Below are 455,712 nucleotides of genomic sequence, written 5' to 3' on the forward strand. Positions count from 1 at the left end.
TAATGTAATCCAGATTAAAATCAGCGGCTATCAGGATGGTGCCCTGGCAGACGTTATTCACTCCGGAAAATGGGACGACGCTAAGGTCAAACAGCAGCTGGCCGCCTTTGGCCAGTTGGACCAGCAGGTGCGATATTATCGTGTGAAATACTACTTCGACGTGAGCCAGGTGCTGACCCCCGAGCAGCGTGAGCAGGTGAAAAAAGACCTTTCCGCCGCGATCAACTAACCCTGCGTCAGCCACCCGTTGCAGGTGATACTGGCTCGGAAGATGCCGCCGTGCTCCGGCGGCTATCACCTGATTTTACTGACCGTGGTTTTTTTCCAGCCGGGCAAAATACTCCGGCGCAAACGGACGCGGATCGACATCGGCAAACGGTGCGCGCTCGAAGTGTGATTTTAGCGCCCACGGCACCGTGCAATCGAAAATCGTCTTGCAACTGATACCCTCTCCGCGGATCGACGTGCTGTATGCCGGGGTCTGGGAAGGATCCAACTGGTGACCACGAATGCCGGGGATCGTCGTGATGCTGACATCCCCCTGCATGCGGGTGGTCATGGCCCACAGGATATCGTCGCTGTCAAAGATATCGACATCTTCATCGACCAGAATGATATTTTTCAGCTCGGAATAGGTCGCCAGTGCTACCAGCGCGGCCTGCCCCTGACGCCCTTCGTCGGCGGGCTGGCGTTTTTTCACCTGCAGGATCCCGAGGAATTTACCGCCGCCCGCGGTGTGGGCGTAGACATTTTGTAAAAAGCCCGGGATAGCGGCTTCAACGGCATTCCAGATACTGGCTTCCGTTGGCAGCCCGGCGAGGGTGGTATGCTCTTCGCCCGGCCCTACCAGCGTCTGCAGAATCGCATTGTTTCGCATGGTCACCGCTTTGACTTTTATCACCGGCAGCGACGGATTGGCGCCGCCGCAGTAGCCAGGAAACTCCGGCATCGCGTGGCCGCTGTTGGTGTGCTGATCCTCTCTGACGCGTACGCCCGGCAGCAGTTCCCCTTCGATAACGATCTCGGCGCGAGCGATGGCTTTCTCCGGGACGCTGACGCCCTGTACCAGCTCTACCGGACGCTGACGCAGCGCGCCGGCGACGCCCAGTTCGTTATAGCCAAACGGGGTGGTCGGCGCTTCAAAGCAGGCGCCGATATAGATAGCCGGATCGAGTCCCATATTGATGGTTATCGGCAGCGGTTTGCCAGCGGCCTCGGCTTTCTGGCGAAACACTTCGATATGGCGGCCAGCGGCGAGAAACATCGACAGCTCATCCCGGCCCTGGACGCACAAGCGGTGGATGGTGACGTCGGTGAGCGAGGCGTCGTCGGGATCGCTGGCCAGCGCCAGGCCCAGGCAGAAGAAGGGACCGGCGTCGATCGGGGTGTTGGTGGGCGCCGGGAGCAGGGTGCGCAAATCAAAATCCGGATCGTCGGCCAGAAAGACCTGTTCCTGACAGGGGGCGCTGCTGGCCGGAACGACCACCGGCGCGACCGGTTTTTTCACCGCTTTGCCTACTTCCAGCGCCAGCTGTGAGGCTTCGCAGCCCAGCAGCAGCGCGGCCCGCTGGCGGCTGGCGTGCATGCCCACCAGGATGCGCGAGTGCGGATAGCCCTTAATATTGTTAAACATCATCGCCGGGCCGATGCGGGTGGGGCGCTTCACGGTGCCGCCCGCGCCGATGTGGCGATAGACGCCGGCCAGCTCAGCGTTAGGGTCAACCGGATGATCGGTTTCGAGGTACTGATTGTCATGCTGTTGCAGCAGCGCGATAGCGTCGCGCAGATCCTGAATCGGTGCGGTCATGATGTTCTCCTTAGCGTGTCGATGCGGATAGTATGCTTCGCAGGCTAATGGTTATCAATTGCATCATTCATGCGTTATTGATAAGATTTTTATTATCAATTTACTCCGCGGAGTTCGGCCATGTCTTTTCGAGCGTTACGCCATTTTGTGGTCGTTGCTGAAGAATTACATATGCATCGGGCGGCGGAGCGGTTACATATCGCCCAACCCGCCCTCAGCCAGCAGATTAAACAACTCGAGCAGCGCCTGGGCGTGGTGCTCTTCTCTCGCGCTAACCGGCGCTTGACCCTTACCGCCGCGGGCGAGGCCTTCTTGCAGAAGACGCGGCTGGCGCTGGAGATGGCCGATCAGGCGGTCCTGGACGCCCAGCGCACCGCGCGAGGCGAGCAGGGGAGATTGCATCTGGGTTATGTCTCCAGTGCGATGTATGACAGCAAACTGCCGGGGCTCCTGCGCGAGCTGCGCGCCGACTGGCCGGGGATTGAGCTGTCGCTGGTGCAGGGTGATGTGCAAATGCTGTATGAAGCGCTGCTGGATCTGCGTCTGGATATCGCTATCATCCGCGCGCCGTTGGCTTCACCACCGGACGCGTTGGTGGTCAGGCCATTTGTGCGGGAAAAACTGTGTCTGGCGCTCTATCAACAGCATCCGCTGGCAGGCGTGGGGGCGCTCAATCTCGCCTCGCTGCGCACTGACAACTGGATCTCGCTTGACGATCCGCAGGGCACCGGACTGGAGCAGGTGTTTATTGACGCCTGTCGCGTCGCGGGCTTTACGCCGCAGGTGGTGCAGCGAATTAACGACGTCACCTCGATGATTAGCCTGGTCTCCGCTGGGGTGGGGGTGGCGCTGGTTCCGGTCTCGGCGCGGGCCTTACGCCTTGATAACGTGGTGTATATCGATCTCCAGGACCGGCTGGCGGAGAGCGAGCTGAGCATGGTTTACCACCGCCATCTCCGTTCGGCGGTGGTGCGGAAAGTTATCTCGCTGCTCAATGCCACTGAGCCATCATCCCGGTTAGCCGGTCTTCAGGCGACCAAAGCTGACAATTCTTGAGCGGCCCAGCTCTTTCGCCCGGTACAGCGCGGCGTCCGCTGCGCGCAGCAGGCTGTCGCTTTGGGTGTGCTGCGGGTAGCTGGCGATGCCAATCGATACATCCACCTGGCCTATCTCGGTCAGACCATCGCGCAGCGTCATATTGTGCACCTGGGTGTAGATCTCGCTGGCGCACTGGTGCGCCTCGGCTTCGTCAATGCCGGGTAGCAACACTAAAAACTCCTCGCCGCCGTAGCGGAAAGCCATGCCGATATCGCGCACCGCGCGCTGCACAATGGTCGCGACGCTCTTAATCACCAGATCCCCGGCCTCATGGCCGTAGCGGTCATTGATGGCTTTGAAGTGATCGATGTCAATCATCAGGCAGCTCAGCGGGGTGTGGGTATGGACCGCCAGCGCCATCTGCGAGTGCAGCGCTTCATCAAGATGATGGCGATTACGCAGGCCGGTCAGCGAATCGAACAGCGCTTTTTCCAGCAGGGCGCTGCGTAAACGCTGATTGGCGAGCGCCAGCCCCAGCGCTTCGGCCATCAGCTCCAGGTAAGCCCGGGAAGGGGCGTCACTGGCGGTGACGTTCTGAAAGCTCAGCAGACCGATCGCTTCGCCCTGGGCGATGAGCGGTACGCAGAGGGACTGGCCGGCGTGCGCCTCCGGCAGATGATAGCAGGTGATATCGGGCTCACCCTGCACCGGCGGATGGCTGAGTCCCCGACGTATCGCCCAGCAGTCGTCGGGAGCAAAGGGCGTCGTCTCCTCGGCGGGCGACAGCCACTGCGCCACGCAGCGCATCTGCCACGGATCGGTATCCAGAATATACAGTTTACCGGGGATCGTCGGGGCGATGTTCGGCGCGAACAGCTCCGCCACCTTAATCACATCCTCAATGGTTTCACAGCCCTGCAGGCGCTGGGTCATACGCGCCAGCAGTTCACGGATCGCCCAGTCGGCGTCGCGTTGCTGTTCCAGCTGCTGGCGGGCCAGACCGTTCTCGCGAAAAATGCGGATAGCCTGAGCCATATCGCCAATCTCATCCACCTGGGTGAACTGCGGCGTCTCCACCGCATAATCCTGGGAGGCGAGACGCTGCACCACATCGCTCAGGCGCACCACCGGATACAGTACCCGGCGTTTGAGAATGAAGCCGAGGACAAACAAAAACATCAGGGCGGTCAGGCCGACCATGATTTCCGACAGGGTGCGCCAGGTCCGCGAGCGCTCGGTGGCTTGGTCAATGGCGGCGGCGGCGCGATGCTCAAGCATCAGGCGGAAGTGATCGATCTGCGTCTGCATTCGTTCCAGTTCGGTCTCATACGCTTTGCCGTACAGCACGGCGATGGCCGCTGGCGCATCGCCGCGGGCGACATGCGTCAGGGCCGCCTGCTGCTCATCCTGCAGCTCATCGGCGATCTGCAGGCCATCGTGCAGTAGTGCCAGCTCCTCGCGGCTGGCGCCGTTATCTTTCAGCCTGGCCAGCCGCTGCTCAATGCTCTTGTTGGCCTGCTGCAGCTGCTGATACTGCGTAAGCGTCTCCGGCGAAGGCTTAACCACGTACAGCCGGGCGAGGTCAGACTGCGCCCAGGCGTCGTTTTCCACCTCGTCGGAGAGGGTATCAAAGACCTGGCGCTGCTGTACCGCCTGGCGTTCGACGCGGTCGGCGCTGGAGGCCATGAGCATGGCGCTGCCGGATGCCAGCGTCAGGCCGACGGTGATCCCGTAAGCCCAGTTGGTGATGGTGGCGATTCTCACCCTGTATTTCCTTGCATGCAGATGAAGCTGTTTTAATTATAGAACTCGCCCCCCGCCTTGACGGGGCCCGCTTCAGGGGCGGTGCTCGCTGCGGGGGTGTTCGAGGGCCTGAAGAATGATGGCGTGCAGCGTTTCTGCATGGTGGCGCAAAACGAGAAAGACATCGCTATCCAGAGCGCCATTTATAACATCCGCTTCGATGATCTGTAAGGCCTCCTGCCAGGCCATCCCTTTGCGATAAGGGCGATCTTCGGTCAGCGCGGTGAAAATATCGGCGATAGAGATAATACGGTCGGCGAGGGTCAGATGATTTTTTTCGAGATGCAGAGGGTAGCCGCTGCCGTCCAGTTTTTCATGGTGATTTGACGCCCAGTTAATAATGTCGCCAAGTTCGCTGTAGTCGCTGAGGATTTCGCCGGTCATATAGCTGTGCTCGCGCACCTGGTTCAGTTCGTCCTCATCCAGCTCGCCCTCTTTTTCGAGGATGGAGAGCGGGATATAGACCTTACCAATATCATGCAGGTAGCCGGCAATCTGAATTTGCTGGCAGGTGGGCTCCGGCAGCGGCATCCAGCGGGCAAGCTGGCGGGCAATTTCCCCCACCATGATGCTATGGCTGGCGGTAAAGCTGCTGTAGGTGTCGACAATTTTGGCAATCAGCAGGCAGACATCTTTCAGACCATGAATATCCAGATACAGCGTGTTGATAGGGGCAATGATCTCCAGCAGCCGTTGAATATGGCCGGGATGAAGATGCTGCCAGAAGTTCGCATTTTCAGCGACCTCACATAGCATATCGCACAGCGGTGGATCGATTTCCCGGTGCAAAGACACGAACTGCTCCACTACTGCCCGCGTGGGCCAGGTGGCCACGTGACTCCCGGCAGGCAGCAGCCGTTCAAAGGCATCGGCAAAGTAGACAATATGCTGTTCGCGGCTACCCCGGTGGTCCGGGCTAAAATGGTGATCGCGAATGAAGGGGACAATGGGCAGAAAGGTCACTAACCCTTCCAGCATCGCCGCTCCCTGGCGCTGATGCGGATCGTAGATGTTATCGATGGCATCCAGCGAATGAATGGTGCGTTTATCTCCCAGCACGCCGATATCATGCAGCAGCGCGGCGCAAAAAATGGTCTGTTGCCGCTCGGCAGGCAGCCCCAGCCTCTGCGCCAGTGTTAGGGCGATTAAGGCCGTTCGTTGCATATGCCGGTGCAGTTCAGGGTTAATGATCTGAATGACTCTGGTCGTCAGCATCAGCGCTGACTTCAGGGCAATACGCATTTCTGTTCTCCGTACGCGTTACCTGGCGGGCAAAAATGACCTCGCGGGTGACGGAAGTGTCGATAATCTGATCGCAATGCGTGTTGTGTTGTTTGTTGCTGAACAGGTTAGTACCCAGAATGTATCAGGTTCATAGCGCCTGCCCGGTTCAGAGCCAGCCATGCACCAGATTTGGGCGATGTTGATGCGAGAACCTTATTATTGTCTGATAGTTAACCATTTCCCCCCCAAAAAATAAATAAATTCTGGCAAGCCCTTTGCATTAAGCAAGCGTTAGTTTGATTAATGTCTATGAAGGGAGTGGCCTGTATGAATTTTAGAGCATTACTTACCATTGCGTTACTGACGATGAGCAGCCTGGCGTTTAGCGAGACGCGTCTACCGCATATCGTTATTTTAGCCACCGGCGGGACGATTGCCGGTTCGGCGGCCAGCAATACCCAGACAACGGGTTATAAAGCCGGGGCGATTGGGGTGCAGACGCTGATTAACGCCGTGCCGGAAATGAGTAAAATCGCCCACGTCGAAGGCGAGCAGGTGGCGAATATCGGCAGTGAGAATATGACCAGTGACATTATTCTGGAACTCTCGAAGCGGGTGAATGCGTTATTGGCCCGGGATGATGTCGATGGCGTGGTGATCACCCACGGCACGGACACCCTCGATGAAACTCCTTATTTCCTCAATCTGACGGTGAAAAGCAACAAGCCGGTGGTCTTTACCGCGGCGATGCGTCCGGCGACGGCGATCAGCGCCGACGGGCCGATGAACCTGCTGGAAGCGGTCACGGTCGCTGCCGATCCTGATGCCCGGGGACGCGGGGTGATGGTGGTGCTGAACGACCGCATCGGCGCGGCGCGCTTCGTCACCAAAACCAATGCCACTTCGCTGGATACCTTCCGGGCGCCGGAGGAGGGCTACCTTGGCGTCGTGGTGGGCGGAAAACCCCAGTTCGAGACGCGAGTGGATAAAATTCACACGCTGCGCTCGGTGTTCGATGTCCGCCAGTTGAAGACCCTGCCGAAGGTGGTGATCATTTATGGTTACCAGGACGACCCGGAGTATATGTACGATGCGGCGATCGCCCATCATGCCGACGGTATTATCTATGCCGGAACCGGGGCGGGGTCGGTGTCGGTACGTAGCGCTGCGGGCATCAAAAAAGCGCAGCAGGCGGGTATCGTGGTGGTTCGCGCCTCCCGTACCGGCAGCGGTGTCGTGCCGCCGGATGACAGCCAGCCCGGGCTGGTGTCCGACTCCCTCAACCCAGCGAAAGCGCGTATTCTGTTGATGACCGCGCTGACGCAAACGAAAGATCCGCAGCTGATCCAGCAATATTTCCACACCTACTGATCCTCTGCGGCCAGGGCGTCGTTCACGCCTTCGCTGCGGTTTGCCCCACAGTGACCCGATGCCGGGTCACTGTCCGCGCTAAATGCCGCGCTTTATGCGTATAAGGCGTAAAGAAATATTTTTTTTACGGCGGGTGAGGGCGGTATTACAGTGCAAACAACTGGCAAGACGCTTATTTTTAAAGCATCTTTAAATAAGTCTATTCTTAATTATTCCCTTAAGGCGATTTTAATATTCCTTATGCCGACGGATAAAAAATGTTTCACTCTGAAGCGGGAGCGCTTTTATTCTTTCGCGGCACAGACGACGATCTTGTGGACGCGGGCAGGCTGCGGGCCACGTGGCTGAGCGGGCTCAGTCCCCGGCAGACAAGGCGTCCTCGCGGCGGGTTTCGGTTATGCCTGTTAGTAACGCTGATGATTAGCGTGAAAATGATATGCACGATGAATATATTAAGGAGAGGATAAGATTTAAGTTTACATTTGGTAACATTTGTGCCGCAATTATGTTTTTTTGTCAGCAAGTTGTTTTTTACTTGCCGGAGTGAATTTCAGCGGATTAGTATTGTCGAACTTGCTGTACGTACCGCCTAATGATGATAAATGGATTCTGTTTTCCTTAAGCGTTACCACATAATGAATGTTTACAGGAAAAATCATGGCCTGCGTATTTAATAAACAACTTTTACACCCGCGCAACTGGCTGACCTGGTTTGGGCTCGGCATCCTCTGGTTAATCGTGCAACTGCCTTATCCGCTGCTGCATTTTATTGGCACCAGCGCGGGTCGCCTCTCCCGACGCTTTCTCAAACGCCGCGAACATATCGCCCGGCGCAATATTGAGCTCTGCTTCCCGGACATGTCGCCGGCGGCGCGCGAGACCCTGATCGATCAAAACTTTATGTCGCTGGGAATGGGGCTTATCGAAACCGGCATGGCCTGGTTCTGGAGCGACGAGCGGGTCAAGAAATGGTTTGATGTCGAAGGATTCGCCAATCTTAATCATGCGCTTAGCGGCGGCAAAGGGGTGATGGTGGTCGGCGTGCATTTTATGTCGCTGGAGCTGGGCGGACGCGCGATGGGACTGTGCCGTCCAATGATGGCCACTTATCGTCCGCACAACAGCCCGCTGATGGAGTGGGTGCAAACCCGTGGTCGCCTGCGTTCGAACAAAGCGATGATCGATCGCAACAACCTGACCGGTCTGGTGCATGCCTTAAAATCAGGCGAAGCGGTGTGGTTTGCTCCCGACCAGGATTACGGTCCTAAGGGCAGCGTGTTTGCGCCGTTTTTCTCTGTCCCGCAGGCGGCGACCACTAACGGCACCTATGTCCTGTCCCGTTTATCGGGTGCGAAAATGCTGAGCATCAGTATGGTCCGCAAGCTGGGTCGCAAGGGCTACAGTCTGCACATTAGCGAAGTGATGAATGATTATCCGGGTGAAGATAAGCAGATCGCTGCCGGCTATATCAACAAGGTCATCGAGCGCGAGATTTTGCGCGCCCCCGAGCAGTATCTGTGGGTACACCGTCGATTTAAAACCCGCCCGCTGGGTGAACCTTCCGTCTATTAACCTTCCCGCACAGGCTGCGCTTTCAAAATCCCGACAGTTGGGGTAACGTGAGCCGGATCATGTTTTAGTCGTGCGCGAAGGAGTGCAGAGTGTTCGCTGAGTTTGGTGTTCTGAATTATTTGACCTACCTGGTCGGGGCGGTGTTTATCATCCTCGTCCCTGGCCCTAATACGTTTTTTGTGCTGAAGACGGGCATTGCCCACGGCGTGAAGAAAGGCTATCTGGCAGCGGCGGGCGTCTTTATTGGCGACGCGGTGCTGATGTTTCTGGCCTTTGCCGGCGTGGCGACGCTGATTAAGACCACGCCGGTGCTGTTTAACGTCGTCCGCTACCTCGGGGCGATCTACCTGCTGTGGCTGGGGGGCAAAATGCTCTACGCGGTGCTGACCCAGCGCGATGGCCAGACCGATGCCAGCGCGGAGCCGGCGAGCGCGATCCTCAAGCGCTCTCTGACCCTGAGTCTGACCAATCCGAAAGCGATTCTGTTCTATGTGTCGTTTTTCGTGCAGTTTATCGATGTCAACGCCAAAGCGCCCGGCGTGGCGTTCTTTATTCTGGCGCTGACCCTCGAGGTGATTAGCTTCTGCTATATGAGCTTTTTGATCCTCTCCGGCTCGTTTGTCACCCGCTACGTCAAAACCCGTAAGAAGCTGGCCAAACTTGGCAACAGCCTGATTGGTCTGGTTTTCGTTGGGTTTGCCGCGCGCCTGGCTACTCTGCAGTCCTGATCCCCACGGGCCGGTTACCTGCTGACCGGCCCGCCATCTCTTATTCTGCCCTGTAACAAAAACCCTTCATTTTTTATTGCATTGGTGTTACATATACAGCCGTTTATCGCTCAGCAAAAAGGAAGCCCCGATGATTCTGCAAAAACTCCTCAGCAATAAAAACTGCAAAAAATACTGTCTGTCGCTCGCGGCGGTGTTTGCTATCGCGCTGGCGGTAGTGGGGCGGGCGACCTTCGGGGGCGTGGTGAGCGAGTACAATATGCCGTACTCGGAGTGGACGACGTCCATGTTCTTCCTGCAGGGGGCGATGGTGACGGTTTACAGCATTGTCTTTACCGCGCTCTTCGCTATTCCTCTCGGCTTTATTTTCCTCGACGATGAGCGTCAGGATTAAGCGTCAACGGGCGAACCGTGGTTCGCCCTGTCTTATCGGCCCATCAACAGCCTGAAGGATTAATCATCGTCATGATAGTGATGATGGTGGTGATGGCGATGGGCGTGGTACCCATCGTCAATAATGCATCCCGATAACAGCGTGCACAGCGCAATAATCAACGGTAACACGATCGGTTTTTTCATCCCTTACTTCTCCCGCTATTCTGCTTTCCCCGGGGCAGAGAATGCCGCGGTGGATAACGTGAGTGTAAAGGGTTAACTTGTTGATGGGATAGGATAACTCCGCAATATCGCCGCCGCGATCACCACCAGCCGAACTGGGTGCCAGCCACCGCCACGATGGCGACAACCAGCATGATAATGGTGCTTTTTTTCATTATGCCCCACCCGGCGCCGCATAGCCGCCGACGAAAAACCAGCCGAGAAAGACGACGGCGATAATAAAGATCGCCACCGGGAAAAGAATACCCAATTTCATGATAGTGTCCCTGTACCCACGAATGATGCCCAGCATGATACTGGATATCACGGTACTTTAGTCAATATGAATGAAATTCTCCTGACGGCGGGACTTCTTATCCTGGTACATCGCCTCATCGGCGGCGCGCAAGGCCGCTTCAACATCGATACTCTGCGGATCGCAGATGATCACCCCGAAACTGGCTCCCTCATAGTCGATACGCTGCTCGCCGAGGAAGTAGACACCGCACAGGGCCTGGCGCAGGATCGCGACATACGCTTGCTGCGCCGCGGGATCCTGGGCGCTACCGACGATCAAAAACTCATCGCCGCCAAGGCGACCAACGATATCCTCACGGCGCGCGACGGCGGTGAGTCGTTCGCCGACCTGCACCAGAAAGCTGTCGCCGCACGGATGACCGAACCGATCGTTAATGGCTTTGAAACCGTCGAGATCGATAAAAATCAGCGAGACCTGCTGCTGCTGGGCGCGGGCGGAGGCAAAGCGTAACGCCAGCTGCTTAAACAGCGCACGGCGATTTGGGAGCTGGGTGAGTTCATCGGTCGACGAGTGCAGCTCCAGCGCGACGTTAGCCGCCTGCAGCTGTTGCACCAGGGTGTCTTTTTCCACGTAGTGGGAAATAAGCCGGGCGAACAGCCCCATCACCTGCTCGCCTTCGAGATTATAAGGTTGTTTCTGTCGGCTGGTGGCGCAGAGGGTACCGAACAGAGAGCCGTCGGCCAGGCGCACAGGAATGCTTAAAAAGGTGGCGATCCCCAGCTCCTGGGCGGCGATGCAGGAGTGCCAGCGATGGGCCACGTCGTTGCTAAACGTGCACTGATCCTCTAGGGCGCGTTTGCACAGGGATTCATCCCAAGGGACGGAGAATCCTTCCGGGATCTGCATTTCGCTGCTGTTGTGGGCGAACATCACCTGCTGCCGCTGGGCGTTGATATCGATGCGGGTAAGATAGGTGGACTCCATTCGGGTCACCGCCTCCAGCATCTCCAGCAGCTGGCGCACCAGGGTTTCCAGGGACTGTTCCGCAGCGAGGGTTTGCGACACCCGGGCAAGAATAAAATCTGACATGAATAATACAGCTCCAGCACGCCAAACGTCACCCCAGCATAATGGGCTGCAAACGGACATCAGCGTCGAATAAACAGTGATATTTTTAAATTTATCACATCTGTTTGGGGAATACTTGTCCACGCGGAAGGAAAAAAAGCCCCGTCGGGTGCGTTAGCCACCCCAGATACTACGGCTTTCAACGGTGCAATGCGGGGTTGCGCGGCGCGCAAGACCGTTGAAAGCCATATTTACCTACCTAAGTGTGGACATAATGTGGACATTTTACGCATCAGCACCACCTCTCAGCGGGTTAAGTGAGATTGCGTCCTGGAGGTATTCGGGCGCAAAGTGAGCGTAGGCCATAGTTTGCTCAATTCGCGCATGCCCAAGGATCCTCTGTAACGTAATGATGCTTCCTCCATTAATCATAAAGTGCGTCGCGAAACTGTGGCGTAGTGCATGCGTCGCCTGGCCGGTCGGAAGATCAGGTTTTACCTCCCTGAGTATCTGCCTGAAGTCAGAATACGACGCCTTACCAAATAACAACCCTCGCTTACCATCTGCTATGAGTTTTGCCACTTCCGCTGATACTGGAACAGTCCGCTGCTTGTTACTCTTGGTTTTAACGAACGTCACACGGTTCTGTATGATGTGTTCCGCCTTGAGTCGAGCCGCTTCACCCCAACGAGCACCTGTACTTAAACAAAGAACGGCTATCTTCTTGTTGTCGCCATCCAGTCTAAAGAGCAAGTGCTTGATTTCGTCCTCTGTCAGATAGCCAGTTTCGGGGACTTCTTCTTTCAACTTCTTCCTGCCCCTGATCGGATGTTCACCTGAAAATAACTCGGCCTCGATTAGCGCTGTGAACATACCACTGATGCTGTTGAGGTCACGGTTAATGGTAGATGCTTTAATGCCCTGACTTCTTCTTGCCGCGTAATACTGACTAATCAGCGCTTTCGTAATCTGAAAAGCACAAGGATCGTCGGTAATCCTGCAAAACACGTCTAACTTATTGCGGTTTATCCGACCGTGCTCCTCATGCTTGCCTTTCAAATTCCACCAAAGCTGTATCAGTTCAGACAGATGCCGCTTATCCGTCGGTTTTGATAACCATTCTTTGGTGTGGTGGTTGAACTGGGTATGCTTCTCGAAAGCTACCGCTTCACTTTTCTTATCAAACTTCCTGCGGATACGCTTTCCATTGCGACCAGCAGGCCTGATGTCCACTTCATATCGACCATCATCGAGTTTCTTAATAGTCATAAGAAAACCCTCCGATGGGTGCGTTTGCCTTTCGGCCTCAACGCGTTGCAATTATGTGATGAATACTTTTCGACCAATAATAGACATTTGAAATGTATGTAGGACTGGTTAATTGTTAACCAGTCTTTTGGTCTGAGTGCTGCGAGGTTGTTAAGTCTTGCCCAAAGTGTGCGAGGGCCGGTGCGATTTGACCGGCTTCAGGCGAAACCTGATCGGTCATAAACCACAGTGTGTATTTCACGAATCTAGGGTGTTGGAAGATTTTCATGATTGGTTCAAGGCTCGCACTTTTTGTACCAGCCTCATAGCCAGAAAGTGTGCTGTAAATTACTCCTGTTAACTCACTGAATTGCCTACGATTAAGCCGTTCTGACTCCCTGATAAGCTTCAACTTCTCTGAAATAGGGATTGACATAAAAACCTCTTTGGGAAAATATTACGCGTATGGATAATAAATCTTCATTTGAGTAAGTCTCTTAACGGGCAATTAAAACCCATTAAGAGCAATTAATTACCCTAAAGGAGAATGTAACAGATGAGCAAACAGCTTGTAAGTAGCACGGATGCTGTGCCTTATCAGGAGTTCGCCAGACTCATCGGGAAAACCCCTGCTGCGGTGAAGGGCATGATCGAGAAAGGGAAGTTACCTGTAATCGAGATGACCGATCCCCAGTCTACTTCTGGCCGTGCCGGCGAATACTGGGTTTACCTTCCAGCCTGGAACAACGGCATGAAACTGGCCTACGAAAGTCGTCCAAAGGAGATCAGGGAAGGGTGGTTGATGTGGCTTGGTCTCGGTGAGCCAGGTCGATAGCTGGTTTCAGGAGAGGAAACATGAAGAACGGTAGCCGCGGATCAGTATCACAGCTCAATAGCAAAACCAGCCTCTACTGTGGTTTTACTATTCTGAAACTCCCACGCAAAAAACCGTACAACCGCGAGCGCTATCAAATTACGCACACAGGCCATTATTACGGCATTGACTTTGCTTTATCCGAAGCATGCCGAACGATTGACAGAATCATGAATAAAAAGCGGTTTATTGCTTTTTAATCTCTGGGAGCGAAAATGAAACTCGAATATGCAGACAAAATTAACTCGCTTTTACAATGCTTCCATTTCAATAAAGAGTTTCTGGAATGGAATCATGATTACTCTCTCCAGCTTTTACGCCATGGCGTATCCCACCTTTATCATTTCGCAATGCTTCAAGGCGAGAATGATGAATGCACTCTTGAAGAACTCCGCAACATCATTATTTCCGTGACCGATGGTGATATCCCTAAACCATACGACCTGCTATCTCTGGACGCTGAGCAACTAAAGAAGGCTATGAAGTTTGTTCAGCCGCAGGCTGTAACCGTAGAGGTTACACCGGAGATCCTGGAACACCTGAAACTGGGAGCTAGAGCCTCCTGGCGGCTGGAGCCCCCTCGCTTTAACTGATCATCGGAGTACGCCATGTTCACCGAAGAAAAAACATCCTGGGAACAGGAAATGCTGATTCGAGAAGCAGTGGAAAGTGCCGAGCAGGGGTTCACTGTACATCTAAAAAATGGTGCTCGTATCACCATTAGCTCAAAAAGCCCGTCTAAAGATTTAATCATTTACGGGCTCGAAAAAGCAATACGCGGTAATCACGATCGCGCGCGAATGACCTTTATTGATTTCATGTATTACTGGCATGAAAGGATATTTAAGCAGATTAAAAGAAAACCACGCCCAAACAATTAATTAACCCGCTTTAAAAATAACGGCATTCACTTTGCCGGGGATTCGTTTTGCCTTTTTCAGGAGGTTGCATGTCGGTTACGTCAATAAAGCTGGAAAGCGGAATAAGCGATCCAGAGTTTATGGGAATCAGCACCAATGCGCGCAAAAGCGAGCGCGCCCACTTACTCGGATTGCTGCGCATCCGCATGGGCCTGCTGAAAGAGCAAGGCCTTACCCCCGAAGAGATTTATTCAGCACTTGAGCAGTGGATAGCCAACCACGAAACAATCACCAGCGAGGGCAGTAGACCATGAATCACGTAATGATCGATTTGATTAACGTTAGTAAGAAACCGTCATCACCTTTGTGTGCCATTGAAGCTGTGTTTTTTGAACCCTCAACAGGGCAGATCGGAAAGGTTTTTTATTCTTCGATAGACATTCGTAAATCTGAAAGCTTGAAGGGCCGTATCAGCATTAGTACGGCATTCGATTGGATGAAAAAAGACTCTCACTGGCGCGCCGAAGTAATGAGCGCAACCGAAGCTGGAGAAGATGCACTTTGCAGCCTTGCTGCTTTCATCGCCGACAATACCTGTCCCCGGAACGCGGCGTTATTCGTATGGTTCAAAGATGCCCCGGAAAAACTGGTTTCACTTCGTTATGCCGTGGATCGCTTAGAGGTGTCAGGCATTTTCCCTGAAGGCACAAAATACCGCTGCATTCGTTCACTACTCGACCTTGCTGCTGCCACAGACTATGCGCCTCATGCGAGAAGCGCCCTGGCACGTTACACGCTCACTGACGCGCGATATCAAGCGGAGCAAGTCTGCGAAATCTGGCAGCGCCTGACCTCTCCATACATTGGATCGCTATGAGGGCCGCCATGCATTCGCGTCTGTCTGTTGTTTGTAACGCGCCGTTGCCGGTTTGTAAGAGGGCGCTTGCCGCCCTGAATTGCTTTGCTCGTGGACAGCGTAATTACACCCGCGTCAAGCCACACGCCTATCTCGTGATCCGCATTGGCCTCCGTTGGCGTTTGCTCAGCAAAAACGGTGGTAAGCAGTGGCGACTGATGACCCATGAAACCTATAACCAGGAATGCCGCAAATGATTAAGTCACCTCTTAAATGGGCTGGCGGTAAAACCCGCGTGTTGCCGGAGCTGCTGAAACACTTACCTAAAGCCGATTGCTTGATTGAGCCTTTTGTAGGCAGTGGCACAGTCTTTATGAATACGGAATACCGCCGCTATGTGCTTTGTGACAGCAATCGCGCACTGATTAATTTCTTCCTCGCGCTCAGGGAAGACCCAGAAAGATTGATACTGATCGCCAGGAACGTATTCAGAAATGGCAATAACGAAGATAGCTATTACGAAGAGCGCAAGTTGTTCAACCACCTGTCGTGGGATGACGAGTGTGCAGATGATTACGTTGTACGGTGGGCGGCATCATTTTTATACCTGAACCGCCACTGCTTTAACGGGCTTTATCGCACCAACAGGGATGGCGGTTTCAATGTTCCCTTTGGCAGCTATAAGGCGCCTTATTTTCCAGAAGTAGAAATGCGCCTATTTGCCGAAAAGGCGCGGGATACTCACGCGCTCTTTCTTTGTAATGATTTTCGTACTTCCATTCCGTACGTCGCCAGGAATAGCCTGGACTCCGTGATTTACTGCGATCCGCCGTACATCCCGACTAGCAAAACAGCCAATTTTACCGCTTACGGCAAGCCATTTACCCTGGATGATCACCGCGCTTTGGTTACGGCGTTGCTGGACGTTAATCGTCAGCTTGGAACGCGCTCGGTCATCTCGAATAGCGACACACCAGAAACACGCCAGATCTACTCCGCTTTCAATCTCCACGCATTCAGAGTTCGACGTTCCGTTAGCGCCAAAACCCGCCATATGGCCGGTGAAGTTATTGGCGTACTTCGCGTGTGCGGCGGTTGCGGTCGTTCTGGTGGTGGAGGTTGCCCGGACTGTGGGGCGGTGATGGGCGATGCGGCATATGCCGAAATGTTTGGCGTGCCGGCTTGTTGTGGCGTAGCCCAGGCAAAATAAGATAACGACGGTGAGCTATGCCTGATTCCACAGCCCTGGCATGGAGCTGGAATGCCCAACGGCGGGCTATTAATCCAAGCAACGCCGAAGAGTCTGCAATTGAGTATCTCACCCCAAAAGGCGAGCGTAAGGCACTTGCCTATAGCGATCTTGTTGATGTTGTTTATCGGGTACCGTTGCGCCCTCGTGATGGGGAGGCGCGCAGGGCATTTGATCGCACAAGACTGGCGCGTCATCTGCGGCGCCGCGTCCAGGCTCTCCCTGCGTTTATCCGCAAGCGTTTTTCAATGCACCTGGAAACTCTGGACCGTAGGAACCCGAAAGAGGCTGTACGCTGGTTATTCAATACGTTTGAGCGCCATGTATTGCGTCGAGTTGATGCGGTAAACGCACAATATCTGCCACAAGGTAATCTGCCTGCAATTCTCTTTCCGCTACGTGATGATTTTCATCTGCTGCCATGGGCAGATAAAAAGCGCCTGAAAAGACTGGCGTATAAGCTCGCGAACCTGATGAAAAGCGAGTTTATGCGCGAGTTTGATTTTCGGTACGAGAAAACGGCAGATGTGGAGTTTTCCACGATCTACGCTTACGGCGCCATTGCCAGTAAAGCGACCTCACTCAACATTGCAATCCCTGGTTGGAAACAGTATTGCGATGAAGTACTGACAGCAGAAGATGCATTACGTGTCATTGCTAGACTTCAAAAGGAAAAGTGGTGGCTAGGTAAGCTCCGCAAAATTCATGACCGTTGGCGTGAGCACCTCATGATCGCCACTAGCTACGTCAGCAAAGTGGCATCCCCTTATTGCTCTGAACCTTGCCTCAGGGAGTGGGTAGCTCAAAAAAAAGCCAACTTTGAATACCTTCAGGCGATGGAGCTGGAAGACCAGGACACTGGCGAGCGTACCTCCTTGCTCGACAAGGTCATGGGCAGCGTTTCCAACCCGAAGATCGCCCGTCACGAATTGATGGTGCGCATGCGCGGTTTTGAGGATATGGCTAACGAGATGGGACTGGTTGGCATGTTCTACACGTTGACCGCACCGTCACGTTATCACGCCACGCATGTGCATTCCGGCAAGCGCAACGATAAATACTGCAATGCCAGCCCACGCAAAACTCAAAAGTACCTTTGCAACGTCTGGTCACGTGTACGCGCCAAATGGGGAAGGGAAGGTTTCCGCACATTTGGTTTTCGTGTAGCCGAACCTCATCACGACGGAACGCCGCACTGGCACCTGCTGTTATTTCTCCGCCCGGAAGAGGTGGAGCTTGCCACTAAAATTTTTCATGAGTACGCCCTCCAGATGGATGGAAGCGAACCCGGCGCGGCTCAGTATCGTTTTACTGCCAAACCAATTGATGAAGAGTTTGGATCGGCAACGGGATACATCGCAAAGTACATCTCAAAAAATATCGACGGCTATGGAATGGATGGCGAGTTTGATCACGAGTCAGGCAAACCCGTTAAAGAGATGGCAAAGCGAGTGCGGGCGTGGGCTTCACGCTGGAGCATTCGCCAGTTTCAGCAGATTGGAGGCGCGCCTGTATCCACCTGGCGCGAGCTAAGGCGCCTGGGAAGTCGTGAGCTTGTTTTGCACCCGGAACTTGAAGCTGCCCGCGCTGCGGCTGATGCGCCTGATTGGCCGGGATACGTCAACGCCCAGGGCGGCCCGTTTGTAACTCGCGATTGTTTGCGTGTTCGCCTCAATTACGAATACACCGAAAACGGCAATGATTATGGTGACACAGTCGCCAAAATCAGCGGCGTCTATTGTCCGTTTACGATCAGTGAATCGGTCATTTATACCCGTACCAATGATTACAAAATCGTACCGAAGCGTAAGCTGTCGTCGGTCGAGAATTTGACCTTAGAAGGCCGCGACGCGGCCCCTTGGAGTTCTGTCAATAACTGTACGGGGCGCTCCGATTGGAATGAAAAACCACAATCAGAAACAGCAGTACTAGCTAATAAAACATCGCCAGACGACAGTTCAATGACAGAACTTCCGCTGAATATCGAAGATTTAAGGCGATATTCACGCCAGCAAAGGCTGGAGATCACCAGTAGGCTAAGAAAATCCGCCCGCGAAAATTCAGACCAAGCCTTCACGCGTACTGCGCGTGGCCTGCGTTCGTCGATTGATGACGAAACCGCGCTGGCGTGGGGGCCAAAAGTCACCGCCGCGAAAGATATGAACCTGACGCAGGAAGAGGCAGAGCAGCGCTGGCGCGAGCAGTTACGGATCGAGGCGCTGCGGCGTGCGGACAGTTACGCCGCAGCGGCTTCGGAATTCAAAAAGAAAAATTCAGAGGCAGCTTTACTTCAACAGAACGGCACGGCAGCGACCGGTCAAGGGCGAAACTCACCGCAGCAAGGGATTAGCGGGATCTCGCAAGAAGTGCCTGACCATGCGATCGCCGAACTGAATAGACGTAATATCATTCTCAGTGACGGGGAGGTTAGATTATTAGTAGGTGGTTGCATTCTGTCGCGTGGCGAAATGGAATTTGCCATCAGAGAAGGGGAGTTAATAGTGGAGCGCCGGTTGTTTAAACACGCCAACCACGCCCCGGTATCATTAATCAAACAAAGTGAGTTGCTTGATCGCTGTCAAGGGGCTATCAGGAAGAAGTTATGACCACGTTCACTGTAGAAATTCATGAAGATATCGTTACTTGGCTTAAAAAGAGTACTCGCCCTGAGATAGTCCTGGATCTGCCATCAGTGCCGGCCCCAGGCGATAAGCTATGGCTGAAGAGCATGCGAGGTAGGCATATTGTCGAAACGGAAAGATGCATGATCATGGAGTCGTGCCGTGTCTCGCGACTGCGTCCGACTGTAGGCCTGGTATTGGTATTTGGTGTTGCAACTAATCATGAATACAGTGAATCCCGCCCAGAATTATCACTGTAGGTTTGTAATCTTGCTAATAATATGGGGGCTCTCTTTTATTGCGCGGGTTTAATATGTTATGTACAAACCTAACTGATATTTCTAAATGTTATTTAGCACTAAATGAAAGCAGAGTCTAAATTGTAAGTGTTTGTCAGCATGATATGTCGAGGGGAAGATGGAAAAGTCTGTTGCATTTTTAATCACGTTGTTGTTGTTTGTTTTGACACCTACATTACACGCAGAACCAAAGTCTTATAGGATGGGTAAGAGTTTTTGTGAGGTTGAAATAAGGGCGGGAAACTCTCCAAATGCATTAGATAACGAAGTAATTCATTTGGTAGGCAAAGTGCAAAAAGATGAAGTGTTCACAACTGAACAAACTTTTATTTTCGCACAGCGAGAGGCTAATCCCGAAGTTTGTGGTTCCGGGCGAGGAGTCTGGAATCGATGCGACTGGGATGAATGTCAATTGGATTAATTATCCGAGGAACTTAAAATGAATCGATTACAATACTTTGTTGCAATTGCCTTGTTTGGGTTTTCAATATCATTGCCTTCCCTTGCAGGACCTATATTAGGTGGGGTTGTGGGGAATGCTAAAGGTGAGGTTTCAGCAACCTGCACCCCTTTTTGTCAAGTCACAAACAAATCATCTAAAAAAGTGAGAGCCATTTTAGCTCTTGCTCTAGGTGCCTCTATATCGAAGGATTTAAATCCAGGGGAGACATTTACATTTACTATGGATGGAAAAACATTCGATAGTGCATTTGGGATTTCGGTTAATTACATATAGAGTGCATTATAAGGAATAGTTGATAGTAAAAGTTTGAGTTATCTTTGTTATTGACTATCCTTGTTACTTACAACGTCCCAAGTTAAGACCTAACGAAGGTGCTATATCATATTTGTTATTTGAGTTTTCTGATAAGTCAATCTCAGGATTTATTTTCTTTCGATTAATTGAGGTGATGAATCTTCATTTATTATATCTTGAATTGATTTAGTTACATTCATTATCGGATTGTTTAACGTTTCTGCAAGCATTGATAATATTGATCTTCTAGATGGCTGTGCTTGCTCGTTCGTTAGGTGTTTTCTAGGGTCTTTTTGATATATTTATTGCCAGATTTTGGACGGATGTTATATCTATTGTCCCCATATTTATATTGTTCTCTATCTTTATCTTCTAAGAACCTATCGCAATAGTAATAGTCTGAGTTAACTCAAAAATTACTATTGCGATAGGTTCTCAGTATATTAGCTCAGGTTTGCTCTGGTAATGACAGGAACTGAGATAAGCCCAATCTTATAGGCACATCAGTGCCAATAGTGGGGGTTGGAGTGCCAGAGACTCTCTAAAAGTGGATGATCTATTTTGAAGGGATACTTACACAAATGCTGATCAAACGCTATAATTATATAACCCTTCCCCATGTAGGCGCTTATCTATGATCATGTTGAACTATAGGTCTTTTTTCCTATTAACTCTTTCAATACCGTCTTTTTCTTCGCTTGCCGATAATCGTTCATGTATCGGGGTCAGAACTCAATCAAGCATTGGTGGTAAAACTTTAGCAATAATCTCAAATAATTGTAGTAGTTGTAAAAGTGGTGATGTAAATATATACAGGAATAATCAATATGATGATCAAGGAACACATTTTAAAAATTTAACAAATGGTTCCGAGATGCCATTTCAATACTCTACTATTAAGCCTGGTTCATATTCCTATGTTGTTATGAACGTGCAGGACTGTAACTCCCTCCCAAAACCTCCTGCTACGCCACCAGGTGAACCGCATGTTCCAGCACCTGTACCTGCCCTAGATTGTCCAGGCCCAGTTGAAAACACCTACCCCTTTATGCAAAGACCCATTGCAGGCAATTCACAGGTTCTAGCTGTTCCCGCTTCGACTAAGACAGTCGAACTCTGTGTATCTAAAGTTTCGGTTCCTGTAGTTGACCACGTTCTATGCACAGCAGATATTTTCCCTCCAAATATCAACGAGAATAAGTACAAGGAAATGTGGGTTTGTAAGTCTGGTGAACATTGTGGCGGTCTTTTTTTTTCTCAGGGCTATGAGAAAGTCTTTACTGGAAGCAGCAACCGAAAGGATGGTGCATATTGGTGTATAAATGCATCTATCGAAGATGCCTTTAAACCGTATCGTGTCTATTTTACTGTTTTATCTAAAAAGTAATATCTGGGGTTCGTTTTTATACATGTAGAGGGTGTTATTATGAAGTCTAAATATTTTATATTCTTGCTTTCATCATTCTTATTTTTTAGTTTCCATTCTTTTGCTGAGCAACCTAAAGACCAAATGACGATTACTCAGCTTAAAGCCCAAAATGCTATCCTGCTTCAAGCTCTGACTCCTGCGCAGAAAAAATTACTTATGCAGTCACCTGAAGTCATGCAATGCACACCACCTAATGATTGTAACTGCCGTGCCGGTGGATACGGATATTGCACTACCAAAAAGGAATGTGATTATGTTCAGGGTACGTGCTACTGAATTATTAGGTTTTTGACTTGCTGTTCCGTATGAGGCCATCTGACCGACGGTTTATTTTGCGCATGCGCAAAATAAGGTTCTGTCGCATTAAGCTAGCATCAGGTAACATATTGTTTTTATGATGTTACCTGACCATCTCTCTGATCCGATAAGCCTTTGTATGTATCCCTGTAATCCGAACCATTCACTTTTAGATATCTTCCTACAGATTGATTATGTCCGTGTGAGGCTAACTTCCGTTGTCCGTTCAGAATGGACATTAAACATAGCGATAGGCAGATGAAATATGCATCTGCTATGAAGAACACTTCTTAAACAAAGATAGTCAGTTTCAGCGCGATGCATAATAGCGCACAAATCCGCACAATTTTTTTGATGTCCTCCATCGCCCTTAAGCCACGCTTGGAGCGGTTCGGGACTGGTTTTGTGCATGCACGAAAAACAATAGGTTCACTGCGCGCAGGTGACGGGGGGCAAGCCCCCGCAAATGGGTCAGGGTAGGGAATGCGGCAGAATACGCAATTTCACGGTTTCTGCGTCACGGTGAGCGCTCGTTTTGGTTGGTGGCATGCCTTTTGCAGGGAAAAGCAGCGACGCGCAGAGGGGCGCTGATGCGGGATTTTTTCAGCAGAAAAGATGGGGCCAGCGAAAACGCTGGCCTGTTATAAATGGCTGATGTGGTTTAAAGAAACTGAATTTTCTGGCGGTTATTTCTCAAGGGTAAGCAACGCGTAAGGGTTAAAGCGGATCACTTCTTCTCCGATCCACTCGTTCACCACCTTCAGCGCCTCCATCACGGGTGTCAGTTCGTTGATAGCGTACACCCGGGCGGCTTTCTCGATATCCCCAAATGATCCGTTTCCCTCTGGCATGGCGCCCATCAGCTGCGGCGGGATACGGTGCGCTGCGAGTATGTCGTCCCGGGTGGCGTTCTTAATGTTGATAAATTCATCTTTCGCCGTGATCTGCTGGAAGGGGAGGATTTGCACGCCGTCTTTGCCGCCGCCTGGCGCATGCAGCAGCAGGTTTTTAAATGCGCCTTTCCCACGCGCACCGGTCAACGTCTCTTTGACTGCCTTCATGCTTTTATCATCAACCTGTCCAGCGCCAATATAGACAATACATCCAGCATGCGATCCGTTGTCGTAGTACAACTTACGGAACATGTCAGCGGAGTGGGCCAGGCTGGCGGCCAGCAGTGCTGCCATATATTCCGGCATACCGTAGACCTCCTGATTAATATCAGGGTTCAGAACGTGACAAACCGTTCCTGATTTGAACGTGTGCTCTTCTTTCCAGCGCCGGATAAACCAGTATTGATCGAGATCTGTGCTCCCACGCCGGGTGTACTTCGCCAGAGAGTGTTTGAAGGGTAGCGGGCCGCCCAGGCGATTACGCGGCAATTCGAGATAGGCATTGCCAAACGTGAACCAGTCCAGCGCAAACGCGGAAAAGGTCTGGCGATTGAGCAGCTTGTGCGGGATAAAGCAGCCGGTGAGCACATTTCGTTTGAAATACAACGCCGACTCATGCCAGGCGCTCTGACGTGGAGCTTTAGCCAGCCCGTAAAAATCCACTGGCGTCTCATAGTATCGCCCGTTGTCCAGGCAATAGAGATTGTCCAGCAAATCGGCCATATCACGCACGGGATAAGGGCCATCAAAGCTGAACGCTGTCAACGCGGGATCGGCCTTCAGTGACTCCGCAATGTCAGAACCGGCTGTGCTGGCTATCGGCTTTTTACCGTATTTCTTTTTCAAAGTTACCATCCCATTGCGAAACCACCGCCGCCACTTTCCTGGCCCAACGGTTCATTAATAATCGAAAGCATGGTTGCCCACGCCATATCACCATGGCTTACGCCGCGCGATCGGTCAGTTTCGTAAGTGATGAAACCGCCGGGCGTAACAACTTTGCGAACAGCGTTAAAGGCTCTGACCAGGCCCTGCTCGCTGCGGTCATATTCCCAGCGGCCGGCGCGGATGACCTGCAACATTTTGAGGACAAGGGCGCGCTTGGAAGAGAGGCTCATCTGGTAGCAAATAGCCGCCGGGAACCAGTTTTTAACAATTTGCCAGACCGCCTCTCCGACGCCTTGTCCGTCGATGGCGATGTGAGTGACGTTGTAGCGCTCGGCAGCCTCTTTGATGACCGCCGCCTGCTGCTCAAACTCCAGCCCTCGCAGTTGCTTCAATTCAACCGTGCGAAACCGGCCGCCAACCACAAGGGGAGGGACAGTTACGGACAAAGCACCGGCATCACCATTGCCGCTGCCACCGTTGGCGTCGTAGCCCAGCCACACCTCACGTTGGCCCATAGGGCGACTGGCGAACGGTTTCCAGTCGGGCCAGTCGTCATACCCGTCAGCGCCGCACCCCAGTAACTGGCTAAGATTGAACGCGCTTTCGCCGTCTTTGACGAACTCGCACATGTACAGGTTTTCAAATTCATCGGGGCTGTTTTCGTCCCTGATTTCATCAATGTCGGTGTAGTCCCAGCCGTTGTTGATAGCGTCCTGAATAGTGACGATCTGCCGCCACGTTTTATCCGGGTAAAGCACGCCGCTATGGGTTTTCTTCCATGAAACGTCAAAGTCAACGCGCTGCGCTTTAGGCCGTTTCGCATTCCATCGATCGCCAGTCCAGAACTGATAGGCTTCATGGCTTTCGCTGGATGGCGTGGAGAAGTACGTGCGTGTTAAGCCTTTGAGCGTTGCCATGGCGCCGGCAACTTTGCGCAGGTTGATAAAGTTTCCTGTCCAGAAAAACTCATCAAATCGCAGGTGGCCGGTGTACGACTGCGCCGTCGCCGCCGACGTCCCGAGAAAATGCAGCTCCGCGCCGTTTGACAACGTGATTTGCTCACCGCCTCTAAGTTCGACGTCCACCTCTTCAGCCGCTTTACGGATGAAGTTGCGGAACTGGAGCGCCTGCTTGCGGGACGCCGACAGAAAAATTTGGTTGCGCTGATAGTCGTGCTTAACGTCCGTTCTCAGTGCGCCCAGTAATGCCTCGCGGGCAAAGTACCAGGTTGCCCCGATCTGCCGCGATTTGAGGATCATCCGGTTACGCTGATCTCGTTGTTCGTACCAGCCGCGCTGGTGCCATGCGAGAGAGTCGAGAATTTTTAAGCGCAACGCCTCGATCTGCTCCTCGGAGAAGTGATTTTTCTTCTTGCGACGACTGGTTTTTTTTACGCTGGTGATAGTGGAAGCCTGCCCGGTATCCAGCTTTTTCAACTGCCGGGTTAACAGGTCAATCTCTTTGAAATCGCCACTGGATTTATTGTCTTTCGCGCTCAGCTGGCAGAGACGGGTGTCAATGGATTGCGTCACCCGTTTGATGGGCGTTGTGTCATCCCATGCGTCGCGCTTTTTCCACGAATAAACCGTGTTTGAGTTGATGCCCATGAGTCGCGAAATTTCGGCGGGCGGGTAACCCTGCCAGTAGAGCTGTTTTGCCCTTAATCGAATAAACGCATCCTGAATCATCACTTCCCCCTTTTGAGCAGGGAGATTACCTGCGCGCGATCCCCGCGGCTCGGGCTTTCAGGTCTGGCCGTTCTCCGACAACAAAACCGCGTGGCGCCGGGCTTTCAGGCTCTGCGATGATGCAGCGACTGACATAAATCAACAGGATAAAACGACATGGCCAGCACGACTAAACCCGCCCGCAAAAAGTTTCGCGTTGCGGTTTCCGGCGCCACCGTTGACGGGCGCGAGATCCAGCCGCAGCACCTCCGCGATGCGGCGGCGAGCTACAACCCGGCCGTTTACGGCGCCCGCGTGAACGTGGAGCACTATCTCTCCATGCTTCCTGACAGCAATTTTGGCGCCATGGGGGATGTTGTTGCTTTAAGCGCGGAGGATATCACCGAAGGGCCGCTGGCCGGTCGTACGGCGCTCTATGCCGAGATCGACGCTTCGGCACGAATGAAGCAGCTCACCGATGAAGGAAAAAAAATCTATTCCAGTATTGAGCTGCATCCGCAGTTTGCCCTTAACGGTAAGGCGTATGTGGTCGGCCTGGCGATGACGGACACCCCGGCAAGTCTGGGGACTGAGCGCCTTAAATTTGCCGCGCAGCAGCGCGCGCAGGTGATGGCCTTCAATAACCAGCAGATCGAGGCGCCGCTGTTCTCTGATGCGCTTGAAGCTGAAGTGATCGAACTGGCCGCTCATCGCAGCGAGGAGGGCGTCAACTGGTTCAACCGCGTGATGGGCATCCTTGGTAAAGGCCAGAAAACCGACGATCAGCGGTTCAGTCAGTTGCATCAGGTTGTTGAAGCCGTTGCTCAATCTCAGGCAGACCAGATTGACCGGTTCAGTGCCCTGGAACAGGACCGCCAACAGGATAAAGCCACCATTCAGCAACTGACCAGCGAACTTAACGAGCTGCGCGGTCAGCTTCAGCTCCAGCCCGCAGAAAATTACAGCGCACGACCGGCGGCAACCGGCAACAGCAGCGCGCAGCTTGCAGACTTCTAAGAGGTAACCATGGAAAACCAGACCCGCGAACTATTTGATAAGTACATTGTGCGCCAGGCACATCTGAACGGTGTCTCACCCTCAGCCGTTGCCAATCGTTTCAGCGTCGATCCGACTATCCAGCAAAAACTGGAACAGGCCGCCATGGAGTCGGATGACTTCATGAAGCTGGTTAACCACTTTGGGGTTAAAGAGCAGGAAGGGCAGAAAGTAAAAATTGGCAGTAAGGGACCGATGGCGAGCACCAATAACAGCTCGGACGGCACCAACCGCCGTAACCCTGCACCGAACCATAACAAAGAGCCGCAGAACTACCACTGCCGCAAAACCAACTATGACTATGCGCTTTCGTATGCGGAGCTGGACGCGTGGGCCGGTCACCCTGAATTTCAGTCATTAATCAGTAATGCGATGGCTCGTCAGCTGGGGTTGGATCGCCAGATGATTGGCTTTAATGGCACGCATTACTCTGAAAATTCCGACCGCACGACCTACCCGTTATTGCAGGATTGCGGCGTTGGCTGGCTGCAAAAAATCCGCAATGAAGCGCCGCAGCGCATTATGCCGGGTATCACGCTGACCTCCCGTGATGAGAATAACGCGATAATTGCGTCAGGCACCTACGGCAATATTGATGCCGCCGTACTTGATGCGCGTCACAGCCTTATGGATCCCTGGTTCCGCCGCGCTCCCGGCCTGGTGACTGTGCTCTCGTCCGATCTGCTGCTGAAAGTGAACCTGCCGAAAGTGAACGCGCTCAGTCAGACCAATCCGAATACCGAACTGCTGGCCGCGCAGCTCATTGTCAGCCAGGAAAAGATCGGCGGTCTGCCGACGGTCTTTGTCCCGGGTATTCCTGAAGATGTAGTGCTGATCACCAACCTGAAAAACCTCTCTGTGTACTACCAGAAAGGCTCCCTGCGTCGCTCTATCCGGGAAGAGCCGCACTACAACCGCGTGGCGACTTACCAGTCCAGCAATGATGACTATGTCATTGAAGAGTACGGCATGATTGCCATGATCGACGGCGTGACATTCGCCTGATTATCCCCATCACATGGCGGGCAGCAAGCCCGCCCAGGAGAATGAACCCATGCTGACACCGGCACAAAGACACTTTCAGAAGGTCATGGCAGAGAGGCGGGGCATCAGTGATGAGCGTGACGCGGAGACGCGCACCGCGCATGAGCAGATCCTCTTTCGCCTGCATATGCATAAATCTTCGCTAAGCCAAATCCAGTCCCGCCAGGCGAAGGCCGCTGTAAAGGCCAGCATCCTTCCTGAGTTTCAGGGATGGATTGACGGCACGATCGAGGGCGACAGCGGGCGCGCCGATCCGGTCATCACCACGCTGATGGTGTGGGCGGTGGACTGCTCCGACTATGCGCTGGCGCTGCGTATCGGGCGCTATGTCGTTAAGCATGGCCTGAGCATGCCGGATGACAACTATCGCCGCCCGGCACCCACGGTACTGACCGAGGAAATCTGTAATCCCATTCTGAACCTCGCTACCACGGACGCCGGAGCCGATTTGTCAGGCTATATCCCCATGCTGGACGAGCTGGCCGAAATTGTGGCTGACAGTGATATGCCGGATGAGGTCCGCGCGAAGCTGTGCAAGGTGAGGGCATTTTGCCGTCGTGACACGGAAGACGCGGAAACCAAAGGCGAAGCGCTGAAACTCTTCCGGGAAGCCATGAGCCTGAACCCGGGTGCAGGTGTGAAACGGGAGATCGCCTCTCTGGTCAGCACCCTGAAGAAGGCACCGCAGATCAGCGCGGCGGGAGGTTATGCGGAAGATGAGACTTCATTCAGAGATGCAGCGGCACCCGAAACATCCGCAGCAGAAAAAGCCACACGAACACGCAAGCAGACGAAAACGGCGGCCGGCACTCAAAAAGCCACCCGCAAAACGGCGGCAAAAAAGACAACGAAAACCGCCACAAAGTAAACGCCTGAGCGTAATGAACTGGCCCCGCGCCACAGGCGGCGCGCCCGGCGATCTGCCCGTAATGCGGTCTTTTTACCGGACGCCCACCGCCTGACCTACCGGAGAAACGACGATGAGTTTTATCGCACAGCGCCCCGTCAGACCTGCTGAAAGTGATGTGACAGACGTGGACGACGGCGGCGCACAGATTGCCATCGGCACTTTCTGGCCGACGGTAAAACTCCACGATCTGCGCCTGGCTGCCCGCATCGCCGGTGACATTACAACATCCCGATTAATGCATATGGCAACGGAGGCCGCGCTGCATGTCGCGGATCAATTGAAGGACTGGCGCAAGCAAAGGGAAGCGGAAGGCGCGGAGTCACTGGCTTCTGTACTGCTGACTTCCGCCGGTGAACCTGTCGAGCAGATTAACGGCGAAAGCGCAAAAGTTTATCGCTTCCGACGCGCGGTCTACTCCTTCACGCGCGCCAGCGTACTGGAAGGTTACAGGGACGTCGGCACCACGCCAAAGGGCGACAAGGATGCGGAGGCCCTGGACAGGCAGATCGACGATCTATGGCGGGACGGGCGCTGGAGTATCGCTGACATTCGGGAAGAAGCCCGTATCTATGCGGAGCTGTTCTGATGAAAGTCAGGGCGTTGCAAAACGACACGGTTGATCAGCTCTGCTGGCGTCATTACGGCAAAACCGCAGGTGTCACGGAGAAGGTGCTCGAAGCCAATCCGGGACTGAGCAACCAGATATTTTTGAATGCCGGGCAGGAGATCGAAATGCCCGTGATAACCAGCGAGGTGGAACGGGTAACCGTCCAGTTATGGGAATGACTCTGGATCGTATTAACGAATATTTTGCGTTTGCAACATCCGCCCTGGTGACCGGCGTGGGCGTGATGACCGTCAGCGAAAAGCTGGCGCTGGCTGGACTTCTTTTGGGGATTGTTTCCGCCGTCCGTCTGGCGATTCACCGTCGACGCATTGAGGAGGCCAGCCAGCGCCGTAACGATTTGATAGAGCAGATTCTCCGCCAGGCGGAAACCCGCAACCTGTCGGACCGCGAACGGCAGCTGCTGGAGCAACTGCACGGAGACAAACCGGCATGAAGAACATCATCAAAAAATGTTCGATTGCGGTGATTGTGGCCCTGGGTATTTCGCTGGCGCCCGGGAGCGTCAGAACGTCGAAAGAGGGGCAGCAGAAAATTGCCGGTTGGGAAGACTGTCGCAGCACGCCTTATTACTGCACGGCGGGTGCGCTGACCATTGGTATCGGCTCCACGAGCGGCGTGGAAAACCGCGAATACAGCAACCAGGAAATAGCGCGGCGCTGGATCAACGATCTGCAACGGGCAGAAAACTGCATCAATAACAATTTCCACGGTGCCGACATGCCGCAGCTTACCTTTGAGGCCATGACGGATGCCGCCCTGAATCTGGGCTGCACTGGGCTGATGTGGTTCACCGATAAAAACGGACGCAAGCAGAGGACCACGATCTGGAAGCATGCTCAGGCCAGGCAATGGCCGCAGATGTGCAACAGGCTGACTGATTTCGTCAATGTGGGCGGTAAGCGCTCCGCCGGTCTGGTTAACCGGCGCAATGATTTTAAAGCCTGGTGCCTGCTGGGCCTGAGTACCCCGTCATGAGGGCGGGCAGTGTGATTGTAATGCTTGTCCTGCTGGCCGCTGTCTGGTGGCAGACCGACCAGCTGAGCGAGGCCCGGACCCGCAACAAGCTGCTGACCGAAACGGCGACCGGTTACGACCTGGTTATCCAGGAAGTGAAGGCGACCGCCATACAAACCCATAAGTTACTGGCAGAGGTAAAAGTCCGTGAGCAACAGCGTAATGCAGAAGGGGAGCGCCGACGTGAAGCAATGCAGGCCGCGTTCAATGGTGACACGTGCGCTGTTACTCCTGTGCCTGACGCTGTCAGTCGCAGCCTGCAAAAACGTACAGCACGCGCCGAGCATTCAGCTGATTCGGGAACCCGTCCCGGAGAGCCTGACCGCAGAGACGCCACGCCCGGCACTGGATAAGCCAGTGACCTGGGGCGCAGTGGCGATATTCAGCGACAGGCTGATGGATGCGCTTGATGCCTGCAATGCTGACAAAGCAACGATCCGCCAGTGGGATAACCTGCGCCAGAACACCCGTAAGGAGCCATAAATGCTGAAGATAGACACCCTCCGCGCCGCTATTGAGAAAGCAAACACCTGGTGTCGGGCGAACCCGGAGGCCTGGACGGTGTTTGTTGAAGAGGGTGGCATTGAAACCACCGGTGAAACGCCGTCATTCATGTACCGCTATTCTCTGGTGCTGTTCGTCATGAACTACGCCGGGAGCATTGACGACTTCACGCTGCCGCTGATGGCCTGGCTCTGGTTTAATCAGCCCGATCTGCTGCTGAACCCGGATAAAAACCAGCAGATTAAATTCACCACGCTGATTAACAGCGATGACACCGCCGATCTGATGTTTGAGCTGCCGGTACATCAGCGGGTACTGGTGCAACTGGATGAAAACGGCGTGCCGTATGCCGAGCATTTGCCGGAGCCGCGCCCGCGCGTGCTGACACCCCACGCAACTGGCTGGGGGCTGGTATTTGAAGGCATGCTTCAGGAGGCCGGAGCGTGAGCGATCGCATGTTCAGCGAGCTGGATCAGGTCTTTCAGGACATTCTCGACGGCGTCAGCCCGGCGGGGCGCATCCGTACCGCGCGCAAAATTGGCCTGGCAGTGCGCCGCAGTCAGCAGCGCCGTATCGCGTCACAGAAAAACCCGGACGGCAGCGGCTATGCCGTGCGCCGCCGTAAAGTTTACCGCACCCAGCAGGGGATCAAGTTCTTCTGGAATAACGAGGTGCGGGCGCTGAAAAACTGGCGCGGCGGGCGCGGTAAATATGGCCGGACAATCACGGGTTTTGACGAGAAGCGCCGGGATATCCGCACCTTCTACCGGGCCGATATCGAGCGGTATCTGGAAATCAAAACGCAATCAGCTATGCATTCAGAGACAAAAAAAGCGCCGATGTTTACCCGCCTGCGCACCCTGCGTTTTATGAAGGTCAGGCCGGACGCGGGCGGCGTCACCGTAGGATTTGACGGCATCGCTGCGCGCATTGCCCGTATTCACCAGTACGGCCTCAAAGATGAGGTTGGTCCGGGCGCTTACGCGCAGTACCCGGCGCGCGAACTGCTGGGCATGACTCCGGCAGACCTGATCGCTACGGAAAACGCCGTTATCAGCAGTCTGGGCGGTGCGTCATGAATGCCGAACTGATGCGCCTGCTGGAAAACATTCTGCGCCAGGGCGTTGTGGAGCAAATCAGCGTCGATAAGAAAGCGGTGCGCGTTCGCTCCGGCAGGCTGCTGACCACATGGATCCGCTGGAACGTCATCCGCGCTGGGGCATTCAGCATCTGGCTGCCTCCCTCGATAGGGGAGCAGGTCTGGATCGGTTGCCCGGGCGGCAACCCTGAAAACGCATTTGTGATTGGCTCTGCATATAGCGCAGATAATCCGCCAATGGGCAGCAGCCTGCTGGAAATCATCATCACCGCACCGGATGGCGCTCGCCTGCATTACGACGCTGCCGACGATGCCGGAGCGCTGGCCGTGACCGGCATTAAAACCGCGCATATCCAGGCGGAAACCCGCGTCACGCTGGACTCGCCCGAGGTGGAATGCACAGAAAAACTTAAAGTGCGCACTTTCGAACTGACCCACGGCGGCACGATGGCCGGTGATGTGTTCCATTCCGGCGGCGTGTTGCAGTCAAACGGGATCACCGTACACGAACATAAACACGGTGGCGTGCAGTCTGGCGGGAGTAGCACGGGAGGCCCGCAATGACAGCCAGTTATACCGGGATGAACCCGGAAGGCACCGGCGCGCTGACCGATCACGATCAGCTCTGGCAGTCCGTGACAAAAATCCTCACCACGCCAACAGGCTCCCGTGTGATGCGCCGGGAGTTTGGCAGCGCGATCCCTGATTTGCTCGATGCGCCGCAGAACGCCGTCACCCGCATGCAGCTGATGGGCGCCGCCGCTATCGCGCTGGCGCAGTGGGAGCCGCGGATCAGCCTGACTACCGTCAACGTGGTGTTTTCAGAAACAGGCGCGGTGACTGCTGAACTGACCGGCACTATCACGGAAACCATGACAGAAACCAGTAACACCATCAGGCTAAGGAGCTAATGTGCAAACGTCCGTCGATTTATCTCAGATCCCACAGCCTGATATCGTCGAGGTGCCCGATTTTGAAACGGTGCTGGCTGATATCCGGGCGCTTATCGTGGCGGCCATGCCTGTGGAACTTCAGGCTTCTGTGTCTGCTGCGCTGCTGCTGGAATCTGAACCGATGGCGGCACTGGCCCAAGCCTTCACCTATCGCGAGATCCATCTGCTGCAACGTATCAATGAAGCCGTGCGCGCGGTGCTGCTTTCGAGCGCCCTGGGGGCGGATCTCGATCAGGTCGCCGGGAATTTTGACACAGAACGCCTGCTGATTACCGAAGCTAACGACGAGGCGGACGCTGTATATGAAAGCGACGAAGAGCTGCGTGGCCGCACGCTGCTCTCATGGGCTCGCCTGAGCACTGCGGGCGCCAGAAATGCCTATCACTACTTTGCGCGAGGTGCGGATGCGGATGTGCTCGATGCGCGTGCCTATGGCCCTGAAACCCATAACCAGGAAGGACGCGTTTTTCTCTACGTGCTGTCACGTACCGGAGATGGGACCGCCCCGCAGGCTCTGCTCGATAAAGTCCTGGCAGCGGTGAACCCGGAAGACGTGCGACCGATTACGGATTATGTGTCCGATTATGTCCGCTCCGCTGTGATTGTGAATTATCAGGTGCTTGCTGACATTTACGTCCCTTACGGCGTGGACACCGCCACGGTGCTGGAAAAAGCCACCGCAGCACTGAACGAATACACCGCCTCTGTGCATCTCATCAACGCCACCGCTGCACGGTCGGGCATAGACGGTGCGCTGCATCAGGACGGCGTTGTCACCGTCGATTTGCATTCACCCGTCGCCGACGTCGTTGCGACGATGGGCGAAGCCCCGCATTGCACCGCCGTGAAAATCAATCTTGTGGTGATGGACCATGACCGCTAATTATCCCGCCAGCATTCTTCCCCCCAACGCCACCGCCGTGGAGCGGGCCATCGACAGGGCCAGCGCCGCAGCACTGGCGAAGTTGCCTGTATATCTGATTCGTTGGGTTAAAGATCCGGACAGTTGCCCGCTGGCGCTGCTGCCGTGGCTGGCGTGGGAATATCAGGTTGATACCTGGAATATTAACTGGTCAGAACAAAAGAAACGCGATGCGATCAAGCGCGCCCACTACATCCACCGCCATCGTGGTACGGTCGCCGCCGTCCGTCATGCCCTGGTGGACAGTCCTTTCGGGACGGATATTGTTGAATGGTTCAATCAGAACCCGAAAGGGGATCCGTATACCTTTCGCCTGAACGTGTATCAGAACGATTTGCCGGTAACGGAATACGACCAGCAGGATCTAAAACTGGCGGTGCTGCGCGCCAGGAATCTGCGCAGCTGGTTTTCCGTTCATGTATTTGGCCGACCTCAGGGAACCTCGTATGCGGCCGGTTACATGTACGCCACGGAGAAAATCACGCCGCGCTTTGTCCCGTTGCAGGTGGTTTTATCCCGCTACGAGCTGAATCTGGCCCCCGGGGACGCGGAAACGGTCACGGTGACAATTCTCCCCGAATACGCGGAAGATAAAACCTTTACGGTAACTACATCGGATCAAACAATCGCGACCGCCAGAATAGTCAACGGCGATATTCTGGTTACGGGCATGAAGCGAGGTACCTGTTCGGTCACCGTTACGACGACTAATGGCATCAGTGCGGTGATCAGCATAAAAGTGGTCTCGGTAATGAAGTTCATTACCCGCATCGACAGTGCAACCAAGCCAATATTCTTTGCTCATATGGACGAGGGTTTCACGGTTGACTATGGCGACGGCATTGACAGCCGGGATTACCGTTTCGATCCCGCCAGTGAAGCTTCAGGTTGGGTTATTCCTACACGTGAATTAGTACAGGGAAAGGAATACACCATCACGGTTAAGAACACGGAAACCGCCTGTCTGCGCAGCCGTTTATCTAACTATTCTTCGAAACTGAACCCTGTTGTGGAATTGATTAGTGTTACAGGGGAAAGAGGTCATCTTTCAGGGTTCGCTTTGGATACCACCGGATTAATGGCTATTCGTCCCGGAGCATTTGACGATTTGCCAAACGTGAATAACTGCAAAAATATTTTTACCAACTGCTCGTCGCTTACAGGTATTCCGGCATCGTTGTTTTCTCGCATGAAGATAGAGGATTTTTCAGACGCATTCAGAGGGTGTACATCGCTTACTGAGGTTCCATCGGGGCTATTTGCAAACCAGCCCGATGCGATCGACTTCTCATCGGTATTTGCAGGCTGCACCGGCCTGATCAGTATCGGCAATAATTTGTTCCACAGCTGTGTATCTGCGGTGAATTTCAGTTACGCGTTTGATGGTTGCTCAATGCTTGCAAATATCGGCACGGGAATATTTACAGGATGCGGTTCAGCAGGGACATTCTCTTATAGCTTCAGGGCGTGTAAAAATCTTCTTGTCTTGCCTGCTGATATGTTTGCGGATGTTCCGGGCGGCGCATTCACCGGCGTATTCCAGAATTGCACGGCACTGACGGCAATTCCCGCCAACCTGTTTAAAACATGTTCTGAAGCGAATCATTTTGGCGGTGCATTCACTGGCTGTTCGCAGCTTCTTTCTGTTCCTGCCGGTCTGTTTGCTGGTCTGTCGAAAGTGACCTATTTCGGCACGGTCTTTTCTGGTTGCAGTTCGCTGAAAACGGTCGGCGCGGGTTTATTTGCCGGGTGCAGCCAGGCGCAGACATTCGCCTCTGCATTTTACAGCTGCCGCTCTCTTGAAACTGTAGCGAAAGATATTTTCAGCGGCTGCGTAGAGGTGACGACCTTTGCCAGTACGTTTTATGGGTGCAGCAGCCTGACGGCGCTCCCGTCTTTTACTGACTGCGCTAAAGTCACCACTTTCTCATACGCTTTTGCTAACTGTGGATCGCTCACGAAAATTGATGCTGATGCTTTTGCTGAGAAAGCGCTGGTAACGACATTCACATACGCTTTTGTAAACTGTACTTCGCTGGTTTCTGTGGGGGACGGCGCATTTCGGGGATGTAGCGCGTTAACCAGCCTGGGCTATACGTTTTCAGGTTGCCGCTCTCTGGTTTCTCTCGCGGGAGATATGTTTGCCGGTTGCGCCAAAGTGACAGCCGTCGATTTCATGTTCGACAAGTGCTCCGCGTTGGCTGGACTGCCAAAAGAACTGTTCAGTGACATGGTATCTCTGAAAGGTATGGGATCGACATTCCGTGATTGCAGCGCACTGATCGCGCTACCGTCCGGCCTGCTTGATGGTTGCATCAATCTCACTTCGTTAACGCTGACATTCTCGGGTTGTACCTCACTGGCGGTATTGCCCGGCGATTTGCTGAAAAACAACATTCTGCTGTCCGGTGCCGGATCGACGTTCTACGGTTGCACCTCGCTGGTAAATATTCCGCCGACGCTGTTTGCGTCCTGCTCGCTTATTACCTCGTTTGGCGCCACGTTCCAGAATACCGGCGTGGAGGAAATACCGGAAAACCTGTTCAGCGGCAACCCGCTGGTGACCTCTTACGGCCAGACCTTCAGGGGCTGTAAAAACCTGCGCTCAGTGCCAGCCGGTCTTTTTGCCGCCAGCATAAGTGCCACGGTATTCACAAATGTCTTTTCGGAATGTGGTGCGCTGGAAGTCGTCGGGGCGGGATTACTCAACACCACGGCGGTCACGACGGTGGGTTATCTGTTTGACGGCTGCGCGTCATTACGCAGCGACGTTAACACGATATTCAATCTTGCGAGTTACCCGGAGATTGTCACCACAACGGCAATATTCAGGAGCTGCGCATTACTGGCCGGCAAAGGCCTGGTATTTATGGGCAAGGTGCCGAACGTCACCGCGCACTATTACGCGTTTTATGCCTGCGTGGGCCTGGACGATTACGACGATTTACCCGGCAACTGGATAACGAATAAATTATGAAAACATTCAATCAATTAAAAAGCCTAATCGACTTTTGCCAGACCGATGCGTTTTTCCTTGAGCACCTGAACCGGCTTCAGATCGCCGGCGTGATTTATCTTGATGAAGGCGATATCGATGCTGACCGCAAGACCGTAAGTGATGATTTTTATGATCGCCTTGCCAGTGTGTACGGCATTGAGCCAGAAACAAAAAATGAGGAGGCATAATGGCCACGGGACTGACACTAACCACGGCGGGCGCCGCCGAAATCGAGGCCGCGTATCAGGCGGGGGAGGTGGTGGATATTACCTCCGTGCTGATCGGCGATGGTGGCGGCGTGACATTGCCGACCGATCCCGATGACCTGGCGGCGGTGACGGCGCTTTTTGGACAGTTTGGCCGTGAAACCTTTGACTCTGATTCAAGCTATGAGGGGTTTATCAGCGGTCAGATCGTTATCAACTGTCAGGATTATCCAGGTAAAACGCTCAGAGAAGCGGGGCTGGTCAGCGCTAAGGGTACGCTCATTGCTTATGGCACATATCCGGCGACATACCTCCCGGCACAATCTGATTCCATCATCAAAGAGATCATTCTGACGCTGGTGTTGACGCTGACGCACAGCTCAAGCGTGCAGCTTGTTATCGATCCGGCGCTTGCCACACTCACGCAGGAAACAGGTGATAAACGCTATCTGCGGCGAGCACAAAATCTTTCTGATTTAAACGATACCGAAGAGGCCCGGGATAATCTGGAGCTGGGGAATTCAGCTACGCGCGACGTGGGCACCGAGGCGGGAACGGTAGCTGCGGGGGATGACTCGCGCATCGACGGCGCACTGCAAAAAGAGAAAAACCTGTCCGATCTGAGCGATCCATCAGAGGCGCTAAAGTCGCTGGGGCTGGACAGCGATGGAGTAGGATACAAGGCTATTGTTGACGCCATTTTTTACGTTGGAATCGTTGTCGCAGGCGAGCAAAGCCCAGCGAAGCGGTTTCCCTGGCAGACTTGGACGGATTTAAGCGAAACCTTTGCTGACAGGGTTGTGCGTATTGGCTCTCAATATGGCGTGACCGGTGGCAGTAACAAAGTAAAACTTGAGGCGGATAACCTGCCTCCCCACTGGCATCGTTCTGGTGATAGATCGCCAGGTGCTACGTGGGACCCGAACACTACCCACGGAACAGATAACCAAAAAAGCGGTCCGCTGGCGCTTACTGATGGAACTTACACTGATGAGAGTGGAGTGATGGAAACCCAAAATAAATCCATTGATGTGACTAATAAATACGTCATTATGCGCATGTGGAAACGTGAGCTATAAAAATTTACAATGGTGAAGGTTTATTTTTGAAATGTTATGACATCCAGAGAATTAATGAAAGCAAGGTGTTATTATGATTTGGAGGTGGAGGCTGCGCGATTTATTAGGCTCTATATGCGTCTTTTGTAACATAAATGAGATTCCCATGAGTTAACATGGGAATCGTTAGAGGGGAAATTAAGCTGAGAGTTTATCAGTTGCTACGCAAGTAGTCTGATATTTTTCCAGGAGTTTCTTAGGTATAACAGGCCACCTCATAAACGTATAATAGTATGAGAAGTCGGTGTTAATAATTTCGTCAAGAAGTCGTCTTGCTGCAATATCTTCATCAAGAAGAATATGAGCAGCCACACTGGCTGGCCCCTTTTTATCACGGCCAATTACATTTTGAAGGTCGATTTTGTTGATTTTTGATGTGGCACGTTTATTTGCTAGCTCTCTATTTATGACTAGTGCTTCTTTTCCTGATCCTGGCGCTAATTCAGATATTTCATGTGAAAGGAGATTTAATACTTTCTGGTTTGCATTCTCGTGAAGATAAATAAATGATTTATTTATCAAGTAATCATCGTAATTTATATTAGATGCTAGTGCTTTATCAATTGCTTTATTTGCCTCTTCGAAGTCATTACGCTCAACATTAATTTGAGATAACATAAGATAATATTTTGATTCCTTGATGTCAGGCTTGCATTTTTCCAATAATTTCATTCCATTGACAAAGTCAGCCTGACCATACATCAATATGTCTAAGCATGATTGCGCCCAATCACATACATCATCACACTCTATAGCTTTTAATATAAAGTCCTTTGCCATTTTTAGATCACGATCATAAGACACATAATACTCCGCCTTAAATAAATAAGGTAATGCGCTTTCAGTTTGTTCAAATTTATAGTTGTAATTTTCTAAGAGCTCTTTGCTACATTCTAATGCTTTCACTCTATCTCTAAATGAAGAAAGTTTCCTGTTTATATTTATCATTAGCTCAAAAAGTTTTTCCTTTTTTTTATTTGATGATGTTTTATAAAAATCACCTAACTCTTTAAGAAGTGCAATGGCCTTTTCAATGTCAGCATCTTGGATGCATGCATTCATTCTCATTTCTAGAGTATGTATGTGCGTAGGGTTTCTTTTATTCATCTCTTCGACTAATTTGTTTAGTTCTTCCTTGTATTCCTTGGTGTTGTCAGTAGTGTCTTTGATGGCTTCTAAAGTTTTTCTTTTTAAATCCCAAGCTCTATTTTCTAGGCTGGGATTTATATTTAAACTAGATTCAAGTTTCTTCATTAAGTTTTCTAGAGAAACATCCTTTTTGAAATTTTTAGAAAATCTATGATTTAAACTTTCAATGACAAATTGATTCTTTATTTCATAACTGTATTTAAATTTTTCTAGTAAAAGAGTTATGAATTCCATTTTGCTATCTGAATCACGCAAAAGGGAAAGCTTCCTTAAATTGTTTTTAATGCTATATTCATCCATCTCGATAGTAATGTCAGCTTGCTCTAAGGCAAGATCATATTTTTCTTGTTGATGATAAATTTCTATTAACCGTGAGAGGTAAGAGTTTTTTAAGTCATCAGAACTACATAAAGAAAATAATTTGGTTGCTTCACTCTCTGCCTCATCAAACTTTTTGTTTTTCATTAGCATATCTAAAGATAAAAGGTTTCTAAAATCTACCTCTGTAAACCCAGCTTTGTTAATATAGTTTTCGCTAGATAGTTCATTTATTAAATTAGATATATCAAGTCTATTTGTGTGATTTTTAAGTTTTTCAATATCTTGAGCTATATATTTATTCTTGGACAGATTATATGAGTCTTCAATAAAGTTTGATAACATGCTTTCGCGTTTCGTAGATTTGAAATTAGACTCTAATGATAAACCCTCTCCAATTATATGATGATGTAGTTCCGCTAACGCTTCATCAAATCCATCGATTTCTATATAGTAGACCCTTTCTCTTTTTAGTATTTTATGAAGATCGGGATTTATCTCGTCGTTCTTCCTGATGCACCAGTAAATACCATTGCCTAAAAACTCGTCTTGCCTTAGTAGATAGTTGATTACATCGATAATAGATCTGTCATTGCCTGCATAACCGATGAATATCATCCCGTATTTTTTTGTGAATTCAATTAGTTTTTCTTTGGTGTTGATTTCAAGTGATTCAGTCTCGTTAAGTGTGCTTTTTATACTATCGAAAAGATAATCCCCATGAACTTTTATTATTTTGGGTCTTGAGGAATTAACGGAGACTCCTTTTATTGATGAGTCATGAGCACATAAGGTTGGACGTTCTCTTGAGAATTGATAGAAAGCCTCATTTATCAGATCGTCGAAGTTTGTTGTAAAAACAGTATCAAAATATGCACTTTGAAAGAGACTCACTAAATATGAATAACCAATAGATGGAAGCTTAGAGTCAACTTGTTTCTCTACGAACCTTCTTCGCTGTGCTGGTAAGTCGAATTTTTTTTGAAATAATGAAGAATATTCATTAGTTGGGTCGTACCAGGACGACTCTTTATCAATTAAATATTGTCGTGCAGTTTTTACGTCTGTGTAGGCGGATGAAGAAGAAAGCTCGTAAATTTCCTTCCTCCATTCTTCAACTAATTGTGTACCAGAACTTATTCCTGAGGTTACCGAAGCACCAGCTCCTAAAAAAATAGAATAGTTGGGGCTATTTCCAGATTTTGTTTTGATATAGGTTGCGAGATCTTTTAAAGACCTGCGTTTTGATGGTATTTGTTCAAATAGATCAGAAGTGTTCAAAGTGTACCCCCTTATTAGGAATAATATATCTCGTCTTGCTAACCTTAAAGTTGGCAATAAAATTAGCTGCGCTGCTATTAAGGTTTTTTTTGTGGGAAAATTTAAATCGCTGCCCCTAAAGAAGCGATCTAGCAAGTAAAAAGTATTATTTTACGCCATCGTGCTTCACCCGCAGACCGCTGCTGGATTTCCTTGTTTATAGTACTGGAAAGATGCTTAGTCAAGTTTGAGTTAATACAAAAACGTTCTTTATCACTATCTTCCTCGCAATCAATTGTTGCCCTCATTAGTTACGAAGTATCTAAGGATATAAGCACTTGGCCGTATCACGATATGTGTATGATGCAGTCTAATGACTTTCCTTAAAGAGCTCCATCAGATCCCTTGCTGATGCACTTTGCATCTGCTCCCTGATATCTTCATCAACCCTCTGCAACGAAAGCGTGAACTCTATCTTTTTAGCTTTGCCATAGCGATCAAACTCCTGATGCGTTTCCTGCAAGCCCGTGATGACATACATCCCGTAAATGGACCCGACGCCATCGATCAGCGGCCAGGCTAGCCCGGTGTAGGCCATTGTCGAGACAGCACCCAAAGACAGGTTGCCTCCAGTGATTTCAGGATACAGTAGCCCGCCAAGCGTCAGCTGGTTCTCACCGGCGCCAACGTACTGCCACTTTGCACTACGGCCCACGCGATCATTCTTAACGTGCCGCCAGTCACGGGACAGCTGCAATTGCTGATAGGGCAGTGTCCTGAGTTCAAATACAAAAAGTCCGAATACCATCATCATAGCTATAATTCCTGTTAATCATGATCCCGGAACGAACCCCGGGTAGCGCGTTGCTGTTTTTCAATTTCTTTGCGTACCGCTTCGCCAACAAGTCGCGCCAGTTCGCGCGGATTGCTGCTCTGAATGCCGTGCAGATGGATGTGAATATCACCGGAAAAACTATTACCTTGAGCCGCAGCCGCCGTGTGGGTGCTTTGATTTCGGCGTACCGGTTGCCATGCCTGCGTCTGTTTTATCAATGGTTCGCCAGCGGCAATAACCGGGCGAGCGCTGACAGACTGGCGGACAAGCTTCGACTCCTGCCATTCACCACGTACTGCAAGGGCTGGAGGGAGATTTTTAAATACAATGTCACCCGGCCCGATACGTTTGCGCTTTTCCTCATCTAAAAGGCCTTTGGTGTTATCCGCGATTTGGCCCAGCCGCCGCTCTGTTCCAGAGTTGCCCCCGAGCACATTGGGCGGCGGGGCGCTGCCTTTGCTTGCAGGTTTTTCAGATGACCATTGCCACTCCCTTTTAACCATGCGCCCGGATTTTTCATCCCATTCCCACATAACCGGAATAGCCCTGAGTCTGGCCGCTTCCAGCCTGGCTCTTTCAATGCCATCGGGGATGAGATCGAGCTTCTCCAGTAACCAGCCGACGCCTTCCATTAACTTCTGAAGCGGCCAAAGCAGAACGCTAAGTGCGGTCCCCAGGACTTCGCCAAAAGTCTGTCCGGCGCTGGCGCATTTGTTTAGCGCCTCGCGGCTCTCCTCAACGGGCGTTAATACTTTTTTAAACCAGTTCCAGACGTTTTTGACGCCATCCCCAATGACCCCGAAAACGGGCGCCAGCCGGGAAAATGCGTTATAAACTGGCGCTAACCCCTGGATGACGCCTGTAAAAAAACCTCTAAAGAAGGCCTTAATTGGTCCCCAGTATTTCCAGATCAGTACCCCAGCCGCTACAAACGCAGCACCCACTAAGCCGATTGGGCTCAATAGCATTGATAAGCTGCCACTCAGCGCCGCAATTCCGCCTTTCACAATGCCGAAGATAGCAGGGATCCCGGTTAGCCGCAGTGCCAGCCCGCCAATGCTTTTTGACAGGGCGCTGATAGCAGTCACCGGAGAGGTAAAGGCGCCAAGTAACGCACCGCGCAGTGGTACCATCAATCTGGTTAATACGCCGAGGCGTCCGACCAGGCCGCTGAGTAAAGCACCCCATCCGCTAATTTTTACCAGTGAGCTACCGCCCGCAGCACTCAACATGCGGAACGCTGATACCGTACCTCCGATTCCTCTCCCGCCGGACAGAAGCGCAAACCCCAGTCTGAGCTTCGCCAGCGGACCTATCAGCAGACCAGCAGCCAATGACATACCGCCAATTACTGCGGTCAGTGCCAGTGCAGTCCCGCCGGCGAGTAACAACGTTTGTGAAAGTCTGGGGTTTTCCTCTACCCAGCTTTGAACAGTGCCAATAACCCGGCTAAGCCCCTGTGTCAGTCTGCGCAATGGGCCGTCTACTGTCTCCGCCACAGAAATGCGGAACGCCTCCCACGCGCTGTCCAGTTCCTTCAAATCGCCGCCCAGGTTGTCTTTCTTCTTGTTAGCGACGGCGAACGCCTCCTGATTTTTATGTGCTTCTGCAATTTGTTCATAGAGTGACTGGAGGTAACCATCACCTGCGCCGTTGACCAAAGACTGGAGGCTCGTAAAACCCTCTTCTCCGGCGATATCTTTGAAAAATGAAACCTGATCCACCTCGCCAAAGCGGGAAACGCGTTTTTGTAGATCGAGAAGAATATCGAACGGACGTCGCATTTTTCCGCTCGCGTCGGCAGTTTCCACTCCCAGCTCTTTGAGTGCCTTTTTGGCTGCCGTAGTAGGGGAGGCCAGGCGGGAGAGGGAGCGACGCATTGCAGTACCGGCCTCGCTACCGCGAATACCCACGCGCGCCAGCGTGCCGGTCATAGCTGCGGCTTCTTCCAGGCTAATTCCTAGTCCCGCGGCTACCGGCCCGACAACTTTCATTGTCTCGCCGAGGCTGCTAAGCGTGGTATTGGTACGGGTAAATGTACCTGTCAGCACATCGCTGACGCGGTCCATTTCTCCGGCATCGAGGGAAAACTGAGAAAGAATGTTTGAGCCGATGTCTGCCGTTTCACCCAGTTCCATACTGCCTGCCAGCGCCATATTGAGCACGCCGGGCAGTGCGGCACGGATAGCATCTGGCGTGAAGCCCGCCATTGCCAGAAAGGCCTGGCCGCTGGCGGCGTCACGTGTGGTGAAGGCGGTTTCAGCACCGAGTTTTTTTGCCTGAGTGCGCAAGGCGGCCAGCTGCGAATCGCTTTTATCGAGCCGCGTCAGCGCCTGGACGTTTGACATTTCCTCATCAAAACCAACCGCAGGCGACAGGAAGCGTCCGGCGCCATACCCGGCAGCGGTTGCTGTACCTAATGCTATGGCACCGCCAGAGCGCAACTTCCCGGCCATCTGCTGTGCACCCTCGTAACGTTTACGAGCTTGAGTGACTGCAGCAAGTTGCCGTTTTTCCCGTTCAAGGGATTGGTTGTATTGTTCTGTGCGGCGTATCGCGTTACCGATGGTGGCGCTACTACCGGAAAGCATGACGCCATGCTGGCGCAGGGCTGATGCACTCTCACGGAGGCGGGCCACTTCCGTCACGCGTTTTGCGGTCAACCGATCAAGCCGCTCACCCAATCGGGACATCAGTATTTGCTGTTTTTCCGTCAGCGTTCCGTTTTTACGTTGTGCTTCTGACAAGCCATCAAAGCGGGCACGGGCACGTGAGATGGAACGATCGGTTTTGCCGACGGCCGCGGTCATTCGCTGAAAAGTGGTACTGCTCTTATCGAGCCCTTTCAGGGTGGATTGTGTTTTTCTGAGGGAATCGGAAAGGCCGCCCGCACTCTGGCGGGCAGCATTAACGGGGCGGGTAAATCTGTCGATCGCGCTGAAAGCAACGCGTATATCAAGACTCTTCATCACTGGCACCACTTCGAAGCGCCGCCCGCTTGCGCCAGGCTATCACCTCGCCAAGATCCATGCCGAAAACTTCAGAGGGCGGCCAGTTAAAAATAACGGCTATATCAGCAACCAGATCGTCGATCTGGTCAAACGCGACGGTGATTACTCGCTCTCCGTCTCCGCCACATTCGACGCTCCAGGCTCCGGCGGATTCAAGAAAGGGACCAGAAGCTCTGCCAGCCCGATAAAGTCCAGAGTGTGCATTTCGTTAATTTCTTTTTGTGTCAGCGCAGGCGCGGTGACTCGCGTCAACAGCGTGGCAATTGAGTCTGCATCCATATTGGCAACGCGGATAAGATTCAGGCCGCGCAACGATCCGGCCTGACTGATGGCGCCGGTGATTTCCACCTGACCAATCTCACTGTCTTTACGAACTACTGGCTGCATCAGCGTGAACAGGTTTTTAGTTTTTTTAGCCATGTTAAAAATCTCCGGGCGGCATCTTTGCCACCCTCTGAAAGGTTATTAATTGCCCATGCCAAGGGCGGAGGTGATGCGGTCCGGGAACATGTTCTGACCGTTCTTTTTGTAGATGAAATTCAGCAGATCGATTTCGATAATGGGCTGATCATCAATGGAGAATTTGTAGTAGGTGGATTTAAAGGTGTAGCTTTCCTCCGAATCTTCTCCCTGTTTTGAGTCTCCACCGTCGAGTTCAGTAAATCGCCCGCGCAGCTCCACCTCGACAAGCTGGCTTTCGCCATCTGTGAAATATTCACCCGCAAAGCGCAGCCGCGTGCCGTCAATTTCTGCCCCGTATTCGAGAAACAGTGCTTTGATGACACCACCAAATACAATGGTGGAATCCAGCGCGCCAGCCTCAAGGCCGAGATCAACACCGACCGCACCCAGCATGCCACCGCCCTGATAGTCCTCTACCTTTCGTGACAGTTTGGGGCGAGTGAAAGAGGTCACTTTTCCCAGATAGTTGTCGCCGTTAACAAAGCAGCTAAAAAGCCGCAGTTTGTGAGGAATAGCCATTATTCACCCCCGAGCGACGCGAACGCCGGTTCGTAAAAATCATCAGTAAAGGTCTGGTATAGCGTCAGATCTTCAAGCGGTGGGACCGGGCTGTAGCTATAGCGCACAATCAGTTTTCCCTGGCGCAAATCCGTGGTGCCGTTGTCCAGCGTGTCATACCAGCAGTCAGCGCCGATAAGCTGGCCGGCAGTGACTTTTTTGCTGAGAGCAGAGCGGATGCCGCTTACCACATCTTTCACGTTGGCCGGAGTTAGCGGGCTGTCAACAGAGGTAAATTGCGCCTCCGCAATACTGTCCGCCAGGATCTGCGCGGTACGGGTGAAAACCTCGAAAGTGTAGGTTTCGGTGTCCGTGGTGCGGTTACCCCAGAAGCGGAAACCGTCACGCTTGATAAGCGTTGTGATTTCGTTGTTGTTCAGCTCGTTGGCGTCGCTGTCTTCTGCCTGCAATGCCCAGAACACATCTTTCGAAATACCCAGAACGTTATTCACTACAACGTTGGACAGTGATTTGTGCCAGCCCTGGCTGTTATCAATAGCGGCGCGCAGGCCGCAGGCGTATGCCGGGGCAGGAAACGTTTCGTTATCATCCGTCAGGGGGTTGTAAGCGATAAAGTCCGGCCAGATCAGCATCAGCTCGCGGTAAGCGAAGGTTTTGCGATAAGCGATAGCCTCCGCCATGGTCGCGCAGCCGTTACAACCGGCATAAACAAAAGCCCGAAGATTCTGGGCAATCACGCAAAGCTGTGACGTCACTTCCGCAGTGTCGTAGTCCGGCACCGCCAGGATGCGCGGGCGATAGCCGGTTTTGGCCTCCGCCGTCAGCAGGGCATACATTCCCGTATAGCTGTCGCCATCTGTTCCGCCAATAATGGCCTGGGACTGATTGGCGCCGTTACCGGAAGCCTCTTTCACCCGGACAATCACAACGCGCGGGCTGCACTGATCGGAAATGGCTTTGAGGGCTTTGTAAAGTGACCCGGTTTTACCTGCCTTGCCGAGGACGTTACGTACCCGTGTCAGCAGAACCGGCGTATTGAGCGGGAAAGTTTCCGGATCGGCGTCATCAGCAACCGCAACAATACCGATTACGCTGGAATCAATGTCATTGATTGCCTGCTGTAGGTCGGTATTTTCGCGAGAGCGGACGCCGTGAAAACGAGTTTCAGACATAAGTTCACCATCATGTTGCTCTTTGAGTTCAGGGCAATATTCAACGTTAAGTCTGCTGGCGTCGCCTGGTTGCCGGTCTGCCCGTTCGCTGACAACAAAAAGGGATTCAGCCCCGCGCGCGGGCATGGAATCATCAGCAAAAAACGGGGGAGTTATGTCGATAGCAGACACGCTGACAACAGCAGCCGAAGCGTATGTAGAAAAATTAAGTGAGGTCGTAAAGACACCGGATTTTAGCATCACGTTGGGTGGGGTAGCCCTGACCGAACTGGCCGACCGCATCACCTCGCTATCTGTGACAGATAACAACGGTTTTGATGCTGACCAGCTAACCCTGTCAGTAGATGATTCTGACGGGGTAACAGATTTACCCCCACGTGGTGCGGAGCTGGCGGTGTCCATCGGCTGGCTGGGTGAGGCGTTGATCTACAAAGGTCTCTACACCGTTGACGAGGTTGGGCATAGCGGGCCGCCGGATGTTATCGACATCACCGCGCACAGCGCTGATTTTCGCGAAGAGATGAACGTCAGGCGGGAGGTGTCCTGGCATGATGTGACGGTAGAGCGGGTGGTATCGGCCATAGCCCGGCGTTATGACCTGAAGCCAATGATTAGCGAGGCTCTGATCGACATTGAGATTGACCATGCGGATCAGACCGAAGAGAGTGACATGTCGTTTTTAACGCGCATGGCGGAGATGTTGGGGGCCATTGCCACCGTGAAAAATGGCTGTCTGCTGTTTATCCTGCCTGGGGGCGGCGTCAGTGCATCCGGCAGGGCGCTGCCATCGGCTGAGATAACCCGTGCCAGCGGAGATCGTCACAGGTTCCGCATTGCCGATCGCGATGCTTACACCGGCGTGCGGGCGTACTGGCTGGATCTTAATTTCGGCAAGAAAAAACCGGTCAAGGTCACTAAGCGCAAAACAAATACTGCCAGAAAAAAGGCTAAGGAGAAAAGCAGCCGCCCGGAAGGGGATTACATGGAGGGCGCTGAAGGTAACGTGTATGTTTTGCGTAAAACCTATCAGAACGAAACGGCGGCCAGGCGCGCAGCTGCGGCAAAATGGATACAGCTCCAGAAAGGCGCGGCACAGTTTTCGATAACCCTGGCGCGCGGCCGCGCTGATTTATACCCTGGTATGCATCTGAACGTGTCGGGCTTTAAGCCTGAAATCGATACTCAGGATTGGATCATTGCCAGAGCGGAACATGTAATCGGTGATAACGGATTTACCACGAAAATGGAGCTTGAGGCGAAAATAAGCGACTGGATTGCAGAAACTGAACAGTAGCGGCCATAATAGGCGTGAGTTCAACTCCCTATGGGAGATCATCATGTTTGTTTGTCCCTACTGCGGCGCAAACGCCCGTACCCGCACCAGCCGCCGGTTAAGCGAGTTCACCATCCGGCAATATCATCAATGCCAGAATCTTGAATGCAGTGAGTCATTCACGACACTTAACACCGTAGAGCGCAGAGTAACGAAGCGCTCAACCAGCGCAGATCCATTGCCGCCAGGATTCATCCCCGGCGACGCTTTCCCGGCTTCTCATTACGGGAACAGTCAACTTAGTCTTGCAGTATAAAAATAGCCCCCTGGAAAGGGGGCTATTCTTGTCAATGTGGTCGATATGTGGACACTTTTGAAATAAATCCTTTTATTTCAATTTATTAAATCCCAAAAAAAAGCCCCGTCGGGGGCGACGGGGAAAAACTCATTGATTATGGAATGATCTGTTCTCTGGTCAGTTCGAGAACAGGGGCTACTCTACGGGGGAAAAGTGCAGGCAAGATGGAGAAAACGTGGAGATTCAGGCTAAAATCCCCGGGCATTCAGGAAAGGGAGAAACGATGAAAAAGTTACTGGCTATTCTGCCACTGGTATTAGCCGGCTGTGCCCAGCCGCAGTCCACCGCGCCGACGAAAACCATCGGCATGGCCAATCCCGCGTCGGTGTACTGTCAGCAATCCGGCGGTACCCGGGTGCCGGTGCAAACGCCGCAGGGCGTCAGCACCCAGTGCAAACTACCCAGCGGCGAAACCCTCGACGAGTGGGCGCTGTGGCGTCGGGATCATCCGGCTAAATCGTAACCGGCAGGGCCGCCAGCCAGGCGGCCAGCACCCGGGCATGATTCTGCTCGGTGTTCTTCGCAGCGTACAGCAGCGTCAACGGCTGGCGCTGCGCCAGCGCCGCCAGCCGCAGTCCCGTTTCACGATGGGCGTCGAGCTCCTGGCGATAACGCTGGCTGAAGTGGGCGAAATCGATCGCCTCGCCGTGAAAGGCTTTTCGCAGCTCAGCGGAAGGCGTTAACGCCTTACACCATTCATCACAGGCCAGCGCCTCTTTTTTCATCCCCCGCGGCCAGAGACGGTCGACCAGCACCCGGTAGCCGTCGCTGCTTTCCTGCGGGTCATACACCCGTTTACATTGAATCATCATCCTGCTCCCTCTGTGCCATCCAGGCGAGCAACTGCGGGATTTGCCCGTCGGAAAATACCGTGATGCCGTGAGCGCGCAGCAGATTGGCCGCGACCCCGGCGCCCGCTTTGCGTCGTCCGCGAAAGGAACCGTCATAGACAAACTGGCTGCCGCAGGTAGGGCTGCCATCGGTGAGTAACGCTGCCTGACAGCCCGCTTCCCGGGCGGCGCTGAGCGCCAGCCAGGCGGCCAGCTGGTAATGTCCCGTGACATCGCGGCCGTCGCTTTCCACGATCCGCGCCCGCCCGGTAAGTACATCCCCGCCGGCGCCGCCGACGATCTCCGCCGGCAGACGGGGCGTGGACAGACCGGCCGCCAGCTCCGGGCAGTGGATCACCAGCCGCCCCGTCTGCTGCCAGCGGGACAGCGTCGCCGCCAGCTGTGCCTTCTCGCTACCGTTATACCGCACCTGGAATCCCATCAGGCAGGCGCTGACCAAAAGCTTACTTTTCATCCTTTCTCCCTTTCACGCTTGCTCCAGTATACCTTACCCGCCGGCGGGGGCGGTGGGGCGAAAATAAGGATTGTGTTCCACAGGAGGGATCGCTATCCTGACGTGCCTTGTGCTGCTCGTCTCGTCCAGACATAAGGAACCTGCTATGAAAACCCCTTTACGCCTCGCCCTCGTCGGCGATTATCACCCCGATATTGTTGCCCATCAGGCCATTCCCCTGGCGATAGACGATGCTGCCGCCGTGCTGGAGCAGCCGGTGAAATATGACTGGCTCGCCACCCCGTCGATTGTCTCCGGCGATGCGCTGGCCGATTACGATGCCATCTGGGTCGTTCCCGGTAGCCCGTATCGTCATCCGGAGGGGGCCTTTACCGCGATCCGCTATGCCCGCGAAAACGGCATCCCTTTCCTCGGCACCTGCGGCGGCTTTCAGCACGCGGTGATTGAATACGCCCGTAACGTGCTCGGCTGGCAGGATGCTGGTCATGCGGAAACTGACAACGAAGGGCGGATGGTGATTGCTCCCCTCAGCTGTTCGCTGGTGGAGACCTCCGCCGTCGTCGAGCTGCGGGCGAATACGCTGATTGCCCGCGCCTATGGCCGGGAGAGCATTGAAGAGGGCTACCACTGCCGGTACGGGGTGGACAGCGCGTTTGCCGGAGAGCTGGAACAGGGCGATCTGCGCGTCACCGGCTGGGATGAAGAGGGCGAGATCCGCGCCGTCGAGCTGGTGACGCACCCGTTTTTTGTCGCCACGTTGTTCCAGCATGAACGCCACGCGCTGGATGGGCGTCCTTCGCCGCTGGTACAGGCGCTGCTGCGCGCCGCGGCACAATAAACCCACCGGCAGCGGGCGCTGCCGGTCATCTTCAGGGGTGGATTTCCCGGTCACGTCCGGCGAGGGCGCCGCAGACCGCCATCACCAGCGAAATCAGCGCCACCGCCAGCAGCGGAATATGCCAGTCGCCATTGGCATCGTGGATCCTGCCCATCAGCGGCGGCCCGCAGGCGGCCAGCAGATAGCCGACGCTCTGCGCCATCCCTGACAGCGCCGCGGCCTGGTGCGCCGAGCTGGCGCGCAGGCCGATAAACGTCAGGCCGAGGATCATGGTAGCTCCGGAGCCAAAGCCGAACAGCAGCGTCCAGCCGATCGCCAGCCCTGGCAGCAGCCACAGCCCGGCGGCGCTGATGGCGCACATCAGGGCGACCAGCACCGCGATCCCGCGCTGGTCGCGCAGCCGATGCAGGATCAACGGTATCGCCAGACCGGGCGCGGCGGTCGCCAGCTGCAGCAGGCCATGCAGCGAGCCGGCCTGCGCTTCGCTATAGCCCATACTCTGCAGAATCGACGGCAGCCAGCCGATAATCACGTAATAGACCAGCGAGTTGATGCCGAGGAACAGCGTCACCTGCCAGGCCAGCGCCGACCGCCAGATCCCCCGGTTGTGCATGGCGCCTGAGCCGGTCAATGGCGCCTCCGCCCGGCGCCGGGACTGCGGCAGCCAGCTGAGGATCGCCAGCAGCGGGAAGATCATCAGCAGCAACAGCGCGCCACGCCAGCCGAATCCGGCCATCGCCACAGGAACCACCAGCGCCGAGCCGAGCGCCGCCGCCGCACCCATCGTCAGGGAATAGGCGCCGGTCATCCGCGCGACATGCTGCGAGAAATCCCGTTTAATCAGTCCGGGCAGCAGGACATTGCCCAGCGCAATACCGCAGCCGATCACCGCCGTGCCGATAAACAGCAGTGCAGCGGAGGGCAGGGAGCGCAGGGCAATGCCGGCGCAGATCAGCAGCATCGCCAGCAGCAGGCTGCGCTCCATGCCGAACCGGCGGGCAACCCCTGCCGCCAGCGGCGAGACAAGGCCAAAGGCCAGCAGCGGCAGGGTAGTGAGCAACCCGGTCTGCGCGGTGGTCAGGCTATAGTCGCTACGAATCGCGTCCAGCAGCGGCGCCGCGCCGGTAAAGACCACGCGCAGGGTAGTGGCGATGAGCAAGATACCGGCAATCAGCAGCGCGGGGCGGCGGCCGGTAGAGGAGATCACAGAAGACATATCATTCTCAAGGTAACTAACGAGGGGGTTACGATAGCGACTTTGTCTCCTGTTTAAATCAAGCTAAAATGACAGATTATCGCTAATATCGGACAACATGATGATCGGACTGGGTCTGGATGGTTATGAACCGGACAGTGGCCACGAATCGGCCATTGCCTTTCGTATTCAGGTGGTGGAGGCGGAGCAGTATATTCCGGCGCATTCCCACCGTAAGGGGCAGCTGATCCTCGCCCTGCACGGCGCCTTGACCTGCGAGGTGGAGAACGCGATGTGGATGGTGCCGCCGCAGTATGCGGTGTGGGTCCCGGGACAGCTTTCCCACAGTAACCGCGCCACCCCCGGCGCCCAGGTGTGCTTCCTGTTCATCGAGCCGGGCGCCGCGCCGATGCCGGATCGCTGCTGTACGTTGAAGATTTCTCCGCTGGTGCGTGAGCTGATCCTCACCCTGGCGGAACGCGGCGGGGAGTCGCTGGCCGCCCCTGCCACGGCCCGGCTGGTGCAGGTTCTGTTTGATGAGCTGCCCCGGCAGCCGCAGGAGCACCTGCAGCTGCCGGTATCAAACCACCCGAAAATTCGTCAGATGGTGACGATGATGGCCGAGGATCCGGCGCGCTGGCAGACCCTGAGCCAGTGGGCGGCGGTGTTTGCGATGAGCGAGCGCAATCTGGCCCGCCTGGTGGTGCGTGAAACGGGGCTGAGCTTTCGCCGCTGGCGCCATCAGCTGCAGCTGATCCTCGCGCTGCAGCTGCTGATCCGCGGGCAAACGGTGCAGCAAACGGCTCAGGCGCTGGGCTACGACTCCACCACCGCCTTCATCACTATGTTTAAAAAAGGGCTCGGACAGACGCCGGGCCGCTATCACGGCAGCCTGGCTACGACTTCCCAATAAACAATGAGATGATCCCGGCGGCAATCAGCGGCCCGACCGGGACGCCGCGAAACAGGGCGACGCCGAGTACCGTGCCGACCAGCAGCCCGGCTACCAGATGCGGCTGGGTGCCCATCAGCGCTACGCCGCGACCGCCGAGCCACGAAACAAACACCCCGACCGCAATCGCCAGCAGTGATTTCCAGTTCATAAAGGAGTGGATCAGCGTCGAGGGCGGCAGCGTACCGCTGGCGATAGGCGCCATCACGCCGATGGTTAAAATAATGATCCCGACGGTCAGCCCCTGTTTCTCAATCCAGGGAAAGAAGGTATTCAGCGGTGTGACGCGCACGATAATCAGCACGAGGATGGAGATCGCTACGGTGGTGTTATGGCTGATAAAGCCGAGCGCCGCCAGACCCAGCAGGATCAACAGGGTGGTATCAAACATGTACAGAGGTCCTTGCCAAAAAAAGAAAGCCAAAAAATATCCCGCTTACTCTACGCATCGTGGCGTGAATAAACAGGATTTTTACGCCATGCGGCGAAAATCAGGGCGGATGCCCGGTTAGCTAAGGCGGCGAAAGGTCGCGATCTCCGGTCGGGCGATATGTAAATAATCCTCGGTATCGAGAATGATCGACCGATCCAGGCGTCCGGCGTTAAAGGCGATTTGTGGAAAGCGCTCAAACAGCAGCGGGTCGGCCACCAGCCGCAGCGCCGGATGGAAGCTGAAGGGGGGAATGGCGCCGAACACGCAGGCGGTGAGGGCATCCACTTCCGCCGGACTGGCCAGCGAGGCTTTGCTGCCGCCGATATGCCGGGCCAGGCTGGCGAGATCGGCCTGCTGATCGGCGGCGAGGATCGCCAGCACATGCTGGTTGACGCCGTTTCCTTTTACTTTACAGACTAGCGCTTTTGCGCCCTGGCCAAGCGCGGTGCCGCGGATCGCCGAGACGGCTTCGCACTGGCCGACCGCGTCGTGCGCCATCACCCGGTAGCGCGCCTGGTGTTCGTCGAGCAGCGCACACAGCCGCTGGTGGATATTACCTTCTACTGCTTCAAGCATAGCGTCCTCCTGACATCATCAAGCAGCCAGCTTAGCGCTGTTGTGTCAGCCTGCCAACGGTGGGCCGGGAAATTCACCATTCGCTCATTATTGCTTCACAGTGCTGTGGTGCAATCTCGCAGGCGCAGCAGATGAGTTTTGTAAATAAAAAAAAGAATGATTTTCATTTTCAATCGAACTTTTTTTATTTCGCTCAGTCTCTATCGGACGACACAGAATATTAATAATTGCCGTAATGAGGTTAGGATGATGCACGATGCAACCATGCAGGGTTCCCCACGCAAGAAGTTTAATAAAATAAGGGAGCTCAACAGACGGCGGAATTACTTTACTAAGAAAGTACGTAATGCCCTGCGGGTGGGAGTGGCGAAAGCGCTCTGGGACCGCCGACGCCGTCAGCCGGTGGATTTGTCGTCCGCGAAAACTGTCTTACTCATGCGCAATGAGGGGGCGGTCGGCGATGTGGTGGTGGATTCCGCGCTGGTAAAATGCCTGCATCAGTCAGGTTATATCGTTGATTTTCTACTGACGACCTCTAACAGCCAGGTGATGCGCTATAACCCGCGGATCCGCCATATTTATGAAGCTGAGCCGGTCAATTCCGCTGACTTTTTGCGTAAATTTAACCATAACGTTCCCCGCGACGTCATTAATGAACTGGCTAATAATAAGTACGATATTATTATTGACCCTTCGCTGTTCGATATTCCCGTGCATCGCCTGCGGCTTTTCCGACAAATAAAAGCCAAATCAGTGCTCGGGTTTAATAAATGGCCATCGATTAAACACTACTCTCATTCTTTTGATTTTGACTGCCAGCACTGGCACGTGACGAAAACGTTCGCGTTGATCGCCGACTATCTCAAACTGGACACTCGCGGTCTGGACACTTACGACCTGGCGGTGCCCGCGCCGATTACGCAGGAGGTGGCGCAGTATCTGGCGTCGCTGAGCGGAAAAGCGGTGGTGATTAATATTTTTGCCGGCCATGCCGACCGGAGTCTCTCCCAGACGCAGCTGGCCGAACTGCTCGACAAGCTGCGGGCTCGCCATCCGGGGCTGGCGGTTATTCTGCTCGATCATCGGCGTGAGATCCGCATCCCGCTGCCGCCGGAGGTGGTGATTAATCCGTTTAACACGCTGCACCATGCGATGGCGCTGATTGCCCAGGCGGAGCTGATTATCTCCCCGGACACCTCGGTGGTGCATATGGCGGCGGCGTGGAACAAACCGCTGATCGCGGTCTATAAGGACGTTCTGCTCAATAACCGGCTGTGGGCCCCGGGCTATGACAACGCCAGACAGATCATTGTTAAATGCGGGAAGGTCCATCAGCATCGCGAGCTGGTGGATCGGATGATGGCGGCGCTACCGGAGACGCTGTGAGGGCGATGAGGGGAGGTTGGTAGGGCTCACCTGCTGGCCGTATGCAAGAGCCAGCAGGTGAGCGAAGGTTGCATTGCCAGTCTGCAACCGCCGCTATTGTACTGTTTCCCGCTGCTCTGCCACATCCGGGAAAGCTCTTAAAGAGATGGCCGCCGCCAACGACGGGCGGCATCACTCTTCAGTGAGCCACATATCCGCTTCTTCAAACATCTCCTGCACCGTACGGCTGATCAGCTCTTTTTCATGCTTGCTGGCGTCGGTGTTGATCGCCGGCAGCGTCATCATCGGCTTCACCCGCACTTCCGCTTCCGGGAAAATGCGCTGCATGCGTTTGGTCAGTTCGTTAAGAATGGCCTCTCTGGCACCCGGCAGCCCGGCAAAATTGCGCTTGTCATAAATCAGTTCCACAAACATCTTCTGTCCTCTGTATGCTGATCGCGGGCGATAGTTTTACTGTATTAATGTACAGTGTCAAGTGAATGCCGCGGTGCTGCTCATCCGCAACCTCGCGCGGGAGACGGGCTGCGCGCAAAAGCAGCACCTCGTCCGCCGGCGGTCAGGCAGGCCTCATTGACGAGCGGAGGGGATTTCCGCGCTGCAAAGGCGTTATCGCTGATTGCGTAGGCCTGGTAAACGCAGTGACCTTCACCCGAAGCGATGTCATTACCTGCGTACATTCATTTCGCGACGGGTAGGTCTGAATATCGGGTGGTGTAAGCCGGGGAAAGCATTTCACGCTTCATCGCCCAGGACTTTTCGATCCCCTGACCGGCAAACCAGACTTTTCCTTTCCCGGATTGATTTAATTGGTCGATAACGTCCATTAACGCAGCACTGTTTTTGCGCGGCGCGTTATCGTCAAATAAGTTTAGCTGCGCTATGCCATTACTGAAAAAATCAGCAAGCATAACACCGGCTTTCATATATCGATAACCATCAATCCAAATTCTCTGCAGGCAGTTTGTGGCACAATTTATAATGTCACGGGTATCATTAGACGGCGTTAATAGCTTCATTGACGCTTGATTGCCATAATAGGTTTCATTAACGGCGTGCGGACTCGTCCGAACAAATACGCTAACGAAGCGGCAAAATTGATGCTCAGTGCGTAATTTTTCTGCTGCTCGCTCAGCATAGGCGCAAATGGCTTGATGCATATCTGAATACTGCGTTACCCGGTTGCCAAAAGAGCGACTACAAATAATCTGTTGTTTTGTTGGGGAAAATTCTTGTAGCTCAAAACATGGCTCACCACGCAGTTCGCGAACGGTCCTTTCCAGCACCACATTGAAGTGCTTTTTTATGACCCATAATGAGCTTTCTGCCAGATCCAGAGCGGTATTAATACCCATTAAATTAAGTTTTTTACTCATTTTTCGCCCAACGCCCCAGACCTCTTCAACAGGGACAAGGGCGAGTAGCCTGCGTTGGCGAACAATATTGGATAGGTCGACAACGCCGCCAGTGCCGCGCCATGTCTTCGCGGCATGGTTAGCGAGCTTGGCTAATGTCTTGGTTTGCGCAATACCTACGCCCACCGTTAAGCCAGTATTTTTCAATACGTGAGTTCTTATTTCATGGCCGAAGGAGGGTAAGGGGACGCAATTCATTACTCCGGATAAATTAATAAAGGCTTCATCGATGGAATAGATTTCTATTGATGGAGACATTGCCGTGAGCGTTTGCATAACACGGTCACTGAGGTCGGCATAAAGCGCATAGTTAGAACTGAAAAAATGAACAGTGGAATAATAAGGGTTATTTTTTATTTTAAAGAAAGGCTCACCATTTTTTATACCGAGGGATTTTGCCTCGGCTGAGCGAGAAATAATGCAACCATCATTATTGGATACGACCACAATAGGCTTCCCCTTTAAATCAGGGCGAAAAACCGTTTCACAAGAAGTATAGAAATTATTGACATCGACGAGGGCAAACATAATTATTTATGCGCTTTAATGCTAAAAATGACCACGCCAAATATTTCTAATTCTTCGGCATTATGAAACGAAATGGAAGCGTAATCGCGATTGTGCGGCACTAGCTGTAAAAAAGGATGAGTGCGAAGTTCTTTCACGGTGAATTCACCTGCGATAGCCGCAATGACGATATCACCATGGACGGCAGACAGTGAGCGGTCAACCACTAAAAGGTCTCCATCACTGATGCCGGCATCACGCATAGACTCTCCGCTGACTTTGATGAAGTAAGTAGCACTCGGATGTTTTATCAATAATTTATTGAGATCCAGCCTGTCCTCAACATAATCCTGAGCGGGGCTGGGAAATCCGCAGGGCACCCTCTCGGAGAAGAGGGGGAGCATGAGTGGGGGCGAAATCTCAGTTGGCCGAGTAAACTGCATGGTATCGATCCTCGAATACTGTTTTTATATACAGTATTATTGAATGTGCTGATGGATCAAGGCGCATGTGACGTTGTTTTTATAACTGTATGAATATAATGATGATTTATGTAAAGCATGCATGTGGTGCTGTTACTGAACTGCAATCGCTGTGTAGCGAGACCAGTACGCCTACGTTGACGTTTGCCCGGTAAGACGACCGCGGTATTACATGGAGCATGATCGACTCTTTTTTCACCCTCGCTTCGGTATTTAATGTTATTGAGAAGACAATAAGATATGAGAATATCTCATTAAAAGATATTTATAAAATATTGTCGCCTTTACCTTACAGAATAAAGAAACATTATTTATTTTAACTAAAACGTCTTGACAAATTTGAGGTTGAGGATAAATTTGAGCAAGTGCTCTAATTTACCGTCATCATCTGCGGGATCCAAAAGTGATACGCTGTGATTAACCATGACACTACATAACCAGGGGATCTACTGACATGAAAATTTTTTTCCAGGGCACCAGACTTAAAAAAGAAAAAATACTAACAGTTGCCTTTTCTTTCGCCTTTTTCACCGCATCGGTGCAGGCAAAGCCCTCGCAATCAGAGAGTTATAATGTCGCCGTTTATCGCGGGGAGGCCGGGTGCCCGGGTTGTTCTGAAATGGTGGTAAAATCGCTGGTCGCGACAGGTCTGCCTCTGCACATTTCTTATGTTGGCGAAAAAGAAAAGCTGAAATTAAATGCGCAAACACTGAAAAAATTCGATCTCTATATTCAACCTGGCGGTGGTCAGGATATACCCGGATCTTATCAAGCCCTGGGTGATGAAGGGGCAGAGGCTATCCGTAATTTTGTGAAAAGCGGCAAATCTTTTCTTGGTCTTTGTATGGGGGCCTATCTTGCCGACAAAGACTGGATAGGGCTTATTGATGCGCCTTTAGAGTCAGGGGTGGGGAGACCCGGTTCGCAGGCCGTTGATGAAGGCGATTATACCTTGCAACTGACATGGAATAATAAACAAGAGCCTTTTTACTACCAGGATGGGCCTTATCTCAACAGTAGTATCTCAAGTACTGGATTCCAGCCGATCGCTTACTACAAGAATGGAGATATCGCCATTGGTAAGTACCGGTATGGCAAGGGAAATATCATCCTGTCAGGTCCGCATCCTGAAGCCGATGAGACCTGGATAGACAGCACTGCGCCAGGAAATACGACGGCAGAAAGTAAAATGCAGCGTATTTTAAGTTATCTCAATATAAAAAAGAGTTAACTGATATGGTACCTTGCTTCACCCACTCAGAAATCCTTTTTAAGTATTTTAAAGGCAAGCTCAGATATTTCATTAAGAAAAATGCTGCGTCTGTCTTCTGAATAATCGAGGATCAGCAAGCTGGAATACCCATCAATTAATGTGTTTATTTGTCTGGCTGAGGTAGCGGCGTTTTCCGCAAGGAACTCGCCTTCCTGCATCCCTACGCTAATGATGCCTTCAAGAATAGTGATCCATTGCAGGGAGTGGTCGTGCACTAATTTAGCATAATCCGCATCGCGTGCTGCCATTGGCCATAGTTCAAGGTAGAGCAGCCAGTGTGCCGAAGGTGCATCGGGTAACAGCGTTCTAATATAGAGGTTTACTCTTTCACTAGCGCTCATTTTTTCTGACGCGTTTAAAAACGCATGACATTCTTGTATGTCATTTTCAAACATATACTGAATAGTGGATTTCTTGAGCGTTTCCCAGTCTCGATAATAGTGATAGATATGACTTCTGGAAATATTCATTTTTTGCGTCAAATCACGGGTTGAGACATTGCTAAACCCTTTTTCTCTGAACAGTTGTAGCGCTGCTATTTTTATCAACTCAGAAAAATTGGCCGTTTTCAATATTTCAACCTTAATCACTATCCATTAAAGCACGAACTATATCATAATTTCTGAAACCTTGCACGTGTTCAACATTCGGGGATAGCTGTTAGCATTGTGTTTTATATAGCATTAACAAAATAACGAAAATCTATTTTGTGGGTCTGGTATAAATTCAGCTGCAAGGAGTTTGCTTTATTATTAGCTATGCGCAGGATGCTATTCCTGCCGCGTGCGGTGGCGGCCGCAACGGTGGAGTGGAAACCGGGAAAGAGAACGTCGCGATTACCCGGCGAGCTATCGTGATGACAACGTGCTTATCGGCAAGGTAGGCGATAAGCACGGCATTTTTCAGACCGAGCGTGGTATGCCGCCGCGTGGGTAGCCGCTGCGCCACCACACGCCTTTAACGCAATTGCGCGCAGGCGCCCGCTATCCGCTGGCAGGCTTGGGTCAGCAGGCCATCTTCTACCGCATACGCAATACGCAAATACCCCGGCATTCCAAACGCGGAGCCGTGTAAAACGGCCACCTGGGTTTGTTCTAATAGCCAGTTCGCCAGCGCGCTGTCGTCGCGAAGGATTTCGCCGCCAGGGGTTACCCGGCCCATAAGCGCCTGGCAGTTGGCAAACACATAGAATGCCCCCTGGGGAGTGGTGGCGCTCAGGCCATCGGTGGCGGCAATCATTCCCAGCACCTGCTGGCGGCGTTTATCTAACACGTTGAGCCAGCCGTCGAAGAAATTGGCTGAATGGGTAAGCGCTGCGACCGCCGCAGCCTGCGAAATACTGCTGGGGTTGGAGGTACTTTGTGATTGCAGGATCTGCATGGCGGCAATCAGCCATTGCGGCCCTCCCGCATAGCCCAGACGCCAGCCGGTCATGGCGTGGCTTTTGGACACACCGTTTACCGTCAGGGTACGCGAAACCATCTGCGGGGCGGCCTGGGCAAAAGTGGTAAAAGGGATATTGTCATAGCGCAGCGGCTCGTAAATATCGTCGGCCATCACCAGCACCTGTGGGTAATCCGCCAGCACCGCAGCCAGGGCACGCAGTTCCTGCTCGCTGTAAATCGCCCCCGTCGGGTTGCCCGGCGAGTTGAGGATCAGCCAGCGCGTTGATGGGGTGAGGGCGGCGGCCAGTTGTTCCGGCGTCAGCTTCCAGCCGTTTTGTTCATCACAGGGCACAATCACCGGTTCGCCATCGGCCAGAGAGACCATATCCGGATACGAGACCCAGTAGGGGGCGGGAATGATGACCTGCTGCCCGGCGTCGAGGGTGGCCAGAAAAGCATTGAAAATAAGCTGCTTGGCGCCACTGCCTGCGATGATCTCTTGCGGACGGTAATGCAACTGATTGTCGCGAGCGAACTTGGCGGCAATGGCCTCCTTTAACGCGGCGGTGCCGGAAACGGCGGTATACTTAGTCTGATGATGCACGATCGCTTCAATTCCCGCATAGCAGATATGGGCCGGGGTAGCAAAATCCAGTTCTCCTTCGCCCAGGTTGATAACCGGCTTGCCTGCGGCTTCCAGTGCCCGTACCTGGTCAGAAATGACCGCTGTCGGTGAAGGGCGTACAGATTGCATACGACGGGCGATTTGACTGTTATTCATAAATCCTCTTTTGTATCTAATGATTCAATTAATACAATTAGGTCCCCAACCTCAGCAGGAAACTCGCCGTGTCACCGATCTTTATTCTCGATAACACCTCTGTGCCCGCTCGCTACGGTATTACCGCCAGCCTGTGGGCTAATCGTCTTGGACTGCCTCTCTGGAGCCTTCGCCCCGACTTCGCCGGCGATGTTCCCGACAGCCATCAGCACGTCATTCGTGCCGGGTACTGCGTGACCAGCGGCCTCTGGCGCAGCGATACGCTGCGTGAAGAGGTGCGCGATATCGCCAGCCTGCCTGAGTCAGATGCTGTCATTGTGCTGGCGTCCTCGCAGGCAGCGCTTATCGCCGACCTGCCGGGCCAACGGCTGTTCAGCGATGACCGCAACCAGCGCCTGACGCTCAGCGACGGGCAACATACGGTGTTAGACCTCACCGCCGATCGCTATGGTCGCTGGGATGCCGGGGAGCCATCCTCTGCCGGGACGTCCTTGCGCATCGCACTGATTGGCCGTGAGTCAGACCACCGTCTGGTCTACCCCGCCACGCTTGGCTCACTGGGTGATGCCGCGGCGTCGCTGGGGCTGAAGCTGGATGTCCATTTCTTCTCGCCGGTCAGTCTGTCCCCTGGATTACACGACCTCCACGACGTCCAGGGCGTCGTGTTGCCAGGCGGTTCCTCGATGGCCGCCGTCAAGGGACAAATCCGCGTGTCGGAAGATACGCTTGCCCGCGGACAGCCCTCGCTGGGGTTATGCCTGGGAATGCAGAGCATGATGACCGCAGTCGTGCGCCGGCGTCCGGGTTGCGAATCAGCCATTCCCGCCGAAGTGGCTCCGGATGAGGCTCTGCACAGCTTTGTTCCCTTTGTCGATGGCCGTCATCGCTGCGGCGTATTCCCTTTTTCCTTCGGGTTGATCCCCGGTGATATCCGCGAAATGCACTACAACCATCGCTACTGCTTTAACACCGACTTATTGCCGGCGCTGGATCGCAGCGGGGTCAGCGTCAGTGCGCAAACGGACGATATCGTGGAAGCCATCTCCCAGCCGGAACTGCCGTTCTGGCATGGTGTGCAGGGGCACCCGGAACTGATGTCCCGCCCGGATGCGCCCCATCCGCTGTTCGTCGCCTTTTTACGGGCGGCGCTTAACGCGCCAGCGTAACGCCGCTACGACTGTCGCTGGCAAGCGCCGACATGACGTGAGTCAGCTCCGCCAGCGCCGCGTCGTCGATCTGTTTTAACGGTGCGCGTACGGTGCCGCCGTTAAAACCGCGCAGCGCCATCGCCGCTTTCACCAGCTGCGGCTGACCATGTTTGCGCGCCAGCGCGCGATACGCGTACCACAGCTGATGCAGATCGCGGGCCGTGGCGGCATCGCCCTGTTCCACGGCACGGAAGGTATTGATAATCAGCTCCGGCAGCGCGCCGCTGTTGGTGGTGCTGATGCCGTCAAACCCGGCCATCATTGGCCCGAGGAAGGCCAGATCGGAAGCGCAAAACAGGCGCAGACGCCCACGCAGGCGGTTGGCAATCTGGTCGATGGCGGTGGGGTTGAGGTCGCCCTGTTTGATGCCGACCACGTTGGGGATCTCTGCCAGTTGTTCCAGCAGCGCCGGGGAGAGGGTGATGCCGATGCCCGGCGCGTTGTACACCAGGATGCCGGTTTTGGATAAGGGAGCCATCTCTTTGAAGTAGCTGACGATCTGTTGGTCAGTGATTTCGCTGACAAAGGGCGCGGTCACCATCGGCAGGCCGCCCAGCTCGCTTGCCAGCTGCGTCAGCTCACGGGCATCGCGCGGGTCGGCGCTGGCGCTGCACAGCATGACCGCCACGCGGTCATCCACACAGGCCATGACGTGATGAAACAGCTCACGGCGTTCTTCGACGGTCATCACCGGGAATTCACCGTAGGTGCCGCCAATCAGCAGACCGTCATAACCCAGACCAATCACGCGTTCAATATTTTCACGTAACGCCGGAAAGTCGATCGCACCGCTGGCGGTGAACGGGGTGACGGTGATGTTGAAAATACCGCGCAGGCGTTCACGGCATTCATTGATATCTTTCATTTTTCTTTCCTTACAGCAGTGTGAGAGGGCGAGCCAGGGAACCCAGCTGACGATATCCGGTTTCGGTCACCACCACGGTTTCACTGACGCCGACGGTAAATTGACCGTAGATCCGCAGAGCCGGTGGAATGTGGAAGGTCATTCCTGGCTGCAGCTCAGTGGTGACGCCACGATACAGACTGAGAATGCCGCCTTCGCCCCAGTCCGGCGCAAAGGCGATACCGATGGAGTAACCGGTGCGTTTTTTGAAGTTTTCGGTGAACCCGGCGCGATCAATCACCTTCTGGCAGGCCAGGTGCGGCGCTTCGCAGGTGGCGCCCGGACGAATGGCATCAAGTGAGGCCTGCAGGGCTTCTTGACACACTTTTTCCATTTCGATGGCGATAGCGGGCGGTCGCCCCAGCCAGGCGGAGCGCATCATCGCGGCGTGGTAGCGGTCGTGAGCCGCTGACATTTCCAGAAATACCGGGTCGTTATCCTGCATCACCCGACGTCGCCATGTGCCATGCGGCACGCCGCTGCGTGGGCCGGTCGAGACCAGCGGTTCCATGCCGACATACTCGGAACCGGCGGCAATGGCGGTCCCCATCATCGCCGAGACCAGCGCGTTTTCGTCTGCGCCGCGGCGAATCGCCGCCATGCCCGCGCGCATGCCCGCGTCCACATAGCGCGCTGCGATGGCGATTTTTTCCACCTCCGCCGCCGATTTCACGGCGCGCAGCGGCTCGATGACGCCCGCGGTATCGGCAATGGTGCCGAGCCTGGCCTGCAGGGCTTCATACACGGCAACCGGCAGGAACCAACCGCGTTTGTCCAGCCCAATCCGTTTGTGGAGCCAGCCGCGCTGTTGCAGCATGCCCACCAGGAAATCTACCGGGTTATCGCCATCCTGGTAGATGGCGGCGTCAGAAATAAAGGTGTTGGCGATAAAGTTAAAGTATTCGAGCTGGCGAATCACAAACACCGGATCCCCTTCTACCGGCAGCAACAGCGCCTGGAAGGTGTAATAGCCCGGTGTTTGCTGACCGGTGAGCCAGAAAATGTTTTCCGGGCCGGTAACGATCATGACGTCCACGCCCGCGCGGCTTAAGCGTTCGCGGGTGCGTCGAATGCGTTGCGCATATTCATCAGCGCTAAAGGCGGACTCACTGCCCTGAATCACATTGTTAACATCTTGCATGAGTAAACTCCTGGAGTAAGTTGGCCTGCGCGGCATTAAACTGCACGCCCAGACCGGGTGAGTCATTGACGGTGACCAGGCCATTGCGGTATTCCAGCCCGCTGACGGGATCATCCGTTAAGCCATCGGCGCCATACAGCTCGGCAAATGCCGGTTGCACGACACGACACAGCTGGAGCGCGGCGGCGGTGGCAGCATGGCCTTCATTCATCTGGCCAATCATGAATGGCACGTCGGCGAGTCGCAGCCGGTTGGCGGCGGCCAGCGTCGGCGCAAGGCCACCCAGTTTCACCAGTTTGAGATGCCCCCACAGCGCACCTTTGGCGGCGATCAGCCGGGTGATGGCGGCGTCACTGTTGAGGCTTTCGTCGAGCATGATCGGGATGCCGTAGGCGTACAGCTCCGCAAGCTGGCTGTCGTTTGCCGGGCTTAACGGCTGTTCGATGTAGCTGAGCTTCAGCTCGCGCAGACACGGGAATGCCGCGTGAGCCTGCGCCAGAGACCACTGGCCGTTCACGTCAATCGCCAGCGAAATCTGCTGGCCGAACCGCTGGCGCAGCCGTTGCAGGCGGGCCAGGTCGGTAGCGAAATCCGCCACGCCTGTGCGCAATTTCAGTTGAGTGAAACCGCGATCGACATAGCGTTGCGCCAGCTCCAGCATCTGTCTCTCGTTGCCCCAGAACAGGGTCTGGTTGGTGTGCCACGCAGGCAGGCAATCCCGCGCCCCCAGCCAGGCGGCAACGCTTACCCCTTGCTGACGCGCCAGCAGGTCGTGCAAGGCCATATCCAGCACCATGCGCGATGGCGACAGGAGCGTGCAGCCCTCATCATCTAACGCGGCGAGTCGCGCGGCGGGGGCCTGGCGCCAGTCCCAGCGGCGAAGTATCTGAAGCAGGTTGTTCAGCACCTGCTCTTCGCGGTAGCCATGCAGGTAGCGAATGTTGAGCCGCACTTCGCCAATCCCGGTCACTCCCTGGTCTTCCAGACGCAGCCAGAGCGTATCGAGCGCCGTTACCGGACCAGAGGCAGCGGTATGCAGCGTCACACCGGCGTAATGCAGATCTCCCCGAAAGAGCTGCGCTTTCATAAACCGGGCTCCGGCGGCAGCATGGCGAGCGCAATATCGAGATAGAGGTAGGCCGCGGCGATAAATTCATCGACAGGGACAAATTCATCGGGTTTGTGAGCCACGGCCAGCGAGCCGGGACCAATCACGACGCCTTTTGCGCCCAGCGAACGGAAATGCACCAGGTCACATCCCCCCTGAAAACCAAACGGGCCGGGTTCGCTCTGCCCATGACGGCGACAGGCAGCAAGGCTTTGCTCGACAATAGCTTCGCGGCTGTCGGTTTGCGTCGCGCCGCCGGTGGTGGGCTGCCAGGCGATAATTTCGGCTTCCACACCTGCATGTGCGTACGCGTGGTCGAGCAGTTGCTGCAGTTCGGCTTTGACGACCTCTTCGTCTTCGCCCGGAACCATGCGACGGTCAAGCAGCAGCTCACAGCTGTCTGGCACCACGTTGTCCGCATGGCCGCCGTGGATGCGGGTTACCGTCAGGCTGGCGTTGCCGACCAGATCGTGGCAGCGGCAACGCACCTGCTGGTGGTGGGCTTCTTCAATCAACCCTAAAAGGCGCGCCGACTGGTAAATCGCGTTGATCCCCAGCTCCGGCGTACCGGAATGCGCGGTGACGCCTTTAACCCGCACGCGAGGACGTAAGCTGCCTTTGTGGGCGGAGAAGGTGGCATTCGAGGTCGGCTCGCCAATCACCGCGAAATCAATCGCCGGTGGATTATCACGGACGTAGAATTTCGCCCCTTCGCTGGCGACCTCTTCATCGGCGGTGAACACTCCCATCAATGTGCCGGACCACTGCTGACGGTTGGCAGCCAGCAGACGCAGGGCTTCAACCATCGCCACCAGCGGGCCTTTGGCATCGCAGGCGCCGCGTCCATACAGGCGTCCGTCACGCTCGGTGAGCGTGAAGGGATCGCTGGCCCAGCCGCTGCCCGCCGGAACGGTGTCAAGGTGGGTGTTAAAGGCGAAACACGGCCCCGGTCCATTGTTCAGGACGGCGATAACGTTGGTCCGCCCCGGTGCGTATTCGCTAAAGGAGAGATCGAACCCGGCGGTCAGCAGCCAGCCTTCCAGACATTCGGCGGCTTCGCGCTCATGGCCCGGTGGATTCTCCGTGTTGATGGCAACCAGCGTCGCTAAGTCCTTTTTCATACGAGCGCTGTCAACCTGATAACTGGACATAGGAACTCCGTGATTAATGTAATATTTGCGTCAGGAAGCGCTGCGCGCGGTCGCTGACATGGCCGGCGAAGAAATCGCTAGTGTTGGCGCGATCGATAATTTCGCCGTCTTCCATAAACAGAATTTTGTTAGCGGCCCGACGGGCGAAGCCCATTTCGTGAGTCACCACCATGCTGGTCATGCCTTCCGCGCTGAGCTCCGCCATGACTTCAAGCACTTCACGGATCATCTCCGGGTCGAGGGCGGAGGTGGGTTCGTCGTAGAGCATCAGCTCGGGTTTCATCGCCAGCGCCCGGGCAATCGCCACGCGCTGCTGCTGTCCGCCGGAGAGCTCATCCGGAAAATGGTCTGCACGTTCGTTGATGCGCACTTTTGCCAGCAGGTTGTCCGCCAGTTTGCGGGCATCAATACGGTTCATTCCCAACACCGTCATCGGGGCCAGCATGATGTTTTCCGCTGCGGTCAGGTGCGAGAACAGCTCGTAGTTCTGGAACACCATGCCAATGCGCTGACGCAGTTTGTGCGCCGGCACGTCGCCCCGGCTGATGTGCTGGCTGGCGAAGAACACATCGCCGCTGTCGGCGGGCGAGAGCATATTGACGCAGCGTAGCAGGGTGGATTTTCCCGAGCCGGACGGGCCAATCAGCACCACGGTTTCTCCGCGTTGCACGGTAAGAGAGCAGTTTTTGAGTACGGTCTGGCGACCAAAAGTCTTATCAATGCCGATCATCTCCAGCAGCGGTTTCTCACTCATGGTTCCTCCCGGACGGTTTTCGGTAATTTAAACAGGCGAGTCAGCCGCTTCTGGCTTTTGCTGCGGCGCTGCCTGGGATCCAGCACGCGTTCCAGCCACGACTGGAAGATCATGAACAGGCTGGTGAGCAGCAGGTAATAGATGCCCGCGGCGCAAAGCGCTTCGAAGTAACGAAAGCTGGCGCTGGCGGCCTGGTTAGCGACCAGCAGCAGTTCCTGAACGGCGATAACCGAGACCAGCGCGCTCGATTTCAGCATGCTGATCATCTGGTTACCCATCGGCGGCAGAACGATGCGTGCGGCCTGAGGCAGAACGATTTTTCGCATGATCTGGCCGTGAGTCATACCCAGCGCCATGCCGGCGGTGCGCTGACCGCTTTTCACCGCCTGCAGGCCAGAGCGCAGAATTTCCGCCATGTAGGCGCCTTCATTGAGCGAAAGCGCCAGCACTGCACAGGTAAACGCGGAGAAGCGTAAGCCGAAGCCTGGCAGCACGTTGTAGACAAAGATTATCTGGAACAGCACCGGCGTCCCGCGAAACAGCCACAGGTAGAAAAAGGCCAGCCCTTTCCCGGCGCGAAACGGCGCTTCCTGCAACAGCGCCAACACCAGGCCCAGCACCACGCCACACAACAGTGAGCAGAGGGTAATCAGTAGCGTCATCCACGCACCCCGAATAAATTCGGGGGAGAGGAAGTACTGCCACATTAAATCGATCGACATAGCGTTCTCCGGTTAATGGCAAACGGGTTAGAAAAGGGCAACGGAGTCTGGGAAGTTCCACTTCTTAATCAGTTGCGTGTAGGTGCCATTTTTGACGAGTCTCTGCAGACCTTGCTCCAGCAGGGCCTGGGTTGCGGTATCGCCTTTACGCACGGCAAAGGCGATGTGAGTATTCGCTTCGAACTCGGCGCCAACCGCTTCGAACATGCCAGCTTTTTCGGTAAACAGGGCAACGGTGCCCGGTGTGGAGAGGAACTCGGCATCGGCACGTCCCTGGGCGACGGCTACGGCGGAATCGGTGGCCGCGGGGAACGTCATGACGTTGATGGCCGGTTTTTTGGCCTCCAGGCAGCGCTGATTGTCTGCCCGCGCCTGGCTCTCTTCGATCCCGCCGAGCGTCACGGCGATGTTTTTGCCGCAGAGGCTCAGGTCACGTCCGGTGATGTTGGCCGGGTTACCTTTGCGGACCACCACGCGGCTGCCGATTTTCAGGTAGGGTACGAAGTCAACCTGCTCGGCACGGGTCGGATTGACGTACATGGCGGAGTTGATGATATCCAGACGTTTACCCTGCAGCGCCGGAATAAGCCCTTTGAATTCCATCGGCATTGGCGCCGGTGTCAGTTGGATCTCTTTGCTTAGCGCGTTAATCAGGTCGATATCGAAGCCGGTAAGCTTACCTGCTTTCACGTATTCAAAAGGCATGAACGTCGCTGCCGTTCCATAGGTCAGCTGACCCTTGGTGATGGTTTCCACCGCCGCATGGCTGACCAGTGGCAGGGCGGTCAGCGCGAACATCAAGGTACGCACGCGGCGAAACAGAAAAGAATTGCTGGACATAGTCGTCTCCTGGCTAAGGTTTAAATTGAATTTAGTGAGTCAATAAATACAATTATGTGTGTGAAAAAAATGTCTCATTCTGGTGCGTATTGCACGTTAAGCGTGCACTCCTTGCTTTACTTTGCTGCGTTTTGTTGCTCGTGATATTGTATATATCGACCACAACAATGCATTTCAGGGAATCGTGAATTCATGCAGCCTGACTCCACTGCGAGCAGTCGCCGGATAGCCCGGCAAATACTCGACCTGATATCTGAAGCAAGATTCGATCCAGGTCATCATTTACGTGAGCAACATCTTGCCGATGCGTTGGGTGTTTCGCGTACCCCGGTACGTGCCGGGCTCAAGGAACTGACCCGAATGGGGGCGGTTGAAGCGCGGCCAAATCAGGGTTTTTTCCTGCTTAAACGCAGTAATGAGCTGGATCAGCTGGAGATTGAGCAGTCCAAGAGCAATGACCAGAAGTTGTACGAGCAACTGGTCCATGACCGCATTGCAGGTATCCTGCCGGAATCCTTTACCCAGACCGAAATCAGCCAGCGCTATGATGTTGATCGCGGCGTGCTGACCCGTACGCTGGTGAAGCTATCGGAGGATGGCCTGATTGCCCGCAATGCAGGGCATGGCTGGCGCTTTCTGCAAACCCTGAACTCCGATATCGCTCTGCGTAATAGCTACGGTTTTCGCCTGATGATTGAACCGATGGCGTTGCTGACGCCCAATCTGCATGTTGACCGGCAGATGCTTAAACGTCTGCGCGCCCGGCATCTTAGACTCATCACTCACCCGGACATTACGCAGGTCCCGGCCAAAGAGATTTTCGAAACCGATGCGGCGTTTCATGAGTTGCTGGCAGAGGCCAGCGGCAACCTGTTTGTATTACAGGCCATTCAGCAGCAAAACCGGCTGCGCCGCCTGCTGGAATTTGGTAGCTATCACAATAAGCGTCGCGTAAAAGAGTGGTGCGAAGAGCACGTTGCCATCATTGATGCCCTGCGAGAGAACAAACAGGAACAGGCGGCAGAGTTGATGAGAAAACACCTGCAATACGCGTTTGACCAGGTCAATGTAAAAAGCCCCCGCGTATAACTGGCATCACTATTGCACATAATGCTCCTGAAAATACAATCAGGAGCATTTATGAATTTGCAGATACAACAGCGTGTGGCACTGGTTTGCGGTGCGGGAAGTGGCCTTGGACAGGCTATCGCCTGCTCGCTGGCGCAGGAAGGCGTGAAGGTCGCCGTGACAGGCCGCAACAGAGAGAAGCTGGCGCAAACGGTGGAACGCATCACTCAGCTGGGCGGTACCGCCCGCGCCTGGCCGCTGGATCTTGCCGTCCCGGAACAGTTTGATACGGTCATCGCCGATATCCGCGAGCACTGGGGCGACATCGATATTCTGGTCAATAATTCCGGTGGCCCACCGCCCACGCTGGCACAGGGGACGGACGGCGCCGTCTGGCAACAGCAATTTTCAGTGATGGTCGCCTCGTTGATCCAGCTCACCGATAAACTACTGCCCGCCATGCGCAGCCGTGGCTGGGGACGCATTATTACCACCACCTCGTCCGGTGTGATTGCCCCGATTCCGGGTCTCGCCCTGTCGAATGCGCTGCGCATGAGCTTACTCGGCTGGTCGAAAACCCTTGCCGCTGAAGTGGCGGCCGACGGCGTCACAGTGAATGTGATGGTGCCTGGGCGCATCGCTACCGACCGGGTGGGTCAGCTGGATGCTATCAAGGCGAAACGGGAACATTCCACTGCGGAAGCGGTCGCGGAGAAGAGTCGTCTGAGCATTCCGGCGGGACGTTATGGTCACCCCCAGGAGTACGGCGCCACCGCTGCCTTTTTGGCAAGCCAGCCTGCCAGCTACATTACCGGGGCGGTGATCCGGGTCGATGGCGGATTGATTGGCTCGATTTAGTGGGGAGACGCGTGCAATGCCAGTCGCTGGTGTCGCTGACTGGCATTCACGCCTCTCACGCGCTCATTCAGCATGAGGTGTTAACTATTGCGTACCGGGTGCGGGACAGGATGCCAGACCGGTTATCTTGTTTCTTCCCGCGTTGATGAACCCTGATGGTTCACCATGAAAAGTGCTGAAAGGGTGAGCAGTATGGCGCCACTGATCAGTATCCACCCGGCGTGCTGAAAGGCGGCTAAGCTACCCTGCGTATGCGCCAGTCTGACGTAGCACGCCGTCACCAGGGCCGCGCCAGCCATCGCGCCAACACGCTGCAGGATGTTGAGAATCGGTGCTGCATCAGAAACATGACGGGTACCCGCCATCGCCAGGCCTGCCGCCATCGCCGGCACTGTCGCAAGGGCTAAACCGAACCCTCTGATAGCGAGTGTGCTACCGACCAGGAGGTAGCTACTGCCTCCATCAATCATGGCCAGCGGCCATGTCGCCAACACCGAGAGCAAGCCGCCAACGATCAGTACCACGCGAGGACCCAGCCGGTCTGAGAAATAACCGGCGACCGGGAATCCTATGGCAGAACCGATTAACTGCGGAGTAAGGAGCAAACCCACGTCAGCCAGTGCTTCATGGCAAACGTCGCGGAAATACAACGGGAGCAGGAACTGCCCACCAAAATTCACCGCACCTCCGATAGCCATCAGCAACGCCGATAATGTGAAGCCACGATGTTTGAAGAGGCTGAGATGAAGTAAAGGCGAGTCAATGCGAAAAGAGCGAAAGATAAACAAGCCGATAAACAGTGTACCTACGCTGAGTAAGACAATGTTCCCGCTATTTTCACCACTATTCAGGCTGACGCCTTTAATACCCTCCATGAGCAGGGGGAGGCTACAAAGAATCAGTATTAACCCCATCCAGTCCAGGGAGAGCGGCTTATCATTTTTTATTGTCGGGCGAGGGAGTAATTTCCATCCCGCAAGCCAGGCACAGAGAGATAAGGGGACATTAATAAAAAACAAGACTCGCCATCCGCAGACCTGAAGCAGAACGGCACCCAGAGACGTTCCCAGTAAGGGCGCAATGACGATAGCCACGCCTATCGTACCAATGATCCGCCCGAGGCGCTCACGACCGACCACCAGACCCAGGATCGTCTGCCCGGCCGGCACGAGTAACCCGCCTGCCAGACCTTGCATTATTCTGGCGGTGAGCAGCACTTCGATATTCGGGGATAACGCGCAAACTGCCGAGAAAACACCAAATAAAATAAGTGCATAGAGCCAAAGTTGGGTGGCGCCAAACCGTTTTACCGCCCATGCGCTAACCGGAACGCCTGCGGCCAGCGCCATGAGGTATGCGGTAGCTATCCACTGGATGGAGGCGTCCGTCACCCCCAGGCCCTTTGCCATGGCCGGAAGCGCAGCACTGAGCATGGTGGATGAGAGCATGGTAGCGAATGCCCCAAGGGTGATGATGGCGGCTTGCATCCACAAAACCGGCGGGATGGCATTGATGGGATCAGCATGGTTTGTTTTCTTAGCCTGCGTATCTCGATTGATATTCATGGGATAACCTTTAGGTGCGATGCGTTAAAAATCTATCATTGATCAATTTTTCTATCAATGATAGATTTATTTTCATCAATGGCGCCGGTAGGCTCCTGGTCAGGAGAGGCGCTCTTTTCATCTACCACGGGCTCGGTTTGATGCATTAACAACAGGATGAACACCATGGCTAAAATTCAGCGGGATCAGGTCATTAATGCTGCATTAGAACTCTTAGATGAAGTCGGGCTGGAAGCGATAACGACGCGAAAGCTGGCGCAAAAGCTGGGGGTAGAATCCGCAACGCTGTACTGGCATTTCAGGAACAAGGCCAGCTTACTGGAAGAGATGGCCGCAACCGTTTTAGCCAGGCACCATTCACTTCCGCTGGCTGAAGACACGGCCGAGTGGGCAGACTGGCTGGCAAATAACGCGCGCAGTTTCCGCCGCGCGCTTCTCGCTCATCGGGATGGCGCATTGCTCCATGCGGGGACAACACCGGCGCGGGTAGGAGGGGAAACGTTCTACCCAAAGGTGGCTTACCTTATGCGGGCCGGCTTTTCTGAGGCCGAAGCCGCAATGATATTACTCACTATTAGCGAATATACCCTGGGATGCGTATTAGAAGAGCAGTCTCGTACAGACAGACATGATGATGAAAGATCGTCTACATCCTCAACAGAAATCAGTCGTATCGATGCGCTTACCCACCAACATCCGGATACGTGTTTTGAGTTCGGTCTGTCTTTGATCATGAAGGGGTTATTAAAATAACTCGTTCCAGATTTCAGCTATTGCGACAGCGTTTTAATGATTTTATATCCGGATCGTTATTCTCCGGACATCCTGAACGGTGACCTCCCGATGGCGGGAGGGTTATTTGTTCATGACGCAAGAATCACCGCAGCGTCGGGGGATCAGGATCCTGTTTTATACTGATTAAAAAAATGCAACAACGCGTCGGGTGTCTCGTCCCCAAAGAGAATGCCTGCCATTGCCTGCGCGTCGTTGGCCGCACTTTCGACGCGGATAAACATCTGTTCTTCATAAGCGGACAGCGCGGCTTCAGGATTATCTGCATTGGCCGCAATCGCGAGTCCCAGCTCAGCGCCATCCTCTAACGCGAGATTAGCGCCTTCGCCGAACGGCAGCATAAGATGCGCGGCGTCGCCCAACAGCGTTACGCCTGCTGTTCGCGGCCATCGAAGTCCGGGAGGTAAAAAGTGAATAGGGCGCAATACGGGCTCACCATCACCCTCCGTAATCAATGTTTGCAGTGGATGCGCCCAGCCATCGAATTCATCGACTATACGTTGCACGTCAACCTGTGCATTAGCGGACGTCACGTCAGCGAACCAGGCCTGAGGCCGGCACAGAGCAATGTAAACGTGGATCACGCCGCCAGGCTCCCGGTGCGCCATGATACCCTTGCCCGGCGAGAGCGCAAAAAATGAGCCGCGGCCTACTGCTTGTGCGCAAGCCAGATGATCGGTATCAACGTTACTAAGCCAGCGCTCGACATACGAAAATCCCGCATAGGCAGGGACAGCATCGGTGACCAGAGCGCGGACACGCGACCAGGCGCCATCTGCGCCCACCACCAGGGAGGCCCTGGTGGTGGAGCCATCCGTAAAGTACAAACTATGCGTGCCGTCATCATGGGGGACGATATCTGCCACTTTACGGCCCCATTGCACGGTGTCCGCAGGAAGCGACTCCAGCAGCAGCGTGCGAAGCGCGCCGCGAGAGACTTCTGGTCGGCCGCCCAAACCATCATCGAACTGCTCGAACAATACGTTGCCCGCTTTATCGAGTACGCGCGTGGATTGACCACCAGGAAGAATAAGGGCCCGGAAGGCATCGTACAGGCCTGCCGCTATCAGCGCCCGCTGGCCATTATGATCGTGGATATCCAGCAAGCCACCTTGCGGGCGGGCCTCAGGGGAGGCTTCAGCTTCGTAGACCACAGAGGAAATGCCGTGGACATGTAAAACACGTGCGAGCATGAGGCCGCCGAGTCCTGCACCGACGATGGCAATGGATGAGGTCATTTTTCGCTCCAGGTATGGTATGGCGGGTGTCGTTGTCCGGCTGTTCCTGGTTTCGATACCGCGCGAATAAGGATAGTTAACGTGAAATCGCACCCAGGGGGCTAACGGAAGCCTGAGGGTATGCTGAGCGGTATTGCCCATATTGTTCCCGGACAATTGGGGGGCCGGGACCCCCGCCTGACTGTCCTCTCTGCGCTCAGCTTACACTTAGACGAGCAAAGTTCTCTATATTGATCATTGCTGGTTAATCGTCAAGGCCGCTATTCAATACCCCTTCAGCGGACGCCTGCCTGTGGCCATGGTCACCGAACTTCACCCACTCAGGTTAAACGACGTCGATGACCCGGATCCCTCTGTTTTTCGCCATCTTTATGCACTCCGCCGTATCTTCTCCGCCAGGAAAAGCCAGCAGTACGTCAGGGCGGCTATCTTCCAGCATAAACAAATTGCGCCTTGTCTCTGCATATTTTCCGTGCAGCGCCCAGTTTGCCGGGTAGCGGATCACGTGAACGTCGATCCCGCGCGCCCAGTTTTCTATCGCGCCGCCCAGCGCCTGGTGCCCTCCGTGAATCAACACGTTAATCGTCTGTGTACGGGCATAGAGATCCAGCACATGGGTGATGGTATGGGTGTCGGCATAAAACCGACCCGAGCAGATTAACACTCGCATTTTTTGTACCTTAACGTTGCTTGCCTTGAAAAGGATCTCGTCCGCGCGCTGGCGGTTATTGTTTTTTAAACATCCGGCGGCGTTTCAATAAACCGCAGCGAGGTATCGCCCAGGCGGTCAATGACCGGGTAGGCGACGGCGGCGATATGGTGATGTACGCGGCGGTAGTCCCGCAGCACTCGCTGGAAAATGTCGCCGGATTCCGCCCAGGCATTCTTGTCCTCCCGCAGTTTTTTGAAGTGCTCGCGGCTGGCTGAGGCCTCCAGGTGGCGGATGGTTTCTTTGCGCTGCACCAGCTGGTGGGCAGCAGACAAGTCTTCACGCAGGAATGCCGCTATTCCTAAGTTCAGGCTGGTGAGGAGCTCCGCATGCAGCAGGCGAATATGGTGTAATTCAAAGTCGTTAAACTGCTCTCCCCGGCGTGCGCGGCGCGTGGCCAGCTGGGTCAGATTGCTGGAGAGAATGTCGCCCGCGTGCTCAACATTGATGATGAACATCAGGATTTCCTGGGCACGATCGGCATCCGCATCATTCAGCCCGTCCTGACCAATGTCGGCGAGGTAGGCGCGAACCGCCGCGCTGAGCAGATCGACCGACTGCTCCAGCTGGCGGATGTCATCGGCAGCCTGTTTTTCCTGGGTCACAAACAGCACCAGCAGTCGGTCCAGCATGATGGTTAGCATGTCGGCGGCGCGCAGCGATTCGCGAACCGAATTGGACAGGCCGATATAAGCCACTTCCAGACCCGCATCGTCGAGATACATCGGCATACCCGGGTCGCCTACGCGCTCTTCTTCCGGAAACAGTCGCTCCAGGAAGCGAGCCATTGGCACGTTCAGGCCGATAAACAGCAGCGCGAGCGCCACGCTAAAGGCGGTATGAAACCACACCACCAGCTGCGGCGTGTTCAGCCCGGATTTACGGGCGATCGCCATCAGCAACGGCAGAAGCAGTAACGCCAGCGCGCAGCCGGACAGGCGGACCATCAGGTTGCCAACCGGCAGGCGGCGGGCCACCGCGGACCCGGCGTTTAACACTGGCGGTAACGCGCCGCCGATGTTGGCGCCAAGCACCAGCACCAGGGCCGTAGCCGGGGTCAGCGTGCCGGTACCGGCGAGGGAGACGATCAGCAAAATCATCGCCACGCTGGAGTGGCACAGGAGCGTCAGGAGCGCCGCCACCAGCAGGGCAATGAAAATATCGCCCTGTAGCCCCTGCATCACGGCATGAAACACCGGCGTGACCTCAATGTCCTGCAGCGTGCCGCCCAGTAAATGCAGCGCCAGCAGCATCAGGCCGAGGCCAATCAGGGCGCAGCCCACACTTTCAAAGCTGGAATGGTCGCGTAGCTTGAAAACCACAAACCCGGCCAGCAGAAGCAGCGGAATGGCGATTTCCATGTTAAAGCTCATCAGCTGGACCACCAGCGTGGAGCCGATGTTGGCGCCGAGCATCACCGCAAGCGCGGGGGCAAGGCTTAGCGTACCTGCGGCGGTAAATGACGTCGCCATCATACTGACCGCCGTGCTGCTTTGCAGAATGCCGGTAATGCCAATGCCGGAGAGCAGGGCGGTCCAGCGGTTAGTGAGGTGGCGTCCCATCCAGTTGCGCAGCGGCGTGCCGAAGCCGCGCTGCAGCGCCGTTGAAATCATATGGCTGCCCCAGAGCAGCAATGCGATGGCGCCAGCCAGGTTAATTAACAGAGTGGTTCCGGACATCATGAATTCCCCCTCTACAGGGCGGGTAGTGAAATAAAACGCAGTAACCTGATCGAAAAACGATGTATGGCGCTGGCGAGGTTCAGTAATGCTTTAGTGTGTTGATAGTTAATCTTCCCTCCGGCGTACCATGCCAGGGCACGGACGCGAAGGGTGCGGGTTATTTTCATTAAAAATAAGACAATCAACGCGATGGTCTTATTTTTAATCAGGAAAATGATGGAATGTTGCTTTTCCATAATGCTTCCAGCCTGTGTGGCCTGCCTGAAAGGTGCCGCCGAAGCGGCACGTGAATCACTGTCTTTAACGCAGAATTAGTGCCACTGCCTGAAGCGACGGATGTAGAACGTTTTCATGCCCTGGGCCACGCAGCAGTAGGCGAGCAGGGTGCCGACCAGCCACGGGAAGTACTGCCACGGCAGTGCCTGCAGCCCAACCAACGGCCCAAGCGGAGAGAACGGCACGTAAATTCCAATAGCCATAATCAGACCGGTCATCATCAGTACCGGCCAGGCGGCGGTGCTTTGAATGAACGGAATTTTCTGGGTACGCAGCATGTGCACCACCAGCGTCTGCGACAGCAGGCCTTCAACGAACCAGCCGGACTGGAACAGGGTCTGCATGTGTTCGCTGTTGGCGCTGAACACAAACCACATCAGCGCAAAGGTCGTCATGTCAAAAATGGACGAGGTCGGGCCAATCCAGACCATAAAGCGGCCGATGTTTCTTGCATCCCACTTGCGCGGTTTGCTCAGGAACTCTTTGTCCGTTTTGTCCCACGGCAGCGCGAGCTGGGAGATGTCGTACATCAGGTTTTGCAGCAGCAACTGGATCGCGAGCATCGGCAGGAACGGAATGAACGCGCTGGCCACCAGTACCGAGAACACGTTGCCGAAGTTGGAGCTGGCGGTCATGTTCAGGTATTTCATAATGTTGCCAAAGGTCTCGCGGCCTTTGATGACGCCTTCTTCCAGCACCATCAGGCTCTTTTCCAGCAAGATGATGTCGGCCGATTCCTTGGCGATATCGGTGCCACTGTCGACCGAGATACCCACGTCGGCATCGCGCAGAGCAGGGGCATCGTTAATGCCGTCACCGAGAAAGCCCACCGTATGACCATTGGCCTGCAGCGCCTTCAGCACGCGCGATTTCTGCAGCGGCGTTAGCTTGGCGAACACTGTGCGCTCTTCCACCAACTGCTGCAGGGCCGTGTCGCTCAATGGCTCAATCTGCGGGCCGAGTACCGGTTCGCCTGGTTCCAGTCCCACCTGGCGGCAAATCCGCGTAGTGACAATCGCGTTATCGCCGGTCAGCACTTTGACTGCGACGCCAATATCCATCAGGGCAGCAATCGCCGGACCCGCGCTCTCCTTAGGTGGATCGAGGAAGGTGAGGAAGCCGCGGATAATCAGATCGTGCTCATCAGCGGTGCTGTACAGTCTTTTCGCTTCGGCTTTCGGAATGTCGCGCGTAGCGACCACCAGAACGCGGAAGCCGTCTTTGTTGTAGTCGTTCGCCATCGCCAGCATGGCGTCACGGCGCTGATCGTCGAGGGGGATAACCTTGCCATTCTCTTCCATGTGGGTGGCGATGCTCAGCATCTCCTCCACGGCGCCTTTGCACACCAGCAGATGATTGCTCTGGCTGTCTTTCACCACAATCGACAGGCGACGGCGCACGAAGTCGAACGGCATCTCATCGACTTTGCTGTACCCCTGAGGTTGCACAAAGCCCGACTCATTTTCAGAGAAGTAAATGACCGCCTGATCCATCAGGTTTTTGATGCCGCTTTGATAGTGGCTGTTGAGCCAGGCCAGCGCCAGCACGGACTGATTTTTCTGACCGTGCGTGTCGACGTGGTGCTCAAGGATGATTTTATCCTGCGTCAGGGTGCCGGTTTTGTCGGTGCACAGCACGTCCATCGCGCCCAGGTTCTGAATCGCGTTAAGGCGCTTAACCACGACTTTACGCTTCGCCATAGCCACCGCGCCCTTGGCGAGGTTGGCGCTGACGATCATTGGCAGCATTTCTGGCGTCAGACCTACGGCGACGGCCAGAGCAAACAGCAGGGCATCCCACCATTCGCCCTTCATCAGGCCGTTAATCAGGAACACCACCGGCACCATCACTAGCATAAAGCGGATCAACAGCCAGCTGACGCTGTTCACCCCGCGATCAAACGCCGTTTGCGCCCGGGTGCCGACAATCGCTTTTGCCAGTGAGCCAAAGTAGGTCCTCGGCCCGGTCGCCACCACGACCGCCTGAGCGGTGCCGCTGACAACGTTGGTCCCCATGAAGCAGATGTTAGGCATATCCAACAGGTTCTCGTTGTCAACCGCCTTGTCGTGTGCGGATTTCTGCGCCACGTCGCCGAGGGTGTCGTACTTCTCAATCGGCAGCGCTTCGCCGGTCAGGACGGCCTGACTGATAAACAGGTCGCGTGATTCGATCAAACGGACGTCCGCCGGGATCATGTCGCCCGCATAGAGCTGCACGATATCGCCCACCACCAGCTCGCGCATCGGGATTTCACGTGGCGTTCCTTTTTGCCCGGCGTGTTCGCGACGAACGACCGTCGCGGTGGTGCGAACCATCGCTTTCAGCGCTTCGGCCGATTTAGCCGAGCGGTGTTCCTGCCAGAAGCGCACCAGTCCGCTGAGGGCAACCATGGTGCCGATGATTATCACCGTCGTCAGGTCGCTGTCTTCGCCATGGCTGGTGGGCAACCAGTAGTCGGTGAAGAAGCTGATCCCGGCGAGAATGGCGAGCACATAAATAAACGGGTTGTTAAACGCCATCAGCAGCTGGATCAGCGCGTGCGGCGGCTTGTCATGAGTCACTTCGTTCAGGCCATCCCGCTCCAGCCGGGCATTTGCCTGGGCTTCCTGCAGCCCTTCCCGGGTGGTGTTGAGGTTGACCAGGGTTTCTGCGATACCGTTTTGGGCTTCCTGGGCGGCACGCATAGACAGCGTGCTTTTTTTATTTCGGTTCTTGGTTTGTACAGTCATGGTGCTGCTCCTGTCGCCGGGAGGCAGCAGGCTTTTTACGGTAAGACCCGGATTAAGGGCGGCCGAAAATAGCCCGATGTCGCATCAGCGATCGGTTTTAATTAATTTCGCACAGGGCTTCCTGCTGTTTATTATTAAAAATAAACAGGCGTGAAGTTTATATTTTGTTTTATTTGGACGTGATTATTCCTGCCGATGTACAAGTATGAATACATCAGTGAATAAACAGGTACCAGCAGTGACTTAACTCAGCATGACACACGAAAACGGGCTGCGGCATAGCGCGCAGACACGGCCTACGGCGTAACGGCTGAATCAGGCGACGAAGGGGCGACTTTGTGGGTCTTCGCCATCAGAGAAGCGGCAACGACGCTCCAGCTGGCCGGTGACAGGACTGACGCGCCAGTTAGTAATGCGTTGATTCAACTCGCTGATTTTCGAAGAGAAAATAGATCTTTGCTGTTTTTTTCGCGCAGACGACGCCCGATCGCGGGGCGGCCGGACACGTAGCGTTGATGTCATGGTTTTGACACCAGGAAAAAGGGTAGATTTGAAGTTCATAACACACCTCGGGACCGTGAAAACTCTGGTCGAGGTGGGACAACACGAGAGCATCAAGCTCCGGCGAGACACACCAAAACGAAGAAGTGATCACAATCGATTTTATGTTTACTTGTCCGAATAACCGTTAAGGCAATATTCGGACCGCTACTAAATTCAGTATCCATTAGTCTCTTATGTCAGATTAGGAAAGGCCACAACTTAGGCCCATGAAATCTACCCATAGCCAATGTTATTGTCAACACATTCATATCAATTTAAATCTTCGTTTATATTTTGTGTAGAAACATCAAATCGTAGATTTAATCATCGGTGTTTTTCGGACGGTCGTAAAAAGGATAATAGCGGTCAGTGCGTTCATTTACGGACCCCCTCGGCGCGGCGTCAGATAACGCGCATTATCCCTGCACCGCAGCCGGAAAAACCGCCGCCAGCCATTCAATAAAGACGCGGAGCCGGGGCGGCACGTGCCGGTGCCGGGCATAGACGACGTGAAAGGGATAGGGGGCCGGGCGCCAGGCGCTGAGGATCTCCACCAGCTTGCCGCTTGCCAGCGCGGGTTTTAGCGAATAGGTAAAGGTCTGCACAATGCCTAAGCCCGCCTCGCCGGCGGCAATATGCGCGTTGCTCTCATTGATGCCGAGATGGGGCTCTGTCTTGAGCTCGGTACTGACGCCGTGACGCGTAAAGCGAAACGGAAACGCTCTGCCGCTGGCCGGCGACAGATAGCTGATGAGCTGGTGGCCATGATGGAGTTCATCCGGCGAGGCGGGCGTGCCGCAGCGCTGAAGATAGCCAGGGGTGGCGCAGGTGACCAGCGTCGCCTCGCCGATTTTACGGGCGATCAGCGTCGAGTCTTCCATCGGCCCGCCGCGGATGGCGCAGTCAATATTGCCGCTGATGAGGTCCGCGGGTTTATCGGCCACCTGTAAATCGATACGGATATCCGGCCAGGAGGTCATAAAGTCCGCCAGTAGCGGGATCAGCACATCGCACGCGGTCGACCCACCGATGGCGATCCGTAGATGGCCCTTCGGCCTATTGTGGGCGGTATTGAAGGAGGCGTCGATCTCTTCCAGGTCTTCCAGCAGGCAGCGGGCTTTTTCATAGTACTCCCGTCCTTCCGGCGTCACGGTAATACGTCGGGTGGTGCGCTGCAGGAGGGAAACCCCCAGGTGCGCTTCCAGTTGCTTGATGGTTTTGCTGAGCGTGGCGTTGGGCATATCCAGCGAGTCCGCGGCGCGGGTAAAGCTGCCGGCTTCGACAACGCGGATGAAGGCTTTGAGGGCTGAAAATCGGTCCATTATTCGCAGTATCCTGGTGAGTGGGCGTCCATTATCCACGGAGAGGAAAAGTGTTTTTCAGATTAGGCCATTTTTCCGCCTCACTGAGGCGATTACAGTGCTTTCCATACCCGGCGGGGCGCTTTCGCGAGCCTGGCCTGTTAATACTCTAACCAAGGAAATGCACCATGAGCAAAAAACTTGCGGATAAAGTGGCGTTAGTGACCGGCGGCAGCACCGGGATTGGCCTGGCGTCGGCGAAGGCGCTGGCGGAGCAGGGCGCGAAGGTGTATATCACCGGCCGCCGACAGGAGGAGCTGGATGCGGCGGTAAGATTCATCGGGCCCGCCGCCCGCGGGATCCGCGCCGACGCCGCCGTGTTAAGCGACCTTGACGCGGTATTTGCGACCATTGCCGACGAGTCCGGCCGGCTGGATGTGCTGTTCGCCAATGCTGGCGGCGGGGATATGCTGCCGCTCAGCGCCATCACCGAAGCGCACGTCGAGCGGATTTTCGCCACCAACGTGCGCGGGGTGGTGTTCACCGTCCAGAAAGCGCTGCCGCTGCTCACCGACGGCGCCTCGGTGATTTTGACCGGCTCTACGGCGGCGGTCAAAGGGACGGCGAACTTCAGCATCTATAGCGCCAGTAAAGCGGCGGTACGCAGCCTGGCGCGCTCCTGGGCACTGGAGGTGAACGATCGCGGGATCCGCATCAATGTCGTCAGCCCGGGGCCGGTGCGTACCCCGGGTCTGGGAGGACTGGTCGCGGAGGCGGACCGTCAGGGCTTGTTCGACGCCCTGGCCGCCAGCGTACCGCTCGGGCGGCTGGGCGAGCCGGAGGAGATTGGCAGGACGGTGGTATTTTTAGCGTCTGACGAGTCGAGCTTTATTAACGCCGCAGAGATCTATGTCGACGGTGGAATGGCGCAAATCTAAGCACAGTCTGTCGCCAGGCGAGCCGCCCCGGCTGATACCGGGGGGCTCGTGGTTATGGCGATCGCTTACTCACCGCTCGGGTGGGCAGCTTATTGCGCGCCCAGCTGTTTCATCAGCGTCAGGTTATCTTCAATATGCCAGTTGGCGGCAATTTTACCGCCGCTGATCTGATAGATATCGGTGGCAATAAAATCGATATTTTGTCCCTTCCCCTTCCGGGTGCCGAAGGTCCCGGTAAAGTGGCCATGAAAATGTAAGTGTGAGACCACCCGGTCACCGGCCACAATCATTTGTTCGACATCACAGCGTAAATCCGGCACCGCCTGACGAAACGCTCTGGAGGCGAGGATCGCGCCTTCCGGCCCTTGTCGGCGCCCTTCCGGGGGCGTTTTATCGATAAAATTCCCCGCCAGCGCCGCCCGGGCCAGCGCTTCATCACCGGTATTCCAGAACGTGGCGTATTGCCTGGCGACATATTCATTGGCGGCGCGTGTGGCAGGGGGAAGGCCGCTGTCAACGATGAGCTGGGCTGGCTTCAGCAAACCCTGCGGGGCTGAAAACGCGGAGCCGGATATCCCGGCAAGCAGCAGCGCTGTGGCGCAGCGCCGCAGCGCGATGCCGCGTCTGGCCTGCGCGCACACAACATCGACACCACGGCTGGCAGGTAACATTTTGCGGGTCATTTTCACTCTTTATGCTCCGTATAGAAGGGATAGTCGGTATAGCCCACCTCTGTCCCGCCAAACAGCGTGGCGGGATCGCTGACGGTTGCCAGCGACCAGCGGTGCTGAAGCCGCTGCGGCAGGTCAGGATTAGCAATAAACGGCCGGCCGAAAGCCACCAGGTCGGCGAAACCGGCGGTGAGGATACGTTCCGCCTTTTGCTGATCGTAATTGCCGGCCACGATCAGGGTGCCGCTGAAGGTCGCGCGCAGCGTGTCACGAAAGTGCTGGGGAACGGCTGGCGCATCGTCCCAGTCCGCCTCCGCCAGGTGGATAAAGGCGATACCCTGCTGTTCGCACCAGGCCGCCAGGGCAAGGATGGCGTCGATCACCTGCGGGTCGTTCATCCCGCGCTGGGTAATGAAGGGGGAAAGGCGGATGCCCGTCCGCTCGCGGCCAATGACGTCGCCGATGGCGGTCAGCACCTCCTGGGCAAAACGGATCCGGTTGCTCAGGCTACCGCCGTACTCATCAGTACGCTGGTTGGCGGTACGCCGCAGGAACTGGTCGATCAGATAGCCATTGCCGCCGTGCACTTCCACGCCGTCAAACCCCGCCGCTATCGCATTGCGCGCCGCCTGACGGTAATCGGCGACAATACGCTGAATATCCGATCGGGAGAGCGCCCGCGGCGGTGGGCAGTCCACCATCTGGCCCCGGCCTTGCTCATCCACCACCCAGACCTGGGCGTCCGGCGCCAGCGCCGACGGGGCCACGGGGTGCCCATCCGCATGAAAACGAGCGTGCGACATCCGGCCCACGTGCCAGAGCTGAGAAAAAATAACGCCGCCAGCATGGTGAACGGCCCCGGTCGTCAGCTGCCAGCCGGCAATCTGCTCAGCGGAATGCAGGCCAGGCGTCCAGGAGTATCCCTGTCCCTCAGGAGAGATTTGCGTCGCCTCCGTGACGATCAATCCGGCGCTGGCGCGCTGGCGGTAATATTCCGCCATCAGCGCGGAGGGGATATTTCCGGGCTGCAGGGCGCGCGCCCGGGTCATGGGAGCCATGACGATGCGGTTTTTCAACGGCAGCGTGCCGATGCGGTAACGATCGAAAAGTGAGAGGCTGTTCATACGGGTGTCCCTTGCGAGTGGAATGAAAATCACTTTACAGTCGGGATCTGATTTTGATAATTAGGCTAAAATCAGATTCACTTTTCAGGAAATACGAAAAATGGGCAAGCTGGAAGATATGGCGCTGCTGGTGGCTGTCGCCGAGGCGGGGGGACTCTCCGCCGCCGGCAGACGGTTATCGCTCTCACCGGCCACCATGACGGCCCGCCTGAAGGCGATGGAGGAGCGCTACCAGACCCGCCTGTTCCATCGTTCCACGCGCGCGATCACCCTGACCAGGGCGGGGGAAGATTTTTATCATGCCGCGCGGCGCGTACTGGAGGAGGCCCGTCACGCCGAATCGTTGCTGACGCAAAAGGAAGGGGTGCTGAGCGGCAATATTCGTCTTTCCGCCCCCTCCGACTTTGGCCGACAGTATCTTAGCCCGGCCATCGTCGACTTTTCCCGCCGTCATCCGGAGGTCACGTTTTCCGTGTTCTTAGGTGAGCGCGTGGAGGATCTGGTCGCCAACCGGCTGGATATGAGCATTCGCGTCGGTAACCTGCCAGACAGTAGTTTGGCGATCCGCCATATCCGCCCCAACCACCGGGTGCTGGTGGCTTCGGAGGCTTATCTTGCCACTCACGGAACGCCTGCCGCCCTCGACGAGTTGCACCATCACCGCTGCCTGGCGCTAGAGCGGCACGGTGTGGTGATGAATGAATGGCGCTTTGAGGAAGCGGGAAAGGAGCGCGTGGTGCGGGTGACGCCGGCGATGGTCTGCGACGATGGGGCACTGCTGCGGCAGTGGGCGCTCAGCGGGGCGGGGATCGCCGGTAAATCATGGTGGGATGTGAAGAGGGATGTCGAGGAGGGACGGCTTCAGGTGCTGTTTGCCGAGCGCTTCACCGGATTCAGCCCCTTAGACCGCAAGGAGGTTGGGCTGCAGTTTGTCTTTCCCCAGCGAAAGCTGCAGCCGCCGCAGGGGTCGGCGTTTATGGCGTTTTTTATCGACTGGCTGGGGGAGTCATCCCCCTCCAGCGCGAGGCGAAGGTGAGCAGAACATGACCTCAGCGCATCTGGCTGAGGATAATACGATCGAAAAGACGGTCGCCCAGCCAGACACGCATCCGGATAAGCAGTTTGGCATACTTACCAACGGCATAACGGGGGCGTGGATTTGAGGCCTTCACCGCGACCAGGACCGCCTCGGCGATCGTCTGCGGGTCGCTGCCGGTGCCATGGCCGTACGTTTTTTGGATCGACAGGGCGACCCCTTTTACCAACTGACCATACGGTCCTGTGGCCGAACGTTTGACAATACTTTCACTGGCCGCATCGCCGAAGCCGGTTTCAATCACTCCAGGTTCGATGATAACCACCTTGATGCCGAAGTCGGCGACTTCCAGCCGCAGGCAGTCTGACCACCCCTCAAGTGCATGTTTGGTGGCGTGGTACCATGCGCCGAGGACGCTATACATCTTCCCGCCCATAGAAGAGATATTGACAATATATCCGCGACGGCGGGCGCGCATCGCGGGAAGCAGTAGTTGCGTGAGATGCGCCGCGCCGAAGAGATTGACCTCAAACTGGTAGCGAGCCTCATCGATACCGATCTCTTCGACCGGGCCATACAGGCCAAAACCGGCATTATTGACCAGTACATCGACCCCTCCGGTCTGAGACAGAATGGTGTTCACGACCGCCAGCCGATCGTCCTGTCGTGAGAGATCCATCTGCAGGCATTGGGCCCCTAGCGAAGCCAGATCGTCCATTTTCCCGAGCTGCCGGGCAGCAACGTAAACCTGGTAACCCTCCTGGATAAGACGACGGGCAATGGCTTTCCCCATCCCTGACGATGCGCCGGTGACCAGCGCGGTTTTCTTTTCCTGAATAAACATAAACACCTCGGCAAGTAGACTGCGCTGAGTGTGCCTGCTGTCAGGCGCGGTGTCGCTGGCACGGTACGCCACAATACTGGCAAAGCGCGCCATGACGCGCGCTTAGTTGAGGCGCATCATGTCTCTGAGGGTTTCTGGCGTCTGGCCGGTCCACGCCATAAAAGCCCGATAGAAGGAATTCGGATCTTCAAAACCGAGCAGAAAGGCGATCTCATAACCGGAAAGCGTGGTATTGAGAAGATAGTGGCGAGCCAGCGCTTCGCGACAAGCGTGAACAAGGGCGCGATAATTCTCTCCCTCCTGCTCCAGCCTGCGCTGCAGGGTGCGTTTGCTCATTCCCAGACGTTGCGCCGTATTGTCGATAGAGGCGTCGTTGCCCGGCAGAAGCTCCAGCAGGACTGCATGAACACGTTCAGCCGTTGAGGCCTGATCGCTAAGCTGGCTGAGACGACGCTGCAGCTCCGGCTCAAAGACCTGCCACATACCCTCGTTCACCGTCAAAAAGGGCCGCAGGGCATCAGCGGCGGCAAAGCTGATGGTCGCCCGCTTTCCACGCTGTATGGTCGTGCCGAAGAAGGCTGAAAAGTGGTGGGTCTGCTGGCGGGTGAGGGGCTGTGAGAGCGTTACTTTCACGGCCTGAACCGGTTCGCGGGTGGCCAGTCGGTTCAGCCGAAGTAAAAATGCCAGCTCTGCCACTTCCAGAGAGGCAGGGATTTCTGTTGCTCCCAGCCAGCGCGGAGACACTGTCAGCGTGCCGTTCTGCACGACCATCGTCTCCAGCACCATGGGGGCAATAAGCAGTTTATACTTGGCCAGCCGCTGGACCGCCTGCATCATGTGGGTACTACACAAGGCGGCGAACAGCGGGGGATCAAACACTTCCGCAGAGACCCTTTCTACAAAGGGCAAAGGAAAGGCCTGATCGTCGCTTTCTTTTTCCAGCACGCGCCAGAAACGCAGATACTCATCGGTAGTCAGACCGCGATTGATGTCTGAAAAGGTGTCGTCCGGCAAACCGGCCTGGCGGAGGAGATGTTCAGGCTCCATCCCTGCGTCTTTGAGCAGCGCTCGCCAACGGAGATTGAGAGAAAAAGTGCGGTTGCGTGCCATGGTGAAATTTCCAGCAGTGAACAGGGCTTTGATGTGCAACGCCCCCTGATAAGAGCATACCTTTTCCCACTCGCCAGTGACATTCCTCTTGCGCCATATTTGAAGTAAAGCACGCCAGCAATGAGAAGGGGGAACGGATGTGACCCGCGGGGTCGTTAGCCACCTATAGAGTCTTGATCTCAAATATGATTAGATAGCTTTCACTTAAAACCAGTAAGTAGCTGCCATGAATCTCAGGGAAAAAATCATTAATGAATTCGGCGGGTTGTCGCCCGAGCTGCAACGCGCCGCCGAGTTCTCACTGCAAAATGCCAGCCAACTGGTGGTGTTATCGATGCGTGCCTTCGCGGCGGAAGCCGGGGTAAAACCGGCGACGCTGCTGCGTCTGGCGCAGCGGCTGGGTTACCGCGGCTGGAGCGAGCTGAAAAGCGATTTCATTGACGACCTCGGGCTGCGCAATGATACGTACGTATCAAAAGCGGAAAAAATGATGGCCCGCGGCACGCAAACGCAGCTGTATAAAGAGGTTTTTCAGGCGCATCAGGCGAATCTGACCTTTACGCAAAACGAAAATGCGCAGGAGATGGAGCAGGCGGTGACCTTGCTCGATAGCGCGGAGAATGTCTATATCTGCGGATTCCGCGCCAGCTTTCCAATCGCGTGGTCGCTGTTTTATGTCTATCGACTGTTCAACCGGCAGGTATCGTTAATCGATGGCCTGGCCAGCAATATCGAAGTTTTCACCCGCGAACTGACCAACCGGGATTGCGTCTTACTCACCAGCTTTGCGCCCTATTCACGCGAATCACTGGATGTTTTACGGGCAGCCCGGCAGGCAGGGGCGAAGATCCTCGCCATTACCGACTCGCCGGTTTCCCCCTTAGCGCAGGCGGCAGACTGCACGCTGCTGTTTTCCATCGACAGTCCGTCATTTTTCCCTTCCGTGGTCTCCGGCATGGGGCTGGCGGAGTGTTTACTGGCGATGCTGGTGGTGCGCCACGGCCGGGAGGCGGTGAGTAAAATTGAAAGTGCCGAACGCTATCTTATCGATTCTGGCGTCTATGTGATCCCCGGTAAATCCTGATAAATGATTCAAATGTATCTGATATAAGAATTATGGATGCATTTATATCTTTATTTCGTTGACGTGATCCAAATGGATCCTGCAAGATACGCTCAATTAATGTAGCGGATTCAGGAGCAGAACCCAGTATGAGTCATGTCATTCACCGCAGCCTGCGTAGCACGCCGATCGTGGCCTCCCGTGCCCAGGGGGCCTATATCTTTGATGCCCAGGGAAAACCGTATCTTGATGCCTGCGGCGGGGCGGCGGTTTCCTGCCTCGGACACGCACACCCTGATGTGCTGGCGGCGATGCACCGCCAGATCGATCAGCTGGCCTATGCGCATACCAGTTTTTTTACCAGTGATGTCGTGGAACAGCTGGCCGAACATCTCACCCGCACGGCACCCGGCGAGCTTAACTATGCCTACTTTGTCTCGGGCGGATCCGAGGCAATAGAGACGGCGCTGAAGATGGCGCGGCAGTACTTTGTGGAGATCGGCCAGCCATCGCGCACCCGATTTATCGCCCGTAAACAGAGCTATCACGGCAATACGCTGGGCGCGCTGGCGGTGGGCGGTAACGAATGGCGCCGTCGCCAGTTTGCCCCCTTATTAATGGATGTTATCCGCGTCTCAGCCTGCAATGAGTACCGCGATCGCCGGGCTGACGAGACCCAGCAACAGTATACCGAACGTCTGCTTAATGAGCTGGAGCAAGCCATCCTTGAGGCCGGCCCGGAAACGATTATCGGTTTCTGTGCGGAAACCGTGGTGGGGGCGACGACGGGGGCCACGCCGCCGACGCCAGGCTATCTGAAGGGGGTACGCCGCCTGTGCGATAAATACGGCATCCTGTATATCGCAGATGAGGTGATGTGCGGTATGGGGCGTACCGGGACGCTGCACGCGTTTGAGCAAGACGACGTGGTGCCTGATTTAGTGACCATCGCCAAGGGGCTCGGCGGGGGTTATCAGCCGATTGGGGCGGTACTGGCGAGTGAGACCATTGTTTCCGCGCTGAAGGCGGGCAGCGGGTTGTTCCAGCATGGTCACACTTATATTTGTCATGCTACCGCCGCGTCGGCAGCTCTGGCGGTGCAGCAGGTGATTGCGCGCGATAATTTACTGGCTGCCGTCAAACAGCAGGGCGCCTATCTGCAACAGGCCCTGCGCGAGGTGCTGGGTGAGTTACCGCATGTCGGCGATACGCGCGGGCGCGGCCTGTTTGCCGGCGTCGAGCTGGTGCGCGATAAAGACAACAAAACCCCGTTCGACCCTGCCCTGAAGCTGCATGCTGCGATCAAAGCAAACTGTATGGCGCGCGGGTTGATGGTCTATCCCATGGGCGGCACGATCGATGGTCAGTATGGCGATCACATCCTGATCGCGCCGCCGTTTATCATCACCCCGGCGCAGATCGACTTTGTGGTCGATACGCTGAACAGCGTGATCCGCGAAGAGACGGGGAAATTATGATTAATCGTTTACCGCCCCTGGCGGAACAGGAATGGGACGAGCAGCAACGTCAGTTAGCGGAAGAGATTATCAATGGGCCGCGCGGCGCCTTGCTGCCGCCTTTTGAGCCGCTGCTGCGTAGTCCCGAGCTGATGGCGCATGCCCAGCGTATGGGGGAGTATTTACGTTATCGCAGCGCGCTGGGTCAGCGTCTTTCTGAACTGGCGATTTTGCTGACCGCACGGCACTGGTCACAGCCGGTAGAGTGGGCGATCCATGCGCCAATAGCACGTGAGAAGGGCATCTCTGCCGCGGCGGTGCGGGCGATTAAGCAACGGCGCCCGCCAGACGATCTCCGGCCCGATGAGCAGGTGGTATATGACTTCTGTCAGCAACTGCATCAACAGCAAAAGGTGAGTGATAGCACCTGGCAACAAGCCGTTGATTTATGGGGTGAGAAGGGCGTGGTGGATCTGATTGGGATAAACGGTTATTACAGTTTTCTCTCCATGGTGATGAACAGCGCCCAGACGCCCGTACCGGATACCACCGACTCTCTATTTTCTGAATAAGTTAGCCTTTTCATTCGGGCGCATAATAATGCGCCCTGCATATCAAGTGTTGTTATTGGTTCTTCCGGCGATATATATCGCAGGCTGATATTCGTTGCATGCCATTTCATTGACGCTGAGGGTAATTATGACTGGATTATTTAATAAATTAAAACTGACGCTGGCTTTGGTTATTTGTTCAGCCAGTTTTGTGACAGCAGCCCAGGATAAAATAACGGTGGGCGTGGATACCGCCTTTGTCCCTTTTGAATTTAAACAAGGTGATAAATATGTCGGCTTTGATATCGATTTGTGGGACGCTATCGCAAAGAAAATGCATATCAGCTACGAATTAAGGCCGATGGATTTCGGCGGCCTCATCCCCGGGCTGCAGTCGCGCAATCTGGACGTGGCGATGGCCGGCATAACCATTACCGATGCGCGTAAACAGGTCGTGGATTTCAGTGATGGGTATTATAATGCCGACCTGTTAATAGCCGTGAAAAGTACTGATAATTCCATTGCCAAATTCAGTGATTTGACCGGAAAAAAAGTTGGCCTTAAGCAGGGGACGGCGGCGGCCAGCTTTATGAAAAGCAAATATAAAGCGAATTATATCGAGTTCCCGAACATCGATAACGCCTACCTTGATCTGCAGGCCGGCAATCTCGATGCCGTCGTTCACGATTCGCCAAATGTCCTTTACTACGTGAAGACGGCGGGTAATGGCAAGGTCAAATCCACCGGGGAGACGGACAGCATTCTGCCACAGCAATATGGCTTTGCGATGCAGAAAAACAGCAGCCTGACGCCAAAAGTGAACCAGGCTCTGCAGGCCCTGCGTGCCGATGGTACCTACGACAAGATTTACGTAAAGTGGTTTGCTAAACAGCCGAAATAACCCTGCCAGGTCGGAGCGATCCGACCTCATTTCTTCTTGACGGGTAGAATGATGAATTTTGACAGTCGCTATATTTGGGATGCTTTACCGCTGCTGATGCAGGGCTTGCAGCTGACGCTGATTATCTCTTTGTCCGGTTTGTTAGGTGGGTTAATCATTGGCTTGCTGGCGGGAACCTGCCGCGCATTAGGCGGAAAAATATCAAAAACGGTATCGCTGGTGTTTGTGGAATTAATCCGTGGAACGCCGATCATGGTGCAGGTGATGTTTATCTACTTCGCCCTGCCGATGGTGTTGCCAGTGCGTATTGACCCGGTTCCTGCCGCAATTATTACCATTGTGATTAACTCCGGCGCTTATATAGCGGAGATCACCCGGGGCGCGATTCTGTCGATCAATAAAGGTTTTAAAGAAGCCAGCCTGGCGATGGGGTTATCGCCACGCAGCACCCTATTACATGTCATTATGCCGCTGGCTTTTCGGCGAATGATCCCGGCATTAGGCAATCAGTGGATTATCAGTATAAAAGATACCTCGCTATTTATTGTTATTGGCGTGGCAGAATTAACCCGCCAGGGACAAGAGATTATTGCCGGTAACTTTCGGGCGCTGGAGGTGTGGACGGCGGTGGCGATGATTTATCTGTTTTTGACATTGTGTCTGAGCTTCCTGCTGAAACAACTTGAGAAAAGGATCCATATTTTATGAGCATGGTTGAATTTAGCGCGGTAGCGAAAAACTTCGGCGCCACTCAGGTGCTGCACGATATCAATTTAAAGATTGAAGCGGGCGAGGTGGTGGTGATCATTGGCCCGTCCGGCTCGGGAAAATCGACCCTGTTGCGCTGCATTAACAAGCTGGAGGAGATCTCTTCGGGAACGCTGCTGGTGGCGGGCATGCATATTACGGATCCGCACGCGAATGAGTGTGATATTCGCCGCGAAGCCGGTATGGTGTTTCAACAGTTTCATTTGTTCCCGCATCTGACCGCCCTTGAGAATGTCATGTTCGGTCCGGTTCGCGTGCGTAAGCAGAGTAAGGCCGCGGCGCGGGAGCAGGCGCTGGCGTTGCTGGACCGCGTGGGTCTGCGTGAACGCGCCAACCACTATCCGGCAGAGCTCTCGGGGGGGCAGCAGCAACGCGTGGCGATAGCTCGTGCCCTGGCGGTAAAACCCAAAATGATGTTATTTGATGAGCCAACATCCGCTCTCGATCCCGAACTGCGGCATGAGGTGTTAAAGGTCATGCGCTCGCTGGCCGAAGAGGGCATGACGATGGTGATTGTGACCCATGAGATTGGCTTTGCCAGAGAGGTGGCTTCCCGGTTGATCTTTATTGATGGCGGCACCATTGCCGAAGATGGTTCACCTGAGGTGCTGCTCACTGCCAGCAGCAATCCGCGTCTGCAAGAGTTTTTGCAACACGTATCCTGAACATAAGTGAATGATAACAATATGAAAACAATCGCAATCCGTGGTTCCGCCTATGCGGTGGGTCAGCAGCTTGGCGCGTTTGGTCGTGAGGCCTGGCATACTAAAATCAGGCAAACAGCGCTGTGGCAAACCGTAACCGCCCTGAAAACGGCGGAGCAAACCCAGCGCATGCGCGCAACCGTCCAGGCTCAGTTTCCGCTGATCTGGCAGGAGCTGGAGGGCATGGCGGAGGGGCTGCAGGCGCCGGTGGATGAGGTGTTTGCCTGGAACTGTCGCGGCGATCTGGTGCGTTCGACGTCGGATGGCTGCACTACCCTGGCGGGGAAAAGCGCTGAGGGCGAGTTAATTATTGCGCACAACGAAGACGGTTTCCCGCAGCTGCGCGGTGACTGCGCCATCGTCCACGTGGCACCGGATGTGGGCCTCGCCTTCACCAGCTTCGCCTACCCCGGCTCCCTGTGCGGGCACACCTTCGCGGTGAATGAGAAAGGGATAGTCAATACGGTCAACAATATTCGTGCTGTGCATCGTCCGGAGGGGATGCCGCGCCAGATACTGGCCCGCGCATCGCTGAATGCCACCACGTTAGATGACGCCATTACCCTGCTGACCGCGACATCGCGCGCGGGCGCGTTTCACCACACGCTGGGTCAAATGGGCGATAGCCGTCTGTTTAGCGTTGAAGCTACCGGCTCCGGCAGCTCAGTGCGCCAGCTGACCGCCACCTTTGGGCATGCCAACCATCTGATCCATCCCCAGCTTGAGACCATTGAACAGATCGTGACCGGGAGCTCCGGCTCACGACAGCAGCGCCTGGATGCCTGGCTGGCGACGAACCCGTCGCTGGATGGGGTAACAGCGAAAGCGATGCTCTCCGACCAGCATGATCCGCTGTTACCGATTTACCGGCTGTCTGCGGAAGATCCGGATGACGAAAATACGCTGGCGACGGCCATTTTTACCCTGAGCACGACCCGGGTCGCGTGGCAGGTCTTCACCCTGGATCGTGAAAACGCGGTTTTACAGGGCAGCCTTTAGCGGTCTGAGGGCGCTTTCAGCAGGGCGATCAGCAGCGTACTGCACGCCATGATCCCCGCCGCCAGCCACGCCATGCCTGACAAGCCGGCAGTGGCGATCAGCTGGCCGCCGACAAGCGCCCCGGTGCCAATGGCGGCATTAAAAATAGCCACGTAAATGGCTGACGCCGGCTGGGCGACCGCGCCTGCGCTGCGCAGCAGCCAGGTCTGTAAGCCGACGAACACAATCGCGATACCGGCGCCCCACAGGGCTAACAGCAGCCCGCTAAAACAGAAAGGTAGGGGCGCAAGTTGTCCGGTGCCGAGGATCGCCAGCGCGCCCCCGCTCAGCAGCAGTGAAGCAAAAATAAGCCCCTTCAGATGACGATCGATAAGCTTACCGGCGATAACGTTACCCACCAGCCCGGAAACCCCTGACAACAGCAGCAGGCCGGAGAGGGCGGTCGCCGGTACTCCCTGCAGTGTTATCAGCAGCGGTTCAACATAGGTGAAGGCGGCAAAGTGAGCGGTAATGATGCAGGCCGTGGCGCCATACAGACCGCAGAGCAGCGGATTACGGAAGATATCGCGATAAACACCCAGCCTGACGGGGGTGGACGCGGCCAGCGCGGGCAGCGTCGAGCATAGCACTGCCGCTGCGGCCAGTGACAACAGGGCCACCGCCAAAAACGCGTGTCGCCAGCCCGCCAGGGTGGCGATAAAGCTCGCCAGCGGTACCCCCACTACGCTTGCCGCCGACACGCCGCCAAAAATGATTGCCGTAGCCAGCCCCAGCCGGTGCGGCGGGACCAGCTGCGCGGCGACGATGCCAATTAAGGCCCAGAAAGCGCCATGCGCCAGGGCGCCAATCATGCGGGCGCTCATCAGGGCGAACATGGAATAAGACCGGGTCGCGGCGAGGCAGGAAAGCGCCAGGGTCAGCATCAGCCCGACCAGCAGCGCCTTGCGTGAAATACGCGCCGGCATCGCGCCGGAAAGCAGGGCCGCCAGGGCGCCTACCCAGCCGTAGGCGGTGACGGCAAGCCCCATACCGGATTCCGTCTGGTGAAAATCCGCCGCCAGGGCGCTGAGCATGCCCACCGGCGCCAGTTCGCTGGTGACGATCGAAAAGGCGCAGATCCCGAGCGCAATGACGGCTATCCAGACGCGCGTCGGGGTTGGGTTAAGGGGTAAAGCAATCTCTTTCATGTCAGGCGTATCCTAAGAAGAGGGAAGTCGTGCATGGTGCACGGACGTTCAGGTGAGGAGAGAACCGGCGATCGGATAGCCTGTTTGTCTCCGCGAGTGACGTGGAGTATCATCCCTGCGAAAATGATAAAAAAGAGCAGAAAACGGAGAACCGTTTTCCATAAATGGAAAAGAGATGACGGCAGAGTTTAACTGGGATGATGCGCGCATATTCCTCGCCATCGCCCGGGCGGGAACGCTAAGCGGCGCCGCCGACAAGATGAACATGGGGATTGCCACGGTGTCCCGCAGGCTGGATCGGCTGGAACAGTCGCTGAAAGTCCCGCTTTTCAGCCGCCATCAGAGCGGCTATCGCCTGACCGACGATGGCGAAGCCCTGCTCGCGCGGGCGGAGGCGCTGGAATACGCAGGCCTGGCGTTCGGCGAGGCGGCGCAACTGCAGGGGCATGTCGCCGGGGTTGTCCGCCTGGCTACCTCGGACAACCTGGCCACGCATTTTATTCTGCCCTCCCTGAAAGGGCTCCTGGACCACTATCCTGACCTGCGGGTGGAGGTGCTGAGCGGTGTGCAGCCGGTGAATCTGCACCGTCGGGATGCCGATCTGGCGATCCGCATGGTTAAGCCTGACGCCGGGCATTTGACCTTAAAGCGGCTGGGATCGGTGGGGTTTGGCGTCTATGGCGCCGCCAGCTATCTGGCCGGTGCGGACGGCCTGTCGCTGAGCGAGGCGGACTTTGTGGGGTGGCCGGAGACTCACCAGCACCTGCCGGCCGCCCAATGGATCACGCGCACCCTGCGAGGGCGACCGTGTAAAGTCGAAGCCAATACGCTCGTGGCCCAGGTTTCCGCGGTATCAGCGGGACTTGGGCTGGGCGTCCTGCCGCACTTTATGGCGCGGGCCAACGGGCTGCAGTGCCTGCAGCCGGAGATCGGCGCGGATCAGACGTTATGGTTAGTGATGCATTCCGACCTGGCCGGGTCCAGACGCGTGCGGGTTCTCGCCGACCATCTCATCACCCTCTTTGCGCACCATCAAGACCGGCTGGCGTTGCCCTGACGCTAACGCTCAGGGGATCACCCGCGCCGTTCTCAGCTGCGAAAACAGGCTGAAAAACATCTCGTCTGTGGCCTGCATCCGCTGGAAGCCAGCCCGGCGCAGTTTACTGCCATCGCCAAACATGTCGTACTGCCAGCCGAACACGAAATCGGCAAACTGACCGTCGCTCAGGCGCAGAATGTCCGCTTCCACCAGCCGCTCTGCGGCCAGCTCGCGCCAGACGGCACGGTAGTCATTGAATAACTGATGAAATGAGAGCCTGACCGGCGGGGCGCATTCCAGTTCAAACCACTGCGCGATGCGCGGCCACAGCTCGCACCAGCGCCAGATATCACCATTATTGACGTTGAAGGCCTCGTTCTCCCCCGCCGGTGAGGTGGCGGCCCACAGCGTGGCCTCCGCCAGCAGATCGGCGTCAGTATGATCGACAATGCTGTGCCAGGTGGTTAACGTGCCGGGAAAGCGCAGCGGTAAGCCCAGGGCTTTGCACAGTGACGCGTACAGCGCGATGCTCAACGCAAGATTCATGGCGTTACCCGGCACCGGGCTGCCCACCACGCCGGGCCTGATAGCGCTCCAGTGCCAGGTTTTGCCTTGTTGAAAGTGGCGGAGCCACGCAAGTTGAGCGGCGTTAAATTCAGCCCCGGGTACGCCGGGGTCGCTTTCCCGCGCCGGGGTTTTAAAGGGGCCAAGATGGGCGCCATACACTTTATACCCCTGCATCAGGCTGACCGCCTGCAGCGGGGCGTTTTGTTCGATGTGGCTGACCAGATGACGCAGCATGGTAACGTTCGGCTCCACCATCTCGCTCCAGTTTCCGGCATTCATCCAGGCACTGTAAAAAATGTGGGTCACGGTGGACAGCGGCTGGAGTGCTTGCGCACTGTGCCGGGCATCGCGTAAATCGACGTGAGTCATCGGGATCGCCCCCGGTTGCGACAGGGCGCGGTGGCTGAGGCCGATAACCTCCCATCCACGATGTAACAGGGTGTTGACCAGCTGGCGGCCAACGATGCCGCTGCTGCCAGCGACCAGTGCGACCTGAGAGGATGTCTTGTTCATGGTGTTTCTCCTGGGAAGGTGACCGACACAGTGTGCTAGATTATTTTTTTGCCACCTATCCCATGAAACGGATGACACTTATCAGCAGAATCATGAAATGAATAATAAGCTCACCGCCATCGCCACCTTTCTGCGCGTTGCCGAAGCCGGCTCATTTTCCGCAGCCGCCCGGCAGCTCGGGATGAAGCAATCTGCCGTCAGTCAGCAGATCGCCGCGCTCGAACAGGAGCTTGGCGTGGTGTTACTCCATCGTACGACGCGGGCCATGATGCTCACTGAGCAGGGAGAGCATTACCGGCGTGATATGCAGCGGGTGCTGAACGCCATGCAGGAGGCGGAAAGGCGGCTCAACCCGGCGGAGCCTCAGTTTCAGGGACGAGTGCATGTCCAGCTGCCGAGTGGTCTCGGCAGTCTTCTGCTGCCGCATTTGCTGGCGCTGCAGATGCAATATCCTGAACTGCACCTGATGCTGTCGCTCGACGATCGGATCGCCGATCTGGTTACCGAAGGGGTGGATGTGGCGCTGCGTCTCGGCCATGAGCCGCCGCCATCCCATGCTGCGCGGGTTCTGGCGCGGATTGAAACGGCGCTCTTTGCGGCACCAGGTCATTACGCCGTCCAGTCCGTGGACGACCTGGCGGTGTATCCACACGTTCGGTTTAGCGGCCTCCCGCTTGATGCTCCGCTGCGGATCATTTCCGCAGACGAGACGAGAGACGTGCAGGTTAAGACCGTTTTTCGGGCTAACACCAGCGATGCGCTGTTGCAGGCGCTGGAATCCGGCATCGGCATCGGAGGGATGCAGCGACCGCTGGCGGCCAGGGCCCTCAGGGCTGGAAGGCTGGTGCCGATCCTGGCTGACTGGCGATTACCGGACCGTTTCCTGTATGCCGTCTATCCCGATGCCCGTTTTATTCCGCCGAGGGTCAGAAGCGTGATCGCCTTGATTGAGGCGCGACTGCCGGAGATAACCGCGGGGGCAGAGGGCGAGGTGCCACCTGATTCAGAGCCGTGCGCGGTATCGTGACGCTCCCCTACAGGTGGCTCCTGATGGTAAGGTGAGACGTTTATCACCACAGGAGAACGCAAATGATTGTCAGGACCTGGCACGGCTGTGTGCCATTGCAACATGCTGAGGGGTTTGCCCGCCACCTTGAGCAGACCGGCGTGGATCACGCCCGGGGTATCCCCGGCAACAGAGGCGCGCTGGTGCGCCAGGAAAACCAGGGCGAATGGGCGCATTTCTTTCTCGCCACCTACTGGCAGGATCTTGCGGCGGTCAAAGCCTTCGCAGGCGAAGACTATCACGTCGCGGTCACCTATCCGGACGACGACGCATTCGAACTCCTCTCCGACCCCTACGTGTTTCAGCATGAAGTTGAGGCCGTGTCGCCACTGTAGGCTGATGACCGGGCAGGTGGAAGACTGTCCAGCAACAGACGGTGGCTGGCTGCGTGCGATCGACTTCTACCTTGCATGGGCAGCCAGTCACCGCTGGGTGAACGTGGCATGACGGGAACACTCAGCGCGTGAGGGCAGCGACAATGGAGGCCTCCATTTTCTCCGGCGTCGTGAACGGCGCAAAACGCGTGAGGGGTGTGCCATCGCGAGCGATGAGGAACTTGGTGAAATTCCACTTGATCCGTCCGCCGAGTACGCCGGGCAACGCGTGTTTCAGATAACGAAACAGCGGGTGTGCGGCGGGGCCGTTGACGTCCACTTTCTCAAACATCGGGAAGCTCACGCCGTAGTTAACGTGACAGGTCTGCTCAATTTCATCCGCGCCGCCGGGTTCCTGCTTCCCAAACTGGTTGCAGGGGAAACCAAGCACTACCAGCCCCTGAGCCGCGTACTTTTTGTAGAGCGCTTCCAGGCCAGCGTATTGCGGTGTGAAGCCACAATGGCTGGCCGTATTCACCACCAGAACCACCTTGCCAGTGTAGTCAGCCATTGAGAGGGTCTGGCCGCGCAGGCGGGTAGCCGTCAATTGATAAAAAGGGGTCATAGCGGGCTCCTGAGAATCGAAACAGTTCAACGCCGACGCTGCCACGTAGCGTGTTAATGCCGGGTTCGCGTCGTGGTTATAGCATGAAAGTCTGGTAACGCGTTTCTATGGCTGAGTCCCACTGTGAATGGTTCTTACGATGAAGTGGAAAAAGACCAGATACGCCAGTTTAGCCTGGTACTGTTTTTCAGGGAGGAGATCAACTCTCAGTTGTATACATGCCTGATATGTAAAAAACCCGCTCAAGGCGGGTTTTAAATCATGTTCACTTATCTGCTCAGGCTGATGCCGTCATCGCTGTCGTAAGTGTTCATGTCGTCATCAGCTATTACAGCGTGACAACGTTAGCAGCTGCCGGACCTTTGGCGCCATTCTCAATCGAGAACTCAACCTTCTGCCCTTCATCCAGTGTTTTGTAATCGTTGCTCTGGATAGCAGAAAAATGTACGAATACATCTTTGCTACCATCTGCTGGCGTAATGAAGCCGAAGCCTTTTTCAGAGTTGAACCATTTTACTAAACCAGTCATTTTATTAGACATAGATACTTCCTTAATTTTTCTTGAGCCACATAGGGTGGCAAACATGGCCTGCTTGCAGATGAGGACTTATTGGGCACTTAGGAGGAGGCTCATGCAGAAGAGTATCTAAGGATAACGCTTGAAATGAGGACTGCTTTACTAAAACTGCTTTCATAAGGTCTGTATGCCAAACCGATGCGGCATAATGGGCTCCTGTAGGTAAAGAGTCAAGATAAGTTTTGTCAAAAAAATGTTGGGGAAATTTACAAATGAGAGGGGAGGGCGTGATCTTAAAAGCCCTGACCATTGCAGCCAGGGCTTTTAAGGTACTACAGGATTCAGATTTAACATTAATGGACTTAATAAAGTGATACTGCTATTGATACTTCTTTTCAATGTACCCGTTTACTACAGATAATATTGGGCATTAATACGAAAAAACCTCCCTCTATTTATCTCGTTATAGACATGCCCGCGCTTTTTAATGTCTAAGCGTGGCAACACAAACAAGCACATCCTCCCTCGCGACATATACTCTTTGATGCATCGCCCTTTGCCGGCATGGTGACTATAAATAAAAAACGCCAGCATCAACTCAAAAAAAACAAGGCCTTACATCGTCGCGTTCATACTACCATTTTGCGAACCAGCACAAATACTACGAGGCCTGAAAGCAAACTACATCCCAAACAACAAACTTCATGGCCTGTAAAGCAAAATGGCTTACCCAGTACTGCTTACTATTCACTAACTTACTTCTTTCATTGTGCTGTTGAATACTAATTTACTCACTTATAATGTAAGGTCAATACTGTTTTTTAAAACATGCTTTTATTTACAGCTATTGTCACTGTACTACCTCCCGCTACGCATTGCACTGACCTCACGTTTGCGTTGTAGAACGCTCCTCGCAGATATGAGTTTGCAGCCCTATTTTGGGTGTAAAAAACAGCAAAAAAATGGGGTTCACGAGAAGTCTGATTGGCCATTCCCCCAAAATGAAATTTAACGCATTGATTAATTGAGCAAATAAAAGATACGCACAAGATAGAGAAATCAGCCAGCAGCTTATGCTAACTGGCTGATTTTATTTAATTAAGCTTCGTTTTTGGATGACTGCTTGTGAAACAGTTCGCGGAATACCGGGTAGATATCTTCCTGGTCGCGAATATGCTGCATGGCGAAATTATCAAAGGTCGCCTGCAGATGTTCATACTCGCGCCACAGGGTTTGATGCGCCCGGCGGGTAATTTCGATGTAGCTGTAATAACGCACCACCGGCAGAATTTTCTTCGCCAGCAGTTCGTGGCACAGCGGGGAGTCATCGGCCCAGTTGTCACCATCCGACGCCTGGGCGGCGTAGATGTTCCACTGCGCCGGGTCATAACGGGCCTGCACCACTTCATCCATCAGTTTCAGGGCGCTGGAGACGATGGTGCCGCCGGTTTCCTGAGAATAGAAAAATTCGTGTTCATCCACCTCTTTTGCCTGGGTATGGTGGCGGATATAGACCACATCGACGTTTTTATAGGTCCGGCTGAGGAACAGATACAGCAGGATATAAAAGCGCTTGGCCATGTCTTTGGTGGCCTGGTCCATCGAGCCTGAGACGTCCATCAGACAGAACATCACTGCCTGGCTGGAGGGCTCCGGCCGTTTTTCGTAATTTTTGTAGCGTAAGTCAAAGGTGTCGATAAACGGCACCCGTTCAATTTTGGCGCGCAGCTCGGCAATCTCTTTACGCAGGCGCTCCTCCTCCAGCAGCTGCACCGGTTCGCTGCGGCTGATGGTCTCCAGATCCTCCTCCAGGGCACGCAGTTCACGGCGCTTGCCAGCGGTCATTGCCGTACGGCGGGCCAGCGAGTTCTGCAGCGAACGCACCACGCTGATGTTGGCTGGCACCCCATTCGAGGTAAAGCCAGCGCGATGAGTTTTAAACTCATTCAGCTGCCGGTGCTGATTCTTCTTCAGGTTCGGCAGGGCGAGATCTTCAAATAACAGATCCAGGTACTCATCTTTTGAAATCTGGAAGACAAACTCATCCTTCCCTTCGCCGTCGGCGCTGGCTTGCCCCTGACCGCCGCCACCGCCGCCGCCACCGCCCTGCGGGCGCTCAATCCGGTCGTTTTGCACAAAATGATCGTTGCCCGGGTGGACGCGGTTGCGCAGGCCGCCGCGACCCTGATGAAACATCGGCTCGTTGATATCGTCCGTCGGGATCGAGACGGATTCTCCGCTCTCAATATCGGTCACCGAGCGCTTGTTGATAGCCTCGGAAATCGACTGTTTAATCTGCGCCTTATAACGGCGCAAAAAGCGCTGGCGATTGACGGCGCTTTTGTTTTTCCCGTTCAGGCGTCGGTCTATGAACCAGGTCATATGCCCTCCTGTACTGCATTAGCCAACTTTGCTTATCATCATTCAGCTGCAGTTGACCCGGCGGCGTGCCGCCGGGCTTGACGCATCAGGACGATTTACGAACCCGCAGGTACCACTCGCAGAGCAGGCGAACCTGTTTGCGGGTGTAGCCTTTTTCCATCATGCGGTCGACAAAGTCGTCGTGTTTTTTCTGCTCATCAGTTGATGTTTTGGCATTAAACGAAATGACCGGCAACAGCTCCTCGGTATTAGAGAACATTTTCTTCTCGATAACCGTGCGCAGTTTCTCGTAGCTGGTCCAGTTCGGATTACGTCCGCTGTTGTTGGCTCTGGCGCGCAGCACAAAGTTGACGATTTCGTTACGGAAGTCTTTCGGGTTGCTGATCCCGGCCGGCTTCTCAATTTTCTCCAGCTCCGCATTCAACGACTCACGGTCAAACAGCTGCCCGGTGTCCGGATCGCGATACTCCTGATCCTGGATCCAGAAGTCGGCGTAGGTGACATAGCGATCGAAAATGTTCTGCCCGTACTCGGAGTAGGATTCCAGGTAAGCGGTCTGGATCTCTTTGCCGATAAACTCGGCGTATTTCGGGATCAGATAGCCTTTGAGGAACTCCAGGTAGCGCTCGGCGTTCTCCTGCGGGAACTGTTCGCGCTCAATCTGCTGCTCCAGGACATAGAACAGATGCACCGGGTTGGCGGCCACCTCGACATGGTCGAAGTTAAACACCCGTGACAGGATCTTAAAGGCAAAGCGGGTGGAGAGCCCGTTCATCCCTTCATCCACCCCGGCGTAATCGCGATACTCCTGATAGGATTTCGCTTTCGGGTCGGTATCTTTCAGGCTTTCGCCATCATAGACCCGCATCTTCGAGTAGATGCTTGAGTTTTCCGGCTCTTTCAGGCGCGACAGAATCGAGAAGCGCGCCAGCGTTTCCAGGGTGCCCGGGGCGCACGGCGCGTGGGTCAGCTCGCTGCTGTTGAGCAGTTTTTCATAGATGCGGATCTCTTCGGAGATACGCAGGCAATAAGGTACCTTGACGATATAGACGCGGTCGAGGAAGGCCTCATTGTTCTTGTTATTACGGAAAGTCACCCATTCCGATTCGTTGGAGTGGGCGAGGATTATCCCGTTAAACGGCAGGGCAGAGATCCCTTCGGTCCCGTTGTAGTTCCCTTCCTGGGTGGCGGTCAGCAGCGGATGCAGCACCTTAATCGGCGCTTTAAACATCTCGACGAATTCCATAATCCCCTGGTTGGCACGGCACAGCGCACCGGAGTAGCCGTAGGCGTCCGGGTCGTTTTGCGCATAGTGTTCCAGTTTACGGATATCCACTTTACCGACCAGCGCCGAAATATCCTGGTTATTTTCATCGCCCGGCTCGGTTTTGGCGATGGCGACCTGCTCAAGAATCGATGGCCAGACTTTGACCACGCGGAATTTAGTAATATCGCCGCCAAACTCGTGCAGGCGCTTGGCCGCCCACGGCGACATGATGGTGCCGAGATAGCGGGTGGGCACGCCATACTCTTTCTGAAGGATCTGGGCATCCTCCTGCGGATTGAACAGGCACAGCGGGTGATCGTTGACCGGGCTGCGCTCGCCATTGGCGCTCAGCACATAGATGGGCACGCGCTGCATCAGCGCTTTCAGCCGTTCAGCCAGCGACGATTTACCACCGCCCACCGGCCCCAGCAGATAGAGGATCTGTTTCTTCTCTTCCAGCCCCTGGGCGGCATGCTTGAGGTAGGAAACGATCTGCTCAATGGCGTCTTCCATACCGTAAAACTCTTCAAAGGCCGGATAGCGTGCAATAACCCGGTTTGAAAAGAGACGGGATAGCCGCGGCTCGAGAGCCGTATCAACCATGACGGGTTCACCAATGGCCATCAACAGACGTTCTGCCGCATTGGCATAGGCACTGCGATCTTGCCGGCAGATGGTAAGAAACTCCTGCAGTGTGAACTCTTCGTCCTTGGCAGCTTCATAGCGCTGGCGATAGTGATCGAATATATTCATGGCATGCCGTCCTTTCGTTTTTTAGCACAGGTTGAGAGCCGTTCATATGAGTAGTGGGGGCCCCCGGAAGACATAAGCTGAACGTCGCTCTCCAGATATCCAGCAACCCTTATGCCAGGTTGCGGGTGGAGTAGCGTTAATGTGCCCTGCAATTACACCTTCTAAATTTAAGCGTAGATGCATTTAGAAATCTTGCATGCCGCAGAAAATCAATTTCAATGACATATCAATAACTCATCCTGAAAATAACGCTTTTTGACACGCCAGGACGCGAAGCTGTCACCGGGCTGTCACCTCATGGTAAGAGAAGGGTGGGAAAGTGAACGATTTGTGTCATGTCGGGTAAAGAATTTGAGGCATGAGGCCTACGACGGTAAACTGCACGGGCTGATAATTTGACAACGGGAATATGGATTGTGACTAAAATCAAACTTCTGGCACTCGGCGTGCTGATTGCGACGTCCGCCAGCGCGGCGCATGCCGACGGGAAGTTCACTCTTGGGGCTGGCGTAGGCATCGTCGAGCATCCGTATAAGCAATATGATGCGGATGTCTACCCGGTGCCGGTCATTAGTTATGAGAGCGATAACTTCTGGTTCCACGGTCTGGGCGGGGGCTACTACCTGTGGAACGACACCAACGATAAGCTGTCAATAACGGCCTACTGGTCGCCGATGTACTTCAAGCCGGGCGACAGCGACAGCGCGCAAATGCGTCAACTGGATAAACGTAAATCGACCGTGATGGCCGGTCTGTCTTATGTCCACAACACGCCCTATGGCTTCCTGCGCACGACTATTGCAGGCGATACGCTGGATAACAGTAATGGTATCAACTGGGATCTCGCCTGGCTGTACCGCTACACCAACGGTAACCTGACGCTGACGCCGGGCATTGGCGTGGAGTGGAACAGCGACAATCAGAACGAATACTACTATGGTGTCTCGCAGCATGAGTCCCGTCGCAGCGGCATGCGCAGCTACGATCCGGACAGCAGCTGGAACCCGTATCTGGAGCTGTCGGCTAACTATCGGTTCCTCGGCGACTGGAGCGTATACGGTATTGCACGCTATACCCGTCTGTCGGATGAAATTACCGACAGCCCGATGGTGGACAAATCCTGGAGCGGCCTGATCTCAACCGGGATCACCTACACTTTCTGATTGTGCATCATTACAGTGCGCTTCATGCATCAAAACAGGGCTTCGCGCCCTGTTTTGCTTTATAGTGGTGCATAAAGGTAAGAGGGAGAAGAGAGTGAAAAAAACAGTACGCTTCGCTGAGCAGACGGCGGTTCCGGCCATCGGGCTGGGCACCTGGTATATGGGCGAAAACGCGGCGCAGCGTCCGCAGGAAGTCGCTGCACTGCGTGCGGGCATCGATCATGGACTGACCGTGATCGACACGGCGGAAATGTACGCCGACGGTGGGGCGGAAGAGGTAGTCGGGCTGGCGATCCGCGGCCTGCGCGACCGCGTGGTGCTGGTGTCTAAAGTCTATCCCTGGCATGCCGGCGGAACGGCGATGCGCCGCGCCTGTGAGAATAGCCTGCGCCGGCTGCAGACCGACTATCTCGATATGTATCTCCTGCACTGGCGCGGGGATATCCCGCTGCAGGAGACGGTCGAGGCGATGGAGAGGCTGGTGGCCGAGGGCAAGATCCGCCGCTGGGGCGTCTCTAATCTGGACACCGACGATATGCAGGCGCTGTGGCGGACGGCGGGTGGCGAACGCTGCGCGACCAACCAGGTGCTCTATCATCTCGCATCGCGGGGCATTGAATACGATCTCCTGCCCTGGTGCCAGCAGCACACTCTGCCGGTGATGGCCTACTGCCCGCTGGCGCAGGCGGGGCGCTTACGCGATGGACTTTTTCAGCATAGCGATATCATTAATATGGCTAACGCGCGGGGGGTGACAGTCGCGCAGTTGCTGCTTGCCTGGGTGATTCGTCATCCCGGAGTGCTGGCGATCCCGAAAGCGGCCAGTATTGAGCATGTGGTGCAGAATGCCGCCGCGCTCGATATCGTCCTCAGTGCGGAAGAGCTCGCGCTGCTGGATCGCCTCTATCCGCCACCGCAGCGAAAAAACCGGCTGGATATGGTTTAATCAGCACCTCAGCCAGCGGAGAAAAAAGCCCCGTCTGAAACGGGGCTTTTTGCTGTTAGCGTTTTTTCAGGCTGATGGTCTGCGCCAGGCGAGAGGGGGTCTCTTCGCTGGCTTTCTGCGGCTGGGTCACGCAGCAGGTTTCGACGCAAACGAAGGTTTTGTAACCATCGTCCGGCATGTCGCCCATGCTGACGGACAGCGCCGGGCCCGGGTTCCAGGCCACCACGTTGTGCTGATGATGGTGCACGACGTCGATAGTGCGGTTAAGCGCATCGTCATGGATCACGCTGCAGCTGTCGGCGTTGAGATAGACGCGGTCGGTGCGGTCCGGGAAGGTCTGCACGCCGTTGCTCAGGACGCCTTCTTCGGCATTGTTCACTTTATCGATATAGCGCTCGCCAAGACCACTCACTTTCACCGCTGCGATATCGCCGACGTTGAAGTAGGTATGCAGGGCAGAGGTGGTCTCGAATTCACCGTGGGCTTCCAGCTCGATTTCGCAGGTCTTGCCCAGCTTAAAGCGGGCATAGAGGGTGAATTCGTTCGGCCAGAGCTTCATTGTTTCGGCGCTCTGCTGGAGCGCAAAGGTCAACATTACGCCACTGTCGTCTTCGTCATGACCTTCCAGGGTCCATGGCAGATTGCGGGCAAAGCCGTGCGACGGCAGACCCTGCTGTGCGGAAGGGCCAAACCAGGGCCAGCAAATCGGCACGCCGCCGCGCAGGGCGACGCCCTGTTTAAACGGGGTGTTGTTGCTCAGCCACAGGACTTCTTCTTCACCGGCGGGTTTCCAGGAGAGCAGGTGCGCCCCCTGCAGCGCCACAGAGGCTTTCACCTGCGGATGGTCGATGACAATCAGCTCCAGGTCGTCCAGCTGGCGACGGGAGATCACGGGAGAAATGGTTTCATTCATCGGGAGAGCAAAAATTTTATTTATCATTGTGCAATCCTATCTCTGCAGACAAAAAAAAGAGCGACCGAAGTCGCTCTTACAGATTACTTTTTCATCTCAACTTATTTGGAGATGTGAGCAATCAGGTCCAGAACTTTGTTGGAGTAGCCAGTTTCGTTGTCGTACCAGGAAACCAGTTTCACGAAGTTGTCGTTCAGTGCGATACCTGCTTTAGCATCGAACACGGAAGTGCAAATTTCGCCGTTGAAGTCGGTAGAAACAACGTCGTCTTCGGTGTAACCCAGAACGCCTTTCATTGCGCCTTCAGAAGCGGCTTTGATGGCTTTCTTGATTTCTTCGTAGGACGCTGCTTTTTCCAGACGAACGGTCAGGTCAACAACGGATACGTTCGGAGTCGGAACGCGGAACGCCATACCGGTCAGTTTGCCGTTCAGTTCTGGCAGTACTTTACCTACTGCTTTAGCAGCACCGGTAGAGGACGGGATGATGTTCTGAGCTGCGCCGCGGCCGCCGCGCCAGTCTTTGTGAGACGGGCCATCAACGGTTTTCTGAGTAGCGGTGGTCGCGTGGACGGTGGTCATCAGGCCTTCAACGATACCGAAGTTGTCGTTGATAACTTTAGCCAGCGGTGCCAGGCAGTTGGTGGTGCAGGAAGCGTTGGAAACGATGTCCTGGCCAGCGTAAGTTTCGAAGTTAGCGCCGCGAACGAACATCGGGGTGTTGTCTTTGGACGGGCCAGTCAGAACGACTTTTTTCGCGCCAGCGGTGATGTGTTTACGAGCGGTTTCGTCGGTCAGGAAGATACCGGTTGCTTCAGCAACAACGTCAACACCAACTTCGTCCCACTTCAGGTTAGCCGGGTCACGTTCAGCGGTAACACGGATTTTTTTACCGTTAACGACCAGATGACCGTCTTTCACTTCAACGGTACCGTCGAAACGACCGTGAGTGGAGTCATACTTCAGCATGTAAGCCATGTACTCTGCGTCTAACAGGTCGTTGATTGCAACGATCTCGATGTCAGAACGTTTCTGAGCAGCACGGAAAACAATGCGACCGATACGGCCAAAACCGTTGATACCTACTTTGATAGTCATATATTCCACCAGCTATTTGTTAGTGAATAAAAGGTTGCCTGTAAAATTACAAAAACCTTACGCAGCGTCAAGCGGAATCGTGTCAATCATTGCGACAAATCAATCCTGAGCAGACCTTGCGCGATTGATTTGCCTCACTCTCCCTTTGAGCCCAATTCCATATGGGGGCTGCGCGCGGAATTTTAAAGGGCATTTAAGATAAAAACGTGATTTAAGTCACAATTATCTGGCTGCCTGTTGGCACCGCATAAGTTTAGAACAAAAGTGCACGCTTCATTGTTAATGTTTTGTTAGAATTGGAGCGAAAGTTGTCCATTGCAAAGCGAGATGTATGCCCATGGCGAATAAACCCTCCCCGGAAGAGCTGAAAAACGGCTTAAGCGAAATGCAGTTTTACGTGACGCAACATCATGGCACGGAACCGCCTTTTACCGGACGGCTGCTGCACAACAAGAAGAATGGCGTGTATCACTGCCTGGTGTGCGATGCGCCGCTGTTTAACTCCCAAACCAAGTACGACTCCGGTTGCGGCTGGCCGAGCTTCTACGAACCGGTGAGCGAAGAGGCCATTCGCTACCTGACCGACAACTCGCACGGCATGCAGCGCATTGAGATCCGTTGCGGAAATTGTGATGCCCATCTCGGCCACGTGTTTCCGGATGGCCCGCAGCCGACCGGCGAGCGCTATTGTGTGAATTCGGCGTCGCTGAGCTTCACTGATGAGCAGAATGGCGAACAGATTAAAGGTTGAAGAAACGATTCAGCAAATTATTCCAAGCGGAGTGGAGCGGAAGATGGATATTGAGCAAATTATCGACAGTATGACGCCGGAAGTTTACCAGCGTCTGGCGACGGCGGTGGAGCTGGGAAAATGGCCGGATGGCGTGGCGCTGACGCCGGAGCAAAAGGAAAATAGCCTGCAGCTGGTGATGCTGTGGCAGGCCCGGTATAACACCGACGCCCAGCACATGACCATCGACACCCGCGGGCAGATGGTGATGAAGAGCAAACAGCAGCTGAAGGAAGATTTCGGCATCGTGCCGAAGCCGATCGCCACCGTTAAGCTGCAATAAACCGCCAGCCGGCGTCGCGTGGTTCCGGCGTCGGGGTGACCCCGCGCCGGATGACGTCAGCGTGAACGACCGCGCGCAGCGGCCAGACCGGCCTGCTTACTTTTTGTTCATCATCGCTTTCAGATCGGCAAACGGGTTGTAGGTGGCCTCACCGACGCTCTTTTGCGCATCTTCGCCCGCCACCACCGTGGATCCGTACTGATCGGCTTCCGTGTACTTGGAATGTTCGTGATCGTGACAGTACAGGCACAACATCTCCCAGTTGCTACCATCTTCCGGGTTATTGGAGTGGTCGTGATCGATGTGGTGCACCGTCAGCTCGCGCAAATTGGAGTAGACAAACTCCCGCGAGCAGCGTCCGCACACCCAAGGAAAAAGCTTGAGCGCCTTTTCGCGGTAACCCACTTCCAGACGCGCGTAATTTTTGGGGATATAGGCCATGGCCCCCTGCCTCCTGTCAAACGGTTAAGCTGCGCCAGCGCGTGGCGCAGCGGATAACAGGCATCATAACCTATCCCGGGGTGCGCGATATACCTGCATTGCAGGCGATGTTGCCTGCGTCACGCAGCCCGAGCGGGGATGCGGTGGAACCGTCGCGGTTAGTGTTTGATCCCCAGCGATTCCGCCAGCTGACGGGCCAGCTGATTCTGGTCATCGGCGCCATATTCCCAGAACATGGCCCCGGCGAGGCCCTTCGCCTTGATATAGTCCGCCTTAATGGCCACCGAGCGCGGGTTCTCATACGACAGGGCGAACAGCGGCTTGCCCTCCGCGGACTGCACTGACAGCCACGGAACCTTCGCTTCATCGTCCCAGTGCTCGGTAAAACGCTTCTGCGGATCGTTGAGCAGTTTGCTCACGATATCGTTGTATTTCACGTAGGTGTCTTTGCTCAGGTCATAGCCCAGCGAGGCAAACAGCGCGATCTGTTGTGGCCCAAAATAGGGTTGGGTGACCGGATTGTTTTGCGCATCCGCTTTTGTCCAGTCAATCCCCGGTTCGACGGCCCGTTTCGGTACCCGGCCATAAAAACCAATCCCGAGGTTCATCTGGCTGGGTTTAAGCCCGGCGGCCAGGTAATTGTTGACCACAAAATCGGCGCTGTATTTATCCGCCGCGGCGACCGTCGGCCAGTGGCGGGAGTCATACAGGTTCGAGTTGAAGTACTGCGTGCCGTAGGCCATGTCGTAGGTCATCAGGTTGATGTAGTCGAGCGATGGCGCAATCGCTTTAACGTCCACCCAACTTTTCGGGCTTTCTGCGTTAGCCCCCACGGCAATAGTAACCAGTTTCTTCGTACCAAACGCTGCGCGCAGCTCTTTTAACAGCGCGGTAAAGTTATCGCGATCGGCCGGTTGACTGGCAACCAGCCCCCAGGCGCCGTTGACCGGAAACTCCCAGTCGAGGTCAATCCCATCCAGACCATATTTTTCAATAATTTCCTGCGCAGACTGAATAAACACCTTCCGGGTTTCTTTGCTTGCCGCCGCGCCTGAGAAACCGCGCGCCCCCCAGCCGCCGACCGACAGCAGGACCTTGAGGTCCGGGTTCTGTTTACGCAGGGCCGGGAGCTTTTGCAGATCCGCCTGCACCTTCGGCGACAGCCAGATCTCGTGCAGATGCGCAGGATCCTTCAGGGACGCATTGGTCTCGTCTTTTTCATCGTTATAGATAAGGCCAAACGAGTAGTTGAGATGGGTGATCTGCCGGACGTCCAGCTTATCGATATCGCCGCCGGGCCCGGCAGTGACGTCGCCGCCGCCGTTGAAATAGCCGACGGACATCAGGGGTTGGGCAGAGAGCGCGGAAGCGCAAAGCAAGGGAAAAGCTGCCAGCAAGGGCAAACGTTTCATGGTGGTTCCTCTTTGACATATAAAAATAACCACGCCACGGAAATGGCGTGGCGAAAAAACAGCCTTGCCAGACTACCAGCAATAACCTGTTGAAACTGCGAGAGAGTTCAATTTATGGACGATAGCGAGGCGGCAGAAGAAGACCCGGCGCGAAGGCGCCGGGAGAGAGGATCAGGCCTGAGATTCCCGCCAGTCATCGAGGGTATACAGCGTGGCGCCCGCGGCGGCCATCTCCATAAACGCCTGGCTGCTGTCCTGCGGCTGCAGGTTAACGCCGCGACAGCCGTCGATGATGACATTGACCGTATAGCCCAGCGCCAGGGCATCCAGCACGGTGAATTTGACGCAGTAATCGGTGGCGAGGCCGAGCACGGTCAGTTCCACGATGCCCTGGCCGCGCAGCCAGCCGTCCAGTTCAGTTTTCTGCCGGTGACCGTTGTCAAAAAAAGCGCTGTAGCTGTCAATGACCCGGTTTTGCCCTTTGTGGAACACGGCGTTGATCGCCTGCTGTTTGAGCAGCGGATGCAGCGCCGCGCCTTCGCTGTACTGCACGCAGTGATCCGGCCAGAAGGTCTGCGCCAGGCCATCGAGTTCGCCCTGGGTGTAGGATGCCACCTGGTGCTGGCTGGCAAAGCTGCCATGATCCGCCGGGTGCCAGTCCTGGCTGGCGACGATCGGCTCGCCGCGCGCCAGGCTCCAGTCGATAAGCGCATTAGCCACCTCAACGGTACTGTCGCCTTCAGGAACCGCCAGCGCGCCGCCGGCGCAAAAGTCGTTCTGCAAATCAACCAGTAACAGTGCTCGATGTGCCATACGTCCTCCTTAAGCCTCGTCGGGGGTGAGTTCGCCACGCAGATTTTGCTGCATCGCCGCGCGAATGGCGTCAACATCCAGCTGCTGGCTAAGCAGATAGTGTAGCTTGGTCAGCGTCGCTTCCACCGTCATATCGAAACCACTGATGACCCCCGCCTGGGCGAGGGCGTTGCCGGTGGCATAGCCGCCCATGTTCACTTTCCCGGACATGCACTGCGTCAGATTGACCACCACGATACCGCGCTGGCTGGCTTCCGCCAGCACCTGAATAAACTCGCCATTCTGTGGGGCATTGCCGACGCCATAGGAGCGGAGGATCAGGGCTTTCACCGGCTGGCGCAGGAAATTGCGCACCACGTCGGCGGAGATGCCGGGGTAAATCGTCACCACGCCAATCGGCTGCGGGGTGATGGGGTGCACGATAAGCTCCCCGCTGCCCTGCGGCGCCGGCGGGGTACCGAGACGGCGAATATGGATCCCGGCTTCCAGCAGCGGCGCGAGGTTTGGCGAGGCGAAAGCGTCGAAGCCGTCGGCATGGGCTTTAGTGGTGCGGTTGCCGCGAAACAGTCGATTGTTGAAGAACAGCGCCACTTCGTTAATCGGATAGTTGGCGGCGACGTAGAGGGCGTTGAGCAGGTTAATCTGACCATCAGAACGCAGCTCGGCCAGCGGGATTTGTGACCCTGTCACAATGACAGGCTTGCCAAGGTTTTCCAGCATGAACGACAGCGCCGAAGCGGTAAACGCCATGGTGTCGGTACCATGGAGGATGACAAAGCCATCATACTCATCGTAATGGCTGCGGATATCGTCGGCGATGTGCTGCCAGTCCTCGGGGGTCATATCGGATGAATCCATCAGCGGATGGTATTCATGGATCGTGAAGTCCGGCATCTCCGGACGATGGAACTCAGGCATCAGCGCCAGCTGACGCTGCAGATGGCCGGAAACGGGTACATAGCCGTGTTCAGAGCGCTGCATACCGATGGTCCCACCGGTGTAGGCAACGTAAATCGATTTTTTTTGCATAGCATCGCTTAGGTTGGTCGTAGACAGGCGCAGTATAAAGAGACGCAGGAAAAAATACAGTGTTGGCCGCTCGCTTTGTGGCGGCGCTGGCAGGTGCGGGAAAAAGGCTGCCCCGGGAGACGGGGCAGCCGCTGCGTATTAACGGATGTTGGCGCAGGTCAGGCAGAAGGCATAGCGGTTCTGCGGGTCGTTAAACGCCGCCAGCTTGTCGCTCTCCGCTTTCACCGTCTCGGCCGCCGCGGCGACCGGTGCAGGCAGCCAGGCCTGAATGGCCGCCGGCAGCGAGGCGCGTACCGAGCCGGTCAGGCTATCCAGCACCATCGAGAAGAAGGTCGGCTCTTCCTGATAGTAGTTGAGGTGCCAGGTTTTCAGCTTCGCCAGCTCGGCGGCTTTAGCCACCGCATCGTCGAAGTCGCCGAGGCTGTCGACCAGGCCGTTGGCTTTGGCATCTTCCCCGGTCCAGACGTGGCCCTGGGCAATCTGGTCGATTTTCTCCGGCGTGCTCTTACGGGCGTTAGCCACCAGGGTGATAAAGCGCTGATAGCCATTCTCAATGCTCAACTGCATCAGCTGCTGCACTTCCGGCGGCAGCGCTTTGGTACTGGAGACATCCGCCAGCGGCGACGTGGCGACGCCGTCGGTGTGGACGCCAATCGACCCGAGGGTATTTTCCACGGTGTTGATCACGCCAAAGATGCCGATGGAGCCGGTGAGGGTGCTCGGATTAGCGACGATGTAATCCGCTGGGGTGGAGATCCAGTAGCCGCCAGAGGCCGCCATGCCGCCCATCGAGACCACTACCGGTTTACCGGCGGCTTTGGCTGCCGCCAGCTCTTCACGGATAATTTCTGAGGCGGTCACGCTGCCGCCCGGGCTGTTAACGCGCAGCACGATGGCCTTAATTTTCGGGTCGAGGCGCGCATCGCGAATTTGCGCCGCCGTGGTATCGCCACCAACGTTGCCCGGGGTCTCCTCGCCATCCATGATGGCGCCGTTGGCAAAGATCACCGCAATGGCGGAACCTTCGTCAGACGGTGTCTTCACGTTGTAGTCGTAATAGCTGATCGCCCGGTAATTGTTATCCGTTTTGCTCCAGCCAAACTGTTTGGTCAGCGCCTTTTCCACTTCCGTGGAGGTCGCCAGCTCATCCACCAGCTTATTGTCCAGCGCATATTTTGCCGTATCGCCGCCCACTTTACGCAGGCCATCGATAATGCCCTGGGCGCCCGGGAAGAGCTGCTGGGCGGTGATCTGGCGGTTGGCGGCAATGGTGTTGAGGTAGTTCTGCCACAGTTCGCCAATCCAGCGGCTGTCCGCCTCGCGGGCGGCAGGGGACATATCATCGCGAATGAAAGGCTCGACGGCGGATTTATAGGTGCCGACGCGGAAGACATGGGTGGAGACTTTCAGCTTATCCAGCAGCGACTTGTAGTACAGCCCATTGGTGGCGAAGCCGTGCAGGTCAACCTCGCCCTGCGGTGAGAGCCAGATTTTGTTGGCAAAGCTCGCCAGGTAGTACTGGCCCTGGCTGTAGCTGCTGCCGACGGCATAGACCGGTTTGCCGCTGTCGCGAAACTCACGCAGCGCTTTACCGATGTACTGCATGGACGGCTGATCGCCGCCGACGAAGTTTTTCAGATCCAGCACAATACCGGTGATATTGCGGTCATCTTTCGCCTGGCGAATGGTCTGCACGATATCGAACAGAGAGTTCTCCTGCAGACGGTCCGAGCTGGCGCCAAACAGCTGGCGACCAATTACGCCGAGCTTGCTGCTGGCGGACGGTTTATCCACCACCACGCCGGTAATATCCAGCAGCAGCGCGCCGCGCGCGGCATGTTCGCTGGTGGTGCTGCTGAACTGGCTCCAGATGCCGATACACACCAGCACCAGCACCAGGAAGATCGCATTGAGGGCCAGTTTGCGAATAAAGTTGAGTATCCGCCACGTCCATTTAAAAAAGCTGGCAATCAGTCGCCAAAGGGTTCGCATGTCTTCTCCCTAACGTTATCTAAAAAGGGCAGGCCGCAGGGGCCGCCGCGTCTGGCTATCCTAAAGAGTGAGCCGTCGGTTGTCAGCAGGAATCACCGACCGCGCTGTAACAAAATCCTTGTGCATGTTAATTTTATGAAAAATGACATCACAGGAGTTATACAGATGGATGCTCTCGATCTACTGCTTAATCGCCGGAGCGCTTCTCGCCTGGCGGAACCTGCCCCGGCTGGCGAACAGCTGGAAAACATTCTGCGTGCCGGGCTGCGCGCCCCGGATCATGGCAACCTGCAGCCGTGGCGCTTTTTTATTATCGCTGATGACGGCCGCGAGCGCTTCAGCCAGCTGCTGGAAAAAGGGGCCACAGAGGCCGGCCAGGATGAGAAGGGAATAGAGAAAGCCCGCAATGCGCCGTTCCGCGCACCGCTGATCATTACCGTGGTCGCGCGCTGTGAAGACCACCCGAAGGTGCCGCGCTGGGAGCAGGAGATGTCTGCTGGCTGCGCAGTGATGGCGATGCAGATGGCGGCCCTGGCCCAGGGATTCAATGGCATCTGGCGCAGCGGAGCATTGACCGAGAGCCCGGTGGTGCGGGCCGGCTTCGCGTGCCGCGAACAGGATAAAATTGTCGGCTTCCTCTATCTGGGGACGCCGCAGCTGAAAGCCTCAACCACCATTGCCCTGCCGGATACCGCGCCGTTTGTGACACGATTCTGAGTCGGTGCTTGTGATGCCGGGTGGCGGCTGGCGACTTATCCCCGGTGGCGCTGCCGCTTACCGGGGCTACAGCGCTGTGCGATTTGGTAGCCCGGATAAGGCGCGCCAGGCGCCGCCTCCGGGAATGCAACGGCGATGAAGTTACTTCTGCCTTTTCGCGAATTCATCCTTTGCTTTTTGCAACTGCTGCTGGAAGGCCGGGTTGGTGTGCAGCGTAGCGACCACCGCGGAGCCGACGATGCGCGCCGCATCGACATCGCTCTGCCAGTGATAGCCGCAGATCACCCGGCTCTCGCCGAGCTCATAGCCGCGCTTCAAAATTTCATTTTGCCGCTGCGGGTTGATTTCCGCCAGCACCAGGGCGGTGGCCCAGCCGATAGAGGTATGCCCGGACGGGTAAGAGCCGTTTTTCGACAGCTTGTCCTGCTCGGTGGTGTTGCAGGTGGAGACGCCATAGAACGCAAACGGGCGAATGCGCATGTATTTCTCTTTCGCGCCGCGGGTCGCCAGATCGCCGGCGTCTTCAATCATATTGGTCAGCAGTTTGTGGAGCTGAGGCGCGTCTTTCTCGGTGATTGGGGAACCAAAGGCGCTGGAGAAGGCATTGGCCACGCCGCCCGCGCTGAGGTTGGCATCCTCTGCCGCCAGCTTCCCGCGCTCGGTATTGCGCAGCAGACGCCCCTGCTCATACATCGCCTGATCGTTTAAGAACGCGATACTGCCCACCGCCGGCGGCGGTGGCAACAGCGCCAGGCTGTCGATGGCCTGGGCATTGGTCAGATAGTAGAGATCGGGCTTGGTGGTGACATCGTTCCCGGCGGGAACCAGAGCAAAGGCGTTAACGGAGAAGAAACTGGCCAGGCAAAGGGCAAGAACACGCTTTTTCATTAGAATTTCCTTACGTCATAATCAGTCCAGAGAAGACAGTCCTGTGTTGTCACATTTCTGTCATCTTTAAGTAAAAGTGAAAATGGTCGGGAAAAAATTGTCGCATCTCGCAAAAACGGCTTTTTGTCTGCTTAATGAGCAACCATACGCGATTTCAGACTGTCGTACTTACCACCCTGGCGTTTGGGCGCTAACATAGCGGGATTGCAATGACAGGAGATGTCCATGAGCGAGCAAGCCATTCGTTTAACGCAATACAGCCACGGAGCCGGTTGTGGTTGTAAAATTTCCCCGAAGGTGCTGGAAACCATCCTGCATAGCGAGCAGGCGAAGTTTGTCGATCCGAACCTGCTTGTCGGCAACGAAACCAGCGATGATGCCGCCGTCTATGATCTTGGTAACGGCACGTCAATCGTCAGCACCACCGATTTCTTTATGCCGATTGTCGATAATCCGTTCGACTTTGGCCGCATCGCTGCCACCAACGCCATCAGCGATATTTTCGCCATGGGTGGGAAACCGATTATGGCGATTGCTATTCTCGGCTGGCCGATCAACACCCTAGCGCCGGAAATTGCCCGCGAAGTGGTGGAGGGCGGGCGCTTTGCCTGCCAGCAGGCCGGGATCGCGCTGGCGGGCGGCCATTCCATTGACGCTCCGGAGCCGATCTTCGGTCTGGCGGTCACCGGCGTGGTGCCCACCGAGCGCATCAAGAAAAACAGCACTGCGCAGGCGGGCTGCAAACTGTATCTCACCAAACCGCTGGGGATCGGTGTGCTGACCACCGCGGAGAAAAAATCGCTGCTCAAGCCAGAGCATCAGGGACTGGCGACGGAAACCATGTGCCAGATGAACCTCGCCGGCGCCGCGTTTGCCGCCATCGACGGAGTGAAGGCGATGACCGACGTCACCGGCTTTGGCCTGCTCGGCCATCTCAGCGAGGTGTGCCGCGGGGCCGGCGTGCAGGCGCAACTGCGCTATGCCGATATCCCAAAACTGCCGGGGGTGGAAGGCTATATTGCCGCCGGCGCGGTGCCGGGCGGCACCGGGCGCAACTTTGCCAGCTACGGCCATCTGATGGGCGAGATGCCGGCGGAGTGGCGTGACCTGCTGTGCGATCCGCAGACCTCTGGCGGCCTGCTGCTGGCGGTAACCCCGGAAGCGGAGGCGGAAGTACAGGCGGCCGCGGCGGAGTTCGGCATTAAGCTGGCCGCCATCGGCGAGCTGGTCACCGCCCGCGGCGGACGACCCATGATCGAGATCCGTTGATTCGATGCGGTTGTTTATTGCAGAAAAACCGAGTCTCGGTCGGGCTATCGCCGATGTGTTGCCTAAACCGCACCGCAAAGGCGATGGCTATATTGAGTGCGGCAACGGGCAGGTGGTCACCTGGTGTATCGGCCACCTGCTGGAACAGGCGCAGCCGGACGTCTATGACAGCCGCTATGCCCGCTGGAATCTCACCGATCTGCCGATTGTGCCGGAGAAATGGCAGCTACAGCCCAAACCCTCGGTCACCAAACAGCTCAATGTGATCAAGCGCTTGCTCGGCGACGCCGAGCAAGTTATCCATGCCGGCGACCCGGACAGAGAAGGGCAGTTGCTGGTAGACGAAGTGCTCGATTACCTGCAGCTGGCGCCGGAGAAGCGTCAGCAGGTGCAGCGCTGTCTGATTAACGATCTCAACCCGCAGGCGGTGGAGCGGGCGATCAACCGCCTGCGCGCCAATAGCGAGTTCGTGCCGCTCTGCGTGTCGGCGCTGGCGCGGGCGCGCGCCGACTGGCTGTACGGCATCAATATGACCCGGGCCTACACCCTGCTGGGGCGTAACGCCGGCTATCAGGGGGTGCTCTCCGTAGGGCGGGTGCAGACCCCGGTACTTGGCCTGGTGGTACGCCGCGATGAAGAGATTGAAAACTTCGTCGCCAAAGACTTCTTCGACGTGAAGGCGCATATCGTCACGCCGCAGGAAGAGCGCTTTGTCGCCACCTGGGTGCCGAGCGAAGCCTGCGAACCTTACCAGGATGAAGAAGGGCGTCTGCTGCATCGTCCGCTGGCCGAGCACGTGGTTAAGCGTATCGAAGGCCAGCCGGCGCTGGTGACCGGCTATAACGATAAGCGCGATTCCGAACCCGCACCGCTGCCGTTCTCGCTGTCGGCGCTGCAGATTGAGGCGGCCAAACGTTTCGGCTTCAGCGCGCAGAACGTGCTGGATATCTGCCAGAAGCTGTACGAAACCCATAAGCTCATTACCTACCCGCGTTCGGACAGCCGCTACCTGCCGGAAGAGCACTTCGCCGGCCGCCATGCGGTGCTGAATGCGATTGCTGTCCATGCGGCGGACCTGCTGCCGCAGCCAGTGATGGATCCGGAGATCCGCAACCGCTGCTGGGATGATAAAAAGGTCGATGCGCACCATGCGATTATCCCGACCGCCCGCAGCAGCCAGGTCAAGCTCACCGATAACGAAGCGAAGGTTTACCACCTGATCGCCCGGCAGTATCTGATGCAGTTCTGCCCGGACGCGGTGTTCCGCAAATGCCAGATTGACCTCGAGATCGCTAACGGTAAGTTTGTCGCCAAGGCGCGTTTTCTGGCAGAGGCTGGCTGGCGGACGCTGCTGGGCAGCAAAGAGCGCGATGAAGAGAACGACGGCACGCCGCTGCCGGTGGTGGCCAAAGACGATGAACTGCTGTGCGAGAAGGGCGAAGTGGTGGAGCGTCAGACGCAGCCGCCGCGCCACTTTACCGACGCCACGCTGCTGTCGGCGATGACCGGGATTGCCCGTTTCGTGCAGGATAAAGATCTGAAGAAGATCCTCCGCGCCACCGACGGTCTCGGCACAGAAGCGACCCGCGCCGGGATTATCGAGCTGCTGTTCAAGCGTGGTTTCCTGACCAAAAAGGGGCGTTATATCCACTCATCGGACGCTGGCCGGGCGCTGATTCACTCCCTGCCGGAGATGGCCGCGCGCCCGGATATGACCGCCCACTGGGAATCGGTCCTGACGCAGATCAGCGAAAAGCAGTGCCGCTATCAGGACTTTATGCAGCCGCTGGTGGGGACGCTGTTCCAGCTGATCGATCAGGCGCGGAGCACGCCAGTGCGTCAGTTCCGCGGCCTGGCCGCGCCAGCCGGGGCGAAAAAATCGTTCACTAAAGGTAAAGGCAAGCCGAAAGGGAAAAAAGCAGCAGACGATGCTGCGCCGCCGCCGCAGTAACCCGCCGGTGGTCGCGAGGATGTAAATCCCCGCGGCCACCGCTTCTCCGCCAGCCAGGTCAATGGTCTACACTAAACAGCCGGGCAGGGCTTGACGACTTTTCCCCCTGAATGCGTCTTCGCGCTTCCCGATATTGTTGCTCATTTCTCTCACCGGCGATAAGGAGGACCCGTGAAATATATCGCTATTAGCCAACCGGGCGGCCCGGAGGTATTGCAGATCCGCGAAGGAGAAATCCCTGCTATTGGGGAGAATGAGGTGCTCATTGCGGTGAAGGCCGCCGGCGTCAACCGGCCGGATATCCTGCAGCGCCAGGGGCTGTACCCTATGCCCACGGGCGTCACTCCCGTACCTGGCCTGGAGGTGGCGGGCGTAGTCGTTGAGGTCGGCGCGCTGGTCACAGCGTTTACGCCCGGCGATCGCGTTTGTGCGCTAACCAACGGTGGCGGCTATGCCGAATACTGCGCCGTGCCGGCAGGCCAGACGCTGCCGATCCCGGCGGGTCTGAGCTTTACCGAAGCGGCCGCCATTCCGGAAACGTTCTTCACCGTCTGGGCGAACGTATTCCAGCTGGGTAAGCTGCAGCCTGGCGAAAGCATCCTGATCCACGGCGGCGCCAGCGGGATTGGCACCACCGCGGTCCTGCTGTGCCACGCGCTGGGGATGACCGTCTATGCCACCGTCGGCCAGGACGAAAAAATCGCTGCCCTCCGTCCCTATGCTACGGCGATTAACTACAAAACCGATGATTTTGCGGAGAAAATCGGCCAGCTGACCTATGATGAAGGCGTGGATGTCATTCTGGATATCGTTGGCGGCCCTTACTTTAACCGCAACCTTGGGCTACTGAAAAAGGATGGACGGCTGGTGATCATCGGCTTTATGGGCGGACGAATCGCTCATGAGGTTGATATTCAGACCCTGATGCTCAAGCGAGCCACCGTCACCGGCTCAACCATGCGCGGCCGGACGGCGGCGGAGAAACAGGAGATTGCCGAGGCGCTGCGGCGCCACGTCTGGCCGCTGCTTGAGGCAGGGAAATGCAAGCCGATGATCTACGCCAGCTATCCGATGGCGGAGGTTGCCGAGGCCCATGCCTGTCTGGACAGTGGTCAGCATCTGGGGAAAGTGGTGATCACGATGACGTCGTGAGACGCATCCCGGCGGGCAGCCGCCGGGATGGAGTCAGGGGAGGTTAAATCACGCCCTGGGCCAGCATGGCATCCGCGACCTTCACGAAACCGGCGATATTCGCGCCGCGCACGTAGTTGGTCTGCTTCGCTTCGCCGCCGTACTGCACGCAAGCGTGGTGGATATCCAGCATGATGTGATGCAGACGGGCATCCACTTTTTCCGCTTTCCAGCCCATGCGCGCGGCGTTCTGCGCCATCTCCAGACCGGAAGTCGCCACGCCGCCGGCGTTGGCCGCTTTGCCCGGGGCAAACAGCACGCCAGCTTCCAGGAACAGGTCGGTTGCGGCGATGGTGGTCGGCATGTTGGCGCCTTCCGCCACGGCCTTGACGCCATTGGCAATCAGCTGGCGGGCGGCATCGACGTCCAGTTCATTCTGGGTCGCGCAAGGCAGGGCGATATCCACCGGCACTGACCACGGCTGCTGGCCTTCAAGATAGGTGAGGCCAAATTCGCGGGCGTAGTCGGCCACGCGGCCATGGGCACGCTCTTTAATGTCGATCAGGCGGGCCAGTTTTTCTTTGGTGAAGCCCGCTTCGTCAACGACGGTGCCATTGGAGTCGGAGGCCGTGACCACCCGCGCGCCAAGCTCCATCGCTTTCTCAATGGCGTATTGCGCGACGTTGCCGGAGCCGGAAACCGCCACGCGAGCGCCTTCGAAGCCGAGGCCGTGACGTTTGAGCATCGCTTCGGTGAAGTAGATCAGGCCGTAACCGGTGGCTTCCGGACGGATCAGGCTGCCGCCAAAGGAAAGGCCTTTACCGGTGAAGACGCAGGCGCTGTTGTTGGAGAGCTTGCGCATCATCCCGGCCATAAAGCCGACCTCGCGGCCGCCGACGCCGATATCGCCCGCCGGTACGTCGGTATCCGGGCCAAGGTGGCGATAAAGCTCGGTCATCAGCGCCTGGCAGAAGCGCATCACTTCGCCATCGCTCTTGCCTTTAGGATCGAAATCGCTGCCGCCTTTCCCGCCGCCCATCGGCAGGGTGGTCAGGGCGTTTTTGAAGGTCTGCTCGAAGCCAAGGAATTTGAGAATCGACAGGTTAACCGACGGATGGAAACGCATCCCGCCTTTATACGGGCCGATGGCCGAGTTGAACTGCACACGCCATGCGCGGTTGACCTGGACCTGATTGCGGTCATCAACCCACACTACGCGGAACTGGATCACGCGCTCCGGTTCCACCAGACGTTCCAGCAAAGCAAGCTGACGATAGCGCGGATTTTCCTCAAGGAAAGGCCACAGGGTGGTCATCACCTCCCGGACGGCTTGAGCAAATTCGGTTTGATGAGGATCGCGCTGTTGAACGCGGGTGAGAAAGCCTTCCAGAGTGCACGTCTGATCCATAGATATAAGGTCCCCTTATGGTTGTGGTTGCATGTATTTATTATGATTCGGTCCTTGAAAAAACCGATTTTCCGACTATAACACCGCTAATCCTTAGGCAAGCAAGGAAAAATTAAGCCGACAACAAAATTTATAATTGGCCGCCCGTCATAACTAAAAGCGATGACGAGGCGGCGGGCGGATCAGCGGACGGAAAGGGTGGGACGCTGGGCAATAAAGGCGCGCAGTAGAGGGATATCGGCCGGGGCGAGATCGAGGGCCAGCGCTTCTGTGGGAAGGCACCAGCGCAGCTGACTATGATAGTGGGCCAGCGGTATGCCCTGAAAGTGCGGCACCCACCAGGCGTGCAAATGGATCTGGCGACCGGAGACTTCCCGCTGATGGCTGGCGATATAGCATGTCGGGTGGGCGATGATGCCCATCTCCTCCTGTAGCTCGCGGGCCAGCGCCTGTGGCTGGCTTTCACCAGGCTCCACTTTGCCGCCAGCGAACTCCCACATCCCCGGCTGGTCGGCGTGGGGTGGACGCTGCGCCAGCAAAATCTTGCCATCCTGTTCAATAATGGCCGCGACAACATCAATCATTTTTAGCATAAGCATCAACGTTAATAGGACGAATCTGGCCTATTATCACCGCCATAGACCTTGACTGACAACCGCCAACCCTGCTGGAGACCTCCGTGCTTGATAGCCACCTGCATCCGCGCCTCAAACCCCTGCTTAACGCTGTCGCCGGCGCGCTTGACCGCCCGGGTATTTCACCGGACGGGCTGACGCTGCTCGGTTTTGCCATCGGTGTGCTGGCTCTGCCCTTTCTGGCGCTGGGGTGGTATAGCGCGGCGCTGGTCGCTATTCTCCTCAACCGCCTGCTGGATGGTCTGGACGGCGCTCTGGCGCGGCGGCGCGGGCTCACGGACGCGGGGGGCTTTCTCGATATCGCACTGGATTTTCTCTTCTACGCCCTGGTGCCGTTCGGCTTTATTCTGGCAGATCCGCTGAACAATGCCCTGGCGGGGGCCTGGCTGCTGTTTGCCTTTATCGGCACCGGCAGCAGCTTTCTCGCCTTTGCCGCACTGGCGGCCAGGCATCAGATCGCCAATCCCGGCTACGCCCATAAATCGCTGTACTATCTTGGGGGCCTGACGGAGGGGACGGAGACCATCCTGTTGTTTGTCCTCGGCTGCCTGTTTCCGGCGCATTTCGCCTGGCTGGCGTGGCTGTTTGGCGCGCTGTGCTGGCTGACGACGGCGACGCGCATCTGCAGTGGCTACCAGACCTTAAAGCGGGTGACGACCACAGCGTAAACGGGGTATCGCGCGTCGCCGACAAAGGGCGACGCGCTGAGGCGGGGCGAGTTACTGACTGCTTTCCGGGCCACGCTCTCCGCGGGCGACCGGATTGTGCGGGTTGCTGCTCCATTCGTACCAGCCGCCGTCGTACACCGCGACGTGCGGCCAGCCCATGGCGCGGGCATACATAAAGGTTTCCGAGGCCCGCCAGCCGGTCCCGCAATAGAACGCCACTTGCTGGCTCGGCAGAATGTTCCACTGGTGCCACAGGGCAGCGATATCGTCGGCGCTGCGCATGGTGCCGTCCGGGTTATGGAAATCCTCCATGTGCGTGGAGTCGCTCCCGGCGTGGCCCCAGCGGGCGCCAGCGATGTCACCCTTCGGCTTGATATAGCTGTAGCCGCTGGTGGTGCCGATAAACTCCGGCCACGAGCGGACGCTGACCAGCGAGGCGTCCTGACGATGCAGCAGCCCGCGGGCTTGTTCGGTATCCAGCATCAGCTGCGGCTGGCCGGGGATCGGCGCGCCGAAGTCCTGCGCCGGCTGCTGCGCCGGCGGCATGCCGCGCTCGACCGGCAGCCCGGCGTCGGACCAGGTCTGCCAGCCGCCGTCAAGCAGGCGCACGTCTTTGACCCCGGCGTACAGCATGATCTGCGCCACCCGCGCTGCGGCGTAGACGTCGCGACCGTAGAGGATCACCGTGGTGTCATGCCGGATGCCGTGCTTCGCCAGCATCGCTTTCAGCTGTGCGTCGGACACTTTATTCCACAGCGGTTCGCTTTCCACCTCATTGGTATCGATATAGCCCGCGCCAGGGATATGGCTCAGCAGATAGAGTTTCGGCGCTCCCCACGCGGCTTCGAACACTTTCCAGTCGCCGGTCGGGGCGGCGGCTACGCGTTTTCCCTGCTGCAGGTCGTGCAGCCACTGGGGGTAGACCAGCTGTTCAAAGTGCGGCAGCTTTTGCAGGCGGTCGGTCTGGCTCAGCGCATCGCTCAGCGTGCTGAGCCGGGTGAAGCCCGCTTGTTTCAGTCGTGCCGCCACGCTGGCGTTATCCTCCGGACTGCCGTACAGCGCGACGGGGGTATCCGGCTGGAGCTGGTGCTGCTTAGCCCAGGCGCGGAGCTGATCGTCGCTCATGGCGCCGAGCCAGCGGGCGGAAAGATTAAGGGCCTGCGGCTCATGACCTTCGGGGCCGTTGGCGCGCTGCGGCCAGCCGTTGTAATAAGCGCTCAGCCGGGTATCGATGGCCACGCCGTGCTGCTGTTGCAGATGAGATAAGGTGAGCGCTGGCATGGTTTCAGCGGCGCAGGTGGTGGAAGCAGCAAGCCCCATGAGCAGGGCGAGTGCGGTCAATTGAGAAACACGTTTCATCGAAATGCCCGACGGTAAAAAGTGGAGGGCGTATTCTCCGCTCGCCAGGCGCCGATTTCTTTGCGGTAACGCAGGTTTGTACGCTATTGCTCTTCATTGCCAGGTCTCCATCGCCAGGCAGCGCCCTGTCGGCGGACCGTCCCCGCGATCGTGGGTGACGAGGATTGCCGGAATGGCCTGGCGGGCCAGTTCCTCGAAGACCCAGCGGCGGAACGCGGCGCGCAGAGGGACATCCAGGCGGCTGAAGGGCTCATCGAGCAGCAGTGCCTCGGGGCGCGCCAGCAGCGCGCGCAGCAGGCTCACCCGCGCCCGCTGTCCCCCGGAGAGTGTGGCCGGATCGCGTGGGGCGAAGCCATGCAGCCCGGCGCGGCTGAGCGCTTGCTCCACCGCGGCTTTTCGCGCCTCGCCGCGCACGCTCTCCGGCAGCGCCAGCTGTAAATTTTGCCCGACGCTGAAATGGTCGAACAGTAGCGGGTCCTGAAACAGGATGCCGATGCGTCGATGCTCCGTCGGCAGCGTATCGCAGCGCCGTCCATTGAGCCACAGCTCGCCCACGGCGCGGAAATCGCCGTCCAGGGCGCCAATCATCCACGCAAACAGCGTCGATTTTCCGCTGCCGGAAGGGCCCATCAGCGTCAGCACCTCACCCGGGGCTACCGAAAAGGCGACCTCCCGCAGCAGCGGCTGGCGTTTCACGCTCAGGGTCAGATGGTTTACGGTTAGCACTAGCGAAGTCCTCGTCGATAGCGGCCCGCCAGCCAGGCCAGCAGGGCCGTCAGGGTAAAGCATACCGCCGGCAGCAGTAATTGCCACAGCGCCTGGGCGGCGAGCGTCTGCGCCTCGCCACCGCTGCTGAGCGCCACCGCCTGGCTGGTGAGCGTCGGAATTCGGCCAGCCCCCAGCCATAGCGTCGGCAGATACTGCGCGATGCTCACGGAAAAGCCCACCGCCAGCGCGGTCAGCAGCGGGCGGGTCAGCGAGGGCAGGGTCAGCAGCCAGAAAATACGCATGGGCCCCCAGCCGAGCGTGCGGGCGATAATCGCCATCCGCGGGTCGCGTTGTCGCCAGGCCGGGCGCAAAATAAACAGCATCCATGGCACCACCCACAGCAGATGGCCCCACAGGACGGTCCACCATTCGCCATCAAGCCAGGCATACAGCGCCAGCCGGTACTGGCCAGCGGCCAGCGGCAGGGCCGGCAGGACCAGCGGCAGCCAGACCCAGCCATCCCCTCGTGCCGGACCACAGGCCAGCCACAGCAGGCAGACAGCCGCGCCGAGGGCGCAGGCCGTCAGCGCCAGGCCAAGGCTGTTGCCCAGGGCATCCATCTGCGGCGGCGCCGAGCGCGCCAGCCCCGCCAGCAACAGGGCGCCCAGCAGACCGCTCAGCGGCAGCAGCGTCGCCAGCAGGCGGCCGGGCAGGGCATGAGGATGAGGATGACGAACACCGCGCAGATCGGGCTGATACTGGCGCTGTAGACGCCAACCCCCCCATGCCAGCAGCGCCAGTCCGCCAAGAACCGCCATCAGCAGCAGGCTGGCCAGCGCCCCTTTGGCCTGCTGCAGGTCATCGCCCTGGCTTAACCACTGCCACGCCAGCACGGCGAGAGTGGGCGGATTGCCGGGCCCCAGCACCAGGGCGACATCGACCGCCGACAGACTCCAGGCGGTGGTGGCCAGCAGCACCATACCGAGGGCGGGCAGCAGCGCTGGCAGCACCAGCCAGCGCAGGCACTGCCAGCGGCCGTAGCCGAGGCTCTTCATCGCTGTCGCCTGGTCGGCGAGGCGTTTCTCCCCCAGCAGGCCATAGATCACCCACAGCACAAAGGCGCTCTCTTTCAGGGCCATCGTCAGGCCAAGTCCGATGCCATACCGGTCAACCGGCGGCGTCAGAAGCGGCAGCCACTGCCAGATCCAACCCCCTTCGGCGAACAGTAGCAGCGCCGCCGTCGCCAGGGCAAGATGGGGTACCGCCAGCAGCAGCGGCAGACGGGAAGCCAGCCGCCGCCAGCGGACCGAGGGCCAGAGGGCAGCGACGACGGTCAGGGCGATCAGCAGCGCGCCGCCGACGGACAGCAGCGTCGAAACGAGCGTGGCGGCCAGCGCCTGACCCAGCTGCGGGTCGGCGAACAGCGCCCGCCAGTGGGCCGGGGAGCGCGCAGCGCCCACCAGTCCCCCGGCGGCGGGGAGCAACGGCAGATAGATCGCCGCCATCGCCCCCCAGGCCAGCAGGATCAGTGGGTACCGTAGCGACGCAGCCATTCCTGCTCCAGCGCGTCAACCCACGCCGCATGCGGCTCGGCAAGCACCGGCGGCAGATCCTGCGGCACGGCAGCCGCCAGCGCCTGGCGCTGGCCGTCAGGCAGACGCTGTGGATCCAGTACGCTCGGATCGCCCCAGACGGCGGCATCGGCCTTGCGCAGCTGCGCTTCAGGCGAGAGCAGGAAATTGGCCACTACTTTGGCGCCAGCGACGGCGCGGGCGTTAGCCGGGATGGTAACGAAATGGACGTTGCCGAGGGTCCCCGCGGTAAAGCCGAAGCTGTAGCTGTCCGTCGGTAATTCGCCGCTGGCGGCTTTCTGCCGGGCGTGCAGCGGGTTAAACGTGAGCGATAAGCGGAGGGTGCCATTGTTGAGCATGGCATCCATGCGGGCCGGCGACGCCGGGAAATCCTTGCCCGCCCGCCACAGGGCCGGGTGTAGCTCATCAAGATAGCGCCACAGCGGGGCCGTGACCGCCGCGAAGGTCGCCGCCTGCGGCGGCTGGCGCAGGGCGGCTGGCTGGTCGGTGAGGGCAATCAACAGTTGCTCCAGCAGGGCGGTGCCAGTGAAGTCCGGCGGCCGCGGATAGGTCACGCTGCCGGGATGGGCTCTGGCGAAGGCCAGCAGCGCCTGTGGGCTGGTGGGCGGCTGCGGGGTTTGCCCGCGGCGGGCGATAAACGTCAGCTGGGCGCTGCCCCACGGCGACTCGGCACCGTCGGTGGCGACAGAAAAATCTTCCCGAACTGGTTTTTGCAGATCGACGTAGCGCCAGTTGGGCAGCGTTCCTGCCCAGCCGGTAAGCAGCAGGTTGGCCTGCTTAAGCGTGCGAAAGTTTTCGCCGTTGATCCACAGCAAATCTATTGATCCGCCCCGCTGACGGCCAGCCTGCGCCTCGCTCTGGATACGTTTCACTGCGTCGGCGGCGTCGGCGATGGGGACAATACGCAGGTCGATCGCGTAGTGGCGTTTGACCTCCTCGCTGACCCACGCCAGATAGCGGTTGACGGCCGGGTCGCCGCCCCAGGCGTTAAACCAGACGGTCTGCCCGCGGGCATCCGTCTGGATCTGTCGCCAGCTGTCGTCGGCATTAACCGCCAGCGGCCAGAGCAGCAGCAGGCACAGACAGAGGCTGTAATCACGCAAACGGCGCATCGTTACTCCTTATTCTGCGAGGAAGAGGTGGGCATCTGACACAACCCCTGGGCCGGGATAGCCATCGCGGCATTGAACCGCGCCGATAAATTTTGCAGGCCAATCAGGGCAGTCAGCTCGGTGAGCGCCCTGGCGTCAAAGTGCGCGGCCAGCGTGCTGCGCAGGGCATCATCCACTGCCGGGGGCGTCTGGGTGGCGGCTTCGGCATAGGCCAGCGCCAGACGCTCTTTGTCGTTGAACAGCGTACTGCTGCGCCAGTCGGCGACCGCCAGCAGCTTGTCCTGGCTCCCGCTCCGCGCCGCGAGGGTCATGCTGGTGATATCGATACAAAATTCGCAGTGGCACAGCTGGGCGATGCGGGCGCTGACCAGCGAGCGCAGCACCGGATCCAGCGGCGAGCGGCGGCGTTCAATGTAGCCCACGAACAGCGAAACCAGGTAAAACAGCCATGGGATCCGTCCCCACCAGCGAATGGGGCTCAGCACCTGGCCGTAATGCCGGCGGTGCAGCCAGGCCTGCGGACGAAGGATCAGGGGGACAGAATCCAGCGGGGGTAAGCTCATGGCGAGGATCTCTTATGACGTTCACGGTAAATATTTTTGGCGATGGAGATGACTACCGCCAGGGCAAAAAGCAGCGAAAGCCCGGTGGCCAGCCAGAAGGTGCCCCCGGTGAGGAGACTCCCGGCCCAGGAATAGACAATGGTCGCCGGCAGCTGGCCCACGCCGGTGGCCAGCATAAAAGGCCAGAAGCGCAGCGAGGTCAGTCCGGCGGCATAGCTGACCGGGTCAAACGGGACAAACGGCAGCAGGCGGCAGACCAGGATCGTCTGCGGGCCAAAGCGGGTGAAATAGCCGTCGACGCTGCGCAGCACCGCGCGGCCGGTGAGTTTTTCCACCACTTCGCGCCCCAGCGCTCTGGCGATGCAGAAGCAGAGCCCGGCCCCGACCATGGCGCTGAACCACGACAGCGCCCCGCCCCAGAAGGCGCCGAACAGGGCAGCGTTCGCCAGGGTAATCAGGAAAGCCGGCAGCGGAGCGACGATCGCCTGGAGGATCATCAGCGCAAAAGAGACCAGCGCGGCCTGCGGCCCCCAGGCAGCGATAAACCCTCTGACATGCTGCGGATCCAGCGACGCTAACGCCGTCAGACTCTGCTGCAGAAAGGCACGCCCGCCGGGTAACCACCACCAGGCGGCCAGCCCGGCGACGGCCACCACCGCAAGGGCCAGCCGGGCGCGGCGCAGGTGACGGCGATCAGGTTGGGTCATGGCGAACCTCCTCGCCGGGCGTTGCCACACGGCGGGCGCGGGCAAACCGTTTGCCTATCTGTACCAGGGCAAACAACAGCCCGCCGGCGAGGCTCAGTTTGAGCGCGAAGGCGAGGGTCACCCCCTCGCGGGCCAGTTCGCTGGCCATGACTGAATAGATGACCAGACCTGGCAGGGTGGTCACGGCGGAGATCAGGGTAAAGGGCCAGAAAGGGATCGCCGTCAGGCCGTAGGCGTAATTCTGAATGTTGTAGGGAAAGAGCGGCACCAGGCGGGTGAGGATCAGGAAATCGCAGCCGCTGCGGGCGATACCGCGCTCAATCGCCTGGAAGACGGCGGTATGGCCCACATAGCGCTGTAGCAGATCGCGCCCAAGCCAGCGGGCGATTAAAAACGACAACGCAGAGGCGAGGGTAGCGGCGGCAAACGAGAGCAGGGAGCCTGTCAGCGGGCCAAAGAGCATCCCGCCGGCGATCACCAGCAGGCTGCCGGGGATGAGACAAAGGGTGGCAATGATAAATAGCGCAACATAGACCAGATATCCCCAGGCGCCATGATGGCGCAGGGTGTCCTGAAGCAGATGCAGGTGAGTCAGCAGATCGTGGAGACCGACGCGATGGCTGATCACGGCCAGCGTGGCCACCAGCGCGAGAAGTCCCAGCCCTTTACCAATGGCCGGATGATGGCTTCTTTTGCATGAGGGGTTCTCCTGTACAGCCTGGACGCGGTGGACATCAAAAAGTGCGCGCGACAGTATCCTGTTCAGACGACGGTCACAATGGTTTACCGTCGCTTTGTTGATTTTGCTCAGGAAATTCTGCCCCCCGCACAGCGGGAGGCGAGAGAAGGGCGTGAATTATGACCGGAAGGTGGCCCACACCGGCGCGTGGTCGGACGGTTTTTCCATCCCACGGATCTCATAATCGATCCCGGTCTCCACGCAGCGCTGCGCCAGAGGCTGGCTGGCCAGCAGCAGGTCAATGCGCAGCCCGCGGTTATCATCGAAGCCTTTGGAGCGATAATCAAACCACGAGAAGTGCTCCTGATTGTCCGGGTTAGCCTGACGCCAGGTATCCACCAGGCCCCAGCCCAGCAGGCGATCCATCCATTCCCGCTCTTCCGGCAGGAAGGAACATTTGCCGGTGCGCAGCCAGCGTTTGCGGTTCTCTTCACCGATACCGATATCGAGATCGGTGGGACTGATGTTCATATCGCCCATGATCAGCACCGGATTCTCTTTGTTGAGTTCGGTCTCCAGATAGTTCTGCAGATTCTGATAGAACGCCGCTTTGGCCGGGAATTTGGTTTCATGATCACGGCTCTCACCCTGCGGGAAATAACCGTTAATCACCGTGACGTTGCCGAAAGGCGACGGGATCTCCGCCATGATGATGCGGCGCTGAGCCTCTTCGCCATCGCCGGGAAAGCCGCGGCGGACGGCAATCGGCGTGTCTTTGGTCAGTAGCGCGACGCCATAATGGCCTTTTTGTCCATGATAAAAGACGTTATAGCCGAGTTTGGCGACCTCTTCGAGAGGGAACATATCGTCGTGAACTTTGGTTTCCTGCAGGCCAATCACGTCCGGCTGGTGTTTTTCGACGATGGCGGCCAGTTGGTGTGGGCGGGCGCGCAGGCCGTTGATATTAAAAGAGACGAATTTCATAGTCGCTGCCACTGTGCAAGGTGAATAGTGCATGGATGGTAGCAGAAATTCGCCAGGCTGGCTGCCACCGGATGCGTCATTCTGCCAATCGCTGCGCATGAGCGTGCCGTGGGTGCCCCTTTTGCGGGCATGCCGCGCCAAAAAAGGGCAAATAGTTACGATAAATTTCGCAGAGGATCACAATTACAGAATTATATCTTACCATTGCATAACTTATCTTCTTTAATCACTGTTTATCCCCCTTTGTCGGATACTTATTCACTATATATGCATTTTATGTGAATAGCATTCGGTTGTAACTCCTTGATTTTGCGTTATCTCATCCGGTTTATGCATTTTTATCGCTGGCTGGCACGAACCGTGCAATCTACATTTACAGCGTAATAACTCATATTTATTAACATTATTGCTACTTTTAATTTACCGGAAGAGGTCGATATGTCTCAGTCAATTACGCGTAACCACTTTGATGAATGGATGATGCCGGTCTACGCGCCAGCGGCGTTTATTCCGGTGCGGGGCGCCGGGTCGCGGCTGTGGGATCAGCAGGGCAAAGAGTATATCGATTTTGCCGGCGGCATCGCCGTGAACGCGCTCGGGCACGCCCATCCGCGTCTGGTGCAAGCCCTGACCGACCAGGCCGGCAAATTCTGGCATACCGGCAACGGCTACACCAATGAGCCGATCCTGCGTCTGGCCAAAATGCTTATCGATGCCACCTTCGCCGACCGGGTCTTCTTCTGTAACTCCGGCGCTGAGGCCAATGAGGCGGCGCTCAAGCTGGCGCGTAAATATGCCCACGATCGCTTTGGCAGCGAGAAAAGCGGCATCGTCGCCTTTCAGAACGCTTTCCACGGGCGGACCCTGTTCACCGTCTCGGCGGGCGGTCAGCCGGCCTATTCCCGGGATTTCGCCCCGCTGCCGCCACAGATCCAGCATGCGGTGTTTAACGATCTCGACTCGGCAAAGGCCTTAATCAATGACCAGACCTGCGCGGTGATCGTCGAGCCGGTGCAGGGCGAAGGGGGCGTGGTGCCGGCCAGCGGCGAATTTTTACGCGGCCTGCGCCAGCTTTGCGACCAGCACAACGCTCTGCTGATTTTCGATGAAGTGCAGACCGGGGTCGGGCGCACCGGCGAGCTGTATGCCTATATGCACTACGGCGTGACGCCCGATGTGCTGACCACCGCCAAAGCGCTGGGCGGCGGTTTCCCTATCGGCGCGCTGCTGGCGACAGAGGCCTGCGCCAGCGTGATGACCGTCGGCACCCACGGCACCACCTACGGCGGCAACCCGCTGGCCGGGGCGGTGGCCGGCGAGCTGCTGTCGATCGTCAACACCCCGGAAGTCCTCTCCGGCGTCAGACAGCGCCACCAGTGGTTTTGTGAACGTCTGCAGGCGATCAACGCCCACTATGGCCTGTTCAAGGAGATCCGCGGCCTGGGACTGCTGCTCGGCTGCGTGCTGAATGACGCCTGGGCCGGGAAGGCGAAAACGCTCAGTAACCTGGCGGCGGAAGAGGGGGTGATGATCCTGATCGCCGGCGCTAATGTGGTGCGTTTTGCGCCGGCGCTGAACGTCAGTGAAGAAGAGGTGAATAGCGGGCTGGATCGCGTCGAGCGGGCCTGCGCGCGTTTCGTGGCAGGAGTCTCATCATGATGGTTATTCGACCGGTGGAGCCGGGCGATTTGCCCGGGCTGCTGAAGCTGGCAGCGGAGACCGGCGGCGGGCTGACCTCGCTGCCGGTGGATGAAGCGACCCTCGCGGCGCGGATCGCCCGCTCGCAGCAGACCTGGCGCGGCGAGCTACCGAAAAGCGAGCAGGGCTATGTCTTTGTGCTGGAGGAGAGCGAAAGCGGCGCGGTGGTGGGTATCTGCGCGATCGAGGTGGCGGTGGGGCTCAACGATCCCTGGTATAACTACCGGGTCGGCACCCAGGTCCATGCCTCGAAGGAGCTCAACGTCTATCAGGCGTTGCCGACGCTGTTTCTCAGCAACGATCATACCGGCAGCAGTGAGCTGTGTACCCTGTTCCTCGACCCGCAGTGGCGCAAAGAGGGCAATGGCTATCTGCTGTCGAAATCGCGCTTCTTATTTATGGCCGCCTTTCGCGAACGATTTAATGAGAAGGTGGTCGCCGAGATGCGCGGGGTGATTGATGAGCAGGGTTACTCGCCGTTCTGGGAAAGCCTGGGCAAACGCTTTTTCGCCATGGAGTTTTCCCGCGCCGACTACCTGTGCGGCACCGGACAGAAGGCTTTCATTGCCGCCCTGATGCCCAAGCATCCGCTGTATATCGATTTCCTTTCCCCTGAGGCGCAGGCGGTGATCGGCAAGGTTCATCCGCAGACCGCCCCAGCCCGGACGGTGCTGGAGAAAGAGGGGTTCCGCTACCTGAACTACATCGATATTTTCGACGGCGGCCCGACTCTGGAGTGCGACATCGACCGGGTGCGGGCGATCCGCAAAAGCCGTCTGGTGACCACCGAGGCCGGTGAAACCCCACCCGGTGACTGGCCGCTGTGCCTGGTGGCGAACGAACAGTATCACCAGTTCCGCGCTCTGCTGGTGCATGCCGACCCGGATGGCGACACCCTGACCCTCAGCGCCCGCGAACTGGATATGCTGAAGTGTCATGACGGCGACCAGGTGCGCATGGTGCGCCTGATCCCTGAGGAGAAAACCGCATGAGTCTGTGGATTAACGGCGAGTGGCGGCCCGGCCGTGGGCCAGGTTTCAGTAAACAGGATCCGGTTAACCTGAAGGTTGTCTGGCAGGGCGAGGCGGCGGATGCCGGGCAGGTTGCCGAGGCGGTGGCGGCTGCCCGCCAGGCGTTCCCGGCCTGGGCGCGGCTACCGTTTGCCGCCCGTCAGGCGATCGTTGAAAAGTTTGCCGCCCTGCTGGAGGCCAGCAAGGCGGAGCTGACGGCGATGATCGGCGCCGAGACCGGAAAGCCACGCTGGGAGGCGGCCGGGGAAGTGACGGCGATGATCAACAAGGTGGCGATCTCGGTGAAGGCCTACCACGTCCGCACCGGCGAACAGCACAGCGATCTGCCCGACGGCGCCGCCACGCTGCGTCACCGGCCACATGGCGTGCTGGCGGTGTTTGGCCCCTATAACTTTCCCGGCCATCTGCCGAACGGGCACATCGTGCCGGCGCTGCTGGCGGGCAATACCGTGGTCTTTAAACCCAGCGAACTCACCCCGCGCAGCGGCGAAGCGGTGGTGAAACTATGGCAGCAGGCCGGCCTGCCCGCCGGGGTGCTCAACCTGGTGCAGGGCGGTCGGGAAACCGGCGAGGCGCTCAGCGGCCAGGCGGATATCGATGGGCTGCTGTTTACCGGCAGCTCAACCACCGGTTTTCATCTGCATCGCCAGCTGGCCGGGCAGCCGCAGAAGATCCTCGCGCTGGAGATGGGCGGCAATAATCCGCTGATCGTCGACGATCCGCGGGACGTGGATGCCGCGGTGCATCTGACCATCCAGTCCGCCCTTATTACCGCGGGCCAGCGCTGCACCTGCGCCCGCCGTCTGCTGGTCCGACGCGGAGAGGCGGGCGATGCCTTCCTCTCCCGGCTGGTGACGGTGAGCCAGCGGCTGATCCCGGCGGCGTGGGACGCCGAGCCGCAGCCGTTTCTCGGCGGGCTTATCTCGGCGCAGGCCGCGCAGAAAGTGCATCAGGCCTGGCTGCAGCGGGTCGCTGCTGGCGCGGCCACTCTGCTGGAGCCACGTTTATTGCAGGCCGGAACGTCGCTGCTGACGCCGGGAATTGTCGACATGAGCGACGTGGCCAATGTTGAAGATGAAGAGGTGTTTGGCCCGCTGCTTGGCGTCTGGCGCTACGACACTTTTGAGGAGGCAATTGCCTTAGCCAACGCCACCCGCTTCGGGCTCTCCTGCGGGTTAATCTCTCCGGAACGGGAGAAGTTTGATCGACTGCTGCTCGAAGCGCGGGCGGGGATAGTTAACTGGAACAAACCGCTGACCGGGGCGGCGAGTACCGCGCCGTTCGGCGGCACCGGCGCGTCTGGTAACCATCGTCCGGGGGCCTGGTATGCCGCCGATTATTGTGCCTGGCCGATGGCCAGCCTTGAATCACCGACGCTGACGCTGCCCACCAGCCTGAACCCGGGGCTCGACTTTCTGGCCGGGGAGGCGTCATGACCGCCCGTGAAGTCAACTTTGACGGTCTGCCCGGGCTGACCCACCACTACGCCGGGCTCTCCTTTGGCAACGAGGCCTCCACCCGGCATCGCCACCGGGTGTCGAACCCGCAGCTGGCGGCAAAGCAAGGGCTGAAAAAAATGAAAGCCCTCGCCGACGCCGGCTACCCGCAGGCGGTGATCCCGCCGCACGAGAGACCGAACGTGCCGCTCTTGCGCCAGCTGGGCTTTAGCGGCAGCGATGAGCAGGTGGTGGCCCGGGCGGCGCAGCAGGATCCGGATCTGCTGTCGGCGGTGAGTTCGGCTTCAGCGATGTGGGTGGCGAACGCGGCGACGGTCTGTCCCTCCGCCGATTCGCTGGATGGCCTGGTGCACCTGACGGTGGCGAATCTGCAGGATAAATTCCACCGCGCCAGCGAAGCACCGACCACAGAGGCGCTGTTGCAGGCGATTTTCCCGGACCGCACGCGATTTGCCATCCACCCGGCGCTGCCCGCCTCGGCCTGGTTTGGCGACGAAGGGGCGGCGAACCATAATCGTCTCGGCGGCGAGTATGGCGCCCCTGGCGTCCAGCTCTTTGTCTATGGCCGCCGCCGGGGGAGCGAGGAGGCGCCGTGTCGCTATCCGGCGCGGCAAACCCTTGAGGCCAGCCAGGCGGTGGCGCGCCTCAATCAGGTCAATCCTCGCCAGCTGATCTTCGCCCGCCAGCATCCGGCGGCGATCGACACGGGGGTTTTTCATAATGATGTCATCGCGGTGAGCAATCGTCAGGTCCTGTTCTGCCATGAACAGGCTTTTGCCGACCAGACCGCGCTTCTCCAGCAACTGGCGCAGCGGGTGCCGGGCTTTACGCCGCTGGTGGTCCCCGCCAGTCGGGTCACGGTGGCAGAGGCGGTTGCCACCTATCTGTTCAACAGCCAGCTGTTGAGCCGTGCGGATGGTAGCATGGCGCTGATCCTGCCCCACGAAGCGCAGGAGCATGCCGGCGTCTGGGAATACCTCAATGCGCTGCTGGCCGGGGACAACCCTATCGCCGCGCTACAGGTGTTCGATCTGCGCGAGAGTATGGCCAACGGCGGCGGTCCGGCGTGCCTGCGCCTGCGGGTGGTGTTGACGGCCGAGGAGTATCAGGCGGTCAATCCGCACGTCCTGATGAACGATACGCTGTTCGCCATCCTCAATGACTGGGTGGATCGCTACTATCGCGATCGTCTCACCCAGGCCGATCTCGCCGACCCGCAACTGCTGCGGGAAGGGCGTGACGCGCTGGATCGGTTGACCCAGATCCTACACCTCGGTTCGGTTTATCCATTTCAGCAATAAGGGGGCGCGGTGGAACACTTTCTGGCATTAACCCTGGCGGGGCGTTTGCCCCACCATTTTCACGGCGAGACGGCTCACTTTCGCTGGCACTGGTTGGGAGAGGGGATCCTCGAGCTGACGCCGCATGCGCGCTGCGAGCGCGGGCTGGTACTCTCCTGCGCTATTCATGGCAACGAAACGGCGCCGGTGGAGATTGTCGACCACCTGGTGCAGCGACTGGTCCGGGAGGCACTCCCGCTGCGCTGGCGGCTGCTGGTGATCGTCGGCAACCCACCGGCGCTGCGGGCGAATAAGCGCTATCTGCACAGCGATATGAACCGGATGTTTGGCGAGCGCTGGCGGCAGTTTCCGTCCAGTGAGGAGACGCAGCGGGCGCAGCGGCTGGAGCAGGCGGTGGCCCGCTTCTATCGCGACCACGATGGTCCGCGTTGGCACCTCGATCTGCATACCGCGATCCGCGGGTCGCTACATCCGTGCTTCGGCGTGCTCCCGGCCCGCGATACGCCGTGGGAGGAGGATTTTCTTCACTGGCTGGGCGGCGCCGGGCTGGAGGCGCTGGTGTTTCACCGCCAGCCAGGCGGGACCTTCACCCACTTCAGCTGCGAGCGGTTCGCGGCGCTGGCCTGCACCCTTGAGCTGGGCAAAGCGCTGCCGTTGGGTGAAAACGATCTGACGCAGTTTGCCGCCGCCGAAGGAGCGCTTTCCCGGCTGCTGGTGGGGGATCTGGCCATTGCCGATGCTCCGGCGCCGCTGCGCTACCGGGTGGTACAGCAGATCACTCGCCATAGCGATGATTTCCGCTTGCATATGGCGGATCAGACGCTGAACTTCACCCCCTTCGAACCCGGCACGCTGCTGGCGGAGGAGGGCGAGACGCGGTATGTGGTGGGGCCTGAGCCGGAGTATGTCCTGTTTCCCAATCCGACGGTGGCGAAGGGGCTGCGCGCTGGCCTGATGCTGGAGAAATTATCCTGAGGGCAAGCCGTCCGCCGGGCGGCCTGCTTTATTTCGCGCGTCTTTTTTCGCCATCTTATTTTTTCGTGCCCCAGTGTAAATTTGCAGATTATTCCTGGTAAAATGCTTTGTTTTTAATCTTCCCTCCTTTATACTCTCCATAATTTCTCTGCAAAACAGCAAGTTATTTATTTTTCATTGCAATTCTTCGTCAGAATTCCTTATTTTCTCCATAATTGGCGAGAAACTGTTTTTTACACTTTCATTGTTTTACTCTTGCTCTGACTAATTGACGATTAACGTCGTAAAGTTAATCTCGTCAACACGGCAACGCGCCGTAAGAATAACGTAAAGTAAGGATTGAATGATGAAGAAACTCACTGCACTGTTTGTTGCCTCTACTCTGGCTCTGGGCGCGGCTAACCTGGCACACGCCGCCGATACCACCACCGCGCCGAGCGACAGTAAGCCGATGATGATGCATCATAAAGGCGGCCCGGGTCAGCATGACATGATGTTTAAAGGCCTGAACCTGACCGATGCGCAGAAACAACAGATCCGCGACATCATGAAGAGCCAGCGTGAGAACATGAAGCGTCCGTCCCTCGACGAACGCCGCGCGATGCACGAGCTGATCGCCAGCGACACCTTCGATAAGGCGAAAGCGGAAGCGCAGATCGATAAGATGGAAGCGCAGCATAAAGCGATGGCGCTGTCTCGCCTGGAAACGCAGAACAAGATCTACAACATTCTGACTCCAGAGCAGAAAAAACAGTTCAATGCTAATTTTGAGAAGCATCTGACAGAACGCAACGCGCCGGCAGGTAAAATGCCTGCACCTGCTGAATAATTTAGCGAACTGAATCAAGACCGCCGGTCTTGCCCAATAATGCCATCAGGCGTTGGGCAGGGCCGGCGGTTTTTTTATTGGTGGTTTCTCAGCCAAGCGGGTGCAGCGGATAGTGACCGCTGAGCAAAGGCTTACAGAGGATCTTGTAACCATCCTGGTCGAATCCGGCGGGCAGACGGGTCAACTCCGCGGCCTGGTCGAGCGAGTCGACGGCCCCCAGCCACAGCCAGTTATGAATGACGTGATACTGCGTCATATCCGGGCCGCGCTCCTCCAGCGCCACTGGCCCCGCCCACGGCCAGCACACCAGCTGCAGTTTACTCATCTGCGCCAGCAAGCGCTCGCTGTGCGCCTCCACGCTCTCCTTTCCACAGCAGGCGCCGGCGCAGCGGCCCAGCGCGGAGCGAAAGCAGGCGCGGCCGCGGCTGAGCGGTTCCAGACCGAGCAGGCCGTAACAGAGGCGCTGTTCGTCGGCAAGGCTCTGCAGCATCTGCAGCGCCGCCCGCCGGTTGGCGAACAGGCCATAGAGATGCTGCTGGTGCGAGAAATCAACCTCTCGGGCATAGACAATCTGCGGCCGGTGGTCCGCAAGTAGCCAGGCGCAGAGCTGCTTGTTACGCCGTAGCCGCTTGTTAAACAGCGGCTGCTGCTCTTTAATCAGCCGCGCCTCCAGCAGCAGCGCTCCCAGCTCGCCTGCGGTGCGCTGCCAGGTGATACGCCGCGACTGACGCAGCATCGCGGCCTCTTCGGGCGTGCGCAGGTGAGATAACACGCGGCTGCGGAGGTTGACGCTCTTACCGATATAGAGCGGCATTGTGTCGCTGTCGCCGTGAAACTGATAGACACCCGGCAGCTTTGGCAGTGCCTCCAGCCACGGGCGAAGATGTTCGGGGTATTCATAGATCGCCGCCGCTTCAAATTCCAGACGCGGGGCAGATTGCTTTCTGGCCACAATAACTCCTGATACTGTCTATCTATCCAGTATAGCAGGCGGTTTTTGCGGCGAAAAGCGCAAAAAATAACCCCGGCGCGGGCCGGGGCGGGGAGGGACTATTTTTTCCAGAAATCATCAAAGACGGTGATCGGTGGCCGACGCTTGTGTTCGGTTTTCAGATACCAGCCTTCGATCGTTTTAGCGATACTGGGGTCCAGCGTTTTGCCTTCCAGATAATCGTCGATGTTCTCGTAGGTGACACCCAGCGCCACTTCATCCGGCAGGGAGGGGCGATTGTCTTCCAGGTCGGCGGTCGGCAGCTTCTTATACAGATGTTCCGGGCAGCCGAGATGGGCCAGCAGCTGTTTGCCCTGACGTTTGTTCAGGCGGAAAATTGGATTGATGTCGGTGCCGCCGTCGCCATATTTGGTGAAGAAGCCGGTAATCGCTTCCGCCGCATGGTCGGTGCCGACCACCACCCCTTTGGTCATTCCGGCGATGCTGTACTGGGCCTTCATCCGCTCACGGGCTTTTTCGTTACCGCGAACAAAGTCGCTCAGTTCGATCCCCGCTTCGCGGAGCGCCTGTTCACTGGCCAGTACCGAGGCTTTGATATTCACCGTCAGCACCCGGTCAGGCTGGATAAAGGCGATGGCGTCCTGGCAGTCCTGCTCATCCGCCTGCACGCCATAGGGCAACCGAACGGCAATAAACTGCAGGCTGCTGTCGCCCGTTTCGGCACGCAGTTCATTAATCGCCATCTGGCACAGTTTCCCCGTCAGGGTGGAGTCCTGGCCGCCGCTGATACCCAGCACCAGCGATTTAATAAACGGGTAGGTCTGCAGGTAGGACTTCAGGAAATCGACGCTGCGGCGGATCTCGCCGGCGACATCAATCTGCGGCTTTGCGCCCAGCGCCTGAATAATCTCTTGTTGTAGCGTCATCGCGCCCTCCGAAAGTGAATCTGTTTGGCAAGCTGTTGGCTTAAAGCTACCTCTTTGCCGCTGAAACGACAAGGACCGGGGTTTTGACTGCCGGAAAAGAAGGCAATCAATGACATAGGATTTCATTATAGATGCCACTACGCGGGAGAAACTGCCGGTCGGCAGCGGCGCGTCAATCCTGTTTACGCAATAACACAATCAGACATGATTTCGCTGTTCGGCTTGAAAAATAACACTATTTATTCCAGGCTTATCGTTACACAGTAGAAGAGAGGAACCAAAATGAACAAAAGCTTAGCAGGAATACTGGGCGTCACCGTCGCGTTAACCTTACTGGCGGGCTGTACCGCTTACGATCGTACCAAAGACCAGTTTACCCAGCCGGTGGTGAAAGATGTGAAGAAAGGGATGTCGCGTCAGCAGGTGATGCAGATCGCTGGCAAACCTTCAACGGAAGTGACCATGGTTCATGCCCGCGGCACCTGCCAGACCTACATCCTCGGTCAACGGGATGGTAAAGTAGAGACCTACTTTGTGGCCCTCGACGACACTGGCCATGTGATTAACTCCGGCTACCAGACCTGCGCCGAGTATGATACTGACCCGCGCAACGCCAAGTAAGCTTCCTACTGTTTACTGAGCCCTACGTAAGCCCGACCACTGGTCGGGCTTTTTTGCGAGTACTGATGCTTATTTAATTGCGCGAATTATTTGGGTGAAAATGTGAGGGTAGTCAAAACCAGAGGTCAATGAGAGACAATTCTGTTCAACAGCGAATTATCCTGGTGGCTCAGCTTGCCGTATACTCAACCCATAAACAGAATTAACCGGATGTTACCAGTCTTACCGGCTCTCAGCGGTTACTGAAGGCCCTGGTCTCACACATTGAGGAAGCGTTCATGGAAAAGAAACACATTTATCTCTTCTGCTCGGCAGGCATGTCTACATCACTGCTGGTCTCCAAAATGCGGGCGCAGGCGGAAAAATACGAAGTCCCGGTCATTATTGAAGCTTATCCTGAAACCCTCGCGGGTGAAAAGGGACCGGAAGCCGACGTGGTATTATTAGGGCCACAAATTGCGTATATGTTACCGGAAATTCAGCGCCTGCTGCCGAATAAACCGGTAGAAGTCATCGATTCTCTTCTGTATGGCAAGGTGGATGGTTTAGGTGTATTGAAAGCCGCCGTCGCGGCCATTAAGAAAGCTGCAGCACAATAATTTTAACTTTTAAAACTCGATGTATTTTGACGCCTGGCGGCACTCTGTTGCCGGACGTCAAAAAATAAAGAGTTTATTTTCCCGTCAAAGAGTAATTTCATACATCATCGCCGTAATAGTTTATTGCGGCTTTTAAGGGTATTGACTATGAGTAAAGTGATCGACTCGCTTGAAAAGGTACTCCTTCCTTTTGCAGTGAAAATAGGAAAGCAGCCGCATATTAATGCGATTAAAAACGGATTTATTAAGTTAATGCCGTTGACCCTCGCCGGGGCCATGTTTGTATTAATTAACAACGTTTTTCTGAGCTTCGGCGAAGGCTCTTTCTTTTATTCTATGGGCATTCGACTGGATGCCTCCACCATTGAAACCTTAAACGGCTTTAAGGCTATCGGCGGAAACGTCTATAACGGTACCCTCGGCATTATGTCGCTGATGGCGCCGTTCTTTATCGGCTCCGCGCTGGCGGAAGAGCGCAAAGTCGACCCGATGGCCGCGGGCCTGCTGGCGGTGGCGGCCTTCATGACCGTGACCCCATATAGCGTGGGTGAAGCCTATGCGGTGGGCGCCAACTGGCTGGGCGGGCAGAACATCATCTCCGGGATGATTATCGGTCTGGTCGTCGCGGAACTGTTCACCTTCGTGATCCGTCGTAACTGGGTGATCAGACTGCCGGACAGCGTGCCAGGGTCAGTATCGCGCTCTTTCTCCGCGCTGATCCCGGGCTTTTTGATCCTCTCCATCTTCGGCATTATTTCGTGGGCCCTGTCGAGCTACGGCAGCAACTTCCACCAGATCATCATGGACTCTATCTCCACGCCGCTGGCGGCGATGGGCAGCGTAGTCGGCTGGGCATACGTAATCTTTAACTCCCTGCTGTGGTTCTTCGGCGTGCACGGTTCCCTGGCGCTGACGGCGCTGGATAACGGCATCATGACCCCGTGGGCGCTGGAAAACATCGCGCTGTATAACCAGTACGGCTCTGTTGATGCGGCTATCGAAGCAGGCAAACAGTTCCACTTCTGGGCCAAGCCGATGCTCGACTCCTACATCCTGCTGGGTGGCTCCGGGGCAACGTTGGGTCTGATTATCGCCATCTTTATCGCTTCCCGCCGCGCTGACCATCGTCAGGTTGCGAAGCTGGCGTTGCCGTCAGGCATCTTCCAGATTAACGAACCGATTCTGTTTGGTCTGCCGATCATTATGAACCCGGTGATGTTTATCCCCTTCGTGCTGGTCCAGCCGATTCTGGCAGCCATTACGCTGGCGGCTTATAGCTTAGGGATTATCCCACCGGTGACTAACCTGGCGCCGTGGACCATGCCGACCGGTCTGGGAGCGTTCTTTAACAGTAACGGCAGCGTTGCCGCCCTGCTGGTGGCCCTGTTCAACCTTGGCGTCGCGACTCTGGTCTACCTGCCGTTTGTGGTGCTGTCGAATAAAGCGCAGACCGTCATCGAGCAGGAAGAGAGCGAAGAAGACATCGCTAACGCACTGAAATTCTGATACCGCGCGGTACGGGCAATGTCCCGTACCGCCTGATAAATGAGGGAAATATTATGTTTGATCTGGACAACATCGACGCGGTAGAAACCCCGGAAAATGACCTCGAAGAGGTGGTGATGGGGTTGATTATCAACTCCGGACAGGCCCGCAGCCTGGCCTATGCCGCCCTGAAGCAGGCGAAGCAGGGCGATTTTGCCGCGGCGAAAGCGATGATGGAGCAGTCGCGTCAGGCGCTGAGCGAGGCGCATCGTGTGCAGACCCAGCTTATTGAAAGCGATGAGGGCGAAGGAAAAATGAAGGTCAGCCTCGTGCTGGTACATGCCCAGGATCATCTGATGACCTCGATGCTGGCCCGCGAGCTGGTCGCGGAATTGATTGAGCTGCACGAGAAGGTACAATAGGCCATCGCGACGATGAGGCAGCCCAGGATGATGACCACCGAGATCAGTACCGCCAGAGAACAACAGCTGTTCAACGGGAAGAACTTTCATGTGGTCATCTATAACAAAACGGAAAGCGTGAGCGGGCTTCACCAGCATGACTACTACGAATTTACCGTGGTATTAACCGGGCGCTATTACCAGGAGATCAATGGCAAACGGGTGCTGCTGGAGCGCGGAGATTTCGTCTTTATCCCGATGGGTTCGCACCACCAGAGCTTTTACGAATTTGGGGCGACGCGCATCCTTAACGTCGGCATCAGCAGACGCTTCTTTGAGAAACATTATCTGCCGCTGCTGCCGTTTGGCCTGGTGGCGTCGCAGGTTTATGCGGTGCAGAGCGCTTTTCTCGGCTACGTTGAGTCGGTCATCGCCTCACTCAATTTTCGCGAAACGGAATTTGACGAATTTATCGAGCTGGTTTCCTTTTATGTCATTAACCGTTTACGCCACTATCGCGAAGAGCCGGTTGCCGATGTTATTCCGCAATGGCTAAAAAATACCGTAGAGGCCATGCACGATAAGCTGAAGTTCGGTGAGGGCGCGCTCGAGAATATGGTTCAGCTTTCGGGGAAAACGCAGGAATATTTAACCCGGGCGACCCAGCGCTATTATGGTAAAACGCCGATGCAGATAATTAATGATATCCGTATCAACTTTGCTAAAAAGCAGCTGGAAATTACCAACTATTCGGTGACGGATATTGCGTATGAGTCAGGCTACAGCAGCCCGAGCCTGTTTATTAAAACCTTTAAAAAACTGACGTCGTTTACGCCGAGCAGTTATCGCAAACATTTGACCAGTATTAATTAAACCCGCGCGGTTTTAGCCGCCCGGTTTATACCGTAAATCATTCAAGTTAACTGTCCGCATTGTTGCGGAGAGCGGCCTGCGTCCAGGCGTAGCGCCCAAGGGAGAAAAAGATGAGCCAGAAATTAAAAGTAGTCACTATTGGCGGCGGCAGCAGCTATACCCCGGAATTACTGGAAGGCTTTCTGAAACGTTACCATGAACTGCCGGTCACTGAACTGTGGCTGGTGGACGTGGAAGAGGGCCAGGAGAAGCTTGATATTATCCATGCGCTGTGCGAGCGGATGGTGGAAAAAGCCGGCGTGCCGATGAAGGTCTATAAAACGCTGGATCGCCGTGCGGCGCTGCAGGGCGCGGATTTCGTCACCACCCAGCTGCGCGTGGGCCAGCTGAAGGCGCGTGAAAAAGATGAGCGTATTCCGCTGAGCCACGGCTACCTGGGCCAGGAGACCAACGGGGCGGGCGGGCTGTTTAAAGGGCTGCGCACCATCCCGGTGATTTTCGATATTGTGAAAGATGTGCAGGAGATTTGCCCGGACGCGTGGATCATCAACTTCACCAACCCGGCGGGCATGGTCACCGAGGCGGTCTATCGCCACACCAGTTTCAAACGCTTTATCGGCGTGTGCAACATTCCTATCGGCATGAAGATGTTCATCACCGACGTGCTGCAGCTGAGCCCAAGCGATGAGCTGAATATCGACCTGTTCGGTCTGAATCATCTGGTGTTCGTCCGCGACGTGCTGGTTAACGGCGTTTCGCGCTTCGATGAACTGCTGGACGGCGTGGCCTCTGGCCGCCTGACCGCGAACTCGGTGAAAAATATCTTCGATCTGCCGTTTAGCGAGGGGCTGATCCGCTCCCTGCGCCTGATCCCGTGCTCCTATCTGCTCTACTACTTTAAGCCAAAAGAGATGCTGGCGATTGAGATGGGCGAGTACTATAAGGGCGGCGCGCGCGCTCAGGTGGTACAGAAGGTGGAGAAACAGCTGTTTGAGCTATATAAAAATCCAGATCTCAAGGTTAAGCCGAAGGAGCTGGAGCAGCGCGGCGGCGCCTATTACTCCGATGCCGCTTGCGAAGTGATCAACGCTATCTATAACGACAAGCAGACTGAGCACTATGTGAATATCCCGCATCATGGCCACGTGGATAATATCCCGGTGGACTGGGCGGTCGAGATGAGCTGCACCTTAGGTCGCGACGGCGCGAAGCCGACGCCGCGCATCACCCATTTCGATGAGAAGGTACTGGGGCTTATCTACACCATCAAGGGGTTCGAAGTGGCGGCCAGCCAGGCGGCGATCAGCGGCGAGCTGAATGACGTGCTGCTGGCGCTGAACTTAAGCCCGCTGATCCATTCCGATCGTGACGCCGAGCAGCTGGCGCGGGAGATGATTCTGGCGCATGAAAAATGGCTGCCGAACTTTGCGGCGACTATCGAAAAACTGAAATCTTAACAGGAGCGGCCAATGGAACGCGTATTGATCGTCAATGCCGACGACTTCGGCCTCAGTAAAGGGCAGAACTACGGCATTATCGAGGCCTGCCGCAACGGCGTGGTGACATCGACCACGGCGCTGGTCAACGGCGCGGCCATTGACCACGCCGCCCAGCTGAGCCGCAGTACCCCGGAGCTGGCGGTCGGGATGCACTTTGTGCTGACGTTGGGCGAGCCGCTGTCGGCCATGCCGGGATTAACCCGTGATGGCCGGCTGGGCAAATGGATCTGGCAGCAGGCAGAAGAAGGTAGTCTGCCGCTGGAGGAGATCGCCCACGAGCTGGCGTGTCAGTACCGTCGTTTTGTCGATCTCTTTGGTCATGAGCCGACGCATCTCGACAGCCACCACCATGTGCATATGATCGCCCCGATCTATCCCATCGTGGCGGCCTTTGCCCGCGAGAAGGGTATCGCGTTACGTATTGACCGCCAGGTGGCGGCGCAGAGTGGGCTCGATCAACAGGCGGCGCGCAGCAGCGCAGGCTTCAGCAGCGAGTTTTACGGCGAAGCCGTCTCTGAGGAACTGTTTCTGCAGACGCTGGATGCCTCAATGGCCCGCGAGGAACGCTCCCTGGAGGTGATGTGTCATCCGGCTTTTGTCGATCAGACCATTATGGGCAGCGCCTACTGCTACCCGCGGCTGGGTGAGCTTGATGTGCTGACGTCAGCCTCGTTGAAAGCGGCGGTGGTTGATCGGGGTTATCGCCTGGGAACCTACCGCGACGTCTAAGCCCGATGGTGGAAAGGGAAAGTGAATCAAGCCCGGCACCGTGTGCCGGGCTTTTTACTACGCCGGAATAGCGGCGATTTTTGGACTTCTCGACCACACGCGATGCGCCGTCATCAGGGCGAGCAGTGTGTCCGCCGCTGGCGTGTCGAGAGCATCGGTGACGATAACCCCCTCTTCACCCTGGGCTGGGACCTGCAGAACGGACGTCAGCTGTCGCGCATCCCCTGCCAGCAGGATCGGCTTCAGATGCTTATAGGCTTCCAGCAGGTAATAGCGCGCGTCGCCGCTCTGGCTTAGGGCGCTGAGGTCGCCGCCAGGCACCACTACCGCATCCACCGTCAGCGATGGGGAACCGGCGAAGGTGCCGGCGATCGGCAGGGGAGAGCCATCGTCGGCGATGACTTCGCCCATCCGCGAGTAGAGCAGCTTGCTGTGCACGCCCTGGGCCTGCAGCGCCTGCAGGAGATGGACCAGATCCTGCGCCGAGGTGCGTTCGTTGAGCAGCACTGCCACTACGCGGCCTTTCACATCCCCTTCGGCGTCGGCGTAGAGGCTGAGGCTGGGGTCTTTCTCCACGCCGTTAACCGGGGAGGGCAGGGTAATGTTACGCTGATCGTCGCTCAGTTCGATACCTAAGTTCGCCCCGACCGCTTCCGCCAGCTTAGTGTCAATGTGGGCCAGATGATCGACCACCCGCTCGCGGATCCAGGTGCGGACCACTTTGCTGAGCTCGAAGCTGAAACCATCGATAATATGCTGCTGCTCAATCGGTGTCTGGCTCAGCCAGAACAGACGCGGCTGGGCGTAATATTCGCCGAACGAAGGGCTGCGCTGGCGGATTTTTTCGCCGTCGACGCGCTCGGCGAGGGACTCAAAGCCGCCGCGTTTGGCCGCTGGCGGCGTCTCGCGCGGCCAGTTGTCGTTAATGGAGTTGGGCTCATAGTTGGCCGGATTGGTGTCAATGTCCATCCGGTGCATCCCGTCGCGCTGGAAATTGTGATACGGGCAGGTTGGACGGTTGATGGGGATTTCATGGAAGTTCGGCCCACCCAGGCGGCTAATTTGCGTATCGGTGTAAGAGAAGAGGCGCCCCTGCAGCAGCGGATCGTTGCTGAAATCAATGCCCGGTACGATATGCCCGGGATGAAAGGCCGCCTGTTCGTTTTCGGCAAAGAAGTTGTCCGGATTGCGGTTGAGGACCATCTTGCCGACGCGCAGGACCGGCACCAGCGCCTCGGGGATCAGCTTGGTGGGATCGAGCAGATCGAAGTCAAAATCAAACTCGTTCTCCTCGGGGATGAGCTGCAGGCCAAGCTCAAATTCCGGGTAGTCCCCGGCTTCGATGGCCTCCCACAGGTCGCGGCGATGAAAATCAGGGTCGCGGCCGGTGAGCTTCTGCGCTTCATCCCACACCATCGACGCCTTGCCGGCCACCGGTTTCCAGTGGAAGCGAACGAAGGTGGCTTTGCCTTCGGCGTTGATCAGGCGGAAGGTGTGAATACCAAAGCCTTCCATGGTGCGATAGCTGCGCGGGATCCCGCGGTCGGACATCGCCCACATCACATTGTGCAGCGTTTCCGGTTGCAGGGAGACATAGTCCCAGAAAGTATCGTGGGCGCTCTGTCCCTGCGGGATGGCCCAGTGAGGCTCAGGCTTCACGGCGTGGACAAAGTCGGGGAACTTCATCGCGTCCTGGATGAAGAAGACCGGTGTGTTGTTGCCGACCAGGTCGAAAATCCCCTCGTCAGTGTAAAACTTGGTAGCGAAGCCGCGAATATCGCGGACGGTGTCCGCCGACCCCGCGCCGCCCTGCACGGTGGAGAAGCGCACAAAGACCGGGGTGATCTTATCGGCTGCCGAGAGAAAATCGGCTTTGGTCAACTCTGTCAGGCTTTTGTAGGGCTGAAAGTAACCGTGGGCGGCAGAGCCGCGGGCATGAACGATACGCTCAGGAATACGCTCATGGTCAAAGTGGGTGATCTTCTCCCGCAGAATGAAATCTTCCAGCAGCGTTGGGCCGCGGGCGCCGGCGCGTAGCGAATTCTGATCGTCGGCAATACGTACGCCCTGGTTGGTGGTCAGCGGAAAGTCTTCTCCGCCTTTACGCTGCGGCTCAAGGGCGTCAAGTTTGCTGCTGTGGGTTTCCGGTGCTTTCAGGCTGCCGGGGGCGGTCGGTTCGGCGCCTGGGGCGGTGGGTTTTGGCGTGGGTCGCCACTCCCGGTCATCCGGTGCCAGCGAGTCGAGACCCGGTTTCGCTTCCTCGCTGTCGTGGACCGGTGCCTGCTGGTGGTGAGGGTTTGGGTGCTTATCAGACATTACTCGTCTCCTGCTTTCATTGCTAAAAGTGGTCGTTGATAAACCAAAACCCTTCTAACTATAGAACATTACACTGCCTGCGCCCGGCGCAGGGGCATGGAGTTATCCTAAAATGCGCATCGGCGGCAGGGGGGCGACGAACGGGTCCACAATCGGCTATGATAGAGGTTTCTGTTTCCCGCTCTGTTTAGTGAATCCATTTGTTATGAAATCATTGCGCCAACAAAATCGCCCTGTCATTAGCTACGTGCCGCGCGTGGAGCCTGCGCCCCCGGAACATGCCGTGAAAATGGACCATTTTCGCGATGTCTGGATTTTGCGCGGGAAGTATGTCGCCTTTCTGCTGATGGGGGAGCATTTTCGCCGCTCACCGTCGTTCAGCGTGCCGGAGTCGGCGCAGCGCTGGGCTAACCAGGTGCGTCAGGAAGGTGAGATTGAAGCCTGAATCTGCTGCAGAAATAAAAAAACCGCTGAGCTATCAGCGGTTTTTTTTGTGCTTGCCGTTTAGCGGTGCGCCAGTTCGGCCTCTTCTTCGCTATCGAAAATCGACTTGTCGGTCTGGCGCAGCCACTGGCTGGTCAGGGTCCCGGCGGTCATTGAGCCGTTAACGTTCAGCGCGGTACGCCCCATATCGATCAGCGGTTCGACGGAGATCAGCAGCGCTACCAGGGTCACCGGCAGGCCCATCGCCGGCAGGACGATCAGCGCGGCGAAGGTGGCGCCGCCGCCCACCCCGGCTACGCCCGCCGAGCTGACGGTGACGATGCCCACGAGGGTGGCAATCCACATCGGATCCAGTGGGTTGATGCCCACGGTCGGCGCGACCATGACCGCCAGCATGGCCGGGTAGATACCGGCGCAGCCGTTCTGGCCGATGGTGGCGCCAAAGGAGGCGGAGAAGCTGGCAATTGACTCCGGCACGCCCAGGCGTCGGGTCTGGGCTTCCACGTTCAGCGGAATCGACGCGGCGCTGGAGCGGCTGGTGAAGGCGAAGGTGATCACCGGCCAGACTTTGCGGAAGTACTTCAGCGGGCTGACGCCGTTAATCGCCAGCAGCAAGCCGTGGACGACAAACATAATGCCCAGCGCAATGTACGAAGCCACCACGAAGCCACCAAGTTTGATGATGTCCTGCAGATTCGACCCGGCAACCACTTTGGTCATCAGGGCCAGTACGCCGTAAGGAGTCAGCTGCATCACCAGACGAACCAGCTTCATCACCCAGCCCTGCAGGGTATCGATGGCCGTCAGCACGCGCTGGCCTTTTTCCACATCCTCTTTCAGCAGCTTAAGCGCCGCGACGCCGAGGAACGCTGAGAAAATGACGATGCTGATGATGGAGGTCGGGTTAGCCCCGGTCAGGTCAGCAAACGGGTTCTTCGGCACAAAGGAAAGGATCAGCTGCGGTACGCTAAGATCGGCCACTTTCCCCACATAGTTGCTCTGGATGGCGTTCAGACGGGCGGTTTCTGCGCTACCCTGGACCAGCCCCTCGGCGGTGAGGCCGAACATATTGGTCACCAACACACCAACCAGCGCGGCGATAAGCGTGGTGAACAGCAGGGTGCCGATGCTCAGGAAGCTGATTTTTCCCAGCTGAGAGGCATTATGCAGCCGGGCCACCGCACTCAGGATCGAGGCGAAGACCAACGGCATCACAATCATTTGCAGCAGCTGGACATAGCCATTACCGACGATATTGAACCACTGGATGGAATCCTTCAGCACCTGGCTGTCAGACCCGTAGATCAGCTGCAGGGCCAGACCAAAGACCACACCAATGGCCAGACCAACCAGCACTTTCCTGGCCAGGCTCCACTGTTTATGGCGAGTTTGCCCCAGCGCAAACAGTAATACGGCGAACACGACTACGTTCGCTATTAATGGAAAGTTCATCCCCGTTCTCCTGATATTTTTATAACCTGGGCTGGTGGATAACCAGCTCTTATGACGGCAAGGTTAGCAGAAGGCGTTATCAAGGACTTATATTCAAATGGAATGGGTTATAACCAAATGGCGTTTTCCGGCGGTTTATCGGCCACTCTGGTGACTAATAAAGCGGTTGAAGGTGATTTGCAGGGAATTGATCACCCCGGATGACCAGCGTATCGCGCTGTTGTCCGCCAGCGTCTGGGGCATCCAGACGGCATAGACGAACAGCGCCATGCATAAAGCGCGCTCCAGTTGGTTACCCTTGCGCGGCGCGAGGATCGGCAGCCGGAAGCGCCAGCGGCAGGGCCACAGCAGCGGCACCCCGGCGGGGGTGAGCATATCGGCGAGGATGTGGCTGAGATAGCCCAGCACCAGCCCCTGGAGGGCGTCCGCCGGAACAATCCAGCTGTCAGGCACTTTCAGATAGAATAGTGTCAGCGCGCCAAAGACGGCCAGCAGGCTGTGGGTAAAGCCGCGGTGGCCAAAGGCCCGCGCCACGGGCTTTGAGATCCAGCTCAGCCGTTGGCCGAGAAATGACTTAGGGTGATCGATGTCCGGCAGCAGGCAGGTCAATACCGCAGAGGGCACAATATGCCACCAGTCGCCCTGCGCCAGCACCGGCGTTAACTCTGCGTTTTTGGCAAATACTGCGCAGGCGATTGAAAAGAAGAGATGGCCTTCCGCCGTCATGATAACACACCCTAAACTGTCGATTCATACAGTATAGGGTTTTTATACAGTGTACGGAAGAGGTGACGGTGTAACTCTTTGTCACAAATTCTCAGCGTGCCAGCCATCCGCCATCGACGGCCAGCGTATAGCCGTTAATATAGTCGGCGGCGGCCGAGGCGAGAAACACCACCGGCCCCTGTAGGTCTTTTGGTTCTCCCCAGCGACCGGCGGGAATGCGCTCGAGGATCGCCTGGTTACGCTCTTCATCTTCGCGCAGCGCCTGGGTGTTATTGGTGGCCATATATCCCGGCGCAATGGCGTTGACGTTGATGCGCTGTCCGGCCCATTCGTTGGCCAGCAGGCGGGTCAAACCCAGCACGCCGCTTTTCGAGGCGGTGTAGGAGGGGACGCGGATCCCGCCCTGAAACGAGAGCATCGAGGCGATGTTAATTATTTTGCCGCCATCGCCCTGGCGAATGAACTGCCTGGCGACCGCCTGGCTGAGAAAGAAAACCGCTTTGAGATTCAGATCGATCACCGCATCCCAGTCGCTTTCTGTGAAGGTCAGGGCATCATGGCGGCGGATAATCCCGGCGTTATTGACCAGAATATCGACCCGACCCATCGCCGCGACCGCCTGGTCGACCAGCACGCTCATCTCATCCTGAAGGCTGAGATCCGCCTGAATGGCATGAAAGCGGCGGCCCAGCGCCTGAACCTGTGCCGCCGTGTCATGGGGAATTTTACGGTTGATGCCGACGATATCGCACCCGGCCTGCGCCAGGCCCAGCGTCATTCCCTGTCCCAGTCCGGTATCGCAACCGGTCACGATGGCGACCTTACCCGTCAGGTCGAAGGCGTTCAGTACCATATTCACCTCTGTCAGCTGATCTTCAGGCGTACGATGACGCCACCTGTGACCAGCATAGAGGCAGGAAAACAAAATTACAATTAAAATGAAACGATGTTTTGATTTTATTGCCGGCGGCGTGACAGCGATCGCGTCACCCGCCAGCGGCCTTACCCGAGCAGGGCTTCGGCGGTCAGGGCCTGCAGTGACGGGAGCTTGACGTCCGCCAGCACGAAGCGCGGGTCGCGGCTGTTCTCCGCTTCCGGTACCACGATAGCGCGCATGCGCGCGGCTTTGCTGGCGATCATGCCGTTGACCGAATCCTCCAGCGCGACGCAGCGCTGCGGGTCGACTCCCAGGGCAGCGGCGCAGTTGAGGTATACCTGCGGGTGCGGTTTGCTCCAGGGCAGATGTTCCGCGGAGGCGAGCGCATCAAACTGGTCGCGCAGTTCGAACATGTTGAGCACTTTCTCCAGCATCACCAGCGGCGAGGCCGAGGCCAGCCCCACCTTTAAGCCCTGAGCTTTACACAGGGCCACTGCCTCGCGTACGCCCGGTAGCAGCGGGCGTGAGGCTTCCACCAGCTCGATGGCGCGACGGATAATGCGCGCGGTGGCTTCTGCGCGATCGACGCCGTGCCACGGCTGCTGCGCGTACCACAGATCCACCACCAGGTCGATTCGCAGACCAAGCAGGTCGGGCAGTTCATCGCGGCGGCGGGTATCCACCCCCAGGCTTTCCATGACCTCGACCTCCGCCTGATCCCAGAGCGGCTCAGAATCAATCAGCAACCCGTCCATATCAAAAATCGCGGCCTCAATGCGGCGCTTCGCTGACATATGTCCTTCTCCTGTTGCGTAATCAGATAAACGAATCGGCATTCATGGTATATCATACCGCGCGTTATTGGGCGAAATTCGCCGTGGAAGATAGACTTATACCCGACACATTCGGGTAAGCGAGGAGCGCCTGCGCCACGCAACAGGCGGCAGGCGAATCACCAACGCGTCTTTAACAAGGGGAACTCATGACGTACCAACAAGCTGGACGCATAGCGGTTATCAAACGCATTTTGGGATGGGTCATCTTTATTCCCGCCGTGCTGTCGACGCTGATTTCTGTGCTCAAATTTATGTATGAGCACAGTGAAAAGAAACCCGGCATTGACGCGGTAATGATGGATTTTGCGCATGTCATGATTGAGATGATGCGCTTTAACACCCCGTTCCTGAACTTTTTCTGGTACAACTCGCCGCTGCCGGATTTCCACCACAGCCTGAACATCGGCTTCTGGATCATCTTCATTCTGGTGTTTGTCGGCATGGCGCTGCAGGCCTCCGGCGCGCGGATGGCGAGGCAGGCGAAATTTCTTCGCGAGGGGATTGAGGATCAGCTGATCCTCGAGCAGGCCAAAGGCGCAGAAGGGTTATCCCGTGAGCAGCTCGCTGAGCGGATCGTGGTACCGCGCCATACCATCCTGGTGCAATATTTCCCGCTGTATGTGCTGCCGGTGATCGTGATTATTATCGGCTACTTCTTCTTCTCGCTGCTGGGCTTTCTGTAAGCCAGGTGCCCGGTTAGCCGGGCACCATCTTATTCTGCCGGCAGAGCCCGCGGTTTACCCTGATTATCGACGGCAACGTAGATAAACAGCGCTTCCGTCGCCTTATAGCGCTGGCCAATCGGTTCAGAAGAGACTTTTTTCACCCACACTTCGATGTTAATCGTCACCGAGGTGTTGCCGCGCTTCACGCAGCGGGCGTAGCAGCACACCACGTCGCCGACGGCGACCGGGCGTAAAAAGGTCATCCCATCCACGCGCACGGTCACCACGCGACCCTGAGCGATCTCTTTGGCCATGATGGCGCCACCGATATCCATCTGCGACATCAGCCAGCCGCCAAAAATATCCCCGTTGGCATTGGTATCCGCCGGCATTGCCAGGGTGCGTAAAACCATTTCGCCCTTCGGGGCAAGATCTGTAGTTGTCATGCTCTACTCTGTTGTGGTCAAAGACGATCAGCGGGATGCTACTATGAAAACGGGGCGGTGAGAATAGGGGAAAGCGCCCGCTGAGGCGGGCGCAAGCTGCCGGGGAGTTAGTGGTGGTCGTCCTGCGGCATATGGCGGTAGATGTAGATCCCGCTCAGCAGGGTAAAGACCAGCGTGAGGGCGGTTAAGCCAAAGACTTTGAAGTTCACCCAGATATTCTGCGGCAGCCAGAAGGCGATATAGATATTGGCCAGCCCGCAAAGGATAAAGAACACCGCCCAGGCCAGGTTAAGCCGCGACCAGACCTGCTGAGGCAGGGCCAGCTCTTTGCCCAGCATGCGCTGGATCAACGGCTTTTTCATCACCCACTGGCTGAACAGCAGTGCGCCGGCGAACAGGGCATAAATCACCGTCACCTTCCATTTAATAAACTCATCATTGTGGAAGAAGAGGGTTAATCCGCCGAAGACGGCCACCAGCACAAAGGTGATCAGCGCCATTTTTTCGACTTTACGGTAGCGTACCCAGCTGTAGATCAGCACGATAGCGGTCGCGACGATCAGTGCGGTGGTGGCGGCGTAGATATCGTAAAGCTTATAGAAGGCAAAGAAGACCACCAGCGGTAAAAAATCCAGAAACTGCTTCATACATCGATCCCGTCTTTCAGGACGGACCGGGGAAGACCCCGATCCTGGTTAAGATTAGTTGCGGATAAGCATATACACGCGGAATAAATAGATCAGCAACAGGGCGGATATCAGGTTGCTGATGGTATTGATGACCACCGCGCCGACGTTTGGCGTCAGGACAGCAAAGCTGGAAGCGAACAGTAACAGCAGGGTTTTCGCTACCAGCCAGCCAATGATAGCCGGCGCCACCAGCCGCAGATTGGCCCACGCCAGACGCATGCTGCTGCGCATGGCGCTGAGGATACCCATTTTGTCCTGCACCAGCATGATCGGCGCAAAGGCTAACACGATGGCCAGTAGCACGCCGGGCACCAGGACCAGCATCATCCCCATCTGCACCAGGAAGGTAGTGAAGAGGATCAACAGCAGCAGCTTCGGCAGCACCGGCGCTGAGGCGCCGATGGCGCGCAGGGCGCTAACGCGATGACCGGCAGAGACCAGCTGGATCAGCAGCAGAACGCCGCCGGCGAGGATCGCATTGCCCACCAGACCCGAGAAGGTTGATGCCGCCGAGGCGCGCAGCAGGATCTGCTGTTGCTCCGGCGTCATGTTCTGCACCAGTTCGAACAGGCCGGCGCTACCGGCGAGGTTGTCGCCTTCGCTGAGTATCGACAGCTGCTCGTCACTGGGTGAAAAAGCATGGCCAAGTACTACCGTAATAAACGCGCACAACAGCGCAATCAGCAAAATGGTAATGAACTGATTACGAAAAAAATTCCCGGTGTCACGGTAGACGGACTTCGCCGTGATAGACATGCATTCTCCTTGAGTGTTGCAGGTGTTAACTAGCCGGCGATTGTACCGCAAATCGTTCCGTCGTAGCACTCTCTGCACCATTCAGGGCAGGTATATCTTTGTAAAGAGGAATCAATGGCGGTAGGCCATAGCGCGCCCGCGCCCGGTTGCAGGCGTCATTTTCCTCACCATTCTCACCGGACATGGTGAATTCGCGGCACGGTGAGGGACGGTTTTCATAAATAGTGCAGTGGACGGCGTCACCGATGTCGCCTGACAGCGCCGCGCAGCGGCTCTGGCGCTGGTTGGTGCCGCTCATGCAGCGCAGGAAAGGGGTCAGCGGCTCGGTCAGCGCGGAAGGCACCAGGCCACCGGCGTCGTCGGCTTCCGCCCAGTAGAAAGAGACACGAAAATACGCACAACAGGCACCGCACGTCATGCACGGGTTGATTTCACTCATAATTACACCTGAAAAAAACGCATCAACACAGATTGTCGGCAGTTAACTTATCCAGCCGCTTTTGCGGCGGCAAGAGGGGCAGAAATATTTTTTTTCGCGAAAAGTGAAAATTGATGTGAGAAGGATTCAAGGTATTGCGATCGGTATCAAAAATTAATCTGGATCAATAAATGTTAAATCTAAGGTTTTAGTGTGATCTAAAACAGATCAAACGTAACTCGTTATAGGTATATTTGGCCGCGCTGAAAAACCATAATGAGGAAGTGGATATGAAGAAGTTAGCAGCGGCGGCATTAATTCTAAGCACGCTTTCCACCGGCAGCGTCTGGGCGCATGAGGCGGGTGAATTTTTCATTCGTGCCGGGACCGCCACCGTCCGACCGACGGAGGGCTCTGACAATGTGTTAGGCAGCCTTGGCAGTTTCAACGTCAGTAACAACACCCAGCTGGGTTTAACCTTTACCTATATGGCGACCGATAACATCGGCGTGGAACTGCTGGCGGCAACGCCGTTCCGCCATAAGGTCGGTACCGGGCCAACCGGGACTATCGCCACCGTCCATCAGTTGCCACCCACCCTGATGGCGCAGTGGTACTTTGGCAATGCGCAAAGCAAGGTGCGCCCGTATGTGGGGGCCGGTATTAACTACACCACCTTCTTTAATGAAGACTTTAACGATACCGGTAAGGCAGCTGGGCTTTCCGATCTGAGCCTGAAGGACTCCTGGGGCGCGGCGGGGCAGGTTGGCCTCGATTATCTGATTAACCGTGACTGGCTGCTGAATATGTCAGTGTGGTACATGGATATCGATACCGATGTGAAATTCAAAGCCGGCGGCGTGGACCAGAAAGTCAGCACCCGTCTGGATCCGTGGGTGTTTATGTTCTCTGCGGGTTATCGGTTTTAAATCCTGCTGAAAACTGGCCAACGGATGGCCAGTTCATTGTCACGTCACACCTGTCTGCCAAAAGCTTTGGCCATCGATAGCGGATCATACTTCCGTCCACTGGCGCAGCAGGTTGTGATACATGTTGAGCAGGGAGAGAACCTCTTCTCCGTCGCCAAAGCGGGCCTTCAGAGACTGGATGGTGCGGTCCAGGTCGTAAAGCATCGCGCGCTGCTTATCGTCGCGGACCATCGACTGGATCCACAGGAAAGAGGCCTGACGTACGCCGCGGGTCACCGGGGTGACGCAGTGCAGGCTGCTGGCGGGATAGAGCACCAGATGCCCGGCCGGGAGCTTCACCCGGTGCTGGCCATAGGTGTCTTCAATCACCAGTTCACCGCCCTCATAGCTCTCCGGATCGCAAAGAAACAGCGTCGCTGACAGGTCAGTACGCATCCAGCCCGCCTCGCCGTTCTGACGAACGGCGCCATCGACATGAAAACCGTAGGTCTCTCCTGGCCCATAGCGGTTAAACAACGGTGCGGAAATCGTCCGCGGCAGCGCGGCGGAGAAAAACTGCGGATGGCCGCGCAGCATGTCGAGCACGGCGGCCTGCAGGCGGGCATACAGCGGCGTTCGGGTATCGATCTGCTGGTTCTGTTTGACGGCCGCCCCCTGGCTACCCACCGTAACCCGCCCGTCGACCCAGTCGGCCTGCGCCAGCTGCCGGGTAAATTCCGCCACCTGGTCTGCCGATAGCACGTCAGGAATGTGATACATCATCGCGGTGTTCTCTCTAAAAGGTGGGGCGCAACGGCCCCACGTACAGACTCAGAAGTGGACGTTCGCCGTCAGCATAAAGGTCCGGGGTTCGCCCGGATGATAGCGATAGCCGCTCTTGTTGATGGAGGCCACGTAATCGGTATCAAACAGGTTGTACATATTGAGCTGCAGATCGAGGTTGCTGTTGACCCGATAGCCCAGTTTGGCATCGGCAACCCAGTAGCCCTCGGTGTGATCCGGGGTACCGACTGCACCATCGCTGCCCCGGCGCAGGCTTCCGACATAGCGCGCACCGCCGCCGACGGACAGATCGCTGGTGGCCTGATACTGCGTCCACAGCGTAAAGGCATGTTTCGGAGTGTAGGCCAGCGCGGAAGAACCATCCTGCGCCACATTCTGCCCCTCCGTCACCGTCGCATGCTGTTGCGTGTAGCCGGCGATGATCGTCCAGTCCGGGGTCAGGTTTCCGGTTACAGAAAGCTCATATCCCTCCACGCGCTTTTTGCCGTACTGCGACCAGGTCCCGTCATCGTTGGCGGCCACTTCGTTTTCAATATCGGTGCGGAATAACGCCGCGCTGAGCAACAGACGTTTGTCGAAGATTTGCCACTTGGTGCCCAGCTCGCTGGATTTCGCCTTCTGCGGCTTAAAGTCGGTTCGGTTGGCGCTGTTGCCGCTCCCGCTGGCGGCCAGGGCGAAACTGCTGCCCCCCGGCGGTTGCTGTGAGATGGCGTAGTTGACGTAGATATTGCCCTGCTCGGTTAAGCGGTACAGCGCCCCGGCTTTCCAGTTAACCAGATTGCCGGATTTGGCGGTATCCACGGTGGTGACCGGGCTGCCCGTCGACAGTCCGGACGGGCAGGCGATAGCCCCGCGTCCGCTGCCGCCGCAGGCGGTGGCGCTGTCATATTTGGTATGATAATTGTCGAGACGCAGCCCGCCGTTGACCTCAATCCGCTCGGTTAGCGCCAGCGTATCGAAGGCATAAATCCCGAAGGTATCAGTCTGGCCGTTGGCGTTCGCTCCGTTTCTGTCCAGCCCGCCAATCGACAGGTTGCTCACCGGATGGTAGAGATTCACCGCCGGCGCGGTCATGGCGTTCACGCCATAGTTGGTCTGGTTTTCCCGGGTAAACTCCACGCCGGCGCTGACGTCATGGCCTATCGAGCCGGTATTGAAGGTCGAGGTGATATTGGTCTGGTTGGTCAGAATGCGGTTGCTGACATCTTTGGTATTAACCAGACGCGACCAGCTCCAAGTGTTGACATCATTGATATCGGGGGCGGTGATATTGCTCGCGCCGCCCATCACCGCGGTCAGAAGATACTCCTGTTTCACCCGCGACCAGCGGGTGGTATTGCGCACGGTGGTATTGTCCGTCAGATCGTGCTCGAAGCGCAGGGTGCCGCTGTCGGTGGTGGATTTATCATAATCGGAGTCGGTGCCATAGAAATTGCTGGTATCGACCTTACCGGCGGAGTTGAGCGCGGCATACTTCGGCGAAGGCGCCGAATAGCCCGGCAGGCCGACGGTAGGGATCCCGCCATCCGGGGTGTTGTTCTGCCGGACGTGCAGATAGTTCAGATACAGACGAGTTGGGGTATCGAGGCCGAAGGCCAGCGACGGCGCGATGCCATAGCGTTCGTTTTCAATGCTATCCCGACCGGCGTCATGGGTTTTTTCCCCCATCAGGTTCAGACGGAACGCGGCGTTGTCGCTAAACGCCTGGTTCAGGTCGAGCGTTCCCCGACGCGACCAGGCGCTGCCGATGCTGGCCGAACCGTCGATCCCGGAGTCAAGGCGCGGCTGCTTGCTGATCATATTGATCGAGCCGGAGGGCGCGCTGCGGCCATAGTCCGTGCCGGCGGGTCCTTTGATGACTTCCACCTGCTGGGTATTGAAGGTATCCCGCGTCACGCTGCCGATGTCGCGAATGCCGTCCACATAGATGCTGTTAGAGGTATCCACGCCGCGCATGTAGATGGCATCCCCGGTAGATGAGCTGCCATTCTCACCGGCATAAAACGCCCCGACGCCGGGGACGTTTTTGAGGGCGTCAGTCAGGTTGGTGACGCCCTGGTCTTTAATCACCTGTTCCGGGATCACGGTGATGGTGCGGGTGGTATCGACCAGCGGTTTATTGAACTTGGGATCGGCGGAGGCGCCGGGAGAGTAGAGTGAAGGCGGAGTGGCTTCCACCACCAGCGTCTCTTCACTATTTTTGACTGATTTTTCCGCTGCGATGCCCGTTGCCGGTGAGGCCCCCAGACACAGACCCGTAAACAATGCCAATGAGTTGAAACTGCCAAACGGCAGAGAAGCGTTTTTTTCCATGATAAATGCAGGCTTATTTTTTGTTATGAGCACATATCACACCGCGCAAAAGCGACGTTTTTCGTCGTCTGGCTTGCGCTGACCCGGTGTGATTCTATAAATGATAAAAGGAATAGTTATCATTCGCCTTAATATTTACATAGAAATGTTGACGTTTAAACATATTTCTTCATCGCAATTTACATGGTTCATAAATTTTGAACGAAAAGGGCGGGATTGAAGCAAAAGAGCGGCTGGAAGAGGCCGGTGACAGGCCGCGCCGCGAGGTGACAGGCGCCAGGGTTAACCCGGTGCTTCGTGGTTTTTGGCATAAAAGATGCCCTCCTTCTGCGCGAGGAGAACGCCGTTCTGGAAATTGGTGTAATGAAAAACAGGGGACCACCGATCCCTCTGCAGGCACTGTTCCGCGACCGCATTGTTGGGGGGACGACCAGCGAGCGTTCTCCCGCCGCGTGACGGAGAACGATGCCGGGCCGTATGTCGTCTGGAGCAGGTGCCGGGCCACTGCTGGCGGCGTCAGCTGGTGTGTGAGGTGTGTCGCGAGTAAAAAAAAGCCCGCACAAGGCGGGCAAAAATACTGGAAGCAATGTGAGCAATGTCGTACTGAATACCTGAGTTATTTACTCAACTATTCAGTAATGAGAAAGATAATATTTCTCATTTAAGATATCAACCCCATCTTTTGTGCGGAAGCGATTTTTTATTCGAGTGTGAAAACCGTACGCTTCTGACTGTCGTCCTGCGGCCAGGCCGCCGCGATATCCTGCAGCGGCCGTGGGGTGGTGGCGATGGTCAATTGCCCCGGCACCGCCGCCTGCAGCATTTCACCGGTGGCCGCCAGCAGCTGCGGCATCGACAGGCTACCGATACCGCTGCCCATCAGCACGAGCGGTGCGGAACGCAGAACTGCGCCATTTAACGCGATATCGGCGCCAGTCAGGGACCCCACCTGCACATAGCGTACCGGTCTGCCGGCTGGGGTATATTTCGCCAGGGCCGGCAATAACAATTCCGCGCTGTGCCCCCACAGGTAATCGATGACCACGTCAATCTGCGCGGCGCTGGCCGCTGAAAATTGCCCGCTCAAGGTTTTATCATCAGCGGTTAACTGAATACACTCATCGGCGTCCAGCGCCGCCAGCGCCTGCGCATTACGCCCGGTTGCAATGATCTTTTTTGCCCCCAGATAGCGGGCAATCTGCACCGCCAGCTGACCGGCACTGCCGGTGGCGCCGTTAATCAGCACCGTTTCACCGGCCTGGATCTGGGCGCGTGTCACCAGCGATGCCCACGCGGACATGCCGGGATTGGCCATCGCCGCCGCGTTAACATCATCGAGCGCATCCGGCACCGGCAGGCAATTGTGCAGGGCAACCGGCACCCGCTGCGCCATACTGCCGAAGGGAGCGGTGGGGAAGGCGAAGTAGACGCGCTGGCCCTGAGGTGTGGTGCCGACGCCATCGATACCGGGTACAAAAGGCAGATTGCCGTCGAAGCTATAATGACGTCCGGATGCGCGGGCCTTAACCACATGGCTCATCGCGGCGGCGCGGACGTCAATGAGCGTGTGGCCGGCAGCGGGCTGCGGCTCGATAAAATCGCCCCAAACCGGGCCTTCTGCGAGGTCAAAAACCACGGCTGCTTTCATAAATTCTCTCCTGTCGGGAATTATGTGTAAAATACACATATTGTTTTGCAGCACTATACGCGGAAAATTAATACATGCAAGATGCACATAATGACTACGACATTACCGATTTTCACGGCGCGCTGCTGGATATCATCAGCGTGATGAACCAGCCGCTGCGCGACGAGCAGATCCTCCAGGCGGCCGGCGTCCAGCTGGAACAGATGCTGTTTCCGCTGCTGGTGGCGGTAGGGCGCCATGGCCCGGTGGGGGTTGTTGAGCTGGCGGATCATTTAGGGCGCGATTACACCACCGTCAGCCGCCAGGTAAAAAAACTGGAAGCCCAGGGGCTCGCCTGTAAGCAACCTAACCGTCATGACCGACGGATCAGCGAAGTGACGCTTAGCGCCAGTGGACAACGGATGATCGACAGTATTGCGGTAGCGCGGCGGCGGTTAATGAATCAGGTGCTGGCGCAGTGGCCGGAAGAGGAAGTGCAGGCGCTGTTTCGCTTAACGCGCAAATACGCCGACAGTTTGCAGAAAAAGACGCCGCCTGGCGCAATACCAGGCGGCTAACGGTCAGGCGGTTTTGGTCGCCGCCTTCAGGCTCTGGACGAAGGCTCTCAGTTCGTCGAGCATGATTTGCGGCTCCTCGAGGTGGCGTTCGATGATTTTGACGATGGCGGAACCGGAGATAGCCCCGGCGGCTCCGGCGTCAATGGCGGCGCTCACCTGCTCCGGCGCGGAGATGCCAAAGCCCTGCAGCGGCGGCGCGGCGTGATATTCCGCCAGCTTCTCCACCAGGTGGTGCAGCGGCAGCGCGGCGCGATTTTCCGCACCGGTCACCCCGGCACGCGACAGCAGATAGGTGTAGCCGCGGCCATAAGAGGCAATCTGGCGCAGTAAATCGTCATCCGCATTGGGCGGGCAGATGAAAATCGGCGCGATGTTATGGCGCATCGCCGCCTGGCGGAACGGGGCGGACTCTTCCACCGGCACGTCGGCCACCAGCACCGAGTCGACGCCGACGCGTTCGCACTGGGCATAGAACGCATCGATGCCCGGGCTGAAGACGAGGTTGGCATACATCAGCAGGCCGATTGGGATCGTCGGATGCTTCTGGCGGATCGCCGCCAGCATCTCAAAGCACTGCGCCGGGGTCACCCCGGCGGCGAAGGCGCGCAGGGCCGCGCCCTGGATGGTCGGGCCGTCCGCCAGCGGGTCGGAGAAGGGGATCCCCAGCTCCAGGGCATCGGCGCCGCCTTCGATCAGCGCATCGATAATTTTGAGCGACTGCTCCGGTCCCGGATCGCCAAGGGTGACAAAGGGAACGAAGGCGCCTTCCTGGCGATTTTTCAGTTGGGCAAACAGCGTCTCATAGCGTTCCATCAGATTTCCCCTCGCGCTTTCAGGATGTCATGTACGGTGAAAATGTCTTTGTCGCCGCGACCGGAGAGGTTAACCACCAGCAGCTGCTCTTTTTCCGGATTTTCGCGCATCATCTTCAGCGCGTGGGCCAGAGCGTGAGAGGACTCCAGCGCCGGGATGATCCCTTCGTGGCGCGAGAGCGCTTTAAACGCGTCCAGCGCTTCGTCGTCGGTGATCGACACATAGTCAGCGCGACCGGTGCTGTTCAGAAACGCGTGCTGCGGCCCAACGGACGGGAAGTCCAGCCCGGCGGAAATGGAGTAAGACTCTTCGATCTGGCCGTCGGCGGTCTGCATCATCGGCGACTTCATACCGAAGTAGATCCCCACGCGGCCATGCTTCAGCGGCGCGCCGTGCTCGCCGCTTTCGATACCGTGCCCGGCCGGTTCCACGCCGATCAGGCCGACGTTGGTTTCATCAATAAAGTCGGCAAACATGCCGATGGCGTTTGACCCACCGCCGACGCAGGCGATCACCGCGTCCGGCAGGCGTCCTTCTTTTTCGAGGATCTGCGCTTTGGTCTCTTCACCAATCATGCGCTGGAATTCACGTACAATGGTCGGGAATGGATGCGGACCGGCGGCGGTGCCCAGCATATAGTGCGCCTTCTCGTAGCTACCAGACCAGTCGCGCAGCGCCTCATTACAGGCATCTTTCAGCGTGGCGGAGCCGCTGTGCACCGGGATCACCTCGGCGCCCATCAGGCGCATACGGAAGACGTTCGGCGACTGGCGCTCGACGTCCTTGGCGCCCATGTAGATACGGCATTTCAGGCCGAGCAGGGCGCTGGCCAGCGCTGAGGCGACCCCGTGCTGACCGGCGCCGGTCTCGGCGATAATTTCGGTTTTGCCCATCCGTTTGGCCAGCAGGGCCTGGCCCAGCACCTGGTTGGTTTTGTGCGCGCCGCCGTGCAGCAGATCTTCGCGTTTCAGGTACAGGGTGGTGCGAGTACCTTCGGTCAGATTCCGGCATTTGGTCAGGGCCGTCGGACGTCCGGCGTAGTTTTTCAGCAGGTCAGTGAATTCCGCCTGAAAGGCCGGGTCCTTCTGCGCGCTGACAAAGGCTTCTTCCAGCTGGCGCAGGGCGGGCATCAGGATCTGCGGCACATACATGCCGCCGAATTCGCCGAAGTAGGGGTTCAGTAAAGTGCTCATTATTGCTCCTTAATATGCGCGCAGCGTCTGGAATACGGAGGCCAGTTTGCTGGCGTCTTTAATCCCGGGTTGCGACTCTACGCCTGAATTGAAATCGAGTCCGGCACAGCCGCTTTTGGCCGCTTCCACACAGTTATCGGCACCCAGGCCACCCGCCAGCATGACGTTGCGCAGATCCTGGCCCTGCAGCAGGCTCCAGTCAAAGCGCTGGCCGCTGCCGCCCTGGCCGTTGTCGAACAGGTACTTGTCAACATGGCGGAGCGTACGGGCCGGGAGGGTTTCGCCAACGCTCAGCGCTTTCCAGATGCGGACGTTGTCCGCGAGGGCGTCGCGCAGCGCGTCGATATAGACCTGGTCCTCATCACCGTGCAGCTGCACGGCGGTCAGCCCCAGAGCCTGCGCGCGGGCGACCACCTCGTCCAGCGGCGCATTGCGGAAGACGCCGACGTACTGCAGCGGCGCAGCGGCGATCACCGCTTTGGCCTGCGCGTCATTCACGACCCGCGGCGAGGTCGGGACGAAAATCAGGCCACCGTAGATGGCGCCAGACTCCCAGGCCACCTGGGCATCCTGCGGGCGCGTCAGGCCGCACACTTTGTTCTCGCCGAGCAGCACGCGTTTGACCGCTGCTTCCAGATCCGCCTGCTCCATCAGGGCGGAGCCGATCAGGAAACCGTTGGCGAAGTGGCTCAGCTCACGCACTTCGGCATAGGTATGGATGCCGGATTCGCTGATCACCGTGACATCCGGGCCGAGACGCGCCGCCAGCTGACGGGTGCGGTTAAGGTCAATTGACATATCGCGCAGGTCGCGGTTGTTAATGCCCACCACCTTCGCCTTCAGGGCGATGGCGCGCTCCAGCTCCTCTTCATTGCTGACTTCGGTCAGCACGCCCATATTCAGGCTGTGCGCGACCGCGGAGAGCTGGCGGTACTGCTCATCGTCGAGCACCGAGAGCATCAGCAGGCAGGCGTCGGCCTGATAGTAGCGCGCCAGGTAGATCTGGTAAGGGTCGATGGTGAAGTCCTTACACAGGATCGGCTGCGGCGCGACCTTGCTGACGATCGGCAGAAAATCGAAACTGCCCTGGAAATATTTCTCATCACACAGCACTGAGATCGCCGAGGCGTAGTGTTTGTAGATGCTGGCGATCGCCGCCGGATCGAAATCTTCGCGAATTAAACCCTTCGACGGCGAGGCCTTTTTGCACTCGAGAATGAACGCGGTGCGGGTGCCGGCCAGCGCGTCATAAAAATTGCGCTGCGTCGGGACCACTTCATTCTGAAAACTGGCTAACGGTTGTTGTTGTTTGCGGGCTTCTACCCAAATCGCTTTGTCGGCAACGATTTTTGCTAAAACGGTCTGCATTCTTTACCCTCTTGCCGCTAAGGCGGTCACTCTGTCATAGGCCGCGCCGCTGTGCAGCACATCCAGTACCTGCTGAGCGTTAGCTTTCAGATCTTCATGCCCGTGTAAACGCATCAACATGGCGACGTTGGCGGCGACGGCGGCTTCGTGAGCGGCTTCACCTTTACCTTGTAGCAAGCGCGTCAGAATGTCACGATTTTCTTCCGGCGTGCCGCCCGCCAGCTGCGCCTGATGGTAAGGCGTCAGGCCGAAGTCGTCAGCGGTCAGCTGATAGCTTTTGATTTCCCCGTTATGCAGTTCGGCGACCACCGTGGGCGCATGCAGCGAGACTTCATCCATCCCGCCGCTGTGCACCACCGCCGCGCGCTGATAGCCCAGCACGCGCAGGGTCTCGGCGATCGGCAGCACCAGTTCCGGGCTGTAGACGCCAATCAGCGCCAGCGGCGGATGCGCCGGGTTAATCAGCGGCCCCAGCACGTTAAACAGGGTACGGGTCTTCAGCTGCTGACGGACCGGCATCGCATGGCGGAAACCGGTGTGGTATTTCGGCGCGAACAGGAAACAAACCCCCAGCTCATCGAGCGCCGCGCGGGACTTATCGGCGTTCATATCGAGATTGATGCCGAAGGCCGCCAGCAGGTCAGAAGAGCCTGATTTACTGGAGACGCTGCGGTTACCGTGTTTCGCCACTTTCAATCCACAGGCCGCAGCGACAAAGGCGCTGGCGGTGGAGATATTGATGCTGTTGCTGCCGTCGCCACCGGTGCCGACGATGTCGGCAAACAGGTAGTCCGGGCGCGGGAACGGCGCGGCGTTTTCCAGCAGCGCGGTGGCGGCGCCGGCAATTTCCTGCGGCTGCTCGCCGCGCACTTTCATACTGACCAGCGCGGCGGCCAGTTGCTCAGGCTTCACTTCACCGCGCACGACGGCGGAGAACAGCTGGTGGCTCTCCTGCTGGCTCAGGGTTTCCGCCTGATAGAGCTTCTCAAGGATCGGCTGGAGGGTGTTAGTGTGCTCCAGCTTCTGCAGCGCCCAGGCCAGGGTCTGCTCCAGCAGCCGTGCGCCCTGAGTGGTAAGGATCGATTCCGGATGGAACTGGAAGCCGCACACCCGGTCCGCATCGTGACGCACCGCCATCACCATACCGTTGAAATTGGCGTTAATCGTCAGCCCGGCGGGAATATTGCTGCCAACCAGCGAGTGATAGCGTGCCACCGGTAGCGGGTTAGCCAGACCGGCAAACATGGCCTGGCCGTCGTGCTCAATGCTGGAAGCTTTGCCATGGAGGATCTCGCCCGCCTGGCCGACATAGCCGCCGTAGGCTTCAACAATGGCCTGATGACCGAGGCAGATGCCGATGATCGGCAGCTTGCCACGCATACGGGTCAGCAGTTCCGGCATGCAGCCAGCTTCGCTCGGCGTACCCGGGCCCGGGGAGAGCATCAGCACCGGGTTGGCCATGGTGCCCAGACGCTCAATCAGCGCCTGCGCCGGGACGGAGTTACGGTAAATCACCACGTTATGGCCATTGGCCCGCAGCTGGTCTGCCAGGTTATAGGTGAAAGAATCGATATTATCGAGCAGCAGAATGTCAGCCATCAGAAAATCTCCTTCGCGTGATGGGCCTGGGCAATGGCGCGCAGCACCGCGCGGGCTTTATTTCGGGTCTCATCCGCTTCCGACTGGGGAACCGAGTCGAGCACAATGCCGGCTCCGGCCTGGACGGTAGCGATACCCTCCTGCACATAGGCGGAACGGATGACGATGCAGGTGTCGAGGTCGCCGTGGGCGGTGAAATAGCCCACCGCGCCGCCGTAGCTGCCACGGCGTTTACCTTCGGCGGCGGCAATCAGCTGCATGGCGCGGACCTTCGGCGCGCCGCTGAGGGTGCCCATGTTCATGCAGGCGCGGTAGGCGTGCAGCACATCGAGATCCTGACGCAGTTCACCCACCACCCGGGAGACCAGATGCATCACGAAGGAGTAACGGTCAACCTTCGTTAAATCGGCGACATAGCGGCTGCCCGGGGTGCAGATGCGGGCCAGGTCATTACGCGCCAGGTCCACCAGCATCAGGTGTTCGGAAAGCTCTTTATGGTCGGTGCGCATTTCCAGTTCGATGCGGCTGTCAAGATCGCGATCCAGCGAGCCGTCGGCGCGGCGGCCGCGTGGCCGGGTGCCGGCGATCGGGTAGATCTCAATCTGACGGCTGACGGCATCATATTTCAGCGAACTCTCCGGCGAGGCGCCGAACAGGGTGAAATCGTTGTCCTGCATAAAGAACATGTACGGGCTGGGGTTGCTCTTCTTCAGCACATCATAAGCGGCCAGCGGCGACGGGCAGGGCAGCGAGAAGCGACGGGAAGGGACCACCTGGAAGATTTCCCCGGCGCGGATCGCGCGCTGCATTTTACGCACCACCGCACCGTACTCTTCATCGCTCTGGTCAACGTCGCACTGCATTTCGGTCACGGTGGTGACCGGCAGCGGCGCCGGCGGCTCGTTCAGCTGCTGACGCAGCTGGCTCAGGCGCTGCTCAAGGCGCTGTTTTTCACTCTCCAGCGGGGTGAACAGGCTGGCCTGAATGCGGGTATGCTTGGTCTGATGGTCGATGACCAGCAGAGTTTCTGCCAGATAGAAGCAGTAGTCCGGGCAGGCGGTGTCGCTCTGCAGCGGCGGAAGATCTTCAAAGCCGGCGACCAGGTCGTAGGCGAACAGGCCGCCGAAGAACATCGCTTCACGCTCGTTGGCCGGGACGGTCACCAGCTCCTGCAGGAGACGGAAGGCGTCAAACACCGACAGTGAGCAGAGACGGGCGTCTTCATCGAGCAGGGTGCTGACCGCGGGGAAGGTCAGGATGCGGCCGTTGGGCTGGCGCTGATTGGCGATCCCGGAGGGCAGCGCGCCGTCCAGCAGTTCCAGCAGCGCGGCGCCGTTAGCGGAAAGGGCCTGAATAGTGACAGTGTCACCAAGGGCGGTAATGCGCAGCGCGCTGTCGACCAGCAGCAGGCTTTTTAAGTCATCTTTGCTGTCGATGTCAGCGGATTCCAGCAGCAGCGTGGCCGGACGGGCGCCGCACAGTTGGTGGAATAACGCCGTCGGGTTCTCCCGGTAGATGGCGTCGCTGGTGAGAAGCTCGAGTGCCGGTTTGGATGTTTGCATTATTGTTCTCGCCTGTTCGTATTATTTTTGTCCAATAAAAAGCCCGCTCATTGGCGGGCCGGGTATCTGTATGCTGAATGCAAAACGCGATCACGCCGCCCGAAGTCAGGAGGTGCGCCACCAGCTGTGCAGAGTGATAACATACTTTTTCATCGTGATACCCCTTCATGTGAACTTGCGTACTAGTTAACTAGTTCAATGGAATAAAGTCAACCCTTGTTTGCAGATTTTCTCTGCCTGTCGGTATGATAATGCGCTTATTTACGTTGATGTCCAGCAGGAGTCCTTTTGAGCGACAGCCAATACGCAGTGATTTACGATCTGCACAGCCACACCACCGCCTCTGATGGGCGGTTGACTCCGCAGGAACTGGTCCATCGCGCCCATGAGATGCGCGTTGGCACCCTGGCGATCACCGACCATGACAGCGTGGCGGCGATCCCGGCCGCCCGGGAAGAGATCGCCCGCGCCGGATTACCCTTAACGCTGGTAAACGGCGTCGAGATTTCGACGCTCTGGGAGAATCACGAAATACATATCGTGGGTCTGAATATTGATATTGCGCACCCGACGATGACCGCGCTGCTGGAGGAGCAGAAAGCGCGACGCCAGCTGCGGGGACAAATGATCGCCGAACGCCTGGAGAAGGCGCGGATCCCTGGCGCCTGGGAAGCGGCGCTGCGGCTGGCGGACGGTGGCGCCGTCACCCGCGGCCATTTTGCCCGTTTTCTGGTGGAGGCCGGCCATGCGAAAAACATGGCGGAAGTCTTCAAAAAATACCTTGCCCGCGGGAAAACCGGTTACGTGCCGCCGCAGTGGTGTACAATAAAACAAGCGATTGATGTCATTCATCATTCTGGCGGCAAGGCGGTGATAGCCCATCCCGGGCGCTACGATCTCTCCGCCAAGTGGTTGAAGCGGCTGTTGGCCCACTTTAGCGAGCAGGGCGGTGATGCCATGGAAGTGGCCCAGTGTCAGCAGGCGCCCCATGAACGCGCCCAGCTGGCCACCCTGGCCGTGCAGTTTGGTCTTCTGGCGTCACAGGGATCCGATTTTCATCAGCCCTGTGCGTGGATCGAGCTTGGCCGTAAGCTCTGGCTTCCTGCCGGCGTGGAAGGCGTCTGGCACAGCTGGGAAGCGGCCGCCGAATAAAAATTGAGAGGGAAGTATGAGTCAGTTTTTTTATATCCATCCGGATAACCCGCAGGCGCGGTTGATTAACCAGGCGGTGGAGATTGTGCGTAAGGGCGGGGTGATCGTTTATCCTACCGACTCCGGCTACGCCCTGGGCTGCAAAATTGAAGACAAGGGCGCGATGGAGCGGATCTGCCGTATCCGTCAGTTGCCTGACGGCCACAACTTTACCCTGATGTGCCGCGATCTGTCCGAGCTGTCAACCTACGCTTTTGTAGACAACGTGGCGTTTCGTCTGATGAAAAACAACACGCCGGGCAACTACACCTTTATCCTCAAGGGGACCAAAGAAGTGCCGCGCCGGCTGCTGCAGGAGAAACGTAAAACCATCGGCATGCGCGTCCCGTCTAACCCCATTGCTCAGGCGTTGCTCGAGACTTTAGGCGAACCGATGCTGTCCACGTCGCTGATGCTGCCCGGCAGCGACTTTACTGAGTCCGACCCGGAAGAGATCAAAGATCGTCTGGAGAAAGTGGTGGACCTCATCATTCACGGCGGTTTCCTTGGGCAGCAGCCGACCACGGTTATCGACCTGACGGAAGATACCCCGGTGGTGCTGCGCGAAGGCGTCGGCGACGTGAAGCCTTTCCTCTGATCGTCCTCGTCGGGCGGTGGTTCATACTCCGCCCGACACCCCGCGTTTCCTTCCTGACGGGACGACAATCAACCACAGCGCCAGACCGATCAGCAGTGCGCCGAGAATCAGCCCTTTTTGTATGGCCTCTCCGAGGCACAGATAGCCCCACAGCGCCGCAAAAGGTGGGATCAAAAAGGTCACCGACAGCGAACGCAGCGGTCCAATATCAGCAATCAGGCGAAAATAGAGAATATACCCTGCTGCCGTACAGACCACGCCTAGCATGACTATCGCTATCCACGGCAGGCTCTGTCGCCAGTCTATGACCGGACCATACCAGCCTGACCAGAGAAAGAAAGGCAACAGAAACAGCGTGGCGCCGACCTGGCTGCCCAACGCAACGCGCTCAGCCTCAAGGCCGCCCCGCTGCTGGATCCAGCGGCGGGTCAGAAAGCCGGCCAGACCGTAACAAGCGGTCGCGATCAGGCAGGCCCCGATCCCTGGCAGCAGGAGGGCGGCGCTGAGGCTGGAGGTTGGGCGCGCAATGACTGCCACGCCAATGGCGCCCAGTAACGCGCCGCCGCCTTTGCGCAGGGTTAACGGTTCTGCAAAGCATAACGCGCCGATAAGCATTCCCATCATCGGCGCCGTGGCGTTGAGCGTGGCGGAGTACCCTGCCGGCAGCCACTGTGCGGCAAGGCAGTACATCAGAAAAGGAAGGCCTGAATTAATGACCCCCAGCTTCAGAGTGGATATGAATTTTCCCTGATACCCGCTCCATTTATCCTGCACGCCGAGTAACAGCCCGAGCGCGATAGCGGCGAACAGTACGCGAAGAAAAGCGCTGTTCATCGCCCCGAAGGCCGGGGTGGTGATGCGCATAAACAAAAAGCTGGCGCCCCAGAGAGCGGCGAGTAGCAACAGGCGGCCATAGTCGATAACACGCATGATTGACTCCTTGTAGTCACGAAGGAAGTCAACTGTAGAACTCACGTGCAGCGTCCGACAAACGCGCTATGCTTACATGATTAAGTTATTCTTAACTGAGATGCCATGTTGATGAAACTTCCACCGCTGAATGCGCTGCGCTGCTTTGAAGCGGCGGCACGGCTGCTCAGTCTGAAGCAGGCCGCCAGTGAGCTTTGCGTTACGCCCAGCGCCGTCAGCCAGCAAATTGCCCGCCTCGAGGAAGCGCTAAATACCCCGCTTTTTATTCGCACTCCCCGACAGTTACAGTTAACGGAGGTGGGGGAGATCTATCTGCGGGCCGTTCAGCCCGCGTTTCTCCAGATAGCCGCCGCCACCCAGCGCCTGCAGGTGCCCGCGGGGCCAGAAAAGGTGACGCTCAGCTGTACCAGCGGCTTCGCCATTCAGTGGCTGCTGCCGCGGCTGGCTGATTTTGAACGACGTTATCCAAAGATTGAGATCCAGATCGGTACCACCAACCGGCGAGTAGATTTGCTGAGTGAAGGGATCGATTTTGCCGTGCGTCATGGTGTCGGCGGCTGGCCGGAACTGCAGGCTTACCGCCTGCTGGATGACGACCTTATCCCGGTCTGCAGTCCGCAACTGATTGCTCCGCGCCGGTCCCTCGCCGGTGCGGGCGATCTGCTGCAGTATCCGCTGCTGCACGATGAGCATCGTGAAGACTGGGCGCTGTGGTGTGAGGCCGTGGGGCTGGAGCCGGACCGCGCGCGCCGCGGTCCGGTGTTCACTGATTCCAACGGCGTGACGGAGGCGGCGTTCGCTGGTATGGGGATGGCATTACTGCGACGTTCATTCATAGCGCCTGCGCTGACGCAGGGGCGGCTGGTTAATCCTCTGGCGCAGCCCATCGCCTGTCCGCTGGCCTATCATCTGGTTTACCACGTGACCGCGCTGCTGGCGCCTGCCAACCGCTGTTTTCGAGACTGGCTGTTGGCTATGGCAGAGAAGGGGCGTAACGAGGAAACCCCTCTTTCTGGCAAAGACGGACAAGTGCGAGAATGCCCAGGAGAATAAGGAAAATCTGTTCCATACTCAAGGCGCGGTGCGGCGAACAGAAGCTTTCCCGATGAAGTTAGTGTAGTATGTTCGGCCACGAATACGGGCTCGCGGTGAATGTGCTGAACGCGCCGACGAGGCTTTACGTTAAAAGTATATACGTAACAATGAGTTGTCTGTTCTGGCCTCATTGTTTCATAAAGCATACCAGACGCCTGGGAAGGCGACACCTTAAGGAAGCTCAATGAGCGAGAAACTGCAAAAAGTACTGGCCCGCGCCGGCCACGGCTCCCGCCGTGAAATTGAAGCGAAAATCGAAGCTGGCCGCGTCAGCGTCGACGGAAAAATCGCCACCCTCGGCGATCGTGTGGAAATCGTCCCCGGTTTAAAAATTCGTATCGATGGTCATCTGATCTCGGTGAAAGAGTCTGCTGAGCAGATCTGTCGCGTGCTGGCTTACTATAAGCCGGAAGGCGAGCTGTGCACCCGTAACGATCCGGAAGGGCGCCCGACGGTGTTTGATCGTCTGCCAAAACTGCGCGGCGCGCGCTGGATTGCCGTTGGCCGTCTGGACGTGAACACCTGCGGTCTGCTGCTGTTCACCACCGATGGCGAACTGGCAAACCGCCTGATGCATCCGAGCCGTGAAGTCGAGCGTGAGTACGCCGTTCGCGTTTTCGGCCAGGTGGATGATGATAAGCTGCGTCAGCTGTCTCGCGGCGTGCAATTAGAAGATGGCCCGGCAGCATTTAAAACCATCAAATTCACCGGCGGTGAAGGGATTAACCAGTGGTACAACGTCACCCTGACCGAAGGGCGTAACCGCGAAGTGCGTCGCCTTTGGGAAGCGGTCGGCGTGCAGGTCAGCCGTCTGATCCGCGTGCGCTATGGCGATATTCTGCTGCCGAAAGGCCTGCCGCGTGGCGGCTATACCGAACTCGACCTAGCGCAGACCAACTACCTGCGCGAGCTGGTGGAGCTGACGCCGGAAACCAGTTCTAAAGTTGCCGTCGAGAAAGACCGTCGCCGGATGAAAGCCAATCAGATCCGGCGGGCGGTGAAGCGTCACAGCCAGACCAGCGCTAACCCGCGCCAGGGTAACAACAGCAACCGTCGTTCCAGTACTCGCAATAAGACCAACGGTTAATGTTGTGCGTTCCGGTGGTTTGCCGCCGGAACGCGTACTGCCTTTCGCCGTATCAGGCCCTCAGTAGTCAATTCCCATCTGCGCTTTAATCCCGGCATCAAACGCATGCTTGACCGGACGCAGTTCGCTGACGGTATCCGCCAGTTCAATAATATCGCGATGGCAGCCGCGGCCGGTAATGATCACCGACTGATGGGCAGGACGCTCACGCAGGGCGCTCAGCACCGACTCCAGCGGCAGGTAATCGTACGCCACCATGTAAGTCAGCTCATCCAGCAACACCAGATCGAGCTGGTCGTCAGCAAGCATACGGCGGGCATGCTCCCAGACCGCCAGACAGGCGGCGGTGTCGCTGTCGCGATCCTGGGTGTTCCAGGTGAAGCCTGTCGCCATCACCTGAAATTCGACGCCGTGGGGTTCCAGCAGGTTACGCTCACCGTTAGGCCAGGTCCCCTTGATAAACTGGATCACGCCGACTTTTTTGCCGTGGCCGACGGCGCGGGTCGCGGTGCCAAAGGCGGCGGTGGTTTTGCCTTTGCCGTTGCCGGTAAAGACCATCACAATGCCGCGTTCGTCCTGGGCTGCCGCCACCCGGGCGTCAACTTTATCTTTCAGCCGCTGCTGGCGTTCGCGGTAGCGTTCATCACTCATTGGGCAATTCCTGGCTTACGGCCCGGTTGGGCGTCAAAGGTCATTCCCGTCTTGCGGCGACTGTCGTCACCCATCAGCCACAGATAGACGGGCATAATGTCAGCGGGGGTCTTCAGTTTTAGCGGATCTTCCGTCGGGAAGGCGCTGGCGCGCATCCCGGTGCGGGTGCCGCCGGGGTTGATGCAGTTCACCCGCAGATGGCGGCTTTGGTACTCGTCGGCCAGCACCTGCATCATCCCTTCGGTGGCGAATTTGGAGACCGCATAGGCGCCCCAGTTGGCGCGACCCTGACGGCCAACGCTGGACGAGGTGAAGACCAGCGAGCCCGCATCCGAACGGAGTAATAAAGGAAGAAGCGCCTGGGTCAACATAAAGGTGCCATTGACGTTCACCTGCATCACCTGCTGCCAGACCTCCGGCTTCTGCTCGTCCATAGGGCAGATGTCGCCGAGCAGGCCGGCGTTGTGCAGCACGCCGTCAAGACGGGGATAGTGCATACTTATCTGCTGCGCCAGCTGCTGGCACTCCTGTGGTGTGCAGGTTAGCAGGTCGAGAGTAAACCAGCGGGCGGGAAGGCCGCCCTCGCGTTCAATCTCCTGGGCGACGGCGCGCAATTTTTCGTCGTTGCGGCCAAGCAGGATCACGCTGGCGCTGTAGCGTGCGTAGGTCAGGGCCGCTTCACGACCAATCCCGTCGCTGGCGCCGGTGACCAGGATGATGCGATCTTTCAGCAAGTGGCGTTGCGGTTGATAATGCACGGCGACTCCTTGGGCGATCGGTTCCCGATCGCGCTTCATCTTTGGTATCTCACTTTTGCGCTGTTATGCCTGAAAGCGCTCGCCATTGCAATCGGCGAAGCGGAAAGTATTCAGAAAATTAATATCTTGCAACGATTTCAACCTCGCTGAAAAAAAACGGAATCCGCTGCGCACAAGACACAAAGCACAAAGACTTCTCGCCAGGGGCTGATGTACACTGTGCAGCAACGTCAGTGCTTTACACAAGGTGAAAACGTGGAATTACTTGCTCAGTACGGCTTATTTTTAGCCAAGATCGCGACGGTTGTCGTCGCTATCGCGGTGATTGCCGCTATTATCGTCAACCTGGCCCAGCGCAAGAAGCAACGCGGCGAGCTGCGGGTGACCAATCTTAGCGAGCATTATAAAGAGATGAAGGAATCACTGGCGGTGGCGCTGCTGGACGGGCCGCAGCAGAAGCAGTGGCATAAGACGCAGAAAAAAAAGCAAAAACAAGAGGCGAAGGCCGCGAAAGCGCGGGCGAAGCTGGGTAACGTGGAGCCAGAAGGCAAGCCGCGCGCCTGGGTGCTGGATTTCAAAGGCAGCATGGATGCCCATGAGGTCAACAGCCTGCGGGAAGAGATCACGGCGGTACTGGCGGCGGCGAAAGCGCGTGACCAGGTGGTGATTCGTCTGGAAAGCCCCGGCGGGGTGGTGCACGGTTACGGGCTGGCAGCCTCTCAGCTGCAGCGGTTGCGTGACAAACAGATCCCGCTGACGGTGGCGGTTGACAAAGTGGCGGCCAGCGGCGGCTATATGATGGCTTGCGTGGCGAACAAAATTGTGTCGGCACCGTTTGCGATCCTTGGCTCCATTGGCGTGGTGGCGCAGATCCCTAACCTCCATCGCTTCCTGAAGAACAAAGATATTGATATCGAACTGCACACCGCTGGTCAGTACAAGCGAACCCTCACTATGCTGGGTGAAAATACCGAAGAAGGGCGGCGCAAGTTCCGTGAGGATCTCAATGAGACGCACCATCTGTTCAAGGATTTCGTCCATCGGATGCGTCCGGGACTTGATATTGAGCAGGTAGCTACCGGCGAGCACTGGTACGGGGTGCAGGCGCTGGAAAAAGGGCTGGTGGATGCGGTTGAAACCAGCGATGAGCTGTTGCTGGGGCTCATGGAGAGCCACGAGGTGATCGGGGTGCGTTATCAACAGCGTAAGAAAATGCTCGACCGCTTCACCGGTAGCGCCGCGGAGAGCGCCGATCGACTTCTGCTGCGCTGGTGGCAGCGCGGTCAGAAACCGCTGATGTAAACAACATAACGCGAGGCCAGGGCCTCGCGTTATCGTTTCCACTGGCCTTAATCGACCAGGTGATACTTGTCCGACAGCTCGTGGGCGAGGTACTTAAACATGTTAAATACCGCCGTACTCTTCGGCGTCGGTAAACCTTGCTCGTCAAGATAAAACTCACCGCTAAACACCAGGACATTGTTGCGCTGAACGACGTCGGTGGCTTCGATACCGGCTAACGTATCCTCATGTTCGCGAATAAGTTTGTTGGCTTTTTCGAGCAGCGTCTGGCGATCGATAGGTTGGGTTGTACCTTGCATAACGGACTCCTCTTTTTCTCCGCGCGTAGTTTACGCCGCGCCGCGGCGTGGGGCAAATTTTCCATGGTCAAAACAAGGGTAATCGTAACCAGTGGAGAAACAGCCGTTTACTGGCGGGATTCGCTTTTGCATGCTAATAAAGTTGCGTAACGAATTTTATCAGGTACAGTGTGACGCTTTCGGCGATCTGGCAACAGATTTGCTTGACATTCGGCCAAAAATTCTTCGTGCTATGTCACCTGACGAAAAAAAGTCAGCAAACTCAAACGCCTGGTTTTACGGAGATGAAACGGGTGTTCAGGGTTGATATTCACCGACGGTGCCGCAACATATGAGGCAGTCGCCAGTGGAGGGTGTATGAATGTGCGATGTATTCCTGGATGAATCAAATTAGGTAAAGGTGAATATGGGTAAAGCTCTCGTTATCGTTGAGTCCCCGGCAAAAGCCAAAACGATCAATAAGTATCTGGGTAATGACTACGTGGTGAAATCCAGCGTCGGTCATATCCGCGATTTGCCGACCAGTGGATCAGCTTCCAAAAAGAGCACCGACTCTACCGCCACCAAAGGGGCTAAAAAGCCTAAAAAGGACGAACGTGGTGCTCTGGTTAACCGCATGGGCGTGGACCCATGGCATGACTGGAATGCGCACTATGAAGTACTTCCGGGTAAAGAAAAGGTAGTTTCAGAACTCAAACAGTTGGCAGAAAAAGCTGACCACATCTATCTCGCAACCGACCTTGACCGCGAAGGGGAAGCCATTGCCTGGCACCTGCGGGAAGTGATCGGTGGCGATGAACAGCGTTACAGCCGCGTGGTGTTCAATGAGATCACCAAAAACGCTATTCGTCAGGCCTTTGAAAAGCCGGGCGAACTGAATATCGATCGGGTTAACGCCCAGCAGGCGCGCCGCTTTATGGACCGCGTGGTGGGCTATATGGTCTCGCCGCTGCTGTGGAAGAAAATTGCCCGTGGTCTTTCTGCCGGGCGCGTGCAGTCCGTTGCGGTCCGCCTGGTGGTGGAACGTGAGCGTGAAATCAAAGCCTTCGTCCCGGAAGAGTACTGGGAAGTTGATGCCAGCACCACCACGCCGGGCGGCGACGCGCTGCCTCTGCAGGTGACCCATAAAGACGATAAGCCGTTCCGTCCGGTCAGCCGTGATGAGACCATGGCGGCGGTATCGCTGCTGGAAAAAGCCAGCTACAGCGTGCTGGAGCGAGAAGACAAGCCGACCAGCAGCAAGCCGGGCGCGCCGTTCATCACCTCCACGCTGCAGCAGGCGGCCAGCACCCGTCTCGGCTTCGGCGTGAAAAAGACCATGATGATGGCTCAACGTCTCTATGAGGCGGGGCACATCACCTATATGCGTACCGACTCCACCAACCTGAGTCAGGACGCGCTGAACATGGTTCGCGGTTATATCAGCGACAACTTTGGCAAAAAATATCTGCCGGAGAGCGCTAACCAGTACGCCAGCAAAGAAAACTCGCAGGAAGCGCACGAAGCGATTCGTCCTTCTGATGTGAGCGTGCTGGCGGAAACGCTGAAAGATATGGAAGCCGATGCGCAGAAGCTCTATCAGCTGATCTGGCGCCAGTTTGTCGCCTGTCAGATGACGCCGGCGCAATACGATTCCACCACGCTGACCGTGGCGGCGGGCGATTTCAAACTGAAAGCGCGCGGTCGTACCTTACGTTTCGACGGCTGGACCAAAGTGATGCCGGCGCTGCGCAAGGGCGATGAAGACCGGACGTTGCCGGTGGTCAAACAGGGCGACCGCCTGAGCCTGGTGGAGCTGACGCCTGCGCAGCACTTTACCAAGCCGCCGGCGCGCTTCAGCGAAGCTTCGCTGGTCAAAGAGCTGGAAAAACGCGGTATCGGCCGTCCTTCCACCTACGCTTCGATCATCTCGACCATTCAGGATCGCGGCTACGTGCGGGTGGAAAACCGTCGTTTCTACGCGGAGAAAATGGGCGAAATCGTCACCGATCGGCTGGAAGAAAACTTCCGCGATCTGATGAACTACGACTTCACCGCGCAGATGGAAGATCGTCTCGACCAGGTGGCCAACCACCAGGCCGAGTGGAAAGAGGTGCTGAACCACTTCTTCGGCGATTTTACCACTCAGCTGGAGACCGCGGAGAAAGATCCGGAAGAGGGCGGCATGCAGCCGAACCCGATGGTGCTTACCAGCATCGACTGCCCGACCTGTGGACGTAAAATGGGGATCCGTACTGCCAGTACCGGCGTTTTCCTCGGCTGTTCGGGCTATGCCCTGCCGCCGAAAGAGCGTTGCAAAACCACCATCAACCTGGTGCCGGAAAACGAAGTCCTCAACGTGCTGGAAGGCGATGACGCGGAAACCAACGCGCTGCGTGCCAAACGTCGCTGTCAGAAGTGCGGGACCGCAATGGACAGCTACCTTATCGATCCTAAGCGTAAACTGCACGTGTGTGGTAATAACCCGACCTGTGACGGCTATGAGATTGAAGAGGGCGAGTTCCGCATCAAGGGCTATGACGGTCCGGTAGTGGAGTGCGAGAAGTGCGGTTCTGAAATGCACTTGAAAATGGGGCGTTTCGGCAAGTACATGGCCTGTACCAACGACGAGTGTAAAAACACGCGTAAGATCCTGCGCAATGGCGAAGTGGCTCCGCCGAAGGAAGATCCGGTGCCGCTGCCGGAGCTGCCGTGCGAGAAGTCTGACGCATACTTCGTGTTGCGCGACGGGGCGGCGGGTGTCTTCCTGGCGGCCAACACCTTCCCGAAATCACGGGAAACGCGTGCGCCGCTGGTGGAAGAGCTGTACCGCTTCCGCGATCGTCTGCCGGAAAAACTGCGCTATCTCGCCGATGCGCCGCAGCAGGATCCGGAAGGTAATAAAACGCTGGTGCGCTTTAGCCGTAAAACGAAACAGCAGTACGTGGCTTCCGAAAAAGAGGGCAAAGCGACCGGCTGGTCAGCCTTCTTTATCGACGGTAAATGGACTGAAGCCAAGAAGTAATTGTGCATGACCAGGCAGGAAAAGCGCGCTTTTCCTGCTCTAACGACCGGCAGAAGCAGTGGATGCTTCTGCCGCATCGTTTCCCCTTCTGGATCGGCTTTTCTTCCCCTTATAACCACCTATATTATTTTTCGTTAGTATCTATACACTGTTGATATAAATGATATAGTGGTTATAGTTAATCCCTTTTTTATTATTAAAACGTCTTATACATCATCGCTTTCAGGATGCGTTGCGGCGCCACTATGGCCAACTGCCGGGAGGCCGGGCCTCACGGTCGACAAGTTGCCTGAACGTAAAGTGTATTAAGCGGCTTCATTTTACGCGCAAACGGATATCAGCATGAAACTACAACAGCTTCGCTACATCGTTGAGGTGGTGAACCATAACCTGAATGTTTCATCCACCGCCGAAGGGCTTTATACCTCCCAGCCGGGCATCAGTAAGCAGGTCCGCATGCTGGAAGATGAGCTGGGCATCCAGATCTTTGCCCGCAGCGGCAAACATTTAACCCAGGTGACGCCTGCCGGGCAGGAGATCATCCGTATCGCCCGCGAGGTGTTGTCGAAAGTCGATGCGATCAAATCTGTCGCCGGGGAGCATACCTGGCCTGATAAAGGGTCGTTATATGTGGCGACGACCCATACTCAAGCGCGCTATGCGTTACCGGGAGTGATCAAGGGCTTTATTGAACGCTACCCGCGCGTGTCGCTGCATATGCATCAGGGCTCGCCAACCCAGATTGCAGAAGCCGTATCGAAAGGCAATGCCGACTTCGCCATCGCCACCGAGGCGCTGCATCTGTATGACGATCTGGTGATGTTGCCATGCTATCACTGGAACCGGTCGATTGTGGTGACGCCTGAGCATCCTCTGGCCGCGAAGGGCTCGGTTTCCATTGAAGAGCTGGCGCAGTACCCGCTGGTGACCTATACCTTTGGCTTTACCGGTCGTTCGGAACTGGATACTGCGTTTAACCGTGCGGGCCTGACGCCGCGCATTGTCTTTACCGCCACTGACGCCGACGTCATCAAAACCTATGTTCGTCTGGGCCTTGGGGTAGGGGTGATTGCCAGCATGGCGGTCGATCCGGTCTCTGACCCTGATCTGGTGAAGCTGGATGCGAACGGTATATTCAGCCACAGCACCACCAAAATTGGTTTCCGCCGTAGCACCTTCTTACGAAGCTACATGTATGATTTTATTCAACGTTTTGCACCCCATCTGACCCGGGATGTCGTGGATACTGCGGTGGCTTTGCGGTCAAATGAAGATATAGAAGCGATGTTTAAAGATATAAAACTTCCGGAAAAATAACCCTTAAAAAAACAATGGCATTCCCTGTGGGGAGTGCCATTGACTATCATGGTCCCAATTTAACATCTTAAACCTCGAACCAATCACAAAATTAATAATTTCTGGCAACACGTTTGTCATTATGCCCGCCGCGATCAAATAACCGGTTAAATATATTCCATCAGGCCTAAATTCACTGGATTAATCTTTTATCCATAATTAAGATTTATCTGTACCTGATGATTTGAGCAATTGGTGGTGACAATATGATAAGTAATATCGATTACATGAAACTGGCGATGTCATACGAGAATGACAAAACCGAAATCGATCCCGTTCTGCGTAGTCGCGTATGGGGCGTAGTGTTGGTAGGGCTGGCGATGTTCTGGAGCATCATCGCGCTTACCATCTGCAACATCTGGATTGTCAGCTAAAGCTGTAGGTCATCGTTGTAGATACATGTCATTTTTATGACAGTGAAAGGAAACGGTAATATAAGATCAGTGACCGGCAATACAGGGAGAATATATTTTGCCGCTGGATTCATCCAATCTGAAATCACTCACAAGAGCTAATCATAGCCAGCTGGCCGATTAGCTCTTTTTTTGTCCTCGTGTACTAATACAATATCGGCTTAATCATCGCTTCTGCACTATTTTGGTGCTATTTCTCCGATTCCAGGATAATTCCCGAATAATCACTCTCGCCATCTGCGCATTTAGCAATTTGGGTTGTTATCAAAGTGTTATGCTCTGCATGTGTTATCTTTAATGGAGACCCTGAGGAGAATCGGGGTATGCCATCCCTGAGATAAAGGAGGAGCTATGTCGTCAACCCTACGAGAAGCCAGTAAGGACACGCTGCTGGTCAACGAGAAAACCTGGCATTACTACAGTCTGCCGCTGGCAGAGAAGCAGCTGGGCGATCTTAGTCGACTGCCTAAGTCGCTGAAGGTGCTGATGGAGAACCTGCTGCGCTGGCAGGACGGTGACTCGGTGACAGAAGAAGATATTCGTGCCCTGGCCGGCTGGCTGCAACAGGCCCATGCCGACCGGGAGATAGCCTACCGTCCGGCGCGCGTTCTGATGCAGGACTTTACCGGCGTGCCGGCAGTGGTGGATCTGGCCGCCATGCGCGAGGCGGTGAAGCGCCTGGGCGGCGACACCGCGAAAGTGAATCCGCTGTCGCCTGTAGACCTGGTGATCGACCACTCGGTCACCGTCGACCGCTTCGGCGATGACGAGGCCTTCGAAGATAACGTCCGTCTGGAAATGGAACGTAACCACGAACGTTACGCTTTTTTGCGCTGGGGTCAGCAGGCCTTCAGCCGCTTCAGCGTGGTGCCGCCGGGCACCGGTATTTGTCACCAGGTCAACCTGGAATACCTCGGTCGGGCCGTCTGGAGCGAAGAGGTGAACGGGAAATGGATGGCGTGGCCGGATACGCTGGTGGGCACCGACTCCCATACCACCATGATTAACGGTCTCGGCGTACTGGGCTGGGGCGTGGGCGGGATTGAAGCGGAAGCCGCCATGCTGGGCCAGCCGGTGTCGATGCTGATCCCGGATGTCGTGGGCTTTAAGCTCAGTGGCAAACTGCGTGAAGGCATTACCGCCACCGATCTGGTGCTGACGGTCACTCAGATGCTGCGCCAGCACGGTGTCGTCGGCAAGTTTGTTGAATTCTACGGCGATGGCCTGGATACCTTACCCCTGGCCGATCGCGCCACCATCGCCAATATGGCGCCGGAGTATGGCGCCACCTGTGGCTTCTTCCCGATCGATGACGTGACGCTCAGCTATATGCGTCTCAGCGGCCGTAGCGAAGAGCAGGTCGCGCTGGTGGAAGCCTATGCCAAAGCGCAGGGCATGTGGCGCAAACCTGGCGATGAGCCGGTCTTTACCAGCACCCTGGCGCTGGACATGGGCAGCGTTGAGGCAAGCCTTGCCGGGCCGAAGCGGCCGCAGGATCGCGTGGCGCTGGGCGATGTACCGAAAGCCTTCGCCGCCAGCGGCGAGCTGGAGGTTAACCATCTTCAGCGTCAGCGCCAGCCGGTGGATTATACGCTGAACGGGCATCACTATTCGCTACCGGACGGCGCTGTGGCCATTGCGGCGATCACCTCCTGTACCAATACCTCCAACCCCAGCGTGCTGATGGCCGCCGGTCTGCTGGCGAAAAAAGCCGTCGAGCGAGGACTGCAGCCGCAGCCGTGGGTAAAAGCTTCCCTGGCTCCAGGCTCGAAAGTGGTGTCGGATTATCTGGCCCATGCCGGCCTGACGCCTTACCTCGACCAGCTCGGTTTTAATCTGGTGGGATATGGCTGTACCACCTGTATCGGTAACTCTGGTCCGTTGCCGGAGCCTATCGAAGAGGCGATTAAAAAGGGCGACCTGACCGTCGGGGCAGTGCTTTCCGGTAACCGTAACTTCGAAGGGCGTATCCATCCGCTGGTGAAAACCAACTGGCTGGCCTCACCGCCGCTGGTGGTTGCTTACGCGCTGGCGGGGAACATGAACATCGATCTTACCCGCGAGCCGTTGGGGCAGGGCAGCGATGGTAAGCCGGTCTATCTGAAAGATATCTGGCCGAGCGGGGAGGAGATTGCCCGCGCGGTGGAACAGGTCTCCACCGAGATGTTCCGCAAAGAGTACGCGGAAGTGTTTTCCGGTACTGAGGAGTGGAAAGCAATCAAGGTAGAGGCGTCAGATACCTATGACTGGCAGGAGGACTCGACTTATATTCGCCTGTCGCCGTTCTTTGACGAGATGGGCGTCGAGCCGCTGCCGGTGGAGGATATTCATGGTGCGCGGATCCTCGCCATGCTGGGCGATTCAGTGACCACTGACCACATTTCGCCGGCGGGGAGCATCAAAGCCGATAGCCCGGCAGGCCGCTATCTGCAGGAGCATGGGGTTGCCCGGCGCGACTTTAACTCCTATGGTTCCCGTCGCGGTAACCATGAGGTGATGATGCGCGGCACCTTCGCCAATATCCGTATTCGTAACGAAATGGTGCCGGGAGTGGAAGGCGGTATGACCCGGCATCTGCCGGACCGCGAACCGGTGGCGATCTACGATGCGGCGATGCGGTATAAAGCGGAAGGCATTCCGCTGGCGGTGATTGCCGGTAAGGAATATGGGTCTGGTTCCAGCCGCGACTGGGCGGCGAAGGGGCCGCGCCTGCTGGGCATTCGGGTGGTGATCGCCGAGTCCTTCGAACGTATCCACCGCTCCAACCTGATCGGGATGGGGATTTTACCGCTGGAGTTCCCGCAGGGCGTCACCCGCAAAACGCTGCAGTTGACCGGGGAAGAGCAGGTTGATATCAGCAATCTGCAGTCGCTTCAGCCTGGCGCTACGGTGCCGGTGACCCTGACTCGCGCTGACGGCTCGCAGGAAGTGATCCCCTGTCGGTGCCGTATCGACACGGCGACCGAGCTTACCTACTACCGCAACGACGGCATTCTGCACTACGTCATCCGCAATATGCTGTAAAACAAAGGGCCAGCATCGCTGGCCCTTTCTCTTTGATCTAAACGATTTACTCCGCCGGCTTGCTGTTCAGCAGATGGCCCATTTTGGCGGCTTTGGTATCCAGGTAGTGGGCGTTTTTGGGGTTGCGCCCGACGATCAGCGGTACGCGCTCCACAATGTTGATTCCGGCTTCGGTAAGAATTTCCACTTTTTTCGGGTTATTGGTTAATAAGCGCACCTGCTCAACGTTGAGCAGTTTGAACATATCGGCGCACAGGGTGAAGTCACGCTCATCGGCGGCGAAGCCCAGCTGATGGTTTGCCTCAACGGTGTCGTAGCCCTGATCCTGCAGCGCGTAGGCGCGGATCTTATTCAATAAACCAATGTTGCGTCCTTCCTGACGGTGATAGAGCAGGATCCCCCGACCTTCTTCGGCGATATGCGACAGGGCCGCTTCCAGCTGAAAGCCACAATCACAGCGCAGACTAAACAGGGCATCGCCCGTCAGACACTCTGAATGGACACGGGCCAGGACCGGCGACTGCCCCGAAATATCGCCATACACCAACGCGACATGATCTTGTCCGGTTGCCAGTTCTTCAAAACCCACCATCAGGAAATCGCCCCATGGGGTTGGCAGTTTGGCTTCTGCCACACGTTTAAGCTGCATGTGATTCTCCAGATTCTGTCAGCACCTGAATGTGCTTTCTGTTTGTCGCTATTTTGCCACAAGGCCGGGACGTTCTCCTAATCGCGAACGGTTAGCCGCGTGGAAAGCGCACAAACGAACTACTTTCCGCTATGATGTTCATCTACAAGGAGAAGGAGAGAAAATGCTGTTGATTGCCCGACGAACCGCTCTCGCGGCGGCGCTGCTGCTTGTTATGCCTGTTACGGTCTGGCTGTCTGGTTGGCTGTGGCAGCCAGGACTGCCGGTTGCTATGTTGAAAACCCTCTGGTGGGTGACGGAAACGGTGACGCAGCCGTGGGGAATTATCACGCATGTCGCCCTGTGCGGCTGGTTTCTCTGGTGTCTGCGCTACCGGCTGCGCGCGGCACTGATCCTGTTCCTGATTCTTGCCGCCGCCATCCTGGCGGGACAGGGGATTAAATCCTGGGTCAAAGAGCGGGTTCAGGAGCCGAGACCCTTTGTCATCTGGCTGGAAAACTCAAGACAGGTGCCGGTGACGCAATTCTATGCGTTGAAGCGTAAAGAACGCGCTAAACTGGTGCATGCTCAGCTGGCGCAGGTGCAGGACATTCCGCCATTTTTACGCAAGCACTGGCAGAAAGAGACGGGCTTTGCTTTCCCGTCTGGTCACACGATGTTCGCCGCCAGCTGGGCACTGCTGGCCGCCGGACTTCTGTGGCCGCGTCGGCGTTGGGGCACGGTCGCCGTGCTGCTGGTATGGGCGACGGCGGTGATGGGCAGTCGTCTGGCGCTGGGCATGCATTGGCCGCTGGATCTCATTGTCGCCACGCTGATCTCCTGGCTGCTGGTCACGGTGGCCTGCTGGCTGACGCAGCGCCTGTGCGGACCGCTCTCGCCGCCGGGGGAGGAGGCGCAGGATATTAAAAAACGGATGCCCGAAGCGGAATAATGTTGATTTTAGCGGCATCCGACCGCATATCCTGTACAGTTGCCATGCTTTTTCATTCCACCGCTGCGGCGAAAATGATACTTTATAGGGCTGAAAGCGGGCTTTTTTACGCGCAACCCACATAACGGGAAGTCATGTGAAATATTTACTCATTTTCTTACTGGTGCTAGCAATCTTCGTCATTTCAGTGACGCTGGGGGCGCAGAATGACCAACAGGTCACGTTCAACTATTTACTCGCGCAGGGTGAATTCCGCATTTCGACGCTGCTGGCGGTGCTGTTCGCCGCGGGCTTTGCCATTGGCTGGCTGATCTGCGGCCTGTTCTGGCTGCGGGTGCGTGTCTCGCTGGCGCGCGCGGAGCGAAAAATTAAGCGCCTTGAGCACCAGATTGCCCCCGTCAGCCCGGTCGCTGTCGACGCAGGCGTGCCTGCCGTGAAGGAATAACCTCTTATGCTGGAGTTGTTGTTTCTGCTTTTACCCGTTGCCGCCGCCTACGGCTGGTACATGGGGCGCAGAAGTGCACAACAGTCCAAACAGGACGATGCGAACCGCCTGTCACGGGATTACGTGGCGGGGGTTAACTTCCTGCTCAGCAACCAGCAGGATAAAGCCGTCGACCTGTTCCTTGATATGTTGAAAGAGGATACCGGCACCGTTGAGGCCCACCTGACGCTCGGTAACCTGTTCCGCTCGCGCGGCGAGGTTGACCGCGCGATCCGTATCCATCAGAGCCTGATGGAAAGCGCATCGTTAACCTACGATCAGCGTCTGCTGGCCGTCCAGCAGCTGGGGCGCGACTATATGGCCGCCGGGTTGTACGATCGCGCGGAAGACATGTTCAAACAGCTGGTGGATGAGACCGATTTCCGCCTGAGCGCTCTGCAGCAGCTGCTGCAGATCTACCAGGCGACCAGCGACTGGCAGTCGGCGATCGAAGTGGCTGAACGGCTGGTGAAGCTGGGTAAAGAGAAACATCGTGGCGAAATCGCCAACTTCTGGTGTGAGCTGGCCCTGCAGCAGATGGCGGCCAACGATCTGGATAAGGCGATGGCGCTGCTGAAGAAAGGCGCCGCCGCAGACCGCAACAGCGCGCGGGTCTCAATAATGATGGGCCGGGTGTGGATGGAAAAGGGTGATTACGCCAAAGCGGTAGAGAGCCTTGAGCGGGTTATCGATCAGGATAAAGAGCTGGTCGGTGAGACGCTGGAGATGCTGCAGACCTGCTACCAGCAACTGGGTAAAGCCGAAGAGTGGGAAGTTTTCCTGCGTCGCTGTGTGGATGAGAACACCGGGGCCACCGCTGAACTGATGCTGGCGCAGATCCTCGAGCAACGGGAAGGGGTCGAAGCCGCGCAAAACTACGTTACCCGGCAGCTGGAACGTCACCCGACCATGCGTGTCTTCCATAAGCTGATGGACTACCATCTCAACGAAGCGGAAGAAGGGCGGGCGAAAGAAAGCCTCGGGGTGCTGAGAAACATGGTCGGGGAACAGGTGCGCAGCAAACCGCGCTATCGCTGCCAGAAATGCGGCTTTACCGCCCATACGCTCTACTGGCACTGCCCATCCTGCCGTTCGTGGGCAACCATCAAACCCATTCGCGGCCTCGACGGCCAATAAAGTCAAAAAAAATCCCTCTATTAGTTACAACATACTTATCACTTCTCTCCACTCCACGCGCGGCCCCGGCAGCGCCATCGTCCGGCCAGCGCCAATACAGCAGCCTGTTATTTTGTTAGCATCACAGGTAGAATGCTGCCCGTTTACCTTTTTTGCGCCGCCCTGGCGCCCATCAACACTAAGGTCTGGTCATGACGTCTACAGCTATCACATCTTCCCGCGCTGTCACATCCTCTCCCGTTGTGGTTGCGCTCGACTATGATAATCGCGATAAAGCGCTGGCATTTGTCGACCGCATCGACCCGCGAGACTGCCGCCTGAAGGTGGGCAAAGAGATGTTCACCCTGCTGGGCCCGCAGTTTGTTCGCGATCTACATCAGCGTGGGTTTGAGGTGTTCCTTGACCTTAAGTTTCACGATATCCCCAACACCACGGCTCGCGCGGTGGCGGCGGCGGCCGAACTCGGTGTATGGATGGTGAATGTTCATGCCTCCGGCGGCGCGCGGATGATGACCGCCGCGCGTGAAGCGCTGTTGCCGTTTGGCAAAGACGCTCCGCTGCTGATCGCCGTCACCGTGCTTACCAGCATGGAGGCCAGCGACCTGCAGGATCTGGGCATTACCTTATCCCCGGCTGATTACGCGGCGAAGCTGGCAGCGCTGACCCAACGCTGCGGCCTTGACGGGGTCGTGTGCTCAGCTCAGGAGGCGGTGCGCTTCAAACAGGAGCTGGGACAGGCGTTTAAGCTGGTGACCCCGGGGATCCGTCCGCAGGGGAGCGAGGCCGGGGATCAGCGGCGGATTATGACCCCCGAGCAAGCCCAGGCGGCGGGAGTGGATTATATGGTTATTGGTCGTCCGGTGACTCAGTCGGCCGATCCTGCCGCGACGCTGCGGGCAATCAACGTCTCGTTGTCAAAGGAGGCATAATGAGCGATTCCAATAGCCGCCTGGTCTACTCCACGGAAACCGGGCGTATCGACGAAGCGAAACTGGCGCCGGTGCGGCCTAAAGGCGATGGTATTGTCCGTATTCAGCGCCAGACCAGCGGCCGCAAGGGCAAAGGCGTGTGCCTGATTAGCGGCATCGATGCTGACGATGCCGCGCTGAACGCCCTGGCTGCAGAGCTGAAAAAGAAATGTGGTTGCGGCGGCGCGGTGAAAGATGGCGTGATCGAGATCCAGGGTGACAAACGGGATTTGCTCAAATCGCTGCTCGAGGCGAAAGGAATGAAGGTTAAGTTAGCCGGTGGCTGAGTGCTATTTCGGCAATAATTAAAGTAATGCTGAAATAACAAGGCCGCGGTGAATGCCGCGGCCTTGAGTGATTTAACGTGCGTAAGTCAATTCGTGTGAATTATTCTTTTATTTCGTCAGGTAATTATATTATTTGCCAACCTGGTGACCAATAATACCACCGACTGCCGCGCCACCCAGGGTTCCGAGTGCGCTACCGTCAGTTAACACCGCACCACCGATGGCGCCGGCGCCAGCACCAATCGCGGTGTTACGGTCGCGTTTAGACATGTTAGAACAAGCGCTCAGAGACATTGCTACAGTGACAGCCAGAACGACGGCAGCCATTTTTTTGCTCGTTGAAGTCATCATTTTTTTCTCCTGAATAATCTATTCATGGATACTACGCTCCTTTAAGCATAGCCTGAAATAGCAGCTTTAGGGCAATTCCATGAAGTTAGGGTGCGCAGGTGTCACGAAAATCACGCAGGTGATAGTCACTTCCTGTTATATCGCTAATAATAATTTTACTTTTTTTTAAATGTATCGTCAGGTAAAAAATCTTAATTAGCGGCTCGGAATACTCTCAGAGCGTAATAACGCCCCGAACGGCGCTATGGCATGGCTCGGGGCAGGGTAAACATCAGGCGTACGGCACAATATCGACGGTCAGGCCGCTGCGCAGTAACTGGTCGCGGCAGGCGGCCGACAGGCGATCGTCGGTAATAACGCGGTTAAAGCGCCCGGCGGGACCGAGGGGATAGGGATGAACCGCGCTGAATTTTGAACTGTCGCTGAGAATAATCGCTTCACAGTGCTTTTCCAGCACGGCGTTAACCACATCCGCACGCATCATATCGCGACCGGTAAAGCCGGTTTCTGCCTGCCAGCCATCGATCCCGATGAAGGCTTTGCTGAAATGCACCTGCTGGATGAACTGGCGGGTCAGCGGGCCCACCATGCTTTCACTGCGTTTCTGGTAAATCCCGCCCAGCAGGATCACCTCTCCCGGCGTCTCTTTCAGCAGATGGGCGATATAGCTGCTCACGGTAATGATGGTGATATCGCCGCGTTCGGCGAGGGTGCGCGCCAGCAGGGCGTTGCTGCTGCCGTTTTCGATGAATACCGTTTCGCCGGCGCTCACCAGCGCTGCCGCCCGGCTGGCCAGTTCACGCTTAATGGCGAAATGGGTCATCATGCGGGTTTCGACATCTTCACTGTCCAGTGGGACTGCATAGCCATGGGTGCGGCGCAAATAACTCTGCTTTTCCAGCAGATTCAGATCCTGGCGAATTGTGACCTCTGAGACACCGGTCATCTTCGCCAGATCGGCGACGCTCATCCGGCCTTTATCAATGACCACTTGCAAAATACTTTGTTGTCGGGCGTTCATAGCAACATCACTGTTAGGGGGCTATATGGCGAGCAACCGGTATGAGTCACCGGTTGCGGCATGGGCGATAATCAGATTTCCCAGGGGGCCTTGGGCTGGTTTTTTTGCTCAGCGTCGTCCGCTGCCAGTGCCAGCAGCTCCGCTTTGAGGATTTCCAGATTATGGATCGCAGAGTGGTAATCACCGGCAACCAGAATATCCAGCACGGTATCGATACGTTGGGCGAGCAGGTGGGCATTCACATCTGACATGGCATTATCCTGGTAACAAAAACGAATGAAATCAATGATGCTAAAAATGAGTGAAAAAGAGAAGCGAAAAAAACGCACAACCTTAATCGGTGCGACGGAAATCGCTGGATGGAGAGGAAAGAAGCAGCGGTTCCCGGAGGAACCGCTGTGAAGGGGCGTCAGACTGCCGGACGCGCAATAATGCTGCGGGTTTCCATGCGGACTTCAGCGATGGTGACATCGATAACGTCAGTCACTTTGTAGACCACCTCGCCCTTGATCTGCACGGTGCCGTTCTCCTGGCTGCACACCAGTTCGTCGCGTACCGCGTGGAGGAACGGGGCCGGAATAAAGGCGACCGCGCCATTGTCCACCAGGCGCACGCGCATCCCGCCGCGGCTGATGTCGATGATCTCCGCCGCAAAGCGGGTATCGGTCCCGGCTTTATCGTTGAGGAAGCGAGCATACAGCCAGTCGGCCACATCGCGCTCAGCCATCCGGTTAAGACGACGGCGCTCCGCCATCTGCACGGTGGCATCATCCTGCGGGCGCGCAATGGTCTCGCCTTTGATGATGGCCTTCAGCAGACGGTGGTTGATCATGTCGCCATATTTACGGATTGGCGAGGTCCAGGTGGCATAGGCCTCAAGGCCGAGGCCAAAGTGTGGGCCCGGCTCGGTGCTGATTTCCGCAAACGACTGGAAGCGGCGGATGCGGCTGTCGAGGAAACCGGTCGGCTGGGCGTCCAGTTCGCGGCGCAGCTTGCAGAACCCTTCCAGCGTCAGCACCTCCGTTGGGTCGACGTGCACGTCGTGGGTTTTCAGCAGCGCCGCCAGCTGTTCGGTATTCGCCGGGTCGAAGCCGGTATGGACGTTATAAACGCCGAAGCCGAGCTTGTCGCGCAGAACGCGGGCGGCACAGATGTTGGCGGCGATCATCGACTCTTCGACAATGCGGTTGGCAATGCGACGTGGCTCCGCGACGATATCCAGCACTTCGCCTTTTTCGCCAAGAACGAAACGGTAGTCCGGACGGTCTTTGAACACCAGCGCATGGGTCTGACGCCATTCGCTACGACGCTGGCACACATCTTTCAACAGCGTAATTTGCTGCGCGATGGCGTCGCTGCCCGGTTGCCAGCTGCCGCGGCCTTCCAGCCAGTCAGAGACGTCGTCATAGGCCAGCTTGGCTTTCGACTCGATGGTGGCGGCAAAGAACTCGATGTTGTCTTCGATGGTGCCATCGGCCGCCAGAGTCATCTGGCAGGCCAGCACCGGGCGCACTTCGTTAGCGCGCAGGGAGCACAGGTCGTCTGACAGCTCGCGGGGCAGCATCGGAATATTGAAGCCCGGCAGATAGTTGGTAAAGGCGCGCACTTTTGCGGCCTTATCCAGCTTGCTACCTTCGGCAATCCAGGCGGTCGGGTCAGCAATGGCGACCGTCAGCAGCAGTTTGCCATCAGCAGTGGATTCGGCATACAGCGCATCGTCCATATCTTCGGTGCTGGCGCTGTCGATAGTGACGAAGTCGAGAGCGGTTAAATCGCGGCGCGTCAGCCCTTCATCGAGCATTTCCGTGGCCACGCCGTCCGGCGCTTCTTTTTCGAGGTTATGGCGCGCCAGGGTTACCCACCAGGGGACGAAGTGATCGTCGCTGAAGGTGATGAACTGGGTCAGCTCCGCGTAAAACCCGCGGTCGCCTTTTAACGGATGACGGCGCATCTCGGCGACGGCCCAGTCACCCTGTTTGAAATCATGCTCAACGCCACGGGCGGCGCGGCAGGGAATGGCGTCTTTCAGCAGCGGATGGTCAGGAACGATAGCGAGGCGATCGTCTTTCTTCTGGACTTTACCGACGAAACGGGTCAGGAACGGCTCAATCAGTGATTCCGGTTCGGCGCTTTCGCGATCTTTTTCAGAATGGATCACCGCGACGATACGGTCGCCATGCATCACCTTTTTCATCTGCGGCGGCGGAATGAAGTAGCTCTTCTGAGCGTCCACTTCGAGGAAGCCAAAGCCCTTTTCCGTGCCCTTAACGACCCCTTCAGCGCGCGGCGTCTGGGAATGCAGTTGCTGTTTAAGCTGCGCTAGCAGCGGGTTATCCTGAAACATAATTAGGTATTTTCGTGGCTAAAAGAGCGGCTGACATTTTTACGCGAATATGCCTGCCGCAGCAAGCGCTGTTTCAGCAATTTACGTCTGCTGACGCACATTGCCGAGGGCGATTTTCAGACGATTCATCCATCCGCACAGCCCGCTCCAGGTCAACAGATCGATCGCTTGTTCCGCAGAGAGTCCATATTCCGCGAGGGGAGTTAACTGGGCGGCGCTAAACCGGTCCGGCGAGCGGGTTAACAGCTGCACCGCGGTAACGAGGGCCCGGGACTGAGGATGCTGCTGGAGCCAACGATGGAGGGCCTGGTCGCCTTCCCGCAGGTGGCTGGCGAACTCTTCTTCACCGTGCCAGTGGGGGAGCCAGGCATCAAAACAGGTGGGACTGCCATTGGTGCGTGCCGTGAGTAAGGCGACCTGCGGGCCAAAGGCATCATCCGTGCTGAGCTGACGGATCAAGGTCTCCAGAGGCACGATCAACTGTGGGTCGCAGGCCAGCAGTGGGGCCAACTCGCCCAGGCCGTGCAGCGACTGCCAGCCAGCGATGCGCCGCTGGCGTTCATCATCGGCATACTGCAGATCGGGGTCCTCAAGGTCGCTCTGCCACTCTCCTGGTGGCGCGGTGAACAGTTCGGCGGGGGCCTCTTCTTGCTGAGGCATGCCGGGGATCCAACGCACCGGATAGCCCAGCGCCGCCTGCAGGACAGCAATCGCCCGGGCCTGGAAGCCGACGAAACCGATAATCTGGTTGATCAGGATAATATCCCGGCTGGTTAAGCCTACTTCGTCAAGCTGGCTGCGTGAGAGGGCGTTAATGACGGAGGGCGAACTGGCGAGCTGACGAGCGTACTGAGTGATCTGCGCCAGGCGACGGTTGCTCTCACGCGAAGAGTCAGGGCCAGGCAAGGGGGCCAGACGGGCGGCATAGTGGTTACACAACCGCTGGACGCCGTAGACCTGGGCGACAGTCAGCGCGGTGCTCAGGCGATCATAGGCGGTAAAAGTTTGCAGTCGGCTCACCGTCACCTGATCGGGAAACAGCCGCACTGCCAGCTGGCGAGCAGGATGTAGCCAGCCTGCGTGGATGTGTAGCCAGGCATCCGGCAGCGTCAGGTCCAGCAAAAAGCGGTCTTCAACATGGGCGGCTTCAGGGACAAGTGGCAGAACATCCACTGGGCAGATTGTTGACTGGGTTTCGTGATACCAGTGGTTTTTGCCATTCACGCGGCGTGGCTCCATGGGCTTTCCTTGTTCGGTATGTGGCGAACCGCCGTTCCGCGGATCGTTTATGCAGAACTATCCTGGCGTAACCCGGAAGCAGGAGAAAATATTGATACGTGCTAACAAATAGCCGATTGGAATAACAAGAGACAGCGCAACGGAAGGGAGTAAGGGATAAGCCCTCCTCACCAGGGTGAGGAGGGTATGGAACTTATTTCAGTTCCAGTTCGTTCATGGCGGCGATGCTGAACCCGCCGTCAACGTGAACGACTTCACCGGAGATCCCCGCAGACAGGTTGGAGCACAGGAAGGCTGCGCTGTTACCCACATCTTCAATGGTGACGGTGCGACGGATCGGGGTGACCGCTTCGCAGTGTGCCAGCATTTTACGGAAATCTTTAATGCCAGAAGCAGCCAGCGTACGGATCGGACCGGCAGAGATGGCGTTGACGCGAATGCCTTCCGGACCCATGGCGTTAGCCATATAGCGGACGTTAGCTTCCAGAGAGGCTTTTGCCAGACCCATCACGTTGTAGTTCGGGATCGCGCGCTCTGCGCCCAGGTAGGAGAGCGTCAGCAGGGCTGAATCCGGGTTCAGCATGCTGCGGCAGGCTTTAGCCATCGCCACGAAGCTGTAAGCGCTGATGTCGTGCGCGATTTTGAAACCTTCGCGGGTCACGGCATTGACGTAGTCGCCATCTAACTGGTCAGCCGGAGCATAACCGATAGAGTGGACGAAACCATCGAATTTCGGCCAGACTTTTTCCAGCTCGGTGAACAGTGCGGTGATGCTCTCATCTTCAGCAACGTCGCACGGCAGCACAATGTCAGAACCCAGCGCGGCAGCAAATTCTTCTACGCGACCTTTCAGTTTTTCATTCTGATAGGTGAATGCCAGTTCCGCGCCTTCGCGGTGCATTGCTTGCGCAATACCGTAGGCGATGGACAGTTTGCTGGCGACGCCAGTGATCAAAATGCGCTTACCGGAAAGAAAACCCATAGCTTTAATCCTTATCGTTATTGCTTATTTTTACTTTAACAATCATAGCGTTAACATTGTTATTTCAAAATAACTCAAATTTAGCCGGGAATTATATCCCACTGACGACCCCTTGTGTCACGATATTTTTCAGCCGGCCCGCGCCGCGCGGGGCAAAAGCTCATCGCAACGGCTCCAGTATACCATCTCTCCTGACGATTATTTGAGCGCGATCTCCGCCAGCAGCAGACGCCCATTGGCGCCGAGGGGCAATAGCTCGCCAGGGGATTCACCGCGCCAGCAGAGACCGCTGCCGGCCGCGCTTCGCTGCCCGGCCAGATCCCACTCGCCCTGAAGAACATAAGCGACCCCCTCAGTGGCAGGGCGTTGCTGGTCGTTTATCACCTCTACGCTCGCCGAGGCACGTCCGCGCTGAGTCATGATATTGAAGTCCAGCCCTGGCTCAACGATCCCGACGCTGGACAGCGCCCATTCACCGGGGAAAGCCCATGGCTGCCAGAGCGTCAGCGGATGGTCGATGTCCTCGCCGCACAGTCGTAGCGGTTGTCCCGCCAGCAGGGTAATCACCCGGTCGACGCCGGGGAAGGGGGAAAATGGACCATCTGCCTGCAGTGTGGCAATGCTCGCTCGCCAGAGAAAGGGAGCCTCTGTGGAAGGAACGGCGATAATTTCCCGGGTGGCACCGGCACCGTTCTTCCATGGCGTGATGGGTAAGGTGGCGATATCAAAAAAAAAGATCATGGTCTGCTCGGCGGAATTCAGAGGGTGGATGGTATTTGTTACATGTGTGTCTCAACATGCTTACAAATTATTTACAACAGGGTTCACAAATCCATCATCGAGCGCGTGTGTGGGTTTGTCAATGCTTGTATATACATGAGCAGTCATCTACGAATTATCTTATCGCAGTGACCAGAGCCATCATGACAAAACGCGATCGGGAGAATGAAAATGCAACAGCGTATTACTTTCCGCCAGGCCTGCCTGGTCACCCTGTTTTCGGGGCTACTGCTGTCTGGTGGCTCAACATACGCTAAAGAGTGGAAATCAATCACCATCGCTACGGAAGGCGGCTATGAACCCTGGAACCTGACGCTTCCCGGAGGGAAGTTGAGCGGCTTCGAACCTGAGCTCATGGCGAATTTATGCCAGCGGATGCAGATCGAATGCAAGCTGGTGGTACAGAACTGGGATGGCATGATTGCCGGACTTAACGCCGGAAAATATGACGTGATCATGGACGCTATTGTCGTCACCCCGGAGCGATCGAAGGTCGTGGCGTTTACCCAGGCCTACGCTGCCACGCCAGCCTCCTTCATTGCGGTAAAAGGGTCACTGCTCCCTCCGTCTCCGACGGTCAAGCTTCATGATGATGAGAAAGAGATTCAGGCGGCGATTGCGCCTCTGCGCGCGGCGTTGAAAGGGAAAACCATCGGCATCGCTTCCGGCACCGTGTACACCCCGTTTATTGACAAGTATTTCAAGGATATCGCTGACGTCCGGGAATATAACAACTCAGCGGATGCGATCCTCGACCTGCAGGCTGAGCGCATCGATGCCGTTTTTGATGATATTACCTTTGCCAACACCACCCTGTCGCGCCCGGAGAATAGCAATCTGGCATTGAGCGGTCCGCTGATAAGCGGGCCGATCTGGGGAGGCGGTGAAGCGATGGGGGTACGTCTGACCGATACCGATCTTAAAGCGAAACTGGATAGCGCTATTCAGGCGGCGCTGGCCGATGGGACGGTAAAAAAACTGAGTGAGAAATGGTTTAAAAGCGACGTTACCCCCTGAGTGAGGCTGTTATGTTGAATCTTCTGAGTTTTGGTGAAAACGGGTGGGGGACGCTGATCCTCAGTGCCACGCTGACCACCTTGCTGCTGTCGCTCGCCGCGCTGGCCGTCGGTGCGGCGGTGGGCGGCGTCATTGCCGCCGCGAAGCTATCCCGGCACGCGCCAGCGCGCTGGTTTGGCGCCGCCTGGTCGGTGGTATTCCGCGGTATCCCCGAATTACTGGTGATCTACCTGTTTTATTTTGGCGGCTCAGGGATGATTTCATGGGTGGGGCGTCTGTTTGGCTCTGATGGCTTTATTGAGGTTCCGCCCTTTCTGATTGGCGCCCTGGCGATTGGTTTGATCTCCTCCTCGTATCAGGCGGAAGTCTACCGTGCTGCTCGCCTGGCGCTGATGCCCGGTGAAGTGGAGGCGGCTACCGCTATCGGCATGCCGCGCTGGCGGATCCTGCAGCGCATTCTGTTGCCGCAGATTGTCCGTTATTCGCTGCCGGGGTTATCCAACGTGTGGCAAATGAGCCTCAAAGATTCGGCGCTGGTATCGGTGACCGGGATGGTTGAACTGATGCGCGCCAGCCAGATTGCCGCAGGCTCGACCCGCGAATATTTCCTGTTCTATCTCATCGGCGGCGGCTGCTATTTGATCCTGACGCTGCTCTCTAACCGCGCGTTTACCCGGGCGGAGAGCCATCTCAACCGCGCCTGGCTGCGTCGCAGCGCCGCGCAGGCGTAAGGAGCCCGTATGTTTATCGATTTTGCCTTCCTTGGTGAGACGTTGTTAAAGCTCGGTGCGGCGCTGCCGGTGACGCTGGGGCTCTTTATTTGCTCTTTTATCCTCGGCGGCGTACTGGCCCTCGGCGTTCTGGCGCTGCGAATGAGCCACTGGCCGCTGGCTAGCGGTTTCGCCAAAGGCTATATCCTGATCTTTCGCGGTTCGCCATTGCTGATCCAGTTGTTTCTCATTTATTACGGGCTGGGTCAGTTTGGGGTGATCCGTCACAGTTTCCTGTGGCCGCTGCTGCGCGAACCCTTTATCTGCGCCGTTCTGGCGCTGGCGCTCTGTACGGCGGCCTACACAGCGGAAATTCTTCGCGGCGGGTTGCTGGCGATACCGCCGGGTCAGATTGAAGCCGGTCAGGCTTGCGGCATGTCGCGCTGGCTGTTGTTGCGGCGGATCATTGCCCCGGTGATGCTACGTTATGCGCTGCCAGCCTACTCCACGGAGGCCATTCTGCTGGTCAAGTCGACGGCGCTGGCAAGCCTGGTGACCGTCTGGGACGTCACCGGGGTGGCGCAACAGATTATTCAGCGTACCTACCGGACGATGGAGGTATTTCTCTGCGCGGCGGCCATCTATTTGCTGCTTAATTTCATCATTGTGCAGCTGTATGCCCTGCTAGAACGGCGATTAACGCCGCATACCCGGCAAAACCCGGCGACCGTGTCGCTCAAGCCGATAACCAAAGGAGAGTAAGATGCTCGATTCACGTCCGGTGACCTTATCGGTCAGCGATATTCATAAGTCCTTTGGCTCCCTGGATGTCCTGAAGGGGATCACCATCCAGGCCCGGCAGGGCGATGTCATTTCGATCCTCGGCGCCAGCGGCTCCGGTAAAAGTACGCTGCTGCGCTGCATTAATCTGCTGGAAACACCCGATGCCGGGGTGGTCAGCGTCGGTGGCGAGACGATTGAAATGAAGCACCACGCCCGCGGGCATCGGCTGGCGGCGAATCCCCGGCAGATAGAGCGCCTGCGTTCGCGGCTGGGGATGGTCTTTCAAAGTTTTAACCTGTGGTCGCATATGACGGTCCTGCAGAATGTCATTGAGGGGCCGCATTATGTGCTCAAACGGGATAAACGGACCTGCATTGAACAGGCGGAGCAGCTGCTGGAGCGGGTGGGGATGTTGAACCGAAAGGATTTCTATCCGGCACAGCTCTCCGGCGGCCAACAGCAGCGCGTGGCAATAGCCCGCGCGCTGGCGATGGAGCCAGACGTCATGCTCTTTGATGAACCCACCTCTGCGCTGGATCCCGAACTGGTCGGCGAGGTGTTAAAGGTCATGCGCAGCCTGGCGGAAGAGGGGCGGACGATGCTGGTGGTCACCCACGAACTGGGATTCGCCCGCCATGTCTCCAATCGGGTGGTATTTATGCACCAGGGGACGATTGACTGCGACGGTGCGCCTGAGGCGCTATTTGGCACTCAGGGTTCCGCGCGCTTTAAGCAATTTATCTCCAGCCATCAACAGCCAGGACAGGTCGTATGAATATGATCCAGTGGGGCGATGCACCGATACGCTGGCAGGAGGTGGCTTGTGTCGCCCGGGGCGAGGCGACCTTGAGCCTCAGCGAAAGCGCCTGGGCGCGTATCGAGCAGGGGCGGGCGATCGTCCAGCATATCGTTAGCGCCGGTCAGGTGGCCTATGGGATTAACACCGGGCTGGGGCCGCTGCTGGAGGTCGCCCCAACCCGGGCCATTATGTGCGCCGCGGTGGCCAATTTCAGCCACGGTAAATCCGGTATCTCCGCCGGAATAGTGCGACAACTGCTGACGTTTTTGCAGCATGGCGTGACACCGCAGGTGCCCTCTCAGGGGTCGGTTGGCTATTTAACGCATATGGCGCACGTTGGCCTGGCCCTGATGGGAGTCGGCGATGTGCTATGGCAAGGGCGAACGTGGTCTGCGGCAGAGGTCCTGTCGCAGCTGAATCTGCAGCCCATTGCGCCGGGAGCGAAAGAGGGGCTCAGTCTGGTTAACGGTACGCCGTGCATGACCGGCCTGGCCTGCCTGGCCTTAGACGACGCCGAGCGCTTAATGAACTGGGCTGATGTGACCGGGGCGATGAGCTTTGAAGCGCTGCGCGGCCAGCTTGTGGCATTCGATGCCGAGATCCTGGCGCTGAAAGCCAGTCCCGGGATCCAGACCAGCGGCCAGCGGCTGCGTGAGCTGCTGGCGGACAGCCATCTTCTGGCCGAAAGCGAAGGTCTTCGCACCCAGGATGCGCTGAGTCTCCGCTCGATGCCTCAGGTGCATGGCGCCTGCCGCGACCAGTTTAGCCATGCGCAGACGCAGATTAATATCGAACTTAACGCCTGTACCGATAATCCCCTAATCCTGGGTACCCTTGAGCAGTGGCGGGTGGTGTCCCAGGCGCATCCCCATGGCGAATCGGTGGCAATGGCCTGCGATTTGCTGGCCATTGCCATGGCAGAGCTGGGTACCATCGCCGAACGACGCCTTGACCGGCTGGTGAATCCTCTGGTGAGCGGCTTGCCGGCCTTTCTGGTCGCCCGACCCGGGGTGAATTCAGGCATGATGATTGCCCAGTACGTCGCTGCGTCGTTGTGCGCGGAAAATAAGCAGCTGGCGCAGCCGGCGGTGCTGGATAATTTTGTTACCTCGGCTTTGCAGGAGGATCATTTAAGCCTGGGTACCAGTGCTGCGCTGAAATTGCAGCGCCTGCTCGGCAACCTCTATCAGATCCTGGGTATCGAATATTTACTCGCGGCCCAGGGGCTCGATTTTCACGAGCCGCAGAAGCTAGCGGCGGGGACGCGTCGGGCGCGCGATCTGCTGCGCCAAAGCGTGCCCACCTGGGAGGACGATCGCTGGCTGGCGCCGGACATCGCCAACGCAGTGGCTATCCTCAAGCGGAACGCTGACCACGCGCCGGTGTGAGGTCACCGGGCGAGGTGAATAAGATGGGCTATTTCCCGTCTTTGCGCCAGGCGTCGGCGGTGAGGGCTTCACCGAAGTGGCCGGCGATCAGGCGTCGGGTCAGGTCGTGCAGCGGTGAGGCCAGCACATCGGCGGTGCTGCCGCGCTCGACCACTTCGCCGTTATGCATCACCAGCACCTGATCGCTGATGTGCTTCATCATTCCCAAGTGCTGAGTGACATAGATATAGGAGATGCCCTGTTTCTCCTGCAGCTCCAGCATCAGGTTAATGAGCTGGGAGCGCATCGACATATCCAGCGAGGCCAGCGCCTCATCGCAGACGATGACCTTCGGGCGCAGGATCAGCGCCCTGGCGAGGCCGAGACGCTGCTTCTGACCGGGCGCCAGCATATGGGGGTAATAGCTGACGTGGTCCGGCAGCAGACCGACCATGCGCAACGTGTCGATAATCTGCTTCTGCCGCGCCTCGGCGTCGAGGTCGGTATTCAGCCGCAGTGGAAAATCGAGGATCTGCGAGATACGCTGGCGCGGATTCAGTGAGGTCGACGGATCCTGAAAGATCATGCGAATCTTCTGGCTGCGGTAGGAGTAATCCCCGAAGGTCAGCGGATGGTCGTCAATCAGCAGCTCGCCGCTGGTGGGTTCCACCATGCCCGCCAGCATCTTGGCGAGGGTGGATTTCCCGGAGCCGTTCTCGCCGATGATCGCCAGCGTCTGCCGTTCGCGCAGAGTAAAACTCAGCGGCTTGACGGCCTCCACCGTCTGGCGGTGAAACCAGCCGGTGCGGTAGCGAAAGGTCTTACTGAGTTGGCGAACTTCCAGCAATGTTTCGACCATTTCACTCTTTCTCCATGTTCAGCGGGAAATGACAGGCGTACAGATGGTTGCGCGCCCCGGTAAGACGCGGCGTTTCAATACACTCGCGCTGGGCGTAAGGGCAGCGCGGCCCCAGCCGACAGCCGATGGGCAACTGCTCCAGCAGCGGGATCGCCCCCGGCAGGGTGTTGAGGCGGCTTTTATGTGGCATGGCGCTGCCAAAATCCGGGATCGCACGGATCAATGCCTGAGTGTACGGGTGATGCGGGAGGGTGATCAGCTCTTCACTCGGGCCGCTCTCTACCGTCTGTCCGCAGTACATGACGTTGATTTTATCCGCCCATTTGCTGAGCATCTGCAGGTCGTGGCTGATCAGCAAAATAGTGGTGTTGTTATTCTGGTTGAGCCGCGTCAGCAGACGAATAATCTGCGCCTGGGTGGTGGGTTCCATGGCATTGGTGGGTTCATCGGCGATCAGCAGACGCGGCTGGTTGGCCAGGGCGATGGCAATCATCACCTTCTGACACTCACCGTCGGTGAGCTGATAGGGGAAGCTGCGCATCGCGTCTTTGTGATCCTTAATGCCGACGCGGTGCAACAGCTCTATCGCCCGGCGCTTACGCCAGCCCAGCCGTTGCCACCAGCGGCCCTTATAGGTCCAGCCGGGGATACTCTGGATCAGCTGCTGGCCGATGCGCTCAGAGGGATCAAGACAGGACTGCGGCTCCTGGAAAATCATCGACACGTTGTGGCCGATCAGTTTGCGCCGCTCGCGGTTCGACAGCCGCAGCAGGTCGATATCATCGAAACGCATGCGGTCGGCGGTGACCCGCCAGTTGTCTTTGGTCACCCCACAGATGGCTTTGGCGATAAGGCTTTTCCCGGAACCGGATTCGCCCACCAGGCCGCGGATCTCGCCTTCAGTCAGGGTCAGACTGACGCGATCGACGGCTTTCACCCAACCTTCGTTGGTTCTAAATTCGATAGTTAAGTGACGAATATCGAGTAGCGGCATTATTGTACCCCGGCAATGATCGCCCGGCGAATACCGTCGCCCAGCAGGTTGACCAGCAGTACGCTGAGCATAATCGCGGCCCCGGGCAGCATCACGGTCCACGGTGCGACATAGATAAGCTCCAGCGCATCGCCCAGCATGGCTCCCCATTCCGGTGAAGGCAGCTGGGCGCCGAGATCAAGAAAGCCCAGCGCGGCAATATCCAGAATGGCCATCGACAGGGCGCGGGTGATCTCGGTCACCAGGCCAGAGGCAATATTGGGCAGAATGGCGAACAGCAGAATGTTCAGCGTCGACGCCCCGTCGAGGCGGGCGGCGATGATGTACTCTTTCTCCAGCTCATCGTGGACCATGCTGTAGACGGAACGCACCATGCGCGGGAGCAGCGCCAGCCAGACGGCGAACATCGCATGGCTGAGGTGCGGCCCGGCAAAGGCGACGACGATAATCGCCAGAAGCAGCGAGGGAATAGAGAGCAGGGTATCCAGGATATGGTTCATCACCGCCGAGCGCAGGCCGTGGGTCGACCCGGCAATCACGCCCAGCACCAGGCCAAACAGCGTCGCGCCGAGGGTGACGACGAAGGCCCCGCCGACGGTCGGCGCCGCGCCGCTCAGCAGCCTGCTCAGCACATCGCGGCCCAGGTCATCGGTCCCCAGGAAGAAGGAGACTTCGCCATAGCGCGACCACGACGGCGGCAGCAACTGATAGCCAAGGAATTGCTGATCGATACCATAGGGGGCGAACCAGCCGCCGAAGACGCAGAGCAACAGCAGACCCGCGCAGCCGTACAGGCCGATCATCGCCGTGGTGTCACCATAGAATTTACGCCATACGGTGCGTAGCGCGCCAGGCGGACGCTTTTCCAGATAAACGCTATCGTAGGGCATACCATTCCTTATGTTTCAGCGGGTTAGCCATGGCACCGAGGATATCGGAAATCACGTTGACGATAATAACCAGTGCGCCAATCACCATGACGCCGGCGGAGATCGCCGCGTAGTCCTGCTGGCGGATCGCGTTGATCAGCCAGCGTCCCAGTCCGGGCCAGCTGAACACCATCTCAGTGATCATCGCCAGGGTGAGCATGGTGGAAAACTGCAGGCCGAGGCGCGGGATCACCGGCGGCAGGGCGTTGTGCAGTACATGGCGCAGTAAAATTTTGCGTCGCGACACGCCGCGGGTGGCAGCCGCCTTCACATAGTTGGTGTCATAGACCTCGCTGGTGCTGATGCGCATCAGGCGGATCACCTCGGTGGTGGGGGCCACCGCCAGGGTCAGCACCGGCAGCACCATATGCCGCGCGGCGCTGACGATCATCTCATGGCGCCATGGCGAGTCCGAGATCCAGGCGTCAATCAGCGCAAAACCGGTGACGGTTTTCACCTCATACAGCAGATCGAAGCGGCCAGAGACCGGAAACCAGCCAAGAGTCAGCGAGAAGAAGAGGGTTAGCAGCAGCGCCAGCCAGAACACCGGGATCGAGAAACCAACCAGCGCGATGGAGCTGATCAGCGTATCGGGCCATTTATTGCGCATTACGCCGGCGATCATGCCCACCGGAATGCCAATCAGCAGGGCAAAGCCGAAGGCGAGGATGCACAACTCCATGGTCGCCGGGAACACGTCGCGCAGTTGTTCGGAAATCAGCTGGCCGTTAATGCTGGAGACGCCAAAATCCCAGTGCAGCACCCCTTGAAACCAGAACAGCCACGCATTCCACAGGGAGGCGCCCTGTAGCGGCGCATGAGGGGTGAAATAACTCAGGCTGAAGCCGATAAAGGTCAGGAAAAAGAGGGTGACCAGCAGCAACAGCAGACGACGCAGGGTAAAAATAATCATGGCTTTTTCACCTCTTCGGTTTTCTCCCGCGATACGCCAGCGAACGAAGCGTTACCGAAGGGGCTCAGCACGAGGCCTTTCATATCATAGCGATAGGCCTGCAAACGCAGCGAGGAGGCCAGCGGCAGGACCGGCAGTTCGCGGGCGAGGATCCGCTGCGCCTCTTTGTAAGCGTCCATCCGCGAGGAGAGCTGTTGCGAGAGCAGCGCTTTTTGCAGCACGTCATCAAACTCCCGGTTACACCAGTGGGCAAAGTTGGTTTGTGAGGCGATCGCCGCGCAGCTTAGCAGCGGCCGGAAGAAACTGTCCGGATCGTTGCTGTCCGTCGCCCAGCCGGAGAGCGTCAGATCATGGTTCATGTCCATCAGGCGCGCTTCCTGGAAGCGCCCCTCCACCGGCACAATAATCACCTTGACGCCAATCTGCGCCATATCCGCCTGGATAAGCTCCGCCGTTTTCAGCGGGCTGGGGTTCCACGCCTGCGAGCTGGTGGGCACCCACAGCTTGAGGGTCAGGTTTTCCAGCCCCAGGGCCTTCAGGCGCGTGCGGGCCTCCTTGGGATTATATTCGGTAATCTTAGCGTCGTTATCATAGGCCCACGAGGCGCGCGGCAGCATGGATGCCGCCGTCTCTGCGGTGCCGTAGTAGATGGACTGCATCAGGCGCTGGTTGTTAATGGCCAGCGCCAGCGCGTGGCGCACCTCGGGGTTATCCAGCGGCGGCTTGGCGGTGTTGAAGGCCAGCCAGGCAATGTTCATTCCCGGGCGCAGCGTCAGGCGCAGGCGCGGGTCGTCGCGCAGGATCGTCAGCTGGCTGGCGGCGGGCCAGGCCAGCACGTCGCATTCCCCGGTGAGCAGTTTCGACAGCCGGCCGGTACCGCCAGAGCCGAGGTCCACCACCACCTGCGGCATCAACGGTTTGCCGCGCCAGTAGTCGGGGTGACGCTGCAGACGGATATATTGCCCGGAGCGGTACTCGGACAACTGGAACGGACCGGTGCCGACCGGCTGGCGATCCAGCTGCTCCTGGCGGTCGTCTTGCGTTAACCGGGCGGCATATTCGGCAGAGGTAATCGACGCATAGTGAGTGGCCAGATGCCAGAGGAACGAAGCGTCCGGCCGCTTGAGGCGAAACTCCACGGTCTGATTATCCAGCTTACGCACACTCTCCACGCTGTCAGCAAACTGCAGACTGTCGAAGTAGGGGAAGCTGCTGCCGTTGACGTTGTGCCACGGATGGTCGCGGTTAAAAATACGGCCAAAGGTAAAAATCACATCATCCGCGTTGAAGTCCCGCGTCGGGGTAAACCATGCCGTGCGTTGAAACGGGACATGGCGGCGCAGGTGGAAGCGGTAGGTGGCGCCGTTATCAAGGACTTCCCAGCTCTCCGCCAGCTCGGGGACCAGCCGGTAGGTATAGGGATCGACGTCAAGCAGGCGATCGTAGATCTGAGCGGCCAGTGTATCGACAATCAGGCCGCTGCTGACTTTCTGCGGATTAAAGGTATTCACCTGGCCGCTGACGCAATAGACGAAACCGCTGTCGCGGATATCGGCGCGGTCAGGGAGCACAGGGGCGGCAAAGGCCTGCCCACACAGCAGGGAAACCGCTGCCAGGAGAGATGACAATTTCAGGCGCATATTTTCTGTTTGATTATAGAGTTGAACTCTATCTTATTAAGATTAATAGACATTCACCACCGCCTTCAATAAGCCTGAGGGATAATGCGGTCACCGGGAGCGTATAGTATTCAGTCAATTGATTAAAATAGTAGCGGAACCGAGTCTGTATATTGAAACATGGTAACTTTTTATCGCCGATATCGCCAGTCAGGTCTGTTTGGCCGCGGTTTGCCAGACGATGAAACAGGCGCTGACGTCGGGGAGATATATTCAGTATAGCGGGGAGAGAGCAGAGGGGCTGACGGGCAGCGGGCGAGCCCGTCAGGAAATAAGCAGGGGCCGTGCCTGCTTATGGTGACAACGTCACTTTTTGATAATCCATATGTCGCAGGTCCTCCAGCAGCCCGGGGCCAACCGGCTGCCACTGCAATCGCTCACGGGTCCATGCGGAGCTGGCGCGCAGGTCAAGGGCGGTAAATGGCGCAAACCAGCCGAACCAGGCGTCGACCTGCGACTCATCCAGGTGGGTCAGCGGCAGGTTTAATCCCTGAGCAATTACCGTAGCAATATCGCGTAACGCGATCCCCTCTTCGTCCACCGCATGGTAGCGCTCGCCGGCCGCGCCCTGCAGCAGGGCGCTAACGTACAGTCGCGCGACGTCATTGACATGGGCGGCGGACCAGCGGTTGCTTCCCTCGCCGCGCAGGGCCACCGCCCCGTTGGCGACCGCGCGCTCGATATAGCTGGTCAGTAGCCCCTGGCGCACGGTGTCATGTACCTGCGGCAGGCGAACCACCCGAACATCCACTCCCGCCTCCAGCAGTTGCTGACCGGCGAGCTCAGAGGCGGTGCGCGGGCTGGGGTGCCCTGAGTTGAAGAACGACTCCCGGGCCGGGACGCCGCTCCCGTCGTCGCCCATCAATGTGCCGGAGGTGATGACCAGCGGCCGCGCGCTGCCTTGCAACGCCCGACCCATGGTCAGGATCGCCTGGCGGTCTTTCTCGCAGTTGGCGGCAAAGCGGCTGAAGTCGTGGTCGAAGGCGGTATGGATCACCGCGTCAGCGCCCTCGACGCCAGCCAGTAGCGAGTCCGGGGCGTCCAGCGTGCCGCGGTGCACCTCGACGCCTGCCGCTTTCAGGGTCTGCGCTGCGGTGTCGCTGCGCGCGAGGCCGATAACCTGATGGCCCGACGCCTGCAGGGCCGGAAGAATACGTGAGCCGATAAATCCGCTCGCGCCGGTAAGAAATATACGCATCATGGATCTCCTGAACGGGTTTCAGGCGTATCCTACCTGCGATGTCATACTATAAAAGTAGAGACATTATCGGGGTATAAATTCTAACAGGCAGAACCCACAGGCAGATGATGAACACTTCTGACAACCATGCTTTAGGCGATTTTCTCCGCGCCCGGCGCCAGCGCCTCGATCCGGCGACGTTTGGCTTCCCGGCGGGACGCCGGCGCACGCCGGGGCTGCGCCGCGAAGAGGTCGCGCAGCTCGCCAGTATCAGCCCGACCTGGTATACCTGGCTTGAACAGGGGCGCGGCGGGGCGCCCTCCCGCGAGGTGCTGGAGCGGATCGCCTGCGGTCTGCGGCTGACCACTCCGGAGCGCGAGCATCTGTTTATTCTCGCCTTTGGCCATCCGCCGCAGACGCGTCTGACGGTGACAGATGATATGACGCCGCGGCTGCAGCGGGTGCTTGACGCTATTACTATTCCGGCGATTATCCGCACCGCCAGCTGGGACGTCATCGCCTGGAACGCGGCGGCGGCCAGGGTGCTGACCGACTACAGCCAGCTACCGCTGGCGGAGCGCAACGTACTGCGTCGCCTGTTTACCCGACCTGAAGCCCGCTGCACGCTGGAGGACTGGCAGACGGTGGGGCAGCTTATCGTCAACGCTTTTCGCGCCGACGTCACCCGGATGGGGGCGACGACGGAAACTGACCAGTTGATCGCTGAACTCACGCAGCAGAGCGTTGAGTTCGCCCGTTTCTGGCAAAGCCATGACGTCGCCGGCCACGGAGAAGGCTATAAGCGCATTCACCATCCGCAGATGGGCCCGCTCGATCTGGAGTTCACCTCTTTTGCCGTGGAAGGCCGCCCCGATCTGTCGCTGCTGGTTTTCAACCCGGCGACGACGGAGAGCCAGCGCAAAATTCACGGATTGCTTGCGGGGGCGGGATCCTCGCCGGGAGCGCGCTGAGGCGTAAATTCGTACAGCGCCAAAGCGTTGCTTTCCAGCGAGTCGACCCGCAGCCAGTGTCCGTCAAGCCGGGCATCTTCCACACTGAGCGCCGGACGAGCCCGATGCATCAACCACTGGTAATCCTCAGCGTCGGGGCCGCTGCGGCTGCGAAAGGCGTCGACCAGCGGGAATAACGCGCCATGATGCTGATCGAACAGGTGCTGTTTGACGCGCCAGCCGCCCTCCAGGCCCTGCAGCCGCACGCTGTAGGGCTGGCTGAAACGCTGGATAAAGGCCGCTTCGCTGGAGAGCCAGGGATTGTAGACCACCGTATTGCGCAGCAGCAGCTGGTAGTGCCCCTGGTGGTGAAGCAACAGCAGGTTTTTATCCTGAAACAGGATCTCGCCGCGCAGCCGCCGCCAGAGCCACAGTACCCAGTAAACCGGGCGAGGCAGCCCGTGCAGATAGTGCAGCGCCAGGCTGGAGGTATCGAGCTTCCCGTTAGCGCGGGCTTCGCCCTGGAGGCCTGAATTTAACCAGAAGCCCGCCAGCCAGACCTGGTCCGCCACCCCCAGCAGATTATCCATCAACAGCGCGCCGCGAAAAAAGCGGCCGTTGGTATCCCGCGTATCGCCGGTCAGGGTATTCCAGGAGAGCAGCCACAGCGGCAGGTTAAGCTGTCGCTGGCGCAGGGCGCTGTGGATCTGCCGCAGCTTGTGCAGCGGATAATGTTCGCTGGAGGCCAGGCGGCTGCTGTCTGCCTGCGCCAGATCCAGTTGTTCGTTGGCATCTGCCTGGCAGGCGAGAAAATCCGCCTCCGCCAGCAGCGGTGAGTGAAACAACGGATCGTTACCGGGATCGCTGGGAGCAAAGCGGTGCCAGATCCCCAGCTGCGGCTGCGGCAGCAGGCGGTGAAGAACCTCGCGCTGCTGGCGCCAGGCCGCCTGGCGGGTCGCTTCGCTGGCCTGCGGCGACCAGTGCCAGACAAAGCGCCAGCTGTTGAGCGTGGCCGGCGGAAAATGGTTGGCGGCGAGCAGCAGAAACCGCTGCAGCAGGTCGCTGCGGGTGGTGACGCCGGTGTGGAGGATCACGTTCCAGCCCATCGCCGCCAGCCAGCTAAAAATCTGCTGCAGGTTATACCAGCAGGCGTAGCCGGCCATCTGCGGATCGTCCCAGCCGGTGCCGAACAGCCGGCTGCTGAGAAAGGGATCGTTGATATCGATGGCATACACCGGCAGGGCGCGGTGCAGCTGCTCCAGTTCCCGGCGCACATCCTCCCGTAGCAGGTCGTCCAGCTCGCGCACGGTCACCACCATCCGGGTATGGCGCAGCACAGCGGCGCGCGCCGGGCGATCGTGCAGGTTGATCTCCCGGGTCTGCGGCGGATTGATCGGCAGCGGGGGACTTTCCCGGTCGCGTGGTTCCGGTTCATTGAGGCGAGCATAGAGCCGGTCGACAGCGACCAGCTGCCAGCGGTCGGCCTGCGGCGGACGCGGTCGGGCAAGCTCCCGGGGATGCTGTTCACGATACTGGCGCGGCGTCACGCCGTGCTGGCGCTTAAACAGATCGCTCATCATACGGTTACTGGCGAACCCCTGTTCGCGGGCGATTTGCTGGGCGGGTTTGCGGGTGGTCAACAACTGATCGGCGGCGTGGCGCAGGCGCAGCGCGGTGAGGTACTGAACAAAACTCACCCCGACTTCTTTGTGAAATAAGCGTGACAGCCAGGCCTCGGAGACAAATTCCGCTGCCGCCACCTCCTGCAACGAGAGGCGGCGCTGATAGTTGGCGTCGATCCGCGCCACCACGCTGGCTATTCGCCGGCTCCAGTTCTCCGCTCCGCGGCGCGGCGTGGAGGCGATGGGCTGGCTGAAGCGCGTGGCCAGCAGGAGCGCTATCTCACTCAGCCAGCGGTTGGCCTCCAGTCGGTAATGGCCGGGATGCTTGACCAGGCCGCTCACCAGCAGCTGGCGCATCAGGCGGCGCAGGCCGTCCTCCGCATCCCGGGTGCGCGGCGTTATCTGATAGTCGACAGCAAAAAAAGCGCTGTCAAGGCGGGTCAGCCAGCTGGCGGAAAGGGTCAGGATCATCACTGCGTTGGTACCGGCGCTGCGCAGACTCCAGCGACGGTTGCGGTTAACGATCGCCAGCTCGTCGGCGGCGAGCGGCTGCGGCACACCTTCCGCCTCCGTCAGATTTACGCTCCCCTCCAGCACCCATAGCAGCGTCAGCAGATCGCCTTCTGTCTGGTTCAACTGACGTACATCGCGCACGGTGACGCTAAAGTCGCCTGAATGCTGCTCCACGTGACACTCCTCCGCAGACAAAAAACAACCCGTTATTTTTTGTCATAACTGATATGTATGAAAAACAGTCATTGATTTCTCGTCAATATAAAACAAAAAAGCGCACCTGAAAGCTGTTTCACCCGCATAAACTCGAAAGTGTCGTGCAAACACAACACAGGAATAACAAAAATGACACATCCGTTGCTTGAAGCCTTGCAGGTCAACGAGGCGCAATTTATTGCCCTGCGTCGCCAGTTCCACCAGCAGCCGGAGATCGGCTTTGAAGAACATCAAACCAGCAATGAGGTCGCTCGACTGCTTGGCGAGTGGGGATACGAGGTTCACCGCGGCCTGGCGGGCACCGGAGTGGTGGGCACGCTGCGCGTCGGCCACGGAAAAAAACGCCTCGGCCTGCGGGCGGATATGGATGCCCTGCCGATGCAGGAGCGGAGCGGGAAGCCGTGGGCAAGCCAGGTTGACGGGCGTTTCCACGGCTGCGGCCATGACGGGCACACCACCACGCTGCTCTACGCGGCTGAATATCTGGCGCGCACCCGCCAGTTTACCGGGACGCTGCAGCTGATTTTCCAGCCCGCGGAAGAGCTGTTGTACGGCGGGCGAGTGATGGTCGAGGACGGTCTGTTTGACCGGTTCCCCTGCGATGCCATCTTCGGCTTGCACAATATGCCGGGTCAGCCGCTGGGCAAGATCGGCCTGCGCGACGGGGCGATGATGGCCTCCTCCGATACGCTGCATATTGAGGTGAAAGGCGTTGGCGGCCACGGCGCGGTACCGGAGCATACCGTGGATGCCACGCTGGTCGCCTGCCATATCACCCTCGCGCTGCAGTCGATCGTCTCGCGGAATATCACCCCGTTCGAACCGGCGGTGGTGACCGTCGGCAGCATCCAGGCCGGACACGCGCCCAATATCATTAACGATCACGTGCTGATGAAGCTCACGGTGCGCACCCTCAATGAGCAGGTGCGCGAGACCGTGCTGCAGCGGATCCATGATATCGCCGTGGCTCAGGCGGAGAGCTTCAACGCCACGGCCACGCTGACGCACGTCAACGGCAGCCCGGTATTGCGTAACGATCCGGCGGCCAACGCGATGGTGCGGGAGGTGGCGACATCGCTGTTTGGCGCAGAGCAGGTGGGCGAGGTGAAGCCGTTTATGGGCAGTGAAGATTTTGCCTTCATGCTGGAACAGCACCCGCATGGCAGCTATTTCACCATCGGCGCTGGCGATGAGCCGGATCGCTGCATGGTCCATAACCCGGGCTATGACTTCAACGACGCGCTGTTGCTGACCGGGGCGGCGCTGTGGTGCGGTCTGGCGGAACACTATTTGCGTTAATCACCGGAAACAGGAGGGCCATGCGATGAGCACTGTCACCGTGAGCGACACCCCCTTTGTCGGCAGCGATCGCCTGCTGGTGGGGATTGTGCTAAGCGTTTTAACCTTCTGGCTGTTTGCCCAGTCGGTGATTAACGTGGTGCCGGCGATGAAAAGCAGTCTTGATATCTCCCTTGAAACCTTAACCCTGGCCGTCAGTCTCAGCGCGCTGTTCAGCGGCTGTTTCGTGGTCGCCAGCGGCGGCCTGGCGGACAAGTTTGGCCGGATGCGGATGACCACCCTCGGACTGGGGCTGAGTATCGTCGGCAGCGCCATGCTGGTGGTCGCTCAGGGGCCGGGGCTGTTCCTGGCCGGCCGGGTGCTGCAGGGGCTGTCGGCGGCGTGCATTATGCCGGCGACGCTGGCGCTGATTAAGACCTGGTATGAGGGGTGTGCGCGGCAGCGGGCGGTCAGCTTCTGGGTCATCGGCTCGTGGGGCGGCAGCGGTCTCTGTTCCTTCGTTGGCGGAGCCATTGCCACCGGGCTCGGCTGGCGCTGGATCTTCGTCTTCTCCATTGCCGTCGCTCTGCTGGCGCTGTTTTTGCTGCGCGGCACGCCGGAGAGCCGCAGCGCCAGCGCCAGCCAGCATAAGCTGGACGTCGGCGGTCTGCTGAGCCTGATTGCCGCGCTGGTGCTGGTGAATTTGTTTATCAGCAAGGGCCATGGCTGGGGATGGAGCAGTCCGCTGTCGTTGACCATGCTGGTCGGGGCGCTGGCGGCGGGGGCGGTATTTATCCGCAACGGCATGCGCAAAGGCGAGGCGGCGCTGATTGATTTTGCGCTGTTTCGTAACCGGGCCTACGGCGCGGCAGTGCTGTCGAACTTTCTGCTCAATGGGGCGATTGGCACCATGATGATCGCCAGCATCTGGCTGCAGCAGGGGCACCACCTGACGCCGCTGGAGAGCGGGATGATGACCCTCGGCTATCTGGTGACCGTCCTGGCGATGATCCGGGTGGGCGAGAAGCTGCTGCAGCGCTATGGCGCCCGGCTGCCGATGATGGCCGGGCCGGTGCTGACCGCGATTGCCATCGGCCTGATATCCTGCACTTTTCTCGATAAGGCGCTGTATATCGGGGTGGTGTTCGCCAGCAACGTGCTGTTTGGCCTCGGGCTGGGCTGCTACGCCACACCCTCAACGGATACGGCGGTGGCCAACGCGCCGGAGAACAAAATCGGCGTCGCCTCGGGGATCTACAAGATGGGCAGCTCGCTGGGCGGGGCGATGGGTATTGCCGTGACCGCGTCACTTTTCGCGCTGTTTTTGCCGCTGGGCATGGCCCATGCCGCCCAGTATGCCCTGTGGTTTAACGCCGTCTTATGCCTGGGGGCGATGGCGGTGAGCGCGCTGCTGCTGCCGCGCGCCTCTCACAGCTGATGTTTTTTCAGTAGCGCGCGGAGCTGGTGATAGGTTAACCCCAGCAGCTCCGCCGCCTGCTTCTGATGATACTTCGCCTGCTGCAGACTCCGCTGCAGCAGGCGTTTTTCCTGCTGGAGCTGAAAATCGCGCAGATCCAGCGGCAGAGCGGGCAGCTCGTCCCCGGACGCGGCCTCCGGCACGGAGGCCGCGGTCTGACGGAAAGGGTTGAGGATAATGGCGTCCAGCTCGTGCTCGCTGTCGCCGTGGCGATAGACCGAGCGCTCGACGACATTCTTCAGTTCACGAATATTCCCTGGCCAGCGGTAGCCGAGCAGCGTTGCGGTGGCACGTTCGCTGAAGCCGGGAAACAGCGGCAAACCGAGCTCGCGGCACATCTGAATGGCAAACTGGTTGGCGAGCAGCATGATGTCGCTCTGCCGTTCACGCAACGGGGGGAGCTGTACCACGTCGAAGGCCAGACGGTCGAGCAGGTCGGCGCGAAAATGGCCTTCCTCTACCATTTGCGGCAGATCGGCGTTGGTGGCGCACACCAGCCGGACGTTAACCTGCAGCGGCTGGCTACCACCTACGCGCTCCAGCTCGCCATATTCAATGACTCTTAATAGCTTCTCCTGCACCAGCATCGGCGCCGTCGCCAGCTCATCAAGAAATAACGTCCCGCCGTCGGCGCGCTCGAAGCGCCCGGGATGGCGCTTGCTGGCCCCGGTGAAGGCCCCGGCTTCGTGGCCGAATAGTTCCGAATCGAGCAAATTGTCGTTCAGCGCCGCGCAGTTCAGCGAGATAAACGGCCCCTGCCAGCGGCTGGAGAGGTAGTGGAGACGGTTAGCGATAAGCTCTTTCCCGGTGCCGCGCTCGCCGATGACCAGCACCGGCTTATCCAGCGGAGCCAGCCGGGAAACCTGTTCCAGCACCTCGAGAAAGCTGTTGGCCTCGCCCAGCAGATTATCCTTGTACTGCGCCATGATGAATTTCGCCATTAAGTAGTGTGATTAACCAGGTGACTGTAGCAATGCCCTGCACAATTCGCAACCACTCTGTTTAAAATCAATAAGATAAAAAGTTGGCACGTCATTTGTATTAGCTAAGCCACAGGTGAATGCCTGAAACCAGAACTATGAGGATTGAAATTATGGGTATTTTTTCTCGTTTTGCCGACATCGTGAACGCCAACATCAACTCCCTGCTGGAGAAAGCGGAGGACCCGCAAAAGCTGGTGCGTCTGATGATCCAGGAGATGGAAGACACGCTGGTGGAAGTGCGTTCCACGTCGGCCCGCGCGCTGGCGGAAAAGAAACAGCTGATCCGTCGTATTGAGCAGGCGGTCGCCCAGCAGGCGGAATGGCAGGAAAAAGCCGAGCTGGCGCTGCGTAAAGAGAAAGAGGATCTGGCCCGGGCGGCGCTGATCGAAAAACAGAAGCTGACCGACCTTATCGCTCAACTTGATCATGAAGTGCAGCTGGTGGATGAAACGCTGGCGCGCATGAAGAAAGAGATTGGCGAGCTGGAGAACAAACTCAGCGAAACCCGCGCTCGTCAGCAGGCGCTGGCGCTGCGCCATCAGGCGGCGAGTTCGTCCCGCGATGTGCGTCGCCAGCTGGACAGCGGTAAACTGGATGAGGCGATGGCCCGCTTTGAATCCTTTGAGCGTCGCATTGATCAGATGGAAGCGGAAGCGGAGAGCCACCGCTTTGGCAAGCAGCAGACGCTGGATCAGCAGTTTGCCGAACTGAAAGCGGACGATGAAATCAGCGAGCAGCTGGCGGCGTTGAAAGCCAAAATGAATCAGTCCAACCAGTAAGTATGATTGCGCGGCGCGGCGTTGCGCCGCGGCTCACCCCCTGTAAGGAGTACACATGAGCATGCTTTTTCTCGCCATTCCGCTGACGCTGTTTGTGCTGTTTGTTCTGCCGGTCTGGCTGTGGCTGCACTACAACAATCGCGGCGCCAACGGCAGTCTGACGCAAAATGAGCAGCAACGGCTGCTGCAGTTGACCGATGACGCGAAGCGGATGAGCGAACGTATTCAGGCGCTGGAAGCGATCCTGGATGCTGAACATCCGAACTGGAGAGACAAATAATGGCCGGACTGGATCTGAATAAAAAACTGTGGCGTATCCCGCAGCGCGGGATGGTGAAGGGCGTTTGCGCGGGCATTGCTCAGCATCTTGATGTCCCGGTGAAGCTGGTGCGTCTGATTACCGTGCTGGCGATGATATTCGGCCTCTTTTTCTTTGTCCTGGTGGCCTACATCATTTTGACTTTTGCTCTGGATCCGATGCCGGACAGTGAACTGTACGGTCACAAGGCGCCGAGCAATGGCGATCTGCTGGCCGCCGTGGATGCCGAACTGGCCTCCGGTGAACAGCGCCTGCGTGAAATGGAGCGGTATGTGACCTCCGACACCTTTACGCTGCGCAGCCGCTTTCGCCAGCTGTAAATCCTGTTTTTAACGAGTGAGGCAACGCATGAATAGCAAATGGCAACGCGCCGGGCAGCAGGTGAAGCCCGGTCTGAAAATCGTCGGTAAGCTGGCGCTGCTGACCGCGCTGCGTTACGGCCCGGCGGGCGTTGCCGGCTGGGCGGTTAAATCGGTCGCGCGTCGGCCGCTGAAAATGCTGCTGGCGGTGGCGCTGGAGCCGCTGCTCAGCCGGCTGGCCAACCGCGTCACGCGCGGGATGAAATAATGCCGCCGTGGGGAAGGCGCAAAAGGATTAACGTTGTCCTGCTTATCCCCGGCAGATAGCTTATGATGACGAGACATACCTTCAGGGCATAACGGACTGGCGATGAAGCGACTGAAAACTGAATTGAATGCGCTGGTCAACCGCGGGGTTGACCGGCATTTACGTCTGGCGGTGACCGGCCTGAGCCGGAGCGGTAAAACGGCGTTTATCACCGCGCTGGTCAATCAACTATTGAATATCCACACGGGCGCCCGCCTGCCCCTGCTGAGCGCCGCACGCGAAGAGCGGCTGCTCGGCGTCAAGCGCGTGCCGCAGCGGGACTTTGGCATTCCCCGATTCACCTACGACGAAGGGCTGGCCCAGCTGTACGGCCAGCCCCCCATGTGGCCAACCCCGACGCGCGGGGTGAGCGAGATCCGTCTCGCGCTGCGCTACCGTTCGAATGACTCCCTGCTGCGCCATTTTAAAGATACCTCCACGCTGTATCTGGAGATCGTCGACTATCCGGGCGAGTGGCTGCTCGACCTGCCGATGCTGGCACAGGATTATCTGAGCTGGTCACGACAGATGACCGGGCTCCTGCAGGGACAGCGTGCGGAGTGGTCGGCCCGCTGGCGGCAGTTGTGCGCCGGGCTGGATCCGCTGGCCCCTGCCGACGAGGCCCGTCTGGCAGATATCGCCGCTGCCTGGACGGACTATCTGCACGCCTGTAAGCGCGAAGGGTTGCACTTTATCCAGCCCGGGCGCTTTGTTCTGCCCGGTGAAATGGCGGGTGCGCCGGCGCTGCAGTTTTTCCCATGGCCTGACGTCGACGCCGTCGGCGAAGCCAAGCTGGCGCAGGCGGACAAACACAGCAACGCCGGCATGCTGCGCGAACGCTACAAATACTATTGCGAAAGGGTGGTGAAGGGGTTCTACAAAGAGCACTTCCTGCGCTTCGACCGGCAGATTGTGCTGGTGGACTGTCTGCAGCCGCTCAACAGCGGGCCGCAGGCTTTTAACGATATGCGTCTGGCGTTGACCCAGCTAATGCAAAGTTTCCATTACGGGCAGCGCACCTTGTTCCGTCGGTTGTTTTCGCCGGTCATCGACAAGCTGCTGTTTGCCGCCACCAAAGCCGATCACGTCACGGTCGATCAGCACAGCAATATGGTGTCGCTCCTGCAGCAGTTGATTCAGGATGCGTGGCAGAACGCCGCCTTTGAGGGGATCAGTATGGATTGCCTGGGGCTGGCGTCCATTCAGGCGACTCAGAGCGGGCTGATTGAGGTGAATGGCGAGAAAATTCCCGCCCTGCGCGGCGATCGGCTGAGCGATGGCCAGCCGTTGACCATCTATCCTGGCGAGGTACCCGCGCGCCTGCCGGGCCAGGCCTTCTGGCAGCAGCAGGGATTTCAGTTTGAAAACTTTCGTCCGCAGATCATGGATGTCGATCGGCCTTTGCCGCACATTCGCCTCGACGCGGCGCTGGAATTTTTGATTGGAGATAAACTGCGATGAGCGAACCCTTAAAACCGCGGATTGATTTTGATGGCCCGCTGCAAGCGGAAAAAATACCGCCGCTGAAAAGCGCCCGTGCCTTCGACCGCCTTGAGGCGGACAACTTCGCGCCAGCGCGACTGGTGACCGGCGAAGAGGAAGAGGGGGCGGCGGAAGCGGTGGTAGAGTCAGTCCTGCGACCCAAACGCAGCCTGTGGCGGCGGATGGTCAGCGCCGGACTGGCGATCTTCGGCGTCAGCGTCGTGGTGCAAGGCGTGCAGTGGACGGCCAACGCCTGGCAGACCCAGGACTGGATTGCGCTGGGCGGCTGCGTCGCTGGGGCGCTGATCGTCGGCGCCGGCGTCGGATCGGTAGCTACCGAATGGCGCCGCCTGTGGCGACTGCGCCAGCGCGCCCACGAACGCGATGAAGCGCGCGATATGCTGCACAGTCACGCGGTCGGTAAAGCCAAAGCCTTTTGCGAGAAACTGGCGCAGCAGGCGGGTCTGGATCAGTCGCATCCGGCGCTGCAGCGCTGGTATGCTGCTATCCACGAAACGCAAAGCGATCGTGAAGTGGTGAGCCTTTATGCGCAGCTGGTGCAGCCGGTGCTGGATGCCCAGGCGCGGCGGGAAATCAGCCGTTCGGCGGCGGAGTCGACGCTGATGATTGCCGTCAGCCCGCTGGCGCTGGTGGATATGGCGTTTATCGCCTGGCGTAACCTGCGGCTGATCAACCGAATTGCCACGTTGTACGGCATTGAGCTCGGGTATTACAGCCGTCTGCGACTGTTTCGCCTGGTGTTGCTGAATATCGCTTTCGCTGGCGCCAGCGAACTGGTGCGCGAGGTGGGGATGGACTGGATGTCGCAGGATCTGGCGGCCCGGCTGTCGGCGCGCGCCGCGCAGGGCATCGGCGCCGGACTGCTGACCGCCCGTCTCGGGATCAAGGCAATGGAGCTGTGCCGCCCACTGCCGTGGATCGCCGATGATAAACCGCGGCTCGGCGATTTTCGTCGCGAGCTGATTGGGCAGCTGAAAGAGACCCTGCAGAAAAGCAAAACCCGCCCGGAGAACTGATCCCCGCTGAAAGACATTGCCGGGCGGTGGCTTCGCCTTGCCCGGCCTACAGGGCATGCCGGATCCCGGCTCGCCGAGGCGGTCATTTAGCCACTGACCGCCTGACTTTACGGCACAACGCCCATTTTTCCGCCATGCTGTCAATAATTGTTGACAGTTAGCTTCCCGAAAACCCATTCCTGTCCTATTATTCTCCCGTCATTGGCACTTTTAGGGTGAACACTCCCATGCGTCTTGAAGTCTTTTGTGAAGACCGCCTCGGTCTGACTCGTGAATTGCTTGATTTGCTGGTGCTGCGCGGCATTGATCTACGTGGTATCGATATTGACCCTATTGGCCGAATTTACCTCAATTTTGCCGAACTGGAGTTCGCCACGTTCAGCAGCCTGATGGCAGAGATCCGTCGTATCGCCGGCGTGACAGATGTGCGCACCGTGCCGTGGATGCCATCGGAGCGTGAACACCTGGCGCTCAGCGCCCTGCTGGTGGCGATGCCGGAGCCGGTGCTGTCGCTGGATACCAAAGGCAAGGTGGAACTGGCCAACCCCGCCAGTTGTCTGCTGTTTGGTCAAAGCCAGGCGAAGCTGCGTAACCATCCGGTGGCCCAGCTGATCGCCGATTTTAACGTTCAGCGCTGGCTGGAGAGCAGCCCGCTGGAGACGCATGCGGAACATGTGGTGGTGAATGGTCAGAATTACCTGCTGGAAGTGACTCCGGTCTATCTGGAAGGGGAGCATAACGAGCGGGTGCTGACCGGCGCCGTGGCGATGCTGCGCTCAACCGTGCGGATGGGACGTCAGCTGCAGACCATGACCAGCCAGGACACCAGCGCCTTCAGCCAGATCCTCGCGGTGGGGCCGAAAATGCGCCACGTGGTGGAGCAAGCGCGCAAGCTGGCGATGCTCAGCGCGCCGCTGCTGATTGTCGGCGACACCGGCACCGGCAAAGATCTGCTGGCCCATGCCTGCCATCTGGCCAGTCCGCGGGCGGGCAAACCCTATCTGGCGCTCAACTGCGGCTCCATTCCCGAGGACGCGGTCGAGAGCGAGCTGTTTGGCGACGCGCTGCAGGGTAAGAAGGGCTTCTTCGAGCAGGCCAACGGCGGCTCGGTGCTGCTGGATGAAATTGGCGAGATGTCGCCGCGAATGCAGACCAAGCTGCTGCGCTTCCTCAACGACGGCACCTTCCGCCGCGTTGGCGAGGATCATGAAGTGCACGTCGATGTGCGGGTGATCTGCGCGACGCAGAAAAACCTGGTCGAGCTGGTGCAGAAAGGGCTGTTCCGTGAAGATCTCTACTATCGCCTCAACGTCCTGACGCTCTATCTGCCGCCGCTGCGCGACTGCCCGCAGGACATTATGCCGCTGACGGAGCTGTTCGTGGCCCGCTTTGCTGATGAGCAGGGCGTCCCGCGGCCAAAGCTCTCCGCCGATCTCAGTACGGTGCTCACCCGCTACAGCTGGCCCGGCAACGTTCGCCAGTTGAAGAATGCCGTCTATCGCGCACTGACCCAGCTGGAGGGATTCGAGCTGCGCCCACAGGACATTCTGCTGCCGGACCATGACGTCGCGTCGCTGCCAGTGGGCGAGGAGGCGATGGAAGGGTCGCTGGACGACATCACCCGCCGCTTTGAGCGCTCGGTGCTGACCCAGCTCTATCGCAGCTACCCCAGCACCCGTAAGCTGGCGAAGCGGCTGGGGGTGTCGCATACCGCCATCGCCAATAAGCTGCGTGAATATGGTCTGAGTCAGAAAAAGGGCGACGAATAATCCCGCCAGGCCGGCGACCCTCGTTGCCGGCATCCTGGCCTGCAAAGCGGGCCAAACCTGTATATACTGGTTTTTTAATCCTTTTTCCGGGGTGGTGCATCTTGGCGTCGCGTCGCGCGATCGGGCAATGGCTGGCATTGCTGCTGCTCTCTGTTCTCTTCTCCTCGCTGCTGTTACGCCTTCATCTTCCGGCGGCGCTGCTGCTGGGGCCGCTAATCGCCGGCATCATCTTCAGCCTGCGCGGGGTGACGCTGCAGCTTCCCCGCCCCTGTTACCTGGCGGCGCAGGCCATTGTCGGCTGCATGATTGCCCGGGCGATCAACCCCTCTGTTTTTGGTGTGCTGTTCAACAACTGGGCGCTGGTACTGGCGATCCTGTTGACCACCCTGGCGATTAGCGGCCTCACCGGCTGGCTACTGGTCCGCTATAGCGCGCTGCCGGGCGCCACTGGCGCCTGGGGAAGCTCTCCCGGCGGCGCGTCGGCAATGGTGGTGATGGCCCAGGAGTACGGGGCCGATGTGCGGCTGGTGGCGCTGATGCAGTATCTGCGAGTGCTGTTTGTCGTCGGCGCGGCGGCGCTGGTGGTGCGTTATGCATTGGGCAATGAAGCGCAGGAAATGACTCAGGATATTGTCTGGTTTCCATCGTTGACCCTGAATTTCCCTTTCACGCTGCTGCTGACGGCGCTAGCCTGTTGGCTGGGCATGCGGCTGCGCATCCCCTCCGGGGCCATGCTGTTGCCGATGCTGCTCGGCGCACTCGCGCAGGGCAGCGGTTGGGTGATGCTGGAGCTGCCGGAGTGGCTGCTGGCGATGGCCTATGCGGTGCTGGGCTGGACGGTGGGGCTCCAGTTTAATAAAGCCATTTTTCTGCTGGCGCTGAAGACGCTGCCGCAGATTATCGCCTCTATTCTCGGGCTGATCATGATGTGCGCCCTGATGGCCCTCGGCCTGACTCACATTTTGCAGATGGACTTTATGACCGCCTATCTGGCCACCAGCCCAGGCGGGCTGGACACGGTGGCGATTATCGCCGCCGGCACCCGGGCGGATATGTCGTTCATTATGGCGCTACAGACGCTGCGACTGTTTACCATTTTACTGACCGGCCCGGCGATGGCACGGGCTATCTCCCGCTATGCGCCACGGCAATAAAAAGCCCCCGCAGAGCGGGGGCTGAGCAAAGAGAATGTCCGCAGGCGCGATGCGCCCGGGCACTCTGTTATCAGGCTTTCAGAGCGGCCAGCGCGGCGTCGTAGTCCGGCTCTTCGGTGATTTCGTTCACCAGCTGGCTGTAGACGACCTGATCGTTTTCATCGATAACGACCACAGCGCGAGCGGCCAGGCCAGCCAGCGGACCGGCGGCGATGGCGACACCGTAGTCAGCGAGGAACGACGCGCCGCGCAGCGTGGAAAGGGTCACCACGTTGCTCAGGCCTTCCGCGCCGCAGAAGCGGGACTGGGCGAACGGCAGGTCAGCGGAAATGCACAGCACCACGGTGTTGTCCAGTTCAGCGGCCAGCTGGTTGAATTTACGCACTGATGCGGCACACACGCCGGTATCAATGCTCGGGAAAATATTCAGTACTTTACGTTTGCCGGCGTACTGGCTCAGCGCGACGTCAGAGAGATCTTTGGCGACCAGCGTAAACGGCTGCGCTTTAGCGCCTGCCTGCGGAATGGTGCCCTGAACAGAAACGGGGTTGCCCTGGAAATGCACGGTTTGTGACATGGTTATCTTCCTGTTTACATATAGTTAACGTCACGAGTAGTGTATGACATCCGCCAGCTACACGGCAAACCCTATTTAACATTGACCAGAGAGGACAAGGGAATGCGCAACGTGCGAGTGTATGAGGAAGCCTGGCCGCTACATACCCCTTTTGTGATCGCCCGCGGCAGCCGCAGCGAGGCAAAAGTGGTGGTGGTGGAACTGGAGGAGGACGGTGTGAAAGGGGTGGGCGAATGCACACCTTATCCCCGCTATGGCGAGAGCATCGCTTCGGTCATGGCCCAGGTGATGGCGATCGGCGAGCAACTGGAAGCGGGTCTCACCCGCGAACAGCTGCAGCGGCTGCTGCCGGCAGGCGCCGCGCGCAATGCCGTTGACTGCGCGCTGTGGGATCTGCAGGCGCGGCGCGAAGGCAAAACCTTGCCTCAGCTGCTGGGTGTGGCGTTACCCAACCGGGTGATCACCGCCCAAACGGTGGTGATTGGTACGGCGGATCAGATGGCAGCCAGCGCCGCGGCGTTGTGGCAGAAGGGGGCCCAGCTGTTGAAAGTGAAGCTTGACGACCGGCTGATCAGCGAGCGGTTAATCGCTATCCGTCAGGCGGCGCCGCAGGCCACCCTGATTGTCGACGCCAATGAGTCCTGGCACAGCGAGGGGCTGGCGGCGCGCTGTCAGCTGCTGGCGGACCTCGGCGTGGCGATGCTCGAGCAGCCGCTCCCGGCTGACGCCGATGCGGCGCTGGAAAACTTCGTTCATCCGTTACCGATTTGCGCCGACGAGAGCTGCCATACCCGGGAGAGCCTGCCGAGGCTGCGCGGGCGCTATGAGATGGTCAATATCAAACTGGATAAAACGGGCGGTCTGACCGAAGCGCTGGCTCTGGCCGAGGAGGCGGAACGGCAGGGGTTTGAACGGATGCTGGGCTGTATGCTCTGCACCTCGCGCGGGATCGCCGCCGCGCTCCCGCTGGCGCCGCTGGCGCGCTTCGCCGATCTCGACGGCCCGACATGGCTGGCGGTGGACGTTGAGCCGGCGCTGCGGTTCAGCACCGGCGTGCTTCATCTTTAAGCCTGCCAGCGCAGCAGGTCGGTCATCGCCGGCAGGTAACGCTCCGTTGCCTCGTCGGCGGAGACCGGCGGGAACTCGGCGGTGATGCAGGGGAGTCCGATATCGGCGCACCAGCTGCCAAAGGAGCCCGGCGTGTCGTAGCCCACGCTGCCGACCAGCGGCAAGGAGAAGGCATTAGCCAGCCAGTGCCCCAGCGGGCTGTGGCCCGGGTCTTCGATACATGCCAGCGGATCGTGAAAGGAGACCACCCATGCCGGATGGATCTGATGGATCAACTGACACAGGGCCTGGGTCTCCCGCTCCGAACCCGGCTGCTCGCCGGTCAACAGCACCACGTCGCGTTCCTCTGCCGCGCTGTTCCAGCGATAAACCGTTTCCCCTTGTCGCCAGTTAGCGGCCGGAAAGTTACGGTTGAGGTCAACGCCGCGGGCGTTGGCGCGTAGCCCGAGCTGACAGCCGTCAGGATTGACCGTTAGCACCACGTGGTGACGGCGCAGCTCGGGTTTCAGGGTGCGCAGGGCGCAGGAGAGGGTCACAATCGACGAATTTTCATCACCGTGGGTGCCGGCAATAATCAGGCCACTGCGACTGTCGGCCTGCGGCGCAGGAAACCACAACAACGGCGCGCCCAGTTCCGAGCTGCCGTACTGCCGGGTTCCCGGCGGAAAGTCGCCGCGCTGCGGACGAGGACGTGAAATAGACATAGGGCTTCCTGTGTGTCGTTATTATTGAGTGTTGGCGAAAAGCGTGTCGGGATCAAACCCATTCCCTGAGGCGTGAAATCCGACGACACATCAATTTTCTATCATATGTCGTTTGCAATTTCAGGTGATGAAACAAATAATTATCGCTCTGTTGGCGGTATTTTTTTCATTTTAAAGGGGATCTTATGAAGTATCCTGTCGCTTTGACATGCGGCGCGCTGTGGTTAGCCAGCGTATCTTCTTTAGCCTGGGCGGCGGACGTACCGCCGGGTACGGTACTGGCTGAAAAACAGCTGTTAGTACGCCATATCAAAGATGAACCCGCCTCGTTAGATCCCGCCAAAGCGGTGGGCCTGCCGGAAATCCAGGTGATCCGCGATCTGTTTGAAGGTTTAGTCAATCAGGATGCGAAAGGCAACCTGGTTCCAGGCGTGGCGACCCGCTGGCAGAGCAACGATAACCGCGTCTGGACCTTTACCCTGCGCGATGACGCGCGCTGGTCCGACGGCACGCCGGTTACCGCCGAGGATTTCGTCTATAGCTGGCAGCGTCTGGTGGATCCGAAAACCACTTCGCCGTTCGCCTGGTTCGCGGCGCTGGCGGGGATCGCTAACGCGCAGAACATCATTGACGGCAAAGCCGCGCCGGAGACCCTGGGGGTCACCGCCGTCGATGCCCACACCCTGCGGGTGCAGCTGGACAAACCGCTGCCGTGGTTCAGCAACCTGACCGCCAGCTTTGCCTTCTATCCGGTACAGAAGGCGAATGTCGACAGCGGGGCGAACTGGACGCGGCCCGGCAGCCTGGTGGGCAACGGCGCCTATGTTCTGAAAGACCGCGTCGTGAATGAAAAGCTGGTGCTGGTGCCGAACACGCACTACTGGGATAACGCCAAAACGGTGATCCAGCAGGTCACCTTTGTGCCGATCAACCAGGAGTCCGCCGCCACCAAGCGCTATCTCGCTGGCGATATCGATATCACCGAATCTTTCCCGAAAAATATGTACCAGAAGTTGCTGAAGGACATTCCGGGGCAGGTTTATACCCCGCCGCAGCTGGGCACTTACTATTACGCCTTTAATACCCAAAAGGGGCCGACGGCGGACGAGCGGGTGCGACTGGCGCTGAGCATGACCATCGATCGCCGGGTGATGGCGGAGAAAGTGCTGGGAACCGGGGAAAAACCGGCGTGGCGTTTCACGCCGGACGTGACGGCGGGCTTCACCCCCCAGCCGTCGCAGTTTGAGAGTATGAGTCAGGCCGAACTTAATGCTCAGGCGAAAGCCCTGCTGGCTGCCGCCGGCTATGGCCCGAATCGTCCGCTGAAGCTGACGCTGCTGTATAACACCTCAGAGAATCACCAGAAGATTGCCATCGCGGTGGCGTCGATGTGGAAGAAAAACCTCGGCGTGGAGGTGAAACTGCAGAACCAGGAGTGGAAAACCTATATCGACAGCCGTAACACCGGCAATTTCGACGTGATCCGCGCCTCGTGGGTGGGGGATTACAACGAGCCGTCCACCTTCCTGTCGCTACTGACCTCCACCCACAGCGGAAATATCTCCCGCTTTAACGATCCGGCGTACGACAAAATCCTCGCCCAGGCGGCGGTGGAGAATTCGGCCAAAGCGCGTAACGACGATTACAACGCGGCGGAGAAGAACATTATGGTCAAAGCGCCGATTGCGCCGATCTACCAGTACACTAACGGCCGGCTGATTAAGCCGTGGCTGAAAGGCTACCCGATCACCAACCCGGAAGATGTGGCCTACAGTCGTACCATGTATATCGTGAAGCACTAACCGGTACTGGCCTCCTGTTAATAACGCAAGGTAACCACGGATAAACCCAGAGCTGGCGCGGCTTAAAGCGCCAGTCTCTCTTTCTGACCATCTCCCGCCACAGCAGAAAGCATCACTTTTCTGACGGTATTTTTGACGTATTCAACAAAAAGCGGTTGCGGTAAATTGCGTATAATACCGTCAGCCAGGTGTTTTATCGACGGTATCGTAAACACCGGAGGATACCGTCATACTGACTGATGTCGAGCTTAAGTGTCTGAAATAAAATGATAAAAGTTATAAAATTTCTGACCGTGATAGCCTGTATGTTTTGTTCTCTCCCGCTGGTTCTGTTTCATTTCGCTATGACTACCGCATCAATAATCGGCGTGAGACCCTGACTCTTGGACGTTTTGGCGTGGGAGGGCTTAGCCTTGCTGAAGCGCGGGAAATGTTAAGTAAGGCCAAATAACTTATTTCAGAGGGTGTTTCTCCTGCGATTAAAAAGCAGCAGGCAAAGCAGGAAATAAGAGAGGCCCTCTATTTCAGGGATTTTGAGAAACGCTGGCGTAAATCCTGGAATGCTGCTGAAAGTACCAGAGCTCTTAGATTATCTATTATGGATAAAAAAGTGCTGCCGCATTTTGGTAAGCGAACCCTCAAGGAGATTAGTCATATTGACCTCCGCATCCTGTGCGAAGAAATCCGCGATCGCGGCGCACCGTCCTCTATCATGAAAATGTCGCGACCACATCGGGTTTATCTCTCCCGGCAGGCGCAAGAGATTCTTGTTGCGTTAAATATCATCTATGCCTGGCCCGAGTATCTTCATCCCGGACGTTTTAGCCCCAGACTCCCGCTATCTGACGCTGCGCTGAATGCCGCTATTCGTTCGGGGTTAAAACAATTAGCGGAAGAGGGCGTGGAGTTTGAATCCTTTTCAGTTCATGACCTGCGTCGGACGGCCAGCACGCTTTTGCACGAAGCAGGGTATAACTCTGACTGGATCGAAAAATGTCTGGCGCATGAACAGCGGGGTGTCCTGGCGGTGTATAACAAGGCGGAATACGCAGAGCAACGGACATCCATGTTGCAGGACTGGGCGGATATGGTTGACCGGTGTATTGAGAAATTTAAATGAGTCAGGAATAGGGCAGCCGATAAAAGCTTATTGTTGCTTAAAACAGTGAGCCGGATTTAACAGAATTTGACGACAGATAACCAACTTCTGGAGAGAATCATGCATGCAGCACTCAGAAAAGAAGAATTGATAAAGTTAGTGCGGTTGTCTTTTTATACTATTGATAAGCAGGGAAAAGATGGCGATTTTCCTAAACGCTTCTCACTGACGCCACGCGTTGTTGCCTGGAACCGGGATGAGGTGGAAGCTTGGCCAGACGCACGTCAGAAATACCCCGACTTAATTGAGCGTGACGCGGGGATGATGAAAGGTCTGGAAAAAACGTGAGAGATACACAGGCAAAAGTTTGCAGCAAATCGTCAGCGCGCAACTTGTCAGACAGAGGAGGGCTCCGGGCGGAAAGATGAAACGATGCCGCCCGTTTATCGCAATTTCAGATTCCTTCCTCTCTGTCAAACAACCTCAGCATTTCAACCGAAACAGGCTTGGGTGAATGCCATTCACACTCACCGCGTAAACGAAAATCAGAAATAGCTGCTTCAATGATCTGTTGGCTTAACGACGGAGCGTCAATAATCATCTGCAACCCCAGTCCATAAGCATAGTTGGGTAAAAAACGATAACAGCAGTGAATTATGGGCGGATCGTCATGAGCTATCTCCTGCTCGCGTTTATGAACATACTGTGAAAAAGTCAGGTTGCCAAACATGACATATTTACTGGGTTCTCGGAATATCATTGTGTGGCTTAGAATTTTTCCTTTTGCGTCGTAATTGTGTCTGGTTTCCATTCGGAATTCATTTTCACGTTCTTTTTTGCTCAGCAACTCACGGGCTTCATCAAATGCTCGGGCGTGGACGGCATCGTTAAACGCTGTTTGCACTGTGATAATTTCCGCGTTCCAAAGAACGGCGGGATCTAATCCCGTAAAGTAGACATCGCTCCATCCCCAAATGCGATCGGGTTCATCGCAGAAAGGGGAAATGCCGCATGCGTCGTAGTATATGCCGCCACAGCGGTGATGCTCCTGACGGATCAGATTCTTAAGTAGAATGACTTTTTTACGGCGACAACGGCGTGAAAGAGAAGTAAAAGGGCGGTGCTTGCGATAGCCTGACATAGCGATTCCTTGAGCGATAGCGCGTCGGTGTGGCTGGATCAGACCCAGCCGGATAGTCTACTGAAAACAGCTTTGAATTAATAGTCAGCAGTATTCGCCCGCTGTGTCGGTGGATGGCAGGCAGCGGAAGCATATAGAGCAATGAACGTTCGGCGGCGGGACACAGACTAAAGCCCGTCTGGCGCAACGTGTGGCGCAATGCGGCGCCAATCGTGAGACCAGGACTATCGAGAAGGTTAATTTCGACGGGCTGTAGCTGCAGGTTCATCCGGCTGGTTTCGGGTTTGAGTTCTACTAGGGTGTAGCGCTGCTGGCGCTCGGTAAATTGCGGCGTAGTGGGGACTACACCGATATTGGCGGAAACAGGCAACGGTTTCTGGCGTACGGCGCAGCCGCTAATAAACAGTGAAAAAGTATACAGTAAACACAGAGCGTCATTCTTCATGGCGAGGCGTCCGACAGGAAATTGAGCTCATCCTGCCAGTTGCGTGACTATCGGACAGCCGAAAATAGGGGGAAGTGGATAGTCGTTTTTAGCCATGTGGTGACTAACACAGCCTTTTTACTTATCTGTTGTCTGGGTGATAGACGTGTAGGAGATACACCTGTTATAACTACCTGAATTATCATATGGAAAGGCAGAAAATTAATGATAGGAAAGTTTTTTCGTTCAGTCCCTGTTGTGTTCTGGATAAGTTTTATTTGGTGGCCAGCCATTATGTTCAGTCTGGCTTATGCCAGAAAGCGTACAAGTACTGATCTACTCATTATCATAACATTTATCAGCATGGTGTTGATATCCGGATATATTATCAGATTTTTTTCTTCTGCTACCTTTGCAAGCACAGAGAGAAAACGCCTCAGAGGTGTATTTCCTGGACGAAAAGGTAAACTGAAAGGAATCATTAGTGCTTCAAGTACGTTAATCGTAATATTTTTTATCGCGGCGGCGACGGCGATTTCAGGTGTTGGTTTCAATTATGGTATTTTCCTGCTTGGTGTTCCGGCAATTTGTTTCTCATTACTGTTTTGGAATTATTATTTTTTATGCATGTCAAGGCTGCAAGAAAATACTGTTAAAAAAATAAATCGAGCTCTTTTAATTTTGTGTTCAATCATACTGTTTATTTCAAAGATGTTTACGAATGGTTTTGTCAATGAATTCTTTGATATTAGTGTTTCTAAAATCGCTTATGTTGGGTGGGCTTTTTCAATCTTATTTTCCATCCCATTTTTTGTGATTGCTTCATATTTTAGCTGTATGGCTATAGGGGCGGTAACTGATTCATCGCGGGTTAAAAAAATTAAAATACCTTCGATGGTGCATACATCAATTCTTTGTCTGTCAGGTGTTTTTTTAATTATCGGTTATACTTCCTATTTCATTAGCGCTGGTGGATTGTTTAATGCTGTGGCGAAAGAAGTTTACCGTTATGATACCAGAAGCTCTTTTCAATGTAATGATAAATACTGGATTATTCCAGAATTAGGTAGAGAAGCCAGATATCTCATGGACACACCAAATAATTATAGAGCGATATATATTGAAAATAATGCTGTTCATGTGACTGCTGTGGTTTGTAAGAAAGATGGCAGTTATACCCGTTATCCTATTGAAAGTGCAGAAGATATATTAAAAAAGCAGGCTCCCAAAGGAGCCTGACTGTCACCACATGTAGGGCGTTGAATCTGGATATGCAGTCGATGCTGGAGCCTCCGGCGACGTATCTTCAGCCTGTTCAGATGATTTGGGCTTCGCCTGATAAACCTGCTCGCCATAGACTTTAATCCAGTGGATAAAGGTAAGCCTGGCCTTCAGGCTTACATCCTGCTTCCCGGCATACTTCCCTTTGGTATGGGAATAAATATCGGTCCACAAGTCGCCGAGACGAAAGCCAATTAGCACTTTTTTCCCGGCGTCCACGGCATCATTGCAGCGACGGATCAGATGTTGCGCCTCATCGCCTGAAACCCGAACATCAAAATAGTGATATTCCGGTTTGGTGGTGGGGCTGTTCAGTGCCGCAATGGCGTACGCGAGGAAGCTGTCGCCTTTTTTAGGCTGCACGTCGCGGATGCGGCTGAGATAGCCCAGACCGTTAATGTGCAGATTAAACTAAGACGCAGGGGACGTTGAGGTTCTCATTGCTGACCTCCTGAAGTTGATAAGAAATACCGTGGCAGGGATCAGCGCCGAAGGAGCTGTTCGGTAATTATTAGAGCTCTTTAAGTAAATATTTCAGTTGATGATCTATCCCTGGAAGAGGACGTATGCATTTTGCCATGTGGTGACCGGTTTTATTTTAGGTGCCATAGATAAAGTGGCACCAATACATTAGATGCTCTCGATTATGACAGGCAAAATCATAGCCAGGTCTGAAAGAGGCAATGACGATGGAAATCGAAAATATCTCTACTTCTGATTTTGTTCCTCCCCCACAAGCGGTGACAAACGAAGATCTTGATCGCCAGACATTAGCAATCATTACAGGGCAATTGGTAGCTGCGGAGTTGGGGCTTACTGGCGTGCTTCCAAATTTGGCAGATATGGTAAGAACGGCGCATGCAATTCAGTGCGAGTCAGATGCGCTATGGGGAGATGTTAATGGATATGATTGATCATAATTGATTGCAACACGAATTACTTTCTTCCAATGATCTTGTTTTAGCTGTTAATAAAGAACAGGCATCATATTATTAATATACCTTAGGGGAAAGTGCTAAAATATGAAACCGAATGATATGAGCAGCCCTGATTCAAAGGTTGTAAAATTGGATTATATGTTAGTTCATGGTTCCCTTCTCCCTACAACAGCCTTGAACATTGCAAAAAGCATGATGGGTAAAGGCGCGGGTGCTTTCAGTTTTGGTATTGGTTTTAAGGACAAGATTGTTTCTCTCGTAAATTTTGGTGGCCAGAAGCCCAATACTCAGTATCCGATAGCTTCTGCATCAAAGTTTCTGACTGCGGCTACGGTGATGGCTCTTGTGGATGAGGGAAAATTATCCTTGGATCAGCCTGTTTCACGTTGGCTGCCAGCGTTTCCGAAAATTGCTGATGAACTAACTCTACGTCAGCTTTTATCTCAGACTTCAGGTCTTGCCGGTACGTAAGAGGAGTTCTATGAGTTTGCTCAGGATCATCGCATTACGTTAGTACAGTCGGCGCAGGAGTTTATGCAGCGCCCTCTGATTAGCCGTCCTGGAAAAGTTTTTGCCTATGGTGATCCGGGTTTTCAGGTAGTTGGCGCTGTTGTTGAGGTGATTACAGGGAAATGCTAGAGTCAGGTATTCCAGGAGAAATTAGCCGGACCGTTGGGGATGATGCGAACCCAATGGATGCATCCGCGAAGGGATCGAGCTAATGATGTGCCTGTGGAGGAGATCCTGAATCCAGTTTTGAAGGGCGGGGCGGTCAGTACGGCGGAGGATTATCTCAATTTTCTGAGTATGATCGCTCAGAATGGGATGTTTGCGGGTTAACGTATTCTCTCGCCAGATTCCATCAATGAAATGTTGGCAGATCAAACTCCTGGTGTAGTAATGACATCGACGGGGAATAATATTCTGGTTGATGTCCATTACGCGCTGGGTAACTGGTGTGAGTCTGGGATACGAGAGGAACGGCTCCCGCAATTCGGGTCTCGGCTTTTTTGGCGTTTATTCCTGGGTTGAGAGAACAACGGGGCATTTTGGTATTATTTGTCCATTTATTCGTGATGATGCATTTCGGTTTTGGTCGGAAATGGAAGGTATCCGTGACGCTGTCTCTGTGGATTAAAGCGACTCGTTGGAACCGTTGCTAGATCACAAAACAGAAAACTTTTTGTCTACGGTAAAAAAGACGGTATGGGTTTCTAAGGGTAAGAAAAAACCACTATCAGACATGATGTTACATGGTGAGTATATAACCAAGCACTAACCGGTCGTGGTTGCCTGATGATGTCAGGCAACCCTTGCTACGCCGGTAGCGAAAAGCCCATCAGGTCTGCCGAAGAGGAGTAATACCGAGCCGTTTCCTCCTCCATCACGCTCGTAAGCAGTTCGTTAACCTTTATCTTATGTCCGGGCAAATTTCGCCGCGCTTTGGCAATAATTTCGCCATCGCTAAGCGGGCGTTCGGCGCTGCCCAGGGGTTTGTAGCGTTCCTGCACTGCACGTTCACCACGGCTGTTTGTGACCACAACGCGCGCGCCAGGCTGGCGTGCCGGACCGTTCATTCGTTGTGTAAATTCAGGTGTGACAGTGGCCGTGACTTTATCCGCCACCGCCAGCAAGGCTGGGTTTTGCATATTGTCTTCTGTATACCAGTCGGCACCAGGTGGCAGGCCAGCGGCGACCGCTGCCAGCGTCCACGGCAGGCTGAACTGCGCGTCGGTCACCGTTTGCGGCCGGTAGTCCATCATATCATTGACCAGGCGGGGGAAGCTTTGTACCTCAATGGTGCGGAGATCCGCAACGGACCAGCCGGTCTGCTGCATAATGCCCTCCATACATTCCAGCGCGCAGGCCAGCCAGCGGCAGGCGGGATATCGCTTAAAGCTACCGTAGCCAGCGTACCAGTGGCTGCCGAGATCGTCGGTCAACCTGTCTGGCGCGAACTGGTCAGAGCCAATCATCCGCCAGAAGCCCTGTTCGCCATCGAGTACGTCAAGGCTGCCGCTGAGGCCTTGCTGCGCCATTATCACCGCCTGCACGGCGGCTTGCGCGGCGGGCGCCACGGCATCTTTGAGCGACAACAGCGGTCGTTGTCGCCAGTTATACTGGTGCAGGCTGGGGAGCGGTGTTAACGCGGCGGCCAGGCCCACTGCGTGATGTAATTGCTCAGGGTTTAACCCCAACAACCGACCGGCTACCACGGCTGCGCCGATAGATTGATGCTGCGCCACGCCGTAGACCTGGCTGAAGCGTTCTGCCGAAGGCTGGATGGCGTGGATGAGCCGGTTATTCACCTCGAAACCGGCCGCCAGGGTGGTAATCAGCACGTCCTGAGCTACCGGCTCAGGATTGAGGTCAAGCGCAACCATCGCGGCGGCAACCAGCGTGGCCCCCGGATGGCCGAGCCCTTTGCCGTCGATCTCCACACCGTCATCGTGATCCAGGCCGTTTATCATGGCGGCGTTCGCGAACGCGGCCGCCGATGGGCTGAAACCGGACTCACCGAAGACGCTACAGTGACCGTTTCCGCCAAATAGCCGGGAGGCGCGTATCATCGGTTCGCTGACCCGGTGGCCACTGGCCGCCCAACCGCAGGCCAGAGCATCCAGTAAATGCAGTCGAATTTTGCGCCGAAGGGGAGCCGGGATAGCTGGCGCAGATAAGGTACTGGCAAAATTGACCAGCTGGCGTGTTGCGGAAATAGTCATGGTTACTCAACGTTTGAAGTAGCGGCTGCGGATCCGGCGCTCGGCATAGCTTGCCAGCAGTGACAGCGGAAGAATGGTGGCGACGAAAAACAGCGCCACAAAAGTCAGTGTTTCCAGAGGGCGGAAGGTGGCGGTACTCAGCCGTTGCCCTTGATAGAGGATCTCACCCGTTGCGATATAACTCGCCAGCACGGAATTCTTAACCGACATCACGCACTGACTGACAAACGCCGGTAGAATTCGCAAAAAGGCAACCGGCCCGGTAATGCGAACTAATACTTTCAGCGGTGACATCCCCACCGACAGGCCCGCTTCGACCAGACCATGATCGACCGATTGCATACCAGAGCGAAATATTTCAGCGAAAAATACGCTGCCATATAATGAGATGGCCAGGACACAGGTCAGATACGAGGAGAGGGTCAGGCCGAACAAAATGGGCAGACAGTAGTAGGCCCAGACAATCAGCACCAGAGGGGGGATTGAACGCACAATCTCAATCAACCCCTGGGTGGGTAAGCGGATGACCGCCCTGGACGCGCCGCGCAACGGGGCCAGCAGCGCTCCGCCAAGAATGCTTAACGTGACTGAGGCCAGCACAATTTTAAAAGTGGTCAATATCCCTTCCAGCAAAACCGCGTGATATTGCCACAGTATTGAGAAATCCCAGTGATATGACATTAGCGCAGCTCCTCTGCCGTTACGCCGGACAGCGTCATAAAGCGTCGGATAGGGGCATCGGGCGGTCGTGACCAGATCTCCTGCGGGGATGCTTCTTCCACCAGTTTGCCATTATCCATCAACAGCAGCCGGCTACAGACCTGCAGGGCAAAACGCATTTCATGGGTAACCACCAGCATGGTGGTGCCGCTGGCCGCCAGTTCGGAAATAACGGACAGCACCTCCCCGACAGATTCCGGATCGAGTGCGGAAGTCGGTTCGTCGAACAGGATCACTTGCGGCGCCATAGCCAGGGCGCGGGCGATAGATACCCGCTGCTGCTGACCGCCTGAAAGTTGAACCGGGAAGTCTCCGGCTTTTTCTTGCAGGCCCATACGCGTGAGCAGCGCCATGGCTTTTTCGATGGCTTTTTTACGCGGCACGCCCAGGACCTGTACCGGACCTTCAATAATATTCTGCAATACACTGCGGTGTGGCCACAGATTAAAGTGCTGGAATACCATCGTCATTGAGGCACGCTGGCGCGCTAATGTGCGCTGTGTGACCTGTTTTCTCTGCGCGCCGTGAAAGCCTATTTCTTCCTCACCCAGCCAGATATGCCCACTATCCGGGACTTCAAGCATGTTCAGGCAACGCAGCAGGGTGGATTTACCCGCGCCGCTGCGGCCAATGATGCCAATCACCTCCGAGGGACGAACCGCGAAGGAAACATCATCTATAATTTTATTACCTGAAAATGATTTGCTAAGCGCTTCAATTTTCAGCAACGGTAATAATGATTGTGGGTTCATCAGAGTTATTTCGCTGGGTGAGTATATTTCTGCCAGATTTTTTTCAACGTGCCGTCTTTATCCAGCTGTTCGAGCCGTCCATTCAGCCACGCCTGTAATTCCGGTCGATCTTTACGCAGGCCCATATTGGTTGCCTGTTCTTTGATCGGCTGTGGAATAATCATCGAGCCCTGATGACGCTTTTGAATATATTGCGCCATCTGGATATCGTTAGTGACGATGGCATCCGCGCGGCCGCTCTCCATCTGGAGCTGCATGTTGTCGCTATCGGGAACGATAATCCACTGGGCTTTGTCCAGTTGAGGCTGCAGCAGCGTGACGGCTGCCGAGCCATCAATCGCGCTGAGCCTGGTCTGCGAAGTGTTGATGGTGTCCCAGCGCTGATATTTCTGCGTCTCTTTCTCCAGAGTCAGGACGCCCATCTGGTGCGAGCCCATAGGGCGTGTAAAGTCGACGGCTTTGGCTCTTTCTGGCGTATTATTAAAACCACCTAAAATATCGAAGCGGTTGGACTGTAAACCCGCGACGGCGGTGCCCCATTGCGTATCAACGTATTCAATCTTGATATCGGTGTTTTTAAATATCGCCTGCACAACATCCGGAACCAGCCCGGTCCACTGGTTGGTCAGCAGATCTTTCTGATACCACGGCGGTGCGTTGACCGCACCGACGCGGATCACATGGTCTGGCAGAATCGTATTGATTTCTTCCCCGGCCTGAGCAGGAGACTGGGCTAAGAACATCCCCGGTATAAGCAACAATATCGACATGAAGCGTGACGTGAAAAATTTCATTTTATGCCCTCTGGTGAATATAATTATGGATTCTATAACCCTGAGTGCATATTTTTTAAATGCATAATCAGCATATCGTTATCAGGAAAATGGCAATGACACCCAAGCAACTCGAGGTCTTTATCAGTATCGTTCAGCTAGGTTCAGTGACAGCGGCAGCGGCGCAGCTGGCCATGTCGCAGCCTTCGGTGAGTAAAAGCCTGGCGCTTATCGAGCAGCAGATGGGGTTCAGCCTGTTTGAGCGCTATCAAGGGAAGATGCAGCCAACCGCGGAAGCCAGAGCGCTGTATAAAGAGGCGCTGCGCGTGCATCAGGATCGGCTTCGTTTTGAGCGTTTTGTTGATCACATCCGCCAGTATCGCGTTGGTCAGTTGCGGGTCTGTGCCACGCCTGCGTTGGCGCTGAATATATTGCCGCTGGCGGTGGCGCGTTTTCGCCAGACCTTTCCCGATTATGGTGTGGTGGCGGATATGTGTCTCAACAATGAAATTGAGACAGCGGTTGAAGAAGGGCGTTACGATCTCGGTTTTCTGGTGAAACCCGGCTACGAACCAGAGGAGAACCCGCTGGCCATCTGCCGGGGCGAAATGGTGTGTGTGCTGCCCGAGCAGCATCCGCTGGCGCAGCAGACGGAAATCCGTTGGCAGGATATCCCGACACGCGACCTGGTATATATCACGACCGACGCGCGGCTGGTTGCCATGATTGCCGAGGAGGTGCCGGCGTTCCGCCAGCGCCAGGTGGCGGCGGTAGAAACCAACCGCTACAGCATAGCGATTAATCTTGTCAGACACGGCAACAACAGTATGACTATTGTTGACAGTTTTTCTCTACAGGGCGTCGACACCAGCGGTCTGGCGGTGCGGCCGTTCCGTCATGCCTTGCCGGTGTCTGTCGTCGCGGTGACGGATGGACATAGCACCCTGTCGCAGCCGGGCGAAGTGTTTGCGAAAGTGATGACGGAATTAATGGCTGAAACGTGAGATCAGCGTGAGGCTCTGTGGCTGGCCGCTCATGCAGGTTCATCAATATTCGGCAACGCGAACTTTCACCCCAGTCACCGTGCGCTAACCCACCGGGAGTGGTGTCTGTGGTTTACCGCCAGGCCGCCTTCCAGTACTTTTGTTGAACAGTAGAGGGAAGGGAGCGGAACGATGCATCTGGATTTTCGCCAGTTACGCAATTTTGTGGCGCTAGTGGAGTACGGCAGTTTTAATCGTGCGGCGGAGGCGGTTTGCCTGTCGCAGTCGGCGTTTAGCCGCAGCATTCAGGCGCTGGAGCAGAGTGTCGGTCATCCTTTATTCGACCGCCAGAGCAAGCTACCGACGCTCACGCTGCATGGGCAAAAGCTGCTGCCTTATGCGCGCCGTTTTCAGAAACTCAATATTGAGCTCAGTAGCCAGCTGCGTGAGGCGGACGATGCGCAAAATGGCGAGGTCGCTTTTGGCTGCGGCCCGGCTCCCGGCGCCAGGCTGATTCCGGCGGCCATCGGTAAGTTTCATCGTCTTTTGCCGCAGGCGAGGGTGCATTTTCACATTGATAACTGGCTTGCTCTGCATCAGGCGCTTACCTCCCAGCACTATCCTTTTGTGGTCGCCGATAGCTGGCAGGCCGAGCTTGACCCGCAGCTACGCGTGCAGCCGCTCAGCCCACAACGCTGTTTCTTTGTCTGCCATGCCGAACATCCGCTGGCAAAACAGGGGACGGTCTCGATTCAGGAGATGCTGCGCTACCCTTTTGCCGCTCCCTATTTGCCGCCGGGGGTACGCAAGGTACTGGCAACCCTCAGCCAGCAACAGGACTTTACGCCCGCCATCCAGTGCGACCATATTTACGCGCTGCTTTCCACTCTGGCGCAAACCCACGCGATAAGCTTCGCCAGCGAGGACGGCTTCGCGTTGTGCCAGCACAGCCATCGGCTGGTGAAACTGGAACTTAGCGATCTGCCAGATGAGTGGCGGCTAATGCAGACCCGGTTTGCCATTATCTCCCCGGTTCACGCGATTCAGCCGCCGCTGGTTGAGAGGCTGATTGAGATTATCCTCCACACCGACCGTCAGCATCAGCTTCAGCTGCTGGCGCAGGAGGAGGGGGATTAACCGGCGTTTTTCGCCTCACCTTTGGCATCGTACGGTGGCCAGCGGTTTTCCAGTTGCTGCGTTTTCAGCGCCTGCTCGACAAACTGGCCGTCCACCCACTGCTTAACGTCAAAGGCGCTGCGGATCAGACGACCCGATTTAGCCTGCTCGACGCTACTGCTGAAGCTGTCGGTCAGGAACGGGTCAATACGCGGTGAGGTGGTAAAGTTCAGATCCTGCGGCTGCAGCGCCTCCAGAAACAGCGACTTAGGGATCTGGCTTTGCTGCGCCATCTCGGCAGACCAGGCGTCTCGATTAGCCGGATCGCTGATTTCAGCGGCATTCTTCACCAGCACATTAACGATCTGCTGAGTCGCCTGCGGCCAGGTCTCGATAAACGTCTGTGTGCCGAGGAACCCCGCCTGAGTGGTGTTCTGGCGGCCTGAATCGCCGCTTTTAACCACCACATCAATTTTGTCGCCGCGTAGCGCCAGCAGGGAGACGCCTCCCCATACCGCATCGACGCGACCGGCCGCCAGCGCCGCTTTACCCGCGTTCCAGTCAAGGTTGATGACCTGCAAACTGCGCTCATTGAGGCCGGCGGTTTGCAGCGCCCGGTCAAAGGCCAACTGGTCTGCCGTACCGCGATAGACCGCCACCCGTTTGCCTTTCAGGTCGGCCAGCGTTTTAATACCCGAGGCTTTGGTTACCGCGAGCCAGGATTCCGAGCCGCGGCTGCCCAGAAGCAGGCGTGTCGGCAGACCATTGGCCTTACCGATAATCGCCGCCAGATCGCCGAGGTAAACAAAATCAAGCTGTCGGTTGGCTAACGCTTCATTCACCGCCGGGCCTGCCCCCTTGAAAAACTGCCACTGCACTTCCACACCCTGCGGTTTAAACACCTCTTCCAGCTGATGGCGGATAAACGCCATGCCGACCGGCCCCTCAATAAAAGGTTGACTGCCTGCGCTCTGATCCGGCACGCCGATGCGAATGGTTCGTAGCGTCTCGGCCTGGGTGTTTGCCGCCAGACCGATGACCGCGACCACTGCCAGCAAGGTGCGGCTAAAATATGCTTTCATCATAACGTATTGCTCCCTTGAGTTTTTTCTCACCCTAAAGAGCCGGCGGGCCGTGTGTTAAATGCTTTTATTCGCCAAGCATGGGTGAAAAAAAGCTAAATCAGACGCAGCGTGCTCGCCAGGCTGAAATGCATTCGATGCATCGGGATTATTCACCTTACGCAATAGCGGGGCGGCGTGAGTCACGTTTTCATAGCGGCATCACTTTCCGATGAGTGGACCGATATGTCGCAGATGATCTTAAGAACCGATGCTCCTGGCAGGCCGGGTTTCCGGCTTAACGGCTGGCCGTGGCTGCTGCCAGCGCTACTGTTGTTGCTGTGGTACATCGCCGCCCGCGAGGGATGGATGCCCGCGCAAATTTTGCCCGCGCCGTCGGTGGTTGCCGATACCGCGTTGTCGCTGCTGAGCGGCGATCTGCTGGCGCAGTGGGGATTTAGCCTCCAGCATCTGGCGCTTGGCCTGCTGCTGGGCGCCATCGCCGGCACGCTGCTCGGGGCGCTGTTTGGCCTGGTGCCAGCGGCCGCGCAGCGGGTGGAACCGCTGTTCTACGCGCTGGCGCAAATTCCGACACTCGGCTGGATCCCGCTATTGATGGTGCTGTTCGGGATTGATAACGGCCTCAAGCTGGCGGTTATCGTGAAAACCACCGTGGTGCCGATGACCATCAACACTCAGCAGGCGGTAGCCAGCGTGCCGCTGACCCTGAGCGAAGCCGGCAGGGTGATGAACTTCTCCCGCTGGCAGCGGCTGCGCTGGCTGGTGATCCCGGCAAGCCTGCCGGGCTGGTTTACCGGTCTGCGTCTGGCGCTTTCGCAGGCCTGGGTATCGCTTATCGTTGTCGAGCTGTTGGCTTCTTCCGAAGGTATTGGCTACCTGATGGTCTGGGGCCGCCAGCTGTTTCAGCTGGATATCGTCTTCGTCACCATCGCGGTGGTTGGCCTGAGCGGCATGCTGATGGAGTGGGCGGCGAATCGGGCCTGTTCCCGACTGGTGTTCTGGCCGCAGCCAGCCGCCGGACGCCTGGCGTGGAAACCGCAGGCCAGCTGGCGGGCGTTACAGTTGCCGATAGTCCTGCTGGCGCTGTGGCAGCTGGCCAGTCAGTGGGGCTGGATTGATAGCGGATTATTCTCTTCGCCGCTGGCGGTGGCGGCGCGTTTTGTTCAGGGGATCCTGAGCGGAGAGCTGAGCGCCGCGATGCTGGCCAGTCTGGGGAGAGCGGTTGTCGGCGGCGCGCTGGGGATTGCCGGCGGTTTGCTGTGCGGGCTGCTGCTGGCGCTGTGCCCACGCGCCGGACAAATTTTTACCCCCATGCTTAACGTGCTGCGCCATATTGCTCTGTTTGCCTGGCTGCCGCTGCTGACGGCATGGGTGGGTAACGATAACGGCGGCAAAATTGTCTTTATCGCTCTGGCGTCTTTCTTTCCGATGTTCTTCAGCACCCTGCAGGCGGTACTTCAGCGAAATCCGCAACTCGATGAAGTCGCCAGGGTACTGCGGCTGGGTGAATTCGCGCGCCTGCGCAGGGTCATTCTTCCCGGTGCCGCGCCGGGGATCTTCGCCGGTCTGCGGCTGGCGCTGATTTACGCCTGGCTTGGCAATATCGGCGCGGAATATTTCATGTCCTCCGGCGTCGGGATCGGCAGCCTGATGATCAATGCCCAGCAGCTGCTGGATATGCCCACTATTCTCTGCGGCATGGTGCTGGTCGGTATCACCGGCGCGGCGCTGGATAAAGCCGGACGTTTACTGGAAATGCGCGCCACCCGCTGGCGTCAACAGGAGCAGTTATGACCTCTTCAACTCTGGTCTCTTTTCGCCACGTGCGTAAATCCTGGCAACAGGTGACGGCGCTACAGAATTTCAATCTGGATATCGCCGCCGGTGAACTGGTCGCGCTGGTGGGCAGCAGCGGCTGCGGTAAATCGACGCTGCTACGGATGCTGGTGGGACTTGAGTCAGCCACCCAGGGGGATATTTGTATTAACGGCGAGCCGGTCACCGGCGTGGGCAAAGAGCGCGGCATTGTGTTTCAGGAGCCGCGCCTGTTCCCGTGGCTTAACGTGCTCGACAACGTGATGCTCGGCCTGGCGGATGAAAAGCTCAGCCGGGCGACGAAGCGCCAGCGGGCACTGGAGATGCTGGCGCGCGTGCAGCTCAGCGAGTTCGCCAGCGCGCTGCCCGCGCAGCTTTCCGGCGGCATGGCCCAGCGGGTGGCTATTGCCCGCGGTCTGGTGGCTCGCCCGCAGATCCTGATGCTCGATGAGCCTTTCGGCGCGCTGGATGCCCTGACGCGTCACACCCTGCAGCAGGAACTTTTACAGATCCACCAAAGCGCGGGAACCACCACGTTACTGGTGACGCACGATGTGGAAGAGGCCGTCGCCTTGGCCGATCGCGTCGTCGTGCTCTCACCGCGTCCGGGGCGGATACGAGAAATCGTGAACCTGGCGCTGCCTCATCCGCGCCAGCGTGATGATGACTCGTTTACCGCCGCCTGCCGCCACATTCGCAACCTGATTACTTCTGTCTGATTTTATTATTTAAGGAGCAACATATGGGACATCCTTCCGTTTACCCGACCGGCGCCACTCTTTACGATCCGCAGCGCGCCTGGAGCGGCTACACCCTTTTCCAGGCCACCGAACACGGCGCGGTACTGGTGGATATGAATGGTCACGTGGTGCGGGAATGGCCTGAACTGCATGGGTTTCCCAACAAAATTCTGCCCGGCGGCGCCATCCTTGGCCACAGCGGCGAGCGCGACCCGCGCTATGGCATGCAGGATATGCTCGATCTGATCCAGGTGGACTGGGAGGGCAACGTAACCTGGAAATTCGACCGCTACGAAAAGGTCAGCGATCCCGGCAACGAAACGCGCTGGATGGCGCGCGCTCATCACGACTATCAGCGAGCGGGTAACCCGGTCGGCTACTACGCGCCGGGGCTGGAGCCGCAGGTGGATGGCGGCAATACCCTGATCCTCGCCCACACCAATCTGGTTAATGAAGCGATCTCCGACAAGCTGCTGCTGGACGACACCATTATTGAAGTCGACTGGCAGGGCAATGTGGTCTGGGAGTGGCGCTGCAGCGACCATTTTCATGAGCTGGGCTTTGACGATGCGGCACGCACCGCGCTGTACAATAACCCGAATATGCGCGCCAGCGGCGGCGGAATGGGCGACTGGATGCATATCAACTCGATGTCGGCGCTGGGACCGAATAAATGGTATGACGCCGGCGATGCGCGCTTCCATCCCGACAACATTATCTGGGACGCCCGCGAATCCAACATTATCGCCATTATCGATAAGCAGAGCGGCAAAATAGTCTGGCAGCTCGGCCCGGACTACAGCAAACCGGAGCTGAAGCACATCGGCTGGATCATCGGCCAGCATCATGCGCATATGATCCCGCAGGGGCTGCCGGGCGCGGGAAATATCCTGATTTTCGACAACGGCGGTTGGGCCGGATACGGTGCACCTAACCCGGCGTCGGCGGATGGGGTGAAAAACGCCTGGCGCGATTATTCACGGATCCTTGAGATCAACCCGCTGACCCTCGATATTGAGTGGCGCTACTCGCCTTATGAAGCGGATCTGCCGCAACCGACCGACTCCTATCGCTTCTACAGCCCGTATATCAGTAATATGCAGCGCCTGGAAAATGGCAATACGCTGATTAACGAAGGATCGAACGGCCGCATTTTTGAAGTGACCCGCGATCACGACATTGTCTGGGAATATATTTCGCCGTTCTGGGGCAAGACGCTGAATAATAATATGGTTTACCGCGCCTACCGCATTCCTTACGCGTGGATCCCGCAGCTTGCGCAACCGCAGGAGACGCCGATTGCGGCAGTCGATGTCCGCACTCTGCGTCAGCCGGGCGCGGCGGCGGCGGGCCCGGCGCAGAGCGTGGTGCGCGTGGCGGGCGTACAGCCGTACAGTAAAAGCGCCGATGCGCTATGCGTAGCTACCGATAACGATACGCTGCGCCGTAGTCCGAAGCTGTTCCGCGTTGCGGAAAGCGCATTCCGGCCGATAAGCGCGGCGAGTGAACTGCAGGGTGAACGACCCGTGCTGCTGTTCGTTGGCGCGGAGCGCTGTGTGCATTGCCGTAAACTCTGGCAACTGCTGGCCCATGAAAAACTCAGCCAGCGTATTGCTCAGTTTGAAACGCGCTATCTGGATGCCGATCTGCATCAGGAACTGGCCAGCGACCTCGGCGTACGCGGCCTGCCGACGCTGCTGCTGATAACATCGGGCCAACCGATATCGCGCGCACCGACGCAATACTCAGTGGCAAGTCTGCTCAACTGGTTGAACAGTGTCAGCCTGTGATGCTATCCAGTTGAGAGGATAACTGTGGCGCTGCGGCTTGCAGCGCCAGTTTCTCCAGCTCTCCCTCTCTCGCTACAGCAGAAAGCGCACTTTTCTGGCAGTATGGCCGACTGATACCAGGTCCAACCCTCTGAAAGCGAAGCATCAGAAGATCTCATCTGCTGTGTTTTTGTCATGATGCTCAACGTATTCGGCAATCATGCCATCCGGATGCCGAACCAGCATGTTCCAGCCGGTGGGCACGGCCTTCACCGGGTTGATAATCGTTGCTCCGGTGGAAGGCAGATGTTTCTCCCAGGCGGTAATGTCGTTGACCAGGAAAGTGGCCTCGGTGGCGCGAAAAGGCGCCAGGCTTTTCTCGGTTCCGCCAATTAAAAGCACAGAACCTACCTGCGCCAGTTTGAGATCGTATTCGGGATAGTCGAAACGCAATCTGGCCGTCTGCGCGATAAGGTTTTCATAAAACGAAACGGTCTCTTCAAAACGGGTAATCAGCACGCATCGACGGATCAGGATATTGAGGACTTTCATTATATCTCCTTCGCCATTTTCTCAGAGATAGCGTAGCAGCACTGAGGTGGAATGTAAGGCTCAAGTAGCAGAAGTGCGTGACGTATAGTTATGGCCTGCGTATAAGAAGATATCGGCAATGACCTTGTGCGCTGGATAAGAAAAGTTGCAGTTAAAAAATATTTATTTTGTAATGATGCTGTGGTGTGATTGCTGAGCATGCGATTAGCGGGATGATTAAGAGGGGATAGATGGAAAGTTTAATTTCTTCGATATGGAATTTTGATGGACTGATAAATAGCGCGTTAATTTTTGTTACTTTTGGCTTATTAGGGGTGTTTATCTGGAAACGGGCAGGATCCGCATATTCTTTATTGAACCGGCTATGGGAGTTCTGCCTGGGAGGGAAAACGTTTCACGACGGTAAAATAAATGCATATTTCAATGAGAGAAATGATGTTGAACGCTTTAATGTTTTATTTAATGTCGGCGCAAGAAATAAAGAAGAGATCAAGTCGCTGATTAACTGGACAAAAAAGAAAAATATAGATATTCGTCATGTCACAGCCGCGAAAGGATGGTTTGAAATATCAACGCTTAAGGCAATAAAACCATTATTTATCGCTAATACTGGCGTATTTGTCTCTTGTGTGTTAACTATGCTGCTATTATCAAATTTTATGTTGCTGGCATTGAAGCCATCCGCATTAGTACGATTAGGCGACGACAAGTCATGGGTTTGGATTAATGATCATATTGCTGAGAGTTCGATCTGGACCAATAATTACCTTCCCCTGAACTGGACTGAGTGGAAGCTCGATAAAAAACAGTGTGAAAGTGAAGATTTCGATAAAACGGCTTTCTCAGAAAAAGCGGGGATAAGTGTGGGCTCGGTTGACAGGATTTGTGAGAACTTTTCAAGTGGTTCGTTGAGTGATACTCTAAATAACATTATTAAAAGTCAAAAGCTGGCATGGGTTTTGGCTATTTACCCCTTCATCTTTACGATCATTTGCTTTTTTAGCTTGTTACGTAGAGGTGCTGCTTCTAAACTTTATAATGAAGTACATAACTCACAAAATTAATATTTATATAAATTCATTTCCGCCTGGCATGACTATTTGCATAGATCGGAATTGAATGACAGGTCCGAGTACAGACGCTGTCTCTGGCTGCTACCGGTTGCCTGTTGCCTGTTGCCCGCAGGCAACCTCTGCTACATTCGCAATGTATCAATGACCGCTCTCAGCGCGGGCGACACATTGCGGTGCGGGTAATAGAGAAATGAACCTTCCAGACGCTGGCTATAACGCTGGAGCACCCGGATAAGTGTGCCCTGGGCTAGATCGTCGGTAATCAGCTCTTCCGGGACATAGGCCAGCCCCAGACCGAGCCTCGCCGCTTTGGCCTCCATATAGCTATCGGCGAAAGCCCACTGTCCCTGAGGCGGGTGGGTGATTTTTTTGCCATCCACATTAAGTTCCCAGGCGTAAAGGCTGCCGTCGCCGAACTGATAAGCGATGCAGGGGTGGACGACTAAATCGGCGGGCGTTTGTGGAAAGCCGTAGCGGCGAAAATGTTCCGGGGTACCGACAACAGCCATCTCCATATCGGGCGAAATGCGTACCGCAATCATACCACTCCCGACTTCCGGGCCCAGACGCACGCCCGCATCGAACCGCTCCGCAATAATATCGATAAACCGGCTTTCGCTGATCAGTTCCAGTCTGATATCGGGATAGCGGTGTTTAAATACTGCCAGCTTCGGCAGCAGGACTTTATCAATGGCATGCTGGCTGGCATTGATGCGTACCGTACCGGAGGGCGTTTGACGATAGTGGGCCAGCGTGGCGAGTCCCATATCTAAGGCGTCGAAACCGGATTCGACATTGTGATAGAGCTGCTCACCCGCCTGAGTGAGCGACAACCGGCGGGTGGTACGCACCAGAAGCTGAACGCCCAACCGTTCTTCAAGTTCGCGAACCGCACGGCTTACCCCGGACTGCGCCAGGCCAAGTCGTTGCGCTGCGGCGGTAAAACTGCCTTCACGCACCACCTGCATAAACAGATAAAGGTCATTATAGTTTTCCCGTTTCGCCATTCTCCCGCCTCGTCATCCACATGCCATTTAGAACAATATGGTATTAATTTTAGCATTTTTTACCTACTAATCAGAACCATTACTGCTGGCTACACTAAGCGCACGACAATAAAGCAAAGCTGCATTGTCTACCGGAGACTTGCATTGATCACGTTTATTTAGGGGAATTTTGATGACGGTTTTCACCAAAAAACTGACAGCCGCGATACCCGCCATGCTGCTTTGCGCCTCATTAAGTGGAGTGACAACGATGAGCTATGCTGAGACAACTAACCCGAATGCGCCTGTTTCATTGATTGAAAAATGGGATAAAACGTTTGCTGAGAGTTCGAAAGTGGATCACCGTAAGGTGACCTTCCAGAACCGCTACGGGATAACCTTAGTTGGCGATCTCTACCTGCAGAAGGATCGCGGCGACCGCAAACTGGCAGCTATTGCCGTGAGCGGTCCCTTCGGCGCGGTAAAAGAGCAGTCCAGCGGCCTGTATGCCCAGACGCTGGCCGAACAGGGGTTTGTCACCCTGGCGTTTGACCCATCCTATACGGGCGAAAGCGGTGGCTACCCACGCAACGTGGCCTCACCGGATATCAATACCGAGGATTTCAGTGCCGCGGTGGACTTTCTGGGCCTGCAAAAAGAGGTGGATCGCAACCGTATCGGTTTGCTCGGCATTTGCGGCTGGGGCGGTATGGCCCTAAACGACGCGGCGATGGATACACGCGTCAAAGCGGTGGCGACCAGCGTCATGTATGACATGAGCCGCGCGATGGGGCATGGGGTAGGCGATGGCAAAGACCGCTACACGACAGCTGACCGCCGAGCGGTACTGCATTACCTGAACGCGCAGCGCTGGAAGGATGCGGCAAACGGCACTTTCGCCCCCGGCGGGCATGACATTTATGTCGATGATAAAGGCAACGTCAGCGCTGCCGATCGTATTTTGCCGGAAACCTTGCCCGCCAACCCCAATCCGGTCCTGAAAGAGTTCTTCGATTATTACCGTATGCCGCGAGGTTTCCATGCGCGTTCGGTTAATTCAACCGGGGCATGGAATGCGACGATGCCGCTGTCGTTTATGAATATGCCGCTGCTGAGTTACGCCAGCGAAGTGACTATTCCGACGCTTATTGTGACCGGCGAACAAGCCCACTCACGCTATTTTGCCGAAGATGCCTTTAAGGCGATCGGCAGTAAAGAGAAAGCGCTGGTGATTGTCCCTGGCGCAAACCACGTCGATCTCTATGACAACGTCGCGGGCAAAATTCCCTTTGCTACATTCACGCAATTTTTCAAAACCAACCTGCAATAGCTCTCCTGTGCCGGAGACATCCCCAAAGCCGCCTGCAGGCGGCTTTGTTTTGTCGGAGATAAATAATGTCTGGATTACATAATACCCGCGCATACTGGAGCGGCGTCCTGGCGATGACGCTCTGCGTATTTGTGCTCATTGCCTCAGAGTTTATGCCGGTCAGTCTGTTGACACCCATCGCGGGTGATTTACACATTACCGAGGGATTAGCAGGCCAGGGGATCGCGCTTTCTGGCGCGCTGGCGGTACTGACCAGCCTGACGATTTCCCGTCTTACCGGGTCGCTGGACCGTAAATGGCTGTTGCTGGGGCTCACGGCGTTGATGGCGGCCTCAGGATTGATGATTGCCCAGGCGTCCAGTTTTCCGGTTTATATGCTGGGCAGGGCGCTCATCGGGATCGTCATCGGCGGATTCTGGTCATTGTCGGCAGCAACGGCCATTCGGCTGGTGCCGCAACGCCAGGTTCCCCGCGCGCTGGCCATTTTTAACGGTGGTAACGCATTGGCCACGGTCGTGGCAGCGCCGCTGGGCAGCTACCTGGGGGCCACCGTCGGCTGGCGCGGCGCCTTTTTATGTCTTGTCCCGCTGGCGGTGCTGGCCTTCGTCTGGCAATGCGTTAGCCTGCCGTCGATGAAAAGTCCGCGCGCACCACAGCGGCAGGGATCGGTGCTGCGTCTGTTCCGTCTTTCTACGCTATCCCTGGGATTGCTGGCCTGCGGGCTGTTCTTTATGGGGCAGTTTACCTTATTTACCTATGTGCGACCGTTTCTGGAGACGGTGACCCGGGTCAGTTCTTCTGGTCTGCCACTGATATTACTGGCGATTGGCGTCGCTGGTTTTGTCGGCACGCTGCCCATTTCGACCGTTCTGCACGCCCGGTTTTATCCGACGCTGGTGGCTATCCCTTTGGTTATGGCTGCGATTGTCGGAGCGCTTTTGCTGGCCGGGCACCATACCGGTGCCGTCACCGTACTGTTAAGCCTGTGGAGCCTGCTGGCGACGGCGGCGCCCACCGGCTGGTGGACATGGATTGCGCGGACGCTGCCCGAGGAGGCGGAGGCGGGCGGTGGTCTAATGGTTGCCGTGATCCAGCTATCGATTGCCCTCGGGTCAACGGCAGGCGGCCTGGTGTTTGATAGTCTGGGATGGCACAGCACTTTTGCACTGAGTGGTCTGTTACTGCTGGGCGCGGCAGGGGTGACTTTTCTGCTCTCTGTCAAAATCAGATCATCTCAGCGCACTGCGATTAATGAATTGAATGCATAAGTCAAATCAGGAATGACAGGCTAATCGTGACCGCGTTCCTGTCTTACCATGGTGTTTTAACAAGAGGGGAGCTTCACCGTGGAATATTCCGTATTAAGTAACAACCTAAAAATGCCGATGCTGGGCTTTGGCGTTTTTAAGGTGACCGATAAAGCAGAGTGTAAGCAGTCGGTGCTGAACGCCATTCGTACCGGCTACCGCCTTATCGATACCGCTGCCGTCTATGATAATGAAGATGCGGTGGGGGAGGCCGTTCGCGAAGCCATCGCCGAAGGTTTGTGTACCCGTGAGGCGCTATTTATTACCTCCAAACTGTGGATTCAGGACATGGACAACACCGGGATGGCGAAAGCCGGGATTGCCGCGTCCTTAAAAAAATCCGGGCTGGAATACTTCGATCTTTATCTGTTGCATCAGGCGATGGGCGATTATTTCAGCGCCTGGCGCGCGCTGGAAGACGCGTATGAAGCCGGGAAGCTGAAAGCGATTGGCGTCTCCAATTTCTACCCCCATGTGTTAGCTAACTTCTGCGAAACCGTCAGAATCATGCCGATGGTGAACCAGGTTGAACTGCATCCTTATTTCGCGCAGCCTGCGGCGCTGGAAACCATGAAGCATTATCACGTTCAGCCTGAAGCCTGGGCGCCGTTAGGCGGCGGCAGACATCACCCGTATGAAGATGAAATGCTGCAGGGGATTGCCGATACCCATCAAAAAACCATTGCGCAGGTTATCCTGCGCTGGAACGTGCAGCGTGGCGTCACGGTGATCCCTAAATCCACCCGCCAGGAGCGTATTGAAGAGAACTTTGCCATCTGGGATTTCTCGCTCACCGCGAGCGAAATGGCGCAGATCGGCGCCCTGGATTTAGGTTACGTTGGCGAAGCGGTGAAACACTTTAACCCTGAATTTGTTCGCGGCTGTCTGGGGGTGAAAATCCACGACTGATCGCGGCTTAGCGTGAAGCCGCCTGCGCTCTGCGATGTAGCCACCGGTGGCAGCCTGTGGTTGCCTCGGCCAGCGCGTCGCGCAGGTCATCTGGCACGGTCCGGTCGGGCGACGTCGCCTGGCTCTCCAACTGCTGGAGCACCCCGGCAAGGCGTTGAAAGCCGAGGGTGACCGCCTCGCCGCGCAGCTTGTGGGCGGTTCGGCGCAGCGTCTCCCGGTCATTGGCGTCAATGGCGTGGGTAAGGGCCGCCGTTGCGGCGTCAAGCCCTTCAGCGAAGAGTCCCAGCAACTCCTCGACCAGCTCAGGATCGTCGGCGCACTGTTTTAGCAGACGGGCCTCATCCGGCAGGCCTTCCTCTTCCTCCGGACCGCTATCTTCCGCTGCGCCGACGCGGGCGATGGCTTCCCTCAGCGCCTCCTGGCTCACCGGTTTGGCGATATAATCGTCGAAGCCCATCGCCAGACAGCGCTCTCTATCGCCCTGCATGGCGTGGGCGGTCATCGCAATCGCGGGCTGGTGCTCCCGGCCCCGCGCTTGAGTCTCTTCGCGCAGCAGGCGGATGGCGGTTTCGCCGTCCATCTCTGGCATTTGCAGATCGATCAGCAGGAGATCCCAGCAGGCGGCGCGCCAGCGCTCCAGCGCCTCCCGGCCGTTATTCACCACTTCGCAGCGGTGGCCAAGCTGTTCCAGCAGTCGTCTGGCGACCTTTTGATTCACCAGGTTATCTTCGGCCAGCAGGATATGCAGCCCGGTCTGGTCCCTGACCGGTCCCGCAACGGGGGCTGGCGCTGTTGTCGCTACTGGCGTGGGGACCAGAATCCCGGCGATAACCTGATGCAGTTCGCGCTGCGCCACCGGTTTATGCAGATAGTGGGCGATACCGATGCGCTTGAGCATATTGGCGTCAAAATGGCGGCTCATGGAGCTGAGCATAATGATCTGGCTTTGACTGGCCTCGGGCAGGGCGGAGAGTTCCAGCGCCAGCGATACGCCGTCCATATCCGGCATCTGCGCGTCCAGCAGGATCAGTGGCCAGGGCGGCCCTTCGGCGGCCCGGCGTAGCGCCTCACCAGCGTTGTCCACGCAGGTCGGTATCAGTCCCATCTGGCGAAGCATGGTGTCGAGCAGGCGCAGGTTGGTGCTGTTGTCGTCAACCACCAGCACCCGCTGGTTGTTGAAGCGTCCCGGCGGGGCGCTACCGGAGGCGGCGGCGTGCAGGCCTTCCAGCGGCAGGGTGAAGGCAAATTCGCTGCCCGCCCCGGGCTGGCTCTCCACCGTCAGCTCGCCGCCCATCAGGCTGACCAGGCGGGCCGAAATGGTTAACCCCAGCCCGGTGCCGCCGTAGCGGCGGGTGGTGGAGCTATCGGCCTGGCTGAAGGCCTCGAAGATCGCCTTTTGCTTCTCCGGGGCGATGCCGATGCCGGTATCGCGTATGCGAAAGCGCCAGCGGCTTTCGTCGTCGGCCGGCGCAATCGCCAGCAGAACCTCCCCCTGATGTGTGAACTTCAGCGCATTACCCAACAGGTTAGTCAGGATTTGCCGCAGCCGGGGGCCATCGACGATCAGCACCTCCGGTACTGCAGGTGAGATGTCCACCAGCAGCTCAATGCCCTTTTCGCTGGCGGCAGGCATATGCGGGCGGATCAGCGACTGGATAAAGGGGCGGATCTCCAGCGGCTCTTCGTCCACCTGCATCTTGCCCGACTCAATGCGTGAGAAATCAAGAATGTCGTTAATAATGTGCAGCAGCGACTGGGCTGAGCTCATCACCAGCGAAAGGTACTCCCGCTGCTCCGCGGTCAGCGGCGTATCGAGGCACAGCTGGGTCATGCCGAGAATGCCGTTCATCGGGGTGCGGATTTCGTGGCTCATATTGGCGAGGAAGGCGCTTTTCGCTTCGTTCGCCTCGCGGGCCTCCTTCGCCGCCTCAATGGCCAGCAGCTCTGCGGCTTTGCGCCGGGTAATATCCTGCAACGTCCCGATCACCCGCTCTGCCTGCTGCTGCATATTGAGGGTGACGATCTGCCCGGAGAGCAGCATCCAGCGCCAGCCTTGCGTCGGGTGCTGGACGCGAAGTTCACATTCAAAAACCGGCATATGCTCGTTTTGCGAGGCGATCATCGCCTGCTGCAGGGTAGCGCGATCGTCCTCGTGGACCAGATTGAGCATAAAACGCAGCGGATAGCGCCACTGTGCCCGCGACTGGCCGACCATCGCCAGCAGGGTGTCATTCACCTGCAGGTTGTCGTGGGAGACCTGCCAGTCCCAGATACCGATCTGGATCGACTCCGCAGTGAATAAAAAATCGTCATGAAGCTGGTGACGTGCGCGTCGGGCCTCGTCAAGCTCGGTGATGTCGGTATGCAGACTGACAATTCCACCATCTGCCAGCCGCTGATGCTGAACGTAAATCCGGCGGTTGCCCGACTGGCGGACCTCGCAGTGGTTCGTCTGGCGGCAGTTGCGGATAATCGTCTCGCGTAGCGTCTGTTGCCGACCAGGGTCGATGTTATACCCGGCATCAATGAACTTCTCCGCCAGGCTCTCCAGGGGGGCGCCGACGGCGAGCCAGGGCGCGATCGCAGGATAAAACTGCGCCACCTTATCATTCCAGGCCTGCAGTCGTTCGCGCTCATCGTAGATCATCACCGCCGAGGGCAGGACGTTGAGGTCGACACGGTTAGCGGCGCACATGATTACTGACCTGCGGTCTGATAGTGGAGCTCCGCCTGGCGGCGTAGATACTCAAGACCAGGGGCGATGGCCATCGCCCATGCAGTGAGGATCTCTTCATCGCACAGCGGATCGCTGGCGCGGACGGTTTTGAGCATGGCTTCCCGCCACAGCGCAAAAAAACGCGGCGGCAGGCGCAGGCCTTCCTCGCTCTGCTCGCGCGCCAGCCGTTCCAGAAAATCGGGTACGAAGAGGTCGCCGTTGACCGCCAGCATGGCGAAAAAGCTTTTAAAGATCATCTGCTGGCCTTCCTCGCCCGGGCGTCGTGAGAAGTGCTGCTCCGTCTCGGGCGACATATGGATAAAGGTGCTGTAGAAGGCCTGGAAAAAGCGCTTTTTATCGTGCTCCGGTACGACGCGATTCAGGCTGGCTTCAAAAAGATCGCGATAAAACTTCATGGTGCGTTCCTCATGACCCGTTCGCCCGGCAGCGGCCGGGCGGGTTAGGATCCGCAGGCGACACGCGCTGGCCATGCATGTGTTTTCCCCTTACAGGATTTCCTCGTTGCCATTCTGCGGTAAAGCGGGCCGCCGCTCACCCGTCTTTATCCAGCATCAGCCACACGATACTTTTGCTGACCAGCCATTTATCGCCGGTTTGTCGCTAAAGTCGATTGGCGTTGCCGTCAGGTTGGAGTATAGCCTGGTTGACAACCCCATTGCTGATGAGCAAGCCAACCCGCTACTGACTAAACTGATAGCGTACAGCGGCAAGTTTCGTGAAGGCACGGTCAGCCTTATCTGGTTCCTGCCGATTTAGGAGGCGCAATGTCGGTGCAGCACGTCCTGATTGTTGAAGATTCACTGGTTTATCGTCGGCTGTTGAGTCGAATGTTGATGCAGTGGGGTTATATCGTCAGCGAGGCGGAAAACGGCGTCGCTGCGCTGACGATCCTGGAGAACCAGCCCGTCAGCCTGGTGATTAGCGACTGGGAAATGCCGGAGATGAATGGCCTGACGCTGTGCCGGGAAGTGCGCCGCCGCCAGTTTGGTCACTATGTTTATCTGATATTGCTCACTGCCCGCGAAAATCCAGGCGATCTGACGCTGGGGTTTGAGGCCGGTGCCGATGATTTTCTCAGTAAGCCGGTGGAGCAGAGTGAACTGCGGGCGCGACTGCACGCCGGGGCGCGGATCCTCTCCCTTGAAGCCGACCTCGCCGCGCGCAATACGCGGCTAAGCGAAGCACTGCATCAGATTGAACAAGATCTGGAGCTGGCGGCGCGCATCCAGCAGTCGGTTCTCCCGGCCCATCAGCTGCGCCATCAGGGTTTTTTCTCCGACTGGATATTCCTGCCGTCGGCCTGGGTGTCGGGGGATATTTTTAATGTTTTCACGCTGGGGGATCATCTCGGATTTTACTGTGTGGATGTCTCCGGCCACGGTGTGGGGGCGGCGATGATGTCGCTCGCCGTCGCCCGCCAGTTTCTGCATGGCAGGGCGGTTGAACTTTTTCTTTTCTCTGCTGATAACCAGCCGGCATCACCTGCCGAGGTAGTGCAGATCCTGAATGGTCGTTTTTGTAGCGACGAGGCAGAGATCGTCAGCTATTTCACCCTCATCTATGGCGTCATTGACCTGGCAACCGGCGAGGGGAAACTGTGTCAGGCCGGGCATCCCACACCGTTTGTCGTCACTGTGGATGGAGGTGTGCGCTCGGTCGGCAGCGGTGGGGCGCCGGTGGGGTTGATGTCCAATCTCACGTGGTCAGATGTTAGCTTCTCGCTGGCGGCGGGTGAGCGGCTGTGCTTGTTCAGCGACGGTATCACCGAATGTGAAAACCGTAACGGTGAACAGTTTGGCGAAGCGCGCCTGCAGCGCCGTCTGCAGGATGGCGTAACGCTTTCGCTACCCACGCTGCTGGCGCAGTTTGCCGAGCATCTTACTTGCTGGCGCAATGGTGATGACCGGGAGCCGCAGGCAATGGCTGATGATGTTTCACTCTTGATTATTGAACGTACAGGGGACAGTGATGAAAATTGATACCGAACGGCAGGCCGCGGTCACGATCCTGACGCCGGCCGTGCGTCGGCTGGATACTTCCGTCGCGGTGGCCTTTAAAGCGGCAATCGCCAGTGAGACAGGTGAAGCTCGTACCGATCTGATTGTTGATTTCAGCAAAATTGCACAGCCAAATGAGTGACGTGCCCGTGAATAACATCATGATGTTTCCTGCTGAACTCACCTCGCTTTCACCGCTGGCGGAGTGGCTTGCCCAGCGAATGGCGCCGCTGCCTGTTGCGGACGAGTGGCGTTTCGCGCTCGATCTCGCTGCCTGTGAAACGGCAACGAATATTATTCGTTATGCGCTGCATGAGGATCGGGAAAGTCGTTTTGGTGTGGAATTTAGGGTCGCGGACCGACGGGTGATGCTGCGCTTTACCGACGCGGGGGAAACCTTTCCCGCCGAGCGCCTGGCGCTGGCGCGTAGCGATGAGCGCTTCGATGTCGATCCGTTAGCGGAAAGTGGTAGAGGCTTGCGACTTATTTTGCGCGCGGTGGACTATTTTAACGTTGAAATGAATGCAGGGAAGAATATCACCACCCTGATAAAAGCGTTGCCTGATCCCGGCGTTAATTATTCAACCGACAAAAACTGCGATTGAAAAAAAGACGTTATCCCCAGGCGGATAACGGGCACTCTTTTCCTGCGCATTCTTATTGTTGCGCGTGCGCGGTGGACAACGCACCCAGATGATGAGGGCGGATAGCATCAAATGTCATCATCGCCGATTTGCAGAAAATGCATTTCGCACCAAAGGGATTTTTTTCAGTCACGTCAAACTGGGACGTTCTGTACTGGGAGCCATGGCAGCATGGGCATCTAAAATGGATATGTTCGATCATAATGTAAACCTTGTATGGGTAATGTTCTGTTGAAAAGACAATGGTCGTTTTCAGGGAAATTAACGCGGCTGATTTTAGTTAGTGGTAAGCCGGGTATTGGATCAGACGGAGGGCTTTATTAACGAGCCAGCAGGGGTCTGACAGAGCCTGTTTACAGAAAAAGCAAAATACTAACGGGACTGCTCAAAGGAAGGTGGTATCAGGGATAACGCCTGGAGATGAGAACTCGTACTCAGATAATAACTTTTCGTCTGGTAAATCGACACAACGATTAACGCACGTGCCGCGAATAATAGCAAATATTATTTTAGCCTTCCGGATGCCTGCTGTGTCAGGGGTGCCTTCATCAGCGCGGTAACCCAGTCGATAAACACCTGAACCCGGGCAGAGAGCTGCCGATTACTGGGATAGAGCAGGGAGAGCGGCAGCGGCGCAGGGCGAAAATCGGCCAGCACTTCCGTTAACGCGCCCGACGCCAGATCGGCCTCAAGGCGGGGCAAGGGGGCCTGATACAGGCCAAAGCCAAGCCTTGCCGCTTCGGCGCCGACGTCGGCATCGGAGGTCAGCAGCCGACAGGGCAAACTGACCTCCGTCTGCCTGCCCTCCAGGGTAAAGCTCAGCGGCAGGGTCCGGTGGGTACGCGTTGAAACAAACCCGATCATCACGTGGCCTGTCAGTCCGTCGATGGTTTCCGGGGTACCATACCGGGCGAGGTAGGCCGGGCTGGCGCAGGTGATCTCCTGCAGCCTGGCAAGCGGCCGGCAAATCATCTCGCTGTCGGGGAGATGGCCGCCGCGAATAACGCAGTCGACCCCTTCGCGAACCAGATCGACGTCGCGTTCGCTTTCGCCGATCTGCAGCGTAATGGCGGGATAGCGGGCGAGAAACTGCGGCAGCGCGGGCAGCAGCAGGGTTCGCGCCAGATTGCCCGCCACGTCCACGCGGATCATACCGGCAATGCTCCCCCCGGCGCTGCGGTTGGCCTCCTCAAGGGCCGCCAGAATGGACACGCAGCGCTGATAATACAGCGTGCCCTCTGCCGTGGGCTGCACGTGCCGGGTGGTGCGCTGCAGCAGCCGTGCCCCGAGGCTGGCCTCCAGCGCCTGAATAGCCGCGGTCGCCACCGGCCGGGAAAGACCGAGGTCCGCGGCGGCGGCGCTGAATGAGCCGCGTTCGACGATGCGCACGAACAGGGTCAGGGTATCCAGTTTATCCATGACATTGTTCCAGCTGGCAAAACAATCCTGTCGCGCAACGCGGTCTTATCGTCGGCATGCAGAAGCCTATAATCGCTCATGTTTTCAGCAGAGATAAAAGGGGGAAACATGAACAATAGCGCAAAAATTGCCCTGGTGACAGGCGGCAGCCGCGGCCTGGGGCGCGCGACCGTTGAAGCGCTGGCTCAGCGCGGCGTGAACGTGGTATTGACCTATAACGCGCATTTTGCCGAGGCGAACGAGGTGGTCGCGCGGGTTACAGACTTGGGCGCGCGGGCGATCGCGCTGCCCTTCAGCGCCGGCGACATCGACACCTTTGACGCATTTGTTAGCGTTTTTCAGGGCGCGCTGGCGGAGCTGGGTGCCGATAAATTTGATTATCTGGTCAATAACGCCGGCAACGCCAGCGGCATGGGTTTTCTTAACGCTACGGAAGCGGAATTCGATGCGCTGTATCGTATCCACGTGAAGGGCGTTTTTTTCCTCAGCCAAAAACTATTGCCGCTGCTGGCAGACGGCGGACGGATAGTGAATGTTTCGTCCGGCCTCACCCGTATCGTGATGGCGAACCGGGCGCCCTATGCGATCATGAAGTCCGCGGTGGAAACCCTGACCCGCTATATGGCGTTTGAGCTGGGCAGTCGCGGAATTGCGGTGAACTGCGTGGCGCCCGGCGCCATCGCCACCGATTTCAGCGGCGGGGTGGTGCGGGATAACCCGCAGGTCGCCCAGGCTGTCGCCGGGATGACGGCGCTGGGGCGGCCTGGTCTGCCAGAGGATATCGGGCCGATGATCGCCTCGCTGCTATCTGACGATCATCGCTGGGTTAATGCCCAGCGAATTGAAGTTTCCGGGGGAATGCGGATCTAAATCGCGGGATATTGCCCGGTCAATGTCATGCGGAGTTGAGTCAGGTTAAGCTGCTGCGGGAACGGCTGATCAAACACCGCCGTGCCGGTGGGCAGGAGAGCACCAGCGCGGCGATGGCCAATTCCCTTCGTCAGAGAAAACGCTTTCTCTACAGGCCGTTATTCCGCCAGCAGGGCGGCAAATTTCGCCAGCCACTGCGGGTGTGCCGGCCAGGCGGGGGCGGTAACCAGATTGCCGTCCACGTGCGCCTGGTCGATACCAATATCCGCATAGTGCCCGCCGCTCAGGCGCACTTCTGGAGCGCAGGCGGGATAGGCGCTGCAGGTGCGGCCCTGCAGAATACCGGCGGCGGCCAGCAGTTGCGGGCCGTGGCAGACGGCGGCGATAGGTTTACGCGCGGCGTCGAATGCCTGGACCAGTTTAATAACCTCCTCGTTCAGGCGCAGATACTCTGGCGCCCGGCCGCCGGGGATCACTAGCGCGTCGTAGTCCTCGGCCTTCGCTGCGGCAAAGTCGGCGTTCAGGGTGAAGCGGTGCCCCGGTTTTTCGCTGTAGGTCTGGGCGCCGTCAAAGTCATGGACTGCGGTCATGACATAGTCGCCAGCGGCTTTATCCGGGCAGACGGCATCGACCTGGTGGCCAATCATCTGCAGTGCCTGGAAAGGGACCATCGTTTCGTAATCTTCGGCATAATCGCCGACCAGCATCAGGATCTTCTTGCTCATCATTTTTACTCGTTGTGGGAGAAAGGTGTCTTAGATATAGCCTGGCGATCCGCAGAATGCGACCCCCTCAGGATGCCGAAGACGGTAGCGTGTGCATCTTGCTATCAGGGTCATGTTTTTTCTGGTAACGACAACTTTTGCCGACATCGCCGTGTGGTCAGTCACCCGGAAAAATAGCCTTTTTCAGCTACAGACGGCTGTCTGCGGTGGAAAATACCGCGGGTTCCGCAGGCCATTCCTCGTCACGTCTGGTGCATGCAGATCGGTAAGGAATAATTTTTACCCGCCAGCAGGGGTTAATTGCGTTGATATCTGGATGATTTTATCCCAGGTGGTACTTCCGCTATGTTTATTCTTTTATTTTAAATTTGCGCGGGATTTATTGTGATTATTATTTACGGGCTTTGTATTGAGTTATTAAATATTCACGTTGAGTGCCAAGGAAAATAAATTCATTCACCTTGTGAGTATATTCAATAAATATTCTTGTTAAGTTGATCGATAATCTATTTTTGCTTTATCATCCTCAGGTTTTTTACCGTCAATTCTTCAACAATTATTCCTCAAGGAAAGGAACTACTATGGCTGATACGTTCCAGAATGAAGTCCCCAGGGCGCGCATTAATCTCAAATTATCTCTTCATACCGGCGGCGCGCAAAAGAAGGTCGAGCTACCGCTGAAGCTGCTTACCATTGGCGATTTTAGTCATGGTAAGGAAAACCGGCCTTTATCGGAAAGAGAAAAGATCAACGTCAATAAAAATAACTTTAACAGCGTACTTTCGGAATTTAGCCCAGAGGTGAATCTCTCTGTGCCGAATACGCTGGCCGGTAACGGCGAAGAGGAGAACGTCAGACTGCGTTTTACCGATATCAAAGATTTTGAACCGGAGCAGGTTGCCCGGCAAATACCGCAACTCCGCGCCATGCTGGCGATGCGTAATTTATTACGCGATCTCAAATCCAATCTGCTTGATAACGCCACTTTCAGAAAAGAGCTTGAGGCAATCCTGAAAGATCCGGCGCTGTCCCAGGAATTACGCGACGAAATGAGTGCGCTTGCCCCGAAATAATGGCGGGGCAAGTCTGTTAATGGATTAACCGGGAAAATGCTAATGTCTGTTACCACAGAAAACGCCCCTGTTCAGGGGCAAACCACGTTGCAGGAAAATAGGGCGGGCGAGGGCGTTTACGCCTCGCTGTTTGAAAAAATTAATCTCGCCCCGGCGTCTCGCCTCGGGGATATCAACGATTTTCTGGACGATGCCGCGCTCTCCGAGGCACCGGCGGCAGAACGTCTCACCGCGGCGATGCAGGTGTTTATGGAGCGCATCCGACAGTCCGGTCAGCGGGTGGAAAAGCTCGACAAAACGCTGATTGACCACCATATCGCCGAACTGGATTTCCAGATAAGCCGTCAGCTGGACGCGGTGATGCACCATCAGGAGTTTCAGCAGGTCGAATCCCTGTGGCGTGGCCTCAAACAGCTGGTGGACAACACCGACTATCGCCAGAACGTCAAAACGGAGATCCTTGACGTCGCCAAAGACGATCTGCGCCAGGACTTTGAGGACGCGCCGGAGCTTATCCAGAGCGGACTCTACTGGCACACCTATACCGCGGAGTATGACACTCCCGGCGGCGAGCCGATCGGCTCGGTGATCTCGGCCTATGAGTTCGATGCCAGCCCGCAGGATGTGGCGCTGCTGCGCAATATCTCCCGCGTCTCTGCTGCCGCCCATATGCCGTTTATCGGCGCCGTCGGTCCGGCCTTTTTCCTGAAAGAGACCATGGAAGAGGTGGCTGCCATTAAGGATATCGGCAACTACTTCGATCGCGCGGAATATATTCGCTGGAAGGCGTTTCGTGAAACCGACGACGCCCGCTACATCGGCCTGGTGATGCCGCGCGTGCTGGGTCGTCTGCCGTACGGTCCGGACACCGTGCCGGTGCGCAGCTTCAACTATGTCGAGCAGGTGAAGGGCCCGGATCACGAAAAGTATCTGTGGACCAGCGCGGCGTTCTCCTTCGCTTCCAATATGGTGAAGAGCTTTGTCAATAACGGCTGGTGCGTGCAGATCCGCGGTCCGCAGGCCGGCGGCGCGGTGAAAGATCTGCCCATCCATCTGTACGATCTCGGCACCGGCAACCAGGTGAAGATCCCTTCCGAGGTGATGATCCCGGAAACGCGGGAGTTTGAGTTTGCCAGCCTGGGCTTTATCCCGCTGTCGTACTACAAAAATCGCGATTACGCCTGCTTCTTCTCGGCCAACTCCGCGCAGAAACCGGCGCTGTACGATACCGCCGACGCCACCGCCAACAGCCGCATCAACGCGCGTCTGCCTTATATCTTCCTGCTGTCGCGCATCGCGCACTACCTGAAGATGATCCAGCGCGAGAATATCGGCACCACCAAGGACCGGCGACTGCTGGAGCTGGAGCTGAACACCTGGGTGCGGAGCCTGGTGACCGAAATGACCGACCCTGGCGACGAGCTGCAGGCCTCCCATCCGCTGCGCGATGCCAGTGTGGTGGTGGAAGATATTGAGGATAACCCGGGCTTCTTCCGCGTGAAGCTGTACGCGGTGCCGCACTTCCAGGTCGAGGGGATGGACGTCAATCTGTCGCTGGTTAGCCAGATGCCAAAGGCGAAGGCGTAGGTCCGGACGATGATTAAAACGGAACGTCCGTTGTGGGGCCGGGGCATTATGGTGTCGCCCCAGCATTTTCAACAGCAGGCTGCGTATGCAGCCTGGACTGCGGAAGTGATTGCCCGGATAGGTCTTAATCACCCCTGGGGAGTGATGGAGGCGACCTTCGAACCAGAGATGCTCAAACTGGGCCGCCTGCAGGCTCACAGGCTGCAGGTCCGGTTCCAGGATGGCACGATGATTGATACGGACAATGCCGATGCGCTGCCGTCCGCGCTGTCACTGGACAGGGTGGACGACGAGGCGGTGATCGTGCTGGCGCTGCCCCTGATGCAGGCGAATGGCGGCAACTGTCTGAAGCCGGAGGAGGTGGCCGAAAGGCCGGTGCGCTTCCGGCAGCGCTGGCGTGATGTCCGCAACCAGTTCGGGGATGATACCCGGCAGATTGCCGTCATGCAGCCGGAGCTGACCCTCCGCTTCGCCCATCAGGACAACAGCGATTACCTGACCTGTCCGCTTGTTCGCCTGCAGCGGGACTCGCAGGGGGCCTGGCTTATCGACGAGACGTTTCTCCCGCCGCTGCTGCAGATCCAGGGCAGCCGCTGGCTGGCGACGCAGCTTGAACAGCTGCTTACTCAGCTTCGGGCTCGTCTGACGCGCCTGATGGCCATGCGTCGCGAGAGCAATGAACGGATGGCTGATTTTGCCGTGGCCGATGTCTCTCTGTTCTGGTTGCTGAATGCGCTGAACAGCGCCGAGCCGGTGCTGGGGTACTTTCTGCGTGACCAACAGAGCCCGCCGGAACGCCTCTATCCGGAGCTGGCGCGCCTGGCTGGCAGCCTGCTGACCTTTTCGCTCACCCATCAGGCGAATGCCGTCCCGATCTATCAACATGATCAGCTGAACGCGGTTTTTCCGCCGCTGTTTGATTTACTGAGCGACCTGCTGGAGGCGAGCCTGCCGTCGCGGGTGGTGGCGATTGCGCTGGAGCATGATGCCCGGCTGCACTTCTGGCAGGCGCGTCTGCACGATGCCCGGCTGCGGGAAGGGGCTGATTACTATCTGTCGGTTCGTTCGTCGGTACCGGTCGCCCGGCTGCAGGAGCAGTTTCCGCGACAGTGCAAAGTGGGTAGCCCGGATCATGTCAAAGCCATCGTCAACTCCTCGCGGACAGGGGTGCCCCTGACGCCATTGCGTCATGTGCCGGCGGCGATCCCGCTGCGTCTGGAAAATCAGTATTTCAGCCTCGATGTGTCCCACCCTCTGGCGACGGAAATGCTGCAGAGCGGCACCTGTATGTTTTACGTCCCGGGGATGCTCGGTGAGCCTGAACTTGAACTTTTTGCGGTACTACGAACGTGAATGAGCCTAAACGCGGCAACGCCGCGTCCATTGATATTGATGCGCTGCTGCAGAACACCTGGCTGCAGGTTATCAGCCTGCGCCACGGCCCGCAGTTCCGCGATGAGGAAGGGTACACGCTATGGCAGCGCTGTATTGCTGATGTCGAGCGCGTGCAACATGAGCTGAAGGCGAGCGGGCTTGATGACGCCAGCTGTCAGCATATTCTCACCGCCCAGTGCGCGCTGCTCGATGAAGCCGTGAAAGGGCGCGGCGTGGAGGATGAGGCCTGCCTGCAGTGGTATGACATTCCGCTGCAGGGGTACTTCCTCGGCACCATGGATGCCGGTGATACGCTGTGCGATCGGATGCGTGATGTGCTGCGTGAACCGGCGCCCGACCTGGCCGTGGTCACCTGTTTTCAGCGGGTGATGCTGCTGGGTTTTGTTGGCAGCTTTCGCTCCCTCAACGATCCCGAGCGCCTGAAGCTGATCAACGCGCTCAGTGAGCATGTCCCACCTTTTCAGTGCCCGTCAACCGCTCCCGTACTGGTAGAGAGTCGGGCCGGACTGGGGATAAGCGGCTGGCTGGCCTCCTGGCCGGTACGTATTGGCCTGAGCGTGATGGTGGTACTCGTCCTGTGGTGGGGGCTGAACCACTGGCTCGATCACCTGCTGCTGACCCTGTTACCGGGGACGGTGAAATGAGCCCCGCGCAGCAGCGTGGGCTGGCGCTGTGGGCCAGTCTGCTGAGTGCGCTGGTGTGCCTGCTATTTTTGCCGGTTCCCCGCTGGGGGGCGTGGCTCATTCTACTGGTGACGCTGGCCCTGATCATCGGGATCTGGCGCATCGCCAGTCGTCGTACCCGACGTAACGTTGCGTCAAGCCTGGACCATCTCCCGGAGGGCGCTTATCGCCAGCCGGTGGTCCTCGTCTGCGGCGATCTGCCGTGTGTCTGGCCGCAAGCGTCACCGGTGCGGGTCGTCAAACAGGGCTGCTGGATCCGCGTGGAAAAGACGGAGGAGCTGCAGCAGGTCGCGCGCCAGGTATTGAGCCAGCGGCCGGAATGGGGGCCTCAGCTGTCAGTGCTGCTCTGCGTCTGCCCGCAGCGGCACGCGCAAAGCGATGCGCTGACCAGCGTTCTGCTGGCCCTGCGCTGGCAACTCAGCCAGCTGCGCCAGGAGACGGGGTATGCCGTACCACTGGCGCTGCAGGGGCTGGTGGGCAGCGCGATGAGCCCCATCCTGCTCTGGCAGGCGGCGATGCCGGGTGAAGCGGTGAAAGTCTGGCAGCCCTCCTGCGCCCCCTGTTCCGTACCGGCCTGGGTAAGCGCCGGCGGGGCGGCCGCGCTGGAGCAGCAGGTGCTGATGAATAGCCTGATGGGCTGGTTTGAACAGCACGTCCATGCCGTGTTGACGGAAGAGAATACCGCCCTGCCACCTCTGACCCCAGCGGCCGTGCTGTGGGGCCTCGGGCCCTCGCTGCCTGGAAGTCTGGCGTCGTCGGCCTGGACGACGTGGTTATCCCGACATAGCGGTCTGTCGCGGGTAGCTGGCTGGCAGCCAGGCGAGAGTGACACCGAAGACGCTTCAGCGTTGCCGGAATTCATCCTGCCGCAGTTACCGGCGGGACGGGGACTCACGCCACGGGGCAGGGCCTGGCGTGCGGCGCTCGCGATTTTCACCCTCGCGGCTGTCGCCGCGCTGCTCAGCAGTGGCTGGAACAATCGACAGCTGCTGCAGCGCGTGGGCGTCGATATTGCCCGTTATGAGCGGATTGCGATGGATGATTATCGGCCAAAAGCCAGCGCTGTCAGGGTGCTGCGTGAAGATGCCGCGCTGCTGGATAGCTGGGCGCGTAACGGTGTCCCGCTGCGCCTGAGTCTGGGCTTGTATCGCGGGGAGCAGATTCGCCTGCCGTTGCTGGAGGCTATTCGCGGTTACGTGCCGCCTCCACCGCCGCCCAGGCCGGTGCAGCGCGTCGCGCCGAACGTCATCCGCCTTGACAGCATGTCGCTGTTCGATACCGGGAAATGGGTACTGAAGCCCGGTTCGACAAAGCGGCTGGTCAACTCGCTGGTGGACATTAAGGCCAGGCCCGGGTGGCTGATCGTGGTGGCGGGCCACACCGACAGCGTGGGTGAGGAAAAAGCCAACCAGCTGTTGTCGCTGAAACGCGCGGAATCGGTCCGCGACTGGATGCGCGATACCGGCGACGTGCCGAACAGCTGCTTTGCCGTTCAGGGCTATGGCGAAAGCCGACCAATTGCAACAAACGATACGCCGGAGGGCCGTGCGCTGAACCGTCGTGTCGAAATCAGTCTGGTGCCGCAGGTAGACGCCTGCCGGTTACCGGACCAACCCTCTGCGTCATCCCAGGATGATGGCGCTTCACTACACAATGGAGAGTAATTCCATGGCAATTCCTGTTTATCTTTGGCTGAAAGACGATGGCGGCGCGGACATTAAAGGGTCTGTCGACGTTCAGGATCGTGAAGGCAGTATCGAAGTGGTGGCCCAGGAGCATAACCTGTACATCCCGACCGATAACAACACCGGCAAACTGACCGGAACGCGTATTCATACGCCGTTCCTGTTCACCAAGGAGATCGACTCCTCCAGCCCCTACCTGTACAAGGCGGTGACCACCGGCCAGACCCTGAAATCCGCTGAGTTCAAGTGGTACCGAATCAACGATGCCGGCCAGGAAGTGGAGTATTTCAATACCAAACTTGAGAACGTCAAGGTGGTGAAAGTGAATCCCCTGATGCACGACATCAAAGACCCCGCCTACGAGAAGCACAACCATCTGGAACAGATTGAGCTGCGCTACGAGAAGATCACCTGGACCTATAAAGACGGCAACATCATTCACTCCGATAGCTGGAACGAACGCGCCACCGCGTAATTGCCCGTCATATTTCGCGCCGCTGGTGCGCAGGCGACGTTCGCTCACCCCGGCCGCATTGTTATCTCTGCGACCGGGGTTTATTGCGGGCGATCGCCTGATGCGGGCAGCGTTTCTCTGCCCGCCGTTTTTTGCTGAGCGCCTGAGATACGGGTTCTCAGCAAAGAAAAACACAATCTGCCTGCCTGACCCTGTGCGCTGTGGGTTCCTGTTCGGGAACAGCGACGGGCGGTAGCGTGTCCGGAACCAATAAGAGAGGATCTCATGGAAAATCCAGCCAGCCTGTTACGCCGTCTTAATCCCTGCTGTGCCCGCGCAATGGAGGGGGCGGCCTCCCTGTGCCAGACCCGGGCGCATGCCGAGATCCTGCCCGAGCACTGGCTGCTCAAGCTGCTGGAACAGGGGGAAGGCGATCTGACGGTGCTGGCGCGGCGCTATGAATGGGATATGGATGCGCTGTGGCAGGATCTGCTGAACTGGCTGGATAAACAGCCGCGCTCGGTACGTCATCGTCCCCAGCTCTCTGACCATACCCTGAGGCTGATGCAGGAGGCCTGGCTGATTGCCTCGCTCAGCGGCGAAACGCAGATCCGCAGTGTTCACCTGTTGATGGCGCTGGTTGAAAAACAGAATCTGATCCAGTGCGATGGCCTGTGGCCGCTGTTAACGCTGGGCCAGCGTCAGCTGGAACGCCTGCGCCCCTTGCTGGATGCCCAGTCCGACGAACGTCCGCCAGCGCAGCAGGAAGCGGCCCTGGCGCAGCCCCATGGCGGGGACGTGGAATTTGTGGGGCGTCCTGCGAGCGGTGAACTGAATGCGGATGGGCTCAACCCGGCGCTGCAGAACGCGCTGGACAAATTCACTCTCGACGTCACCGCCAAAGCCAGAGATGGCCAGATTGATCCGGTGTTCGGACGTGACACGGAAATCCGCCAGATGGTGGATATTCTCTCCCGTCGGCGTAAAAACAACCCGATCCTCGTCGGTGAGCCGGGCGTGGGCAAGACCGCGCTGGTGGAAGGCCTGGCGCTGCGCATTGCCGAAGGCAACGTCCCCGACGCGCTGAAGCCGGTGTCGGTGCGCACCCTCGACCTCGGTCTGCTGCAGGCCGGCGCCGGGGTCAAAGGCGAGTTCGAGCAGCGGCTGAAAAATATCATTGAGGCGGTACAGCAGTCGCCTTCGCCGGTGCTGCTGTTTATCGACGAGGCGCACACGATCATCGGCGCGGGTAATCAGGCGGGCGGCGCGGATGCCGCCAACCTGCTGAAGCCGGCGCTGGCCCGGGGCGAGCTGCGGACCATCGCCGCCACCACCTGGTCTGAATACAAGCAGTACTTCGAGCGCGACGCCGCGCTGGAGCGCCGCTTTCAGATGGTCAAGGTGGATGAGCCGGACGACGACACCGCCTGCCTGATGCTGCGCGGCCTGAAGTCCCGCTATGCCGACCACCACGGCGTGCATATCACGGATGATGCGGTGCGCGCCGCCGTGACGCTGTCACGACGCTATCTCACCGGCCGCCAGCTGCCGGACAAGGCAGTGGATTTACTCGACACCGCTTCCGCCCGCCTGCGTATGAGTCTCGATACCGTGCCTGAGCCGCTGACCCGCATGAAGGCACAGCTCACCGCGCTGGCGATGGAGAAACAGGCGCTGCTGGAAGATATTGCGCTGGGCAACAGCGCCCGCGGCGAACGGCTGGCGGCCATTGAGCAGGAGGAGATCCGCCTTATTCTGGCGCTGGATACCCTTGAAACTCAGTATGGTCAGGAGCTGCAGCTGACGGAGGCGCTGCTGGCCTGTCGCCGCGATATCTCCCGCCAGGCGGAAATTAACGACCTGCAAAACGCGCTTATTGCCGTCCAGCAGGGCAATCCGCTGCTCGGGCTGGACGTCGACGTCCGCACCGTGGCGACGGTGATTGCCGACTGGACCGGCGTGCCGCTCTCCTCGCTAATGAAAGATGAGCAGACGGAGCTGCTGAGTCTGGAAGAGAGTCTCGGCAAACGGGTGGTTGGCCAGGAGGCGGCCCTGAGCGCTATTGCCCGGCGCCTGCGCGCCGCGAAAACCGGCCTGACGCCGGAGAACGGTCCGCAGGGGGTGTTCCTGCTGGTCGGGCCGAGCGGCACCGGCAAAACGGAAACGGCGCTCGCCCTGGCCGATGCGCTGTTCGGCGGCGAGAAAGCGCTGATCACCATCAATCTCTCCGAGTACCAAGAGCCGCACACCGTCAGCCAGCTGAAGGGTTCTCCGCCGGGCTACGTCGGCTACGGCCAGGGCGGGATCCTGACCGAGGCGGTGCGCAAACGCCCCTACAGCGTGGTGCTGCTCGATGAGGTGGAGAAGGCCCATCGCGATGTGATGAACCTGTTCTACCAGGTCTTCGACCGGGGGGTAATGCGCGACGGCGAGGGGCGTGAAATCGACTTTCGCAACACCGTGATCCTGATGACCGCCAACCTCGGAAGCGACCTCCTGATGCAGTTGCTGGATGAACAGCCGGAGGCCAGTGAATCAGACCTGCACGAGCTGCTGCGCCCGGTGCTGCGCGGCCACTTCCAGCCGGCGCTGCTGGCCCGCTTCCAGACGGTGATTTACCGTCCGCTGCCGGCGGTTGCGCTGCGCGCCATTGTCGGGATCAAGCTCGGTCAGGTGAGTCAGCGTCTGGCTTGCCATTACGGAATCACCACCACCCTCAGCGAGAGCCTGTTCGACGTGCTGACCGAGGCCTGCCTGCTACCGGACACCGGCGCCCGCAACGTCGACAGTCTGCTGAATCAGCAGATCCTGCCGGCGCTGAGTCAGCAGCTATTGAGCCATATGGCGGCGGGGCAGAAACCGCGCCAGGTGACGCTGGGGTATCACGAAGAGGAAGGCGTCGTGATGGCGTTTGACGAGGGGGCAATCGCCGATGAGTAGCGTGAAATCGTTGTTGTTCAGCCACAACCACCACCTGCTTTCGGTGAAGGGATGTGAAGCCGGGCTTGATGTGCTGGCGTTTGAGGGCGATGAAGCCCTGAGCCAGCCGTTCCGCTACCGTATCGAATTCACCAGCGCAGACCATGCCATCAGCAAAGAGATGATGCTGATGAAGGCTGCCTCCCTGACGCTGCAGGCGCCGGTGGCACAGGGCTTCGGCATCAATGTTCAGCAACCCGTGCGGGTGATCCAGTGCGTGGTGACGGGGTTTGAACGGCTCAGTACCTCCAGGGATGAAACGCACTATGCGCTGACGCTCCAGCCGCGCCTGGCGCTGCTTAACCGCTCGCACCAGAACGCCATTTACCAGGACCAGTCCGTTCCGCAGATTGTGGAAAAAATCCTCCGCGAGCGCCACGGCCTGCGCGGTCAGGATTTTCTGTTCTCACTGACAAAAACGTATCCGCGCCGCGAGCAGGTGATGCAGTACGGCGAGGATGACCTGCGCTTTATCACCCGGCTGCTGGGTGAGGTGGGGATCTGGTTTCGCTTTACCGCCGACACGCGGCTGCACATTGATGTTGCTGAGTTCTGCGACAGTCAGCAGGGCTATGAGAAGGGACTGACGTTCCCTTCGGTCCCGCCGTCAGGGCAGCAGTCGGCCGGGGTGGACGCGGTGTGGGAGATGGCATGCCGCCACCGCGTCGTGGAGCAGCAGGTCAGTACCCGCGACTACAACTACCGCGAGGCGACGGCCGACATGAACGCGCAGGTGGATGTCACCCGCGGGGAGACCACCACCTTCGGGGAGGCTTACCACTGGGGAGATAACTACCTGACCGCCGGCAATGCCCATGACCGCCATCCGGCGCCGGTGTCCGGGGCGTTTTACGCCCGTCTTCGTCATGAGCGTTATCTGAACGGCCAGACCCGGATGCAGGCCACCACCAGCTGTCCGACACTCTGCCCGGGGCAGGTGCTGAAGGTCACCGGCGGAGAGGAGGTGGCCGGGGAGTTTGCTGATGGCGTGCTCGTCACGGCGATGCACAGCCACGCCCGGCGCGATGCCGACTTTGCAGTGGAGTTTGCCGGCATACCGGACAGCCCGGATGTCGGCTACCGGCCTGAGCCCGGCGCGCGTCCGGTGATGGCCGGGACGCTGCCGGCCCGCGTGACCAGCACCCGGGAAAACGACACCTGCGGGCATATCGACAAACACGGGCGCTACCGGGTGAATATGCTGTTTGACCGGGCGCGCTGGGAAACCGGGTTCGAGAGCCTGTGGGTCCGTCAGTCGCGGCCGTATGCCGGAGACACCTACGGTCTGCACCTGCCGCTGCTGGCGGGGACGGAGGTGGCGATTGGCTTTGAGGACGGTAACCCCGACCGGCCGTATATCGCGGGGGTGCTGCACGACTCGGCGCACGGCGACCACGTCACCATCCGCAATGACAAACGCAACGTTCTGCGCACCCCGGCCAACAACAAAATCCGCCTCGACGATGAGCGCGGGAAAGAGCATATCAAGGTGTCGACGGAGTATGGCGGCAAGAGCCAGCTGAATCTGGGGCACCTGGTGGACAGCGACAGGCAGCCGCGCGGCGAAGGCTTTGAGCTGAGAACCGACAGCCGGGGCGCCATCCGGGCACAGAAAGGGATATTTATCAGCGCGGACGGACAGGCGCAGGCCCGGGGGCAGGTGCTGGATATGGAGCCGGCGGTCAGTAATCTGGCCGAAGCCCGGGAGCAGATGATGTCCATCTCCGGTGACGCGCAGAAGGCGACCGCGAACCCGGCCGATCTCCAGGCGCAAATTATCCTGCTGGAGCAGCAGCTGACAGACCTCAAAAAATCGGTGCTGCTGCTCAGCGCGCCGGAGGGGATAGCGCTGACCAGCGGACAACATCTGCAGGTCTCAGCCGGGCATAACCTGATTGCCACGGCCGGAAAGAATGCAGATGTCAGCGTGGTGAAAAACCTGTTCATCGGGGTGGGCAGTGCGCTGAGCGTGTTTGTGCGAAAGCTTGGGATCAGGCTGATAGCGAACCAGGGACCGGTACAGATGCAGGCGCAGAATGACCTGATGGCGCTGCTTGCCCGGAAGGAAATCAGCATTGTCAGCACGGAAGACAGTATCGAAATTATTGCGAAAAAACGGGTCACGATCAACGGCGGGGGAAGCTATATCACGCTCAATGCCAGTGGCATTGAATCAGCGACGGCAGGTGAGTACAGAACAAGGGCCGGGTATTACGTCAGGCGGGAAAAAGCACAACATAAGCCTGACATTGCACCTTTAGCTAATGCGATAAATGACGGCAGCCATAATATTCGCTACCTGTGTACAGATGATAATGGGATGCCGATGCTGAATACTCCTTACAGGGCCTTTCTGGCTGATGGCTCGGTATTAGAGGGTGTCAGTGATGGCGAGGGGTATACGACGTTGTTTACTTCTGCACAGGTACAGGATGTTCTGCTGCATATGATACCGGAGGCCATCAATGCCTAAATATAATATTTATACAAAGATTGAATCGAATGTTTCAGCAGTCGACCTTTTTTACGATCTGAATGTTTACAGAACTGATGCCAGTAATAAAAAACATATACTACTGTCAGTGGCGCAACAACCAGTAACATCAAATTATCAAACTCAGTCCCATGAAACGAATGACACAGAGGATGGGTTGTCTGTAATCTACATAATGGAAATGAACTTATATCGCAAGCACGGAGGTAAGTTGTTTTCTGTGCTTTCCTCGCCTGCGAAAAAGATGTACACACTTGGTGAAATGGCATCAGGGCAAGCATATTCTAAAAATAAGCGTGAAAATGTTTGTTATTTTGAGACAAAGACGCAGACAAAACCGGTTAATGATAAGGGTGAGGATAATATACATACTGTGCAGATTACCTGTCAGAAAAGAGCGTTTATTGCAAAAGAGTATCCTGTAGGTAGTCCTGATGATCCATTTGACAGAAGTAAATTTGAAGATCAAGTTTCATCAAGAATAAATTACAGTAGTTTTCCTGATCAGGGAAGGACAAGTTTATGTGGGCCAGCCTCCTTCTTTTACTGCTTGCAAATGGACAGGCCGGATGTATATAAACAAGCTGCAATAGATCTATGGATGCAAGGAAAAACGAAGATAGGAACTTTAGATATAACGCCTGGCGATGGATGTAAACATCCAAAGGGCAGTTTTTATTTTAGCGGTAGTGAGAGAATTTCAGGTTTGGACTGGATAACACTTGCCAGTTTGAGAGACTCTGAAAACTCAATTATGAGTTATGATGATATAGACGACGAAGTCGCCGGGATTACAATGTGGGGAAAGATTACCGAGTGGTTTGAAAAGAGTGGCTATGTAAAAATTTATACCAATGTTGGCTTGGGTCGGTGTAGTATTGAGGATGTTGTGCGGCTCAGTGAATATGCTGACAATGGATTTAAAGTTGTTTGTCTAATTTCTGCTGGGATGCTGTTTGATTTTGGTTCTGACGATACTTCCTATAAAAATCATTGGGTTGTTTGGGCTGGTGCTTTAAAAAAAGCTAATGGGAAAGCTATAACAAAAAACTCACCGCCTGATGAAATCGTTAATTTAAAATTATTCTCATGGGGGGCGGTAAAAAATCAAATTAAGTTAAACAAAGATTTGGAATATGTCCGCAAGCACATTTTTGGGGGGGTGGTATTTAAACCACTAAACTGAATGAAATATTTTATCTGTGTTTTGATTGTTATTGTGGCTGGTTGCTCTTGTACTTGCCCAATAATCCTGCCAGAAAAAAAAGATCTTAAAGTTGCAAAAGTTAATCACAAGTACCAAGATGTCATTGAAATAAAAGGTGGGGCTGTTAATGAATCCAGCGTATCGGTGAGTATAATCCCGATCGACTCAGGGTTAGCATGGAGTCCGGAAGACATAAAATATAGTCTTGGTGGAGAGGATGGAGTAAACAAAGATTACCATCGCATCATCATATCTGGGATCCCGAAAAAATCAGGTGATTATCGCGTAACTGTTTCTGGATTTACTCTTGGCACAATGTATTCCGGTAAAGATTTTTATAAGCAATATACGATAAAGATCAAGCAGTAACTGACTTAATGCATGTTTGTTTTTCTAGAACATAATTTCTCTGCCGATGTGAAGGAATACTATGAGCAGTAACCCCCCGATCAGATTCAGCCACAACCACCATCTGCTTTCGGTGAAAGGATGTGAAGCCGGGCTTGATGTGCTGGCGTTTGAGGGCGATGAAGCACTGAGCCAGCCGTTCCGCTGCCGTATCGAATTCACCAGCGCAGACCATGCCATCAGCAAAGAGATGATGCTGATGAAGGCTGCCTCCCTGACGCTGCAGGCGCCGGTGGCTCAGGGCTTCGGCATCAATGCTCAACAACCCGTGCGGGTGATCCAGGGCGTGGTGACGGGGTTTGAACGGCTCAGTACCTCCAGGGATGAAACGCACTACGCGCTGACGCTCCAGCCGCGCCTGGCGCTGCTTAACCGCTCGCACCAGAACGCCATTTACCAGGACCAGTCCGTTCCGCAGATTGTGGAAAAAATCCTCCGCGAGCGCCACGGCCTGCGCGGTCAGGATTTTCTGTTCTCACTGACAAAAACGTATCCGCGACGCGAGCAGGTGATGCAGTACGGCGAGGATGACCTGCGCTTTATCACCCGGCTGCTGGGTGAGGTGGGGATCTGGTTTCGCTTTACCGCCGACACGCGGCTGCACATTGATGTTGCTGAGTTCTGCGACAGTCAGCAGGGCTATGAGAAGGGACTGACGTTGCCTTCGGTCCCGCCGTCAGGGCAGCAGTCGGCCGGGGTGGACGCGGTGTGGGAGATGGCATGCCGCCACCGCGTCGTGGAGCAGCAGGTCAGTACCCGCGACTACAACTACCGCGAGGCGACGGCGGACATGAACGCGCAGGTGGATGTCACCCGCGGGGAGACCACCACCTTCGGGGAGGCTTACCACTGGGGAGATAACTACCTGACCGCCGGCAATGCCCATGACCGCCATCCGGCGCCGGAGTCCGGGGCGTTTTACGCCCGTCTTCGTCATGAGCGTTATCTGAACGGCCAGACCCGGATGCAGGCCACCACCAGCTGCCCGACGCTCTGCCCGGGTCAGGTGCTGAAGGTCACCGGAGGAGAGGAGGTGGCCGGGGAGTTTGCTGATGGCGTGCTCGTCACGGCGATGCACAGCCACGCCCGGCGCGATGCCGACTTTGCGGTGGAGTTTGCCGGCATACCGGACAGCCCGGACGTCGGCTACCGGCCTGAGCCCGGCGCGCGTCCGGTGATGGCCGGGACGCTGCCGGCCCGCGTGACCAGCACCCGGGAAAACGACACCTGCGGGCATATCGACAAACACGGGCGCTACCGGGTGAATATGCTGTTTGACCGGGCGCGCTGGGAAACCGGGTTCGAGAGCCTGTGGGTCCGTCAGTCGCGGCCGTATGCCGGAGACACCTACGGTCTGCACCTGCCGCTGCTGGCGGGGACGGAGGTGGCGATTGGCTTTGAGGACGGTAACCCCGACCGGCCGTATATCGCCGGGGTGCTGCACGACTCGGCGCACGGCGACCACGTCACCATCCGCAATGACAAACGCAACGTTCTGCGCACCCCGGCCAACAACAAAATCCGCCTCGACGATGAGCGCGGGAAAGAGCATATCAAGGTCTCGACGGAGTACGGCGGTAAGAGCCAGCTGAACCTCGGCCATCTCGTGGATGCTGAAAAGCAGCAGCGCGGGGACGGTTTTGAGCTGAGAACCGACAGCCGGGGAGCTATCCGGGCACAGAAAGGGATATTTATCAGCGCGGACGGACAGGCGCAGGCCCGGGGGCAGGTGCTGGATATGGAGCCGGCGATGGGCCGTCTGAAAGCAGCTCAAGAAGAAATGCAGGCGATATCCGGTGATGCGGAGGCTTCACAAGCGAGCGCTGCAGAGTTACAGGCACAAATTACGCTGATGGAACAAAAATTGAATAAGCTGAAGGCTTCTGTGTTGCTCCTGACAGCGCCTGATGGCGTGGCTGTGACAAGCGGGGGGCATCTGCAGGTCTCAGCTGGCCAGAACCTGATAGCTACTGCCGGTAAAAATGCTGACGTCAGCGTGGTGAAAAATCTGTTCATCGGGGTGGGCAGTGCGCTGAGCGTGTTTGTGCGAAAGCTTGGGATCAGGCTGATAGCGAACCAGGGACCAGTAATGGTACACGCTCAGAACGATATGATGGAGTTACTGGCACGAAAGGGGATTAGCATTGTCAGCACTGAAGATGAGATCCAAATAACGGCAGCAAAGAGTATCTCGTTAAATGCCGGAGGCAGTTATATCACGCTAGACGGAGGCAAAATTGAGCTGGCGACGATCGGCGACTATAACACGAGAGCGGGTCGTTATGGACGTATGGAGGCCGCAAGTGATGTAAGAACTTTTACCATACTACCTGGTAAAGTGAGTGACTTGTATAGCGAACAGTTCCGTATCACTGAGGCGGATAAAGTCACACCGCTCGCAGGTGTTTCTTATACCATCAGCAGTATGACCGGGCAGCAATGGAAGGGAATTACTGACAAAGACGGCATGACGGAGCGGATAATTTCACGTACTGCTGAAAAGTTGTCACTGGAATTTTAATGAGGAAGGAACCTGAAAATGAATAATGCACAGAACGCAGGAAGAACTAATACCACCTCGGACAGCCTTGTTCTGGTGGTTGTAACTGCTGAGAATACGACCTGGGTTACGCCAGCCGATAATGCGGAATTTACTTTAAATGCTGATGCCACAATTCCAGAGATTGTTTTTGAATTTAGAACGGAAGCTCCAGGCCCTTATCAATGGTCTTGGGTGATTAACTGGGATGCCAAACAAAGTGGCCTGAAGGAAAGACCTAGAAGAAACTTCATATTAAGAACATATTCGGAGGTAGGTGATTTTTCTTCGAGTGAAAAAAGGTGGGTGTTAGATTTTGGTGGGCAAAAAGTACTGGGAGGTAAACTTGTTGTTTCAGTCAAGGTTGGTGGGTTAATCATTAAGCGTAGCATTAAAATTAAAGGCCAGAACCCGGTTGTTACAGATCTGCACGATTTTATTGATACCCTTGAAAACTCAGCTGGGCTTAAAAAGTTGCTTGCTCATGAAAGCTTTAATAAGCATTTCATTAATCTTGATGGCGAGCCTATTGTATCCTTTGACCAAGGCTATGGTATGGCGCAAATGACAAACCCGGCACCGGACTATACCACAGCTTGGAGCTGGAAGGAGAATGTTAAAGCAGGAAGCGACTTGTTCCAAACTAAACGTGAACAGGCGATAAATCATCTCAGTCAGCATGGCACATATTCGGACGAAATGGTCGAACGAGAAGCAATCTCTTTGTGGAATGGGGGGTATTATTATAAATGGGATAGCAGAAGTAACTCTTGGGTTCGTAAATATAACCATCTCTGTGACAGTCAAACCGGAAATATTGGTTGGAATATGAATAACCCCATAAATGCTGGTAACACTGAGGCGCAGCTACATATCCGAGATCAGCCAACTTACGCTTCTGGCTCAGATGGACAGTCTGCGGAACATGCATGGGTTTATTCAGGATTATGTTATGCCGATAAAGTTTATGGAGAATAAATACATGGGCTATATACAAATCCTTATTTTTTTTCTTGGCGTAACATTCAATGTCTCCGCGTCAGAAATTAAACAAATATTTAACCGTCAGCAACCATTCACTATTAAAGGTGTAACGATTACACCTCAAAAAGAACTAGCATCACTATACAGTGATGGAAAATTGCATACCGTCGGTAATAGACAATATTTCCTTTTGATTAATGGCTTCTCCTCGCGCCCAGAAAATCCCACGGCACAGTGTGGTGCCGGGCAAGAAATGTATGCCGATATTTACCAAGTTGAAGCTAAAAAGGCCACCAGGGTACAACGTTTAATGGTTGTAAGTTGCTGGCGTTCACTGGAACTAGATAGCTGGCAGAAGCAAGAAGATTTTTCATCGATTATATGGAATAAGGATGGAGTTATATTTGACTGGATTGTGCCGCCTAAATTCACCAACCTTCGCGCACAACTGAATCTTAATGCTGTTTCACCTGAACTGGTCTTTATACCTTGATTATGCCTGTAAATCTTAAAATCATTCCCCCCGCCGCCAGGCGTCCGACTCCCATCCATTTTGGCAACTGGCTTTCTGCTTTGGGGGGGCTGGTTGTTGTCGCGGCAATAGTGGGTCTGTCATTTGATCGGCAGGGAGAGAGTACAAAACTTTGGCTACTCTTTCCTTTGGTCATAATGCTGGTCTGGTTACTAATGTTTGTTCTGAGAGCCTTGTTCTGGCTGTTTCGGCATTATTATGCTAATGGCTGGGATAGAAGGCGCGAAGAAATAATATTATGTGAAACTCGCCGGGGTCGTCGGGCGCTACAGATCCTTCATATAAGTGTGGATATCCCGTTACCTGAGGAACCAGAGCAGACTCCAGTGACATTATTAATGGAAGGGGCCTCAATACTCAAAAACCAAGCCGGTCGCGGTCGGAAAGACTATTGTTTACATACTTTTTTCCCAATCCCGCCTATAGGACAAGAGATTGATGATTCACTGGATCCCGAACAACAGGATCTGGCAACGTTTCAGGCGGGGCTTCATAAGGTGCTGGCTGATGTTGCCATCGCACTTACACCGTTTTCTCCGAAACAAACGCTCACAGTGCTGTTTGAGGCTAACACCTCGATTTTGCCACGTCGCTTCATTCCGGCCTGGCACGAAAGCATGAAGGAGGCCGGCATTGTTCAGCCGATTGAATATGTTGATGGCCACGGTGCGCAGTTTATTGATGAGTGGCTTGATAACCGCATCAATGACAAGTCACTACTGCTCATCATTGCTGCTCAGATCGCACCGGAAATACGTCAGGGGAGTACAGAGGCAATGGTAGCGTTGTTGCTGGGCAATAGACTTACGCAAAACATGGTACCGCCGCTGGCTTGGTTACACCGCCCAGAACGGGCTGTTCCACAATTGCTTGAAGAAGCCATAGCGCAGGCTGCTGACTGGGTGCCCCTGAAGGCAGGGCAGGCTAAACACCTTTGGCTCAGTGGTTTGACATTAGAAGAGGCCTCCTCTGTTATCCCTGCGATGGCATCACCCCTTCTTTCCGGAGTTCCGTCGCCGGCTGGCCGTCATAACACCGACCTTATTATAGGACATGCTGGTTGCGTATCCCCATGGTTGGCCGCAGCAATGGGGACACTTGCTTCGCAACGGACCGGTTCCGCACAACTGGCTATCAGCGGCGATGGTGACACCGGGGCACTTTGGATCCAGGCCATTACCCCTGCGTGAGTTACCTTGCAACTACCTGCATAAGCCCACTAGGCTGGAAAGTCATGTCTAAGTACAAATGCCTGTTGTGATCTAAAAACGGATCCGAGCACAGGAAGAAACTGACTGCCTACATTGACTGATGGGGCTGCAGACAGAATTTCAAAACCGCATGAAAGTAAAACAGTAAGGAGAAAGTGATGACAGTTGGACATTTTTTATTTCAGGACGATAAGACAAGCTGTGGTGGGGTGATCACAGAAGGAATGCCCGATCACATGCATTCCGGAAGATTGCAGGCCTGTGAGGAACATAGTGTAACCTGTGGTAAGCATCCCGGTCTTTTTAAAATAATGGGGGGCTTACCTAACGATTTCATTCATGGCCGTCGTATTGCCGGTACGCTGCACAGCAGAAGCACCTGCCCGTGCCGAGCTGAGTTTATACCATCGATACACACCGACACGTATGATTTACCCCCCCAATAGAGCACTGGTGTCAAGAGCGCACGGGTAACTCTATTTATGTCGGGCCACTGGCCTTAACAGTGAGGCCGTGCTACTGAGCGTACCGTGGCAATTCGTGCAAACCAATAATCCAGCGAGAGGCTAAAAGAGGTTTGCTGCTGGTGAACTGTCTGGAACAGGATATTCTCCCGCCACATGCCGTCCTTCACCCCCTGTAAGCGGTGAAGGTTGGGTGATTATACTGCACTCCGCCATGCTAAACAGGGGTCGCATACCAAACTCATTATATCCGTCAATGCTGCGGGGCTGAAAGTGATGACTTGTTGTCGGGACTTTGAGTCTCAAAGGTTGCCGGTAACGCGGCGCTCTGGCTTGTCGTAGTCGTTGCCACGCAATTAATACAAAAACTGGCGCGCCATTGACTGGTATGCCGTGAACAAAAAAATGGAAAGGTCTGGAATATGGTTATATCCCCTGTGACTTCTACTAAGGAGGGTGAGGAATGAGGCGATTCCTTTCGCTGTTCAGGAAACCAGAAATTGTATTGTGGCTTTTGGTGTTTATCGTGTTGGCCAGCAATATTGTTGTGGCGGGCATCGTTTACTGGCGACCCGAAAGGCTACAACTCATCAGGGATACTTCTACATGGTATATCTGGCTGAGTGGTACTTTTGCAGTAAGCATTGTTCTGGTTTTAGTCGGAATTTTTCTGTTCTTGGGTGCTCGCGTTGAAGGTAGGCGCAGTTTCAGTAAAGAACTGCAACATGCTCAGGGTGATGATGTTAAGTTGTCACCAAAGGAAGAGGCGGCCACCGTATCTGGTGCTGTGACGATCACTTCACAAATTTGCGCCCACCTCCGCCGTCGATACACTTTCTTCTGGAACAACAAAATTCGCTTCTTCTTGGTCACCGGCGACGATGCAGCAATCGAACAACTGGCACCTGGTCTGTGTCAGCAGCGCTGGCTGGAGGGCCAGCGTACCGTTCTGATTTACGGCGGCAGTCTGCTCTCCGAACCCGATCGCCAACAATACGCCGCGCTGCGCAAGCTGCGCCGGGGCCGTCCTCTGGACGGGATTGTTCGGGTGATGCCGTCGTCTCTTACCCTGACGCCGCAGATAAGCGAGAGCGAGCTGCGTGGGCTGGAAAAAATCAGCGAACTGCTGGGCTATGCCGCCCCGGTCTGGCTGTGGAAACTGTGCGACAGTGAGTGGTCGCAGGCTGACCGCGTGGTGCAGGCGGTAGGGGTTAGCTTCCCGTTACGCGCTACCGAGGACGATGTCGCCCGTCAGCTTGCGCAGATGTTGCCCACGCTGCGGGAGCAGGGGATGCACCAGATCGCGGAGGAGACCCGCCACGACTTCCTGCTGCGTCTGGGGCAGCGGCTTATCGACGGGGAGATCGCGCAATGGCGCTGGCAGCTGGCGCCGTGGCTGACCGCCTCGCGGCAGCGGTTTGCACTGCGTGGCCTGATGTTTAGCCTGCCGGCGCCTCGTACCGTAGATCCTTATCAGGAGGCTGATACCTCGCCTGCGGGCCAGCCTCATCTCCTGACGCTGCCCGCCACCTGGCAGGGGATCGTTGATGACTGCCGCCGTTTACGCGGGCATCACGTGGGAATGGCGTGGGAGCGGGGCCTGGCGTGCGGTCTGCTGGCCATCCTCGGCCTGTGGGCGGCGGGACTGCTGCTCTCCTTTGCCCTCAATTACAGTCAGATTGCTACAGTCGCGGGAAAAGCCCGCGACCTGGTGGCCCACCCCTCTGTTTCTGACTATCAACTGACGGCCCTCCATGCCCTGCGCAATGAGGCCGGCCGTCTCGTACACGATGGGCAGAAGGGGGCTCCCTGGTATCGGCGTTTTGGTCTGGATCATCATCAGCAACTATTAGACGCCGTCCTGCCCTGGTACGGTGTGGCAAATCATCACCTGATACGTGACCCGGCCAATGCCGCGTTGCAGCAGGCGCTCAGCGCGCTGGTCAACTCCGCACCCAACAGCGACCAACGAGCCCACCTGGCGAAACCGGGCTATGACCAGCTGAAAGCCTGGCTGATGATGTCTCGTCCGGATAAAGCCGATGGCGCCTTTTTCGCGCAGACCATGAAAGCGGTCCAGCCAACGCGAATGGGGATCTCGACCGGTCTGTGGCAAAGTCTGGCGCCGGATTTGTGGGCCTTTTATCTCTCCCTGCTGCCCGAACGGCCTGAATGGAAGATAACTCCAGATGCGCAACGGGTGAGTCAGAGCCGTCAGGTTCTGTTGCAGCAGCTAGGTCGCCGCAATGCCGAAAGTACCTTATATGAGAACATGCTTAAATCCGTGCGTCGTAATTTTGCCGATGTGTCGCTGGAAGACATGACCAGTGGCACCGATGCGCGCCGCCTGTTTACCACCGATGAAGTGGTCCCGGGGATGTTTACCCGCCAGGCATGGGAAGGCGGCATTCAGCAGGCCATTGATAAGGCAGCCAGCTCGCGCCGGGAAGAAATCGACTGGGTGCTGAGCGATTCGCGCAAAACGATGTCGACAGACCTGTCGCCGGAGGCGCTGAAAGCGCGTCTGACCCGACGCTACTTCACCGATTTCGCCGGCAGCTGGCTGAATTTTCTCAACAGTCTGCGACTTAATCCGGCGACCAATATCGCCGATGTTACCGACCAGCTCACGCTGATAAGCGATGTCCGCCAGTCGCCGCTGATAGCCCTGATGAATACCCTTGCCTGGCAGGGGCAGGCGGGGCAACAAAGGGAGGGGCTGTCGGACAGCCTTATTAAATCGGCCAAAGACCTGGTGGGCGGGAAAGACAAGCCAGTCATCGACCAGTCGGCAGCCGGCCCGCAGGGGCCTCTGGATGACACGTTCGGCCCACTGCTCCAGCTAATGGGGAAAAACACGGGCAGCAACGTCATGTCGGCCGATAGCACCCTGAGCCTGCAAACCTATCTGACCCGTATCACCCGCGTGCGCCTGCGCCTGCAGCAGGTTGCGAATGCCTCCGATCCGCAGGAGATGATGCAGACCCTGGCGCAGACCGTCTTCCAGGGGAAAAGCGTCGACCTGACCGACACGCAACAGTACGGTAGCCTGATTTCGGCAAGCCTTGGCGAAGAGTGGAGTGGCTTCGGCAACACTCTGTTTGTGCAACCGCTGACCCAGGCATGGGAAACCGTGCTTCTGCCGTCGGCGGCCAGTCTGAATGATAAATGGCGCCGCTCGGTAGTGGCGAACTGGCACACCGCCTTTGACGGACGCTTTCCGTTTGCCGCCAGCAAAAGCGACGCCTCCCTGCCGATGCTGGCTGAGTTTGTGCGCAAAGACAGCGGGCGGATCGAACGTTTTCTCACGACGGAGCTGAACGGTGTCCTGCATAAAGAAGGCAGTCAGTGGGTGCCGGATAAGGTCAACAGTCACGGCCTGGTCTTTAATCCGGCCTTTCTGCGCGCCATCAACCAGCTAAGCCAGCTGTCCGACATTCTTTTTACCGACGGCAGCCAGGGGATCAGCTTTGAGTTACAGGCCAGGCCTGCCCCGGAGGTTGTGGAGACACAGCTGACGATAGACGGCCAAAAGCTGCGCTATTTCAATCAAATGGCCGACTGGCAGACTTTCCGCTGGCCGGGGGAGACGTATAAACCCGGCACTCTGCTGACCTGGACCAGCGTCAATGCGGGCACGCGCCTGTTTGGTGACTACAGCGGTACCTGGGGTTTTATTCGCTGGCTGGAGCAGGGTAAACGCCAGCCGCTGGATCGCAGCCAGTGGATGATGAGCTTCACCGCCCCGGATGGCCGCACCTTGAAGTGGGTATTGCGCTCCCAGCTTGGGAGCGGCCCGCTGGCGCTTCTGGCGCTGCGCGGATTGACCCTGCCGGATCAGATTTTTAGTGTCGATGCGGCTGAGAGCGCACAGGCCCTGACGACGGGGGTAGGGAATAGTGACATGGATGAGATGGAATTATGAGTATTTTACAAAATTTGGTTGCCGCCAGTCAGTTGGATGAAAGCGTACTGCGCCAGCAGGCCCGGTCACGCCAGGCGCAGTGGCAGTCCTGGCTTGCGCCAATCAGTGAAAGCCAGCCCACCGGGAGCGATCCGGGCTATGACGATGATTTTCAGCGTATCCGCGAGGAGGTCAATAAGATCTCCGGTGTCGATACCGAACTGATTTGCCAGCTGGCTGAAAAACTGCTGACTCAGACCTGCAAGGATCTGCGCGTGATCACCTTTTACGTGTGGGCGCGTCTGCAGCGGGATGGCGAAACCGGTCTGGCGGAGGGCGTTACGCTGCTGGCGGCAATGCTTGAGCGGTTTGGGGCTATGCTCCATCCCCAGCGTGAACGTAGCTGTAAATCGGCGCTGGAATGGCTTGGCAGTCGCCGGATGTCGGACAGTCTGTCTCTTTATCCGGAAGTCGACATGACCACTATGCAGGTCATTATCGGGGCGTTATTGCTGACGGAAGCCTCTTTTGCCGGATTGGCTGAAGCATCTCGCCCCGATCTTTCCGGGCTATATCAGATACTGGAGAACCGCCTGGTGCAAAGCGGCGGAGCCCACAGTCTGGTGCCGCAGACCAGCCGCGAAGAACACGATCTGCTACCCCAACATACGGACACCGCACCGGTAATGCATACCGTCACGTCAGGTCGTGATTTGCTCGATCAGGCTAAGGTGTTGGCGAAATATCTGCGTGAGTGTCCCGGCGGATGGCTGGCAGGTCATCATCTGATGAAGAGTGTGCGTTGGGATACGTTAACGGAGTTACCGCCGCTGGATGCCTCCGGCCGGACCCGGCTATTGCCTCCCAAGCCTGAGAGTAAAGCCCATCTTAAACGGTTGTATTTACAGAAAAGCTGGTCGGAATTGCTGGAGCATACGGACACGCTGTTGGCGCAAGGCGTCAACCATCTGTGGCTGGATGTGCAGTGGTACGCCTGGCAGGCGCTGCTGAAACTGGATGCTGACAGTGTACGTGCCGATATCCTGTGCCGGGATATGAAAGGGCTACTGGCTCGTCTGCCGGGGCTGGAAACCTTGGCGTTTAACGATGGTACGCCATTCGCCGATGAAGTGACGCTCAACTGGCTTAACGAGCGTGTTCTGGATGAGATGGCCGGATGGCAAGATGAGCCGGTAATGGCGGCGACCAGCGCTGATGAGGTGCTGTCGCTGGAGCCAGAAGTGCTCACCCGCGCGGACGATGAAGGTATTGAGTCGGCGCTGAACTGGTTACAGGCGCAGCCGGGCTATACCACCAGCCGCAATCGGTGGCTGATGCGCTTACTGATGGCGCGAGTCAGCGAGCAGTACGGAAAAAATGAAATGGCGCTACATCTGCTGGCGGAACTCGACAGCCGTGCCCGGGAAATCACGCTCGAACAATGGAAGCCGGAGCTTATCTTTGAGGTCAAAGCCCGCCGACTCCGGCTGCTCAGAGGCAAGGCCGGGCGCAGTGAGGCAGAAAAAAATCGCTTGCTGCCAGAAATGGAGTCATTGCTTGCCGGGCTTATCGCTCTGGATCCCGCTCGCGCTGCGGTGCTGTGCGCATAATTCACGCATCATTCACATTGCACTCCCTGCACTTGCTGTTCTCTGCATATCTGAATGCTATTACTCATTCTGGTGATTTATGGACGATTTAACTCTGCGTTATTACGACGCTGAAATGCGCTACCTGCTGGAAGCGGGTGAAGAGTTTGCCCGTGCTCATCCTGAGCAGGCGGCAATGCTCAATCTCGACAAAGCAGGCGCCCGCGACCCCTTTGTTGAGCGCCTGTTTGAAGGTTTTGCCTTCCTGATGGGCCGCATGCGCGAGAAGCTCGATGACGATCTGCCTGAGCTGACCGAAGGCGTGGTCAGTCTGCTGTGGCCACATTATTTACGTACCATTCCCTCGATGTCGGTCGTGGAATTCACCCCCGACTGGCCGGAAATGAAAGAGCCGATGACGATGGCTAAAGGCTTTGAAGTGCTTTCCCGGCCGATCGGTGAAAAGGGCACGCGCTGCCGGTACACCACCACCAAAGCGATCGCTCTGCAGCCGTTATCCCTTGAGCGTGTCCAGCTGGCCACTGATACGGATGGCCGGTCGGTGATCACGCTGCGCTTTAACTGCAGCCAGCTGACGGACTGGCGCCGGGTCGATCTCAGCCATATCCCGCTCTACTGCAACGCCGATGCGCCGCTGGCCTGCGCCATGCACGAGGCCTTTACCCTCAATGTGGCCCGGATGTGGCTGCGCATGCCCGATGAGGTGGACAGAAGGCCGCTGGACGGGTATTTCAGCGCGCTGGGATTTGGCGAAGAGGACTGCCTCTGGCCTGAAGATGGCCGCAGTTTTCGTGGTTACCAGCTGCTGCTGGAGTATTTTACCTTCCGCGAAAAGTTCATGTTCATCGATCTGCGCGGGCTGGAGACGGTGGCTTTTCCGGCCGGACTGGCGTGGTTTGAAATCGACGTCGTGCTGGCGGAACGCTGGGAACATGACTTCCGCTTCAGCGAAAAGCAGCTGCGCCTGCACTGCGTGCCAGTGATCAACCTGTTTCCGCTGGAGTCGGATCCGCTGACCATTAACTCCCTGCAGACCGAATACCCGCTGCGCCCGATGCGCGTGCAGGACGGCCACACCGAAATTTACACCGTCGATTCCGTGATCTCCTCGCACCAGCAGGTTTACGCGCCGTTCTCAAGTTTTCGCCACAAAGGCGGCATGATGCGTCATGACGCGGCGGAATATTACTATCATACCCGGGTGCGCCGTGGCCCCTCCGGGCTGTACAACACCTGGCTTATTGTCGGCGGAGAAGCCTTCGATAATCATTCCGTACCGGAAGATGAAAGCCTGTCGCTGACCCTCACCGGAACTAACGGCCAGCTGCCGCGTCGCGCGCTGCAGAGCACCGTGCTTGATACGGTGATGAAAACCACTTCCGCCAGCGTCGCGGTGCGTAACCTCTGCGCACCAACGCTGCCGTGCTATCCCCCCGCCCAGGACCGTTTTCACTGGCGGGTGCTGAGCCATCTGGGCAGCAGTTTTCTTTCCCTGATGGACAACGCTGAAGTCCTGCGCGGCACCCTGGCGCTGTATGAATGGACCGACAGCGAGATGAATCGTCGGCGTCTGGAAGCCATCCTCGACGTGAAGCACTGCGCAACAGAGCGCTTTGCACAGGGCCATCTGGTGCGCGGCGTGCAGATTGAAGTCACCCTCGACAGCCACGGCTTTGCCGGACGAGGCGACATATGCCTGTTTGGCGAGATGCTTAGCCGCTTCTTCGCGCTCTACACCGACATCTACTTGTTCAACCGCCTGATTATCATTCTGCAACCAACCGGAGAACGACTGGAATGGGAAGAGAAGCACAGCCGACGCATTCCCGGCTGACCCCGCGGCTGGAAGCCGACCTGCCGCGGATCAATTTTTACCGCTTCTGCCAGCTTCTGGAAAAACGGCGTCCCGGCCAACCGCTGATGGGGGGAACCAGCCATCCGGCTGACGATCCGGTGCGTTTTTACCCGCATCCGGGGATGGGATTCCCGGCCAGCGAACTCAGAGCCGTGGAATACGATGAGGCCGATGACTGCGGGCCGCCGGTCATTCGCACCACCTTTATGGGGTTGTACGGTGTCGATTCGCCGCTCCCGACGGCATATCTCGATGATATCGCCCAGCGCAGGGAAGGGCATGAAGCGCTGCAGGGCTTACTGGATATCTTCAGCCACCGGATCATGACGCAGTTTTACCGCATCTGGCGGAAATACTCCTGGCCCGCCACCTTTGAGCCTGGCGGCACCGATCGTCTCTCGCAGTCGCTGCTGGGCCTGGCGGGGTTGGGCATCCCCGGCACGACGCAGCATATCGCCTCGCCGGCGTCGCGCTTTCTGGCGCTAACTGGCGTGCTGCGGCAGCCTGGCAAAACCCAGCAGGGGATCCAGGCGCTGGTCACCCTGCTGGCCCCGGAGACCACCGTCAGGGTGAGCCCGTACAGCCTGCGTCCGGTGGCGATCAGTCAGCCGCTGGGGTTTTACGGCGATGACGACTTCTTACTGGACGGCAACACGCCGCTGGGTGACGAAGCGATGGACGCCAGCAGCCAGCTCCTCGTCGCCCTTACCACCGACAATCCCGCGGAGGCGCAGGGCTGGAAGCCTGACGGCCCGCTGTTTCGGGACTTTCTGATCCTGCTGCGGGTATACCTCGGCTGGCGATTCCGGGCCAACATCACCCTGACCGCGCCGACCCGACTGCTGGCTGTCCCTCCGCTGGGGGACGAGCCGTTCTGGCTCGGTATGAATGGCGTGCTGGGTGTGGGGGAGGGCGAGTGTCAGGACGATATTCCTCAGACCTTTACCACCGAGCTGGGTACCTATACGGGCCTGCAGCCTGCCACCTTTCTACAAGGAAACCGACGTGTTACGTACAAGTTTGACTAAAACCGCCTGCCTGCTGCCCCTGCTTGCGCTTTGTCTGAGCGGGTGCGGGCTCACCCAGCGTGTCTCGGAGGGGACCAAAACCGCCTTCAACGCCGTTTTTTATAAGAAAATTAATACGCTGCATCTGGACTTTACCGCGCGTGAAGCGCTCAACACCGATGCCAGAGAGAATCACTCGCTCTCTGAACCGGTGGTGGTGCGCATCTATCAGCTTAAAGATCGCCAGACCTTTGACCGGCTGGTTTACCAGCAGCTGCTGGAGGAGGGGGATATTCTGCTCGCCGCCGATCTCCTCGCCAGTCGCGATGTGGTGATCAGTCCCGGAGGGGATGCCAGTCTGAATATGCCGCTGGAAGCGGAGGCGACGTTCGTGGCGGTTGTCGGCCTGTTCCGCTATCCGGACACAGAAAGAAATACCTGGAAGCAGGTGCTGGGGCGTGAGGAATTGGATCCGGACAAGCCGCGCATTTTTACTGCCGAAAACAACCAGCTACGGCTCAGGTCTGAAGCGGCGAAGTAACGTCAAAAACAAACATTTGTGGCGGGGCTATCGCGCCAGTTCGCCCCCAATCTTCGTAACCAGCGAACGGGCGATAACCATCTTCATCCAGCCCACCGGCTTCACCACAGCACAGGGAGATAACGTGACAGCGAGGGAACGTTTTTTTAAGAAACTGCAGCAACAGCAAAATCCGCGGCGGAAAGCGGCCCTCGACGGGTCGGCCGCCGCGGATATCACCAGGTTTCGCCAGCAAATGGCGGCGCTGGCTCAGCAGGTAAGTCAGTGGTTTGACGGAACGGGTATCGAGGTGGTGATTTCGACCCGCCACCTCCACGATCTGAGTACCCTTGGCTACAGCCTCAACAGCGGCATCTGCCGCTACGATATCCCGGCCATTCGTCTGCAAAACGGCGAGCGCAGCGTCAATATCGTGCCGCAGCAGCTGTTGGATGGCGTGGAAAAGGGGATCGTGACGCTGAGTCTCGAGACACCCGGCGGTACGGGCTCCCGGGAGGTGTTTTATCTTAGCCTGGCCCCGGAGGAGGGCTGGATGATCCGCAAGGCGCACCAGCCCCCGCAAGCGCGGCTGATGCTTACCGAAGATCGCTTTTTTATGGCGGTCGACAGCCTGGCCTGACAATCCCTGACAGGCGATGACGTTCCCGCGGCGGCGGTGCAAAGCGCGCATCGCCGCCCGGGGATATCAGGCGCCAAACGCGCCGTCGATGGTGTGCATGGCGCCCGTGACAAATGACGCCTCCGGACCGGCCAGCCACGCCACCATTCCCGCCACCTCTTCCGGGCGGCCATGGCGCTTAATGGCCATAAAGCTGTGCATCAGCTCTTTCATCGGACCGTTCTCCGGGTTGGCGTCGGTATCAACAGGGCCGGGCTGGACGACGTTGACCGTGATGCCGCGCGGGCCAAAATCACGCGCCAGGCCACGCGCCAGCCCCTGCAGGGCCGATTTGCTGACCGCATAGGCCGCCATTACCGGCACCGGCATGCGATCGCCATTGACCGAACCGATGACAATAATGCGCCCGCCTTCCGGCATGCGGCGCGCCGCTTCCACGGAGGCATGGTAGGGGGCATGAATATTGATGCGGAACAGGCGATCGATGGCATCGCTGTCCTGCTCGAGGGCATCGCCGAAAATGGCGATCCCGGCATTGACCACTAACACGTCCAGCGGGCCGCTGTCGCGGACCAGGCTTATCACCGCATCACGATCGGCGCTATCCGCCTGCACCGCCGTGCTGCCGGTCTCCGTCGCCAGCCGCTCGGCCGCTTCCGGCGAACCGGAATAGCTAAACACCACCGATGCGCCATCGGCGACAAAACGCCTGACGATCGCCGCGCCAATTCCCCGACTCCCGCCTAAAACCAGCACTGATTTGTTGTGAAATGCTGTCATATCCCGTACCTCATGATATTGTAGTGACGATTACAATATGCTGCGGCAAAACAGGCTGTCAAGGATTAATATAGTGACCACTACAAAACCAGGGCGTACTCCGGGACGTCCTCGCCAGTTTGATGCGGAACAGGCCATTGAAACGGCACAACGCCTCTTTCACGCGCGAGGCTACGACGCGGTGAGCGTGGCCGATCTGACCCAGGCTTTCGGTATCAACCCCCCGAGTTTTTATGCCGCTTTCGGCAGCAAGCTCGGGCTGTATACCCGCGTCCTGCAGCGCTACAGCCAGACCGGGGCCATTCCCATCGACGCCCTGCTGCGAGACGACCAGCCGGTGGCGGCATCGCTCATCGCCGTGCTGCAGGAGGCGGCTCGCCGCTATGTGGCCGATCCGGCCGCCGCCGGCTGTCTGGTGCTGGAGGGGGGACATTGCCAGGATGCCGACGCCCGGGGGGCGGCAGGCGAATGGCATGCTGCGGCAAGAGCCAAAATCCAGCAGTATATCGCTCGCCATCGCCCGCAGGACGCGCTGCGGGTGACTGACTATATGGATACGCTGATGCTTGGCCTGTCGGCGAAAGCGCGGGAAGGGGATAGCCTGCCGCGTCTTCTGGAGACCGTGCGGCTGGCAGGCCTGGCGCTGGAGCGCATCCTGCCAGCCTGAGTCGTCAGATGGTTTGTCCGCCCGACACCTCGATCCGCTGGGCGGTCACCCAGCGGTTATCGTCGCGCAGCAGGCTGGCGATCATCGGCCCAATATCCTCAGGAACGCCCACCCGTCCCAGCGCCGTCATCGCGGCAAACTGCGCGTTAACCCCTGCGTCGTCCCGCACCAGCCCACCGCCAAAATCGGTGGCGATAGCGCCGGGGGCGATGGTATTGACGGTGATGCCGCGCCCGCCCAGCTCGCGGGCCATATACACGCTCAGCATCTCCACAGCCGCTTTGGCGGCGGCGTAGGCGGAGAAGCCAGGATAGGAGACGCGGGTCAGCCCGGAGGAGAAGTTAACGATCCGTCCGCCGTCTGCCAGCAGCGGCAGCAGGGTTTGTACGAGGAAAAATACCCCCTTAACGTGGACGTTAAACAGCCCGTCGAACTGCGCTTCGCGCGTTTCGGCCAGCGGGGCGAATTCGCCGTGCCCTGCGTTATTGATCAGGTGGTCGAAAGTGGCCCGCCCCCAGACGCTGGCCAGCGCGCTGCCGAGGCTGTCGGCGAAAGCCGGGAAGCTGGCGGTTTGCGCCATATCCAGCGGCAGGGCGATGGCCTTGCGCCCCAGGGCGCGGATGTCGGCGACCACCTCTTCCGCCTGTTCGAGATTGCCGCGGCAGGTGACGATGACATCCCCACCCTGGCGGGCGATATCCAGTGCGGTCTGACGGCCAAGGCCGCGGTTGGCGCCGGTAATAAGTGCAATCTTAGTCATGTTCGGTCCTCTCTGGTATGTTGAGGCTCTACAATAGGGGCCGCGCGTCAGGCCGGGTTGCCCAATCCTTGTTATTTTTTGCCCATTTCTCTCCGTTCACTCCCTTTTCCCGGGAAATAGCGCATACTCAGGCTTTAAAACTTGCCTGAAAGGATCTTATGCGCGACGCCCTGTTCGATCTCTGCCGCCGGTTTGCCGATGCTCATGTCGATAGCAGCGGGGTGGCGGTTACCCCGGTTCCCGGCATCACCCTGGTGCGGGCCCTGCATCCTGGCGACCTGCAGGCGGCCATCGCCAGGCCGCTGGTGGCCATGCTGCTCCAGGGGCGCAAGAGCGTGACCACCGGCCTGGCGAGCTTTGACTATGGCCCGGGCGAGGCGATGGTGATTGCCGCGGATGTCCCCACCACCAGCCAGATCACCGAGGCCAGTCAGCGTTTTCCCTATTACGCGCTGGTGCTGGAGCTGGACCTGGCTATCCTGCGCGAGCTGCAGGAGGCCGGGCCGTCAGGGCCGGATGAGGCGCCCCGCGTTGGTATCGAACCGATGAACGCCGATGTGACGGATGCCGCTTACCGGCTGGCAAGGCTGTTTGAACAACCGGGGGCGCTGGCGGTGCTGGGGGAAGGTCTGCGGCGGGAGCTGCATTACTGGCTGTTGCAGAGTGTCCATGGGCCGGCCATTCGGGCGCTGGGCGCCGTAGACAGCTATTCGGCGCGGATCCGCCGGGCGGTGGCGATGCTGCGCCGGGATTTTATGCAGCCCGTCAGCGTCGACGCGCTGGCCGATGCCGCCGGGATGAGCGTCTCGGTCTTTCATCGTCATTTCCGCGCCATGACCACGTTGTCGCCGCTGCAGTTTCAGAAGCAGTTACGCCTGATCCACGCCCGTCGCCTGATGCTGGCGGAAGGGATGAGCATTGCGCAGGCTGCCGGGGAGGTGGGCTATATCAGCGTGTCGCAGTTTACCCGGGAATACGCTCGCCTGTACGGCGCGCCGCCGGGCCGCGATCGTCGGCGGGAAAAAATGAGCGCCTGACCTGGCGCGCGGGCAAGCGACAGCGGTAGCTCGTCCCTGAGCCTGGCGCCGGTGGTTTAGTCCACGAGGGTCGCTGTGATATGCACTTTGTTGCCCATTCGCGCTTCAGTGATGCGATAGGCAGTTGCGCCCTCGCGGGCGGCCTGCTGGCGGATTTTACTCTCCGCATGGTCCAGGGTATCTCCGGTGGCGGTGATGGTTCTGGCATTTGCCGCCAGGGGCAGCAGACAACTCAATACGATCAGTGGAATCAACTTGTTCATCGTCATTCTGTCCTGTGAGAGAAAATCAGCGCGCGGTCTGCAGCCAGCCGGCAATGTCCTGGGTCGGCAGCTGGTGGCGGGCATTCCAGGTGTCGCCCATCGGCCACCACACGCCATCCCCCCGGGCGAAGGCGGCGCGATAGCGCAGCATGGCGTCATCCGGGTCTGTCCGTAGCTGCTCCAGCAGGGCGGGCAGGGTGTGGACGGCTTTGCTGAACGTCTGCTGCGTTACGCGCTCCACGGTATCTGCCAGCTGCCGGTAAGAGGTCGTTTCGCCGGCAACAAACACCACCTCGTTGACGATCCGCGGCTGATGCAGATAAATCGCCGTGGTCAGGCGGCCAATATCCGCCGGTGAGGTGACGGTCACCTGGGTATCCCAGCTGCCAAGGGCGTGAAGGGTTCGGTTGGATAAATTCACTACATCGAAGTCTGATTCGAAGAGAAAGCTGGTAAACATCCCGGTGGAGACAATGACCCACTCCGTGGCCCGCTGCGCGCGCAGCAGGGTCCGGACATCGTACTGCTCGTCCCAGACCGGCTGACCGCTGCCTTTGCCGACCACATCGTAATTGACGCCAAACTGCCAGGGAAAATAGCGGGGTACCCCGGCCGCCAGCACCGCGCGGGTAATTTTCAGCTGTGTCCCCGGACCGGCGACAAACCCCATGCAGTTAATCACGGTGGTGAATCCGCGAAACTGATCGGCCAGCGTCTCCATGGCGCTACCGGCGATGTCGACGGCGAGGAGGGTGGCTCCGGCGTCGGCCAGCGCCTGATGGTTTGCCGACCGCAGCTGGCCGGCTTCATCCCTGGCCGCCGGCGAGACGATAACCGAGACCGTGCCCTGGCGCTGGATCACCGCAGGCACCAGCGCATCGAGAACGGCGGTGCCCAGTTGTCCCGCTCCCAGCACCAATACCTTTTCCTCATGATTAAGATTATCAGTTTTCATTTTGACTCCTTGCTCAGTTAAGCCTTGTACTGACTGGCTGCAGGCTCAGTGTAGGGGGGCGGGCATCATTCGATAAGAACAGGATTTCGGGTTAGACTGTTCGTGATAATGGGATAATAATTGCCGGGGGAGTACGAAATGGACAGACTGGATGCCATGCAGTTGTATGTTGCGGTTGTGGATGCCCACAGCTTCGCCCGTGCGGCGGAGGTGCTCGGGCAGCCGCGCTCCACGGTATCGCGGGTGGTGAAGGAGCTGGAAGCCTGGCTCGGGGCGCAGCTTCTCCAGCGCACCACCCGCAAGCTCAGCGTGACGGCGGAGGGTCGCCGGTATTATGAGGAGTGTAAAAGGCTGCTGGCCGAGATGGCGGCGATGGAAGCCTCTTTTCCCGGGCGCTCGGCTCAGCCCGCCGGGCGATTCAAAGTGGGGATGCCGCAATCCCTTGCCCGCCACTGCATTCTGCCGAGGATCGGCGAGTTTTTGCAGCAGTATCCCGACCTGGAGCTGATCCTCTGCTCAAGCGACAACGTGGAAGATATTATTCAGGAGGGATTCGACTGCGTGATCCGTACCGGGCGGATCGAAGATTCCACCACCCTGGTGGCGCGTCCTCTGGCCCGCTACCGCTGGATGGTCCTCGCCTCGCCGGCCTGGCTCGCGGCCCACGGCCGGCCGCAGGGCATCGACGATCTGCACCAGCACCGGGCGGTGGGCTACCTGAACCACCGTACCGGGCGGACCATCGACTGGCTTTTCTCTCTCAATGACGGCGACTGCGCGATCCGTATGCAGGAGACGCTGGTGGTCGACGATACCGATGCCTATATCCAGGCCGGCGTTCAGGGGCTGGGCCTGATCCGCGTCGCCAGCTATCTGGCGCAACCTTATCTGCAGAGCGGGGCGCTGGTCGCCTGTCTGGAGCAGGCCGCTTCTGATCTTCCCTTGTCGCTGGTCTATCCGCAAAACCGCTATCTGCCGCCGGCGGTGCGCGCGTTTTATGACTGGAGCAGGCGCGTTCTGCAACCCCCGCTCAGCGAGGCCTGATGCCGGGGCATCGGCCCGGTTATTGACCGCGCATGGCCTGTTTTAACTTCGCCACCAGCCAGTTCAGCGCCGGATCCTGCGCCCGCCGTTTGTGCCGCAAAATGCACAGCGTAAATTCCGGATACGCTACCGGCGGAGCGTCCGCGCGCAGCGCATACTGCGCCTGCCAGCGCTGCGCCAGCCCCTGCGGGACGGTGGCGAACAGCGGCAGGGTGGTCAGCAGCAGGGGAAAGGTGGAGAAATTCTGCGTGGCAAAGCGCACGCGCCGCGCGAGTCCCTGGCTGGCGAGCTGGCGGTCAATTTCACCGTGGCCGGTTTCGCGATAGGCCACCATCACATGTTCCCGGGCGACAAAGTCGCTCACCGACAGCGGCCCGCGACAGGGGATCTGCTGCGGCGACCACAGGGTGGTGACTCCCATGGTCATCACTGGCTCGCTGACCACCTCCCCGCGGCTCTGTTTGTTGACAGACACCGCGACATCAATGCGCTCCTCCTCCAGCAGCTGGCGAACCTGGAAGGGGTCGGCGGCTATCGACTGCAGTGAGACCCCGGGCGCCTCCTGCATCAGCCCGGGTAACAGCTGGGGCATCAGCCAGTGTTCGCTCCAGTCGCTGAGGCCGATGCGAAAAAGCTGCTGTGCGCGCGCCGGGACGAACTCCCCGGCGCCAAACATCGCCGAATGCAGGTTTTCCATCAGCGGCTGCAGGTCGGTCATCAGCGCTTGCGCCCGCGGCGTCGGCAGCATGCCTCTGGCGCTGCGCACGAACAGCGGGTCGTCAAACATCTCGCGCAGCCGCTTCAGCGCCCCGCTGATAGCCGGCTGGCCAAGGTGCAACACCTCTGCGGTGCGGGTGACGCTCGCTTCGCGGTACAGCACCATCAAGACCGTCAACAGATTCAGATCGATACGACTAAAATCATTTTCAATGATTTTCTTCATTATGATAATCAATTTGAATGTGGGTTATCCCGGCAGCATAGTGAATCTCACCCCGATAAATCAACCAGCGCAATGCGCGCGGAGGGTGTGATGCAAACTTACCAGACAGGCGATAGCCTGATTTTCAAAGTGCCGGAGCGCGAGATTACCCTGCAGCCGGCGGCGCTCTATCCACAGGCGTTCCCGGTAGCGGAGGCGGACAACGTTATTCAGTCGATTGCGCTGTCGATCCACAGCTGGGTGGTGCAGACCCCCCACGATCTGATTGTTATCGATACCGCCACCGGCAACGGTCGGGAGCGCGGCGGCAATCCGCTCTATCATCAACTTAACACGCCGTATCTGGAGAATCTCCGCGCCGCGGGAGTGAACCCGGAGGACGTGACCCTGGTGCTACTGACCCACCTGCATACCGACCATGTCGGATGGAATACCGTCTGGCAGGACGATCGCTGGGTGCCGCTGTTTCCCAACGCCCGCTACCTGTGCTCGGCAAAAGAGCTGACGCGGGTGAAAAACAGCGAACGCTACCGGGCGCTGTGGCTCGACAGCCTGCTGCCGGTGATCGAGGCCGGCCAGCTGGAAACCGTCGATGTGGCGGCCCGGCCGCGGGTCGGCGGGCGGATCGCCTTTGTTCCCACCCCCGGCCACAGTCCGGACCATGCCGCGCTGATCCTCGCCGCCGGAGATGATTACGCCTGTTTCTCCGGCGATCTCCTTCATTCCCCGCTCCAGTTTGCCCATCCGCAGTGGAACTCAGCGTTCTGCGGCGATCCCCGGCAGGCGGAAGCCTCCCGACGGGAGATGATGGCGTGGGGGGCAAGCCATCATGCTCAATGGTTCACCGGGCATTTTGCCGGGCCTTCCTGCGGCTGGCTGGAGGAGGATAAGCAAGATGACTATCGCTGGCGAGAGGCCGGGCAACAGGCTGCAGATAAGGGGAAACAGTGATGAATAATGCGCAAAGCGTGTTGATTTTTGGCGCCACCGGTCAGCAGGGCGGCTCGGTGGCGCGGGCGCTGCTGTACCGCGGCTGGCGGGTTCGGGCGCTGGTCAGGGATCCTTTCTCCGCCGGGGCCGTCGCGCTGGCGGCACGGGGAGCCGAGCTGGTGGTGGGTACCTTTGAAGACCGGGCGGCAATGCGATCGGCAATGGCCGGGGTCGACGGCGTCTTCAGCGTCCAGCCCAGTTCGCCGGGAGGGACGGTGACCGATGAGCAGGAGGTACGCTACGGGATAACCATCGCCGATCTCGCCGTCGAGTGCGGGGTGAAGCATCTGGTGTACAGCTCCGGCAGCGCGGCGGGGGAGACGCCCACCGGCGTAGCGCATTATGACACCAAAGCGGAAATTGAACGGCATATCCGCCGCCTGCCGCTGGCGGCGACCATCGTGCGTCCCGCCACCTTTATGGAGCTGCTGGTGATGCCCGGTTTTGGCCTTGATGAAGGTCATTTTCACTTTTTTATGCTGCCGGAGGGGAGGATGCAGGTGCTGGCGGTGGAGGATATCGGCCATCTTGTCGCGGCGGTTTTTGCCGCGCCAGCGCGTTTTGCCGGCAAGACGTTTGAGATCGCCAGCGACAGCGTGACCGGCCGTCAGCTGGAGGGGTTATTCTCCGCGGCGGCGGGACGGCCGATCCCCTATTCGCGATTTTCCGATGAGGTGCTGGCTGCCAGTCCTTTTCTGCACAAGCTGACCGGGCTGGTGGACGACGGGCGGCTGGCCGGGCACGCCGACCTCAACGCCCTGCGCCAGCTGCACCCGCAGCTGCACACCTTCGCCGGCTGGCTGGCAGGCCCCGGCCGTCCCGCCTTCGAGCGGGCGCTGACCAGCGGGGCCCGCTGGGCGTTTGATCGTTAAAGGCTGGCGTTCCGGTCACCCGCCAGGCGTGCTGTCTCGTCGGTGACCAGCCGCCGCTAGCCGGCAGTCAGGATCGCGTCGGCCAGCACCGCTAAAATCCGCTCTGCGCGCGGGGAATGGGACGGTTGCTCCCGCAGCCAGGCAAGCGCGGCAATCAGATCGAACAGTTCGTCTCCGCTGAGATCTGGCCGTGCCTGCCCGGCCTGCTGCGCGCGGGTCAGCAGCGACGTACCGGCGGCGCGCAGGGCAACGCAGGCGCTGTGCAGGGCGGACTCAGGATCGTCGATGGCGCTCATCAGCGGGGCGATGATCCCGCGATGCTGATGGGTAAACGCCACGCTCTCGGCCAGCCACTCCAGCAGCGCCGCGGCAGGATCGGCGACGAGCAGAAGCGACTCAGCCCGGGCGGTTAGCGCCGCAAAGCGGCTGCGGAGCAGGGCTTCCAGCAGGCTGTCGCGGTTGGGAAAGTGGCGGTAGAGGGTTCCCATTCCGACGCCCGCCCGGCGGGCGATATCGCGCAGCGAGGCCTCGGCGCCTTGCTCCACAAACACTTCCCGGGCCACCTCGATCAACAGATCATAATTTTTTCTGGCATCAGCTCTCATTGGCGTTCCTTGACAATCGGAGCACTGCTCCATATATTCGGAACAGTGCTCCGTTAAATATAACGCATTTCCATATGAGGAGAAAGCGATGTCGACGCAGATGATGAAGGCTGTTCAACAGCACGCCTTTGGCGGGCCGGAAGTCCTGAGCTATGAGGATGCGCCACTGCCGGTGCTGCAGGCCGGCGAGGTGCTGGTGCAGGTGCACGCGGTGGGCGTGAACCCTCCGGACAGCTATCTGCGCGATGGCTATCAACAGCTGCCCCCGGAGTGGCGGCCCGAAGTCCGCTTTCCCTTGATCCTCGGAACCGATCTCTCCGGGGTGGTGGTGGCGCGGGCGGATGACGTCCGGGAGGTGGCGGTCGGCGACGAAGTCTACGCCATGGCGCGTTTTCCCGAAGGGGCGGCAGGGGGCAGCCGCGCTTACGCCGAGTACGTTAGCGTGCCGGTCAGCGACCTGGCCCGCAAACCCCTAACCCTGAGCCATCAGCAGGCCGCCGCGGTGCCGATGTCACTCCTCACCGCCTGGCAGTTCATGATCGAGCCCGGGCATGAGGTGGCGAATCCGCTGCAGCCGGGGCCGCATCGGCCTGCGCCGCTGGCAGGTAAACGCGTTCTGGTCAACGGCGCGGCGGGCGGCGTTGGTCATTTCGCCGTACAGCTGGCGAAGTGGCAGGGCGCCCAAGTGATTGCCGTCGCCGCGGGCCGCCATGAAGCTTTTTTGCGTCAGCTCGGCGCCAATGCTTTTATCGACTATACGACCACTGCCGTTGAGGAGGCGGTGCGTGACCTGGATCTGGTCATCGATGCGCCGGGCGGGCCGGCCAGCGGCCGTTTTCTGCGTACCCTGCGGCCCGGCGGCGCGCTGTACCCGGTCTTTCCGCTCGGCTTTGCCGGGGCGGAAGAGGCGCGACAGCGCGGAGTGATGGTCTCGACCACCCAGGTGCGCTCCAGCGGCGCGCAGCTCGCCCGGCTTGCCGACCTGCTGGACGCCGGAGTCATCCGGGTTGCGATTGACAGCGTTTTCCCCCTTGCGCAGGCGCAGAGGGCGCATGAGCGAGCGGTGCAAGGTCGTCTGCAGGGTAAAATTGTGCTGTCGGTGATGGACTCGTCAGCGGAGTAATCCCCGGCGGCCTGGGTTACGTGTTTTCACTTCTCCCGACGGCGGACTAAAACAGCGCCAGCCGGGCGAGACGGTCCAGCGCGTTGCTCAGCGCGTCGTCGCCTGCCGTGAGGCTGATGCGAATAAACCCTTCACCCCCTTCGCCAAAACCAGTGCCCGGCGCCACCAGAATATGCGCTTCCTGCAGCAGCAGGCGGGCAAACTCCTGCGAACGGTAGCCGGGCGGCACGCCGAGCCAGAGGAAGAAAGTGCCTTGTGCGGCACGAGCCGGCCAGCGCAGCGCGGCCAGTCGACGCAGAACCCACTCCCGACGTTGATGATAGACCGCTGTCAGCTGCGCAATCCGCTCAGCCGGCAGGTTGAGCGCGGCGATCGCCGCATCCTGAATCGCGCCAAACACCGTGCTGTAGCTATGGGTGTGCAGCTTTTTAAACGCCCGGATAATCGAGGCGTTGCCGACCGCGAAGCCGAAGCGCCAGCCGGCCATATTAAAGGTCTTGGAAAAGGTATAGGTTTCCACTCCCCACGCTTTCGCGTCGGGCTGGGAGAAGAGGCTCAGCGGCGCATCGCCAGCCGCGCTGCCGATGGCCGCATAGGCAAAATCATGGAGGATCGGCACCTGGTGACGACGGGCAAATTGCAGAGCGCTGGCGAACAGCGCCGGCGTGGCGAGGGCGCCGGTTGGATTATGCGGGTAGTTAAGTACCACCAGCCCGGCCTTGTCAGCCACCTCCTGGGGGAGGTCGTTAAAATCCGGCAGGAAATGGTTCTCCGCCCTGAGCGGCAGGCCATAAAACGCTGCCTGGGACTGCAGCGCCGCCGAGCGGTAAATCGGATAGCAGGGATCGGTGGAGATCAGATATTGCCCGGGGCTGAGCAGCGCCCGCGGGATGCCGCCAATGCCGATATGCGAACCCTGAAACACGGCGACTTCGCTGTGCGGATCGAGTTCCACATCATACTGCCGGCGATAGAACTGGGCGATCGCCTCGCGGACCTGTGGTTTGCCCCAGAACGACGGGTAGCCATGGTTTTCACGACGATGAATGGCGCTCTGCAGCGAGTCAATCACTTCCGGCGGAGTGGGTTGATCCGGACTGCCGCTGGAAAGATCGATCAGCGGCAGCGCTTCGGTGTTGACCTCCGCGGCCAGTTTTTCCAGCAGGCTGAACAGATTCTCTTCCAGCGCGTCCACCAGCGGTGAAGCAGTAAAATCAGGCATAACATTCCCGGTTTAAGTCACGAATAATTAGCCATCTTTAAGGGATTTATTACGCCTGGCTAAATAACAAAATACGCAAAGGATTCTTGTTTTTAGGATATGTCGATATAGCAAAAGTTAATGAGGAATTAGCAAAAGGAAATCCGGTGTTCTGGCTTACAACCCTCAGTCGGCTGTGATTTAATCGCTCAATATCGCCAACCTTTCAGGAAAATACCTTATGAACAAGTCAGTTGCGCTCGGGATGACCCTCGCCCTGTTGTCGGCCACCTCTTTTTATGCCGCCGCCGAAGACCACCTTATCCGCGTCGGCTTTAACCCCGGGCCGTATAAAGAGCAATTTGAGAAAGGCGTCGCGCCCTATTTATTGAGTAAAGGGTATAAAATCGAATATAAGGATTTCAGCGACGGTATTCAGGTGAATGACGCGGTAGCCCGCGGCGATATCGAAGCGAATATTATGCAGCATCCGGTATATCTGAAAGCAATTAATGAGCGGCTGGGGATTGATAACGTGGGCATTGTGCAGGTCCCCACGCCGCCGATGGGGCTGTACGGCGGTAAACTGACCACCCTGGGGACTCCGGCGGCAGGGACCGTCGTGTCGGTACCGAACCAGCCGTCAAACGAATATCGCGCGGTGCTGGTGCTGCAGAGCCTGGGCTGGGTGAAGGTCAAACCGGACAGCGACCCCGCCACCTTTTCGCAGCGCAATATCATTGATAATCCCTACAAAATTGTCCTCAAAGAGATTGATAATGCCCAGCAGGTTCGCGCTCTGCCTGACGTCGACTATGGCCTGATTCAGGGCAATTTCGCCGTCTCCAGCGGTATGTCCCTGACTTCGGCATTAAAGCTGGAGGCAGCCACCAGCCATTTTATTAATGTCGTGACCGTCGCCGGTAAAAATCAGAAGGCGCAGTTTGCCAAAGATATTATCGATGGCTACCACTCTGCCGATTTCAAAAAATATATTCTCAGCCATCCGCAGTATGATGGCTACCTGCTCCCTGAATATTTAAAATGAATAACGCGATGATAGAATTTCGCCACGTCAGTAAAAGCTTTTCCAGGAAAGGACATCCGGTTCTGGCCTTGCAGGATATTAATCTCAGCATTGAACGAGGCGATATTTTCGGCATTATTGGCTACAGCGGGGCAGGAAAAAGCACCTTATTACGGCTGATTAATCGTCTGGAAACGCCTGGCGAGGGCGAGGTGCTGTTAAACGGCGAGCCGCTACAGGCCTGCAGCGGCCAGCGCCTGCAGGCGATCAAAAAAGATATCGGCATGATCTTTCAGAATTTTAATCTGCTGAATTCGAAAACCGTTTTCCATAACATCGCCATCCCGCTGATTTTACAAGGCCGCGACAAGGCCTTTATCCAGGCGCGGGTGGCGGAACTGCTGGCGTTCGTCGATCTGAGCGACAAAATCCACAGCTACCCTAATGAGCTGTCGGGCGGACAAAAGCAGCGGGTCGGTATTGCCCGGGCGCTGGCCACCAACCCGTCGGTGCTGCTGTGCGATGAAGCCACCTCGGCGCTCGATCCTCACACCACGGTGCAGATCTTACTGCTCTTGCAGGAGATTAATCGCCGCTATGGCATCACTATCGTACTGATCACCCATGAGATGTCGGTGATCCAGAAAATCTGTCACAAGGTGGCGGTGATGCAGGCGGGCCGTATCGTTGAGCAGGGGACGGTTTTCGACCTCTTTGCCCAGCCGCAGCATCCGGTAACGGCCAGTTTCGTGCAGTCGGTGGTGCACGATCGTCTGCCGCAGCGGGTGGCGTCGCTCCTGCAGCGCGATAACGGCGCCCGGGCTATACGCCTCGAATTTATCGGCGCGACGGCGCAGCAACCGATCATTAACCACCTGATCCGCGAGTATGCTGTCGAGGTGAATATCCTGTTTGCCAGCATGTCTGAAGTTCAGGGCCGGATTCTGGGATTTATGATTGTGCAACTCCTCGGCGAGCCTGACGAAACCGAACGCGCCATCACCCATCTGGCCGATGCAGGAGTGAAAATCACCCATGTTTGATCTTATTGATACCGCCATTACCGGCGATCAGTTTCTTCTGGCGCTGCATGACACGCTGATTATGGTCGCCGTCTCGCTGGGCTTTGGCGCGCTGCTCGGCGTACCGTTAGGGATTGTGCTGGTGGTTTGCCGTCCCGGCGGCATCGTGGCCAACCCGGTGGTGCATCAGGCGCTGAATCCGCTGATTAACGTGCTGCGCTCGCTGCCGTTTATCATTTTGCTGATTGTGATCCTGCCCTTTACCCGACTGCTGGTGGGCACCACTATCGGCACCGCGGGGGCCATCGTGCCGCTGATCGTTTTTGTCGCCCCCTACATTGCCCGGCTGGTGGAGAGCTCACTGCTGGAGGTGGATGAGGGGATCCTCGAAGCCGCGGATGCAATGGGCGCGACCCCCCTGCAGACGGTCTGGCATTTTATGCTGCCGGAGGCGGCAGCGTCGCTGATTCTGGCCCTTACCACGGCGACCATCGGCCTGCTTGGTGCGACCGCCATGGCAGGAACGGTGGGCGGCGGCGGTATTGGCGACCTGGCGATCACCTATGGCTATCAGCGCTTCGACGCCTTTGCCACCCTCACCACCGCCCTGGTGCTGATTGTGATTGTCCAGCTCATTCAGACGCTGGGCACACGCCTGGCTCGCCGACTGCGTCGCGAATAACCGTCGTCCCGCCCCGGGGTAACCGCGGTTCGCGGGACAGCGGCTTAGCGCGTGGAGACCGCGGCAAAGGCATGGGCGACTCGCGCAATATTCCCGTGGTTGAGCCCGGCCACGCAGACCCGACCGCTGGCGATCAGGTAAATGCCGTACTCTTCACGCAGGATGTCCACCTGCCGGGTGCTAAAGCCGGTATAACTGAACATGCCGCGCTGGGTCAGCAGATAGGAAAAATCACCCTCCGGCTGGGCGGCCTGCAGGGCCGTCACCAGCGCGACGCGCATGGCGCTGATGCGGGTGCGCATGGCTTCCACTTCTTCCTGCCACAAGGCGTTCAGCGCGGGAGCGTTGAGCACCTGCGATACCACCTGGGCGCCAAACCCCGGCGGGCTGGAGTAGTTGCGCCGCACGGTGGCTTTCAGCTGGCCCAGCACGCGCCCGGCGATATCGGCATTGTCGCAGACCACTGACAGGCCGCCAACCCGCTCGCCATACAGCGAAAATATCTTGGAAAACGAGTTGCTGACCAGCGCCGTCAGCCCGGCGCTGGCGATGGCGCGAATGGCATAGGCATCCTCGTCCAGTCCGCGGCCGAAGCCCTGGTAGGCGATATCAAGGAATGGGATCAGCTCCCTGCCGATCAGCACCTCAATCACGCGATCCCACTGCTCGCGGGTGAGATCGGCCCCCGTCGGGTTATGGCAGCAAGGGTGAAGCAGCACAATGCTGCGCGGCGGCAGTTGCTGGAGGGCGGCGAGCATAGCGGGGAAATTCACCCCGCGGGTGGCGCTGTCGAACCAGGGATAGGTATGTACCTCAAAGCCGGCGCCGGCAAAGATGGCAACGTGGTTCTCCCAGGTTGGATCGCTGACCCAGACCGCGGAGTCGGGGAAGTAGCGCTTGAGGAAATCAGCGCCCACCTTCAGCGCGCCGGAGCCCCCCAGCGTCTGGATGGTGGCGATGCGTCCGGCACGCAACGCCGGATGATTGTCGCCAAACAGCAGGGTCTGGACCGCACGGCGATAGGGCGCCAGCCCCTCCATCGGCAGATAAAGGCTGGCCTTTTGCTGCTGACTCTGCAGCCGGTCAGCGGCCTGACGGACCGCCTCCAGCTGGGGAATAATGGCCTGCTCGTTATAGTACAGCCCGATGCTGAGGTTAACTTTGTCTGCCCGGGGATCCTGTTGAAAGGCTTCCATCAGCGACAGGATAGGATCGCCCGTATAGGCGTCAACGTTCTGGAACACAGTGGTTACTCCTGAAATGACCGTCAAAGGTGAAGCCATTACACCGCGTAGCGTCCGGGACGGTGGTTCATGGCGATAATCGAATTCAAAACTACGGCGCCGAGGATAGAGACCAGCAGCATCGGCAGGCTTACTACCCATAGCGAGGCGGTGACGATGCAGGCGTCAACCACCATCTGGAATTTACCGGCGCGGATGCCACTTTTGTCCTGCAGATAGAGGGCCAGAATATTAACGCCGCCGAGGCTCGCTTTATGGCGAAACAGCACCACAAAGCCAATGCCGACCATGATGTTGCCGAAGAGAGTGGCGTAATAGGGGTTCAGGCGATCGACATGGATAAAGTAACCGTGCAGGTCAGAGAACAGGGACACCAGTCCGACCGCGCAGAAGGTTTTCAGCGTGAAGGCGGCGCCCATCCGCCGGACGGAGAGCCAATAGAAAGGCAGGTTAATGACGAAGAAGACCACGCCAAACGGCAGGTGGGTGGCATAGTGGATCAGAAAGGCCATACCTGCCGTTCCGCCGGTCAGGGCGCCGGCCTGGCGAAATAAAATAATGCCAAAGGAGATCATCAGCGTGCCGAACAGCAGCGCCAGGGTATCCTCCAGCCAGGTGTGGGTCAGTTTTTCGGGGGAAAGGATATTATCCATAAATAAGCACTATCTTTTCGTTAACAAGGATAAGTCCTTGTTTGCAAAAATCGCACCAGAGGAGGGGGCCGGGCGATCGTTTGCGGAAAAAACAGGCGCTATTCAGCCTAACGTATTGTTATGCCAAAAAGAGAAAATTGCACGACTCATGCGATTTTCTGCATTACATTGCGCAAACCGTGCAAATTATCACGCTGTGATGCATTGACTAACCCTGCGTTTGCACCAGCGCAGGGCATCATGCCCTGATTCAGCGCAGCGGATCCGGGCCCGGCATCAGCTGGCCATTCTCTTTAAGGCGGTTGAGTATCACCGCGGTTTTCAGGTGGGCGACCCCTTTGTTTTGCGCCAGAATATGGCTGATCAAATGGCTCAGACCGGGCAGGTCCGGGACCGTCACCCGCAGCAGATAATCGGCGTCGCCGGTGGTTTTCCAGGCGTCCAGGATGGCGTCCACTTCACTGAGCATCTGGTGAAAGCTCTCCACGCATTGTGGGGTGTGATTCAGCAAGCGCACTTCTATCAGGCCCAGCATTTCCTGCCCGGCAGCATCCGGCGCCAGCCGCGCATGATAGCCGAGGATAAGCTGCGCCTGTTCAAGGGCGATGCGGCGCCGTGAACACTGGGAGGCGGACAGGCCGATGAGATCGCTCAGTTCCTGATTGGTCAAACGGCCATTGGCCTGCAGCAGGGTGAGTATTTTCAGATCATAGTCGTCGATGTTGTACATGGTGGCCACTAGCGGAGCGTAAGAGTGGTTAACAGCCTAACAGCTTTTTTCCCTGCGTGAAGCCCGCCAGGCTAGCCGGAGGACGAGGCGCACCAAAACGGGTCAGATTCATGCATAAAACGGCTGATTTTCTCATGAACTGTGCGATTTAAGGCGATTTTTCGCGCGTTATGTATGGCCCGGCGGCGCATGACTCACGCCCCGGAGCAGACGGATAAATAATATTTTAATCAAATTCAATATATTGCTCTTGCTCTTACGCCGGGTTGCTGCGCCCTGGCCTGAAAGTTGCTATCGCCGAAGGTGACTTTTTACAGACAGGGGCAGGACAGAGATGACAACGCAGCAAGAGCATCAATTAAAACGTGGGTTAAAAAACCGCCATATCCAGTTGATCGCCCTCGGGGGCGCGGTCGGCACCGGACTGTTTTTAGGTATCGCGCAAACGATCCGCATGGCAGGCCCCTCGGTCCTGCTGGGCTACGCCATCGCCGGAGTGATCGCCTTCTTCATCATGCGTCAGCTTGGCGAAATGGTGGTGGAAGAGCCGGTGGCCGGGTCATTCAGCCATTTTGCCAACCGCTACTGGGGACCCTTCGCCGGGTTTATGTCCGGCTGGAATTACTGGGTGTTGTATGTGCTGGTGAGCATGGCGGAGCTGACGGCGGTGGGGATCTATATTCAGTACTGGTGGCCGGAAGTACCCGCCTGGCTGTCGGCGGCGATCTTCTTCGTGGCGATCAACGCCATCAACCTGACGAATGTCAAAGTGTATGGCGAGCTGGAGTTTTGGTTCTCGATTGTCAAAGTGGCCGCCATCATCAGCATGATCGCCTTTGGCAGCTATCTGTTATTTAGCGGCCACGGCGGCCCGGCGGCGACGGTCGCCAACCTGTGGCAGGATGGGGGATTTTTCCCTAACGGTATCACTGGCTTAGTGATGGCGATGGCGGTAATCATGTTCTCCTTTGGTGGGCTTGAGCTGGTGGGGATCACCGCGGCGGAAGCCGACGAACCGCATAAAACCATTCCTAAAGCCACTAACCAGGTGATCTACCGTATTCTGCTGTTTTATGTGGGATCGCTGGCGGTCCTGCTGTCACTCTACCCGTGGCGAAACGTCGTGGAAGGAGGCAGTCCCTTTGTCCTGATCTTTCATGCCATTGACAGCAATATTGTGGCCAACGCTCTCAATCTGGTGGTGCTCACCGCCGCGCTGTCGGTCTACAACAGCTGCGTTTACTGCAACAGCCGGATGCTGTTCGGCCTGGCTCAGCAGGGCAATGCTCCGCGGGCGCTGCTGCGGGTTAACCGCCGGGGGATCCCATTGACCGCGCTGGCGGTATCTGCCGTCGCTACGGCGCTTTGCGTGGTGATTAACTATGTGATGCCTGGTAAAGCGTTTGGCCTGCTGATGGCGCTGGTGGTGGCGGCCCTGGTGATTAACTGGGCGATGATCTGCATCACCCATCTTAAGTTTCGTCGCGCTATGCAGCGGGCCGGGAAAGTAACGGCCTTCCAAAGCCTCGGCTATCCCGTGACTAACTGGCTGTGCCTGCTGTTTCTCGCCGGGATCCTCGTGGTGATGTATCTCACCCCCGACATCCGCATCTCCGTCTGCCTGATCCCGGTATGGCTGCTGATCCTCGCCGCCGGTTATCTGTTGCGGAAGAAAAGCGCCCCGGCGCTGGTGGCGATGAAAGAGGGTTAATCGCCAACACCCTGCCGGGCGGCAGGGTGATATTCTCATCGTGAAAAATAACGTCAATACTTATAGTTGATTATATAAGTCCAATAAATGATAGCAGGACATGTTAATCTGGGAATAGAGTAAGTGGACATGCTTTTTATTGATCTTGCGTGGCGCTTTGGTAATATCCAGGCGGCATTCAGGTTTATTTTATAATGCCACCGAATGGAATAGCAAAATACATAATGGAGTATGGAATGAAGCATGTTCATAAGCTGGTCTGGATAGGCCTGTTCGTCAATATTATTATCTGTTTTGTCGCGCGAAATTTATTACTCGATGAAGGACAGCTGAACTTTCATCGTCGGGCGGACAGCATGTGGTCCTGGCTGGTGCTCGCCCTGTTTATCGCCGTGGTGGTTCAGGCTGTCAGTATTATACTGTCAGGCCGCTATCCTTATCTGGCCATCGTGCTGGCGTTTATTGGCGGTATCGTCATGGTACCTGCCAGCATGATCTTTCTGGTTGGCTGTATGTTCAGCTTTCAAACGCGGATTAACGCCGGTTTTACCCCGTGGCGGTCAACAACCGGGGCGATGGGCAGCGACGATAATCACCGGCTATTAACCTTTAATGCGTCCGGTTTTTATCCTCAGGGAGGACTGGCGCTCATTGCCGGCATTATTATCTTAATGATTGGCATGGGGATTGGTGGCGTGTTTATTGCCGCCGGTATTCTGGCGCTGTGCAACGGCTATCGTCTGCAGAATCGGGTGGTGATTGGCGTGAGCGGCGAGTCGATGATATTTACGCCGGGACTCTATGCCGATACTTACGTTATTCCCTTGCGTGACGTTGTGCTGGCTGAGCGCGGGAATAATGATGCGAAAGTTCGGCTACTGATCCGTTCCAGCGGCAGAAGCTTCACGTTGCGTAAAAAACTGCTCGCCGGCGATGACGTCAATGACGCCTTTGCCGCCATTCTGGCCAAACTGTCCACGGTTTAACACAGACGGGGGAAGGGATGCCGCCAGGGGGAGAAACACCCGGCGGCGAAAGCGTGGGTTAGCATGCATGGTCATCGCGCCAGCTTGCACCCACGCTCTACAGCGCCAGGTTGCATGTTAATCCACGTTGGTAAAATAATCGCGCGCGGCGGTCTCGACGCGTTTCGCATCCAGCCCGGTCTTCTCAGTGATCTGTTCAATAAAGGGTTTAAATTTGTCGTCCATCACGTTACCCCCTTCCCAGTGGGCCACGTAAAATTTGCACTGATAGCGATAAAAATGGAGAGTGGTATCTCCTAACGTGTAATACATGAGCTTCTCCTGTCCATTAATGCGGTCGCCACGTCCACAGCGTCAGCAACCTTTTTCTCATCACGATCGATCTGTTCTCTATCCTCCTCCCAATTGGCTGAAATTTCCAGCGGTGCTTTGCGCTATAAAGCAGGATAAAGAAAGGTTAAATTTCGTATGGGTAGTGATTTTTTCTGACGTTGGGCGGGAGATCCGGTTACCTGCGGGATGCGCAGATAACCGGAGAACAGGCAGGATTAGCGCAGCGCGTTGCGCTCGTCGTCGGTCAGGTCCAGGGTCTGCACCATGCCGCTTTCTGCGGCGCGCACCGCCGCTTCCAGAACGGCCATTACCGCCAGCGCTTCAACCGGCGGCACCGGATTGGCGATCTGACCCTTCAGCGCGTCGCGGATCTGCATATAGTACTGGCGCTGATCGCCCTGCGGGGTGGCCTGAGAGTGGGCCTGCAGCGAGGCGTCATAGATCACCAGCTTGTCATCATCCTGACCCCAGCCGGCGCTTCCGGGCTCCACGCCCGCCAGCAGCTGGCTCTCCTGCTGGTCGGCCCGCGCTTTGATAACGCTGCCTTTATCGCCGTGCACGGTGAAACGCGACGAGCCGCCCGCGACCAGCATGCTGCAGTGCAGGATCGCTTTATGCGCCGGGTAGTTTAAGACCACATGCGCCCAGTCGTTGATCTCCGCGCCGTCGCGGAGGGTGGCGATATTGCCTTGTACCGACTGCGGCAAACCAAACAGCTGCAGCGCCTGATCGATCAGGTGCGGCCCCAGATCGAACCATAAACCACTGCCCGGGACGTTCTGCTCACGCCAGCGGACGCGAACTTCAGGACGGAAGCGGTCAAAATGCGACTCGAAGTGTTTCACGGTGCCGATGGCGCCCTGCTCAATGACCTGACGGATCCCGAGGTAATCGCTGTCCCAGCGGCGGTTATGGAAGACGGAGAGCAGGCGCTGCTTCTCCTCAGCCAGGGCGATCAGCTCCCGGGCCTCCTGCATATCAAGGGTAAAGGGTTTATCCACCACCACATGCTTGCCGGCGTTGAGCGCCAGACGGGCCAGCGGCGCGTGGGTGGCGTTGGGGGAAGCGATGACCACCAGATCGACATCCGGATGCTGGACCGCTACCTCCGGGGAGGCGATGACCGTGACGTCCGGCAGGTCGCGTTTGACTTTCTCTTCATCGCGCGAGGCGACGAACGCCAGATTCAGACCCGGCACCGAACGGATAAGCGGCGCGTGGAAGGTCTTACCGACGAAGCCATAGCCAATCAGGGCGATATTTATTGTGTTGTTACTCATCAGGTTCTCCACGCGGTTAAGCGTCAGCAATGTGTACAGAGAGGGCGGGGTCATCCCCCAGCTCAGCCCAGGGACGATCAAGAAAAAGATGGTGAATGTCGCTGAGCCCAGCCACCAGCCACGGCTCGCAATGGTTGACTTTGGTATGGTCTGCCACCAGCCAGTGCTCTGCGCTGGCGGCCAGCATGGCGCGCTTCACGTCAGCATCGGCCTCCTGGCTGGCGCTCAGCCCCAGCCCGGCATGGAGCGCGCAGGCGCCGAGAATGGCGATGTCGGCGCGGTAGCGGGCGACAAGCGACAGCGTGGCGCTGCCGGCGAACAGCCGCTGTTCACTGTCCCACTGGCCGCCAAGCAGGATCAGCTGGATATCCGTACGGTCGCTAAACAGCTGGGCGATATCCAGCGAAGGCGTGATCACGGTCATCGGCCCTTTAAGCTTGGCGGCGACCGCCAGCACCGTGCTTCCGGCGTCGAGAAACAGCGTCGAGCCGAGGGGGATGCGCGCGGCGACCCGCTGGCCCAGGCGCTGCTTGGTCTGGGGGAGCAGGGCGTTTCGACCCTGGCGCGTCATCGCCGGGACGTTAAGAGCGATGGCGCCGCCGTGACTTTTCTGCAGGACGCCCTGTTTTTCCAGCTCGCTCAGATCCCGGCGAATGGTATCGGCCGAGACCTGTAGCCCTTCGACCAGTTCGCTGATGCTTAGCTGGCCGTTTTCACTCAGCTTGTCGAGGATGTGTTTTTGTCTGGCGAGCTTATGCATGGCAAGCGCCTCCGCAAATTAACGCAATAAACAGCATAATACAGCAATTAATGGCAAAATAAACCGCAAAAAGACGCAGTGAAATCGGCAAAACGGGAAGAACTTGATTTCACTACGCTTTAACGTTAAATGAGGAGAGCGGCGCGACCCGGGGCAAAAGCGCTTTTCAATGAAGTCATTAGCCAGTCTTCCGGGCAATAAAAAGCGAAAAAGCGCGCTTTCGCGTACCTTATAGAGAGTACGCGCAATGTGACAGGTATGGATTAACGGAGGTTGAGTGGACGCGATTAAAGGCTCGGAGTTGCAGATACCGGACGCGATCTTCGCGTGGGTGCTCGACGGGCAGGGCGGCGTGAAGCCGCTTACCGATAACGATATTATCGACAAGGACAAGCCCTGCTGGCTGCATCTGAACTATACCCATAGCGACAGCGCTGACTGGCTGGCGGCCACCCCGTTGCTGCCCAATAACGTGCGTGACGCCCTGGCGGGGGAGAGCACCCGGCCGCGAGTGACGCGGATCGGCGACGGGGCGCTGATCACCCTGCGCTGCATTAACGGCAGTACCGATGAGCGTCCCGACCAGCTGGTGGCGATGCGTCTGTATATGGACGAGCGGCTGATCGTTTCCACCCGTCAGCGCAAGGTGCTGGCGCTGGATGATGTGCTTGGCGACCTGCGCGAAGGCAATGGCCCGACGGACGGCGGCAGCTGGCTGGTGGAGGTCTGCGATGCGCTGACCGATCATGCCAGCGAGTTTATCGAACAGCTGCACGACCGCATTATCGACCTGGAAGATGACCTGCTTGACCAGCAGGTGCCGCCGCGCGGTTTTCTCGCGCTGCTGCGTAAGCAACTGATCGTGATGCGCCGCTATATGGCGCCGCAGCGCGATGTTTATGCCCGGCTGGCCAGCGAGCGTCTGCCGTGGATGAGTGACGATCAGCGGCGGCGAATGCAGGATATCGCTGAGCGGCTGGGACGCGGGCTGGATGAGATCGACAGCTGTATTGCCCGGACGGCGATCATGAGCGATGAGATCGCCCAGATTATGCAGGAGTCGCTAGCGCGGCGGACTTATACAATGTCGTTGATGGCGATGGTGTTTCTGCCCAGCACCTTTTTAACCGGCCTGTTCGGCGTCAACCTTGGCGGGATCCCCGGCAACGGCTGGCATCTGGGATTTAGCCTCTTCTGCCTGATGTTAGTTGTTGTCATCGGTGGTGTTGCGTGGTGGTTACATCGCAGTAAATGGTTGTAAAGAATCGCCTTTTAGCGGCCGCATTGCCGGGAAAACCCGGCAATGTTTGAGCGAAATCAATAAACCACCTACCCATTCAGGGCAATATCTCTCTCGCAGGTGAATGCAACGTCAAGCGATGGGCGTTGCGCTCCATATTGTCTTACTTCCTTTTTTGAATTACTGCATAGCACAATTGATTCGTACGACGCCGACTTTGTTGAGTCGGCTTTTTTTTTGCGCTCTCCGGACCAGCTTCTACGCTTACTAAGACACCCGACGGTCTTCAGGCCGTTAAGCCTGCGGGTACGCCCGTATTACTCTCCGGGAGGCCTCTATGCATTACGCTTCAGGGCTGACAGCCCAGTCTATCCCCATCTCACCCGAACCGAACGATCCGGTTCCTTTACCCGACCCACGACCGCGTCCGCAGCCGCAGCCCGATCCGCCGCCTGACGAAGAGCCGATTAAATTGTCGCATCAGGCGCGGAGATCTGCGAGGATACGCGCCTGCAGATTGTCCGTCCTTTAATACGAGAATACATTGTGACCGCTTTTTCTACCCTGACTGTTTTACCTGCCGCCCAATTAGCCAACCTTAATGAGCTGGGTTATCTGTCGATGACGCCGGTTCAGGCCGCCGCCCTGCCGGCGATCCTTGCGGGAAAAGATGTGCGCGTGCAGGCAAAAACCGGCAGCGGAAAAACGGCCGCATTTGGGCTGGGTCTGCTGCAGCATATCGATCCGGCGCGCTTTGAAACCCAGTCGCTGGTCCTGTGTCCGACCCGCGAGCTGGCCGATCAGGTTGCCGGCGAGCTGCGTCGCCTGGCGCGCTGCCTGCCGAACATCAAGATTTTGATGCTCTGCGGCGGCCAGCCCTTTGGCGCCCAGCGAGATTCTCTGCAACACGCGCCGCATATTATCGTCGCCACCCCGGGCCGTCTGCTCGATCATCTGCAGAAGGGGACCGTCTCCCTTGACGCGCTGCAGACGCTGGTGATGGATGAAGCGGACCGCATGCTCGATATGGGTTTCAGCGACGCCATCGACGAGGTGATCCGCTTCGCGCCGGCTGACCGGCAGACCCTGCTGTTTTCTGCTACCTGGCCTGCGCCGATCGCGGCGATTAGTGGCCGGGTGCAGCGTTATCCGCAGACGATAGAGATCGACTCTGTCGATGCGCTCCCCGCCATTGAACAGCAGTTCTTTGAAGTTTCCCGCCACGGTAAGATTGCCCTGCTGCAGCGCCTGCTCAGCCAGCATCAGCCCGCATCCTGTGTGGTGTTCTGCAACACCAAACGCGATTGCCAGGCGGTCTGCGATGCGCTCAACGCCGCCGGGCAGAGCGCCTTGTCGCTGCATGGTGATCTTGAGCAGCGCGATCGCGATCAGACGCTGGTGCGCTTCGCCAATGGCAGCGTCCGGGTTCTGGTGGCGACCGACGTCGCCGCCCGCGGCCTGGACATCAAATCCCTCGCGCTGGTGGTGAACTTCGAGCTGGCGTGGGATCCGGAGGTGCATGTTCACCGCATCGGCCGTACCGCCCGCGCTGGCGAACAAGGGCTGGCCATCAGCTTCTGCGCGCCGGAAGAGGCGCAGCGCGCCACTATCCTCGCCGACATGCTGCAGCTTTCCCTCAACTGGCTGCCGGCGCCGACGGGCAACACCATCGCGCCGCTGACGGCGGAGATGGCCACGCTGTGTATCGACGGCGGGAAAAAGGCGAAAATGCGCCCGGGAGATGTGCTGGGGGCGTTGACAGGGGATATGGGCTTTGATGGCGCCGATATCGGCAAAATTACCGTCCATCCGGCTCATGTCTATGTGGCGATCCGCCAGAATATGGCGCAGAAGGTGTATAAGCAGTTACAAAACGGCAAGATTAAAGGCAAAGCCTGCCGCGTTCGACTGCTGAAGTAAGGGCAGGTTAGTGCGTCTCAGGCGGCTGCCTGAGACGCGTGAGGGTTACTTCACTTCCACCACGTTCAGACGCAGTTCATCGAGACGGGCGTCTTCTTCTTCCGGCTGCCAGCCGGCAGGCTGCAGGGGAATCTCTTCCCGGTCAAACGCCAGATCGCCACCGTCCACCACCTCGGAGCCGTGGGTGATACCTTTAAAATCAAACAGATTGACATCGCTCAGGTGTGAAGGCACCACGTTCTGCATCGCGCTGAACATGGTTTCAATGCGCCCAGGATAACGCTTATCCCAGTCGCGGAGCATATCGGCGATCACCTGACGCTGCAGATTTGGCTGCGAACCGCACAGGTTGCACGGAATAATCGGGAAACCTTTGGCCTGGGAGAAGCGCTCGATGTCCTTTTCGCGGCAGTAAGCCAGCGGGCGGATGACGATGTGTTTGCCGTCGTCGCTCATCAGCTTCGGCGGCATCCCTTTCATTTTGCCGCCGTAGAACATATTCAGGAACAGCGTCTGCAGGATGTCGTCGCGATGATGGCCGAGGGCGATCTTGGTCGCCCCGAGCTCGGTAGCGGTACGGTAGAGGATGCCGCGACGCAGGCGAGAGCACAGCGAGCAGGTGGTTTTCCCTTCCGGGATCTTCTCTTTGACGATGCCGTAGGTATTCTCTTCAACAATCTTGTATTCCACGCCCAGTTGCTCAAGATACGCCGGCAGAATATGCTCCGGGAACCCTGGCTGTTTCTGGTCGAGGTTCACCGCCACCAGCGAGAAGGAGATGGGCGCGCTTTTCTGCAGATTACGCAGGATCTCCAGCATGGTATAGCTGTCCTTGCCGCCAGAAAGACAAACCATAATGCGGTCGCCCTCTTCAATCATATTGAAGTCGGCAATCGCCTCACCGACGTTGCGGCGCAGACGTTTCTGCAGCTTATCGATGTTGTATTTCTCTTTCTTTGTAAGTTCTTGATTTTCTTGCATTATTAACATTCTCAAAATCTAAAAGGGGCATATAGGGGGCAAAATGTGTTAAAGCCCAAGCCGGGAATTCAACATAGAAACCTGGTCGCCGTTCATCTCTTCTATCCATGTACTATAAACGTCGTACACCATTTGCGCGTTTTCATGCCCCATCTGATTGGCTATAAAAGACGGGTTTGCGCCAGCCGTCAGGAGCCAGCAGGCAAAAGTATGCCGCGTATGGTACGGATTCCTGCGGCGAATGCCAGCGCGTTTTACTGCAGCTTCCCATCTGCTGCCTATACTGCTGTGCGAGTAGCAGGGTTTTTGCTCGCCTTTCCGTCTCCGCGGCATGAAAACAAATCGCAAATTCTGTTCCTCGCTTGAGCCGTATTCCCAGTGGTGAAACGTGATAGTGGATACCGGATGTCCAGCTGTCAGTTCATGCTGTGTGCTTTCAGCGCGTCCAGGGCAGGGCCGAGCGGTTTCCTACCGTTGTTTTTGGTGGGCCGAACATGCCGTTTGCTGTCATGGTAATAAAGAAATTAATGGTCGAAGCAGGTTTAACAGAAAACATCGAATTTGTATTTAGCGTGAAGGCTTAGCGGTTACGTGGGGGATCGAAAAATGAGCGAGTAAGGGAGTATCTGCAGAACGATAGTTTTTTGCGGTGAGTGGCTTGACGGTACGCGCTTAGAGGAGTGCAAACTCAGGGAAGCAAGTTCATTTGTGGTCATATGAACACTCTATATTTTTGCATATAACCAATTGCTTTTTAATATCTTTTTACGAGCAGGCTAATGGTGTTCAACAATTAAAATAGTCAAGGCCAGCTACAAAAATGTGCTACGTCAATCGAGACAGAAGCTTGGGACATCAAGAGTAGCAAACTGGTCAGAACTTGAGATAATGAAAACAAGAGAACAACTACTATAATAAAAATCGAACAAACCAAGTTTGATGAAGTTGATGTAAAAGCGCCTGAAATATAAGTCAGGATTGGCATGTTTTTATCGTTATATTTATTCTTATAAATCATCTTTTTTGAACTAATCATGCGAGGGCGTTATGGACAAGAAAACGTTAAATGATCAAGCACTTGAATTTCGTTCTCAGTTTAATAAAGGTCAAAAGAATTGGAGTTTTGCACATCATTTCAGTATCTTCGGTTCAATTCTATGTAGTGTAGCTGCGGGAGCAATTTTACAAATCAAAGACCCAGATTATTCAGGAGTCGCAGTAGTATTAACGACTATTGCAGCAGCACTTACAGCAATCGCAACTGCAGGAGGCTTTGAGCGTAAATGGAGGAGTAATCGTTTAAGCCGAAGTGAGATAGATCTCCTACTTATTGATATAGAGGCTCAAGGAGCTAACTTTGACGCACTAGCTGTAAAACTTAAAAACATTATTTTTAGGCATGATATGGAGATCGTTAAAAAGCCCTAAGTTGCAAGGGGCGAGCACTTCTTTGGCCAAAAAGCTAGACTTGATTGCGCTGCAATCGTCGTGGTCGTAGGCGTATGTAGCAGTGTCTGGTCGCCGGCAGAAACAATTGCAGATGTGAGGTCCTACTGACAATTAACTTTGTTATCCATAAAGGCAGTGATTAACATTATCATAGCCGCTAATAATTTTTTTACTTCATCCGCGTGGAATATTAGGGCTCGCAATTGTGAGCCCTCTAGATCTTACCAACTGATTTGTTGAGCTGAATTTATTGGTAATTCAATCTCTTAATCAAGTGTGGCGAAGAATGATAAATGGAGGAGCTGCATTTCTGTATGCCTGCCCCGGATACATTGTTTTTTGAATGAAGTCACTAATCCAATTTTCACCATCATATATACAGACATGGCCATAAGGATGGTTTGGTATAGGCTGTATTATCGCAATATCTCCAGTATCCATACTAACAATCGCATACTTAAATCCAGCTGCAAATAGAGTGTTTCCCATGTCCTTGGCATATGGAGTTCTTGGGATGTTGAGACCACCATAGAGAATTGCGTTGGTTACATATCTCGCACATAACCCAATACTATGATCTTCAGCATTGTCTCTGGCATATTGTGCTGCTAAGTACTTATTCCAAGACATTTTTTATCCTCATTTATCTCTAAATAAAAATCATCGAGAGGAAAATACAGAATTCCCAATTAATTATTGTAGCTATTTGGCTGTGCATTATTTTTTTTATCAGTAGCAATTCCACTCATACAGTTCAACCAAGTCTAAGCATCTGATTTAAAAACGGTGCTTTCAGAGAAAAGGCCTCCCCTCTATGAGTACGAAATACTAATTTGACTACTCTGCGGTTGTTCTCCTGCGGCATCGGCTCCATAAAGCCGAACAGACAACGGAATCGCGGTGACATATCCCTATACAGGGCTCACCGGTGACGTTTCGTAACTCATTCTCTACGCGCTTGTACTGAGCCCGAATACTACTTCCTTTCACGCCATCCGTAACTATGGAAAGAAGGAAACAGGTACCAGAAAACCGGCGTGATGCCCGAAGAGTTCTATAGCTAGGGTCAGTACGGATTCAGGGCCGGAATGTCAGCATCTTTCCGGCACTTTCCGCTGCGGGCAGGCAGGCGGAGGCGGTGTAAGCGGAAATAAAAAGCCCGCCGGGCGGCGGGCTGTGGCGTTAACGCACCACCAGGACTGAGCACTCGGCGTGGCGGACCACCGCGGCGGCGTTGGAGCCCAGCAGATAGGTGGTGATATCTGGCCGGTGCGACGCGATGATCACCAGGTCGGCGGGTAGCGACTTGGCCAGCGCGAGGATCTTATCTTTTGGCGACCCTTCGGCGACGTGAAAATGCATCCGATCTTCCGGGATGGAAAATTGTTTGGCGATCTCTTTAAGCTGCGTTTCCGTTCCTTCGCGCAGCTCATCCATACCCGGCAGTTCGGCGGTGTAAGCCATTCCCAGTGAGGCATAATAGGGCAGGGAAGGGATCACGGAGAGGAAATGGACCTCGGCGTCGTCAATCCGTGCTTCCGATTCAACGTGACTGATAATGCGTTCAGTAAATTCTTTATCAGAGATATCGATGGGGACAAGAATCATTCTGCTCATAAAACCTCCTGTTTAAGTATCCCCTCATATTGTACGGCATTAGAGCACGTTTTGTATCATGACCGAGGTCACACTTTGACATTAACGTGGCTTGCGTTCGGGAAATTTCCCTTTGATCACGCCGTCATAAAATCGACCTTTTGACACCACCTGTAAAAAGTCACGGAAAATACGCGGTGGCACGCCGGTATATTGCAACGGCGGCTGGTGATAAAAATAGATTTCCAGTGTGGCGGAGGCGTCATCGTAGGCGACAGAGATAATTCGGGATGATTTTACCGGGTGATGATGCATGGTGGACGTCCTCGGGCAAGCACTGACTGAGCACGACTATATCACTAAATGGACGGCTATTTTAACCAGCGGGATATATTGTTTTGTTTTATCTACTGTACGGCGGTAGGAAGAAGCCCGCCGGAACCGGCGGGCTGGCGCATCAGAACTGGTAAACCAGGCCCAGGGCGACGATGTTGTCGGTAGAGATACCGTTGTCTTTGTAGAAGCTGTCGTTGTCATCCAGCAGGTTGATTTTGTAATCAACGTAGGTAGACATATTACGGTTGAAGTAATAGGTGGCGCCAACGTCCATATATTTGACCAGATCTTTATCGGCGTAGCGGCCGTTATTATAGAGATCTTTGCCTTTGGACTGCAGGTAGGAGATGGCCGGACGCAGGCCGAAGTCGAACTGATACTGCGCGGTGACTTCGAAGTTTTGCGTTTTATTGGCCACGCCGTCATTGCCGTACGGGGTCATATTGCGGGTTTCTGAGTACATGGTCGCCAGGTAGATATCGTTGGCGTCGTACTTCAGGCCGGCGGTCCAGGCTTCGGCTTTATCGCCGCGGGCGTTGGTCTGGGTCATCTGATCGTTGGTACGGTCAGAAGAGGTGTAGGCCGCTGCCGCGCTGATGCCCATGCCGAAGTCATAAGAGGTGGAGAGACCGAAGCCATCGCCATTGTCGAAGCGAACATCGCTGTCGCTGCTGCGGTTGTTGGTGCCGACGTTGATATCCTGCGCGTTCTGACCTTCGTTTTTACCCTGATACTGCAGGGCGAAGTTCAGACCCTCCACCAGGCCGAAGAAATCGCTGTTGCGGTAGGTCGCGACGCCGTTGGCGCGGCCTGCCATAAAGTTATCCGCATAGGTGTAGGAGTCGCCGCCGAACTCCGGCAGCATATCGGTCCAGCCTTCAACATCGTACAGCACGCCGTAGTTACGACCGTAGTCGAAGGAGCCGTAATCGCCGACTTTGATACCCGCGAATGCCAGACGGGTCCACGCCTGATCGCTGGAGCTCTCGGTGTTGTTGGCCTGAACGTTATATTCCCACTGACCGTAACCGGTGAGCATATCGTTGATCTGAGTTTCGCCTTTAAAGCCAAAACGCAAATAAGTTTGGTCGCCGTCTTTTTTCGAGTCGCTGGAGAAATAGTGCAGACCGTCTACCTTGCCATAGAGATCTAATTTATTTCCGTCTTTATTATAAATTTCCGCCGCATGCGCGGCACCGGCGGCTAATAAAGCCGGAATAACGAGGGCCAGTACTTTTCTTTTCATGAAGAAATTCCTTTAACTGTTTTTATGTTTTAGCTTCCGGGAAGGAAGTGAACTCATGCTAAAGGAGCGGTCTGAGATATGGTAAGACTCAATTGTTACGATATAAGTAAAATCTAAAATAAATAATACCAAAGAAATGGTGATAATTATGCTGAATATATCTACAGGAAATATACAAAATAAAAATTATACATGCCCGGGATAATCACGTATTATTCGAGCGTTATATGCCTTTATTGTCATGCCAATCATTTATTGCTGCCGTCTCATTCTACGGAATGATTTTGTTTATCGGTAAAACGACAAGCCCGAACAACATGTTCGGGCTTTTTTTATGGCTACCGTGTGGAAAATAACCTTAGCCTTCGTTCGGTGATTTCTCCGCTTTGCCAGCCAGCTGGGCGAGGAAGTCATACCGTTTCTGCAGATCCGCGGCGGCGTCTTTCCACAACTGCTCCGCCACCTCCGGCTGCTGGGCGTTCAGGCGGCGGAAACGTTGCTCATTGAGCAGCGTCTCGGCCAGCGCGTCGGACGGCGGGCGAGAGTCCAGCGCCAGCGGCAGTTTGCCTTCGTCGGCGCGACGCGGGTCGAAGCGGTAGAGAGGCCAGAATCCAGTGGCGGTCAGCTGACGCATCTGATCGTGGCTGAGCGCCAGATCGTAGCCGTGCTCTTCGCAAGGACTGTAGGCAATGATCAGCGACGGTCCCGGATAGGCTTCCGCTTCCTGAATCGCTTTCACCGTCTGGTTCAGCTGCGCGCCGAGCGAAATCTGCGCCACATAGACATGACCGTACATCATCATGCTGACGCCAAGATCTTTGCGCGCCTTGCGTTTACCGTGTTCGCCAAACTTAGTGACCGCCCCCAGCGGGGTGGCTTTTGACGCCTGGCCGCCGGTGTTGGAGTAGCACTGGGTATCGAGCACCAGGATATTGACGTTTTCCGTCAGGCTCAGCACATGATCCAGACCGCCGAAGCCAATATCGTAGGCCCAGCCGTCGCCGCCGATCAGCCAGACGGATTTCTCCACCAGCGCGTCAGCATCGGTCAGCAGCTCTTCAGCGCCGTCCACGCCGGCCAGCGCCTGGCGCAGGGCCGCCACCTGTTCGCGGCGGACTTCCGGCGTCGCCTCGGCATGTAACGCCGCGTTCAACTCTGCCGGCAGTTTGTCGGCAAATTCGCTCAGCAGGCGCATCACGCGCTGACGGTGCTGGTCGACGGTTAAGCGGAAGCCGAGCCCGAATTCAGCGTTATCCTCAAACAGCGAGTTGGCCCACGCCGGGCCGCGGCCGTTGGCGTCGGTCGTATACGGCGTCGAGGGCAGGTTGCCGCCGTAAATGGAGGAGCAGCCGGTGGCGTTGGCGATCAACATCCGATCGCCGTACAGCTGGGTCAGCAGTTTGATATACGGCGTTTCGCCACAGCCGGAGCAGGCGCCGGAGTATTCAAACAGCGGGCTGATCAGCTGCGAGGTGCGAATATCAATCCGCTCCAGTTTTGTGCGGTCGATTTCCGGCAGGTTGAGGAAGTAATCGTAATTGACCTTCTCCTCTTCCACATGCTCCAGGCGCGACATCATATTGATGGCCTTGATCTCCGGGTTCTGGCGATCTTTCGCCGGGCACACTTCAACGCACAGGTTGCAGCCGGTGCAGTCTTCCGGGGCGACCTGCAGAACGTATTTTTGTCCACGCATATCGCGGGATTTGACGTCCAGCGAGTGCAGACTGGCAGGGGCGTTCTCCATCTCTTCCGGCGCTACCACTTTGGCGCGGATCGCCGAGTGCGGGCAGGCGGCGACGCAGTGGTTGCACTGAGTACACAGCGCTTCCTTCCAGATGGGGATCTCTTCGGCGATATTGCGTTTCTCCCAGCGCGTGGTGCCCATGGGCCAGGTGCCGTCCGGCGGCAGGGCGGAGACCGGCAGCGCATCGCCGAGGCCGGCCAGCATCGCGGCGGTGACCGTTTTGACGAAATCCGGCGCGGCGTCGGAGACCACCGGCGGGCGGTTCGGACTGCTGGCGTTCACCGGCTGGAGCGGCACTTCCGCCAGCGATTCGCGGGCCAGGGCCAGCGCCTGCCAGTTGCGTTCCACCAGCTCCTGGCCTTTGCTGCTGTAGCTTTTGGCGATCGCCGCCTGCAGTTCCGCCAGCGCGCTGTCGCCCGGCAGGATACGGGTGAGATGGAAGAACGCCATCTGCATCACGGTATTAATGCGCGCGCCGAGGCTGCACTCGCGGGCGATTTTCGCCGCGTTGACCACGTAAAATCGCGCTTTTTTCTGATTCAGGGTGGCCTGAACTTCCTGCGGCAGGCGAGACCAGACCTCATCGGCGCTGTACGGCGTGTTGAGCAGGAAAATACCGCCGGGCTTCAGCCGTTCGGCCATCTGGTATTTATCGATAAACTGTAGCTGGTGGCAGCCGACGAAATCAGCCTGCGAAATCAGATACGATGAACGAATCGGTTTTTCGCTGACGCGCAGATGCGAGACGGTGAGGCCGCCCGCTTTCTTCGAGTCATAGACAAAATAGCCCTGCGAGAACCACGGGGTCGAGTTGCCGATGATTTTGATGTTGTTTTTGGTGGCCGACACGCTGCCATCGCTGCCGAGACCGTAGAACAGGGCCTCGAGCTTGGCCTCAGCCGGCAGGGTATTTTCTCCCAGCGGCAGCGACAGATTGGTCACGTCATCATAGATACCGACGGTAAAGCGCGGCTTCGGCTGAGCGGACTGCAGTTCACTGAATACTGCCAGCACGCATTCCGGGCCGAACTCCTTGGAGGAGAGGCCATAGCGGCCGCCGATGGTGCGCGGCAGCGTCTCGCGCTCGCCGCGGTTAAAGGCTTCCGCCAGGGCGGTCATCACATCGAGATACAGCGGCTCGGCAAGCGCGCCTGGCTCTTTGGTGCGATCAAGCACCGCTACCGCCCGGGCGCTCTCCGGCAACGCTGCCAGCAGGTGGGCGGCGGAGAATGGGCGATAGAGGCGCACTTTCAGCACGCCGACTTTCTCGCCGCGGCTCAGCAGTTCATCAACCACCTCTTCGCAGGTACCGATGGCCGAACCCATAATGACGATCACGCGCTCTGCCTGCGGGTGGCCGTAAAACTCAAACGGTTTGTACTGACGGCCGGTGGCGGCGGCGAAGTCGTTCATCGCCGTCTCGACATGGTCATAGACCGCGTCGTACCATGGATTGGTGGCCTCTCGCGACTGGAAGTACGTGTCGGGGTTGGCCGAGGTTCCGCGGATCACCGGGTGTTCCGGATTGAGCGCGCGCTGGCGATGCTCGGCGATTTTATCCTGCGGTAGCAGGGCGCGAATGGTGTCATCCGACAGCGGGGCGATTTTGTTGATTTCGTGCGAGGTGCGGAAGCCATCAAAGAAATGAATAAACGGCACCCGGCTTTGCAGGGTGGCGATATGCGAGATCAGCGCAAAATCCTGCGCCTCCTGGACGCTGCTGGCGCACAGCATGGCGCACCCGGTCTGACGCACGGCCATGACGTCGGAATGATCGCCGAAGATCGACAGCGCGTGGGTGGCGACGGTTCGGGCGGCGACGTGCAGCACAAACGGCATCAGCTGGCCGGCCAGTTTGTACAGTGTGGGGATCATCAGCAGCAGGCCCTGCGATGAGGTAAAAGAGGTGGAGAGGGCGCCGGTCTGCAGCGCGCCATGTACGGCGCCAATGGCGCCTGCCTCCGACTGCATTTCGACCACGCGGGGAACATCGCCCCAGACGTTTTTCAGCCCATTGCCGGCCCAGGCGTCGGCCTGTTCCGCCATCGTTGAACTGGGCGTGATCGGGTAGATGGCGATAACTTCACTGGTGCGAAACGCGACGGAAGCGACCGCGCCATTACCATCAATCGTAATCATATGAAGACACCCTTACATTGCGCAAAAGAATGGACACGTGAAACCGCGACGTGCCCTGTAATTATATAAGGGGTAGTTTAGCAAACCGTTGGCGCGGCCATTTTTGCATTTGTGTCCTCAATGCGCCGGCCACCCGTGACCAGATCAATATTTTGCATGGTTCGCGGAGAAAATGGCTGCCTGCAGAGGGCGGGAACCACGCGCGCCCGGCGACCAGGCCGGAGCAGATCAAGCTTTCGGCGAAAATTTGCTAGAAAATGTTAATGAGGCGCATAAATACGTACTTCCCCTCTCGACGCCGCCCGCCACGCTGCCTATTATTCTGGGGTTTGCTTTTTTAAGACGTTTCCGAGGGGAGAGAGAATGCGAGCTGCGATGTTAGTAGGTTGTGCGGCGCTGTTGCTGTCGGCGTGCAGTAGTGAACCCGTTCAGCAGGCCACGGCGGCGCACGTCACGCCAGGCATGCGGGCGGCGATGAGCGACGCCGGTCAGGCCAACTGCGCCATGATAGGCGGCTCGTTATCGGTGGCTCGTCAGCTCGATGGTTCGGCGATTGGCATGTGCGCGCTGCCGAACGGCAAACGCTGCAGCGAGCAGGCGCTGGCGGGCGGCAGCTGCGGCTACTAACGGCGGCCCCGTCGCGGGGCAGCGTCAGCGGCACCTCAATGCCGGCTAGTGCATCAGGTCGGCGAGCTTATAGACCAGCGTCTGGTCGGCGGTCGCCAACGTCAACTGGTTTTCCGTCAGATCGACCTGTGCGCCTTCGCGCAACATCTTGCCGATCGTCGCGTCAAGGGTATTAAGCTGGGCATCGTTGCACAGCATCCGGGTCATCGCCAGCGACTTCACCTTCAGCGCGCCGTCCGACACCTTACCTTCCCCGCTAAAGCCGTTGCACATATTGCCCGTTACATACACGTTGCCTGTAATAGCCATCTTCTCACCGAAGCTCAGCTCCAGCGGCCGGTCGCCGGCGTTGACCGCCTGGCCGTTGACGCTGGTCAGCACGAAGCGATGATGTTGCAGCTGTTCCGCGCCGGTGGACACCTTACTGTTGTAGACACAGCCGGACAGCAGCATACCTGCCGCCAGTAGCGCTGCAAATTTGTTCATTTGTACTCCGAAACATTCACATTACTAATAAAATAAAGCCAGTGTAACGGTATCGCAGCGGGGATCTGTGGGGATTATCTGAATGTGCTCCCCCCGGGAGAGGAGCACAAAAAGGAAAGGAATCAGACGATGGCGTTCGGGCAGGTTTCGCCGTTGGCGACCTGCTGCAGGTTGCCCAGAGTGGTCTCCGAAATGCTGATCAACGCCTCAGCGGTGAGGAACGCCTGGTGGCCGGTGAACAGCACGTTGTGGCAGGCGGAGAGGCGGCGGAAAACGTCGTCCTGGATAACGTCGTTGGATTTGTCTTCAAAGAACAGATCGCGTTCGTTCTCATAAACGTCCAGCCCCAGCGCGCCAATTTTCTGGTGCTTCAGGGCGTCGATGGCCGCCTGGGAGTCGATCAGCGCGCCGCGGCTGGTGTTAATCACCATCACCCCGTCCTTCATCTGGTCAAACGCCTCGCGATTGAGCAGGTGGTAGTTTTCGTCGGTCAGCGGGCAGTGCAGGGAGATCACGTCCGATTCCTTGTACAGCGTGGCGAGGTCGACATATTCCACCCCCAGCTCCAGCGCGGCGGCGCTTGGGTACGGGTCGAACGCCAGCAGACGCATACCGAAACCTTTGAGGATCCGCAGCATCGCCACGCCAATTTTGCCGGTGCCAATCACCCCGGCGGTTTTGCCGTACATGGTGAAACCGGTGAGGCCTTCGAGAGAGAAGTTGGCATCACGGGTACGCTGGTAGGCGCGGTGGATGCGGCGGTTGAGCGACATCATCATACCGATCGCATGCTCAGCGACGGCTTCCGGCGAGTACGCCGGGACGCGGACCACGCGCAGGCCAAGCTCTTTCGCCGCCTCGAGGTCGACGTTGTTAAATCCGGCGCAGCGCAGGGCGATATACTTCACGCCGTGGGCCTTCAGCTCTTCCAGCACCGGGCGGCTGCCGTCGTCATTGACGAAGATACACACCGCTTCGCAACCGTTGGCGGTTTTGGCGGTCTTCGCTGTCAGCAGGAAGTCGAAGAATTCCAGTTCAAAGCCGTAGGTATCATTCACGTGCTGCAGGTACTTTTTATCGTACTGCTTCGTACTGTAAACCGCGATTTTCATAAGACTTTTCTCCAGTGATTATAACGTCACGGTAGCATATTTAAAATAATCGTACAATTATTAAAAAATAGTTTAAATAGCAGGTGCTTATGCTAATTCTAGAGCATATCGCGGATTTGCGGAATCTCTTTGAAAGACAAAGTTTTTTCACCACAAACTGAGGCTTAAAGCGCCGGGGGAGAGCAGCAGAAACGGCCACAGCAGACCGGAGCTGACGTTAGCTAGCTGAAACGACCACAGCGGCAGGCCGCTGGCGCCGCTGACCAGGGGCAGGGTGGCGCGCAGGGGAGAGAGGAAGCGACTGAAAAAGATAGCCCACAGGCCATAGCGCTGGAAAAAGAGCCGGCTGCGGGCCAGACGCTCGGCGGTCAGCCAGCGTAACTGTGTGAGGCGGTGACGATAGCGAACGCCTAACCACCACGAGAGCCAGAATCCGCCGATGGCGCCGAGGCTGGCGCTGGACCACATTAGCAGGAAATGCCCGAGGCTGGCGGAAGCGAATGTCCCCAGCAGCAGCAGGCCGGAGGTGCCGGGGATCGCCAGCGACACCAGCGCACAGGATTTAGTGAAAGTGAGCAGGAAAACAATCAGCAACACCCATGGATAGTGGCCCTGTGCGCTCTCAATGAGCGAAATAATGAACGACACCGTCTCTCCCGCAAGCCATTCTGTCTGGCTGGAGTGTGGCAGGCGTTGCTTAAACAAAAGCTAAATGATGACGGCCGATCGCCGCGCTGCGATACCCGCTGGCAACTATGCTTTAACAGGCCGCAAACTTTCACTCACTGGTCGAACGTGTCACAATAGACGCCATTCGGCTTTTACTTATGTTGAATCAGGATATTAACTGCCCATGAAGGGTAAATATAAAGCCGCCATCGCGCTGGTGTTAGTGCTGGTGTTATTGCCGCTAACGCTGCTGTTGACGCTGACCCACTGGGTGCCGACGCTGGCGGGCATCTGGCTGCCCGTGGGCACTCGTATCTCGCTGCAGGAGAGCCCGCGTCTGACGCGGTCGGCTCTGCTGATCCCCGATCTGCGCTATCTGGTGGGCGACTGTGAACTCGCCCGGGTGACCGATACCCGCCTCTCGCGTCCCAGCCGCTGGCGGCTGCATATTGGCCAGCTGGACATCAACAGCGCTTGTCTGAGCAAACTGCCGGCCAGCGAGCCCACGCCGGGATCGCCGCGCACCCTCGGCGAATGGCAATCGATGTTGCCCTACAGCTGGTTAACGATTGATAACCTGCGGCTGTCGCCGTGGGAGAAATGGCAGGGGCGGCTGGTGATGTCGTTGACGCCAGCGCAGCAGGACATCGGCTTTGCCGGTAAGGAACTGAGTCTGCAGGCGCGCCTGCGCGGCCAGGCCCTCACCGTCAGCCAGTTCAGCGCCCGGCTGACTGACGATCAGCAGCCGGTGAAGCTGGTGGGGACCTTCCATCTGCCGCTGGTGCCGGATGGCCTGCCGGTCGACGGCCAGATGCAGGGCACCTTTGAATTTCCACAGACCGCGGAATGGATCGATGCCGAGCTCGAGTGGCAGCACAATCGCGGCCAGCTTCTGGTCACGCCGCGCGGCGAGGTAGAGCCGATCCTGGACCTGCCGTGGGAGATCACCCCGGAGCGGATCACCATCAGCGACGGTCGCTGGCGCACCCGCTACCAGAACTATCCGCTCAGCGGGCGCGTCGCACTGTCGGTGGGCAACTGGCAGCAGGGGACCGAGCAGATGACCGTCAGCGGCCGCTTAAATGTCCTCACTGAGGGGCATGCCGGCAAAGGCAACGCGGTGCTGAATATCGGTCCGGGCAAGCTAAGCATGGATAACAGCGACATGCCGCTGCGGCTCACCGGCGAGGCCAAGCTGGGTGAGATGATCTTCTACGCGGCGCTGCCGGCCCAGCTCAGCGGGTCGCTGGTCAGCCCGCAGCTGGCCTTTCATCCCGGGGCGCTGCTGCGTTCGCGCGGACGGGTGATCGACGCGCTGAATATTGATGAAATTCGCTGGCCGCTGGCTGGGGTGAAAGTGACCCAGCAGGGCGTCGATGGCCGCCTGCAGGCGATCCTCCGCGCCCATGAGCAGCAGATGGGCGACTTTACGCTGCATCTGGACGGTCAGGCGAGCGATTTTCTGCCCGACAGCGGCCGCTGGCAATGGCGCTACTGGGGTGAGGGGCACTTTACCCCGATGCAGGCGCGCTGGGATGTGAAGGGCAGCGGGGAGTGGCGCGACAATGCCATTACCCTGAGCAGCCTCTCCACCGGCTTCGATAAGCTCGAGTACGGCACGATGCGGGTCAGTACGCCGCGTCTGACGCTCGAGCAGCCGATCCGCTGGCTGCGTGATGCCCAGCACCCGCGGCTGACCGGCGCGCTGTCGCTGGACGCGGCAAAAACCACCTTCTCCGGCGGCAGCTATCTCCCGGCGTCAACGCTGAAATTTGCCCTCGACGGCAGGGATCCGACGTGGTTCCAGTTCACCGGCGCCCTGCACGCCGATGCCATTGGCCCGGTGCGGCTGACCGGGCGTTGGGACGGCGAACGGCTGCGCGGCCAGGCGTGGTGGCCAAAACAGTCGCTGACGGTGTTCCAGCCGCTGGTGCCACCGGACTGGAAGATGAACCTGCGGGAAGGCAGTCTCTATGCGCAGGTGGCCTTTTCGGCGGCGGCCGGGCAGGGATTTGAGGCGGGCGGCCACGGCGTGCTGAAGGGCGGCAGCGCCTGGATGCCGGATAACCAGATTAACGGCGTCGACTTCGTGCTGCCATTCCGTTTCAGCGACGGCCACTGGCAGCTGGGCACCCGTCGTCCGGTCTCCCTGCGTATTGGCGAAATCGTCAACCAGGTGACCGCGCGCAATCTGACGGCGGACCTGCAGGGCACCTGGCCGTGGAGTGAGGCCAATCCGCTGCAGCTCAGCGACGTCAGCGTCGATCTGTTAGGCGGTAAGCTGACCCTGCTGCAGCTGCGCATGCCGCAGCGCGACCCGGCGCTGATCCGTCTGCAACATATCTCCAGCAGCGAACTCACCAGCGCCGTCAAGGTGAAGCAGTTCGCCATGTCCGGGGCGGTGAGCGGCGCGCTGCCGCTGTGGCTGGAAAACAACCAATGGATCATCCACGACGGCTGGCTGCGTAATGACGGGCCGATGACCCTGCGGCTGGATAAAGACACTGCTGATGCGCTGGTGGCGGACAATGTCTCCGCCGGGGCGGCGATTAACTGGCTGCGCTATATGGAGATCTCCCGCTCGTGGACGCGGATTAACCTCGACAATCTGGGCGTATTGACGCTTAAGGCCACCATCAACGGCACCAGCCGGGTGGACGGGAAAAGCAGTACCGTGCATTTAAACTACTCTCATGAAGAGAATATTTTCGACCTGTGGCGCAGTTTACGCTTCGGCGACAATTTACAGGCGTGGCTCGAACAGAATGCCATGCTGCCCGTGCGGCGCTGTACGGACGGTAAGACATGTAAGGAACCTAAATGAATAAGTTGCTACTGGCCATGGTGGCGCCGATGCTGCTCGCCGGCTGTACGCCGCGTATCGAAATTGCGGCATCGAAAGAGCCCATCACTATTAACATGAATGTCAAAATTGAGCATGAGATCCACATCAAGGTCGATAAGGATGTGGAAAACCTGCTGAAATCCCGCAGCGATTTGTTCTGAGGCGACGATGAGAAAACGACTGTTAAGCGCAGCGCTGGCGCTGACCTTACTCAGCGCGCCCGCGCTGGCGTTGACCCTGAGCGAAGCGCGGCAGCAGGGGCGGGTGGGGGAAACGCTGAACGGCTATCTGGCGCCGCTGCGCCAGGATAAAGAGACCTTAGCGCTGGTGAAGCAGATCAATGCCGCGCGCAGCGAAAGCTACCAGCAGCTGGCGGATGACAACAATCTGCCGGTAGATGAAGTGGCGAAAATGGCCGGGCAGAAGCTGGTGGCCCGCGCTCAGCCCGGGGAGTACGTCCAGGGGCTGAACGGCCAGTGGCGGCGTAAATGATCAGCGGCAGCGCTTGCGGTATTCGCCCGGCGAGACGCCAAAGCGCTGCTTAAAGGCGGTGGAGAAATGGCTGTGGTCGCTAAAGCCCCAGCGGTAGCCGATCCCCGCCAGCTTTTCGTCGTCATGGACATTCTGTAACGCCCTGGCACACAGGTCCAACCGCCGGTTCTTAATATACTGCGCCACCACCAGCCCTTTGTCGGCAAACAGCCGGTACAGGCTGCGTACCGACATCCCCGTCTCGCTGGCCAGCCACTCCGGGCGCAAATGCTCCGACTGAATGGACGCATCGATTAACGCAATAATCTTCTGAAACTGCTTTTCCCGCCGGGAAGGGGTAGGCTCGCGCTGATGCAGCACCGGGCGTAACAGGCAGGCGATCGCCTCCAGCGCCGCTTCACTCTCGCTGGCGGAGAGTGTCGTGCCGCCCATGCTTTCCAGCAACAGTCGCTGGCTGAGCTGCACCATTGGCAGGGATTTGTCCAGCCGGCAGGCGGTGGCGATGTCGCCTGTGGGTGCCACCCGCTGGCGCGGCAGCAGCAGGGAGGCCTGACGCGAGGTCTGCTGCCAGACAATCGAGCACGGGCGGGCCGCATCGATTAACGTGATATCGCCCGCCGCCAGCGTCACCTGGCGATCGTCCTGTTCGATGATGGCTTCGCCGGCAAGCTGAAACACGGTATAGAACCAGGCGTCGTTATCGCGTTTTATCTCATTGCGCGTGCGGTATAAATTGACGCCGGCGGCGGTGACCGTACTGACCTTGAGGCTGCCGGCGTAGCGGGCGTCAATCTCGCCGTGGAAACGCCCCTCCAGCGGCCGGGCGGCGAAATGGCCGCAGACCTGATTGATCGTCGCCAGCCAGCGCTGGTACGCCAGCCCCCCCTCTGCCGTGGTCATCATTCGCCCTTCTCCTGTAATAACAATGTTTCCGCATTGTTGCATTTATGCCGCCTCAGGCAAGGCCGCGATGGCGGGTATATGAAAGAACTATTACCTGCGGCACATTTCTGCCAGGGCAAGCCGCGGATTTGCGGCGACTGTCACAGCGGCGCAAACGAATGTCACAGAGAAAAAAGCGCCAGCCGCCAACCGGACATAGACTGAAAGCACTATCCGCGAAGAATAAGGAAAGGGTATGTCCACCTCTCAGATAGCGCTGCTTGCCAGCGTCCAGCAGTTTTTAGACCGTCAGCATGGCCTGTATATCGACGGCGCCCCCTGCGCCGCGCAGAGCGAAAACCGGTTAACCGTCTGGGATCCGGCCACCGGGCAGGCGATTGCCACCACCGCCGACGCCAGCCCGGCGGATGTTGACCGGGCGGTGATGTCCGCCTGGCGCGCTTTTGTCGATCGCCGCTGGGCCGGGCGCACCCCGGCCGACCGTGAACGCATCCTGCTGCGTTTTGCCGATCTGGTGGAGCAGCACGGCGAAGAGCTGGCGCAACTGGAAACCCTCGAGCAGGGCAAATCTATTGCGATCTCTCGCGCCTTTGAGGTCGGCTGCACCCTGAACTGGATGCGCTACACCGCGGGGCTGACCACCAAGATCAGCGGCCGGACGCTGGACGTGTCGATCCCGTTCCCGCAAGGGGCGCGTTACCAGGCGTGGACCAAAAAAGAGCCGGTCGGGGTGGTGGCGGGCATCGTCCCGTGGAATTTCCCGCTGATGATCGGCATGTGGAAGGTCATGCCGGCGCTGGCGGCGGGCTGTTCGATCGTCATCAAACCCTCTGAAACCACCCCGCTGACCCTGCTGCGGGTGGCGGAGCTGGCGACCCAGGCGGGCATTCCTGACGGGGTGTTCAACGTAGTCACCGGCAGCGGCGCCGGCAGCGGCGCGGCGCTGACCGCCCATCCGCAGGTGGCGAAGGTCAGTTTTACCGGCTCGACGGCGACCGGGAAACAGATCGCCCGCGTGGCCGCCGACCGCCTGACCCGCGTGACGCTGGAGCTGGGCGGCAAGAACCCGGCGATTGTGCTCAAAGATGCCGACCCCCAGTGGGTTATTGAGGGGCTGATGACCGGTAGCTTCCTCAATCAGGGGCAGGTCTGCGCCGCCAGCTCGCGGATCTACATCGAAGCGCCGCTGTTTGACACCCTGGTCAGCGGCTTCGAGCAGGCGGTAAAATCGCTGCAGGTGGGGCCGGGGATGCAGGAGACGGCGCAGATCAACCCGGTGGTTTCCCGGGCCCACTGCGACAAGGTGGCGGCCTACCTCGAAGAGGCTCGCCAGCAGAAGGCAGAGCTTATCAGCGGCAGCGCCGGACCGGATGCGGGGGGATACTATATTCCGCCGACGCTGGTGGTTAACCCCGACGCTGGGCTGCGCCTCACCCGTGAGGAGGTGTTTGGCCCGGTGGTGAACCTGGTGCGAGTGGCCGACGGCGAGGAGGCGCTGCGCCTGGCCAACGACAGCGATTTTGGCCTGACCGCCAGCGTCTGGACCCGCGATCTGACCCAGGCCCTGAACTACACCGACCGTCTGCAGGCGGGAACGGTATGGGTCAACAGCCATACCCTGATTGACGCCAACCTGCCTTTCGGCGGCATGAAGCAGTCCGGTACCGGCCGCGATTTCGGCCCGGACTGGCTCGACGGCTGGTGCGAAACCAAATCCGTCTGCGTGCGTTACTAGACCTCTGTCGGGGAAAGCGAATGGCTTTTCCCGACGCGCCGCTTGCCGACCTCCGGTCTTTCTCGCTACTGTGGAGGGCAATCTTTGCCCAACCAGGGCGGTGAATCATCAGGAGGTCTTCGGCATGACAGCATTTCCTAAGGTTGCACTTATTGGTCCCGGCGCCATCGGCACGACTATCGCCGCCGCCCTGTTTGAGGTGGGGAGAGCGCCGGTGGTCTGCGGGCGTACCGCCCATTCGGCGCTGGTGCTGCGCACAGAAGAGGGCGAGATCGTGGTGCCCGGCCCGGTGCACACCGACCCAACGGCGATAGCCGCCCCCTTCGACCTGGTCTTTGTCGCGGTGAAAACCACCCAGACGGAGGCCATCGCCCCCTGGCTGACGGCCCTGTGTTCCGCGGACACCGTGGTGTGCGTGCTGCAAAACGGCGTTGAACAGCGCCAGCAGTTTGCCCCCTTGACCGGCGGCGCGACGGTGTTGCCCTCGGTGGTCTGGTTTCCGGCGCAGCGCGATGCCGATGCCTCTGTCTGGCTGCGCGCCACGCCGCGCCTGACCCTCCCGGATCTGCCGGGGGCAGAGCGAGTGCAGCAGGCGCTGGCGGGGACCCGCTGCGCGGTGGACCTGGCGGCGGATTTTACCACCGTGGCCTGGCGTAAACTGTTGCAGAACGCCGTCGCCGGACTGATGGTGCTGACCGGACGCCGCGCCGGGATGTTTGCCCGGGAGGACATTACTGCCCTCGGACTGGCTTATTTGCGCGAATGTCTGCAGGTGGCGCGGGCGGAAGGGGCCGCCCTGGGCGACAGCGTGCCGGAGGAGATTATCGCCGGTTTTCACCGGGCGCCTGCCGACTTAAGCACCTCTATTCTGATCGATCGCCTGAATGGCCGACCGCTGGAGTGGGATATTCGTAACGGCGTGGTGCAGCGTCGCGGGCGTCAGCACGGCATTCCGACACCGCTCAGCGATATCATCGTGCCGCTGCTGGCGGCAGCCAGCGACGGCCCGGGCTGACCCGGGCAGGCGCGGGGTTAGTCCACCAGGGAGGGATCGAGGTCGATCATTAACTGCTTCATTTCGGCAAAATGCTGCCGCGAGAAATCGGCAATCTTCTCCCAGTCCTGGGCCGTTTTTTCCGCCACCGCGTCTGACAGCACCTTCAGCGGCTGGCCGGTGGACCAGGCGGTGATCAGGATCTGACAGGCGCGCTCCAGGGTCCAGATATCATCGAACGCCTCGCCGATGGTCGGGGCGGTCACCAGCACCCCGTGATTCCCCATCAGCAGGCGGCGTTTGTCCGCCAGCAGGCCCGCCAGCCGGGCGCCTTCTGCCGCGGTGTCCGCCATCCCGCCGTACAGGGTATCGACGGCGACCCGGTTAAAATAGCGGGCCGTGTTCTGGTCGATGGGCAGGATCTGCGGCGTCGCCAGACAGGCGAGGCTGGTGGTGTACACCGGGTGCAGATGCAGCACCACCCGCACGTCCGGGAGCCGCTGATGGATCTGCCCGTGAATAGCCCACGCGGTGGCATCGACGTCAGGGCGCGCGGCGCAACGTTCATCATCGGCGTTCAGCACCAGCAGATCGCTGGCGCGGATGCGCGAAAAGTGTTTCCACTTCGGGTTGAGTAAAAACGTTTTCCCGTCGTCGGAGAGCGCGGCGCTGAAATGGTTGGCCACCGCCTCATGCATGCCGAGATGGGCAATGATGCGAAAGGTGGCCGCCAGGTCGATGCGGATCTGCTCTTCATCGGTATCGCGCATGGGCATTACTCCGCTTTCGGCATCAGGGTCTGCAGATCGTCCGCCGTCGGCGCCTGGAAGTGATATTTCTTCAGCAGGGCGGCATATTCCGGCGTCGCGCTGTATTTTTTCAGCGCCTCTTCGAGGGCGGTTTTCACCTCAGTATTGCCTTTTTTAACGCCAAAGCCGTTCAGCACCGGATAGATCAGCGTGTCAGAGGAGATAACCACCCGGTCACCCAGTTTTTCCACCACCCCGCGCGCCACGGCGGCGTCGGTGATCTGCGCATCGACGGCGCGCGAAAGCAGCGCCTGGGTGGTCTGCGGGTCGGTGGTATAAACGCTCAGCGCAATCGGCTTCAGCCCCTTCTTCACGCAGTAGTCGGCGGAAAGCTTCTGCAATTGCGCCAGCCACGAGGTGGCGCCCATCGAGCCGATTTTATGCCCGCAGAAGTCCTCCGGGGTCTTAGGCTGGTAGTCGCCGCCTTTGCGGGCGAGGATCGCTTCCCCGCTTTTCAGGTACGGCACCATATCGATCACCTTCAGGCGTTCGGCGGTAATGTACATCGACGAGTTGGTGATATCGAAGCGCCCACCCTGCAGCCCGGGGATCAGGTTGGGGAAGCGGGTATCGATATTCACTGCCTCACGGCCCATGGTCTTCGCCAGACCATCGAGCAGCTCGATGTCAAAACCGGCTGGCTTATTATTTTCCATGTACTCGTAAGGAAAAAAGGTCATGTCCGAACCGGCGGTGATCTTACCGCTTTGCTGAAAGGCCAGTGCGCTAAAGGATGTCAGGGCAGCCGCTGCGCAGAGCAGCAGGGTCAGCGGGCGTGGTGCGTAAATGCGTGTCATAAAACCTCCGGAGTGTGGACAAATTACATGCTGGCGCGATCGGCGCCGGCCTGCTGAACAAAAAACGAAGCGCCGCGCGGCTTCTGCGGCAGACGAAGCTGGTTATCAGTGCTGCGCACCAGACCGCTCTCTTCTCCCGCGACCAGTTGGCCGGCATGGCGGCTCGGCAGCGGGTTTTCGCCGTAAGGTAGCGCATCCTCCGCGGCGTAGACGCTGATGAACAGGGTGCGCGGCAGGGCGGTCTCGTTGGGGCTGGAGGCGTGCAGCAGGCGGGTATGCATAAAGCAGACTGAGCCCGCCGGGCCAAAACAGGCCTGCGGCTGCTGGCAGTGCGTCGCCACCACCTCATCATCCACCGCCCCCGTGAAGCGCCCCTCCTGCCAGTGGGACCACAGCGGCCCCTGATGGCTGCCCGGCACCACGTTGAGCGGGCCATTCTCCGGCGTCACCTCGCTGACCATCAGCAGGGCGGTGATGATGTCGTCATTGCTGTGCGGGGTGAAGAGGAAATCCTGATGCCATTTCACCTCGGTGGCGGTGTGCGGCAGCTTGGAGTTAATTTTGCTGTGATGAAAGCGGGTGCCGCTGCCGCCGATCAACTGCGCGGCGATGGTCGCCATCCGCGAATTCAGCGCAGTATGGCGATAGACCTCGGAGATCTCCGTCGGGGAGGCGACCCGGCGCAGCGACGGATGGTCAGGAGCATGATCGCGCTCGATATCGAAGCGCGGCCGCCCGTCGAGGGTTTCTCCCCACACCGTCGCGTGACCGCGGCTCTCCTCGACCCAGCCGTCGAAATCGCTCTGCAGGGCGGCGATGTCGGCGCTGGAAAGCACCTCTTCGACCACCAGAAAACCCTGCTGATGAAACTGATCAATTTGCCACTGCGCAATCATAGTTTTTCCTCTTCACGTTCCGATAGTTAAGCCAGAGAAACATCTTTGAGAAAGGCCTCGACCCGCGGGTGTTGCCCGCTACGCATCGCCTGCGGCGTGTCATCGCACACCACCCGGCCTTTCTCCATAAACACGATCCGGTCGGACACTTTGAAGGCGAAGTTCATCTCGTGGGTGACGATGACCATGGTGATGCCTTCGTGGGCCAGGGATTCGATAACCTGCAGCACTTCATTCACTTTTTCCGGATCCAGCGCCGAGGTGGGCTCATCGAACAGCATGATCTGCGGACGCATCATCAGGGCGCGGGCGATCGCCACCCGCTGCTGCTGTCCGCCGGAGAGCTGGTGCGGATACTTCCAGGCGTGCTCCAGCATGCCCACTTTGTGCAGCAGTTCGCAGGCGTGCTGGCGCAGCTCCGCGTCACTTGCCAGATGGTGATAGCGCGGGGCCAGCAGCAGATTGCCGAACACGGTCAGATGCGGGAACAGGTTAAAGCTCTGGAACACCATGCCGATGTTCAGGCGATGTTCGGCATTCTCCATAAAGCGCGGCTTCTGCTGCCCCTGGCGGTCGAGGTGAATAAAGGGTTGGCCGTTAATCTGAATTTCGCCGTTATCGATCTGCTCAAGACCGTTCAGCAGGCGAATGAGGGTGGTTTTACCCGAGCCTGACGGACCGATGACCGAGACCACCTCGCCGGGCTGGATCTGCAGGCTCACCGCTCCCAGCACTTCGACGTTGTTGTAGGCCTTATGCAGCTTAGAGGCCTGCAGCGCCGGCTCATGACTCTGGGTGACGCTGCGCGCCATCGCCGGGCGGCGGGCGCTGGCCAGCCGCTGCATCTCGGCATCTACCGGACGAGCGGTATTGCGCTGGGTCACGTCAAGGTAGTTCTCCAGCCGTTTCAGCAGAAAATCGAACACCGTGACGATAAAGATGTAATAAAACGCCACGGCCGTCATGGTCTCCATGACCAGAAAGTTCTGCGAGTAGAGCTGCTGGCCGACCATCAATATTTCGGTCAGGGAGATCACCGACACCAGTGAACTGAGCTTCACAATGGCGATGTACTCATTGGCCAGCGCCGGCAGGGCGACGCGCAGCGCCTGGGGGATGATCACCCGCCACTGGATCCCGGCGTAGCGTAACCCCAGGGCCCGCGCGGCTTCGCTCTGCCCGCGAGGGATAGAGAGCAACCCGCCGCGGTGGATCTCGGCGATATAAGCCGCTTCGCTGAGGACCATCGCCAGCAGGCCGGCCCAGAAGGGATCGTTCAGCACCGGGGCGAAGGAGGGCAGCGCCTGCGGCATGTTGTAGACAAAAATCAGCAGGACCAGCAGCGGCATACTGCGAAATAACCAGATATACAGCCGGGCAGGGGTGGATAACCAGCCGCGCGGCGACTGTTTGGCCAGCGCCAGAATAAATCCGAGCACAATACTGCAGCCCCAGGTCAGCAGACTTAATTTAATGACGGTCCAGGTGGCCCACCAAAAATCGGCATCACTGAGCAGGCTTAACATGTAGTTCCAGTTAAACGTCATGGGCTATTTCACTCGTCATAATTATCAAAAATGAAAGTGGCTCGGCTGTGCCGTAATGGAGCGCCACCGGTATTCATCGTGCGAATACACTATGCTGGCAGGATGCTTTCAGAGGCAATTAGTAAATTTTTGGCCTTTAAGTTTAAAAAAACTATACAGCGATATTAACGATATGGAATTTAAAGTGATTGTTAAGATACTTTGCGTAAACAATTTAAAAACAATGACTGTAATTCAATAACGCTATTTTGTGGAAGAAGGGTATTTTGCGCGAAACTGGGGCAGACGCTGCCAGTCTGGCGTGCAGCGTGGCGCATGATGGTGCAATGGTGGAAATAAACCACGCGGGCATAGAGCAATAATAAATATTGTCTCCCCTTGTCGGGCAATGCGCCGCTCTTTTCCGGGGGTGGCACGCGGATTGCTTGGGACTTAGAGGAAAACTATTCCCCTTGTGCGCCGGACCATATTTTATCAATGGTGATGCTATGAACCGATTTACCCTGAAGCAGCTCAAATATTTCGTCACCGTGGTGGAGACGGAGAGTATCGCCGAGGCCTCCCGCCAGCTGCACATTGCGCAGCCGTCGATTTCGATTGCCATCAAGAATCTGGAGAGCACCTTCGACCAGCAGCTGTTTATTCGCCACCATGCGCAGGGCGTTTCGCTCACCTCCAGCGGTCGGCGGATCTACGATAAAGCGAAAGAGCTGCTGCGCCTGTCCTGGGAGTTCGAACAGAATTCGCGAGCGGATAAAGAGCTGGTTTCTGGCATGATCTCCATCGGTTGCTTTGAATCGGTGGCCCCACTGTATATGCCGAAGCTGGTGGCCGGGTTTAAAAAATGCTACCCGGACATCACCCTGCATCTGTACGACGGCGAACAGCATGAGCTGATGCATGGCCTGCACCGCGGCCGCTTCGACCTGGCGCTGGTTTACGATCTGGAGCTCGGCCATTCGATCAATAAAGAGCGGCTCAATGCCCCGCATAAACCCTACGCGCTGCTGCCCGCCGCGCATCCGCTGGCGCAGAAGGCGCAGGTGACGCTGCAGGAGCTGAGCCGCGAGCCGATGATCCTCCTCGATGCGGTCCCCAGTAAAAATTATTTTATCTCCATCTTTAAGGAAAAGGGTTATCACCCGGAAGTGGCTTACAGTTCCCCCTCCATTGAAATGGTGCGCTGTATGGTGGGTCAGGGGTTGGGTTTTTCGGTGCTGGTCACCCGGCCCTGCTGCGATATGACCTACGATGGTGAAAGAGTGGTGCAGCGGGATATTGCCGACGAGATGCCCGCCTCGACCTTAATTATGGCGCATCTCGCGAATAATGAGCCCACGCGGCCGACGCAACTGTTTATGGATTATTGTCGCAGCATCGAATTAACCCCAACTCACGCCTGAAATAACGCCTGTCGATCCGGCAGGCATTATTTTTTGTCGTCACTCAGCCTCGTAAAATTCTATTCAGTCGATCGTTTTATAATATTTTACCAATTCGTCACAGTTAAATAACCTGAAAGCCGTCAATTCCGGCGACGTCGTCGGCAACTGTGCTTGAAGGATAGCGAAATGACTGAACAGATTACCGAGATCGATACCCTGGTGGTGGGCGCGGGGCAGGCGGGCGTCGCCATGAGCGAGCATCTGACCCGGCTGGATATCCCCCACCTGGTGCTGGAAAAGCAGGGTATTGCCCAGGCCTGGCGCAGCGGACGCTGGGATTCGCTGGTCGCCAACGGCCCGGCCTGGCACGATCGGTTCCCGGGCATGGTGTTCCCGGACTGCCCGGCAGACAGCTTTGTCGGCAAAGAGCAGGTGGCAGACTATTTTGCCGCCTATGCCCGCAGCTTCAATGCGCCGATCCGTACCGGGGTGGAGGTTTTCAGCGCCGAACGCCTCGTCGGACGGCCGGGCTTTCGTATCGACACCTCGCAGGGGGTGATTGAAGCGCAGCGGATCGTGGCGGCCACCGGGCCGTTTCAGCGGCCAGTGATCCCGGCCATCGCCCCACAGAGTCAGGCTATTCAGCAGCTCCACTCCGCGCATTATTTTAACCCGCAGCAGCTGCCGGAGGGCGGTGTGCTGGTGATTGGCGCAGGCTCCTCCGGCGTGCAGATTGCCGATGAGCTGCAGCGGGCCGGACGCGCGGTGTGGCTGTCGGTGGGAGCGCACGACCGCCCGCCGCGTCGCTATCGTCAGCGCGATTTTTGCTGGTGGCTCGGGGTGCTGGGAATGTGGGATGCTGCGGCCAATGCGCCGGGTAAAGAGCATGTCACTATCGCGGTGAGCGGCGCGCGCGGCGGCCATACCGTCGATTTTCGCCAGCTGGCGCATCAGGGGGTCACGTTAGTGGGGCAGACCCGCGGCTTTGACGGTGACAAGGCACTGTTTCACCACGACCTGGCGGAGAATATCCGCCGCGGCGATGCCTCCTACCTTGCGCTGCTCGACGCCGCGGACGCGTGGGTGGCCCGCAACGGCATGGACCTACCCGAAGAGCCCTCCGCACGCGAATTTCTGCCCGATCCGGCCTGCGTCACCGACCCGCTGCTCAGTCTCAATCTGGCCGAGGCCGGGATCGGCACCATCATCTGGGCGACGGGCTACACCACCGACTATCGCTGGCTGAAGGTCAACGCTTTCGATGACGCACAGCGGCCACAGCATCATCGCGGCGTGTCGACGGAGCCGGGCGTCTATTTCCTCGGCCTGCCGTGGCTCTCGCGGCGCGGGTCCACCTTTATCTGGGGCGTCTGGCACGATGCCAAATATATTGCCGACCAGATCGCCATTCAGCGCCAGTACCAGCGTTACCAGCCGTCCTGTTAACCGTTTTCCTTAAGGAGTGCTTTGATGCCAACTCATACCCGTATTCGCATGTTTAACACCAAAGAGACTTACCCGAACCAGACGCTGAACAACGATCTGTGCCAGGCGGTGCGGGCCGGCAATACCGTCTACGTTCGCGGCCAGGTTGGCACCGACTTCGCCGGCAATCTGATTGGCCTCGGCGACCCGCGGGCGCAGGCGGAGCAGGCGATGAAGAATGTCGCGCAGTTGCTGAAAGAGGCCGGAAGCGACCTCACGCATATCGTCAAGACCACCACTTATCTGATCGATCCCCGCTATCGCGAGCCGGTCTATCAGGAGGTGGGCAAATGGTTGAAAGGCGTCTTTCCCATCTCCACCGGGGTGGTGGTGTCGGCCCTCGCGCAGCCGCAGTGGCTGATGGAGATTGACGTTACGGCGGTGATCCCCGACGACTGGCAGGGGGAGGCAGCAGAATGACTCTCTCTATTAGCGCCCGCTGTCCGGAATCAGGTCAGCTGGGCATTGCCATCAGTTCGTCGAGCATGGCCGTGGGATCGCGCTGTCCGTGGCTATTGCCCGGCGTCGGCGCGGTCGCCAGTCAGAACATCACGTTACCGTCGCTGGGGCCGCATATTCTTGGCGCGCTTGAGGCGGGGGCCTCCGTTGAGCAGGCTCTGAACCTGGCCCTGGCGGAGGATCGCTTCCGCGAATATCGTCAGGTCGCGGCGATTGACGCCAACGGTGAAGTGGCGGTGTTCAGCGGGGAACATACCCTCGGCATCGGCGGCACCCTGGCGGGGGATAACTGCGTGGCGGCGGGCAACATGCTGGCCAGTCACGGGGTGATCGCCGCGATGGTGGCCGCCTTCGAGACGGCGAGCGGCGAACTGGCCAGCCGTCTGCTGGCCGGGCTGCGTGCGGGGATTGCCGCCGGGGGCGAGGCCGGCCCGGTCCACTCGGCGGCGGTGAAGGTGGTGGACGATTACCCGTGGCCGGTGGTCGATCTGCGCATTGACTGGGCGGAGACGGATCCGCTGGCGGCCCTTGAGCAACTGTGGCTGGCCTGGGAGCCGCAAATGGACGCCTACATTACCCGGGCGCTCGACCCGCGCGATGCGCCCGCCTATGGCGTCCCCGGCGATGAATAACACGCCTGGGGCGATCCTGGCCGCGCTGCTGGCCTTTGACACCACCAGCCGCCATTCGAACCTGGCGATGATCGACTGGATCGCCGATTTTCTCGCTGCCCGCGGCGTGGCGTCCCGCCGCTTTTATGACCCGTCGGGCGGTAAGGCCAATCTCTACGCCCGGCTGGGGCCGTCCGGCGGCGGCGGGGTGATGCTCTCGGGCCATACCGACGTGGTCCCGGTGGACGGCCAGGCCTGGAGCGTTCCGCCTTTCAGCCTCACCGAGCGCGATGGCCGCTACTATGGCCGCGGCAGCGCCGATATGAAGGGGTTTCTCGCCTGCGTGCTGGCGGCAGTGGATGACTTTCTGGCGGCGCCGCTGCGCATGCCACTGCATCTGGCCTTCTCCTATGACGAAGAGGTCGGTTGTCTCGGTGTGCGCAGCCTGGTGGATTTTCTGCAGGCCTCGCCGGAGAAACCGGCGCTGTGCCTCATCGGCGAGCCGACGGAGATGCAGCCGGTGTTCGGTCATAAAGGCAAACTGGCCATGCGCTGCTGCATCGAGGGGCAGGCCTGCCATTCGGCCTACGCCCCGCAAGGAGTGAACGCCATCCGCTACGCGGCCAGGCTGATCAACCGTCTGGATCGGCTGGGCGTGCATCTGGCCCGGCAGCAGGACAGCCGATTTTCGCCGCCCTTCAGCACGCTGCAGGTGGGCACCATTCAGGGTGGGGCAGCGCTGAACATCGTTCCGCAGTCCTGCCGCTTTGATTTTGAGATCCGCTACCTGCCGGGGATGCGTCCCGAAGCGGTCACCGAGGCGCTGGCGGCCTACGCCCGTCGCCAGCTGCTGCCGGAGATGCGCCGGGTAGGCAGCGGGAGCGACATCCAGTTCCAGCTGTTAAGCCACTATCCGCCCCTGCTCAGCGATCCGCAGTCCGACTTCGCCCGCTGGCTGGCGCAGTGGTGCGGCAGCGATCGCTTCTCCACCGTGGCGTTCGGCACCGAAGGAGGACTGTTCGATGAGATGGGCGTCGCAACCCTGGTCTGCGGGCCGGGCAGCATGGCCCAGGGCCATAAAGCCGATGAGTACATCAGCATCGCGCAGACCGAGCGCTGTATGACGATGCTGCGACAGCTTTGCGCGTGGATGCGTGCCGACCCCGCGGAACCGCTCACCTGATCCCTCAACACAGGAACCCAAGCGATGCACAATCAACACTCTCCCCACATCGATCAAGCGACCATCGACCGCTGGCAGGCGGATGGCGCGGTGTTATTAAAAGGCGTCTTTACCCCCTGGGTCGATCGCCTCGCCGAGGGGGTCACGGCGCTGATGGCCAGCCCCAGCGAGTATGGTCATGCGCGCACGGTGATCCCCAAAGATGGTTCGCCGCCTTTTTTTCAGGACTACTGCAACTGGTCGCGGATCCCGGCGTTTAGCGAATTTGTCTTTCAGTCAGCGGCCGCCGAGATCGCGGCGGCGCTGATGCAGTCGCAGACGGCGAAATTTTTCCATGAACATACGCTGGTCAAACCGGCCGGAGGCAGCACGGTGACTCCCTGGCATCATGACCAGCCTTACTATTGCGTCTCCGGCAGACAGAACGTCAGCTTCTGGATCCCGCTGGACCCGGTGGCGGAGGCCACCTCGCTGCGCTGCATTCGCGGGTCGCATCGCTGGGAGGAGGAGTACAGTCCTACCCGTTTCAATGGCACTAAGCTTTACGAGCACACCCGGTTCAGCACTCTGCCGGATATCGACGCCCATGAGGACGAGTACGATATCGTCAGCTGGGCGCTGGAGCCGGGGGATGCGGTGGCCTTCCATTTCCGCACCGTCCATGGCGCCCGCGGCAACCCCGGCGCGCGGGCGCGACGGGTCTTCTCCGCCCGCTGGGTGGGGGATGACGCCGCGTTTGCCGATCGCGGCGGCGTGACGTCGCCACCGTTCCCCGAGCTGACCCTGCGGGACGGCGACCCGCTGGATTCCCCGCTGTTCCCCCAGGTTTGGCCGCGGGCGTGAGCCACTGGCGGCGGGATCTGCTATGATCCCGCCTTTCGCTGTCTGGAGCCTGTCGATGTTCAACGACGCCATTGTTTATGACCGCTACGGGCCGCCGGCCGCCGTGCTGACCCTGAAACGCCTGCCGCTGGCGCCGCTGGCGGGCGGACGGGTGCGGGTCAGGATGCGCTATGCCCCAGTGAATCCCTCGGATCTGATCCCCGTGACCGGCGCCTATCGCCACCGCACCCGACTGCCGGCCGTCGCTGGCTATGAAGGCCTTGGCGAGGTGGTCGCCGCGCCATACGGTAGCCGGCTGACCGCGGGCCAGCGGGTGCTGCCTCTGCGCGGGGGCGGCACCTGGCAGCGGTTTATCGATCTGGATGAGACCTGGCTGGTGCCGGTGCCGCCAGCGGTTGACGATCTGCTGGCCGCCCGCGGGTATATCAATCCGCTGACGGCTATGCTGATGCTCAAGCGCTGGCCGGTTGCCGGAAAACACCTTGTGCTGACCGCGGCATCGTCCTCCTGCGCCAGTCTGCTGGGACAGTGGGCACTGGCGATGGGCGCCCGCTCGGTGAGCGGGATTATTCGCTCGCCGCAGCACCGGGCGCGCCTGGAACAGTCCGGGATCTATCCGATCCTCGATACCGACCGGGCGCTGATGGAGAAGGTCAGCCAACACAGCGATCTGGTGTTTGACTCGGTGGGCGGCGAACTGGCGAATACGCTGTTGTCGGTGCTGCCCGCATCGTCGACCCTGATCTCCTATGGGCTGTTATCCGGGCGGCCGCTGACCCAGACGCGCGGTAGCGCGACGGTGCGCAAGTTTCATCTGCGGGAGGCGTTGCCGACACTCAGCGTGGCGGCGTGGCGGGCGGCGTTTGACGAGATTTGGCTGCGCTTGCCAACGACCACCCAGCCGCCGGCCCAGCGCATAGCGTTGAACGACTGGCGGGAGGCGATTGCCGTCGCCGACCAGCCGGGAAGAGGCGGTAAAATCCTGCTCGATTTCACCGCCGGTTAAGATTACTTTTTCTTCTCGCCAAGGGTTGGGGTTTCGTCAAAGAAGTTCCACGGCTTCAGCAGGGCGTGCGCCCATTCGGTCGGCATGATCGGCCACTCTTCGGCGCGCGCGACGTGGGTGGTGCCGGTGGTGATCCACACGACGTCGTCGTGGTTTGTCAGCGACTCATCATCCTTCGCGTACTGGCCTAAGCCGGTATCGTGGGCGGAACGGTTCGGGTATTTCCCTTCCGGATAACGCTCTGTCGGGTGGTAACGCGTCACCCACAGCTGTTTATCCATAAAGCTCAGACGATGATATATCCACTCGTCCGGGGCGAACTTCGCGCCGGTCGCCGCCGGGTGCGTGCCGCCGGCGTAAGGGATAATCTGGTAAGAGACCGGGTTGCCCATGCGGTTCTCTTTGCTGGTGTTGCTCAGCAGGCGAATGGTGCCCGGGTCAAATTTCTGCGCTGCTTTTTGCTCGCTGTCAATGGTGTACTGATTGACCTGCATGGTACTGGTGCGCGGTCCACCGGCGGTGTTGGGCTTCACTTCAGGATCCATCGCCACCAGGGTGTTGTTTTCGCCGTCCACGTCGAGGTCGAGGCGGAAGTTATAGATGTGCTGGTGGGTGGTGCCGACAATATTATGGTCGATCAGCGTCCCGTAGCGGGTATCCTCTTTGGCGCTGGGGTCATGCATGGTCTTCGCCATCACGCCTTTAACGGCTTCAATGCCGGTAGCGCCGGCGTCGATACCGATGGTGCCGTTGTCGTGGAACACCCAGTCAAAGATATAGTCGTAGTTGCCGACGGTACTGATCCAGCGCACCACCAGCTCCCGGCGTTCGGTACTGACGTTGGGCTTGCCCATCTCCAGGTGCTTATATTCCGGCCCGGCGTATCGTTCGAATATGGCGACTGCGTGCGGGATGGTGGTCGGCGCGCCGGTGTAGTCGGCGATGGTTTCATCCAGCAGCACCGCATTCGATGGCGCATCCTTGCCGCGGACAATCGGCGAGGTCAGGGTGCCCATGCCGTAATCGCCGGAGTCCAGATAGGCTTTGAAATACCAGCCGACGTCCGGGTCGCCGTAGGGAACGATCATCCCACCGAGGGAACCTTCATACATCACCTGGCGTTTTTTGCCGTTATCGTTGTAGGTCACCGTCGAGAGGATTGGCCCGACGCGCGAGTTAAGGCGCAGGTGGAAATCCCAGTTCTGCCAGTGAATGGTATCCCCGGTAATGGTGTAGTTTTTGCCCTCTGGTTCCGTAATATCCAGCGGTTTCACCGCCGGGGCGTTGCGGTCGCGGCCATCATACGGACGGGGTTCCATCGGCACCGGGATCACCGGGCCTTCCTCAATTTTGATGATTTTCTTCGCTTCAAGGTCGACCACCGCCACCAGGTTTTCAATCGGGTGCGCCCAGTAGTTGCCGTCGCCGGTATCGAGATAACTCACTACCTTCAGCAGACGCGCATCCTGTTGCAGGCCATCTTTGCCATCAAAATAGCCGACGGTGAGCGGGGTGGTGACCACTTTGCCAGGATCGGTAATACCGTGCTTTTTCAGCACCTCAGCGAATTCGCTGCTGGCGTTGATGATGTTCTGCACGCTGACAAAATCATCGAGCAGCACCATCCCGTGGGCGCCTTTAACTGGCGTCCAGGAGAGGATTTTTTTGTTTTGCAGATCGACCACGGCTTCAATCACGTGTTTGCCATCGAGCATCACCACATCGGCGGTGCGCGGGGCGTCAACGGGTGTTCCCTGCAAAGCAAAGGCCCACACCGCCGCTTTATCCGGCTCGTGCAGGGAAATTTCGGTAAAGCGGGTATTGGGCTGGAATTCCGGCGCGGCTTTAACAAGGGTCACCGCTTCACTGATTTCCGCCGCCGAGAGCGAGTTTAACGGGTGAGGGCGCTTTTCCACCTGGAAGGTCTGATCGAGACCGGACTGGAAGACATCGTTGATAAAGGTATCGGAGACCCAGGCTTTTCCTTCCTTCATCACCACCGGCACCTGCAGGTCAAGGGTTTTACCGTTGACGATCGCGGTTTTGGCGCCGGGCTTCACTTTGACGTAAGCGCCGTCTTTTATCAGGGTAAACATTTGTGCGTAGTCATCCCACTGCACATCGGCGCCGAACGCCTGCAGCGTTTTATCCAGCGGTACCATGTGGGCTTCGCTGCCGTGGGCGAAGACCGGTGATTGCCAGGCGCAAACCACCGCCACGGCCAGCGCCAGCGCGGTTTTACGAGGAGAAAATTTCAAGCCGTTTGCCATGATGACCTCATCTTATAGTTGTGTTGTCTCTTGCCGCTGCGAATGTCGGCTTTGTCACCCTTAAGCTACCAGCCAGCGGCGCCGGGGCGTTTGTTTGCTTTTGCCAGCTTGTTTGTCAGTTTTGCCAGACGGACGTAAAAAATGCCTCCGCAGAGGCATTGAGAACGTGCGCCGATTTTTTTGCCGGGTGGCGGCTGACGCCTTACCCGGCCTACGGTCCGTGCGGCCTGCCGTTAATTTATTCACCATTCTTGCTGAAACTGCCGGTGTTGCGGCCTCAACATCGCTGAGACGTTCCCGGAAGGCCGGGGCAGCCCGCATGGATGCGGGCTGAGGGCCGTGTTTTGCAGGGACGCTGCCTCGGCCCGACCCGAAGCCTGCAGGGATAAGTCGAAGGTACCACGAAGTGGCGATTTTGCTGGCCGGAGCCCGGGGGTACAGGGGGCGGCGGCGACTGGCCGCCCCCTGTGCGCTCCCGGCGCTATGCCAGGCATAACGCAGACGATTAACCGGGAGCGCAATGTGCGCTGAAGCCACAGATAACATAAAGGACTTCCCGGGGCGAAACCGTTGCAAACCGATTGCAGTATCAATGGCTAAAGGATCGGCCAACAGAGCGCCAGCGGTCTATTTTCCGCTATCACGCCGGGAAATCCCCTTGCTGGCGCGCCACCAGGGTCAGAATGGAATACAGCGCCACCGCCTGCTGGTGCTGGTTGAAAATCTCCACCGCCCATTCCACCACGCCGGTGGCTTTCTCATCGGCGCTACGCTGACGCTTAACGGTTTTACGCTTACAGGTCAGGCGAACCTGAATGGTGTCTCCCGGTTTGACCGGCTCAATAAAGCGCAGGTTTTCCATGCCGTAGTTGGCGATAACCGGCCCGACGCCGGCATCGACGAACAGCCCGGCCGCGGCGGAGATCAGGAAATAGCCGTGGACCACCCGCTCGCCGAAAATCGACTCGGCGGCGGCGATTTTGTCCATATGCGCATAAAAATGGTCGCCGCTCAGGCAGGCGAAGTTAACGATATCCGCTTCGGTCAGCGTTCGGCGCGGGGTCAGTAAACTGTCGCCGGGCTGGATCTCTTCGAAATATTTGCGGAACGGGTGAATGCGATCTTCGCTCACCTGGGCGCCGCGCACCCACTGCTGGCCGATGGTCGCCAGCATCGTTGGGCTGCCCTGGACCGCGGTACGCTGCATATAGTGTTTGACCGAACGGAGCCCGCCAAGCTCTTCTCCGCCGCCAGCACGGCCAGGGCCGCCGTGTACCAGCTGCGGCAGCGGCGAGCCGTGGCCGGTCGACTCTGCGGAGGACGCTTCGTTAAGGATCTGAATACGACCATGCGCGCGCGCGGCACCAAGGATAAACTCACGCGCCAGCTCGCCGCTGGCGGTGACCAGCGTACCGGCCAGACTTCCACCGCCGGCGCGCGCCAGCGTCAGCGCATGCTGGCGGTCGCGATACGGCATTAGCGTCGCCACCGGGCCAAAGGCTTCAATGGCGTGAACCGCCGGCGTTTCATCCGGCTGCGGGCAGTACAGCAGGGTCGGTGGGAAGAACGCGCCGGCCGCACTGAGGTCCGCTTCTCCGCCAAGCAGTGCTTCACAGCCAGCGGAAATCAGTTTATTCACGCTCTCCTGTACGTCCTGACGCTGCTCGCTATTGACCAGCGCCCCCATTTTTATGCCTTCCTGCGCCGGGTCGCCGACGGTCACTTTATGCAGGCGGGCGATCAGTGCATCGCTAACCGCATTGATCTGCGCCAGTGGCACGATGATTCTGCGGATAGCGGTACATTTTTGCCCGGCTTTTGCCGTCATCTCGCGGACCACCTCGCGGATAAACAGCGCGAACTCCGGCTGCTCCGGCGTGACGTCTTCGCCTAACACACAGCAGTTGAGCGAATCCGCTTCCATCGTAAAGGGAATCGATTTGGCCACCAGGTTAGGGTGCGCCCGCAGTTGCTGGCCGGTGGCGGCGGAGCCGGTAAAGGTCACCACGTCCTGGCTATCGAGATGGTCGAGAAGATCGCCCGCGCCGCCGCAAATCAGGCTGATGGCGCCTTCAGGCACCAGGCCGCTGTCGACAATCGCTTTCACCATCGCCTGGGTAAGCTGGGCGGTAGCGGTGGCCGGTTTAATGATAGCTGGCATGCCGGCAAGCCAGGTCGGCGCCAGTTTTTCCAGCATTCCCCAGCAGGGGAAGTTGAAGGCGTTGATATGTACGGCGACGCCTGATTTCGAGGTCAGCACGTGACGCGCGGCAAAACCCCCTTGTTTGGAGAGCGGGATGAGCTCGTCCTCCGGCCACAGGAGATCGTCCGGCAATTCGCGACTACCGAGCCCGGCATAGGTGAAAAGGGTGCCGATGCCGCCTTCAATATCCACCCAGCTGTCGGCGCGGGTCGCGCCGGTTTGCGCGGAGATGGCGTAGAACTCGTCTTTCTGCTCCAGCAGCCGTTTTGCTACCGCTTTTAACATCGCGCTGCGTTCAATAAAGGTCATGGCTTGCAGAGCTTTACCGCCGCGCTCAATCGCGAAGCGGCGCGCCTGCGCCATATCCAGGCCTTCACTGGTCACCTCCCACAGCGCCGCGCCGGTGATGGCGTGATGGATAGTACGGGCGCGCCCCCGGCCGGTCTGCCAGGCGCCGGATAAGTAGCTGGCTAACTGCTGCATCGCAAATCTCCAAATATGTTACGTGTGATATCTATAAATAGTTCTTTTATGAATCATAAAAATCAAGTCTGTATTTAATAATTTATTAACATTGTGATCGGCGGCTGGTGGGGCGTTGCGTTTATGCAACTGATTTATCAGCTGTTTACAAAAGGTTTTGCGGTTATCATCACAAAAAGAACAAACAAAATTTGTGGTTTTATTTAACCAATATGTAACCTTCAATAAACAAAGTGATTCACATAAATATTTTTGTTGTGAATATCGGAATCATAAAGGTGATGACGTGACAGAAGAACAACGCTTTGACCAGCGCATCGCGCAGGAAACGGCCATCGAACCGCAGGACTGGATGCCGGATGCCTACCGTAAGACCTTGATTCGTCAGATAGGCCAGCACGCGCACTCGGAAATCGTCGGCATGCTGCCGGAAGGCAACTGGATCACCCGCGCGCCAACGCTGCGCCGCAAAGCGATCCTGCTGGCTAAGGTACAGGATGAGGCCGGACACGGGCTGTACCTCTATAGCGCCGCGGAAACGCTGGGCTGCGCCCGGGAAGACCTGTATCAGAAAATGCTCGACGGGCAGATGAAATACTCCTCCATTTTTAACTACCCGACCCTGAGCTGGGCGGATATCGGCGTGATCGGCTGGCTGGTCGATGGCGCGGCCATCGTCAACCAGGTGGCGCTGTGCCGGACCTCCTATGGCCCCTATGCCCGGGCGATGGTCAAAATCTGCAAAGAAGAGAGTTTTCACCAGCGCCAGGGATTTGAAGCCTGCATGGCGCTGGCGCAGGGCAATGACGCGCAGCGGCAGATGCTGCAGGACGCCATTAACCGCTTCTGGTGGCCGGCGCTGATGATGTTTGGCCCCAACGACGACAACTCGCCGAACAGCGCCCGCAGCATGGCGTGGAAAATCAAACTGCACTCCAACGACGAACTGCGTCAGCGCTTCGTCGATAACACCGTGCCGCAGGTAGAGATCCTCGGTATGACCGTCCCGGACCCGGATTTGCGCTTTGATGAAGCCAGCGGCCACTACCGCTTCGGCGAAATCGACTGGCAGGAATTTAACGAGGTGATTAGCGGCCGTGGCATTTGCAATCACGAGCGGCTGGCCGCCAAGCGTAAGGCCTGGGAAGAGGGCGAATGGGTGCGCGAAGCCGCGCTGGCCCATGCGCAAAAACAGCAGGCCCGCAGCGCGGCATGAGGAGAGACAACATGAGCAAAGTTTACTGGCCGTTATATGAAGTGTTCGTTCGCAGCAAACAGGGGTTATCCCATCGTCACGTCGGCAGTCTGCACGCCGCCGACGATCAAATGGCGCTGGAGAATGCCCGCGATGCCTATACCCGCCGCAGCGAAGGTTGCTCAATTTGGGTGGTGAAGGCCAGCGAAATCGTTGCTTCGCAGCCGGAAGAGCGCGGCGAATTCTTCGACCCGGCGGAAAGCAAAGTCTACCGTCATCCGACTTTCTATACCGTGCCGGACGGCATGGAACATATGTGAGGCGGCGATGAATAACCCTAACCCCGTAGCCACCTACGCCCTGCGGCTTGGCGACAATGGTCTGGTTCTGGCCCAGCGTTTAGGCGCCTGGTGCGGCCATGCTCCCGAGCTCGAGATCGATCTTGCGCTGGCCAATATCGGCCTCGACCTGCTCGGCCAGGCGCGTAACTTTTTAAGCTATGCCGCCGAGCTTAACGGCTGCGGCGACGAAGATACGCTGGCCTTTGGCCGCGATGAGCGCCAGTTCAGCAACCTGCTGCTGGTGGAGCAGCCAAACGGCAATTTTGCCGACACTCTCGCCCGTCAGTTCTTTATCGACGTCTGGCACGTCGCCCTGTTCAGCCGCCTGGTGAACAGCCGCGATACGCAGCTGGCGGCCATTGCCGCTAAAGGGCTGAAAGAGGTGCGTTACCACCAGCGTTTTAGCCGCGGCTGGCTGGAGCGTCTCGGTAACGGCACCGAGATATCAAACCGCAAAATGCAGCAGGCGGTCGACAATCTGTGGCGCTTCACCGGCGAACTGTTCCTGGCTGATGAAGTGGAGCTCAGCCTGGTTGAGCAGGGCATTGCGGTTGATCCGCGTGAACTGCAGGCCGAATGGCAAAGCGCGGTACACACGGCGCTGCTCGACTCCGGCTTACAAATCCCGCAGGAAGCGGCCTTCCGCAGCGGCGGCAAACAGGGGCTGCACAGTGAACATCTCGGCCCGCTGCTGGCGGAGATGCAATATCTGCAGCGTTCACTTCCCGGACTGCAGTGGTAAGTGAGGTGACTATGCAACGTCTTGCGGATATCGCTCCCGCTGAAGTTCGCACCATCTGGGGATTGTTAAGCGCCATTCCGGATCCGGAAGTGCCGGTACTCACCATCACCGACCTCGGAATGGTGCGCAGCGTCGCGCGCCACGGCGACGGCTGGGTGATTGGCTTTACCCCGACCTATTCGGGCTGTCCGGCGACGGAGCATCTGCTGGGCGAGATCCGTACGGTCATGAGCGAGCATGGCTTTCTGCCGGTACATATCGTCCTGAAGTTAGATCCGCCCTGGACCACCGACTGGATGAACCAGGAGGCCCGCGAGCGCCTGCGCCAGTACGGCATCAGCCCGCCCCAGGGGCACGCCTGCCATGCGGACATGCCCGCTGAGGTGAGCTGTCCGCGCTGCGGCAGCACCCATACCTCGCTGATTAGCGAATTCGGTTCCACGGCATGCAAAGCGCTCTATCGCTGCGACAGCTGCCGCGAACCTTTTGATTACTTTAAATGTATTTGAGGTTGCCATGACGACGTTCCATTCGCTTAAGGTGGTGAGAGTCGAGCCGGAAACCCGCGATGCGGTGACCATCACTTTTGCGATCCCGCAAGCCCTGCAGGCGGAATACTGCTTTCGTCCGGGCCAGCATCTGACGCTAAAAGCCCGTCTGGGCGGCGAAGAACTCCGCCGCTGTTACTCCATTTGTCGCAGCCGCACGCCCGGCGAAATTAGCGTTGCGGTCAAAGCCATCGACGGCGGGCGCTTCTCGCGCTACGCCCAGCACGATATCCAGCAGGGGATGGAGCTGGACGTGATGGTGCCGCAGGGACATTTCGGTTATCAACCGCAGGCCGAACGGCAGGGTGAATATCTGGCGATTGCCGCCGGCTCCGGGATCACGCCGATGATGGCGATCATGAGCGCGACGCTGGCGACCGAGCCGCACAGCCGCTTCACGCTGATCTACGGCAACCGCAGCAGCCATAGCATGATGTTCCGCCAGGCGCTGGCCGATTTAAAAGACCGTTATCCGCAGCGCCTGCAGGTGATACACCTGTTTAGCCAGGAGTCGATGGACAGCGATCTGCTACAGGGGCGCATTGACGGCGACAAACTGCGCCAGCTCGCTGACCATCTGCTGGATTTTAGCCGTTTCGACGAGGCCTTTATCTGCGGTCCGGCGGTGATGATGGACGAGGCGGAAGCGACGTTACGTGAGCTTGGCGTAGCGGAGAAATCGATTCATCTCGAACGCTTTAATACCCCAGGCGGCAATGTGAAGCGCGCCGCTGGCGTGCAGGCGGAAGGACGCACGGTGACCATCCGCCAGGACGGGCGCGATCGGCTGATCGCCCTCAGCGCCGAAGACGACAGCATTCTGGATGCCGCGTTGCGTCAGGGCGCGGATCTGCCGTTCGCCTGTAAGGGCGGGGTTTGCGCCACCTGTAAATGCAAAGTGCTGCGCGGTGAAGTGGCGATGGCCGCCAATTACAGCCTGGAAGCGGATGAGCTGGCGGCGGGATATATTCTGAGCTGCCAGTCGCTGCCAACCAGCGGCGACGTGGTGGTCGATTTTGACGCGCGGGGGATGGCATGAGTGACCTGCTGATCCACCGTCATGGCCGGGTGCTACAGCTGACACTAAACCGTCCGCAGGCCCGCAACGCGCTGAACAATGCCTTATTGACCCAGATTGCCGAGGCGCTGGAGGTTGCGGCCACTGATGACAGCGTCGGCGTCTGCGTTATCAGCGGCAACCCGCGCTTTTTCGCCGCCGGGGCCGACCTTAACGAAATGGCGGAAAAAGATCTGCCAGCCACCCTTGATGATATTCGCCCACGGTTATGGGCGCGAATCGATGCTTTTACTAAACCGCTCATCGCTTCGGTCAACGGCTACGCGCTCGGCGCCGGCTGCGAGCTGGCCCTGCTGTGCGACCTGATTGTCGCTGGCGACAACGCCCGATTTGGCCTGCCGGAAATTACCCTCGGCATTATGCCGGGCGCGGGCGGCACCCAGCGTCTGATCCGCAGCGTTGGCAAGGCGCTGGCCAGCCGAATGGTGCTGAGCGGCGAGAGTATTGACGCCCGCCAGGCCCTGCAGGCCGGATTGGTCAGCGATATCCATCCGACGGCATTAACCGATGAGTATGCCCTGAAACTGGCCGCCACCATTGCGCGCCATTCGCCGTTAGCGCTACGGGCGGCAAAACAGTCGCTGCGCCTGTCGCAGGAAGTCAGCCTGCAGGCCGGTCTGCAACAGGAGCGTCAGCTGTTTAGCCTGCTGAGCGCCACCGAGGACCGCCGCGAAGGCATCGATGCCTTCTTACAAAAACGTACACCGGAATTTAAAGGACGCTAATCGTGGAAGCTTTCATTCTCAGCGTAGTGGAACAGGGCGTCATGACCATTACCCTCAATCGCCCGGACCGCCTCAACAGTTTTAACGATCTGATGCATCAACAGCTGGCGGAATGTCTGAAGCAGGCCGAGCGCGATGACGGCGTACGCTGCTTGCTGATCACCGGCGCCGGACGCGGCTTTTGCGCCGGCCAGGATTTGAACGACCGCAATGTCGATCCCAGCGGCCCGCCGCCGGATCTCGGTCTGTCGGTAGAACGCTTTTACAACCCGCTGGTACGCCGTCTGGCGGCGCTGCCGAAACCGGTCATCTGCGCGGTTAACGGCGTGGCCGCTGGCGCAGGCGCCACCCTGGCGCTGGGCTGCGATATCGTGCTGGCCGCGCGTTCGGCTAAATTTGTGATGGCGTTCAGCAAGCTCGGCCTGGTGCCGGACTGCGGCGGTAGCTGGTTCCTGCCGCGGGTGGCCGGCCGTGCGCGCGCGATGGGGCTGGCGCTGCTGGGCGATAGCCTCAGCGCGGAACAGGCCGCGCAGTGGGGGATTATCTGGCAACTGGTGGACGATTCAGAACTGGCGGATACCAGTCTGCAACTGGCGCGCCATCTGGCGGCGCAACCGACGTTTGGTCTTGGGCTGATTAAAAAGGCGTTGCTGGCTGCTGAAACCAACAGTCTTGATGCGCAGCTGGATCTGGAGCGCGATTATCAGCGCCTGGCCGGGCGCAGCGATGATTACCGCGAAGGGGTCAGCGCGTTTCTGGCCAAACGGCCACCACAGTTCAGCGGGAAATAGGCCATGACAACATCCTTTGCCACCGTGGCGGTGATTGGCAGCGGCACCATGGGAGCCGGTATTGCCGAAGTAGCCGCTGCCGCCGGACATCCGGTGCGTATTTTCGATATTAATCCAACCGCGATTGCCCAGGCGATCGATGGCATTGCTATGCGTCTGGCCTCACGGGTCGAGCGCGGCAAACTGGCGTCAGAGCAGGCCGACGCGCTGCTGGCGCGCCTGCAGCCGGCTCACGATTTAGCCGCGCTTGCCGACGCAGATTTAGTAATTGAAGCGGCCTCTGAACGGCTGGAGGTCAAAACGGCGCTGTTCGCGCAGCTGGCGGCGATCTGCGCGCCGTCAACGTTGTTGACCAGCAATACCTCGTCTATTTCGATTACCGCCATCGCCGCCGGGGTCAAAAACCCGGAGCGGGTGGCCGGGCTGCACTTTTTTAATCCGGCGCCGGTGATGAAGCTGGTCGAGGTGGTTAGTGGCCTTGCGACCTCTGCAGAAGTGGTGGAGCAGCTGTGCCAGTGCGTAAGCGGCTGGGGGAAACAGCCGGTACGCTGCCGCTCAACGCCCGGTTTTATCGTTAACCGCGTAGCGCGTCCATTCTACGCTGAGGCCTGGCGCGCGCTGGAAGAGCAGGTTGCCGCCCCTGAGATTATTGATGCCGCTTTGCGTGACGGCGGTGGTTTTCCGATGGGGCCGTTAGCGCTGACGGACCTGATTGGTCAGGACGTCAATTTCGCCGTGACCTGCTCGGTATTCAACGCCTTCTGGCAGGACCGCCGCTACCTGCCATCGCTCCTGCAGCAAGAGCTGGCGCTGGCCGGGCGGCTGGGTAAAAAGAGCGGCCACGGCGTCTATCACTGGCCCACGGAGACGCAGCCGGACGTGGCGTTGCCGCCGGTTGCCAATGGCGCTCAATCCGTGATGACTGTCAGTGACAGTGACAGTGACAGTGACAGTGACAGTGTCACTGAGCTGGACGAACTGCTGTTGCTGGAAACCGAAGGCGAGACCGCGCTGGCGCTAAGTGTTAAGCATCACCGCCCGGTGGTGGTGTATGACCTGTGCGCCAGCGATACGGTGGTACTGGCCGCAGCGGCGACCAACGCGCCGGCGGCGACGGATAAAGCGGTGCACTACTTCCAGCAGCAGGGCAAGAAAGTGCTGCGTATTGCCGATTACCCCGGCCTGCTGGTGTGGCGCACGGTGGCGATGCTGATTAACGAAGCGCTGGATGCGGTGCAAAAAGGCGTCGCCAGCCCGCAGGATATCGATACCGCGATGCGGCTTGGCGTCAACTATCCGCGAGGCCCGCTGGCGTGGGGAGAAAGCCTCGGCTGGCGGCGGGTGCTGCAACTGCTGGAGAACCTGCAACATCATTACGGCGAGGAGCGCTATCGCCCGAGTTCCCTGCTGCGCCAGAAGGCACTGATGGAGAAGCACCATGAGCAATGATCCGTGGCGCAACGCGCGCGTGATGTACGAAAAAGATACCTGCGCCAGAAAGATGGGGATTGAACTTATCGAAATGGACGACGGCTTTGCGCAGATGAGCATGACCGTCTCGGCGGACATGCTTAACGGTCATCAAACCTGTCACGGCGGTCAGCTATTTACGCTTGCCGATACCGCTTTCGCCTACGCCTGTAACAGCCAGGGGCTGGCGGCGGTGGCCTCGGCGGCAAGCATTGATTTTCTTCGTCCGGCGTTTGCCGGCGACCGGCTGGTCGCCACCGCCAGAGTCAAACAGCAGGGCAAGCTGACCGGCGTCTACGACATTGAAATTGTTAATCAACAGCAAAAAATTGTGGCCCTGTTCCGCGGCAAATCGCACCGCATCGGCGGCACAATCACAGGAGACGTGTAATGCGCGACGCCTTTATTTGTGACGGGATCCGCACGCCGATTGGCCGCTACGGCGGCGCGCTGGCCAGCGTCCGCACCGACGACCTGGCGGCGATCCCGCTACGTGAGCTGCTGAGCCGTAACCCAGGGCTCGACCCGGCAGCGATTGATGATGTGATTTTCGGCTGTGCGAACCAGGCCGGTGAAGATAACCGCAACGTAGCGCACATGGCGACGCTGTTGGCAGGTTACCCGCATAGCGTGCCGGGTACCACGATTAACCGCCTGTGCGGATCGGGTCTGGATGCGATCGGCTTTGCCGCCAGGGCGATCAAAGCAGGCGATGCCGATCTGCTGATTGCCGGCGGCGTGGAATCGATGTCGCGCGCGCCGTTCGTGATGGGAAAAGCCAGCGCGCCGTACCAGCGTCAGGCGGAACTCTTTGATACCACGATTGGCTGGCGTTTTGTGAACCCGCTCATGGCGCAACACTTTGGAACTGACAGCATGCCGGAAACGGCCGAGAATGTAGCTGAATTGTTAAATATCAGCCGAGCCGATCAGGACGCTTTCGCCTGGCGCAGCCAGCAGCGCACGGCGCAGGCCCAGCGTGACGGCATTCTGGCGCAGGAAATCGTGCCGGTGCAGATCATCGGCCGGAAAGGGGCGGTTAGCGATGTGCGCGAGGACGAGCATCCCCGCCCGGAAACCACGCTTGAGCAGATGGCGAAACTGAAAGCGCCGTTCCGCCAGGGCGGCGTCATTACCGCGGGCAATGCTTCTGGCGTTAACGATGGCGCCGCGGCGCTGATCATCGCCAGCGAACAGCAGGCCGCTATCCAGGGGCTCACGCCGCGGGCGCGTATCGTGGCGATGGCGACGGCGGGTGTTGAACCGCGCCTGATGGGGCTGGGGCCGGTACCGGCAGTGCGTAAAGTGCTGGAGCGCGCCGGACTCAATATTAACGATATGGATCTGATTGAGCTGAATGAGGCCTTCGCCGCGCAGGCGCTGGGGGTGCTCAGGCAACTCGGCGTGCCGGATGATGCGGCGCACGTGAATCCCAACGGCGGCGCCATTGCGTTAGGTCATCCGCTGGGCATGAGCGGCGCGCGACTGGCGCTCAGCGCCAGTCTTGAGCTGCAACGCCGGGGCGGGCGCTATGCGCTGTGTACGATGTGTATTGGCGTGGGTCAGGGCATTGCCATGATCCTCGAGCGAGTGTGAGCTAATTTACCTGCGAGTACCCTACAATGATAACTACTACAAAATTAGATCCGATTGAAACCGCATCGCGTGATGAACTGCAGGCTCTGCAAACCCAGCGCCTGAAATGGACGCTCAAGCATGCGTATGAAAATGTGCCGATGTATCGCCGCAAATTCGACGCCGCCGGCGTGCACCCTGACGACTTTCGGGAATTAAACGATCTGCAAAAATTCCCCTGTACCACCAAACAAGATCTGCGCGACAACTATCCCTTCGATACCTTCGCGGTGCCGATGGAGCAGGTGGTGCGCATTCACGCTTCATCCGGCACCACCGGCAAACCGACGGTGGTGGGCTACACGCAGAACGATATTGATAACTGGGCCAATATCGTCGCCCGTTCGCTGCGCGCGGCCGGTGGTTCAGCGAAAGATAAAATTCACGTCGCCTACGGCTACGGCCTGTTTACCGGCGGCCTTGGCGCGCACTACGGCGCGGAGCGTTTAGGCGCGACGGTGATCCCGATGTCCGGCGGACAGACCGAAAAACAGGCGCAGCTGATCCGCGACTTCCAGCCGGATATGATCATGGTGACGCCGTCCTACTGTCTGAATCTGATTGAAGAGCTGGAGCGCCAGATGGGCGGCGATGCCCGCGGCTGTTCATTGCGGGTCGGGGTCTTTGGCGCTGAGCCGTGGACGCTGGCGATGCGCGCGGAAATCGAGCGCCGCCTGGGGATCACCGCGCTGGATATTTACGGTCTGTCAGAGGTGATGGGGCCAGGGGTGGCAATGGAGTGTCTGGAAACCGTTGACGGCCCGACCATCTGGGAAGATCACTTCTTCCCGGAAATCGTCAACCCGGACGACGGTACGCCGCTGGAAGATGGCGAGCATGGCGAGCTGCTGTTCACCACATTGACCAAAGAAGCACTGCCGGTGATCCGCTATCGTACCCGCGATCTGACGCGCCTGCTGCCGGGCACCGCGCGGACCATGCGCCGCATGGATCGCATCAGCGGACGCAGCGACGATATGCTGATTATCCGCGGGGTTAACGTCTTCCCATCGCAGCTGGAAGAGGAGATCCTCAAGTTTGAACACCTGGCGCCGCACTATCAGTTAGAGGTGAATCGCCGCGGTCATCTTGATTCGCTGGCGGTGCGCGTTGAACTGAAAGAGAGCGGGCTGGCGCTGAGTCATGAACAGCGCTGCCAGATTTGCCATCAGCTGCGTCACCGCATTAAGTCGATGGTCGGGATCTCCACCGATATTACTATCGTCAACTGCGGCAGCATTCCGCGCTCGGAAGGGAAAGCCTGTCGGGTATTCGACCTGCGTAAAGCGGTGGTCAGCGGTTAATTCTCTCCCCGGTAACCCGGCTGAGGCCTTTACGCCATAAGCCGGGATTTTCCTGTGCTATGATTCATAAAGGAAAAATATAACAACAGAATGAATCAGATGAGTAAACTCGACGCCTTTATTCAACAAGCGGTGACGACGATGCCGATCAGCGGTACGTCATTGATTGCCTCGCTGTATGGCGACGCGTTATTACAACGCGGTGGGGAAGTGTGGCTGGGTAGCGTCGCGGCGCTGCTGGAAGGATTAGGATTTGGCGAGCGCTTTGTCCGCACTGCGCTATTCCGTCTCAATAAAGAAGAGTGGCTTGATGTCGTGCGTATCGGCCGGCGCAGCTTTTATCGCCTGAGTGATAAAGGACTACGTCTGACCCGGCGCGCGGAACATAAAATTTATCGGGCGAATGCCCCCGAATGGGACGGCACCTGGCTGCTGCTATTGTCGGAAGGGTTAGAAAAAACGGTTCTGGCGGAAGTCAAAAAGCAACTGTTATGGCAGGGATTTGGCGCGCTGGCGCCGAGCCTGCTGGCCTCACCGTCGCAAAAACTGGCGGATGTCCAGTCGCTGCTTCACGAAGCGGGCGTCGCCGAAAACGTCATCTGTTTTGAAGCCCATTCGCCGCTGGCGCTCTCCCGTGCGGCGCTGCGCAGCCGCGTGGAGGAGTGCTGGCATCTCACCGAACAAAACGAGATGTATGAATCGTTCATCTCGCTATTCCGACCGTTACTGCCGCTGCTGCGCGACTGCGACCCGGCCGAGCTGACGCCTGAGCGCTGTTTCCAGATCCAGCTGCTGCTGATCCATTTTTATCGCCGGGTGGTGCTCAAAGATCCGCTGCTGCCGGAGGAACTGCTGCCGGCGCACTGGGCGGGGCAAACCGCCCGCCAGCTGTGTATCAATATTTATCAACGCGTGAATCCCGGCGCGCTGGCGTTCGTCAGCGAGAAAGGGGAAAGCTCGGTCGGCGAGCTTCCGGCGCCGGGCCCGCTCTATTATCAGCGCTTTGGCGGTTTGCCGGGCGCATAAGGAGGTTGCATGCCGATTTATCAGATTGATGGACTGACGCCAGTGGTGCCGGAAGAGAGCTACGTCCACCCAACCGCCGTGCTGATTGGCGACGTGATCCTCGGTAAAGGGGTCTATGTTGGGCCCAACGCCAGCCTGCGCGGCGATTTTGGCCGCATCGTGGTCAAAGACGGCGCCAATATTCAGGACAACTGCGTCATGCATGGATTCCCCGGCCAGGATACGGTGGTGGAAGAGGATGGCCACATCGGTCACGGCGCAATTCTGCACGGCTGCGTGATTGGCCGCAACGCGCTGGTGGGAATGAGCGCGGTGATTATCGACGGGGCGGTCATTGGCGAAAACAGCATTGTCGGCGCTTCGGCCTTTGTCAAAGCCAACGCCGAGATGCCCGCCAACCATCTGATTATCGGCAGCCCGGCAAAAGCGATTCGCACCCTGAGCGAACAGGAGCTGGCGTGGAAAAAACAGGGTACACGTGAATACCAGGTGCTGGTGGAGCGCTGTAAGCAGACGCTGCATCAGGTGGAGCCATTACGGGAAGTGGAAGCAGGGCGTAAGCGACTGGAGTTTGATGAAAACCTGCGGCCAAAAACGCAGCGCTAACTTCCCAGGGCAACCCGGAGAGGTTGAGTGGATTAGTGCTCAGCCAGTTCGCGAAAGAACGCCGGGTTGGCCTGGATAACCGCCAGTACTTTTGCTGCCAGGCCTGTCGGGTTGCGCCGCCTGGACTCCCAGCTTTTGATGGTATCCACGCTGGTACCCAGTGCTTTTGCCATTTCCGCCTGCGAAACATTAAGCTGCGCGCGGATGGCTTTCACATCAGCCACTTCATAGCGCGTCGCTCGGGCTGGGGCCTTGTTGCCGTCTTTGATCTCAACAGCCTCTTCCAGAGATGCTTTAAGCTCGTCAAAGTAACCCATTTCAAACCTCATTTTTTAGTCGCCGGGTCAGTTTCCTGAGTTCGTTTTTTTCCGCTGCGCTCAGGCTCTCTTTGGTGTGCTTCGGGTAGGCTAAGACGAGATAGATAATCTCGCGGGTTGCCAGAAAATAAATCACCCGCACGCCGCCGCTTTTTCCCTGTGAGCCTGTCGCCATTCTTATTTTGCGTAACCCGCCGGTATCCTGGATGACATCGCCAAAATCCGGGTTGCCTATGAGTTGCCTCTGCAGTGCCCTCAGATCTTCATCGCAGGCCAGCTGTTTTATCTGGCGGGTAAATAGCGACGTTTCGATAAATTCAATGGCATGACACACGAAAACGCTCCTTGCTAAGGTACCATGTACACCATTGAGTGTACATAGTACGCACTCCTGTTTTTGACCATGACAACGGTTGCCGTCAGCCACCGGTAGTGAGCCAGATTCGTGCGGCGACAGCCATGGTACAGGCCGGATGCTTAAGGCGTTGGAATGATGCGTGAATTTACGAGGCGGCTCGTAAAAGGGGAAACGGGCGAGGGGGAAAAAACACTCCCACCGGGCGGCGGGAGTGGAAATCTTAGGCTGCAACCACGCTGTCGATGGCCGCTTTGGCATCGGACTGCGCTTTGGCCGCCACTTCCGGGCCGTAAGCGATACCTTCGGCGAACACGAAGTTCACGTCGGTGATGCCGATGAAGCCGAGGAAGGTGGACAGGTACGGGGTGACCAGGTCGGTCGGGGTATCTTTATGGATACCGCCGCGGCTGGTAACGACGACCGCACGTTTACCGGTCACCAGACCTTCCGGCCCTTTCTCGGTGTAGCGGAAGGTGACGCCGGCGCGAGCCACCAGGTCAAAATAGTTTTTCAGCTGCGTCGGGATGTTGAAGTTGTACATCGGGGCAGCGATAACAATCACATCGTTCGCTTTCAGTTCGGCGATCAGCTCGTCGGAAAGGGACAGCGCTTCCTGCTGACGCGGGGTCAGCGGGGTGTCGCTCGGACGCAGGGCGCCGACCAGTTCACCATCCAGGACCGGGATCGGATTAGCGGCCAGGTCACGCACGGTGATCTCATCGCCCGGGTGTTTTTCCTGCCATTGTTCAACAAAATAGTCGGAAAGCTGACCAGATTGTGAGTACCCTGCCAGAATACTGGATTTCAGAACTAATACTTTGCTCATGGGTGTTTCCTTTTTTAATGTGATTGACGGGTCAATGCCCTGGTGCTTGTTGACACTGTATTCACAATCGCGCCACAGAGATAGCGCAATATATCGAATCCTATGTTCAGATTTTTTGAACAAGGCGCGAATGACACAGATGTGGTACTCTAAGGCAATACTTCAAAAGAGATTTTCCCGGCAGAGCTCTGCCCGATAACGCTATGACAGAACAACAAAAAATCACCTTCCCCCAGCTTTATCAACAGCTCGACGGCCTGATGCTGCGCGATAAAACGCGATTTTCCCGCCGTCTGCACGGTGTGAAGAAGGTTAAAAATCCTGAATCGCAACAGGCCATTCTGCAGGAGATGGCGCAGGAGATAAGCCAGGCAGCCGGTAAAGTCCTGCTGCGCGAAGCGGCGCGTCCGGCCATCACCTATCCGGAAAACCTGCCGGTTAGCCAGAAAAAACAAGAGATTCTCGAGGCGGTGCGCGACCACCAGGTGGTGATTGTCGCCGGGGAGACCGGTTCGGGCAAAACCACCCAGTTGCCCAAAATCTGCATGGAGCTGGGGCGCGGGCTGAAAGGACTCATCGGTCATACCCAGCCGCGTCGTCTGGCGGCGCGGACCGTCGCCAACCGTATTGCCGAAGAGCTGCAAAGCGAGCCGGGCGGTTGCATCGGCTATAAAGTCCGCTTTAGCGATCACGTCAGCGACAACACCATGGTCAAGCTGATGACCGACGGTATCCTGCTGGCGGAGATCCAGCAGGATCGCATGCTGATGCAGTACGACACCATCATTATCGATGAAGCGCACGAGCGTAGCCTGAACATCGATTTTCTGCTCGGCTATCTGAAAGAGCTGCTGCCGCGTCGTCCGGACCTGAAAATCATCATTACCTCGGCGACCATCGACCCGGAACGTTTCTCAAAGCATTTCAATCATGCGCCCATTATCGAAGTCTCCGGGCGGACTTACCCGGTGGAAGTCCGCTACCGGCCGATAGTGGAAGAGGCGGACGATACCGAGCGCGATCAGTTACAGGCGATTTTTGATGCGGTTGACGAACTGGGGCGCGAAGGGCCCGGTGATATTCTGATCTTTATGAGCGGTGAGCGGGAAATTCGCGATACCGCTGATGCGCTGAATAAACTGGATCTGCGCCATACCGAAGTGCTGCCGCTGTACGCCCGTTTGTCCAACAGCGAGCAGAACCGCGTCTTCCAGCCGCACAGCGGACGACGCATCGTGCTGGCGACCAACGTGGCGGAAACCTCGCTGACCGTGCCGGGCATTAAATACGTTATCGATCCCGGTACTGCGCGTATCAGCCGTTACAGCTACCGCACCAAGGTGCAGCGCCTGCCTATCGAGCCGGTTTCCCAGGCGTCCGCCAACCAGCGTAAGGGCCGCTGCGGCCGCGTTTCGGAAGGGATCTGTATTCGTCTTTATTCGGAAGACGATTTCCTGTCGCGGCCGGAGTTTACCGACCCGGAAATTCTGCGTACCAACCTGGCGTCGGTCATCCTGCAGATGACCGCCCTGGGCTTAGGCGATATCGCCGCCTTCCCGTTTGTCGAAGCGCCGGATAAGCGCAATATTCAGGACGGCGTGCGCCTGCTGGAAGAGCTGGGCGCCATCACCACCGATGAGCAGGCCACCGCCTATAAGCTAACGCCGATGGGCCGCCAGCTTAGCCAACTGCCGGTGGATCCACGTCTGGCGCGCATGGTGCTGGAGGCTCAGAAGCACGGCTGCGTGCGGGAAGCGATGATCATCACCTCCGCGCTGTCGATTCAGGACCCGCGCGAGCGGCCGATGGATAAGCAGCAGGCCTCTGACGAGAAGCACCGCCGCTTCCACGATAAAGAGTCTGATTTCCTCGCCTTCGTCAATCTGTGGAACTACCTTGGCGAGCAGCAGAAGGCGCTGTCGTCGAATCAGTTCCGCCGCCAGTGCCGGGTCGATTTTCTTAACTATCTGCGCGTGCGCGAGTGGCAGGACATCTACACCCAGCTGCGCCAGGTGGTGAAAGAGCTCGGCCTGCCGATCAACAGCGAGCCGGCGGAATATCGCGAGATCCATACCGCGTTGCTGACCGGTTTGCTGTCGCACATCGGTATGAAAGATGCCGATAAGCAGGAGTTTACCGGCGCGCGCAACGCCCGCTTCTCCATCTTCCCGGGTTCCGGCTTGTTTAAAAAGCCGCCGAAGTGGACGATGGTGGCCGAGCTGGTAGAAACCAGCCGACTGTGGGGGCGCATCGCCGCCCGCATTGAGCCGGAGTGGGTGGAGCCGGTAGCGCAGCACCTGATCAAGCGCTCGTACAGTGAACCGCACTGGGAGCGGGCGCAGGGCGCGGTGATGGCGACGGAAAAGGTCACCGTCTACGGCCTGCCGATCGTTGGCGCGCGTAAGGTCAACTACAGCCAGATCGACCCGGCGCTGTGCCGCGAGCTGTTTATTCGCCACGCGCTGGTGGAGGGCGACTGGCAGACGCGGCATGCCTTCTTCCGGGAAAACCTGAAGCTGCGGGCGGAAATCGAAGAGCTGGAGCATAAATCGCGCCGCCGCGACATCCTGGTGGATGACGAAACCCTGTTCGAGTTCTACGACCAGCGCATTAGCCACGACGTCATCTCCGCCCGTCATTTTGATGCCTGGTGGAAGCAGGCCAACCGCGAAACGCCAGACTTGCTCAATTTTGAAAAGAGCATGCTGATTAAAGAGGGGGCGGAGCAGGTCAGCAAGCTGGACTACCCGAACTTCTGGCATCAGGGCAATCTCAAGCTGCGGCTTAGCTACCAGTTTGAACCGGGCGCCGATGCCGATGGCGTGACGGTGCATATTCCGCTGCCGCTGCTGAACCAGGTGGAGGAGGCCGGGTTTGAATGGCAGATCCCCGGCCTGCGTCGCGAGCTGATTATCGCGCTGATAAAATCGCTGCCGAAGCCGGTGCGGCGCAATTTCGTCCCGGCCCCTAACTATGCGGAAGCGTTTCTCGGCAGGGCGACGCCGCTTGAGCTGCCGCTGCTCGATTCGCTGGAGCGTGAGTTGCGTAAGATGACCGGCGTGTCCATCGACCGCGAGGCCTGGCAGTGGGATCAGGTGCCCGATCACCTGAAAATCACCTTCCGGGTGGTGGATGACAAAAACAAGAAGCTGCAGGAAGGGCGCTCGCTGCAGGCGTTGAAAGACGCCCTGAAGGGCAAAGTGCAGGAGACGCTGTCGGCGGTGGCCGATGACGGCATCGAGCAGAGCGGGCTGCATATCTGGAGCTTTGGCACGCTGGCGGAAAGTTACGAACAGAAACGCGGCAACTATAAGGTGAAAGCCTGGCCGGCGCTGGTGGACGAGCGCGACAGCGTGGCCATCAAGCTGTTTGATAATCCACAGGAACAGCAGCAGGCCATGTGGCGCGGTCTGCGTCGCCTGCTGCTGCTCAACATCCCGTCGCCGATTAAGTATCTGCACGAGAAACTGCCAAATAAAGCCAAGCTTGGGCTCTATTTTAATCCGTATGGCAAAGTGCTGGATCTGATTGACGATTGCATCTCCTGCGGCGTTGATAAGCTTATCGACGAGGCGGGCGGTCCGGTGTGGACGGAAGAGGGCTTCAGTCAGCTGCACGAGAAGGTCCGCGCCGAGCTTAACGACACGGTGGTGGAGATCGCCAAACAGGTCGAGCAGATCCTCACCGCGGTGTTCAATATCAACAAACGGCTGAAAGGCCGCGTGGATATGACCATGGCGCTGGGGCTGTCGGATATCAAAGCGCAGATGGCGGGCCTGGTGTATCGCGGCTTTGTCACCGGCAACGGCTTCCGCCGTCTTGGCGATACGCTGCGCTATCTGCAGGCGATTGAAAAGCGTCTGGAGAAGATGGCTATCGATCCGCACCGCGACCGCGCACAGATGCTGAAAATTGAGAGCGTGCAGCAGGCGTGGCAGCAGTGGCTGAATAAGCTGCCGCCGAACCGCCGTGAGGACGACGATGTCCGGGAGATCCGCTGGATGATCGAGGAACTGCGGGTGAGCTTCTTCGCCCAGCAGCTGGGCACCCCGTATCCTATCTCGGACAAACGCGTCCTGCAGGCGATGGAGCAGATCACGCCATAATCCTCTCCTTCCCCCCGCCCGGTGGCGCTGTGCTTGCCGGGTGGGGGCATATCCTGAGGCTGATACTCATCAGTACGCCGCACCCGATAATCTTCCCGCCCCTGATGTGGCCCATACCGGTTATCCCGGACGTAAAATTAACGGATTCTGAAAATCGCCCCGGTGGCTTGGGGAACTTGCGTTATTGGCGTATTTTTAGCCTCGCTTTGCCGGATAAACAGGACACGGAGTCTATTTTTACGATGATGGCTATGTACAGACTATTTATGCTGGTGTCGGCCATTCTTGTTATTACGGCGTGTAAACCCTTCGTTGACGCTTTCTCCTGTGATGAAACCCAGCGGGCGATCAACGATGCCAATTTTTTTATTTTGACCTATCTTACGCCGCTGACTGGCGAGGTGCAGAGCGTGCAAATCGTCGGTAGCCAAAATAACGAGTCTGGCACCCTTCGTTTTGCCCAGTGCCGTCGGCTGGAACGTTATGAGCGAGCAAAAACCTTTAATACCGCGAATGACTCCACGATAGTCAGAGATAATGTTCACTGGCGAAATGATAAAGGATGGATGCGGGAATATATCCGACAGACCCGGAGCGCGACGGGAAATATCAGAAAAATGGTCATGCGTAAGCAGTTCTACACCGATAATCTCGGGCGCATTGTACGTTCAGAGAATCTACTCGTGTCGCAGCAACCGCCCAAAGCCATGAGCACAACCACCTATCACTATGACGACCGCCACCGGCTGGTGCGTAAAACGGTCAATGGCGGCATGATGGCCATGCTTGTTGTCAATTATCGCTACGCGGAAGGGCATTTAAGCCGCATTGCCGACTCGGATGCGACCACGACGCTGCGTTGGGATGAAAAAGGGCGGTGGTTATCCGAGGAAAGAACCACCACGTATCGTACAAAACACCAGTCGCGCTGTTTAGGCTGGGACCCCGAGGGGAACTGTACCGGGGAATATGGCGAGCATGAAGGATACGGCGGAAAAAGCGAAGACTCTCTGCACTATCAGTATACGTATTATCCCCAATGATCGTCAGCGGAAGAATGCCGCTGGTGACGCGTCCCGGCGCGGGTTTTCTCCCTCTCCCTGGGGGAGAGGGCCGGGGTGAGGGCATCAGGCCGCCCGGATCTCACCCATTCACCAGCGCCAGCGTAAACCCATCCCATCCCTTGATGCCCACCGTCTGCAGCGCAGTGGCGGTGAGCCGCGGGTTATCCCCGATCATTTCGATAAACCGACGCACGCCCTGCACGCGCGCATCATCGCTTTGCCCGTTAATCACTTCGCCATCGCGCACCACGTTATCGCCCACGATCAGCGTCCCGGGGCGCGAATAGTGCAGCGCCCACTCCAGATAGCGAGGATTATTAGGTTTATCGGCATCAATAAAGATCAGGTCGAACGGCTGCACATCCGCGAGATTTTCCAGCGTGTTCAGCGCCGGTCCTTCAATAAGTTCAATACGATCGTTTAGCCCCGCAAGGCGGATATTCTGGCGCGCCACCCCGGCATGGCCAGGATCGGCCTCGAGGGTAATCAGCTTTCCGTCGGCGGGCAGCGCGCGCGCCATCCAGATAGCGCTATAGGCGCCGAGTGTGCCAATTTCCAGGATCCGCCGCGCCTGCGTTATGCGCACCAACAGCGCCAGAAATTGCCCCTGATTGGCCGCAACATCATGTTCAGGTAGCCCGGCGCGTTTGTTGTTTTCCAGTACCTGACTCAGTACGTCATCTTCAGGAATAAGCGAAGAAATCATGAAATTATCGACGGCAGACCACTGTTGTTGCATAGATTGACTCCCTGGTGGTAGTTGCCGGGTAGCGCGACGCTATCCCGGTCTGAATATGGGTTTCCGTGCTCTCCACGGTTGTGGACCGGCGCGCACAGGGTATTCACGCGTTCATCCAGCCGCCTCCCAGCGCCCGGTACAGATCGATCTGCGCCAGCAGCAGGTTGTTTTTCACCTGCACCACGCTCAACTGGGTGGAGAACAGCGTTCGCTGGGCATCAAGCACATCCAGATACGAAGAGTAGCCGTTACGGTAGCGATTCTGCGCAATACGCAATGTTTCCTCCGCCACCGCCACCTGCCCCTGCAGTTCGGTCAGCTGTTCACCGTAGCGGCTAATGGCGTCAAGGCTGTCATTCACCTCTTTGAACGCGCCGCGCACCGTTTTCTCATAGCTGTAGAGCGCCTGGTTGCGCTGGGCCATGGAGACATCTACCTGGGCATTTAGCGCCTGGCGGTTAAGCAGCGGGGCCAGAATACTGCCGCCGACGCTCCACAGCCGCAGCGGGTTGTCCAGCAGGTCCGGCAGTGTACGATCCTGCAGGCTGCCGGTGGCGGTGAGGTTGATGACGGGGAGCAACTGCGCCTGCGACGAGGCCAGGGTGGCATCGGCGGCCACCAGCTGACGCTGAGCCTGTACGATATCCGGGCGGCGGTTGAGTAAGGTGGACGGCAGTTGCGACGGCAGACGCAGCGGAGTGAGCTGGGCGAACTCGCCGCGTTTTACCGCGCCGGGATTATCACCGAGCAGCACGCTGAGGGCATTTTCCTGCTGCGCAATCTGATGTTGTAGCGGCGGGATCTGCGCCCGCGTTGAGCGCAGCTCCGAATCTGCCTGCATCAGCTCAAGGCGTGAAGTATACCCGGTTTCAAACTGACGTTTGGCCAGGCGCCACGCGTCTTCCCGTGATTTCAGCGTCTGCTGGGTAACCCGCAGCTGCTCATCCAGCGACAACAGCGTCAGGTAGCCGACGGCCACCGAGCTGGCGACGCTCAAATTGGCCGCGGCTGCAGCGGCTTTTTGCGCCTCGAGGCTGGCCCCGGCGGCGCTGGCCGCGCTGCGATTCGCTCCCCAGATATCGACGTCATAGCTGGCGGTCAGGCCGCCTTTGTACAGCGTGCTGTGGATCGGCAGGCCGGTGGCGGCGGACTGCGCGCGGGCGCGGGTGCCGGTCAGGCTGGCGTCCAGCGAGGGGAAAAGGCTGCTGTCGGCGGCATAGGCCCGCGCCTGATACTCATTCACCCGCTCCCGGGCGATCAGCACATCGCTGTTATAGCGCAGCGCCCGGTCGACATACTGGTTGAGCGTGCTGTCATGGAAATTACGCCACCAGACGCCTTCCACCGGGCTGGCAGGGCCAACGTCGGCCCGCCAGGCGGCAGGGATGGTGAGCGTCGGTTGCGCCCGCTGCACGTCGGCGGACTGACAGCCGACCAGCGCCAGGGCGAGGGCAAGGGTGACCGGGCGGATCATGGCTGTTTCTCCGCGCGGGTATCAATGGTCACCTGCACCGACATACCGGGACGCAGGTGTTCGCTGTACTTCTGCCCGTCGTTGACCGTAATGCGCACCGGGATCCGCTGGGCGATCTTGACGAAGTTGCCGGTGGCGTTGTCCGGTGAGATGGCGCTGAATTCCACCCCGGTCGCCGGGGAGATGCTCTGCACCTTGCCGTGGAAACGCTCGCCGTTGAGCGCGTCGACGGTGAAGGTCACCGGCTGACCGAGACGCACATCGGCCAGCTGGGTCTCTTTCAGGTTGGCGATCACCCAGTGCTGGGGAGGTACCAGCGAAGTCAGATGGGTCCCGGCGCTGACGTAGGCGCCAAGACGCACCGAAATCTGCCCCAGCTGGCCGCCGGTGGGGGCGCTGATCTGCGTATTCTGCAGGTCGATCTGCGCCAGCTCGAGTGCGGCTTTGGCGCTGGCAACATCGGCTTCCAGCGAGTCGCGATTGACGATGGTCGATTCACGGTCCTGGCGCGACATCTCCAGCGCCGCTTTCGCCTGTTCAATATCCGCAGCCCCTTGCGCCGCGCTGGCGCGCGCCGAATCACGCTCGCGGATCGACAGCGAACCATCGGCAGTCAGCTCCTGCACCCGTTTTAAATCGGCCTGGATTTTCAGATTCTGCGCGCGGGCGTTTTGCAGCGCGGCTTCATTTTTGGCAATCGTCGCCTCGGCGCTTTTGCGCTGCTGCAGGTTGTTGCGCAGCGCCGCCTCTTTCATCGCCAGGGTAGCCTGAGCCTGATGCACCCGCTGCTTATAGATGCGATCGTCTATCTGGAACAGCACCTCGCCCGGCTCGACAATCGCGAAATCTTTGACGTTGACGGCAGTGATATAGCCGTTGACCTGCGGGCTGATAAAGGTGGTCTGCCCGCGCACATAGGCGTTGTCGGTAAACTGGCTATGCCGGGTGAACGGCGGCAGTTGCCAGGCGTAGAGGATCACCAGTACGCCGACGATACCTATCGCCGCGGCGGTAAAAATGGAGACCACGCGAATGTTGTTCCGGGTGTTGGCCTGTTGTTTGGCCGCATCCTGCTGACTCATAACGACTCCAGAGATGAAATGATGATAATTATTTGCTGCCGGTGGCGCGTTTTAAGGCGATACGGGCGGTCAGTCGTAAGCGAATTAAGCGCCAGAAAACCCACACTAATGTCCCGGCGGAGATGGCCGCCGTCAGCAGGTAGGTGTCATTCCAGGCGAGAATATTGGCCTGCAGCGTCGCGGCGTTTTGCAGCAGGGTGGTGGCCTGAACGTTAAGCAGGGTGCTGTCGCCGATCTGGCTCTGATACATCTGGCTATACTGCTGCAGCCGCTCGACGATCAGCGGGTTCAGGGTGGTGATCTGGTCCGCCAGCTGGCTGGAGTGAAATTTTTCCCGCCAGGTCTGGAAGGTGCCGAGGATCGCCGACCCCAGCAGACCGCCGATGTTCTGGCTCATGCCGAATAGCACCGAGAAGCTGACCAGGTTGCGCGGATCGGCAAACACGCCGCCAATGCCGGCGAGCATCGCCGGGGCCAGAAAGAAGGCGCTGCCGAAGCCGAGTAAAAACTGGCTGAACATTAATTGTTCCGGACGGGTGAGGGCGTTGGACTGGCTGTCGAGCAGCGAGGCTACCATGATCAGCGCCAGGGCGGTGGCGGTCGGCCAGTAGAGCTTCTGCGGGTTGAGCGTCAGACAACTGGCGATGATCCCGCACAGAATGCCGGCGAAAATTGACCATGCGAGGTTAGTCATCTGTTCGTTTTGCAGACCAACGTACTGCAACCAGCCGATGACCCCGGTGTTTTGCTCCGCCAGCACGATGCGGATCAGCAGCATAATCAGGCCGAGGCGTACGATGCTGCCGCTGGAGAGCCACTTGGTATTGAGCAGGGGATTGCTGCGGTTATGCTCAAAGGCGATAGCGGCGACGATCAGCACCACCGCTGCCGCCAGCGACCAGCCGATCCACGGCGCTTCAAACCACCACTCGAGCCGCCCCAGCGACAGCACGGCGCACACCAGCGCCATGCCGGGCGCCAGCAGAAAGAAGGTGATAAAATCCTTCTTCTCGAACACCTTTTTACGATCGCTCGGCGGCAGTTTCAGCGCGATGACGCAGGCCAGCGACACCAGCGCCAGCCCCAGTTCAAAGAAGTAAAGGCCGCGCCATTCATCGATCTGCAGCAGTTCGGTGGAAAAGAGACGCGCCAGCGGAATGGCCAGCGACGAGCCGGTGATGCCGATGGTTAGCCCTTTCAGGCGGTGGCGTGCGGGCCAGGCCTGCACCTGGTAGTAGATCCCCAGCGAGCTGAGCGCTGCGGCCACCATGCCGTGGGCGGCGCGGACCATTATCGCCGAGCTGAGATCGTTGACGAACAGGTGGAAAAAGGTGACCAGCACATAGAGCACCAGAAAGCCTTCGGTAAAGGCGCGCAGCCCAAACTGCTGGCGAAATTTCACCAGCAGCAGGTTGATGGAGACGTTGGTCATGACGTATACCGCCGGCAGCCAGGCGATCTCGGTCGACCACGCGGCGAAGGTACCCTGCAGCAGCTGCAGGTTGGCGGTGACCACCGCGTTGCCCAGCGCGCCGGTGAGACACACCAGCAGGCCGACCACGCCATAGGCGAGACGTTTCGCCGGACTGTGCAGCGGCGTCGAGGGCGAGCCGAGCAGGGCCGGTTTTTCATGCGGCGCCCAGTCATGCGGGGCGTAGGGGTTACCCTGGCGACGGGGCATTATTTCTTCTCCACTTCACGCAACAGCTTTTCCAGCACCCGCTGAGTTTGTTCCCGCTCCTGCGGGGTGATCGCCGTCAGGATCTCCTCGCGCAGATCGTCCGCCACCGTTTTGACCTGCTCATACAGCGCCATTCCCTGCTCGGTGGCGACCAGCAGCCGCTTACGTTTATCGCTGGCGGTGGTGACACGCTCCACCAGACCGAGGGCGACCAGCCGGTTGATCAGCGGCACAATGGTCGGACTCTCTACCCCCAGCTCCTGCGCCAGTTCGCTTTGCGACAGCGGCTGTGGCTGGCGGGCAATGGCCGCGACCGCCACCCAGCTGGCCTGGCTCAGGCCAAGGTCCTTCAACCGACGGTTAACCGCCAGCCGCCAGTGATGGGCGGTGAGGTATAAAAGATGAGAGAAGTTTAGCTGTCGGTTATCCATAGGTCGTCTGCCAATATCGTTAGAGCTCTAACGAGTTTATGCCGGGCGACCGCCATAATTCAAGGCGAAGGAAAAAAAGTGGTTAACGGTATGTGCGTTTATTGTGGCAAATAGCGATGGGTTAACCCGCGAACCCTTTACTCACTGAGGATGTTCTTATTCTGCGCCATCACCCAGGTGATAAAGGCCCGCAGCGGCACTGGAATATGTTTCCGGCTCGGGTAGTAGACGCAAAAATGGTCTGCCGGATAGTGGTAGTCGGGTAACAAACGGACCAGACTGCCCGCGCTCAGCTGCTGCGTCACCAGCGACTGATAGACAAAGGCGATGCCTAATCCGCTCTCCGCCGCCTGGATCATCGCCGTATCGGAATCAACGACCAGATCGCCTCTGACCGAGACTTCGCTAGGCTCCCCGCAGGGGCTAATAAACTCCCAACGGTACTTTTCGCCGCTGGGAAAACAGCGGTTGATGCAGCGGAAATTGACCAGCGACTGCGGGGTGTCGGGCTCTCCGGCCTCGCGGATATAGGCCGGGCTGGCCACCGGGATCAGCGACAGATTCTCGCCAAAGGGGATGGCAATCATATCTTTGGGCACATCCTGCGAATAGCGAATACCGGCGTCAAAACCGGACTCAATAATATTGACTTTCCGATCGGTGGTATACAGTTCGAGCGTCACATCGGGATAGGCGGTTTTAAAGGCAATAAAATAGTGTTGAAAAAACAGGTCAAGAACAATACGCGGTAAATTGACTTTCACCATGCCTTCCGGCGTCAGGCGATGATAATTCAGGCTGTCAACCACCCGGCGATAATCATTGACCACCGGCGTCATATTATTAAGAAATTCCTCACCCACGGCAGTTAATGACAAACTGCGCGTCGAGCGATTTAGCAGGCGCACGCCTAACTTTTCTTCCAGATGATTAATAGCGCTGGTGAGGGCCGGTGGTGAAAGATTTAATGCCCTGGCGGCCTGGCGAAAACTGCCATGTTTCACTATGAGTATTAATATTTCAATTTGTTGCAAATCCGGCAAGGTTTTCATTGTTAATTTCCAGCTAACACCGCGTTCGGAATAGATTAATTGTTATCAATGTAAAATGGAAGTATATATTTAATAACATTCAGCACGTAAGGAAAATAAGGTGAAAACACGTTATCTCGGAAAAGAGAAGTTCCAGGTTTCCGCATTGGGTCTCGGGTGTATGGGAATGAGTTTCGCCTACGGCGGTGCCGAGGAGTCGCAGGCGATTAATACGATTCATGCCGCGGTGGACATGGGCGTGACCTTCCTGGATTCTGCCGAAGTGTATGGCCCTTTCGATAATGAAGTCCTTGTCGGGAAAGCGATAAAAGGTATCCGCGATAAGGTGCAGATTGCCACCAAGTTTGGTTTTCGTATTTTGCCGACCGGCCAGGGACTGGAGCGCATGGCAGGCGTCGACAGCCGTCCGGAACATATTCGCGAGTCAGTGGAAGGGTCGCTGAAGCGGCTGAATATTGAGACCATCGATCTGCTCTATCAGCACCGCGTCGATCCGGCGGTGCCGGTGGAAGACGTGGTGGGCACCATGGCCGACCTGGTTAAAGAGGGTAAAATTCGCCATATCGGACTGTCGGAAGTCTCAGCCCAGACGCTGCGTCGGGCCTGCAAGGTGCATCCGATTACCGCCGTGCAGACGGAATACTCGCTGTGGACCCGCGAGCCGGAGGCCGGTATTCTCAACGCCTGCCGCGAGCTGGGGGTGGGCTTTGTCCCATACAGCCCGCTGGGGCGCGGCTTCCTGACGGGAAAAATCACCGATCCTGGCGTCTTCGCTGAGGATGATTTCCGCCGCAATCTGCCGCGCTTCCAGGCCGAGACCATGCGCAAAAACCAGCTGCTGCTTGAGCGCCTGCAGCAGGTGGCCACGCGCTATGACGCGACTCTTGCGCAGATTGCCCTTGCCTGGGTCATGAGCAAAGGCGAGGATATTGTGCCTATCCCGGGGGCGAGGAAAATTGCCCATCTGCGCGATAATGCCGGAGCCGCGAATATTACCCTCTCTCCTGAGGATATTCTCACCATCGAAGATATTTTCACTCCCGATAACGTCACTGGCTTACGCTATAACCAGGGCGACTTTAACTTAATCGAAAAATAACCCCCTGAATACTATTCTCCCGCCGCCCTGGCGGGAGATGAGGTTACTTATGACTATTGCTGTTTCCCGTTCGGCGGGATTGCCTGCGGCAGTTTATGCGCTTTCCGTGGGCTCATTTGGTATTGGTACCACCGAATTTGTGATTATGGGATTATTACTCGATGTGGCCCATGATTTTCATATATCCATTACGCTTGCCGCCTGGTCTATTACCGCTTATGCCTGTGGGGTGGTGATTGGCGCGCCGCTCCTCACACCGCTATTAAGCCGCTATCCCAAAAAACCGGCGTTGTTATTTCTGATGATCTTATTTTCCATCGGTAATTTAGGTTGCGGTATTGCCGGTAATATGACCATGCTCATTATTTTCCGGGTAATAACCGCCTTAGCCCACGCCTCATTCTTCGGCATCAGTTCGGTCTATGCCGCGGAGCTGGCGCCGGTGGATAAACGGGCTTCGGCGGTCTCCGCCGTCTTTCTCGGCGCCACCCTGGCCAATATTCTGGGCGTGCCGCTCGGCGCCTGGGTAGGGCAATACCTTGGCTGGCGCTACACCTTCTTTATGGTCACGCTGATTGGCATTCTTTCCGCCCTGGCAGTCATTGCCCTGGTGCCCGGCCGTCAGGCCCAACCGGCGGTGCAGAGCCGGATCCGCGACGAGCTGAAGGTGCTGCGCCATCCGACGGTGCTGCGCAGCCTGCTGATCACCGCGCTCGGGTTTTCCGGCGTCTTCGCCGCCTTTACCTACATTGCGCCAATGCTGAAAACCGTCACCGGGATGAGCGACCATCTCATTCCACCGGTGCTGGTGCTGTTTGGTGTCGGGATGGTCGCCGGGAATCACCTCGGCGGCCGCCTGACCGACGGTGGGGTCCGCCGGGCGCTGCTGCTGACCCTGGCCTTGCTAATCGTCGTCCTGTGCCTCTTTCCGTTCGCCATTCAGACGCTACCCGGCGCCTGCGCGGCGGTGTTTCTGCTGGGGGCGGCGATGTTCTCCACCATTCCGCCGCTGCAGATGCAGGCGCTGGACAGCAGTGAGACCGGCAAAAGCATGGTCTCCTCGTGCAATATCGCCGCCTTTAACCTCGGCAATGCCGCTGGCGCCTGGTTTGGTGGGCTGTTGCTCACCGCCGGCGTCTCCCTCTCGCATATTCCCCTGGCCGGTGCGTGCCTGACCGCCAGCGGATTTGTTATCGCTAGTGTGACGTTGTCACCTTTAAAAGGAAGTCAAGCATGAAGTATCGGTATTTAGGTTCCACCGGGCTGTCGGTGTCGGAGCTCTGTTTTGGCGCCATGACGTTTGGTGAAAAAGGGGCCTTTCTCGGCGCGCCGGGACGCAACTGGTCGGAATTCGGCGTGGTGCCTGAGCATACGGCATACGATCTGGTGTACAAAGCGCTGGACGCCGGGATTAACTTTTTTGATACCGCGGACTGCTATAAAAATGGCCAGGGCGAAGAGCTGCTTGGCAACGCGCTGAAGGGGAAACGTCAGCAGGTGATTATCGGCACCAAAGGACGCTGGCAAACCGACCCCAATCCGAACGCGCTGGGGGCGTCGCGCTACCATATTATTAATGCCGTCGACGCCAGCCTGCAGCGGCTGAAAACGGATTATATCGATATCTATCATCTCCACGGGTTCGATCCGCGCACCGCGCTGGAGGATACCCTGCGGACGCTGGATGCGTTGATTCGCGCCGGGAAAATTCGCTACATCGGGGTCTCCAACTATGCGGCCTGGCAGCTGGCGAAGGCGCTGGGGATCTCAGAGCGCCTCGGACTGGAAAAATTCTGCGTCTATCAGGGCTATTACAATATCGCCGCGCGTGAACTGGAACATGAGATTATCCCGCTCAGCGTCGATCAGAACGTCGGCATCACCGTCTGGAGCCCGCTGGCCGGGGGCTTCCTCACCGGTAAATACCCTCGCAATCAGGCGTTTCCTGAGGGCAGTCGGCTGGCGAACGCCACCCCGTTTGAATCGGCGCCGATCGCCAATCGTGAACAAGCCTGGCAGACCCTGGAAGTGATGCAGGAGATTGCCCGTCAGCGCAACGCCAGCGTGGCGCAGGTGGCGCTCAACTGGTTGCGTACCCGCCCGGGGATTACTTCGCTGGTGATCGGCGCGACCAAACTCGCCCAGCTGGAGGATAACCTGGCGGCACTGAACTGGACGCTGAGCGACGAGGAGGCGGCGATCCTCAACAGCGTGAGCGAAAAAGAGAAGCCTTATCCCTACTGGCATATCTGCAATGTCGCCGGCGATCGCCGTCTGGCCGACGATATCTACCCCTAACTCACCCTGCACCCAGGCAACACGCGTATGCCCCCTCCGGGGCATACAGAGAGGCTCGATCGTGAAAAAAGTACTCATTGTTGGCGCCGGCCCGGTAGGGTTAATCATTGGCTGCTATCTGAATAAGTATGGAATTGATTTTGATATTATTGATAAAAATACACACAGCACCACTTGGTCCAAAGCGCTGAGCGTCAGTCCGGCGACGATTAAAGCCTTCCACGGCTTAGCCCTTGCCGGGGAACTGGTCGCCCAGGGCAAGCAGGTTCAGTCAATTTACGCCTGGTATAAAAACCGCAAATTTCTGCACATCGATAACCGCCATCTCCCCACCTGCTATCCCTTCCATGTCAGTATCCCGCAGCCGCGGACGGAGAAGATCCTTGAAACGGCGCTGGCCGAGGCCGGGCAGCAGGTGAAACGCGGGCATCAGCTGGTCTCCTGGCGGCGGGAAGAAGGGCGCTATCACGTCTCTCTGCTCGACGATGCCCTCCGGGCCTGTTCCGCCACTTATGACTATATTATCGGTGCCGACGGCGCGGCCAGCACCGTTCGGGAGCTGGCCGGGATTGGCTTTAGCGGCCATGATTACCCGCTGCATTTTGTGATGGCGGACGTGCAGTTCGCCAGCGCGGCGATGCTCCCGGGAACCTCCTACTATATTGACGAGCAGGGCTTTCTGATCTTTCTGCCCATGCCGGACAATCAGGTCAGGATCGTGATTAAAAGAGCCGGTCGATTACCTTCGCCGCGTCCGGTGCCGGATCTGCAGGAGATCAACGTGGCGCTGGCGCGCTTCTGCCCCGAGGTTCCTCCGGCGCAGGCGCTGACCTGGTCCTCCAGCGCTAACTTCTATAACCGGATCGCCGATGACAATCTGCAGCACAATATCATGCTGGCGGGCGATGCTTTCCATCTGTTCAGTCCGATTGGCGGGCAGGGGATGAATACCGGTATTCAGGATGCGATTAACCTGGCCTGGAAGCTGGCCTTTTACCTGCATGGCGTCGCCAGCGACCGGCTGCTGGCATCCTATCGCACCGAGCGCTTCGCCGCGGTGAGTGGCGTGCTGCACGCCACCGATCACGATACCGGCTTGATCGCCGGTCTGGTGCCGAATAATCATATCGACGCGGTCTACTTTCCGGAGTTTTGCAACCGTCACTATTATCGCCACCAGCTGCCGCTGCAGTACGCCGGCTTTGCCGCGCCGCAGAGCGCTCACCCGAACGGCCTGATGGGCCACCATGTCCCGTGGTACGTCTTTACCTCGCCGCAGGCGAGGTTTCGCAACAGTTATGACGCCTTCGCCAGCGGTAAGGTCGTGGTCTATTCCGCGCGCGTCGACTGTCCTCCCTTATCCCGCCTGAAACATAGCGGCTGGTTTATATTCTGCGCCCTTGACCCGGCGGACGAGGCGTTTCTCGAGGCGCTACAGATTGGCCGCGATGACTATGCGGTGATCAATCCCGATGGCTATGTGGGCTTTACCGGCAGCGAAGCCGGGACATTGCAGTATCTTTCCTCGCTCTACGTAATGGAATAATCATGAATAAAGTGTATATCGTCGCGGCCTGCCGTACGCCGGTGGGGCGCTTTCTTGGCGCCCTGAAAACGGTCTCTGCGGTGGAACTGGCCGCGCTCACCGTCCGCCACAACCTGCAGCAGGCCGGGATTGACCCGGCGTGGATTGACGAAGTGATCTGCGGCAGCGTCCTCTCTGCCGGACAGGGGATGGGGCCGGCGCGTCAGGTCGCGCTGCGGGCCGGGATCCCGGTGCAAAAGCCGGCTTACACCCTGAATATGATCTGCGGTAGCGGCATGAAAAGTATTACCGAGGGGGCGATCCATATCCAGAGCGGTTATGCCGACCTGGTCGTCGCTGGCGGGATGGAAAACATGAGCCAGGCGCCGTTTTTGCTGCGGGGAGAGATAAGGGGCGGCATGAAATTTGGCGCGTTCAGCAGCGAGGATCTGATCCAGAGCGATGGCTTAACCGATCCGCTGTTGCATATTCCGATGGGGGAAACGGCGGAGGCCATCGCCGCGCATGAGCAGATCTCGCGCGCAGAACAGGACCAGTACGCGCTCGACAGCCATCAAAAAGCCTCCGCCGCCAGCCGCGCCGGCCATTTTGCCGAGGAGATAGTGCCGGTGACGGTCAGCGGGAAGCGGGGCGTCAGCGTGGTCCGCGAGGATGAGCAGATCCGCCATGACCTTAGCGCCGACCAGCTGGCGGCGCTGAAACCGGCTTTTCGTCGCGACGGGAGCGTCACGGCGGGCAACGCCTCGGGGCTGAACGACGGCGCGGCGTCAGTGATCCTCGCCTCGGCGCGCGCCGTTGCGCAGTACGGCCTGCGGCCGCTGGCTGAGATAGTCGCCTTCGGCGAGGGCGGCGTCGACCCGGCGATGATGGGGCTTGGGCCGCTGCCGGCCATGACGTGCGCTCTGCGCCGCGGGCGGTTTCAGCTCAGCGATATGGCGCGACTGGAAATTAACGAAGCCTTTGCCGCGCAGGTGCTGGGGGTGGTCAAGGGGCTGGCCCGAGAGCATCAGATGACGGCGGAGGAGATAGCCGCCCGCCTGAACGTCAACGGTGGCGCGATTGCCCTCGGGCACCCGCTCGGCAGTTCCGGAACCCGGATTGTCGTGAGCCTCCTGCACGCGCTGCGCCGGGAGAATAAACCGACCGGCCTGGCCTCGCTGTGTATCGGCGGTGGGATGGGTATTGCGTTAATTGTGAAAACGATCTGAGGAGACAAGCGCCATGGAAAAATTAATTGTGGTGGGTGAGAAATTTACCGATTTTGCCCGGCGGCATCAGCATGTGCTGACCGTCAACGAGTTTGAGCGTTTTGTCTGGAGCGGCGAGCTCGCCGGCGTCGATAAAATCGTCATTGGTCAGGGCGTGCAGCTCGACGACATCTCCCGCACGGTCTGCATTATTCGTCAGCACTATCCGGATAAAATCCGCCAGATCGTCAATCTGCAGGATCTCTATTATCAAAACAACCGCGATCATCAGCGGCTGGTGCATAAACGTAAAAAAGAGAACATCCTCATCACCTCGCCGGAAAAACGCGATGAAGATAGCTATTGCGCGCGTCTGATCCTGCAGGACGCCTCGGAGCTGCTCTGCGACCACCAGACCGGGCAACACATCCAGGGGATGGTGCTGATCGAGGCGGCGCGGCAAACCATCATCGCCACCTCGGAGAAATTTCTGCTGGCGGAGGCGGGCGTGGCGATGGACGAGAAGTACTTCACGCTGAGCTCGCTGCAGGTAGCTTTTTCCAGCTTTGTTTTCCCGCTGCCGGTGACCATTGTGCTGAATGTGGTGTCGCGCAAAAGCTCAGCCCACGGCCGCTTTACCTGCGAGTGTTCGGTCGGTTTTGACCAGACCGGCACCCGCAAAGCGGAAGTCGGCTTTAGCTTCAGCGTCTATGACCTGAACTACATTACTCGTAAGGAGTGTGAGCAGGCGGCGCTCTGCCATCAACATTATCTGGTCAGTATTGAGCAGGGGGACGGGGATGAGCATCGCCTTTTTTGACGTGGATGAAACCCTCATCAACGGCAAGAGTATGTTTCTGTTTCTGCACCGCTATGCCTGGGAGTATCCGCTGCAGTGCGGCCTGACTGCCGCAGCGATTGTCCAGATGGTGCAGGGTCTCAGCAAGGCAGGCAGTTCGCGTGAGGCGATCAATCGCTACTACTATTCGCTGTTTCGCCATGAGCCGCGCGCCCAGGTGCGGGCGGTCGCTGAGACACTGTATCGCGAAGGTGGATATGGTTTTCACCGCGAGGTGGTGGCGATCCTCAAGCAGCATCAGGCGCGGGGGGATGATGTGGTATTTGTCTCCGGGTCGATGACCGACATTCTCTGGCCAGCGATGGCGGCGCTGGGGGTGGAGCATGCTCTGTGTTCAGAGCCAGTAGTGGTTGACGATCACTACACCGGGGAACTCTGGCGGACCGCCATTGGCGAACATAAGGCGCTGCATGCCCAACGCTACGCGCAGGAACAGGGCCAGCCGTTGGCGGCGTGCTATGCCTTTGGGGATCATATCTCGGATCTGCCGTTGCTCGCGCTGGTTGGGCACCCTTGTGCGGTCAATCCGTGCGCGGCGCTGCTGGCGGAGTCGCAGCGTCGGGGATGGCCGGTGCTGTGGTCCACCGGCAGCTGACGGTACGATAGCGAAAAAAAGGGGGCGGCGCTACGCCACCCCCTGATTCAGTCCCTGACGGGGATCAGCCCGGGTAGATGCCGCGGTCTTTACGCGCCATCAGGATGCGCTCGCAGGCCACGATATAGGCGGCAGTACGCAGCGTACACGCTTTCTCGGCGGCTTTATCGCAGACGTGAATGATGGCGTCGGTCATGATGCGGTCCATCTTGGCGTTGATCTCCTCTTCGCTCCAGAAGAAGCTGGCCATGTCCTGCACCCACTCAAAATAGCTGACGGTCACCCCTCCGGCGTTGCAGATGACGTCCGGCACCACGATCACACCGCGTTCAGCCAGCACGTCGTCCGCTTCCGGATAGGTTGGGCCGTTGGCCCCTTCCAGCACCAGTTTGCAGCTCAGCTTCTCCGCGCGCTCGCGGGTGATTTGCCCTTCCAGTGCCGCCGGGATCAGGATGTCCATCGGGGTGGTCCAGAAAGCGTCTTTATCGATCTCCTGGGCGCCCGGGAAACCGGCAATCTGCTTTTTCTCCGCCTGCCAGGCGGTGAGGGCGGCCATATCAATTCCGCCTTCGTTATACAGGGTCGCGGTATGATCCTGAATGACCACCACGCGAGCGCCGACGCCAGCGAACAGGCGGGCCGCTTCGCTACCGACGTTACCAAAGCCTTGCAGCGCCACTTTGGCGCCTTCAATTTCGATACCGGCGCGACGAGCCACTTCCCGGCCGGTGACGAATACGCCACGCCCGGTGGCCTTTTCACGGCCGAGGGAGCCGCCGAGGTGGATCGGTTTGCCGGTGACCACGCCGGTGATGGTGGTGCCATGGTTCATGGAGTAGGTGTCCATCATCCATGCCATCACTTTACCGTTGGTGCCGACGTCCGGCGCCGGAATATCTTTCTGCGGCCCGATAATAATGCCGATTTCGCTGGTGTAGCGGCGGGTCAGACGCTCCAGTTCACCTTCTGACAGTGAGAAGGGGTCGACGCGAATGCCGCCTTTGGCCCCGCCGTAAGGAATATTGACCGCGGCGCACTTAATAGTCATCCAGGCAGAAAGTGCCATGACTTCGTTGAGATCGACATCCGGATGGTAGCGAACACCGCCTTTACCCGGTCCACGCGACAGATTGTGCTGAACGCGATAGCCCTCGAAGTGGCGGATGGTGCCGTCGTCCATTTGCACAGGAATGTCGACGATCAGCGCACGCTTCGGATGGCGCAGGGTTTCCACCCAGTAGGCAAGATCGCCGAGATAAGGCGCGACACGGTCGATCTGGCGCAGGTAGGTGGTCCAGGGAGATGTACTACTTTCGGATGCGTAAGATAACTTTTCCATAAGAGTCCTGTTTCTTAGTGTTATTTATGTCGTGTAAAACCGTGGAATAGCTACAGCAGTAAACTCTGTGCAATGAATGGTATCACCAATTTTATAAAGCGGTATTTGACGGCAATTCCGATTTTTAAATTTTTGTTAGATTTTTTATTTTTTAAGTGAATAACTACGCACGCCAACCACCCGCAAGCTGTGCATTCTAATTCACTTTTTATTCACTTAAGTGCATAAGAAAATATTTTTTCTATGTTTTTCATTATCTTGATGATCTTCAAAAAGTGAATAAATTGCTTCCCCCCGTATTGACAATCTTATTGTTCACAGGCCAGCATTAGCCCACACAACAACATGACGTTAACCATGAATTAACAATTACCCGCAAAATAAATAGGGCTTATTTTTCCTGTGGTGAATATTTTTGCCACCACAGCGGGCGCGCTCGTGCCCAAAATAAGCCAAGGGTCAGGGTTAATGTCGATTGTCCAACGCGGCGGGAGCGTTTTCCGTCGTCTTACGTTCCGGAGATGAATGATGTCAGGCACTATGACTCGCGAAGATTTTGACGCTTACCTGGTTCCCTGTTTTGCCCCCGCGCCGTTTATTCCGGTCAGGGCGGCGGGCTCCCGCGTCTGGGACCAGCAGGGGAAAGAGTATATCGATATGGCGGGCGGCATTGCGGTGAACGCCTTAGGCCATGCGCATCCGGCACTGGCCCAGGCCCTGCAGGATCAACTGGCGAAACTGTGGCATATCGGCAATGGCTATACCAACGAGCCGGTGCTGCAGCTGGCGAAAACCCTCGTGCAGTCGACCTTTGCCGACAAGGTGTTTTTCTGCAACTCCGGCGCCGAAGCCAACGAGGCCGCTCTCAAACTGGCGCGGAAATACGCTCACGATAAGTTTGGTGGTGAAAAAAGCGAAATCATCGCCTTCAACCATGCCTTCCATGGCCGGACGCTGTTCACCGTCTCCGTCGGCGGCCAGCCGAAATATTCCAGCGATTATGCTCCGCTGCCGCAGGGCATTACCCATCTGCCCTATAACGATATCGAGGCGGTCACCGCGGCCATCTCTTCACGCACCTGTGCGGTGATCGTCGAGCCGATCATCGGCGAAGGCGGCGTGATACCCGCTGACCCGGCGTTCCTGCAGGCGCTGCGCACCCTCTGCGATCGCCATCACGCGACCCTGATATTCGATGAGGTGCAGACCGGGGCGGGCCGTACCGGCCATCTCTACGCCTACCAGCACTACAACGTCGTTCCGGACATCCTCACCAGCGCCAAAGGGCTGGGGGGCGGCTTCCCGATCGGCGCGATGCTGGCGAAAGAGGCCTGGGCGCAGGTCTTCCAGCCGGGCACCCATGGCACCACCTTCGGCGGCAACCCGCTGGCGGCGACCGTCGCTAACGCCGTGCTGGCCCATCTCGATGCGCCGCTGCTGGCGGGCGTTGGCGAGCGCCATGCGCTGATCGTTGACCAGTTGAATGCGCTCTCTGCCCGTTACGATGCGTTCAGCGCCGTGCGCGGCACCGGTCTGCTGATCGGCGCTGAGCTGGCGGGACCGCTGCGCGGCAAGGCCAAAACGTTGACCAACCTGGCGGCGGAAGAGGGGCTGATCGCCCTGATTGCCGGCCCGGACGTGCTGCGCTTCGCGCCGGCGCTCAATATCCCGCTGGCGGATATTGCGGAAGCCTTCGTGCGCCTTGATCGCGCCGTTGCCCGCTTAACCCGCTAACCGGGAGGACGGCCTGTGATGCTATTTCGTCCCGTACGGGAAAACGATCTCGACGACATCGTCCGCCTTGCCGCGCGGGCGGGGGTCGGCATGACCTCCTTACCGCATGATGCCGGGCGCCTGGCGGCCCGTATCCAGCGCAGTATCGAGACCTTCGCCGGCGAACTGCCGCGCGGTCAGCAGGGTTTCCTGTTTGTACTGGAAGACACCGCGCTGGCGCGGGTGGTGGGGGTGAGCGCCATTGAGGTCGCGGTGGGCCTGGACGAGCCGTTTTACAATTTTCGCATTCAGAAAACGGTTCGCGCCTCGAAAGCGCTGGGAGTCTATAAGCCTCAGGAGCTGCTTAATCTCAGCTATGACCACACCGGGCACAGCGAGCTGTGTACGCTGTTTCTCGACCCGGCCTATCAGCGCAACCGCAATGGTCTGCTGCTCTCCAAGGCGCGCTTTTTATTTATCGCCGCTTTTCGCGAGTGGTTTTCCCCGCACCTGTTTGCCGAACTGCGCGGCTGCAGCGATGAGCAGGGACAGTCGCCGTTCTGGGATGCGCTGGGCCATCACTTCTTCGACATCCCGTTTGCCGATGCGGACCGGCTGACCGGCACCGGCATGAAAACCTTTATTGCCGAACTGATGCCGGCTTACCCGATCTATATCTCACTGCTGCCGGAAGCGGCCCGAGAGGTCATTGGTCAGGTGCATCCCAATACCGCCCCGGCGCGGGCGATCCTCGAGAAAGAGGGATTCAGCTGGCGCGGCTCGGTGGATATTTTCGATGCCGGTCCGGTGCTGGAGGCGAACACCGATCAGATCCGCGCCGTGCGCGACAGCCAGTGCCTGCCGGCCCAGCAGCTGATGGGCGCCCTGCCGGCGCCGACGCTCGTCGCCAACGGTCAGTTCGACAATTTCCGGGCGTTGCTGGTGGCCCACGAAGAGCAGGTCTCACTGGATGCCGCCGCGCTGGACGCGCTGCAGGTCAGTGAAACCGACCGCGTTTATACGGTAACACTGAATCCAGAGGAAAACAGATCATGGCGGTAAAAGCACAGTTTATAGCCGGGCAGTGGCAGGCGGGCAGCGGCGCAACGATGAGCAAACTGGCCCCGGAGGATCAGTCGCTGCTGTGGCAGGCGGCCAGCGCGGGTGCCGACGACGTCCAGGCGGCCTGCGCCGCGGCGCGCGCGGCGTTTTACCCCTGGTCGCACCGGCCGCTGGCCGAGCGTATTGCCGTGGTGGAGCGTTTTGCCGCGCTGCTGGAGACGCATAAAGAGGCGCTGGCGACCCTGATTTCCCGGGAGACCAGCAAGCCGCTGTGGGAGACCCGCACCGAAGTGCAGGCGATGATCGGCAAGGCCGCGATCTCCATCGAGGCCTATCACCAGCGGACGGGCTTTCACGAGTCGACGCTGCCGGACGGAAAAGCACAGCTGCGCCACAAACCGCACGGTGTGATGGCGGTCTTTGGTCCCTACAACTTCCCGGGCCACCTGCCCAACGGGCATATCATTCCGGCGCTGATCGCCGGGAACACCATCGTGTTTAAACCCAGCGAGCTGACGCCGGCCACCGCCGAAATGACCGTCCAGCTGTGGCAGCAGGCGGGCGTCCCTGACGGCGTGATCAATCTGCTGCAGGGCGGAAAAACCACTGGCCAGGCGCTGCTGGAAAATCGTGATATCGACGGCGTACTGTTCACCGGCAGCGCGGCGGCGGGTTTCCACTTCCATCGCTATTTCGGCGGCCAGCCGGAGAAGATGCTGGCGCTGGAGATGGGCGGCAACAACGCGCTGATCGTCGCCGACGTGGCCGATGTCGATGCGGCGCTGCATGTGATTATCCAGTCGGCGTTTATCTCCGCCGGACAGCGCTGCACCTGCGCGCGCCGGCTGATCGTTCCGCGTGGCGAGCAGGGGGATGCGCTGCTGCAGCGGCTGGTCGCGGCCAGCGCGCAGATCCGCGCCGGCAAATGGGATGACCAGCCGGCGCCGTTTATGGGCGGGGTGATTTCTCTCGACGCCGCGCAGAACATGCTGGCGGCGCAGCAAAAACTGGAGGGGCTCGGCGGCAAGGTGCTGCTGCGCATGCGCCAGCCCGACCCACGTTCCACGGTACTGACGCCGGGGATCGTTGACGTCACCGGTATCGACGTGCCGGATGAAGAGTACTTTGGCCCGCTGCTGACGGTTATCCGTTATGACGACTTCCCGGAGGCCATTCGCCTCGCCAATCAGACCCGCTATGGCCTGGCCGTCGGGCTGATCTCCAGCGATGCGGCGCAGTTTGACCAGCTGGCGGACGAGGCGCGGGCCGGGATCGTCAACTGGAACAAGCCGCTGACCGGCGCCTCCAGTAAAGCGCCGTTTGGCGGGGTGGGCGCCTCCGGCAACCATCGCGCGGCAGCGTGGTACGCCGCCGATTACTGTGCCTGGCCGATGGCCTCTCTGGTCAGCGATACGCTGACGCTTCCGGCGACGGTATCGCCGGGCCTGCCATTCTGATAACGGATCCTGTGAGGACATATGTCTGGTTTTGAAGCAAACTTTGATGGCCTGGTCGGCCCGACGCACCACTACGCCGGACTCTCCGTCGGCAATGAAGCCTCGCAAAATAACCGCGATGGTCTCTCTAACCCTAAAAAGGCGGCGCTGCAGGGGCTGTATAAAATGAAAGCCCTTGCCGATCGCGGATTCGTGCAGGGCATTCTGCCGCCGCAGCCGCGGCCGAATCTGCGTCTGCTACGCGAACTGGGTTTCCAGGGCAGCGATGAGCAGGTTATCCAGCAGGCGGCCCACGCGGCGCCGCAGCTGCTCTCCGCCTTCAGCTCCGCCTCGTCGATGTGGACCGCCAACGCGGCGACCGTCTCACCGTCGGCGGACAGCGCCGATGGCAAAGTCCATTTCACCGTCGCCAACCTGAACAATAAGCTGCACCGTATGCAGGAGGCGCCCACCACCTCGGCGATCCTGGGCGCCACGTTCGCCGATCCGCGCTACTTCGCCCACCATGCGGCGCTGCCGCAGCATGGCGACCTCGGCGATGAAGGGGCGGCCAACCATAACCGCTTCTGCCGGAAGTATGACCGACAGGGGGTGCAGTTTTTTGTCTACGGTCGACGCGCCAGCGGCGGGATCGCCCCGGTGAAGTATCCGGCGCGGCAGACCCTCGAGGCCAGCGAGGCGGTGGCCCGCCTGCATCAGCTGGATCCGCGCTACACGGTGTTTGCCCAGCAGGCGCCGCAGGCTATCGATCGCGGCGTGTTTCATAACGACGTCATCGCGGTCAGCAATCGCCATGTGCTGTTCCACCATCAGCAGGCATTTGTCGATCAGGCGACGGTGCTGGCGACGCTGCGGGCTAAAAGCGACAGTCTGGATATTCCGTTCACCAGCGTGGAAGTGCCGGAGGAACAGGTTTCGCTCGATGACGCCGTGGCCTCTTACCTGTTCAACAGCCAGCTGCTGAGCAAACCTGACGGCAAGATGCTGATCGTGGTCCCGGAGGAGTGCCGCCAGCGGGAAAACGTCTGGCGCTATCTGAGCGACCTGGCCGCCGACAGCGCATCGCCGATCGATGAAGTGGCGGTCTTTGACCTGCGGGAAAGCATGCGCAACGGCGGCGGCCCGGCCTGTCTGCGGCTGCGGGTGGTGCTCAACGAGGCTGAACGCCAGGCGGTCAACGCGCATAGCCTGATGAACGACGAGCGTTATCAGCAGCTGACGGCATGGGTGGAAAAACACTATCGCGACCGGCTGCACGCCCGCGATCTGGCGGACCCGCAGCTGCTGCGCGAGGTTTATCAGGCGCTGGATGAGCTGACGCAGATCCTGCGTCTGGGCACGGTCTATGATTTTCAGCGTTAAGGAGCGGCAGATGGAGCACCTGGTTAACGATTTACTGCACTGCCGCCTGCAGGAGTGGACCTTCCCGGCGGGCATCGAGGCCCGCTGGCTGGGCGAGGGGATCCTGCAGTTGCTGCCGACGGCGCCGTGGCGCCAGGCGACGATCCTCTCCGCGGGCGTGCATGGCAATGAGACCGCGCCGACGGAGCTGCTGCTGCAGTTGACCCACGATCTGAGTCAGGGGCGGCAGCCGCTCACTCAGGCGCTGCTGATCGTCTTTGGTAATCTGCCGGCGATCCGCGCCGCGCGTCGCTATCTGCACAACGACCTGAATCGCCTGTTCGGCGGCCGCCATCTGGCGGTCGCCCCGGGGAATGAGTCGCGGCGGGCTTTTGCGCTGGAGCAGGCGGTGCAGGCCTTCTATCGCGCCGCCGATGCGGCGGGTCCGGTCAACCGTAGCCATCTCGATATGCACACCGCTATTCGCGGGTCGCTGTATCGCCAGTTTGCGCTGCTCCCGGCCCACGCGGGGGATTTTTCTTCCGGCTTCTATCAGCTGTTGCAGGCCAGCGGGATGGACGCCATCGTGCGGCATACCGAAGCGGGCGGCACCTTCACCCATTTCACCTGCGAAAAGTTTGCCGCGCAAAGCGCCACCCTGGAGCTGGGGAAAGTGATGCCGTTCGGCGCCAACGATCTCAGCCTGTTCGCCGCTACCGACGCGGCGATCCGGGCATGGATCGCCGATACGCCGCTGCCGCCGCGCGACAAAGCGCCGGTGGATTACTTCCTGGTCGAGGAGAGCATCATCAAGCGCGAGGGGGAATTTACGCTTAATATCGCGGCCAACGTTGAGAACTTCACCGCTCTCCCGGCGGGATACGAAATCGCTCGCCAGGCGGAGAAACGGTGGGTGGTGCAGGCCCGGGCCCCCTATATCCTCTTTCCCAATGCCGGGGTTGCCACCGGTCAGCGCGCCGGGCTGCTGCTGCGCGCCGCGGCTCTTCGCCTCCCACAACCAGCCTGAGGAAACACCATGACTGAACATCAACATCAGGCGTCTCCTGCCGCCGGAGGTGAGGGCGCGTCACAGCTTAAACGCGGGCTCGGCGCCCGCCACATTCAAATGATTGCCCTCGGGGGTGCCATCGGCACCGGGCTGTTTATGGGGGCGGGGCGCAACATCGCCGTCGCCGGCACCTCGATTCTGGTGATCTATGTGCTGGTCGGGTTCTTTACCTATATGGTGATGCGGGCGATGGGCGAGCTGCTGCTCACCCGCCATGACTACCGCTCGTTTGCCGACTTTGTCGGCGAGTATCTCGGGCCGCAGGCCAGCTTTTACCTCGGCTGGACCTACTGGCTAAGCTGGGTGGTGACCTGTATCGCCGACGTGGTGGTCTGCGGGAGCTATATGCAGTACTGGTTCCCGGAACTGTCGGCATGGATGCCGGCCCTTAGCATGCTGGCGATCCTGTTCCTGCTTAACCTGCTGTCGGTGAAAATGTTTGGCGAGGCGGAGTTCTGGTTCGCCCTGATCAAGGTGATTACCATTATCGCCCTGATCGGCACCGGCGGCTGGATGATTGCCACCGGCTGGACTTCCCCGGACGGCGTGACGGCCTCTCTCAGCCATCTTACCGACCCGACGGCCTTTATGCCTCATGGCATCACCGGTTTTTTCGCCGGCTTCCAGATAGCGATCTTCTCCTTTACCGGCATTGAGCTGCTGGGCACCATGACGGCGGAGACCCGCGATCCGCAGCGCATTTTGCCCAAGGCGATCAATGCTCTGCCGCTGCGGATTATCATCTTCTATCTGCTGTCGATGGTGGTGATTATCGCCGTCGCCTCCTGGCCGGGGGTATCGGCGGAGACCAGTCCGTTCGTGACGCTGTTTGCCAAGGCCGGGCTGCCTGCCGCCGCGGCGGTGATTAACTTCGTGGCGCTAACCTCGGCGATGTCCTCGGCCAACAGCGGCGTCTTCTCCAGCACCCGCATGCTGTACGGCCTGTCGGTGGAGAAGCACGCGCACTGGCAGTTTCGCATCCTGTCGCGCAATACCCGCATCCCGGTGCGTAGCCTGCTGTTCTCCTGCTTCTGCATGCTGATCGGCACGCTGCTGCTGTTCCTGGTGCCGAATGTGATGACCCTGTTCACCATCGTCTCGACCCTGGCGGCGATTATGGTGGTGTTCAGCTGGGGGATGATCCTCGTGGCCTATCTGGTCTATCGCCGTCAGCGTCCGGACCTGCACGCCGGGTCGATCTTTAAGATGCCTGCCGGGGTGGTAATGAGCTGGGTGAGCCTGCTGTTCTTCGCCTTCGCCATCTTCATCATGATCTTTGACCCGGACACGCTGCTGGCGTTGTTGGCTTCTCCGCTGTGGTTTATCGCGCTGTGGGGCTTCTGGAAGCTGAAGCAGCGGCGCGAGGGGCAGCTGACGCTGGACAACCAGAGCGCCTGACACCCGCTGGCCAACCTGGCCGGCTAAGCAGGAGGTGAAGACTTGACGTCTGTTTGTGCCCGGTGGCGGCTGGCGCCTTACCGGGCCTACATGCTTACCGGACCTGGGATGAGCGGTTTCTCCTGTGGCGTGATCCCCCAGGCCCGCGCAAGCGCAGCGCCGCCGGGCGGGATACTCGGCGCCGTAGTAGCCCGGGCGGGCGGCGGTTAGGCGCTTTCCGCCCGGGAAGGGGCCGCACCCGGCGCGGACTTCATCCGGCTGGCGCAGAAAATTGCCAGCAGCGAAATCACCACCGTAACGCCCAGATAAACGGCCACCGGCCGCCAGTTCCCGTCATATTTTGCCAGCAGACCGGTGGCGATAAGCGGCGCGGTGCCTCCGGCCAGCGCGGCGCCCAGCTGGTAGCCGAGGGTGATCCCGGTATAGCGCACATTGGCGCTGAAAATCTCAGAGCACAAGGTGCCGAGCACCGCAGTTACCGGCGCCCACAGGATGCCGAAGGCAACGACCGTCGCCAGCATGATGCCCCAGCTGGTGCCGGTGTCGAGCAGCAGGAACCACGGGACGATAAACAGCCCCAGCAGCACCACGCTCAGGGTGTACATTTTTTGCCGGCCCACCTTGTCTGACAGCAGCCCCATCAGCGGGATCATCACGGTGGCCACCAGCGCGCCCAGGGTCACGGATTCCAGCGCCTGCGACTTCTGGTAACTCAGGGTGGTGGTGGCATAGCTGACCACAAAGGTGGAGAAGATATAGAAAGGGGCGGTTTCCACCACTTTCAGACCGGCGGCAATCAGCACTTCCCGCCAGTGGTGCTTGAGCGTTTCGCGCAGCGGGGCCTTCGCCACCTGGCCGGATTTTTTCACCTGCTTAAAGGCGGGCGTTTCGTCGATATCTTTGCGGATCCACAGGCCGAGAAAAACGAGAACGGAGCTGAGCAGGAACGGTATGCGCCAGCCCCAGGCGAGAAACTGCGCCTCGTCAAACAGGGTCATCAGTGAGACGATAAACGTCGCCATCAGCATGCCGATGGTCACGCCGGCCTGGGGAATGCTGCCGAAAAAGCCTTTCCGCTTTTCCGGCGCGTATTCGTAGGCCAGCAGCAGCGCACCGCCCCATTCACCGCCGATACCCATGCCCTGAATAATGCGCAGGGTAATCAGCAGGGCGGGCGCCCAGAGGCCCACCATCTCATAGGTGGGAAGCAGGCCGATCGCCACCGTGGCGCTGCCCATCAGCGACAGGGTCAGCACCAGCGTCTTCTTGCGGCCGATGCGATCGCCGATATGAGCGAAAATGACGCCGCCGATGGGGCGGATAAAAAACGTCAGCGAGAAGGAGAGCCAGGAGAGGATCAGGCCGATGACCGGGTCGACCATCGGAAAGAAGATTTTGTTGAACACCAGCGCGGCGGCGGTGCCATAGAGAAAATAATCGAACCATTCGATGGCGCTGCCTGTCAGGCTCGCTATCAGGACCTTCTTGTTTTTCTGCAGAATGGATGCAGTGTTGTCTTGTGGATTGCTCATTACGAAACGTTCTCCCGCCACGGTAAATAGGTCAGGTGTCACTCTGTGTAAGCAGGGTGCAACCTGGTGTGAAAAAGGTTGTGTAATTGTTAAGCAACTTAGGGTTGAAGGTTACAATTGGCAAGTTTATCGCTGGCAAACTGGGCGACATGGCGAGGTTTGGCGTGGTGTAACCGCGACGCTATTTTTTATTTTCCACCTGATTTTGCTGTTTTTTGTTATTTTCATAGTGAGTTGTTCAGGTGCAACCCGCCTGTTTTTAGATGTTTCTTGTTATTTCAAAATGGTTACAAATCGACGCCGCTTTGCGTCCCGCGAGGCGGCGTTTATGATGGCGAAAGCATCCTCTCCGATCGGCTGAGAGGGGATTAAGGAGACAGAATGGCAGAACAATTTCCCCCGTTGTCGGCGGCGACGCTGGCGGCGGCTAACCATGTCGGCGCCTGGCTGGCGCAGGACGATCTGGCGACGCTGCCCGCGTTGCCGCAGGTGGACGTGGTGGTGCTGGCCGGCAACGCCGTGATCCCGACCATCGACGCCGCCTGCCGACTGGCGGCGGCGCAGGACGTCCCGCTGCTGATCAGCGGCGGCGTGGGGCATTCTACGGGCTTTCTCTACGAGGCGGTGCGTCAGGACAGCCGCTACCGTACGTTGCTGGTGGAGGGGCGTCCGGAAGCGCATATTCTGGCCGATATTGCTCATGACTACTGGCACATTCCGCGCTCGCGGCTGGTCGTGGAGGACCAGTCGACCAACTGCGGCGAGAACGCCCGTTTTGCCCGCACAACGCTGGAGGGCCGGAGGATCCTGCATCGTCGCGGGATCGTCATTCAGGACCCCACCATGCAGCGGCGAACTATGGCTACCTTCGCCCGCGTCTGGCAGGGGGCGACGACGCCGCCACAGTGGCTGAGCTTTCCCGGCTGCTCGCCGGTGCTGGAGCAGACCAATGGCCAGCTGAGGTTCGCGGGTGGTGGGACGGGGCTGTGGCCGGTCTCTCGCTACCTGGCGCTGCTGCTGGGCGAGCTGCCGCGCCTGCAGGATACGCCTGAAGGATACGGTCCGCGCGGGAAAGACTTCATCAGCCACGTCACCTTCCCGCCGGAGATCCTCGATGCCTGGCGACAGCTGCGGGAGGACGCCCAGCTTGCCGGGGCGCTGCAGGCCCGCACCCTCAGCTGAAAACTGCCCGTTTGCGGCAGATTTATCGCAAACGGGCAATTTGTGTTATTGGAATGTAACCTCAACCGGGCATTTTTGGCCCGGTTTTATGAATCAGCTCACAGAACGGCGCCAACGTGCTGCGAAGCCACGGCTTATCCGCCCGATATTTAACAAAAAAATCACTTGTTAAATACAAACGCACTACAGGAGCAGCCATGACAGCACCCGTTCAACACCAAATGTATATTGATGGCCAGTTCGTTTCCGGTCGCGGCGACGGCTGGATCGACGTGCTTAACCCGGCGACCGAAGCGCTGCTGTCGCGGATCCCGGACGGGACTGCTGAAGAGGCGCGGCTGGCGATTGACGCGGCTGAGCGCGCCCAGCCCGCCTGGGAAGCACTGCCGGCGATTGAGCGCGCGGGCTGGCTGCGCAAGATTGCCGCGGGTATCCGCCAGCGTGCTGAAGAGATTGCCGGGCTGATCGTGGCTGAAGGCGGCAAGATCCAGCAGCTGGCGGCGGTGGAAGTCGCATTCACCGCGGACTATCTCGACTATATGGCCGAATGGGCGCGCCGTTACGAAGGCGAGATCGTGCAGAGCGATCGCCCGGGAGAGAATATCCTCGTCTTTAAACGCGCGCTGGGGGTGACCACCGGGATCCTGCCGTGGAACTTTCCGTTCTTTCTTATCGCCCGCAAGCTGGCGCCGGCGCTGATCACCGGGAATACCATCGTCATTAAGCCCAGCGAATTTACGCCCAATAATGCCATCGCCTTTGCCGAGATTGTCCATCAGGTAGGGTTGCCGAAAGGGGTCTTTAACCTGGTGCTCGGCCGCGGAGAAACCGTTGGTCAGGAGCTGGCCGGCAATCCGAAGGTGGCGATGGTCAGCATGACCGGTAGCGTGGCGGCAGGAGAGAAAATCATGGCCGCTGCGGCGAAAAATATCACCAAAGTGTGCCTCGAGCTCGGCGGCAAAGCGCCTGCCATTGTGATGGACGATGCGGATCTGGAGCTGGCGGTGAAAGCGGTAGTGGACTCGCGGGTGATTAACACCGGACAGGTGTGTAACTGCGTCGAGCGGGTCTATGTTCAGCAGGGCATTTACGACCGCTTCGTCAACCGCCTCGGTGAGGCGATGAAGGCCGTGCAGTTTGGCGACCCGGCAGCGCGGGATGACATCGCGATGGGGCCGCTGATCAACGCCGCGGCGCGGGATCAGGTGGCGGGCAAAGTGGCGAAGGCGGTGGCGCAGGGGGCGCGGGTGGCGCTGGGCGGCCAGCCGCTGGAGGGCAAAGGCTATTTTTATCCGCCGACCCTGCTGCTGGATGTGCGTCAGGAGATGGACATTATCCACGAGGAAACCTTCGGGCCGGTGCTGCCGGTGGTGGCGTTTTCGACCCTCGATGAGGCGCTGGCGATGGCCAATGACAGCGACTATGGCCTGACCTCCTCGATCTATACCCGCGATCTGAACGTGGCGATGAAGGCGATTAAGGGACTGAAGTTCGGCGAAACCTATATCAACCGGGAAAACTTTGAGGCGATGCAGGGTTTCCACGCCGGCTGGCGCAAATCGGGGATCGGCGGCGCTGATGGCCGCCACGGGTTGAATGAGTACCTGCAGACCCAGGTGGTCTATCTGCAGGCCTGAGGCACTCAACACAGAACCGGCGGACAGCTCAGGCTGCCCGCCGTTCGCTTAGCGGGCAAATTTCTCCAGCACGCGGATCAGCTGGGTGACGAAGCCGTATTCGTTATCGTACCAGGCGACGGTTTTCACCAGCTGTACGCCGCCGGCTTCCACAATCTCCAGCTGAGTGGCATCGTAGATCGAGCCGAAATGGCTGCCGATAATATCCGAAGAGACAATCTCTTCTTCGGTGTAGCCGAAAGATTCATTGCCCTCGGCCGCCTGCTTCATAGCCTGATTGATTTCCTCAACGCTGACCTTTTTCTCCAGCACCGACACCAGTTCCGTCACCGAGCCGGTTTTGGTCGGTACGCGCTGGGCATGGCCCTTCAGTTTACCGCTCAGGGCGGGGATCACCAGACCAATGGCTTTGGCTGCGCCAGTGGTGTGCGGGATAACGTTTTCTGCCGCCGCTCTGGAGGCGCGCAGATCTTTGCCGCGCGGCCCGTCCACCAGCGACTGGGTGCCGGTATAAGCATGGATGGTGGTCATGGTGCCCACGGTGATGCCGAAGGCATCCTGCAGTACTTTGGCCATCGGCGCCAGGCAGTTGGTGGTGCAGGAGGCCACGGAGATGATGGTATCTTCCGGGGTCAGGGTGTCATCGTTGACGTTGTAGACGATGGTTTTCATCTCGCCAGCGGGGGCGGAAATCAGCACTTTGCGCGCGCCGGCCTGGAGATGGGCTTGCGATTTCTCTGCCGAGGTGTAGAACCCGGTACACTCCACAATCACCTCGGCGCCTGCCGCCTGCCACGGAATATGCTGCGCCTCTTTTTCGGCATACACCGTAATGGTTTTGCCGTTGACGATCAGCGCATCTTCCGTAAAGTCGACGCTCCACGGGAAGGGGCCGTAGTTTGAATCATGCTTTAACAGGTAGGCCAGCACCTTTGGCGAGGTGAGGTCGTTGATAGCCACCACTTCCAGGCTGCTGTCGACTTCTAATAAACGGCGTAACACCAAACGTCCGATACGACCAAATCCATTAATCCCAAGTTTACTCATGGACATTCTCCGGTTGGTAAAACGACTCGATGTGATAAAACTCCTCCAGGCTTAGTCCTGTCCCCCTGATTGGTCAACTGACAATCTGTGCGGTATGCCAGCGCTTGCGGGCCGGGGAGGAAAAAGTGGATGTTTTCCCGGCCTTTTTTAGCGCTGACGGCAGGGAATAATTTTTGTTACCGGAGATGAGGGGGCCGCCTGCTGGCGAAGCGGTGAAAAGCGTCTATGCTTAACTATTGAATAGCTTAGTAAAATATTGACGTTAGACGAAGGGAGAGGTTATGGGATTCTGGAGAATCGTTTTCACTATCATTCTGCCGCCGCTGGGCGTACTGCTGGGGAAAGGCTTCGGCTGGGCATTTATTCTCAACATTATTCTGACCCTGCTGGGCTATATTCCTGGCCTGATCCACGCCTTCTGGGTGCAAACCCGCGACTGAGGGCCGAGCAGATAACCACGTCTCCCCCCTGTGACCCGCTCAGGGGGGCATCAGGTTCTCTTTATACAGCAGCGTATTATCCTTCGACCAGTAGTGCCGGGTCTCCTCTTCCAGATCAACGATCCACTTAAACACGCCGGCGCTGGCGAGATCCTTGCAGTACTGTTCAAAGTTGATGGCGCCGGCAAAATGGCGGATGACCGCGGCCGAGGTCAGCCGATGGCTGGGGGCGCTGCGCACGCGTAGCAGGCCGCGGGCGCTTTTTATCGAAATCACCTCGTCGTTTGCCATCACGAAATTCATATTGCCGGTGGAGACAAAATAGATGTAGTAGGAGACCTGATGCCGGCGGAGTTCACTGGCGAAGGTGGTAAAATCGGCATCCGCGCGAACCTGTTCGAAAAAGTGACCCAGCCTTGCCAGCAGTTCCATTTCAATCCTTGTTGTGTTGTTGCTGCGCATGGTTTCGGCGTCTGTCGGCATAAACCATTCACACGTTTACTTATTCGTATTTTAATAATATAGGCGCGTTATATTAATGGTTATTATGTAGCTGGAACACCGTTTCAAGTGTTACAAGCTATTGCAAAGGTTCGCAGGGGATCCTCGAGACAGGCAGAAGGTGGGATAAGACGGGAAGGGGCGAAATTAGCGCCGGCGATGTTCGTCGCCGGCGGGGCCATGAGCCGCGGCTATTTCTGGATCAGATAGCGAATGGTTGGGCCATCCTGCTGAATATCCAGCACCGTATAGCCGTGGTTCTTGGCATCGAGGGGAATGTTATTGATCGACTGCGGACAGTCGCTGACCACTTCCAGGATCTCGCCTTTTTGCAGGGAGGGCATCGCCTCCAGAGTGGCCACGGCCGGATAGGGACAGGGTTCGCCGACCATATCCAGGCGATAATCAGGGATGATGTTTTTCATGCGCTCTCCTTCACGGTCCGGACCGCCGTCGACTGGCGGCGGAAAAAATGTCTTTCCCAGGCGATCACCAGCAGCAGGGCGATCAGCAGCAGCAGATAGGTCGCCAGCAGCCCGCCGAAGGGGCCGAAGGCGTTCAGCAGGTTGATTTTCTGCCAGTGGGTGGCGAGCGGAGCGGCGATATCGTCCCAGCACCAGGCGAGCAGCGTTGAGCCAATGACATTGCCCAGCCCAACCCACCAGTAGTGAACCTGGCCCTCCACCGCCCGGTACATCCAGCCGGTTTCACAGCCGCCGGCCAGCACGATGCCAAAGCCAAACAGCAGCCCGCCAATCGCCGCATTGGGACCGGCCCACATAATTTTCGGCGCCATCCCCAATTGCACATAGCTGAAGATACCGATGGCGCTCGCCGCCATGCCGAAGATAATCGCCTTCGCCATCACCGTCCGGCCGGTGATCCACATATCGCGAAAGGCGGAGGTAAAGCAGATCTGCGCGCGCTCGATAAGCAGACCGAAGCCGATGCCGAACAGCATCGCCAGGCCGAGCGCCGGGTGGTCTGCGGCGGTGAGCAGGCCCCAGCCGATCATGGTGAAAAAGACCACCATACCCAGCCGGAAACGGCGGCGCGCCTGCTGCGGTTTTTGGGTTAACGGCGAGGCGGCGGACACCTTTTGCATTTTTACCGGGATGCGAAAAAGGGGCAGCAGCGTGAAGCGGGCGCCAAACCAGGAGCCGATGGCGGTGGCGATGGCAAACAGCCAGGCGTGCAGGGAGAACTGCGGAATACCGGTGAAAAAGGCCGCCAGATTGCAGCCCATCGCCAGCCGTGCGCCGAACCCGGCGATGATGCCGCCTGCCACGGCCTGCGCAATGCGGATCCGGCTGCGTGGAAAGCGCAGTTTGACGTTATTGGCCCACAGCGCGGCGGCCAGGCAGCCGCCGAACATGCCGATGATCATCCTGCCATCGATGCGGGTCAGCGGCGTCCCTTCGAGATGAATCAGCTGGTAATAGCCCCACTGTTCGCTGTGGACGCCCAGCAGCTGCAGCAGCTGACCGCCCCAGCGGGTGAATTCGCCGGTCACCGCCCAGAAGGTGCCGGTGATGCCAAAATAGTAGGTGGAGAGGATGCCCGCGGCGATGACCGCCGGGACAGGGGACCAGAACCGGATAAGCCAGGCCTGTTTGAAGGATTGCCATGTCATAAAAATGCCTCTGAACTCAGAAGGTATTAAAGGTCGATGACCGACCGAAGGGGGCAAATAGTACCCGCCTCAGCGCCTGCTTTCTCTGTTTTGGATCAAGGCCCTACGCTTGCGCCATCACGGCAAGCAGCGCCAGCAGTGCGGGCAGCGCCTGAATATAGAGAATTTTGCGGCTGGCGGTTAGCGCGCCGAAAATCCCGGCGACCAGCACACAGGCCAGGAAAAAGATAACCACCTGCACCCCCGGCGCCCCCAGCCACAGCCCCCACGCCAGGCCGGCGGCCAGAAAACCGTTATACAACCCCTGGTTGGCCGCCAGCACCCGGGTCTCCCGGGCGAAATCAGCGCTGAGGTTAAAGGCCCGGCGCCCGGCGGGGGCTTCCCAGAGAAATATCTCCAGCACCAGGATGGCGAGATGAATAATAGCGACCAGCGCAACGAGGAAAGTGGCTAACACAGCGGTCCTTAATCAATAAGATGAATGTGTCTGCAGTATAGCTGCAAGCGCTAACGAAGCGGGAGCGCCGCTGCTATAGTGCAGATAGGGTCATGTTTTCTGCCGCGACCAGCGTCGGTTATCTGATTGCCCTTCGGTTTAGTTTAGCGGTGCTAGTATGCCGGGTTCTTTTTTACGGGTGTGGCGTAGGTTACTGAATGTTAAATAAATTATGGATTTTGTTATCAGGGCTACTGGTGGTTGCCATGCCGTCGGCGCAGGCCGGGGAATTAAACCTCTATTCGATGAATACCGGCTCCTATGTTTATCATATGACCGGTAACCACGGACAATATAACGAGCATTTCAATAACAATTTTTTCTCGGTGGAGCGCAAGTTTTCTCAGGATTCAAAATACAGCGTGCTGGTCGGAACGATGAAAAACAGCTTTGACGATCGCTGCCTGACCCTCGGCGTGCGCCGCGACTGGCTGAAAAACGATACCGGCTGGGTGCTGAAAGGGGTGTATGCCTATACCGGGGAATTTTTCTTTGACGCCTTCAGCCACTGTGGGGATTCTGGCACCTACCGCACCGCCAAAAAAATCACCGGCGTCGGTTTTTCGCCCTACATCTATCATGGTCTGCAATATAACTTCACCGATTATTTCGGTGTGGAAGGCGGCATTATTGTGCCGGCGATCTTTGTGATGAGTATTCAGTGGAGCTTTCGCTAGCCGCTTTATTTGTCGGGAAAAGAGCAGGCCACCCCAGGCGGCCTGCTACTGATGACCTGGCGGCAGGAATTAATGGAAGCCGAGACGGATCAGATCTAACGGGCAAAAGCGGCCCTCGCAGCCGTCGATTTCAACGCAGTCCGCCCGGCGAAGCTGCTCGGCGGTTTTCCCTTCACCATGGATAGCTTTAATCACGCCTGTTGTGCCGTTACCGGCGATCATTACCATGCTGCCGGTAGCAATAGCGTTACGATTACGGTCATAGGTTTTCATGGTCTCCTCCTCAATAAACCAGGGTAAGCAATGATTAAGCGGCTAAAGTAATACGCTTTTTCGCCTAAAAAAGTTTTGAGGATAATCAAATTTATTTTAATAACCCCGGAGCGAAAAGGGACAGAAGCCCCCGCCATTCGCGCCGATCGCATCGCCTGTGTGGCGCGCGACACTGACGGCAATATGTCATTCAGGTTACTGTTTTATGACCAGATTATTAACCTTGCCAGCCCGAGGAAAATAGCGAAAGATGGCGCTATTCGGGCATCAACAGTGCCAGTGCGTGTCCTGAGGGAGCCATGAGTCAAGACGTCACCGCGAAGATGTTAAAGCCCGATTTTGATAGTGAAGTTTCCGGTCTGGTGCATGGTTATCTGTTTCATGAACAGCGCCCCCCGCAGCCCATCGCCTCTGGCGAGGTGTGCGCCCGTTATCAGGCGCTCGCCGATGACAAGGCGTTTATCTGGTTACACCTGAATCTCAATCATGCCACCGCCGAGAAATGGTTAACCAGCCACTTTCCGGTGGCGGACTTTTTCTTCGAGGAGATCCGCAGCGGCTCGCACACCACCCGCATTGAGCGACAGGGGGAGAATCTGTTCGCTGTGCTCAACGATGTGCTGTTTCGGCCGCAGGATACCAGCGCGGAAACCGCCACGCTGTGGCTCTACTGTAGCCCTAAGCTGGTGGTGACGGCGCGCTTCAAACCGTTACGGTTTATCGAATGGATGCTGCCGCGTCTGCAGACGCTCAGGGTGAATACCTCTACCGAGCTGCTGGCTTTTCTGCTGGAGGAGCAGGAGGAAGTGCTGGAGCAGGTCGTCCGCCAGGCCAGCCGCCATGTCGACCTTATTGAAGAGCGTCTCCTGAGCAATCATGTGCAGCGCAACCGGGCCGATCTGGCGCGGCTGCGGCGGATGCTTTTGCGCTTTCAGCGGCTGCTGGCGCCGGAGTCGGCGGCGATGTTCCGTCTGCTTAACCGGCCGCCGGCGTGGATGGATCGTGCAGTGGTGCAGGCGTTTCGTCAGTTCACCGAAGAGTTTAGCGTGGTGCTCAATGACCTGTCCGGCCTGATTGAGCGTATCAGTCTGCTGCAGGAGGAGATTGGCGCCCGCCAGCTGGAGCAGAGCAACCGCACCCTCTACACCCTGACGGTGATCACGGTCCTCGCGCTGCCGATTAACATCGTCGCCGGTTTCTTCGGCATGAACGTCGGTGGGATCCCGCTGGCGAGTAACCACCACGGGTTTATCCTGCTGGTGGTGATAGTCGCTATCTTTACCCTCGGCGCCGGCTACCTGGCATTCCGCCGGCGCGATGACCTGTAGATTGCGCGTCGAATCAGCTGAGGCTGCGCAGGGCGGCAATCAGTCCTTCGACACCGCGTTCCAGCTTCTCGCGCGGGCAGCCGACGTTGAGGCGCAGAAAGCCGTTGCCCTCAGGACCATAGGTATAACCCGGCATAATCGCCACCTTCTGTTCGGCGATCAGCGCCTGCTGTAGCGCGTGGTCGTCGATGTTCAGGGGGCACAGGTCGATCCACGCCAGGTAGGTGGCCTCCGGCGGCTGCCAGCAGAGTGCGGGGAAGGCATTATTAAGCGTGTCGGCGACATAGCGCATATTCGCCTGCAGATAGTCACGCAAGGCGTCGAGCCAGGGAGCCCCGTCGCGATAGGCGGCGATATGGGCGACCAGCGCCGGCACGGAGGGAGAAGAGAGCCCGTCGCGGGCCTTCAGCGCCTGCAGGTAGCTGTCGCGCTCGTTCGCCTCGGGGATAAAGCCATAGGCCCCGGTAAAGGCCGGAATATTAAAGCTCTTTGAACCGGAGGTGAACAGCGCCCACGGTCCCTGAGCGATCTCGCTCCACGGGATATGGCAGTGTTCACCCCAGGTCATGTCCATATGAATTTCGTCGCTAATCACCCTGACGCCATGTTTTTGACACAAGGCCGCCATGGTCTCCAGCTCCTCGCGACGCCAGACTTTCCCCGTTGGGTTGTGCGGGCTGCACAGCAGCAGCAGGGTATTCTTCGGTTCCGCCAGCACGGCTTCCAGGCGGGCCATATCGCAGTGCCACTGGTTATCCGTCAGGGTCAATGGCACCGGGGCAATCTCCCGGCGGTTAGCGGTGATGGTCTTATAGAACGCATCGTAGGCGGGAGTATGGACGACGACGCCGTCGCCTTCGCTTGACCACTGGCGGATGGTTTCCGCCACCATGTAGATAACCGACGGCCCGTAGACCACCGTTTGCGGATCGATGACGCTGTTAAACCGGCTGGCGTACCAGTGAGCAATCGCCCCGAGAAACGCCTCGTTCTGCCAGCGGCTGTAGCCGAACACCCCGTGGGCCAGCCGCTGGCTGACGGCCTCGAGAATGCAGGGCGCAGTGGCGAAATCCATATCGGAGATGGTGAACGGCAGCAGGTCGGCGGCGCCAAACCGGTCGGCGACATAGTCCCACTGTGTGCACCAGGTACCGTGGCGGTCGATGGGGGTGGCAAAATCAAACATCGGAACTTCCTTAGCGAATGTCCCCCTCCGCGCAGAAGGGGGACCAGTGGGGTCAGGCCTGAACAGTATTCATCAATACGGCCATTTCATCTTTTACTGACTGCACCTGCGGGCCAATAACCACCTGCAGGTTATGCTGATTGAGCTGAACCACCCCGATGGCGCGATGGGCTTTCAGCGCGGCGGCGTCCACTTTGCTCATATCGTGTACTGACAGACGCAGGCGGGTAATGCAGTTATCCAGCGAAACAATGTTCTCGGCGCCGCCGAGCGCCGCCAGAATCGCCGGCACGTTATAGCCGGATTTGCCGATGGTACCGGCGACGGCTTTCTCCACGCTGGCGGCGGTGTCGATATCGCGGCCCGGCGTTTTCAGATTGAAGCGGGTAATGGCGAAGCGGAAGATGGCATAGTAGACCGCGAACCAGATAGCCGCCACCACCGGCACCAGATACCACTTGGTCGCCAGACCATGCAGGATGCCAAACACCACGAAGTCGATGATATTGCCGTCGGTGTTGCCGATGGTTACCCCGAGCACCGCCATGATGGTAAAGCCGAGACCGGTCAGCAGCGCGTGGATGACATACAGCACCGGCGCGACGAACAGGAACAGGAACTCCAGCGGCTCGGTGGTGCCGCCGACCACGCAGGCGATAACCCCGGAGATCAGCAGGCCTTTAATTTTATGCCGGTTTTCCGGACGGGCGCAGTGGTACATCGCCAGCGCGGCTCCCGGCAGGCCGCCGAGGAAGGCCGGCATTTTACCCTGCGACAGGAAGCGGGTGGCGCTTTCGGAGAAGCCGTGGGTGGTCGGGCAGCTCAGTTGCGCCTGGAAGATGGTCAGCGCGCCGCTGACGCTGTGGCCGCAGACGTCGAGGGTACCGCCGGCTTCAGTGAAGCGGATCAGCGCCACCAGAATGTGGTGCAGGCCAAACGGCAGCAGCAGTCGCTCGCCGGTGCCGAAGATCATCGGGCCAAAATCCCCGGCGCTGTTGATCATCTTCCCGAGGGCGTTGATCCCCATGGCGAAGACTGGCCACACCAGCGGGATCGCCAGCCCGACCAGACCCAGCACCACGGTGGTGATGATCGGCACGAAGCGGGTGCCGCCGAAGAAGGCCAGGGCGTCCGGCAGGCGAATGTTATGGAAGCGTTCATGCAGCAGCCAGACGATAATCCCGGCGATAACCGCGCCGAGGATCCCGGTATCGATCGACGGAATACCGATGATGTTCTGGATATTGTTGGCCTTCAGGATCGCGGCGTCGGTGGTGGGCAGAATGCCTTTCGCCGTCAGCCAGAAGTTGACCGCCAGGTTCATGACCGCGTAGCCGACAAAGCCGGCGAAGGCGGCGACGCCTTTGTTCTCCCGCGCCAGTCCCAGTGGGATGGCGATACAGAACATGACCGGCAGGAAGCTGAAAGCAAAGGAGCCGACTTTGCTCATCCAGATAAAGATGGCCTGCAGCAGCGGCATATCCAGCCACGGCAGCAGCGTCAAAACATCGTGACTGCTTAACGAACTGCCGATCCCCAGCATGATCCCACAAAACGAGAGCAACGCTACGGGCAGCATAAAGGTTTTTCCGAGCTGCTGGAAAAACTCCCATAAAGTGATTTTTGGTGCTGTTTTCGCCGTCATAACACGGTTCCTGATTCTCAAGTGGTCGGGAAGAACTAACGCCACGGCAAGATAAAACGTTTTACCACTTTTTAGTGCGATAAAAATCACATAATCAAGCGATAATAAGGTTTATAAAGATCGCACAATGATAAAACGTTTTATCGACAGGCAAGGGAGTCAGCCAGCACGTTATGGCTATCGCAAAAAAGATCACCATCAATGATGTGGCGCAGGCCGCCGGGGTCTCCGTGAGCACCGTCTCGCTGGTGCTGAGCGGTAAAGGGCGTATCTCCAGCGCCACCGGCGAGCGGGTTAATCAGGCCATCGAACAGCTGGGATTTGTGCGCAACCGCCAGGCCGCATCGCTGCGTGGCGGGCAGAGCGGGGTGATTGGCCTTATCGTTAGCGATCTGTCAAAGCCGTTTTACGCCGAATTAACCGCCGGCCTCACCGACGCTCTGGAAAGGCAGGGGAAAATGGTGTTCCTCACCCAGGGCGGGCGCAGCGGCGAGAAGATAGACCAGCGGTTTGATACCCTCGCGGCGCAGGGGGTCGACGGGGTGATCATCGCCGGGTCGATCGATCGCGGGAGCGAACTGCGCGAGCGGGCCGCGCAGGCTGGCGTGCCGCTGGTGTTTGCTTCCCGCGCCAGCTACCTTGACGATGTCGACCTGATCCGCCCGGACAACATGCAGGCGGCGCAGCTGGTGACCGAGCATCTTATCCGCCGCGGCCATCAGCGGATCGCCTGGCTTGGCGGGCAGAGCTCGTCGCTGACGCGCGCCGAGCGGGTCGGCGGTTATTGCGCCACCTTGCTGAAATACGGTCTGCCGTTTCACAGCGAATGGGTGCTGGAGTGCGAGTCGAGCCAGAAGCAGGCGGCGGAGGCGATGGCGGGGCTGCTGCGCCAGAATCCGACTATCACCGCGGTGCTGTGCTACAACAACGTGGTGGCCACCGGCGCGTGGTTTGGTTTACTGCGGGCCGGAAGGCAGAGCGGAGAAGACGGTGTCGAGAGCTACTTCGAACAGCGGGTGGCGCTGGCGGCCTTCGCCGACGTGCCGGAGGCGGCCCTGGATGATCTGCCGCTCACCTGGGTGACGACCCCGGCGCGCGAGATGGGGAAAACTCTGGCAGAGTCGATGCTGCGACGGCTGGAGGAAGGCACCGGCGAGGCGCGCAACCAGATTATGCCGCCGCGGCTGGTGACACGGAAATGAGGGAGACGGCGCGCGATGGCCGTCTCCTGAGCCGATAAGTTACGGCTGCGGGGCGGCGTCGTCCTGCTGAGGAGCGGCGTCATCTTGCTGCGGAGCGGCGTCATCCTGTTGCGGCTGGCCTTCCTGCGGCGCCGCGTCCGGTTGAGCAGGCGCTTCCAGACCAAACATCGCGGCAAAATCCTCCAGCGGCATTTTCTGTCCGTTCAGCGTCACCTGGCCGTTAGCGTACTGCAGGCTGCTGCTGATGGCGTTATCTTCCATGGTGGTGATGCGGAACATCTGGCCCATCGCCGCCAGGCCTTTGACCTGCTGATCGGCAAGCTTGGCCGCATCGGCTGGCTGGTAACCTTCCAGACCGGCGATCTTAGTCATTAACTCCGTCGCCATATCCACCGGGATCACTACCTTGCCGTCAAGAGACTGCACCACGCGATCCAGGCTGTCTGCCAGGGTCTGCGGTGGGGTGGTCACCTGGGCCGGATCCTTCAACAGAACCGACAGATTCAGGGTACTTTCCCCTTTGGCATTGCGCCAGCTCAGCGGAGAGATGGTCACCGACGGGTTGCCTTTAAGCAGGATCGGCAGCGCATTGAACAGGGTTTCGGTTAACGCCTGCTGGTACAGTTCCGGGTTTTGCGCCAGCTCCGGTTTCGCCAGCAGCGCCTGAGACTGTGCGCTGTACTGTTGACTGAACTGGTGCCACGCCTGACCGTCGACATTATCCACTTTCAGCGTCAGTTTGCCGCTGCCCATATCCTGCCCCTGCAGCTTGAGGCTGTTGACGGTGTAGTTCACCTGGCTGTTCACGCCTTTGCCGTCCTGGGTCAGCGTCGAGCCGCCGTCCAGCGCCATGCCGTCGATCAGCGCCAGCTCTTTGCCTTCGACGCTGATGGCCAGTTTATCGAGGGTCATTTTTTGCTGGCCGATACGTTCGTTGAAGCTGGCCAGCTCGGTGGCGCCGTCGGTGGTCAGGTTGACGAAGCGCAGCTGCACCTTTTGATTATATTCGTTGAGCGCATCGATCTGCCCGCTGCCGGCCTGGCCCTTCAGACTGATGTTTTTGCCGTCGCGGTCGGCGTCGAGCTGGAACTGACCGCCGCTGAAGCTGACTTTCTCATCACCTTTGGCATAGTCGAGGGCATTGAGCACGATCGCCGACTGGCTGTCGCCGCTGTAGGCGATGCGTGTATCGACGGTAAAGGGAGTGTTGCCTTTGGCGATCTCGAACAGCGCCTGGCTGGCGTCATTTTTCACCAGCGTGGTGTGGACCGAGGCCATTGCCGGCGCCAGATTAAAGGTTTTTAATGAGGCCAGCGGGAAGGGGCCATGATCGACCACCTCGTCAAGCACCACGCTGTGTCCGGCGGCCAACCAGCTGGCCTGACCGGCGATCGGCTTAACCACCAGCTGCAGATGGCTGCTGAACAGCCCGCGCCGGTAATCCTGATAGCTCAGCTCCAGCCCTGATTCCGGCGCGCTGCTGCGTAGCTGCGCGTTAGCCTGCTGCACCATATCGGCGATCCGGCCTTCCAGCTGTTTGCCGGTGTACCAGGCGCCGCCTGTCCATACCACGCCCAGCGCCACGATGATGCCTGCTGCGACCAGCGATTTTTTCATAGCATTTGTCCATAAATGAAGCCAGGCGGAGAGACCGCCTGGCTGAGTTGTCATCATTCAGTAAGCGCGACCTGAAAGGTCAGTCACTTACTGGAGCTTATTAAACACGCGCGCCACGCGGCCGCGGCCGCTGACCTGCACCGGTGATTCGTTGGCGGCCACGAAAGCCGACTCGCCCGGCTTGAGCGTCAGGCTCTGGTCACCTTTGTGCAGTACGGCTTCGCCGTCGACGCAGAAAATAATCGCCGCGCTTGCCTGAGCCAGATCGCTGGCTTCGGCGGAGAGGTCGTGCAGCGAGAAGGCAAAATCTTCCACCGGGATCGGGAAGTCCAGCTCTGCGCCGTGCTGCTGCGGCTGGGTCAACAGCTCACCCGCCGGTTTGGCTTCGAACTTGACGTTAGCGACCAGCTCAGGAATATCAATGTATTTCGGCGTCAGACCGGCGCGCAGTACGTTATCCGAGTTGGCCATCACCTCCAGCGCCACCCCCTGCAGATAGGCATGCGGCGTTTCGGCGAACAGGAACATCGCTTCGCCAGGGTTCAGCTTCACCACGTTCAGCAGCAGCGGCGAGAAGAGGCCGCTGTCGTCCGGATAGAATTCCGCGATCAGGCGGATAGTCTGCCACGGTTCGCCCTGTTCACGGGCCAGTACGTCGCGCAGCACCTGCAGCGCTTTGGCTTTTTCCTCACCCTGCATATTTAGCAGGCTGGCAAACAGCTGGCTCAGGTGAGCCGCGTCCGGCTGCTGCAGGAAGGCGCCAATCGCCGGATGCGCGCTAGCCACCGGCTGCAGCAGGGTGACAATCTCGTTGAACTCGCGAAACGCATTCATCGCCAGGAACGGCGTCAGGGCAAAAACCAGCTCCGGCTTGTGGTTTGGATCTTTATAGTTACGCTCGGCGGCGGAGAGCGGGATGCCGGCGGCGTTCTCGCGGGCGAAACCTTCTTCTGATGCCTGCTTGTTGGGATGTACCTGAATAGAGAGCGGCTGAGCGGCGCACAGTACTTTAAACAGGAACGGCAGCTCACCAAAGCGGGCGGCAACTTTGTCGCCGAGCAGGGCGGTTTTATCCGCGTCAATCACCTCGCGCAGCGAACGCGGCTGGCCGTCGGCCGCCAGGATCTGCGAGCTGCTCTTCGGATGCGCCCCCATCCACAGCTCCGCCATCGGCAGGTTGTCCGGGTTGGCAATGCCATACAGTTCAGTTAAAGCGGTGTGGCTTCCCCATGCGTAGTTCTGTACGGCGTTGATCAGCTTTTGCATTCTCATTCCCTGTATCAATCAAAGTAAAAATTATTGCTCTATTAAACCAGCAAACCGTGGAGAAGCAACTGCTGAAAGAAAAAGTCGTCCCTGTCTCAGTTTTTGTTAAAAAATTGTGTAAGATTGATCGACTCGCTTTTCTACAGGCACATGGAGTCCCTGCCTGAAACATAATCAGCCAAAGCAGTAAGTGAGAGTACAATGTCGAATAAACCGTTTGTTTACCAGGATCCTTTTCCCCTCAAAAAGGATGACACCGAGTATTATCTCCTCAGCAGTGATTACGTCTCCGTCGCCGAATTTGCCGGCCAGGAAGTGCTAAAAGTCGACCCTCAGGCGCTGACCCTTCTGGCGCAGCATGCTTTCCACGACGCCTCCTTTATGCTTCGCCCGGCGCATCAGCAGCAGGTGGCGGATATCCTTAACGACCCGGAAGCCAGCGAAAACGACAAATACGTCGCGCTGCAGTTCCTGCGCAACTCGGATATCGCCGCCAAAGGCATTCTGCCCACCTGCCAGGACACCGGTACCGCGATCATCATGGGTAAAAAAGGCCAGCGCGTGTGGACCGGCGGCGGCGATGAAGCCGCCCTGGCGCAGGGTGTGTACAACACCTATATCCAGGACAACCTGCGCTACTCGCAGAACGCGCCGCTGGATATGTATAAAGAGGTTAACACCGGTACCAACCTGCCGGCGCAGATCGATCTCTATGCTACCGATGGCGATGAGTACAAATTCCTCTGCATTGCCAAGGGCGGCGGTTCGGCGAACAAAACCTATCTGTACCAGGAAACCAAAGCGCTGATCACCCCGGCGAAGCTGAAAAACTATCTCGTCGAGAAGATGCGCACCCTCGGCACCGCCGCCTGTCCGCCGTACCATATCGCCTTTGTGATTGGCGGGACTTCGGCGGAAGCGACGCTGAAGACCGTGAAGCTGGCGTCCACCAAATACTACGACGGCCTGCCGACCGAAGGTAACGAACATGGTCAGGCGTTCCGCGATGTGCAACTGGAGCAAGAGCTGCTGCTGGAAGCGCAGAACCTCGGCCTCGGCGCGCAGTTCGGCGGGAAATACTTCGCCCACGATATCCGGGTGATCCGTCTGCCGCGTCACGGGGCTTCCTGCCCGGTAGGGATGGGCGTCTCCTGTTCCGCCGACCGCAACATCAAAGCCAAAATCAACCGCGACGGCATCTGGATCGAGAAGCTGGAGAGCAATCCGGGGAAATATATCCCTGAGCATCTGCGCCAGGCCGGGGAAGGCGAAGCGGTGAAGGTGAATCTTAACCAGCCGATGAGCGAGATCCTGGCGCTGCTGTCGCAGTACCCGGTGTCCACCCGTTTGTCGCTGAGCGGCACTATCATCGTGGCCCGCGATATCGCCCACGCCAAGCTGAAGGAGCTTATCGACAGCGGTGAAGCACTGCCGCAGTACGTCAAAGATCACCCGATCTACTACGCGGGCCCGGCCAAGACGCCGGACGGTTACGCCTCCGGCTCTCTGGGGCCGACCACCGCAGGCCGCATGGATTCTTACGTCGATCTGCTGCAGTCGCACGGCGCGAGCAAGATCATGCTGGCGAAAGGCAACCGCAGCCAGCAGGTGACCGATGCGTGCCACAAACACGGCGGTTTCTACCTCGGCAGTATCGGCGGCCCGGCGGCGGTGCTGGCCCAGCAGAGCATCCGCAGCCTCGAGTGCGTGGCGTATCCGGAGCTGGGTATGGAGGCTATCTGGAAAATTGAAGTGGAAGATTTCCCGGCGTTTATCCTCGTCGATGATAAAGGCAATGACTTCTTCCAGCAGATCCAGACGTCGCAGTGCGCACGCTGCGTGAAGTAACCCTGGTCGCCCTTCGGGGCGGCTCTGGCCGATGACAAACCGGTTTTCGTTATTGTGATCGCCTTTCTGCCGGGTGGCGGCTTTCGCCTTACCCGGCCTACGAAAACAGCAATATCAAACAGTTATGCAGTTCTCTGTAGGCCCGCGCAAGCGCAGCGCCGCCGGGCAATCCCGACGATTGCATTTTGTCAGCGGTCTAGGCCGCCCTTCGGGGCGGCTTTTTTATGTCGCTTCGCGGCACGAACCACCAAAACAACTTATAAATCTGGCCAATACTTAGTCTTTTAAGCAGGTGAGCTTTGTCGCTATGACGCACTTTGAATCCAAGGAGAAAGTAATGACAACGCATCGCAGTGAAAAAGACTCGATGGGCGCCATCGACGTCCCGGCCGATAAACTCTGGGGCGCCCAGACCCAGCGCTCGCTGGAGCATTTCCGCATCTCGACCGAAAAAATGCCCGGGGAGCTGATATACGCCCTGGCGCTGACCAAGCGGGCGGCGGCGAAGGTTAACCAGGATCTTGGGTTGCTGACGGCGGAGAAAGCCGGGGCGATCGTCGCTGCCGCTGACGAAGTCCTGGCCGGAAAGCACTCACAGGAGTTTCCTCTGGCTATCTGGCAGACCGGCTCCGGCACCCAAAGCAATATGAATATGAACGAGGTGCTGGCCAACCGCGCCAGTGAACTGCTGGGCGGTGAACGGGGGATGGCGCGAAAAATTCATCCCAATGACGATGTGAATAAGAGCCAGAGCTCAAATGACGTGTTCCCCACCGCCATGCACGTCGCGGCGCTGATTGCCCTGCGGGAAAAAGTGATCCCGTCGCTGCAGGCGCTGCGGGCGACGCTCAACGAAAAAGCAGTGGCCTTCAGGGATATCGTCAAGATCGGCCGCACCCATCTGCAGGACGCCACACCGCTCACGTTAGGCCAGGAGATCTCCGGCTGGGTGGCGATGCTGGACCATAGCCTGAAGCACATTGAAGCCAGCCAGCCGCATCTTGCCGAGCTGGCGCTGGGCGGGACGGCGGTAGGAACCGGGCTGAATACCCATCCGGAGTATGCCGTGCGGGTGGCGGCCGAGCTGGCGTCGCTCAGCGGACAGCCATTTGTCACCGCGCCGAACAAATTCGAAGCGCTGGCTACTGTGGATGCCCTGGTCCATGCCCACGGCGCGCTGAAAGGCCTGGCGGCGTCGCTGATGAAGATCGCTAACGATGTCCGTTGGCTGGCCTCCGGCCCCCGCTGCGGCATTGGCGAAATCGCCATCCCGGAGAATGAGCCGGGTTCTTCAATCATGCCAGGCAAGGTTAACCCAACCCAGTGCGAAGCGTTGACCATGGTCTGCTGCCAGGTGATGGGTAACGACGTGGCGGTGAATATCGGCGGCGCCTCGGGTAACTTTGAGCTTAACGTCTATCGTCCGATGGTCATCCACAATGTCCTGCAGTCGGTGCGTCTGCTGGCGGATGGTATGGAGAGCTTTAATGAGCACTGTGCGGTGGGTATTGAACCGAATCGCGAGCGGATCAGCCAGCTGCTCAATGAGTCGCTGATGCTGGTCACTGCGCTGAATACCCATATCGGCTACGACAAGGCGGCGGAAATCGCTAAAAAAGCGCACCATGAGGGGCTGACCCTCAAAGCCTCGGCGCTGGCGCTGGGCTACCTGACGGAAGCCGAATTCGACAGCTGGGTGCGCCCTGAGGAGATGGTCGGCAGCCTGGCTACTCGCTAGCCAGCCAGAGGTGCAGGCGCGGGATAAGTAATCTCAGCGACTGCGCCTCCGGTTTGTAGCGGTACTGGACATTGTTGGCGTCATAGTTCAGCAATTCGCCGATATCCGGGACGCTGACCCCCTGGCTGCCGGATATCAGCGCGATCAGCGGGCTGGGGCAGGCGTACTGCACTTGTTTCTGCTCGCTGGCGTACCAGACGCGGGCAATCGGCTGCACTTTCACCGGCCGTTTGATTTTCAGCCGCGCCCGCTGCGGCAGGGCGGCGATGTCCTGATACTCCCTCTCAAGCTTGCTCTGCCACTGCTCACGGGTCCACGGCGGCACCGCCCGCGGTGATTGCAGGCTTTTCTCCAGCATCATCAATACCTGGTCGCGGGTCAGGTTCTTGATCACATGTTTATTGGCCCAGCCGAAGCGGATGGTGCTCGGGTCGACGAGGGGCGTCAGCGTGCGGTAGGCGCTGAGGGTGATCAAGCCCGGCAGGTGGCGATGCACCCATTCAAAACGGGCAGTGGGGGGCAGGCCTGAATCGACGGTGACGATTTTCTCGAAGGTAGCCTTCAGGGCGTTAATATGCTGAATGCGCGCCAGCAGATCCTGCTGCTCCACGGCGGTGACCTGAAGGCAGATAGCCCCCGGCAGACGAACGGCGGCTTTGCTGCTGCGGGTTTCCGACTGCTGCTGGATAAACAGATGGCTGTAGTGGCGCAGGGTGAGGGTCAGCGCCGCCTTGCCGATGTGTTGCACCACCGGAATGTTGGCCAGCGGATCGTGCTCGGCATCCTTACTGACCGCCGGCAGTTCAAATACCCGGGCCGCCAGCAGCCGGCAGCTGCTTAGCGCCTGCTGGAGCGTCTGCAGCTCCAGCTCGATCTGACGAAAGGTATCATTCAGACGTTCAACAAGGTCGTAGCGAGCCATCGATTCACCTTAGTTACAACATACTATTCAGTTTTTGCAGCATACGCAGCGCGCGGCCTCTGCGCAAGTTTTATTCAGGCAGAGGTAAAATCGGGCAACTGATGATAAACCGGCCAGCTAAAGCAGAAGCGGGCGCCGCCGAGAGGGCTGGCCTCGCAGCGCACGTCACCGCCCATCGCCTGGGCAATACTGTGCACAATCGCCAGGCCGAGGCCGCATCCTCCGGTCGCCCGATCCCGGCTGGGGTCAAGACGGACAAAGGGCTCAAACACTCGCTCGCGCTCTTCAGGGGCAATGCCCGGGCCGTCATCCTCGACCTGCAACGAGGCACGCGATCCCTGCAGGGTCAGGCTGACCGCCACCCGCTGGGTGCTGTAGCGCAGGGCGTTATTTACCAGATTATCCAGTACCCGCTCCATCAGCCGCATATCCAGCGCGCCATAGTTGCCGTGGGTCAGCGTTGCCAGAGCGACCTCGCGCTGCGGGTTGACCATCTGAATATCCTCGACATGATCGCTGATCCAGGCGGGGAAATCAGGCGTCGTCAGGCTGAGTTCTGTCTGCGGGCGGTCGAGGCGGGCGTAGGTCAGGAGTTCTTCAATCAGCGCCTCCAGCTGGCCGATATCGCGGTTCAGCGCTTGCGATTCCGCCTCAGTGAGGTTTTCGCTCATCTCCAGACGGTAGCGCAGGCGGACCAGCGGCGTCCTGAGCTCATGGGCGATACCGTCAATCAGCTGCTTTTTACTGGCAATGAGGGCGTTAATGTTATCGGCCATCTGATTAAAGGCCACGCCGAGCCGTTCAAAGCTGGACATGCTGTCAAAATGAATGCGCTCGCTGAAGTGGCCTTCGCCAAAGCGCTGGGCAGCGGTTTCAATACGCAGCATGTCCTGCCAGTGCGGACGCATCCAGATAAACACCGGAAAGGCCAGCGAGATAGCGATAAACGCCATCAGCGCGATGTCCAGCAGGCGCATTTCATGCAGAAAATAGAGATAGGGCACCGGGCCCACCGACAGCACATAATGGCTGCGGGGAATGCGCTGAATAAAGGTGTACTGGTCATCCAGCGCGACGATATCGCCGGCGCGCAGGTGCTGCATCGAGCTTTCCGACAGCTTGAATTTGCTCATTGGTTCGATGTGCAGATCGAACGACAGGTTCAGATCCAGCTCTTTGAGCGTCTTGCTCCAGTCGCGCGGCGGAATTTCCCGCAGCTCGCTGCGCATCAGATACAGCGAGCTTTTCATCAGATCGTCAAGCGACTGTCGTCCGGCGCGCTCAGCGGTAAATTTATAGACCAGGCCTACCAGCATGGTCATCACCAGAAAGCAGACGAAGAGCAAAAGATAGAACTGCACAAACAGCTTTTTCATTAAATCTCACTTAAATCAGAATGTTAGTTACCTATCTTTTGCCTTCATGGCGCGGTGTGATATGTGCCTTTCCGCTAAAGCGGTGATGCAGTAACGAAACCAGACCGCAGTCCAGGGCGTTTGTCACGGCAGAATATACCGTAAAAAATGACTTCTGCGTTTCACGCCCGGTTTAATGCGCTATCAAAGCAGGGTTCACCCTCACTGACAACATCCCGCAGGCATAAATAATGACGCAGCCCTTATAAGCGCAGCAGTCCGCCATCCACCACATACTGGCTACCCGTCACATACCCGGCATCATCCGATAATAAAAACAGCGCAACCGCCGCCGCTTCTTCCGGCGTTCCCGGGCGTTTTAGCGGCACGGTAGCCCTGATCTGCGTATCATACTGCTCGCGGAAGGGGGCGGGGATCGCGTCAAGCAGAGGGGTATCGATTGCCCCGGGCACCAGCGCGTTAACTCTGATCCCGCGGGCGGCGAAGGCCGTTGCCCAGCTGCGAACCAGGGCCAGCTGCGCGCCTTTGCTGGCGGCATAGAGCGCCGCCAGTGGCGTGCCTTCGTAGGCGGCCGTAGAGGCGGTGATGACCACCGAGGCTCCGGTCTTCAAAAAACGCGAAAGTGCGGCGATTTGCAGGACGGCAGAACGAACATTGTTGGCCATGATGGTATCGAACTGCGTTTCGGTGGTATTTTCCACCGTTGAAAAGGCGAGCTGGCCGGCGTTCAGCCACAGGCCATCCAGCATGCCAAATGATTCTACAGACTCGGCGAGGGCATGTGCTGCCTCAGGTTCCGCGCCATCGTTCTGGAGAAACCAGGCGCGCTCGGGCAGCACTGCGCGTAACGATTCCAGTTTTTGCTGATGGCGTCCGGTCAGCATCACTTCGCCCCCTTCATCAATAATGCGCATTGCCCCTGCCAGACCAATACCGCTGCTCGCCCCTGTAATCACAATTTTCTTACCTGAGAACCGTCCCATTGTCTCTCCCGTACCGCGTGAGTGTTGAGTTAACTCACACTAGAACAATGAAAATTTATTGTAAAACGACCATCTTTGGGGGGCCCGGCGTGTTGCGCCTTGCCATCTTTGTGGCGCCGCTATACCCGGTATAGATAGCGTCATCCGGGATGATATCGGCCGGGAATATCTGAATTAGTGACGTTGTCACAAATTAATTATAACCACCAGACCTGCGCCTTCCAGGGAATCGAGCGGGGTATCGCTACTCGCGAAAGTAGGGAATATCTACCGGATAGGTGGTCGTCAGGCTTAGCAGCCGACAGCGCACCAGCTTTTCCGTTTCGGCATACCAGTAAGCAAACTCGCCGGTGGTTTGGTGGTAAATCATCTGATCGAGGTTGGCAAACGGGATCACCAGCAGCGGTCCCTGGCGAACGTGGCCGCCTCCCGTTTCAAAGTGATGCTGTCCCCAGGATTGCTGGGTATGTTCATAGCGGTGGAGGATCACCTCGATTTGCCCGCGCTGTGGACAGAGGAGCCGAATATCGGCGTTGTCGAGGGAAAAAGCCCAGCCAAAGAGTGAAGTGAAGAGTGAGAGTGCCAAAAGTACAACGTATTTCATCATGCAAAAGTCCTGTGTTTTCAGGCTTTATGCCACTCTGATAACGGTAAGTCCTTGAGCACAATCATATTGAGGGCTTATGTGATGGGGAACTGTACGGCTAAATCTATTGATTTACGCAATATGACAAATTCGCAGCGGGCAGCCGGCGTGTACAGGAAAACTGCGTTATTGCGTTAAGCAGCAAAAGCTGAGGCGGTTATCGTCGCGGAGTGCGCCATAAAACGGGCCCCTCGCAGGGCCGAGGAAGAAGCTTAGTTGTCCCAGGCGTGAGGGGCGAACAGGTAGCCTTTGTTGCGAACGGTCTTAATCCGATAAGGCTCCGTGGCGTTGTCGAGCAGTTTTTTACGCAGGCGGGAGATGGCGACGTCGACGCTGCGATCCATCCCGTCGTAGGTGACACCGCGTAAATTTTTCAGCAGCGCGTCGCGGTCCATAATTTGCCCGGCATGGGTGGCCAGCTCCCACAGCAGATCGAAGTCGGCCGTCGACAATGCGACGCTTTCCCCGCCGAGCAGCACCTGGCGGTTGACCGGGTCGATGGTCAGCGAACCAAAGGAGATGGTTTTATGTGGCGTGAGCGTTGAGGAGGTACCGGCGCCCGCCGGAGCGATATGCTGGCGTAGATGCAGACGCAGTCGCGCGAGAAGTACCGCTGGCGGCGTGGTTTTCAGGATATAATCGCTGGCGCCCATCTCCAGGGAGAGGATATGGTTCATATCGCTGTCGAGCGAGGTCAGCAGGACAATGGGCCCTTGCCATTGCCCGCGCAGGTCGCGGCAGAGCGTCATCCCGTCTTTGCCGGGCAGCATAATGTCCAGCAGCACGAGGTCCGGTTTCTCCCGCGCGATCACGTCCTCTGCGCGGTCGCCGCGAGGCTCGACCACCACATCCATATCATGCTTGCCGAGATAGGCGGCGATCAGCGCCCCTACCTCAGGGTCATCCTCAACAAAAACGATTTTATTCATGTCTATTGCACATCAGTAAAAGAAGTAACATACACCGCGCTTATTTTACCCGCCATTACTCTTTTATAAACAGCGCTATTTCCGCTATGCTGCGCTAACTTGTTGATTCATTGTTAAGGCATACGGACATGGGGCTGTTAATCAAAGGGCTGCTGGGTGCGCTGGTGGTGGTGCTGATTGGCGTGCTGGCAAAACGAAAAATTACGCTCTCGCCGGGCTGATCCCGCTGTTTCCCACCTTTGCGCTCATCGCCCACTATATCGTCGCCAGCGAGCGCGGTATTGAAGCCCTGCGCACCACCATCGTGTTCGGCATGTGGTCGATCGTTCCCTATTTTGTCTATTTGTTATCGCTGTGGTACTTCACCGGGATCATGCGCCTGCCGTTGGCGCTGGCAGGCGCAGTGGGATGCTGGGGGCTATGCGCCTGGCTGCTGATTGTTGGCTGGAGCCGCTTCCACTAGCGCAGCGGGCGACCACCGTCGACAGCGAATGACCGGCCGGTGACATAGCGGCTGGTAAACAGGTAGTCGATAAGGTCGCTAATCTCTTTTTCGCCTGGGGCAATTTTCATCAGCGATTTATCCAGCGCCTGCTGACGATAGGCTTCGTCATCACTCTCATTAAATATGATCAGCGACGGGGCGATGGCGTTGACCTTGATCTCCGGCGCCAGCTTGCGGGCGAAGGAGCGGGTCATATTGTCCAGCGCGGCTTTGCTGGCGGCGTAGGCGATATGTTTATCGCTGCCGCGCTCCACGACGTAATCGGTAATATGGATAATATCACTGGCGGCATGGCCGTGGCCGCGCAGCAGATCCTCCAGCGCGTGGTTGAGCAGATAGGGGGCATGGACGTGGATCTGCATCATGCGGTTGATCACTGTGCTCAGCGCGACCCCCGGTTTCTCCGCCATCCAGTCGCTGGCGTTGTGGATGATGGCGCGCAGGCCGCTGGTATGCGATTTGACCGCCTCGGCGAAGGTCAGTATGCCGTCATCGCTGCTGAAATCGGCCTGCAGACAGAGGGCGCCCGCGTCGCGCAGGCCATCGATCGCCGGATAGGGCGTGCGATAGCTGACGATGACCGGCTGGTGTTGCAGCAGAAAATGGTGTGCCAGCGCGAGACCGATGCGGCGGCCTCCTCCTGTGATCAGAACCGGGCGGGGCTGTTGTTCAGCCATGGGTATCTCCTATGCGTTCTGCGGCAGGGCGACCGCTTACCCCACCAGCATCCACGTTGCCGGCACAGCGGCAACCAGCAATAAACCAATTAGCGCCAATTCGCGGCGTTTGAGCGAACGATCGTGCTGGTGCGTACGTCGAGCGTACAAAAAGACCAGAAGACCCGGAGCGTAAAGTACCACCGACAACAGTAAATGCACAGGTCCCGACGCGTATAATAACCATAAGCCATAAATGCAGGCGCCGATACCCACCGCTTTGTGCAGCGGGCGGGTGGCGATTTTCAGCAGAAAGGCGCCAACCAGCAGATAGGGGACGAGGATCATCTCTGAGGCGATGGTCAGTAGGGTGCCGTAGTCCGACCCGGTCAACCAGATCAGCACCAGCGATGCCTGAACGCTGATATTGGTCAGCCACAGCGAGGCGGACGGGGCATTGTTGCTGTTCTGGCGGGCAAACAGGCGCGGGAAGGCTTTATGCGTGGCGGCCAGGAACGGCACTTCCGCAGCCATGATGGTCCAGCTCAGGTAGGCGCCACACACCGACACGATCAGGCCCGCCGCAATCACGATTTCTCCCCACGAGCCCATCATGTTGACCATCAGTCCCGCCATCGACGGGTTACGCATGCCGGCCAGTTCACTGCGCGGCACCACGCCCAGTGACAGCAGGGTGACCAGCAGATAAACCGCGAGGGCAGAGATGACCGCCAGCAGCGTTGCGCGACCGACATCGCGCTTATGCCGGGCGCGGGCAGAAACCACGACGGCACCTTCCACGCCGATAAACACCCACAGGGTGATCAGCATGGTGTTTTTAACCTGCTCCCATACGGGTATACCCAGTGCCAGCCCACGGAAATCGAGGCGAAACGTATCCAGCTGGAAGGCCAGGGCGGCGAGCGCGATAAACGCGCCCAGCGGCAGGAGTTTGGCGAGGGTGGCCACCAGATTAATCCCCGCCGCCGTCTGCACGCCGCGCAGAACCAGAAAATGGACAACCCACAGCAGAACTGAAGCGCCAGCGATAGACTGCCAGGTGTTGCCATCGCCAAACAGGCGCAGCTCAGGGGTATCGGTGAAGAAACTGAGCGCGGAAAAGACGATCACCAGATAGGAGACGTTGGCGATCACCGCACAGAGCCAATATCCCCAGGCGGAACAGAAGCCAATCAGCTCACCGAACCCTTCGCGGGCGTAGGTGAAGATCCCGCCGTCGAGGTCGGGGCGAATTCGGGTTAACAGCAGCATGGCGAAGGCGAGGAACAGGATCCCGACACCGGTGATGGCCCAGCCGATAAGCAAAGCGGAGGGGCTGGCTACGGCAGCCATATTTTGCGGCAAACTGAATACGCCAGCGCCGAGCATTGAGCTAAGGACCAGGGCGGTCAGGGCGCTCAGGCCCAGTTTCTTTTCCATTGCATTCCCGAGGTGAAAATGGCTGTTCCAGAATATTTATTTTGCGAAATCGCATAAAAATGGAGGATTGCGCTAAGGCGCGGGATTTTACGGAGTGTCCGGGAGCCATGCAATGGCGGGGGATGAAAAAAAATGAAAAGGCGGCATTGCGCCGCCTTTTTAGCCAGTCAGCAGTGATTATTTGTACAAATCGGCGCTGATGGTGATGTTGCCGCCGCGTTCCTGCCACTGGCGGGTAATGTGATAGTACTTCGCCCCTTTCTTCGCCGCGCGTTTCGCCGTCTGATAGGAGATTTCGGTCATGTTGCCGTAGTTGCCGGTGAACTGGATATTATCAAACGGCACCATTTGCGCTGCGGTCACTTTGTTCACTTCTTCGACTTTGGTGCCGTCCGGCAGCGTGACAGTGTAACGCCCGCCTTTGGACGACTGGGTCTCGAAGAAACGACCGACGCCAGTGCCTGACCCTACAGCCGCAGTGGTGGCGACGCCCGGGATTTCCACCGTTTTCGCCGCTTCGCCGCCTTTGGCCAGCGCTGCGCGACCGGCGTCAGAGTCCGCCGGAATGGCGTCAGGGCTCTGCAGTACGCGTTTCTCAGCATCTTTTTTATAGATATAAGCGGTAATGCGCTGGTTGCCACCCTGGTTGGCATCCACCTGGCGCACGATAAAGAACGCATAGGCGCCTTTCGCTTTTGCCGCTTTGGTGATGGCATCGTTCACTTCCGGCTGACTGCGATAGAAGCCCTGAACGGTGACGGTGTCGTAAGGCATCAGTGCAACAGCCTGATCTTTCGGCAGTTCTACCACACCATTGATGATGCGATTTTTCGGCGTATCCGCTTGCGGTGCGTTGTCTTTATAGAGGTCAGCCGTGACGCGCCAGTTGCCGCCATTGCCGTAGTCCGACGTGTCGACAACATAGAATGAGGCCGCGCCGTCTTTGTCGGCTTTGCGCGATACCGCCTGTACCGCGTCGCCAATGGCATTAAACCGGCCGGTGACGACAACGCGATCGTAGGGCTTCAGCGCAGCCGCCTGCTCCGGGGTCAACTCGGTCGCTGCATGGGCAGACAACGTGGCGGTTGTCAGGAGAGCAGACGCCAGGAGGGTGTTTTTAAGCTTCATAAAAATAATCCTTTGCCTTGCGCAAACCATATACTGGTGTTGTTGTTGACTGAAAACGTTTGATTATTGCATTTAATCGTTGTGACTGTCTGCGTCATTTTTTGCTTGCCGCCCGAATCGTATACTACGGAAAGATAACATTTTTCGATATGTTGAAAAAACAGCCGCTTGAGCAGCAAAAACGATAATCGATACCACTTTTATTAGTTAACGTAATGTTAATACAATGATCTCAATGGCGATAAATGGCGTTTTATACCACTGGATAAGCGGATTATCAGGCCTGAGTGAGAAATTCAGGTAAATATTGCTGCCCGGAACCATCTGTGCTGACAATAAGCAATAAAATCAAAATTTCTGTTTTATCGCTGTAGATCACAATCGCTATTTTCAGTAGGTTATAAAAAGTTTGTTACTGTTTCATTTTGCAGACAGCGGAAGATGGCGAGGAAGATTTCGCCGTCTTGTCGTTGTTGGTCAGAAAAGTAAACCATCATCAAAAACCGATGGAAGGGAAAACTATGCGTATTGGTGTACCACAAGAGAGGCTAGCCCAGGAGACCCGGGCCGCCGCCACGCCGAAGACCGTTGAGCAATTGCTTAAACTCGGCTTTAGCGTCGCGGTAGAAAGCGGTGCCGGGAAACTGGCCAGCTTTGACGATGCAGCCTTTACCCAGGCAGGGGCTGAGATCGTCACGGGCAACGAGGTGTGGCAGTCTGACGTCATCCTCAAGGTTAATGCCCCAAATGACGATGAAATTGCGCTGCTGAATCCGGGAACTACGCTGATAAGTTTTATCTGGCCTGCGCAAAACCCGCAGCTGATGGAAAAACTGGCGGCCCGTAATATCAACGTGATGGCGATGGATTCGGTGCCGCGTATTTCTCGCGCCCAGTCGCTGGATGCGCTCAGCTCAATGGCGAATATCGCCGGCTATCGCGCAATCGTTGAGGCGGCTCATGAATTCGGCCGTTTCTTTACCGGGCAGATTACGGCGGCAGGCAAAGTTCCGCCCGCGAAGGTGATGGTCATCGGCGCCGGGGTGGCCGGTCTGGCCGCGATTGGCGCCGCTAACAGCCTGGGCGCTATCGTTCGCGCCTTTGATACCCGTCCGGAGGTGAAGGAGCAGGTGCAGAGTATGGGCGCCGAGTTCCTCGAGCTGGACTTTAAAGAGGAAGCGGGCAGCGGCGACGGCTATGCCAAGGTGATGTCTGAGGCCTTTATTAAGGCCGAAATGGCGCTCTTCGCCGCCCAGGCGAAAGATGTCGATATCATCGTCACCACGGCGTTAATTCCGGGTAAACCGGCGCCGAAGCTGATCACCCGCGAAATGGTTGATTCCATGAAGTCGGGCAGCGTGGTGGTCGACCTCGCCTCGCAAAACGGCGGCAACTGTGAGTACACCGTACCTGGCGAAGTGGTAACCACCGCCAACGGCGTGAAAATTATCGGTTACACCGACCTGCCGGGCCGTCTGCCGACCCAGTCCTCCCAGCTCTACGGCACCAACCTGGTTAACCTGCTGAAGCTGCTGTGCAAAGAGAAAGATGGCAACATTGTTATCGATTTCGATGACGTGGTGGTGCGCGGCGTGACCGTGGTGCGTGAAGGCGAAATCACCTGGCCGGCGCCGCCGATTCAGGTCTCCGCTCAGCCGCAGGCTGCGGCGAAAAAAGTAGAAGCGCCGAAAGAAGCGGCAAAACCGGTATCCCCATGGCGTAAATATGCCCTGATAGCGCTGGCGATTATCCTCTTCGGCTGGCTGGCCAACGTCGCGCCAAAAGAGTTCCTTGGCCATTTCACCGTCTTCGCGCTGGCCTGCGTAGTGGGTTACTACGTGGTATGGAACGTCTCCCATGCGCTGCATACGCCGCTGATGTCGGTGACGAACGCGATTTCGGGCATTATCGTTGTTGGTGCGTTGTTGCAGATAGGCCACGGGGGCTGGGTCAGCTTCCTGAGCTTTATCGCGGTACTGATCGCCAGCATTAATATTTTCGGTGGTTTTACCGTGACTCAGCGCATGCTGAAAATGTTTCGCAAAGGATAAGGGGTAGCACATGTCTGGTGGATTAGTTACAGCTGCATACATTGTTGCCGCAATCCTGTTTATTTTCAGCCTGGCGGGTCTGTCGAAACACGAAACGTCGCAGCAGGGCAACTATTTCGGTATCGCCGGGATGGCCATCGCCCTGATCGCCACGATTCTGGGGCCGGACGCCGGCAACGTCGGTTGGATCATCCTCGCGATGGTGATCGGCGGAGCGATCGGTATTCGTCTGGCGAAGAAGGTCGAGATGACCGAGATGCCGGAGCTGGTGGCTATCCTGCACAGCTTCGTGGGCCTGGCGGCGGTGCTGGTGGGTTTTAACAGCTACCTGCAGCATGAAACCGGGATGGAGCAGATTTTGGTCAATATCCATTTGACCGAAGTGTTCCTCGGCATCTTCATCGGTGCAGTCACCTTCACCGGTTCGGTGGTGGCGTTCGGTAAACTGCGCGGCAAAATTTCCTCGAAGCCGCTGATGCTGCCCAATCGCCATAAGCTGAACCTGGCGGCGCTGGTGGTCTCCTTCGTACTGATGGTGATTTTTGTTCGCGCCGACAGCACCGGCACCCAGGTCCTGTGCCTGCTGGTGATGACCGCGATCGCGCTGGCCTTCGGCTGGCACCTGGTGGCTTCTATCGGCGGCGCGGACATGCCGGTGGTGGTTTCCATGCTGAACTCCTACTCGGGTTGGGCGGCAGCGGCAGCGGGCTTTATGCTGAGCAATGACCTGCTGATCGTCACCGGCGCGCTGGTGGGTTCTTCCGGTGCCATCCTCTCTTACATTATGTGTAAGGCGATGAACCGCTCCTTTATCAGCGTGATTGCCGGCGGCTTCGGCACCGATGGGTCTTCCAGCGGCGGCGATGAAGAAGTGGGCGAGCATCACGAGATTAGCGCGGAAGAGACGGCGGAGATGCTGAAAAACTCGCAGTCGGTGATCATCACCCCCGGCTACGGTATGGCGGTGGCTCAGGCGCAGTATCCGGTGGCAGAAATTACCGAGAAGCTGCGGGCGCGGGGTATCAAAGTACGCTTTGGTATTCACCCGGTGGCCGGGCGTCTGCCGGGGCATATGAACGTGCTGCTGGCGGAAGCCAAAGTGCCTTACGACATCGTGCTGGAGATGGATGAGATCAACGACGATTTCAGCGATACCGACACCGTGCTGGTGATTGGCGCCAACGACACTGTCAACCCGGCGGCGCAGGACGATCCGAAGAGTCCTATCGCGGGTATGCCAGTGCTGGAAGTCTGGAAAGCGCAGAACGTGGTGGTCTTTAAGCGTTCGATGAACACTGGCTACGCCGGCGTACAGAACCCGCTGTTCTTCAAAGAGAACACCCATATGCTGTTTGGGGATGCGAAAGCCAGCGTCGATGCGATCCTGAAAGCGCTGTAATGTAGCACGTTTGTTTTACAACGTTTGTTTATAAGCCGTCTCCTGTGAGACGGCTTTTTTATATACGGGGCGGCACCTGGAATTGTTCATAAAATAAGCGGCAAGAGGTGATATAATGTCCCGGTTATTACATCAGACAGAGGATATTATGGATACCGAGTTAACCCCAACGCAGATGGCCATCGAATTCTTACGCCGCGACACTACCGCCATGACCCCAGCGCAGTATCTGAAAAAGCTGAAACTGCTGGAGCTGGAGTTTGCTGACCTGATGGCGCTCTCATCGCTGGAGCTGAAAGAAGAGATCGATCTGGCCTGGCGTCTGGGTATCCACTAAGCCATTCTCGCTGGACAGTGACAGGGGCCGCCAGCGGCCCTTTTTTTGTGCCTGACTGGCAGCAAGCAAAAAAATCCCCCGCGGGGCGGGGGAAGATGAGCGGTACGAGAAGAGGGTTAATCGTCGTCGTCGTCGTCCAGTTCCACCGGCGTCTGGTAGGCCTCCGGTTTGAGTACCAGCAGGTCGCAGCGCAGATGATCGACCACCTGTTCCGCCGTATTGCCGAGGAACGCTGCTGACAGGCCGGTACGTCCGACCGTTCCCAGCACCACGATCCCCGCCTGCAGATGCTCGGCGAGATCCGGGATCACCTCCTCAGGCAGGCCTTTTTCCACATGGGTGAATTTCTCATCGATGCCAAACTTCTGCCGCAGCGCTTTCATCGCCAGCAGGTGCTGACCGCGAATGGCGTCGTTGTAGACGCTGGGATCAAAATCCGGTAGCTCAATCGCGATATTGATGGGGGTCACCGGATAGGCGCCGATGAGATGTACTTCGGTATGGTTGACTTCTTTCGCCAGCGACAGTGTCTCCCGAACCAGCTTTTCGTTCAGGGTATTGTGATAATTCTCTTCGCTGGCAAGGTTGACCGCGACCAGCGCTTTGCCACCTTCCGGCCACGGTTGGTCTTTCACCATCCACACCGGGCACGGGCACTTACGCAGCAGATGCCAGTCGGTCGGGGTGAAGATCACCGCCTCCAGTTTGTCGTGCTGGTGGGCCATCTTCAACAGCAAATCGTGTTTCTCGCTAATGACTTCCTGAATAATGGCTTCGAAGGGGCGGTTGTGCCACACCACTTTCACGTCAATCGGCACACCCGATTCAATATAGAATTTCGCCTGCTCGCGGATCCAGGCCGTACGTTGGGCAATGACGCCCTGGCGCATCGCCGTGCGTTCGTCCGGTGACAGCAGGGTGGTCATTTCATAAGAAAAATCATAGATCGGCAAAAAGGCTTTGATGCGTCCACCAATCCGTTGGTGCAGGTACACCGCGCGCCTAAGTGCCGGCTGGTCGTCCTGGTTAGGATCGATTACTACCAGCATGCTCTGATACTTCGCCATACAGGGTCTCCTTACAACTGCAGCTACCGTCAGTTACTAAAAAGATAACCTATATGGATGAATTGAAACAGGGGAGGAGCCTGGTCAGATCAACAAATCTTAAAAAATTGCCGATCGTGACCAGGTGGTGCGCAGAGATTAAGCGACGTTGCGAGCCTGACCGGCCAGCTGGGCCAGCAGATCGCTGTTTTCAATGGTGATGTATTTGCCTTTCACCGCCAGCATGCCGCTTTTCTGGAAACGCCCGAGCAGACGGCTGATGGTTTCGACAGTGAGGCCGAGATAGTTGCCGATGTCGCCGCGGGTCATGGTCAGGCGGAACTCACGCGGTGAGAAGCCGCGCTGGGCGAAACGACGAGAGAGGTTATAGATAAACGCAGCCAGGCGCTCTTCGGCATTCTTTTTGGAAAGCAGCAGGATCATATCCTGGTCGCCTTTAATCTCACCGCTCATCAGGCGCATCATCTGCTGACGCAGATTCGGCATTTTTCCGGAAAGATCGTCAAGGGTTTCGAAGGGGATTTCGCAGACCATCGAGGTTTCCAGCGCCTGCGCAAAGCTCGGGTGCAGACCGGTGCCGATGGCGTCGAAGCCCACCAGATCGCCCGCCAGATGGAAGCCGGTGATCTGCTCATCACCCTGCTCGGTGATGGTGTAGCTTTTGATGGTCCCGGAGCGAATAGCGTACAACGACTTCAGCTCATCACCGGCTTTGAACAAGGTTTGACCTTTCTGGATAGGCTTTTTCCGCTCGATAATATTATCCAGCTGATCAAGCTCATGCTCGTTCAGAGTAAAGGGGATGCAGAGCTGGCTGATACTGCAATCCTGACAATGGATAGCACAACCGCCAGACTGAATGCGTCGAATAATTCGCTTCTCAGGGATCATATGTCTGCTCAGGCCTTAATTGATATTGGTCAATTTTAACATCTTTTTGATCAGCAGGTAAGTCTTCAGACCCGGAAACACGTAATATCAGCAGGGTAAATCAAAACGGGTATATATCTATTTGATTAACAATAGATTATTTCGCTATGTTTGATTGTAAAATTACCTGAAGATTCCAGAAAAGGCATTTTCAGTCAAAGTAAAAGATACCCTTCATGGCGCAATAACCACTCTTTTCGCTGCACGCCGCCGGCATAGCCGGTCAGGGTGCCATTACGCCCGATGACCCGATGGCAGGGCACCACGATACTCACCGGATTGGCGCCATTGGCGGCCCCCACGGCGCGAGCGGCTCCGGGGCGTCCGAGCGCCTCGGCTAGCTGGCCATAGTGCATCACCTGGCCACAGGGGATATCGCGTAACGCCTGCCAGACCTGACGCTGGAAAGGGGTGCCAGCGGTGGCGGTAGGCAGCGTATCGATAATTGCCAGATCGCCGGCGAAATAGTCGTTCAGCTTACTACTGAGACCGCCTGGATTGCGGCAGTCGACGCGCTGATAACCTTCCCGGCGATAGTGTACGTCGAGCAGGGTTTCCATCCGATCGCGGTGCTCGTCCCACTCGACGGCGCGCAAATTAAACTGTTCGTCGCAAAGTACCCACAGCGGCCCCAGCGGGGTATCCATTTTATCCTGCAGCAAGGTCAACATCGTTTCTGTCATCCACCATCGTACATGAGGGGCACACGATACCACGCGCTGACGACAGTCAACTATACTCCCAAAAGATAAAGCCGCATCACGGGCTGGCGCTCTGCGTAAGCCACAATGATTTATTTTTGGATCGATCCCGGCGGGTTATCGGGCATGGTTTTTGCTACTTTTTAACTGACGATGCCGGTGCTTCACGCGCCCGGTAGGGTGCCGACGCCTCAGCGCGGCGCTGTTAATCACTCAGAGGTGGAGCTATGCAATTTATACTGACTGGCGTACTGGTATTGATCATCAGCGGCTTAGCGATCCACGGCCTGACCCTGGTGTTTGAAAGGGTGTACAAAGCGCTTTTCTACAAATTCGCCAGTGCGGATCATGTTGCCAGCAAAGTGAAAACGAAGGGGGCGCGTTAACGTTATGCGGCCGTCCCTGGCCTGCAAGCGGGTTAAGGAAGACGCGGATAGATGCCCGGGCCGATCGGCAGTCCCACCAGATACCAGCCCACCAGCAACAGCAGCCAGACGGCGAGAAAAATCAGCGGGTAAGGGAGCACCAGCGAGTAGTAGGTGCCGAGGCGGGCATCCGGCCGGTAGCGCTGTAGGAAGCCGAGAAACAGCGGCACAAACGGCGACACCGGCGCCAGCGGCAGCACCGATGAATCGGCGATGCGAAACAGGATCTGCGCAAAGGCCGGGTGAAAGCCAAGCAGCATAAACATCGGCACGAAGATCGGCGCCAGAATCGACCAGATGGCCGAGCCGCTGGCGATAAACATACACAGAAAAGCCGACAGCAGCGCGAGCCCGACAAACGCCGGGACGCCGTTCATCCCTGCGCTCTCCAGCAGGTCCGTCAGACCGACGGCCATAAACTTGCCCATGTTGCTCCAGTTGAACATCGCCACGAACTGCGCCAGCGGGAAGACCATCACGATAAACCCGGCCATCTCTTTCATCGGCTCAATCATCAGCTGCGGCAGGTCGGCCTGGCGGCGAATTTTGCCGGTGGCGATGCCGTATGCCAGCGACACGACAAAGAAGAAAAAGATAATCAGCGGCACGATGCCTTTGATAAACGGCGAGGGCATGACCGTATGTTGAACCGGGTCGCGAAGTATACCGTTCTCGGGGACTACCATCAGGGCGATGACCGCCACGAATACCAGCGTTGCCACGCCGGCGATGCGCAGGCCGAAACGCTCCTCGGGCGTCAGCGTCTGCAGCTTTTCATCACGACTGCCTTGCCACTGGCCCAGCCGCGGTTCAACCAGCTTATCGGTGATCAGTCCGCCGACGAGCGTCAGAACGATCACCGAGATCGCCATAAAGTACCAGTTGTCGATCACGCTGACGTGCAAAGTGGCATCGATGGATTTTGCCGCCTCGGTGCTGATCCCCGAGAGCAGTACGTCGGTGGTGACGATCAGTAAATTGGCGGTAAAGCCGCAGCCCACACCGGCAATCGCCGCCAACAGGCCAGCGACAGGATGCCGACCGACGGCGAGGAACATCAGCGCGCCCAGCGGCGGCATAATTACCAGCGCCGCGTCGGAAGAGATATGGCTGAAGAAGGCGATAAACAGCACCATATAGCTGGCATATCGGGCGCTGACGTGAGAAGCCATCTTCACGATCAGCGCGGGTAACAGACCCACCCGCTCGGCGAAGCCGGCGCCCAGCACCAGGGCGAGGATCGCCCCCAGCGGCGCGAACCCGCTGAAGTTTTTAATGACGTTGGGCAAAAACCAGTGCAACCCTTCCACGCTGAGCAGATTTTTGACCACCACCCGTGAACCATCCGTAGGGTTCTGCACCCCGACGTTGAAGGCGGAGAGTATCGCCGTGGCCGCGATCAGCGCCACGATAAGATAGATAAACAGCAAAAACGGGTGCGGGACTTTGTTACCGATCTTCTCTACCCAGCCATAGCGCTTTCCGCCGGGGGAAGACGACGGTATGGATGACATACTCATGGGCGTTCCTCTGTTGTCGTTGTTGTGTTGGGCAGGCCTGCTCCCGTACTGCCGGCGGTTATTATGGTCGGTGCGTGCCGCGATGCCGGTCAGCGTTGGCCAGGAGTAGCCTGTCTTAAGTGGTTATCGTAAAACGGACGGACTCACCTCCGCCGGGATCGGGCAGCGATAGGGGCGTTCGGCCAGTACCTGCCTGAGTTCTTGCTGGCTGGCCGCCAGCAGGGCGCTGTCGCTGAATAAACGGATGGCAGTCGCCGCGAGCACTTTCCCCGCCAGCAACATCCCTTTATGGGCGATGGTGGTTCTGCCCTGGCTCACCAGTTGCCAGCTGTGCAGCGGGGTTCCCACCGCGAAGCACGGGCTGAAGCACTGGGCCACCGGCGCTTTCCAGCTGACATCGCCGACGTCAGTGGAGCCGGCAAGGACGTTATCCGTGGCCGCCCAGGGCGCCACCTCATCAATCAGCAGTGTGTCGCGGTGGCGACGAGCGAACGTTTTCCCTTCCTCCCCACTGGTGCCGGCAATATTGTTCAGGCTGTTGTTAATATCGTTGGCGCAGAGGGTAGCGCGGATCGCCGCGGCAAAGGCGCGCTCCTCGTCGCTCCAGTCGGGGGTACCGTAATGACAGATCGCCTGATACATCGCCGCCTCAAGCGTGCGGTTGGGCAGATAGCTGGAGCAGGCTTTTTCAAAGCGGCAGCTGACCTGGGTCTCGGTCATCAGCGCGGCCCCCTGAGCAATCTTCTCGATGCGGGCGAAGATCTGCTCCGCGTCGGCCATCTCCGGCGCGCGGATCAGATACAGCACTTCCGCCTGAGCCTGCACTACGTTGGGCGAGACACCGCCGGTATCGGTAATGGCATAATGGACCCGCGCCTTCTCGATAATATGTTCATTGAGGAAGTTGCTGCCGGTGGTCATCAGGGTGACGGCATCCAGCGCGCTCCGGCCCAGGTGCGGCGAATTCGCAGCGTGGGCGGCGGTGCCGGTAAAACGCCATGCCGCCTGAATATTGGCGAGGGTGCGGGTGCTGAACATCCCGGCCCAGGCTTCCGGATGCCAGGTCAGCGCCGCATCGACATCATCAAACAACCCTTCGCGCACCATAAAGGTTTTTCCCGATCCGCCTTCCTCGCCGGGACAACCATAGAAGCGCAGCGTGCCCGCGCCGCCGTGCTGCTGCAGCCAGGCTTTGGCGGCGACCGCCGCGGCGAATGCCGCCGTACCGAGCAGATTGTGCCCGCAGCCGTGGCCGTTGGCTCCCGGTGTCGACGACATCGCCTCCGCGCAATGGGCCTGCTGGCTGAGACCCGCCAGCGCGTCATATTCGCCCAGCAGGGCAATGACCGGTTGGCCTTCGCCGACGCTGGCGATAAAGGCGTTAGGGATCCCACCCGCATCGCGAGTGAGCTGGAAACCTTCCGCTTCCAGGGCGTCCGCCAGACGTTGGGCGGACCAGAACTCCTCAAAGCGGGTCTCCGGGTGATCCCAGATGTCATCGGCGATGGCGCAGTACGCCTCGCGTCGCGTCTCAATCACCTCGTCCACAAACGTAAAAATGGATCCCATCACACCCCCCGCTGCCAGGGAAAGTTAAGCGCGATGCGCGCCAGGGTTTCTACCGCTATCACCATGACGCTCTCGTCGAAGTCAAATTTCTCGTTGTGGTGACCGGCGCTCAGTTCGGTGCCGAAGATCATGTACGAGGCGAGGCCGCCGCGCGCCTGGACCCGGGCCATCATCAGGGTGGCGTCTTCCGAGCCCGCCGGGGCGGCGATGCGATCCACCGCCTGTTGCACGCCGGGCACCCGGGCGGCCTGTTCGCGCAGATAGTCCACCCACGCCGGCGACGGTGCGCTGGCGGTCGCTGCGCCCATCATGCGCAGTTCGTAGCGGGCTTCGTATATCGCCGCCGCCCCGGCGACGACGTGCTGCGCCCGCTCGAACACGTACTGGTTAATGGCTTCGCTTTCGCCGCGGGTTTCCACTTTTAACAGCGCGGAAGAGGGCACCACGTTGCGCCCGGTACCGGCCTGCATCACCCCGACGTTGACCCGCGAGGCGCCGGCGCTGTGCGGCGGGATGGCGTGCAGGCCAAGAGCGGCCTGGGCGGCGGCCAGCAGCGCGTTGCGCCCATCCTCGGGCTTGCCGCCGGCGTGGGCGGCCACGCCGCAAAACTGCACGTCGAATTTAGTGGTGGCCATAAAGTTGTCGCCGCCGCAGACGACGGTACCTGCCGGCACGCCGGTACCGATATGGATCGCCGTGAAGTAGTCCACGTCATCCACCACGCCGGCGGCCACCATCGCCCGGGCGCCGCGGGTGCCCTCTTCAGCGGGCTGGAAAATCAGCTTAATTACCCCGTTGAGCTGCGCGGCATACTGCTTCAGGACATGCGCCAGACCCAGCCCGATGGCGGTATGGCCGTCATGGCCGCAGGCGTGCATCATGCCGGCATTGCAGGAGGCGAAATGGTCGCGATGGGGGCGGTGGCTGTCGTCGTGCTGTTCGTTGAGGTCAAGGGCATCCATATCGACGCGGAAGGCCAGGGTTGGGCCGGGACGTCCGGTGTCGAGCGTGGCGACCACGCCGGCGAAACCGCCTTCAAACGCCGGTAACTAGCGTTCCGGCGCCCCCTGTTCGCGGGCGCGTTCGAAAGCCTGGGCCAGGGCCTCCTCGTCCGGCAGCCCCATCCGGCTATCGGCATCGATGACGTCGCGCCCCAGCGCCAGCTGATAGCCGAGACCGTCGAGGATCTCCGCCACCTTGCTGGCGGTGCGGAATTCCAGCCAGCCGGATTCAGCGTGCAGGTGAAAATCACGACGCCATTCGGTCATGGCCGGCGCCAGCTGGTGGAGGTATTCATCAAGTTGCGGCATAGCTCATCCTGTCATAAGTAAAAAATGTGAGGGTGTTCACGATGTGATAGCTTTTGTTTATCACTTACGTTTTACAGGCCGTATCCCACTTAACCTGCCACAGCCTGATGGATTACAGTAGATGTGATTTTCTTCTGTCTGATAAACAATGGTTATCACCTAAAGCATGGCATTTCAGATTAAATTTCATCATATCCGCGCCTTCGTCGAAGTGGCCCGGGAAGGGAGTATTCGCGGCGCCAGCCGGGCGCTGGCGGTCTCGCAGCCGGCCCTGACCAAAGCGATTAAAGAGCTGGAGGAGGGGCTTTCCGCCCAGCTGTTCGTGCGCCGCAGTCAGGGGGTGGCGCTGACCGAAAACGGCGAAAGCTTTTACCAACATGCGAGCTTGATCCTTGAGGAGCTGCGGGCGGCGCAGGACGAACTGCTGCAGCGCCAGGGCGAGCAGGCCGGGCAAATTAATATTGGCCTCGGCGCCAGCGTCGCCCGGTCGCTGATGCCGTCGGTGATCTGCCGCTTTCATCAGCAGCATCCGCAGGTGAAGGTGCGGATCATGGAGGGCCAGCTGCTGGCGATGATCAATGAGCTGCGCCAGGGAGAGCTGGATTTCACCATCAATACCTATTACCCCGGGCCGTACGACCATGAGTTCAGCTTTGAGAAACTGTTTGAGAAACCGTTCGCGGTGTTTGCCCGCGCGGGACATCCGGCGGCGCAGGCCGCCTCGCTGGGGGAGTTGATGGATCACCACTGGACCATGCCAACGCCGCGCGGCAGCTACTTTAAACAGCTGCAGGACCGGCTTAATCAGGCCGGACTGGTGCCTAAGGTGGATATTGTTTGCGAAACCTTCTCGTCGTGCATTAGCCTGGTGGTGAAAAGTGATTTTCTCAGCATCCTGCCGGTGGAGCTCGGCAACGATCCGCTGATGGCGGACAAGCTGGTGATGATCCCTGTCCGCGACGTCTTGCCGACGGCCGCCTATTTTCTGATCCAGCGGCGCGACACCCGGCAGACGCCATTAACGGCGTCGTTAATCACGCTGTTTCGCCGCCAGAGCCGACAATTGTTTCCTTAATCGCCCGTGGCGCTCACTTTGCCAGCGAACGCGGCTAAACGCGTTGAGGGGGGAGCGCGGGGCGGCTATAGTAGCTGGCGACAGCCGCTGGAGGAGAGCCCATGAACCTTGATGACAAATCCCTGTTTCTTGACGCCATGGAAGATGTCCAGCCTCTGAAACGTAACAATGACGTGCACTGGCATCCCGGGCGCAACAGCCGCGCCCCGCAGCGCGTCGATACCCTGCAACTGGATAATTTTCTCACCACCGGCTATCTCGATATCGTGCCGCTCGCCACGTCGCTGGAATTTAAGCGTGAAGGGCTGCAGAGCGGCGTGCTGGATAAGCTGCGGCGGGGGAAATACAGCCAGCAGGCGAGCCTCTCCCTGCTGCGCCAGCCGGTGGAACAGTGCCGGCAGATGCTCTTCGCCTTTATGGTGCAGGCGCAGAAAGAGGGGTTACGCAATGTGCTGATCGTTCACGGCAAAGGCCGCGACGACCAGTCCCACGCCAATATTATCCGCAGCTATCTGGCGCGCTGGCTGGAAGAGCTGCCGGAGGTGCAGGCCTTCTGCACCGCGCTTCCACATCATGGCGGTAGCGGCGCCTGCTATGTCGCGCTGCGTAAATCGGCCGAGGCGAAGCAGGAGACCTGGGAGCAGCACGCCAAGCGCAGTCGTTAGCGCAGAAGCAACGTCAGCTCGCGAGCGGCTTTTTGCAGCTCCGGCAGCACGCGATCGATCATCTCGCGGGCCGACATCTGGCCCGCATGCACCCCAACGTTCAGCGCCGCCTGGACCTGCCCCTGAGCGTTGAACAGCGGTACCGCGAGGGAGCGCAGGCCCATCTCCAGTTCCTGATCGTTGAGGGCATACCCCTGCTGGTGAATCCGTTTCAGTTCGGTGCGCAGCTTCGCCACCGAATCCACCGTCTGCGGGGTGTAGCGGATCATGGTCACCCGAGCCAGCATATCGTTGAGCTTCTCCTCCGGCTGATGGCTGAGCAGCACCCGGCCCATCGAGGTCGCCCAGGCCGGAAGGCGGCTGCCAATATCCAGGTCGATGGTCATAATCCGCGAGCTGGAGGCGCGGGCGATATACAGAATATCGTCCCCGTCGAGGGTGGCGATGGAGCAGGACTCATTGAGCATTTCGCTCAGATGTCGCAGCACCGGCTGCGCCGAACGCGCCAGTGGCGTCGAGGCCAGCCAGGCGTGGCCCAGCGCCAGGATCCGCGGTCGCAGCTGGAAATTCTTACCGTCTTCGGCATACACGAACCCCAGCTTGCTCAGGGTATACAGGCAGCGGCGCACCGCCGCGCGCGGAATGCCGGTCTTCTGGCTGATCTGCGAGATAGACAGCAGGGGCCGCTGCGGCGTGAACGCCTGAATCACCTCCAGACCCCGCGCCAGGGAGGCCATAAAGTTAGGATCGCCTTTAAACGGATCGCCGTCGCCGGTCAGTAAATCGTCTGGATGCTTGTCCATTTCTGTTCCCCATATTTGCCATCGATCACATTCTTTCGCTAAAGATAACCGATGTTCGATTATCGCACCATATTTCGATTATCGCCCTTGACCGACATCGTTAAGCGGGTCACATTTTGTGCGAACAACGAATAAAAGTGCGATTACCGCACATCACTGGAGCGACCTGATGATTGATAAAAGCGTATCGACGCTGAGCGAGGCCATCGCCGGGATCCACGACGGGGCGACTATTATGATCGGCGGCTTTGGTCCCGCCGGCCAGCCGACCTTTCTGATTGACGCCCTGATTGACCAGGGCGCCCGCGACCTGACCATCATTAATAACAATGCCGGCAACGGGGAAGTAGGTCTCGCGGCGCTGCTCAAGGCCGGGCGAGTACGCAAGATGATTTGTTCCTTCCCGCGCCAGGTGGATTCCCAGATTTTCGATGACCTCTATCGCCGCGGCAAAGTGGAGCTGGAGCTGGTGCCGCAGGGTAACCTCGCGGCGCGGATCCAGGCGGCTGGCGCCGGGCTGGGGGCAGTGTTTACCCCCACCGGCTACGGCACACCGCTGGCGGAAGGCAAGGAGACGCGGGAAATCGACGGTCGTCACTTCGTGCTGGAGTATCCGATCAAAGCCGATTTCGCGCTGATTAAGGCCCATCAGGGCGACCGCTGGGGCAACCTGGTCTATCGCAAGGCGGCGCGCAACTTTGGCCCGATCATGGCGACGGCGGCGAAAACCACCATCGTTGAAGTCTCGCAGCTGGTGCCGCTGGGCGACCTCGACCCGGAAACTATCATCACCCCCGGCATTTTCGTCCAGCGTGTCTTCTCGCTGGAAAACCTGACTGCCGCGCAACGCGCCTGAGGAGCCCGAGATGCAAAAACTGACCCGTGACGAAATGGCCCAGCGCGTGGCCCGCGATATTCCCGAAGGCGCTTACGTCAACCTCGGTATCGGCCTGCCGACCCGCATTGCCAATTACCTGCCCGCCGACAAAGAAGTGTTCCTGCACAGCGAAAACGGCCTGCTGGGGATGGGGCCGAAACCCCAGCCCGGAGAAGAAGATCCCGAGCTGATCAATGCCGGTAAAGAGTATGTCACCCTCCTGCAGGGCGGCTGCTATTTCCACCACGGCGACTCCTTCGCCATGATGCGCGGCGGCCATCTCGATATCTGCGTGCTGGGGGCCTATCAGGTTTCCGCCAGCGGCGACCTCGCCAACTGGAGCACCGGTGCGCCGGATGCGATCCCGGCCGTTGGCGGGGCGATGGATCTGGCCATCGGCGCCCGCCAGGTGTTCGTGATGATGGACCACCTGACCCGTGACGGCGAGTGCAAGCTGGTGGAGCAGTGCAGCTACCCGCTGACCGGCGTCGGCTGCGTCAGCCGGATCTATACCGACCTGGCGGTGATCGACATCACCGACCGCGGCCCGGTGGTACGTGAAATCTTTAACGGTCTCTCTTTTGAAGAGCTGCAGCGTATCACTCCGGTGGCGCTGACCTTTGAACAACTGGCGGAAAGCGCGTAAGGAACCTATGATGAATCAGGCATTTATCTGTGATGCGGTGCGTACACCCTTTGGCCGTTTCGGTGGTACCCTGGCGACGATGCGCGCCGACGACCTCGCGGCGCTGCCATTGAAAGCCCTGCTGGCGCGTAATCCGGGACTGGATCCCTCGCGCATTGACGATGTGATCTTTGGCTGCGCCAACCAGGCCGGGGAAGATAACCGCAACGTGGCGCGGATGGCGCTGCTGCTGGCCGGGCTGCCGGAGAGCGTGCCCGGGAGCACCATCAACCGCCTGTGCGGTTCCAGCCTCGATGCGATCGGCGTCGCGGCGCGAGCCATTAAAAGCGGCGAGACGCAGCTGATGATCGCTGGCGGCGTGGAGAGCATGTCCCGCGCGCCGTTTGTGATGGGTAAAGCGGAGAGCGCCTTTAGCCGCAGCATGCAGATGGAGGATACCACCATCGGCTGGCGCTTTATTAACCCGCAGATGAAAGCCCTGTACGGCGTGCATTCCATGCCGGAAACGGCGGAAAACGTCGCCGATGAGTTTGCCATTTCCCGTGCCGATCAGGACGCGTTCGCCTTACGTAGTCAGTTGCGCACCGCCGCGGCGCAGGAGGCGGGGCGTTTCGCCGATGAGCTGATTGCCGTCCAGGTGCCGCAGCGCAAAGGCGAGCCACTGCTGTTTAGCCGCGATGAGCACCCGCGCAGTACCTCGCTGGAGGCGCTGGCTAAACTGCGCGGCGTGGTGCGCGCCGACGGCAGCGTCACCGCCGGTAACGCCTCCGGCGTTAACGACGGCGCCTGTGCGCTGCTGCTGGCCAGCGAGACGGCGCTGGCGGCTCACGATCTTCAACCGCTGGCCCGGGTGGTCGGCGTGGCGACGGCGGGTGTTGCGCCGCGGATCATGGGCTTTGGCCCGGCGCCCGCGGTGCGTAAGGTGCTGGCGCAGACCGGCCTGACATTAGCCCAGATGGATGTCATCGAGCTGAATGAAGCCTTCGCCGCTCAGGCGCTGGCGGTGACCCGTGATTTGGGCTTACCGGATGATGCCGACCACGTGAACCCTAACGGCGGGGCGATCGCGCTGGGCCACCCGCTCGGCGCCTCCGGCGGCCGGCTGGCGATGACCGCGGCTTATCAGCTGAAACGGACCGGCGGCCGCTACGCCCTGTGCACCATGTGCATCGGCGTCGGACAGGGGATTGCCCTGATTATTGAACGTGTTTAAGGAGCCAGAATGAGTTTGTTGACCCCAATGCTGCGCAGCAGTCCGCTGACCGACTGGTTCAGCGACGCGCAGCGGGTGCAGGGCATGCTGGATTTTGAAGCGGCGCTGGCGCAGGCGCAGGCCGCCTGCGGGATGGTGCCGCCGGAAGCGGTCGGGCCGATTGTCGCGGCCTGCCGCCACGAGACCATCGATTTTGCCGCGCTGGGCGAGGCGGCGGTGGGGGCCGGTAACCTGGCGATCCCGCTGGTGAAACAGCTGACGGCGCAGGTAAAAGCACGAGATCCGAACGCCGCACGCTACGTCCACTGGGGAGCCACCAGTCAGGACGCCATCGACACCGGACTGGTGCTCCAGCTGCGCGGGGCGCTGGATGCCGCTGAGACCTTGCTTGAGCAACTGTTGGCTGCCCTGGCTCTCCAGGCGGATCGTTATCGCGATACTGTCATGCCGGGTCGGACCTGGATGCAGCATGCGCTGCCGGTGACCTTTGGCCTGAAGATGGCGGGCACCCTCGACGCGCTCCTGCGCTGGCAGCAGCGGCTGCGCGAGTTGCGTCCGCGGCTGCTGGTGCTGCAGTTTGGCGGCGCCGCGGGCACTCTGGATGCGCTAAAAGAGAAAGGGCCGGCGGTTGGCCAGGCGCTGGCGCAGAACCTGGGTCTGTCGCTGCCGGATACCCCGTGGCACAGCCAGCGCGATCGGCTGCTGGAGGCGGGCGCCTGGTTTGCAGGCGTCTGCGGCACGCTGGGGAAATTCGCTAACGACTTCTCTCTGCTGATGCAGACCGAAGTGGCTGAGGTCGGCGAGCCGGTGGCGGAAGGCCGCGGCGGCTCATCGACGATGCCGCATAAGCGCAATCCGGTGGCCTGCGCGGCGATCCTGACCGCCGCCCAGCGTACGCCGGGACTGATGGCGACCCTCTACGCCAGCCAACTCCAGCAGCACGAGCGGGCGCTGGGCGGCTGGCAGGCGGAGTGGGAGACGCTGCCGGAGCTGATTACCCTGGTGGGTGGGGCGCTGGCGCAAAGCGAAGCGCTGGTGCGCGATATGCAGGTCTTCCCGCAGAAAATGCGCGCCGATCTCGATATCACCCACGGGCTGATCATGGCCGAGGCGGTGACCCTGGCGCTGGCGGAATTCACCGGCAAAGCCGAGGCGCATCATCATATCGAGGCGCTGTGCCGTCAGGCGCTGGACCGTCACTCTCCGCTGGTCGATCTGCTCACGACTGATCCGCAGGTCAGTCAGTATCTCTCTCGTGAACGCTTAACCACGCTGCTGGACCCGACAACGGCGACCGGCAGCGCGGAACGCTTTGTGCGCCAGGTGCTGGCGCGTTATCAGGAGCAACGTGATGAATCTTGATTATCAACTCGACGGGCCGGATGGCGCGCCGGTTATCGTCCTCTCCAACTCGCTGGGCACCACCCGGGCGATGTGGCAGCCGCAGATCGAGGCGTTAACCGCCCATTTTCGGGTGCTGCGCTATGACACCCACGGCCATGGCAACACGACGAAAAATGGCAAAGTCACCCTCGCCCAGCTGGGTGAGGATGTGATTACGCTGCTCGATCACCTGAATATCGACCGCGCCTGGTTCTGCGGGATCTCAATGGGCGGTCTGACCGGCCTGTGGCTGGGACGCTTTGCGCCAGAGCGTTTTTATGGTCTGGCTGTCGCCAACACCGCGGCGCGTATTGGCGATCAGGCCAGTTGGCTGTCGCGGGCGCGGGCGGTACGCCAGGAGGGAATGACGGTGGTGGCCGCCGGGGCGGCGGATCGCTGGTTCACTCATGCGTTTCGCCAGAAGGCGCCGGAGGTGGTGGAGGCGCTATGCCACCAGTTAACCCATACCGACGCCGAAGGCTATGCCACCTGCTGTGAGGCGCTGGCCGCGGCCGACCTGCGGGGCGAAGTAGGGCAGATCCCGTTGCCGACGTTAATTATCGCCGGTGAAAGTGACCCTGTCACTACGGTCAGTGACGCCAGTTTCCTGCAGCAGCAGATCCCCGCTTCCCAGGTGGTGGTGCTGGCGGCATCGCATCTGTCAAACATTGAGGCGCCGAAAAGCTTTACTTCGGCGCTGCTGAGCTTTTTCCAGGGGGAACGCCATGGAGGATAAACAGCGCTATCAGGACGGGATGGCGGTACGGCGCAAAGTATTGGGCGACGCCCACGTCGACCGTACGCTGCAGCATCTGACGCCGTTGAATGATGAGTTTCAGGACTTTATTACCCGCTACGCCTGGGGCGAGACCTGGACGCGTCCGGGGCTCGATCACCATACCCGCAGCATGATCACCATTGCCATGCTGATCGCTCTCAATCGCGAGGCGGAGCTGAAGATGCATCTGCGCGCGTCGTTTAACAACGGGGTGACCCGTGATGAGCTGAAAGAGTTGATCATGCACTCTGCGCTGTACTGTGGGCTGCCGGCGGCGAATGCCACGATGCATCTGGCGCAGCAGGTGTTTGATGACATCGACGCCGCGCAGGGTTGAGTCGTCATCCGAGTCGGATTGCCCGGCAGTCGTTGTAGGCCGGGTAAGGCGCAGCCGCCACCCGGCGAAATAACGGCACAACCGGAAATGTCCCTGTTCGTACTATGTTTGGCAGGGCCACAACGTTTGGCAGGGCTACAACTTCTATGTTAATTCCGGGCAGATTGCGCTCCCGGTTGATCTTCTGCGCTATGTCTCTTATGGCGCAGGGAGCGCACAGGGGGCGGCCAGTCGCCGGCGCCCCCTGTACCCCCGGGTTCCGGCCAGCAAAATCGCCACTGCGTGGTACCTTCGACTTATCCCTGCAGGCTGCGGGTCGGGCCGAGGCAGCGTCCCTGCAAGACACGGCCCTCAGCCCGCATCCATGCGGGCTGCCCCGGCCTTCCGGGAACGTCTCAGCGATTTTGAGGCCGTCAGCACCGGCAGTTTCAGCAACAATGGTGAATAAATTAACGGCAGGCCGTACGTACGTAGGCCGGGTAAGGCGCAGCCGCCACCCGGCGAAATAATGTCGTAAACGTAAATTTCCCTGCTCGCGCTGCGCTTAGCAGGGCTACCACTCCTGTGTTAATTCCGGGCAGATTGCGCTCCTGATATTTCTTCTGCGTTATGTCTCTTATGGTGCCGGGAGCGCACAGGGGGCGGCCAGTCGCCGCCGCCCCCTGTACCCCCGGGTCCGGCCTGCACCGGCAGTTTCAGTCGCGCAAGTGGGTAAATGAGTGACAGGTCGCACGATCCGTAGGCCGGGCAAGGCGTTAGCCACCGCCCGGCACAAGCGCGGCTCTGCGCTGGCTGTTCTTGCTCAGCGGTGAAGCCGCCACCCGGCGGAAATGCCGCTATATTAGCCCTTATTTCTCAGGCTCCTGCGGCGCGACGGCTGGGGCGGCGTACCAGGCCTCCTGCGGCACCACCACCGCCGCCTTGGGCTGCATCACAAAGTTCGGCGACATAATCTGCACGCCGAATTCGTTAAACACATCAATAATACTGCTATGCAACGCGTTGCGGCCCTCCGGCAACGACGTCGCGGGAAGTAAGCGCACCTGCAGCTCATACGAGGTGTACCAGTCAAGCAACCCCAGCTTGCGAACTATCGGGGCGATTTGCTGATCCACGCCGGGGGTGCGTCTTGCCGCCAGCTCCAGCAGCGCATGAACCTGACGCCACGGCGTATCGTAGCCGATGGTGACGCTGGTGGTGAGATTGAACCCGCCGTCGGTGCTCTCGGCGCTGAGATTAATAATTTTCCCGCTCACCACCACCGCGTTCGGGACGGTGACAATGTAATTTTCACGGGTGAGAATTTTGGTCGCCAGCACGCCAATCTCGCTGACCTGTCCCTCATTGTCGGCGAGGCGGATCCAGTCGCCTTTGCGCAGCGCCCGGGAGTAGATCAGCACCAGGCCGCTCATCGCATGGGTCATCACCCCGGTCGACCCGAGAGTCAGCATCAGGCCGAAGAACACGCTAATGCCTTTGAAGGCGAGGGAGTTGGCGCCGGGGAGGAACGGGTAGGCGGCGGACAGGGCAAACAGCCAGATGACCACCGAGATCAACCGGCGGGTGGCGCTGACAGTTTCTGGATGGATGCCCGGCACCTGAATGCGGCCGGCGGCGACCTGGTCGAGAGCGACTTTCACCAGGCGAATGATGAGCCAGGTGATCAGGAAAATCAGTACCACAATCATCAGCCCCGGCAGGGAGGCGACAATCGACAGGGAGAGATCGCGGATCACGCCCAGCGACCAGTCGCCCAGCGATTCACTCCACACCCGTGTCCAGGGAAACAGACTGAAGACCCAGCTCAACCAGATATAGCAGGCCAGCACGCCGATAAGGATGACCAGCGCGGCGTAGAGCCGGACCTCAATATTGCCGAGATAGCGCCGCCAGTGCTGCGGGATAGCGCTGCGCTTTTCGAGGATCCGCAGGTGGAAAAAGCGCCGCACCCGCCGCCAGGCGCGGAAGGCGCCGTAATAAAACAGGGCCAGCAGCAGCCCCCCGGCCAGCGCTTTGCCGGCGGAGAGCAGCAGATAGCGGTCGTTGAACTGTTCCTGCAGGCTGGTGCGCTGGGCCTCCATTCGCGCCAGCACCCGCTGGGCCGCCTGGTCGAGCGTTAAATCATCGCCCTCGTCGAGATCCGCCTGGCTCAGCAGCAGCACCGGTTTGCCGTTCATCAGGAACAGCCGGCCTGGCTGACCATAGCGGTTGACCGCAACGACCCGCAGCGGCTGGCGAATATCGTCTTCAGTAAAAGCGCGCAGGGCGCTGCGGGTACGCAGGACGCGCTCTTCGGGCGTGGTCTGGCCGAAAGTAGCCTGCAACATGACGACAGGTTGGTGGAAAACGGTGACCGTGCGTGCCTGCTCGCGCGCGGTTGGCTGCTGCCGCGGTTCGGCAGCCAGCGCCGGCTTTAGCACCAGCAGCGCCAGCGCCCAGAGGATCACCACGCTCATCCTGTTCATAGAGGCACCTGAGAAAGAGAATTATTGTTATTTTTCAGCAAACAACGGACGGCTTGTAGTTGAGCATAGCCTGGCGCGAAATGAATTCAAGTTGGCGCGGCGTGGGCATAAAAAAAGCCGTCGCCCAAACGGCGACGGCCTGATATCAGCGTCAGAAGTGAGCGTTAGCCGTGCTGTTGACAGCCGGCGCACTGCTTATTCTGGATCTGCTGGAAGAAGTCGTTACCTTTATCATCAACAAGGATGAACGCCGGGAAATCTTCCACTTCGATCTTCCAGATGGCTTCCATCCCCAGCTCCGGATAGGCCACGCACTCGAGGCTCTTAATGCTCTGCTGGGCAAGCACGGCTGCCGGGCCGCCGATGCTGCCGAGGTAGAAGCCGCCGTGTTTATGGCAGGCATCGGTCACCTGCTGGCTGCGGTTGCCTTTCGCCAGCATTACCATGCTCGCGCCGTGCGACTGCAGCAGATCGACATAAGAGTCCATGCGGCCTGCGGTGGTCGGACCGAGGGAGCCGGAGGCATAACCGGTCGGCGTCTTCGCCGGGCCCGCGTAGTAGATCGGGTGATCTTTCACGTACTGCGGCAGCGCCTCGCCGTTATCGATAAGTTCCTTCAGCTTAGCGTGGGCGATGTCGCGGGCCACGATAATGGTGCCGTTGAGGCTCAGGCGGGTGGAGACCGGGTGCGCCGACAGTTGCGCCAGGATCTCGCTCATCGGCTGATTCAGGTTGATGCTGACGACATTGCCTTCACCCTGCTGACGCAGGTGCTCAGGGATATATTTCCCCGGATTGCTCTCCAGCTTCTCGATCCAGATGCCGTCGCGGTTGATTTTGGCTTTGATGTTGCGGTCGGCGGAGCAGGAGACGCCCATGCCGATCGGACAGGAGGCGCCGTGGCGTGGCAGACGAATCACCCGGATATCGTGAGCGAAGTATTTCCCGCCGAACTGCGCGCCGAGGCCGAGGTTCTGCGCTTCCAGCAGCAATTCTTGCTCCAGCTGGACGTCGCGGAACGCCTGGCCGTGCTCGTTGCCTTCGGTCGGCAGGCCGTCGTAGTAGCGGGTGGACGCCAGCTTCACGGTCTTCAGCGTCGCTTCTGCCGAGGTGCCGCCGATCACAAACGCGATGTGGTATGGCGGGCAGGCGGCCGTACCGAGGGTGCGCATCTTCTCAACCAGATAGTTTTTCAGCTTCGCCGGGGTGATCAGCGCTTTGGTTTCCTGATAGAGATAGGTTTTGTTGGCGGAACCGCCGCCTTTCGCCATACACAGGAACTTATACTCTTCACCGTCGACGCTGTAGAGATCGATCTGCGCCGGCAGGTTGGTGCCGGTGTTGACCTCTTTATACATATCCAGCGGCGCGTTCTGCGAGTAACGCAGGTTATCTTCGGTATAGGTGTTGTACACACCCTGCGCCAGGGCGGCTTCATCACCGCCGCCGGTCCAGACGCGCTGGCCTTTTTTACCCATGATGATGGCGGTGCCGGTATCCTGACAGGTCGGCAGAATACCTTTGGCGGCGATTTCGGAGTTGCGCAGGAACTGCAGCGCCACGTATTTGTCGTTTTCGCTGGCTTCCGGGTCGAGCAGAATGGCCGCGACCTGCTGTTGATGAGAGACGCGCAGCATAAAGGCGGCGTCGTGGAAGGCCTGCTGGGCGAGCAGGGTCAGCGCCTGCGGTTCTACTTTCAGAACCGGCTGGCCGTCAAATTCGGCGACAGAGACGTGCTCTTTGCTGAGCAGATAGTATTCGGTATCGTCGTGCGCCAGCGGGAACGGATCCTGATAAACAAACGGTTTAGTCGACATAGTCACTTACTCCATAAAGATAAAAACCGCCGGGGTGGTCCCGGCGGTTATGAATCAGAACATCATGGACATCCACGGATAGCCAATCAGCAGCAGGGCGGCCAGGAAGATGGCGCCAAAGATGGTGCCGAGGCGCCAGTAGTCTTTGGTCGGCAGGTAGCCGCTGCCGTAGTAGATTGGGCTTGGGCCAGTACCGTACGGGGTGATAATCCCCATCACGCCCAGCGAGGTGACCATCAGCAGGACGAACACTTCCATATTCATACCCGGAATGGTGGCCGCAATAGTCAGCATGGCCGGCAGCAGGGCAGTGGTGTGTGCGGTGGTGCTGGCAAACAGGTAGTGCAGCAGGTAGAACGCCAGCAGCAGGACGATGGTCGCCACGCCTGGGGAGATACCGCCCATCAGCGCGCCGCCCTCTTTACCCAACCAGGCGATGAAACCGGTGGAGGAGAGGCCGTCGGCCAGTGCCACCAGGGTGGCAAACCAGACAAAGGTGTTCCACGCCGCTTTGTTGTTGGTGATGTCGCTCCAGGAGAGCACACCGGTCCACAGCATCAGCACGATAACCAGCAGGGCGGCCAGCGCCGGTTCAATCCAGTCGGCGGCGAAGATCCACATCATCAGCGCGAAGCAGACGAACACCAGCAGCAGAATTTCATTGCGCGACAGTTTGCCCAGTTTTTCCAGCTCACGCGAGGCCCACAGCGGCACTTCATTATTGATTTTCACTTCCGGCGGATAGAACCAGTACGCCAGCAGCGGCATGGTCAGGATCAGCAGGACACCGAGCGGCAGGAAGGCGATGAACCAGGTCCCCCACGAAATGTTGATGCCGACGATGCTTTTTACCAGCGCCAGGGCCAGCAGGTTCGGTGCCAGCGCCGACAGGAACATCGAGCTGGTGATACAGGCGGCGGTGATCGCCACCCACATCAGATAGGAACCGATTTTACGCGCGCTCGGGTCGTTTGGTTTTGAACCGTACAGCGGCGGCAGGTTGGCAATGATCGGGTAGATGGTACCGCCGCTGCGCGCGGTGTTAGACGGCGTAAACGGCGCCAGTAACAGGTCAGCGAAGGTGATGGCGTAGCCCAGCGTCAGGCTGCGACGGCCAAGATATTTCACCAGGATGAGTGCCAGGCGGCGGCCAAACTGGGTTTTATCGTAGCCGGCAGCGAACATAAAGGCGCCGAAAATAAGCCAGACCGTGGAGTTGCCGAAGCCGCTCACCGCCCATTTAAAGGAGGCGCCGGCCAGCTTGAAGCTCGGGGCGGCCATCTGTTCTGGGCTGAACAACAGCCACTGGCTACAGAGGGCGATCACCACCACGCCGGTGATGCCGATAACGGCGCCAGGCAGCGGTTCAAAAATCAACCCGACGATCACCCCGACGAAGATGGCGAAGTAGTGCCAGGCATACGGCGGCAGGCCATCGGGGACGGGAACAAACAGTAACAGCACAGCGACGATTATCGGCAGCGCCATCATCAGGAGACGTTTTTTAGTCGCAGTCGTTGGATTGACTGCACCGGCAGGCGGTATGGTTGTCTTTTTCTCTTTCATAATGAGTATCTGCAAGTTGTTGAAAATAGCGTTTACGCCAGCGACATGCTCAGTGATTTCTTTAATTACAAAAGTTACTTTAGTTTTTATTTTTCGTTTCTGAGTATCGTCAGGGCGATTATTTAACGCGTTTGTCTGGGCGTTAAATTAAATTTGTTGGTTATTTATATATTGCGCTTTCAATGGCCGTTGCAATTGATCGAGATCAAGAAAAGCAGGTGATTTCACTATTTTTTTATTATCAGTATAACCCTATGTGATGAGGTGTTAATTTGGCTAAAATATCGGTAGATGTTAAAATAAAAATGAATAATTAATGCTTAATTTATTCATCCATTACATAACTACATGAAAATGAATGGTTTTATTTGTCGTTGCAATCGTTTTGAATGTTAACATAAGTATCTAAAATGTTATCGTACATTTGTATTATGTAAATGTTATTTATTATTTTAATAATACAATAGAGGTAGTGATGTTATTGTTGGGGTTAAATAGTTTTATAACTAACGTAATTGATTTAGTAACTAAAAAACACGCTATATTATTGGCATGACAACAGGAATTAAAAAACCAAAACCATTAATGATTCCGTCACCCCATTCTGAGTTTTTAATATTTTAAAATCTGGAGCGTAACTTATGACCAGTAACGAACGAATTCTGCAGCCATTTACTTTACCAAATGGTACGGAGCTGAAAAACCGTTTGCTCATGGCGCCGATGACCACCTGCACCGGTTATTTCGATGGGACTGTCACCAGCGAGCTGGTGGAGTACTATCGCGCTCGCGCCGGCAGCATCGGTACCATTATTGTCGAGTGCTGCTTTATTGATGACTACGGCCTGGCCTTCCCGGGCGCGATCGGCATCGATAATGATGAAAAAATTGCCGGCCTGGCGAAAATCGCCGAGGCGATCAAAGCGCAAGGTTCAAAAGCGATTCTGCAGATCTATCACGGCGGACGCATGGTCGACCCGCAGCTGATCGGGGGGCGTCAGCCGGTGGCGCCAAGTGCTATTGCCGCGCCGCGTGAGGGCGCCGCGATGCCGCGGGCGCTGAGCGGAGAAGAAGTGGAAGGGATGATCGCCAAGTTTGGGGACGGCGTCCGTCGCGCCATTCTCGCCGGTTTCGACGGCGTCGAAATCCATGGGGCCAACACCTATCTTATCCAGCAGTTCTATTCGCCGAACTCCAACCAGCGCGACGACGAGTGGGGCGGTAGCCGCGACAATCGCGCTCGTTTCCCGCTGGCGGTCCTCGACATCACCCACAAAATGGCCCGCCAGTACGCTGACGATGCCTTTATCATCGGCTATCGCTTCTCGCCGGAAGAGATGGAGGTCCCGGGGATCCGCTTCGACGACACCATGTATCTGCTGGAAAAGCTGGCCGCCCGCGGTGTCGATTATCTGCACTTCTCGGTGGGCGCGACCCTGCGTCCGTCTATCGTCGATACCCGCGATCCGACACCGCTGATCGAGAAATACTGCGCGATGCGCTCTGAAACCCTGGCCCAGGTGCCGGTGATGGGCGTCGGCGGGGTGGTTAACGTTGCTGATGCCGAACTGGGCCTCGATCACGGTTATGACCTGATCGCCGTGGGTCGCGCCTGCATCGCCTATCCGGACTGGGCGGCACGCATTGCCGCCGGTGAAGAGCTGGAGCTGTTTATCGACAGCACCCAGCGCGAGGCGCTGCATATTCCGGAACCGCTGTGGCGCTTCTCGCTGGTGGAAGCGATGATCCGCGACATGAGCATGGGCGACGCCAAATTTAAGCCGGGGATGTTTGTTGAAACCGTTCAGGATGACACCAATGAACTGGTGATCAACGTCAGCCTCGAAAATGATCATATTGCCGATATCGAACTGGCGGCGAGCCCGGTGCAGACCGTCGAGTTCACCACCAGCTTCGAAGAGATCCGCGAACGTATTCTGACCGCCAATACCCCGCACGTGGACGCCATTTCCGGTGCCACCAGCCAGAGCGAAGCGGTGAAAAAAGCGGTCGCCAAAGCGATGCTGAAATCCAGCAAAGCGCTGGCAGCGGAAGAGGGCGGCAATAACGCCGCGCCGAAAAGTTATGACGTGGTGGTGGTCGGCAGCGGCGGCGCCGGCCTGGCGGCAGCCATTCAGGCTCACGACGAAGGCGCCAGCGTGCTGATCGTCGAAAAAATGCCGACCATTGGTGGCAACACCATCAAGGCTTCCGCCGGGATGAACGCCGCGGAAACTCGCTTCCAGCGGGTCAAAGGTATTCAGGACAGTAAAGAGTTGTTCTATCAGGAAACCCTGAAGGGCGGCCACAACAAAAACAACCCGCAGCTGCTGCGTCGCTTCGTGGAGAATGCGCCGCAAGCCATTGAGTGGCTGGCGGACCGCGGCATTATGCTCAACGACATCACCACCACCGGTGGGATGAGCATTGACCGTACCCACCGTCCGCGCGACGGGTCAGCAGTCGGCGGCTATCTGATTAGCGGCCTGGTGCGCAACATCACCAAACGCGGGATCGACGTCCTGCTGGATACCTCGGTGGAAGAGATCCTGATGAGCGGGGATGAGGTGAGCGGTGTACGTCTGGTCAACGACGAAAAAGAAGTCATTGAAGTACAGACCAAAAGCATCGTAGTGGCCACCGGCGGCTTCAGCGCCAACAGCGCGATGGTGGTGAAGTATCGTCCGGACCTCGACGGTTTCGTGACCACCAACCACAAAGGGGCGACCGGGAGCGGTATCGCGCTGCTGGAACGCATCGGCGCTGGCACCGTGGATATGGGCGAAATTCAGATTCACCCCACCGTCGAACAGCAGACTTCGTACCTGATTTCCGAATCGATTCGCGGCGGCGGCGCTATTCTTGTTAACCAGCAGGGGAACCGCTTCTTTAACGAAATGGAGACCCGCGATAAAGTCTCGGCGGCGATTATCGCCCTGCCGGAACACTATGCGTACATTGTCTTTGACGAGCATGTGCGGGCGAAAAACAAAGCTGCCGATGAGTACATCGCCAAAGGCTTCGTCACCAGCGCCAGCTCCCCGCGTGAACTGGCGGAGAAACTGGGGATGGATTACCATGCCTTCCTCGCCACCCTCGAGTGTTACAACGGGGCAGTGGAAAAACAGCATGATGAACAGTTTGGCCGGACCACCGCGCTGCGCGCGCCGATTAACGAAGGCCCGTTCCATGCCATTCGCATCGCCCCCGGGGTGCACCACACCATGGGCGGCGTGACCATTAACACCGATGGCGAAGTGCTGAACGTTGACCAACAGCCTATCCGCGGCGCCTACGCCGCCGGTGAAGTGGTGGGTGGGATCCACGGCGGCAACCGCATCGGCGGTAACGCGGTCGCGGATATCATCATCTTCGGTACCCTCGCGGGCCACCAGGCGGCGAAACGTGCCAGAGGATAACAGGTAATTGCTGATGCCGGGCTGGCGCTTTCGCCGCCCGGCTTATCCCTTCTGAAGGAGAGCCCGATGTCCGATAACCGTGTCTATAGCTACTCCGCCGTCCTGATGGGGTCCCCCATTCTGCTCAAACTTTATTCCCACGATGAGGCGCTGGCCTCCCGCGTATTTCAGTTAATTAAACGCTACGAAGATCTGCTTACCGTTAACCGTGCCGAGTCGCAGGTGATGGATATCAACCATGCCGCCGGACGCCATCCGGTCACGGTCAGTCGCCCGGTCTTTCAGCTGATTCAGTGCGCCAAAGCCGCCAGCATGGTGCGCGACAGCGCCTTTAATCTTGCCATCGGCCCGCTGGTGAAGCTGTGGCGAATTGGCTTTCACGGGCACAGCGTGCCTGACGCGGCTGATATCAGAGCCCGACTGGCGCTGACCCGCCCACAGGAGGTGATCCTCGATGAGACTACCTGTAGCGTGTTTCTCCAGCAGCCGGGGATGGAGTTGGATCTTGGGGCGATCGCCAAAGGCTATATCGCTGACCGCGTGCGCGATTATTTGCGTCAGCAGCAGGTGGCGAAGGCGCTGATTAACCTCGGCGGCAATGTGCATACCCTCGGCGAATGGACCATTGGCCTGAAAAAACCGTTTGCCGACGCGCAGGCGCTGATTGGCTCCCTGACGATCAACGGGCAGTCGGTGGTCACTTCCGGAACCTATGAACGTTATTTTGAGCAGGACGGCAAACGCTGGCACCATATTCTCGACCCGCGCAGCGGTTATCCGCTGGATAACGAACTCGACAGCGTGACGGTGATTTCCACGGATTCCTTAGACGGCGATATCTGGACTACGCTGCTGTTCGGCCTCGGCGTAGAGAAGGGCTGCGCAGCGCTGCGTCAGCGTGAGGATATCGACGCGATTTTCGTCACCAAAAATCGCGACATCATCCTCTCATCGCCGCAGCGGCTGCGTTTTTCGCCGCTGGACAGCGGCTATCAGGTTATTGACTGTACTGCTTAAGCAAACTGTACTGTTCGGCGACCAGGCGGTAGCGATAGACCGGTCGCCCGGTAGCGCCGTAGTGGATAGTGGTGTAGAGGATATTGATCTGCGCCAGCCAAATCAGATACTTGCGGCACGAGACGCGGGAGATATTCACTGCCGCCGCCAGCTCATCGGTAGAAAATTCGACGTCCGGATGGGCGTCAATCCACTGGCAGAGCGTACGCAGCGTTTGCGCGGTTAGCCCCTTGGGCAGCTTGCGCGCGTCGCTGGCCTCCGGCGCGCCGCCGTGCAGCAGACGGTCGACGTCGGCCTGTTCGTAATACGGCTGGCCGGTCATCAGTTTACGCTTCTCCCGCCAGGTGGTGAGCGCCTCTTCAAAGCGCGGAAACTGGAAAGGTTTGATCAGGTAATCAACCACCCCGTAATGCATCGCGGTCTGCACCGTGGCGGCGTCTGCCGCTGAGGTAATCATGATGACATCGATAGCGCGCCCCGACTCGCGGATGGTCGGTAGTAGATCCAGCCCGCTGTCCTGTTGCATGTAGACATCCAGCAGCACCAGATCGATCTCCCGCTGCTTATCGTTAATCATCTCCTGGGCCTGACTGAGCGTCGAAGCGCTCCCGCTGCAACGAAAGCCGGGAACTCTTGCCACGTACAGGCGATTCAGTTCGGCCACCATCGCATCATCGTCAACAATCAACACATTTATCACGCATGTTTCCTTTTACTATCCCAGGGGAGATGAACAAAAAATTGGGTAAATACGCCGGGTTCCGACTCGACGGCGAGGGTGCCGCCCAGTTCGCGCAGCTGCTGGTTGGCGAGAAACAGCCCGACGCCACGATTCTCGCCTTTGGTGGAGAAGCCTTTGTTAAAGATAGCGTCGATATTATTTTCCGGGATCCCCGGTCCGTCATCGCTCACTTCACCGCTTAGCCAGCCGTCCTGGTAGTGCAGCAGCAGGCCGATCTCACCCTCCGCCTGGCCGCTCATGGCGTCCAGCGCGTTCTCGATAAGATTGCCCAGCACTGTCACCAGCACCGTGACCTGCTTCTCATTCGGGCAATCCGGCACCAGGCTCTCTTCCGCCAGCGTTAGCGTAAAGCCGCACTCGGTAGCGCGCTGAATTTTACTTATCAGGAAGCCGGCCACCACCGGGGATTTAATGCGGTGCTGAATGTCGCCGATGTCCGCCTGATAGCGGTGGGCGGTCTGCAGCACGTATTCCTCGAGTTTGCCATAGCTTTTCATATTCAGCAGGCCGAGGATCACGTGCAGTTTATTCATAAATTCATGGGAGGTGGTGCGCAGGGCATCCACATAGCTCATCATGCCATCCAGCCGCTGCAGCAGCTGGCTCACCTCGGTCTTATCGCGGAAGGTACAGATGGCGCCGACTACCGCTTCCTGGCTGCGAATGGGCACCGTATTGCCGATCAGCAACAGGCCATTGCACCCCAGCTCGCGGTCGTACATCGGCTCGCCGCTCTGCAAGACGGTCTGCAGGTCGGCGAGCAGCGGCGTGTGGGCCAGGGTTTTGTCCGGCCCGGAAAAGAGGATCTCCTGCGCCGCCGGGTTGATCAAATTGACTTCGCCGTGGGCATCGACGGCAACGACGCCCTCCTTCAGGGCGTGAAGCATGGCCTGACGCTGTTGAAACTGGGTGGAAATCTCCTGCGGCTCCAGCCCCAGCAGGACGCGCTTCAGGCCCCGCACCAGGCTCCAGGTGCCCAGCGCGCAGACCAGCGCACTGAACAGGATGGTCAGCAGCACGTCCCAGCGGCTGTTGGCGATCTGTTCGTCCACTTTACTCAGCGAAATGCCGACCACCACCACGCCAATTTGCTGGCGCTGGTCGTTGAACACCGGGGTGAACACCCGCAGCGCCGGGGCCAGCACGCCGTGGTTAATGGCAACGTTCTCTTTTCCCTGCAGCGTGGGCAGGATATCCCGGCCGATAAACCGCTTACCGATGATGGAGGTATCCGGATGCGAATAGCGAATACCGTGCATATCGGTGACGATAGCGTACAGCAGGTCGTTGCGCCGGGTGATAGCCTGCGCCAGCGGCTGAATGATCTGCTGCTGCGGGGGCGCCTCCAGTCCGCGCTTCACCTGCGGCATATCAGCCATGGTGCGCGCCACCGCCAGCGCGGTCTCTTTCAAACCGTCGCGGGTGGCATTGCTTATCTGCATATACCACAGGGCATAGACCAGCAGGAGCACGGCGCCGATGACGCTGCCAATCATCAAGGATACGGCGGTGCTCAGCTTTAACGGTAAGGTGCGTTGACGAACGCGAGGCTGCTGCTCTGATGCCTTCATGACGATCCCGGATAGATTCAGTGAAGGCATATTATCGCCGATAGGACGGTTTTCATAAAGCCGTGTAATCAAAGCAAATCGAGGCGATCTAGCCGATGCGTAAACCGTTTCACATGCCCGGTCAGCAATCCTTCTGGCTGGCCATGCCGGCGGGCGGCGAAGATGACGCGTAAGACAGGATTGCTCAGATAACCGGCAATCGCCCCCTGACGGGGCAGTTGGGACAGTAAACTGTGACCCCGACGGCGGTAAAGTGCGGAAGAATGCCCGTATAGTGGCGACAGAGATTAAATAGGCATGATGAATATAAGGATATGCATCAGGCCGCTGATTACGCCGAGATGCGCTTTTTCTGTTGTAAATGGAGGTTGTTATGAACAGTTCGCTAACCGCTGCAATGCAGGCCCGCCGTCACCCGGATACCACTCACATCGATCGTCTCGCCACGGCCGACATGCTGGCGATGCTGCATCAGGATGATAAGCAGATATCGGAGGCGGTCGGCGCCTGCCTGCCGGACATCGCCCGGCTGATTGATGTCGCCACCGCGGCGATGGGCCGGGGAGGGCGCCTGGTCATTATCGGCGCCGGGGCGTCAGGCCGGACGGCCATCGAGGCGGTCAGTGACTATTCGCCGGAAGGCAAACACGCGCTGGTGGGACTGATTGCCGGTGGGCAGACGGCGGCGATGGCCGAGCGGGAAACCGCGGCAAACCATTATGACCTGGGCGCCTTTGAACTGCAGTCGCTGGACTTTTCCAACCACGATATGCTGCTGGCGTTGACCGTCAGCGGCAAGACGCCGTGGGTGTGGGGCGCTATGCGCCACGCCTGGTCGCTGGGGGCCCCTATCGCTGTCGTCACTCAGCAGGCGGCCAGCGAGGCGGCGCAACTGGCGGATATCATTATTGCCCCACAGACCGGGCCGGAGGCAGTGTCGGGCTTAGCCAACCCGAAGGCTCAACTGGCCCAGCGGCAGATCGTCAACATGCTGACGACCGGGCTCGCCATCCGTGACGGTCGGGTGTACAGCAATCTGCGGGTGGACGTGCAGGCTGACAATTCGCACTGGGCGGAGCGGCAGATAGCGATTGTCATGGCGGCCACCGACTGCACGCGCAGTGAAGCAAAAGCGGCACTGGCCAGCTGCCATCAGCACTGCCGCACCGCGATCCTGATGCTGCTCAGCGGGCTGGATGCCTGGCACGCGCGCGAGCTGCTGAGGGAACATCACGATCATCTGCGTCTCGCCCTGCGCGAAGCACAGCGCAGCAGCACGGCCACTCCCGCCCATTAACCCCTCTGCCAGGCGCGCGCGATTGTCGTACGCGCCTGGACTTTATTAACTAAAAAAATCTCTCTTTTTTATTTTTCTCAGCAATCAGGCTGAATTTTCGATCTTATTTTTCACCAGGTGTCATTTTGATGCCTCGCTTTACTTTTTTAAGTTAAATAATTATTTGATTAAAAATGCCAGAGTGTAAATGATATTTTAAAATAAAGTAAAAGTGCGTTAATATGCTGCCTCTTATTACCGTGTGCTACGTGATAATTCTATTATGCCTGCAATGAAAAAAACGATTATTTCCTTTACCGCATTAGCGATGTTCGTCAGCGCGGCGACGCATGCTGAAGCGGATACCTCTAAAAAAACCGACTTCCTGCTGATTGGCGGCGGGATCATGAGCGCCTCGCTCGGCACCTGGCTGCAGGCGCTGCAGCCGGACTGGAACCTGACCATGGTGGAGAAACTGGACGGCGTGGCCCTGGAATCTTCCAATGGCTGGAATAACGCTGGTACCGGCCACTCAGCGAATATGGAGCTGAACTATACCCCGGAGCGGGCGGACGGGTCGATTGACGTCAGCAAAGCGCTGGATATTAACGAACAGTTTATGATTTCCCGTCAGTTCTGGTCGTCACAGGTGAAGCGCGGTATTTTGCACGACCCGCACTCCTTTATTAACTCCACACCGCATATGAGTTTCGTGTGGGGCGATAATGTCGATTACCTGCAAAAACGTTATAACGCGCTGCAGCAGACCACCTTATTCCAGGGAATGAAATTCTCCACCGATCACGCGCAAATTAAACAGTGGGCGCCGCTGGTGATGGAAGGTCGCGATCCGCAGCAGAAAGTGGCCGCCACCTGGACGCCGGTGGGTACCGATGTCAACTATGGCGAAATTACCCGCCAGCTGATCGGCAGCCTGAAGAAAAATAACCACTTCACCCTGCAAACCTCCTCCGAGGTGACCGATTTCAAACGCAATGCCGACAACTCCTGGCACGTGACGATTAAGAACGTGCAGAGCGGGGAAGCGCAGACTATTGACGCCAAATACGTCTTTATCGGCGCCGGCGGCGGCGCGCTGAAGCTGCTGCAGAAAACCGGTATTCCGGAAGCGGATAACTATGCCGGTTTCCCGGTGGGCGGCTCGTTCCTGATGACCGAGAACCCGGCGGTCACCGCGCAGCATCTGGAGAAAGTCTACGGTCAGGCTTCGGTCGGCGCGCCGCCGATGTCGGTGCCGCACCTTGACGCTCGTTACCTCGACGGTAAGCGCGTGGTGCTGTTCGGGCCATTCGCCACCTTCTCGACCAAGTTCCTGAAAAATGGTTCGTTCTTTGACCTGCTCAGCACCACCACCACCGATAACGTGCTGCCGATGACCCACGTCGGTCTCGACAACTTCGATCTGGTGAAATATCTCGTCAGCCAGGTGATGCTCAGTGATGATGACCGTTTCGCTGCGCTGAAAGAGTACTACCCGGACGCGCGTAAAGAAGACTGGAAGCTGATCCAGGCCGGCCAGCGCGTGCAGATCATTAAGAAAGACGCGGAGAAGGGCGGCGTTCTGAAGCTGGGTACCGAAGTGGTGGTCGATCAGCAGAAAACGATTTCTGCGCTGCTCGGCGCGTCGCCGGGGGCTTCCACCGCCGCGCCGATCACCCTGAACGTACTCAAGCAGATGTTCCCGCAGCAGTTTAACTCGCCGGAGTGGCAGAGCCGTATTCACGCTATCGTACCGAGCTACGGTCAGAAGCTGAACGGTAACGTGGCGCTGACCCAGCAGGTATGGGATGACACCGCCGCGGCGCTGCAGCTGACTAAGCCGCCGGTGATCCAGATGCCAGCGGCTGCGCCAACCGCGACCGCCAAACCGACTGAACCGCAGCGCGACGCCTCGCCGCAGCACGATATGGCGCTGTAAAAGCACATTCGTGCAGTGAACAAAAGGGAAGACCACGGTCTTCCCTTTTTTACATCCACATTTCCCTGCCGCTATTTATGAATGATGCTCATAACCCTGTTATGATTTCCGGGGATTATCCGTTACCCCGAAACGGCTAAAATAGCCAGTCACTTCACCGCTTTCCTCTCCTTAACGGATACCATAATGACTTCATCGCATCAGCGCGCCGCCAGCGGGGCGCTTTTTATTTTGATTTTAAGCGGCCTGATGGCCTTTACTTCGCTCTCCACCGATATCTATCTGCCGGCCATGCCGATGATGGCCGCGCAACTGCACGGCGATGCCGAACTGACGATCACCGGATTTCTGATTGGCTTTGCGCTGGCGCAGCTGGTGTGGGGGCCAATAAGTGACCGGCTGGGGCGTCGCACGCCGCTGTTCATCGGCATGGTGCTATTTATTATCGGCTCCGCCGGCTGCGCGCTGTCGACCACCATCGATCAGATTGTCTTCTGGCGGGTGTTTCAGGCGCTTGGCGCCTGCACTGGGCCGATGCTGGCGCGGGCGATGGTTCGCGATCTGTTTGCTCGTACCCGCGCCGCGCAGATGCTCTCGACGCTGACTATCGTGATGGCGATTGCGCCGATTGCCGGGCCGCTGATCGGCGGGCAGATGATTAAATTCACCAGCTGGCACACCATTTTCTGGCTGCTGGTGGTGATTGGCGCTCTGATGTTTATCGCCTTGTGCTGGCTGCCGGAAACTCTGCCGCCAGAGCGTCGGCAGAAAGGATCGCCGCTTAGCGCGTTTCGCAATTACGCCGCGTTGGTAAAAAACCGGACGTTTATGCGTTATACCCTCAGTCTGACTTTCTTTTACGTCGCGGCTTACGCTTTTATCACCGGTTCGCCGGATGTCTATATTCGCTATTACGGCGTTGCGCCGCAGCACTACGGCTGGCTGTTCGCGGTCAATATCGTTGGGGTTATGCTGATGAGCGTGGTCAATCGTCGTCTGGTGCAGCGCCATGCGTTAGGTTCGCTGTTGAAAGCGGCGCTGGCGGTATCGGCGATTGCCGTCGTCGTGCTGGCAGCCGGCGTGCGTCTGCATATCGGCGGCGTGGCGCTGATTGTGGTGAGTATTTTCCTGTTCTTCTCAATGAATGGGGTGATTGCCGCCACCTCAACCGCCGCGGCGCTGGATGAGGCCGGTGAATATGCCGGTTCCGCTTCGGCGCTGATCGGCTCGCTGCAGTATGGCAGCGGCATTATCTCTTCGCTACTGCTGGCATGGCTCCACGACGGTACTCCGTGGACGATGGCGTGGATCATGGCCGCTTTTACGCTCGCCAGCCTGCTTTTGGCGTGGCTCCATCGGCGCGTCGATTAATGAATTGAGCTCATAGAGACAAGTCGATTTCCCGGCTGGCGAGTAAGCGAACCGACAACGCGGGGGATATTGACGATAATTAGCGGTTGCGGTCAAAACGGACGTGAGGGTTATTGTTATACTGCCTTGAATTACTGCAGAAAAACGATAACCAGGAGTGTGGAAGGGCTATGAAAGACGATATCAACCAGGAGATCACCTTCCGCAAGCTATCGGTCTTTATGATGTTTATGGCGAAGGGCAATATCGCCAGAACCGCCGAAGCCATGAAGCTCAGCAGCGTTAGCGTGCACCGCGCGCTGCATACGCTCGAAGAGGGGGTCGGCTGCCCGCTGTTTGTCCACAAAGGGCGCAACCTGCTGCCGCTGCAGGCGGCGTGGACGCTGCTTGAATACTGCCAGGATGTGATGAGTCTGATGAGCCGTGGGCTTGAGGCGACGCGCAAAGTCGCTGGCGTCGGTCAGGGGCGGTTGCGCATCGGTACCCTCTATTCGCTGACGCTGGAAACCGTTCCGCGCATCATTATGGGGATGAAGCTGCGTCGCCCGGAGCTTGAGCTGGATCTGACCATGGGCTCTAACCAGATGCTGCTGGATATGCTGGAGGACGATGCGCTGGATGCTATCTTAATCGCCACCAATGAAGGCGAATACAATCATTCGGCTTTCGACGTAGTGCCGCTGTTTGAAGATGATATCTTCCTCGCCGCGCCGGCGACGGAACAGCTGGATACCACTCAGCTCGCCGACCTGCGCGATTACGCCGATCGTAAATTTGTCTCGCTGGCGGAAGGGTTTGCGACTTATGCCGGATTTCAGGAGGCCTTTCAGGTGGCCGGTTTTGAGCCGGAAATTGTGACCCGGGTGAATGATATCTTTTCGATGATAAGCCTGGTGCAGGCAGGCGTCGGGTTTGCACTGTTGCCGGGGCGCATGAAGAAGGTTTACGAAAACGATGTGCAGCTATTAAAGCTGGCGGAACCCTATCAGATGCGCCAGCTGATCTCTATCGTCTATTCGCACCACCGCGAGCGCGATGCCGACCTGCTGGCGCTGGCGGCGGAAGGGCGGATGTACGCCCGCAGTATTAATCGATAAGCCGCTGCGCCAGATGGCGGGCGACGTCTACGCCGCTGCGCTCCAGCGAAATGGTCTCGCCGCGCCAGCCCGCCTGGCGGGTCAGGCAGGTGAGCACCCCGCCGGGCGGCATCTCGATTGCCAGCCTGGCGTCGCGTTCATCGGCGGCGATCATCGCCTCCTGCCAATGTACGGTGCGCGCCATGTTCATCGCCAGATCGTCAGCGATCCGCTGTGGATCCCACAGCACGCGCGCCGTCGAGCCGCTTAAATAGGCGCACTGAGGCCGCGTCAGTGTGACATCGGCAAAGGCTTTTGCCAGCGCTGCGGCGGGTTTATCCAGCAGTGCGCAGTGTGACGGTACGCTGACCGCCAGCCGTTGGGCTTTACTGGCGCCAGCCTGCAGCGCCAGTTGCGCCACCTCGGCCATGGCTTCATCACGCCCGGCGATCACGATCTGCGTTTCGGCGTTGAGGTTGGCGAGATAAACCTCGT

433 protein-coding genes, 9 pseudogenes and 1 other annotated feature (2 of these 443 running past the window's edge) are annotated in these 455,712 nt (G+C 57.9%); of the genes and pseudogenes, 240 read left to right on the plus strand and 202 right to left on the minus strand.

Annotation, left to right across the window (positions count from 1 at the left end):
- Positions 1 to 229: the 3' portion of a Spy/CpxP family protein refolding chaperone gene (locus CWM58_RS00300; RefSeq protein WP_100679917.1), read on the plus strand. The gene continues 182 nt to the left of window position 1, outside the view; the window shows 229 of its 411 coding nt (coding positions 183-411); its start codon lies off the left edge, out of view; the stop codon is at positions 227 to 229.
- A 75-nt stretch (positions 230 to 304) separates the two neighbouring features.
- Here CWM58_RS00300 and CWM58_RS00305 read toward each other — a convergent pair whose 3' ends face one another.
- A complete protein-coding gene (locus CWM58_RS00305; RefSeq protein WP_100679918.1) occupies positions 305 to 1,807 on the minus strand; it encodes a UbiD family decarboxylase in 1,503 nt (500 codons plus the stop codon).
- A gap of 120 nt (positions 1,808 to 1,927) precedes the next feature.
- Between CWM58_RS00305 and CWM58_RS00310 the strand changes: the two genes are divergently transcribed.
- Positions 1,928 to 2,863, plus strand: coding sequence for a LysR substrate-binding domain-containing protein (locus CWM58_RS00310; RefSeq protein ID WP_100679919.1), 936 nt, complete (start codon positions 1,928 to 1,930; stop codon positions 2,861 to 2,863).
- Here CWM58_RS00310 and CWM58_RS00315 read toward each other — a convergent pair.
- Together CWM58_RS00315 and CWM58_RS00320 are read right to left on the minus strand one after the other, a co-directional pair.
- Positions 2,825 to 4,609, minus strand: coding sequence for a sensor domain-containing diguanylate cyclase (locus CWM58_RS00315; RefSeq protein ID WP_100679920.1), 1,785 nt, complete (start codon positions 4,607 to 4,609; stop codon positions 2,825 to 2,827). The two genes, CWM58_RS00310 and CWM58_RS00315, sit on opposite strands and share 39 nt — an antisense overlap.
- Positions 4,610 to 4,681: 72 nt before the next feature.
- On the minus strand, positions 4,682 to 5,890 hold the full coding sequence (locus CWM58_RS00320; protein ID WP_061155013.1) for an HD domain-containing phosphohydrolase: 1,209 nt from the start codon (positions 5,888 to 5,890) through the stop codon (positions 4,682 to 4,684).
- A 309-nt stretch (positions 5,891 to 6,199) separates the two neighbouring features.
- On the opposite strand from CWM58_RS00320, the gene fraE reads away from it, so the two are divergent.
- The 4 genes from fraE (at position 6,200) to CWM58_RS00340 (ending at position 9,937) form a co-directional block, all read left to right on the plus strand.
- On the plus strand, positions 6,200 to 7,243 hold the full coding sequence (gene fraE / locus CWM58_RS00325; protein WP_012542131.1) for a fructose-asparagine asparaginase: 1,044 nt from the start codon (positions 6,200 to 6,202) through the stop codon (positions 7,241 to 7,243).
- A gap of 657 nt (positions 7,244 to 7,900) precedes the next feature.
- On the plus strand, positions 7,901 to 8,815 hold the full coding sequence (gene lpxP / locus CWM58_RS00330) for a kdo(2)-lipid IV(A) palmitoleoyltransferase (protein WP_061155012.1): 915 nt from the start codon (positions 7,901 to 7,903) through the stop codon (positions 8,813 to 8,815).
- An 89-nt stretch (positions 8,816 to 8,904) separates the two neighbouring features.
- Complete coding sequence (gene leuE / locus CWM58_RS00335; protein WP_061155011.1) at positions 8,905 to 9,543, plus strand: leucine efflux protein LeuE; 639 nt, start codon at positions 8,905 to 8,907, stop codon at positions 9,541 to 9,543.
- A 130-nt stretch (positions 9,544 to 9,673) separates the two neighbouring features.
- The gene (locus CWM58_RS00340) at positions 9,674 to 9,937 is read left to right on the plus strand and encodes a DUF2534 family protein (protein ID WP_100679921.1); all 264 of its coding nucleotides are present in this window, start codon (positions 9,674 to 9,676) and stop codon (positions 9,935 to 9,937) included.
- A 59-nt stretch (positions 9,938 to 9,996) separates the two neighbouring features.
- On the opposite strand, the gene CWM58_RS00345 is transcribed toward CWM58_RS00340, so the two are convergent.
- The 6 genes from CWM58_RS00345 to CWM58_RS00370 all read right to left on the minus strand — a co-directional run bounded on the left by CWM58_RS00345 (position 9,997) and on the right by CWM58_RS00370 (position 13,151).
- Complete coding sequence (locus tag CWM58_RS00345) at positions 9,997 to 10,122, minus strand: hypothetical protein (protein ID WP_012542130.1); 126 nt, start codon at positions 10,120 to 10,122, stop codon at positions 9,997 to 9,999.
- A gap of 119 nt (positions 10,123 to 10,241) precedes the next feature.
- Positions 10,242 to 10,316 carry a protein YoaJ gene (yoaJ, locus tag CWM58_RS29505; protein ID WP_004213093.1) on the minus strand — a complete coding sequence of 25 codons (75 nt, stop codon included), beginning with the start codon at positions 10,314 to 10,316 and terminating at the stop codon, positions 10,242 to 10,244.
- Positions 10,316 to 10,417, minus strand: a complete 102-nt coding sequence (locus CWM58_RS00355; protein WP_004150782.1) for a YoaK family small membrane protein — start codon at positions 10,415 to 10,417, stop codon at positions 10,316 to 10,318. The genes yoaJ and CWM58_RS00355 overlap by 1 nt, the downstream gene beginning before the upstream one ends.
- 57 nt (positions 10,418 to 10,474) lie before the next feature.
- Positions 10,475 to 11,488: a sensor domain-containing diguanylate cyclase gene (locus CWM58_RS00360; protein WP_100679922.1), complete on the minus strand. Its 1,014-nt coding sequence runs from the start codon at positions 11,486 to 11,488 to the stop codon at positions 10,475 to 10,477.
- A gap of 264 nt (positions 11,489 to 11,752) precedes the next feature.
- Positions 11,753 to 12,736, minus strand: coding sequence for a tyrosine-type recombinase/integrase (locus tag CWM58_RS00365; RefSeq protein ID WP_065810437.1), 984 nt, complete (start codon positions 12,734 to 12,736; stop codon positions 11,753 to 11,755).
- 115 nt (positions 12,737 to 12,851) lie between these two features.
- Positions 12,852 to 13,151, minus strand: a complete 300-nt coding sequence (locus tag CWM58_RS00370) for a helix-turn-helix domain-containing protein (RefSeq protein ID WP_004213095.1) — start codon at positions 13,149 to 13,151, stop codon at positions 12,852 to 12,854.
- A 120-nt stretch (positions 13,152 to 13,271) separates the two neighbouring features.
- Between CWM58_RS00370 and CWM58_RS00375 the strand changes: the two genes are divergently transcribed.
- From CWM58_RS00375 to CWM58_RS28040, 12 genes are all read left to right on the plus strand, one after another.
- The gene (locus tag CWM58_RS00375) at positions 13,272 to 13,550 is read left to right on the plus strand and encodes a regulatory phage cox family protein (protein WP_020806130.1); all 279 of its coding nucleotides are present in this window, start codon (positions 13,272 to 13,274) and stop codon (positions 13,548 to 13,550) included.
- A gap of 20 nt (positions 13,551 to 13,570) precedes the next feature.
- The gene (locus CWM58_RS00380; RefSeq protein WP_100679923.1) at positions 13,571 to 13,789 is read left to right on the plus strand and encodes a DUF4761 domain-containing protein; all 219 of its coding nucleotides are present in this window, start codon (positions 13,571 to 13,573) and stop codon (positions 13,787 to 13,789) included.
- A gap of 15 nt (positions 13,790 to 13,804) precedes the next feature.
- Positions 13,805 to 14,182: a hypothetical protein gene (locus CWM58_RS00385; RefSeq protein WP_032432798.1), complete on the plus strand. Its 378-nt coding sequence runs from the start codon at positions 13,805 to 13,807 to the stop codon at positions 14,180 to 14,182.
- Positions 14,183 to 14,197: 15 nt separating this feature from the next.
- Entirely contained in the window at positions 14,198 to 14,470 is a 273-nt protein-coding gene (locus CWM58_RS00390) for a hypothetical protein (RefSeq protein ID WP_038989664.1), read from the plus strand.
- Between the two features lie 68 nt (positions 14,471 to 14,538).
- Positions 14,539 to 14,763, plus strand: a complete 225-nt coding sequence (locus tag CWM58_RS00395) for a hypothetical protein (RefSeq protein WP_038989666.1) — start codon at positions 14,539 to 14,541, stop codon at positions 14,761 to 14,763.
- Positions 14,764 to 14,771: 8 nt separating this feature from the next.
- Positions 14,772 to 15,326, plus strand: coding sequence for a 3'-5' exonuclease (locus tag CWM58_RS00400; protein ID WP_227520688.1), 555 nt, complete (start codon positions 14,772 to 14,774; stop codon positions 15,324 to 15,326).
- 232 nt (positions 15,327 to 15,558) lie between these two features.
- On the plus strand, positions 15,559 to 16,515 hold the full coding sequence (locus tag CWM58_RS00410; RefSeq protein ID WP_100679925.1) for a DNA adenine methylase: 957 nt from the start codon (positions 15,559 to 15,561) through the stop codon (positions 16,513 to 16,515).
- Positions 16,516 to 16,532: 17 nt separating this feature from the next.
- On the plus strand, positions 16,533 to 19,160 hold the full coding sequence (locus CWM58_RS00415) for a replication endonuclease (protein ID WP_100679926.1): 2,628 nt from the start codon (positions 16,533 to 16,535) through the stop codon (positions 19,158 to 19,160).
- Between the two features lie 432 nt (positions 19,161 to 19,592).
- Positions 19,593 to 19,895: a hypothetical protein gene (locus tag CWM58_RS28025; RefSeq protein WP_133122400.1), complete on the plus strand. Its 303-nt coding sequence runs from the start codon at positions 19,593 to 19,595 to the stop codon at positions 19,893 to 19,895.
- Positions 19,896 to 19,913: 18 nt separating this feature from the next.
- Positions 19,914 to 20,210: a hypothetical protein gene (locus tag CWM58_RS28030; protein ID WP_133122401.1), complete on the plus strand. Its 297-nt coding sequence runs from the start codon at positions 19,914 to 19,916 to the stop codon at positions 20,208 to 20,210.
- 655 nt (positions 20,211 to 20,865) lie between these two features.
- Complete coding sequence (locus CWM58_RS28035; RefSeq protein ID WP_133122402.1) at positions 20,866 to 21,618, plus strand: hypothetical protein; 753 nt, start codon at positions 20,866 to 20,868, stop codon at positions 21,616 to 21,618.
- Positions 21,619 to 21,657: 39 nt separating this feature from the next.
- On the plus strand, positions 21,658 to 21,936 hold the full coding sequence (locus CWM58_RS28040; RefSeq protein WP_133122403.1) for a hypothetical protein: 279 nt from the start codon (positions 21,658 to 21,660) through the stop codon (positions 21,934 to 21,936).
- 707 nt (positions 21,937 to 22,643) lie between these two features.
- Here the strand turns inward: CWM58_RS28040 and CWM58_RS00425 are convergent.
- Both CWM58_RS00425 and CWM58_RS00430 read right to left on the minus strand, forming a co-directional pair.
- Positions 22,644 to 23,705 carry a phage portal protein gene (locus CWM58_RS00425; protein ID WP_100679928.1) on the minus strand — a complete coding sequence of 354 codons (1,062 nt, stop codon included), beginning with the start codon at positions 23,703 to 23,705 and terminating at the stop codon, positions 22,644 to 22,646.
- Positions 23,699 to 25,426 (minus strand): terminase large subunit domain-containing protein, encoded by a 1,728-nt coding sequence (locus tag CWM58_RS00430; protein WP_100679929.1) that lies wholly within the window; start codon positions 25,424 to 25,426, stop codon positions 23,699 to 23,701. The genes CWM58_RS00425 and CWM58_RS00430 overlap by 7 nt, the downstream gene beginning before the upstream one ends.
- 156 nt (positions 25,427 to 25,582) lie before the next feature.
- Here CWM58_RS00430 and CWM58_RS00435 point away from each other — a divergent pair, with 156 nt between their 5' ends.
- The 16 genes from CWM58_RS00435 (at position 25,583) to CWM58_RS00510 (ending at position 37,818) form a co-directional block, all read left to right on the plus strand.
- Entirely contained in the window at positions 25,583 to 26,422 is an 840-nt protein-coding gene (locus CWM58_RS00435) for a GPO family capsid scaffolding protein (protein ID WP_004213106.1), read from the plus strand.
- A 9-nt stretch (positions 26,423 to 26,431) separates the two neighbouring features.
- Positions 26,432 to 27,466 (plus strand): phage major capsid protein, P2 family, encoded by a 1,035-nt coding sequence (locus CWM58_RS00440; protein WP_047694575.1) that lies wholly within the window; start codon positions 26,432 to 26,434, stop codon positions 27,464 to 27,466.
- 49 nt (positions 27,467 to 27,515) lie between these two features.
- On the plus strand, positions 27,516 to 28,373 hold the full coding sequence (gene gpM, locus CWM58_RS00445) for a phage terminase small subunit (protein WP_100679930.1): 858 nt from the start codon (positions 27,516 to 27,518) through the stop codon (positions 28,371 to 28,373).
- A gap of 112 nt (positions 28,374 to 28,485) precedes the next feature.
- On the plus strand, positions 28,486 to 29,001 hold the full coding sequence (locus CWM58_RS00450; protein ID WP_023339940.1) for a head completion/stabilization protein: 516 nt from the start codon (positions 28,486 to 28,488) through the stop codon (positions 28,999 to 29,001).
- On the plus strand, positions 29,001 to 29,201 hold the full coding sequence (locus CWM58_RS00455; RefSeq protein ID WP_004131559.1) for a tail protein X: 201 nt from the start codon (positions 29,001 to 29,003) through the stop codon (positions 29,199 to 29,201). The genes CWM58_RS00450 and CWM58_RS00455 overlap by 1 nt, the downstream gene beginning before the upstream one ends.
- Complete coding sequence (locus CWM58_RS00460; protein WP_100679931.1) at positions 29,192 to 29,476, plus strand: phage tail protein; 285 nt, start codon at positions 29,192 to 29,194, stop codon at positions 29,474 to 29,476. Before CWM58_RS00455 ends, CWM58_RS00460 begins: the two co-directional genes overlap by 10 nt.
- On the plus strand, positions 29,473 to 30,018 hold the full coding sequence (locus CWM58_RS00465) for a lysozyme (RefSeq protein WP_100679932.1): 546 nt from the start codon (positions 29,473 to 29,475) through the stop codon (positions 30,016 to 30,018). The genes CWM58_RS00460 and CWM58_RS00465 overlap by 4 nt, the downstream gene beginning before the upstream one ends.
- A gap of 246 nt (positions 30,019 to 30,264) precedes the next feature.
- Positions 30,265 to 30,540 carry a peptidase gene (locus CWM58_RS28270; RefSeq protein ID WP_165785664.1) on the plus strand — a complete coding sequence of 92 codons (276 nt, stop codon included), beginning with the start codon at positions 30,265 to 30,267 and terminating at the stop codon, positions 30,538 to 30,540.
- Positions 30,541 to 31,008, plus strand: a complete 468-nt coding sequence (locus CWM58_RS00475) for a phage tail protein (RefSeq protein ID WP_100679933.1) — start codon at positions 30,541 to 30,543, stop codon at positions 31,006 to 31,008. It abuts the gene before it with no gap.
- A complete protein-coding gene (locus CWM58_RS00480; RefSeq protein WP_100679934.1) occupies positions 31,005 to 31,640 on the plus strand; it encodes a phage virion morphogenesis protein in 636 nt (211 codons plus the stop codon). The genes CWM58_RS00475 and CWM58_RS00480 overlap by 4 nt, the downstream gene beginning before the upstream one ends.
- Positions 31,637 to 32,224 (plus strand): phage baseplate assembly protein V, encoded by a 588-nt coding sequence (locus CWM58_RS00485; RefSeq protein WP_100679935.1) that lies wholly within the window; start codon positions 31,637 to 31,639, stop codon positions 32,222 to 32,224. The genes CWM58_RS00480 and CWM58_RS00485 overlap by 4 nt, the downstream gene beginning before the upstream one ends.
- A complete protein-coding gene (locus tag CWM58_RS00490; protein WP_100679936.1) occupies positions 32,221 to 32,571 on the plus strand; it encodes a GPW/gp25 family protein in 351 nt (116 codons plus the stop codon). Before CWM58_RS00485 ends, CWM58_RS00490 begins: the two co-directional genes overlap by 4 nt.
- 1 nt (position 32,572) lies before the next feature.
- The gene (locus tag CWM58_RS00495; protein ID WP_100679937.1) at positions 32,573 to 33,496 is read left to right on the plus strand and encodes a baseplate J/gp47 family protein; all 924 of its coding nucleotides are present in this window, start codon (positions 32,573 to 32,575) and stop codon (positions 33,494 to 33,496) included.
- Positions 33,486 to 36,512, plus strand: a complete 3,027-nt coding sequence (locus tag CWM58_RS00500; RefSeq protein ID WP_100679938.1) for a phage tail protein I — start codon at positions 33,486 to 33,488, stop codon at positions 36,510 to 36,512. The genes CWM58_RS00495 and CWM58_RS00500 overlap by 11 nt, the downstream gene beginning before the upstream one ends.
- On the plus strand, positions 36,509 to 36,721 hold the full coding sequence (locus tag CWM58_RS00505) for a hypothetical protein (protein WP_100679939.1): 213 nt from the start codon (positions 36,509 to 36,511) through the stop codon (positions 36,719 to 36,721). The genes CWM58_RS00500 and CWM58_RS00505 overlap by 4 nt, the downstream gene beginning before the upstream one ends.
- A complete protein-coding gene (locus CWM58_RS00510; RefSeq protein WP_100679940.1) occupies positions 36,721 to 37,818 on the plus strand; it encodes a phage tail protein in 1,098 nt (365 codons plus the stop codon). Before CWM58_RS00505 ends, CWM58_RS00510 begins: the two co-directional genes overlap by 1 nt.
- 177 nt (positions 37,819 to 37,995) lie before the next feature.
- Here CWM58_RS00510 and CWM58_RS00515 read toward each other — a convergent pair whose 3' ends face one another.
- The 7 genes from CWM58_RS00515 to CWM58_RS00545 all read right to left on the minus strand — a co-directional run bounded on the left by CWM58_RS00515 (position 37,996) and on the right by CWM58_RS00545 (position 46,583).
- Complete coding sequence (locus CWM58_RS00515; protein WP_165785665.1) at positions 37,996 to 40,605, minus strand: SIR2 family protein; 2,610 nt, start codon at positions 40,603 to 40,605, stop codon at positions 37,996 to 37,998.
- Between the two features lie 349 nt (positions 40,606 to 40,954).
- Entirely contained in the window at positions 40,955 to 41,398 is a 444-nt protein-coding gene (locus CWM58_RS00520) for a phage tail protein (RefSeq protein ID WP_100679942.1), read from the minus strand.
- Between the two features lie 14 nt (positions 41,399 to 41,412).
- Entirely contained in the window at positions 41,413 to 44,388 is a 2,976-nt protein-coding gene (locus tag CWM58_RS00525) for a phage tail tape measure protein (RefSeq protein WP_100679943.1), read from the minus strand.
- On the minus strand, positions 44,375 to 44,533 hold the full coding sequence (locus CWM58_RS00530) for a GpE family phage tail protein (RefSeq protein ID WP_032440702.1): 159 nt from the start codon (positions 44,531 to 44,533) through the stop codon (positions 44,375 to 44,377). The genes CWM58_RS00525 and CWM58_RS00530 overlap by 14 nt, the downstream gene beginning before the upstream one ends.
- Complete coding sequence (locus CWM58_RS00535) at positions 44,533 to 44,850, minus strand: hypothetical protein (RefSeq protein ID WP_004131585.1); 318 nt, start codon at positions 44,848 to 44,850, stop codon at positions 44,533 to 44,535. The genes CWM58_RS00530 and CWM58_RS00535 overlap by 1 nt, the downstream gene beginning before the upstream one ends.
- A gap of 45 nt (positions 44,851 to 44,895) precedes the next feature.
- A complete protein-coding gene (locus CWM58_RS00540) occupies positions 44,896 to 45,411 on the minus strand; it encodes a phage major tail tube protein (RefSeq protein WP_100679944.1) in 516 nt (171 codons plus the stop codon).
- Complete coding sequence (locus CWM58_RS00545; protein WP_100679945.1) at positions 45,411 to 46,583, minus strand: phage tail sheath family protein; 1,173 nt, start codon at positions 46,581 to 46,583, stop codon at positions 45,411 to 45,413. Before CWM58_RS00545 ends, CWM58_RS00540 begins: the two co-directional genes overlap by 1 nt.
- A 154-nt stretch (positions 46,584 to 46,737) precedes the next feature.
- On the opposite strand from CWM58_RS00545, the gene CWM58_RS00550 reads away from it, so the two are divergent.
- The 3 genes from CWM58_RS00550 to CWM58_RS00560 all read left to right on the plus strand — a co-directional run bounded on the left by CWM58_RS00550 (position 46,738) and on the right by CWM58_RS00560 (position 48,677).
- On the plus strand, positions 46,738 to 47,877 hold the full coding sequence (locus CWM58_RS00550; RefSeq protein ID WP_100679946.1) for a phage late control D family protein: 1,140 nt from the start codon (positions 46,738 to 46,740) through the stop codon (positions 47,875 to 47,877).
- A 43-nt stretch (positions 47,878 to 47,920) separates the two neighbouring features.
- Positions 47,921 to 48,172 carry an ogr/Delta-like zinc finger family protein gene (locus tag CWM58_RS00555; RefSeq protein ID WP_004213128.1) on the plus strand — a complete coding sequence of 84 codons (252 nt, stop codon included), beginning with the start codon at positions 47,921 to 47,923 and terminating at the stop codon, positions 48,170 to 48,172.
- Between the two features lie 265 nt (positions 48,173 to 48,437).
- Positions 48,438 to 48,677, plus strand: coding sequence for a DUF333 domain-containing protein (locus CWM58_RS00560; protein ID WP_008807687.1), 240 nt, complete (start codon positions 48,438 to 48,440; stop codon positions 48,675 to 48,677).
- On the opposite strand, the gene CWM58_RS00565 is transcribed toward CWM58_RS00560, so the two are convergent.
- Positions 48,667 to 49,005, minus strand: a complete 339-nt coding sequence (locus CWM58_RS00565) for a DUF488 domain-containing protein (protein ID WP_165785011.1) — start codon at positions 49,003 to 49,005, stop codon at positions 48,667 to 48,669. The genes CWM58_RS00560 and CWM58_RS00565 overlap by 11 nt on opposite strands.
- Positions 49,006 to 49,009: 4 nt before the next feature.
- Positions 49,010 to 49,519, minus strand: coding sequence for a DUF523 domain-containing protein (locus tag CWM58_RS00570; RefSeq protein ID WP_100679947.1), 510 nt, complete (start codon positions 49,517 to 49,519; stop codon positions 49,010 to 49,012).
- 145 nt (positions 49,520 to 49,664) lie between these two features.
- On the opposite strand from CWM58_RS00570, the gene CWM58_RS00575 reads away from it, so the two are divergent.
- Positions 49,665 to 50,357: a CTP synthase gene (locus CWM58_RS00575; RefSeq protein WP_100679948.1), complete on the plus strand. Its 693-nt coding sequence runs from the start codon at positions 49,665 to 49,667 to the stop codon at positions 50,355 to 50,357.
- 31 nt (positions 50,358 to 50,388) lie between these two features.
- Here the strand turns inward: CWM58_RS00575 and CWM58_RS00580 are convergent, their stop codons facing one another.
- On the minus strand, positions 50,389 to 51,564 hold the full coding sequence (locus CWM58_RS00580) for a CynX/NimT family MFS transporter (protein ID WP_165785703.1): 1,176 nt from the start codon (positions 51,562 to 51,564) through the stop codon (positions 50,389 to 50,391).
- Positions 51,565 to 51,670: 106 nt separating this feature from the next.
- Here CWM58_RS00580 and CWM58_RS00585 point away from each other — a divergent pair, with 106 nt between their 5' ends.
- Positions 51,671 to 52,465: an AraC family transcriptional regulator gene (locus CWM58_RS00585; protein ID WP_162677727.1), complete on the plus strand. Its 795-nt coding sequence runs from the start codon at positions 51,671 to 51,673 to the stop codon at positions 52,463 to 52,465.
- On the opposite strand, the gene CWM58_RS00590 is transcribed toward CWM58_RS00585, so the two are convergent.
- The 3 genes and pseudogenes from CWM58_RS00590 to CWM58_RS29110 form a co-directional block, all read right to left on the minus strand.
- Positions 52,449 to 52,895, minus strand: a complete 447-nt coding sequence (locus CWM58_RS00590; RefSeq protein ID WP_008807681.1) for a DUF441 domain-containing protein — start codon at positions 52,893 to 52,895, stop codon at positions 52,449 to 52,451. The two genes, CWM58_RS00585 and CWM58_RS00590, sit on opposite strands and share 17 nt — an antisense overlap.
- A gap of 117 nt (positions 52,896 to 53,012) precedes the next feature.
- Positions 53,013 to 53,513, minus strand: coding sequence for a YbaK/prolyl-tRNA synthetase associated domain-containing protein (locus CWM58_RS00595; protein WP_008807680.1), 501 nt, complete (start codon positions 53,511 to 53,513; stop codon positions 53,013 to 53,015).
- A 95-nt stretch (positions 53,514 to 53,608) separates the two neighbouring features.
- Positions 53,609 to 53,768, minus strand: a pseudogene (locus CWM58_RS29110) (hypothetical protein).
- On the opposite strand from CWM58_RS29110, the gene CWM58_RS00600 reads away from it, so the two are divergent.
- Entirely contained in the window at positions 53,763 to 54,899 is a 1,137-nt protein-coding gene (locus CWM58_RS00600; RefSeq protein ID WP_165785705.1) for a glycosyltransferase family 9 protein, read from the plus strand. The pseudogene CWM58_RS29110 and the gene CWM58_RS00600 overlap by 6 nt on opposite strands.
- Positions 54,900 to 55,070: 171 nt before the next feature.
- Here the strand turns inward: CWM58_RS00600 and CWM58_RS00605 are convergent, their stop codons facing one another.
- The 3 genes from CWM58_RS00605 to umuD all read right to left on the minus strand — a co-directional run bounded on the left by CWM58_RS00605 (position 55,071) and on the right by umuD (position 57,261).
- A complete protein-coding gene (locus CWM58_RS00605) occupies positions 55,071 to 55,313 on the minus strand; it encodes a DinI family protein (RefSeq protein WP_002901096.1) in 243 nt (80 codons plus the stop codon).
- Between the two features lie 263 nt (positions 55,314 to 55,576).
- Positions 55,577 to 56,839: a translesion error-prone DNA polymerase V subunit UmuC gene (gene umuC, locus CWM58_RS00610; RefSeq protein ID WP_100679950.1), complete on the minus strand. Its 1,263-nt coding sequence runs from the start codon at positions 56,837 to 56,839 to the stop codon at positions 55,577 to 55,579.
- Positions 56,840 to 56,841: 2 nt separating this feature from the next.
- A complete protein-coding gene (gene umuD / locus CWM58_RS00615) occupies positions 56,842 to 57,261 on the minus strand; it encodes a translesion error-prone DNA polymerase V autoproteolytic subunit (RefSeq protein WP_008807676.1) in 420 nt (139 codons plus the stop codon).
- Positions 57,262 to 57,754: 493 nt separating this feature from the next.
- On the opposite strand from umuD, the gene CWM58_RS00620 reads away from it, so the two are divergent.
- Complete coding sequence (locus CWM58_RS00620; RefSeq protein ID WP_100679951.1) at positions 57,755 to 58,531, plus strand: BPL-N domain-containing protein; 777 nt, start codon at positions 57,755 to 57,757, stop codon at positions 58,529 to 58,531.
- Positions 58,532 to 58,557: 26 nt separating this feature from the next.
- Here the strand turns inward: CWM58_RS00620 and CWM58_RS00625 are convergent, their stop codons facing one another.
- Positions 58,558 to 59,145, minus strand: a complete 588-nt coding sequence (locus tag CWM58_RS00625; protein WP_022065835.1) for a TetR/AcrR family transcriptional regulator — start codon at positions 59,143 to 59,145, stop codon at positions 58,558 to 58,560.
- Positions 59,146 to 59,530: 385 nt separating this feature from the next.
- Positions 59,531 to 60,739 carry a pyridoxal phosphate-dependent aminotransferase gene (locus tag CWM58_RS00635; RefSeq protein WP_100679952.1) on the minus strand — a complete coding sequence of 403 codons (1,209 nt, stop codon included), beginning with the start codon at positions 60,737 to 60,739 and terminating at the stop codon, positions 59,531 to 59,533.
- Between the two features lie 68 nt (positions 60,740 to 60,807).
- Here CWM58_RS00635 and CWM58_RS00640 point away from each other — a divergent pair, with 68 nt between their 5' ends.
- Positions 60,808 to 61,905: a glutamine amidotransferase-related protein gene (locus tag CWM58_RS00640; RefSeq protein ID WP_100679953.1), complete on the plus strand. Its 1,098-nt coding sequence runs from the start codon at positions 60,808 to 60,810 to the stop codon at positions 61,903 to 61,905.
- Here CWM58_RS00640 and CWM58_RS00645 read toward each other — a convergent pair.
- Genes CWM58_RS00645 through CWM58_RS00675 form a run of 7 tightly spaced genes read right to left on the minus strand, consistent with a single transcriptional unit; the run spans position 61,889 to position 68,567 of the window.
- On the minus strand, positions 61,889 to 62,812 hold the full coding sequence (locus CWM58_RS00645) for a dihydrodipicolinate synthase family protein (RefSeq protein ID WP_100679954.1): 924 nt from the start codon (positions 62,810 to 62,812) through the stop codon (positions 61,889 to 61,891). The two genes, CWM58_RS00640 and CWM58_RS00645, sit on opposite strands and share 17 nt — an antisense overlap.
- A gap of 10 nt (positions 62,813 to 62,822) precedes the next feature.
- Complete coding sequence (locus CWM58_RS00650; protein WP_061154977.1) at positions 62,823 to 63,992, minus strand: M24 family metallopeptidase; 1,170 nt, start codon at positions 63,990 to 63,992, stop codon at positions 62,823 to 62,825.
- Positions 63,979 to 65,079, minus strand: coding sequence for a mandelate racemase/muconate lactonizing enzyme family protein (locus tag CWM58_RS00655; protein WP_100679955.1), 1,101 nt, complete (start codon positions 65,077 to 65,079; stop codon positions 63,979 to 63,981). The genes CWM58_RS00650 and CWM58_RS00655 overlap by 14 nt, the downstream gene beginning before the upstream one ends.
- Complete coding sequence (locus tag CWM58_RS00660) at positions 65,076 to 66,251, minus strand: M20 family metallopeptidase (RefSeq protein WP_061154975.1); 1,176 nt, start codon at positions 66,249 to 66,251, stop codon at positions 65,076 to 65,078. The genes CWM58_RS00655 and CWM58_RS00660 overlap by 4 nt, the downstream gene beginning before the upstream one ends.
- Before the next feature lie 13 nt (positions 66,252 to 66,264).
- On the minus strand, positions 66,265 to 67,005 hold the full coding sequence (locus CWM58_RS00665; protein ID WP_012968502.1) for an amino acid ABC transporter ATP-binding protein: 741 nt from the start codon (positions 67,003 to 67,005) through the stop codon (positions 66,265 to 66,267).
- Entirely contained in the window at positions 67,002 to 67,727 is a 726-nt protein-coding gene (locus CWM58_RS00670) for an amino acid ABC transporter permease (RefSeq protein ID WP_008807665.1), read from the minus strand. The genes CWM58_RS00665 and CWM58_RS00670 overlap by 4 nt, the downstream gene beginning before the upstream one ends.
- Positions 67,728 to 67,754: 27 nt before the next feature.
- Positions 67,755 to 68,567, minus strand: coding sequence for an ABC transporter substrate-binding protein (locus tag CWM58_RS00675; RefSeq protein WP_100679956.1), 813 nt, complete (start codon positions 68,565 to 68,567; stop codon positions 67,755 to 67,757).
- Between the two features lie 192 nt (positions 68,568 to 68,759).
- Here CWM58_RS00675 and CWM58_RS00680 point away from each other — a divergent pair, with 192 nt between their 5' ends.
- On the plus strand, positions 68,760 to 69,656 hold the full coding sequence (locus CWM58_RS00680; protein ID WP_012542124.1) for a GntR family transcriptional regulator: 897 nt from the start codon (positions 68,760 to 68,762) through the stop codon (positions 69,654 to 69,656).
- Between the two features lie 51 nt (positions 69,657 to 69,707).
- A complete protein-coding gene (locus CWM58_RS00685; RefSeq protein ID WP_061154972.1) occupies positions 69,708 to 70,493 on the plus strand; it encodes an SDR family oxidoreductase in 786 nt (261 codons plus the stop codon).
- Positions 70,494 to 70,615: 122 nt separating this feature from the next.
- Here CWM58_RS00685 and CWM58_RS00690 read toward each other — a convergent pair whose 3' ends face one another.
- Entirely contained in the window at positions 70,616 to 72,058 is a 1,443-nt protein-coding gene (locus CWM58_RS00690; RefSeq protein ID WP_100679957.1) for a DHA2 family efflux MFS transporter permease subunit, read from the minus strand.
- 165 nt (positions 72,059 to 72,223) lie between these two features.
- Between CWM58_RS00690 and CWM58_RS00695 the strand changes: the two genes are divergently transcribed.
- Positions 72,224 to 72,811 (plus strand): TetR/AcrR family transcriptional regulator C-terminal domain-containing protein, encoded by a 588-nt coding sequence (locus CWM58_RS00695; RefSeq protein WP_100679958.1) that lies wholly within the window; start codon positions 72,224 to 72,226, stop codon positions 72,809 to 72,811.
- Between the two features lie 143 nt (positions 72,812 to 72,954).
- Here CWM58_RS00695 and CWM58_RS00700 read toward each other — a convergent pair whose 3' ends face one another.
- The 7 genes from CWM58_RS00700 to CWM58_RS00730 form a co-directional block, all read right to left on the minus strand.
- Positions 72,955 to 74,088, minus strand: a complete 1,134-nt coding sequence (locus CWM58_RS00700; protein WP_100679959.1) for an FAD-dependent oxidoreductase — start codon at positions 74,086 to 74,088, stop codon at positions 72,955 to 72,957.
- Between the two features lie 325 nt (positions 74,089 to 74,413).
- Positions 74,414 to 74,758, minus strand: a complete 345-nt coding sequence (locus CWM58_RS00705; RefSeq protein WP_008807658.1) for an SLOG family protein — start codon at positions 74,756 to 74,758, stop codon at positions 74,414 to 74,416.
- 65 nt (positions 74,759 to 74,823) lie between these two features.
- Positions 74,824 to 76,476: a Na/Pi cotransporter family protein gene (locus CWM58_RS00710; RefSeq protein WP_100680554.1), complete on the minus strand. Its 1,653-nt coding sequence runs from the start codon at positions 76,474 to 76,476 to the stop codon at positions 74,824 to 74,826.
- A 14-nt stretch (positions 76,477 to 76,490) separates the two neighbouring features.
- Positions 76,491 to 76,715: a hypothetical protein gene (locus CWM58_RS00715; protein ID WP_016160720.1), complete on the minus strand. Its 225-nt coding sequence runs from the start codon at positions 76,713 to 76,715 to the stop codon at positions 76,491 to 76,493.
- A gap of 75 nt (positions 76,716 to 76,790) precedes the next feature.
- A complete protein-coding gene (gene mgtA / locus CWM58_RS00720) occupies positions 76,791 to 79,484 on the minus strand; it encodes a magnesium-translocating P-type ATPase (RefSeq protein ID WP_100679960.1) in 2,694 nt (897 codons plus the stop codon).
- 315 nt (positions 79,485 to 79,799) lie between these two features.
- The gene (locus tag CWM58_RS00725; RefSeq protein WP_100679961.1) at positions 79,800 to 80,045 is read right to left on the minus strand and encodes a hypothetical protein; all 246 of its coding nucleotides are present in this window, start codon (positions 80,043 to 80,045) and stop codon (positions 79,800 to 79,802) included.
- Between the two features lie 398 nt (positions 80,046 to 80,443).
- Complete coding sequence (locus CWM58_RS00730) at positions 80,444 to 81,349, minus strand: LysR family transcriptional regulator (protein WP_100679962.1); 906 nt, start codon at positions 81,347 to 81,349, stop codon at positions 80,444 to 80,446.
- Positions 81,350 to 81,516: 167 nt separating this feature from the next.
- Between CWM58_RS00730 and CWM58_RS00735 the strand changes: the two genes are divergently transcribed.
- A complete protein-coding gene (locus CWM58_RS00735) occupies positions 81,517 to 82,266 on the plus strand; it encodes an SDR family oxidoreductase (RefSeq protein ID WP_012542112.1) in 750 nt (249 codons plus the stop codon).
- Positions 82,267 to 82,355: 89 nt separating this feature from the next.
- Here CWM58_RS00735 and CWM58_RS00740 read toward each other — a convergent pair whose 3' ends face one another.
- Both CWM58_RS00740 and CWM58_RS00745 read right to left on the minus strand, forming a co-directional pair.
- Positions 82,356 to 82,949, minus strand: a complete 594-nt coding sequence (locus CWM58_RS00740; RefSeq protein WP_100680555.1) for an ester cyclase — start codon at positions 82,947 to 82,949, stop codon at positions 82,356 to 82,358.
- 2 nt (positions 82,950 to 82,951) lie between these two features.
- Positions 82,952 to 84,061, minus strand: a complete 1,110-nt coding sequence (locus CWM58_RS00745; protein ID WP_100679963.1) for an alkene reductase — start codon at positions 84,059 to 84,061, stop codon at positions 82,952 to 82,954.
- A 100-nt stretch (positions 84,062 to 84,161) separates the two neighbouring features.
- On the opposite strand from CWM58_RS00745, the gene CWM58_RS00750 reads away from it, so the two are divergent.
- The gene (locus CWM58_RS00750; RefSeq protein ID WP_100679964.1) at positions 84,162 to 85,097 is read left to right on the plus strand and encodes a LysR family transcriptional regulator; all 936 of its coding nucleotides are present in this window, start codon (positions 84,162 to 84,164) and stop codon (positions 85,095 to 85,097) included.
- A 13-nt stretch (positions 85,098 to 85,110) separates the two neighbouring features.
- On the opposite strand, the gene CWM58_RS00755 is transcribed toward CWM58_RS00750, so the two are convergent.
- Both CWM58_RS00755 and CWM58_RS00760 read right to left on the minus strand, forming a co-directional pair.
- Positions 85,111 to 85,941, minus strand: coding sequence for an oxidoreductase (locus CWM58_RS00755; RefSeq protein WP_008807649.1), 831 nt, complete (start codon positions 85,939 to 85,941; stop codon positions 85,111 to 85,113).
- Between the two features lie 102 nt (positions 85,942 to 86,043).
- On the minus strand, positions 86,044 to 87,051 hold the full coding sequence (locus CWM58_RS00760; RefSeq protein ID WP_100679965.1) for an AraC family transcriptional regulator: 1,008 nt from the start codon (positions 87,049 to 87,051) through the stop codon (positions 86,044 to 86,046).
- Between the two features lie 226 nt (positions 87,052 to 87,277).
- Between CWM58_RS00760 and CWM58_RS00765 the strand changes: the two genes are divergently transcribed.
- From CWM58_RS00765 to CWM58_RS00795, 7 genes are all read left to right on the plus strand, one after another.
- On the plus strand, positions 87,278 to 88,135 hold the full coding sequence (locus tag CWM58_RS00765) for a MurR/RpiR family transcriptional regulator (protein ID WP_008807647.1): 858 nt from the start codon (positions 87,278 to 87,280) through the stop codon (positions 88,133 to 88,135).
- A gap of 128 nt (positions 88,136 to 88,263) precedes the next feature.
- On the plus strand, positions 88,264 to 89,592 hold the full coding sequence (locus tag CWM58_RS00770) for an aspartate aminotransferase family protein (protein WP_016160729.1): 1,329 nt from the start codon (positions 88,264 to 88,266) through the stop codon (positions 89,590 to 89,592).
- The gene (locus CWM58_RS00775) at positions 89,589 to 90,143 is read left to right on the plus strand and encodes a carboxymuconolactone decarboxylase family protein (protein WP_206053113.1); all 555 of its coding nucleotides are present in this window, start codon (positions 89,589 to 89,591) and stop codon (positions 90,141 to 90,143) included. Before CWM58_RS00770 ends, CWM58_RS00775 begins: the two co-directional genes overlap by 4 nt.
- 127 nt (positions 90,144 to 90,270) lie before the next feature.
- Positions 90,271 to 91,023: a glutamine ABC transporter substrate-binding protein GlnH gene (gene glnH / locus CWM58_RS00780; RefSeq protein WP_008807644.1), complete on the plus strand. Its 753-nt coding sequence runs from the start codon at positions 90,271 to 90,273 to the stop codon at positions 91,021 to 91,023.
- A gap of 51 nt (positions 91,024 to 91,074) precedes the next feature.
- Positions 91,075 to 91,731, plus strand: a complete 657-nt coding sequence (glnP, locus tag CWM58_RS00785) for a glutamine ABC transporter permease GlnP (RefSeq protein ID WP_100679966.1) — start codon at positions 91,075 to 91,077, stop codon at positions 91,729 to 91,731.
- Between the two features lie 2 nt (positions 91,732 to 91,733).
- Entirely contained in the window at positions 91,734 to 92,456 is a 723-nt protein-coding gene (glnQ, locus tag CWM58_RS00790) for a glutamine ABC transporter ATP-binding protein GlnQ (protein ID WP_012542105.1), read from the plus strand.
- Positions 92,457 to 92,477: 21 nt separating this feature from the next.
- Positions 92,478 to 93,494: a C45 family autoproteolytic acyltransferase/hydolase gene (locus CWM58_RS00795; protein ID WP_100679967.1), complete on the plus strand. Its 1,017-nt coding sequence runs from the start codon at positions 92,478 to 92,480 to the stop codon at positions 93,492 to 93,494.
- On the opposite strand, the gene CWM58_RS00800 is transcribed toward CWM58_RS00795, so the two are convergent.
- A complete protein-coding gene (locus tag CWM58_RS00800) occupies positions 93,491 to 94,681 on the minus strand; it encodes an MFS transporter (protein ID WP_100679968.1) in 1,191 nt (396 codons plus the stop codon). The two genes, CWM58_RS00795 and CWM58_RS00800, sit on opposite strands and share 4 nt — an antisense overlap.
- A 175-nt stretch (positions 94,682 to 94,856) precedes the next feature.
- Here CWM58_RS00800 and CWM58_RS00805 point away from each other — a divergent pair, with 175 nt between their 5' ends.
- Positions 94,857 to 95,738, plus strand: a complete 882-nt coding sequence (locus tag CWM58_RS00805) for a LysR family transcriptional regulator (RefSeq protein ID WP_100679969.1) — start codon at positions 94,857 to 94,859, stop codon at positions 95,736 to 95,738.
- Positions 95,739 to 95,747: 9 nt separating this feature from the next.
- Here CWM58_RS00805 and CWM58_RS00810 read toward each other — a convergent pair whose 3' ends face one another.
- Positions 95,748 to 96,800: an SDR family oxidoreductase gene (locus CWM58_RS00810; protein ID WP_100679970.1), complete on the minus strand. Its 1,053-nt coding sequence runs from the start codon at positions 96,798 to 96,800 to the stop codon at positions 95,748 to 95,750.
- 97 nt (positions 96,801 to 96,897) lie between these two features.
- Between CWM58_RS00810 and CWM58_RS00815 the strand changes: the two genes are divergently transcribed.
- Both CWM58_RS00815 and CWM58_RS00820 read left to right on the plus strand, forming a co-directional pair.
- Complete coding sequence (locus CWM58_RS00815) at positions 96,898 to 97,827, plus strand: LysR family transcriptional regulator (protein ID WP_100679971.1); 930 nt, start codon at positions 96,898 to 96,900, stop codon at positions 97,825 to 97,827.
- Between the two features lie 62 nt (positions 97,828 to 97,889).
- On the plus strand, positions 97,890 to 98,201 hold the full coding sequence (locus CWM58_RS00820) for a hypothetical protein (protein WP_012968478.1): 312 nt from the start codon (positions 97,890 to 97,892) through the stop codon (positions 98,199 to 98,201).
- A 121-nt stretch (positions 98,202 to 98,322) separates the two neighbouring features.
- Here the strand turns inward: CWM58_RS00820 and CWM58_RS00825 are convergent, their stop codons facing one another.
- The 4 genes from CWM58_RS00825 to yeaG form a co-directional block, all read right to left on the minus strand.
- Positions 98,323 to 98,805, minus strand: coding sequence for a glutathione peroxidase (locus tag CWM58_RS00825; protein WP_100679972.1), 483 nt, complete (start codon positions 98,803 to 98,805; stop codon positions 98,323 to 98,325).
- Positions 98,806 to 99,133: 328 nt separating this feature from the next.
- A complete protein-coding gene (gene cspG / locus CWM58_RS00830; protein WP_061154952.1) occupies positions 99,134 to 99,346 on the minus strand; it encodes a cold shock protein CspG in 213 nt (70 codons plus the stop codon).
- Positions 99,347 to 100,420: 1,074 nt separating this feature from the next.
- Entirely contained in the window at positions 100,421 to 101,704 is a 1,284-nt protein-coding gene (locus tag CWM58_RS00835; RefSeq protein ID WP_061154951.1) for a YeaH/YhbH family protein, read from the minus strand.
- A gap of 85 nt (positions 101,705 to 101,789) precedes the next feature.
- Positions 101,790 to 103,724: a protein kinase YeaG gene (yeaG, locus tag CWM58_RS00840; protein WP_008807632.1), complete on the minus strand. Its 1,935-nt coding sequence runs from the start codon at positions 103,722 to 103,724 to the stop codon at positions 101,790 to 101,792.
- A 416-nt stretch (positions 103,725 to 104,140) separates the two neighbouring features.
- On the opposite strand from yeaG, the gene CWM58_RS00845 reads away from it, so the two are divergent.
- Both CWM58_RS00845 and CWM58_RS00850 read left to right on the plus strand, forming a co-directional pair.
- Positions 104,141 to 104,887, plus strand: coding sequence for a MipA/OmpV family protein (locus CWM58_RS00845; RefSeq protein WP_008807631.1), 747 nt, complete (start codon positions 104,141 to 104,143; stop codon positions 104,885 to 104,887).
- A gap of 94 nt (positions 104,888 to 104,981) precedes the next feature.
- The gene (locus tag CWM58_RS00850; RefSeq protein WP_100679973.1) at positions 104,982 to 105,833 is read left to right on the plus strand and encodes an aldo/keto reductase; all 852 of its coding nucleotides are present in this window, start codon (positions 104,982 to 104,984) and stop codon (positions 105,831 to 105,833) included.
- 55 nt (positions 105,834 to 105,888) lie between these two features.
- Here the strand turns inward: CWM58_RS00850 and CWM58_RS00855 are convergent, their stop codons facing one another.
- Both CWM58_RS00855 and gapA read right to left on the minus strand, forming a co-directional pair.
- On the minus strand, positions 105,889 to 106,773 hold the full coding sequence (locus tag CWM58_RS00855; protein ID WP_100679974.1) for a D-hexose-6-phosphate mutarotase: 885 nt from the start codon (positions 106,771 to 106,773) through the stop codon (positions 105,889 to 105,891).
- Between the two features lie 74 nt (positions 106,774 to 106,847).
- Positions 106,848 to 107,843 carry a glyceraldehyde-3-phosphate dehydrogenase gene (gene gapA / locus CWM58_RS00860; RefSeq protein ID WP_061154949.1) on the minus strand — a complete coding sequence of 332 codons (996 nt, stop codon included), beginning with the start codon at positions 107,841 to 107,843 and terminating at the stop codon, positions 106,848 to 106,850.
- Between the two features lie 337 nt (positions 107,844 to 108,180).
- Here gapA and msrB point away from each other — a divergent pair, with 337 nt between their 5' ends.
- Together msrB and CWM58_RS00870 are read left to right on the plus strand one after the other, a co-directional pair.
- Positions 108,181 to 108,594, plus strand: coding sequence for a peptide-methionine (R)-S-oxide reductase MsrB (gene msrB, locus CWM58_RS00865; protein ID WP_100679975.1), 414 nt, complete (start codon positions 108,181 to 108,183; stop codon positions 108,592 to 108,594).
- Between the two features lie 43 nt (positions 108,595 to 108,637).
- Positions 108,638 to 108,916 (plus strand): YeaC family protein, encoded by a 279-nt coding sequence (locus CWM58_RS00870; protein WP_004203787.1) that lies wholly within the window; start codon positions 108,638 to 108,640, stop codon positions 108,914 to 108,916.
- A gap of 96 nt (positions 108,917 to 109,012) precedes the next feature.
- Here the strand turns inward: CWM58_RS00870 and yajD are convergent, their stop codons facing one another.
- From yajD to sppA, 5 genes are all read right to left on the minus strand, one after another.
- Positions 109,013 to 109,357, minus strand: coding sequence for an HNH nuclease YajD (gene yajD, locus CWM58_RS00875; RefSeq protein ID WP_002901254.1), 345 nt, complete (start codon positions 109,355 to 109,357; stop codon positions 109,013 to 109,015).
- Positions 109,358 to 109,515: 158 nt separating this feature from the next.
- A complete protein-coding gene (locus CWM58_RS00880; RefSeq protein WP_100679976.1) occupies positions 109,516 to 110,769 on the minus strand; it encodes a glycoside hydrolase family 18 protein in 1,254 nt (417 codons plus the stop codon).
- A gap of 171 nt (positions 110,770 to 110,940) precedes the next feature.
- The gene (gene pncA / locus CWM58_RS00885) at positions 110,941 to 111,582 is read right to left on the minus strand and encodes a bifunctional nicotinamidase/pyrazinamidase (RefSeq protein ID WP_100679977.1); all 642 of its coding nucleotides are present in this window, start codon (positions 111,580 to 111,582) and stop codon (positions 110,941 to 110,943) included.
- A gap of 9 nt (positions 111,583 to 111,591) precedes the next feature.
- A complete protein-coding gene (gene ansA / locus CWM58_RS00890; protein WP_061154945.1) occupies positions 111,592 to 112,611 on the minus strand; it encodes an asparaginase in 1,020 nt (339 codons plus the stop codon).
- A 138-nt stretch (positions 112,612 to 112,749) separates the two neighbouring features.
- Positions 112,750 to 114,603, minus strand: coding sequence for a signal peptide peptidase SppA (gene sppA / locus CWM58_RS00895; RefSeq protein WP_061154944.1), 1,854 nt, complete (start codon positions 114,601 to 114,603; stop codon positions 112,750 to 112,752).
- Between the two features lie 165 nt (positions 114,604 to 114,768).
- Here sppA and CWM58_RS00900 point away from each other — a divergent pair, with 165 nt between their 5' ends.
- Positions 114,769 to 115,320, plus strand: coding sequence for an NAD(P)H nitroreductase (locus tag CWM58_RS00900; protein WP_100679978.1), 552 nt, complete (start codon positions 114,769 to 114,771; stop codon positions 115,318 to 115,320).
- Between the two features lie 141 nt (positions 115,321 to 115,461).
- On the opposite strand, the gene phoC is transcribed toward CWM58_RS00900, so the two are convergent.
- Positions 115,462 to 116,208, minus strand: coding sequence for an acid phosphatase PhoC (gene phoC, locus CWM58_RS00905; protein WP_100679979.1), 747 nt, complete (start codon positions 116,206 to 116,208; stop codon positions 115,462 to 115,464).
- A 225-nt stretch (positions 116,209 to 116,433) separates the two neighbouring features.
- On the opposite strand from phoC, the gene selD reads away from it, so the two are divergent.
- From selD to CWM58_RS00920, 3 genes are all read left to right on the plus strand, one after another.
- Positions 116,434 to 117,477: a selenide, water dikinase SelD gene (gene selD / locus CWM58_RS00910; protein WP_012542093.1), complete on the plus strand. Its 1,044-nt coding sequence runs from the start codon at positions 116,434 to 116,436 to the stop codon at positions 117,475 to 117,477.
- 4 nt (positions 117,478 to 117,481) lie between these two features.
- Positions 117,482 to 119,428: a DNA topoisomerase III gene (locus tag CWM58_RS28995; RefSeq protein ID WP_061154942.1), complete on the plus strand. Its 1,947-nt coding sequence runs from the start codon at positions 117,482 to 117,484 to the stop codon at positions 119,426 to 119,428.
- 171 nt (positions 119,429 to 119,599) lie between these two features.
- Positions 119,600 to 120,580, plus strand: a complete 981-nt coding sequence (locus tag CWM58_RS00920) for an NAD(P)H-quinone oxidoreductase (RefSeq protein ID WP_100679980.1) — start codon at positions 119,600 to 119,602, stop codon at positions 120,578 to 120,580.
- Positions 120,581 to 120,623: 43 nt separating this feature from the next.
- Here CWM58_RS00920 and gdhA read toward each other — a convergent pair whose 3' ends face one another.
- On the minus strand, positions 120,624 to 121,967 hold the full coding sequence (gdhA, locus tag CWM58_RS00925; protein WP_004176526.1) for an NADP-specific glutamate dehydrogenase: 1,344 nt from the start codon (positions 121,965 to 121,967) through the stop codon (positions 120,624 to 120,626).
- A 182-nt stretch (positions 121,968 to 122,149) separates the two neighbouring features.
- Positions 122,150 to 122,560 carry a pyrimidine (deoxy)nucleoside triphosphate diphosphatase gene (locus CWM58_RS00930; protein ID WP_100680557.1) on the minus strand — a complete coding sequence of 137 codons (411 nt, stop codon included), beginning with the start codon at positions 122,558 to 122,560 and terminating at the stop codon, positions 122,150 to 122,152.
- Between the two features lie 86 nt (positions 122,561 to 122,646).
- Here CWM58_RS00930 and CWM58_RS00935 point away from each other — a divergent pair, with 86 nt between their 5' ends.
- A complete protein-coding gene (locus tag CWM58_RS00935; RefSeq protein ID WP_040975813.1) occupies positions 122,647 to 123,270 on the plus strand; it encodes a CDP-alcohol phosphatidyltransferase family protein in 624 nt (207 codons plus the stop codon).
- Between the two features lie 51 nt (positions 123,271 to 123,321).
- Here the strand turns inward: CWM58_RS00935 and CWM58_RS00940 are convergent, their stop codons facing one another.
- The 8 genes from CWM58_RS00940 to xthA all read right to left on the minus strand — a co-directional run bounded on the left by CWM58_RS00940 (position 123,322) and on the right by xthA (position 130,974).
- Positions 123,322 to 124,629, minus strand: coding sequence for a sulfurtransferase (locus CWM58_RS00940; RefSeq protein WP_100679981.1), 1,308 nt, complete (start codon positions 124,627 to 124,629; stop codon positions 123,322 to 123,324).
- A 93-nt stretch (positions 124,630 to 124,722) separates the two neighbouring features.
- Positions 124,723 to 125,355: an ATP-binding cassette domain-containing protein gene (locus tag CWM58_RS00945; protein ID WP_100679982.1), complete on the minus strand. Its 633-nt coding sequence runs from the start codon at positions 125,353 to 125,355 to the stop codon at positions 124,723 to 124,725.
- On the minus strand, positions 125,355 to 126,890 hold the full coding sequence (locus tag CWM58_RS00950) for an ABC transporter permease subunit (protein WP_100679983.1): 1,536 nt from the start codon (positions 126,888 to 126,890) through the stop codon (positions 125,355 to 125,357). The genes CWM58_RS00945 and CWM58_RS00950 overlap by 1 nt, the downstream gene beginning before the upstream one ends.
- Positions 126,863 to 128,041: an ABC transporter substrate-binding protein gene (locus CWM58_RS00955; RefSeq protein ID WP_100679984.1), complete on the minus strand. Its 1,179-nt coding sequence runs from the start codon at positions 128,039 to 128,041 to the stop codon at positions 126,863 to 126,865. The genes CWM58_RS00950 and CWM58_RS00955 overlap by 28 nt, the downstream gene beginning before the upstream one ends.
- A gap of 2 nt (positions 128,042 to 128,043) precedes the next feature.
- A complete protein-coding gene (locus CWM58_RS00960; RefSeq protein ID WP_100679985.1) occupies positions 128,044 to 128,604 on the minus strand; it encodes a carboxymuconolactone decarboxylase family protein in 561 nt (186 codons plus the stop codon).
- Positions 128,601 to 129,311 carry a TVP38/TMEM64 family protein gene (locus CWM58_RS00965; RefSeq protein ID WP_061154934.1) on the minus strand — a complete coding sequence of 237 codons (711 nt, stop codon included), beginning with the start codon at positions 129,309 to 129,311 and terminating at the stop codon, positions 128,601 to 128,603. Before CWM58_RS00965 ends, CWM58_RS00960 begins: the two co-directional genes overlap by 4 nt.
- Positions 129,298 to 129,954, minus strand: coding sequence for a TVP38/TMEM64 family protein (locus tag CWM58_RS00970; RefSeq protein WP_100679986.1), 657 nt, complete (start codon positions 129,952 to 129,954; stop codon positions 129,298 to 129,300). Before CWM58_RS00970 ends, CWM58_RS00965 begins: the two co-directional genes overlap by 14 nt.
- 213 nt (positions 129,955 to 130,167) lie before the next feature.
- Positions 130,168 to 130,974, minus strand: coding sequence for an exodeoxyribonuclease III (gene xthA / locus CWM58_RS00975; protein ID WP_061154932.1), 807 nt, complete (start codon positions 130,972 to 130,974; stop codon positions 130,168 to 130,170).
- A gap of 438 nt (positions 130,975 to 131,412) precedes the next feature.
- Between xthA and CWM58_RS00980 the strand changes: the two genes are divergently transcribed.
- The 6 genes from CWM58_RS00980 (at position 131,413) to spy (ending at position 138,265) form a co-directional block, all read left to right on the plus strand.
- Positions 131,413 to 132,633 carry an aspartate aminotransferase family protein gene (locus CWM58_RS00980; protein ID WP_100679987.1) on the plus strand — a complete coding sequence of 407 codons (1,221 nt, stop codon included), beginning with the start codon at positions 131,413 to 131,415 and terminating at the stop codon, positions 132,631 to 132,633.
- Positions 132,630 to 133,664: an arginine N-succinyltransferase gene (gene astA, locus CWM58_RS00985; RefSeq protein WP_100679988.1), complete on the plus strand. Its 1,035-nt coding sequence runs from the start codon at positions 132,630 to 132,632 to the stop codon at positions 133,662 to 133,664. Before CWM58_RS00980 ends, astA (CWM58_RS00985) begins: the two co-directional genes overlap by 4 nt.
- Complete coding sequence (gene astD / locus CWM58_RS00990; protein WP_100679989.1) at positions 133,661 to 135,139, plus strand: succinylglutamate-semialdehyde dehydrogenase; 1,479 nt, start codon at positions 133,661 to 133,663, stop codon at positions 135,137 to 135,139. Before astA (CWM58_RS00985) ends, astD (CWM58_RS00990) begins: the two co-directional genes overlap by 4 nt.
- A complete protein-coding gene (gene astB / locus CWM58_RS00995) occupies positions 135,136 to 136,461 on the plus strand; it encodes an N-succinylarginine dihydrolase (protein ID WP_100679990.1) in 1,326 nt (441 codons plus the stop codon). Before astD (CWM58_RS00990) ends, astB (CWM58_RS00995) begins: the two co-directional genes overlap by 4 nt.
- 9 nt (positions 136,462 to 136,470) lie before the next feature.
- Complete coding sequence (gene astE, locus CWM58_RS01000) at positions 136,471 to 137,436, plus strand: succinylglutamate desuccinylase (protein ID WP_100679991.1); 966 nt, start codon at positions 136,471 to 136,473, stop codon at positions 137,434 to 137,436.
- A 343-nt stretch (positions 137,437 to 137,779) separates the two neighbouring features.
- The gene (gene spy, locus CWM58_RS01005) at positions 137,780 to 138,265 is read left to right on the plus strand and encodes an ATP-independent periplasmic protein-refolding chaperone Spy (RefSeq protein ID WP_072096650.1); all 486 of its coding nucleotides are present in this window, start codon (positions 137,780 to 137,782) and stop codon (positions 138,263 to 138,265) included.
- Between the two features lie 88 nt (positions 138,266 to 138,353).
- Here the strand turns inward: spy and cho are convergent, their stop codons facing one another.
- Complete coding sequence (gene cho, locus CWM58_RS01010) at positions 138,354 to 139,217, minus strand: excinuclease Cho (RefSeq protein ID WP_100679992.1); 864 nt, start codon at positions 139,215 to 139,217, stop codon at positions 138,354 to 138,356.
- A 98-nt stretch (positions 139,218 to 139,315) separates the two neighbouring features.
- Entirely contained in the window at positions 139,316 to 140,143 is an 828-nt protein-coding gene (gene nadE / locus CWM58_RS01015; protein ID WP_061154927.1) for an ammonia-dependent NAD(+) synthetase, read from the minus strand.
- A 282-nt stretch (positions 140,144 to 140,425) separates the two neighbouring features.
- Between nadE and osmE the strand changes: the two genes are divergently transcribed.
- The 8 genes from osmE to chbG all read left to right on the plus strand — a co-directional run bounded on the left by osmE (position 140,426) and on the right by chbG (position 146,350).
- Positions 140,426 to 140,764, plus strand: a complete 339-nt coding sequence (osmE, locus tag CWM58_RS01020) for an osmotically-inducible lipoprotein OsmE (protein ID WP_008807747.1) — start codon at positions 140,426 to 140,428, stop codon at positions 140,762 to 140,764.
- A gap of 278 nt (positions 140,765 to 141,042) precedes the next feature.
- Complete coding sequence (chbB, locus tag CWM58_RS01025) at positions 141,043 to 141,363, plus strand: PTS N,N'-diacetylchitobiose transporter subunit IIB (RefSeq protein WP_002901547.1); 321 nt, start codon at positions 141,043 to 141,045, stop codon at positions 141,361 to 141,363.
- Positions 141,364 to 141,382: 19 nt separating this feature from the next.
- Complete coding sequence (locus tag CWM58_RS28285) at positions 141,383 to 141,499, plus strand: hypothetical protein (RefSeq protein WP_032425961.1); 117 nt, start codon at positions 141,383 to 141,385, stop codon at positions 141,497 to 141,499.
- Between the two features lie 11 nt (positions 141,500 to 141,510).
- Complete coding sequence (chbC, locus tag CWM58_RS01030) at positions 141,511 to 142,869, plus strand: PTS N,N'-diacetylchitobiose transporter subunit IIC (RefSeq protein WP_008807749.1); 1,359 nt, start codon at positions 141,511 to 141,513, stop codon at positions 142,867 to 142,869.
- A 53-nt stretch (positions 142,870 to 142,922) separates the two neighbouring features.
- Entirely contained in the window at positions 142,923 to 143,270 is a 348-nt protein-coding gene (gene chbA / locus CWM58_RS01035; RefSeq protein ID WP_004179419.1) for a PTS N,N'-diacetylchitobiose transporter subunit IIA, read from the plus strand.
- 27 nt (positions 143,271 to 143,297) lie between these two features.
- Entirely contained in the window at positions 143,298 to 144,122 is an 825-nt protein-coding gene (gene chbR, locus CWM58_RS01040) for a transcriptional regulator ChbR (RefSeq protein WP_061154926.1), read from the plus strand.
- 110 nt (positions 144,123 to 144,232) lie between these two features.
- The gene (locus CWM58_RS01045; protein ID WP_100679993.1) at positions 144,233 to 145,579 is read left to right on the plus strand and encodes a 6-phospho-beta-glucosidase; all 1,347 of its coding nucleotides are present in this window, start codon (positions 144,233 to 144,235) and stop codon (positions 145,577 to 145,579) included.
- A 12-nt stretch (positions 145,580 to 145,591) separates the two neighbouring features.
- Positions 145,592 to 146,350, plus strand: coding sequence for a chitin disaccharide deacetylase (gene chbG / locus CWM58_RS01050; RefSeq protein WP_100679994.1), 759 nt, complete (start codon positions 145,592 to 145,594; stop codon positions 146,348 to 146,350).
- Positions 146,351 to 146,407: 57 nt separating this feature from the next.
- Here chbG and katE read toward each other — a convergent pair whose 3' ends face one another.
- A complete protein-coding gene (katE, locus tag CWM58_RS01055; RefSeq protein WP_100679995.1) occupies positions 146,408 to 148,666 on the minus strand; it encodes a catalase HPII in 2,259 nt (752 codons plus the stop codon).
- A 190-nt stretch (positions 148,667 to 148,856) separates the two neighbouring features.
- Between katE and cedA the strand changes: the two genes are divergently transcribed.
- A complete protein-coding gene (cedA, locus tag CWM58_RS01060) occupies positions 148,857 to 149,111 on the plus strand; it encodes a cell division activator CedA (RefSeq protein WP_206056615.1) in 255 nt (84 codons plus the stop codon).
- Between the two features lie 59 nt (positions 149,112 to 149,170).
- Here the strand turns inward: cedA and CWM58_RS01065 are convergent, their stop codons facing one another.
- The 4 genes from CWM58_RS01065 to hxpB all read right to left on the minus strand — a co-directional run bounded on the left by CWM58_RS01065 (position 149,171) and on the right by hxpB (position 152,959).
- Positions 149,171 to 150,562: an L-cystine transporter gene (locus tag CWM58_RS01065; RefSeq protein WP_061154921.1), complete on the minus strand. Its 1,392-nt coding sequence runs from the start codon at positions 150,560 to 150,562 to the stop codon at positions 149,171 to 149,173.
- A gap of 135 nt (positions 150,563 to 150,697) precedes the next feature.
- Positions 150,698 to 151,288 carry a metal-dependent hydrolase gene (locus tag CWM58_RS01070; RefSeq protein WP_002901611.1) on the minus strand — a complete coding sequence of 197 codons (591 nt, stop codon included), beginning with the start codon at positions 151,286 to 151,288 and terminating at the stop codon, positions 150,698 to 150,700.
- A 91-nt stretch (positions 151,289 to 151,379) separates the two neighbouring features.
- A complete protein-coding gene (gene kduD / locus CWM58_RS01075; protein ID WP_032730134.1) occupies positions 151,380 to 152,141 on the minus strand; it encodes a 2-dehydro-3-deoxy-D-gluconate 5-dehydrogenase KduD in 762 nt (253 codons plus the stop codon).
- Positions 152,142 to 152,290: 149 nt separating this feature from the next.
- Entirely contained in the window at positions 152,291 to 152,959 is a 669-nt protein-coding gene (gene hxpB, locus CWM58_RS01080) for a hexitol phosphatase HxpB (protein ID WP_012968454.1), read from the minus strand.
- A 188-nt stretch (positions 152,960 to 153,147) separates the two neighbouring features.
- Between hxpB and CWM58_RS01085 the strand changes: the two genes are divergently transcribed.
- Positions 153,148 to 153,684, plus strand: a complete 537-nt coding sequence (locus tag CWM58_RS01085; RefSeq protein ID WP_008807758.1) for a YniB family protein — start codon at positions 153,148 to 153,150, stop codon at positions 153,682 to 153,684.
- Positions 153,685 to 153,713: 29 nt separating this feature from the next.
- On the opposite strand, the gene yciA is transcribed toward CWM58_RS01085, so the two are convergent.
- From yciA to CWM58_RS01105, 4 genes are all read right to left on the minus strand, one after another.
- Entirely contained in the window at positions 153,714 to 154,112 is a 399-nt protein-coding gene (gene yciA / locus CWM58_RS01090; protein WP_008807759.1) for an acyl-CoA thioester hydrolase YciA, read from the minus strand.
- A 107-nt stretch (positions 154,113 to 154,219) separates the two neighbouring features.
- Complete coding sequence (locus tag CWM58_RS01095) at positions 154,220 to 154,759, minus strand: septation protein A (protein ID WP_008807761.1); 540 nt, start codon at positions 154,757 to 154,759, stop codon at positions 154,220 to 154,222.
- Positions 154,760 to 154,813: 54 nt separating this feature from the next.
- A complete protein-coding gene (locus CWM58_RS01100) occupies positions 154,814 to 155,557 on the minus strand; it encodes a YciC family protein (protein WP_061154920.1) in 744 nt (247 codons plus the stop codon).
- 25 nt (positions 155,558 to 155,582) lie between these two features.
- Positions 155,583 to 155,996 (minus strand): YkgJ family cysteine cluster protein, encoded by a 414-nt coding sequence (locus tag CWM58_RS01105; protein ID WP_061154919.1) that lies wholly within the window; start codon positions 155,994 to 155,996, stop codon positions 155,583 to 155,585.
- A gap of 269 nt (positions 155,997 to 156,265) precedes the next feature.
- On the opposite strand from CWM58_RS01105, the gene ompW reads away from it, so the two are divergent.
- The gene (gene ompW, locus CWM58_RS01110) at positions 156,266 to 156,904 is read left to right on the plus strand and encodes an outer membrane protein OmpW (RefSeq protein WP_100679997.1); all 639 of its coding nucleotides are present in this window, start codon (positions 156,266 to 156,268) and stop codon (positions 156,902 to 156,904) included.
- A gap of 84 nt (positions 156,905 to 156,988) precedes the next feature.
- On the opposite strand, the gene ybiX is transcribed toward ompW, so the two are convergent.
- From ybiX to CWM58_RS01130, 3 genes are all read right to left on the minus strand, one after another.
- Positions 156,989 to 157,666 (minus strand): PKHD-type hydroxylase YbiX, encoded by a 678-nt coding sequence (ybiX, locus tag CWM58_RS01115; RefSeq protein WP_100679998.1) that lies wholly within the window; start codon positions 157,664 to 157,666, stop codon positions 156,989 to 156,991.
- Positions 157,667 to 157,714: 48 nt separating this feature from the next.
- Entirely contained in the window at positions 157,715 to 160,033 is a 2,319-nt protein-coding gene (locus CWM58_RS01120; RefSeq protein ID WP_413773483.1) for a catecholate siderophore receptor Fiu, read from the minus strand.
- 667 nt (positions 160,034 to 160,700) lie between these two features.
- A complete protein-coding gene (locus CWM58_RS01130; RefSeq protein ID WP_100680001.1) occupies positions 160,701 to 161,648 on the minus strand; it encodes a quinone oxidoreductase family protein in 948 nt (315 codons plus the stop codon).
- Positions 161,649 to 161,722: 74 nt separating this feature from the next.
- Between CWM58_RS01130 and CWM58_RS01135 the strand changes: the two genes are divergently transcribed.
- Positions 161,723 to 162,205: a MarR family winged helix-turn-helix transcriptional regulator gene (locus tag CWM58_RS01135; RefSeq protein ID WP_100680002.1), complete on the plus strand. Its 483-nt coding sequence runs from the start codon at positions 161,723 to 161,725 to the stop codon at positions 162,203 to 162,205.
- Positions 162,206 to 162,208: 3 nt separating this feature from the next.
- On the opposite strand, the gene trpA is transcribed toward CWM58_RS01135, so the two are convergent.
- The 5 genes from trpA to CWM58_RS01160 are packed head-to-tail and all read right to left on the minus strand — an operon-like array spanning position 162,209 to position 168,740.
- A complete protein-coding gene (gene trpA, locus CWM58_RS01140) occupies positions 162,209 to 163,018 on the minus strand; it encodes a tryptophan synthase subunit alpha (protein ID WP_100680003.1) in 810 nt (269 codons plus the stop codon).
- Positions 163,018 to 164,211, minus strand: coding sequence for a tryptophan synthase subunit beta (gene trpB, locus CWM58_RS01145; RefSeq protein ID WP_012542059.1), 1,194 nt, complete (start codon positions 164,209 to 164,211; stop codon positions 163,018 to 163,020). The genes trpA and trpB overlap by 1 nt, the downstream gene beginning before the upstream one ends.
- Positions 164,212 to 164,220: 9 nt before the next feature.
- Positions 164,221 to 165,579, minus strand: coding sequence for a bifunctional indole-3-glycerol-phosphate synthase TrpC/phosphoribosylanthranilate isomerase TrpF (gene trpCF, locus CWM58_RS01150; RefSeq protein ID WP_100680004.1), 1,359 nt, complete (start codon positions 165,577 to 165,579; stop codon positions 164,221 to 164,223).
- Between the two features lie 3 nt (positions 165,580 to 165,582).
- A complete protein-coding gene (gene trpD / locus CWM58_RS01155; RefSeq protein WP_100680005.1) occupies positions 165,583 to 167,178 on the minus strand; it encodes a bifunctional anthranilate synthase glutamate amidotransferase component TrpG/anthranilate phosphoribosyltransferase TrpD in 1,596 nt (531 codons plus the stop codon).
- Positions 167,178 to 168,740 (minus strand): anthranilate synthase component 1, encoded by a 1,563-nt coding sequence (locus tag CWM58_RS01160; RefSeq protein ID WP_100680006.1) that lies wholly within the window; start codon positions 168,738 to 168,740, stop codon positions 167,178 to 167,180. The genes trpD and CWM58_RS01160 overlap by 1 nt, the downstream gene beginning before the upstream one ends.
- A gap of 33 nt (positions 168,741 to 168,773) precedes the next feature.
- Positions 168,774 to 168,869: a sequence feature (Trp leader region), on the minus strand.
- Positions 168,870 to 169,028: 159 nt separating this feature from the next.
- Here CWM58_RS01160 and rnm point away from each other — a divergent pair.
- Together rnm and CWM58_RS01170 are read left to right on the plus strand one after the other, a co-directional pair.
- A complete protein-coding gene (gene rnm, locus CWM58_RS01165) occupies positions 169,029 to 169,892 on the plus strand; it encodes an RNase RNM (RefSeq protein ID WP_061154911.1) in 864 nt (287 codons plus the stop codon).
- A gap of 16 nt (positions 169,893 to 169,908) precedes the next feature.
- Entirely contained in the window at positions 169,909 to 170,529 is a 621-nt protein-coding gene (locus tag CWM58_RS01170; RefSeq protein ID WP_008807778.1) for an L-threonylcarbamoyladenylate synthase, read from the plus strand.
- Positions 170,530 to 170,550: 21 nt separating this feature from the next.
- Here the strand turns inward: CWM58_RS01170 and CWM58_RS01175 are convergent, their stop codons facing one another.
- The gene (locus CWM58_RS01175) at positions 170,551 to 171,459 is read right to left on the minus strand and encodes a DMT family transporter (RefSeq protein WP_100680007.1); all 909 of its coding nucleotides are present in this window, start codon (positions 171,457 to 171,459) and stop codon (positions 170,551 to 170,553) included.
- Between the two features lie 111 nt (positions 171,460 to 171,570).
- Here CWM58_RS01175 and gcvA point away from each other — a divergent pair, with 111 nt between their 5' ends.
- Together gcvA and rluB are read left to right on the plus strand one after the other, a co-directional pair.
- The gene (gene gcvA, locus CWM58_RS01180; RefSeq protein ID WP_227520701.1) at positions 171,571 to 172,512 is read left to right on the plus strand and encodes a transcriptional regulator GcvA; all 942 of its coding nucleotides are present in this window, start codon (positions 171,571 to 171,573) and stop codon (positions 172,510 to 172,512) included.
- A 226-nt stretch (positions 172,513 to 172,738) separates the two neighbouring features.
- Positions 172,739 to 173,641: a 23S rRNA pseudouridine(2605) synthase RluB gene (gene rluB, locus CWM58_RS01185; protein WP_008807781.1), complete on the plus strand. Its 903-nt coding sequence runs from the start codon at positions 172,739 to 172,741 to the stop codon at positions 173,639 to 173,641.
- A 60-nt stretch (positions 173,642 to 173,701) separates the two neighbouring features.
- On the opposite strand, the gene cobO is transcribed toward rluB, so the two are convergent.
- Both cobO and CWM58_RS01195 read right to left on the minus strand, forming a co-directional pair.
- A complete protein-coding gene (gene cobO / locus CWM58_RS01190; protein ID WP_002901749.1) occupies positions 173,702 to 174,292 on the minus strand; it encodes a cob(I)yrinic acid a,c-diamide adenosyltransferase in 591 nt (196 codons plus the stop codon).
- Positions 174,289 to 175,050 carry a YciK family oxidoreductase gene (locus CWM58_RS01195; RefSeq protein WP_074386106.1) on the minus strand — a complete coding sequence of 254 codons (762 nt, stop codon included), beginning with the start codon at positions 175,048 to 175,050 and terminating at the stop codon, positions 174,289 to 174,291. The genes cobO and CWM58_RS01195 overlap by 4 nt, the downstream gene beginning before the upstream one ends.
- A 255-nt stretch (positions 175,051 to 175,305) precedes the next feature.
- Between CWM58_RS01195 and sohB the strand changes: the two genes are divergently transcribed.
- A complete protein-coding gene (gene sohB, locus CWM58_RS01205; RefSeq protein WP_100680558.1) occupies positions 175,306 to 176,352 on the plus strand; it encodes a protease SohB in 1,047 nt (348 codons plus the stop codon).
- A 47-nt stretch (positions 176,353 to 176,399) separates the two neighbouring features.
- On the opposite strand, the gene CWM58_RS01210 is transcribed toward sohB, so the two are convergent.
- Complete coding sequence (locus CWM58_RS01210; RefSeq protein WP_002901761.1) at positions 176,400 to 176,651, minus strand: YciN family protein; 252 nt, start codon at positions 176,649 to 176,651, stop codon at positions 176,400 to 176,402.
- A gap of 406 nt (positions 176,652 to 177,057) precedes the next feature.
- On the opposite strand from CWM58_RS01210, the gene topA reads away from it, so the two are divergent.
- From topA to acnA, 4 genes are all read left to right on the plus strand, one after another.
- Positions 177,058 to 179,655: a type I DNA topoisomerase gene (gene topA, locus CWM58_RS01215; protein WP_008807785.1), complete on the plus strand. Its 2,598-nt coding sequence runs from the start codon at positions 177,058 to 177,060 to the stop codon at positions 179,653 to 179,655.
- A gap of 342 nt (positions 179,656 to 179,997) precedes the next feature.
- Positions 179,998 to 180,972, plus strand: a complete 975-nt coding sequence (gene cysB, locus CWM58_RS01220) for an HTH-type transcriptional regulator CysB (protein WP_008807786.1) — start codon at positions 179,998 to 180,000, stop codon at positions 180,970 to 180,972.
- A gap of 245 nt (positions 180,973 to 181,217) precedes the next feature.
- Positions 181,218 to 181,385, plus strand: coding sequence for a YmiA family putative membrane protein (locus CWM58_RS01225; protein WP_002901776.1), 168 nt, complete (start codon positions 181,218 to 181,220; stop codon positions 181,383 to 181,385).
- A 390-nt stretch (positions 181,386 to 181,775) separates the two neighbouring features.
- A complete protein-coding gene (gene acnA, locus CWM58_RS01230; protein ID WP_100680008.1) occupies positions 181,776 to 184,448 on the plus strand; it encodes an aconitate hydratase AcnA in 2,673 nt (890 codons plus the stop codon).
- A 46-nt stretch (positions 184,449 to 184,494) separates the two neighbouring features.
- On the opposite strand, the gene ribA is transcribed toward acnA, so the two are convergent.
- Positions 184,495 to 185,097, minus strand: a complete 603-nt coding sequence (ribA, locus tag CWM58_RS01235) for a GTP cyclohydrolase II (protein WP_008807788.1) — start codon at positions 185,095 to 185,097, stop codon at positions 184,495 to 184,497.
- Positions 185,098 to 185,260: 163 nt separating this feature from the next.
- Between ribA and pgpB the strand changes: the two genes are divergently transcribed.
- From pgpB to yciH, 5 genes are all read left to right on the plus strand, one after another.
- The gene (gene pgpB, locus CWM58_RS01240) at positions 185,261 to 186,028 is read left to right on the plus strand and encodes a phosphatidylglycerophosphatase B (protein WP_100680009.1); all 768 of its coding nucleotides are present in this window, start codon (positions 185,261 to 185,263) and stop codon (positions 186,026 to 186,028) included.
- A gap of 136 nt (positions 186,029 to 186,164) precedes the next feature.
- A complete protein-coding gene (locus tag CWM58_RS01245; protein WP_012542047.1) occupies positions 186,165 to 186,473 on the plus strand; it encodes a LapA family protein in 309 nt (102 codons plus the stop codon).
- Positions 186,474 to 186,479: 6 nt separating this feature from the next.
- Entirely contained in the window at positions 186,480 to 187,649 is a 1,170-nt protein-coding gene (lapB, locus tag CWM58_RS01250; RefSeq protein WP_008807790.1) for a lipopolysaccharide assembly protein LapB, read from the plus strand.
- 191 nt (positions 187,650 to 187,840) lie between these two features.
- Complete coding sequence (gene pyrF, locus CWM58_RS01255; protein ID WP_023297452.1) at positions 187,841 to 188,578, plus strand: orotidine-5'-phosphate decarboxylase; 738 nt, start codon at positions 187,841 to 187,843, stop codon at positions 188,576 to 188,578.
- Positions 188,578 to 188,904 carry a stress response translation initiation inhibitor YciH gene (gene yciH, locus CWM58_RS01260; protein WP_100680010.1) on the plus strand — a complete coding sequence of 109 codons (327 nt, stop codon included), beginning with the start codon at positions 188,578 to 188,580 and terminating at the stop codon, positions 188,902 to 188,904. Before pyrF ends, yciH begins: the two co-directional genes overlap by 1 nt.
- 129 nt (positions 188,905 to 189,033) lie before the next feature.
- Here yciH and osmB read toward each other — a convergent pair whose 3' ends face one another.
- The 7 genes from osmB to CWM58_RS01295 form a co-directional block, all read right to left on the minus strand.
- A complete protein-coding gene (gene osmB / locus CWM58_RS01265) occupies positions 189,034 to 189,252 on the minus strand; it encodes an osmotically-inducible lipoprotein OsmB (RefSeq protein ID WP_002901783.1) in 219 nt (72 codons plus the stop codon).
- Between the two features lie 274 nt (positions 189,253 to 189,526).
- Positions 189,527 to 190,276 carry a DNA-binding transcriptional regulator YciT gene (locus CWM58_RS01270; RefSeq protein WP_100680011.1) on the minus strand — a complete coding sequence of 250 codons (750 nt, stop codon included), beginning with the start codon at positions 190,274 to 190,276 and terminating at the stop codon, positions 189,527 to 189,529.
- Between the two features lie 71 nt (positions 190,277 to 190,347).
- Positions 190,348 to 190,527 carry a hypothetical protein gene (locus CWM58_RS01275; protein WP_012542045.1) on the minus strand — a complete coding sequence of 60 codons (180 nt, stop codon included), beginning with the start codon at positions 190,525 to 190,527 and terminating at the stop codon, positions 190,348 to 190,350.
- Between the two features lie 158 nt (positions 190,528 to 190,685).
- Entirely contained in the window at positions 190,686 to 192,620 is a 1,935-nt protein-coding gene (locus CWM58_RS01280) for an exoribonuclease II (protein ID WP_061154900.1), read from the minus strand.
- Between the two features lie 81 nt (positions 192,621 to 192,701).
- The gene (locus CWM58_RS01285) at positions 192,702 to 193,859 is read right to left on the minus strand and encodes a CMD domain-containing protein (protein ID WP_100680012.1); all 1,158 of its coding nucleotides are present in this window, start codon (positions 193,857 to 193,859) and stop codon (positions 192,702 to 192,704) included.
- A gap of 193 nt (positions 193,860 to 194,052) precedes the next feature.
- Positions 194,053 to 194,841, minus strand: coding sequence for an enoyl-ACP reductase FabI (gene fabI, locus CWM58_RS01290; RefSeq protein WP_100680013.1), 789 nt, complete (start codon positions 194,839 to 194,841; stop codon positions 194,053 to 194,055).
- A 198-nt stretch (positions 194,842 to 195,039) separates the two neighbouring features.
- Positions 195,040 to 195,582: a HutD family protein gene (locus tag CWM58_RS01295; protein ID WP_100680014.1), complete on the minus strand. Its 543-nt coding sequence runs from the start codon at positions 195,580 to 195,582 to the stop codon at positions 195,040 to 195,042.
- Positions 195,583 to 195,792: 210 nt separating this feature from the next.
- On the opposite strand from CWM58_RS01295, the gene CWM58_RS01300 reads away from it, so the two are divergent.
- From CWM58_RS01300 to CWM58_RS01320, 5 genes are read left to right on the plus strand one after another with little or no spacing between them, the layout of a single operon-like run.
- Positions 195,793 to 196,638: a transporter substrate-binding domain-containing protein gene (locus CWM58_RS01300; protein ID WP_100680015.1), complete on the plus strand. Its 846-nt coding sequence runs from the start codon at positions 195,793 to 195,795 to the stop codon at positions 196,636 to 196,638.
- An 11-nt stretch (positions 196,639 to 196,649) separates the two neighbouring features.
- Complete coding sequence (locus tag CWM58_RS01305; RefSeq protein ID WP_100680016.1) at positions 196,650 to 197,369, plus strand: ABC transporter permease; 720 nt, start codon at positions 196,650 to 196,652, stop codon at positions 197,367 to 197,369.
- A gap of 9 nt (positions 197,370 to 197,378) precedes the next feature.
- Positions 197,379 to 198,110, plus strand: a complete 732-nt coding sequence (locus tag CWM58_RS01310; protein WP_012968438.1) for an ABC transporter permease — start codon at positions 197,379 to 197,381, stop codon at positions 198,108 to 198,110.
- 1 nt (position 198,111) lies between these two features.
- Entirely contained in the window at positions 198,112 to 198,906 is a 795-nt protein-coding gene (locus CWM58_RS01315; RefSeq protein WP_008807802.1) for an ABC transporter ATP-binding protein, read from the plus strand.
- Positions 198,903 to 200,318 carry an HAL/PAL/TAL family ammonia-lyase gene (locus tag CWM58_RS01320; RefSeq protein ID WP_100680017.1) on the plus strand — a complete coding sequence of 472 codons (1,416 nt, stop codon included), beginning with the start codon at positions 198,903 to 198,905 and terminating at the stop codon, positions 200,316 to 200,318. Before CWM58_RS01315 ends, CWM58_RS01320 begins: the two co-directional genes overlap by 4 nt.
- A 28-nt stretch (positions 200,319 to 200,346) precedes the next feature.
- Here the strand turns inward: CWM58_RS01320 and sapF are convergent, their stop codons facing one another.
- The 6 genes from sapF to CWM58_RS01350 all read right to left on the minus strand — a co-directional run bounded on the left by sapF (position 200,347) and on the right by CWM58_RS01350 (position 206,872).
- Entirely contained in the window at positions 200,347 to 201,156 is an 810-nt protein-coding gene (gene sapF / locus CWM58_RS01325; RefSeq protein ID WP_004140269.1) for a putrescine export ABC transporter ATP-binding protein SapF, read from the minus strand.
- A 1-nt stretch (position 201,157) separates the two neighbouring features.
- Entirely contained in the window at positions 201,158 to 202,150 is a 993-nt protein-coding gene (sapD, locus tag CWM58_RS01330; protein ID WP_061154892.1) for a putrescine export ABC transporter ATP-binding protein SapD, read from the minus strand.
- Complete coding sequence (gene sapC, locus CWM58_RS01335; RefSeq protein WP_061154891.1) at positions 202,150 to 203,040, minus strand: putrescine export ABC transporter permease SapC; 891 nt, start codon at positions 203,038 to 203,040, stop codon at positions 202,150 to 202,152. Before sapC ends, sapD begins: the two co-directional genes overlap by 1 nt.
- Positions 203,027 to 203,992 (minus strand): putrescine export ABC transporter permease SapB, encoded by a 966-nt coding sequence (gene sapB / locus CWM58_RS01340; RefSeq protein WP_100680018.1) that lies wholly within the window; start codon positions 203,990 to 203,992, stop codon positions 203,027 to 203,029. The genes sapC and sapB overlap by 14 nt, the downstream gene beginning before the upstream one ends.
- Positions 203,989 to 205,632: an ABC transporter substrate-binding protein SapA gene (gene sapA / locus CWM58_RS01345; RefSeq protein WP_061154889.1), complete on the minus strand. Its 1,644-nt coding sequence runs from the start codon at positions 205,630 to 205,632 to the stop codon at positions 203,989 to 203,991. The genes sapB and sapA overlap by 4 nt, the downstream gene beginning before the upstream one ends.
- A gap of 331 nt (positions 205,633 to 205,963) precedes the next feature.
- Positions 205,964 to 206,872 carry an SDR family oxidoreductase gene (locus CWM58_RS01350; protein WP_165785667.1) on the minus strand — a complete coding sequence of 303 codons (909 nt, stop codon included), beginning with the start codon at positions 206,870 to 206,872 and terminating at the stop codon, positions 205,964 to 205,966.
- 107 nt (positions 206,873 to 206,979) lie between these two features.
- Here CWM58_RS01350 and CWM58_RS01355 point away from each other — a divergent pair, with 107 nt between their 5' ends.
- Positions 206,980 to 207,822 (plus strand): helix-turn-helix transcriptional regulator, encoded by an 843-nt coding sequence (locus CWM58_RS01355; protein WP_012542025.1) that lies wholly within the window; start codon positions 206,980 to 206,982, stop codon positions 207,820 to 207,822.
- Here the strand turns inward: CWM58_RS01355 and CWM58_RS01360 are convergent.
- Positions 207,777 to 210,110: a helix-turn-helix domain-containing protein gene (locus CWM58_RS01360; RefSeq protein ID WP_042948059.1), complete on the minus strand. Its 2,334-nt coding sequence runs from the start codon at positions 210,108 to 210,110 to the stop codon at positions 207,777 to 207,779. The genes CWM58_RS01355 and CWM58_RS01360 overlap by 46 nt on opposite strands.
- 171 nt (positions 210,111 to 210,281) lie before the next feature.
- On the opposite strand from CWM58_RS01360, the gene CWM58_RS01365 reads away from it, so the two are divergent.
- A complete protein-coding gene (locus CWM58_RS01365; protein ID WP_008805236.1) occupies positions 210,282 to 211,451 on the plus strand; it encodes a M20 aminoacylase family protein in 1,170 nt (389 codons plus the stop codon).
- A 25-nt stretch (positions 211,452 to 211,476) separates the two neighbouring features.
- Positions 211,477 to 212,868, plus strand: coding sequence for an MFS transporter (locus CWM58_RS01370; protein ID WP_100680020.1), 1,392 nt, complete (start codon positions 211,477 to 211,479; stop codon positions 212,866 to 212,868).
- On the opposite strand, the gene pspF is transcribed toward CWM58_RS01370, so the two are convergent.
- The gene (gene pspF, locus CWM58_RS01375; protein ID WP_162893558.1) at positions 212,859 to 213,848 is read right to left on the minus strand and encodes a phage shock protein operon transcriptional activator; all 990 of its coding nucleotides are present in this window, start codon (positions 213,846 to 213,848) and stop codon (positions 212,859 to 212,861) included. The two genes, CWM58_RS01370 and pspF, sit on opposite strands and share 10 nt — an antisense overlap.
- 152 nt (positions 213,849 to 214,000) lie before the next feature.
- Between pspF and pspA the strand changes: the two genes are divergently transcribed.
- From pspA to CWM58_RS01415, 8 genes are all read left to right on the plus strand, one after another.
- Positions 214,001 to 214,669 carry a phage shock protein PspA gene (pspA, locus tag CWM58_RS01380; RefSeq protein ID WP_100680021.1) on the plus strand — a complete coding sequence of 223 codons (669 nt, stop codon included), beginning with the start codon at positions 214,001 to 214,003 and terminating at the stop codon, positions 214,667 to 214,669.
- A 55-nt stretch (positions 214,670 to 214,724) separates the two neighbouring features.
- Entirely contained in the window at positions 214,725 to 214,949 is a 225-nt protein-coding gene (gene pspB, locus CWM58_RS01385) for an envelope stress response membrane protein PspB (RefSeq protein ID WP_100680022.1), read from the plus strand.
- The gene (gene pspC, locus CWM58_RS01390; RefSeq protein ID WP_004203911.1) at positions 214,949 to 215,308 is read left to right on the plus strand and encodes an envelope stress response membrane protein PspC; all 360 of its coding nucleotides are present in this window, start codon (positions 214,949 to 214,951) and stop codon (positions 215,306 to 215,308) included. The genes pspB and pspC overlap by 1 nt, the downstream gene beginning before the upstream one ends.
- A gap of 28 nt (positions 215,309 to 215,336) precedes the next feature.
- Positions 215,337 to 215,555: a phage shock protein PspD gene (pspD, locus tag CWM58_RS01395; protein WP_002901915.1), complete on the plus strand. Its 219-nt coding sequence runs from the start codon at positions 215,337 to 215,339 to the stop codon at positions 215,553 to 215,555.
- A 102-nt stretch (positions 215,556 to 215,657) separates the two neighbouring features.
- Positions 215,658 to 217,055 (plus strand): YcjX family protein, encoded by a 1,398-nt coding sequence (locus CWM58_RS01400; protein ID WP_100680023.1) that lies wholly within the window; start codon positions 215,658 to 215,660, stop codon positions 217,053 to 217,055.
- The gene (locus tag CWM58_RS01405) at positions 217,052 to 218,113 is read left to right on the plus strand and encodes a TIGR01620 family protein (protein WP_100680024.1); all 1,062 of its coding nucleotides are present in this window, start codon (positions 217,052 to 217,054) and stop codon (positions 218,111 to 218,113) included. The genes CWM58_RS01400 and CWM58_RS01405 overlap by 4 nt, the downstream gene beginning before the upstream one ends.
- Positions 218,114 to 218,340: 227 nt before the next feature.
- Entirely contained in the window at positions 218,341 to 219,882 is a 1,542-nt protein-coding gene (gene tyrR / locus CWM58_RS01410; RefSeq protein WP_100675703.1) for a transcriptional regulator TyrR, read from the plus strand.
- Between the two features lie 101 nt (positions 219,883 to 219,983).
- Positions 219,984 to 221,036, plus strand: a complete 1,053-nt coding sequence (locus CWM58_RS01415) for an AbrB family transcriptional regulator (protein WP_162677679.1) — start codon at positions 219,984 to 219,986, stop codon at positions 221,034 to 221,036.
- 70 nt (positions 221,037 to 221,106) lie between these two features.
- On the opposite strand, the gene tpx is transcribed toward CWM58_RS01415, so the two are convergent.
- Positions 221,107 to 221,613, minus strand: a complete 507-nt coding sequence (tpx, locus tag CWM58_RS01420) for a thiol peroxidase (protein ID WP_008805229.1) — start codon at positions 221,611 to 221,613, stop codon at positions 221,107 to 221,109.
- 102 nt (positions 221,614 to 221,715) lie between these two features.
- Between tpx and ycjG the strand changes: the two genes are divergently transcribed.
- Positions 221,716 to 222,681 (plus strand): L-Ala-D/L-Glu epimerase, encoded by a 966-nt coding sequence (gene ycjG, locus CWM58_RS01425; RefSeq protein ID WP_074386089.1) that lies wholly within the window; start codon positions 221,716 to 221,718, stop codon positions 222,679 to 222,681.
- Here the strand turns inward: ycjG and mpaA are convergent.
- Positions 222,678 to 223,385, minus strand: coding sequence for a murein tripeptide amidase MpaA (gene mpaA, locus CWM58_RS01430; RefSeq protein WP_061154878.1), 708 nt, complete (start codon positions 223,383 to 223,385; stop codon positions 222,678 to 222,680). The genes ycjG and mpaA overlap by 4 nt on opposite strands.
- A gap of 72 nt (positions 223,386 to 223,457) precedes the next feature.
- Between mpaA and CWM58_RS28295 the strand changes: the two genes are divergently transcribed.
- From CWM58_RS28295 to CWM58_RS01445, 4 genes and pseudogenes are all read left to right on the plus strand, one after another.
- A complete protein-coding gene (locus CWM58_RS28295) occupies positions 223,458 to 223,574 on the plus strand; it encodes a hypothetical protein (RefSeq protein WP_012542015.1) in 117 nt (38 codons plus the stop codon).
- Positions 223,571 to 225,187 (plus strand): peptide ABC transporter substrate-binding protein, encoded by a 1,617-nt coding sequence (locus CWM58_RS01435; RefSeq protein WP_100680025.1) that lies wholly within the window; start codon positions 223,571 to 223,573, stop codon positions 225,185 to 225,187. The genes CWM58_RS28295 and CWM58_RS01435 overlap by 4 nt, the downstream gene beginning before the upstream one ends.
- A gap of 283 nt (positions 225,188 to 225,470) precedes the next feature.
- Positions 225,471 to 226,307: pseudogene (locus tag CWM58_RS01440) on the plus strand (tyrosine-type recombinase/integrase).
- A 99-nt stretch (positions 226,308 to 226,406) separates the two neighbouring features.
- Positions 226,407 to 226,634: a helix-turn-helix transcriptional regulator gene (locus CWM58_RS01445; RefSeq protein ID WP_100680026.1), complete on the plus strand. Its 228-nt coding sequence runs from the start codon at positions 226,407 to 226,409 to the stop codon at positions 226,632 to 226,634.
- A 106-nt stretch (positions 226,635 to 226,740) separates the two neighbouring features.
- Here CWM58_RS01445 and CWM58_RS01450 read toward each other — a convergent pair whose 3' ends face one another.
- Both CWM58_RS01450 and CWM58_RS29115 read right to left on the minus strand, forming a co-directional pair.
- Positions 226,741 to 227,427, minus strand: coding sequence for a hypothetical protein (locus CWM58_RS01450; protein WP_100680027.1), 687 nt, complete (start codon positions 227,425 to 227,427; stop codon positions 226,741 to 226,743).
- Positions 227,369 to 227,872 carry a hypothetical protein gene (locus CWM58_RS29115; protein ID WP_227520690.1) on the minus strand — a complete coding sequence of 168 codons (504 nt, stop codon included), beginning with the start codon at positions 227,870 to 227,872 and terminating at the stop codon, positions 227,369 to 227,371. The genes CWM58_RS01450 and CWM58_RS29115 overlap by 59 nt, the downstream gene beginning before the upstream one ends.
- A 204-nt stretch (positions 227,873 to 228,076) precedes the next feature.
- On the opposite strand from CWM58_RS29115, the gene CWM58_RS01460 reads away from it, so the two are divergent.
- The gene (locus CWM58_RS01460; RefSeq protein ID WP_100680028.1) at positions 228,077 to 229,090 is read left to right on the plus strand and encodes a hypothetical protein; all 1,014 of its coding nucleotides are present in this window, start codon (positions 228,077 to 228,079) and stop codon (positions 229,088 to 229,090) included.
- 3 nt (positions 229,091 to 229,093) lie between these two features.
- Here CWM58_RS01460 and CWM58_RS01465 read toward each other — a convergent pair whose 3' ends face one another.
- Entirely contained in the window at positions 229,094 to 229,537 is a 444-nt protein-coding gene (locus CWM58_RS01465; protein ID WP_227520702.1) for an STY4534 family ICE replication protein, read from the minus strand.
- Between the two features lie 284 nt (positions 229,538 to 229,821).
- On the opposite strand from CWM58_RS01465, the gene CWM58_RS28045 reads away from it, so the two are divergent.
- Together CWM58_RS28045 and CWM58_RS01470 are read left to right on the plus strand one after the other, a co-directional pair.
- On the plus strand, positions 229,822 to 230,046 hold the full coding sequence (locus CWM58_RS28045; protein ID WP_133122404.1) for a hypothetical protein: 225 nt from the start codon (positions 229,822 to 229,824) through the stop codon (positions 230,044 to 230,046).
- A 108-nt stretch (positions 230,047 to 230,154) separates the two neighbouring features.
- Positions 230,155 to 230,541 (plus strand): serine hydrolase domain-containing protein, encoded by a 387-nt coding sequence (locus CWM58_RS01470; RefSeq protein WP_100680029.1) that lies wholly within the window; start codon positions 230,155 to 230,157, stop codon positions 230,539 to 230,541.
- 845 nt (positions 230,542 to 231,386) lie between these two features.
- Here the strand turns inward: CWM58_RS01470 and CWM58_RS01475 are convergent.
- Genes CWM58_RS01475 through CWM58_RS01490 form a run of 4 tightly spaced genes read right to left on the minus strand, consistent with a single transcriptional unit; the run spans position 231,387 to position 235,059 of the window.
- Complete coding sequence (locus tag CWM58_RS01475) at positions 231,387 to 232,793, minus strand: MmgE/PrpD family protein (protein WP_100680030.1); 1,407 nt, start codon at positions 232,791 to 232,793, stop codon at positions 231,387 to 231,389.
- Between the two features lie 6 nt (positions 232,794 to 232,799).
- A complete protein-coding gene (locus tag CWM58_RS01480; RefSeq protein WP_063106100.1) occupies positions 232,800 to 233,474 on the minus strand; it encodes an amino acid ABC transporter permease in 675 nt (224 codons plus the stop codon).
- Positions 233,474 to 234,265 carry an amino acid ABC transporter ATP-binding protein gene (locus CWM58_RS01485; protein ID WP_012968429.1) on the minus strand — a complete coding sequence of 264 codons (792 nt, stop codon included), beginning with the start codon at positions 234,263 to 234,265 and terminating at the stop codon, positions 233,474 to 233,476. The genes CWM58_RS01480 and CWM58_RS01485 overlap by 1 nt, the downstream gene beginning before the upstream one ends.
- Positions 234,266 to 234,270: 5 nt before the next feature.
- Entirely contained in the window at positions 234,271 to 235,059 is a 789-nt protein-coding gene (locus tag CWM58_RS01490; RefSeq protein ID WP_100680031.1) for a substrate-binding periplasmic protein, read from the minus strand.
- Between the two features lie 95 nt (positions 235,060 to 235,154).
- Here CWM58_RS01490 and CWM58_RS01495 point away from each other — a divergent pair, with 95 nt between their 5' ends.
- Both CWM58_RS01495 and CWM58_RS01500 read left to right on the plus strand, forming a co-directional pair.
- Complete coding sequence (locus tag CWM58_RS01495) at positions 235,155 to 236,042, plus strand: LysR family transcriptional regulator (protein ID WP_100680032.1); 888 nt, start codon at positions 235,155 to 235,157, stop codon at positions 236,040 to 236,042.
- 171 nt (positions 236,043 to 236,213) lie between these two features.
- On the plus strand, positions 236,214 to 237,158 hold the full coding sequence (locus tag CWM58_RS01500) for a LysR family transcriptional regulator (protein WP_100680033.1): 945 nt from the start codon (positions 236,214 to 236,216) through the stop codon (positions 237,156 to 237,158).
- Here CWM58_RS01500 and CWM58_RS01505 read toward each other — a convergent pair.
- Positions 237,155 to 238,222 carry an ABC transporter substrate-binding protein gene (locus CWM58_RS01505; RefSeq protein WP_100680034.1) on the minus strand — a complete coding sequence of 356 codons (1,068 nt, stop codon included), beginning with the start codon at positions 238,220 to 238,222 and terminating at the stop codon, positions 237,155 to 237,157. The two genes, CWM58_RS01500 and CWM58_RS01505, sit on opposite strands and share 4 nt — an antisense overlap.
- Positions 238,223 to 238,444: 222 nt before the next feature.
- On the opposite strand from CWM58_RS01505, the gene CWM58_RS01510 reads away from it, so the two are divergent.
- From CWM58_RS01510 to CWM58_RS01520, 3 genes are read left to right on the plus strand one after another with little or no spacing between them, the layout of a single operon-like run.
- A complete protein-coding gene (locus CWM58_RS01510) occupies positions 238,445 to 240,013 on the plus strand; it encodes an ABC transporter permease (protein ID WP_100680035.1) in 1,569 nt (522 codons plus the stop codon).
- Complete coding sequence (locus CWM58_RS01515) at positions 240,010 to 240,753, plus strand: ABC transporter ATP-binding protein (protein WP_061154870.1); 744 nt, start codon at positions 240,010 to 240,012, stop codon at positions 240,751 to 240,753. The genes CWM58_RS01510 and CWM58_RS01515 overlap by 4 nt, the downstream gene beginning before the upstream one ends.
- 23 nt (positions 240,754 to 240,776) lie before the next feature.
- On the plus strand, positions 240,777 to 242,564 hold the full coding sequence (locus CWM58_RS01520) for an aryl-sulfate sulfotransferase (protein WP_100680036.1): 1,788 nt from the start codon (positions 240,777 to 240,779) through the stop codon (positions 242,562 to 242,564).
- A gap of 144 nt (positions 242,565 to 242,708) precedes the next feature.
- On the opposite strand, the gene CWM58_RS01525 is transcribed toward CWM58_RS01520, so the two are convergent.
- Complete coding sequence (locus CWM58_RS01525) at positions 242,709 to 243,095, minus strand: VOC family protein (RefSeq protein WP_100680037.1); 387 nt, start codon at positions 243,093 to 243,095, stop codon at positions 242,709 to 242,711.
- A gap of 230 nt (positions 243,096 to 243,325) precedes the next feature.
- Between CWM58_RS01525 and CWM58_RS01530 the strand changes: the two genes are divergently transcribed.
- Complete coding sequence (locus tag CWM58_RS01530) at positions 243,326 to 244,159, plus strand: DUF6216 family protein (protein WP_100680038.1); 834 nt, start codon at positions 243,326 to 243,328, stop codon at positions 244,157 to 244,159.
- 131 nt (positions 244,160 to 244,290) lie between these two features.
- On the opposite strand, the gene CWM58_RS01535 is transcribed toward CWM58_RS01530, so the two are convergent.
- Complete coding sequence (locus CWM58_RS01535) at positions 244,291 to 245,175, minus strand: LysR family transcriptional regulator (RefSeq protein WP_100680039.1); 885 nt, start codon at positions 245,173 to 245,175, stop codon at positions 244,291 to 244,293.
- 172 nt (positions 245,176 to 245,347) lie between these two features.
- On the opposite strand from CWM58_RS01535, the gene CWM58_RS01540 reads away from it, so the two are divergent.
- The 3 genes from CWM58_RS01540 (at position 245,348) to CWM58_RS01550 (ending at position 248,700) form a co-directional block, all read left to right on the plus strand.
- Positions 245,348 to 246,484 (plus strand): alpha/beta hydrolase, encoded by a 1,137-nt coding sequence (locus tag CWM58_RS01540; protein WP_100680040.1) that lies wholly within the window; start codon positions 245,348 to 245,350, stop codon positions 246,482 to 246,484.
- Between the two features lie 65 nt (positions 246,485 to 246,549).
- Positions 246,550 to 247,752, plus strand: coding sequence for an MFS transporter (locus CWM58_RS01545; RefSeq protein WP_100680041.1), 1,203 nt, complete (start codon positions 246,550 to 246,552; stop codon positions 247,750 to 247,752).
- Between the two features lie 78 nt (positions 247,753 to 247,830).
- Complete coding sequence (locus CWM58_RS01550) at positions 247,831 to 248,700, plus strand: aldo/keto reductase (RefSeq protein ID WP_100680042.1); 870 nt, start codon at positions 247,831 to 247,833, stop codon at positions 248,698 to 248,700.
- Between the two features lie 7 nt (positions 248,701 to 248,707).
- Here CWM58_RS01550 and CWM58_RS01555 read toward each other — a convergent pair whose 3' ends face one another.
- Together CWM58_RS01555 and CWM58_RS01560 are read right to left on the minus strand one after the other, a co-directional pair.
- A complete protein-coding gene (locus CWM58_RS01555) occupies positions 248,708 to 251,395 on the minus strand; it encodes a response regulator (RefSeq protein ID WP_100680043.1) in 2,688 nt (895 codons plus the stop codon).
- Between the two features lie 2 nt (positions 251,396 to 251,397).
- Positions 251,398 to 251,832, minus strand: coding sequence for a globin (locus tag CWM58_RS01560; RefSeq protein WP_025714185.1), 435 nt, complete (start codon positions 251,830 to 251,832; stop codon positions 251,398 to 251,400).
- 106 nt (positions 251,833 to 251,938) lie between these two features.
- On the opposite strand from CWM58_RS01560, the gene CWM58_RS01565 reads away from it, so the two are divergent.
- Genes CWM58_RS01565 through CWM58_RS01580 form a run of 4 tightly spaced genes read left to right on the plus strand, consistent with a single transcriptional unit; the run spans position 251,939 to position 254,039 of the window.
- On the plus strand, positions 251,939 to 252,193 hold the full coding sequence (locus CWM58_RS01565) for a hypothetical protein (RefSeq protein WP_100680044.1): 255 nt from the start codon (positions 251,939 to 251,941) through the stop codon (positions 252,191 to 252,193).
- Positions 252,194 to 252,201: 8 nt separating this feature from the next.
- Positions 252,202 to 253,416 (plus strand): PP2C family protein-serine/threonine phosphatase, encoded by a 1,215-nt coding sequence (locus CWM58_RS01570; protein ID WP_100680045.1) that lies wholly within the window; start codon positions 252,202 to 252,204, stop codon positions 253,414 to 253,416.
- Entirely contained in the window at positions 253,406 to 253,576 is a 171-nt protein-coding gene (locus tag CWM58_RS01575) for a hypothetical protein (RefSeq protein ID WP_227520691.1), read from the plus strand. The genes CWM58_RS01570 and CWM58_RS01575 overlap by 11 nt, the downstream gene beginning before the upstream one ends.
- Positions 253,569 to 254,039, plus strand: a complete 471-nt coding sequence (locus CWM58_RS01580) for an ATP-binding protein (protein WP_100680046.1) — start codon at positions 253,569 to 253,571, stop codon at positions 254,037 to 254,039. Before CWM58_RS01575 ends, CWM58_RS01580 begins: the two co-directional genes overlap by 8 nt.
- A gap of 52 nt (positions 254,040 to 254,091) precedes the next feature.
- Here the strand turns inward: CWM58_RS01580 and CWM58_RS01585 are convergent, their stop codons facing one another.
- Both CWM58_RS01585 and CWM58_RS01590 read right to left on the minus strand, forming a co-directional pair.
- On the minus strand, positions 254,092 to 254,280 hold the full coding sequence (locus CWM58_RS01585) for a cold-shock protein (RefSeq protein ID WP_071839087.1): 189 nt from the start codon (positions 254,278 to 254,280) through the stop codon (positions 254,092 to 254,094).
- Positions 254,281 to 254,582: 302 nt separating this feature from the next.
- Entirely contained in the window at positions 254,583 to 255,497 is a 915-nt protein-coding gene (locus CWM58_RS01590; protein ID WP_061154850.1) for a LysR family transcriptional regulator, read from the minus strand.
- A 108-nt stretch (positions 255,498 to 255,605) separates the two neighbouring features.
- Here CWM58_RS01590 and CWM58_RS01595 point away from each other — a divergent pair, with 108 nt between their 5' ends.
- Positions 255,606 to 256,367, plus strand: coding sequence for an SDR family NAD(P)-dependent oxidoreductase (locus CWM58_RS01595; protein WP_100680047.1), 762 nt, complete (start codon positions 255,606 to 255,608; stop codon positions 256,365 to 256,367).
- A 158-nt stretch (positions 256,368 to 256,525) separates the two neighbouring features.
- Here CWM58_RS01595 and CWM58_RS01600 read toward each other — a convergent pair whose 3' ends face one another.
- The gene (locus CWM58_RS01600; RefSeq protein ID WP_100680560.1) at positions 256,526 to 257,092 is read right to left on the minus strand and encodes a DJ-1/PfpI family protein; all 567 of its coding nucleotides are present in this window, start codon (positions 257,090 to 257,092) and stop codon (positions 256,526 to 256,528) included.
- Between the two features lie 581 nt (positions 257,093 to 257,673).
- Between CWM58_RS01600 and tssB the strand changes: the two genes are divergently transcribed.
- The 21 genes and pseudogenes from tssB to CWM58_RS01700 all read left to right on the plus strand — a co-directional run bounded on the left by tssB (position 257,674) and on the right by CWM58_RS01700 (position 286,323).
- Entirely contained in the window at positions 257,674 to 258,165 is a 492-nt protein-coding gene (gene tssB, locus CWM58_RS01605; protein WP_004176434.1) for a type VI secretion system contractile sheath small subunit, read from the plus strand.
- 42 nt (positions 258,166 to 258,207) lie between these two features.
- Positions 258,208 to 259,752, plus strand: a complete 1,545-nt coding sequence (gene tssC, locus CWM58_RS01610) for a type VI secretion system contractile sheath large subunit (protein ID WP_022615501.1) — start codon at positions 258,208 to 258,210, stop codon at positions 259,750 to 259,752.
- A 9-nt stretch (positions 259,753 to 259,761) separates the two neighbouring features.
- Positions 259,762 to 261,105, plus strand: coding sequence for a type VI secretion system baseplate subunit TssK (tssK, locus tag CWM58_RS01615; protein WP_165785669.1), 1,344 nt, complete (start codon positions 259,762 to 259,764; stop codon positions 261,103 to 261,105).
- Positions 261,102 to 261,791, plus strand: coding sequence for a type VI secretion system protein TssL, short form (tssL, locus tag CWM58_RS01620; RefSeq protein ID WP_100680048.1), 690 nt, complete (start codon positions 261,102 to 261,104; stop codon positions 261,789 to 261,791). Before tssK ends, tssL begins: the two co-directional genes overlap by 4 nt.
- Positions 261,788 to 263,494, plus strand: coding sequence for an OmpA family protein (locus CWM58_RS01625; RefSeq protein WP_100680049.1), 1,707 nt, complete (start codon positions 261,788 to 261,790; stop codon positions 263,492 to 263,494). Before tssL ends, CWM58_RS01625 begins: the two co-directional genes overlap by 4 nt.
- Before the next feature lie 4 nt (positions 263,495 to 263,498).
- The gene (gene hcp, locus CWM58_RS01630) at positions 263,499 to 263,990 is read left to right on the plus strand and encodes a type VI secretion system effector Hcp (RefSeq protein WP_023340018.1); all 492 of its coding nucleotides are present in this window, start codon (positions 263,499 to 263,501) and stop codon (positions 263,988 to 263,990) included.
- Between the two features lie 264 nt (positions 263,991 to 264,254).
- Positions 264,255 to 266,909 carry a type VI secretion system ATPase TssH gene (tssH, locus tag CWM58_RS01635; protein WP_100680050.1) on the plus strand — a complete coding sequence of 885 codons (2,655 nt, stop codon included), beginning with the start codon at positions 264,255 to 264,257 and terminating at the stop codon, positions 266,907 to 266,909.
- 1 nt (position 266,910) lies between these two features.
- A complete protein-coding gene (locus CWM58_RS01640; protein WP_165785706.1) occupies positions 266,911 to 269,421 on the plus strand; it encodes a type VI secretion system Vgr family protein in 2,511 nt (836 codons plus the stop codon).
- On the plus strand, positions 269,414 to 270,628 hold the full coding sequence (locus CWM58_RS01645) for a hypothetical protein (protein ID WP_100680052.1): 1,215 nt from the start codon (positions 269,414 to 269,416) through the stop codon (positions 270,626 to 270,628). The genes CWM58_RS01640 and CWM58_RS01645 overlap by 8 nt, the downstream gene beginning before the upstream one ends.
- Complete coding sequence (locus tag CWM58_RS28050; protein ID WP_133122405.1) at positions 270,629 to 271,018, plus strand: hypothetical protein; 390 nt, start codon at positions 270,629 to 270,631, stop codon at positions 271,016 to 271,018.
- A gap of 61 nt (positions 271,019 to 271,079) precedes the next feature.
- Positions 271,080 to 273,578, plus strand: a complete 2,499-nt coding sequence (locus tag CWM58_RS01650; RefSeq protein ID WP_100680053.1) for a type VI secretion system Vgr family protein — start codon at positions 271,080 to 271,082, stop codon at positions 273,576 to 273,578.
- Between the two features lie 18 nt (positions 273,579 to 273,596).
- Positions 273,597 to 274,574, plus strand: coding sequence for a hypothetical protein (locus CWM58_RS01655; protein ID WP_100680054.1), 978 nt, complete (start codon positions 273,597 to 273,599; stop codon positions 274,572 to 274,574).
- Positions 274,549 to 275,073 carry a hypothetical protein gene (locus CWM58_RS01660; protein ID WP_100680055.1) on the plus strand — a complete coding sequence of 175 codons (525 nt, stop codon included), beginning with the start codon at positions 274,549 to 274,551 and terminating at the stop codon, positions 275,071 to 275,073. Before CWM58_RS01655 ends, CWM58_RS01660 begins: the two co-directional genes overlap by 26 nt.
- Before the next feature lie 2 nt (positions 275,074 to 275,075).
- Positions 275,076 to 276,302, plus strand: coding sequence for a hypothetical protein (locus CWM58_RS01665; RefSeq protein WP_100680056.1), 1,227 nt, complete (start codon positions 275,076 to 275,078; stop codon positions 276,300 to 276,302).
- A 179-nt stretch (positions 276,303 to 276,481) separates the two neighbouring features.
- Positions 276,482 to 276,754, plus strand: a pseudogene (locus tag CWM58_RS01670) (PAAR domain-containing protein); the annotation flags it as partial.
- Positions 276,755 to 277,250: 496 nt separating this feature from the next.
- Entirely contained in the window at positions 277,251 to 280,712 is a 3,462-nt protein-coding gene (locus tag CWM58_RS01675) for an ImcF-related family protein (protein WP_100680058.1), read from the plus strand.
- Entirely contained in the window at positions 280,709 to 282,301 is a 1,593-nt protein-coding gene (gene tssA / locus CWM58_RS01680) for a type VI secretion system protein TssA (protein WP_100680059.1), read from the plus strand. Before CWM58_RS01675 ends, tssA begins: the two co-directional genes overlap by 4 nt.
- 79 nt (positions 282,302 to 282,380) lie before the next feature.
- Positions 282,381 to 284,135 (plus strand): type VI secretion system baseplate subunit TssF, encoded by a 1,755-nt coding sequence (gene tssF / locus CWM58_RS01685; protein WP_100680060.1) that lies wholly within the window; start codon positions 282,381 to 282,383, stop codon positions 284,133 to 284,135.
- Complete coding sequence (gene tssG / locus CWM58_RS01690; RefSeq protein WP_100680061.1) at positions 284,099 to 285,184, plus strand: type VI secretion system baseplate subunit TssG; 1,086 nt, start codon at positions 284,099 to 284,101, stop codon at positions 285,182 to 285,184. Before tssF ends, tssG begins: the two co-directional genes overlap by 37 nt.
- Positions 285,162 to 285,704, plus strand: a complete 543-nt coding sequence (tssJ, locus tag CWM58_RS01695) for a type VI secretion system lipoprotein TssJ (protein ID WP_100680562.1) — start codon at positions 285,162 to 285,164, stop codon at positions 285,702 to 285,704. Before tssG ends, tssJ begins: the two co-directional genes overlap by 23 nt.
- 124 nt (positions 285,705 to 285,828) lie before the next feature.
- The gene (locus tag CWM58_RS01700; protein WP_100680062.1) at positions 285,829 to 286,323 is read left to right on the plus strand and encodes a hypothetical protein; all 495 of its coding nucleotides are present in this window, start codon (positions 285,829 to 285,831) and stop codon (positions 286,321 to 286,323) included.
- 66 nt (positions 286,324 to 286,389) lie between these two features.
- Here the strand turns inward: CWM58_RS01700 and bdcA are convergent, their stop codons facing one another.
- Positions 286,390 to 287,103, minus strand: coding sequence for an SDR family oxidoreductase (gene bdcA / locus CWM58_RS01705; RefSeq protein ID WP_100680063.1), 714 nt, complete (start codon positions 287,101 to 287,103; stop codon positions 286,390 to 286,392).
- A 73-nt stretch (positions 287,104 to 287,176) separates the two neighbouring features.
- On the opposite strand from bdcA, the gene CWM58_RS01710 reads away from it, so the two are divergent.
- Positions 287,177 to 287,770: a TetR/AcrR family transcriptional regulator gene (locus CWM58_RS01710; RefSeq protein ID WP_100680064.1), complete on the plus strand. Its 594-nt coding sequence runs from the start codon at positions 287,177 to 287,179 to the stop codon at positions 287,768 to 287,770.
- A 4-nt stretch (positions 287,771 to 287,774) separates the two neighbouring features.
- Here CWM58_RS01710 and CWM58_RS01715 read toward each other — a convergent pair whose 3' ends face one another.
- The gene (locus tag CWM58_RS01715) at positions 287,775 to 288,530 is read right to left on the minus strand and encodes an SDR family NAD(P)-dependent oxidoreductase (RefSeq protein WP_022066352.1); all 756 of its coding nucleotides are present in this window, start codon (positions 288,528 to 288,530) and stop codon (positions 287,775 to 287,777) included.
- Between the two features lie 158 nt (positions 288,531 to 288,688).
- Here CWM58_RS01715 and CWM58_RS01720 point away from each other — a divergent pair, with 158 nt between their 5' ends.
- Entirely contained in the window at positions 288,689 to 289,567 is an 879-nt protein-coding gene (locus tag CWM58_RS01720) for an AraC family transcriptional regulator (protein WP_012968392.1), read from the plus strand.
- A 56-nt stretch (positions 289,568 to 289,623) separates the two neighbouring features.
- On the opposite strand, the gene CWM58_RS01725 is transcribed toward CWM58_RS01720, so the two are convergent.
- A complete protein-coding gene (locus CWM58_RS01725; RefSeq protein WP_016160878.1) occupies positions 289,624 to 289,830 on the minus strand; it encodes a DUF1471 domain-containing protein in 207 nt (68 codons plus the stop codon).
- A 25-nt stretch (positions 289,831 to 289,855) separates the two neighbouring features.
- Positions 289,856 to 290,785: an aromatic alcohol reductase gene (locus CWM58_RS01730; RefSeq protein ID WP_100680065.1), complete on the minus strand. Its 930-nt coding sequence runs from the start codon at positions 290,783 to 290,785 to the stop codon at positions 289,856 to 289,858.
- Positions 290,786 to 290,923: 138 nt separating this feature from the next.
- On the opposite strand from CWM58_RS01730, the gene CWM58_RS01735 reads away from it, so the two are divergent.
- On the plus strand, positions 290,924 to 291,829 hold the full coding sequence (locus CWM58_RS01735; RefSeq protein ID WP_039103215.1) for a LysR family transcriptional regulator: 906 nt from the start codon (positions 290,924 to 290,926) through the stop codon (positions 291,827 to 291,829).
- Between the two features lie 19 nt (positions 291,830 to 291,848).
- Here the strand turns inward: CWM58_RS01735 and CWM58_RS01740 are convergent, their stop codons facing one another.
- Positions 291,849 to 292,772: a LysR family transcriptional regulator gene (locus CWM58_RS01740; RefSeq protein ID WP_012968388.1), complete on the minus strand. Its 924-nt coding sequence runs from the start codon at positions 292,770 to 292,772 to the stop codon at positions 291,849 to 291,851.
- An 87-nt stretch (positions 292,773 to 292,859) separates the two neighbouring features.
- Here CWM58_RS01740 and CWM58_RS01745 point away from each other — a divergent pair.
- Together CWM58_RS01745 and CWM58_RS01750 are read left to right on the plus strand one after the other, a co-directional pair.
- Positions 292,860 to 293,730: pseudogene (locus CWM58_RS01745) on the plus strand (MBL fold metallo-hydrolase).
- On the plus strand, positions 293,723 to 294,634 hold the full coding sequence (locus tag CWM58_RS01750; protein ID WP_100680067.1) for an NmrA/HSCARG family protein: 912 nt from the start codon (positions 293,723 to 293,725) through the stop codon (positions 294,632 to 294,634). Before CWM58_RS01745 ends, CWM58_RS01750 begins: the two are co-directional and overlap by 8 nt.
- A 56-nt stretch (positions 294,635 to 294,690) precedes the next feature.
- On the opposite strand, the gene CWM58_RS01755 is transcribed toward CWM58_RS01750, so the two are convergent.
- Positions 294,691 to 295,239, minus strand: a complete 549-nt coding sequence (locus CWM58_RS01755) for a TetR/AcrR family transcriptional regulator (RefSeq protein WP_100680068.1) — start codon at positions 295,237 to 295,239, stop codon at positions 294,691 to 294,693.
- Between the two features lie 88 nt (positions 295,240 to 295,327).
- On the opposite strand from CWM58_RS01755, the gene CWM58_RS01760 reads away from it, so the two are divergent.
- The gene (locus CWM58_RS01760; protein WP_100680069.1) at positions 295,328 to 296,362 is read left to right on the plus strand and encodes an NADP-dependent oxidoreductase; all 1,035 of its coding nucleotides are present in this window, start codon (positions 295,328 to 295,330) and stop codon (positions 296,360 to 296,362) included.
- Positions 296,363 to 296,408: 46 nt separating this feature from the next.
- Here CWM58_RS01760 and CWM58_RS01765 read toward each other — a convergent pair whose 3' ends face one another.
- Positions 296,409 to 297,584, minus strand: a complete 1,176-nt coding sequence (locus CWM58_RS01765; protein ID WP_100630878.1) for an aminotransferase class I/II-fold pyridoxal phosphate-dependent enzyme — start codon at positions 297,582 to 297,584, stop codon at positions 296,409 to 296,411.
- Positions 297,585 to 297,804: 220 nt separating this feature from the next.
- Here CWM58_RS01765 and CWM58_RS01770 point away from each other — a divergent pair, with 220 nt between their 5' ends.
- From CWM58_RS01770 to CWM58_RS01780, 3 genes are read left to right on the plus strand one after another with little or no spacing between them, the layout of a single operon-like run.
- The gene (locus CWM58_RS01770; protein ID WP_100680070.1) at positions 297,805 to 298,611 is read left to right on the plus strand and encodes a MetQ/NlpA family ABC transporter substrate-binding protein; all 807 of its coding nucleotides are present in this window, start codon (positions 297,805 to 297,807) and stop codon (positions 298,609 to 298,611) included.
- An 8-nt stretch (positions 298,612 to 298,619) separates the two neighbouring features.
- Positions 298,620 to 299,633, plus strand: coding sequence for a methionine ABC transporter ATP-binding protein (locus CWM58_RS01775; RefSeq protein ID WP_100680563.1), 1,014 nt, complete (start codon positions 298,620 to 298,622; stop codon positions 299,631 to 299,633).
- Positions 299,626 to 300,294, plus strand: a complete 669-nt coding sequence (locus tag CWM58_RS01780) for a methionine ABC transporter permease (protein WP_100680071.1) — start codon at positions 299,626 to 299,628, stop codon at positions 300,292 to 300,294. Before CWM58_RS01775 ends, CWM58_RS01780 begins: the two co-directional genes overlap by 8 nt.
- 44 nt (positions 300,295 to 300,338) lie before the next feature.
- Here the strand turns inward: CWM58_RS01780 and CWM58_RS01785 are convergent, their stop codons facing one another.
- From CWM58_RS01785 to CWM58_RS01795, 3 genes are all read right to left on the minus strand, one after another.
- Entirely contained in the window at positions 300,339 to 301,538 is a 1,200-nt protein-coding gene (locus tag CWM58_RS01785; RefSeq protein ID WP_038422428.1) for an amino acid aminotransferase, read from the minus strand.
- 38 nt (positions 301,539 to 301,576) lie between these two features.
- Positions 301,577 to 302,191 (minus strand): YitT family protein, encoded by a 615-nt coding sequence (locus tag CWM58_RS01790; protein WP_023322497.1) that lies wholly within the window; start codon positions 302,189 to 302,191, stop codon positions 301,577 to 301,579.
- A gap of 250 nt (positions 302,192 to 302,441) precedes the next feature.
- Entirely contained in the window at positions 302,442 to 302,921 is a 480-nt protein-coding gene (locus CWM58_RS01795) for an Lrp/AsnC family transcriptional regulator (RefSeq protein ID WP_008805158.1), read from the minus strand.
- A 334-nt stretch (positions 302,922 to 303,255) separates the two neighbouring features.
- Here CWM58_RS01795 and CWM58_RS01800 point away from each other — a divergent pair, with 334 nt between their 5' ends.
- Both CWM58_RS01800 and CWM58_RS01805 read left to right on the plus strand, forming a co-directional pair.
- Entirely contained in the window at positions 303,256 to 304,632 is a 1,377-nt protein-coding gene (locus tag CWM58_RS01800) for an amino acid permease (RefSeq protein WP_100680072.1), read from the plus strand.
- Positions 304,633 to 304,868: 236 nt separating this feature from the next.
- On the plus strand, positions 304,869 to 305,618 hold the full coding sequence (locus CWM58_RS01805; RefSeq protein ID WP_100680073.1) for a hypothetical protein: 750 nt from the start codon (positions 304,869 to 304,871) through the stop codon (positions 305,616 to 305,618).
- A 117-nt stretch (positions 305,619 to 305,735) separates the two neighbouring features.
- Here CWM58_RS01805 and CWM58_RS01810 read toward each other — a convergent pair whose 3' ends face one another.
- From CWM58_RS01810 to CWM58_RS01820, 3 genes are all read right to left on the minus strand, one after another.
- The gene (locus tag CWM58_RS01810) at positions 305,736 to 305,930 is read right to left on the minus strand and encodes a hypothetical protein (protein ID WP_100680074.1); all 195 of its coding nucleotides are present in this window, start codon (positions 305,928 to 305,930) and stop codon (positions 305,736 to 305,738) included.
- A 236-nt stretch (positions 305,931 to 306,166) separates the two neighbouring features.
- On the minus strand, positions 306,167 to 307,285 hold the full coding sequence (locus tag CWM58_RS01815) for an oxidoreductase (RefSeq protein WP_100680075.1): 1,119 nt from the start codon (positions 307,283 to 307,285) through the stop codon (positions 306,167 to 306,169).
- A complete protein-coding gene (locus CWM58_RS01820) occupies positions 307,248 to 307,991 on the minus strand; it encodes a DeoR/GlpR family DNA-binding transcription regulator (RefSeq protein WP_100680076.1) in 744 nt (247 codons plus the stop codon). Before CWM58_RS01820 ends, CWM58_RS01815 begins: the two co-directional genes overlap by 38 nt.
- 277 nt (positions 307,992 to 308,268) lie before the next feature.
- Here CWM58_RS01820 and zntB point away from each other — a divergent pair, with 277 nt between their 5' ends.
- From zntB to dbpA, 3 genes are all read left to right on the plus strand, one after another.
- Positions 308,269 to 309,252 (plus strand): zinc transporter ZntB, encoded by a 984-nt coding sequence (gene zntB / locus CWM58_RS01830; protein WP_061154809.1) that lies wholly within the window; start codon positions 308,269 to 308,271, stop codon positions 309,250 to 309,252.
- Positions 309,253 to 309,586: 334 nt separating this feature from the next.
- The gene (locus CWM58_RS29440; RefSeq protein ID WP_373996481.1) at positions 309,587 to 309,763 is read left to right on the plus strand and encodes a hypothetical protein; all 177 of its coding nucleotides are present in this window, start codon (positions 309,587 to 309,589) and stop codon (positions 309,761 to 309,763) included.
- A 14-nt stretch (positions 309,764 to 309,777) separates the two neighbouring features.
- A complete protein-coding gene (gene dbpA, locus CWM58_RS01840) occupies positions 309,778 to 311,151 on the plus strand; it encodes an ATP-dependent RNA helicase DbpA (protein ID WP_100680078.1) in 1,374 nt (457 codons plus the stop codon).
- Between the two features lie 45 nt (positions 311,152 to 311,196).
- Here dbpA and ttcA read toward each other — a convergent pair whose 3' ends face one another.
- Positions 311,197 to 312,132, minus strand: coding sequence for a tRNA 2-thiocytidine(32) synthetase TtcA (ttcA, locus tag CWM58_RS01845; RefSeq protein ID WP_004203988.1), 936 nt, complete (start codon positions 312,130 to 312,132; stop codon positions 311,197 to 311,199).
- Between the two features lie 48 nt (positions 312,133 to 312,180).
- A pseudogene (locus tag CWM58_RS01850) lies at positions 312,181 to 312,634 on the minus strand (tyrosine-type recombinase/integrase); the annotation flags it as partial.
- A 545-nt stretch (positions 312,635 to 313,179) separates the two neighbouring features.
- On the opposite strand from CWM58_RS01850, the gene CWM58_RS01855 reads away from it, so the two are divergent.
- Positions 313,180 to 313,560, plus strand: coding sequence for a hypothetical protein (locus CWM58_RS01855; protein WP_100680079.1), 381 nt, complete (start codon positions 313,180 to 313,182; stop codon positions 313,558 to 313,560).
- A 291-nt stretch (positions 313,561 to 313,851) separates the two neighbouring features.
- Here CWM58_RS01855 and CWM58_RS01860 read toward each other — a convergent pair whose 3' ends face one another.
- The 5 genes from CWM58_RS01860 to nifJ form a co-directional block, all read right to left on the minus strand.
- Positions 313,852 to 314,211, minus strand: coding sequence for a CHAP domain-containing protein (locus CWM58_RS01860; protein ID WP_100680080.1), 360 nt, complete (start codon positions 314,209 to 314,211; stop codon positions 313,852 to 313,854).
- 552 nt (positions 314,212 to 314,763) lie between these two features.
- Positions 314,764 to 315,198 (minus strand): universal stress protein UspF, encoded by a 435-nt coding sequence (gene uspF, locus CWM58_RS01865; protein ID WP_008805149.1) that lies wholly within the window; start codon positions 315,196 to 315,198, stop codon positions 314,764 to 314,766.
- Between the two features lie 81 nt (positions 315,199 to 315,279).
- Positions 315,280 to 315,492: a KTSC domain-containing protein gene (locus tag CWM58_RS01870; protein WP_008805148.1), complete on the minus strand. Its 213-nt coding sequence runs from the start codon at positions 315,490 to 315,492 to the stop codon at positions 315,280 to 315,282.
- Between the two features lie 142 nt (positions 315,493 to 315,634).
- The gene (ompK37, locus tag CWM58_RS01875; protein ID WP_016160893.1) at positions 315,635 to 316,759 is read right to left on the minus strand and encodes a porin OmpK37; all 1,125 of its coding nucleotides are present in this window, start codon (positions 316,757 to 316,759) and stop codon (positions 315,635 to 315,637) included.
- A gap of 358 nt (positions 316,760 to 317,117) precedes the next feature.
- A complete protein-coding gene (gene nifJ, locus CWM58_RS01880) occupies positions 317,118 to 320,645 on the minus strand; it encodes a pyruvate:ferredoxin (flavodoxin) oxidoreductase (RefSeq protein WP_100680081.1) in 3,528 nt (1,175 codons plus the stop codon).
- 363 nt (positions 320,646 to 321,008) lie between these two features.
- On the opposite strand from nifJ, the gene CWM58_RS01890 reads away from it, so the two are divergent.
- Positions 321,009 to 321,272: a DUF333 domain-containing protein gene (locus CWM58_RS01890; RefSeq protein ID WP_004140155.1), complete on the plus strand. Its 264-nt coding sequence runs from the start codon at positions 321,009 to 321,011 to the stop codon at positions 321,270 to 321,272.
- 45 nt (positions 321,273 to 321,317) lie between these two features.
- Here CWM58_RS01890 and hslJ read toward each other — a convergent pair whose 3' ends face one another.
- From hslJ to CWM58_RS01905, 3 genes are all read right to left on the minus strand, one after another.
- The gene (hslJ, locus tag CWM58_RS01895; RefSeq protein ID WP_061154805.1) at positions 321,318 to 321,758 is read right to left on the minus strand and encodes a heat shock protein HslJ; all 441 of its coding nucleotides are present in this window, start codon (positions 321,756 to 321,758) and stop codon (positions 321,318 to 321,320) included.
- Positions 321,759 to 321,880: 122 nt separating this feature from the next.
- Positions 321,881 to 322,870, minus strand: coding sequence for a 2-hydroxyacid dehydrogenase (locus tag CWM58_RS01900; protein WP_008805143.1), 990 nt, complete (start codon positions 322,868 to 322,870; stop codon positions 321,881 to 321,883).
- 147 nt (positions 322,871 to 323,017) lie between these two features.
- Positions 323,018 to 323,518 (minus strand): DedA family protein, encoded by a 501-nt coding sequence (locus tag CWM58_RS01905; RefSeq protein WP_061154803.1) that lies wholly within the window; start codon positions 323,516 to 323,518, stop codon positions 323,018 to 323,020.
- A 205-nt stretch (positions 323,519 to 323,723) separates the two neighbouring features.
- Between CWM58_RS01905 and CWM58_RS01915 the strand changes: the two genes are divergently transcribed.
- Genes CWM58_RS01915 through CWM58_RS01925 form a run of 3 tightly spaced genes read left to right on the plus strand, consistent with a single transcriptional unit; the run spans position 323,724 to position 326,876 of the window.
- Complete coding sequence (locus CWM58_RS01915) at positions 323,724 to 326,363, plus strand: YdbH family protein (RefSeq protein WP_100680082.1); 2,640 nt, start codon at positions 323,724 to 323,726, stop codon at positions 326,361 to 326,363.
- Positions 326,360 to 326,545 (plus strand): YnbE family lipoprotein, encoded by a 186-nt coding sequence (locus CWM58_RS01920; RefSeq protein WP_012968375.1) that lies wholly within the window; start codon positions 326,360 to 326,362, stop codon positions 326,543 to 326,545. The genes CWM58_RS01915 and CWM58_RS01920 overlap by 4 nt, the downstream gene beginning before the upstream one ends.
- Before the next feature lie 7 nt (positions 326,546 to 326,552).
- Positions 326,553 to 326,876, plus strand: a complete 324-nt coding sequence (locus CWM58_RS01925; RefSeq protein ID WP_012541948.1) for a YdbL family protein — start codon at positions 326,553 to 326,555, stop codon at positions 326,874 to 326,876.
- Here CWM58_RS01925 and feaR read toward each other — a convergent pair whose 3' ends face one another.
- Complete coding sequence (gene feaR / locus CWM58_RS01930; RefSeq protein ID WP_061154800.1) at positions 326,877 to 327,779, minus strand: transcriptional regulator FeaR; 903 nt, start codon at positions 327,777 to 327,779, stop codon at positions 326,877 to 326,879.
- Between the two features lie 235 nt (positions 327,780 to 328,014).
- On the opposite strand from feaR, the gene CWM58_RS01935 reads away from it, so the two are divergent.
- Both CWM58_RS01935 and CWM58_RS01940 read left to right on the plus strand, forming a co-directional pair.
- Positions 328,015 to 329,514 carry an aldehyde dehydrogenase family protein gene (locus CWM58_RS01935; protein ID WP_100680083.1) on the plus strand — a complete coding sequence of 500 codons (1,500 nt, stop codon included), beginning with the start codon at positions 328,015 to 328,017 and terminating at the stop codon, positions 329,512 to 329,514.
- Positions 329,515 to 329,638: 124 nt separating this feature from the next.
- Positions 329,639 to 330,529, plus strand: coding sequence for an oxidoreductase (locus tag CWM58_RS01940; protein ID WP_100680084.1), 891 nt, complete (start codon positions 329,639 to 329,641; stop codon positions 330,527 to 330,529).
- Positions 330,530 to 330,546: 17 nt separating this feature from the next.
- On the opposite strand, the gene CWM58_RS01945 is transcribed toward CWM58_RS01940, so the two are convergent.
- Genes CWM58_RS01945 through CWM58_RS01960 form a run of 4 tightly spaced genes read right to left on the minus strand, consistent with a single transcriptional unit; the run spans position 330,547 to position 334,557 of the window.
- A complete protein-coding gene (locus tag CWM58_RS01945) occupies positions 330,547 to 331,278 on the minus strand; it encodes a class II aldolase and adducin N-terminal domain-containing protein (RefSeq protein WP_100680085.1) in 732 nt (243 codons plus the stop codon).
- A 5-nt stretch (positions 331,279 to 331,283) separates the two neighbouring features.
- On the minus strand, positions 331,284 to 332,114 hold the full coding sequence (locus CWM58_RS01950; RefSeq protein WP_061154796.1) for an ABC transporter substrate-binding protein: 831 nt from the start codon (positions 332,112 to 332,114) through the stop codon (positions 331,284 to 331,286).
- A gap of 23 nt (positions 332,115 to 332,137) precedes the next feature.
- Positions 332,138 to 333,010 (minus strand): phytanoyl-CoA dioxygenase family protein, encoded by an 873-nt coding sequence (locus CWM58_RS01955; protein WP_100680086.1) that lies wholly within the window; start codon positions 333,008 to 333,010, stop codon positions 332,138 to 332,140.
- Between the two features lie 26 nt (positions 333,011 to 333,036).
- Positions 333,037 to 334,557, minus strand: coding sequence for an amino acid ABC transporter permease/ATP-binding protein (locus CWM58_RS01960; protein WP_004190429.1), 1,521 nt, complete (start codon positions 334,555 to 334,557; stop codon positions 333,037 to 333,039).
- A gap of 488 nt (positions 334,558 to 335,045) precedes the next feature.
- Between CWM58_RS01960 and CWM58_RS01965 the strand changes: the two genes are divergently transcribed.
- From CWM58_RS01965 to CWM58_RS01995, 7 genes are all read left to right on the plus strand, one after another.
- Complete coding sequence (locus CWM58_RS01965) at positions 335,046 to 335,960, plus strand: LysR substrate-binding domain-containing protein (RefSeq protein WP_061154793.1); 915 nt, start codon at positions 335,046 to 335,048, stop codon at positions 335,958 to 335,960.
- 168 nt (positions 335,961 to 336,128) lie between these two features.
- Entirely contained in the window at positions 336,129 to 337,388 is a 1,260-nt protein-coding gene (locus CWM58_RS01970) for a flavin-containing monooxygenase (protein ID WP_022065437.1), read from the plus strand.
- 24 nt (positions 337,389 to 337,412) lie between these two features.
- Entirely contained in the window at positions 337,413 to 337,847 is a 435-nt protein-coding gene (locus CWM58_RS01975) for a RidA family protein (RefSeq protein WP_061154791.1), read from the plus strand.
- The gene (locus CWM58_RS01980; protein ID WP_100680087.1) at positions 337,844 to 338,518 is read left to right on the plus strand and encodes a DUF1028 domain-containing protein; all 675 of its coding nucleotides are present in this window, start codon (positions 337,844 to 337,846) and stop codon (positions 338,516 to 338,518) included. The genes CWM58_RS01975 and CWM58_RS01980 overlap by 4 nt, the downstream gene beginning before the upstream one ends.
- A complete protein-coding gene (gene argE, locus CWM58_RS01985) occupies positions 338,511 to 339,680 on the plus strand; it encodes an acetylornithine deacetylase (RefSeq protein WP_100680088.1) in 1,170 nt (389 codons plus the stop codon). The genes CWM58_RS01980 and argE overlap by 8 nt, the downstream gene beginning before the upstream one ends.
- Before the next feature lie 24 nt (positions 339,681 to 339,704).
- Positions 339,705 to 340,523, plus strand: coding sequence for a phytanoyl-CoA dioxygenase family protein (locus tag CWM58_RS01990; protein ID WP_023340052.1), 819 nt, complete (start codon positions 339,705 to 339,707; stop codon positions 340,521 to 340,523).
- 22 nt (positions 340,524 to 340,545) lie between these two features.
- Positions 340,546 to 341,529: a zinc-dependent alcohol dehydrogenase family protein gene (locus CWM58_RS01995; protein WP_165785671.1), complete on the plus strand. Its 984-nt coding sequence runs from the start codon at positions 340,546 to 340,548 to the stop codon at positions 341,527 to 341,529.
- A gap of 2 nt (positions 341,530 to 341,531) precedes the next feature.
- Here CWM58_RS01995 and tynA read toward each other — a convergent pair whose 3' ends face one another.
- Together tynA and paaZ are read right to left on the minus strand one after the other, a co-directional pair.
- A complete protein-coding gene (tynA, locus tag CWM58_RS02000) occupies positions 341,532 to 343,799 on the minus strand; it encodes a primary-amine oxidase (protein WP_100680090.1) in 2,268 nt (755 codons plus the stop codon).
- Positions 343,800 to 344,439: 640 nt separating this feature from the next.
- On the minus strand, positions 344,440 to 346,485 hold the full coding sequence (gene paaZ, locus CWM58_RS02010; protein WP_100680091.1) for a phenylacetic acid degradation bifunctional protein PaaZ: 2,046 nt from the start codon (positions 346,483 to 346,485) through the stop codon (positions 344,440 to 344,442).
- Positions 346,486 to 346,771: 286 nt separating this feature from the next.
- Between paaZ and paaA the strand changes: the two genes are divergently transcribed.
- The 13 genes from paaA to paaY all read left to right on the plus strand — a co-directional run bounded on the left by paaA (position 346,772) and on the right by paaY (position 357,946).
- The gene (paaA, locus tag CWM58_RS02015) at positions 346,772 to 347,701 is read left to right on the plus strand and encodes a 1,2-phenylacetyl-CoA epoxidase subunit PaaA (protein ID WP_025713674.1); all 930 of its coding nucleotides are present in this window, start codon (positions 346,772 to 346,774) and stop codon (positions 347,699 to 347,701) included.
- Between the two features lie 11 nt (positions 347,702 to 347,712).
- Positions 347,713 to 348,000: a 1,2-phenylacetyl-CoA epoxidase subunit PaaB gene (gene paaB, locus CWM58_RS02020; RefSeq protein WP_004224492.1), complete on the plus strand. Its 288-nt coding sequence runs from the start codon at positions 347,713 to 347,715 to the stop codon at positions 347,998 to 348,000.
- A 7-nt stretch (positions 348,001 to 348,007) separates the two neighbouring features.
- Positions 348,008 to 348,763 carry a 1,2-phenylacetyl-CoA epoxidase subunit PaaC gene (paaC, locus tag CWM58_RS02025; protein ID WP_100680093.1) on the plus strand — a complete coding sequence of 252 codons (756 nt, stop codon included), beginning with the start codon at positions 348,008 to 348,010 and terminating at the stop codon, positions 348,761 to 348,763.
- Positions 348,764 to 348,774: 11 nt separating this feature from the next.
- The gene (gene paaD / locus CWM58_RS02030; RefSeq protein ID WP_100680094.1) at positions 348,775 to 349,272 is read left to right on the plus strand and encodes a 1,2-phenylacetyl-CoA epoxidase subunit PaaD; all 498 of its coding nucleotides are present in this window, start codon (positions 348,775 to 348,777) and stop codon (positions 349,270 to 349,272) included.
- Between the two features lie 7 nt (positions 349,273 to 349,279).
- A complete protein-coding gene (gene paaE / locus CWM58_RS02035) occupies positions 349,280 to 350,350 on the plus strand; it encodes a 1,2-phenylacetyl-CoA epoxidase subunit PaaE (RefSeq protein WP_100680095.1) in 1,071 nt (356 codons plus the stop codon).
- Positions 350,347 to 351,114: a 2,3-dehydroadipyl-CoA hydratase PaaF gene (gene paaF / locus CWM58_RS02040; RefSeq protein WP_100680096.1), complete on the plus strand. Its 768-nt coding sequence runs from the start codon at positions 350,347 to 350,349 to the stop codon at positions 351,112 to 351,114. Before paaE ends, paaF begins: the two co-directional genes overlap by 4 nt.
- A gap of 2 nt (positions 351,115 to 351,116) precedes the next feature.
- The gene (paaG, locus tag CWM58_RS02045) at positions 351,117 to 351,905 is read left to right on the plus strand and encodes a 2-(1,2-epoxy-1,2-dihydrophenyl)acetyl-CoA isomerase PaaG (RefSeq protein ID WP_100680097.1); all 789 of its coding nucleotides are present in this window, start codon (positions 351,117 to 351,119) and stop codon (positions 351,903 to 351,905) included.
- Positions 351,906 to 351,908: 3 nt separating this feature from the next.
- A complete protein-coding gene (paaH, locus tag CWM58_RS02050; protein WP_100680098.1) occupies positions 351,909 to 353,354 on the plus strand; it encodes a 3-hydroxyacyl-CoA dehydrogenase PaaH in 1,446 nt (481 codons plus the stop codon).
- A complete protein-coding gene (gene paaI, locus CWM58_RS02055) occupies positions 353,344 to 353,766 on the plus strand; it encodes a hydroxyphenylacetyl-CoA thioesterase PaaI (RefSeq protein WP_002902876.1) in 423 nt (140 codons plus the stop codon). The genes paaH and paaI overlap by 11 nt, the downstream gene beginning before the upstream one ends.
- Positions 353,766 to 354,971: a 3-oxoadipyl-CoA thiolase gene (gene pcaF, locus CWM58_RS02060; protein ID WP_100680099.1), complete on the plus strand. Its 1,206-nt coding sequence runs from the start codon at positions 353,766 to 353,768 to the stop codon at positions 354,969 to 354,971. Before paaI ends, pcaF (CWM58_RS02060) begins: the two co-directional genes overlap by 1 nt.
- Positions 354,972 to 354,997: 26 nt before the next feature.
- Positions 354,998 to 356,314, plus strand: a complete 1,317-nt coding sequence (gene paaK, locus CWM58_RS02065) for a phenylacetate--CoA ligase PaaK (RefSeq protein WP_004148224.1) — start codon at positions 354,998 to 355,000, stop codon at positions 356,312 to 356,314.
- Between the two features lie 99 nt (positions 356,315 to 356,413).
- Complete coding sequence (gene paaX / locus CWM58_RS02070; protein ID WP_165785672.1) at positions 356,414 to 357,340, plus strand: phenylacetic acid degradation operon negative regulatory protein PaaX; 927 nt, start codon at positions 356,414 to 356,416, stop codon at positions 357,338 to 357,340.
- Positions 357,341 to 357,349: 9 nt separating this feature from the next.
- On the plus strand, positions 357,350 to 357,946 hold the full coding sequence (paaY, locus tag CWM58_RS02075) for a phenylacetic acid degradation protein PaaY (RefSeq protein ID WP_008805114.1): 597 nt from the start codon (positions 357,350 to 357,352) through the stop codon (positions 357,944 to 357,946).
- Positions 357,947 to 357,978: 32 nt separating this feature from the next.
- Here the strand turns inward: paaY and nadS are convergent, their stop codons facing one another.
- The 3 genes from nadS to azoR all read right to left on the minus strand — a co-directional run bounded on the left by nadS (position 357,979) and on the right by azoR (position 359,447).
- Entirely contained in the window at positions 357,979 to 358,263 is a 285-nt protein-coding gene (gene nadS, locus CWM58_RS02080; protein WP_088716961.1) for a NadS family protein, read from the minus strand.
- A gap of 1 nt (position 358,264) precedes the next feature.
- Positions 358,265 to 358,597 carry a type II toxin-antitoxin system RelE/ParE family toxin gene (locus CWM58_RS02085; RefSeq protein ID WP_100680101.1) on the minus strand — a complete coding sequence of 111 codons (333 nt, stop codon included), beginning with the start codon at positions 358,595 to 358,597 and terminating at the stop codon, positions 358,265 to 358,267.
- Between the two features lie 244 nt (positions 358,598 to 358,841).
- Positions 358,842 to 359,447 carry an FMN-dependent NADH-azoreductase gene (gene azoR, locus CWM58_RS02090; protein ID WP_100680102.1) on the minus strand — a complete coding sequence of 202 codons (606 nt, stop codon included), beginning with the start codon at positions 359,445 to 359,447 and terminating at the stop codon, positions 358,842 to 358,844.
- 260 nt (positions 359,448 to 359,707) lie between these two features.
- On the opposite strand from azoR, the gene hrpA reads away from it, so the two are divergent.
- Both hrpA and CWM58_RS02100 read left to right on the plus strand, forming a co-directional pair.
- A complete protein-coding gene (hrpA, locus tag CWM58_RS02095) occupies positions 359,708 to 363,553 on the plus strand; it encodes an ATP-dependent RNA helicase HrpA (protein WP_264755268.1) in 3,846 nt (1,281 codons plus the stop codon).
- Positions 363,554 to 363,582: 29 nt separating this feature from the next.
- On the plus strand, positions 363,583 to 364,596 hold the full coding sequence (locus CWM58_RS02100; RefSeq protein WP_227520692.1) for a hypothetical protein: 1,014 nt from the start codon (positions 363,583 to 363,585) through the stop codon (positions 364,594 to 364,596).
- A 100-nt stretch (positions 364,597 to 364,696) separates the two neighbouring features.
- Here the strand turns inward: CWM58_RS02100 and CWM58_RS02105 are convergent, their stop codons facing one another.
- The 6 genes and pseudogenes from CWM58_RS02105 to CWM58_RS02130 all read right to left on the minus strand — a co-directional run bounded on the left by CWM58_RS02105 (position 364,697) and on the right by CWM58_RS02130 (position 371,076).
- Entirely contained in the window at positions 364,697 to 365,356 is a 660-nt protein-coding gene (locus CWM58_RS02105) for an O-methyltransferase (protein ID WP_100680104.1), read from the minus strand.
- A 103-nt stretch (positions 365,357 to 365,459) separates the two neighbouring features.
- Complete coding sequence (locus CWM58_RS02110) at positions 365,460 to 366,830, minus strand: efflux transporter outer membrane subunit (protein ID WP_100680105.1); 1,371 nt, start codon at positions 366,828 to 366,830, stop codon at positions 365,460 to 365,462.
- Positions 366,827 to 367,912 carry an HlyD family secretion protein gene (locus CWM58_RS02115; protein ID WP_100680106.1) on the minus strand — a complete coding sequence of 362 codons (1,086 nt, stop codon included), beginning with the start codon at positions 367,910 to 367,912 and terminating at the stop codon, positions 366,827 to 366,829. The genes CWM58_RS02110 and CWM58_RS02115 overlap by 4 nt, the downstream gene beginning before the upstream one ends.
- A gap of 28 nt (positions 367,913 to 367,940) precedes the next feature.
- A pseudogene (locus tag CWM58_RS02120) lies at positions 367,941 to 369,593 on the minus strand (MFS transporter).
- A complete protein-coding gene (locus CWM58_RS02125) occupies positions 369,593 to 370,024 on the minus strand; it encodes a MarR family winged helix-turn-helix transcriptional regulator (RefSeq protein WP_008805105.1) in 432 nt (143 codons plus the stop codon). The pseudogene CWM58_RS02120 and the gene CWM58_RS02125 overlap by 1 nt, the downstream one beginning before the upstream one ends.
- 137 nt (positions 370,025 to 370,161) lie before the next feature.
- Entirely contained in the window at positions 370,162 to 371,076 is a 915-nt protein-coding gene (locus tag CWM58_RS02130; RefSeq protein WP_100680107.1) for a LysR family transcriptional regulator, read from the minus strand.
- 100 nt (positions 371,077 to 371,176) lie between these two features.
- Between CWM58_RS02130 and CWM58_RS02135 the strand changes: the two genes are divergently transcribed.
- The 7 genes from CWM58_RS02135 (at position 371,177) to CWM58_RS02165 (ending at position 378,660) form a co-directional block, all read left to right on the plus strand.
- Entirely contained in the window at positions 371,177 to 372,175 is a 999-nt protein-coding gene (locus tag CWM58_RS02135) for an aldo/keto reductase (protein ID WP_008805103.1), read from the plus strand.
- A 49-nt stretch (positions 372,176 to 372,224) separates the two neighbouring features.
- Positions 372,225 to 373,412 carry an MFS transporter gene (locus tag CWM58_RS02140; RefSeq protein ID WP_043875372.1) on the plus strand — a complete coding sequence of 396 codons (1,188 nt, stop codon included), beginning with the start codon at positions 372,225 to 372,227 and terminating at the stop codon, positions 373,410 to 373,412.
- Complete coding sequence (locus tag CWM58_RS02145; RefSeq protein WP_008805101.1) at positions 373,409 to 374,473, plus strand: aldo/keto reductase; 1,065 nt, start codon at positions 373,409 to 373,411, stop codon at positions 374,471 to 374,473. The genes CWM58_RS02140 and CWM58_RS02145 overlap by 4 nt, the downstream gene beginning before the upstream one ends.
- 61 nt (positions 374,474 to 374,534) lie before the next feature.
- Positions 374,535 to 376,019 (plus strand): FAD-dependent monooxygenase, encoded by a 1,485-nt coding sequence (locus CWM58_RS02150; RefSeq protein ID WP_100680108.1) that lies wholly within the window; start codon positions 374,535 to 374,537, stop codon positions 376,017 to 376,019.
- Positions 376,020 to 376,021: 2 nt separating this feature from the next.
- Positions 376,022 to 377,227, plus strand: a complete 1,206-nt coding sequence (locus CWM58_RS02155) for an acetyl-CoA C-acyltransferase (protein ID WP_100680109.1) — start codon at positions 376,022 to 376,024, stop codon at positions 377,225 to 377,227.
- A 13-nt stretch (positions 377,228 to 377,240) separates the two neighbouring features.
- Positions 377,241 to 378,026, plus strand: a complete 786-nt coding sequence (locus CWM58_RS02160) for an AfsA-related hotdog domain-containing protein (RefSeq protein ID WP_074385997.1) — start codon at positions 377,241 to 377,243, stop codon at positions 378,024 to 378,026.
- Positions 378,007 to 378,660, plus strand: a complete 654-nt coding sequence (locus CWM58_RS02165) for an HAD family hydrolase (protein ID WP_100680110.1) — start codon at positions 378,007 to 378,009, stop codon at positions 378,658 to 378,660. Before CWM58_RS02160 ends, CWM58_RS02165 begins: the two co-directional genes overlap by 20 nt.
- Before the next feature lie 64 nt (positions 378,661 to 378,724).
- On the opposite strand, the gene CWM58_RS02170 is transcribed toward CWM58_RS02165, so the two are convergent.
- Both CWM58_RS02170 and CWM58_RS28305 read right to left on the minus strand, forming a co-directional pair.
- Positions 378,725 to 379,999, minus strand: coding sequence for a Glu/Leu/Phe/Val family dehydrogenase (locus CWM58_RS02170; RefSeq protein ID WP_061154764.1), 1,275 nt, complete (start codon positions 379,997 to 379,999; stop codon positions 378,725 to 378,727).
- Positions 380,000 to 380,211: 212 nt separating this feature from the next.
- Positions 380,212 to 380,358, minus strand: a pseudogene (locus CWM58_RS28305) (hypothetical protein).
- Positions 380,359 to 380,527: 169 nt separating this feature from the next.
- Between CWM58_RS28305 and CWM58_RS02175 the strand changes: the two are divergent.
- The 6 genes from CWM58_RS02175 to CWM58_RS02200 are packed head-to-tail and all read left to right on the plus strand — an operon-like array spanning position 380,528 to position 388,039.
- On the plus strand, positions 380,528 to 381,733 hold the full coding sequence (locus CWM58_RS02175) for a bifunctional succinylornithine transaminase/acetylornithine transaminase (RefSeq protein ID WP_061154763.1): 1,206 nt from the start codon (positions 380,528 to 380,530) through the stop codon (positions 381,731 to 381,733).
- Between the two features lie 18 nt (positions 381,734 to 381,751).
- Positions 381,752 to 382,774, plus strand: a complete 1,023-nt coding sequence (astA, locus tag CWM58_RS02180; protein ID WP_162678306.1) for an arginine N-succinyltransferase — start codon at positions 381,752 to 381,754, stop codon at positions 382,772 to 382,774.
- On the plus strand, positions 382,765 to 384,231 hold the full coding sequence (gene astD, locus CWM58_RS02185; protein WP_061154762.1) for a succinylglutamate-semialdehyde dehydrogenase: 1,467 nt from the start codon (positions 382,765 to 382,767) through the stop codon (positions 384,229 to 384,231). Before astA (CWM58_RS02180) ends, astD (CWM58_RS02185) begins: the two co-directional genes overlap by 10 nt.
- 21 nt (positions 384,232 to 384,252) lie before the next feature.
- Complete coding sequence (gene astB / locus CWM58_RS02190; protein WP_100680111.1) at positions 384,253 to 385,593, plus strand: N-succinylarginine dihydrolase; 1,341 nt, start codon at positions 384,253 to 384,255, stop codon at positions 385,591 to 385,593.
- Between the two features lie 10 nt (positions 385,594 to 385,603).
- A complete protein-coding gene (astE, locus tag CWM58_RS02195; RefSeq protein WP_100680112.1) occupies positions 385,604 to 386,599 on the plus strand; it encodes a succinylglutamate desuccinylase in 996 nt (331 codons plus the stop codon).
- A 9-nt stretch (positions 386,600 to 386,608) separates the two neighbouring features.
- On the plus strand, positions 386,609 to 388,039 hold the full coding sequence (locus CWM58_RS02200) for an amino acid permease (RefSeq protein WP_008805091.1): 1,431 nt from the start codon (positions 386,609 to 386,611) through the stop codon (positions 388,037 to 388,039).
- A gap of 206 nt (positions 388,040 to 388,245) precedes the next feature.
- On the opposite strand, the gene CWM58_RS02205 is transcribed toward CWM58_RS02200, so the two are convergent.
- Positions 388,246 to 389,571 (minus strand): MFS transporter, encoded by a 1,326-nt coding sequence (locus CWM58_RS02205; RefSeq protein WP_094917073.1) that lies wholly within the window; start codon positions 389,569 to 389,571, stop codon positions 388,246 to 388,248.
- A 381-nt stretch (positions 389,572 to 389,952) separates the two neighbouring features.
- On the opposite strand from CWM58_RS02205, the gene CWM58_RS02210 reads away from it, so the two are divergent.
- Entirely contained in the window at positions 389,953 to 390,753 is an 801-nt protein-coding gene (locus CWM58_RS02210) for a YdcF family protein (protein ID WP_100680113.1), read from the plus strand.
- A 61-nt stretch (positions 390,754 to 390,814) separates the two neighbouring features.
- On the opposite strand, the gene CWM58_RS28310 is transcribed toward CWM58_RS02210, so the two are convergent.
- Positions 390,815 to 390,952: a hypothetical protein gene (locus CWM58_RS28310; RefSeq protein WP_012541908.1), complete on the minus strand. Its 138-nt coding sequence runs from the start codon at positions 390,950 to 390,952 to the stop codon at positions 390,815 to 390,817.
- Here CWM58_RS28310 and aldA point away from each other — a divergent pair.
- Positions 390,951 to 392,390: an aldehyde dehydrogenase gene (gene aldA, locus CWM58_RS02215; protein ID WP_049152573.1), complete on the plus strand. Its 1,440-nt coding sequence runs from the start codon at positions 390,951 to 390,953 to the stop codon at positions 392,388 to 392,390. The genes CWM58_RS28310 and aldA overlap by 2 nt on opposite strands.
- Before the next feature lie 48 nt (positions 392,391 to 392,438).
- On the opposite strand, the gene gap is transcribed toward aldA, so the two are convergent.
- Entirely contained in the window at positions 392,439 to 393,437 is a 999-nt protein-coding gene (gene gap / locus CWM58_RS02220; protein WP_061154755.1) for a type I glyceraldehyde-3-phosphate dehydrogenase, read from the minus strand.
- Between the two features lie 281 nt (positions 393,438 to 393,718).
- Here gap and CWM58_RS02225 point away from each other — a divergent pair, with 281 nt between their 5' ends.
- Entirely contained in the window at positions 393,719 to 393,877 is a 159-nt protein-coding gene (locus CWM58_RS02225) for a YqaE/Pmp3 family membrane protein (protein ID WP_002903230.1), read from the plus strand.
- Positions 393,878 to 393,916: 39 nt separating this feature from the next.
- On the opposite strand, the gene CWM58_RS02230 is transcribed toward CWM58_RS02225, so the two are convergent.
- The 4 genes from CWM58_RS02230 to CWM58_RS02245 all read right to left on the minus strand — a co-directional run bounded on the left by CWM58_RS02230 (position 393,917) and on the right by CWM58_RS02245 (position 396,468).
- Positions 393,917 to 394,309, minus strand: a complete 393-nt coding sequence (locus CWM58_RS02230) for a DUF1398 domain-containing protein (protein ID WP_016160930.1) — start codon at positions 394,307 to 394,309, stop codon at positions 393,917 to 393,919.
- Positions 394,310 to 394,569: 260 nt separating this feature from the next.
- Positions 394,570 to 394,803, minus strand: coding sequence for a sulfurtransferase-like selenium metabolism protein YedF (gene yedF / locus CWM58_RS02235; RefSeq protein ID WP_020324676.1), 234 nt, complete (start codon positions 394,801 to 394,803; stop codon positions 394,570 to 394,572).
- Positions 394,800 to 396,011, minus strand: coding sequence for a selenium metabolism membrane protein YedE/FdhT (gene yedE, locus CWM58_RS02240; RefSeq protein ID WP_100680114.1), 1,212 nt, complete (start codon positions 396,009 to 396,011; stop codon positions 394,800 to 394,802). Before yedE ends, yedF begins: the two co-directional genes overlap by 4 nt.
- A 103-nt stretch (positions 396,012 to 396,114) precedes the next feature.
- On the minus strand, positions 396,115 to 396,468 hold the full coding sequence (locus tag CWM58_RS02245) for a DUF1304 domain-containing protein (protein ID WP_100680115.1): 354 nt from the start codon (positions 396,466 to 396,468) through the stop codon (positions 396,115 to 396,117).
- Positions 396,469 to 396,704: 236 nt separating this feature from the next.
- On the opposite strand from CWM58_RS02245, the gene CWM58_RS02250 reads away from it, so the two are divergent.
- A complete protein-coding gene (locus CWM58_RS02250) occupies positions 396,705 to 397,184 on the plus strand; it encodes a hypothetical protein (RefSeq protein WP_162678305.1) in 480 nt (159 codons plus the stop codon).
- A 69-nt stretch (positions 397,185 to 397,253) separates the two neighbouring features.
- Here CWM58_RS02250 and ydfZ read toward each other — a convergent pair whose 3' ends face one another.
- Positions 397,254 to 397,457, minus strand: a complete 204-nt coding sequence (gene ydfZ, locus CWM58_RS02255) for a putative selenium delivery protein YdfZ (RefSeq protein WP_004151566.1) — start codon at positions 397,455 to 397,457, stop codon at positions 397,254 to 397,256.
- Between the two features lie 299 nt (positions 397,458 to 397,756).
- Between ydfZ and CWM58_RS02265 the strand changes: the two genes are divergently transcribed.
- The gene (locus CWM58_RS02265) at positions 397,757 to 398,785 is read left to right on the plus strand and encodes a CorA family divalent cation transporter (protein WP_100680117.1); all 1,029 of its coding nucleotides are present in this window, start codon (positions 397,757 to 397,759) and stop codon (positions 398,783 to 398,785) included.
- 13 nt (positions 398,786 to 398,798) lie between these two features.
- Here the strand turns inward: CWM58_RS02265 and CWM58_RS02270 are convergent, their stop codons facing one another.
- Positions 398,799 to 399,971 (minus strand): MalY/PatB family protein, encoded by a 1,173-nt coding sequence (locus CWM58_RS02270; RefSeq protein WP_100680118.1) that lies wholly within the window; start codon positions 399,969 to 399,971, stop codon positions 398,799 to 398,801.
- A gap of 52 nt (positions 399,972 to 400,023) precedes the next feature.
- Positions 400,024 to 401,616 (minus strand): maltose/glucose-specific PTS transporter subunit IIBC, encoded by a 1,593-nt coding sequence (malX, locus tag CWM58_RS02275; protein ID WP_012541901.1) that lies wholly within the window; start codon positions 401,614 to 401,616, stop codon positions 400,024 to 400,026.
- A 173-nt stretch (positions 401,617 to 401,789) separates the two neighbouring features.
- Here malX and CWM58_RS02280 point away from each other — a divergent pair, with 173 nt between their 5' ends.
- On the plus strand, positions 401,790 to 402,818 hold the full coding sequence (locus CWM58_RS02280; RefSeq protein ID WP_008805079.1) for a Mal regulon transcriptional regulator MalI: 1,029 nt from the start codon (positions 401,790 to 401,792) through the stop codon (positions 402,816 to 402,818).
- A 39-nt stretch (positions 402,819 to 402,857) separates the two neighbouring features.
- On the opposite strand, the gene CWM58_RS02285 is transcribed toward CWM58_RS02280, so the two are convergent.
- Together CWM58_RS02285 and manA are read right to left on the minus strand one after the other, a co-directional pair.
- Entirely contained in the window at positions 402,858 to 404,435 is a 1,578-nt protein-coding gene (locus tag CWM58_RS02285) for a YdgA family protein (RefSeq protein ID WP_100680119.1), read from the minus strand.
- A gap of 87 nt (positions 404,436 to 404,522) precedes the next feature.
- Positions 404,523 to 405,701, minus strand: coding sequence for a mannose-6-phosphate isomerase (gene manA / locus CWM58_RS02290; RefSeq protein WP_100680120.1), 1,179 nt, complete (start codon positions 405,699 to 405,701; stop codon positions 404,523 to 404,525).
- Positions 405,702 to 405,902: 201 nt separating this feature from the next.
- Between manA and fumA (CWM58_RS02295) the strand changes: the two genes are divergently transcribed.
- On the plus strand, positions 405,903 to 407,549 hold the full coding sequence (gene fumA / locus CWM58_RS02295) for a class I fumarate hydratase FumA (RefSeq protein ID WP_023340069.1): 1,647 nt from the start codon (positions 405,903 to 405,905) through the stop codon (positions 407,547 to 407,549).
- A 337-nt stretch (positions 407,550 to 407,886) separates the two neighbouring features.
- Positions 407,887 to 409,287, plus strand: a complete 1,401-nt coding sequence (fumC, locus tag CWM58_RS02300) for a class II fumarate hydratase (RefSeq protein ID WP_061154746.1) — start codon at positions 407,887 to 407,889, stop codon at positions 409,285 to 409,287.
- On the opposite strand, the gene tus is transcribed toward fumC, so the two are convergent.
- From tus to rstA, 5 genes are all read right to left on the minus strand, one after another.
- On the minus strand, positions 409,277 to 410,209 hold the full coding sequence (tus, locus tag CWM58_RS02305) for a DNA replication terminus site-binding protein (protein ID WP_100680121.1): 933 nt from the start codon (positions 410,207 to 410,209) through the stop codon (positions 409,277 to 409,279). The two genes, fumC and tus, sit on opposite strands and share 11 nt — an antisense overlap.
- Before the next feature lie 74 nt (positions 410,210 to 410,283).
- The gene (gene rstB, locus CWM58_RS02310; protein ID WP_061154744.1) at positions 410,284 to 411,585 is read right to left on the minus strand and encodes a two-component system sensor histidine kinase RstB; all 1,302 of its coding nucleotides are present in this window, start codon (positions 411,583 to 411,585) and stop codon (positions 410,284 to 410,286) included.
- A 242-nt stretch (positions 411,586 to 411,827) separates the two neighbouring features.
- Positions 411,828 to 412,568, minus strand: a complete 741-nt coding sequence (locus CWM58_RS02315) for an SDR family oxidoreductase (protein WP_100680122.1) — start codon at positions 412,566 to 412,568, stop codon at positions 411,828 to 411,830.
- 244 nt (positions 412,569 to 412,812) lie between these two features.
- Complete coding sequence (locus CWM58_RS02320) at positions 412,813 to 413,175, minus strand: hypothetical protein (protein WP_100680123.1); 363 nt, start codon at positions 413,173 to 413,175, stop codon at positions 412,813 to 412,815.
- A 251-nt stretch (positions 413,176 to 413,426) separates the two neighbouring features.
- Entirely contained in the window at positions 413,427 to 414,143 is a 717-nt protein-coding gene (rstA, locus tag CWM58_RS02325; RefSeq protein ID WP_100680124.1) for a two-component system response regulator RstA, read from the minus strand.
- Positions 414,144 to 414,271: 128 nt separating this feature from the next.
- Between rstA and CWM58_RS02330 the strand changes: the two are divergent.
- Positions 414,272 to 414,606, plus strand: a pseudogene (locus CWM58_RS02330) (GlpM family protein).
- Here CWM58_RS02330 and folM read toward each other — a convergent pair.
- The 3 genes from folM to ydgH form a co-directional block, all read right to left on the minus strand.
- Positions 414,603 to 415,325, minus strand: coding sequence for a dihydromonapterin reductase (gene folM, locus CWM58_RS02335; protein ID WP_100680125.1), 723 nt, complete (start codon positions 415,323 to 415,325; stop codon positions 414,603 to 414,605). The pseudogene CWM58_RS02330 and the gene folM sit on opposite strands and share 4 nt — an antisense overlap.
- 36 nt (positions 415,326 to 415,361) lie before the next feature.
- On the minus strand, positions 415,362 to 416,744 hold the full coding sequence (locus CWM58_RS02340) for an amino acid permease (protein WP_061154738.1): 1,383 nt from the start codon (positions 416,742 to 416,744) through the stop codon (positions 415,362 to 415,364).
- Positions 416,745 to 416,921: 177 nt separating this feature from the next.
- Positions 416,922 to 417,872, minus strand: a complete 951-nt coding sequence (gene ydgH / locus CWM58_RS02350) for a DUF1471 family protein YdgH (protein ID WP_061154737.1) — start codon at positions 417,870 to 417,872, stop codon at positions 416,922 to 416,924.
- Between the two features lie 521 nt (positions 417,873 to 418,393).
- Between ydgH and pntA the strand changes: the two genes are divergently transcribed.
- The 3 genes from pntA (at position 418,394) to CWM58_RS02370 (ending at position 421,659) form a co-directional block, all read left to right on the plus strand.
- On the plus strand, positions 418,394 to 419,923 hold the full coding sequence (pntA, locus tag CWM58_RS02360) for a Re/Si-specific NAD(P)(+) transhydrogenase subunit alpha (RefSeq protein ID WP_023340072.1): 1,530 nt from the start codon (positions 418,394 to 418,396) through the stop codon (positions 419,921 to 419,923).
- 10 nt (positions 419,924 to 419,933) lie between these two features.
- Positions 419,934 to 421,322, plus strand: coding sequence for a Re/Si-specific NAD(P)(+) transhydrogenase subunit beta (gene pntB, locus CWM58_RS02365; RefSeq protein ID WP_100680126.1), 1,389 nt, complete (start codon positions 419,934 to 419,936; stop codon positions 421,320 to 421,322).
- 148 nt (positions 421,323 to 421,470) lie between these two features.
- On the plus strand, positions 421,471 to 421,659 hold the full coding sequence (locus CWM58_RS02370) for a YdiH family protein (RefSeq protein ID WP_061156371.1): 189 nt from the start codon (positions 421,471 to 421,473) through the stop codon (positions 421,657 to 421,659).
- Between the two features lie 116 nt (positions 421,660 to 421,775).
- Here the strand turns inward: CWM58_RS02370 and uspE are convergent, their stop codons facing one another.
- The 3 genes from uspE to ogt form a co-directional block, all read right to left on the minus strand.
- Positions 421,776 to 422,726 carry a universal stress protein UspE gene (gene uspE, locus CWM58_RS02375; protein WP_061154735.1) on the minus strand — a complete coding sequence of 317 codons (951 nt, stop codon included), beginning with the start codon at positions 422,724 to 422,726 and terminating at the stop codon, positions 421,776 to 421,778.
- Positions 422,727 to 422,864: 138 nt separating this feature from the next.
- Positions 422,865 to 423,617 carry a fumarate/nitrate reduction transcriptional regulator Fnr gene (fnr, locus tag CWM58_RS02380; RefSeq protein WP_002903394.1) on the minus strand — a complete coding sequence of 251 codons (753 nt, stop codon included), beginning with the start codon at positions 423,615 to 423,617 and terminating at the stop codon, positions 422,865 to 422,867.
- Positions 423,618 to 423,811: 194 nt separating this feature from the next.
- The gene (ogt, locus tag CWM58_RS02385) at positions 423,812 to 424,327 is read right to left on the minus strand and encodes a methylated-DNA--[protein]-cysteine S-methyltransferase (protein WP_023297535.1); all 516 of its coding nucleotides are present in this window, start codon (positions 424,325 to 424,327) and stop codon (positions 423,812 to 423,814) included.
- Between the two features lie 257 nt (positions 424,328 to 424,584).
- Here ogt and CWM58_RS02390 point away from each other — a divergent pair, with 257 nt between their 5' ends.
- On the plus strand, positions 424,585 to 424,743 hold the full coding sequence (locus CWM58_RS02390; protein ID WP_061154734.1) for a hypothetical protein: 159 nt from the start codon (positions 424,585 to 424,587) through the stop codon (positions 424,741 to 424,743).
- Between the two features lie 32 nt (positions 424,744 to 424,775).
- Here CWM58_RS02390 and abgT read toward each other — a convergent pair whose 3' ends face one another.
- The 3 genes and pseudogenes from abgT to CWM58_RS02405 form a co-directional block, all read right to left on the minus strand.
- A complete protein-coding gene (abgT, locus tag CWM58_RS02395) occupies positions 424,776 to 426,302 on the minus strand; it encodes a p-aminobenzoyl-glutamate transporter (protein WP_100680127.1) in 1,527 nt (508 codons plus the stop codon).
- Positions 426,303 to 426,425: 123 nt separating this feature from the next.
- Positions 426,426 to 427,871: a M20 family metallopeptidase gene (locus CWM58_RS02400; RefSeq protein WP_100680128.1), complete on the minus strand. Its 1,446-nt coding sequence runs from the start codon at positions 427,869 to 427,871 to the stop codon at positions 426,426 to 426,428.
- Positions 427,871 to 429,181, minus strand: a pseudogene (locus CWM58_RS02405) (M20 family metallo-hydrolase). The gene CWM58_RS02400 and the pseudogene CWM58_RS02405 overlap by 1 nt, the downstream one beginning before the upstream one ends.
- 166 nt (positions 429,182 to 429,347) lie before the next feature.
- On the opposite strand from CWM58_RS02405, the gene CWM58_RS02410 reads away from it, so the two are divergent.
- Together CWM58_RS02410 and smrA are read left to right on the plus strand one after the other, a co-directional pair.
- Positions 429,348 to 430,256: a LysR family transcriptional regulator gene (locus CWM58_RS02410; RefSeq protein WP_100680129.1), complete on the plus strand. Its 909-nt coding sequence runs from the start codon at positions 429,348 to 429,350 to the stop codon at positions 430,254 to 430,256.
- A gap of 101 nt (positions 430,257 to 430,357) precedes the next feature.
- Entirely contained in the window at positions 430,358 to 430,921 is a 564-nt protein-coding gene (gene smrA / locus CWM58_RS02415; RefSeq protein WP_061154729.1) for a DNA endonuclease SmrA, read from the plus strand.
- Here the strand turns inward: smrA and CWM58_RS02420 are convergent.
- Positions 430,918 to 431,724: an IclR family transcriptional regulator C-terminal domain-containing protein gene (locus CWM58_RS02420; RefSeq protein WP_061154728.1), complete on the minus strand. Its 807-nt coding sequence runs from the start codon at positions 431,722 to 431,724 to the stop codon at positions 430,918 to 430,920. The genes smrA and CWM58_RS02420 overlap by 4 nt on opposite strands.
- Before the next feature lie 169 nt (positions 431,725 to 431,893).
- Between CWM58_RS02420 and CWM58_RS02425 the strand changes: the two genes are divergently transcribed.
- Genes CWM58_RS02425 through pcaC form a run of 6 tightly spaced genes read left to right on the plus strand, consistent with a single transcriptional unit; the run spans position 431,894 to position 436,958 of the window.
- Complete coding sequence (locus tag CWM58_RS02425; RefSeq protein WP_100680130.1) at positions 431,894 to 432,580, plus strand: 3-oxoacid CoA-transferase subunit A; 687 nt, start codon at positions 431,894 to 431,896, stop codon at positions 432,578 to 432,580.
- Positions 432,581 to 432,590: 10 nt separating this feature from the next.
- Positions 432,591 to 433,247 carry a 3-oxoacid CoA-transferase subunit B gene (locus CWM58_RS02430; RefSeq protein ID WP_061154726.1) on the plus strand — a complete coding sequence of 219 codons (657 nt, stop codon included), beginning with the start codon at positions 432,591 to 432,593 and terminating at the stop codon, positions 433,245 to 433,247.
- Positions 433,248 to 433,257: 10 nt separating this feature from the next.
- On the plus strand, positions 433,258 to 434,460 hold the full coding sequence (gene pcaF, locus CWM58_RS02435) for a 3-oxoadipyl-CoA thiolase (protein ID WP_100680131.1): 1,203 nt from the start codon (positions 433,258 to 433,260) through the stop codon (positions 434,458 to 434,460).
- Between the two features lie 9 nt (positions 434,461 to 434,469).
- Positions 434,470 to 435,822 carry a 3-carboxy-cis,cis-muconate cycloisomerase gene (locus CWM58_RS02440; protein WP_100680132.1) on the plus strand — a complete coding sequence of 451 codons (1,353 nt, stop codon included), beginning with the start codon at positions 434,470 to 434,472 and terminating at the stop codon, positions 435,820 to 435,822.
- Positions 435,812 to 436,579, plus strand: coding sequence for a 3-oxoadipate enol-lactonase (gene pcaD, locus CWM58_RS02445; protein WP_100680133.1), 768 nt, complete (start codon positions 435,812 to 435,814; stop codon positions 436,577 to 436,579). The genes CWM58_RS02440 and pcaD overlap by 11 nt, the downstream gene beginning before the upstream one ends.
- Positions 436,569 to 436,958 (plus strand): 4-carboxymuconolactone decarboxylase, encoded by a 390-nt coding sequence (gene pcaC / locus CWM58_RS02450; protein ID WP_012968329.1) that lies wholly within the window; start codon positions 436,569 to 436,571, stop codon positions 436,956 to 436,958. The genes pcaD and pcaC overlap by 11 nt, the downstream gene beginning before the upstream one ends.
- An 848-nt stretch (positions 436,959 to 437,806) precedes the next feature.
- On the opposite strand, the gene CWM58_RS02465 is transcribed toward pcaC, so the two are convergent.
- From CWM58_RS02465 to CWM58_RS02475, 3 genes are all read right to left on the minus strand, one after another.
- Positions 437,807 to 439,423 (minus strand): mechanosensitive ion channel family protein, encoded by a 1,617-nt coding sequence (locus CWM58_RS02465; RefSeq protein WP_061154722.1) that lies wholly within the window; start codon positions 439,421 to 439,423, stop codon positions 437,807 to 437,809.
- 164 nt (positions 439,424 to 439,587) lie between these two features.
- The gene (gene fumA / locus CWM58_RS02470; protein WP_061154721.1) at positions 439,588 to 441,240 is read right to left on the minus strand and encodes a class I fumarate hydratase FumA; all 1,653 of its coding nucleotides are present in this window, start codon (positions 441,238 to 441,240) and stop codon (positions 439,588 to 439,590) included.
- Between the two features lie 54 nt (positions 441,241 to 441,294).
- Positions 441,295 to 442,806 carry an anion permease gene (locus CWM58_RS02475; protein WP_061154720.1) on the minus strand — a complete coding sequence of 504 codons (1,512 nt, stop codon included), beginning with the start codon at positions 442,804 to 442,806 and terminating at the stop codon, positions 441,295 to 441,297.
- 641 nt (positions 442,807 to 443,447) lie between these two features.
- Between CWM58_RS02475 and CWM58_RS02485 the strand changes: the two genes are divergently transcribed.
- Together CWM58_RS02485 and CWM58_RS02490 are read left to right on the plus strand one after the other, a co-directional pair.
- Positions 443,448 to 446,225 (plus strand): flavocytochrome c, encoded by a 2,778-nt coding sequence (locus CWM58_RS02485; protein WP_100680136.1) that lies wholly within the window; start codon positions 443,448 to 443,450, stop codon positions 446,223 to 446,225.
- Between the two features lie 66 nt (positions 446,226 to 446,291).
- Entirely contained in the window at positions 446,292 to 447,242 is a 951-nt protein-coding gene (locus tag CWM58_RS02490; protein WP_032730263.1) for an FAD:protein FMN transferase, read from the plus strand.
- On the opposite strand, the gene dcuR is transcribed toward CWM58_RS02490, so the two are convergent.
- Positions 447,223 to 447,942, minus strand: a complete 720-nt coding sequence (gene dcuR, locus CWM58_RS02495) for a two-component system response regulator DcuR (RefSeq protein WP_008805043.1) — start codon at positions 447,940 to 447,942, stop codon at positions 447,223 to 447,225. The two genes, CWM58_RS02490 and dcuR, sit on opposite strands and share 20 nt — an antisense overlap.
- A complete protein-coding gene (locus tag CWM58_RS02500; RefSeq protein WP_100680137.1) occupies positions 447,939 to 449,555 on the minus strand; it encodes a sensor histidine kinase in 1,617 nt (538 codons plus the stop codon). The genes dcuR and CWM58_RS02500 overlap by 4 nt, the downstream gene beginning before the upstream one ends.
- 373 nt (positions 449,556 to 449,928) lie before the next feature.
- Between CWM58_RS02500 and CWM58_RS02505 the strand changes: the two genes are divergently transcribed.
- The 4 genes from CWM58_RS02505 to CWM58_RS02520 all read left to right on the plus strand — a co-directional run bounded on the left by CWM58_RS02505 (position 449,929) and on the right by CWM58_RS02520 (position 455,238).
- A complete protein-coding gene (locus CWM58_RS02505) occupies positions 449,929 to 450,852 on the plus strand; it encodes an N-acetylmuramic acid 6-phosphate etherase (RefSeq protein WP_100680138.1) in 924 nt (307 codons plus the stop codon).
- Positions 450,853 to 451,159: 307 nt separating this feature from the next.
- A complete protein-coding gene (gene mqo / locus CWM58_RS02510) occupies positions 451,160 to 452,770 on the plus strand; it encodes a malate dehydrogenase (quinone) (RefSeq protein WP_264755269.1) in 1,611 nt (536 codons plus the stop codon).
- A 186-nt stretch (positions 452,771 to 452,956) separates the two neighbouring features.
- Positions 452,957 to 454,141 carry a multidrug effflux MFS transporter gene (locus CWM58_RS02515; protein WP_100680140.1) on the plus strand — a complete coding sequence of 395 codons (1,185 nt, stop codon included), beginning with the start codon at positions 452,957 to 452,959 and terminating at the stop codon, positions 454,139 to 454,141.
- 170 nt (positions 454,142 to 454,311) lie between these two features.
- Positions 454,312 to 455,238, plus strand: a complete 927-nt coding sequence (locus CWM58_RS02520) for a LysR substrate-binding domain-containing protein (RefSeq protein WP_072045575.1) — start codon at positions 454,312 to 454,314, stop codon at positions 455,236 to 455,238.
- Here the strand turns inward: CWM58_RS02520 and mdcH are convergent.
- On the minus strand, positions 455,228 to 455,712 hold the 3' portion of the coding sequence (gene mdcH, locus CWM58_RS02525) for a malonate decarboxylase subunit epsilon (RefSeq protein ID WP_100680141.1). The gene runs 418 nt beyond the window's last position; only the last 485 of its 903 coding nucleotides appear in the window; the start codon falls outside the window, past its right edge; the stop codon is at positions 455,228 to 455,230. The two genes, CWM58_RS02520 and mdcH, sit on opposite strands and share 11 nt — an antisense overlap.

The sequence above is a fragment of the Klebsiella sp. H-Nf2 genome, assembly GCF_002806645.1.
Taxonomy (GTDB): domain Bacteria; phylum Pseudomonadota; class Gammaproteobacteria; order Enterobacterales; family Enterobacteriaceae; genus Klebsiella; species Klebsiella variicola.

Bases quoted from the DNA above. Each gene is read 5' to 3' on its own strand.
- CWM58_RS00660 (WP_061154975.1), bottom strand. From the start codon at position 66,251: ATGTCCAGTTATCAGGTTGACAGCGCTCGTATGAAAAAGGACTTAGCG.
- CWM58_RS02500 (WP_100680137.1), bottom strand. From the start codon at position 449,555: ATGAAGGCATCAGAGCAGCAGCCTCGCGTTCGTCAACGCACCTTACCG.
- trpB (WP_012542059.1), bottom strand. From the start codon at position 164,211: ATGAGCACTTTACTGAACCCCTACTTCGGCGAATTCGGCGGCATGTAT.
- CWM58_RS02340 (WP_061154738.1), bottom strand. From the start codon at position 416,744: ATGGAAAAGAAACTGGGCCTGAGCGCCCTGACCGCCCTGGTCCTTAGC.
- CWM58_RS00385 (WP_032432798.1), top strand. From the start codon at position 13,805: ATGAAACTCGAATATGCAGACAAAATTAACTCGCTTTTACAATGCTTC.
- CWM58_RS01920 (WP_012968375.1), top strand. From the start codon at position 326,360: ATGAATAAGTTGCTACTGGCCATGGTGGCGCCGATGCTGCTCGCCGGC.
- CWM58_RS29115 (WP_227520690.1), bottom strand. From the start codon at position 227,872: ATGAAGAATGACGCTCTGTGTTTACTGTATACTTTTTCACTGTTTATT.
- umuD (WP_008807676.1), bottom strand. From the start codon at position 57,261: ATGCAGTTTACTCGGCCAACTGAGATTTCGCCCCCACTCATGCTCCCC.
- CWM58_RS00665 (WP_012968502.1), bottom strand. From the start codon at position 67,005: ATGAGTGAGAAACCGCTGCTGGAGATGATCGGCATTGATAAGACTTTT.
- CWM58_RS01955 (WP_100680086.1), bottom strand. From the start codon at position 333,010: ATGATTGCGCAGTGGCAAATTGATCAGTTTCATCAGCAGGGTTTTCTG.
- CWM58_RS00695 (WP_100679958.1), top strand. From the start codon at position 72,224: ATGGCTAAAATTCAGCGGGATCAGGTCATTAATGCTGCATTAGAACTC.
- CWM58_RS00465 (WP_100679932.1), top strand. From the start codon at position 29,473: ATGAAGAACATCATCAAAAAATGTTCGATTGCGGTGATTGTGGCCCTG.
- fumA (WP_023340069.1), top strand. From the start codon at position 405,903: ATGTCGAATAAACCGTTTGTTTACCAGGATCCTTTTCCCCTCAAAAAG.
- CWM58_RS00805 (WP_100679969.1), top strand. From the start codon at position 94,857: ATGACGGCAGAGTTTAACTGGGATGATGCGCGCATATTCCTCGCCATC.
- CWM58_RS02280 (WP_008805079.1), top strand. From the start codon at position 401,790: ATGGCTATCGCAAAAAAGATCACCATCAATGATGTGGCGCAGGCCGCC.
- ribA (WP_008807788.1), bottom strand. From the start codon at position 185,097: ATGCAGCTTAAACGTGTGGCAGAAGCCAAACTGCCAACCCCATGGGGC.
- CWM58_RS01935 (WP_100680083.1), top strand. From the start codon at position 328,015: ATGTCCACCTCTCAGATAGCGCTGCTTGCCAGCGTCCAGCAGTTTTTA.
- ybiX (WP_100679998.1), bottom strand. From the start codon at position 157,666: ATGATGTATCACATTCCTGACGTGCTATCGGCAGACCAGGTGGCGGAA.
- CWM58_RS01315 (WP_008807802.1), top strand. From the start codon at position 198,112: ATGCTCGATTCACGTCCGGTGACCTTATCGGTCAGCGATATTCATAAG.
- CWM58_RS01995 (WP_165785671.1), top strand. From the start codon at position 340,546: ATGATCCCGCCTTTCGCTGTCTGGAGCCTGTCGATGTTCAACGACGCC.
- CWM58_RS00490 (WP_100679936.1), top strand. From the start codon at position 32,221: ATGACAGCCAGTTATACCGGGATGAACCCGGAAGGCACCGGCGCGCTG.
- CWM58_RS01445 (WP_100680026.1), top strand. From the start codon at position 226,407: ATGCATGCAGCACTCAGAAAAGAAGAATTGATAAAGTTAGTGCGGTTG.
- CWM58_RS00500 (WP_100679938.1), top strand. From the start codon at position 33,486: ATGACCGCTAATTATCCCGCCAGCATTCTTCCCCCCAACGCCACCGCC.
- CWM58_RS01405 (WP_100680024.1), top strand. From the start codon at position 217,052: ATGAGCGAACCCTTAAAACCGCGGATTGATTTTGATGGCCCGCTGCAA.
- CWM58_RS01525 (WP_100680037.1), bottom strand. From the start codon at position 243,095: ATGAAAGTCCTCAATATCCTGATCCGTCGATGCGTGCTGATTACCCGT.
- hxpB (WP_012968454.1), bottom strand. From the start codon at position 152,959: ATGTCAGCGAAGCGCCGCATTGAGGCCGCGATTTTTGATATGGACGGG.
- CWM58_RS01950 (WP_061154796.1), bottom strand. From the start codon at position 332,114: ATGACACGCATTTACGCACCACGCCCGCTGACCCTGCTGCTCTGCGCA.
- rstA (WP_100680124.1), bottom strand. From the start codon at position 414,143: ATGAATAAAATCGTTTTTGTTGAGGATGACCCTGAGGTAGGGGCGCTG.
- CWM58_RS01210 (WP_002901761.1), bottom strand. From the start codon at position 176,651: ATGCAAGGTACAACCCAACCTATCGATCGCCAGACGCTGCTCGAAAAA.
- CWM58_RS01650 (WP_100680053.1), top strand. From the start codon at position 271,080: ATGAGCAGTAACCCCCCGATCAGATTCAGCCACAACCACCATCTGCTT.
- CWM58_RS00510 (WP_100679940.1), top strand. From the start codon at position 36,721: ATGGCCACGGGACTGACACTAACCACGGCGGGCGCCGCCGAAATCGAG.
- CWM58_RS01975 (WP_061154791.1), top strand. From the start codon at position 337,413: ATGCCAACTCATACCCGTATTCGCATGTTTAACACCAAAGAGACTTAC.
- CWM58_RS01570 (WP_100680045.1), top strand. From the start codon at position 252,202: ATGTCGGTGCAGCACGTCCTGATTGTTGAAGATTCACTGGTTTATCGT.
- sapA (WP_061154889.1), bottom strand. From the start codon at position 205,632: ATGCGCCTGAAATTGTCATCTCTCCTGGCAGCGGTTTCCCTGCTGTGT.
- uspF (WP_008805149.1), bottom strand. From the start codon at position 315,198: ATGAGCAGAATGATTCTTGTCCCCATCGATATCTCTGATAAAGAATTT.
- CWM58_RS01755 (WP_100680068.1), bottom strand. From the start codon at position 295,239: ATGAGAGCTGATGCCAGAAAAAATTATGATCTGTTGATCGAGGTGGCC.
- pntA (WP_023340072.1), top strand. From the start codon at position 418,394: ATGCGTATTGGTGTACCACAAGAGAGGCTAGCCCAGGAGACCCGGGCC.
- sapC (WP_061154891.1), bottom strand. From the start codon at position 203,040: ATGCCCTACGATAGCGTTTATCTGGAAAAGCGTCCGCCTGGCGCGCTA.
- ompK37 (WP_016160893.1), bottom strand. From the start codon at position 316,759: ATGAAAAGAAAAGTACTGGCCCTCGTTATTCCGGCTTTATTAGCCGCC.
- CWM58_RS02285 (WP_100680119.1), bottom strand. From the start codon at position 404,435: ATGAAAAAATCGCTGGTCGCAGCAGGCATCATCGTGGCGCTGGGCGTG.
- CWM58_RS01740 (WP_012968388.1), bottom strand. From the start codon at position 292,772: ATGAAGAAAATCATTGAAAATGATTTTAGTCGTATCGATCTGAATCTG.
- CWM58_RS01130 (WP_100680001.1), bottom strand. From the start codon at position 161,648: ATGAAAGCAGCCGTGGTTTTTGACCTCGCAGAAGGCCCGGTTTGGGGC.
- CWM58_RS00655 (WP_100679955.1), bottom strand. From the start codon at position 65,079: ATGAAAGCGCAGCTCTTTCGGGGAGATCTGCATTACGCCGGTGTGACG.
- CWM58_RS28030 (WP_133122401.1), top strand. From the start codon at position 19,914: ATGAATCGATTACAATACTTTGTTGCAATTGCCTTGTTTGGGTTTTCA.
- cspG (WP_061154952.1), bottom strand. From the start codon at position 99,346: ATGTCTAATAAAATGACTGGTTTAGTAAAATGGTTCAACTCTGAAAAA.
- chbB (WP_002901547.1), top strand. From the start codon at position 141,043: ATGGAAAAGAAACACATTTATCTCTTCTGCTCGGCAGGCATGTCTACA.
- CWM58_RS01735 (WP_039103215.1), top strand. From the start codon at position 290,924: ATGGACAGACTGGATGCCATGCAGTTGTATGTTGCGGTTGTGGATGCC.
- CWM58_RS01715 (WP_022066352.1), bottom strand. From the start codon at position 288,530: ATGACTAAGATTGCACTTATTACCGGCGCCAACCGCGGCCTTGGCCGT.
- CWM58_RS28285 (WP_032425961.1), top strand. From the start codon at position 141,383: ATGTATTTTGACGCCTGGCGGCACTCTGTTGCCGGACGTCAAAAAATA.
- CWM58_RS00680 (WP_012542124.1), top strand. From the start codon at position 68,760: ATGCAGCCTGACTCCACTGCGAGCAGTCGCCGGATAGCCCGGCAAATA.
- pspA (WP_100680021.1), top strand. From the start codon at position 214,001: ATGGGTATTTTTTCTCGTTTTGCCGACATCGTGAACGCCAACATCAAC.
- CWM58_RS00430 (WP_100679929.1), bottom strand. From the start codon at position 25,426: ATGATTCAGGATGCGTTTATTCGATTAAGGGCAAAACAGCTCTACTGG.
- CWM58_RS02485 (WP_100680136.1), top strand. From the start codon at position 443,448: ATGACCAGTAACGAACGAATTCTGCAGCCATTTACTTTACCAAATGGT.
- CWM58_RS01645 (WP_100680052.1), top strand. From the start codon at position 269,414: ATGCCTAAATATAATATTTATACAAAGATTGAATCGAATGTTTCAGCA.
- CWM58_RS00745 (WP_100679963.1), bottom strand. From the start codon at position 84,061: ATGAACAGCCTCTCACTTTTCGATCGTTACCGCATCGGCACGCTGCCG.
- CWM58_RS00620 (WP_100679951.1), top strand. From the start codon at position 57,755: ATGAAAATTTTTTTCCAGGGCACCAGACTTAAAAAAGAAAAAATACTA.
- mgtA (WP_100679960.1), bottom strand. From the start codon at position 79,484: ATGACTGTACAAACCAAGAACCGAAATAAAAAAAGCACGCTGTCTATG.
- malX (WP_012541901.1), bottom strand. From the start codon at position 401,616: ATGACGGCGAAAACAGCACCAAAAATCACTTTATGGGAGTTTTTCCAG.
- ydfZ (WP_004151566.1), bottom strand. From the start codon at position 397,457: ATGAAAACCTATGACCGTAATCGTAACGCTATTGCTACCGGCAGCATG.
- gpM (WP_100679930.1), top strand. From the start codon at position 27,516: ATGCTGACACCGGCACAAAGACACTTTCAGAAGGTCATGGCAGAGAGG.
- CWM58_RS00715 (WP_016160720.1), bottom strand. From the start codon at position 76,715: ATGGAAAAGCAACATTCCATCATTTTCCTGATTAAAAATAAGACCATC.
- CWM58_RS01515 (WP_061154870.1), top strand. From the start codon at position 240,010: ATGACCTCTTCAACTCTGGTCTCTTTTCGCCACGTGCGTAAATCCTGG.
- paaD (WP_100680094.1), top strand. From the start codon at position 348,775: ATGCAACGTCTTGCGGATATCGCTCCCGCTGAAGTTCGCACCATCTGG.
- fumC (WP_061154746.1), top strand. From the start codon at position 407,887: ATGACAACGCATCGCAGTGAAAAAGACTCGATGGGCGCCATCGACGTC.
- CWM58_RS02200 (WP_008805091.1), top strand. From the start codon at position 386,609: ATGACTGAACATCAACATCAGGCGTCTCCTGCCGCCGGAGGTGAGGGC.
- pspF (WP_162893558.1), bottom strand. From the start codon at position 213,848: ATGGCGAAATTCATCATGGCGCAGTACAAGGATAATCTGCTGGGCGAG.
- CWM58_RS28025 (WP_133122400.1), top strand. From the start codon at position 19,593: ATGGAAAAGTCTGTTGCATTTTTAATCACGTTGTTGTTGTTTGTTTTG.
- CWM58_RS28050 (WP_133122405.1), top strand. From the start codon at position 270,629: ATGAAATATTTTATCTGTGTTTTGATTGTTATTGTGGCTGGTTGCTCT.
- xthA (WP_061154932.1), bottom strand. From the start codon at position 130,974: ATGAAATTCGTCTCTTTTAATATCAACGGCCTGCGCGCCCGCCCACAC.
- CWM58_RS00950 (WP_100679983.1), bottom strand. From the start codon at position 126,890: ATGGCTGCGTCGCTACGGTACCCACTGATCCTGCTGGCCTGGGGGGCG.
- CWM58_RS28270 (WP_165785664.1), top strand. From the start codon at position 30,265: ATGGTGACACGTGCGCTGTTACTCCTGTGCCTGACGCTGTCAGTCGCA.
- CWM58_RS02140 (WP_043875372.1), top strand. From the start codon at position 372,225: ATGACTATTGCTGTTTCCCGTTCGGCGGGATTGCCTGCGGCAGTTTAT.
- CWM58_RS01485 (WP_012968429.1), bottom strand. From the start codon at position 234,265: ATGAACCCACAATCATTATTACCGTTGCTGAAAATTGAAGCGCTTAGC.
- CWM58_RS00345 (WP_012542130.1), bottom strand. From the start codon at position 10,122: ATGAAAAAACCGATCGTGTTACCGTTGATTATTGCGCTGTGCACGCTG.
- sapB (WP_100680018.1), bottom strand. From the start codon at position 203,992: ATGATTATTTTTACCCTGCGTCGTCTGCTGTTGCTGCTGGTCACCCTC.
- ycjG (WP_074386089.1), top strand. From the start codon at position 221,716: ATGCGCAACGTGCGAGTGTATGAGGAAGCCTGGCCGCTACATACCCCT.
- CWM58_RS01310 (WP_012968438.1), top strand. From the start codon at position 197,379: ATGTTTATCGATTTTGCCTTCCTTGGTGAGACGTTGTTAAAGCTCGGT.
- tynA (WP_100680090.1), bottom strand. From the start codon at position 343,799: ATGGCAAACGGCTTGAAATTTTCTCCTCGTAAAACCGCGCTGGCGCTG.
- fraE (WP_012542131.1), top strand. From the start codon at position 6,200: ATGAATTTTAGAGCATTACTTACCATTGCGTTACTGACGATGAGCAGC.
- CWM58_RS00940 (WP_100679981.1), bottom strand. From the start codon at position 124,629: ATGAAACGTGTTTCTCAATTGACCGCACTCGCCCTGCTCATGGGGCTT.
- manA (WP_100680120.1), bottom strand. From the start codon at position 405,701: ATGCAAAAGCTGATCAACGCCGTACAGAACTACGCATGGGGAAGCCAC.
- CWM58_RS00750 (WP_100679964.1), top strand. From the start codon at position 84,162: ATGGGCAAGCTGGAAGATATGGCGCTGCTGGTGGCTGTCGCCGAGGCG.
- CWM58_RS01855 (WP_100680079.1), top strand. From the start codon at position 313,180: ATGGACAAGAAAACGTTAAATGATCAAGCACTTGAATTTCGTTCTCAG.
- CWM58_RS00555 (WP_004213128.1), top strand. From the start codon at position 47,921: ATGTTTGTTTGTCCCTACTGCGGCGCAAACGCCCGTACCCGCACCAGC.
- cysB (WP_008807786.1), top strand. From the start codon at position 179,998: ATGAAACTACAACAGCTTCGCTACATCGTTGAGGTGGTGAACCATAAC.
- gap (WP_061154755.1), bottom strand. From the start codon at position 393,437: ATGAGTAAACTTGGGATTAATGGATTTGGTCGTATCGGACGTTTGGTG.
- CWM58_RS00365 (WP_065810437.1), bottom strand. From the start codon at position 12,736: ATGACTATTAAGAAACTCGATGATGGTCGATATGAAGTGGACATCAGG.
- CWM58_RS01135 (WP_100680002.1), top strand. From the start codon at position 161,723: ATGCAAGATGCACATAATGACTACGACATTACCGATTTTCACGGCGCG.
- CWM58_RS01085 (WP_008807758.1), top strand. From the start codon at position 153,148: ATGACGTACCAACAAGCTGGACGCATAGCGGTTATCAAACGCATTTTG.
- yedF (WP_020324676.1), bottom strand. From the start codon at position 394,803: ATGAAAAACATCATCCCTGATTATCGCCTGGATATGGTCGGCGAACCC.
- ansA (WP_061154945.1), bottom strand. From the start codon at position 112,611: ATGCAAAAAAAATCGATTTACGTTGCCTACACCGGTGGGACCATCGGT.
- CWM58_RS00535 (WP_004131585.1), bottom strand. From the start codon at position 44,850: ATGGCTAAAAAAACTAAAAACCTGTTCACGCTGATGCAGCCAGTAGTT.
- CWM58_RS01945 (WP_100680085.1), bottom strand. From the start codon at position 331,278: ATGCGCGATACCGATGAAGAGCAGATCCGCATCGACCTGGCGGCCACC.
- CWM58_RS00770 (WP_016160729.1), top strand. From the start codon at position 88,264: ATGAGTCATGTCATTCACCGCAGCCTGCGTAGCACGCCGATCGTGGCC.
- glnP (WP_100679966.1), top strand. From the start codon at position 91,075: ATGAATTTTGACAGTCGCTATATTTGGGATGCTTTACCGCTGCTGATG.
- CWM58_RS02265 (WP_100680117.1), top strand. From the start codon at position 397,757: ATGAGTCAAGACGTCACCGCGAAGATGTTAAAGCCCGATTTTGATAGT.
- CWM58_RS01225 (WP_002901776.1), top strand. From the start codon at position 181,218: ATGATAAGTAATATCGATTACATGAAACTGGCGATGTCATACGAGAAT.
- phoC (WP_100679979.1), bottom strand. From the start codon at position 116,208: ATGAAAAAGCGTGTTCTTGCCCTTTGCCTGGCCAGTTTCTTCTCCGTT.
- CWM58_RS02210 (WP_100680113.1), top strand. From the start codon at position 389,953: ATGGCAGAACAATTTCCCCCGTTGTCGGCGGCGACGCTGGCGGCGGCT.
- CWM58_RS00455 (WP_004131559.1), top strand. From the start codon at position 29,001: ATGAAAGTCAGGGCGTTGCAAAACGACACGGTTGATCAGCTCTGCTGG.
- CWM58_RS00395 (WP_038989666.1), top strand. From the start codon at position 14,539: ATGTCGGTTACGTCAATAAAGCTGGAAAGCGGAATAAGCGATCCAGAG.
- CWM58_RS02115 (WP_100680106.1), bottom strand. From the start codon at position 367,912: ATGAGTCAGCAGGATGCGGCCAAACAACAGGCCAACACCCGGAACAAC.
- osmE (WP_008807747.1), top strand. From the start codon at position 140,426: ATGAACAAAAGCTTAGCAGGAATACTGGGCGTCACCGTCGCGTTAACC.
- tus (WP_100680121.1), bottom strand. From the start codon at position 410,209: ATGGCTCGCTACGACCTTGTTGAACGTCTGAATGATACCTTTCGTCAG.
- paaH (WP_100680098.1), top strand. From the start codon at position 351,909: ATGACAACATCCTTTGCCACCGTGGCGGTGATTGGCAGCGGCACCATG.
- pgpB (WP_100680009.1), top strand. From the start codon at position 185,261: ATGCTGTTGATTGCCCGACGAACCGCTCTCGCGGCGGCGCTGCTGCTT.
- CWM58_RS00360 (WP_100679922.1), bottom strand. From the start codon at position 11,488: ATGTCAGATTTTATTCTTGCCCGGGTGTCGCAAACCCTCGCTGCGGAA.
- CWM58_RS01510 (WP_100680035.1), top strand. From the start codon at position 238,445: ATGTCGCAGATGATCTTAAGAACCGATGCTCCTGGCAGGCCGGGTTTC.
- CWM58_RS01370 (WP_100680020.1), top strand. From the start codon at position 211,477: ATGAGCACTGTCACCGTGAGCGACACCCCCTTTGTCGGCAGCGATCGC.
- CWM58_RS01535 (WP_100680039.1), bottom strand. From the start codon at position 245,175: ATGGCGAAACGGGAAAACTATAATGACCTTTATCTGTTTATGCAGGTG.
- topA (WP_008807785.1), top strand. From the start codon at position 177,058: ATGGGTAAAGCTCTCGTTATCGTTGAGTCCCCGGCAAAAGCCAAAACG.
- smrA (WP_061154729.1), top strand. From the start codon at position 430,358: ATGAACCTTGATGACAAATCCCTGTTTCTTGACGCCATGGAAGATGTC.
- CWM58_RS01305 (WP_100680016.1), top strand. From the start codon at position 196,650: ATGTTGAATCTTCTGAGTTTTGGTGAAAACGGGTGGGGGACGCTGATC.
- CWM58_RS00795 (WP_100679967.1), top strand. From the start codon at position 92,478: ATGAAAACAATCGCAATCCGTGGTTCCGCCTATGCGGTGGGTCAGCAG.
- CWM58_RS02505 (WP_100680138.1), top strand. From the start codon at position 449,929: ATGAACAGTTCGCTAACCGCTGCAATGCAGGCCCGCCGTCACCCGGAT.
- CWM58_RS01170 (WP_008807778.1), top strand. From the start codon at position 169,909: ATGAGTCAGTTTTTTTATATCCATCCGGATAACCCGCAGGCGCGGTTG.
- CWM58_RS00900 (WP_100679978.1), top strand. From the start codon at position 114,769: ATGGATGCTCTCGATCTACTGCTTAATCGCCGGAGCGCTTCTCGCCTG.
- CWM58_RS00965 (WP_061154934.1), bottom strand. From the start codon at position 129,311: ATGACCCAACCTGATCGCCGTCACCTGCGCCGCGCCCGGCTGGCCCTT.
- paaF (WP_100680096.1), top strand. From the start codon at position 350,347: ATGAGTGACCTGCTGATCCACCGTCATGGCCGGGTGCTACAGCTGACA.
- CWM58_RS01160 (WP_100680006.1), bottom strand. From the start codon at position 168,740: ATGCAAACATCCAAACCGGCACTCGAGCTTCTCACCAGCGACGCCATC.
- CWM58_RS00545 (WP_100679945.1), bottom strand. From the start codon at position 46,583: ATGTCTGAAACTCGTTTTCACGGCGTCCGCTCTCGCGAAAATACCGAC.
- CWM58_RS01560 (WP_025714185.1), bottom strand. From the start codon at position 251,832: ATGAAGTTTTATCGCGATCTTTTTGAAGCCAGCCTGAATCGCGTCGTA.
- CWM58_RS02420 (WP_061154728.1), bottom strand. From the start codon at position 431,724: ATGGACAAGCATCCAGACGATTTACTGACCGGCGACGGCGATCCGTTT.
- CWM58_RS02145 (WP_008805101.1), top strand. From the start codon at position 373,409: ATGAAGTATCGGTATTTAGGTTCCACCGGGCTGTCGGTGTCGGAGCTC.
- CWM58_RS00540 (WP_100679944.1), bottom strand. From the start codon at position 45,411: ATGGCTATTCCTCACAAACTGCGGCTTTTTAGCTGCTTTGTTAACGGC.
- CWM58_RS01520 (WP_100680036.1), top strand. From the start codon at position 240,777: ATGGGACATCCTTCCGTTTACCCGACCGGCGCCACTCTTTACGATCCG.
- CWM58_RS00525 (WP_100679943.1), bottom strand. From the start codon at position 44,388: ATGAAGAGTCTTGATATACGCGTTGCTTTCAGCGCGATCGACAGATTT.
- CWM58_RS00710 (WP_100680554.1), bottom strand. From the start codon at position 76,476: ATGTCCGGAACCACTCTGTTAATTAACCTGGCTGGCGCCATCGCATTG.
- CWM58_RS00520 (WP_100679942.1), bottom strand. From the start codon at position 41,398: ATGATGATGGTATTCGGACTTTTTGTATTTGAACTCAGGACACTGCCC.
- pcaC (WP_012968329.1), top strand. From the start codon at position 436,569: ATGGAGGATAAACAGCGCTATCAGGACGGGATGGCGGTACGGCGCAAA.
- CWM58_RS02370 (WP_061156371.1), top strand. From the start codon at position 421,471: ATGGATACCGAGTTAACCCCAACGCAGATGGCCATCGAATTCTTACGC.
- CWM58_RS01890 (WP_004140155.1), top strand. From the start codon at position 321,009: ATGCGAGCTGCGATGTTAGTAGGTTGTGCGGCGCTGTTGCTGTCGGCG.
- CWM58_RS00585 (WP_162677727.1), top strand. From the start codon at position 51,671: ATGATGATCGGACTGGGTCTGGATGGTTATGAACCGGACAGTGGCCAC.
- CWM58_RS02225 (WP_002903230.1), top strand. From the start codon at position 393,719: ATGGGATTCTGGAGAATCGTTTTCACTATCATTCTGCCGCCGCTGGGC.
- CWM58_RS28995 (WP_061154942.1), top strand. From the start codon at position 117,482: ATGCGGTTGTTTATTGCAGAAAAACCGAGTCTCGGTCGGGCTATCGCC.
- CWM58_RS01355 (WP_012542025.1), top strand. From the start codon at position 206,980: ATGAACACTTCTGACAACCATGCTTTAGGCGATTTTCTCCGCGCCCGG.
- pncA (WP_100679977.1), bottom strand. From the start codon at position 111,582: ATGGCACATCGAGCACTGTTACTGGTTGATTTGCAGAACGACTTTTGC.
- CWM58_RS01585 (WP_071839087.1), bottom strand. From the start codon at position 254,280: ATGATCGAACATATCCATTTTAGATGCCCATGCTGCCATGGCTCCCAG.
- pspB (WP_100680022.1), top strand. From the start codon at position 214,725: ATGAGCATGCTTTTTCTCGCCATTCCGCTGACGCTGTTTGTGCTGTTT.
- azoR (WP_100680102.1), bottom strand. From the start codon at position 359,447: ATGAGCAAAGTATTAGTTCTGAAATCCAGTATTCTGGCAGGGTACTCA.
- abgT (WP_100680127.1), bottom strand. From the start codon at position 426,302: ATGAGTATGTCATCCATACCGTCGTCTTCCCCCGGCGGAAAGCGCTAT.
- CWM58_RS01750 (WP_100680067.1), top strand. From the start codon at position 293,723: ATGAATAATGCGCAAAGCGTGTTGATTTTTGGCGCCACCGGTCAGCAG.
- CWM58_RS02410 (WP_100680129.1), top strand. From the start codon at position 429,348: ATGGCATTTCAGATTAAATTTCATCATATCCGCGCCTTCGTCGAAGTG.
- mqo (WP_264755269.1), top strand. From the start codon at position 451,160: ATGTTCGTCAGCGCGGCGACGCATGCTGAAGCGGATACCTCTAAAAAA.
- trpCF (WP_100680004.1), bottom strand. From the start codon at position 165,579: ATGCAGACCGTTTTAGCAAAAATCGTTGCCGACAAAGCGATTTGGGTA.
- tssF (WP_100680060.1), top strand. From the start codon at position 282,381: ATGGACGATTTAACTCTGCGTTATTACGACGCTGAAATGCGCTACCTG.
- paaE (WP_100680095.1), top strand. From the start codon at position 349,280: ATGACGACGTTCCATTCGCTTAAGGTGGTGAGAGTCGAGCCGGAAACC.
- CWM58_RS00760 (WP_100679965.1), bottom strand. From the start codon at position 87,051: ATGGCACGCAACCGCACTTTTTCTCTCAATCTCCGTTGGCGAGCGCTG.
- CWM58_RS00380 (WP_100679923.1), top strand. From the start codon at position 13,571: ATGAAGAACGGTAGCCGCGGATCAGTATCACAGCTCAATAGCAAAACC.
- CWM58_RS01965 (WP_061154793.1), top strand. From the start codon at position 335,046: ATGAACCGATTTACCCTGAAGCAGCTCAAATATTTCGTCACCGTGGTG.
- aldA (WP_049152573.1), top strand. From the start codon at position 390,951: ATGACAGCACCCGTTCAACACCAAATGTATATTGATGGCCAGTTCGTT.
- CWM58_RS00870 (WP_004203787.1), top strand. From the start codon at position 108,638: ATGGATATTGAGCAAATTATCGACAGTATGACGCCGGAAGTTTACCAG.
- CWM58_RS00650 (WP_061154977.1), bottom strand. From the start codon at position 63,992: ATGCAAGATGTTAACAATGTGATTCAGGGCAGTGAGTCCGCCTTTAGC.
- astA (WP_162678306.1), top strand. From the start codon at position 381,752: ATGCTATTTCGTCCCGTACGGGAAAACGATCTCGACGACATCGTCCGC.
- CWM58_RS01900 (WP_008805143.1), bottom strand. From the start codon at position 322,870: ATGAAAATCGCGGTTTACAGTACGAAGCAGTACGATAAAAAGTACCTG.
- CWM58_RS00810 (WP_100679970.1), bottom strand. From the start codon at position 96,800: ATGAACAAGACATCCTCTCAGGTCGCACTGGTCGCTGGCAGCAGCGGC.
- tssB (WP_004176434.1), top strand. From the start codon at position 257,674: ATGGCTGATACGTTCCAGAATGAAGTCCCCAGGGCGCGCATTAATCTC.
- CWM58_RS00960 (WP_100679985.1), bottom strand. From the start codon at position 128,604: ATGAGCTTACCCCCGCTGGATTCTGTCCCCCTGATCCTTCGTCCGCAG.
- CWM58_RS01300 (WP_100680015.1), top strand. From the start codon at position 195,793: ATGCAACAGCGTATTACTTTCCGCCAGGCCTGCCTGGTCACCCTGTTT.
- CWM58_RS01595 (WP_100680047.1), top strand. From the start codon at position 255,606: ATGAACAATAGCGCAAAAATTGCCCTGGTGACAGGCGGCAGCCGCGGC.
- CWM58_RS00685 (WP_061154972.1), top strand. From the start codon at position 69,708: ATGAATTTGCAGATACAACAGCGTGTGGCACTGGTTTGCGGTGCGGGA.
- CWM58_RS01940 (WP_100680084.1), top strand. From the start codon at position 329,639: ATGACAGCATTTCCTAAGGTTGCACTTATTGGTCCCGGCGCCATCGGC.
- CWM58_RS01665 (WP_100680056.1), top strand. From the start codon at position 275,076: ATGCCTGTAAATCTTAAAATCATTCCCCCCGCCGCCAGGCGTCCGACT.
- CWM58_RS00880 (WP_100679976.1), bottom strand. From the start codon at position 110,769: ATGAAACGTTTGCCCTTGCTGGCAGCTTTTCCCTTGCTTTGCGCTTCC.
- CWM58_RS02175 (WP_061154763.1), top strand. From the start codon at position 380,528: ATGTCAGGCACTATGACTCGCGAAGATTTTGACGCTTACCTGGTTCCC.
- tssK (WP_165785669.1), top strand. From the start codon at position 259,762: ATGATTAAAACGGAACGTCCGTTGTGGGGCCGGGGCATTATGGTGTCG.
- astB (WP_100679990.1), top strand. From the start codon at position 135,136: ATGACCGCCCGTGAAGTCAACTTTGACGGTCTGCCCGGGCTGACCCAC.
- CWM58_RS00450 (WP_023339940.1), top strand. From the start codon at position 28,486: ATGAGTTTTATCGCACAGCGCCCCGTCAGACCTGCTGAAAGTGATGTG.
- paaK (WP_004148224.1), top strand. From the start codon at position 354,998: ATGATAACTACTACAAAATTAGATCCGATTGAAACCGCATCGCGTGAT.
- glnH (WP_008807644.1), top strand. From the start codon at position 90,271: ATGACTGGATTATTTAATAAATTAAAACTGACGCTGGCTTTGGTTATT.
- CWM58_RS00635 (WP_100679952.1), bottom strand. From the start codon at position 60,739: ATGAATAACAGTCAAATCGCCCGTCGTATGCAATCTGTACGCCCTTCA.
- CWM58_RS01960 (WP_004190429.1), bottom strand. From the start codon at position 334,557: ATGACGTTTAACTGGAACTACATGTTAAGCCTGCTCAGTGATGCCGAT.
- paaX (WP_165785672.1), top strand. From the start codon at position 356,414: ATGAGTAAACTCGACGCCTTTATTCAACAAGCGGTGACGACGATGCCG.
- CWM58_RS02400 (WP_100680128.1), bottom strand. From the start codon at position 427,871: ATGGGATCCATTTTTACGTTTGTGGACGAGGTGATTGAGACGCGACGC.
- CWM58_RS02110 (WP_100680105.1), bottom strand. From the start codon at position 366,830: ATGATCCGCCCGGTCACCCTTGCCCTCGCCCTGGCGCTGGTCGGCTGT.
- paaI (WP_002902876.1), top strand. From the start codon at position 353,344: ATGAGCAATGATCCGTGGCGCAACGCGCGCGTGATGTACGAAAAAGAT.
- CWM58_RS01805 (WP_100680073.1), top strand. From the start codon at position 304,869: ATGAAGCATGTTCATAAGCTGGTCTGGATAGGCCTGTTCGTCAATATT.
- CWM58_RS02125 (WP_008805105.1), bottom strand. From the start codon at position 370,024: ATGGATAACCGACAGCTAAACTTCTCTCATCTTTTATACCTCACCGCC.
- CWM58_RS01990 (WP_023340052.1), top strand. From the start codon at position 339,705: ATGCACAATCAACACTCTCCCCACATCGATCAAGCGACCATCGACCGC.
- bdcA (WP_100680063.1), bottom strand. From the start codon at position 287,103: ATGACAGCATTTCACAACAAATCAGTGCTGGTTTTAGGCGGGAGTCGG.
- CWM58_RS01495 (WP_100680032.1), top strand. From the start codon at position 235,155: ATGACACCCAAGCAACTCGAGGTCTTTATCAGTATCGTTCAGCTAGGT.
- pntB (WP_100680126.1), top strand. From the start codon at position 419,934: ATGTCTGGTGGATTAGTTACAGCTGCATACATTGTTGCCGCAATCCTG.
- pcaF (WP_100680131.1), top strand. From the start codon at position 433,258: ATGAATCAGGCATTTATCTGTGATGCGGTGCGTACACCCTTTGGCCGT.
- CWM58_RS02490 (WP_032730263.1), top strand. From the start codon at position 446,292: ATGTCCGATAACCGTGTCTATAGCTACTCCGCCGTCCTGATGGGGTCC.
- CWM58_RS01505 (WP_100680034.1), bottom strand. From the start codon at position 238,222: ATGATGAAAGCATATTTTAGCCGCACCTTGCTGGCAGTGGTCGCGGTC.
- CWM58_RS00775 (WP_206053113.1), top strand. From the start codon at position 89,589: ATGATTAATCGTTTACCGCCCCTGGCGGAACAGGAATGGGACGAGCAG.
- CWM58_RS01970 (WP_022065437.1), top strand. From the start codon at position 336,129: ATGACTGAACAGATTACCGAGATCGATACCCTGGTGGTGGGCGCGGGG.
- CWM58_RS02270 (WP_100680118.1), bottom strand. From the start codon at position 399,971: ATGTTTGATTTTGCCACCCCCATCGACCGCCACGGTACCTGGTGCACA.
- CWM58_RS01545 (WP_100680041.1), top strand. From the start codon at position 246,550: ATGTCTGGATTACATAATACCCGCGCATACTGGAGCGGCGTCCTGGCG.
- CWM58_RS00800 (WP_100679968.1), bottom strand. From the start codon at position 94,681: ATGAAAGAGATTGCTTTACCCCTTAACCCAACCCCGACGCGCGTCTGG.
- nadE (WP_061154927.1), bottom strand. From the start codon at position 140,143: ATGACGCTACAACAAGAGATTATTCAGGCGCTGGGCGCAAAGCCGCAG.
- nifJ (WP_100680081.1), bottom strand. From the start codon at position 320,645: ATGATTACGATTGATGGTAATGGCGCGGTCGCTTCCGTCGCGTTTCGC.
- CWM58_RS00400 (WP_227520688.1), top strand. From the start codon at position 14,772: ATGATCGATTTGATTAACGTTAGTAAGAAACCGTCATCACCTTTGTGT.
- chbC (WP_008807749.1), top strand. From the start codon at position 141,511: ATGAGTAAAGTGATCGACTCGCTTGAAAAGGTACTCCTTCCTTTTGCA.
- CWM58_RS00825 (WP_100679972.1), bottom strand. From the start codon at position 98,805: ATGACCCCTTTTTATCAATTGACGGCTACCCGCCTGCGCGGCCAGACC.
- pyrF (WP_023297452.1), top strand. From the start codon at position 187,841: ATGACGTCTACAGCTATCACATCTTCCCGCGCTGTCACATCCTCTCCC.
- CWM58_RS01820 (WP_100680076.1), bottom strand. From the start codon at position 307,991: ATGCATAAGCTCGCCAGACAAAAACACATCCTCGACAAGCTGAGTGAA.
- CWM58_RS02130 (WP_100680107.1), bottom strand. From the start codon at position 371,076: ATGAAAACCTTGCCGGATTTGCAACAAATTGAAATATTAATACTCATA.
- CWM58_RS02205 (WP_094917073.1), bottom strand. From the start codon at position 389,571: ATGAGCAATCCACAAGACAACACTGCATCCATTCTGCAGAAAAACAAG.
- msrB (WP_100679975.1), top strand. From the start codon at position 108,181: ATGGCGAATAAACCCTCCCCGGAAGAGCTGAAAAACGGCTTAAGCGAA.
- CWM58_RS01720 (WP_012968392.1), top strand. From the start codon at position 288,689: ATGCGCGACGCCCTGTTCGATCTCTGCCGCCGGTTTGCCGATGCTCAT.
- tssC (WP_022615501.1), top strand. From the start codon at position 258,208: ATGTCTGTTACCACAGAAAACGCCCCTGTTCAGGGGCAAACCACGTTG.
- pspC (WP_004203911.1), top strand. From the start codon at position 214,949: ATGGCCGGACTGGATCTGAATAAAAAACTGTGGCGTATCCCGCAGCGC.
- CWM58_RS00980 (WP_100679987.1), top strand. From the start codon at position 131,413: ATGTCTCAGTCAATTACGCGTAACCACTTTGATGAATGGATGATGCCG.
- astE (WP_100680112.1), top strand. From the start codon at position 385,604: ATGGAGCACCTGGTTAACGATTTACTGCACTGCCGCCTGCAGGAGTGG.
- CWM58_RS01925 (WP_012541948.1), top strand. From the start codon at position 326,553: ATGAGAAAACGACTGTTAAGCGCAGCGCTGGCGCTGACCTTACTCAGC.
- paaZ (WP_100680091.1), bottom strand. From the start codon at position 346,485: ATGCAGCAGTTAGCCAGCTACTTATCCGGCGCCTGGCAGACCGGCCGG.
- yciH (WP_100680010.1), top strand. From the start codon at position 188,578: ATGAGCGATTCCAATAGCCGCCTGGTCTACTCCACGGAAACCGGGCGT.
- CWM58_RS00570 (WP_100679947.1), bottom strand. From the start codon at position 49,519: ATGAAAAGTAAGCTTTTGGTCAGCGCCTGCCTGATGGGATTCCAGGTG.
- CWM58_RS00730 (WP_100679962.1), bottom strand. From the start codon at position 81,349: ATGGACCGATTTTCAGCCCTCAAAGCCTTCATCCGCGTTGTCGAAGCC.
- CWM58_RS01600 (WP_100680560.1), bottom strand. From the start codon at position 257,092: ATGAGCAAGAAGATCCTGATGCTGGTCGGCGATTATGCCGAAGATTAC.
- CWM58_RS02105 (WP_100680104.1), bottom strand. From the start codon at position 365,356: ATGCAACAACAGTGGTCTGCCGTCGATAATTTCATGATTTCTTCGCTT.
- trpA (WP_100680003.1), bottom strand. From the start codon at position 163,018: ATGGAACGCTATGAGACGCTGTTTGCCCAACTGAAAAATCGCCAGGAA.
- CWM58_RS00415 (WP_100679926.1), top strand. From the start codon at position 16,533: ATGCCTGATTCCACAGCCCTGGCATGGAGCTGGAATGCCCAACGGCGG.
- CWM58_RS00475 (WP_100679933.1), top strand. From the start codon at position 30,541: ATGCTGAAGATAGACACCCTCCGCGCCGCTATTGAGAAAGCAAACACC.
- fnr (WP_002903394.1), bottom strand. From the start codon at position 423,617: ATGATCCCTGAGAAGCGAATTATTCGACGCATTCAGTCTGGCGGTTGT.
- CWM58_RS00690 (WP_100679957.1), bottom strand. From the start codon at position 72,058: ATGAATATCAATCGAGATACGCAGGCTAAGAAAACAAACCATGCTGAT.
- CWM58_RS01350 (WP_165785667.1), bottom strand. From the start codon at position 206,872: ATGATGCGTATATTTCTTACCGGCGCGAGCGGATTTATCGGCTCACGT.
- chbA (WP_004179419.1), top strand. From the start codon at position 142,923: ATGTTTGATCTGGACAACATCGACGCGGTAGAAACCCCGGAAAATGAC.
- glnQ (WP_012542105.1), top strand. From the start codon at position 91,734: ATGGTTGAATTTAGCGCGGTAGCGAAAAACTTCGGCGCCACTCAGGTG.
- CWM58_RS01790 (WP_023322497.1), bottom strand. From the start codon at position 302,191: ATGGATAATATCCTTTCCCCCGAAAAACTGACCCACACCTGGCTGGAG.
- CWM58_RS00765 (WP_008807647.1), top strand. From the start codon at position 87,278: ATGAATCTCAGGGAAAAAATCATTAATGAATTCGGCGGGTTGTCGCCC.
- CWM58_RS00815 (WP_100679971.1), top strand. From the start codon at position 96,898: ATGAATAATAAGCTCACCGCCATCGCCACCTTTCTGCGCGTTGCCGAA.
- yedE (WP_100680114.1), bottom strand. From the start codon at position 396,011: ATGACATGGCAATCCTTCAAACAGGCCTGGCTTATCCGGTTCTGGTCC.
- CWM58_RS00600 (WP_165785705.1), top strand. From the start codon at position 53,763: ATGCACGATGCAACCATGCAGGGTTCCCCACGCAAGAAGTTTAATAAA.
- CWM58_RS00550 (WP_100679946.1), top strand. From the start codon at position 46,738: ATGTCGATAGCAGACACGCTGACAACAGCAGCCGAAGCGTATGTAGAA.
- CWM58_RS01655 (WP_100680054.1), top strand. From the start codon at position 273,597: ATGAATAATGCACAGAACGCAGGAAGAACTAATACCACCTCGGACAGC.
- gcvA (WP_227520701.1), top strand. From the start codon at position 171,571: ATGAAACTTCCACCGCTGAATGCGCTGCGCTGCTTTGAAGCGGCGGCA.
- astB (WP_100680111.1), top strand. From the start codon at position 384,253: ATGTCTGGTTTTGAAGCAAACTTTGATGGCCTGGTCGGCCCGACGCAC.
- astA (WP_100679988.1), top strand. From the start codon at position 132,630: ATGATGGTTATTCGACCGGTGGAGCCGGGCGATTTGCCCGGGCTGCTG.
- CWM58_RS01675 (WP_100680058.1), top strand. From the start codon at position 277,251: ATGAGGCGATTCCTTTCGCTGTTCAGGAAACCAGAAATTGTATTGTGG.
- CWM58_RS00590 (WP_008807681.1), bottom strand. From the start codon at position 52,895: ATGTTTGATACCACCCTGTTGATCCTGCTGGGTCTGGCGGCGCTCGGC.
- gapA (WP_061154949.1), bottom strand. From the start codon at position 107,843: ATGACTATCAAAGTAGGTATCAACGGTTTTGGCCGTATCGGTCGCATT.
- CWM58_RS01295 (WP_100680014.1), bottom strand. From the start codon at position 195,582: ATGATCTTTTTTTTTGATATCGCCACCTTACCCATCACGCCATGGAAG.
- CWM58_RS00740 (WP_100680555.1), bottom strand. From the start codon at position 82,949: ATGACCCGCAAAATGTTACCTGCCAGCCGTGGTGTCGATGTTGTGTGC.
- CWM58_RS00755 (WP_008807649.1), bottom strand. From the start codon at position 85,941: ATGTTTATTCAGGAAAAGAAAACCGCGCTGGTCACCGGCGCATCGTCA.
- CWM58_RS01065 (WP_061154921.1), bottom strand. From the start codon at position 150,562: ATGAACTTTCCATTAATAGCGAACGTAGTCGTGTTCGCCGTATTACTG.
- CWM58_RS28045 (WP_133122404.1), top strand. From the start codon at position 229,822: ATGGAAATCGAAAATATCTCTACTTCTGATTTTGTTCCTCCCCCACAA.
- CWM58_RS02390 (WP_061154734.1), top strand. From the start codon at position 424,585: ATGCAATTTATACTGACTGGCGTACTGGTATTGATCATCAGCGGCTTA.
- selD (WP_012542093.1), top strand. From the start codon at position 116,434: ATGAGCGAGCAAGCCATTCGTTTAACGCAATACAGCCACGGAGCCGGT.
- CWM58_RS02315 (WP_100680122.1), bottom strand. From the start codon at position 412,568: ATGGGACGGTTCTCAGGTAAGAAAATTGTGATTACAGGGGCGAGCAGC.
- CWM58_RS28035 (WP_133122402.1), top strand. From the start codon at position 20,866: ATGATCATGTTGAACTATAGGTCTTTTTTCCTATTAACTCTTTCAATA.
- CWM58_RS01870 (WP_008805148.1), bottom strand. From the start codon at position 315,492: ATGCATCATCACCCGGTAAAATCATCCCGAATTATCTCTGTCGCCTAC.
- CWM58_RS01815 (WP_100680075.1), bottom strand. From the start codon at position 307,285: ATGACCCCGCCCTCTCTGTACACATTGCTGACGCTTAACCGCGTGGAG.
- CWM58_RS01775 (WP_100680563.1), top strand. From the start codon at position 298,620: ATGATAGAATTTCGCCACGTCAGTAAAAGCTTTTCCAGGAAAGGACAT.
- tssA (WP_100680059.1), top strand. From the start codon at position 280,709: ATGAGTATTTTACAAAATTTGGTTGCCGCCAGTCAGTTGGATGAAAGC.
- osmB (WP_002901783.1), bottom strand. From the start codon at position 189,252: ATGACTTCAACGAGCAAAAAAATGGCTGCCGTCGTTCTGGCTGTCACT.
- CWM58_RS01365 (WP_008805236.1), top strand. From the start codon at position 210,282: ATGACACATCCGTTGCTTGAAGCCTTGCAGGTCAACGAGGCGCAATTT.
- CWM58_RS00930 (WP_100680557.1), bottom strand. From the start codon at position 122,560: ATGCTAAAAATGATTGATGTTGTCGCGGCCATTATTGAACAGGATGGC.
- CWM58_RS01275 (WP_012542045.1), bottom strand. From the start codon at position 190,527: ATGTCAGATGTGAATGCCCACCTGCTCGCCCAACGTATCGATACCGTG.
- gdhA (WP_004176526.1), bottom strand. From the start codon at position 121,967: ATGGATCAGACGTGCACTCTGGAAGGCTTTCTCACCCGCGTTCAACAG.
- pspD (WP_002901915.1), top strand. From the start codon at position 215,337: ATGAATAGCAAATGGCAACGCGCCGGGCAGCAGGTGAAGCCCGGTCTG.
- fumA (WP_061154721.1), bottom strand. From the start codon at position 441,240: ATGTCGACTAAACCGTTTGTTTATCAGGATCCGTTCCCGCTGGCGCAC.
- CWM58_RS00370 (WP_004213095.1), bottom strand. From the start codon at position 13,151: ATGTCAATCCCTATTTCAGAGAAGTTGAAGCTTATCAGGGAGTCAGAA.
- CWM58_RS00575 (WP_100679948.1), top strand. From the start codon at position 49,665: ATGAAAACCCCTTTACGCCTCGCCCTCGTCGGCGATTATCACCCCGAT.
- astD (WP_100679989.1), top strand. From the start codon at position 133,661: ATGAGTCTGTGGATTAACGGCGAGTGGCGGCCCGGCCGTGGGCCAGGT.
- argE (WP_100680088.1), top strand. From the start codon at position 338,511: ATGAATAACACGCCTGGGGCGATCCTGGCCGCGCTGCTGGCCTTTGAC.
- uspE (WP_061154735.1), bottom strand. From the start codon at position 422,726: ATGGCGAAGTATCAGAGCATGCTGGTAGTAATCGATCCTAACCAGGAC.
- CWM58_RS01770 (WP_100680070.1), top strand. From the start codon at position 297,805: ATGAACAAGTCAGTTGCGCTCGGGATGACCCTCGCCCTGTTGTCGGCC.
- pcaF (WP_100680099.1), top strand. From the start codon at position 353,766: ATGCGCGACGCCTTTATTTGTGACGGGATCCGCACGCCGATTGGCCGC.
- CWM58_RS00485 (WP_100679935.1), top strand. From the start codon at position 31,637: ATGAATGCCGAACTGATGCGCCTGCTGGAAAACATTCTGCGCCAGGGC.
- CWM58_RS01980 (WP_100680087.1), top strand. From the start codon at position 337,844: ATGACTCTCTCTATTAGCGCCCGCTGTCCGGAATCAGGTCAGCTGGGC.
- yciA (WP_008807759.1), bottom strand. From the start codon at position 154,112: ATGACAACTACAGATCTTGCCCCGAAGGGCGAAATGGTTTTACGCACC.
- pcaD (WP_100680133.1), top strand. From the start codon at position 435,812: ATGAATCTTGATTATCAACTCGACGGGCCGGATGGCGCGCCGGTTATC.
- feaR (WP_061154800.1), bottom strand. From the start codon at position 327,779: ATGATGACCACGGCAGAGGGGGGGCTGGCGTACCAGCGCTGGCTGGCG.
- acnA (WP_100680008.1), top strand. From the start codon at position 181,776: ATGTCGTCAACCCTACGAGAAGCCAGTAAGGACACGCTGCTGGTCAAC.
- cobO (WP_002901749.1), bottom strand. From the start codon at position 174,292: ATGAGTGATGAACGCTACCGCGAACGCCAGCAGCGGCTGAAAGATAAA.
- CWM58_RS02155 (WP_100680109.1), top strand. From the start codon at position 376,022: ATGAATAAAGTGTATATCGTCGCGGCCTGCCGTACGCCGGTGGGGCGC.
- folM (WP_100680125.1), bottom strand. From the start codon at position 415,325: ATGGCTGAACAACAGCCCCGCCCGGTTCTGATCACAGGAGGAGGCCGC.
- CWM58_RS01810 (WP_100680074.1), bottom strand. From the start codon at position 305,930: ATGTATTACACGTTAGGAGATACCACTCTCCATTTTTATCGCTATCAG.
- CWM58_RS00735 (WP_012542112.1), top strand. From the start codon at position 81,517: ATGAGCAAAAAACTTGCGGATAAAGTGGCGTTAGTGACCGGCGGCAGC.
- CWM58_RS02165 (WP_100680110.1), top strand. From the start codon at position 378,007: ATGAGCATCGCCTTTTTTGACGTGGATGAAACCCTCATCAACGGCAAG.
- CWM58_RS01580 (WP_100680046.1), top strand. From the start codon at position 253,569: ATGAGTGACGTGCCCGTGAATAACATCATGATGTTTCCTGCTGAACTC.
- tyrR (WP_100675703.1), top strand. From the start codon at position 218,341: ATGCGTCTTGAAGTCTTTTGTGAAGACCGCCTCGGTCTGACTCGTGAA.
- CWM58_RS02160 (WP_074385997.1), top strand. From the start codon at position 377,241: ATGGAAAAATTAATTGTGGTGGGTGAGAAATTTACCGATTTTGCCCGG.
- CWM58_RS01730 (WP_100680065.1), bottom strand. From the start codon at position 290,785: ATGAAAACTGATAATCTTAATCATGAGGAAAAGGTATTGGTGCTGGGA.
- CWM58_RS02520 (WP_072045575.1), top strand. From the start codon at position 454,312: ATGAAAGACGATATCAACCAGGAGATCACCTTCCGCAAGCTATCGGTC.
- chbR (WP_061154926.1), top strand. From the start codon at position 143,298: ATGATGACCACCGAGATCAGTACCGCCAGAGAACAACAGCTGTTCAAC.
- CWM58_RS28310 (WP_012541908.1), bottom strand. From the start codon at position 390,952: ATGGCTGCTCCTGTAGTGCGTTTGTATTTAACAAGTGATTTTTTTGTT.
- umuC (WP_100679950.1), bottom strand. From the start codon at position 56,839: ATGTTTGCCCTCGTCGATGTCAATAATTTCTATACTTCTTGTGAAACG.
- CWM58_RS01270 (WP_100680011.1), bottom strand. From the start codon at position 190,276: ATGAACGCCCGACAACAAAGTATTTTGCAAGTGGTCATTGATAAAGGC.
- CWM58_RS01100 (WP_061154920.1), bottom strand. From the start codon at position 155,557: ATGTCTATCACGGCGAAGTCCGTCTACCGTGACACCGGGAATTTTTTT.
- CWM58_RS00310 (WP_100679919.1), top strand. From the start codon at position 1,928: ATGTCTTTTCGAGCGTTACGCCATTTTGTGGTCGTTGCTGAAGAATTA.
- nadS (WP_088716961.1), bottom strand. From the start codon at position 358,263: ATGGGTTACTTTGACGAGCTTAAAGCATCTCTGGAAGAGGCTGTTGAG.
- sapD (WP_061154892.1), bottom strand. From the start codon at position 202,150: ATGCCGCTACTCGATATTCGTCACTTAACTATCGAATTTAGAACCAAC.
- rstB (WP_061154744.1), bottom strand. From the start codon at position 411,585: ATGAAAAAGCTGTTTGTGCAGTTCTATCTTTTGCTCTTCGTCTGCTTT.
- CWM58_RS01575 (WP_227520691.1), top strand. From the start codon at position 253,406: ATGAAAATTGATACCGAACGGCAGGCCGCGGTCACGATCCTGACGCCG.
- tpx (WP_008805229.1), bottom strand. From the start codon at position 221,613: ATGTCACAAACCGTGCATTTCCAGGGCAACCCCGTTTCTGTTCAGGGC.
- CWM58_RS00595 (WP_008807680.1), bottom strand. From the start codon at position 53,513: ATGCTTGAAGCAGTAGAAGGTAATATCCACCAGCGGCTGTGTGCGCTG.
- CWM58_RS00855 (WP_100679974.1), bottom strand. From the start codon at position 106,773: ATGATAAATAAAATTTTTGCTCTCCCGATGAATGAAACCATTTCTCCC.
- CWM58_RS00670 (WP_008807665.1), bottom strand. From the start codon at position 67,727: ATGTCGATCGATTTAATGTGGCAGTACTTCCTCTCCCCCGAATTTATT.
- CWM58_RS02170 (WP_061154764.1), bottom strand. From the start codon at position 379,999: ATGGAAAAGTTATCTTACGCATCCGAAAGTAGTACATCTCCCTGGACC.
- CWM58_RS01285 (WP_100680012.1), bottom strand. From the start codon at position 193,859: ATGGAGCCACGCCGCGTGAATGGCAAAAACCACTGGTATCACGAAACC.
- CWM58_RS01480 (WP_063106100.1), bottom strand. From the start codon at position 233,474: ATGTCATATCACTGGGATTTCTCAATACTGTGGCAATATCACGCGGTT.
- CWM58_RS01070 (WP_002901611.1), bottom strand. From the start codon at position 151,288: ATGACGGCGGAAGGCCATCTCTTCTTTTCAATCGCCTGCGCAGTATTT.
- CWM58_RS00435 (WP_004213106.1), top strand. From the start codon at position 25,583: ATGGCCAGCACGACTAAACCCGCCCGCAAAAAGTTTCGCGTTGCGGTT.
- ydgH (WP_061154737.1), bottom strand. From the start codon at position 417,872: ATGAAGCTTAAAAACACCCTCCTGGCGTCTGCTCTCCTGACAACCGCC.
- CWM58_RS00355 (WP_004150782.1), bottom strand. From the start codon at position 10,417: ATGAAATTGGGTATTCTTTTCCCGGTGGCGATCTTTATTATCGCCGTC.
- CWM58_RS00340 (WP_100679921.1), top strand. From the start codon at position 9,674: ATGATTCTGCAAAAACTCCTCAGCAATAAAAACTGCAAAAAATACTGT.
- CWM58_RS01500 (WP_100680033.1), top strand. From the start codon at position 236,214: ATGCATCTGGATTTTCGCCAGTTACGCAATTTTGTGGCGCTAGTGGAG.
- CWM58_RS02440 (WP_100680132.1), top strand. From the start codon at position 434,470: ATGAGTTTGTTGACCCCAATGCTGCGCAGCAGTCCGCTGACCGACTGG.
- fabI (WP_100680013.1), bottom strand. From the start codon at position 194,841: ATGGGTTTTCTTTCCGGTAAGCGCATTTTGATCACTGGCGTCGCCAGC.
- katE (WP_100679995.1), bottom strand. From the start codon at position 148,666: ATGTCTGATAAGCACCCAAACCCTCACCACCAGCAGGCACCGGTCCAC.
- CWM58_RS01590 (WP_061154850.1), bottom strand. From the start codon at position 255,497: ATGGATAAACTGGATACCCTGACCCTGTTCGTGCGCATCGTCGAACGC.
- kduD (WP_032730134.1), bottom strand. From the start codon at position 152,141: ATGGTACTGAACGCCTTCGACCTGACGGGTAAGGTCGCCATCGTGACC.
- yajD (WP_002901254.1), bottom strand. From the start codon at position 109,357: ATGGCCTATATCCCCAAAAATTACGCGCGTCTGGAAGTGGGTTACCGC.
- CWM58_RS01765 (WP_100630878.1), bottom strand. From the start codon at position 297,584: ATGCCTGATTTTACTGCTTCACCGCTGGTGGACGCGCTGGAAGAGAAT.
- CWM58_RS00305 (WP_100679918.1), bottom strand. From the start codon at position 1,807: ATGACCGCACCGATTCAGGATCTGCGCGACGCTATCGCGCTGCTGCAA.
- rluB (WP_008807781.1), top strand. From the start codon at position 172,739: ATGAGCGAGAAACTGCAAAAAGTACTGGCCCGCGCCGGCCACGGCTCC.
- lapB (WP_008807790.1), top strand. From the start codon at position 186,480: ATGCTGGAGTTGTTGTTTCTGCTTTTACCCGTTGCCGCCGCCTACGGC.
- CWM58_RS00605 (WP_002901096.1), bottom strand. From the start codon at position 55,313: ATGTTTGTGGAACTGATTTATGACAAGCGCAATTTTGCCGGGCTGCCG.
- CWM58_RS00460 (WP_100679931.1), top strand. From the start codon at position 29,192: ATGGGAATGACTCTGGATCGTATTAACGAATATTTTGCGTTTGCAACA.
- CWM58_RS01400 (WP_100680023.1), top strand. From the start codon at position 215,658: ATGAAGCGACTGAAAACTGAATTGAATGCGCTGGTCAACCGCGGGGTT.
- tssG (WP_100680061.1), top strand. From the start codon at position 284,099: ATGGGAAGAGAAGCACAGCCGACGCATTCCCGGCTGACCCCGCGGCTG.
- CWM58_RS02425 (WP_100680130.1), top strand. From the start codon at position 431,894: ATGATTGATAAAAGCGTATCGACGCTGAGCGAGGCCATCGCCGGGATC.
- CWM58_RS02465 (WP_061154722.1), bottom strand. From the start codon at position 439,423: ATGAACAGGATGAGCGTGGTGATCCTCTGGGCGCTGGCGCTGCTGGTG.
- CWM58_RS01780 (WP_100680071.1), top strand. From the start codon at position 299,626: ATGTTTGATCTTATTGATACCGCCATTACCGGCGATCAGTTTCTTCTG.
- CWM58_RS01475 (WP_100680030.1), bottom strand. From the start codon at position 232,793: ATGACTATTTCCGCAACACGCCAGCTGGTCAATTTTGCCAGTACCTTA.
- CWM58_RS02515 (WP_100680140.1), top strand. From the start codon at position 452,957: ATGACTTCATCGCATCAGCGCGCCGCCAGCGGGGCGCTTTTTATTTTG.
- CWM58_RS02320 (WP_100680123.1), bottom strand. From the start codon at position 413,175: ATGATGAAATACGTTGTACTTTTGGCACTCTCACTCTTCACTTCACTC.
- CWM58_RS00560 (WP_008807687.1), top strand. From the start codon at position 48,438: ATGAAAAAGTTACTGGCTATTCTGCCACTGGTATTAGCCGGCTGTGCC.
- paaY (WP_008805114.1), top strand. From the start codon at position 357,350: ATGCCGATTTATCAGATTGATGGACTGACGCCAGTGGTGCCGGAAGAG.
- CWM58_RS01470 (WP_100680029.1), top strand. From the start codon at position 230,155: ATGAAACCGAATGATATGAGCAGCCCTGATTCAAAGGTTGTAAAATTG.
- CWM58_RS00700 (WP_100679959.1), bottom strand. From the start codon at position 74,088: ATGACCTCATCCATTGCCATCGTCGGTGCAGGACTCGGCGGCCTCATG.
- hrpA (WP_264755268.1), top strand. From the start codon at position 359,708: ATGCTGCGCGATAAAACGCGATTTTCCCGCCGTCTGCACGGTGTGAAG.
- CWM58_RS00835 (WP_061154951.1), bottom strand. From the start codon at position 101,704: ATGACCTGGTTCATAGACCGACGCCTGAACGGGAAAAACAAAAGCGCC.
- tssH (WP_100680050.1), top strand. From the start codon at position 264,255: ATGGAAAATCCAGCCAGCCTGTTACGCCGTCTTAATCCCTGCTGTGCC.
- CWM58_RS00645 (WP_100679954.1), bottom strand. From the start codon at position 62,812: ATGAAAGATATCAATGAATGCCGTGAACGCCTGCGCGGTATTTTCAAC.
- ompW (WP_100679997.1), top strand. From the start codon at position 156,266: ATGAAGAAGTTAGCAGCGGCGGCATTAATTCTAAGCACGCTTTCCACC.
- ogt (WP_023297535.1), bottom strand. From the start codon at position 424,327: ATGTTGACCTTGCTGCAGGATAAAATGGATACCCCGCTGGGGCCGCTG.
- CWM58_RS00320 (WP_061155013.1), bottom strand. From the start codon at position 5,890: ATGCGTATTGCCCTGAAGTCAGCGCTGATGCTGACGACCAGAGTCATT.
- CWM58_RS00955 (WP_100679984.1), bottom strand. From the start codon at position 128,041: ATGCGCCGTTTGCGTGATTACAGCCTCTGTCTGTGCCTGCTGCTGCTC.
- CWM58_RS01660 (WP_100680055.1), top strand. From the start codon at position 274,549: ATGCCGATAAAGTTTATGGAGAATAAATACATGGGCTATATACAAATC.
- hcp (WP_023340018.1), top strand. From the start codon at position 263,499: ATGGCAATTCCTGTTTATCTTTGGCTGAAAGACGATGGCGGCGCGGAC.
- CWM58_RS00820 (WP_012968478.1), top strand. From the start codon at position 97,890: ATGATTGTCAGGACCTGGCACGGCTGTGTGCCATTGCAACATGCTGAG.
- CWM58_RS01045 (WP_100679993.1), top strand. From the start codon at position 144,233: ATGAGCCAGAAATTAAAAGTAGTCACTATTGGCGGCGGCAGCAGCTAT.
- CWM58_RS00425 (WP_100679928.1), bottom strand. From the start codon at position 23,705: ATGGTAACTTTGAAAAAGAAATACGGTAAAAAGCCGATAGCCAGCACA.
- yeaG (WP_008807632.1), bottom strand. From the start codon at position 103,724: ATGAATATATTCGATCACTATCGCCAGCGCTATGAAGCTGCCAAGGAC.
- CWM58_RS02430 (WP_061154726.1), top strand. From the start codon at position 432,591: ATGCAAAAACTGACCCGTGACGAAATGGCCCAGCGCGTGGCCCGCGAT.
- lpxP (WP_061155012.1), top strand. From the start codon at position 7,901: ATGGCCTGCGTATTTAATAAACAACTTTTACACCCGCGCAACTGGCTG.
- CWM58_RS01530 (WP_100680038.1), top strand. From the start codon at position 243,326: ATGGAAAGTTTAATTTCTTCGATATGGAATTTTGATGGACTGATAAAT.
- CWM58_RS00440 (WP_047694575.1), top strand. From the start codon at position 26,432: ATGGAAAACCAGACCCGCGAACTATTTGATAAGTACATTGTGCGCCAG.
- chbG (WP_100679994.1), top strand. From the start codon at position 145,592: ATGGAACGCGTATTGATCGTCAATGCCGACGACTTCGGCCTCAGTAAA.
- ttcA (WP_004203988.1), bottom strand. From the start codon at position 312,132: ATGCAAGAAAATCAAGAACTTACAAAGAAAGAGAAATACAACATCGAT.
- sapF (WP_004140269.1), bottom strand. From the start codon at position 201,156: ATGGTCGAAACATTGCTGGAAGTTCGCCAACTCAGTAAGACCTTTCGC.
- CWM58_RS01105 (WP_061154919.1), bottom strand. From the start codon at position 155,996: ATGAGTGAAATCAACCCGTGCATGACGTGCGGTGCCTGTTGTGCGTAT.
- CWM58_RS00390 (WP_038989664.1), top strand. From the start codon at position 14,198: ATGTTCACCGAAGAAAAAACATCCTGGGAACAGGAAATGCTGATTCGA.
- CWM58_RS01795 (WP_008805158.1), bottom strand. From the start codon at position 302,921: ATGTACAACATCGACGACTATGATCTGAAAATACTCACCCTGCTGCAG.
- CWM58_RS02475 (WP_061154720.1), bottom strand. From the start codon at position 442,806: ATGAAAGAGAAAAAGACAACCATACCGCCTGCCGGTGCAGTCAATCCA.
- CWM58_RS02230 (WP_016160930.1), bottom strand. From the start codon at position 394,309: ATGGAACTGCTGGCAAGGCTGGGTCACTTTTTCGAACAGGTTCGCGCG.
- mpaA (WP_061154878.1), bottom strand. From the start codon at position 223,385: ATGTCTATTTCACGTCCTCGTCCGCAGCGCGGCGACTTTCCGCCGGGA.
- paaC (WP_100680093.1), top strand. From the start codon at position 348,008: ATGAATAACCCTAACCCCGTAGCCACCTACGCCCTGCGGCTTGGCGAC.
- CWM58_RS01280 (WP_061154900.1), bottom strand. From the start codon at position 192,620: ATGTTTCAGGATAACCCGCTGCTAGCGCAGCTTAAACAGCAACTGCAT.
- astD (WP_061154762.1), top strand. From the start codon at position 382,765: ATGGCGGTAAAAGCACAGTTTATAGCCGGGCAGTGGCAGGCGGGCAGC.
- CWM58_RS01760 (WP_100680069.1), top strand. From the start codon at position 295,328: ATGTCGACGCAGATGATGAAGGCTGTTCAACAGCACGCCTTTGGCGGG.
- spy (WP_072096650.1), top strand. From the start codon at position 137,780: ATGATGAAGAAACTCACTGCACTGTTTGTTGCCTCTACTCTGGCTCTG.
- CWM58_RS01460 (WP_100680028.1), top strand. From the start codon at position 228,077: ATGATAGGAAAGTTTTTTCGTTCAGTCCCTGTTGTGTTCTGGATAAGT.
- CWM58_RS01860 (WP_100680080.1), bottom strand. From the start codon at position 314,211: ATGTCTTGGAATAAGTACTTAGCAGCACAATATGCCAGAGACAATGCT.
- CWM58_RS01095 (WP_008807761.1), bottom strand. From the start codon at position 154,759: ATGAAGCAGTTTCTGGATTTTTTACCGCTGGTGGTCTTCTTTGCCTTC.
- CWM58_RS01175 (WP_100680007.1), bottom strand. From the start codon at position 171,459: ATGCGTGTTATCGACTATGGCCGCCTGTTGCTACTCGCCGCTCTCTGG.
- CWM58_RS01490 (WP_100680031.1), bottom strand. From the start codon at position 235,059: ATGAAATTTTTCACGTCACGCTTCATGTCGATATTGTTGCTTATACCG.
- paaB (WP_004224492.1), top strand. From the start codon at position 347,713: ATGAGCAAAGTTTACTGGCCGTTATATGAAGTGTTCGTTCGCAGCAAA.
- CWM58_RS00505 (WP_100679939.1), top strand. From the start codon at position 36,509: ATGAAAACATTCAATCAATTAAAAAGCCTAATCGACTTTTGCCAGACC.
- CWM58_RS00675 (WP_100679956.1), bottom strand. From the start codon at position 68,567: ATGTCCAGCAATTCTTTTCTGTTTCGCCGCGTGCGTACCTTGATGTTC.
- trpD (WP_100680005.1), bottom strand. From the start codon at position 167,178: ATGGCTGACATTCTGCTGCTCGATAATATCGATTCTTTCACCTATAAC.
- CWM58_RS01800 (WP_100680072.1), top strand. From the start codon at position 303,256: ATGACAACGCAGCAAGAGCATCAATTAAAACGTGGGTTAAAAAACCGC.
- CWM58_RS01320 (WP_100680017.1), top strand. From the start codon at position 198,903: ATGAATATGATCCAGTGGGGCGATGCACCGATACGCTGGCAGGAGGTG.
- CWM58_RS00725 (WP_100679961.1), bottom strand. From the start codon at position 80,045: ATGAACTTCAAATCTACCCTTTTTCCTGGTGTCAAAACCATGACATCA.
- CWM58_RS28040 (WP_133122403.1), top strand. From the start codon at position 21,658: ATGAAGTCTAAATATTTTATATTCTTGCTTTCATCATTCTTATTTTTT.
- CWM58_RS01915 (WP_100680082.1), top strand. From the start codon at position 323,724: ATGAAGGGTAAATATAAAGCCGCCATCGCGCTGGTGTTAGTGCTGGTG.
- sppA (WP_061154944.1), bottom strand. From the start codon at position 114,603: ATGCGAACCCTTTGGCGACTGATTGCCAGCTTTTTTAAATGGACGTGG.
- CWM58_RS01725 (WP_016160878.1), bottom strand. From the start codon at position 289,830: ATGAACAAGTTGATTCCACTGATCGTATTGAGTTGTCTGCTGCCCCTG.
- CWM58_RS01540 (WP_100680040.1), top strand. From the start codon at position 245,348: ATGACGGTTTTCACCAAAAAACTGACAGCCGCGATACCCGCCATGCTG.
- CWM58_RS01435 (WP_100680025.1), top strand. From the start codon at position 223,571: ATGAAGTATCCTGTCGCTTTGACATGCGGCGCGCTGTGGTTAGCCAGC.
- CWM58_RS01625 (WP_100680049.1), top strand. From the start codon at position 261,788: ATGAGCCCCGCGCAGCAGCGTGGGCTGGCGCTGTGGGCCAGTCTGCTG.
- CWM58_RS01450 (WP_100680027.1), bottom strand. From the start codon at position 227,427: ATGTCAGGCTATCGCAAGCACCGCCCTTTTACTTCTCTTTCACGCCGT.
- CWM58_RS01555 (WP_100680043.1), bottom strand. From the start codon at position 251,395: ATGTGCGCCGCTAACCGTGTCGACCTCAACGTCCTGCCCTCGGCGGTG.
- CWM58_RS00410 (WP_100679925.1), top strand. From the start codon at position 15,559: ATGATTAAGTCACCTCTTAAATGGGCTGGCGGTAAAACCCGCGTGTTG.
- CWM58_RS00705 (WP_008807658.1), bottom strand. From the start codon at position 74,758: ATGCGAGTGTTAATCTGCTCGGGTCGGTTTTATGCCGACACCCATACC.
- hslJ (WP_061154805.1), bottom strand. From the start codon at position 321,758: ATGAACAAATTTGCAGCGCTACTGGCGGCAGGTATGCTGCTGTCCGGC.
- CWM58_RS00375 (WP_020806130.1), top strand. From the start codon at position 13,272: ATGAGCAAACAGCTTGTAAGTAGCACGGATGCTGTGCCTTATCAGGAG.